Genomic DNA, 452953 nt, shown 5'->3' on the forward strand with positions numbered 1-452953 from the left:
GCGGTGTCAGTGCCCTTCTGCTGGCGCGCTTCCGCACCGCGCGGCGCTGGCTGATGCCGCTGCTGCTGGTCAGTCAGGCGATTCCGGTCTTCGCCCTGGCGCCGCTGCTGGTCCTGTGGCTGGGCTACGGCATGGCCTCCAAAATCGCCATGGCGGTGCTGGTCATCTATTTCCCGGTGACGACCGCGCTGTTCGACGGGTTGCGGCGCACCGATCCCGGCTGGCTCGACCTTGCCCGCACCATGGGAGCCTCCCCCGCCGCCATCCTGTGGAGCATCCGCCTGCCGGCCGCCCTGCCCGCCTTCTGGTCCGGCGTGCGTGTCGCCGCCGCGGTGGCGCCGATCGGCGCGGTGATCGGCGAATGGGTGGGGTCGTCCTCCGGCCTCGGCTACCTGATGCTGCACGCCAACGCCCGCATGCAGATCGACCTTCTGTTCGCCGCCGTGCTGGTGCTGGGGCTGTTCGCGGTGACGCTGTACGCCGCCGTCGATGCGCTGGCCCGCCGCGCGCTGCCCTGGCAACCCGATACCCAACCTGCCGAAGACGCCAACCCTTAAGCCGCCAACCCTCGAAGGGGGAGAGACACCCGATGAAGCACCTGCCGATGAAACACCTAATTGGCGCCGGCCTGATGGCCGCCAGCCTGATGACCTCGCTTCCGGCCCTGGCCCAGGACAAGCTGTCCGTGATGCTGGACTGGTTCGTCAATCCCGACCATGCCCCGCTGGTGGTGGCGCAGGAGAAGGGCTTCTTCAAGGATGCCGGGCTGGACGTGACGCTGACCGCCCCGGCCGACCCCAACGATCCGCCGAAGCTGGTCGCCGCCGGCGGCACCGACATCGCCGTCTCCTACCAGCCGCAGCTGATCCTGCAGGTGGACGAGGGGCTGCCGCTGGTCCGCATCGGCACGCTGGTGTCGACGCCGCTGAACTCCGTCGTCGTGCTGCGCGACGGGCCGGTGAAGACGCTGAAGGACCTGAAGGGCCGCAAGGTCGGCTATTCCATCGCCGGCTTCGAGGACGCCCTGCTCGGCGCCATGCTGGAGAAGCAGGGACTGAGCCTGAAGGACGTCGAGCTGGTGAACGTCAACTTCTCGCTCTCGCCGTCGCTGCTGTCGGGACAGGTCGATGCGGTGATCGGCGCCTTCCGCAACTTCGAACTGAACCAGATGGAGATCGAGAAGCATCCCGGCCGTGCCTTCTACCCGGAGGAGGAGGGTGTCCCTCCCTATGACGAGCTGGTCCTGGTCGCCCACAAGGACAAGGCGAACGACCCGCGCTTCAAGCGCTTCCTGGCGGCGGTGGAACGGGCGACGCTCTACATTCTGAACCATCCGGAGGAGTCGCAGGCCGCCTTCGTCAAGGGCCGGCCGGAGCTGAACGACGAGCTGAACCGCCGCGCCTGGGCCGACACCCTGCCGCGCTTCTCCCACAGCCCGGCGGCGCTGGATGCCGAGCGCTACACCCGCTTCGCCGAGTTCCTGAAGGCGCGCGGCTTGATCAAGGCGGTGGCGCCGCTCGACCACTATGCCGTGGTGGTGAAGTAGCACCGTCCGCTTGCAGACATTGCCATTCGCCCCGGCGGAGCGTTATCTGACAGGAAAGCGTTCCGCCGGCCGACTGTCGAGCCGATGGCGGGCCAAAGCATAAGATTGGGAGACGCGAGGGCATGCCGATCAAGACCATCCTGCTGCACATGGCCAACGACGACGCCTACGCCAGCCGTCTGGCGGTGGCCGCTGCCCTGGCCAAGCGCTTCTCCGCCCATATCCAGGCTCTCTACATCGCCACCCCGGTGTCGATGCCGGCGGGCGCCACCGGCCGCGCCGCCTCCTATGGCTACATGGCGGAGGCCACCGCCATCGCCCACGAGAATGCCGAACGCATCGAGCGGGAGGTGCGTCAGGCGCTCGACGGCCTGTCCTTCGACTGGACGATCGAAGAGGGCGATCACGTCGAACTGCTGGCGGAGCGGGCGTCCTACGCCGATCTGGTCGTGGTGGCGCAGTCGGCCGCGGTGCGGGCCGGCGAACGGGTGTCGCTGCACCACATTCCCGACCGCCTGCCGCTGGAGACCCCCACCCCGGTGCTGGTTCTGCCGCCGAAGCAGCCCGCCGCGGCCCCGATCGGCCGCCATGTGCTGGTCGCCTGGAAGAACAGCCCGGAATCGGCCCGCGCCGTCCGCGCCGCTATGCCTTTCCTGGAAGCGGCGGATTCCGTCACCGTCCTGTCGGTCGAGCCGCCGGGCCAGCACAGCAACGATGCCGCCGATCTGGTTGACTGGCTGCACCGCCACGGCATCGCCGCCCGCCCGCAGTCGGTCATCGCGTCGGGTGGCGAGGTCGGCGACATGATCCTGTCCTGCTGCGGCGACCAGGGCGCCGACCTGCTGGTGATGGGCGCCTATGGCCATTCCCGTCTGCGCGAACTGGTGCTGGGTGGCGCGACCCGCACGGTGCTGGATGGGCTGACCCTGCCGGCACTGCTGACGCATTGAGGTGTTGCGGGGAGGATGGTTGCAGCGGATGCCCCCTCCCTATCCCTCCCCCTCTTCGAGGGAGAGGGGATTGAATGCTTGTCAGCCTAACGCTCTGCAAAGGATAGGCGGAGTTCCCTCTCCCGCAAAGCGGGGGAAGGTTAGGGAGGGGGCAATCAGCACCTCCCTACCCAATCAACTCACCCAAAAAGCTGCCCGTGCAGCGCCTGCCAGCTGTCGCGGTCGGGCGCCAGCAGGATGCTCCCTTTGAGCAGCCCTGGCCGATAGGGCGTGCCGTCGATCAGCGCCGAATAGCCGCCGGCCTCCGCATGCATCAGCACGCCGGCCGCATGATCCCACGGCATCAGCCGGTGATAGAGCGAGTAATGCGCCCGCCCCTCCAGCAGCCGCAGATATTCCTGCGCGGCGCTCGACAGGCAGGCGCGCTCGCCCAGCCCGGCGCTGCGCTCCTCCAACTGCCGCCCCATCTCCTCGGCACAGAACCGCGTGGACAGCGCGCCGACCATCTGCGGCAACGGCACGGCCGGCGCGACATGGACGCGGCTGCCGTTCAGCCGGGTGCCCTGCCCCTTTACCGCCGTCGCCATCCGGCCATCGACCGGATCGTGGATCCAGCCGGCGACCGTTTCGCCCTTCCATGCAAGCGCCACGATCACCGCGAACATCGGCCGGCCTTGGGCGAAATTGATGGTGCCGTCAACCGGATCGATGATCCACACCGGATCGTCGCCATGGATGCGGTCGAGCACACGCTCGTCCTCTGACGCGGCCTCTTCGCCGATGACGCGACTGCCCGGCACCAGGGTGGACAGCGCCGGGGTCAAGGCCCGCTCCGCCGCCTCGTCCGCCAGCGTGACGAGGTCGGTCGGGCCGGTCTTCTGCCGGATGCCTGATGCGTCCAGCTTTTGGAAATACGGCATGATCTCCGTCCGTGCGACGGAGCGGATCAGGTCGGAAACCTGATCGATGTCGGGAAGCGGGAAACCCGTCATGGTCGGAAGGTTCCTGATGGCTTGAGGTGATGGCGGTTCAGCGCCTCGCCGCCGGCGTTTTGCCGGGCACGCTGTCCAGTTTCAACGTGGGATCGCCGCCCTTCGGGTCGGTCAGCAGAACCCTGCCGTCCAGCCCGCTGTCCTTCAGCGCCTTCGACAGCGCATCGAAGGTGGCGCGGTCGGCGGCGGCGGCTGCGGCTTCCTTGGCGGGATCGGGCGGTGGGGGCGGCACCGGGCCGCCCTGTGCCGGCTCACGCGGCGCTTTGGGGTCGGGCGGTGGAGGTGGCGGTGGGGTGCCCGCGGTTTCCTTCTCCGGTTCCGGAGGGGGAGGAGGCGGCGGTTGCCACAGGCGGAAGCAGTCGGTGAAGGCCTGCTGCTTGCAATCCTTCAACAGCTCCGCAGCGTCCGGCGCAACGACCAGCGGTTCGTCGGGCGCCAACGGCAAGGGCTTCGGCGGCGGGGGAAGCGGATCCTCGGGTGGCACCGCCGGCTCCTCGACATAGCCGGGCGGCAGCGGCATTCCCGCAGGCAACGGCTCCGCCGTCAGCGGCTGGACCAGTGCCAGCAACAGCGGCAGTGCCGGGAATAGGCGGCCGGCGCCGATCAGGACGGTACGGGAAGGGGAACGGAGCACGACGGGACCGCGGCGATGGCGAACGGCCCATTATGGCCCGCTATCGCCCGCGCCGTCATCCCTCAAGCATGTGTCAAATCACCGTCAGGCCGCGGCGCGGTGGTCGTGATGAGGATCGTGGCGGGTTCCGCCCGTGAAACCGCCATAGCCCCAGGCAGCCAGCTCACGGCAGATTGCTTCGATCTTCGCGGCCTCTTCGGCATTCGGCTCCCGCTGGGCGGCGGATTCGATCAGTCGCATCAGGGTCGCACGGCCTTCGGGGGTGCGCGAAAGCTCCTGCAACCGCAGCAGCGCCGCACCCGGCGGCAGCTTCTCCTGACGGGCGACGATAGCAACCTGATCGGCGAGGAAAGCCGTGATCGAAAAGCACGACGGATCGGTTTGCAACCGCATTGGCAGTCCTCCTGATGGGGGAGCGCACCGCTCCGTTCCCATAATCGGGCGCCAACGGGGAAATAACCACGCCGCATTCGTCGTAAGACCGGAGTGGGGTGCAACAGGTCATAGACCCGGTGTCGCACCCCCTTCCTTCGGCCAGGAGTACAGGCTCACGCCGCTTAAGGTTGCGGCTGGACCTGCTCGGTCGGCTGTTCGGCCGGCTGGAACCGCTTCTCGAACCGGGCGAGATCGACGGGGTCGATGGAGACCTGCAGATGCGCATGCTCCTCGTCGTCGCGCCGTTCCAGAACCTCGCTCCTGGCATAGAGCCAGGCGAGCGCCGCCCCGTCGCCAAGGTCGACGGACAGGTCGACGACCTGCCGATTGACGTTCATCCGCTGGTCGAGCAGGCGATCAAGATCGTCGATCCCCTCGCCGGACAGGGCGGAGACCGCCACCGCGCGCGGATTGCGCCCGGTCTGGGCCAGGACCGCCGCGCGGCTTTCCTCGTCCAGAGCGTCGATCTTGTTCAGCACCTCGATCACTCGGTCGTCCGTCTCCGGGTCGATGCCCATGTCGGACAGCACCTCATGGACGTCGGCCTTCTGGGCCTCGCTGTCGATGTGGGCGATGTCGCGGACATGCAGGATGATGTCGGCGGCGTCCACCTCCTCCAGCGTGGCGCGGAAGGCGGCGACGAGGCCGTGCGGCAGGTCGGAGATGAAGCCGACCGTGTCCGACAGGATCACCTTCCGCCCCGACGGCAGCGTCACCTGCCGCATGGTGGGGTCGAGCGTGGCGAACAGCAGGTTCTGGGCGAAGACGTCGGCGTTCGCCAACCGGTTGAACAGCGTCGATTTGCCGGCGTTGGTGTAGCCGACCAGCGCCACGACCGGGTACGGCACCTTGGCGCGCGCCTTGCGGTGCAGGCCGCGGGTGCGCCGCACCTCCTCCAGCTCCTTCTTGATCTTGATGATCCGGTCACCGATCAGGCGGCGGTCAAGCTCAAGCTGCGACTCACCGGGGCCGCCGAGGAAGCCGAAGCCGCCGCGCTGGCGTTCAAGGTGGGTCCAGGACCGCACCAGCCGGGATTTCTGGTAGGTCAGGGACGCCAGCTCGACCTGCAGCATGCCTTCCCGCGTCCGGGCGCGGGCGCCGAAGATCTCCAGGATCAGGCCGGTGCGGTCGATGACCTTCGCCTTCAGCGCCCGTTCCAGGTTGCGCTGCTGGACCGGCGACAGGGCATGGTCGAGGATGACGAGCGTCGCCTCGGTCTCCTCCACCACCTGGGCCAGTTGCTCCACCGTGCCGGAGCCGAGCAGGGTCGAAGGCTGCGGCCGGTTCACCTTGGCGCATTCGGCATGGACGACGTCCAGCTGAATGGCCTGGGCAAGACCGACCGCCTCCTCGAGCCGGGATTCGGGAGGGCGCATGTCCCCGTCCGCCTCGATGCGGAGGACAGGGTGGACCACGATGGCCCGCGCGGCGCCTTCAGGGGCCGCGCCGTTACCATTGGTCAAGGGATCAGACGCTTTCACCTTCCTTGGGCGGCTCGAAAAGTTGAATAGGATGGGCCGGCATGACCGTCGAGATTGCGTGCTTGTAGACGAGCTGGGAATGCGCGTCGCGCCGCAGAAGTACCGAGAAGTTGTCGAACCAAGTAATAATGCCCTGGAGTTTCACGCCGTTCACGAGAAAGACGGTTACGGGAGTCTTGTTCTTACGGACGTGATTGAGAAACACGTCCTGCACGTTTTGGCTTTTTTCAGACATTTTTCATGCCCCCTTCTTCAATGTTCTTGGGACCCCTTCTTCAGGTGGTCCGCTCCCCGTTTCACGGTGCAGGTATGGTGCGCGCAGGTACCGTCTCGACAGCCGTTTGCAGGGATATGGTATCACCATTGCCGTCCACCAAGCCATACAGGACGCTGTGCAGCGCCGTACAGTCGGTGTGGCGATGGGCGGGCGGAAAACGGTCGAAGCCGCTCCCCTCGCCCAGCCCTATTAGCACCGGAACGAGTCCGGCGCCATGGGCGCATTCCATGTCGATGTCGGCATCGCCGAGAAACCAGACATCAGAACCCGGCGCGATCCCCGCCGGTTCCAGCGCCATCCGCACCGGGGCGATGTGCGGCTTGTCGAACTCGGCATCCTGGGCGCCGACCAGCTTGCCGAAATAGCGGCTCCAGCCCAGCGCATCGGCCTCCGCCCGCAGGAACTTGCCGTTCTTGTTGGAGACGACGGCCTGATAGACGCCGCGCTCGTGGAAATGGCGCAGCAGCGTCTCCGCACCCGGCAGCGGCTTCAGCCCATCCAGATGGTGGGCGGCGAAATAGCCGTAGAACAGGTCGCGCGCTTCGGTCCAGCGCTCGCCGAAGATGCGGGGGAAGCTGTCGCGCAATGACGCCTTGATCCGCTCGCGCGCCTCCTCTGCGCTCCAGGGGGCGAGGCCAAAGGAGACCAGCGCATGGTTCAGCGCCTCGCGCACCGTGTCCCAGTTGCTGACCAGGGTGTTGTCCCAGTCATAGATGACGGCGCGCGGCAGGGTGATGGGGGCGGACAATGGGATGGCTCCGGTCAAAGTCGGAAGGGGCGGGCCTGGATCAGCAGGAGTGCACCCGAATGGTCCCCGATGTGGCTGCATACTCATGGATCAGCCTGTCCCGGGTCATGAGAGGAACGCCGAGTTCGCGGGCGGTGGCGATCAGCATCCGGTCGGCCGGATCGTTATGGAGCGGCTCCGGCAAGCTCGATGCCCCCAGCGCCGCCTCGAGTGACAGAGGCAGGCAGCGCAGCCCGGCCGCGGCGAGAAAACGCTGAATCCAGGCTGATGGCTCCAAATCCAACCGAATTCGGCCCTTGCGCACCAACGTGCCGATTTCCCAGGCCGAGACGGTCGAGATCAGGATCCCGCCGGCCGACCGTTCCTGCTCTATGCGCTCGCGTGCATCGGCAGAAAGCTCGATCCCGGCGTCAAGCCATAGGATCGCATGGGTGTCGAGAAGGATCATTCGGCGGTCACCGGTGAAGAATTCCGCTTTCGGCGTCGAAGGCGTCGTCGTCGAAGGTCGGCTGGGTCAAGTCATAGCCGCCGACCACCTGGACGGAACCGGAATGGGCGCCAAACAACGGCGACAACGTCCGATCGGGCGGGTTCAATTCAGCCACCGGGCGTCCGTGTCGGGTCACCACGATCTTGGCGACGCGGTGATCCTCCAGATCGTCGAACAGCGACAGGCATTTCGCCTTGAACTCGGTCACGCTGACCGTCACCACTGGCAATCCCATGGCAACCTCCAAAATGGTCAATTCAATATGACCACTTTAGCGCTCCCATACAAGCCACCCGTCACTCGATGAACATCTTCCCCTTTTCGCTGCCATGGACGCCCAACGACTTCAGCTTGCGGTGAAGGGCGGAGCGCTCCATGCCGACGAAGGACGCGGTGCGGGAGATGTTGCCGCCGAAGCGGGTGACCTGGGCCAGCAGATATTCGCGCTCGAACACCTCGCGGGCTTCGCGCAGCGGCAGGCCCATGATCTCGCCGCCCTTGTCCCATTTCAGCACCGTCGGCGTGATGGCGCCGATTTCCGGCGGCAGGGTGTCGGCGCGGATCGGCTCCTTCGGGTCGCCCTGGGCCATGATCAGCAGCCAGTCCACCACGTTGCGCAGCTGGCGCACATTGCCCGGCCAGTCATAGGCCTGGAGCGCCGCCATCGCGTCCTCGCCGAACTCACGGACCGGCAGGCCCGACGCCTCGGCGGAGCGCTGCATGAAATGACGAGCCAGCACCGGGATGTCCTCCCGCCGCTCCGCCAGCGACGGCACGCGGATCGGCACCACCGACAGGCGGTAGAAGAGGTCCTGGCGGAAACGTCCCTGCTCGATCTCCGCCTGCAGGTCGCGGTTGGAGGTGGCGATGACGCGCACATCGACCTCGACCCGCTGGCCGCCGCCGACGCGCTCGAACACCTGCTCCTGCAGGGCGCGGACGATCTTGCCCTGGGTTTCCAGCGGCATGTCGGCAACTTCGTCCAGCAGCAGCGTACCGCCATGGGCCTGCTCGAAGGTGCCGATCTTGCGGCCGGGACCGTCGACGCCGGCCTCGGTGCCGAACAGCTCCATTTCCAGCCGCTCCGGCCGCATGGTGGCGCAGTTCAGCCCGACGAAGGGGCCGCTGGCACGGCGCGAGCGGGCATGGATCAGGCGCGCGACCACCTCCTTGCCGGCGCCGGGCGGGCCGGAGATCAGCACGCGGCTGCCGGTCGGCGCCACCTTGTCGATCGACTGGCGCACCTGATTGACCGCAGAGGAGCGGCCGATCAGTTCCACGTCGCCGCCGGCGCGCAGCTTCAGTTCCTGGTTCTCGCGCTTCAGCCGCGCCGCCTCGATGGCGCGGTCGACCATCAGCAGCAGCCGGTCGGCCTTGAACGGCTTCTCGATGAAGTCGTAGGCGCCGACCTTGATCGCCTGGACCGCGGTCTCGATGTTGCCGTGGCCGGAGATCATGATGACCGGCAGGTTGCCGTGGTCCCGCATCAGCTGCTCCAGGATCTGCAGGCCGTCCAGCCTGCTGCCCTGCAGCCAGATGTCGAGCACGACGAGGCTCGGCCGGCGCGCCGCCACCTGGGCGAAGGCCTGATCGGCGTCGGCGGCCTCGCGGGTCTTGATGCCTTCGTCATTCAGGATGCCGGCTATCAGCATCCGGATATCGGCTTCGTCGTCGACGATCAGAATGTCATGCGCCATGGGCTTCGTGCCTCATCTCTCCGCCGGTCTCCGCCGGCCTGTCGTCACGGCCGCCCGCGTCGTTCGCGACCGCAACCGGGTGTGGAATGACCAGGGTCACGCGCGCCCCGGCCCCGCCTTCGCGGTCCTCCAGGGTCAGCACGCCGCCATGGTCCTCCATGATCTTCTTGACGATGGCGAGCCCCAGCCCGGTGCCCTTGGCCCGCGTCGTCACATAGGGTTCAGTCAGCCGGTCGCGCTGTTCGCCGCCGGGCAGACCCTTTCCGTTGTCCTCGACGGTGACGACGACCTTCTCGCCATCGTCCTCAACCGCGATCGCCACCTCGCCGGGCGGCAGGTCCGACCCGTCGGCGGGTGGGGTGCGCCCCTCGATGGCGTCCGCCGCGTTCTGCAGCAGGTTGGTCAGCGCCTGGGAGATCTGCCGGCTGTCGCACGCCACCGTCAGCGGCCCGGACGGCAGCCGGGTGTCGAAGCGGATTTTGCCGGTATGGGCGCTCGACTGCAGGAACACCGCCTGCCGCACCAGATCGTTGATGTTGACCGGCTTCATCACCGGCTGCGGCATCCGCGCGAAGGCGGAGAACTCGTCCACCATGCGGCGGATGTCGTCGACCTGCCGGACGATGGTGTCGGTGCACATGGTGAAGACCTCCGTATCGCTGGAGATCTCCTTCAGGTATTTGCGGCGCAGCCGTTCGGCCGACAGCTGGATCGGCGTCAGCGGATTCTTGATCTCGTGCGCGATGCGGCGCGCCACGTCGGCCCAGGCCGCCTTGCGCTGCGCCGAAACCAACTCGGTGATGTCGTCGAAGGTGACGACATAGCCGCGCACTTCGCCGGCGCGCACCTCGGCCGCGATGCGGACCAGCAGGGTCAGCGTCGGCTTGCCCGGACGGCGGATCTGGATCTGGTCCTGCACGACGCGGCCGGGCTTCTTCGGCGCATTCTCCAGCAGGTCGCCGATGTCCGGCAGCAGTTCGATCAGCGACATGCCGACCAGACGTTCCGGATCCTCCTCGCCCAGCAGGCGGGCAGCGGACAGGTTCGGCAGGTTGATGACGCCGTCGGCGTCGACGCCCAGCACGCCGGCCGACACGCCGGACAGCACCGTTTCGGTGAAGCGCCGCCGCTCGTCCAGCAGCCGGTTGGTCGACAGCAACTCCCGCCGCTGCCCCTCGATCTCGGTGGTCATGCGATTGAAGGCGCGCGACAGCAGCACGAACTCGTCCTCGCCCGGCGGCTCGGAGACGCGGACGGTCAGGTCGCCGGCGCGCACCCGCTCGGCGGCGCCGATCAGCGCGCTGATCGGGCGGACCAGCCGGGTGGCGAAGTTCAGCCCGGCCCACACCGCCGCCAGCAGCAGCAGCATCGCCACCACCAGGAAGATCAGGGTGAAGGTGATCTGCAGGCTGCCGCGCTGGTTCTCCAGCGCCGTGTATTCCTTCACCGCCCCCTCGGCCGAGGCCATGTGCTGGAGCACCCGCGGCTCCACCATGCGGCCGACATAGAGGAAGGTGTCGGATACGCGGTCCAGGCTGACCAGGGCGCGGACGCGGTCGTCGGATTCCTTGACGATCAGCGCGACCTCGCCATTGCGGGCCTGCTGGATCTTGTCCTCCGGGATCGGTTCGAATTCGAGGGTGAAGGTATATCCGGCCCGCGCGACGATGGCGCCGGTGGTGCCGTTGAAGACGATGGCTTCCGACAGGGCGCGCAGCATCGCCTGGGTGGCGACGACCTGCTCGAACCGCTCGGGATCGCTGGAAAGCCGCGCCTCCTGCGACAGGTCGTTGGCCATCGCCAGGGCATCGGCGCGGATGTTCTGCTGGTGCTCGTGCAGATAGGCGCTGGCGACCACCAGGGATTCGTTGACCGCCGTGCGCACGCGGTCGCTGAACCAGCTCTGCACCCCGACATAGAAGAACAGGGTGGAGAAGACCGTCATGATGATGGCCGGCGCCACCGCCAGCACGCTGAACACCAGAACCAGCCGGGTGTGCAGCCGCGATCCCGCCAGCCCGCGCCGCCGCCCGATCAGGATGGCGACGATCCGCCGCGCGATCAGCACGCCCAGCGTCAGCAGGATGGCAAGGTCGAGGGTCAGCAGAAGCGTGACGGTGCGCGGGTTGGCCTGCCCGAACGGCGCGCTTTCCGTCATCGCCGCATAGGTGGCGAAGCCGGCGGCCAGGGCTGCCAGCGACAGGGCAAAAGCCATCCGCTTGCCCAGGCCTACCCGCCGGGACCAGTGGAGAATCTTCTGCCAGACCGGCCTTTGGCCGGCTGCTGCGGTGTCGGAATTGGGTGGCATCGTCCGGCGCTAATCTGTTGCCGGAAAGATACACCTCTGTTGCGGCCCTGCCAAGCCGCAATGGATCTGCCTTTCGGACAGGACCGCTTACGCCAGCCGGCGCAGGAGCCGCAGGTCGGTTGCTGACCTTCGGTCCACCACCGTCCGCACCGACGTTGTGTCACAATTTTGGCACGGGTCGGTTGCGGCGGCGGCAGGACGTCAATCGGCCAGTCGGCGGCAGCCTATTTGATGCCGCGCATCACCTGGATGTCCAGGTCGCGGATCTTCTTGCGCAGCGTGTTGCGGTTCAGACCCAGCAGTTGGGCCGCCTTGATCTGGTTGCCGCGGGTCGCCGACAGGCTGAGGGAAATCAGCGGCCGTTCGATCTCGCGCAGCACGCGGTCATACAGGCCGTTGGACGGCATGCCGTCCTTGTGGGCGGCGAAATAGTCCTTCAGGTGGCGTTCGACCGCGGAGGACAGGCCCTCGCTCTGCGGCTCCTCCACCGGCTGGGCGGCCGGGGTGGCGTCGGCAAGCTCCGCCTCCACCACGTCCAGTCCGATGACCTCCTGCGAATAGAGCGCGGCCAGACGGCGGACCAGATTCTCCAGCTCGCGGACGTTGCCGGGCCAGCGGTAGCGCTTCAGCCGGTCCATTGCCGCCTGATCGATGCTCTTGGCTGGAAGCCCCTGGCTGATGCCGAGATTCAGGAAGTGGCGGACCAGCAGCGGAATGTCCTCCGTCCGCTCGCGCAGCGGCGGCAGGCGGATCGGCACCACGCACAGGCGGTAGAACAGATCCTCGCGGAACAGCCCCTGGCGGATCAATGTGCGAAGGTCGCGGTGGGTCGCCGCGATGATGCGCACGTCGGTCTTGATCGCGGTGCGTCCGCCGACCGTGGTGTATTCGCCCTCCTGCAGCACGCGCAGCAGGCGGGTCTGCGCCTCCAGCGGCATGTCCCCGATCTCGTCCAGGAACAGGGTGCCGCCCTGCGCCTGTTCGAAGCGGCCGGTCGACCGGTTGGTCGCGCCGGTGAAGGCGCCCTTTTCGTGGCCGAACAGCTCGGACTCGATCAGCTCGCGCGGGATGGCGGCCATGTTGATGGCGACGAAGGCGCCGTTGCGCCGCTTGCCGTAATCATGCAGCGCGCGGGCGACCAGTTCCTTGCCGGTACCGGACTCGCCGGTGATCATCACCGTCAGGTCCGTGCCCATCAGGCGGGCCAGCACCCGGTAGATTTCCTGCATGGCGGGCGAGCGGCCGATCAGCGGCAGCTGTTCCTCGCCCTCCAGGTCGCCGCCGGGCATGGCGGCCGGCGGGGTGTTGGTGTTCAGCGCCCGTTCGACGACCGACACCAGCTCCTTCAGATCGAAGGGCTTGGGCAGATATTCGAAGGCCCCGCGCTCCGCCGCCTTCACCGCGGTGATCAGCGTGTTCTGCGCGCTCATGACGATGACGCGCAGTTCGGGCCGCAGCTTCTTGATTCGCGGGATCAGATCCAGGCCGTTTTCGTCCGGCATCACCACGTCGGTGATGACCAGATCACCCTGCCCGTCCGCCACCCAGCGCCACAGCGTGGCGGCATTGCCGGTGGTGCGCACCTCGTGCCCCAGCCGGGCAAGGGCCTGCGTCAGGACGGTGCGGATGGCGCGATCGTCATCCGCGATGAGAATGGTCGCCGCGCTCATCAACGACTCCCCCGGCCGCCCTTGGACTGCAAGCCAGCGTCAGAAATCCTCGACTCCCCGGAAAGTTTCGGATCGTCGTTTTTCGAATCATCGTACATCGGCAGCGACACCTTGAAGACGGTCCGGCGAGGCTGGCTGTCGAACTCGATGGTTCCGCCATGATCGCCTATGAGTTTCGCCACCAATGCAAGACCAAGGCCAGTGCCGTTCACTTTGCTGGTCACGAAGGGGTCGAACAGGTTGGACTGCAGGTCTTCCGGAATGCCGTCGCCATTATCCTGCACCGTCACCAGCAAGGGCAGATGCCGGCGCACATCGCCGCCCGGCAGCGCCATGCGCACGCCATGCTGATAGGAGGTGGTCAGGGTGATCTCGCCGCCTGATTCCGGTGCAGCCTCTGCCGCATTTTTCACCAGATTCAGGAAAACCTGCACAAGTTGGTCGCGATTGCCGTAAACAGAAGGCAGTGACGGGTCGTAACGCTCGACAAAGCGTATTTTTCGGGCAAATCCGCTCTGGGCGACCTTGCGCACATGTTCCAGCACCGTGTGGATGTTCACCGCGGCGCGCTCCAGCGGCCGTTCGTCGGAGAACACCTCCATCCGGTTGACCAGCGCCACGATACGATCCGCCTCGTCGCAGATCAGGCGGGTCAGCACCCGGTCCTCGTCGCTGGCATTCTCCTCCAGCAACTGGGCGGCGCCGCGGATGCCCGACAGCGGGTTCTTCACCTCATGCGCCAGCATCGCCGCCATGGCGGTGACGGAGCGCGCGGCATGGCGATGAGTCAGCGAATGGTCGATCTTGCGGGCCAGCGACCGCTCATGGATGGTCAGAACCACATGGTCGGGCGGGTCGCCCATGGTCGCCACCTGCACCGTGACATGGTGCGGGCCGATGCGCGGCGTGTCGATGATGACCCCGTCCTGCGACACCCGGCGGCTGCCCCGGCGCACCTGCTCGATCAGGCCCATCACCGGGCTGTCCGGCGGCAGCAGGTCCGGCAGCGGCATCCCTTCCATCGCGTTGGCGGACAGGTCGAAGAATTCCTGCCCCTCCAGATTGACGAAGCGGATGTCGCCGTTGCCGTCCACCACCAGCACCGGATCGGGCAGGCTGTTCAGCACCACCAGGGACTCCAGCCGGGGCGCCCGCGCCGCGCCCGGCCGGCTGCGGCCACGCTGGCCCGGGGTGGTCATCGGAACGGGGTCCATCAGGCGGCCATCCTTTCGATTGCCGGTTCGTAGAAGGCACGGATGCGATCGCGCACGGCGGCGGGATCGCCCAGCCGGTTGACCTCCTGGCGGAACTCGTTGGAATCGCGCAGGCCGGTCGAATACCAGGAGACATGCTTGCGGGCGACCTTGATGCCGCCGTCGGTGCCGTAGTGGCTCAGCATGCTGTCGAAATGCTCCAGCAGCGTGTCCATCTGCTCGTGCAGCGGCGGATCGGGCAGCCTTTCGCCGGTGCGCAGGTAATGCATGACCTGCGACGGAAACCAGGGCCGGCCATAGCTGCCGCGCCCGATCATCACACCGTCGGCGCCGGATTCGGCAAGGGCGCGGTCCACCGCCTCGAAGCTGGTGATGTCGCCGTTGACCACGATGGGGATCTTCACCGCCTCCTTCACATGGCGGACATAGGTCCAGTCGGCGGTGCCGGTGTAGAACTGCATGCGGGTGCGGCCATGGACCGTCACCATCCTGATCCCGCACTGCTCGGCGATGCGGGCGAGGTTCGGGGCATTCCGGTTGGTCTCGTCCCAGCCCAGCCGCATCTTCAGCGTCACCGGGATGCTGACGGCCTTCACCACCGCCTCCAGGATGCGGCCGGCCAACGCCTCGTCCCGCATCAGGGAGGAGCCGGCATGGCCGTTGACCACCTTCTTCACCGGACAGCCGAAATTGATGTCGACGACGGCGGCGCCGCGATCCTGGTTCAGCTTCGCCGCTTCCGCCATCACCTCAGGCTCGCAGCCGGCGAGTTGGACCGCCATCGGAAACTCTTCCGGCTCCGTCTCCACCATGCGCAGGGTCTGGCGGTTCTCGCGGATCATCGCCTGGCTGGCGATCATCTCCGACACGACGAGGCCGCAGCCCGCGCGCTTCACCAGACGGCGGAACGGCAGGTCGGAGACACCCGACATGGGCGCCAGGATCACCGGTCCGGCGAGCGTGATGGGTCCGATTTGTATGGTCATTCTCACCTGCCCGATTGATGGGCAAATCAACAAAGTGCCACCATTTTGGGCAACTTATCACGCTGCTGCGGATGTGTGCAAGCGCGAAGCCCCTTGGCCGCGCTCAAGCCTGGGGTGAAACCGATGCTCTTACACAGGCTTGCACCGGGTGGGCCCTCAACTCCAGGCCCATTGCCCGATCAGCACGTTCGACACGAACTTGACGCCGGGATAGGCAAGGGTCGCCAGCAGATAGACGATCAGCATGGTCCGCGCCGCCGTCCGCCCGCGCACGCCGGTCCGGTATTCGGCCAGCAGCAGGATGCCGATGACCACGAAGGTGGCCAGCGACAGCAGGGTCTTGTGATCGGTGCGGAACAGCAGACCCTGCTCGAAATAGAGCACCGCCATGCCGGTGGCGAGACCCGCGCCGAGGATCACCTCCGACGCGATCAGCAGACGCAGTTGCAGCCGCTCGCTCTCCGCCACCGGGGGCAGGAAGCGGCTGAGCGGAGTCGGCCGCTTGGTCTTCAGCGCCCGGGTCTGGATCACCGCGGCGAAGGACGACACGGCACTCAGCGTCAGCAGGGCATAGGTGAAGACCGACACCGCAATGTGCAGGTCGATCCACACGCCCGGCGCATTGCCGCGCAGGACCGGGGCGGGCGCATCCTCGGTCAGCGTCGCCAGCAGGCAGACGGCCAGCAGATAGGGCAGCAGCAGCGGCGCCAGCCTCCACGCCGTGTCATGGAGCAGGCTGAGCCCGATGAACAGAGCCATGCAGGCGGCGGTCGTGACCCACAGCGCGGTGGAAAAGCCGGTCTGCCACTGGCCGGCGACCTGCAGGATCGCCCACATGCCCGGCCCGGCGGCGGCGAGCAGCAAGGCACCCCAGAAGGACCAGCCGCGCCCCTCCACCCCCTGCCCCGCGATGCGCCGGTAAGGATAGAAGGCGGCAGGCAACAGGGCCACCAGGGCCGTCAGGCTCAAGAAAATGTTCTGCGACATGGACCCGAATGCACTCCCGTCCTTCCGCCGTCATGCTGCCATGACGTGCCGCCATATCATGCCACCCGCCCCTGGACATTGTCCGGAGCTTACAGGCGGCAAGGCTCGGCACTTGGCGGAACCACGGCGACAGGCTAGGCTCCGCGACGTTTCCGTCAAGTAGCTATCATATCTTACGGTTTGCCTCATGCCCACCTGCATCGCGCCCACCTGCATCGCCCTGATCGTCGCCGGCGGATCCGGCCAGCGGTTCGGCGCCGAACGGCCGAAGCAGTATCTCGACCTCGCCGGCAAGCCGGTGTTGCGCCGGACGGTGGAGGCCTTTCTCAGCCACCCCCAGGTCACCGGCGTGCGCGTGGTCATCGACCCCACCTGGCGCGAGGCTTATGACGCCGCCGTTGCAGGCCTTGGCCTGCCCGATCCGGTGGCCGGCGGCGCCAGCCGTCAGGACTCGGTGCGCAATGGGTTGGAGGCGCTGGCCGCCGATGGCGCCCCCGACCTCGTGCTGATCCACGATGCCGCCCGGCCGCTGATCGACGGGGCCACCATCTGCGCGGTGATCGCGGCGCTCGACAGCACGCCCGGCGCCATCGCCGCGGTGCAGGTCGCCGACACCCTCAAGCGTGGCAGTTCCGGCGCCATCGCCGGTACGGTGGACCGCGAAGGGCTGTGGCGGGCGCAGACTCCGCAGGGCTTCCGCTTCCCCGCCATTCTGGAGGCCCACCGCGCCGCCGCCGGCCTGTCGCTGACCGACGATGCCGCGGTGGCGGAGCGTGCCGGTCTGGCCGTGGCTCTGGTGCCGTCCAAGGAGGACAATTTCAAGGTGACCACCCCCGACGACCTGACCCGCGCCACCCGCGCGATCATGAGCAGCCTGTGGGATGTGCGGACCGGCAGCGGGTTCGACGTTCATCGCTTCACCGACGGCGATTTCGTGACGCTTTGCGGCCTGCGCGTGCCGCACGACCACGGACTGGAAGGCCATTCCGACGCCGATGTCGGCCTGCATGCCCTGACCGACGCGATTCTCGGCGCGCTGGCCGCCGGCGATATCGGCAGCCACTTCCCGCCGACCGATCCGCGCTGGCGCGGTGCCGACAGCGCCAAGTTCCTGCGCCACGCCGCCGATCTGGTGGCGGAGCGCGGCGGCGTCATCGCCCATGCCGACGTCACCATCATCTGCGAGCGGCCGAAGGTCGGCCCCCACCGCGCCGCGATGGCCGAGCGCATTGCCCAAATCCTGGGCATCGAGGTCGGCCGGGTCAGCGTCAAGGCGACCACCACCGAGCAATTGGGCTTCACCGGCCGGCGCGAGGGCATCGCCGCCCAGGCAGTGGCGACCATCCGGCTCCCCGGTTAACATCCAATTCAACGCCCAGAACCGGGAGAGGCCGTCATGTTTCCCGAGCCCATCCGAGAGCTTGCCGCCCAGGTGCTGGCCGAATACGGCCTCTCCGGCTTCATGCTGGCGACCGCCGAGTCCTGCACCGGCGGCCTGATCGCCGGCGCCCTGACCGACATCGCCGGTTCGTCCAAGGTGGTCGATCGCGGCTTCGTCACCTACACCAACATCGCCAAGACCGAGATGCTCGGCGTTCCCGCCAGCCTGCTGCACGCCCATGGCGCGGTCAGCCCGGAGGTGGCGGTCGCCATGGCCGTCGGTGCCCTGGCGAAGTCACGGGCCGACGTGACGGTGGCGGTGACCGGCATCGCCGGCCCCGGCGGCGCGACCGAGACCAAGCCGGTGGGCCGCGTCTATGTCGCCACCGCCGTGCGCGGCGGAGCGGCCAAGGCCAAGGAATACACCTTCCCCGGCGACCGCGACGCCGTACGCATGGCAACGGTTCAGGCGGCGCTGGAGAGGCTGCGGCTGGCCCGCCCGACCGGAAGCCTGCGCTGAAGAATCGCCGCCAACGTCTTTACCAAGAAGGAAAATCCCCCGATGCCGACCATCAACATCCAGCTGTTCGAAGGCCGCACCGTCGAACAGAAACGCGAATACGCCAAGGCGCTGACCGAAGCGACCGTGAAGGCCCTCGGCTGCTCGCCCTCGGCGGTGGACATCATCTTTCAGGACGTGAAGAAAAGCGATTGGGCCAGCGGCGGGGAGCTGTGGTCGGACAAGAGCTGACCGACCACGGCTAGCCCGGCGTCAGGCCGGCTGCGTCACCCGGCCCGGCCCATAAAGCTGGGCCGCACGCGTTTCGAAGGCCTGTACCATGCGGCGCACCGCCTCGTTGAACAGCAGGCCCATGATCTTCTGCAGCATCTTCGAGCGGAACTCGAAATCGACGAAGAAGTCGACGCAGCAGCCGCCGGGATGATCGTTGAAGATCCAATGATTGTTCAGGTACTGGAATGGTCCGTCGGTGTACTGCACGTCGATCCGGCAGGCTGGCGCACTCAACTCCACCCGTGAGGTGAAGCGCTCGCGGACCATCTTGAACCCGATGATCAGGTCCGCGAACATGACATCGCCTTCACGCTTGCGGATTCGGGCCGCCAGGCACCAGGGCAGAAACTCCGGATACTTCTCCACATCGGCGACCAGGTCGTACATCTGCTGGGGCGTGTAGGGAAGAACCTTCTTTTCCGCGTGCGTCGGCATGCCCGTACCCGTGTCCTTCTATTGAACCGCCTGGATCAGGCGGCCGCGACTCCCAGCTTGCGCAGCCGGGCTTCGCGCAGCTTCTCGAAATCGGCGCCCGCATGGTAGGACGAGCGCGTCAGCGGCGACGAGGCCACCAGCAGGAAGCCCTTGCCGCGGCCGACAGTGGAATAACCGTCGAACTCCTCGGGAGTCACGAAACGATCCACCGCCGCATGCTTGGGCGTGGGCTGGAGATACTGCCCAATCGTCAGAAAGTCCACATCGGCGGAGCGCAGATCGTCCATCACCTGACCAATCTCCTCCTTCGTCTCGCCCAGCCCGACCATCAGGCCGGACTTGGTGAAGATCGTCGGATCCAGCTCCTTCACCCGCGCCAGCAGCTGCAGCGAGGCGAAATAGCGCGCACCGGGGCGGATTGTCGGGTAGAGCCGCGGCGCAGTTTCCAGATTGTGGTTGAACACGTCCGGCTTGGCCTCGACCACCACCTCGACCGCACCCTTCTTCTTCTGGAAGTCGGGGGTCAGGATCTCGATGGTCGTCGTCGGCGAGGCGGCGCGGATGGCGCGGATGGTGCGGGCGAAATGCTCGGCGCCGCCGTCGTCCAGATCGTCGCGGTCGACCGAGGTGATGACGACGTGGCTCAGCTTCAGCTGGCCGACCGCCTCGGCCACATTGTCCGGCTCATGCGGGTCCAGCAGGTCGGGACGCCCGGTCTCCACATTGCAGAAGGCGCAGCCGCGCGTGCAGATGGAGCCCAGGATCATGAAGGTGGCGTGCTTGTGCTTCCAGCACTCCCCGATGTTCGGGCAGGCGGCCTCCTCGCACACGGTGTTCAGCTTCAGACCGCGCATCAGCTGGCGGGTCTCGTTGTATTCCTGGCTCATCGGCGCCTTGACCCGGATCCAGGCCGGTTTGCGCTGGATCGGGTTGTCGGGCTTATGGGCCTTTTCGGGGTGGCGCAGCTTCTCGGTCTGGTCGACGAGGGTCATGGTCTAAAGCTCCCGATGGCCGACGCGATGCCCCGGCCCCGACAATAGGTGCGATGAGGATGTCAAACCCGCCATTCCGGCGGAAACAGTTCGGCCGGATAGGCCGGATCGAGCGCCTGGTCAAGCGTGAAAGGCGGCAAGACCGGGAAATGCCCGTCGGGCATATCCGCCTCGACGGCCGCCCGCAGCCGGGCGCGTCGGTAGACTTTCTCAAAGACAGAGCCGCAGAAAGGCCGCAGGCTAGGACTAGCAGCGATCTCGTCGATCAGCTTTTCCCGCTGCTCCCGAATGGTCAGCCGCCAACCACGCTCACATCGTTCGCGCAGGTCAGGACAGAACAACCATTTCAGTAAATGCACGAACAGCACGGTCAGCCGGCTGTCAATCTCGGACTTCTGGCTGCGGCCCATGCTCTCGATCTCCTCGGCGACGTTCTCCCAGTCGACCGGGGCGTTGTTCCGCTCGGCGCCGGCACGGCGAAGCTCCTGCGCCTGGGCTTGCGTCCAGGCGTAGAAATCCTCGTCGTAGGCGGCGCTGCTGCGGTCCATGGCTCCGTCCAAAGGGGAAAAACGTCACCTCGGAAAATCTTAGTTAAAAGTGGATCGCCCGGCCATAGGCATCAAGGACCGACTCATGCATCATTTCCGACAGGGTCGGGTGCGGGAACACCGTATGCATCAGCTCGGCCTCGGTCAGCTCCGACGACTTGGCGATGCCATAGCCCTGGATCAGCTCGGTCACTTCCGCGCCGATCATGTGGGCGCCCAGCATCTCGCCGGTCTTGGCGTCGAAGATGGTCTTGATCAGGCCTTCCGGCTCGCCCAGCGCGATGGCCTTGCCGTTGCCGACGAAGGGGAAGCGGCCGACCTTGATCTCGTAACCGGCTTCCTTCGCCTTCTTCTCCGTCAGGCCGACCGACGCGATCTGCGGGTGCGAGTAGGTGCAGCCCGGGATATTGCGGACGTTCAGCGCATGCGGGTGCTTGCCGGCGATGTGCTCGGCGACGATCACGCCTTCATGGCTGGCCTTGTGGGCGAGCCAGGGGGCGCCGGTCACGTCGCCGATGGCGTAAACGCCCGGCTCGTCGGTCTCGCACATGCCGTTGGTCTGGATGTGGCCGCGGTCGGTCTTGACCTTGGTGTTCTCCAGGCCGAGCCCCTCGGTGTTCGGGCTGATGCCGACGGCGACGATGACGCGGTCGACCGTGATGTCCTCGGTCTTGCCGCCGGCCTCGACGGCCACGGTCACGCTGTCGGCGGCTTTGCGCAGATTGCCGGCCTTGCCGCCGGTGATGATGCGCATGCCCTGCTTCTCGAAGGCTTTCCGCGCCATTGCGGAGATTTCCTCATCCTCCACCGGAAGGATGCGGTCCATCACCTCGACCACTGTAACTTTGGCGCCCAAAGCATTGTAGAAGCTGGCGAATTCGATGCCGATGGCACCGGACCCGATCACCAGCAGCGACTTCGGCATGCTGTCCGGGGTCATCGCCTTGCGATAGGTCCAGACCAGCTTGCCGTCATCCTCCAGCCCCGGCAGCGTGCGGGCGCGCGCACCGGTGGCGATGATGATGTGCTTGGCGCCGAAGGTGCCGACCGGGGCCTCGCCCTTGGTCACCGCCACCTGCCCCTTGCCGAGCAACTTGGCGGAGCCTTCGATCACCGCGACCTTGTTCTTCTTCAGCAGGTGCTTGACGCCGCCGTTCAGCTGCCCGGCGACCTTGCGCGAGCGGGCGACGACCTTGTCGAGGTCGAAGGACGGGTTCTGGATGACCAGACCATAGTCGGCGGCATGCTTGGCGAGATGCAGCACCTCGGCCGAGCGCAGCAGCGCCTTGGTCGGGATGCAGCCCCAGTTCAGGCAGATGCCGCCCAGGTTTTCACGCTCGATGACCGCGGTGTGCAAGCCAAGCTGCGCGGCGCGGATCGCCGCCACGTAACCGCCCGGCCCGCCGCCGATGACGATGACGTCGTAATTCATGTCGGCCAAGGGTGTTCTCCCCATTCAGGAGCGAGGCGCATCCTCGCGGCCGGCGGCAAAGATGCCTTCCTCGACCCGGCACGCCTCGTCGATGATCGTCTGGTACAGGGTGGCCATGAAGTCCGGATCCAGGCCGTACGCCAGCCCCGCCTCGGCCGCCCGCTGTTTCACCGCTTCGACGCGGTCGGGCAGCACGGCCGGCAGGTTCTCCGCCATCTTCACCGCTGCGACGCGGTGGACGACGGACAGGCGCTTGCCCAGCAACGCGACGAGTTCGTCGTCGATGGCGTCGATCTCGGCGCGGAGCGGGGCAAGGCTTTTCGACATGGAACCGGATCCTCAAACCATCAGAGCAGCATCGAGAGCGGATCCTCGAGCAGCTTCTTCACCGCCGCAAGGAATTCCGCACCGACGGCGCCATCGGCGACGCGGTGGTCGAAGGTGCCGGTCAGGCTCATCACCGTGGCGATGGCCAGCGCGCCGTCCTTCACCACCGGGCGCTGCTCGCTGGCGCCGACCGCCAGGATGCAGGCCTGCGGCGGGTTGATGATCGCCTGGAACTGCTTGATCCCCATCATGCCCAGGTTGGAGATGGAGATCGTGCCGCCCTGATACTCTTCCGGCTTCAGCGCGTTGTCGCGCGCCTTCTTGGCCAGCGCCTTCATCTCGTTGGAGATGTCGGCCAGACCCTTGGTTTCCGCCTTCTTGACGATCGGGGTGATCAGCCCGGTCGGGGTGGCGACGGCGACCGACACGTCGGCGTGGCTGTATTGCAGCATCGCCTCGTCGGTCCAGGACGCGTTGATCGCCGGGACCTTCTTCAGCGCCAGCGCCACGGCGCGGATGATGAAGTCGTTCACCGACAGCTTGTAGGCGTCGGACCGCCCGTTCAGCTCGGCACGGACCTTCATCAGCGCGTCGATCTCGACATCCACCGTCAGGAAATAGTCGGGGACGGTGCGCTTCACCTCGCCCAGACGCTTGGCGATGGTCTTGCGCATGCCGCTGTTCGGCACGGCGGTGTAGGCCATGCCCAGCTTGTCGGCGAGCGACTTGGCATCCACACCTTCGGCCTTCGCAGGGGCCGGGGCAGCGGCGGGAGCCGGAGCAGCGGCAGCGGCAGCCGGGGCAGCAGCCGGGGCGGCAGCAGCCTTGGCCGGACCGGCGGCCTTGGCGGCCTCCACGTCGGCCTTGACGATGCGGCCGTGCGGGCCGGTGCCCCTGACCGACTTCAGGTCGACGCCGGCCTGTTCGGCGATGCGGCGCGCCAGCGGGCTGGCGAACACGCGCTCGCCGGCGGCAGCCGGAGCGGCAGCGGCCGGAGCCGGAGCAGCGGCGGCAGCCGGGGCGGCCGACGGCGCCGGTGCAGCGGCCGGAGCGGCGGCTGCCGCCGGAGCCGCAGCAGCCGGGGCCGGAGCGGAGCCGGCCGAAGCCAGCGCGCTCTCGTCCTCACCCTCTTCCAGCAGGATGGCGATCGGGGTGTTCACCGCGACGCCCTGGCTGCCGGCCGGGATCAGGATCTTGCCGATGCGGCCTTCATCGACCGCTTCGACTTCCATGGTGGCCTTGTCGGTTTCGATCTCGGCGAGCACGTCGCCGGACTTCACCGTGTCGCCTTCCTTCTTCAGCCACTTGGCGAGGTTGCCCTCGGTCATCGTGGGCGAGAGGGCGGGCATCAGAATCTGAACGGTCATCCTATCAGCCCTCCTCTCAACGATAGCAGGCTTGCTTGGCGGCCTTGACGATGTCGGCGACCTGCGGCAGCGCCAGCTTTTCCAGGTTGGCGGCGTAGGGCATCGGCACGTCCAGGCCGGCCACGCGGGCCACCGGAGCATCCAGATAGTCGAACGCCTGCTCCATCATCAGCGCACACATTTCCGAACCAATGCCGGCGAAGGGCCAGCCTTCCTCGACGGAGACGAGGCGGTTGGTCTTCTTGACGCTGGTGACGATGGTGGCGGTGTCCAGCGGACGGATCGTGCGCAGGTTGATGACCTCCGCGTCGATGCCTTCCTTCGCCAGCTCCTCGGCGGCGGCCAGGGCATGGCCGACCATGATCGAGAAGGCGGTGATCGTCACGTCCTTGCCCTGACGCTCGATCTTGGCCTTGCCGATCGGCAGGACGAATTCCTCGTCCTCCGGAACCTCGAAGCTCTGGCCGTAGAGAATCTCGTTCTCCAGGAAGACCACGGGGTTCGGATCGCGGATCGCCGCCTTCAGCAGACCCTTGGCGTCGGCCGCCGACCAGGGCGAGACCACCTTCAGGCCCGGGCAATGCGCGTACCACGAGGCATAGCACTGCGAATGCTGGGCGGCGACGCGGGCGGCGGCGCCGTTCGGGCCGCGGAAGACGATCGGACTGCCCATCTGGCCGCCGGACATGTACAGCGTCTTGGCGGCGGAGTTGATGATGTGGTCGATCGCCTGCATGGCGAAGTTGAAGGTCATGAACTCGACGATCGGCTTCAGCCCCTTGAAGGAGGCACCGACGCCCAGACCGGCGAAGCCGATCTCGGTGATGGGCGTGTCGATGACGCGACGCTCGCCGAACTCCTGCAGCAGGCCCTGGGTCACCTTGTAGGCGCCCTGGTACTGCGCGACCTCCTCGCCCATGACGAAGACCTTCTCGTCACGGCGCATTTCCTCGGCCATCGCGTCGCGGAGCGCTTCGCGGACCGTCTTCTTCACCGTCTTGGCGAAGAACTTGTCCTCGTCCGAGTCAGGAGCCGACACCGGAGCGGCCGGCACGGTCGGCGCCGGAGCCTGCACCGCCGACGGGGCGGCCTTGGTCTCTTCCGAAGCCGGGGCGGCGTTGGCCGGAGCGGCGGCGGCCGGGGCGTTGCCGCCCTTGGACAGCGCGCTCTCGTCCTCGCCCTCTTCCAGCAGGATGGCGATGGGGGTGTTCACCGCGACATTGTCGGTGCCTTCGGGCACCAGGATCTTGCCGACGCGGCCTTCATCGACCGCTTCGACTTCCATGGTGGCCTTGTCGGTCTCGATCTCGGCGAGCACGTCGCCGGACTTCACCGTGTCGCCTTCCTTCTTGACCCATTTCGCCAGCTTGCCCTCGGTCATGGTGGGCGACAGGGCCGGCATCAGCACTTCGATCGGCATTCCTCAACCTCCGGCGGCGCGGGGAAACCGGTTGCCGCTCCCGATATGGGGGCAACCCGTCCCTCTGGCGCCGCTCCTGCTTTTCGTTGACGTCAGGACCAGACGGTGGACGACGGTCAGCTCTCGACCAGGATGTCGGTCCACAGCTCCGACGGATCGGGCTCGGGGCTCTGCTGCGCGAACTCGGCCGATTCGGTGACGATCGCCTTCACCGCGCGATCGATCTCCTTCAGCTTGTCCTCGTCGGCATGGCCACCGGCCAGCAGCTTCGACTTCAGCTGGTCGATGGGATCGGACTCCGACCGCATCTTCTCGACCTCCTCCTTCGTCCGGTACTTGGCCGGATCGGACATGGAGTGACCGCGGTAGCGGTAGGTCTTCATCTCCAGGATGACCGGGCCGTTGCCTTCGCGGATGTAGTTCACCCACTGGTCGGCGGCGGCCTTCACCTCGAGCACGTCCATCCCGTTGACCTGATAGCCGGGGATGCCGTAGGCAGCGCCGCGCTGATGCAGTTCGCCGGCCGAGGCGCGCTCCTGCGAGGTGCCCATGGCGTACTTGTTGTTCTCGATGACGAACAGCACCGGCAGCTTCCACAGCGCCGCCATGTTGAAGCTCTCGTACACCTGGCCCTGGTTGATGGCGCCGTCGCCGCAATAGACCGCGGAGACGCCGCCGTCATTGAGGTACTTGTGCGAGAAGGCCAGACCGGTGCCGAGCGGAACCTGGCCGCCGACGATGCCGTGGCCGCCGTAGAAGTTCTTCTCGCGGCTGAACATATGCATCGAGCCGCCCTTGCCCTTGGAGTAGCCCCCAATGCGGCCGGTCAGCTCGGCCATCACGCCCTTTGCTTCCATGCCGCAGGCCAGCATGTGGCCGTGGTCGCGGTAGCTGGTGATGACGTCGTCGCCCTCTTTCAGGGCAGCCTGCACGCCGACCACGACGGCTTCCTGGCCGATGTATAGATGGCAGAAGCCGCCGATCAGGCCCATGCCGTACAACTGGCCCGCCTTCTCTTCGAAGCGGCGGATCAGCAGCATCTCGCGATAGTAATGAAGAAGCTCTTCGGAAGAGACGGCTTGAGCGGGCGCGGTGTCGGTCTGCGCCTTGGTGGAACGGCGTCGGGACGCGGCCATGATTCCTCCCCAGGGTTCAAGCGGCAAAGGTCGTTGACAACACCTTTTGCCGCCGCGCGTTGCGGGCATGCGAGAGCCCGCACCGGAAGCGAATATGGCGCGCACACTACACGAGCTTCTGGGTCTGCGCAAACGTCTGTTTTTGCAGCGCTATTTCAGATTAACCGCGATTCGGTTAATCGGCTGATATCCCCTTACTTCTGCTGGCTCGCCCCTTCCGGATCGGCCAGTTTGGGAAGCTTGACGATGACGTCGCGGGGGTTAGCGAAATTCAGCATCAGCCGCGCCCGCTCCTCCAGCATGTCGCGGTCAAGACCGTCGCCGCGCAGCAGCTGGGCGCGCCGTTCCATGTCCTCACGCTCAGTGTGGAGTTGGTTGAGGACCTCTTCGGCCTGGGCGATTTCCCCCTGGATCTGCTTCATCGCCACCAGCCCGCGGTCGCCATGGATCGCGTAGTAGGCGAAATAGGCGACCACGCAGGCGCACAGCGCCGGCATGATTGCTTGGCGGAGCGCGCTTTTGGCGGCGCGGGCGAGCGTGTCGGTGAGGTCGGCGATCATCGTCATGGTGGCACGATGGAATCACAGCGGCTTTCCACCGGTCAAACGAAAAAGATGGAACAGCCAAGTCGCAAAAGCTTCGTGATCTTTGCGCAACCCAGTAATGGGTATCCGTCACGCCCAAGCCACAAGTCGACAGTATGTTCCCGTAAAGTTCTCGTCAGCAATCGGGCGTCCCATCGGGCGACGCTCCCGCTCATCGGTACAGTCATCCACCCGGCATAGAGCGAAGGTGCATGGAATGAAACCGGCGGTGGCGTGTTTGGACCCACACGGTGCCGTTGTGTCCGGGTCCGAGTCCATTGCGTCTTCGCACCTCCGGTCCCGCCGACGGCGCCGCCAACTGGCTGAGGAGCGATACCCCATGCGCAGCAAGTTTCTGATCGTGGCCCTGCCCGCCCTGCTTCTGGGTCTGGCGGCCTGCGACGACCAAAACGCCCAGAATTCCAACGCGTCGAACCAGAGCAGCCCGACCACCAGCAGCGGGTCGAGCAGCGGCTCCACCACCGTCCCGCCGCCCTCGACCGGCGTTCCGGTACAGGGCGGCACGTCGGGCAATTCGATGAACGAGACCAGCGGCGCCACCCGTACGGCGCCGGGTGGCTCGACGTCCGGCGGTTCGGCCGGCGGCGGCGCCAGCACCGGCGGCTCCCCCACCCCGTCGGGCACCCAGTAAGGCAGGACGTGGTGGACGGTCACACGTCCACCACCCGCCTCCGCCGGTCCGATGCCTCGCCGCTGCTGTCCGGCTCGAAGGCGATGCCCTTGACCAGCGCCACCACCGGGCGGCCGGGCACCAGTTCCAGTTCACGCACGGCCGCCCGCGTGATGCGTGCGATCAGGAAGGAGCCGCCCACCGCCAGCCGCACGTCGGCCGACGATGGGCCGGACTCCGCCACCTCCGCCACCGTCGCGGTCAGCGCGTTGCGCAGGCTGACGCCGCTCGGCGGCTGTAAGGCGATGATGACGTCGCGGGCATGGATGTGCAGCCGCACCGCCGCGCCGGGCGGGCGGTCGATCTGCGGCACCGTCAGGCGCCCGCCGTCGAAAGCCAGTACCGACAGCCCATCCTCCGGAACATGGCGCTCGACCGTCAGGTCCAGCACCGCACCGGCATCATGCGCACCGGTCACCGCCGACAGGTCGAGCCGGCCCATCACCGCGCCCACCGGTCCGGCCGCACGCACCCTGCCCTCCGCGATCAGCACCATCGTGGTGGCGAGCCGCACCACCTCGTCCAGCGCGTGGCTGACCAGGACTATGGGGATGTTCATCTCGTCGCGCAGCCGCTCGATATAGGGCATGATCTCCGCCTTGCGGGCGGCGTCGAGCGAGGCCATCGGCTCGTCCATCAGCAGCAGGCGCGGCTGCGCCAGCAGGGCGCGGCCGAAGGCAACCCGCTGTTTTTCACCACCGGATAGGCCACGCGGCCGGCGGTCCAGCAGATGGCCCAGCCCCAGCAACTCCACCACCGGCTCGAAGGCGATGCGCCGCTCCCCGGCAGGCACACGGCGCAGCCCGTACTCCAGGTTGCTGCGTACCGTCATGTGCGGGAACAGCCGCGATTCCTGGAAGACATAGCCGATGCGCCGCTTTTCCACCGGCACGTCGATGCGCCGCGCGCTGTCGAAGAACACGGTGTCGCCGATGCGGATATGCCCGGCGTCGGGCCGCCTCAGCCCGGCAATCGCATTGATGACAGACGTCTTGCCGGAACCGGAGCGGCCGAACAGCGCCGTCACCCCGCGCTCCTCCGCGGTGAAGGCGATGTCGAGGGTGAAGGCGCCCAGGGTCTGGCGGATGTGTAGGTCCAGCATGGTCAGACCTGCCCGATCAGGCGGCGAACCCGGTTTGCCAGAAACTCCGACAGCATCAGCGCCAGCAACGCCACGCCGAAGGAGATCGTTGCCAGCCGCGCCGCAACCGCGTCGCCGCCCGGTTCCTGCGTGGCGGCGTAGATCGCCAGCGGCAGCGTCTGCGTCTTGCCGGGGATGTTGGAGACGAAGGTGATGACCGCGCCGAACTCGCCCATCGCGGCGGCGAAGGCGACGATGGCGCCGGACAGCAGGCCCGGCGCCATCAGCGGCAGCAGGATGGTGAAGAAGCGATCGACCGGCCCGGCGCCCAGCGTGCGCGCCGCCGCCTCCAGCCCGCCGTCGATGGCCTCCACCGACAGGCGGATCGCCCGCACCATCAGCGGAAAGGAGGTCACCGCCACCGCCAGCGACGCCCCCTCCGCCGTGAAGATCAGCTTGATGCCGAAGGTCTGGTAGAGCCAGCCGCCGACCACTCCCTTGGTCCCCATCGTCACCAGCAGGATATAGCCGGTGACCACGGGCGGCAGGACCAGCGGCAGATGCACCAGCCCATCGACCAGCGTCTTGCCCGGAAAGGAATAACGGCCGAGCACCCAGGCGGCGAGCACGGCCACCGGCAATCCCAACGCGATGGCGACACCCGCGACACGCAGGCTCAGCAGCAACGCGGTGGTTTCCATCGGCGTCAGGAGTTCCATGCGGCAGAGCTTACGGCGCCTTGGGTGCCGGAACGAAGCCGAATTCCTTCCACACCGCCATGCCGTCCGGCGATTTCATGTAGTCGAGGAAGGCCACCGCCGCCGGACTCTTCGACGATGCCGCCAGGGCCGCCGGATAGGTGATCGCCGGATAGCTGTCGGGCGGGAAGGCCGCGGCGACCTCCACCCCCGGATCGATGGCGGCGTCGGTGCGATAGACGATGCCCAGCGGCACCTCGCCACGACTGACCAGCACCAGCGCGGCGCGCACGCTGTCGGCCCGCGCCAGCTTCGGTTCGACCGCCGTCCATTGCCCCAGCGTCTCCAGCGCCGCCTTGGCGTACTTCCCGACCGGAACGTTCGACGGGTCACCGGTGGCGAGCCGCCCGTCCCCCAACTGGTCCGCCAGCTTGCCGCCCTTGGAGAGGTCGGGCTTCAGGGGCGAGCCTTTCGGCACCACCGCCACCAGCTCGTTGCCCAGCAAGTTCACTCGGCTGTCGGTCTTGATGAGATCGCGCTTCTGCAGATAGTCCATCCAGTCGAGATCGGCCGAGATGAAGATATCGGCCGGGGCGCCATTCTCGATCTGCTTGGCCAGCGCCGACGAGGCGGCGAAGGACGATGTCACGCTATTGCCGGTCTTCGCCTTGAACTGCGCCGCCAGCTTTTCGACCGCATTCTTGGTCGAGGCCGCCGCCAGAACCAGCACGTCCTGCGCCACCGCCGCCGGGGCGGCGACCGTCAGTCCGATGCCCAGCACGACGGCCGAAACCGCCGCCGCGAATCCGCGGCGCCCGAACGTCCCATTCATTCCGACCATCGCCACCTCCTGCCGAATTCATCGCTTCGCTTATATTCCAACGGATACAACGCTTCGCGGTTGCGGTAAAGCGTAAACGGTGCAATCCGCACCATGGAGGCATGGCGGCCATCCACATCATGTCATGACTTGCGTTGCGGCCCCGTGATAGGAAGTGCGGCTGATCGGACCAGTTCCATAACCGCTTCCCGCTCCCCTCCCGCACCAGGAAAGCCCCATGCGCGCCGTGAAGATTTCCCCCTCGATTCTCTCCGCCGATTTCGCCCGGCTGGGCGAGGAGGTCCGCGCGGTCGACGCCGCCGGCGCCGACTACATCCACATCGACGTGATGGACGGCCATTTCGTGCCGAACCTCACCATCGGGCCGGGCGTGGTGAAGGCGTTGCGTCCGCATTCCGCCAAGGTCTTCGACGTCCACCTGATGATCTCGCCGGTGGACCTGTTCATTCCGGACTTCGCCAAGGCCGGCGCCGACATCATCACCGTCCATCCGGAGGCCGGCCCGCACCTGCACCGCACCATCCAGCTGATCAAGTCGCTGGGCAAGAAGGCCGGCGTCTCTCTGAACCCGGCCACCCCGGTGGACGCCATCCAGCATGTGCTGGAGGACATCGACCTCGTGCTGGTGATGACGGTGAACCCCGGCTTCGGCGGCCAGAGCTTCATCAAGAGCCAGCTTCCGAAAATCCGCGACCTGCGTGCCCGCATCGACGCGCTCGGCAAGCAGATCGACCTGGAGGTGGACGGCGGCATCAACCCGGAGACCGCCCGTCTGGCGATCGAGGCCGGCGCCGACGTTCTGGTGGCCGGTACCGCCACCTTCACCGGCGGTCCGGACCAGTATGCCGCCAACATCCGCGCGCTGCGCTGAACGAACAGTTCGAATAAACGCCAACGGCCCCGCAATGCTCCCCCGGATGGGAGGAGCGTTGCGGGGCCGTTTCGATTCAGGCCGGAATGGTCACCAACCCGGCCGCAGCTCTCGTCAGCGGGTCGGCGGCGTATAGGGCGCACCGCCAGTCATGCCGCGGGTGCTCATGTTGCCTTCCGTCTGCGATCCGGTCCCGGAATAGCTCGGAGCGGCATAGCTGGGAGCGGTATAGCTCGAACCGGAGTTGCTGTAGCCGTAGGTCCCGGCGCTCGACCCGGAATAGGTGACGGGCGGGGTCATGCTCTCCGCCCGCTGCCGTTCTGCCAGCTGGCGTTCGCCGATGCTCTCGCCCAGCACGACGACCTTGCCGCCCTGCGCGGTGTCGGTCAACGGCAGGCCGCGGGCCGGCGCGCTCAGCGGCGGCACGCCGGTCGTCGAGCCCATCGTGTAGCTGGAGCCGGCCTGCGGCGTCGTCGCGGAACCGGCCACCTGGGCCATCGCGCCGGTCGACAGCAGAACGGCACCCACAGCGGTGAAAATGAAGGTCTTGTTCATAACGCATCTCCTAAACAGTCGTCCGTGGCGGCACCGCAGTGCAGCGTCGGAAACGTGATGCGGAGAACATGGCCGGCACCGGAAAGGTTCCCGGTCGTGTTTCGGATACCCAAAGGCGAGGCACCCTAAAAGATCACGCATCGGCGAGAACCAAATGCGTCTCTGCCCGTTATTGGGCATGGGAAGACGGTCCCGCAACGGAAGGGAAATCACCATGGGCATTCTCTGGACGATCATCATCGGCTTTATCGCCGGCATCGTCGCCAAGTTCCTGATGCCGGGTCGCGATCCGGGCGGCTTCATCATCACCACCCTGCTGGGCATCGCCGGCGCTTTCGTCGCGACGTATCTGGGTGCCGCCGTCGGCTGGTACCGGCCGGGCGAGGGAGCGGGCTTCATCGGCGCGATCGTCGGCGCGATCATCATCCTGGCCATCTACCGCATGATCGCCGGCCGCCGGACGACGGTCTAAGCGACGGCAGCGGAACACGCCGGCTTGCCTGAAAGCCGGACAAGACATTGCCAGACAAGATAAGGGGACCACCGGACGGCCGGCGGTCCCTTTTTCATTCCGGAGCGGATCAAACCAGCGCCACCGGCTGCGGCATGAAGATGGCGCGGGAGATGGCGGCCTGGATGCCGGCATTGGTGAAGGGCTTGCGGACGATCTGCCCCAGATGGCGGGCATCGCCGGCTTCGATGTCGTCGTCGAAGGCGGTGACGAAGATGGCGCGCAGTTCACGCACGCGCTTCAGCCGCCGCGCGATCTCGATCCCACTGCCGCCATCGGCCAGCCGGACGTCCAGCAGGGCCAGCGTCGGCCTTTCCGCCTTCATCAGGGCGAGCGCCTCGGGCTCGTTACCAGCGGTCCCGCAGACGACATGCCCCATCTCGGCGACCAGCGCCCCCAGTTCCATCGCCAGGATGGCGTTGTCCTCCACCACCATCACCCGCTGGATCATGGCACCGCGCACCCACGCACGGGCGGTCTTCAACCTCTCGATCGCCTCCCCCGGCCGCAGTTGCAGCACCTTCGCCGCCTGCGGCAGGCTCAGCCCTTCCAGGGCGGTCAGCAGATACAGACGGCGGTCGACCTCAGACAGTTCGGTAAGGGCGCGTTCGATGGGGTGGGGCGAGGGAAGCGGCCGGCCGGGCGGGCCGAAATCCTCCGACCGGTCGAACAGCAGGTTCAGCAGCGCGTACATCGGCAGCAACGCCCCGTCGCCGCCACGATCCAGACCGAAGCGCGAGGGCGCCATCATCGCCGCCTCGACACAGCGGGTCACAAGCGCGTCGCCACGGTCGGTCGTGCCGGTCAGCGCCCGCGCATAGCGGCGCAGCACCGGAACCACCTCGAACAATTCGCATTCGTAAACGAGCATACCCGTGACTCCGCTCCCCGACGGGAGTTGCCGCTCTGGAACGGCGCGTCTCGAACCGTTCACCGGGGAAACGCGCCGACCCTGCCGAATCGTGTCAGGCCATAAACCAGGTTTTGAGATCGTCCTTCGTCGTCGACGAATCCTATCATGGGCAGCGTGGCGGTCGAATGGGAAATGGGGGTGCCGGCCGACAACCGATGATCAAGCCCCAACGATCAGGGCCGACCGAATCCGATTGGTAAAAGGGCTGGTTCATCTCACTTGGCGTTCTCGCGAAGCTGCCGGCTGCGCCATTGCCAGGGCTTTTCCACCTGCCCGGCCCACAGTCCCATGCGCTTGCTCTGGGCATAGGCCTCGCCCTTCTGATAGGCCGGCGACAGGCTGGCATACTGAAAGGCCCAGCCGCGCGACACCATCGCCGCCCCCAGATCGACGCCGCGCACACGGCATTCTCCCTTCTTCTCGCCGGTGCGGTCCTGTTCGGTGACGGTGCAGGTCACCTCCTCTCCCTTCACCATATTGGCGAGCACGGCAGTGGCGACCTTGAAGCAGTCCAGCTCGTGGCCGTACCGGTTCTTGCATTTCTGCCCCGGATCCGGCGCATCGATGCCCATCAGCCGGACCGCCGTGCCGTTGATGGTCAGCAGGTCGCCCTCCACCGCCATGGCGGTACCCTTGATGGTCTGGTCCGGCGTGTTGGCGATTGGGCCGCGCCCCTTGGCCGCCTGCCCCTTGGCCGTTTGATTGGTCTGCGCCGCGGCCGGTCCCGCCAGGGCGAGCGACGCCGCCAGCAGCACCGCCCTCAGCATCGCGTCAGAACAGGCTCGGCTGGTCATCGCCCGGCTTGTCCTTCGCCTTGGCCGGAGCGGTCTCCTGCGGCGGATCCAGGCAGGAGCAGTCGTCGTTCCGCACGCTGTTCACCTTCGGCCCCACCGGCACCACGTCCAGCCACTCTTCCGGCGCGGAGCGGATCAGCCCCTCCAGCACCGGCAGCGGGGTCGCCGGATCGAGCCATGCATCCCAGTCGGCGGGGTCGAGCACCACCGGCATGCGGTCGTGCAGGAAGGACAGCGTCGCGTTGGTCGCCGTCGTCACCACCGTCGCGGTTTCCAGAGGCGGATCGAGCGGCGGCGCGCCCTTCGGCCCGCGCCAGCGCTCCCACAATCCGGCCAGTGCGAACAGGCCGCGGTCGCGGCGGCGGATGACGTGGCCCTGCTTGCGCGGCTTCGCCCCCTCCCCCACGCTGGTCCATTCATAGAATCCGTCCAGCGGGACCAGGCACCGGCGCTTGCGGAAGGCATCGCGGAAGGCCGGCTTGTCGGCCACCGATTCGCCGCGCGCGTTGATCATCCGCCCGCCGATGGCGGGATCGTCGGCCCAGGGCGGCACTAGCCCCCAGCGGACCATCGCCAGATGGCGGCCATCCTCCTCGCGACGGATGACGGGGATGTCCTGCGTCGGGGCGATATTCCACCGCGGCATCAGGTTCGGCCGTTCGGGCACGCCGAACAGGCGCTGGACCTCGCTGACCGGGGTGGTGAGAAGCATGCGTCCACACATGCGGTAAAATATGGCTCTTGCCGGTCCGTTCCGCCAGCCGTTTGCCCCAGTTCTCGAGGGTTCAGCCGATAATCCTTGCAGCGGACAACCGTCACCCATGTCGCCCGTCGGGGTTTCCCTGACGCTTAAGCCGGCCTATCTTCGCGGGGCACAACAATCGCATCGAACCGGAAGGCGGGAGTTCACCCATGAAGTTCGGCATCGGACAGGCGGTTCCGCGCACCGAAGACGCCCGGCTGCTGACCGGCGGCGGCCGCTACACCGACGACGTGTCTCTCCCCGGACAGGCCTATGCGGCCTTCGTCCGCTCGCCCCATGCCTTCGCCGCCATCGGCGCCATCGACACATCGGACGCGCTGGCCCAGCCCGGCGTGCTGGCGGTCTACACCATCGCCGATCTCGACGCCGAAAATGTCGGCATGATCCCCTGTCAGGCGGTGCTGAAGCAGCGCGACGGGTCGAACTATGTCCGCACCCCGCGCCCGGCGCTGGTCCGCGGCTTCGCCCGCCATGTCGGCGATCCGGTCGCCATGGTGGTCGCCGAAACGCTGGAGGCCGCGCGCGAGGCCGCCGAACTGGTGATGGTCGACTACGAGGATCGCGAGCCCGTCACCGGCACGCTGGCGGCGCTGGAGCCCGGCCGGCCGCTGGTGTGGGACGAGGCGCCGAACAACCTCTGCTTCGACTGGGATACCGGTGACGAGGCGGCGGTCGAGGCCGCCCTCTCCGGCGCCCACCGCGTGGTGGAGCTGGAACTGGTCAACAACCGCGTCGTCGCCAACCCGATGGAAGGCCGCGCCTGCGTCGCCGGCGTCGAATCGGGTGCCGACGGCGGCCCCGGCCGCCTGCTGATCTACGTCACCAGCCAGGGTGTCCACGGCCTGCAGAAGCAGTTCGCCAAGATCCTGAACGAACCAGAGCAGCGCATCCGCGTGCTGACCACCGACGTCGGCGGCGGCTTCGGCATGAAGCTGTTCAACTACCCGGAATATGTCGCCTGCCTGTTCGCCGCCCGCCGGCTGAACCGCGCGGTCAAATGGGCCGCCGACCGGATCGAGGGCTTCATCAGCGACGACCACGGCCGCGACCATGTCAGCAAGGCGCGGCTGGCGCTCGACGCCGACGGCCATTTCCTGGGCCTGCGGGTCGATACCGTCGCCAATCTCGGCGCCTATCTGTCCAACTACGGTCCCTTCATCCCGACCGATGCCGGATCGGCGATGCTGGTCGGCTCCTATAAGACTCCGGCCGTCTATGTGCGGGTGAAGGGCGTCTTCACCAACACCCAGCCGGTGGACGCCTATCGTGGCGCCGGCCGTCCGGAAGCGGCCTATCTGCTGGAACGGCTGATCGACCATGCCGGCCGTGTCACCGGCCTCGGCCCGGCGGAGATCCGGCGGCGCAACTTCATCCCGCCGACCGCCATGCCCTATGCAACGCCGATGGGGCAGGTCTATGACACCGGCGAGTTCGTCCAGAATCTGGAAGACGGCCTGATCCTCGCCGACATGGCCGGCCTGCCCGCCCGCAAGGCGGAGGCAAAGGCCCGCGGCAAGCTGCGCGGTGCCGGCCTTTCCACCTACATCGAGGCCTGCTCGGGCGGCGGGCCGGAGCAGGCGACCGTCCAGGTCAACGGCGACGGCAAGGTGGTGCTGATGATCGGCACCCAGACCAACGGCCAGGGCCACGAGACCGCCTACAAGCAGATCCTCGCCGACCGGCTGGGCGTCCCGCCTGAAGATGTGGAGGTGGTGCAGGGCGACACCGACCGCGTCAGTTGGGGCGCCGGCACCGGCGGCTCGCGTTCCGTTCCGGTCGGCGGCTCGGCACTGGCGGAGGGTGCGGCCAAGGTGGTGAAGACCGCAACCACGGTCGCCGCCGACCTGCTGGAAACCGCCGAGGTGGACGTGGAGTTCGCCGACGGCCGCTTCACCATCGTCGGCACCGACCGCTCGGTATCGCTGAAGGAGGTGGCGGCCAAGGCGGCGGCCGGCACGGGCGGCATCGCCTTCTCCGAGATGGCGCGCTGGACCCCGCCGGCCAGCACCTTCCCCAACGGCTGCCACATCGCGGAGGTGGAGATCGACCCCGCCACCGGCATCGTCGAGGTGCTGCGCTACAGCGTCGTCGACGATTTCGGCACGGTCATCAATCCGATGCTGGTGATCGGCCAGATCCATGGCGGCGTGGCGCAGGGGCTGGGTCAGGCGCTGCAGGAACGGGTGGTGTTCGATCCCGACAACGGGCAGCTGCTGTCCGGCTCCTTCATGGACTACCAGATGCCGCGGGCGGTCGACATGCCGCCGATCGAGGTGAAGCTGAACAGCGTGCCCAGCACCACCAACATGCTGGGCATGAAGGGCGCCGGCGAGGCCGGGGCCATCGGCGCGCCGCCGGCCATCATCAATGCGGTGGTCGATGCGTTGTCCGACCTCGGCATCACCCACATCGACATGCCGGCGACGCCGGAATCGGTGTGGGCAGCGATCCGCAACGCCGAAACACGCATGGCGGCGGAATAGGGGAAAGTCCTAACCGGAAGGTGTGGCACTTGCCACACCTCCGTCTGATGAAATCCATGGCATTGTTCCTTACCTAAAAGTGCAATTCTGATCCGACAGGGGTAGGGCGATGGCGTTTGGCGACGGTGGATGCGGCGGTCAATGTGCGGACCGCCTCGATCTGGATTTCACGATGGCTTTCCAGCCCATCGTCGATGTCGCCAACGGCGGTGTCTGGGCGCATGAGGCGCTGGTGCGCGGCACTGAGGGGCAGGGTGCCGGCTGGGTGCTGGGCCAGGTGACCGACGCCACCCGCTACGCCTTCGACCAGTCGTGCCGCATCAAGGCGATCGAGCTGGCCTCCTCCCTGCCGATGAACGGCGCCCGCCTGTCCATCAACTTCCTGCCCAACGCCGTCTACAAGGCGGAGGCCTGCATCAAGGCAACGCTGGCCGCCGCCCGCCGCACCGGCTTCCCCACCGACCGCATCATCTTCGAAGTGACGGAGAACGAGCGGGTGGTGGACCACGACCACCTGAAGAGCATCTTCAGCGAATACAAGCGCCAGGGCTTCCTGACCGCCATCGACGATTTCGGCTCCGGCTATTCCGGTCTGAACCTGCTGGCCGAATTCCAGCCGGACATCATCAAGCTGGACATGGAGCTGACCCGCAACATTGACACCGAGCGCGCCCGGCGCAGCATCGTCAAGGCCATCCTGGCGGTGTGCGAGGATCTCGCCATCACCCCCATCGCCGAGGGCATCGAGACGGTCGGCGAGGCCAGGACCCTGCGCGACCTGGGCGTCACCCTGATGCAGGGCTACCTGTTCGCCAAGCCGGCCTTCCAATCCATGGTGACCGACCCGGATACGGCGATGCTGGCGGCCTAGCGGCTGACCGGCGCCGTCATGTAGCTCATCCCGCCGCCATAGCTCGCCAGCTTGGCCTCCAGCGCCGGCCCGCCATCCGTATAGGGTGCGAAGCCGACGCGATCCCAATAGCTCCGCGCGCCCGGCGTCGAGGTCAGCGCCAGCCACCGCCACCCCTCCCGCGCCGCCAGCCCATGGGCATAGCCCAGCACCGCCGCCCCCAGTCCGGTGCCGCGCGCCTCCGGCAGCAGGGCGATGTCGTGCAGGTACAGGCAGTCCGCATCGGCCGGCAACCCGCCCAGCGGCGTGTCGAGCGGCGGCGGCACCCCCAGCTTGCCCGGATGCATGACGCCATAGCCGATGGCCTCGCCGCGGTATTCCGCCACACGACAGCCGGCGGGGTAGAGCGCCAGCCTCTCTTCGAACACGCCGCGCTCTTCCGGATAGTCCGGATGAACGATGTCCGCGATGGCCAGGATCCGATCCAGATCGGCCGCGGTCATAGCACGCCATAGGGCCGATGCGCCGTGGCCGTCCGTCCGTCCGATGTCCGACAATTCCCCGGCCGTCATCCGCCTTCTCCGTTCCACACCCGTTCAAGAGCTTCCGGCCCGCCTTCGGGCAGGATATGCTGACTCTTCATACCATAGGGAGATTACCCCATGCCCGATGCCGCTGTGGCGAGCCTGCTGCCGACGGTCCGCACCATCGCCCACGAGGCCGGTCAGGTCATCCTGCGCTTCTACAACGACGGCATCGACGTCGCCACCAAGGTCGACGGCAGCCCGGTGACGCAGGCCGACCAGGCGGCGGAGGCGGTGATCGTCCCGGCGCTGCACCACCTGCTGCCGGGCGTGCCCGTCGTCGCGGAAGAGGCGATGTCCGCGGGCCACAAGCCCGACATCTCCGGCGGCCGATTCTGGCTGGTCGATCCGCTCGACGGCACCAAGGAATTCATCTCCCGCAATGGCGAGTTCACGGTGAACATCGCCCTGGTCGAGAACGGCGTCCCGGTCCTCGGCGTCGTCTATGCCCCGGCCACCGGCGACATGTACGCCGCGGCCGGCCCCGGCACCGCCGTCCATTGCGCGGAGGGCCGCCACGACCACCCCATCGCCGTCCGCAACCCGCCGGCCGACGGGCTGACCGTCGTCGCCAGCCGTTCCCACGGCAACGGGTCGGTGCTGGACGACTTCCTCGGCAAGTACACGGTCAAGGACCGGGTGTCCTGCGGCAGCTCGCTGAAATTCTGCACGGTGGCGAGCGGCAAGGCCGACCTCTACCCCCGCTTCGGACCGACCAGCGAGTGGGACACCGCCGCCGGCCACGCCGTGCTGATCGGCGCCGGCGGCCGGGTGGAGCAGCCGGACGGCTCGCCGATGGTCTATGGCAAGGACGACATCCTCAACCCGCACTTCGTCGCCTACGGCTGGAAATGACGTCTTCTGTTACGTGCCTGGGTGAGGCGGCGACCGCGGTGCTGACGACCGCGGCGCCGCTGGAGAAAGTGCGCCTGACCCGCCTTCATGCCGCCGCTTGGCGCGACGGCCAGCTGTCGCCCGACGTGCCGGTCCCGCCGCCCGACCGCCCCGCCCGTCCCGACCGGCCGGAGCTGAAGCTGCCGCGCGACATGCCCAAGCGCGGGCGCGGCGGAAGCGCCCAGAACCGCATCGCCCTGCTGCATGCGCTGGCTCATATCGAGCTGAACGCCATCGACCTCGCCTGGGACATCGTCGCTCGATTCGCGCCCCTCGGCCTGCCGAAGGGCTTCACCGACGACTGGATCCAGGTGGCCGATGACGAGGCCCGGCATTTCCAGATGCTGGAAACCCGGCTGAACGCTCTCGGATCCTCCTATGGCGACCTGCCCGCCCATGACGGGCTGTGGCAGGCCGCGACGGAAACCGCGCACGACCTCGCCGCCCGGCTGGCGGTGGTGCCGATGGTGCTGGAGGCGCGCGGCCTGGACGTCACGCCCGACACCGTGCGCCGCCTGCGCGACTTCGGCGATGCCGAGAGCGCCGACCTGCTCCAGACCATCCATGACGAGGAGATCAGCCACGTCGCCGCCGGCCGGCGATGGTTCGTCCATCTCTGCGCCGAGCGCGGAGCCGAGCCGGTTGCCCTGTGGCAGGAGCTTGTCGGCCGCCATTTCCGCGGCGGGCTGAAGCGCCCCTTCAACACCGCCAGCCGCCAGCTTGCCGGCTTCGGCCCGGAATATTACGAGCCGATCACTCCCGAAATTGACCGCAGGCCGGAAACCCGGTAAGGCGCTGGACATCATGGCCGTATACACCGAAGTCACCGACGAGGATCTCAGCACCTTCGCCGCCCAGTACGATCTGGGCGCGGTGCTGTCGTGCAAGGGCATCGCGGAGGGGGTGGAAAATTCCAACTTCCTTCTGGTGACCGAACGCGGACCCTACATCCTGACGCTCTATGAAAAGCGCACGCGGAAGGAGGATCTGCCCTTCTTCCTCGGCCTGATGGAGCATCTGGCGGAGAAGGGCATCGCCTGCCCGCTGCCGGTACCGGGTCGCGACGGCCTGGCCCTGCGCGAGCTGTGCGGCCGCCCGGCGGTGATCGTCACCTTCCTGGCCGGCATGTGGCCGCGCCGGATCATGCCGCAGCATTGCGCTCAGTTGGGCGAGGCGCTGGCCCGCCTGCATCTGGCGGTCGGCGACTTCCGCATGGAACGGCCGAACGCGCTGGCCCTGCCCGGCTGGAAGGATCTGTTCGCCAAGTCCGCCGAACGCGCCGACGAGGTTGCGCCCGGCCTGCGTGCAACGCTGGAGACCGAATTGGCGGCGCTGGAGGCCAACTGGCCGGTCGGCCTGCCGGCCGGTGTCATCCATGCCGACCTGTTCCCGGACAACGTCTTCTTCCGCGGCGACAGTCTGTCCGGCCTGATCGACTTCTATTTCGCCTGCAACGACTTCTTCGTCTACGACGTGGCGATCTGCATCAACGCCTGGTGCTTCGAAATCGACGGGTCCTTCAACGCCACCAAGGCGCGTCTGCTGCTGTCCAACTACCGCAAGGTCCGGCCGCTGTCCCGCGAAGAGCTGGACACCCTGCCCTGGCTCTGCCGCGGCAGCGCCGTACGCTTCCTGCTGACCCGCCTCTATGATTGGCTGAACCACCCGCCGGGCGCCTTCGTGCGGCCGAAGGACCCGCTGGAGTATCTGCGCAAGCTGCGCTTCCACCAGTCGGTCCGCGGCCTGGGCGACTATTTCCTCGACGATTCGGACGTGGGCGGGGCCTGACTGAATGACTGACGCCACCTCACCGACCGAAGCCGGTCTCAAGACAGTCGACATCTTCACCGACGGCGCCTGCAGCGGCAATCCCGGCCCCGGCGGCTGGGGCGCCATCCTGCGCTATGGCGAGGTGGAGAAGGAGCTGTATGGCGGCGAGCCGGCCACCACCAACAACCGCATGGAGTTGATGGCCGCAATCATGGCGCTGGAGGCGTTGAAGAAGCCGGTGACCGTCCGCCTCTTCACCGACAGCGAATATGTGAAGAACGGCATCACCAAGTGGATCCACGGCTGGAAAGCCAAGGGCTGGATGACCGCCGACCGCAAACCGGTGAAGAACGTCGACCTGTGGCAGCGTCTGGAAGAGGCGAAGCGGCAGCACCAGATCGAATTCCACTGGGTCCGCGGCCACGCCGGCCACCCCGAAAACGAACGCGCCGATGAACTGGCGCGCCGTGGCGTGGCCGACGTGCGGAAATCTTCAATTTGAAGAATTAATTTTCCGAAACCGCAGCTATCTCACCGAGTCGACACCCAAAAGCATGATGCAAAGCTGAAAGAGTCTTCGCTGCTATCAGATACTTTGTAAGTGTAAGACTCAGGATGACCGTCCTCGCCATAGCGATAAATGCCGTCTCTTGCCTTTTGATAATCTATACCAAATAGATTGGTGCCGATGTTGTTGGCCCTTGTATCAACCCTCTCCGTCGCGGTCTTTCTATCTCCCCCGCTGTTGGCGATAAGGAAAGCCATACCAACATATTGGATAGAAGAGCTGCTTGGAGATTTATTTAACGCGGATCGCAGTCTCGTCAAATCACTCGCGATTTGTGAATGAGAGTTGATCGTCTTTTTTACTTCAATGGCCCCAATTGGCGAACCAGACGTTCCATAGACGATGATGTCAAAACGACCTGCCGCATTCAGAGCAGAAGGCATCGGTCCACGCCCTAATGCACCAGCTTCACTCATTGAATCTTTTATATTGGCTTCTGGCCTCACCCAACCAACAGATTTCAGTTTTTTCAAGCTGCGATATAATCCCGCCGTCAAAAGATACTCGGGCATTTGATCGCAACTGAACCCGCTGATCAGTTGAAATTCGTTGCAAACCTCTTCTAAGGAATTGTGGACGCACTTGATTAATGCATTCAAAGCCAATGTCATAGAGGGTACTCCCAAAGGATAGCGACGCAATCCTTTGGGAGAAATCCTCAGCTGTCAATCTCGCATTCGAACCAAAGCGGAGAGTCGATGAAAACTCAGAAGTGCTGCTACACCCCTACACTCTCGCTACGAGGTCAAACCTTCTCCAGCACCGCTTCGGCCGAAGACACTTCGAACTTGCCGGGCGCCTCGACGGCGACGTGTGTCACCTTGCCGTCCTCCGCCACCAGGGCGAAGCGCTGGCCGCGGGTGCCCAGGCCGTGGGCGGAACCGTCCATGGTCAGGCCGAGAGCCGTGGTGAAGGTGGCGTTGCCGTCCGGCAGCATCTTCACCTTGTCGCCGACGCCGCCCTTGTCACCCCAGGCGCGCATCACGAAGGGATCGTTGACGGCGAGGCAGATGATGCTGTCCACGCCCTTGGCCTTCAGCGCGTCGGCCTGCTGGACGAAGCCCGGCAGATGCTTGGCGGAGCAGGTCGGGGTGAAGGCGCCGGGGACGGAGAACAGGACGACCTTCTTGCCCTTGAACAGCTCGTCCGTCGTCACTTCCTGCATGCCGTTGTCGGTCAGCCACTTCAGCGTGACGGACGGAATGGTATCGCCAACCTGGATGCTCATCGTCTCTAACCCTTCCGATTTTATGGGTTTGACCCGTTTTCCGGGTTCGGCCGGACCCTCATTGCGGAGCCCGGCCCTGCATCCCTTCTATCCCCCGCGGCGAATGGCCGCAAGGCGCGGTTGGCCCGACTGTCCGCTTGGCATTGGCTGCCAGGCTCACGCCTTCTTCACGAATTCCGACTTCAGGTTCATGGCGCCGATGCCGTCGATCTTGCAGGCGATGTTGTGGCCGTCGGCGCCGTCCGTCAGACGGATGTTCTTCACCTTGGTCCCACCCTTGACCACCAGGGACGATCCCTTGACCTTCAGGTCCTTGATGACCGTGACGCTATCGCCGTCGCTCAGCATGTTGCCGTTGGCGTCGCGCACGCCCTGCCCGGCATCGGCATCCACCGCGGCGGCGGCCGTATCGGGGTTCCATTCATGGCCGCAGTCGGGGCAGTTCCACAGGCTGCCGTCGTTATAGGCGTTCTCGGAGTTGCACTGCAGGCAGTTGATCTGATCGTCCATCATCGTCCTCATGGCGCGGGAGAAGCTCCCGGAGCCGCCCTGTTACCGCAGAATAGCCGCAACGGCCATAGGCCTTTTCCCGATCACGCTCAGGATGACTTGGCCCCCGCCTTCCCCGCCGCCACACCCGCCGCCTTACCCAGGGCCTCCAGCACCGCACTGTCGCTGAGCAGTTCCGGCAGGGCGATGCCGTCCGGCGCGCTGGGGCCGTAGACGATGTTGAAGGGAATGCCGTACCGGCCGTGATCGGACAGGAACTTCGCAATCGTTGCGTCCGGCCGGGTCCAGTCGGCGCGCATCGCCACCACGCCCTTGTCCTCCAGCCGCTCGGCAACTTCGCCGCGGTTCAGGACCAGCTTCTTGTTGGCCTGACAGGTGATGCACCAGTCGGCGGTCACGTCGACGAAGACGGTGCGGCCGGCGGCGACATGGTCGCGGATCGTCGATTCGACGAAGGGCACCCAGCGCGCCTTGCTGTCGCTGACCACCGGCGCCGCGCCGGCCGACGGGCCGACCGCCGCCGGCATGGCGAAGGCGGCTACCGCCAGCACACCGGCCAGCGCCGGGCCGGCGGTCCGCGCCACGCCTCGGGCACTCCGCCCGACCCACAGCGCCAGCACCAGCGCCGCCATCAGCAACCCGACCGTCGCCGCTGCCACCTCGCCGATCTGCGCGGTCAGCACCGACAGCAACCAAACCGCCGTCAGCATCAGCGCGAAGCCCAACACGATCTTCAGCTTCGCCATCCAGCGTCCCGGCCGCGGTAGCCATCCGGCCACCCGCGGCCAAGCCGCCACCGCCAGATAGGGCAGCGCCAGCCCGACACCCAGAGTCGCAAAGATCGCGTAGACCTCCACCGGCCCCTTGGATAGCGCGAATCCCACCGCCGTGCCGAGGAACGGCGCCGAACAGGGCGTCGCCAGAAGGGTTGCGAACATGCCGGTGGCGAACGGCCCGGCCAGCCCGTCGCCGCCCAGCCTGTCGGCCAGCGCGCGCGGCAGCGGCACCTCGAACAGCCCCCACAAATTGGCCGAGAACAGCGTGACCAGCACGACCATGAAGACCAGGAACAGCGGCTGCTGGAACTGGATGCCCCAGCCGACCGCCCCGCCCGCCGCCTTGATGCCGACCAGAACCGAGGCCATCAGCAGGAAGGAGGTGAGGATGCCGGCCGCGCTTGCCAGGAATCCGGCGCGCACCGCGGCGGGCGCCCGTCCGCCATGCTTGACCACCGACATCAGCTTCAGCGACAGCACCGGCAGCACGCAAGGCATCAGGTTCAGAATCAGCCCGCCCAACAGCGCCACCCCGAGCATCGCCGACAGACCGACCCCGCCGGGAGTCGGCGCGGCGGAACCGGCTGATGCCGTGACCGGCGCCTCGACCGCCTTGTCACCGTCGACCAGGGTGAGCGTCATCGCGCGCCCGGCCAGATCCAGCCCGGGCTGCGGGTCGGTCACCGTCAGGGTCAGGCGGACATGGCGGTCATTGTCGGAAAAAACGGTCTTGGGGGGGGAGAAGGTCAGGGCCGGATCGGTCTCGACGAACAGGTCGGGGGTGACGAAGCCGTCGGCGGCGGTCGCCTCCACCTCCAGCGATGCCCCCTTGCCGCGCACGGACTCGATGCGCAGCAGCCCGTTCGGACCCTTCGGCACCAGCGCCTGGGCGCGCGCCACGTCGTTGGCGACCCCGCTGGGCTCCGCCGGCCCGGCCGGCAGTGCAAGCGCGAGGTCCAACGTCTGCGGCACGCAGATCTCCGAACAGACCAGCAGTTCGGCGGTCAGCGCCAGATCGACGGGCTTGCCGGGCGTCGTCGGCGTCCCCTGGATCGGGAACAGCACGGCCGTGTCATATCCCGCCGTCTCGAACCCCAGGACGGAGAAGCGGTGCGGCGCCGGATAGGACAGCGTCGCCTTGCCCAGGTTGCCCGAGCGGCTCCAGTCCAGGCGCGGTGCGAATCCGGCATCGCCGGGGGAGCGCCAATAGGTCTTCCACCCCGGCTCCAGCCGCAATTCCAGCCCCAGCGGCAGCGCCGTCAGGTCGCCGGTGCCGCGCACTGCGGACACCAGCCGCGCCTCGACCGGTCCTGCCTTGGTCCAGGCGCCGATCCCATCCCCTGCCCCGATGTCCTGGGCAAAAGCAGGTATGGCGCCACCGGCGAGCACGGCCAGAAGCAGCAGGAGGGTGACGGCATGTCTTTTCATCGCGCGCACTGTTCTCTTCCCTGGAAGGGGCGCATCGGCGTCCCCGACACCCTATATGATAGCCCATATAATGGTGACAAAGCTCGGCCGGTGCTGTCACACTCCGGTGAAAGCGTCGCCAGAGCGCCAACCACAACCGACCGTAGGGACGGGGGCGGTCTTCCGCACCGAACCGACGACAAGGATAATCGCCCATGCCGCGCCTGACCAAGTCTCCGGACTCCAAGACCACGGAATCGCTGACCGGCCAGCTGCTGATCGCCATGCCCGGAATGGAGGACCCGCGTTTCCAGCGCACGGTCATCTATGTGTGCGCCCACAATGAAGACGGCGCAATGGGTCTGGTGGTGAACCGGCTGTTCGGGTCGATCACGTTCGAGGATTTGCTGGAACAGCTCGACATGGACATCCCGCAGCCGACCCACAATCTGCCGGTGCATTACGGTGGTCCGGTCGAGTCGGGCCGCGGCTTTGTCCTGCACTCCACCGACTATGTCCGCGACGGCACGCTGGTGGTGAACGACGACGTGGCCCTGACCGCCACCATCGACATCCTGCGCGCCATCTCCGAAGACCGCGGCCCGCGCCGCAACCTGCTGCTGCTCGGCTATGCCGGCTGGGGGCCGGGGCAACTGGACGCCGAATTCCAGGCCAACGGCTGGCTGAACGTGCCCTGCGACGAAAAGCTGCTGTTCGACACCGACCTGGACGCCAAGTGGGAACGCGCCATCGGCAAGCTCGGCGTCAGCGTCTCCATGCTGTCGGGCGAGGCCGGGCACGCCTGAGCGCGCCCTATCCCGCCTGACAGTTTACTCCTCCCACCGTGCCGCTGCCGCGTCGTCGCTCTCCTTGGCCTCGACCCAGCGTTCGCCTTCCGGCGTTGCTTCCAGCTTCCAGAAGGGCGCCTTGGTCTTCAGCCAGTCCATCAGGAAACGGCAGGACTCGAAAGCAGCGTCGCGGTGGGCCGAGGCGGTGGCGACCATCACGATGCGGTCCCCCGGCTCCAGCCGGCCGTAACGGTGGATCACCAGCACATCGTCCAGAGGCCAGCGGCGCCGCGCCTCCTCCTCGATGGCTTCCAACTGCTTCTCGGTCATGCCGGGATAATGCTCCAGCGTCATGGCGCTGACGGCAGCGCCGCCGGCGATGTCGCGCACCAGCCCGACGAACATCGCCACCCCGCCGACGCTGGTTCGGCCGGCGGTGAAGGCGGCGTATTCGGAGCCGACGTCGAAATCCTCGGCCTGGACGCGGATCGCCATGCCGTCAGCCCCCCGTCACCGGCGGGAACAGCGCAATCTCGTCGGTCGCGGAGATCGGGTGGTCGTAGGGCACATGCTCCTGGTTCACCGCCACCTTGACCAATTTGCTGTTGGCCAGCGCCTCGGCATGGCGCGGGCTGCGGGTCTTCAGCCATTCGACCAGAGCGCCGGCCGTGGTCACCTCCGCCGGCAACTCCACGGTCTCGGTCGGCACGCCGATCTTGCTGCGCAGCCAGGCGAAATAGAGAATCTTCATCACGCGACCTCTACAGGAATTCTTTGAAAGGCAGGAAATCGACGGTCATGCCGGGTTCGACCCGCGCCAGATCCTCCGGCAACTCGATCAGGCCCTCGGACTCCACCAGTGACGACAGCACACCGGCACCGTCGCGGGGGTATTTCGCCGCAACCAGCGCGCCGTCCTCACCACGGGCCAGCGACCCGCGCAAGAACTCGCGCCGCCCGGGCTTCTTCTTGTGGGCGAAGCTCGCGCGCACCGGGATCGCCCGGGGCGTCTCGTCCGCCGCCCCCATCAGCCGCAGCAGGATCGGCCGGGCGATGCGCAGGAAGGTCACCACCACCGCGACCGGATTGCCCGGCAGCCCGACGAACACGGCGTCGCGCACACGGCCCAGCGCCACCGGCCGGCCCGGCTTGATCGCCAGCCGCCAGAAATCCAGCCGCCCGTTCGCCTCGACCGCCGGCTTGACGTGATCCTCCTCCCCGGTGGACATGCCGCCGGAGGTGATCAGCGCGTCATGGCTCATCGCCGCATCGGCCAGCGCATCTCGGATGGCCTCGAACCGGTCGGGCAGGATGCCGAGGTCGGTGACGGCGCAGCCCAGCCGGGTCAGCAGCGCGATCAGGGCAAAGCGGTTGGCGTCATAGACGGCGCCGGGCTCCAGCGCCTGTCCCGGCTGCCGCAACTCGTCGCCGGTGGAGAAAACCGCCACCCGCAGCCGGCTGCGCACCTGCAGCACCGCATGGCCCAGCGAAGCCGCAAGCGCGATGTCCTCCGGCCGCAAGCGCCGCCCGGCGGCCAGCACCACCGACCCCTCGCGCACGTCCTCACCAGCCAGTCGCCGATTGACGCCGCGGCGGATGCCCGCCGGCAGGGTGACGGTGGTACCGTCGCTGCGGCATTCCTCCTGCATGAACACCGTGTCCATGCCCGCGGGCATCGGCGCGCCGGTGAAGATGCGCACCGCCTCGCCGCGCACCGCCGGCCGGCCCAGCCACTGCCCGGCGGCCACCCGCGCCGTCACCGGCAGCATTGTCGGCCCGTCGGCGGCGAGATCGTCGAAGAACACGGCGTAGCCGTCCACCGCGGCATTGTCGTGCGGCGGCACGTTGAAGGGCGCCACCAGATCGGCGGCCAGCACCCGGCCAAGCGCAGCGGACAGTGGCACGGTCTCCGTCGCCGTCACCGGCCCGACCCGTCCAGCCAGCAGTGCCAGCGCCGGCTCCACCGCCATCATCGGCCCGCCGAAGGCGAAGCAATCATTGTCGAGTTGCACCATGGTCGCCACTCTAGTCCGCCGCGGCGTCCGCTGCGAAGAGGGAAAAGGCGTCCTTTCCGGGACGTGGCATTCAGCCGCCGAACAGCCTGGGAATCTCCTCCACCCGCGTCAGCAGCCGGTCCGGCCGCCGCGCCGCCAGCGCATCCTCGCGCGCATAACCCCAGGCGACTGCGGCACAGCCCATGCCCAGCGCCCGCGCGGCGTCGATGTCGCGCACCTCGTCGCCGATGCCGATGGCAAGCTCCGCCGGAACGCCGGCCTTGCGCAGCAACTTGCGGAACTTCGCCGCCTTGCCGAACAGCGAGGCGCCGCAGCCGTAATGCGCCACCCGCCCGGCCGCCTCCGATCCCAGGATGCTGCGGATGTTCTCCACCGAGTTCGAGCTGACGATGGCGACGGTCACGCCGCTGTCGTGCAATGCCCGCAGCATCTCCGGCACGCCGTCGAACAGCCGGATGCCGTCGATGTCGCGCGCCATCAGCTGCCGCATGTGGTTGGCGATGAAGGGCAGCTTCCAGTTCGGCACCCGCAGGTGCCGCATGATCTGCCGCGCGTCATAGCCGCGCAACCGCTCCACCTCGTCCGCCTGCACGCGGTTGAAGCCATAGCGGTCGGCGACACCGTTCAAGACGCCGATGAACCAGGGAAACGAGTCGGCCAGCGTCCCGTCGAAATCGAAGACGGCGAGCCGATAACCGCGGCGATCGAGCGTCCGCGGCATGCGAGAAGGTGCGGTGTCCATGATGTCCTGTGATGCCTGATAGATGCGATCCAATGGACCGTCATTCTTAGCATCATGGCGAAGAGGATTGACACCCCTCTTCAAAGTCATAGATCACGCGACTTCCGCTCTCCCGATAAGTTCCACAGTACCATAGGCACACACGGAAGGGCGGAGCTGGATTGTGAATTCGTCGTTGAAAGGCGACGTAGACACCATTGCGGCGTCGGATCAGCATCGTCCCTTCTTCGGCACCATGCTGCAAATGATCGGTGGGATCGACCGGCTTTTGCCGCAAAGACTCTTCGATCTCATCGACAATATGATTGAGTGAGGCCGGCAATGCAGAACGTTCGAGCGAAAAATCCCGCCCATAATCGATTACGGCCGCAGCCTGCGCTTTGGAGGAACTGGGTCGCCAAGCCACGATCGATCAACCCTTTGGGCTTCGCGTCCAATATGAATCCCCCATCGCCGCAGCATTCGCTGCGAGGCGCGTCATCAGCTCTTGAAATTTCTGTTGCTGACGGCGCGTCCGCTCCGCCTCCGCCTCAGGCGTAAGGTCGGCTTCCTCGGAGACGCGCGGCTTGTTCGTCGGTTCCATGACCAACTCCAGCATGGCTGCGCTACCTCCAATGTTCGTCTGAATGGGGTGAGAGTCAACCGTGGCTGACCCTTATTCAGACGAAAGCAATAACCTGAAGTCGTCCGCGGGTAAAGGAAAATGTCCGAATTTGAGAATCGTGTACGCGGAAACACTCGCGCCGGATGCACTCACCCCAACCCGCACCGCTCCACCACGAACGCCGCAACCGCCTCGGCGTCGTTCAGGTCCAGCACCGGCACCGGGCAGCCCGGCACCGCGCCGTCGCTGGCGACCGCGACGATGGTGGGATCGTCGGGCGCGATCAGCGCCTTGTCCACCTCGGCCCGCCAGACCTCGATCTTCTCGTGGCGGTCGCGCTTGAAGCCCTCGACCAGCAGCAGGTCGACCGGCGCCACCTTGCCGATCAGCTGCTCAAGCGTCAGCTCCGGCTCGCCGTCGCGCAGCTCGTGCATCAGCGCCCAGCGCCGGGGGGAGCTTACCAGCACCTCCGTGGCGCCGGCCAGGCGATGGTTGTGGCTGTCCTTGCCGGGATGGTCGATGTCGAAGCCCTTGTGGGCATGCTTGACCGTCGACACGCGCAAGCCGCGCGCCGTCAGCGCCGGAATCAGCCGCACCATCAGCGAGGTCTTGCCGCTGCCGCTCCAGCCGGTCAGCCCAAAGATTTTCATGTCGGAAACTTTCAACCGGCGCTGCGGGCGGAACGGGCGGCGCCGGGCTTCGCCGGCTGCTCGGCCATCATATGGGTCAGTCCGGCGCGCATGTAATCCCACCCGGTGTAGAAGGTCAGAGCCGCGGCGATCCACAGCCCAACCGTGCCGATGAAGGTCACCGGCAGTTCCGCCGGACCATAATCGCCGACGATCAGGAAGCCCAGCGCGATCATCTGGATCGTCGTCTTCCATTTCGCCAGCCAGGTTACCGGCACGCCGACATGCAGCCCGGCCAGATACTCGCGCAGCCCCGACACCAGCACTTCACGCAGCAGGATCACCACCGCCGGCAGGATCGACAGGCCGGTCAGCCGGTGGAACCCCGCCAGCATGATGAGGGTCGCCGCCACCAGCAGCTTGTCGGCGATGGGATCCAGGAACTTGCCGATCACGCTTTCCTGCGCCCAGGCCCGCGCCAGATAGCCGTCGAACCAATCGGTGATGCAGGCGGCGGCATAGAGCGAGCACGCGGTATAGGCCGCCCAGGCCTCCGGCACATAGAACAGCCCGACCACCAGCGGGATCACCGCGATTCGCGACAGGGTCAGCAGGTTGGGCAGGCTGGTCAGCATGACGGAAAACTCGAACCGCTGGAGGATGTCCCCGCTCGGCACCCGTGAGAGCGCCGGCTGGTTTGTTGTGCCCGCATTCTAACCATCGGGATGGAAGTGATCGTATATCTTTTTCGCAACCGTGCGATTGATCCCTTCCACCGCCTCCAAATCGGCGAGCCCGGCGCGCGCCACCGCCGCCCCGCTGCCGAAGTGATGCAGCAGAGCCTTCTTGCGGGCGGGACCGATGCCGGCGATCTCGTCGATCGGCGATTTGCCGATGGCCTTGGTCCGCTTGGCCCGGTGGGTGCCGATGGCGAAGCGGTGGGCCTCGTCGCGCAGCCGCTGCAGGAAATACAGCACCGGGTCGCGCGGCTCCATCTGAAAGGGCGGGCGGTTCTCCATGAAGAAATGTTCACGCCCGGCGTCGCGGTCCGGCCCCTTGGCGATGCCGACCAGCGTCACGTCGTCGATGCCCAGTTCCGCGAACACCTCCAGCGCGACGTTCAACTGTCCCAGACCGCCGTCGATCAGCACCAGATCGGGCCACGTCCCCAGGCTGCGTTCCGGATCCTCCTTCACCGCCCGGCCGAATCGGCGGGTCAGCACCTCGCGCATCATGGCGAAGTCGTCGCCGGCCGCCCCCTGCTCGCGAATGTTGAACTTGCGGTAGGCGTTCTTGATGAAGCCCTCCGGCCCGGCGACGATCATCGCGCCGATGGCGTGCGCCCCCTGGATGTGGGAGTTGTCGTAGACCTCGACCCGCTCCGGCGGTCCGTCCATGCCGAAGGCGGCGGCCACCCCCTCCAGCAGCCGCGCCTGGCTGGAGCTTTCGGCCAGCCGGCGCCCATGCGCCTCGCGCGCGTTGGTCAGCGCATGCTCGACGATTCGCCGCTTCTCGCCGCGCTTCGGCTCCGCCAGTTCGACCTTGTGCCCGGCGCGCACGGCCAGCGCCTCGCTCAGCAGCTCCAGCTCCGGCAGGGCGTGGCTGACCAGCACCAGCGGCGGCGCCGCCTTGTTCTCATAGAACTGGGCGATGAAGGCGGCCAGCACCTCCTCGGTCTCCGCCGCCTTGTCATGGCTGGGGAAATAGGCGCGGTTGCCGTAGTTGCGCCCGCCGCGGAAGAAGAAGACCTGGATGCAGGTCACCCCGCCCTCGGCATAGGCGGCGATGACGTCGGCATCCTCCACCACCCCCTCGACATTGATGTCCTGGTGGGCCTGGATCGCGGTCAGCGCGCGGATACGGTCGCGGTAGCGCGCCGCCGTCTCGAAATCCATGGCGTCGGAGGCGGCCATCATCCGGTCGGCGAATTCCGTCTGGATGTCGCGGCTCTTGCCCGACAGGAAGGCGCGGGCCTGACCGACCTGCGCCTGATACTCCGCCGGGCTGACGCGGCCGACGCAGGGCGCGGTGCAGCGCTTGATCTGGTATTGCAGGCAGGGCCGGGTGCGGCTGGCGAACACCGTGTCGGCGCAGTTGCGCAGCAGGAAGGCGCGCTGCAGCGCCGTGATCGTCCGGTTGACCGCCCCGGCGGAAGCGAAAGGACCGAAATAGTCGGCATCGCGCCCGCGCGCGCCACGGTGCTTGGTCAGCTGCGGATAGTCGTGGTCCCTGGTAATCATGATGTGCGGAAAGGTCTTGTCGTCCCGCAACAGCACGTTGTACCGAGGCATCAGCTTCTTGATCAGGTTCGATTCGAGAAGCAGCGCCTCCACCTCGGTGTGGGTGTTGACGAACTCCATCGTCTCGGTCTCCGCGACCATGCGCTGGAGCCTGACCGGCAGCTTTCCGACCTGGGTGTAGTTGGTCACCCGGCGCTTCAGGTTGCGCGCCTTGCCGACATACAGGACCGCCCCGTCACCCGCCAGCATGCGGTAGACGCCCGGTGTCTGCGGCAGGGTCTTCAAATGCTCACGAATGATCTCGACGCCCCGGTTGATGTCGGCCGGCCGCCGTTTCGGACGCGCGGCAACGTCCTCACCGCCCGAGGCATCGGCGTCGGAAGAGGAAACCAGGGGCTCTGAGGAATGCGTTTCGGACATGACCAGAATGTCGTCGAGCGGCCGTCGCGGGTCAACTGTTGGGCACGCGAAGGACGCATGCGGAGCGACTCGCCCCTCCGGAAGAATATCCACGAAACCTGTGGATAAGTTTGTCGATAACGACGGGGGTAGCCCATCCGGAGCTAGGCGCCACAACGGGTCGCATGCTTCCGCCTATTTTTTAGGCATTTTCATTAAGCCGTTGATTTCCTTAGGTCAGGTCCGAGTCAAGGGCGGGAATTGACGCGCGGCCACAAAATTGTCTCGGGGCTACAGGCGCCTCTTGCGCGGGGTGGGGCACCTGTGTAAAACGCGCGGTCATTTTCGCCGCACCGCACCCGCCCCGCCGGCCGCAAGGCTCCGGACGGACGTGCCTTTCCCTGTTTAAGGATTGCAATCCGCCGCTATTCGTTGGGCACGAAGCCATGCGCCGGCTGCGCCCATCCCAGATGCTCCCCACCGTCCAGCGCGATCATCTGGCCGGTCATCGCCGGGGCGGCGATCAGGAAGCGGATGGCGGCGCAGATCTCCTCCGGCGTGGTGCCGCGATGCAGCGGGGTCGAGTCCCACTGGGCGGCGAACTCCTCCACCGTCTGGCGGTCGTTGCGCAGCGTCGGACCGGGTCCGATGCCGTTGACCCGGATGCGCGGGGCCAGCGCCAGCGCCATTGTCCGGGTCAGCGCCCACAGCCCCATCTTCGACAGGGTATAGGACACGAAGTGCGGAGTCGGATTCCACACGCGCTGATCGATGATGTTGACGATCAGCCCACGCTCGCCCTCCGGCAACCGCGACGCGAAATCCTGCGACAGCACGAAGGGAGCCCGCAGGTTCGCCTCCATATGCGCGTCCCACGATTCGCGTGTGACGTCGGCCATCTCGTCGCGTTCGAAGCGGGAGGCGTTGTTAACCAGCAGTGTCAGCGGACCGAGCCGCTCCGTCACCGCCGGCACCAGCGTCTTCACCTCCGCCTCACGGTCGAGGTCGGCGGCGAAGGCCATGGCACGGCCGCCCGCCCGCTCGATCTCGGCGACGACGGCATCGGCCTCCTCTCGGGAGCTACGGTAATGGACGGCGACGTCCCACCCCTGCCCCGCAAGATCGAGCGCGATGGCCCGCCCGATGCGCTTGCCGGCCCCTGTGACCAGGGCCGTTTTCCTCTTGATCTCGACCATGGCGCCATAGGTACCTTGCCACCGTCGCGGGTCAAGGGGTGAGACGGCCGGAAAAGCGGCCGATCGACGGGCCAATGGCGACGTTGGCGGCGAAGTTGGCGGAGGGGGTAAGCCGGCGATGTTGCGCGAAGCCTTCGAATATCTGACCACGCCCTGCCCGCCGTTGGCGCGCCGTTTCGGCTACCTGTCGGAAATGGTGGCCTTGGGAGCCCGCTACCGGCGCCAGAAGCGGGCCTGGGCGCCGCATGTCGCCGCCTGCCACCGCTTCATCGATCAGGCGGTGCAGCGGGTGGAACCGGGTGGGCGGGCGCTGGTCGCCGGATCGGGGCTGCTGATCGAGATCCCGCTGGAGACGCTGACCGCCCGTTTCGACGAGGTGGTTCTGGCGGACATCCTGCACAGCCGCGCCGTCCGCCGCCGTGCGGCGGCCCTGTCCAATGTCCGCCTCGTCGAGATGGACGTCAGCGGCGCGCTGGCGCCGCTTGCCGCCGCGCTGGACAGCGGCGGCCCGCTGCCCACCGATTTCGAACCGCCGGTTCCCGAAGGCGGCCGTTTCCGTTTCGCCGTGTCCTGCAACCTGCTGTCCCAACTGCCGCTGCTGCCGCTGGAGGCGGTGGAACGCCGCGCCCCGGCGACCACGGAGGCGGAGCGGATGGCCTTCGCCCTGCGCATGGTCCACGGCCATCTCTGCTGGCTGTCCACCATCGCCGAACGCGCGGCCCTGTTCACCGACATCGATGCCTCCTGGATGCATGGCGGCACCGTGACCGAGGTGGAGGATTCGACCTGGGGCCTCGCCCTCCCCGCCCCCGACATGTCCTGGCTTTGGGACATCGCCCCGGCGCCGGAGCAGGACCGGCGGCAGGATCTGCGCCACAGTGTCGGCGGCTGGTTCGATGTGCGGACGGTGACGAGTGTCCTCCCGCCCTGTTGAGGGAACCGAGACCTCGACACAGCAGACGGGAGAGCGCCCATGGCCGCCAACGATCGCAACATCGACCGCCGCGACGCCGACCACCGCAAGGCGGATGACCGCCCCAGAGACGACCGCAACATCGGTAACGCCACCGGCCCCAGCGACAGCGGCGGCATCGATGAGCGCGAGATCCCGCTGGATATCCCCCGGACGGTCGACCATCCCGACGTGGACGAACGGATCGAGGGCTTCCAGCGCATCATCGGCCCCGGCGCCGGCGGTCCGATCGACCAGCCCGACGAGGATTTCGGCATCCCCGGCAGCGAGGAGGCCGGCGGCCTCGGCACCGGCCCGCTGCCGCCGCGCCAGCCCGACCACCCTCAGGGCCGGACCACCAGGGGAACCGAGCGGGGATCGACCGACCGTATCGTCTCAGACCGCAACGTCGCGGTCGACGGCGCGCGGGACCGCAAGTAATCGGTATGGCGAACCATTGTCGGACAGGCCACGGACCATGGCCGTCGACAATAGTTCGCATCTCCGTTGATTGAGGAAGCTGATACGGAAACTGTCGGGCGGCATTGCGCGGACTGCGCTTCATGGGACAGCGGCTCTGTCCTATCTTGGGTTTCACAAGGCGAACCAACGCCTCATACGAACCCAAGGGAGTGGACGTCTCTCACCTCACGTGGAGATTCCCAAAGCCATGAACAGCAATTTCAACGAAGTCCGCGATCCCCGTTCCTACGACGAGATCATCCTGGCCGCCCGCCAGATGCGCGCCGATCATCTGCGCGACCTGTTCGGCAAGCTGCGCGCCGGCCTGTTCGGCGCCCGCGCCGGCCACGGCACCGCGCTGCCGAGCGTGCGCTGACGGCAGACGGGCCGGCGCCGACCGGCGAGGCTCCAGCCGGATAGAGAAACGGTCCTGGTAGAGAAACGGCACCGTGCATTGCTGCGCGGTGCCGTTTTCGCATTCAGGATGTCTCCAACCGCCTATCCGCGTTCCGACCCCGGTGCGCCGGTGCACCACAGAAGCCCCAGCACCAGACCCTTGCAGCGCGGCAGCAGAATCAGCGTCAGCAGCAGGGTCAGCGCCGGCCAGATCGCCAGATGCAACCAAGTCGGCGGCTCATAATTCTGTTCGACGAACAGCAGGGCGGGGATGATGATGTGGCCGACGATCAGGATGGTCATCCAGGGCGGCGCGTCGTCGGCGCGCAGATGGCCATAAGCCTCGCCGCAGGCCGAACAGTGATCCACCGGCTTCAGGAAGTTCCGCAGCAGCCGGCCGCGCCCGCAATTGGGACAGCAGCCGATCAAGCCGCGGAAAGAGGCGAGAAACTTCGACGGAGCCGCTTCGGTTCCTGCGATCATGGCCACTCCTTCCGTGTTGCCCACAATATAGGCTCTTGCCAGCCAAACCACACCCCCGATTGCGGACAGGTCGGGCATGCGGCGGCCGGCTTACGGCGATCCGCCGGATTTTCGGGCCGTCCTTATCCCGTCTCCTGTCCCGTGCTATGAAGGGGCGCCTGATTGCAACCGCGGAGGGGACATGATGGATCGGACGGCGGATAGAACAGTGGAACATCTCCCGAAAACTGTTTCATAGCGTTTCAAATGTTCCACTCCAGCCTCCCCGGCCCTGCTGCCGAGTTGACGGCGGCGACCGCGCGGTCTAGGGGAAGACCTTTGCGTTCCGGAGACCCAGCCATGCCCTTCACCCGCCTGTTGTGCGCTGCCGCTGCCCTCGCCGCCTTCGTTGGCCCGATCGCCATGCCGGTCTCGGCGATGGCACAGACCAAGACCGTCGCCATCACCGCCATCGTCCAGCACCCGGCGCTCGACGCGACGCGCGACGGCGTGGTGGAGGCGCTGAAGGACGCCGGCTTTGTCCAGGGCCAAAACCTGAAGGTCGAGTATCAAAGCGCGCAGGGCAACCCGGCCACTGCCGCCCAGATCGCCCGCCAGTTCGCCGGCTCCCGCCCCGACGTGATCGTCCCGATCTCGACCCCGTCGGCCCAGGCGGTGGCGGCCGCGACCCGCGACATCCCGGTGGTGTTCACCGCGGTGACCGATCCGGTGTCGGCCCAGCTGGTGAAGTCGATGGACAAGCCCGGCGCCAACATCACCGGCCTGTCCGACATGGCCCCGGTCGGCGAGCATGTCGCCCTGATCCGCGAGATCCTGCCCCAGGCCAAGCGCATCGGCGTGCTCTACAACCCGGGTGAGCCGAACTCCATCGTGCTGGTCAAGGCGCTGAAGGACGAGGCCGCCAAGGCCGGCTTGACCGTGGTCGAGGCCTCCGTGCCGAAATCGTCGGACGCCCAGCAGGCGGTGCGCAGCCTCGTCGGCAAGGCCGATGCCGTCTACATCCCGCTCGACAACACCGTCGTCTCGGCACTGGAAAGCGTGATCGCCGTCGGCCAGCAGGCCAAGCTGCCGATCTTCTCCGCCGACACCGACAGCGTCGCCCGCGGCACCGTCGCCTCGATCGGCTTCGACTATCTCCAGGTCGGCAGGCAGACCGGCGCCATTGTCGCCCGCGTCCTGAAGGGCGAGAAGCCCGGCGACATCCCGGTGTCGCTCGCCAAGGGCACCGACCTGTTCGTCAACCCGAAATCCGCCGCCGCCATGGGCGTCACCCTGCCCGACGCGGTGGTGAAGCGCGCGACGAAGGTGGTCGGGCAGTAAGGGAATGTCTGGGGGTAGTGCTCTGCCCCCTCCCTATCCCTCCCCCACCTGCGGTGGGAGAGGGAACTTCCGCCGAACGCCGACAAAGCTCCTGTCCCCTCTCCCGCGCAAGCGGGGGAGGGATCGGGAGGGGGCAAAACGCTCCCCAAACCAAGCCCCTTCAAAAGCACCGCAATGACTGAAATCGCCCTCTTCGGCGCCATCGAGATCGGCCTCGTCTATGCGCTGGTCGCCATCGGCGTCTATCTGTCCTTCCGCATCCTGGACTTCCCCGACCTGACGGTGGACGGAAGCTTTCCGCTGGGGGCGGCCGTCTGCGCGGTGCTCTTGATCGCCGGGGTCAACCCCTGGCTCGCCAGCCTCGCCGCCGCACTCGCGGGTGCCGCGGCCGGTCTGGTGACGGCGACGCTGAACGTACGCTTCAAGATCCTGCATCTGCTCGCCAGCATCCTGACGATGATCGCCCTGTTTTCCGTCAACCTGCGGGTCATGGGGCGGCCGAACGTGGCTCTGCTGATGCAGGACACGGTGCTGACGCCCTTCTATGGGCTTGGCATCCCGGACCACATCGTCCGCCCGCTGGTGGTCGGCGTCATCGTCGCGGTCGTTGTGCTGCTGCTCGCCCGCTTCTTGTCCAGCGAGTTCGGGCTGGCGATGCGGGCGACCGGGGTGAATGCGCGGATGGCGCGGGCGCAGGGCGTCGACACCGACGCCCATGTCTATGCCGGCATCGCCCTGTCCAACGCCCTGACCGGTCTGGCCGGCGCCCTGTTCGCCCAGACCAACGGCTTCGCCGACGTCACCACCGGCATCGGCACAATCGTCGTCGGGCTGGCCGCCGTCATCGTCGGCGAGACGGTGCTGCCCGCCCGCGCCCTGGCTCTGGCGCTGGTCGGCTGCGTCGCCGGTTCGATCCTCTACCGCCTCGCGGTTCAGTTGGCGCTTTCGGCGGACTCCATCGGCCTGCAGGCCTCCGACCTCAATCTGGTGACCGCGGTGCTGGTCGCCGTCGCCCTGATCCTGCCGCGCCTGAAGGCCAAGGCTTCCCGCAACGCACGAGTTGCCAAATGATCGTCGTCGAGGACATCCACGTCACCTTCGGGCGTGGCACGCCGCTGGAAAAGCACGCGCTGCGCGGCGTCGACCTCACCATCCCGGAGGGGGAGTTCGTCACCGTCATCGGCTCCAACGGCGCCGGCAAGTCGACCTTCCTCGGTTCGCTGGCCGGCGACGTGCTGGCGGAGCAGGGGCGCATCTCGATCGACGGCACCGACGTCACCCGCTGGGACACGCCGCGCCGCGCCGGGCTGGTCGCCCGCGTCTTCCAGGACCCGATGGCCGGCAGCTGCGCCGCCCTGACCATCGAGGAGAACATGGCGCTGGCCGCCGCCCGCGGACGCCGCCGGGGCCTCGCGCTCGCTCTGGGCAGCGACCGCCGCAGGAACTTCCGCGACCGCATCGCGGCGCTGGGGCTGGGGCTGGAGAACCGGTTGCACGACCGCATGGGCCTGCTTTCCGGCGGGCAGCGTCAGGCGGTCAGCCTGCTGATGGCGACGCTGGCCGGCTCCAAGATCCTGCTGCTGGACGAGCACACCGCGGCGCTCGACCCTGCCACCGCCGATTTCGTGCTGGATCTTACCCGGCGCATCGTCCGCGACAACCGCCTGACCACGCTGATGGTCACCCATTCGATGCGGCAGGCGCTGGACTATGGCAACCGCACGCTGATGCTGCACGAGGGGCGCGTCGTCCTCGACGTGGCGGGCGAGGAGCGCGCCGGGCTGGACGTGCCGCACCTGCTGGCGCTGTTCGCCAGGCAGCGCGGCGGGGTGGAGATCAGCGACGACAGCCTGCTGATCGGCTAAGCCTCCGCCTTCGTCCTGGCCTCGCCTTCCCGGTCCGCCTCGAACAGCGACTGAAGTTCGGCGGCGGCATCGCGGGAGGTCTGGATGAGCTTGATCTCGTCGTTATGGACGGCATGCTGGCGGATCAGGGTCCGTTCGTCATGGGCACGGAAGGTGTCGAGCGTCCGCGTCACTTCGCCTTCCGCCAATCCCATCTGCCGCAGCACATCGCCGGTCATGCGCAGGCTGGAATCGAAGGTCTCGCGCACGATGTGGGTGACGCCGCGGTCCATCAGATGATGGACATGGCGGCGATTGCGGGCGCGGGCGAAGATGGTCAGGTTGGGGAAATGGCGCGTCGCCATCTCCACCACGCGCAGCGACTGCTCCATGTCGTCCAGCGCCACCACCAGCACCTTGGCCTTCTCCGCCCCTGCGGCGCGCAGAAGCTCCACGCGGGTCGGGTCACCGTAGTAGGCCTTGCTGCCGAACCTGCGGACGAAATCAACCTGGGCCGCGCTGCTCTCCAGCGCGGTGAAGGGAATGCCGCGCACCCGCAGCACGCGGCCGACCACCTGCCCCACCCGGCCGAAGCCGCAGATGATGACCGGCGGGTTGTCGTCGGGCGGGGTATCGAAGGGACGCTTGGGCTTCGCCGACATCAGGCGCGGCGCAAACCAGCGCTCCTCCGCCGCGAACAGGAAGGGCGTCGCCAGCATCGACAGGGTGACCACCAGCATCGCCGCCGACGCCTGTTCCCCGGCCATCACGCCGCCGCCGACCGCCAGCCCGAACAGCACGAAGCCGAATTCGCCGCCCTGGCTCAGCACCGTCGCCATCCGCGTCGCCCCGGCCCAGGGAACCCCGGCGATGCGGGCCAGCACCAGCATCACCAGTCCCTTCACCAGCAGCAGCGCCACGGCAAGTCCTAGGAAGCGGACGGGATGCGCCATCAGCGTCGGCACGTCGGCGCCCATGCCGACCGACACGAAGAACAGCCCGAGCAGCAAGCCCTCGAAGGGTTCAATGTCCGCCTGCACCTCGTGCCGGTATTCCGAATCCGACAGCAGGACACCGGCCATGAAGGCACCCAGCGACATCGACAGACCGGCCTCCTGGATCAGGACGGCGGTGCCGATGACGATCAGCAGGGCTGTGGCGGTGAAGATCTCCGGCGCGCCGGCGCGGTCGACCGCGTGGAAGATCGGCCGCAGCAGATAGCGCCCGCCGATCAGCACCACCACAACCGCCACCGCCGCCTTGGCGACGGCCAGCCACGCGCCATCGGCCTGGGGAACGCTGCCATTGCCCAACAGCGGCAGCAGCGCCACCGCGGGGATGATCGCAAGATCCTGGAACAGCAGGACGGAAAAGGCATTGCGCCCGGATTGGTTGGCGAGCAGCCCGCGCTCCGCCATCATCGGCAGCGCCATGGCGGTGGAGGACAGGGCGAAGCCGAAGCCCAGAACCACCGCCGTCGGCCAGGCGAGCCCCAGCCCCCAGCCGCACAGCGCGGTGATCGCGGCGCCGGTCACCGCGACCTGCGCACCGCCAAGCCCCAGCACCGATTTCCGCATGACCCACAGGCGGGCGGGCCTCAGCTCCAGCCCGATCAGGAACAGCAGCATGACGACGCCGAGTTCCGAGGCGTGTGCAATCGCCCCCACATTGGTGACCAGCCCGAGCCCGGCCGGACCAACCGCCAGCCCGGCGGCGAGATAGCCGAGCGGCGCACCGAACCCGAACCTTTTTGCCACCGGCACGGCAACCACCATCGCCGCCAGCAGCACAACCAACGTCACAAGCTCCGCCATGTCCCCCGCCGCTCGACTGTCGCAGGGGCACTATGGCGCGATTTCAACGGCCGATGCCAGACACTTAACCGTCAGCCCGGCCATATACCTAGATGCTATTGATTATTCGGCCGCGGAAGCCACGCGCGGGTTGTTCGACGGCGGCGCCCCATTGGCCGCCCAGCGGGTCAGCAGGAGGATGCCGACGACCACGCCGACATAGGCGATCAGCTGCGCCTCCGTCGGACGATCGGTGTAGCCGACCAGCACATGCAGCGCCTGCCCGACGAGGCTGTTGTCGCGCAGGACGTCCGAGGTGTCCCACAGCACGGTGCCGCCCGCCATCAGGATGCCGCCCTGTGCCAGGAAATTGACCGCCGTGGCCGCCATGCCGGCGGCCAGCAGCGTCAGCAGCCACGTGGTGGTGGCGAACAGGTGCCGCGTCGGGATCTGCAGCAGCCCGGCATAGAGCAGGACGGAGACCAACGCGCCCAGCGCCATGCCGCCCAGCCCGCCGGTGGCCACCGTGGCGATGCCGCCCTCTTCCGACGCCAGGATGCCGGTCAGGAACAGCACGACCTCCGACCCCTCGCGCAGCACGGCGACGCCGATGACGATGGCCAGCGCCGCCAGCGATTTTTCCCCGCTCTGCACCGCACGGCCGACCGCCTTCATGTCGCGCGCCAGTTCGCGGCCATGCTGCGCCATCCAGGCATTGTGCCAGGCCAGCATGACGACGGCGATCAGCAGGACGGTGGCGTTGAACATCTCCTGTCCGGTATCGGCGAACAGCGAGCTGATGCCGTCGGCGAAGGCAGCGACGATGCAGGACCCGACCATGCCGCCGACGATGCCCAGCGAAATCGACCGGCCGCGGCCGGGCACTCCCTGGGTCGCGGCCAGCACGATGCCGACGATGAGGCCCGCTTCGAGGACCTCGCGAAAGACGATGATCAGACTGGCGAGCATGGTCGTCTCCGGTAGTAGTCGGTCTGCTGGGACAACGTCACTCGGCGATCACGACGCCCTGCGCCGTCGCTTCGTGGAATTCGCCGAAGAAGGGATAGCGCCCCGGCTTCAGCGGACCGACCATGACCTTGATCTGCTTGCGGCCGCCGACGATCTTCTCGACCTTCATCTCGCCGCTTTCGAACTCTTCCGACGTGGCGTCCTGATTGTCGACCAGCAGGGTCACCCGCTTGTTGGCCGGAACCTTCACCTCCGCCGGTTCGAACTTGTGATCCTTGATGACGATGGTCACCGTATCGGCAGCCTGCGCCGGGACGGCGTGGATCAGGGCGGCTCCGGATAGGGCGATGCCGAAGGCGGCGGAAAGCAGAGAGACACGACGCATTCGCGGAAAACCTCAGGGGCTGGTGGGCCATTGCTTCTGAAAATCATTCTCACTCAAGCCCCCCGGGGTCAAATGAAAAGGCACCCGCAGGCTCCGCAACGCACCTGCGACGGATTCGCGCACCCCGGCGGCGTAGCGTGCCACCTACCCAGGTTCGCCCGTCTCGACAAGCCCAGGTCGAGACGACGCGAAGCCGCGGCGTTTCAACGGGATGCGACGAAGCGCTCCAATTTGCCCAGCGTTTGCTGCCCCAGTTTCTCGGCGCCGAACCCCTTCGCCTCCTGGAACTCGGAAGCTGTGGTGAACACCATGCCCAACGTCACCTTCGTTGCGCCGTCTAGGTCCTCGAACATGGCCCAGGCGTCGGCATGTTTCGGCCCGTTCTCGCCCCAAAGAAGCGTGTAGCCGATTCTTTCCTCGGTCCGGACCTCTCCATAACGATGGTGGTTCGGAAACACCGTTCCATCCGGCGCAATCATGTCGAAGACCCATTCGCCGCCCGCGCGCAGATCAATCCGCGTCGTCCGACAGGAGAATCCTTCCGGGCCCCACCATTGCGGGAGCGTCTCAGGGTTCATCCATGCCCCCCAGACCAGGGACCGGGGTGCCTGTATCACTCGCTCAAGCACCATGGTCCGCTCGGCCACGCCCGAGAGGTTGTCCAGTCCCGCACCAAAGCCCTGCCGGTATCCGGCCTCCATGTTCTTGGCCATCGAGGAAAGCTGCACCGTAACGACCAGCCGACTGCGTTTGTCCGTACCTGAGAAATCTGCCGACACCAGCGCGGCTGATTGTGTCACCTGCCCGGACGAAACCACCTCGTAATTCACGCTGCGCTGCGCAGGCTGCAGGTCCAGCCAGCCAACCTCGCAACGGATATCGGGCTGCCCCTCCACCTTGCAGAGAGAGACCTCACGTCCTCCCACCCTGGTGTCGGCCTCCAGAAACTCCACGATGATCGAGGGCGTGGGGGCGGCCCAAACCATCCTGGCGGCCGGGGCCGTCCACGCATGCCATAGCACCGATAACGGCGCGGCCACCTCCCGCTCGAAGGTCAGCGTCGCAAAGCGATCCTTCCTTTCAATCGCCCTGTCATCCGGCGCCATGCCGGTCGAAACGGGGTCCGATGTCATTCTTTGCGCTCCTTCATGACGTTCATCACAAATGCATCCAGTCGGCTGAGACGGGCCTCCCAAATCGCCCGGTGTTCATCCAGCCATGTCCGCACCGGCTCCATGGCCTCCGGCACCATGGCGCAGGTCCGTGTTCGCCCTTCCTTAGAGGTTGAGATCAACCCAGCTTCCTCGAGCACGGAAAGGTGCCGCATCACGGTGGGCAGACGCAGTCCAGTGGGACCGGCCAAGTCCGTTACACGCGCGGGTTCTCTGGCGAGCCGGGTCAGGATTGACCGTCGGGTCGGATCAGCAAGCGCGTGGAAAAGCAGCGAGAGATCGGGTTTATGCTTAGCCATGTCGCTAAGTATCAGCGCGACATTGCACTTGCAAGCAAACACTTCGCCGATTGGCTAAGTTTTTCACAACCAAGCAGCGCTCCCTGGAGCGGCGGCTTCCGTTGCGGCCCGGATCAGGGGCTTTCGTCCCGCCGTGCCCACGCGCCGTGACGTGGTCACTGTGTTCAAGGACCGGCGGATTTACGGAATCTGGACTGCGCTGTTGGTCTCGCCCCGCCCGATGGCGGCACTCGGCTTCGGAGGCTCTGGAGCGAGCAACAGTTCAACCACTACCCAAAGGGCGTCGGAGACGTGATGTGCAGCCATCCGCCTCCCAATAGCTCAAACCCTGTTTTGTCAGGCGCTCAAGCTTCCGACGAGCCGGGAAACTGCTCCAGCCCGTCGGTGATCTCATAGTAGTCGGCCTTGTCGGCCACATAGCCATGGCGAAGCGTCGTCAGCCCGGTCGGCTGGTCCAAACTGCCCGCGGCGATCTCGATCTCGGTCTTGCCGTCGCCCTTCCAGAACAGGGACGAGCCACAGCGCCCGCAAAATCCCCGCTCCGCAATGTCGGAGGAGCGGTACCAGGACAGCGTTTCATCGGCGTCGAAGGTGACGGTATCGCGCGGAACCGTGACATAGGCGCCGATGTGGCCGTGGAAGCGGAGGCACTGGCCGCAATGGCAGGTCACGACCCCATCCGGCCGTTCCGCCAGCAGAAAGCGCACGCCGCCGCACAGGCAACCGCCGGCCAGCGCCCGCTCCCGCCCCGTCACGCCTTCGCTCATTCCACCACCTCTCCCGTGCTGGTCCGGCGTTCGACACCATCGTCGCCGATGTCGTAATAGGCGCCTTTGTGGTCGACGAAGATATGGCGATCCACCCGCAGCCCGGACGGATCGTCCAGGCTGCCGGCGGTCACCGTGATGCGGCGCTCCGCACCGGCCTGTTCCAACGCCTCCCAGAACAGCCCGGCACCGCAACGCGCGCAGAAGCCGCGCCGGGCGCGCTCGGAGGAGGCGTACCACGTCAGAGTCGAGTCGGTGAGCAGACGCAACGCCGCACGGGGCAGGCCGGCGTAGGCGCCGACATGGCTGTGCTGGCGCCTGCACTGGGAACAATGGCAGAAGGAGATCGGTTCCGGCCGGGTGTCGATGGCATAGCGCACGCCGCCGCACAGACAGCCGCCGGTCCAGACCCGCTCCCCCTCCCCGCTTGCCTTCACGTCGCCCATCGCTCAGCCCCGCCAGAACGGCTTTTCAGCCTCATAGTCCGCATCGGCGCGGGAAATGCCGATATCCGACAGCAGATGGTCGGGCAGAGCCTCCAGCGCGCGGCGCTGCCGGCGGCGCTCGTTCCAGGTCGCAAGGCGGTCGAACAGCGCCACCACGCGCTCGCCCAGCCCCACGCCGGCCGGGGCCGGCTTGCGGACGAACAGTTCTGCGCCGGACATCGGTGAATGCGTTCCCTTTGCCATGATCCGGTTCCTTCCGGTGAATGGGGAGCGGGGCCTCGGCCTCGCCGCTCCGTTGGTCAGATCGCTTGTGAAACTGAGGATGGTACAGAGACCGCTTGCCGACAAACGACGCTTTCTCATAGAATCGATTAGCTAAGCTAATCCGAATCCAGCCGCTGGTCCCTCCCCCGCCATGTCCCGCCGCCTGCCCCCGCTGAACGCGCTGCGCGCCTTCGAAGCCGCCGCACGCCATCTTTCCTTCACAAAAGCCGCTGACGAGCTGCATGTGACGCAGGCCGCCGTCAGCCACCAGATCAAGGCGCTGGAGGAGTGGCTCGGATTACCGCTGTTTCGCCGAATGAACCGGGCGCTGGCGCTGACCGAGGCCGGGCAGAACTACCTGCCGCCGGTACGCGAGGCGATGGACACGCTGTCCCAGGCGACCGACCGCCTGATCCGCGCCGACAGCAGCGGCACGCTGACCATTTCCACCATGCCCAGCTTCGCGTCGAAATGGCTGGTGCCGAGGCTGGTGCGTTTCCAGAAGCGCCATCCGGAAATGGATGTGCGGGTCCACAGCACCTCACAGGTGGTGGACTTCGCCCGCCACGACGTCGATCTGGCGATCCGCTTCGGCAATGGCCTGTGGCCGGATTTGCGGGTCGAACGGCTGCTGACCGAGGACATCTTCCCGGTCGGTCACCCATCGCTGCTGGCCGGCGACCGGCCGCTGGTCAATCCGGAGGATCTGCGGCACCACACGCTGCTGCACGACGACTACAACATCTCCTGGGCGGTGTGGTGCCGGGCGGCGGGGATCGAGGGGGTGGATACCGACCGCGGCCTGCGATTCGACGACTCGTCCTTCACCCTGCAGGCTGCGATCAACGGCCACGGCATCGCACTGGCCCGTGGCGTGCTGGTGGCCGACGACATCGCGGCCGGCCGGCTGGTCCGCCTGTTCGAAGTGCGGCTGCCTGGGAGCCTCGCCTACTATGTCGTGGCGCCGCAGCATTACTTTTCCCGGCCCAAGGTGAAGGCCTTCCACGACTGGTTGTTCGAAGAGGCGGAAGCGGTCTGAAAAGCGCCGTATTGAGCGGCTTGCGGGCGTAACGGACCGCTCCTATAGTCCGCGCCCATGAGCGCGAACCCGTCCCCCGACACGGTCTTCCCGCACCGCCATCTCCTCGGAATCGAGGGGCTGCGGGCCGGCGAGATCACCCAGATCCTCGACCTTGCCGATGGCTATGTCGAGCAGAACCGCCGCCCCGTGAAGAAGTCCAACCTGTTGGACGGCCGCACGCAGGTGAACCTGTTCTTCGAGAACTCCACCCGCACCCGCACCAGCTTCGAGCTGGCCGGAAAGCGGCTGGGGGCCGACGTCATCAACATGTCGACCGACAGCAGTTCGGTGAAGAAGGGCGAGACCCTGATCGACACGGCGATGACGCTGAACGCCATGCACCTGGACGCGCTGGTGGTGCGCCACGCCGATTCGGGCGCGGTGAAGCTGCTGGCCGACAAGGTCAACTGCTCCGTCATCAATGCCGGCGACGGCCATCACGAACACCCGACCCAGGCCCTGCTCGACGCGCTGGCGATCCGCCGCCGTCTCGGCCGGCTGGATGGGCTGATCGTGGCGATCTGCGGCGACATCCTGCACAGCCGCGTCGCGCGCTCCAACATCCACCTGCTCAACGCCATGGGCGCCCGGGTGCGCTGCGTGGCGCCGCCGACCCTGCTGCCGTCGCAGATCGAACGGCTGGGCGTGGAGGTCCATCATTCGATGAAGACCGGCCTGCGCGACGCCGACGTTGTGATGATGCTGCGCCTGCAGACCGAGCGGATGAGCGGCCAGTATGTCCCCTCGACCCGCGAATACTTCTACTTCTACGGCCTCGATTACGAGAAGCTGGAGGTGGCGAAGCCCGACGCGGTCATCATGCATCCGGGGCCGATGAACCGCGGCGTCGAGATCGACTCGGAAGTCGCCGACGACCTCAAGCGCTCGATGATCCTCGATCAGGTGGAGCTGGGCGTGGCCGTGCGCATGGCCGTGCTCGACCTGCTGACCCGTGAACGCCGCCAGTCCGACCTTGCGGGAGCCGTCTGATGAGCAGCCGTATCGTCTACCGCAACGCCCGCCTGCTCGACCCGGCGACGGGCCTGGACCAGCGCGGCGACCTGCTGATCGACGGCGAGACCATCGCCGATTTCGGTCCCGGCCTGTTCAACGACTCCACGCCCGAGGGTGCGGAGGTCATCGACCTCGCCGGCCAGTGCCTCGCCCCCGGTCTCGTCGACATGCGGGTGCTGATCGGCGAACCGGGCGAGGAAGAGAAGGACACGATCAAGAGCGCGTCCCGCGCCGCGGCGGCCGGCGGCATCACCGCCATGGCGCTGCTGCCCAACACCGACCCGGTGCTGGACGAGGTCGCCGGGCTGGAGTTCATCGCGCGGCGCGCCCGCGAGGTGAAGCTGGTCAAGGTCTTCGCCTACGGCTCCGCCACCCGCGGCACCGAAGGCAACGAGATCACCGAGATGGGCCTGCTGGGTCAGGCCGGTGCGGTCGCCTTCACCGACGGCACAAAGGCCATCGCCAGCGCCAAGACCATGCGCCGGGCGCTCAGCTACGCCAAGACCTTCGGCAAGCTGATCGTCCAGCATCCGGAAGAGCCGTCGCTGGCATCCGGCGGCATGATGAATTCGGGCGAGATCGCGACCCGCCTCGGCCTCGTCGGCATCCCGCGCGAAGCCGAGATCATCATGATCGAGCGCGACCTGCGGCTGGCCGAATTGACCGGCGGGCGCCTGCATTTCGCCCACATCAGCACCGGTGAATCGGTCGACCTGATCCGCCGCGCCAAGGCGCGCGGGCAGAAGGTGACCTGCGACACCGCTCCGCATTATTTCGCCCTGACCGAGACCGACGTCGGCGACTACCGCACCTATGCCAAGGTCTCCCCGCCGCTGCGCGGCGAGATGGACCGGCGCGCCATCGTCGAGGGATTGGCCGACGGCACCATCGACGCCATCGCGTCCGACCATGTGCCGCAGGATCAGGACCAGAAGCGCCTGCCCTTCGCCCAGGCCGCCCCCGGCGTGATCGGGCTGGAGACGCTGTTCCCGCTGACGCTGGAACTGGTGCACAAGGGCAAGATGCCGCTTCTGAAGGCTCTCGCCTGCGTCACCGCCAACCCGGCGGCGATCCTCGACTTGGCCGTGGGCCGCATCGTCAAGGGCGGGCCGGCCGATCTGGTCGTCTTCGATCCCGACGTGCCGTGGCAGATCGACGTCACCCGCTTCAAGTCGAAGTCGAAGAACTCGCCCTTCGAGAATCGCCCGGTCCAGGGCCGGCCGCTGCGCACCATCGTCGACGGCCGCACCGTCTGGCAGGCGGAGGACTGATCCGGTGCCGATCCTCCTGTTCGCCGCCCTGCTGGGCTACCTGCTGGGCTCGATTCCCTTCGGGCTGGTGTTGACCCGGATGGCCGGTCTGGGCGACATCCGCCAGATCGGCTCCGGCAACATCGGCGCCACCAACGTGCTGCGCACCGGCAACAAGCCGTTGGCGCTCGCCACCCTGCTGCTCGACAGCGGCAAGGGTGCCATCGCCGCGTTGCTGGCGCAGTGGCTGGCCGGACCGGAAGCGGCGGTGCTGGCCGCCGGCGGCGCCATGCTGGGCCACAGCTTCCCGGTGTGGCTGGGCTTCAAGGGCGGCAAGGGCGTCGCCACGGCGATCGGCGTTCTGCTTGCTGTGTCTTGGCCGGTTGGGCTGCTGGCCTGTCTGACCTGGCTGGTGATGGCGGCGCTGTTCCGCATCTCGTCGCTGTCGGCGCTGACGGCGCTGGGCATCAGCCCGCTGACCGGCTGGTATTTTGGTGGGCCGCTGGTCGGCGGCCTCTGCCTGTTCATCGCGGCGCTGGTCTTCATCCGCCACGAGGCAAACATCCGGCGCCTGCTGAAAGGCGAGGAGCCGAAGATCGGCGCAGGCAAGAAGAAGGCTGCCTGAGCGGGCAGATCGAAGAGGCGGACCGAACGGGCGGCGGGGAGGCAACTCCCCGCCCTTTTCGTTTGCAGTCCTCTGATTTTGTTAGAGTTCCCTCGTCCTCACTATCCGATTTCGCCCACCCGGACGCAGACAACCGGTGCGGCCATGCGCTATGCTGCACGGCAATCCGGGGCACGAACAAGCAACCCGGCAGGTGAGCCGGCGGCTGGCGCCGGCGGACAACGAGACGCTGAGGGAACCGAGAATGGACACTCCGCTGTGGAGCCCGAGTGAGGAGCGCATCGCGCAGGCCAACCTGACCGCTTTCCGCGAGGCGGCGAATGCGCGATTCGGACTGCGGCTGGACGATTACGACGCGCTCTACAACTGGTCGATCGCGGAGAAGGAGCGGTTCTGGCGCTTCCTGTGGGAATGGGCCGGGCTGACCGGCGACCTTGGCAGCGTCGATCTGCTGGACGGCGACAAGATGCCGGGTGCCCGCTGGTTCCCGGAAGCCCGCCTCAGCTATGCCGAGAATCTGCTGGCCGGCGCACCGGACGACAATGCGGTCGTCTTCTGGGGCGAGGACAAGGTGAAGTACCGCTGGAGCGGGGCGGAACTGAAGGCCACCGTCTCCCGCCTGCAGCAGGCGCTGAAGGCCAAGGGCGTCGGCAAGGGCGACCGCGTCGCCGCCATCATGCCGAACATGCCGGAAACGCTGGCGGCGATGATCGCCACCACCAGCCTCGGCGCGGTCTGGTCCTCCTGCTCCCCCGATTTCGGCATCCAGGGCATCACCGACCGCTTCGGCCAGATCGAGCCGAAGGTGGTCTTCGCCCCCGACGCCTATTGGTATAACGGCAAGAGCCACGACGTGCGTGCCAAGGTGGCGGAGGTGCTGAAGGATCTGCCGACCGTCGTCGCCACCGTCATCATTCCCTACGTCGACAAGGCGCCCGACCTGTCGACGATCCCCGGCGCCGTCGGCTTCCACGACTTCATGGCACCCCATCCGGTGGCCGAGCCGACCTTCGAGCGCGTCGCCTTCGACCATCCGCTGTTCATCCTCTATTCGTCCGGCACCACCGGAAAGCCGAAATGCATCGTCCATGGCACCGGTGGCACCATCCTTCAGCATGTGAAGGAGCACCGGCTGCATTGCGACCTGAAGCGCGGTGACCGGCTGTTCTACTTCACCACCTGCGGCTGGATGATGTGGAACTGGCTGGTGACCGGGCTGGCCAGCGGCACGACGCTGGTTCTCTATGACGGCTCGCCCTTCGCGCCCACCGGCAACATCCTGTTCGACTATGCCGATGCGGAGCGGATCACGCTGTTCGGCACCTCGGCCAAATTCATCCAGTCGCTGGAGAAGTCGGGGCTGGAGCCGATGAAGACCCATTCACTGGCCAGCGTCCGCGCCCTGGCCTCCACCGGCTCGCCGCTGATGCCGGAGAATTTCGAGTTCGTCTACCGCTCGATCAAGCAGGATGTCCATCTCGCTTCCATCAGCGGCGGCACCGATATCATGTCCTGCTTCGTGCTGGGCAACCCGATCTCCCCTGTGTGGAAGGGCGAGATCCAGACGCGCGGCCTCGGCATGGCGGTGGAGGCGTTCGACGACAACGGCCACGCCGTGCGCGGCGAGAAGGGCGAACTGGTCTGCACCCGCCCCTTCCCCATCATGCCGATCGGCTTCTGGGCCGATCCGGACGGGTCGAAATACCGCTCCGCCTATTTCGACCGCTTCCCCAATGTCTGGGTCCATGGCGATTTCATCGAACAGACCGAGCATGGCGGCTGGGTGATCTATGGCCGGTCGGACGCGGTGCTTAACCCCGGCGGCGTGCGCATCGGCACGGCGGAGATCTACCGCCAGGTCGAACAGCTTCCGGAAATCATGGAGGCGGTCTGCATCGGCCAGGAATGGGACGGCGACGTGCGCGTCGTGCTGTTCGTCGTCCTGCGCGAGGGGCTGAAGCTGGACGAGGCTCTCGCCGGCACCATCCGCAAGCGGATCAAGGACAACTGTTCCCCCCGCCATGTTCCGGCGAAGATCGTCCAAGTCACCGACATCCCGCGCACCCGCTCCGGCAAGATCACCGAGCTGGCGGTGCGCGACGCCGTCCACGGCCGTCCGATCAAGAATACGGAGGCGCTGTCCAACCCGCAGGCGCTGGACGAATTCCGCGAGCGGACGGAACTGAGCGGGGCGTGAGGTGGCGTCGCCGCTGTTCCTCGACCTCGACGGCGTGCTTGCCGATTTCGACCGCGGCGTCGTCGCGGTCACCGGCAAGCGGCCGGAACAGCTGCCGATGAAGGAGATGTGGCGGGCCTTGTCCCGCCACGCCGACTTTTTCGGCACGCTGGACTTCATGCATGACGCGCAGGAGCTTTGGGCTTTCTGCGCGCCGCACCGGCCGACCATCCTGACCGGCCTGCCGCTGGGCAGTTGGGCGCCGGAGCAGAAGAAGCGCTGGGTTGCCCGCATGCTGGGGGCCGAGGTGCCGGTCATCACCTGCATGGCCCGCGACAAGGCCCGCTACGCCAGTCCCGGCGCCATCCTGGTCGATGACCGCGAGAAGGCCCGCGACCCGTGGGAGGCGGCCGGTGGCCGTTTCATCCTCCACCGCAATGCGGCGGACAGCATCGCCGAACTGGCGAGGCTGGGATTCTGAACATGACCAAGGGGCGGCACTTGCGCGCCGCCCCCATTTCAACAAAACCGTTTACTCGGCAGCCGCCGCCTTGGTCTCGCGGCTGGTCCTCCACAGCGACACCACCACGCCGCCGGCGATCAGGGCAAAGGTGACGCCCAGCGCGATCAGCGGGTCGGGCTTGCCGAAGACTTGCGTGTAGAAAATCTTGCCGCCGATGAACACCAGCACCAGCGCCAACGCGTATTTCAGATAGCGGAAGCGGTGGACCATCGCCGCCAGGGCAAAGTACAGCGCGCGTAGGCCCAGGATGGCGAAGATGTTGCTGGTGTAGACCAGATACGGGTCGGTGGTGATGGCGAAGATCGCCGGCACGCTGTCGACCGCGAAGACCAGATCGGCCAGCTCCACCATGATCAGCGCCAGCAGCAACGGCGTGGCCGTCCAGCGCATCACGCCGCTGTCGCCCACCGGCTGCTTGACGATGAAGTGGTGGCCGTGGAAGCGGTCGGTGACGCGGATGCGACGCTTCAGGAACCGCAGGATGGCATTCTCGCCGATGTCGGTTTCCTCGTCCTTCGCGAACAGCATCTTGATGCCGGTCAGCAGCAGGAAGGCGCCGAAGACGTAGAGGATCCAGTGGAATTCCGACACCAGAGCGGCGCCGGCGCCGATCATCAGGCCACGCAGCACGATGACGCCCAGGATGCCCCAGAACAGCACGCGGTGCTGCAACTCGCGGGGCACGGCGAAATAACTGAAGATCAGCGATATGACGAAGACATTGTCCAGTGACAGGCTCTTTTCGACGAAGAAGCCCGTGTAGTACTGCAACCCGGCCTCGCCGCCCATCGACCACCAGACCCAGCCGCCGAACAGCAAGGCGACCGCGATGTAGAAGGCGGAAAGCTTCAGGCTTTCACCGACGCCGATGACATGGTCGCGCCGGTTGAGAACGCCCAAGTCCAGAACCAGAAGCGTCAGGACAATCCCAACGAAAACGAGCCAAATCCAAACCGGCTTTCCCAGAAATTCCAGGAAAATCGTTGCAAACAAACCGTCCATCGCAAAACCCACTTGATGACGCTGCGTGAGCGGTGAGATCAAGCGGTTCCGACATCACGACCGACGCCTCGGCCGTCAGAGGGGCCCGGATCCGAACTTCCTCGCAGATGGTGTCACCGCGCCGCAGGTCAAGATGGCGGCAAACAGCGACAAGGCAGCGAAAGCAAAAACATCGCACGGCGTCTTTCCCTGGCCTTTGCGAGTCGCACCGCCGGCAGCGTCGGAATGCCGGCCGCACTGCGGAAAACTGCGGCTGGATGGGCGGGAATGGCATCGGGACTCGGCGCTTGATGCAATGCCGCCACAGATGGCGAAGAAATGACCGGCAAGAAAAACACCGATGGTTGCCCAATCTGTGTTCGCTCTTGTGCGGATGGTGCCGTTCTGCCAATAACTCCGAAAAACCGAAACCAAACCGAACAAATGGAGTTTTGCATGAACCAGGCCGAGCTGATCGAAACCGTCGCCACCAACGCCGGCATCAAGAAGGCCGACGCGGCCAAGGTCGTTCAGGCTGTGTTCGAGGGCATCTCCGGCGCGCTGGGCCGCGGCGAAGATGTGCGGCTGGCCGGATTCGGCATCTTCGAGGTGGCCGAGCGCGCCGCCCGTGAAGGCCGCAACCCGCGCACCGGCGAAGTCGTGGCGATCGCCGCTTCCAAGGCTCCGAAGTTCAAGCCGGCCAAGCAGCTGCGCGATCTGGTGAACGGCTGATCCACCCGCAACCACGTCCCAGGGGGAGCGCAGCCATGTCCATCGATCAAACCGAATTGCAATCGCTGACCGCCAAGGTCGTCGCCGCCTATGTCGGCAACAACTCGGTGCCGGTTCAGGATCTGCCCACGCTGATCAACAGCGTCCAGGTGGCCTTCCGCAATCTGGGCGACGACAAGCCGGCCCCGGCCAAGGCCGAACTGGTTCCGGCGGTCGCGATCAAGAAGTCGGTCACGCCGGAATTCATCGTCTGCCTGGAAGACGGGAAGAAGCTGAAGATGCTGAAGCGGCATCTGAAGACCGTCTATGACATGACGCCGGACGAATATCGCGCCAAGTGGGGCCTGCCGCCGGAATACCCGATGGTCGCCCCGAATTACGCCAAGGCGCGTTCAGAAATGGCGACCAAGCTCGGGCTTGGCCGCAAGCGTGCTGCGGCCGAATAACGGCTTACGCCCACCGCTGTCGAGAGAGGCGCGTCCCCAAGGGCGCGCCTTTTTCTTTTTCCGCCCCCCTAATCACCGGTCTGCCCAGGGCGCCATCCCGCGGGCTACCCCGTTCCCGTTTAACGGCCTATGACCAATGTTCAGGTAGCGAAGCGCCTCGGCCTTCCCATCTAGGGTTCCGGTAGGGTTCATGGGCCGTGTGCGGTCCTATCACCTTCCTTGCCGCAGAGGCATAGTCGCCTCCCGCTATGTCGGTTGACCGGTGGCCGACCTGCCGCCGATCCACTTCGCGGCTGCGGCCTGTCGGTGGCATCTAAAGGGCGGCCCGCCCGGAACGATGCAGACCGATCGGAAGGGTGACACCCGCCCGAAAGGCACCTTGCCGAAGGTCTTGGGTCATAGGATTGCCTCCTCCCCCAGACTGCCGGTGCGGGTGGAAGAAGAGCTTGGGTATACGCCGAAAAACACCCGGAACACGCCCTTTACAGGGTTGATCCGCCGCATTTCCGCGGCCACATTAACATTGTCGAAAGGACGCAGTTCCTTGAGACACCGGGCAAAATAGAACCCCACAACAAACCAGAACCAGCCAGAGCCGAAGCGACGGACGATATTCCTGCGTCCGCCGATGGACAATCGCCTCTAAGGCGACCCCGCCATGGGCCCCGACATGGGCCGGCCTTCGAAAATCGGCCGTCCCAGGAAGCGTTGGAGAGGAGGCATTCGCGTGCTGAAGAAACTGCTGACCGGTGAAAACGCCAGCCTGACCCGCTACATCGAGGAGTCCAAGCGCTTCCCCATCCTTGCGCCGGACGTCGAACGCGACCTTGCCACCGCCTGGCGGGAGCGCGGAAGCCCGCAGGCCCTGGAACAACTCGTGGGCAGCCACCTCCGCCTCGTCATCAAGATCGCCCGCGGCTTCGGCGGTTACGGCCTGCCGCTGGTCGATCTGGTCGCCGAAGGCAATGTCGGCCTGATGCAGGCGGCCCAGAAATTCGATCCGCAGCGCGGTTTCCGCTTCGCCACCTACGCCACCTGGTGGATCCGCGCCGCGATCCAGGAATACATTCTGCACAGCTGGTCGCTGGTGAAAATGGGCACCACCGCCGCGCAGAAGAAGCTGTTCTTCAACCTGCGCCGCCTGAAAAGCCAGATGGCCGAGTTGGAACAGGGCGACCTGTCGCCGGAGACCGTGGCCACCATCGCCGCCGAACTGGATGTTCCGGAGACCGAGGTGGTGGAGATGAACCGCCGTCTGGCCGCCAACGACAGCTCGCTTGACGCCACCCTGTCGACCGACGGCGAGACCAACTGGCTGGAACTGCTGGCCGATGACCGCCCCACCCAGGACACCATGCTGGCCGATGCCGACGAACTGGCGCTGCGCCGCCGTCTGGTCGGGCAGGCACTGGACCGGCTGGATGCCCGTGAACGCCGCATCCTGTTCGAACGCCGCCTGAAGGACGATCCGTCCACGCTGGAAGCGCTGAGCCAGCAGTTCTCGGTTTCGCGCGAACGGGTACGCCAGATCGAGGTGCGAGCCTTCGAAAAGCTCCAGAAGGCCGTGCTCAGCGCCGCGCAGGCCCTGCGTCGTCCGGCCACGCCAATGGTGGCCTGACCCATCCGATTACCCCGTCCGGCGGACGCGATGCCGGACGGGGATCTTGCGGAGCCGGCCAGCCGGCCGGCCACCGCATCGTTGCCGCGGGCATTCAGCCCGCCAGTTGCCTCCAGACCTGTCACCTTCAAGCCGGCGGCGCCCTTGGCCCGCCGGCATTTTCTTGCGCGGACAGGCTATCGCCGAGTCTCAGTCGGTTGTCGTATATTGCGCCTATTGCTGCTTCTGGATGTTGTGCGACAAAGTGACCGGTTCAAAGATGCGAATGCTTGCGCATGATGTGCGGCTCGCGGGAAAGATTGCATTTTCTCCAATACTTAGTACGCTAGTTATATCTCAAATGGGAGAGGGGCTCCATGTCGCACGCTGCCCAGACTCAATCGATCATTGACCGCATCACCTTCCTGCGCATCGACGAGGCGACGAAGGCAACGCTGCGGGAGTTCCAGCCCTATCTGGCGCAGCGCATCGATCAGATTCTCGAGGAATTCTACGCCTATCTCCGTTCGGTGCCGCAGGTGGCGCCGATGCTGGTCAATCCGGCAGTGACCGGCCGGGCGCGCGATCTGCAGAAGCAGCACTGGCTGCGCAACGTCTTCACCGGCACCTTCGACGATGCCTATGTCAGCCAGGTCCTGAAGATCGGGCAGACGCACCAGCGCATCGGGCTCGAACCGCGCTGGTATACCGGCGCCTACTGCTTCACCCTGAACAAGCTGATCGAGCTGGCCGCCCAGATCCACCGCAAGAAGCCGGAAAAGCTGTCGCAGCTGCTCCAGGCCATCAACAAGGCGGTGTTCCTGGACATGGACCTCGCCACCTCGGTCTATATCGACCTGAACACCGCCGCGATCATAGCGCGGGAACTGGGCAGCACCGCCGACAGCTTCGAACGCGAGGTGAAGGGCGTGGTCCAGGCGGTGGCGAGCGCAGCCCAGCAGCTGCAGGGCACCGCCCAGGCGATGAGCCGCACCGCCGAAACGACGAGCGAGCAGTCGACCCAGGTCGCCGCCGCCGCGGAGGAGGCGTCCGTCAACATCCAGACCGTCGCCGCGGCGGCGGAGGAGCTGACCGCCTCGATCGGCGAGATCAGCCATCAGGTGACCCAGTCGGCCGCCATCGCCAATGCCGCGATGACGGAAGCCGAACGGACCAATGCCACGGTGCAGGGGCTTGCCGACGCCGCCAGCCGGATCGGTCAGGTGGTGAAGCTCATCCACGACATCGCCAGCCAGACCAACCTGCTGGCGTTGAACGCCACCATCGAGGCGGCGCGCGCCGGCGAGGCCGGCAAGGGATTCGCGGTCGTGGCGAGCGAAGTGAAGAGCCTCGCCAACCAGACCGCCAAGGCGACGGAAGAGATCAACTCGCAGATCGGGGCCGTCCAGGGCGCGACCCAGGAAGCGGTCGGTGCCATCCGCTCCATCTCCGGCACCATTGCCCGCATCAACGAGATCTCCACCTCCATCGCCACCGCCATGGAGGAACAGGGTGCCGCCACGACCGAGATCGCCCGCAACGTCCAGCAGGCCTCGATCGGCACCCGCGAGGTCAGCGAGACCATCGTCGCGGTGAATGCGTCCGCCAACAGCGCCGGAGAAGAGGCCCGCGAGGTGCTGGAGGCTACCAACGAACTGTCGCGTCAGTCCAACACCCTGCGGACAGAGGTCGAACGCTTCCTTGCCCGTGTCCGCGCCGGCTGATCCCGTCCGCAGGTCTGCCAACGAAAAAGGCGCGTTCCACGGAACGCGCCTTTTTCATTTGAATGCGGTGAACCATCCAATCCGCCCTCGTAGGGCGGCTCACGGCATCGTGCGGACGACCAGATCGCTGACCGGAATATTTTCGGCCTGAGCGGCACGACGAACATCATCGGCGCTGCGCCAATGGCTGCGACCGCCCAGGCTGGTGAGAACACCGCCCCGCATCGCGACGAACAGACCCGTACGCCCCAGATTGACGATTCTCATCATGATTTCACCCCCGCCCGGTCTCGTGCATTTTAGCAAATTTATTTAGGTGCTCTCTCTGGTAGAGAATACCTCTCTGCTCAAAAGAGGTATCAGCACCTGCCATATCACGTCAATAAGACTTCCGTCATTCAACCCCATGACGATTTCATGGGTCACTCTTCATCCGAAAGCCTCAATCTTCATCACACCACCTCCCTGTACTGACTTGTATCCGTTTTATCCGAAAATTTTATATACTTCTGCTACGTCCGTGAGATTGCTCCGCCTGTCCAAAAGCCTTATCCCGACAGCACCACGTGGGAACGACCGCGTGCCGTGTAGGGTTGTCACCGAAAGCCGCTGTCCAATCGACGGCATGCAGCGGGGAAGAACCTGCGAGGCATCGGCATCATGGCAACTGCACACCGCCGCACCGGCCCTTACGGTACGGCCAACAACGACAGTCTTGGCACCGAGCCGGGAGAGAATGGCGGCAACGGCACCATCCTTGCGCTGCCACTGACGATCCGTCCAGCAAGGCGGGAGGATTTGCCGACCCTGGAGTGGTATGGCCTGCACACACCCCATCGCGAGATCATAGCCGGCGCCTTCCGTCTGCAGGAACGCGGCGACGGCTCCATGCTGTTGGCCGACGTCAACGGCTTCCCCGCCGGGCAAATCTGCATCGACTTCCTGCGCAAGCGGCCGAGTGGCCGGGCCACGCTGTGGGCTTTGCGGGTGTTCCAGCCCTTCCGGGGGCTCGGCATCGGCGGCCGGCTGGTGCGGGAGGCCGAACAGGTGGTGATCCAGCGCGCAGTTCCCTATGCCGAATTAGGCGTCGACCGGGACAATGCCGGTGTCCTGCCCTTTTATGAGCGGCTGGGATACGAACATTGTGGCCGGGAACGCGGCCAGTTCCTCTACCACACGCCCGAAGGACGACTGGTCCGCGTCGCCATCGATCAATGGCTTCTGCACAAGCGAATGGCCGAAGGCGCTGATCCCGCCACCGCGGGTGCCGACAACGGTCGTTGCCTGCGACTGGCGGGAGACTAACCGCTATTCCGCCGCCAGCGCCGCGCCGGCCGGAAGGGGCACCAGCCGGGCCGCCCGCCTGCGCGGCAGGAAGATGCGGGCGCCATCCAGGATGTTGCCCAATTCGCCCATCGCATCGACCGCCATGCACAGTGCCACGGGCGGAAGCCAGCGGTCGAACAGTTGCGCCGCCACCTCCGCATCGCCGCTCTGGACCGCGGCCAGGGAATCCAGCAGGGCCGCCTCGTCGGCACTGATGCGGCTGCAGGCCGGGCAGCGAATCTCCGGTCTGCGGGCCCCCGCCACCGCGAAGGTGCCGAGCAGCGCGAAGAGCGGCAGCAGCGCGGTGTTCGGTACGCCGGCCACATTCAGTCCGATGCGCATCGACGCCATCGCCCCGGCGGTGCCGGCGCGGAACCACTGGCGGACGCCCGTCAACAGAGCCCGTTCGGCCGTCGTCAGGTCCATCACAGTCCAGGGCGACGACCGCCCTTCTTCCATCGTCCCGCACATGCCGCAGCTCCTTCATCCGGTTGCAGGACCATCCTAGCGCCTCTTCCTTCCAATTGCGAGTCATTCTTATTTGCGTTCACGCCTGTGACAAAAATCGGGCGCCCGTGACAGCGGGAACGCCGGAAAGGTCGCGTTAACGAACCGCGGCAATCCTGAACCGACTCGCAGTACAGGGGGATCGGTGGGGATGATTCGGACACTACGGGGAGCTGTTCTCGGACTGGTGGCGGTGATCGGAATTGCTGTTGCGGCGGGCATGACGGTGGCCCATCCGGCCGCGGCCCAGATCGTTCTGAAATCCGCTTATGGGGAGACGTCGCTGGCCGGCCCGGCCAAGGCGCGCGGTGCGGTGGTGTGGAGCCACGGCCGCTCGGTGGATTCCGAGGATTCGGAGGCGCCCACCCCGCTCTACATGAAGGCGTTGCGCGACGCCGGCTGGGACGTCTACCGGCTGGACCGCATGCGGGTCAGCGACACGCTGCCCAACAGCTCCCGTGCGCTCGCCAGCTATTCGGAAGCGCTGAAGGCCAAGGGGTATCGCCGGGTCACCCTGACCGGCCAATCCTTCGGCGCCTTCATCTCCCTGATCGCCGCCGGACAGACCAACGCCATCGACGCCGTCATCGCCACCGCCCCCGCAGCCTTCGGCAACTTCACCGAGGCATTCGACAGCTATCGCGAGAACGCCGCCCAGCTCTGGCCGATCCTGCGCGGCGTTCGCCAGGCGCGGGTGATGATGTTCTTCTTCCATGGGGACGATTTCGATCCGGGCGGGCGCGCCGAGCCGGCCCGCAACATCCTGTCCCAGCGCGGCCTGAGCAGCCTGATTGTCGACCAGCCGTCTCTGCTGACCGGCCATGGCGCTGCCAACACCGGCCTATTCGTCCGCCGCTTCGGCGCCTGCATCGTCCGCTTCGCCGAAGAGCCGCCGACCCCGAACGACCCGCCCTGCGATGAATCCTGGGGCCGCAGCCCAAGCGCGGAACTGCTGCAGGCCGCCCTGCCCGCCAACGCGTCGGGCTCCGCCAAGGGCAATGACGCTACCGCGACTCTCCGCCCCTACATGGGCATGTGGTACGGCAGCTACATCAACGGCCGCGAGGTCGCACTGTCAGTGGAAAAAGCCGAGGGCGACGCCGTCTATGCCGATTATGTGCTGGGCGCCGGCATGGAAGCCGACCAGCCCTTCGAGCGGGTGCGCCGCAAGGGCCGGATCGAGAATGGCGAACTGGTCTTCGACGAGAAAGGCCGCAACATCCTGCGCTACCGCCTGCGCCCCGACGGCCGCGTTGCCGCGAGTTGGCTGGACAAGGACGGCCACGGACGGCTCGACACAGTGCTGCGCCGGGTGAACTGACATCCAGGGCGGCGGGAGTTCAGCCCGCCGCCCTCTCCTCCTCAGCCCCCTGCCAGGAAATTGCGGACGATGGCGATCTGCTCGTCCGTCATCAGCGACGGGGCGTGGCCGGTGTTGGGAAATTCCACCACCCGCACAAGACCGGACGCCCCCGGCCCGCGCGTCGCCATCCGCTCCGCCGTCTCGGCGCTCAACAGGTCCGAATCCGCGCCGCGCAGCACCAGCACCGGGCAGCGCACGCGGTCCCACAGCGCCCACAGGTCGACGTCGGCGATGGGTGCGGCCTTGAACGCTTCGCCGATGGCGGGATCATAGGCAAGACGGAAGCGGCCGTCGGGCAGCGGACGGGCGCTGTGCTCCGCCATATGGCGCCAGCATTCATCGCTGATCGTGCCGAAGCCCATCAGGACGAAGCGCAGGTAGGATTCCAGAGCCGGCAGATCCTCGAACACCGGGTCCTTGCCGACATAATCGGCGATCCGCTGCAATCCGGCCTGGGCGATGAAGGGACCGACGTCGTTGATGACCATGCGGCGGATCGGGCTGTTGGCCTGCGCAGCCAGCGTCATGCCGATCAGCCCGCCCATCGAGGTGCCGACCCAGTCGACCGTCTCCACCCCCATACGGGCGATCAGCGCCACCATGTCGGCGCAATATTGCGGATAGCCGTAGAGCGCCGGCACCGGCAGCCAGTCGCTGCGCCCGCGCCCGACCACATCCGGGCAGGCAACCCGCCAGCCGTCGGCCAGAGCCAGCGCCAACCGGTCGAAGTCCCGGCCGTTGCGGGTCAGCCCATGCACGCACACGGCCGTCCGCGCGGCATCGTCACGCCCCCACTGGGTGTAGGCGATCTTGTGAAACCCGGCGGCGCTGAGGCCGAGGACGTTGCGTTCGGACATCGGCACGGGCGGGCACTCCTGTTCGGATTTGACTTCCCGATTCAACGGGGCTCATCCCTTTTTCGGCGATTTGGCGCCGCGTGGCAACTCCGCCTCCGCATCGCGCCCTGCGGCAGCGCGGATGGCGGGCAGCGCCGGCGACGGTTCCGCCACCGATCGGTCGAAGGGGTGCCGGGTATCGTCGTAAATGCGGCGGATGACACGGACATAGTTGCGTGTCTCCGCATAGGGCGGAATTCCCTTGTAGCGGTCGACCGCCCGTTCGCCGGCATTGTAGCCGGCCAGCGCCAGCGTCACGTCGCCCTGGAAATAGGCCAGCAGCCAGCGCAGATACTTCACCCCGCCGGTGATGTTTTGCTTGGGATCGAAGACGTCGCCGACGCCGAAGCGGTCGGCCGTGTCGGGGATCAGTTGCATCAGGCCGGCAGCGTCCTTCGGCGACACCGCATCGGTGCGGAAGGCGCTTTCCGCCTGGATCACCGCCAGCACCAGCGCGGGGTCGATGCCGTATTTCGGCGCGATCGAGTTGACCAGCGCCACCACCTCCGCCGGCGGAGGACCGATCTCGCGCACCGGGCCGCCACCGGGACGGCACCAGGGACGGATGCGCCCCATGCGGCCGGGAACGTAATTGACCAGCCGCCGCGCCTCCGGATGCCCGCGCGAGGCGGCGGCGCGCAGCCATGCCGTGCCGAGCCGCCGGTCCTTGCGCACGCCTTTCCCGAACAGATAACGACGAGCCAGCCGGAAGGCGGCATTGGCGTCGCCCTGCTCGGCCAGCTCGCAATCGGTGGATTTGGTCTTGAGCGAGGGCGGGGGCAATTCGGCCACAGCGTCCGGCTTCGCTGCGGATTTGGCTTCCGCCGCCGTAGCGATGGGTGCCGACGCGATACCGGCGCCCCACAGCACCAGCGCAATCAACGGCACCATCACGACACGACGAACCAGCAAACCTCGACCCTCCTGCTTTCCCGCGTCATCCCACGGGAAGCGGAAGTATGGTGTTGCAACCTGCCGACGACAAGGGCTGGTCAAGGTCCCCGGCGGCGGCGACCCTGCTTCTTCGGAGCACCTTCGGGAATGCCGCGGCCTTGGCGCGCACTGCTGATGCCGATGCTGCCGGGGGTCTCCAGCCCCAGATCCATCGCCTCCAGCCGACGCAGCTCGTCGCGCAGGCGGGCAGCCTCTTCGAATTCCAGATCGGCAGCGGCGGCGCGCATGCGCTTTTCCAGATCGGCGATGACGTTCTTGAGGTTGTGCCCGACCAGCTCGTTCGAATTCAGGCCGGTCTTCACCGTCACATGGTCCCCGCGCTCGAACACGCTTTCCAAAATGTCGCCGATGGCCTTCTTCACCGATTCCGGCGTGATGCCGTGTTCCAGGTTGTAGGCCATCTGCTTTTCACGGCGGCGCGCCGTCTCGTCGATGGCGTACTTCATGCTGTCGGTGATTTTGTCAGCATACAGGATCGCCCGGCCATCGACGTTGCGCGCCGCACGGCCGATGGTCTGGATCAGCGAGGTCTTGCTGCGCAGATAGCCTTCCTTGTCGGCGTCCAGAATCGCCACCAGCGCGCATTCCGGGATGTCCAACCCCTCGCGCAGCAGGTTGATGCCGACCAGCACGTCATAGGCGCCCAGCCGCAAATCGCGGATGATCTCGATGCGCTCCAGCGTCTCCACGTCGGAGTGGATGTAGCGCACGCGCAATCCCGCCTCGTGCATGTACTCGGTCAGCGCCTCGGCCATCTTCTTGGTCAGGGTGGTGACCAGCACGCGATAGCCCTTGGCGACCACCTCCTTGCATTCGCCGATCAGGTCGTCGACCTGGGTCTCGGTCGGACGGACGATAACCGGCGGGTCGATCAGGCCGGTCGGGCGGACCAGCTGCTCGGTGAAGACGCCGCCGGTGCGCTCCAGCTCCCACGGGCCGGGGGTGGCGGAGACGAAGACCGTCTGCGGCCGCATCCCCTCCCATTCCTCGAACTTCAGCGGCCGGTTGTCCTTGGCGCTGGGCAAGCGGAAGCCGTAATCGGACAGCGTCGATTTCCGCACCAAGTCGCCGCGATACATGCCGCCGATCTGCGGCACCATGACGTGGCTCTCGTCAACGATCAGCAGAGCGTCGCCCGGCAGATACTCGAACAGGGTCGGCGGCGGATCACCCGCTGCGCGGCCGGTCAGGTAGCGGGAATAATTCTCGATGCCAGCGCAGGACCCGGTTGCCGCCATCATCTCGATGTCGAAGGTGGTGCGCTGTTCCAGCCGCTGGGCTTCCAGCAGCTTGCCCTCGGCGGCGAACTCCTCCAGCCGATCCTTCAGGTCCTTCTTGATCTGGTTGATCGCCTGATTCAGCGTCGGCTTCGGCGTCACATAGTGGCTGTTCGGATAGACGCGCACGGCCTCCAGCGCCGCCAGCTTCTCGCCGGTCAGCGGGTCGATCTCGTGGATGCCCTCGATCTCGTCGCCGAACAGCGAAATGCGCCACGCCCGGTCTTCCATGTGGGCCGGAAACAGCTCAACCGTGTCGCCGCGCACGCGGAACAGGCCCCGGCCGAAGGCGGCGTCGTTGCGCTTGTACTGAAGCTCGGTCAGCTTGCGCAGCAACTCCGGCTGGGCGATCACCTCGCCCTTGCGCAGGTCGACCGTCATCTCCGAATAGGTCTCGACCGAGCCGATACCGTAGATGCAGGACACCGACGCGACGATGATGACGTCGTCCCGCTCCAGCAGAGCCCGCGTCGCCGAGTGGCGCATGCGGTCGATCTGCTCGTTGATCGAGGATTCCTTCTCGATATAGGTGTCGGTGCGCGGAACGTAAGCTTCCGGCTGATAATAGTCGTAGTAGGAGACGAAGTACTCCACCGCATTGTTCGGGAAGAATGACTTCATCTCGCCATACAGCTGCGCCGCCAGCGTCTTGTTGGGCGCTAAAATCAGCGTCGGACGCTGCACCGTCTGGATGACATGCGCCATGGTGAAGGTCTTGCCCGACCCGGTGACGCCCAGCAGTACCTGATCCTTTTCGCCCTGCCGCAGCCCGGCAATCAGCTCCTCAATCGCATTCGGCTGGTCGCCCGCGGGTTCGAATTCCGACGAAATGACGAACTGCTTTCCGGCTTCCAGCTTCGCGAGCGGCCGGGCGGGAATGGCGGACAGAACAGGACTTGCCATGGGGCGGCGATCCGATCAGAGGAGGGGTACGGAACGGGAACCGATTATATGGCCGCAACGCCCCCGTCTGTCGAGCGCAGGCTGAGCGGCACTGCGCCCCGCGCATGCGAGACGCAGCGCCGACCCGGAACCGCCTTACTGTGGTCCCAGCGCCTTCGGGTTCGATATCCCCAGACGCGCCTGGACGATGGCTTCCAGCGAATCCATCAGCACGTCCTGGCCCTCCTGGTCGAAGTCACCGGCGGCGATCTCGATGCACAGTCGGTGCTGGAGCGCCTCCACCCGCTTGCGCAGGTCGTCGCCGGACAGGGCGTCGTCGGCGTCCTCGCCATAGAGCAGGGCGAGGGCCGCCAGCATCGATTGGCCGGCGGTGTCCAACCCCTTCAACTCGCGCTCGGCAATCTCCAGCGCATTGGCGACCATCAGCGCGGCGAAGCGCGCTTCCGGCGCCACATGGGGAAGCACATCGGCACGGAAGGTGGAGGCGGCGATCTGCAGCAGACCGCGGGCGTCGGGATTGGCGCGCATCAGGCCACCTTCTCCACCGCACCGGACACCATGCCGCCGATGGCGCGGAGATGGCGCAGCATGTCCATCTCGATCTCAGGCAGCATTCGCCCGGTCAGCGCCAGTTCCAGCGACGGCTCGTCGCCGGAGCTGTGGCGCAGCCCCTGCTCCACCGCGATGGCCGCCCAGCGCAGGTAGGCCGCCGTCTCCCAATAGGCGACACGCGCCGGATCGACGCGGCGGCCGGAGGTCTCCTCATAGCCGGCGTAGAAGTCCGCACGGTCGGCGATGCCGCCCGCTTCGCGATCGGGCCGGCGGAACCGCCAGGAGCGGGCGCAGAACCAGCCCAGATCTTCCATTGGGTCGCTGAATCCGGCGAACTCCCAATCCAGGATCGCGGTCAGCGCCCCGTCCTTGACCAGATAGTTGCCGGTGCGGAAGTCGCGATGGCACAGCACCACCGCACCCGGCAACGGAGCATTGACCTCCATCCAGCGCAGGCCCCAGGCGATCACCGGATCGCGGCGTCCAAGGTCGCCGAACCAGCGGCGATACTGAGAGAGCGTCTCCTGCGCCGGGCATTCCGGCGCCTCGCCCAGCCTCTCCAGCCCCTCGGTCTCCGGGGCGATCCGGTGCAACAGGCCGAGTTGCCGGCCAAGCTCTCGCGCCAGTTCCGGTTGGGCCGCTTCCGACCGCGTCACCGCATGGCCGGCGCCCAGCCCATCGGCGCGGCGCATGATGTAGAAGTCATGGCCCAGCACGGCGGGATCGTCGCAGGCGAACAGCGGTTCCGGCGCCATCACCCCGCCGGCGAAGGCGGCGCGCAGCACCACGAACTCCCGCAGCTTGCCGATGCTGGCCGAAATACGCCCGCCGCCCTCGGCCCGCAGCACGCAGGCATGCCGGCCGGCAAGCGGCCCGCCATCGATGTCCAGAGTCACCGCAAGGTTCAGAGAGATCGCGCCACCGCCGAGCCGTCCATCCTCAGTCACCACGACGCGGGATGCGCCGACCTGTGCGGCCAGCCAGCTTTCCAGTCGAGTCCGATTGTCGCCCGACAGCAGCGATGGCGGAGACTGATCGGACGCTTTGACGACGTGCATGGCGTTCTCCCTCCAGAGGTTGCTTGGCGCGTTGGTTCGCGCGTCTTTGTCGATTTCAGCCGCCGATGGTAGGCACGAAGCGCTGTTGCCGACAAGTTTCACCTTGGTGGGAAAAGCGACTCCACCCCCAAAAAAGTTGGCCCCTCCCCCGCCCTTGCAGGCGGGAAAGGGGCCGTTGGCGGTCAGGCTCTTGAATCCGTCCGATCAGATCGTCCGCGGCGCGGCTCCGGTTACGGTTCCTAATGCCTTGGCGAACAGCTTGGCGTCGAAGCGCTTGATTTCGTCGAGTAACCGGGTCTTCAGAGTCACGTTGGCCAGCGCCTCCAGCGTCACCGCCATCACGCCGCCATCGATGTCGCGATAATGTGCCGAATAGAGGATGCTGTTCCTCAACCGGGTCCCGATGATCTTGCTGTTGATGTTGGCGATAGAAAAAGCCTGGGTAAGCGCGAAGTCTGCATTGACCACCAGACCGCGTTTCTGAACGTCCCGGCTCAAACTGCCCAATGGTCCGACCTGAATCGGACGAATCTTGCACAGCCACTTCAATGTGTAGCTGGCAATCTTGTAGCGGTCGATGCGCTCCATGCCATGGAAATCTTTAATGCGCCGAACATCAATGAAGTAACTTTCCATTGCACTCAGCAAAAGAGCTGTGTTCATTTCAGCATCTACAAGACCAGAAGATTGAAGCTTCTGATTGTAAAACCCGAAAGCCTGGGCGAGGTAAGCGCACCGTCTGACAGTACGCTTGCTTTCAGCAACCTCATCTTGCAAATCAACAAAATCATCCAAGGCATCAAACATATCATTTAAACCTGATCATCAGCCGGAAATCTCTACGCTTTTGCTTTTTGAGCGTCCTCGCTGGCAACGATCTGCTTTATGCCTTCGGACGAAGCTTCAAATTCCTCATCCAACATCGCCTTATATCTCTCCAAGGCGACCGTTTCATCAAAGGGAACATCGTCGTTCGGCAGCACCCAATGGGAAATATCATGAATGCCTTCGTTTCCGAGCAGCTTTGTAAACTCTTCGATCAGGACTGGATCCAACGGGATGGGCATTGGCCGGGGTGACCCTGTCTCTCGTGAACGGTATGCGCCGTGTTGCGGCCTTCTAAGGCAGAGGGTTCGTCATGTCAATTATGGAGACGTCATAAACATAACATTTCTCGCGAGCTGCGCAACGAGAATGCAACCCAAAAGCGGCAATTGCGTTCCAAAGGAAACGTGCCGCGTCGACGGTCGGGGCGGCGCGGCACGTAAAGTTCTGATCACCGGGCGAAGCGCTTACGCCGCAACCGGACGGTTCGCCCCCTGCTCCTGATTGGCCGTGTCGGCCTGCTGGGTGGCGGGGACCGGAGCCGGCTTGGCTTCGCGGACCGGCAGCATGTCACCGATACCGAAGGCGACGGCCATCAAGTTCGGCACCGCCATGGCGGCGAGCAGCACCGACCACAGCTCCAGCGACAGGGTGCCAAGCGGGTTGACCAGGGCGGCGGTGGCCGACGAGGCGACCAGGGCGGCGGACAACCAGGCTTCGGGCTTGGCGCAGAAGCGGCCGGCGGTGCGCTTGCCGCCCTTGGCGGTCACCCGGAAGGCGTCGTGCTTGCGGACCAGACCGCGGACGACGGCCAGGGCGACGGTGGTGGACAGCGCCATGCCGACGGCGCACGCACCGAGGCTTTCCTTCCAGCTGTTGCCGGAAGCATAGCGCGAGGCCAGCAGGCTGGAGCCGGCACGCAGGACCAGGGCACCCAGCACGGCGGCGGTGGCGGCCACCGGCGGCAGGTGCAGCGGCAGAACCAGCGAGGCGAAGGTCCAGACCACGGCGGCGGCGGCGGCGAACAGGCCGACGGCGTCGGACCACCAGCGGATCCAGTTGGTGACGTAGCCCAGCTTCTGCCGCGCGCTCAGCTCGGCCGAACCCAGCAGGAACTTCTTCCAATGGACGCGGACGATCTGCGTGGAGCCGAAAACCCAGCGGTCACGCTGCTTGCGGAACTGCATGAAGTTGTCCGGGGCCAGACCGGCACCCAGCCGCTCGTCGGTGTAGGCGGCGCGGTAGCCGGCCGACAGGATGCGCAGGCCCAGTTCGGTGTCTTCGCAGATGCCGGCTTCCGACCAGCCGCCGACCTGATCCATCGCCGAGCGGCGCAGCATGATCATCGTGCCGTGGCAGATGAAGGCCTGGGACGACACGCCTTCCTGCATGCCGACGTCGAAGAAGGGGCGGTATTCGGCGGTCATGGCGGCCTTCAGCGCCGTCTCGTGGCCGTCGCGGTGCTCCTGCGGGGCCTGGACGATGCCGACCGACGGATCGGCGAAGGTCGGAGCCAGCTTCGACAACCAGTCGGGCGACACGGTGTAGTCGGCGTCCAGCACGGCGACGATCTCGGCCGACGGATCGGTGTGGCGCAGGGCGGCGTTCAGGGCGCCGGCCTTGAAGCCGGAAATCTTCTTGTACCAGTGGAACTTGAACTTCGGACCCAGCGCCCGGCACATCTCCTCGACCGGGCGGACCAGATGCTCCTCCTCGGTGTTGTTGATGAGGACGACGACCTCATAGTTCGAGTAGTCCAGCCGCGACAGCGAGGCCAGCGTGGCGTTCAGCACGTCCGGCTGCTCGCGGCAGGCGGCGACGTGGATGGAGACCATCGGCTTGTGGTCGATGCTGGGCACGGCATGCGGCAGCAGCGCCGGGGCGCGGCCGGTCAGCAGCCGGCGGGCGACATCCACCAGATCGGCGAAGGCGACGCTCATCATCAGGGCGCCCAGCGCGAAGGCGGAGCCCCAGGTGGTCAGCGCACCGAAGGTCAGATATTCGGCGAAGGCGCCGGCGACGGCCGAACCGATGGCGAAGCCGATGATGTTGGCGCCCAGCGAGGCGGCCAGGGCGAAGCCGGCATTGGTCCGGCGACGGAAGACGGCGAAAGCCGACAGGGCCAGACCGACGGCGAGCGCGACGCCCGCGCCGACCCGGTCGCCATAGGGGGCGGCGACCGCACCGGTCATCGACCATTTCGGCTGACGGTCGGCATCCAGCACGCCCCAGGTCGGGCCGGGCGAGCCTTCGATGGTCGACTTCCAGATGCCGTCGAAAGCCTCGACGACGTTGTAATGGATGCCGAGCGCATTGGCTTCCGCCGCGAAGCCGCGGACGACCGCGGCCTGCGCCTCCGGCGTCGGATAGGCGTCGTGGAAGTTCTCGCCGCCCGACGGCCAGCCAACCTCGCCGACGAACAGCGGCTTGCCCGGATGCGCCTTGCGCACGGTGTCGAGCCGGTCGCGGATCCAGGTCAGCGCATCGGTGACCGGCACGCCTTCCCAGTAGGGCAGCACGTGGACGCCCATGAAGTCGGACGCCTTCACCGTGGCGTCGGCCTTGACCATCTCCGACCAGACGTCGGCGGTGCCGACCTTGATCGAAGCGGGGACGGCGGCGCGCACGCGCTTGATGTAGCCGGCCAGTTCGGCATCGGTCAGTTCGGCACGCAGCAGCGTCTCGTTGCCGACGACGATGCGCTTGATGCCGCGGAATTCCTTGGCGAGCGCGATGCCGTGCATCACCTCCCGCTCGTTGCGGACCTTGTCCTTGCTCAGCCAGATGCCGAGCGTGACGTCCAGCCCCTTGGACACCGCGATCTCCGGCACCTCGCCCTGCGAGCCCAGCGTCGAGTAGGTACGGACGCCATCGGCGAAGCCGGCGATGGCGGTCATGTCCTTCTCGATGTCCTTGCGCGGAACGATCGGCTGGTGATTGGGGTCGTAACTGCGGCCCGAGGGCGAATAGGACACCGATTCTATGCGGCCGGGTTCCGCGTCCACCGCCGTGGGCGCGTTGCGCCAGGACCAGAAGGACGCGTGGCCGGCGGTCACGGCCAGCAGTGCGGCGGCGATGGCTGCGCGCCGGATCGAGTTCTTCGGGTTGCTCATGGGGAGTTCGCGTTGCCCTGTTGCTGGGTGGCCGTTCGCCACCGGACATCCGCACAAACGGGCAGACCGACTTCCCTATTCCGTCACTTCCAAAAATTTTTTGTGCGCTGCGGAGAACGGAACCCTGCCGGTCGCCTCCTGTTGGACGACGTCCGGTTCCATACTCCCCAAAACACAGGAGAGCGCCCCATGGCCACCCGCCACGAAGACAGCCCGGAACACAAGAAGGCCCACGATCTGGCCGAGCAGGCACTGGACAAGGCCGCCGGCGGCGATCCCCGCAAGGCGCGCGACCTGATCGAGGAAGCCAAGCGCATCGACCCCAAGATCGGCGAGGAAATGTCCCGCGAAGCCGCCGAGGATCAGAAAAAGGCCGACAAGTACGTCGACAAGACCGACAAGTGAGCCGCTACCCCCTCCCCATCCCTCCCCCGCTCTCGGCCGGCCGAAGGCCGGTCCGATCGCGGGAGAGGGCGTAGGAGCGTTGTCGGCGTGATCTAACCGCCGCAGCGGCGGCAGTCCCCTCTTCCGCGATCGGATCGGCCTTCGGCCGACCGAGGGCGGGGGAGGGTTAGGGTGGGGGCACCCGCAGCAACCCCTTACTCGGCCGCGACGGCTTCCGCCACCACCGGCGGGCTCCAGCGCAGGACCGGCTTGCGGGCCGCCGCCGTCTCGTCCAGACGACGGCGCGGCGTCAGGCGCGGCGCAGCCTGGAAGTAAGCCACATCCCCCGACTTCGCCCGCTCGGCCAGCGCACGGAGTGCGTCGACGAACTGGTCGAGGCTGGCCTTGCTTTCCGTTTCGGTCGGCTCGATCAGCAGGGCACCGTGGACGACCAGCGGGAAATACATGGTCATCGGGTGGAAGCCCTCGTCGATCAGCGCCTTCGCCATGTCGAGCGTGGTGACCCCCGTCCCCTTCAGGAAGCGGTCGTCGAACAGGCACTCGTGCATGCACGGCCCTTCGAAGGAGGCCGTCATCACGTCCTCCAGCCGTGCCATGACATAGTTGGCGTTCAGCACCGCATCGCCCGACGCCTGCCACAGCCCGTCGGCGCCATGGCTCAGCATGTAGGACAGCGCGCGGACGAACATGCCCATCTGACCGTGGAAGGCCTTCATGCGGCCGAAGGCCAAGCCGTCGCCAGCGTTCTCCACCAGCGCGAAGCCGTCCTTCCCATGGGTGACGTAGGGCACCGGAATGTAAGGCGCCAGCGACTCCGCGAACACCACCGGCCCCGACCCCGGACCGCCGCCGCCATGCGGGGTGGAGAAGGTCTTGTGCAGGTTGATGTGCATGACGTCGATGCCGAGGTCGGCCGGACGCACCCGCCCCACGATGGCGTTGAAGTTGGCGCCGTCACAGTAGAAATAGCCGCCCGCCGCATGCACCGCCTCGGCGATCGCGATGATGTCGCGTTCGAACAGGCCGCAGGTGTTGGGGTTCGTCAGCATCAAGCCAGCCACGTCCGGACCGAGCTTGGCCTTCAGCGCCTCCAGATCGACGCGACCGTCGGCGGTCGCCGGGATGGCGTCGACGCTGTAGCCGCAGGCGGCGGCGGTCGCCGGGTTGGTGCCGTGGGCGCTTTCCGGCACGAGGATCTTGGTGCGGCCGCTGTCGCCCTTGGCCTCATGCGCGGCTCGGATCGCCATGATGCCGCACATCTCGCCATGGGCACCGGCGGCGGGCGCCAGTGTCACGGCGGCCATGCCGGTCAGCGTCTTCAGCCAGTGGGCCAACTGGTCCATCAGTTCCAGCGCACCCTGCACCGTGCTGACCGGCTGCATGGGATGCACGTCGGAGAAGCCCGGCAGCCGCGCCATCTTCTCGTTCAGGCGCGGGTTGTGCTTCATCGTGCAGGAGCCCAGCGGATAGAACCCGCTGTCGATGGCATAGTTCTTCTGCGACAGGCGGGTGTAGTGGCGGACCACCTGCGGCTCGGCGAGGCCGGGCAGCCCGACCTTGGCGCGCGGCTTCACCGCACCCAGGCGCGATGCCACCTTTGGCCGATCCGGCAGATCGACGCCGGTGCGCCCTGCGCTGTCCTGTTCGAAGATCAGCGGCTCTTCGATCTGCAGGCCGCGATTGCCGGTGACGGTGCCGGTCACGTTGTCGAAAGTGCCCGAGTTCGCGGGGATGGCCGAGGGACGGCCCTGGTTGTTCATGCTCATGCCAGAACCTCAGTCAGAGCGGCGGCGAAAGCATCCATGTCGGCGTCGGTGTTGGTTTCGGTGACGGCGACCAGCAGGAGGTCTTCCATCTCGCCCGGATAGAGGCGCGACACCGGCACACCGCCGAGGATGCGGCGCTTGGCAAGTTCCTCGACCACCGCGGCGGCCGGCTTCGGCAGCTTGACGGTGAACTCGTTGAAGAAGCCGTCGTTCAGCACCTGCACGCCCGGAACCGCCGCCAGCTTGTCGGCCATCTGGACCGCCTTGGCATGGTTCAGTTGGGCCAGCTGCGTGATCCCGGCCTCGCCCAGCAGGCTGACATGGATCGAGAAGGCCAGCGCGCACAGGCCGGAGTTGGTGCAGATGTTCGAGGTCGCCTTCTCGCGGCGGATGTGCTGCTCGCGGGTGGAGAGCGTCAGCACGAAGCCCCGGCGGCCGTCGGCGTCCACCGTCTCGCCGCACAGGCGGCCCGGCATCTGGCGGACATATTTGTCCTTCACCGCGAACAGCCCGACATAGGGGCCGCCGAAGTTCAGCGCGTTGCCGAAGGACTGGCCCTCCGCCGCGACGATGTCGGCGCCCATGTCGCCCGGCGGCGTCAGCAGGCCGAGCGAAAGCGCTTCCGTCACCACGACGATCAGCAGCGCACCCTTGGCCTGACAGGCCGCGGCCAGATCGGTGTAGTCGCGGACATGGCCGAACACGTCCGGGTTCTGCACGACGACGCAGGAGGTCTTGTCGTCGACCAGCGCCAGCAGATCCTCGCCGCCGGTCGGGGCGGCCGGCATAGCCACTGCCTCGAAACCGATGAAACGGGCGTCGGTGGTGGTCACGTCGCGGTAATGCGGGTGCAGGCCGCCGGACAAGATCGCCTTTTTCCGCCGGGTGACGCGGTTCGCCATCATCACCGCCTCGGCGCAGGAGGTGGCGCCGTCATACATCGAGGCGTTGGCCACATCCATGCCGGTCAGCAGCGCGACCTGGGTCTGGAATTCGAACAGGACCTGCAGCGTGCCCTGGCTCACCTCCGGCTGGTACGGCGTGTAGGCGGTCAGGAACTCGCCGCGCTGGACCAGATGGTCGACGGTCGCCGGCACATGGTGACGGTAGGCGCCGGCGCCGAGGAAGCTCGGCACCGAACCGGCCGGCACATTCTTGGCCGCCATGGAACCCAGCAGCCGTTCGACCTCAAGCTCGCCCATATGGTTGGGCAAGTCCCCGATCGGGCCGGCCAGTTGGGCCGCCTTTGGAACATCGCGGAACAGGTCTTCGACCGATGTTGCGCGGACGGCCTCCAGCATCGACTGCCGGTCGGCCTCGGTCAGGGGCAGATAGCGCATGTTAGTGGGATTCCTCCACGAAGGCCTTGTAGGCCGATTCGTCCATCAGACCATCGAGTTCGGAGGCGTCCTTCAACTGAAGCTTGAAGAACCAGCCGTCAGTCTCGGCGGCGCTGTTGACCATCGACGGATCGTCCACCAGGGCCTGGTTTGCTTCCACCACGGTGCCGGAGACCGGGGCGTACACGTCGCTGGCGGCCTTCACCGATTCGACGACGGCGGCTTCCTTGCCCTGTTCCAGCACGCGGCCGGCCTCGGGCAGCTCGACGAACACGACGTCGCCCAGCTGGCTCTGCGCGAAGTCGGTGACACCGACGGTGGCGACATCGCCATCGACCTGAACCCACTCGTGGTCCTTGGTGAATTTCTTGCTCATCGGAAAAGTTCCCTGTTCAAAACGGTTGTTTGCGGTCTGGGAAGAGAGGCGTCAGCCCCGGTAATAGCGTTGCGGCACGAAGGGCGTGGCGGCGACGCGAGCGGGCAGCGGTTTGCCGCGCACCATCAGCGTCAGCGGCGTGCCAACCGCGGAGTTCGCGATGTCGACATAGCCCATGGCGACCGGCGCGCCGGCGGTCGGGCCGAAGCCGCCGCTGGTGATCTCGCCGATGCGATTGCCGTTGGCGTCCTGGATTTCGGTGTGGTCACGGGCCGGCTGGCGGCCTTCCGGCTGGATGCCGACGCGGCGGCGCGTGGCGCCCTCGGTCAGCTGCCGGTGGATGATGTCATAACCGGGGAAGCCACCCTCGGCGCGGCGGCGCTTCGGCAGCGTCCATTCCAGCGCGCCTTCGACCGGCGTCGTGGTGGTGTCGATGTCGTGGCCGTAGAGGCACAGCCCGGCCTCCAGCCGCAGCGAATCGCGGGCGCCCAGCCCGATCGCCTCGACCTCCGATTCGGCCAGCAGCGCGCGGGCGATCATCTCGGCATCGGCCTTGTCGCAGGAGATCTCGTAGCCGTCTTCGCCGGTATAGCCGGAGCGGGTCAGGATCACCGGCACGCCCTTGAAGGTGGCGGACAGGTAGCTCATGAATTTCATGGTGGCAGCTTCCGGCACGAAGCGGGCCATCACCTTGGCCGCCATCGGACCCTGGAGCGCCATCAGCGCCAGATCATCCAGCAGTTCGACCTCGGCCTTGCCGGCTAGCTTCTCGCGCAGATGGGCGACGTCCTGCTCCTTGCAGGCGGCATTCACCACCAGGAACAGGTGGTCGCCGGCATTGGTCACCATCAGGTCGTCGAGGATGCCGCCCTGTTCGTTCAGGAACAGCGTGTAGCGCATGCGGCCCTGCGCCAAGCCCTTGATGTCGCCGGGAACCAGCGTTTCCAGGGCGGCGGCGGGATCGTCGCCGGTCAGGCGGACCTGCCCCATGTGGGACACGTCGAACAGCCCGGCCTTCTCGCGGGTGTGCTGGTGCTCCTTCAGGATGCCCAGCGGATATTGCACCGGCATGTCATAGCCGGCGAAAGGCACCATGCGGGCGCCAAGCTCGACATGGAGCGCGTGCAGCGGGGTGGTCTTGAGAGCGGTTGCGGCCTCGGTCACGCGCGGGTCCTCCGACAAGGTTTCAGCGCCCGCATCGGGATCGATGCAGGAAGCTGCCCCCTCTGTCTTGGACCTGAGAGATTCACCGCCGTCTGGTCGAGCCGGACACCCGGTTTACTCCTTCGGTGAGTCGCGGCGGGTGAGCGCCGAGGCTGCTTTCCAGAGTTGCCTTATCCCCTTGCGGTCCTTTTGCCTGAGAGTTTCCGGGGGCGGTTGCTCCTTCGGCGCCGCCTGAGAACCTGTCGATTTACGACAAGCTCACAAGCGATCTCTCCCGCGAGGGATCATCGGCGTGATGGCGGCACACTGTCGCGAATAGACAAGTTTGTCAATCAGCGGATCCGGTGCCAAACCCGCACCCTTTTCAGCCGTCGTCCCCGCGAAGGCGGGGATCCAGGCTTGCAGGTCAAGCGGTTGATGCGGCTGGATTCCCGCCTTCGCGGGAATGACGGTCGAAAAGGGAAGGCTCCGGCACCGATGAACCGCAGCGCTTACTTCTTCATCTGCGTCCGGTTGAAGTTCAGCTGCTCCGGCGTCAGCTGGAAGCCAAGATAGATCTTCCAATCCTTGGCGTTGGCGTCCTTGGGCAGCGGGATCTTCGGCGTCAGCTCCTCGCGGGTGCCGGCGCGCGGCTGGCCGGGGACGAAGGTCACGTCGGTGTCGAAATAGGCCTTCGACACCAGTGTGTCGTCCGGCTGGGCCAGGGCGACGAAATACTGGTACTTGGCGGTGTTGCCCGGCAAGGCCGGGCCGCGCTCGGCCACCAGATAGACGTTCACGTTCACGGTGACGCCGTTGCTGGTGTAGTCGCAGCTGCCGGTGAAATCGACCAGGGCGGCGCGCGACTCCAGATCGGTCAGGTCCTTGCCGCCGGGGCGGAAGACCGTCACTTCCTGCAGGTCGCGGACGATGTTGACCTTCGGGCAGGCCAGCGCCGCCTCCGACGGATTCGTCGGGCCCATCCCCATACCGGAGCAGCCGGAAAGCACCAGCACGGCCCCGGCCGCGAGCAGCGCAGGGCGGACCATCCCAAAGAGGGACGCCAGCGGGCTTTTCCGGGCGGGGGTTCCTATATTACGGTCGCGGCGGTCCATCGGTTCGGCCTGATCGGTTGACGGGCTGTTGGACCGCGACTTTAGTGTCCCAGCTTGACCGGCACAAGACCGCGCGGCGGTTCTATCCCTTGTGACCGTCTGGCGCAGGACCACCTAAGGGCGACCCACTCCACGCAAGGGCGGTACAGCGCATATGACCACGACCTCTCCCCAGGCCACCCGGGCCTTGACGATCCTGCTGGCGGCGCCGCGCGGCTTCTGCGCCGGGGTGGACCGGGCGATCCAGATCGTCGAGACGGCGATCGACCGCTATGGGGCGCCGGTCTATGTCCGGCACGAGATCGTCCACAACCGGTTCGTGGTCGAAAGCCTGGAAGCCAAGGGCGCCGTCTTCGTCGACGAGCTGACCGAGGTGCCGGACGGCCGCCCGGTGGTCTTCTCCGCCCATGGCGTGCCGAAATCGGTGCCGCAGGCGGCCGAGGCGCGCGGGCTGTTCTATCTCGACGCCACCTGCCCGCTGGTCAGCAAGGTGCATCGCGAGGCCGAACGGCATTTCGACGAAGGCAAGCAGATCGTCCTGATCGGCCATGCCGGCCACCCGGAGGTGATCGGCACCATGGGCCAGTTGCCCGACGGCGCCGTGGTGCTGGTGGAGACGGTGGCCGACGTGGCGACGATGGAGGTCCGCGACCCGGAAAACCTCGCCTACGCCACCCAGACCACCCTGTCGGTCGACGAGACGACGGCGATCCTGGCCGCGCTGCAGGCCCGCTTTCCCGCCATCGCCGGGCCGAAGAAGGAAGACATCTGCTACGCCACCACCAACCGTCAGGCGGCGGTGAAGGCCATCGCGCCGAAGGTGGACGCGCTGCTGGTGCTGGGGGCGCCGAACTCCTCCAACTCCAAGCGGCTGGTGGAGGTGGCGAAGACCCATGGCTGCCCGGCCGCCCAACTGGTCCAGCGCGCCGCCGACATCGATTGGGACGCGCTGTCCAGCGTCGCCCGCCTTGGCATCACCGCCGGCGCGTCGGCGCCGGAAGTGCTGGTCGAGGAGGTCATCGAAGCCGCCCGCGCCCGTTTCGACGTGACGGTGGAGGAGCTGCGCACGGCGACGGAGAACATCGTCTTCAAGCTGCCGCGCGCGTTATCGGTGGAGCGGGAGGTCGTTTGACGGCGCCGGAACCCGGTCGCGGGGCGGCGCGTTGCTTCAGGCGGAGCACACGCTCCGCCGTGACGAGCGTGAGGTGAAGCCTTGGTGGGTTGGATCATTCGGACGCTGGTGTTGTGCTTCGTCGTCGGCTTCGTGCTGTCGTTCCTGCGCATCGATCCGGCCAGCATCCTGACGAACAGTTGGCAGACGGTGCAGGACATCGCCGCACTGATGATCGACGCCGGCCGCTGGGCCCTGCCCTACATCCTGATCGGCGCCGTCATCGTGGTGCCGCTGTCGGTGATCGGGCTGGTCCTGCGCTGGAACCGCACGCGCCCGCCCTCATAGGCGTTGCCGTCCAAAACGCGGACAAAAAAACAGGAGGCACCGGAACCGGGGCCTCCTGTGAAACAGGGAGGGTTAGAGACAGTCAAAGGTCTACGCCCATCCACCCCCTCCCGCCTTGATGCAGGTCAACGGACAGGCACTTTCCGTCTCCCCCGACCGAAAAGAAAAAGCCGGAGACATCCATGCGGATGCTCCGGCTCAGTGATACAGGGAGGGTTAGAGACAAGAAGGACCTTATCCGGAAGCGCATAGACCGTTCGTTGATCTGCATCAAAAGAGGCGAAAATCCGTGGGTTCTGTTCGCGTCGTTCCGTCGCAGCCTCCGGCCGGCCTGATCAACCGAGAATCTCCGCCAGAGCCACCACCAGCGCCTTGTTCTCCTCCTCGCGGCCGATGGTGATGCGCAGGCAGTCGGACAGGCCGTACTCGGTCACCGGCTTCACCAGGATGCCACGGTGGGCGAGATGGTCGATGACCGCCTGGGTGCCCAGCGACGGATCGGTCGGCACGCGGGCCAGCACGAAGTTGCAGACGCTGGGATAGACGCGCAGCCCCACCCGCTCCAACTCGCGTGACAGCCAGGGCAGCCACCGCGCATTGTGGGCGAAGGTCGCCTCCTCATGCTCCGCGTCGCTGAGAGCGGCGGCGGCGGTCAGTTGGGCGGGCAGCGAGACGTTGAAGGCACCGCGGATGGCGTTCACCGCTTCGATCACCGTGGCGGGACCATAGCCCCAGCCGACCCTAAGCCCCGCCAGCCCGTGCATCTTTGAGAATGTGCGGATCAGCAGAACATTGTCGGAATTCTCGACGATCTCCGTCCCGTCGCTGTAGTCCGGCATCCGGCAATAGTCGGCATAGGCCGAATCCAGCACCAGCAGTGTGGTGGACGGCAGGCCGGCGCGCAGCCGCTGCACCGCCTCGGCCGGGATGTAGGTGCCGGTCGGGTTGTTGGGGTTGGCGAGGAAGCAGATCTTCGTGCGCTCGCTGGCGCGGTCGATCATCGCGTCCACATCCACCACCATGTCGCGCTCCGCGGCCACGACTGCGGTTGCCCCGGCGGCGCGGATCGCCTTGAGGAATCCGCGATAGCCCCGCTCGTGGCACAGAACCTCGTCACCGGGGCCGGCGAAGGCCTGGGCGACCAGATGGATCAGTTCCTCCGACCCGGCGGTGCAGACGATGCGGTCGGCATCGATGGAATGACGGCGCGCGATGGCGTGGCGCAGCGGTTCCTGATCCCAATCGGGATAGCAATGGATGCGCGTGGCTGCCTCGCAATAGGCGTCCAGCGCCAGCGGGCTGGGTCCGAGCGGATTGTGGGTCAGCGACAGGTCGATCCACCGGCGGCCGTCGCGAGGCGGGCGAGCGGGTCGGTACGGCTTGATCTGGCCAACGCTGGGACGGGGGCTGAGCAGGTCCATAACCTCGGTCTCCGTAAGCGGATCGGTCGAACAGCACGTCGGGCGACCGATTGAACCGCAAACTGGTGCGCGACGCCACAGGACATTGCGTCGCGCACCCCAACTCGAGGTGTTTTATTTCCAAATAGCAGGCCGGACGGAAGCGCCGGCCTGCTGCCCGGATCAGTGGTTTAGAATTTGGCTGAGGAAGAGGCGCGTGCGCTCCGACTTGGGGTTGGAGAAGAACGCGTCCGGCGTGTCCTGCTCCACGATTTCGCCGCGGTCCATGAAGATGACGCGGTCGGCGACCGACTTGGCGAAGCCCATTTCGTGCGTCACGCACAGCATGGTCATGCCGTCCTCGGCCAGCCCGATCATGACGTCCAGCACCTCCTTGACCATTTCGGGGTCAAGCGCGGAGGTCGGCTCGTCGAACAGCATCACCTTCGGGCTCATGCACAGAGACCGCGCGATGGCGACACGCTGCTGCTGACCGCCCGACAGCTGGCCGGGATATTTCTTGGCCTGTTCGGCGATGCGCACCCGCGTCAGGTAGCTCATCGCCCGCTCTTCCGCCTCCGCCTTCGGCATTTTGCGGACCCAGATCGGGGCGAGCGTGCAGTTCTCCAGCACCGTCAGATGCGGGAACAGGTTGAAGTGCTGGAACACCATGCCGACTTCGCGGCGGACCAGCTCGATGTTCTTCAGGTTGTTGGTCAGCTCGATCCCGTCGATGACGATCGTGCCCTTCTGATGCTCCTCAAGCCGGTTCAGGCAGCGGATCATCGTCGATTTGCCCGACCCCGACGGGCCGCAGACGACGATGCGCTCGCCCTTCTGGACATTGAGGTTGATGTTCTTCAGGACGTGGAACTCGCCGTACCACTTGTTGACGCCCGTGCAGCGGATGATCTCCTCGCCGCTGAGGGTGTGCTTCGGCTTGGTGCCCTGGGACATGGCCTGGGACATGGGTCTTCTAGTCTCCCTTGACGGCGTTGATCTAACGGCGATGGCCGCGGTTCAGGTCGCGCTCCAGCTTCTGGCTGTATTTCGACATGCTGAAGCAGAAGATCCAGTAGATCACGCCGATGAACAGATAGGCCTCGCGGTAGAAGCCGCGCCAGGACGGGTCGGACAGCGCGGCCTTCGCGGTGCCGAGCAGGTCGTACAGGCCGATGATGATGACGAGCGAGGTGTCCTTGAAGAAGCTGATGAAGGTGTTCACCAGCGGCGGGATGGCGATGGCCAGCGCCTGCGGCAGGATGATCTTGCGCATCTTCTGCCAATAGCCGAGCCCCAGCCCGTCCGCCGCCTCATACTGCCCCTTCGGGATCGCCTGCAGGCCGCCGCGGATCGCTTCCGCCATATAGGCGGCGGCGAACATGATGAAGGCGATCTGCGCGCGCAGCAGCTTGTCGACGGAAACGCCGTTCGGCAGGAACAGCGGCAGCATCACCGACGCCATGAACAGCAGGCTGATCAGCGGCACGCCGCGGATCAGCTCGATGTAGGTGACGCACAGCACCTTTACCGCCGGCATGTCCGACCGCCGGCCCAGAGCCAGCAGGATCGACACCGGAAAGGCGACGGCCAGACCGATCACCGACAGGATGATGGTCAGCGGCAGGCCGCCCCACAGCGTGTTCTCGACATAGGTCAGGCCGAAGACGCCGCCCCACATCAGGATCGCCACCAGCGTCAGCCCGGCGGCCCAGACCAGCCCGAACCACGGCTTCCAGAAGCGGCGGTCGCAGCTGGCGACCAGCAGCGCGATGAAGACGCCGATGGTCAGCAGCGGCCGCCACTGCTCATCCCACGGGAACATCCCGAACATGATGAAGCGCAGCTTCTCGCCGATGAAGCCCCAGCAGGCGCCGCCGGCATCCTGTCGGCAGACCGTGGAGTTCGAATCGAAACCATGCGCGTTGACCAGCAGCCATCCGACGAAGGGCGGGATCGCCGAAACCAGCAGCGCCAGGACCAGAATGGTCAGGATGGCGTTGTACCAGGTGTTGAACAGGTTGCTCCGCAGCCACGCGATGGGGCCGACGGTGTTGGCCGGCGGACGCTCGTCCGGCAGGCCGACGCTTTGCACGTTGTCGGTCATGGCCGTTACCGCTCCACCAGCGCGATGCGCTTGTTGTACCAGTTCATGAAGATCGAAATGCTGAGGCTGATGACCAGATAGGTGCCCATGATCATCGTCACGCCTTCGATCGCCTGACCGGTCTGGTTCAGGGTCGTGTTGGCGATCGACACCAGATCGGGGTAGCCGATGGCGAGCGCCAGCGAGCTGTTCTTCATCAGGTTCAGATACTGGCTGGTCAGCGGCGGCACGATCACCCGCAGCGCCTGCGGCAGGATCACAAGGCGCAGCGTCGGACCGCTCGGCAGGCCCAGCGCGCGCGCCGCCTCGGTTTGGCCCCAGTTGACCGCCTTGATGCCGCTGCGCACCACCTCGGCGATGAAGGCCGCGGTGTAGAGCGTCAGGCCGGTCAGGATGGCGAAGAACTCGGGCGAGATCGCGACGCCGCCGGAGAAGTTGAAGCCGGCCAGCTTCGGCATGTCGAGCGCCATCGGCGCCCCGCCGGCGATCCAGGTCAGGATCGGCAGGCCGAGGATCAGACCCAGCCCGGCCCACCCCGCGGGGAAGGGCTGTCCGGTGCGCGCCTGCCGCGCCTTGGCCCAGCGCGACACCCCCCAGGCAGCGGCGATGCCGACCAGCAGGGCGATGCCCATGTTGGTCCAGACCGGATCGGCGACCGGGACGGGAATGCGCAGGCCGCGCTGCGACAGGAACACGCCCGGCAGCGGGTTCAGCGCCTGGCGTACCGCCGGCAGGCCGTCCGACACCAGCGCATACCAGAAGAACAGCTGCAGCAGCGGCGGGATGTTGCGCACGATCTCGACATAGGTCGAGGCCAGCTTGGCGATCAGCCAGTTGCTGGACAGCCGGGCGACGCCGATGACCGTGCCGATGATCGTCGCCAGGATGATGCCGATGACCGACACCTTCAACGTGTTCAGCACGCCGACCAGGAAGGCCCGGCCATAGGTGTCCTTCGGCGAATAGTCGATCAGCGACTCGCCGATGCCGAAGGCCGCTTCACGCCCCAGGAAATCGTAACCGGTCGCGATCGAGCGCCGCGCGAGGTTGTCGAGCGTGTTGGAAATAAGGAACCAGCCGACCAGAACGACCGCGCCGACCACCAGGATCTGGTAGACGATGGCACGGAACGTCGGGTCGCTGAGGGAAATGGATACGCCACCCGGCGGCGGAGCGCCTTGGGTGGTCCGGGTCTCGGTCGCCACGGACTACTCTCCCCCAACCATCGCGCCCCATACGGTGCCCACGCGGTCCCGGACGTTTTCCGGGCAATTTCCACACCGTAGGGGAAGCGACATGTCTCCCAATGCGGCCAGATGCGCGGGCGTTTCGCTGACGCCCTTCGCGACCGCTCCTTCTACCGGAAGGCCGCCCCCGGCAGGTTCCCGACGGGCGGCCTTCAAACGGTGGTCTGCCTTACCGGAACGGCTGCGCGTACATCAGGCCGCCCTTGGTCCACAGCGCGTTCAGGCCGCGCTCCAGCTTCAGCGGGGTGCCCGGGCCGACGTTGCGGTCGAAGATCTCGCCGTAGTTGCCGACCTTCTTCACCACGTTGTAGGCCCACTTCTCGTCCAGGCCCAGAGCCTTGCCCATGCCCGGCGAGGTGCCGAGGAAGCGCTGGACGTCCGGGTTCTTGGAGTTGGCGAACTCGTCGATGTTCTTGGAGTTGATGCCGAACTCTTCCGCCTGGATGGTGGCGTAGACCGTCCACTTCACGATGTCGAACCACTGGTCGTCGCCATGGCGCACGGCCGGGGCCAGCGGCTCCTTGGAGATGACTTCCGGCAGGATGACATGGTCTTCCGGAACCGGCGCGACGCCGGCGCGGGTGCCGGCCAGACCGGACACGTCGGTCGTCAGCACGTCGCAGCGGCCGGCGAAGTACGCGGCGTTCACCTCGTCGTTCGACTCGATCACGACCGGGTTGTAGGTCATGTTGTTGGCGCGGAAATAGTCGGCGAGGTTCAGTTCGGTGGTGGTGCCGGACTGGACGCAGACGGTGGCGCCGTTCAGTTCCTTGGCGCTCTTCACGCCCAGCTTCTTCGGAACCATGAAGCCCTGGCCGTCATAATAGGTGACGGGGGCGAAGTTCAGGCCGACCGAGGTGTCGCGGGTCAGTGTGGCGGTGGTGTTGCGCGACAGCAGGTCGACCTCGCCCGACTGGATGGCCGGGAAGCGCTGCTGCGCCGACAGCGGGGTGAACTTGACCTTGTTCGGGTCGTTGAAGATGGCGACGGCGACGGCACGGCAGTAATCGACGTCGAGGCCGGTCCAGTTGCCGGCGCTATCGGGGTTGCCGAAACCCGGCAGGCCGGCATTGACGCCGCACTGCACGAAGCCGCGCTGCTTGACGGTATCGAGCGTGGCGGCACCGGCGGCGGCGCTGGCGGTAATGACCACAGCCGCCGCGGCGGCGGCGAGAAGCCCTGACTTCATAATTATTAACTCCACCCTGTTCTTGCGTTCTTCGCATTTGAGCGGTCTGACGACGCGCCGACCACGCCGGCCATGTGATCCCCGGGGGGCCTGAGGTAGCCCCGACGGGCCGCCCCTGTGGGGATCGCGACGCAGCCATGCGCGTGGGACAAGAGTGTATCAACTTGATCCCGCTTGTCGAATCATCCGTGCATTTGTGGTGATACCAGACTATACCGCCCGCTGACGGCACTTCGGCGCAATCGGTGTTGGCCGCAGGGCCTTCGGAATGACACAATGTTCGGCTCCGCCGCACCGGAACGCCGCACCAGCCAAACGGACAGTCGATGAAGGACGTCACGCAGGACACGATTCTCGTTCATGCCGGCCGCGATCCGCGGAACAACCACGGCATCGTCAATCCGCCGGTCTATCACTGCTCCACCGTGCTGTTCCCGACGCTGGACGCGCTGGAGGAAAGCGACCGCAACACGCTGGAAGGCGTGCATTACGGCCGCATGGGCACCCCCACCACCTTCGCCTTCGAAGAGGCGGCGGCGGCGCTGGAGGGCGGCTACAAGTCGGTGAACACCGGCTCCGGCCTCGCCGCCATCGCCATCGCGCTGTCAGCCTTCACCAAGGCCGGCGACCATGTGCTGATCACCGACAGCGCCTATGGCCCCACCCGCCGCTTCGCCAAGGAGACGCTGGCGCCCTATGGGGTGGAGGTCGAGTTCTACGATCCCTGCATCGGCGCCGGCATCTCGGCGCTGCTGCGGCCGAACACCAGCGTGGTCTTCCTCGAATCGCCGGGCTCGCTGACCTTCGAGGTGCAGGACGTGCCGGCCATCGCCGCCGCGGCCAAAAAAGTCGGCGCCACGGTGATGATCGACAACACCTGGGCGACGCCGCTGTTCTTCCGCCCCTTCGACCACGGCGTCGACCTGTCGATCCATGCCGCCACCAAGTATATGGTCGGCCATGCCGACGCGATGCTGGGCGTCGTCACCTGCCGGGACGAGGAAAGCTGGACCGCGGTGAAGAAGGCCGCCACCCGCTTCGGCGTCTGCGGCGGGCCGGACGACCTCTATCTCGGCCTGCGGGGCCTGCGCACCCTGTCGGTGCGGATGCGCCAGCATCAGGAAAGCGCGCTGGCGCTCGCCGACTGGCTGGCCGCCCGGCCGGAGGTGACGCGCGTGCTGCACCCCGCCCGGCCCGATTTCCCCGGCCACGAGCTGTGGAAGCGCGACTTCACCGGATCGAGCGGCCTGTTCTCCATCATCATCAACCAGGTGCCGCGCAAGGCCCTGGCGGCGATGCTGGACGGCATGGAGCTGTTCGGCATGGGCTACAGCTGGGGCGGGTTCGAAAGCCTGATCCTGCCGACGCGGCCGGCCGCGGTGCGCTCCGCCACCCGCTGGACCGATCCGGGACAGGTCCTGCGCCTGCACGCCGGCCTGGAAAGCCCCGACGACCTGATCCGCGATCTCGAGGCCGGCTTCCGCCGGATGGCCGCCGCCCTCTGAGCGGCGGGCCTGTGAAGGAGTGATTTGCCATGACGGATACGCCGTCGATCGATGTTGCCCCCTTTGAAGAGGTGCTGGCCGCCATCCGCTTCACCGCCGATGGGCTGGTGCCGGCAATCGCCCAGGCCGAGGGCACCGGCGAAATCCTGATGATGGCCTGGATGAATCGCGACGCGGTGGTGGAGACCTTGTCAACCGGCCGCGTCTGCTATTGGTCGCGGTCGCGCGGCGGGCTGTGGCGCAAGGGCGAGACCTCCGGGCAGGTCCAGCGGCTGAAGGATTTCCGGGTGGATTGCGACGGCGACACCCTGTTGCTGATCGTCGAACAGGACGGCGTCGCCTGCCACACCGGCCGGCGCAGCTGCTTCTATCGGGCTTGGCGGGCAGGAAAGCTGGAAACGATCCAGGAGGTCGAAACCGATCCGTCCATTCTCTATGGCGGGCATTCGCACAGCCACGGCTGAGCGCGAGCCGATGGAAACTCGGTTCGACGCCGCTGCCGGATTTCTTGATCCACATCAAAGCGGCACCCCCGCCGAAGGGTATACACAGCTTCTTGTCTCTAACCCTCCCTGTATATGACTGCACCGGGCGTTCCTTTGGACGCCCGGTAATTTTTTGCGCACACCGCCGGATCCGCAATCTTGGACGGCGGGAAGCACATTTGCGCCGCCGATCCTCTTTCGGACGATCCGTTCCGACAGTGCTTTTGCCTGCGGCCTACTGCCCTCCCCGTCCGCGCATCGCCTTCGGCCGGCGCCGCTGTGCCCTTCCGCCGGCCCAGACCTACCCATAGGAGGAGCAAAGTCTCTGTTCCGTCACAGAAAGATCCCGCTTTGGATCACAAATACGTCGAATAAAGAAACATTAAAGATCACAAATCCAATCAAGCTTCGGTTATCTGTGTCATCTCTCCTTGTCCCGTTTGTACTGCCCCTTTATCGCTTTTCGACCGCCCAGGCCTCATGGTTAACATCTGGTTAATCGTTAACAGCACGTTAACGGCACTGATGGAGAGACGCCATGCGCCAGTTTTGGGGGACTTCGAACAACGACGCCATGACCGGCACCGCCTATGACGACCGGATCGACGGTCTGGATGGCGACGACCGCGTCAACGGCGCCGGCGGTAACGATCAGCTGTATGGCGAACGCGGCAATGACTCGTTGATCGGCGGGCTGGGCAACGACCAGCTTCATGGCGGCGACGGCAACGACTGGCTCGGCGATCCCTATGGCGGCAACGAGGCCGGTAACGATTCGATGTGGGGCGATGCCGGCAACGACCAGCTGTTCGGCGGCGATGGCAACGACTGGCTGAACGGCGGCACCGGCGACGACATCGTCAAGGGGATGCGCGGCGACGACACCATGATCGGCGGCACCGGCAACGACACGCTTTACGACAGCTATCGCGACGGCGGCGCCGACCTGTTCCAGCCGGGCACCGGCGACGACCTGATGGTCAGCTACACCGACGGACAGATCGACCGTTTCCTGATGGAGCGGGCCACCGGCGGCTTCGGCCACGACACCATCAACTATTTCGAAAAGGGGATCGACCAGATCGAGTTCCACGGCTACGCCGCGTGGGAGATGGCGATGACGACCAACGGCTCGAATTCGGTCTTCACCTTCACCGACGGCTCGTCGCTGACGGTGGACCAGATCGGCCTGAGTGCCGCCCACGACTTCGTCTTCACCTGACCCGTCCCGATGGAGGTCTCCGGCCGACGATGGGGTCACCCCTTCGGCGCGCGGGACCTCCGGCCATGCTCGTGCTGTTCTAGGGACGCACAGTTCCGCGCCGTCAGCAAAAGGGCCAAGACCGATGGATCACCGCCGCCTTTCCCTGCGCATGCCCCTCCCCAGCCTGTCGGCTCTGGCAATCCTGCCGGTTCTGGCCCTGCCGGTTCTGGCATTGGGCGCCTGCGCCAGTTCGGACATGGGCGGCATCCCATCAGCGGAGGTGGCGACCAAGCCACCGGTGGAACTCGTCGGATTGACCGTGCAGACGCCGGACGGCCGCCGGATCCTCGGCAACGTCAGCGATCTCGTGATCGGGCCGACAAACCGGGTGGAACAGGCGATCGTCACCGTCGGCGCCCCGCGCTTCCCGAACGAGCACAAGGTGATGGTCGGCAGCGACAACCTGCGCTACGCCCGCAATCGTCAGGCCGTGATCCTGACCGGCATGACGGCGGAGGAATTCGCCGCCCTGCCGCCCATCGCCGGAAGCGACCGTATGGTTTCCCTTGGCAGCGGCGGGGCTCTTCCCTCTTCCGGAACCGCACCGACCAACTGGGCTGGTGCCACCAAGTCACGCTGACCCTTTCCCAACCGGATACGCATCAACAAGAAAGGGGCCGGATGAACCGGCCCCTTTTGCTTGTCCAGGCTTGGTGACGACAGGCGTCACTTGCCCTGCAGTTGCTTCATGATGTCGTCGTTCGGGTTCGACTCCGGCTGCGCCGGAGCGCCGAAGGGCGGAGCCACTTCCTGGTTGTCGAAGGCCGGGATTTCGATCTTCACGTCGTCCAGGTTGATCTTCGGTCCCTTGTCGCGGCCGGCATCGACCAACTGCGGGAAGGAGATGACAAGGGCGACCATGATGATCTGGATGACGACAAAGGGAACCGCACCCCAATAGATCTGGCCGGTGGTGATCTTCGCGATCTTCTGCCCGGTGATCTTGTCGAGATAGTCGGTCTTCGGCGCCACCGACCGCAGGAAGAACAGCGCGAAGCCGAAGGGCGGGTGCATGAAGCTGGTCTGCATGTTGACGCCCAGCAGCACGCCGAACCAGATCAGATCGATGCCCAGCTTGTCCGCCACCGGCCCCAGCAGGGGGACGATGATGAAGGCCAGCTCGAAGAAATCGAGGAAGAAGGCCAGAACGAAAACCAGGATGTTGCAGACGATCAGGAAGCCAAGCTCGCCGCCCGGCAGGCTGGTCAGCAGATGCTCCACCCACAGGTCGCCGTTCACCGCGCGGAACACCAGACCGAACACGGTCGAACCGATCAGGATGAACACCACGAAGGACGAAAGCTTGGCGGTCGCGTCCATCGCCTGACGCATCAGGCCCCAGCTCAGCTGCCGCTTGGCGAGGGCCAGCAGGATGGCGCCGGCCGCGCCCATGGCGCCGCCCTCGGTTGGGGTGGCGATGCCGATGAAGATCGTGCCCAGAACCAGGAAGATCAGCACCAGCGGCGGCACCAGCGAGGTGATGACGCGCAGCAGAAGCTTCCAACCGCGCAGCGAACGGGCTTCCGGCGGCAGGGCCGGCACCATCTCCGGCTTGATGATGCTGGTGAGCAGGATGTAACCGGCATAGAGCCCGGTCAGCACGAGGCCGGGGATCAGTGCGCCGGCATACATGTCGCCGACCGAGCGGCCGAGCTGGTCGGCCAGAACGATCAGCACCAGCGACGGCGGAATGATCTGGGCCAGCGTGCCGGACGCGGCGATGACGCCGGTCGCGATCCGTCGGTCATAGCCGTAACGCAGCATGATCGGCAGCGAGATCAGACCCATGGAGATGACCGAGGCCGCGACCACGCCGGTCGTCGCCGCCAGCAGCGCGCCGACGAAGATCACCGCATAGGCCAGACCGCCACGGATCGGACCGAACAACTGCCCGATGGTATCGAGCAAATCCTCGGCCATGCCCGATCGCTCAAGAATCAGGCCCATGAAGGTGAAGAAGGGGATCGCGAGCAGCGTGTCGTTGCGCATGATGCCGAACACGCGTTCCGGCAGCGCCTGCAGCAGCGCCGGGGTCAGCAGACCCAGCTCGATGCCGATCAGACCGAACGCCAGACCATTCGCGGCCAGCGCGAAGGCGACCGGGAAACCCATCAACAGGAAGAACACCAGCGCGCCGAACATCAGCGGCGCCATGTTGGCGGTTACGAACTCGACCATCTGGGGGGCGCTCCCGGTCCTTAGGAATGGCTGTGCATCTTCTCGCCCGGCTCGTCACGATGGCCGGTGAGAAAGCCGATGCGCTTGATCAGTTCCGAGACGCCCTGCGCGGTGAGCAGGAAGAAGCCGACCGGGACCAGAAGCTTCACGGGCCAGCGGATCAGGCCGCCGGCATCGCTCGACATTTCGTTGGTGACGAAGCTGTCCATGAACATCGGCCAGGACAGCACCATGATCAGGATCGTCATCGGGAACATGAAGAAGATGATGCCGAAGACGTCGACCCAGGCCTGCACCCGCTTGGAAAAGCGGCCCAGCACGATGTCGATGCGGATGTGTTCGTTGCGCAGGAAGGTATAGCCGGCGCACAGCAGGAACACGGCCGAGAACAGATACCATTGCAGTTCCAGCCACGCATTGGAACTGGTGTTCAGCCCGTAGCGGACCACAGCGTTGACTGAGCTGACGACGACGGCGACCAGCACGAGCCAGTAGGCGAGCTTGCCGATGCCTTGGTTCATGGCATCGATCAGCCCACTTAGTCTGAGCAGACCTCTCAAAGGAGAAACCTCCCTGTTGCGGGGGCGCGGCTTGGGCCGTCCCCTTTTGCTTTTGTTGCAGCCGCGCACGCGCGACAGGTCGCAACCCTCTCTCGATTGGAGGGTATACCAAAAGATATGATTGGACGGGACTATTCCTTTCCCGCCCCCCAGCGGCAAGGGCTACGTTGGAGCTACGTAGAATCCCGTAGATGGAAACTGCGGAATGCGTCGCAATTCGCAGCGCCTGCGTCAACTTGCCACACTGCAGGTCCAGCCCCGCATGGGTCGCCGGTCGATCATGAAACCGATCATCGCCGGCAAAGCCCTTGCTTTTCTTGCAACTCCACATACCGAAGGCCGATGGCGCATTCCTTGCTAAGGCGGTCGGATGCCCTATCGAAGACGCCCATAGAGGCGTGACGATATGGTGTCGGCCGGCTTTAGGGCCTTTTCAATCAGAACCGTTGCTTTTTGCAGGAGATGGGGAATGACGTGGCTATCGAACATGACGGTTCGAATGAAGTCGATCGCTTCCTTTACAGCAGTAATAATCATATTTATTGCGTTTGGAGGCTTCTCCATCCTGCAGATGTCGTCGATGAACGATAAGTCTCTCGAAATCAGGAACAATTGGCTTCCGTCCGTCGCTGCGGTCGCCAATCTTTACACGCTGTTCGATTACTACCGCATCAATGAAGGTGCGCACATCATCTCAACCTCGGATGAGGGCATGCGCGTCGAAGAAAAAACCCTGGAGGAGATTCTTAAATCTTTCGAACAGGCCGATAAGATCTATGCGGCCATGCTGACGCCAGGATTCGAGACCGAAACCTATCAGGCGTTCAAGTCAGCGTGGGGCGATTATCTGAAAACCAGCAAGACCGTTCTGCTTCCACTCTCGCGCCAGAACCAGACCGAAGAAGCCGGCTCCGTCTTCCGTGGACAAGCAAGAGATCAGTATAGGACGGCAAAAGGCCTTTTGCAGAAGCTGATCGACTTCAATACGCGCGAGGGCGCAAAGGCGGCTGACCAAGGCCAGGACCTGTATGAAAACGGCAAAATCCTCATCATGGTTTCTTCCGGCCTGGTTGCCGTGATCTGCATCGGCATCGCTGTTTCCATGCTGTCCACCGTGGTTCGGCCGATCCAGAGGCTGACCATGATCATGGGCCGTCTGGCGAACCGGGAACTTTCAGTCGCCGTCGATGGAACGGAGCGGAAGGACGAGTTGGGGGCCATGGCCAGAGCGGTCCAGATCTTCAAGGACGGTCTGATCGAGGCCGACCGGCTCGCCGCCGCCGAGGCGGCCGAACAGCAGACCAAGGCACGGCGTACCGCGGCGATCGAGCGTCTGCTGGCCTCCTTCGAGACGTCGTCCGGCGCCGCGCTGCGCACCGTGGCGTCGGCCGCGTCGGAACTGGACGCCACCGCGCACGCCATGTCGGCGATGGCGCAGCAGACCAGCAGCCAAGCCACCGTCGTGGCGTCGGCCGCCGAACAGACCAGCGCCAACGTCCAAACGGTCGCGACCGCGACCGAGGAAATGGCCAGCTCCATCCGGGAGATCGGCAGCCAGATCGCCCGCTCGGCCGACATTGCCGGCAAGGCGGTGACGGAGGCGGCGCAGACCAGCGACGCGGTGCGCAGCCTCGCCGATGCAGCCCAGCGGATCGGTGCCGTGGTGGAACTCATCAACTCCATCGCCAGCCAGACCAACCTGCTGGCCCTGAACGCCACCATCGAAGCGGCGCGGGCGGGAGAGGCCGGCAAGGGCTTCGCCGTGGTCGCCAGCGAGGTGAAGAGTCTTGCCGGCCAGACCGCCAAGGCGACGGAGGAGATTGCCGGCCAGATCGGCGCCATCCAGCAGACGACCTATGGCGTGGTGACGGCGATCACCGGCATCGGCGGCACCATCGGCCGCATCAACGACATCACCACCGGCATCGCCGCCGCGATCGAGGAGCAGAGCGCGGCAACCAACGAGATTTCCCGCAATGTCCAGCAGGCCGCCGCCGGCACGCAGGAGGTGACGGGCAGCATCGTCCAGGTCAATCAAGCCGCAGGCGAGGCCGGCAATTCCGCCGGTCAGGTGCTGGGCGCCGCCAGTGAACTGTCCAAACAGGCAGAGTTGATGCGCCGGGATGTCGAGAAGTTCCTGAGCGACATCAAGGCGGCCTGACGTCGGCGGTCATCGGGGATGGGCGCATCGCCGTTGGTGCGGCGGCGATGCCTCTACTCTCCATCCCTGATCGGTCCGTCGATGTCCGGAGCGATCTCGGCCGGGCGCCAGCCGTCCTCGCCCAGGCATTCCAGCGGATGGAACTTCGCCTTGTAGGCCATCTTTCGGCTGTGGGCGATCCAATAGCCGAGATAGACATAGGGCATGCCGGCCAGCCGTGCCCGTTCGATCAGGCCCAGGATCATGAAGGTGCCCAGGCTGCGGCGGTCCTGCGCCGCGTCGTAGAAGCTGTAGACCGCCGAATAGCCGTCCGACAGCCGGTCGGTCAGCATGCAGCCGACCAGCTGCCCGCGCTCGTCGCGCGCCTCCAGCAGGTTGGTGTCCGCCCTGCCCTCGTCCACCATGGCGGCGAAATCACCCATCGCCATCCGGGCCATGTCGGAATCGCCGTGGCGGGAGTTCTGGTAGAGCGCGAACAACCGATACTGCTCCGACGTGGCGTAGGCCGGGCGTTCCGCCAGCGTCACCCCTTCATTGAGCTTCAGCACCCGGCGCTGCGACCGGGTCGGCACGAACTCCGCCACCGGCACGCGCACCGGCACGCAGGCTTGGCAGTTGGGGCAGACGGGCCGATAGACGATGTCGTGGCTGCGGCGGAAGCCGGCGCGCGACAGGGTCGAGTTCACCTCGGTCGCGAAGGGACCGATCAGGCGGGTGAACAGCTTGCGTTCAACACGTCCGGGCAGATAGGGGCAGGGCATCGGCCCCGACCGGAAGAATTGCTGCAATGGACGCTGCGGCGGCTGGATGACCGACATTCTGACCGACAACCACCACGACAGTGAGGAGGAGGCGGAGGAGCGTGATCCCCCTCCGCCGGACCCGAGCTTACTGCGACTGGCTCTGAACCGCCAGAGGCGGCTGTACGCCGAAGAAGGCTTGTGCGATCTCCGTCGTCACGACGCTCAGTTGCAGCTGTATCCAGTCGAGATATTCATGCAGGCCGTCGCGCAGCACCGCATCGATCGGACGGGACAGCAGCGCGGCCAGCAGCTCGTCCACCCGCTCCATCGCCGCCGAGCCGCCGCGCAGGTCGTAGCGCGAGCGCATCCGCGTCAGCACTCCGTCGATCTGCCGCACGCACATCACGACGGAGCGCGGGAATCCCTCGTTGAACAGCATGAAGCCGGCGACCGTGGTCGGCGACATGCCGCGGGGATAGACGCGGCGGAAGGCGTGATAGCCGGCGGTGCAGCGCAGGACCGTCGTCCACTGGCTGACATCCAGCGTGGAGCCGACCTCGGCCGGCGACGGCAACAGCGTGTGGTACTTGATGTCGAGCAGGCGCGTGGTCTGGTCCGCCCGCTCGATATACTTGCCCATCTGGTAGAAGTACCAGCCCTGGTCGCGGTAGAAGGTGCCCTCGGTGATGCCGGTGTGGGTCTGGCATTCCTCCTTGATCCAGGTGCAGACCTTGGACAGGTTCTGCGCCGCCACGTCCTTGACCGACATCTCCAGCAGCTTGTTGTGGAACACGTTGATCTGCGTCCACATCTCCGTCGAGATCCAGGGGCGCAGCGTCCGCGCATTCTCCCGCGCCATCCGCAGCATCGACAGCAGCGAATTCTGGTTCTGCCCGTCGAACATGTAATAGTGGATCACCGCCTCCGCCGTCGGGCGGTCGTGGCGGCTGAAGAAGTCCTTCTCGTCAGCGTTCAGCTGGACGATGGAGAACCAGTTGGTGGCCCCGCGGGTGTCGCGCGCGAAGGTTTCGTGCACGTCCAGGATGCGGGCCAGATTCTCGGCCCGTTCCATGTAGCGGGCCATCCAGAAAATGCACTCGGCGTAACGGGACAGCAGGTTCATGCCGCACCACCTTCCAGAACCCAGGTGTCCTTGGAGCCGCCGCCCTGGGACGAATTGACGATCAGCGTGCCCTTCTTCAATGCCACGCGCGACAGGCCGCCGGGCAGGACCCAGGTGCTCTTGCCGGTGATGGCGAAGGGGCGCAGATCGACGTGGCGCGGCTCGATGGCATCGTCGCAGACGGTCGGGCAGACCGACAGGTCGACCACCGGCTGGCTGATATAGTTGGACGGATCGGCCAGCAGCTTGGCCCGGCAATCCTCCAACTCCGCCTTGCTGGCGCGCGGGCCGATGGTGATGCCATAGCCGCCGGCCTCGCCCACCGGCTTCACCACCAGATCGGCCAGATTGTCGAGCGTGTATTGCAGGGCGTCGGCCTCGCGGCAGATGCGGGTGTCGACGTTGGGGATGATCGGGTCCTGGTCCAGGTAGTATTTGATCATCCGCGGGACATAGCAGTAGACCGCCTTGTCGTCGGCCACGCCGGTGCCGATGGCGTTGGCCAGCGCCACGTTGCCCTTGCGATAGGCCTCCAGGATGCCGGGCACACCCAGCAGGCTGTCGGGGTTGAAGGCCTTGGGGTCGAGGAAGGCGTCGTCCAGCCGGCGATAGATCGAATGGACCGGAGCGAGACCGTTGGTCGTCTTCATGAAGACGCGGTCGTTCTCCACCACCAGATCGCGTCCTTCCACCAGCGGCACGCCCATCTCGCGCGCCAGGAAGATGTGCTCGAAATAGGCCGAGTTGTAGGTGCCCGGCGACAGCAGCACCACCTGGGGATCGTCGACCGGCGCGATCTCCATCATGGCGTCGAGCAGCTTGTGGCCGTAATTGTCCACCGGGCGGATGCCGATGTCCTGCATCAGGTCGGGGAAGACCCGCTGCATCATATGGCGGTTCTCCACGACATAGGAGACGCCGGACGGAACGCGGCCATTGTCCTCCAGCACGCGGAAGGTGCCATGTCGGTCGCGCACCAGATCGGTGCCCATGATGTGGATGTAGGTGTTGAAGGGAACGTCCAGCCCGATCATCTGCGGGCGGAAATTATGGTTCCCCTCGACCAGATCCCGCGGGATCACCCCGTCCTTCAGGATCTTCTGGTCGTGATAGATATCGTGCAGGAACAGGTTCAGCGCGGCGACCCGCTGCGTGACGCCCGCTTCCAGATGCTTCCATTCCGGTGCGGAGATCACCCGCGGGATGACGTCGAAGGGCAGGATGCGGTCGACGGCGTCCTTGTCGGAATAGACGATGAAGGTGATGCCGAGATTGTAAAGTTCCCGCTCCGCATCCTGCGCGCGGCGGCGCAGTTCATCGAAGTCGAGCGCGGCCAGCCTCTGGCGGATCAGCGCCGTATGTTCGGCCGGCAAATCCATGGCTCCGAACAATTCGTCGAAGTACAGGCCAGGATTGTAGGATGACAAAAGGTCGGACGGTTTGCTCTCGGGTACGCTCACAGACTCCCCCGCGCTTGTATCTGACCGATCATCGCGGGCCGGGCGGCATCGCCCCGGCCATGTCGCATTGTGCAGGAAGTATGACCCATCGCCGCGCGCTTTGAACAGGGCAAACGCGCGCGCCGTTGTGCGACGCAATGACAAAGCAAGAATTCGGACGCGGGCGATTCCGGAAATTAGCGCCAAAGTACCGGCGGCATCGAAAACTTATCGTGCTTTGGTGGGAGCGCCGCCGCCAGACTGGCCGCCGGCCGCGGGTGCCGCCTGGGTCTCGCGCAGCAGGACCATGGTGATGCGGCGGTTGCGCGGGTTGTTGGGCTGATCGGCGACCAGCGGGTCGCGGTCGGCCTTGCCGACGACATCCTGGATTCGCGACGGGTCGATGCCGCCGGCCAACAGGGCGCGGCGGGTGGCGTTGGCCCGCTCGCTCGACAGATCCCAGTTGTCGCGGCCGGAGCCGGCGGGGAACGGGGTGGAATCGGTATGGCCGCTGATCGACAGCTTGTTGGGCAGTTTCGACAGCGCCTTCGCCACCTGCTGCACAAGCTGGCGGGTCTGCGGATACATCTGGCCGGAGCCGCCGGGGAACATCGACACGCGGTCCTGGTCAACGATCTGGATTCGCAGGCCTTCCGGCGTCTGGTCGATCATCAGATTCTGGGCCAGCGGCTCCAGTTCCGGAACCGACTGGATCGCCTGACGGATCTCGGTGGCGGCCTGCTGGAACTGGCGGGCTTCCTTGGCCGCGCCCTGCAGGCTGTCCATCGCCTCCTTCACCCGCTCGCCGAAGTCGGACAGCTTCTCGCCGGGCTTCTGGCCGGGGATGCCCAGCTGCTTGGCCATCTCCTCCATCCGCTTCTGGAACTCGGCGCGGGTCTCGCTCGGCTTCTGGTCGGCGACATCCGCATCCGCCGCACCGTTGGCGGCGGCATCCTTGCCCGATTTTCCCGGTCCGGTGCCCTGTCCGGGCCCGACGACCGATTCGGTCGGGTCGTCGGCATCGTCGGTCTGCTGCGACGAATAGCCGGGCGGACCCGACACCGGCACGTCGGCCGACATCGGCGAGCTGGGGGAGATCTGCGCGCCCGGCACCGTGATGGTCTTGCCGCCCAGCATGCCGCCGGAGCCCGACTGTTCGCGGCTGACCGACACGGGGGAGAAATAGTCGGCGATGCCCTTGCGCTGGTCCGAGGTGGTGACGTTCAACAGCCACAGCAGCAGGAAGAAGGCCATCATCGCGGTCACGAAGTCGGCATAGGCCACCTTCCACGCGCCACCATGGTGGCCGCCGTGTCCGCCCTTCTTCTTCTTGATGATGATTGGCCGCTCGTCGCCGCCGGAATTCCCGCTCATGCCCTGGCCGTGGCGAATGGTTCGAGGCCCGAAGGCCGATTTCCGCGCGCGGCGCCGCGGTGGATGCGGCGGCCGTCCGCCGCGGCAAAACCCTGACGGGGTTTGATTAAGATCCGTTTAACGACGTTGCCCCGGGGGAGGTGCGACGGAGACCGGGCGGAGATACGGCGCAGATGTGGCGGGGGATGCGACGGAGATGCGGCTTGCAGCGGATGGCGTGCTGGATTAATTCGCGGTATTTCCTACTTTCAGTGTCATCTTCGGCCACTCCGGGGGCCTTTCACGGGTCCCCTGCCCTCTTCTCCGCCAGCCCCTCCACTTCGGCCCACACCACAGGACGTCATGACCACCGAACAGCCGATCGATCCCCTCGCGTTCCGTTCCGCCCTCGGCTGCTTCGCCACCGGGATCGCCGTCATCACCACCATCGCGCCCGACGGGCTGCCGCTGGGGGTGACGGTGAACTCCTTCTCGTCCGTGTCGCTCGATCCGCCGCTGGTGCAGTTCTGCCTGGGCCGTGCCGCGATGTCGTTCGAGGCCTTCAACATCGCGCCGCATTTCGCGGTGAACATCCTCGCGTCCGACCAGGAGGAGCTGTCCAACCGCTTCTCCCGCCGCGACCTGCAGGAGCGCTGGGCCGGGCTGGAGACCACCACCGGCCGTGGCGGCGTCCGCCTGCTGACCGGCTGCCTCGCCACGCTGGAATGCGACCGCGAGCATCTGCTGGACGGCGGCGACCACGTCATCGTGCTGGGCCGCGTGCGCAATCTGACCTCACGCGAGGACGGCGACCCGCTGCTGTATTTCCGCGGCCGCTACGCCCATCTGCGTTGACGCTTCGGTTCAGCCGGCCGCGCGGTGAAGGTCGCGGCCGGTCAGGTGGATGTTGGCATCGGGATCGAGCGCGCGGGCCATGATGCGCTGTTCGGTCGCCCGTTCGAACAGGGGGCGGTTCATGCAGACCTGCTGAACCGCCTCGTCCGGCTTCGGCGTGTGGCCGACGATGCCCTGCAGGGTGCGGCGGGTGACAAAGACCCGGCCCTGATATTCCCCGACCTGCACCGCGAACTCCACGGCGTCGGCCTCCTCGTTCCAGAAGGGGTCGTCGGGAAACAGGAAGATGGGCATCGGGTCCTCGTTCAAACAGGAATCTGCGGCAGAATTCACTTCAGGACATAGGTGATATCATAGCCGCTGCGTTTGAAGCGCGTCTTCAGCAGCGTGCCGTCCGCCGCATACCACAGGTCGCGTTCCACATCGCCCTCGATGCGGTGGTGGGCGGCCTCCGTCGCCTTGCCGCCGGCCTCCACCGTCTCCGCCCCGATCTTGCGCGTAGCCACCTTGTAGGGGGCCGCGTCGATCACCGACAGAAGCTCGCGGTGCTTCAGCACGTCCGTCGTCCACAGCGTCAGCGGCAGGGCGCTTGCCGGTGCCTGCTGCGGCTTGCCGTCCACCACCAGCCGATAACCGCCGGCATCGCGCGCGATGTCGATCTTGTGCGGGGTGCCGTCGTCGTCGGTGGTGGCGGTCATCGACTCCAGAACGCCGCCCTTCCACATTTCCTCCCGCTTGTGGTCGTAGCGGAAGTTGATGAACAGCACCTTCACCCGCGTGGTGGCGGTGACGGTGACCTTGGTGCGGTCGCCCTGCGGCTCGATCTTCACCTGTTCGGTGCCGATGGGATCCTCGCCCATCAGGATCTGGTAGGTCAGCGAGCGCGCAGTCCCCTGGGCAGAGGCCGCACCCGGCAGGCCGGTCAGCAGCGTGGCCGCCATCAGGGCAGCCGACAGGGTGGCGCAATTGGTGCGCATCGTCGTCATGTTCGTTTCCTCCCGGTTGATTTGGTGGGCGGCTCTTCCGGCCGCTTCGTCAGTCGTCCAGCAACTGGGCCAGCTTCATCGCCACGCCCATCGAGCCTTCGACCTTCAGCTTGCCCATGGTGAAGGCCAGCATCGGGTTGAGCTTGCCGTTGATGAGCTTTTGCAGGTTTTCCGGTGAGATGCGGATGGTGCAGTCGGACTCGGCGTCGTCGCGGCTGATGCTGATTGGGCTGGCGCGGCCATCGACCCGGATCACCTCCCCCTCCTTGCCCAGCAGGAAGCGGACCGAGGCGTTGAGCGAGCGAAGATCGCCGCTGCGGCTGCGCAGTTCCTGCAGAATGTCGTCGACCATGAAAGCATGCCCTCAGGATTGTTCGTAGGACTGGTCTTGACAGTAGGCGCGCATTACGTTTACGTCAACGTCATAACGAAAGCGTTTCAGACGCCCGCCGCTTGTCGATGCCGCCCTTCGGTGCCGGCCGTCAGGTGATCCGGAACGCGCCACCGCCAAGGGGAGCGAACCATGCCCGAGCCGCTTGCGCAGAGCGCCAATCCGCCGACCACCAATGCCAATGGCGCCGCCGCCAATGACACCGCCCATCCCTGGCTGACCCACTACCCCAAGGAAATCGCCTGGGACCAGACCTTCACGCCGATGCCGCTGCACATGCTGTTCGAGGAGGCGGCCGGGCGCTATGCCGACCGCCCCTGCCTGGACTTCATGGGCCGCCGCTACACCTACGCCGAGGTGCTGGCTCTGGTGAACCGCGCCGCCCGCGGTTTTCAGGATCTGGGGGTCGGGCCGGGGGTGCGGGTGGGGCTGTGCCTGCCCAACTGCCCGACCTACGTCATTTCCTATTTCGCGGTGCTTAAGGCCGGCGGGACCGTCGTCAACTACAACCCGCTCTATGTCGAGCGGGAGCTGGAGCACCAGATCACCGACTCGCAGACCGAGATCATGGTGACGCTGGACCTGAAGCAGATCTATCCGCGCGTCGCGGCGATGCTGGCGCGTACGCCGATGAAGCGGATCGTCGTCTGCCGCATGGCATCGATCCTGCCGGTGGTGAAGAAGGCCCTGTTCAGCGTGCTGAAGCGCAGCGAGATCGCCGCCGTGCCGCGCGACGACCGCCATGTCGATTTCGACAGCCTTCTCGCCAATGACGGAACGCTGCGCCCGGTGCGGATCGACGGGCTGCGCGATGTCGCCGTACTGCAATACACCGGTGGCACCACGGGCGTGCCCAAGGGCGCGATGCTGACCCATCACAACCTGCTGTCCAATGCGCGGCAGGTTCAAGCCTGGTTCCCCGAGGTGGCGCTGGGACAGGAGCGGGTTCTGGCCGTCCTGCCCTTCTTCCATGTCTTCGCCATGACCGTGGTGCTGAACATGGGGCTGGCCTGCGGAGCCGAACTGATCATGCTGCCGCGCTTCGAGACCGAGCAGGTGCTGAAGACCATCGCCAAGCGCAAGCCGACCCTCGTCCCCGGCGTGCCCACCATGTACAAGGCGCTGCTGGGCCATCCGCAGGTCGCCCGCTATCCGATGACCTCGATCCGCTACTGCATCTCCGGCGGCGCGCCGCTGCCGATGGAGTTGAAGCGCCAGTTCGAGACGGCGACCGGTTGCGTCCTGATCGAGGGCTACGGTCTGTCGGAAGCCTCCCCCGTCTGCGCCGCCAATCCGCTGAAGGGCGTCAACAAGGAGGGCTCCATCGGCCTGCCGCTGCCCGGCATCGCCATCGAGATTCGCGACCTGGAGGACCCCTCCCGCAAGCTCGGGATCGGGGAGAAGGGTCAGGTGGCGATCGCCGGACCCAACGTCATGGCCGGCTATTGGGGCCGGGCGGAGGAGAGCGACCGCACCGTGGTCGACGGCTTCCTGATGACCGGCGATGTCGGGACGATGGACGAGGACGGCTACGTCTTCCTGCTCGACCGGTTGAAGGACCTCATCATCTGCAGCGGCTACAATGTCTATCCGCGCATGATCGAGGAGGCGATCTACCAGCATCCCGACGTGGTCGCCGCCTGTGTCATCGGTCTGCCCGACGATTACCGCGGCCAAACACCGAAGGCCTTCGTGCAGCTGAAGCCGGGAGCCAGCCTGACGGTGGAGGCGCTGCGCGACTTCCTGCGCGACAAGATCTCCCGCATCGAGATGCCGACGGCCATCGAGTTCCGCGAGGAGCTGCCCAAGACCGCCGTCGGCAAGCTGTCGAAGAAGGAGCTGATCGCCGAGGCGCAGCAGGCCCTATCGAACGGAGGATGACCCGAAGTCACCGCGTTGACCCGGACGTAAAGGGAAGCCTTATCACGCCACGGCAGCTGTGCTACCAAACGGAAGACGCATTGTGCCAAACGCAAACAAAAGGTCTTCCCAGGGATGGAACAGCTCTACACGGTCAACCAGCTTGCGGAGGAGCTGGGCATCACTCCGCGGGCTCTGCGCTTCTACGAGGTCAAGGGACTGCTGGCGCCGAACCGCGTCGGCAACAACCGGGTCTACACCAAGCGCGACCGCGCCCGGCTGAAGCTGATCCTGCGCGGCAAGCGCCTGGGCTTCTCGCTGGCGGAAATCCGCGAATATCTCGACCTCTACAACGTCAATGGCGGGGTCGAGCAGCAGAAGAACCTGTTGAAGCGGGTGCAGAAGCGGCTGAAGGACCTCGCCCAGCAGCGCGAGGATCTGGAAGCGACCGTGCAGGAGCTGCGCGACATCGAAGAGCAGGTCAACAACACCCTGGCGGAGCTGAAGACCGCCGCGAAGGACAGCTGACCGGTCGGGCGCCCGTCGTGCACCGGTCAGCCTGCTGAGGGGGGAGATCGGAGCATGATGGGACAGCGACATCCGCGGGCGGCCTGCGATACCTTCAAGGCGGGAGATGGGCGATGAACCTGATCTTCCGCCTGCTGGCGGTCGCCGCCGCCGCCATCCTTGCCGCGCGGCGCGGCCGCCGCGCCGGGTTGCTGGAGCCGTCGGCGCTGCGTTTCCGGGTCTGGCCGACCGATCTGGACCTCAACCTGCACATGACCAACGCACGCTATTTCAGCGTGATGGATCTGGGTCGCACCGATCTGATGATCCGCGTCGGTCTGGGTCCGGCGATCCTGCGCAACCGCTGGCAGCCGGTGCTGGGCGGGGCGACCATCCGCTATCGCCGCTCGCTGCGGCCGTTCCAGAGATTCGCCCTGGTCAGCCGGGTGCTGTGCTGGGACGACAAATACATCTTCATCGAACACCGCATGGAAACACGGGGCGGACTGGCGGCACTGGCCGTCGTTCAGGGCGCCTTCGTCGGATCCGGGGGTGTGGTCGCGCCGGCCGAGGTTCTGGCGGCGCTCGGGACCACCGCCGACTCCCCGCCGATCCCCGATGCGGTCGCAGCCTTGCGCGGGCAGATTCTGTCCGCGGCCGCCTGAACAGTTACAAGAACACCATTCGAGAGGAGACACGCCGTCATGAAGGTGCTGGTGCCCGTGAAGCGGGTGGTCGACTACAACGTGAAGGTCCGCGTCAAGGCGGACGGCAGCGGCGTCGAGACCGCCAACGTGAAGATGAGCATGAACCCCTTCGACGAGATCGCCGTCGAAGAAGCCGTGCGGTGCAAGGAAGCCGGTAAGGCGACCGAGATCGTCGTGGTCTCCGTCGGCCCGGCCCAGGCCCAGGAGACCCTGCGCACCGCTCTCGCCATGGGGGCGGACCGCGCCATCCTGGTGCAGACCGATGTGACGACCGAGCCGCTCGCCGTCGCCAAGGTGTTGAAGGCGCTGGTCGAGAAGGAGGCGCCGGGGATGGTGATCCTCGGCAAGCAGGCGATCGACGATGATTGCAACCAGACCGGCCAGATGCTGGCCGCGCTGCTGGGCTGGGGCCAGGGCACCTTCGCCTCGAAGGTCGTTGTCGGCGACGGCAAGGTCGCGGTGACCCGTGAGATCGACGGCGGGCTGGAGACGGTGGAGCTGAAGTTGCCGGCGGTGGTCACCGCCGACCTGCGCCTGAACGAGCCGCGCTACGCCTCGCTGCCGAACATCATGAAGGCGAAGAAGAAGCCGCTGGAGACCGTCACGCCGGACGCGCTCGGCGTCGATGTGACGCCGCGGCTGACCACGGTGAAGGTGGCCGAGCCGGCCAAGCGTCAGGCCGGCATCAAGGTGCCGGACGTCGCCACCCTGGTCGACAAGCTGAAGAACGAGGCGCGGGTGATCTGAGCGCCGGCTCCGGTGCCCCCACCCTAACCCTCCCCCGCTTCGCAGGGGAGGGAACTGCCGCCGCTCTCCCGCATAAGCACCTACCCCCTCCCCCGCCCAGCGGGGGAGGGTCGGGGTGGGGGCAAGTCTCTGCACTACCAACACCCCGCCCGCCAGAGGAATCCGCCATGCCCATCCTGATCCTCGCCGACCATGACAACGCCACCCTCAAGCCGGCCACCGCCCACGCGGTCACCGCCGCCGCCAAGCTCGGCAGCGACATCCACCTCCTCGTCGCCGGCCGCAACGCCGCCCCGGCCGCCGAGCAGGCCGCCAAGCTGGCCGGCGTCGCCAAGGTGCTGCTCGCCGACGATGCCGCCTACGAGCACGCCCTGGCCGAACCGGTCGCGGCGCTGCTGGTGTCGCTCGCCTCCGGCTACAGCCATGTCCTCACCGCCGCCACTTCAGCCGGCAAGAACGTGCTGCCGCGCGTCGCCGCCTTGCTCGACGTGGCGATGATCTCCGACATCACCGCCGTGGTCTCTTCGGATACGTTCGAGCGGCCGGTCTATGCCGGCAACGCCATCGCCACCGTGCAGTCGGCCGACCCGGTGAAGGTTGTCACCGTCCGCACCACCGCCTTCGAGGCCGCGGCCGCCACCGGCAGCGCCCCGGTCGAGAGCGTCGCCGCCGTGGCCGATCCCGCCCTGTCCAGCTTCGTCTCGGCCGAACTGACCAAGTCGGAGCGCCCGGAGCTGACCGCCGCCCGCATCGTCATCTCCGGCGGGCGTGGCATGCAGTCGGGCGACAACTTCCCGATGCTGGAGGCTCTGGCCGACAAGCTGGGTGCCGCCGTGGGTGCGTCGCGCGCCGCCGTGGACGCGGGGTTCGTGCCGAACGACTATCAGGTCGGTCAGACCGGCAAGATCGTGGCGCCGGATCTGTACATCGCCGTCGGCATCTCGGGTGCGATCCAGCATCTCGCCGGCATGAAGGACAGCAAGGTGATCGTCGCGATCAACAAGGATGAGGAAGCGCCGATCTTCCAGGTCGCCGACTACGGCCTTGTCGCGGACCTGTTCAAGTCTGTGCCGGAGTTGCAGCAGGCACTGTGACGATCAGGCCGGGTCTCCCACGAGGAGGTCCGGCCGCTTCGCGCTTGCCGCGGCGGGCCGGCTGTTCTATCGCTGGCGGCACAGCAACCCGACAGCGGCAGGACGCCATGAGCATCGACGGCATCACCGGACTGGACCATCTGGTCATCGCCACCCGCGACCTGGACGCGGCGCGCGACGCCTATACCCGGCTCGGCTTCACCGTGACGCCGCGCGGCCACCACACCCAGCTGAAGTCGGCCAACCACACCATTCTGTTCCCGACCGGCACCTATCTGGAATTGCTGGGCATCGAGGAGCAGCGGCCGGCCAACGCCCATTACGCCGCGTTCCTGCGCCAGCGCGAGGGCATCGCCGCCGTCGCGCTGAAGACGCCCGACGCCCGCGCCGCCGTCGGTCCCCTGACCGCCGCCGGCTTTCCGGTGTCGGAACCCGTCGATTTCGGCCGCCCGGTGGAACTGCCCGGCGGCAGCCGCGACGCCAACTTCACCATCACCCAGATCGACCCGGCCGCCACCCCGGCCGGCCGCGTCTTCCTGTGCCAGCACCACACGCCCGATCTGGTCTGGCGCCCCGACCAGATGGTGCACGCCAACGGCGCCACCGGCCTGGAAGCGCTGGTGATCGCCGCCGCCGATCCCGATGCGGTCGCCGCGACCTACGCCAAGCTGCTGGGCGGCACCGTCACCGACCGCGGTTCCGCGCGCGTGGTGGAACCGGCAGGGTCCGGCGATGGTCAGGTCCCGGTGCTGGTCGCAACGCCGGATCGGCTGAATTGGGCCTGGACCGCCGATCCTGCCTTCGCGACGGCCGCCCTGCCCTTCTTCGCCGGCTTCGTGCTGCGCGTCGCCGATCCGGTCAAGACCCAGCAGGCTTTGCAGAAGAGCAAGTTCCCGACGGTGGTCGGCGAAGGTGTGATGCGGGTCGGATCGGCTAGCGCCTGCGGCGCCATGATCGCCTTCGCGCAGAATTTCGACCTGAACAGCCTGATTCCCTGACCCTCACGAGCGCCGGATCAGGCGACCGGATCAGGCGACCGTCTGGCGTTCGCGCAGAAGCGGCTCCAGCGCCTCGGCCACCGCGCGCCGCAGGTCGGAAGCGATCACCGGCTTGTGCATGACGCGGAAATTGCCGGCCTCCGCCTCCTGCGCACGGGCGGGAGCGGTGTCGCCGGTGACCAGAATGCCGGGCAGGATGCGGCCAAGCGCCAGCCGGACCTCCCGGATCGCCTCGGTCCCGGTACGGCCGTCGCGCAGACGGTAATCGGCGACGATCAGGTCGGGAGCCGGACCGCGATTTGCGAGGTCGAGCGCCTCGCTGCAGGATTCGGCCGCCAGAACGATATAACCCCACTCCTCCAGCATGGCGCGCATCCCTTCGCGCACGATACCGTCATCCTCGATCACCAGAACCGTGGTGGCGAAGGCCGGCAGCGGCGCGAGCGGAGCAGGCACGGTCTTGGCCGACGGCGCGTCGGCAATCGGCAGTTCCACGGTGAAGACCGATCCCTCGCCGGGGGTCGACCGCACCGTGACCTGATGGTCGAGCATCGCCGACAGCCGCCGCACCACCGCCAGACCAAGTCCAAGGCCACGGTCGCGGTTGCGGCTGGGATTGCCGACCTGCACGAACTCCTGGAAGATGTCCTCCTGCTGGTCGGCGGGGATGCCGATGCCGGTGTCCCACACCTCGATCCGCAGCATGCCGCCCCGACGGCGGCAGCCGATCAGGATGCGCCCCTTGTCGGTGTAGCGCAGCGCGTTCTCCACCAGATTCTGCAGGATGCGGCCCAACAGCATCGGATCGCTGCGGACATGGGCGCTGCACGGCACGATGTGCAGGATCAGCCCCTTCTGGACGGCGACGGAGCGGCTGTTGGCGGCCACGCGGTCCATCACCTCCTGCAGCGGAAACACCTCCACCTCCGGCACCACCGCCCCGGCCTCCAGCCGGGAGACGTCGAGCAGCCCGTCCAGCAGCATCTTCAGGGCGCCCAGCGCCCGATCCATGGTGCCCAGGACATTGCGGGTCATGCCGTCGCTGACGCGGGTGGACAGCACCTCCATCAGCAGCATCAGCGACTGCACCGGCTGGCGAAGATCGTGACTGGCCGCCGCCAGGAATTTCGACTTCGCGACGTTCGCAAGGTCGGCCTCCCGCCGGGCTTCCGTCAGCGCCGCCTGCGCCCGCTTGTGTTCGGAGATGTCGCGGACGGTGGCGATCAGGCTGACCAGACGGTTGTCGTGATCGCGCACCGGCGACGCGCTCAACTCCAGGCAGCGCGGCCCCTGCGGGTCCGCCCCGTCCGCGACGAGGCCGGGACGGGTCAGTTCCACCCGCGCGTCCCGGCCGACGACGATGGCGTCACGCAGCGGCTGCAGGGCCGCCCGGTCGTTCGTCGCCCGCTCCAGCGCCGTCAGAGCGCCGCTGCCCATCAGGGCGGAGACCGGCGTGCCCAGCAGTTGTTCCAACGCCGGATTGACATAGACGATGGGCATGCCGGGCTGGGTGGCGTCGGCGATCATGATGCCGTCGTTGCTCCAGGCCAGCGCCCGGTTGCGCACCCGCAACGCCCGGTCGGTGTGGCGGCGCCATTGTAGTTCGACGATGAAGGCGATGACGAACAGCAGGATCACCACGGTGGTGGCGACCGCCCAGCCGATGTAGAGGCGGGCATTGTCGCGCCAGGGACCGAACACCGTCTCAACCGATTCGCCGACGACCGCGATCACCGGATAATCGGGAGCCGACCGGAAGGCGGTGATCCGCTCCACCCCGTCGATCGGGCTGGTCATCCGCATGTGGCCGATGGGATGCTGCCTGATCGCCTGCCAAAGCTCGCTGTTGGCTGAATCACGGCTCGATGCCGCTTTCATCCCGGCGCTGCGGGCGATGATGATGCCGTCGGAGCGCAGCAGCGCCGCCGCGCCGTCCGGCGGCAGGCCGAGCACGCGGTAATAGCGAACGAAGGATTCGACCGGAATGTCGGCGACGGCGATCCCGGCAAAGGTACCGTCGGTGTTCTCCAGCCGGCGCGACACCGGGATGATCAGGTCATGCGTTTCCGACGAGGCATAGGGAATGCCGATCACCAGCCCGCGCGGCGCGCTGTCACGCGCGATGCGGAACTCGTCGCGGTCGGTGATGGTCCCCTGGAAGGTTGCCCGTCCCCCGCCCATGGTCAGCAGGCCCGAGGCGTCATAGACGCGGACGCCCACCACCAGCCCCTCTTCGAAGGCGCGGCGGGAATCCAGGCGCATGGCGCGGTTGCGCTCGGTGTTGGCGATCAGATCCAGCAGCAGGTCGTCGACCCGGCGGAAGGTGGAAACAGCATGCTCCTCCACCAGACGGGCGAAGACGGCGGTCTTCTCATGGGCCGTCTGGTCGAGCAGCCGCTCTTCCCGATGCAGACGGTCGAGCAGAATCCACCACAGGGCGGCGATGGCCAGCGCAACCGCCAGAGCGGGCAGGACCAGCCGCCCGCCGAAACCGGAAAAAAGCCAGAGCGCCCGCTTCACGTATACCCCGAACGCAGTGGATCGTCCGCCGGCCGCGTCCTTCGGTGTGAAAGCGGACGCAGGCAGGCGGACGCAAGCATGCCGCAATGAAGATGCCGACGCAACGCCATTACCGGCAAGGTGGCAGCGGCGGACAGTTGCTCCACCCAAGCAGACCAGCGCCATCACCACCACCAACGGCACCGCATCCACTGCGCCGAAAAGCCGGCTTTGCCGCGCTTCCATGGCCGGCTATACCGCCGCGATGAATTTCGCACGCGCCATCGCCACAGTCGGCGGCCTGACCCTGCTGAGCCGGCTGGCCGGCTTTGCACGCGACATCCTGACGGCGGCCGTGCTGGGTGCCGGGCCGGTCGCCGACGCCTTCTTCGTCGCGCTGAAGCTGCCCAACCTGTTCCGCCGGCTGTTCGCGGAAGGCGCCTTCGGCGTCGCCTTCGTTCCGCTCTTCGCCGCCGAATTGCAGACCCGCGGCCGTGCCGCCGCCATCCGCTTCGCGGAAGAGGCGCTGGCGATGCTGCTGGCGATGCTGCTGCCCTTCACGCTAGCCGCCATCGTCGCCATGCCCTGGCTGATGCACGGTCTCGCCCCCGGCTTTTCGGACGAGCCGGCCAAGTTCGCCCTGGCGGTGGACATGGCCCGGCTGACCTTTCCCTATCTGGCGCTGATCTCGCTGGTGGCGCTGCTGGGCGGGGTGCTGAACGCGCTCGACCGCTTCGGCCCCTTCGCCGCGGCTCCCATCGCCTTCAACCTGACCCTGGTCGCCGCCCTGCTGATCGCGCCGCGGCTGGGGCTGGAGCCCGGCACCGCCATGGCGGCGGCGGTCACGCTGTCGGGTGCGGTGCAGGTCGGTTGGATGGCCTGGGCCTGCGGCAAGGCGGGCGTCGCCCTGCGTCTGCGTCCGCCGCGCATGACGGAGGGGATGCGGCGGCTGTTCCGGCTGATCGGGCCCGGCGCGATCGGGGCCGGCGTCATGCAGATCAACCTGTTCCTGAACATCGTGCTGGCCTCGCTGCTGCCGTCGGGCGCGGTGTCCTTCCTTTATTATGCCGACCGGCTGAACCAGATGCCGCTGGGCATCATCGGCATCGCCATCGGCACCGCCCTTCTGCCGGTTCTGGCCCGTCATGTCGCCGCAGGGGATGAGCGGATGGTGCGCCATTACCTGAGCCGCGCGCTGGAGTTCAGCCTGCTGCTCGGCCTGCCGGCGGCGGTCGCGCTGGGCGTGGCGGGAGCGTCCATCGTCTCCGTCCTGTTCCAGCGCGGCGCCTTCGGTCCGGAGGAGGCGCAGGCCACGGCGATGGCGCTCGCCGCCTATGCCGTCGGCATTCCGGCCTACGTGATCGTGAAGTCGCTGAACGCCGCCTTTTTCGCCCGCCACGACACGGTGACGCCGGTACGGGTCGCCGTCGTCGTGACGGTGGCGACCGCCCTGCTGGCGCTGCTGCTGATGCCCTGGCTGGGCCATGTCGGAATCGCGCTCGCCACCGGTTTGACGGCATGGCTGGATGTCGGGCTGCTGGTCGCGGCGATGCGCCGGCGCGGCCTGTTCGACCTGGATGACCGGCTGAAACGCCGCGCGCCGCGCATCGCCGTGGCGGCGGCCGGCATGGGGGTGGCCCTTCTGGTGGGCGAGCGTGCGCTTGCACCCTGGCTCGCCGCATCCTCCACCGCGGTGAGGTTCCTGGCGCTCGCCTTGCTGGTGTCCGGCGGAGCCACGGCCTTCGGAGCGCTGGCGACGCTGCTGGGCGGGGCAAGTCTGGGAGACGTGAAGGGGATGCTGTCGAAAAAGCCGCAACCGAGCAAAGAGCAGGTCGGCTGAACCGGCGGACAACGGAAGCGGCGCCACTTCCGTGCCGTGCCTTACTTGATCGGCAAATAGACGTCGGTCAGCAGATCATGCTCCGGCGTCTCGCCAATGAAGTTCAGATAGTGGAAGTACACCGGGAAATCGCGAAGCTCTTCGCCGCTTTCCGGAAGCCATCGGCCATAGAGAAACCGCACGACCTCCCCGATCTGCTCGTGCGCTCCCCGGTGCCTGACCACGGCGCATCGACCGCCGGGAATGAGCTTCTTCACCACCCCTTGGGGATTGTCCGGCACCTCGCCGTCGATCTCCCCGCAGATGTCGAACCGGAAATCGGCCGGTTCGGTGGTTTCCGGGTTGTCGAAGGCGACGCCGAAGGTCCGGCACCGTTCCCGCGGTGACAGCCCGCTGGCCTTGCGCCAGTCGATGAAGATGCGAACCGAGTCATTCACGCCTTCGATCGGTCCTCGATGACAGTAGGCCGCCACCTGGACAGGCGCGACTTCGACGATGGAGACATCCATGGTCCTGATCCTTCTTCTTTTGATGTGACGATAGCGGTCGTGCCACTGCCGCCATTCCGGAGTTTTCCTGAACTCCGACGGGGTTTGGCCGAACGCAGTCTTGAAGGCGCGGGAGAAGGATTCCGGCGTTTCGAAACCGGCGTCCAAGGCGATGTCGATGACCTTGTCGGCCGGATAGAAGGCCAGCCGGAACGACGCCCGCTTCAACCGTGCCAGCTGGATGTATTTCCCGACGCTGACATCGAAATGAGCCGAGAAAAGACGATGGAAATGGAACTTGGAGAGACAGGCGACATCGCTCAGCCTGTCGAGCGACAGGTCGCCTTCCAGATTCTGATCGATGTAGTCGAACAGCCGGGAAAATCTCTCGTCATACTCTTGCCTGCTCATCGTCGATCCGGCCTGAACGGTTGATGGAAGGAACCATAAGCCGGGGGTCCGGCAGCCGTCCTGACACATCTTGCTGAATATCGACCGCGATTTCGGATCGGCGGACCGAACGCATTTCGGAAAAAGGGATGGCGGCGCTACCCCCCTTGACGGCGGTCATACGCAGTCGTACAAGCGAACCCACGTGGTGATTTGGTCGACCGGCTTGCGGGCCACGTAAAACAACCCGCTAAAAAGGTCCGAGCCGCGTCCGCGCCTCGACCCGATCGGTCGGGGCGTTTTCTGTTTGCGGCCGGCCTCGCCCCACCGGCGTCATTCAGGGGAGAGTTGCGGAATGTCGCGCACCGATCATCGCAATCCGAATGTCGCGGGGCTGCGCCCGCGGTCCAAGCTGGTCCATGGCGGCATCCGCCGCTCGCAGTTCGACGAGACCTGCGAGGCGCTGTACCAGACCTCCGGCTTCGTTTACGGCTCAGCCGAGGAAGCGGAGAATGCCTTCGCCAACGATGGCACGCGCCATGTCTACTCGCGCTTCCGTAACCCGACCTCGGCGATGTTCGAGGACCGGCTGGCCGAGTATGAAGGCGCCGAATGGGCCTATGCCACCGCCAGCGGCATGGCGGCGGTGCATGGCGCGCTGATGAGCGGCCTGCGTGCCGGCGACCGGGTGGTGGCGCCGCGGGCGCTCTTCATCTCCTGCTATTGGATCCTCAAGGAACTGTGCGGCCGCTACGGCATCGAGACGGTGTTCGTCGACGGCACCAACCTGACGGAGTGGGAAGAGGCGCTGTCCAAGCCGACCAAGGCGGTCTTCCTCGAAACCCCGTCGAACCCCGGGCTGGAGGTCGTCGATCTCCAGGCGGTTTGCGACCTCGCCCACAAGGCGGGTGCCGTGGTGGTCGTCGACAACGCCTTCGCGACGCCCGTCCTGCAGCGCCCGTTCGACTTCGGCGCCGATGTCATCATCTATTCGGCGACCAAGCACATCGACGGTCAGGGCCGCTGCCTGGGCGGCGTCATCCTGGCAAAGGACAAGAAATACGCCTCCGAGGTCATCCATCCCTTCCTGCGCAACACCGGCCCGACCATCTCCCCCTTCAATTCCTGGCTGCTGCTGAAGGGCATGGAGACGCTGGAACTGCGCGTGCAGGCCCAGTCGGCGGCCGGGCTGCAGGTCGCCGAGTTCCTGGAAAGCCACCCGAAGGTCGCCCAGGTGCTGTACCCGCTGCTGCCCAGCCATCCGCAATATGATCTGGTGCGCAAGCAGATGACCGGCGGCGGCAACATGCTGTCGGTCTTCCTGAAGGGCGGCAAGACCGAGGCGTTCAACACGCTGAACGGCCTGCGCATGGTGATGATCTCCAACAATCTCGGCGATTCGAAGAGCCTCATCACCCACCCCGCCACCACCACCCATTCCAAGCTGACGGACGAGGAAAAGGTCGCGGCGCGGATCGAACCCGGCCTGCTGCGCCTGTCCGTTGGTCTTGAGGATCCTCAGGACATCATCGAAGATCTCGACCGCGCGCTCGCCGAGGCGTAAAGATCGTCCCGGAACCTATGCTGCAGTGCAGCGTTGATGCTGCAGCCAAGTTCCGACAACGATTTTTTGAGAGGGGCGACGCCCATGTCATCACAGAACGCCGGCAACGGCCATCCCACCGACAGGCTTCTGGCGGTGGCGGGCCAGCTTACCAAGACCGGCCTTCGCAGCAGCGAAATGGGCGTCGCGGCGGCGCAGACCATCGGCTATCGCACCGCGATGATGACGGCGGCGCTGTCGAATCCCATCGACTTCGCCAACCCGGAATTCATCCGCATGGGGTCGGAGAAGGTGGAGGCGGCCGTCGAAGCCTTTCATGCGGTGGCCACCGGCATCGGCGAGTTCGGGCAGGCCTGGATCACCATGATCACCAAGCAGACCCAGGCGGCGGCGGCCACCATCGGCGGGCTTGCCACCTGCAAGAACCCGGTGGAGATCGTCGACGTGCAGCAGCGCCTGCTGGCCGACGCGGTCGATGCCGGCATCCACGCCAACCTGCGTCTGATCGAGGCGACGGCGGCGCTGGCGGCTGCCAGCATGAACCCCGCCTACCACAAGGTGCGCGCCAACGCCCGCCGCCTCGCCCGCGAGCAGGTCTAAGGGCTCAGACCACCTCCGCTGGGGCAAGGCGGCAGCAACTGCCGTCATGCTCCACCTGGATGGTGGCATGGCCGATGCCGAAGCGCTCCTTCAGCACCGTCGAGATCTCCAGCAGAAGGGCGTCGTCCTGCCCCATGCCGGGGCGGACGAGATGGGCAGTCAGGGCGGTTTCCGTCGTGCTGATCGGCCAGATGTGCAGGTCATGCACGGTGACGACACCGGGCAGCGCGGCCAGATAGCGCTCGACTCCTGCCCGGTCGATGCCGTCGGGCACGGCGTCCATCGCCAGCCGCACCGAATCGCGCAGCAGACCCCAGGTGCCGGCGATGATGACCACGGCAATGACGATGCTGGTCACCGGGTCCAGCCACAGCCAGCCGGTGAAGCGGATCGCCAGCGCTGCCAGCACGACGCCCAGGGACACCGCCGCATCGGCCGCCATGTGCAGATAGGCGCCGCGCAGGTTGATGTCCTGCTTCTGCCCGCCCATGAACAGCCACGCGGTCCAGGCGTTGATGACGATGCCGATCACCGCCACCACCATCACCGTGGTTTCCCCCACCGGCTCCGGATCGGCGATACGGTTGGCCGCCTCCAGCAGGATGGCGCCGACGGCGATCAGCAGGATCATCGCGTTCAGCAGCGACGCCAGGATCGACGCATTGCCGAAGCCGTAGGTGTAGCGCCCCTGCGGAATCCGCCGGCCCAGCCAGACCGCTCCCCAAGCCAGCAGCAACCCCATCACGTCGCTGAGATTATGCCCGGCATCGGCCAGCAGCGCCGTGGAGTTGGCGAGCAGCCCATAGACCGCCTCCACGACCACGAAGCCGATGTTCAGCAATGCCCCAAGCGCGAAGGACCGGTCGTATCGCGCCGGCCCGTGATGGTGATGGTCACCGTGGTCGTGCCCGGCATGGCTGTGACCCACTTCGGAAGAACCGCCATGGGAATGGCCGTGCGGCATGGTGAAGGGCCTCGTCATCGCAATATGCGTCGCTGCACCGTCGACTTTGGGCGAGCGGGCGCCGCCAGACAAGCCCGGTGATGGAAGCGCCGCGCCCCCTTGCGCCGCCCCGCCGCCGCGCCTAGCTTCGCGCGGACACTCACGATCAACAGTGAACGAAGGAAATGGTCATGAAGGCGCGCGTCACTTGGGTGGACGGCAAGATGTTCGTCGGCGAATCCGGCAGCGGCCATGCCGTGGTGATGGACGGCGCCCCGGAATCCGGCGGCCGCAATGCCGGCATCCGCCCGATGGAAATGCTGCTGATCGGCATGGGCGGCTGCACCTGCTTCGACGTGGTGATGATCCTGGAAAAGGGCCGCCAGCAGATCACCGACTGCGTCGCCGCCATCGAGGCCGAGCGGGCGGACACCGATCCGAAGGTCTTCACCAAGATCCACGTCCATTTCACCGTGACCGGCCGCAAGCTGGATCCCGCCAAGGTGGAGCGCGCCATCGCCCTGTCGGCGGAGAAATACTGCTCCGCCTCGATCATGCTGGGCCAGACCGCCACCATCACCCATGACTTCGAGGTGGTCGAGGCGCCGTAACGGCGACGGCCTCCCGCGTCTTTTCAGTTGCATTCATACGCATGACTCGCGAAGGATCGGATCGTATCTCCGAACCTTCGCGATCAGAGCGTGCGCCACACTGCCTTTATTGTTCTTCTTGCGGCACCCGTGGTCCTGGCCCCCGCCCTGGCTGATGAGGTGCAATACAGCCTGTCCGACTGGGGCGGGATCGGGCTGTTGCAGATGCCGAATGCCCGCATGGCGCCAGACGGTTCGATGAGCGGCGGGTTGACCGCGCTTGGCGACCTGCACCGCCACTACACCATATCCGCCCAGCCGATGCCCTGGCTGGAGGTCACCGCGCGCAACAGCGCCTATCCCGGCTATTACGGCCTCACCGAACCCGGCCTCGATCTGAAACTCCGGTTGCGGAGGGAGGATGAGCGCGGGCCGGCCCTGGTGATCGGCGGGCGCGACGTCACCGGGTCGGGGCTGGATCTTCCCGGCAAGGGCCGCTTCGCCGGCGAATACATCGCCCTGTCGCGGCGCTGGTGGGACTTGGACCTGACGCTCGGCATGGGATGGGGAACGTTGGGAGAGGCCGGGCACCTGCGCAACCCGTTGCGTTTCCTGGGCGGCCGTTTCCGCCGCGACCGCGACCCGTCGGCATGGCCGACAACCCGAGGCCCCAAGGCGTGGTTCAGCGGCGAGCGGGTGGCCCTGTTCGGCGGCGTGGAGTGGCACACGCCCATCGACGAGCTGAGCCTGAAGCTCGAATCCTCCGGCGACCGCTTCCGTGCCCAACAGCAGGACGAACCGGGCTTCGATCCCGGCAGCCGCTACAGCCTGGGCCTGTCCTGGCGCCCGGCGTCCTGGGCCGATTTGGGCGCGGCCTACGAGCAGGGTAGACGCCTGATGCTGCGGCTGTCGGTCCGCTTCGACCCGGCGGTGGATGCCGACCGCCCCAACCGCCCTCCCCCCGGCGTCGGGCCCCGCCCGTCCGCCGGCTCCGCCCTGTCTGCCGATGCCATCGCCCTGGTGGCGCGCAGCCGCGGCCTGCCGGTCCGCGCCGCCCAAATCGAGGGAGAGGTCGCGACCCTGTGGCTCGATCCGGCCGGGAGCGGTCGGATGCCGCTGGCGCGCGAGGTCGGCGATGCCGCCCGCCTGCTGGCCGATCTGGCGCCGCCGCAGGTCGAGCGGTTGCGCATCGTCACCGGCGCCGGTGGCCTGGACACGGCGAGCGTTACCCTGCTGCGCCGCGACCTGGAACGGGCCGCCGATCACCGCGGCAGTGCCGAGGAGATCTGGCGGACGACGCAACTTGCCGCAACGGCGGACCCGCCACCGGGCTGGCGCCCGCGGCTCGACCTGTCCACCCGCCTCGTCGCCAGCTTCGATCTGGCCGAGTTGGGGACCGCGGTGGCCCAGCGCACCCACACCGACGTGGTGCTGCGGGCGGAGCCTCTGCGCGGGCTGGTTCTGGGTGGCGGACTGCGCGTCAATGCGGCGAGCGATCTGCAACTGCTGGACACCAACGCCGTGCCGGCGGCGCAGCCGGTGCGCAGCGACCTGCCACGCTATGCCGACCGTCCGCTCGCGCTCGACCATGCCTATGCGGCGTGGCTTGCCAACCCGGCGGAGGGGCTGACGACACGGCTGTCCGGCGGTCATCTGGAGGAGATGTATGCCGGCGTCGGTGCGGAGGCGCTGTTCCAGCCGCTCGCTACCCGATGGGCGTTCGGCCTCGACCTCAATCAGGTCTGGAAGCGCCGGCCGGAGAGCGTCCTCGCCATCGACCACGGCGACGCCCGCGGCACCGGCCACGCCAGCTTCTATTGGGAAGCCCCCGGTGCCGGCACGACCACTGCGCTGCGGCTCGGGCGCTATCTCGGTGGCGATTGGGGCGGAACGGTGGAGGTGATGCGCCGCTTCGACGGCGGCATCGGCCTGACCGCCCATGCCACCTGGACCGAGGGACCGGACGGCGCCCAGAGCCGCTTCGGCGGGCGGATGGACTGGGGGATGGCGCTGGTGGTGCCGATCGCCGCTTCGGGATGGCTGCCGGTCGGCGGCACGGTGGAAACGGCGGTCCGCACGCTGGGCCGCGACGCCGGGCAGCGCCTGCAGCAACCGCTGCCGCTCTACGATCTCCGCGTGCCGGGAGGCGTCGGCCGCCTCACCGGCACATGGTCGCATCTGCTGGACTGACGTCAGTGGGCCGGCTTGGTTGCCGGGGTCGGCGCGCGCGTCGTCGAAGGATTGCGCGGGTCGAGGACCACGGTCGTCCACTCCCCTTGCGGGGTCATGGCATTGGCGACGTAACGGTCACCCTCCTTGCGGAAATCGCGCACCGACACATAGCCGGCAGCGCTGAGCTGGTTCAGCAGCGTCGTCTGTTGCAGTTCGATCGGCTTCTGCCCCCGACCACGGCGCCCGGCCAGATCGGACGAGGATTCGCCGGCGGAACCCGTCAGTCCGGAGACATCGCCACCGGTGCTCCCGGAATAGGCGCCGGAATAGCTTTTTTGCAGGTAGGTCTGCTGCGCCATCGCCGCCGGCGCCATTGCGAGCGAAGCGGCCATCGCCGCCAGGATCAATCCGGTCTTCATAGGATCCTCCCGTGTTGTCGTCCCCCATTGGCCGGCGACTGCCGGGCCTGATGATCCGGAAACGCGCCGGAAGCCCCATTGTTGCATAAATGCCAGTCCGCACCAGCCTTGCGGCGCCCGGATACCCCGGCCAATCAGGAAGCGGGAACATTGGACCGACGACAGTGTTCTGGTCTTCGAATGCCGCCGCACCGGCTGTGCTTACCGTCACCTTGGCCCGACTTGCCTTACAAGCAAAGGCCATGTGACAAAGCCGACGGGACGGCGGGTGCGGCCACGACTTGTCTCATGCGTGACGCCGGCAGTCCTTGGTGACTATTCGGCCGAACGAGGGAGGGTATGATGCTCTATTGGGCTCTCGTTTTCTTCGTCATCGCGCTGATCGCCGGCGCGCTCGGGTTCGGTGGGATCGCGTCGGCCAGCTCCGGCGTCGCGCAGATCCTGTTCTTCCTGTTCCTGATCCTGTTCGCCATCAGCCTGATCATGGGTCTGGTCCGGCGACGGTAGGCCGGCCGATGGTCCAATCCGCCCAACCGGGCGATCCGCTTTTCCGGCAGGACGGAACCAACGGCGGACCGCCCGGTTGATCGCGGTATCTCCTGACGCTGCAACACTCTCTCCTCCTGAGGTGACGTCAGGGCCGGCGAGCCCAGGCGGCGCTTCGATTGTCCCCGCCTCCGGCGGCGTCCCAAGCGGGCGCCGCCGTTCTTTTTTCCGTCATTACGGATGAAAGAGGTGGGCATATGAAAACGGGGCACCCGGCAACCGGGTACCCCGCGAAATCCATCCTGTCCTCAATGCCCGCCCGCTCAAGCGTCCGTGTTCAGGCGTCCGCGTCGTCCGATGGGCTCTCGCCCTCCATCAGCAGTCGCAGGGCGCGACGACCGCGCGACAGGCGCGATTTCACGGTTCCGATGGAGATGCCGAGGATGTCGGCCGCCTCGTTGTAGGAAATCCCCTCCAGACCGATCAGCAGAACGACCTCGCGCTGTTCGTTGGGGAGCAGGGCCAGCGCCCGGCGCAGGTCACGCAGTTCCATCCGCACGAATTGCGAGCCGGGGGCGGCTCCGATCGCGGCCTGCGCCTCGGCGTCGATGTCGACCACCGGCTGGCGGCGGCGTACGCCGTTGATGTGAAGGTTGCGCAGGATGGTGAACAGCCAGGCGCGGAGATTGGTGCCGGGCCGCCACAGATGCAGGCGCGACAGCGCCCGTTCAAGGCATTCCTGAACCAGATCGTCGGCCAGCGTCGCATCCCGAACCATGGCGCGGGCGAACCGGCGCAGCCGTGGGATTTCCTCCTCGATCTGGCGGATCACCGCCGGATCGGGCGGTGCGTTGGGGTCGGGGCGGAACTCGTCCTGGGCATCCCCCTGAACGGCCACGATGCCGGCATCGGCCACGACCGTATCGGCTTCGCCGGCCTCGGTGCCGGCTTCGGCCCGCTTGGCCTCCGTATGGGCCTCCGCATGGGCAGTCAAATGGGTCTCCATCCCGGCATCGGCGTTTTCCTGGTCTGTGTACGTCGGCAGGCCGTCCGAACGGGTCCGGCCAACGGCCTCGGCGCCGAACGGCATCGGATCGGCCAGGGCCGGGCCGCGCAGTCGCTGGCTCAAGGTTGTTGCGACGTGGTTCGCCATCGGTGAAACGATGCCTCCTTCAATGCCGTTCGCCGCGGCGACGCCGACCGCTTGCTCGACTGCGGGCGACAATGCCGGGGCCTCCGGCGCGAAGGCCCCGGACGCGGAAATCTCCATCGTCCGGGGCCATCGAATTTGCAGCCGATTATCTGGCCCGATCCGTACGTAATGAGCGCACAAACGAGCTGCCAGTTGGGAAAAAGGCTAATGGGTCATACAATAGGGCCGGTTAACCCCTAGAGTACCCCGTGTATCCCACACCAATCACCGTTCGGGCATTGGCGCTACATCTGGTCTTTCGTTATTTCTCCAACTCGATTGGAGGACGCATGACCAACGTGAAAAGAAAAAGACCGACCGACATTCGTCGATCGGTCTATGCATTTTTTATTGGCAGCGCCACATCAAGCACTTACGGCGATGTATTTTCCGGCAGCCGGCCTTCCGTTTCGGCTTACGCCGTCACGCCTGGCACCCGGCCAGACGGATGCAGCGGCGTCCTCCCCGAGAGTTCTGCTTTCGACCTTTCGATGGTCTCCGAAAGCTTGAAGAAAATCATACAGGGGGGTCCTGTGGAAGGCCACACGAACCTTTGCGGTACACCGTCCGCGTCGCGTATTTCCGCAACCTCACGGCGCATCGGCAGGCGTGGAACCCGCCCGGCACGTATGGCCGCGCTGTCTGCGGCAGTGCTCCTGCCTGCCCTGCTGGCGGCAGCGCCCGCGAATGCCGGCATCGCCGAAAAGACCGTCGCCGCGCTGGAGGCCCTGGCCAGCAAGGGCAGCGCCCGCGCCCAATACGAATTGGCGCAGCATTACGACCGCGCCGACGGGGTGAAGGCCGACTCCCGGCTCGCCTTATCCCTCTATTGCCGTGCAGCCCGTCAGGACTTTGCCGACGCGGCGTTGATGGCCGGCCGGATGCATATGGCCGGGGCGGGCGGCGTATCCAAGGACGCCGATCTCGGCCGTGCCTGGCTGCGCAAGGCCGCGTCCCTCGGCAACGAACAGGCGGAGCGGCTGGTCGGCACTGTCAGCGCCAAGGTGAAGACGCCCGACCGTTGCGAGCCGCCCAACCTGCGCTGGGGCATCATCCGCAAGCCGCCGGCCGAAATCCGCGCCATGGTGCAGAAGATGGCGCCGACCTACGGCCTCGATCCCGATCTGGTGCTGGCGGTCATCGCGGTCGAGTCCGGCTACCGCGTCGACGTCGTGTCGAACAAGAACGCCCAGGGTCTGATGCAGCTGATCCCGGAAACAGCCGAACGCTTCGGCGTCTCCGACCCCTTCAACGCCGAACAGAATCTGCGCGGCGGCATGAAGTATCTGCGCTGGCTGCTGGCCTATTTCGACGGCAACGTCGCCTATGCGCTGGCGGGCTACAATGCCGGCGAGGGGGCGGTCCTGCAGTACAAGGGCATCCCGCCCTACCGGGAGACGAAGGATTACGTGACGAAAATCCGCAGCATCTACGCGCAGACCTATCACCCCTTCAACCGTGGCGTCGTCCAGTCGGCCGGCCTCGTCAGCAGCGCGCGAGAGGAAGTCGCCGAACTGTCGCTTTCGACCAGAACGCGCAGCGGCGGAAAACGCTGAGAACGTGAGATTGCGACTCGGAAAAATGCGACTCGAACGACTCGGGAGTGGCTTGGTTAACACTTTGGTTATAAAATGACGATTACCCTCGGGGCACGACGGATTTCGCAAGCGCTGGCGCCCATGGGGACGCCATCCCGCGTCACCCGCCAGCGTCTCACCTGCAACGTTTCATCCGAACGTTTCCCGAGGACCTGCCCGATGCCCATGGCCGCCGACGTCGACACCATCGAACGCACCTCCATCGTCGCCTACACGCTGCTGAACGAGCTTCATGAAGTCCTGGCCCTGCCCAAGGCTCCGGACGACGTCACGCTGGGCATCCTGATGGGCATGGCCATGTTCCTCGACGACAAGGTCGGCCCGATGCGCGCCAAGCGCCTGATGAGCGAGGCGCCGACCATCGTGCTGAAGACGGACGCCCACGTCACCACCGACCAGACCCAGCGCATCATGCCGGTCCTGCGCGCCTTCGGCGATCACCTGAAGGAACTGCGCATGAAGGCGGAGCGTCCGGTCAGCGGGTCCGTCGGCTGACGACACCCGCTGATTTTTAAGTTTTGCGGACCCGGCGCCGACCATGGCGCCGGGTCCGTTGTGTTGGCAAACTGTCAGGCTGCTTGACCGAACGGTGAAATGGGCCGAAGCTTCCGGCCCATGGACTGGTTCACCGGGATCAGCATCGTCGCCATCATGGCCGGCGTGACCGTCAGCACCGTCGTGCTGGTGGCCGTCGGATCGATCCGCCGCAGCCTGAACGAGGCCGCGGCCCGCCAGTCCCAGCAAATCCGCAAGCTGACGGAGACGGTGGCGACCCTGTCCCAGCAGCAGCAGGCGGCGCAGACCCGCATCCAGCAACTGACCGACGCCAACCGCAAGCTGTCCGACGAGTTGTCGGCGCTGGGCGAACGGCTGAACGACGCCGACACGGTCCAGCGCGTGGCCGGCACGGCGAGGCTTCTCCATTGACCGCGACCACCTTACCCGACACCCCCGCTCCCGATGCTGGCCATCCCGATGCCGTCAGAGAGCGTGACCGCTGGGCCGCCAGCGCCGACGCCTGGGACCGTTGGGCCGATCCGATGGCCGATCTGGCCGACAAGCTGAACCGCCCGCTTCTGGATGCCGCCGGTCTGACGGAGGGTCACCGGCTGCTCGACCTCGCATCGGGCGCGGGCGAGCCGGCGCTGAGCGCCGCGCGCCGGGCCGGACCGGACGGGCTGGTGGTGGGCAGCGACCTTGTCCCCGGCATGATGGCCGGCGCCGTCCGCCGTGCCCGCAGCGTCGAGGGACCGGCGCCCGCCTTCACCGCCGCCGACATGACCGCCCTGCCCTTCGCCGACGCCGCCTTCGACGGGGTGACCTGCCGGTTCGGCATCATGTTCGTGCCGGGCGTGGACGCCGCCCTGCGCGAGGTGCGGCGCGTCCTGCGCCCCGGCGGCAAGGCGGCCTTCATGGTGTGGGGACCGCGGGCCGGCAACGGGCTGTTCGCGGAGATCGGCGACGTGGTCGCAGACCATCTCGGCGAGGACGGCAGCCTCGACCCGCTGTTCCGCTTCGCCAAGCCGGGATTGCTGTCCGAAGTGATGCGGGCCACCGGCTTTGCCGAAACCTCGGAGACCGAGTTGACCCCGGTGCGCAAGGCCCCCGCCGGCCAGCCCTTCTGGCGCGCCGCGCTGGACATGAGCTTCGGCCACCGGCTGGGCGGATTGAGCGCGGAACGGCGCAAGGCGTTGGAGCAGGACATCGCCAGGCGGTTCGATGCCCAGGCGGTGGACGGCATCGTGCCGGTGCCGTCGCACGCGCGGATCGTCGTGGGGCGTTGAGGTCAGGTGGGGGCGTCGTCAGCCGACAGCCCCTCTCAATAATCCTTCTCGTAGATCACCCCGAACTTGGTCTCCGAATTGGCTCCGACCGCGGCGGTGCCCTTCAGGTTCTTGGTGATGTCGATCTCGACCTTGGCCCGGCTCTGGTTGGCGCCGATGCCCTGTTCGACGCCGACATAGACGCGGTCGCTGACGTAGCGGCCGGCCTGAACGGCGCCGCCCTTGCCGTTCTCGCCCTGGGTGAAGTCCAGCCGGTCGACGCCCAGGCCGCGGCGCACCTTGTCCAGGATGCCGCCGCCACCGCCGCCGATCCCCGCCAGCGACGCCGCCGACTGGGCCAGCTGAACCGCTTCCGCGGCGCTCAGGTCGCCGACCGACTTGCCGAACAGCACGCCGGCCAGCACCTCGTCCTGCGGAAGTCCCTGCGGAGAGGTCAGCTCGATCTTCGGCTGGCGGGCGGTGCCGCTGACCACGACGTCGGCGGTGATGCCGTTGGCCGTCGCCTCGGCCAGCAGATCCAGCCGGGGGTCGATCGGCTGTGTGCCGTCGAAATCGAAGATGCCGCGCTTGAACTCGAAGTTCTTGGCCAGCAGGTCCAGGCTGCCTTTCAGGATGGTGAAGCGGCCGGTCACCTCCGGCGCGGCGGCGGTGCCGCCCACACGCAGGTTGCCGCCCAACTCAGCATTCAGCCCGCGACCGCGCACGAAGATCTGATTCGGCGCATTCACCGTCATGTCCAGCGCCAGCACGAAGGGCGAAGCTGCCGGAGGCGCCTCCTGCGGAGACGGCACCCGGCGCGTGCCGCCGGCGGTGGACACCTGGGTCGTCCCGCGGGCGCGACGGCCCTTTCCGACCTCCGTCACCTTCAGATCGACGACATTGGCGGGCATGCGGTCGGGAACCTGGATTTCGGCGCGGCGGATGTCGACCGGCCCGGCGAGCCGGGCGTTGGCGAAGCCGCCGGTCAGGGTCAGATTCGCCCCGATCTCCGCCGTCACCAGATCGATCTCCAGCAGCCGGGCATTGTCGGCCTGCAGCCTGATGTCCAACTGCTGGTCGGCGGCGGCACCCGGACGGATGACGCCATTGGCGGTGATCGCCCCGCCGTTGCGGGTCCGGCCGCGGAAGCTCTGGATGGTGAAGACGTCGCCGTCGCCGACCAGCCTCGCCTCGATGTTGGTGATGACGGCACCCGAGGCCCGGTTCTCGTAACGCCCGTTCGCCAGCACCACCGATCCGCCGAGAGTCGGCTTGCCCACCGTGCCGCCGGCCCGCACGTCCAGCCGCAGCGATCCGCGCGCCCGGTCGCCCGATGCGGCGAGCAGGTCGTTCGCGAGCGACATATCCACCGTGCCGTTGACCGCCGCCTCCAGAGTGCCATTGGGCGGCACGCTGACGGCGTAGCTGTCCGGGTCCATCACCAGCGGCAGGGCGGCGTTGGCGGTCAGCGTGCCGGCATTCTTCGGCATCGCGACCCGGCTGGCCAGAGTCAGCCGGCGGTCGCGCCATTGGATGTCCGCCGTGGCGTCGATGCCGGGCAGTCCGGCCTGGGTGGTCTGCTGCGCCTTCAACCCGCTGATCCGCAGGGTGGCGTCGGCACGCGGGTTGCGCAGCGTGCCGCCCAGCGACGCGCGCGCATTGGCGACGCCATCCAGCGCCAGCGTCGGGCTGGCGAGCTTCGCCAGCGCCAGCGGCAGGCGGTCGATGGTCAGCTCGCCGCTCAGCCGCTCGCCGTTCAGGCCCAGGTCGGCGGCCAGCCGGGCATTGCCGGACGACAGCCGCAGTTCCTTCACCTCATAGCGGCGGTCGGCCAGCAGGATGGTGGCGGGGGCGGTCATCCGCAGATCCTCGCCGGCATAGCGCGCCTGCAGGCGGTCGAGCCGGATGCGGGTCACGCCGCCATCCATCGCCAGCCCACCGGCGAGGTCGAGCGCGACCGGCTGCGCGCCGGCGCCATTGGCGTTGGCCTGGAAGCTGGCCTTCGCCAGCGACCCGTCGACGGAGGCGGTGACGCTGCGCAGGTCGTTGCCCGCGGCGTTGCCGTCGGTCATCTCCACCCGCGCCTTGCCGGTGGGGGTGCCGAGCGCGTCGGCGACGTCGGCCTTGGCCGTCAGTTTCCGGGCGGTCAGCAGCGGTCCGCCTTCGCCATCCACCCGAAGATTGCTGGCGTCGGCGGTCAGGCTGGCGGCCTGCTTGCCGCCCTTGCCGTCCAGCGCCAGGGTGAAGCTCGCCCCACCGCCGAGCGGCATGCCCGCCAGTTCCGACAGGCCGTTCAGGTTGGGCAGCTTGCCCTCCAGCCGGCCGGTGGCGAGCAGCGTGTCGAGCGCCACCTGCGCCTCGCCCGTGATCCGGTTGGTGCCGTTGGCAATGGTCAGCCCGTCCAGCCGCAGCGTCTGCTCACGCAGCGCGTAGCGCCCGTCGAGCGACAGCGGAGTCTTGTCCAGGTTGGTGCGGGCCGACACCGTGCCGTTCGGCGTGGCCGGCAGGCCGGCGGCGGTCGCCTTCACCTCCGTGGCGCCCAGCCGGCGGCCCTGCACCACGAGGTCGCGGGCGTTCAGCGTCGCCTGCGCCTGGATGGCGTCGAGCGGACCGCGGGCGGTCGCCTCAAGCGTCGCCGCTCCCTCCATCGGCGTGCCGAGCGCCGTGCCCAGCGGTTCCAGCTTCGCCACCGTCAGGGTGGTTCGCGCATCGACCTTGTTGTCCGCCAGAGCCGCGGTGCCGGTCAGCTTGCCGTTGCGTCCATCCACCGTCAGGTCGGTCAGCCGCATGGCACCGTCGGGATCCATGCGTGCCGCCAGGGCCAGCGTCGCCTTGTCGCCCAGCACCGCATCGGCCGGGGTGCCGGTGGACAGCCGGTCGAGGCTACCGGTCAGATCGGCGGTCAGCGTGCCGTCGGCGACTCGCTTGACCGGCCCCGACAGCGCCACGGCGCCGGCCAGCGGCCGGCCGGCGAGGCCGGACAGCGGGGCAAGGTCGTCGGCGCTCGCGCTCAGGGTCAGGTCGGCGGTCTGGCCCCAGCCACCGATGGTCCCCTTCGCCTCGGCCCGCGCGGCGGCGGCGTTGAGCGCCAGCGTCTCCAGCCCGATCCCGCCGCTGCCGGTGTCGATCCGCGCGCGGGCGGCCAGGGTGGTCTCCGGACCGGTCAGGCGGGACAGCGCCGGATCGTCGGCCGCGAGGTCGCGCAGAGTGGCGTTCACCGCGACGTTCAGCGCGCTCAGCGCCCCTTCGGCGGAGCCTTCCACCACCCCCTCGCGCCAGGACAGCGGCACCAGCGGATGCAGGGTGGAGTCCGGCCCGGCCTGGACGGTCCACCGCAGGTTGAGGCTGTTGTAGTCGGCGCCGATGTCGCCATTCACCGTCGCATTCGCGGCGGCGACGGTCAGCGCCAGCGGACGCAGGGTGATGGCCCCCGACGGCGCCCGCAGCACGGTCGCGTTCAGCGTCGGGCTGGGACCGATCAGCGGAGTCACCGTGTCGCCCGCCAATCCGGCGATCAGCGGCGCGAAATTTCCGCCGGCCGCGAGCGTCAGGAGATGCCCCTCCGGCGCCTTCTTGATGGTGGCGTCCGCATTCAACGTGCCGGTAGGCGATGCCGCCTCGCCGGCGGTGGCGGTCAGCTTGCCGGTCCAGTCGTCCAGCGTGCCGTCGCCCTTCAACGCCAGTTCGACCGGTGGCAGGCCCGGCATCGACAGCGCGCGGGCCATGACGCCGCCCGCCGGTTCCGACGCGTTGACCGACAGGTTGAGCGTGTTCTTGCCAGGATCGAAGGCGGCGACCAGATCGGCCTTGCCGGGCTTGTCGTCGATGCGCGCCACCGACAGGTTTGCGTTCAGCGCCCCACCGCCATGCTCCAACAGCACCGAGCCGGCAATGCGCAGCACGGCCTGTTCGCCCAGCAGCGCCGGCGCCAGGTCCAGCCGTTCCACCACCAGCTTCTTCAGGTCGATGTCCACCGGCAGGCTGGGCAGCAGCGAGGCGTTGGGATCGGACGGCGTGGCGGGCTGGGTGCTGACCGGTGCGCGGGTCACCACCACCGAAGCCGCCTCCAGCGCATCGATCCTGGCGCTGCGCATGAACAGCGCCGAGGGCGACATCACCACATGCAGCCGGTCGATGGTCAGCCAGACGCCTTGGCTGTCGGCCAGCGTCACGGTGGCGATGGTGAAGTCGGTGGGGATGCTGCCTTCGATCGCGCCGAGCTTCAGGTGCATGTCCGGCGATTCGACCGCCCCCTCGATCTTCTCCGTCAACCACTCACGGGCGGTATCGCCTGAGAACAGCGAAAAAGCCCGGACGGGCTGCGGATCGGCCAACAGGCCGGTGAGGATCGTCAGACCGACCAGAAATAAGCGAACCGCCGTCACACCATGCCCTTTCACCAGCGCCACCGTTGTCTCAACCGCAATAAACGGTCATCGTCCCGGAGGATTGGGACGAAATTGCGCCCTTGACGTCGTGCCCTCTCCCGGGGCGGGAGAGGGAGATTAGAACGCCTGCCCCAGGCTGAGATACAGCTGCCAGCGCGCATCGCCGTCGGCGGGGTTGAGGGGAACGCCGACATCGACGCGCAGAGGGCCGAAGTCGGTGTAGTAGCGCAGACCCAGACCGGCGCCGACGCGCAGAGGCTCACTGAAGTCCGGATAGGCCGAATCATAGACGGTGCCGGCATCGACGAAGGGCACGATGCCGATGCTCTCCGTCACCTTGATGCGCAGTTCCGCCCCGATCTCGAACAGCGACCGGCCGCCGACCGGATCGTCATAGCGGTCACGCGGCCCCGCCTTCTGGAAGCCGTAGCCGCGCACCGAGCCGCCGCCGCCGGCATAGAAGCGATGGTCGGGCGGGATGTCCGACAGCGAGGTGCCGAGGATGCTGCCCAGCCCGATCCGCGCCGCGGCGACGTAGCGCCCGTCATTGCCGAGATCGTAATAGGTGGAGCCGTTGAACAGCACCGAGGTGAAGGGCGACTCGGTATCTCCGCCAACCGGGAACCAGGGCGTCACCTGCAGCGAGGCCCGCTGGCCGGAGGTGGGGTTCAGCAAATTGTCGGTGCCGTTCCAGGCCGCCCCCAGCGGCACGCCGATGAAGGAGGTCTGATAGGTCTTGTCCTCCGTCCGCACCCGCCCGCGCTCGCCGGTCACACCATAGCTGATGGTCAGCTGATCGGTCAGCGGCCTTTCCAGCTTGACCGTCAGTTCCGACGCGACGCGGCTATAGGCCGGCGGCTGGTCGTTCACCACGGCAAAATTGACCAGCAGCGACTGCTTCACCGCCAGGAAGTCGGGCTTGCGGAAATTGACGCTGAAGCGCAGGTCCGGCAGGTCGTTGCCCTTGCTCGACGTGCCGCCGGACGATCCGGCCACACGCCCGACTTCGACGCCGAGGCGCAACTGCTCCGCCCCGCCGAACAGGTTGCGGTGGCCCCAATAGGCGTTGGCGCCCAGCCCGTCCTGCGTCGAATAGGTGACGCCGCCGCCGATGAAGCGGCGCTTTCGCTCGCTGACCGTGACGATCACCGGCGTCACGCCGTCCGGCCCCGGTTCGTCCGCCATCCGCACGCGCACGGTGTCGAAGACCTGAAGGGCCGCAATGTCCTGCCGCGCCCGGTCGGTGGCGCCGGGGTCGTAGACCTGCCCCTCTTTCCAGGCGAGGCGCCCGCGCACCAGATCCTCGTCGACCTTCTGCAGACCTTCGATCCGGGTGGCGCCATAACGGGTCAGCGGGCCGGGGTCGACGGTGTAGGCGACATCCATCGTCCGGTCGGAATGATCGACCACCACCTCGCGGTCCGATGCCTTGGCGAAGGCGTAACCGCGCTTGGTCAGCCGTCCAACCAGCTCCGACTCGGCGTCCAGCACCTTCTGCGCCACCGCGGGGGAGCCGGCGGCGAGGCCGAGATCGTCGGTCGCGACCTCCTTCGGCAATGTGGAGCCGCCAGTGGAGTTGGCGGCGCCGCGCACCGTCACCGTCTTGATGTGGTAGAGCGGTCCCGGAGTCACCGCCACCGTCACCTTGACCGGCGCCGCCTCCCCTCCCGCAGGCAGAGTGCCGGTCGCGGCAGGATCCTCGATGCGGATGTCCAGCTTCGCGTCGTAATAGCCGGCGGAGCGCAGCGCCGTCTGCAAACGGTCGCGGTCGCTGTCGGCCCGCCGCTCCAGCCCGATGAGCGAGGGCGGATGATCGTCCTTCAACTCCACCAGCGTGGAGGCGTCGCGCAGCGTGCCACGCAGCCCGTCATCCTCGATGCCGGTGATGTCCACCTCATAGGTGATGCCGGCCGGCCGCACCTCCTCACCCGGCGGCGGGGCTTCCGGCGGTGCGCTCTGCGGCGGCACCACCGGCACGGCGCCGGGGATGCTGTCGGGGGGCGAATCCTGGGCATGCCCGGCGCCCGCCGGCCCCAGCATCAGCAGGGCGGCGACCAGCGGAGCGGCGATGGGGGCCTTGAGCGGCACAGCTGCAATCCTCGTTGCGGCGGCCGCGCGGCGGCGGGAAGCGGAAGCGAAACGGATCATCGTTCCCAATGTAGGGTCCAATCACGCATGGCTCCATCCCGGAAATTCGCGTTAGACCAAAGGGCACGGCGCTTGCGTTTTGGCCGAGGATCCATATATTGCGCCGCAACAGTTTCCCCGACAGCGCCCACGGATTAATCTTCGTCGGGCCTTTTTGTTGTTTGTGGCATGACGCTGCTGCGTGTCGGGGGTGCCATTGCGAGACCGAAGGCTCCATGAATCTCCGTAACGTCGCCATCATCGCCCACGTCGACCACGGCAAGACCACGCTGGTTGACCAACTCCTCAAGCAGGCCGGCTCGTTCCGCGAGAACCAGCAGGTGGCTGAGCGCGCCATGGACTCCAACGATCTGGAGCGCGAGCGCGGCATCACCATCCTGGCCAAGTGCACGTCCGTTCTGTGGAACGACCTGCGCATCAACATCGTCGACACCCCCGGCCACGCCGATTTCGGCGGCGAGGTGGAGCGCATCCTCTCCATGGTCGACGGCGTCGTCCTGCTCTGCGACGCGGCCGAAGGCCCGCTGCCGCAGACCAAGTTCGTGCTGGGCAAGGCCCTGAAGCTCGGCCTGCGCCCGATCGTCGTCATCAACAAGGTGGACCGTCCCGACGGCCGTCCGCACGAGGTGCATGACGAGGTGTTCGACCTGTTCGCCTCGCTCGACGCCTCGAACGAGCAGCTGGACTTCCCGACCCTGTTCGCCTCGGGCCGCAACGGCTGGGCGACCACGGACCTGGAGAACGGCGCCCGCGAGACGCTGACCCCGCTGTTCGAGCTGATCCGCGACCATGTCCCGGCCCCGAAGGTCGAGGAAGACCTGCCCTTCACCATGCTGGCGACCACGCTGGAAGCGAACCCCTATCTGGGCCGCATCCTGACCGGCCGCATCCAGACGGGTTCGGTCAAGGTCAACATGGCCGTCAAGTCGATGAGCCGCGACGGCAAGCTGGTCGAGAACGCCCGCATCAGCAAGGTGCTGGCCTTCCGCGGCCTGGAGCGCGTTCCGGTGGAAGAGGCGCATGCCGGCGACATCGTCGCGCTGGCCGGCCTGACCAACACCACGGTGGCCGACACCATCTGCGCGCCGGAAGTTTCCGAGCCGCTGGCCGCCCAGCCGATCGACCCGCCGACCCTGGCGATGACCTTCTCGGTCAACGACAGCCCGCTGGCCGGCCGCGAGGGCGACAAGGTCACCAGCCGCATGATCCGCGACCGCCTGTTCCGCGAAGCGGAAGGCAACGTGGCTCTGCGCATCGCCGACACCGAGGGCGGCGACGCCTTCGAAGTGGCCGGCCGCGGCGAACTGCAGCTGGGCATCCTGATCGAGACCATGCGCCGCGAGGGGTATGAGCTGGCGATCAGCCGTCCGCGCGTGCTGTTCAAGACCGACCCGCTGAACGGCCAGCGCCTGGAGCCGATCGAGGAAGTCGTCGTCGACGTCGACGAGGAGTTCTCGGGCACCGTCGTTCAGAAGATGTCGGAGCGCAAGGCCGACCTGATCGAGATGCGCCCCTCGGGCGGCAACAAGACCCGCATCGTCTTCCACGCCCCGTCGCGCGGCCTGATCGGCTATCAGGGCGAGTTCCTGACCGACACCCGCGGCACCGGCATCATGAACCGCCTGTTCCACGGCTATGCTCCCTTCAAGGGCGCCATCGCGGCTCGCCGCACCGGCGTGCTGATTTCCAACAGCGACGGCACCGCGGTGGCTTACGCCCTGTGGAACCTGGAAGATCGCGGCCCGATGCTGATCGATCCGGGCGTGCCGGTGTACCAGGGCATGATCATCGGCGAGCACACCCGCGGCAATGACCTCGAGGTCAATGTCATCAAGGGCAAGCAGCTGACGAACATCCGCACCACCAGCAAGGACGAGGCGGTTCGCCTGACCCCGCCGATCCAGATGACCCTGGAAAAGGCGCTGTCCTACATCTCCGACGACGAGTTGGTGGAAGTGACGCCGAAGTCGATCCGCCTGCGCAAGCGCTACCTCGACCCGAACGAGCGCAAGCGTCACCAGCGCGCCGCCGAAGCGAGCTGAACGGCTCTAGTGTAGAGCAGAGTAGTAGAGGCGGTTGCCCCCACCCTAACCCTCCCCCGCTTCGCAGGGGAGGGAACTCCGCCGCCCCGCGGCAGACTCCCTCCCCGCCCAGCGGGGAGGGTCGGGGTGGGGGCAATGCCTCAAAACGCCAACATTCCCCCGACAGCGAGGACACCCCCCGCATGGCGATGGCGACCGACGCGAAGTCTCCCGGCTCCCCGTCCTTCTCTCTCCGCCAGCTGTGGTCGCGCATCGGCCTCACCGGCCTGTTCGCCCTGATCCTCGCGCTGCTGATCGCCCTGCCGATCCTCGCCGTCTTCATCCAGTCGGCCGGCGTCTCCACCGATCTGTGGGGGCATATGGCGCGGACGGTGCTTCCCGGCTACATCCTCAACACGCTGATCCTGCTGGGCATCGTCGGCGTCGTCACGTTGGTGACCGGCGTCGCCTGCGCCTGGACCGTCACCATGCACGACTTCCGCGGACGCGGGGTCCTGCAATGGCTGCTGCTGTTGCCGCTGGCCATGCCGGCCTATGTGCTGGCCTACACCTACACCGATTTCCTGCAATATGCCGGACCGCTGCAGTCCTTCCTGCGCGCCACCTTCGGCTGGCGGCGCGGCGACTACTGGTTTCCGGAGATCCACACCGCCTGGGGCGCCGGGCTGGTGCTGTCGTCGGTGCTCTATCCTTACGTCTATGTGTTGACCCGCGCCGCCTTCCTGGAACAATCCGTCTGCGTGCTGGAGGCCAGCCGCACGCTCGGCTGCACCGCCTTCGGCGCCTTCCGCCGCGTGGCCCTGCCGCTGGCCCGGCCGGCACTGGTGGCAGGCGTCGGCTATGCGCTGATGGAGACGCTGGCCGACTTCGGCGCCGTGCGCTATTTCGGCATCGACACCTTCACAGTCGGCATCTACCGCACCTGGTTCGCACTGGGCGACCCGGCCGCGGCGGCGCAGTTGGCCGCCGTCCTGCTGCTGGTGGTGCTGGCGCTGGTCGGGCTGGAGCGGCTGTCGCGCGGCAAGATGCGTTTCCACCAGACCACCGGCCGCTACCGCGCCCTGCCCGCCCCGCGCCTGTCGGCCCGCGGCACGGTGCTGGCCTGGATCGTCTGCCTGACGCCGGTGCTGTTCGGCTTCCTGCTGCCGGGGGCGGTGCTGATCCGCATGATCCTGCGCGGCGGTACGGAGCTGACGCTCGCCCGCTTCACCGACCTGACCGTGAACACCTTCATCCTCGGCGCCAGCGGGGCGCTGCTGGTCGTCACGGTGGCGCTGATGGTGATCCATGGCGTGCGCCACGACCGCAGCGGCTTCGCCACCGGCGCGGCCCGCCTCGCCTCGCTCGGCTACGCCACCCCGGGTACGGTGATCGCGGTCGGCATCCTCATCACCGTCGGGCTGACGCGCGATTGGACCGGCTGGCCAATGGGCGCCATCCTCGGCACCACCATCGCCGGCATCCTCTATGGCTATCTGATCCGCTTCTTCGTCGTCGCCTATGGGCCGCTGGAGTCCGGATTCGCCAAGATCGGCCCTAATCTGGAGGGCGCCGCCCGCTCGCTCGGCCATACGCCGCTGCAGGTTCTGCGCCGGGTACATCTGCCGCTGCTGCGCCCCAGCCTGCTCAGCGCCGCCATGCTGGTCTTCGTCGACATCACCAAGGAGTTGCCGGCGACGATGATCCTGCGGCCCTTCAACTTCGACACGCTGGCGATCGAGGCCTTCCGCATGGCCTCCACCGAAAGGCTGGACGACGCCGCCCTTCCCGCCCTGGTGATCGTTCTGGTCGGGCTGGCGCCGGTCATCTACCTGAGCCGCACCATCGCCGCGTCGCGTCCGGGCCACCAGGGGTAAGCTCCGGGGGGCAAGCTCAGGCGGCGTCGTTCCGGCTTTCCACCCGTTCCTCATGGTTCGGCTCAGGCGGTGGCAGTGCCTCCTGCCGGCGTGCCCGAAGCTTCTCGCGCTCCTTCCAGCGCCGGAAGGAGTGCTTGATCCACCAGCCGCGCAGCCGTCCGCCGACATCGGCGATCCGCTGGTAGAGCGGCCGGCGCCGGCTGGTCACGCGGGCAGGCTCCAGCGCCATGCCGACGGAGGTGATGGTGTCGTCCTCCATGTCGCGCACGATCAGCTCGACCCCGCCCATGCGCACCCGGTCGCCCAGTTCACAGGAACCGCCGAACTCGTTGCGCAGCAGATCCCTCAAGGTCAGGCGGGCGTTGGGCAGCGACAGCGGCAGACCGTACATCTCGGCGATCTGCTCCACCGTGGCGTCGGGGCTCAGCACAAGATCGCCGTAGAATTCCCGGTCGTTCTGGTCGAGCGCCCGGCTGCCGCCATAGAGCTTGTCGATCAGCGGCAACCGGTGCTGCGGCGTGAACAGATAGACATGGTCGCCGGGCTGGAGGGGCTTCGCCTTGTGCAGCGGCACCACCGCGCCCGACCGGATCACCAGCGACGGCTTGGCCCAGCGCGGCATGCGCTGGCCGCGCGCGGCCGGGCTCTTGCCATGGACGGTGTAGGCCACCAGTTCCTGGTCGGCATTGCCGGGAAGCTCAAGCTCCACGCGCTCCACCGGACCGCGGCGCGGCGGAACGATCAGTTCCAGCGCCCGCGCCATGCTGCCGATGGTCCAGCCCTGCACCAGCAGCGAGACGACCACGACGACGAAGGCGGTGTTGAAGATCAGCTGGCCGTTCTCAAGCCCACCCAGCACCGGCACCAGCGCCAGCAGAAGCGACACCGCCCCGCGCAGGCCGACCCAGGCGATGAAGCTGGTTTCCCGCACCGAAAAGCGGAAGGGCAGCAGGCACATCCACACCGCGGCCGGGCGGGCGACCGCGATCAGGACGAAAGCCACGCCCAGCGCCGGCAGGATCATGCCGGCGAACTCCCGCGGCGTGGCGAGCAGCCCCAGCATCACGAACATGACGATCTGGCTGAGCCAGGTCAGCCCGGAATGGAAACGCCGCAGGTCCAGCGCCCCGCGCAGCCTGACATTCCCGGCATAGAGCCCGGCGGCATAGACGGCCAGATAGCCGCTGCCGCCCAGCACGTTGGTGACGGCGAAGATGAACAGGGCGAAGGTCAGCGTCACCACCGGGTTCAGCCCGGATTCGAAATTCGCCTTGTTGATGAAGGCCACCAGCAGCCAGCCGCCGGCCAGCCCCATCACCCCGCCCAGGGTGAAAGCAAGCACCAGCTCGCCGACGATGGCGATGGGCGAGGCAAGGCCGTGGGTCGCCGCCTCCACCAGCAGGATGGTCAGCATGATGGCGACCGGATCGTTGCTGCCCGATTCGATCTCCAGCGTGGAGCGGACACGGTCGCGCAGGGTGATGCCGCCGACCCGCAGCAGGAAGAACACCGCCGCCGCGTCGGTGGAACTGCAGGCCGCCCCCACCAGCAGCGCCTCACCCCAGCCGAGCCCCATCAGATAATGGGCGGCGACGCCCACCACGCCGGTGGTGACGGCAACGCCCACCGTCGCCAGAGTCATCGCCGGCCAGGCCGCCGCCTTGTAGCTGGCGAGCTTGGTGTCGAACCCGCTCTCGAACAGGATCACCGCCAGCGCCATCGACCCGATCAGAAAGGCGGAGCCGGCATCGTTGAAGGAGATCTGACCGATCCCATCCTCGCCGGCCAGCAGGCCGATGCCGAGGAAGATCAGCAGCAACGGCGCACCGACCCGCAAGGCGAGGTAGCTGGTCAGCACGCTGACGATCAGCAGGGTGGATCCGATGAGGATGATGTAGCTGACCGCCTCCATAAGCCCCGCACGCCGTTCGCATCAGGCCGCCATCCGGCGGAACTCGTTGATTTTGACGGCAACCTTCCACATCCGCAAGGCGTAGGACCCGGAGGCGGTCATTCGGACAGGCTGTACGCTTACGACATCAGCTTCCAGCTGCCGTCAGGCTGGCGGCAGGCGGTCCCGCGCGCGACCTCCGTTTTGCCGTCGATCACGACCGTATGGTTGTAGTCGCGACAGGTCTGGCCGCTGTTGTCCTGATAGGTCTTCACCGGCTGGATGGTACCGCGGTTGCCGGACTCCGGATTGTTCCAGGTGATGGTCTGGTTGTTGGCGACCGCACGCTCCTCCGCATCCGACGCCCGGTTCTGGTCGGCCGGGCTGAAATGCCGGGCGAGTTGCTGGCCGGCATAGGCGCCGAGCAGCGTCCCGATGGCGGTGGTCGCCAGCTTGCCCGACCCGCCACCAAAGCGGGAACCGAGCAGGCCGCCGGCCACGGCGCCGCCCAGCGTGCCGACGGTCTCCGATGTGTTCATCCCGCCGATGCCGCCATTGGGGTTCTGGCAGGCGGCCAGCGATAGGGCCGCGGTGGCGGCTATGGCGGTGGTGCGCAAATGATTGATGATCGTCCGCATGGTCATTCCCCCGATTGAACGTTGCATGGTTAAAGTCAGGTCAACGCTTGAAGGGGGAAGAGGTTCCGCCCAAAAGTATCAGGACCGAAAGATCAGCGGAGGATGGAAGCAAAATGCGATCCCGCGTGTTTAGACACCGAACAGTCAACATGTGGAGGGTAGCATGATGTCCCGTTTGCGTCTGATCGGTGCGGTGTTCGCGCTTCTTTCCGTCACCGCCTGCTCGACTGGCGGCGTGGTCGGCGGTGCGGCCGGTGCGGCCGGCGGTTACGCGGTGGACGGCACCCGCGGCGCCGTGATCGGCGGCCTGGGTGGCGCGGCGCTGGGCACGGCGATCGATCACTAAAAAGGCGCTCAATCCCGCACCGGCCCGCGCGTCGATTCACGCGGGCCGGTGGCGAAGACGGCGAGCGCGTCGTGCAGATCCGGCAGGACGCGCTCCACCGCCGCCTCCCCCTCGCGGATGCAATCGTCGGCACGGTCGAATTCGGTCAGGCCGATGTGTCCCAGCCGCGGCACGATGTGGACGTCCGGCGGGTCGCCGGCCAGCCGCGACCGGGTGATGCGGTCGGTGACGATGCCCAGCGACGAGACCATCACGCCGAACAGGCTCGGCCCCTCATAGTCGCGGCGGAAGATGCGGCGCGCCAGGGCGCCGATCCCGCTCGGCGGGCGCTGGCCCGGCACCTCGTCCTCCACCAGCCGCAGCAGGTCGAATCCGGCGGCGGTCGGCACGCTGGCGCCCGGCTTGCGTGCCTTGCCCAGGATGTCGCCGGACAGATTGACGGCGATCACCATCTGCGCGCCCAGCGCCCGGCAGGCCGACACCGGCACCGGGTTGACCAGGGCGCCGTCGATCATCCAGCGCCCGTCGATCGACACCGGCGGAAACACGCCCGGCAGCGAGAAGGATGCCCGCATGGCGTCGACCAGTTCGCCGCGCTGCAGCCACACCTCGTGGCCGGTCACCAGATCGGTGGTGACGGCGGCATAGGGGCATGGCAGTTCCTCGATCCGCACGTCGCCGAGGTGCAGGCGCAACTCCGCCAGCAGCCGGTCGCCACCGATCAGCCCACCGCCCTGGCGCAGCCGCAAATCCAGATAGCCGACGATCTTCATCCGGGTCAGCGTGCGCACCCACTCTTCCAGCGTGTCGAGCTTTCCCGCCAGATGGACGCCACCGACCAGCGCCCCGACCGACGAGCCGCAGACGATGTCGGTCTCGATCCCATAACGCTTCAGCGCCCGCAGCACGCCGATATGCGCCCAGCCGCGCGCCACCCCACCGCCCAGCGCGAGACCGATGCGCGGACGCCGCGCACCGCCGCCATTAAGTCCGCCATTGAGGCCAATTCCGTTCGGCATGGGCACTCCCCCTCTCACCCGGCGGCACGATGTTCGCCGCTCCGATCATCCGCAGCTTCGCATGAAACCGGTAAAGGAAGCCTGTAACCAGCACCGGCGGCACCGCGTCGACCGGTGGACAAAGCCGAAGCCCATGGGCTAAGCCATCCCCAACGGACATGAGATCGGATGCGACCGTGACGAACAAGAGCGGCAAGCCCCTGCGCCTGGATGCGGCGACCGAACGGCTGGCAGCCCGGATGTGGCGAGAGTGGGTGCGCCCCTATCGCGGCAAGCTGTTGCTGTCCTTCCTGCTGATGGCGATCGTGGCGGCGACCACCGGCGCCTATCCGCTGCTGATCGACCGCTCCTATGCCATGTTCTCCGCCCAGGACCGCGGCATGCTGCTGGCGATCCCGCTGGCGATCATCGCGGTGACCATCATCAAGGGCGTGTCGCTCTATTCCCAGACCGTGGTGACCAGCGACATCGTCCAGCGCGTCATCGCCGACGTCCGGCTGGCGATGTTCACGCATCTGCAGACCGCCGACATGGCGCAATTGCACGCCACCCCGACCGGTGCGCTGACCTCCCGCTTCATCAACGACGTCGACCTGATCCGCAATGCGCTGACCCGCACGCTGACCGGCCTGGTGCGCGACATCCTGACGGTGATCGCGCTGGTCGGGTCGATGTTCTATCTGGACTGGCTGCTGTCGCTGATCGTCTTCATCATCTATCCCATCGCCGCCGTTCCCATCGTGCGCATCGGCAAGCGACTGCGCCGCGTCTCCCGCGATACCCAGGCGCAGATGGGCGACATGACCTCGCTGCTGACCGAAAGCCTGTCGGGCGCGCGGATGGTCAAGACCTACAATCTGGAAGACTATGAGCGCGCCCGCGCCGGCCGCGCCTTTCAGGAGAATTACCAGCTGACCATGAAGGCGGTGCGCGCCCGTTCGCGCATCGATCCGATGATGGAGGTGCTGGGCGGCGTCGCGGTGGCGGGGGTGATCGCCTTCGCCGGATACCGCATGACGCTGGGCGAGGGCTCGGTCGGCGCCTTCTCCGGCTTCGTCGGCGCGCTGCTGATGGCGGCCCAGCCGGTGCGTGCCATCGGCACGCTGAACGCTGCCCTGCAGGAGGGCATGGCCGCCGCCCAGCGCATCTTCGAACTGCTGGACCAGCAGCCGACGATCCTGGAGCAGCCGGGCGCCAAGCCGCTGTCGGTTTCCAAGGGTGCGGTCGCACTTCGTGGCGTCCGTTTCTTCTACGAAGCCGGTGCCGAGACGCTGAAGGGCATCGACCTCGACGTGCCGGCCGGCAGCACGGTGGCGCTGGTCGGGCGCAGCGGCGCCGGCAAATCGACGGTGTTCAACCTGATCCCGCGCCTCTACGACGTGACGGGCGGCGAGGTGCTGATCGACGGCCAGGACGTGCGCGGCGCCACCCTGCGCAGCCTGCGCGGCGCAGTCTCCATCGTCAGCCAGGACACGGTTCTGTTCAACGACACGGTGCGGGCGAACATCTGCTTCGGCCGCCTCGACGCCGGGATGGATGACGTGATCGCCGCCGCCAAGGCCGCCGCCGCGCACGACTTCATATCGAAGCTGCCGGAAGGCTATGACACGGTGATCGGCGACCGCGGCGTCAAGCTGTCGGGCGGCGAACGCCAGCGTCTCGCGCTGGCCCGCGCCTTCCTGAAGGATGCGCCGATCCTGCTGCTGGATGAGGCGACGAGTGCATTGGACAGTGAATCGGAGCGTCTGGTGCAGGCGGCGCTGGAACGGCTGACGGCGGGTCGCACCACGCTGGTGATCGCCCATCGTCTGGCGACCGTCCGCAATGCCGATCGCATCGTGGTGATGGAAGGCGGCCGCATCATCGAGCAGGGCACGCACGACGCGCTGCTGGCGGCCGACGGCGCCTATGCGCGGCTGTGCCGGTTGCAGTTCGGCGAGGATGAGGTGCGGGCGGGGGCGTGAGTGGAGTTTTTAGCTAGATCTGATATATTGAATCGAACCATAGACAAAATCCTTGCGCTCACTCGATAGTCTTTCCATTTTTGGCATAGCTTGAAGTGGAAAGCTCTTCGGCAGGGAGGTACCTATGGGAATATACCGTTTTCTGAACAAAGAACACGTTGGAAGTCTACTGAACGGCTGTTTACGATTTGGCAGCTTACAGAGGTATCGTCTTTTAGAAGAGATAAAAGGTGATAAATGGATTGGAGATCGGAGAGAGTACGTCTCAGAGTCCTTGATTGAAAAGGCATCGTCAAATTCACCAGCCGATCGCGATTTATTTAAATCGTTGAAAAATGATGGAGCAATATCAGTTAATGGTTCATGTGAGGTGGTTATACAGAACGTCAAAATAATAAAAAATGGAAATGGATTTGTTTTTTCTATGTGCGCGGGAGAAATAGAAGAACTAAAAGAATCTATGTGCAATCCAAAGGACGATTCAGCATATGACGCATGCATTGAAATAAAAAATGTAGAATTACTGTGTGCAAAAATATGGAGTCATGGAACAGTTGATGGGACGCCGATTCCTGACCTATTTTTTTCAATATCACACGATCGAGTAGCATACGACTGGGATATTGCAAGCTACATCCCATATGGAACTTTCCCATCCCCCTTCAAAAAGCTTCCTAGCTACCAAAAGCAGTCTGAGTATCGCATCTTCTTAGAACCAAAAACCAATATAGCGAAAAATCACATATTTATCAGACTGAACGACAAGGTGGATCTATTCAAAGAAATAGATTTGAGCTTATCACCGCGGGAAACATATGATCAAAAAGAATCCATCAGGGAATTACAGGACGAGGTATATTTAGATTCAATTAAAATTTTAACGTTTTACTTACTTGAAGCCGCAACCATGAAGAGACGTATTTTTTCTGACGACGACAGAGCAAACATCAGAAAATCTATATACCTTAACTATTGGACACTAAGAGAGCGAAATCCAGAAATGTACCAGGACAATGACATAGATAATTATATTCAATACCGATGCCCGGATGCGAGTCTGTATGCGATATTTTTGAATTACCCAAAGAATAAAATGGCTCCAAAATAACTTACCACTCACCCCGCCGGAAACACCATCACCCGCTCGGCCGCCATTGCGGCGGACAGTTCTTCACCGGCGCGGACGTCCACATGCCCCGGCAGCCGCGCATGGATCTCCGACCCACCCAGGTCCAGGCAAACCCGCGTCGCCGGTCCCAGGAAGCTGGAATGGCGGACCCGCACCGGAACGGCGTCGGGCCGGGCGCCGAGCGGAACCAGTTCCAGATCCTCCACCCGGCAGGCGACCTCGACCTTCATCCCGCCGGGCAGGCCGGGCGCCATGACCCGGCCGAGCGGGGTAACGATCTGCCCGTCGCGCACCGTCGCCTCGAAGCGGTTCACCTCGCCGAACAGGCGGGCGACGAAGCTGTTGGCCGGGCGCTGGTAGAGGTTGACCGGCGTGTCGGCCTGGACGACGCGTCCTGCCTCCATCACCACCACGCGGTTGCCCATCTCCATCGCCTCTTCCGGGTCGTGGGTGACGACGATGGTGGCGATGCCGCTGGCGCGGATGATCCGCACCACCTCCTCCCGCACCGACCGGCGGAGTTGCTCGTCCAGCGCCGAGAAGGGCTCGTCTAGCAGAAGGACCTTGGGATCGCGCGCCATGGCGCGGGCCAGAGCCACCCGCTGCTGCTGGCCGCCCGACAGAGTGTGCGGGTAGGCGTCGGCATAGCGGGTCAGCGCCATGGTCTCCAGCAGCTCCGCCACCCGGCGCTTGCGTTCGGCGCGCGGACGGTCGGTCTGGCCGAAGGCGATGTTGCCCGCCACCGTCAGGTGCGGGAACAGCGCGAAGTCCTGGAACATCATGCCGACCGGCCGCTTTTCCGGCGGCAGCGACCGGCCCGCGGTGGCGAGCTGCTGCCCCTCCACCGCGATCTCGCCCTTCTGAACCGACTCCAGTCCGCTGATCAGGCGCAGCAGGGTCGACTTGCCGCAGCCTGACGGGCCGACGATGCACACCACCTCACGCGGGGCGACCGACAGCGAGACGCCGTCGACCGCGATCAATTGGCCGTAGCGGTGGGTGATGCCGGAGAGGATAACGGAAGGGGCGAGGGTGTCGGTCATCTTACTTCCAGCCGGCACGGTCCATGATGCGCAGCGCCTGCGGCGTGTGGGCGGCGAAGGAGGCGGCATTCACCTCGGCCGCCTTGAAGCTGCCGAGCTTCACCAGTTCCGGATGCGGCTGGACCGCCGGGTTGACCGGATATTCCATATTGCCGTCGGCGAACTGGCGCTGTGCCTCCGGGCTCAGCAGATATTCCAGCAGCTTGCGGGCATTCTCCTGGTTCTTGGAGGTCTTCACCACGCCAGCGCCGCTGAGGTTCACATGGGTGCCGCGGTTGCCTTGGTTGGGGAAGATGACCCCGACCTTTGACGCGACCTCGCGGTCCTCCTGCTTGGCCGAAGTGATCATCTTGCCGACGTAATAGGTGTTGGCGATGGCGACGTCGCCCTCGCCCACCGCGACCGCCCGGATTTGATCGGTGTCGCCACCCTGCGGCGGACGCGCGAGGTTGGCGACGAGGCCCTTCACCCACTCCTCCGTCTTTTCCTCGCCCAGCGCTTCGATCATCGAGGCGGTCAGGGCCAGGCTGTAGGGATGGGTGCCGCTGCGGGTCAGAACGCGGTGCTTCCACTCCGGCTTGGCGAGATCCTCGTAATCCTTGATCTGCTCCGGCTTCACCCGGTCGCGGGCGTAGACGATGATGCGGGCGCGGCTGGACAGGCCCCACCAGGCCCCTGCCGGGTCGCGCAGGTTGGCCGGAACCTTGACCGCTTCCAGCGCCGGCGACGTCACCGGGGCGAGCAGCCCTTCCTTGGCCGCGGCGGCCAGACGGCCGGCATCGACAGTGATGAAGAGGTCGGCCGGGCTGCTGGGCCCTTCCGACTTCATGCGCTGAATCAGTTCATCATGGTTGCCTTCGATGATGTTGACCTTGATGCCGGTCGACTTCGTGAAGGTTTCATAGATCGCGCGGTCGGTGTTGTAGTGCCGCGAGTTGTAGACATTGACCTCCTGAGCCTGAACCGAAAAGGCGGTCAAGGCGCCGACGGCAAACGCGACACCAGCGATCTTGTCGATGAACATCCATCACTCCCGGACTGCGAATGGCTCTCAATTTCGTGAGAATGGATATCATTTGCAGCTGGCGCTGTCGAGACAGGATTCACCCCAAGGAGAGGGATCAGGCGATCGCAGGTGCGGCTTGGGAGCGCACCATGTCGGCCAGCGCCTCGGGCGGCATCGGGCGGCCGAACAGATAGCCCTGCATCAGATCGCAGCCGACCGACACCAGGAAATCGCGCTGCTCCGCCGTCTCCACCCCTTCCGCCACCGTGGTCAGGCCCAGGCCGTGCGCCATGCCGACGGCGGCACGGACAAGCGCGTTGCTCTTGGGATTCTCCGGCACGTCGATGACGAAAGCGCGGTCGATCTTCAGCTTCGCCACCGGCAGCTGCTGCACATAGCTGAGGGAGGAATAGCCGGATCCGAAATCGTCGATGGCCGCCTGGATGCCCAGATCGGCCAGTTCGCCCAGCGTCCGCACCGCCACTTTCAAGTCGCGCACCGCCGCCTGTTCGGTGATCTCCAATCCCAGATGGCTGCTCAGCGTTGCATGCTCGCCCAGCAATTCCTCCAGCCGAAGGGTCAGGTTGCCGCGCAGGAATTGCTGGCCGGAGATGTTAAGGAAGACGCGGTCGGGCAGCACACCATCGGCCTCCCAGACCGCCATCTGGGCGACCGCGGTCGACAGAACCCAGTCGGTGATCGGCACGATCAGGCCGCTTTCCTCCGCGACCGGGATGAACTCGCCGGGCGAGACCGGTCCCAAGGCATGATGATCCCAGCGCAGCAACGCTTCCGCCGACCGGATCCGGCCGGCCCTGTCGACGATGGGCTGATAGACGAGGCGCAACTCGTTGCGTTCGATGGCGTGGGTCAGATGCATGGTCAGCATCATCCGCCGCGTCGCCGCCGCCGCCATCTCCAGCGTGTAGAAGCAGACGGCATTGCCGCCATTGTGCTGCACCGCCTGCAGGGCCAGCTTGGCCTTGGCGTTCAGGTCCTCCAGCGTGCTGACCGTGTCGTCCTGCACCGCGGCGCCGACCGACAGGCGCAGCCGCACCCAATGCCGGTCGGCGTAGATCGACGCGGTCAGCCTGTCGTGCAGCACGCCGGCCAGCGTGCGCGCATGGTCGGCGTCGGTCACCCGTGACAGCGCTGCGAATTCGTCGGCGGCGATGCGGCAGATGATGGTGTTGGGCGGCAGCACCTCCGTCACGCGGCTGACCATCGCCTTCAGCGCGGCGTCGCCGACATGGAAGCCAAAGGCTTCGTTCACGTCGCTGAACTGGTCGACGTCGAGCGAGAACAGCGCGAACAGGCTCCCGCCCGAAGCCACGTCTTTCCCCTCGGCGCGGCTGCCGGCGAACAGAGCCTCGCATTCCTCAAGGAAGGCGGTGCGGGTCAGGACGCCGGTCAGGGGGTCGTGCCGCGCGAGGTAGGAGGCGCGCTGCTCCGCCGCGAGGCGTTCGGAGATGTCGCGGATGATGCCGACGAAGGTCACATCCTCGCCCAGCCGCGCCTGACCGACGCTGAGATGGATGGGGAACACCGTGCCGTCCTTGCGCTGACCCAGCGTTTCGCGGCCGATGCCGATGATCTTGGGCCGGTCGGTCCGCATATAGGTGTCGACGTAGCGGCCATGGTCGCGCGAAAAGGGTGGCGGCATCAGGATCGACATGTTCCGCCCGACCAGTTCACCGTCCTCATAGCCGAACAGCCGGCAGCAGGCGCGGTTGATGGAGCGGATGATGCCGCTGCGGTCCGAGACGATGATGCCGTCCACCGCCGCGTCCAGCAGGGTGGCGATGAAGGAATCCCGGCAGGTCACGAACTCCGCGATGCGGTCGGGATCGCCGGTCAGGTGAAAGGTGCCGAGATAGCCGACGGTCGCCCCGGCGGCATCGCGATGGGCGATCACGCTGCCGCTGAGGATCGAGCGGCGGCCGTCGCAACCGACCGTCGGGCAATCGACCGGCGCGGAGGTCGTCACCGGCGAACCGTCCAGCGTCGCAATGGCAGCGGCCAGCGCCGCGGTCACGGGATGGGCGATGCCGACCAGCGCGCAGCCGATCAGGTCCGCCGGCGAGCGGTCCAGAACCGCCGCGAAATGCGGATCGGCATGGCGGCACAAGCCGTCACGGTCCAGATAGACCAGCGCCATCCCGCCATCGTCCAGCAGGCTGGCGGCCAAAGAGGCCAGAAATGCGGGATCACGCGGCATCGCGGCGGCTTGCGCCCCGCTGGAACCGCTGCTTTCGGAACCGTTCATCTGATCCGCCGGTTGTAGGTTCACGAAACGATCCGCTTTTCTCGATACCGCCGGAAAGGGCGGCCTGATGATGCACCGACGGTCGCCCGGCGGCTGAATCGGACACCCGACGGAGGTATTATGACCCCGTCCGGCTTGATTTCCAACGCCAAGCAATCCCGCAAATGCCAAAGATTTGCGCAACCCGTTGCCCGTGATGCATTCGCACTCTAACGGTTAGAGTCCGATACATGATTGACATGGTTCAATGCGCGGCACGGTTCCGGGAATAAACGGCCGCGCCCGGCAGCACCACCACAGCTTTTGCGCGTGTGGTCTGCGACAATTCGGTGGCATCCACCGCAGTGGACTGGACCTGCGGCGGTATTGGCCCCAGGATTCTCTCCACACATTCCCCGCACGGGAAGCAATTCGCCTCACAGCCCGCGATGGAGGAATAAACCGGACGTCCCAGGCGTTTGTCCGACAATGGCCGCAGCCGCAGGCGTGAACCACCAGCGTCACGCCGGATGCTGCCGTCGCTTCGGGTCCGCCAACGGTCCGCGGTTCAAGAAATCGATTGGGAGCATTCAGACATGACCAACGCATTCAGCCAGATCAGCCACGCCGACGGCCGTGCGTACTACCAGGGCACTCCGCTGTCCCTGGCCGATGCGCAGATCATGCTCAACGACGACATCCTTCGCCGGACCGTGCGCGTCGGCGCCTATCTGCGGGTGGACGACGCCGGCCGCCTCGTCCTGGTGAATGGTCCTGCCCTGCGGCGCTCTGTCAACCGGCCGCCGACCTTCAGCCCCCGCGCGGGCCGGCAAGAATAAGCGCCGCCCCCGCCAGACAGACCAGTGCGCCGGCCGCGTCCCAGCGGTCCGGCCGCGCGCCCTCGACCAGCCAGAGCCACAGCAGCGACGCCGCGATGTAGACGCCGCCATAGGCGGCATAGGCCCGCCCGGCGAAATCGGCGTCGGCCCGCGTCAGCAGCCACGCGAAGAGGCAGAGGCTCGCGAATCCGGGCAGCACCCACCATGCGCTCCGCCCCAGCCGTATCCAGGCCCAGAAGGCGAAGCAGCCGGCGATCTCCGCCAGTGCGGCCGCACCGTAGACGGCCAGCGTCGTCCCCAGCGCCCGCGCCATCCTGCCTCCGTTTCCTCCCCGTCATCGACGGGGCCGATGCTGCCCATCGCCGATTGCCGCGTCAATGCGTTGCGCGCCGGTGAATGGCGCCACAGCTCGTTTCAACTTGCCGCCGCAATATTACAGCGCATTCATGGACTTCCCCGAGGGTGCGGCATAGATTCGCCGCTAACGGAGGCATACGGCGATGTTCATAGATGCGACCAACCCTATGCGGGACGCTTTCGAAACGATCCAGGCCACCGACGTGATCTCGGATGCGAAGAAGCACGTCCTGTTTCAGGGACTGGAGGCATTGCGCCGTCAGCATTGCCCGGAGCCGGCCCAGGCCGTCCGATGCTGCGAGGAGTGCCTGACCCGACACCGCTGTCTGTCGGCGGTTCTCGACCTGCTTGGTTCCTGACCATCAGCCCTGACGATCAGATTGGACGCGGCAGAGTGAGGCTTACGCTCGACGACGAAGCGACGCTGTGTTCCGTTGAAATCCTGGCGGAGGCGGTCGAGATGGCCTTCGTTCCCGGCATCCTCGAACTGCGCACCCTGCGCGATTCCCTGAATGAGGCCCTGCGCACCCGCTCTCCGTCGGCGGTGAGGCTGGCCTACAGCGCCTTCAGCCGGGTCGACCGCGATTTCCGCGACAAGATCGCCCACCACGCCCTGCAATTGGCGGCGCTGCGCCGGCACAGCGCCGGCCCGATGCGCACCGGCGGCGGCACCCCGCCGCGCGGGGCCGGCCGCGGCATCGACGAGCCGCGCCGGGCCTGATCCGCGAATCCCTCAGCGGGGCCGGCTTGTCTTTCGTGTACTATTTGTAATGGACCCTTTGCCCATCCCTCCTGTTGTTCCGGCATAACCAACACGCAAGAGGTTGCCACCATGGACAAGGACCGGATCGAGGGCGCCGCCCGCACCGTCAAGGGTTCGATCAAGGAAGCGGCCGGCAAGCTGACCGGCGACACCAAGATCGAGGCCGAGGGCCGCGGCGAAAAGGCCGCCGGCAAGGTTCAGAACAGCATCGGCGGCGCCAAGGATGCCGTGCGAGACGCGCTGAAGTGATCCCGGCACCCGCCTAGGGTTCCAGTAAACGGTGAGTTTCCGACGCCCTGGCCCCACCTTTTCCGTGGAGCCGGGGCGTTCGTTTGCGAATTGACCCTGACGAGAGGAACGACGCCGGAGATCGGCGGTGTGGAAATGGGCTGTTGCCGCCCCACCCTCCCCTATCTATGATGCGCCGCCCCGGCCGGATGGCCGAACGACGCGCTTAGATTCGGGTCCCATGCTCCAGTTCATCCGCAATTTCGCCGGCTCCTGGGTCGTCAAGATCCTGTTCGTGCTGTTGATCCTCAGCTTCGGCATCTGGGGGATCGGCGACGTGTTCCGCTCCACCACTCCCACCACCGTCGCCGAGGTCGGCAAGGTGGAGATCGGGCAGCAGGCGCTGGACCAGGAATTCCGCCGGCAGATGGAACGGCTTCGCCCGATGCTGGGCGGCAACCTGACCGCCGAGCAGGCAAAGCGATTCGGCCTTCTGGAGCAGTCGCTGCAATCGCTGATCCAGCGCACGCTGTTCGACCTCGCGGCGGCCGATATGGGCATTGCCGTCGGGCCGGAGGTGGTCCGCATGCGCATCGCCGAAGAGCCGGCCTTCCGCAACCAGCAGGGCCAGTTCGACCCGAACGTCTTCCGGTCGGTGCTGCGCAACAACCAGCTGACCGAAGACGGCTATGTCGCGATGATCCAGCGCGAGACGGCGCGCCAGCTGGTCGCCGGTGCGGTGTCCGCCGGCCTCACCCCGCCGCAGCCGCTGGTGCAGGACCTCTACCGCTATCGCGGCGAAAAGCGCGTGGCGGAGGTGGTGACCCTGCCCAACGCCGCCATCGGCGATGTCGGTGTGCCCGACGACGCGACGATCAAGCAGTCGTATGAGGACCATCAGGTCCGCTTCACCGCCCCGGAATACCGCGCCCTGACGGTCGCCCGTCTGTCGCCCGACGTGCTCGCCAAGGACATCAAGATCGACGATGCCCAGCTGCGCAAGGCGTATGAGGAGCGCGCGAACGAATTCGGCGCCCCGGAAAAGCGCACCGTGCAGATGGTGGTGGTCGACGATGAGGCGAAGGCCAAGCAGATCGCCGAAGCCGCGAAGGCCAAGGGCATCGCCGAAGCCGCCAAGGATGCCGGCGTCGAGCCGGTGACCCTGGACAACATCGCCAAGGCCGACCTGCCGGAAATCGGCGACGCCGCCTTCGCGCTGGAGCCCGGCAAGCCCTCCGACCCGATCAAGAGCGCGCTCGGCTGGCATGTCATGGCCGTCACCGGCGTCACCCCCGGCTCGACCAAGAGCTTCGAGGATGTGCGCGGCCAGCTGGAGGCGGAGCTGAAGAAGGAGCAGGCGCTCGACTCCGTCTTCTCCATCGCCAATCGGGTCGAGGACCAGCTCGCCAGCGGTGCGCCGCTGGAGGAAGTCGCACAGGCCCAGGGTCTGGCCCTGACCAAGGTCGCCGCCGTCGACAGCACCGGCAAGGCGCCGGACGGCAAGGACGCCGCCCCCGACCTTCCCGGCTTGAAGGCGCAGTTGCCGAGTGCTTTCCAGCTGAAGACCGGCGCAACCTCCAACCTGACCGAGGGCGAGGGCAGCGTTTTCACCGCCGTCCGCGTCGACAGCGTGATCCCCGCCGCCGTCCGTCCGCTGGCCGACGTGCGCGATCAGGTCGTCGCCGACTGGCAGCAGGAGCAGCGCGCCGAGCGCGCCGCCAAGAAGGCGGAGGAGATCGCCGCCCGCCTGAAACAGGGATCGGAAGCCGCCGCGCAGGACGTCGCCACCCAGGCCGGCGCCAGCTTCGCCATGACCTCCCCCTTCACCCGTGATGCCCAGTCGGTGCAGGGCCTGCCGGCAGACATGGTTGCCAAGCTGTTCGCCGCCAAGCCGAACGAGGTCGTTACCGGCAACACCGCCGACGCGCAGGTCGTCGCCCGGTTGAAGGAGGTCATCCCGGCCGACCCGAAGGCCGCCGACGCCGATCTGGCGCCGGTCCGCGCATCGGTCGAACAGGGGATGGAGAACGATCTGGTGGCCGAATTCACCAACGCGCTGCGCGACAAGTATCCGGTCCGCATCCACCGCCAGCGCATCGACCAGTTCTTCGCCAGCAACTGAGTCTCCGGCTCAGCCGACAGCAACCCCGAGAGGTTCCGTGCCGTGAAGGTCCAGCCCGATACCACCACCTTCGATGCCGCTTACGCCGCCGGTCGGCCGCAGGTGGTGTGGACCACGCTGGTCAGCGATCTGGAGACGCCGGTTTCCGCCTATATGAAGCTGGCGGATGGACGTCCGTTCGGTTTCCTGCTGGAGTCGGCGGAACGCGGGGCCGGGTCGCGGCGCGACCGCTATTCGGTCATTGGCTTCAAGCCCGACGTGGTGTGGCGGTCGCGCGGCAACCGGGCGGAGATCAACCGCGATGCCCTGCACGACCGCGACGCCTTCAAGCCGCTCGACCAAGCGCCGTTGGAAGCGTTGCGCGCGCTGATCAACGAGAGCCGGATCCCGCTGCCGGAAGAACTGCCGCCGATGGCCGCCGGTCTGTTCGGCTACATGACCTACGACATGGTCCGCCTGATGGAACGGCTGCCGGACAACAATCCGGACGAGCTGAACATCCCGGACGCCATCCTGACCCGGCCCAGCATCGTCGCCATCTTCGACAGCCACACCGATTCGATCACGCTGGTGACGCCGGTGTGGCCGAAGGCCGGCAAGGATGCCGCCACGGCCTATGCCGACGCGCGGGAACGGCTGACCGACGCGCTGGCCGACCTTGAGCGTCCCCTGCCCTACCGGCGGGAGCCACGGACGGAGAACGGTCTGCCGCTGGCCTGGACCTCCAACACGACGCGCGAGGAGTATCACGCGATCGTGGAGAAGGCGAAGGAGTACATCCGCGCCGGCGACATCTTCCAGGTCGTGCCGTCCCAACGCATCCGCTTTCCCTTCAAGCCGTCGCCGCTGGCGCTGTACCGCACGCTACGCCGCCTGAACCCGTCGCCCTTCCTGTTCCACTGCGACTTCGGCGAGTTGACGGTCGTCGGCTCCAGCCCGGAAATCCTGGTGCGCGTGCGTGACGGCAAGGTGACCGTCCGTCCCATCGCCGGCACCCGCAAGCGCGGCGCCACCACGGCCGAAGACGAGGCGCTGGCCGCCGATCTGCTGAGCGATCCGAAGGAATTGGCCGAGCACCTGATGCTGCTCGACCTCGGCCGCAACGACGTCGGCCGGGTGGCGAAGGTCGGCACGGTCAAGGTGACGTCCAAGATGATCGTGGAGCTTTACAGCCACGTCATGCACATCGTCTCCAACGTCGAGGGCGACCTCGATCCGAAGTTCGACGCGCTCGACGCCCTGGTCGCCGGCTTCCCCGCCGGTACGGTGTCTGGTGCGCCGAAGGTCCGCGCGATGGAGATCATTGACGAGTTGGAGAAGGCCCGCCGCGGAGTCTATGCCGGCTGCGTCGGCTATTTCGGCGCGTCCGGTGCAATGGACACCTGCATCGCGCTACGCACCGCCGTGCTGAAGGACGGCATGATGTATGTCCAGGCCGGCGGCGGCGTCGTCGCCGACAGCGATCCGGAGGCCGAGTATCAGGAGACCGTCAACAAGTCGATGGCCCTGATTCGTGCCGCCGAGGAGACGCTGCGCACCACCGCGCGCGGGTAATCTTCGCAGTCACGCGCAACGAAAAACGGCTGCCTCAAGGGCGGCCTTTTTCATGCCCAAACAGTTGCTGACGATCGAAGCTTTCTCCTGGGAAATGGATTATCCACAGGAATTTGCACGCTGTCGGCCAGTGGCGCCGCACACATCTGCAACCGTGCATCTATAGTGGAACTGTGTGAACGGGGTGGCGGATAGGCCGCCACCGCCGCACACACCAAGGGAGAGAAGAGGATGGAAAAGATCCTCACACTCCTGATCCTGCTGTTGCAGATCATCAAGGCGTGCCTTGATCTTCTGAACCGCTGATCGGATGGGTGCGTCGGGGTAGATCAGGCCCCGACGCACCTGTCCCTAAAGATAAGCCATTTCTCACGCTTGCCAAGAGGCTTCCGCACGCCTCCCGCGAGTTGACGGTCAGAGATACCGCCGCTCCAAATGGCGCTTGAACACCGTCGCATCCAGCGGCCGGCCGGTCGCGGCAGTCAGCAACTCGTCACCGGAGGCGTGGAAGCAGCCCGTCTCATGCACATTCACCCGCAGCCAGTTCACCAGCGGCGCGAACTCGCCCCGCGACAGCGCCGGGACGATCTCGGGATCGGCGGTGCGGGCAGCGTCGAACAGTTGGGCCGCGGTCATCGCACCCAGCGTGTAGCTCGGGAAATAGCCCCAGCCGCCGCCGGGCCAGTGGATATCCTGCAGGCAGCCAAGGCGGTCGTCCGGCGGCACCACCCCCACCAACTCGGCCATACCATCGTTCCAGGCGCCCGGCAGATCCGGCAGGGTCAGGTCGCCGGCGATCAGTGCCTTTTCCAGGCGATAGCGCAGGATGATGTGGGCGGGGTAAGTGACCTCGTCGGCGTTGACCCGGATGAAGCCACGTTCCACCCGGCTGTAGAGCCGGCGCAGGTTGTCGGCCTCCCAGGCTGGTCCCTCTCCGCCGAAGGTCTCGCGCACCACCGGCGCCAGCCACGTGATGAACTCCGCCGAGCGACAGGCTTGCATCTCCATCAGCAAAGATTGGCTTTCATGCACTGCCATGCCGCGCGATTGGCCCACCGGCTGGCTCAACCATGCGCGCGGACGGTTCTGCTCGTACAGCGCATGGCCGGTCTCGTGCAGGATGCCCATCAGCGCGTCGGTGAAGTTCGCCTCGTCGTAACGGGTGGTGATGCGCACATCGCCGGTCGCCCCGCCGCAGAAGGGATGCAGCGACACATCCAGCCGGCCGCGGCTAAAATCGAAGCCCAGCCGCTCCATCATGCGGACGCCAAGCTCACGCTGCTTATCGACGGGAAACGGCCCCTGCGGCTCGACGATTGCCGGTGCCGCTGCCTGCTTGTCGAGCACGCGGCCGATCAGGTCGGGCAGGAAGCCTGACAAATCGGCGAACAGTGCGTCGATGCGCTCTGCCCGCGCCCCCGGATCGTGGCTGTCGAGCAGCGCGTCATAGGCGCTGATCCCCATCACGGCGCCCAGCGCTTCCGCTCCTTCTCGCACGCGGGCCAGCACCTCGGTCAGGGAGGGCAGCAGCTTGGCGAAGTCGCTCTCGGCACGCGCCGCGCGCCATGTCATCTCGCAGACGGAGACGGCCTTGCTGGTCGCCTCCACCAGGTCGGCGGGGATGGCGGTGGCGTGGACGTGATTCCGGCGCATCTCGCGCAGGTTGGCGCGCTGCCACGCGTCGAGGCTGTCGTCGCTCTCCGCCTCGGCCAGCAGGTCGGCCATGCGCGGGTCGGTCGCCAACTCGTGCGCAATCACCGACAGGGTCGCGGTCTGCTCCGCCCGGCCGTCGTTGGCCCCTTCCGGCATGATCGTCTGGGTGTCCCAGCCGAGGATGCCCAGCGCGTCGCCGATGGCGGCGATACGGGCGTGGCGGCGTTCAAGCTCCTGATATGCGGTCATCGGGTCGTCCGTCGGTTCCGGTGTCGGCGCGCTTGCGCTGAGACAGCACGTAGATCCCGGCGAGCGATACCGCAAGCCCATACCAGGTCAAGGCATACTGCAGGTGGTTGTTCGGCAACTCCACCCGCGGCGCAATTCCCGCCAGCGTCCCGGCCGGCGCACCGGGCAACCCGGCCCCCTGCCCCGGCAGCATCTCCACCACCACAGGAGCCACCTCACCCAGCGACAGCGCCGCCGCCATCGCCGGCGGATCGGCGCGCATCCAGGCGGACCCCGGCGCCGGGGTGCCGTTGCCGGGCTGGAAGAAACCGGCAGGCTGCGGCACGCGGACGACGCCCTTGACGCTCACCTCCCCCTCCACCCGCGCGGCGGTGCGGGTCGCCGGATCGCGGCGGTCCATCGGCACGAAACCGCGGTTGACCAGCACGATGCCGGCCCCGTCCGCCCGCTGGAATGGCGTCAGCACCTCGTAGCCCACCTGTCCCTGGTGCGGGCGGGCGATCAGCAACATTTCCTTGTCGTTCAGGAAGCGGCCGGCCAGCGTCACCGGACGGAACTCCCACACTGTCGGATCGTCGAGGCGGGCGGGCAGAGGCACCGCCGGTTCGGCCATCTGCCGATCGATCCGCGCGATCAGGTCCTGCTTCCACTGCAGCCGCTCCAGCTGCCATGTGCCGAGCCCGATGGTCACCGCCAGCCCAGCGAGGGTGACCAGCGTCGCCCCCAGCGACGGGCGGAAGCGGCGCCGCTCCCCCGTCTCGACTGCGGTGGCGCTCACGATCCCTTCTCCACTTCGCTGCGGCGATAACGGTACTGCAAGGCGACGACATAGGCCTTGGCGGGCCGCAGCATGCCCAGCGTCAGCGCCAGCACGACGATGCTCCAGACGATGGCATGCAGCCACAACGGCCAGTCCACCGTCATCGACACCCAGAGCGCCACCGGCACAACCAGGAAACCCAGGATGAAGATCAGGAAAACCGCCGGCCCGTCACCGCTGTCGACCTGGGAGAAATCCAGGTCGCAGACATTGCAGCGCTCCGCCACCGTCAGATAGCCGTCGAACAGCCGCCCCTTGCCGCAGCGCGGGCAAACGCTGCGCAAGCCCGCCGATAACGGGGAAACTCTGGGGTACAGATCGATCACGCAATGACCTCCCGCTCGGACCGTTCCGGCAGACATATGGGCCGCCGGAACGGCTCGGCACCGGTGGCGTCAGTGGGCGGCGATCACACCGCCATGACCACCCCACCAATAGACCGACACGAACAGGAACAGCCAGACGACGTCGACGAAGTGCCAGTACCAGGCCGCCGCCTCGAAACCGAAATGGCTTTCCGGCGTGAAATGCCCTTTCACCGTGCGCACCCAGCAGACCGCCAGGAAGATGGTGCCAACCAGCACATGGAAGCCGTGGAAGCCGGTCGCCATGTAGAAGGTCGACGGGAAGATGCCGTCGGTGAATTTGAACGCGGCGTGGACGTACTCGTAGCCTTGGAAGAAGGTGAACAGCGCGCCCAACAGAACGGTCAGGCCCAGCGCCTTGGCGGCCGTCCGGTTATGCCCCTCCAGAATCGCGTGGTGCGCCCAGGTGACGGTCACGCCCGACAGCAGCAGCGTCAGCGTCATCATCAGCGGCATGTCGAACGGGTCGATGACATGCACGTTCGGCGGCGGCCAGATGGCGTCGGGATTGATCGGCGAAACCTTGGGCTCCAGCGCCGCATGGAAGAAGGCCCAGAAGAAGGCGGCGAAGAACATCACCTCCGACGCGATGAACAGCGCCATGCCATAGCGCAGGCCGATCTTCACCACCGGCGTATGCGCACGCTCGACCACCGATTCCCGGATGACGGAGCGCCACCAGCCGAACATCGTCACCAGAATGGCCAGCACGCCCAGCACCAGCAGGAACTTGCCGCCGCCATGCATGAAGATGACCAGCCCGGTCGCCAGAAGCCCGCCGGAAAAGGCGCCGATCAGCGGCCAGGGGCTGGGCTTCAGCAGATGGTAGGGATGCGGGATGCCGGCGCCCGGTTCATGGGCTGATGGTTCGGCGTGCGGCATTTGCCCGTGGGTGATGTCGGCCATCGTCTCACTACCCCATATTGTTTAGTTTGTGGCGGTCGCCCCCGGCTCCGCCTTTTGTTTGCTTGCCCCCGAAGCCTCGGACGTGGCGGTGGCCGTGTGCTGCGCAAGCTTGGCCTCGCTGTCCTTGGCGCGGAAGAAGGTGTAGGACAGCGTGATGGTGCTCACGTCGTCCATGTTCGGATCGTCGGCCATCGACGGGTCGACGAAGAAGGTCACCGGCATGTCAACGACTTGGCCGGGCTCCAGGATCTGCTCGTCAAAGCAGAAGCATTGGATTTTGTTGAAATAGGCGCCCGCCTTTTCGGGCGTGACGTTGTAGACGGCGGTGCCGACGGTGGGCTTTGCCGCCCTATTCTCGGCGCGATAGGCGGCCAACCCGGTTTCGCCCAGCTTCAGCACCAGTTCCTTCTGCTCCGGCTTGAAGGACCAGGGAAGGGCGGAGTTGGTGTCGGCGTTGAATCGGATGGTCACCTTGCGGTCGAGGACGCGCGCCGCGGCCTGCTCCGCCCGCTGGGTCGTGCCACCGAAACCGGTGACGGAACAGAACAGGGAGTAGAGCGGGACCGACGCATAGGTCAGCCCGATCATCCCTGCCACCAGCCCGAACAGGCTGCCGAGGATGAGGCGGTTGCGGCGGCGCAGCCTGTCGTCGCGCCCGGCCATCAGTGCGCCCCGCTCATCCGCACGACCGTGATGGCGTAGAACAGGGCGACCAGCGCCAGCAGCGCGGCCAGAACCGCCAGATTGCGGCCACGCAGCTTCCTGGCCCGCAGGTCGGCCTCCTGCCGCCTCTGCTCTTCGACCGAAGTGCGGGTTTCGGTCAGGTCATCGCGTTCCATTACCGTCATGCCCACCCTCCGAGGATCATCCGCTCGCCCATCATCACGGCGAACAGCAGGAACAGGTACAGGATCGAGAAACCGAACATCTTCTTGGCCGGCTTGTCGTTGCTTGCCCGCAGGACGCGGACGGCGCAGCCGACGAACATCAGGCCCAGGATGGCGGACACCGCCAGATAGACCGGACCGGCGATGCCGGCGAAGTACGGCGCCGCGGCCACCGGCAGCAGGATCAGCGTGTAGAGCAGCATCTGGCGCTTGGTCGCCGCCTCTCCCGCCACCACCGGCATCATCGGCACGCCGGCGCGGGTGTAGTCGCCGTTGCGGAACAGGGCCAGCGCCCAGAAATGCGGCGGAGTCCACAGGAAGATCAGCAGGAACAGCAGGACGGACGGCAGATCGACCGTCCCGGTCACCGCGGCCCAGCCGATCATCGGCGGGAAGGCGCCGGCAGCCCCGCCGATCACGATGTTCTGCGGGGTCCGGCGCTTCAGCCACATGGTGTAGACGAAGATGTAGAAGCCGATGGTGACCGCCAGCAGCGCCGCCGCCGTCCAGTTCACCGCCAGCCCCATCACCACCACAGACAGAACCGACAGGGTGACGCCGAAGCCCAGCGCCTCCGCCGGTTCGACCCGGCCCGACGGGATCGGCCGCTTCACCGTGCGGGTCATCACCGCGTCGATGTCGCGGTCGTACCACATGTTGATGGCGCCCGACGCGCCGGCGCCGACGGCGATGCACAGGACGGCGACCATCGCCAGGAAGGGGTGGATGTGGCCGGGCGCCAGCACAATGCCGGCCAGCCCGGTGAAGACCACAAGCGACATGACCCGCGGCTTGAGCAACTCGATGAAGTCACCGGCCGACGCCCCTCCGGTGTGGTTGAGCGTCAGTTCGTTCGTCACGTCCGTCATATCATGTCCTTGTCTTCTAACCCCGGGTCCGTCACCCCGGCGCCCTCAACACCGGCGCCCATTTTCGGGCTGCTCGGCTCTGTCCTTTTGATCGGTCGGGCGCCTCCTCGCGGCGACGCCCGCCCGTTAGCATGCTTACTTCACCTGCGGCAACGTTTCGAACGCATGGAACGGAGGCGGCGAGCTGACCGTCCACTCCAGCGTACCGGCCTGCGGCCCCCAATAGGCGCCCGGCACCCGTTCACCGCTGCGCAGGGTCTTCCAGGCGATCCACACGAACAGCAGCGTGGAAGCGAAGGAGATGTAGGCGCCCAGCGACGAGATCATGTTCCAGCCCCAGAAGGCGTCCGGGTAGTCCGGGATGCGGCGCGGCATGCCCGACAGGCCCAGGAAGTGCTGCGGGAAGAACACCAGGTTGACGCCGAGGAAGGTGGTGTAGAAATGGACCTTGCCCCAGAACTCCGGATACTGGCGCCCCGACATCTTGCCGATCCAGTAGTACCAGCCGGCGAAGATCGAGAACACGGCACCCAGCGACAGCACATAATGGAAGTGGGCCACGACGTAGTAGGTGTCGTGCATATAGTTGTCGAGACCGCCATTCGCCAGCACCACGCCGGTGACGCCGCCGACGGTGAAGAGGAAGATGAAGCCCAGCGCCCACAGCATCGGCACCCGGAATTCGATCGACCCGCCCCACATGGTGGCGATCCAGGAGAAGATCTTCACGCCGGTCGGCACCGCGATGATCATGGTGGCGGCGGTGAAGTAGGCCTTGGTATCGACGTCCAGCCCGACCGTGTACATGTGGTGCGCCCACACGACGAAGCCGACCACGCCGATGGCGACCATGGCGTAGGCCATGCCGAGATAGCCGAACACCGGCTTCTTGGAGAAGGTCGACACGATGTGGCTGATGATGCCGAAGGCCGGCAGGATCATGATGTAGACTTCGGGGTGGCCGAAGAACCAGAACAAATGCTGGAACAGGATCGGGTCGCCGCCGCCTTCGGGATTGAAGAAGGTCGTGCCGAAGTTGCGATCGGTCAGCAGCATGGTGATGGCGCCGCCCAGCACCGGCACCGCCAGCAGCAGCAGGAAGGCCGTCACCAGCATCGCCCAGACGAACAGCGGCATCTTGTGCAGCGTCATGCCGGGCGCGCGCATGTTGAAGATGGTGGTGATGAAGTTCACCGCGCCGAGGATCGAGCTGGCGCCGGCCAGATGCAGGGCGAAGATCGCCATGTCGACCGATGGCCCGCTGTGACCCAGCGTCGATGACAGCGGCGGGTAGATCGTCCAGCCGGTTCCGGCGCCGGTGCCGACGAAGGCGGAGCCCAGCAGCAGCAGGAAGGCCGGCACGATCAGCCAGAAGCTGATGTTGTTCATGCGCGGGAAGGCCATGTCGGGCGCGCCGATCATCAGCGGCACGAACCAGTTGCCGAAGCCGCCGATCAGCGCCGGCATCACCACGAAGAACACCATGATCAGGCCGTGCGCCGTGATCAGCACGTTCCACATCTGGCCGTCGGAGACGAACTGCAGCCCCGGCGACTGCAGCTCCGCCCGCATGATGACGGAGAACAGGCCGCCGATCAGCCCGGCGATGACCGAGAAGATCAGATAGAGCGTGCCGATGTCCTTGTGGTTGGTCGAATAGAACCAGCGCTGCACGAAGCCGGGGACGTGATGATCGTCATGCCCGTGCCCATGATCGCCAGCATGCTCCCCATGTCCCGGTGTGGCGTTTGCCATGTCTCTACCCTTTGTCGCTGTCCCTGGCCGCCGTCCGATCCGGTTCGTTCGGACGTCCGGCGGCTGGGTGGGTTCTTCTTATCGCGTCGTCCCTCTGGCGGGCGTTGCGACGTCCGCTTGTTCGACCCGCGTTTACTCGACCAGCGTGCCGGTCGGGCGCTGCGTCACGTCGCGGTCGCCGTCCTTCGGCGCGAAGGCGGTCTTGGCCTTGGCGACCCAGGCGTCGAACGCTTCACGGGACACGGCTTCCACCGCGATCGGCATGAAGCCGTGGTTGGTGCCGCAGATCTCGGAGCATTGGCCGTAATAGACGCCTTCGCGCTCGGCCTTGAACCAGGTCTCGTTGATGCGGCCGGGAACGCCGTCCTTCTTCAGGCCGAAGGAGGGAACCGCCCAGGAATGGATCACGTCGCCGGCCGTCACCAGCACGCGCACGGTGGTGTTCACCGGAACGACCACGCGGTTGTCGACCTCCAGCAGGCGCTTCTGGCCGGGTTTCAGATCCGTCTCGGGGATCATGTAGCTGGAGAAGGTGATGTTGCCGTGATCGGGATATTCGTAATCCCAGTACCACTGGTGGCCGGTGACCTTGATGGTCATGTCGGCCTGCGGGATGCGTTCCGCCGCATAGAGCAGCTTGAAGGACGGAACGGCGATCACGATCAGGATGATGACCGGAACCACGGTCCAGGCGACCTCGAGCAGCGTGTGGTGCGAGGTCTTCGACGGGACCGGATTCCTCTTCGCGTTGAAACGGACGACGCAATAGGCCAGCAGGCCCGCGACGAGGATCACGATCAGCGTGATGATGACGGTCAGCAGGTCGTTGAACGAGGTCATCAGGTGCTTGACCGGCGAGGCGGAGGGCTGCATGCCCATCTCCCACGGCCGCGGCTCGTTCGCCAGGGCGGTCGTCACGCCCCAGCCCCCTACCATCGACAGCACAGCCGCCAGGCCGGCGGCGTACAGGCTTTGCCTTCTCATCCCCAACCCCTTCTTAGCCGCGACGCTCGTCATGGCACGCGGTCGTCTCTTCCCGCCGACGCTCCCTCCGCCCTGTTGGTCCGGACCGTTTTCTGTTCGCGCGGTCCATGGTTGGGCTTATCAGCGAACGCCAGTTTATGCAGGGATCACGCCATCTTAGCGCGACATATACCCGCAGCCGGAGCTTATCCCCGCGCCCCGCTGGGTTACAAGCCTTTCCTCTCTTCCACTGTATGCATAGACTTTTCCTCACATTCGGATGGGCCGTGTGGATAAAGGTTGAGCGCGGATTGTGGTCATGCCATGCGACATTCCGCCGCAGTCCGTTCGACAAGCGGATTTTTGCAGGAATTGGGGCTGGAAAGGATGTGAGGGCGCAGAGACTGCGGCGCGCAGGATTATTGCAGCGCTGGAGCGCGACTCAGTGGGTAAGGATGGGGGAGGTTCGGGCCTCGGGCCAGATGAGCGAAGGTGATAGGCGCTTGCCCCCACCTCGATCCTCCCCCGCTGGGCGGGGGAGGAAGGCCGGTGCTTGTTCGGGAGAGTGGCGGCAGTCCCTCCCCCGCTCAGCGGGGGAGGTTAGGTGGGGGTCTAACTAGCCCGTGAAGAACAGCTAAACTGCTGCAGCCGCGCCCCTCAATGCCCCCCGACCAGCACCTTGCGAATCCGGCGCACGCCCGACCAGACGAAGGCGATGACGATGGGGATCATCACCCCCACCAGCATGTCGGGATCGACCTTGAACCCGAAGCCCTTCAGCCCCTTCGCCGCATAGCCGACGATGCCGACGAGGTAATAGCTGATCGCCACCACCGACAGCCCCTCGACCGTCTCCTGCAGGCGCAGCTGCAATTGCGCACGGCGGTCCATGGATTGGAGCAGCTCGGCGTTCTGCCCCTCCACCGCGATCTCCACACGAGTGCGCAGCAGGTTGCTGGCCCGCGCGACGCGCTGCGACAGCGAATCGAGACGCTGCTCCACCGCCTCGCAGGTGCTGATCGCCGGGTTCAGGCGGCGATCCATGAACTCCTGGATGGTCTGCAGCCCTTCGATCCGGATCTCGCGCAGTTCCTCGATTCGCCGCTCCACCAGCTCGTAATAGGCGCGGGCGGCGCCGAATCGATAGGCGGTCTCTGCGGAGATCTGCTCGGTCTGGGCCGCCAGCAGGGTCAGGCGGTCCAGCAGGTCACGCTCGTCCTGCAGGTCGCGCAGGCTGGCGATGCGGGTGGTGACGTCGGACAGCCCGGCCTCGATCGGGCCGATGCGGGGCAGCACGCCGCGCGCCATCGGCAGGGCCAGCAGGGCCAGCACGCGATAGGTCTCGATCTCCAGCAGCCGCTGGACGACGCGGCCGGTCTGGCGCGGAGTCATCGAATGGTCGGCGACCAGCATCCGGGAGAATCCATCGCCATGGATGCGGAAGTCGGTCCAGGCGGTCGCCGACCGGCCGGCGATCCGCGACCCGACATAGCTCTCCGACCCGAACATCGCCGCCATCATGTTGGGGGACGGCTCCGGCTGGTCGGGGGAGAGCACGGCGACGTGGATGCCGACCAGCAGTTCGCCCGGCAGCCCTGCCAGCCAGTCGCGCGGCAATGCGTGCAGCGCCGGTTCCAGGAAAGGATCAGCCAGGGAGCCTGCCGGCATGGCGCTGGGGCGGAAGACCGTCCAGGTCGAGAACTCTGTATGCCGCTCCCACTTCAGATGGAAGCTGCCGAAGGACGCGCTGTGGTGGGTGGCGCCCTGCGGCGGGCGGACCACGCCGGCCCAGTCGCACAGCGCCTCCAGGTGGCGGCGGTCGGCCTCCGCCGCGCCCTCCCCCGACAGCATCGCCAGCATGGTGGCGCGCACCGGCGCGGTCAGCGATTCGGGCGGCCGGGCATGGACCTCGTTGGTCAGAGTCTGCCGCAGCGGATGGTCCCGCAGCGGACGCGGCCCGGTCATGCCGGCACCGGTTCCGGAGGCGCCGGCGCGGTTGAGGCTATCCGTGGTCGTCCGCACCGCTCCGTCGCCCATGCTTTCCTCCGCCATCCCAGCACCGTACCGTGAGGTTACACAATCCGGCATCGGCGAACTTGCCGGATCGCGCCAGCGTCGCCACACTATAGTCAGTCCGTTAGAACACATCGTACGGCGCGGCGCGAGACCGCCCGCCATGACATTGTGTCCTACCATGGAACAAGGCCGGCACAAGCCGTCAGGCCGGGCAGACCGGGTTCCGCCCCATCACAGGTTCGGAGTTTTCATGAGCGCGCTTGCCGTCACCGACGATCTCTTCTTCAACCGCGCCGGCATGGACCGCGCCCGCGTGGAAGGCGTCGTGCAGGACGCCCTGCACAGTGCCGACGATGGGGAGCTCTATCTTGAATACGCCCAGAGCGAGTCGCTGGGCTGGGACGATGGGAAGCTGAAATCCGCCAGCTTCGACACCACCCAGGGATTCGGCCTGCGCGCCATCGCCGGCGAGGCGACCGGCTACGCCCACGCCAGCAACCTTTCGGAAGAGGCGATCCGCCGTGCCGCCGCCACCGTGCGCGCCGTGCAGGCCGGCCACACCGGCACACTGGCGGAGCCGCCAGCCGGCACCAACCGGGCGCTCTACATCCCCGACAACCCCCTTCACCTCGTCCCCTTCGAGGAAAAGGTGAAGCTGCTGGCCGACATCGACGCCTATGCCCGCGCCAAGGACGAACGGGTGCGGCAGGTCAGCTGCTCGATCAGCGGCGAATGGCAGGCGGTGCAGATCATGCGCGCCGACGGCGTGCGCGTCGCCGACCTGCGCCCGCTGGTCCGGCTGAACGTCTCCGTCGTGGTGGCCGAGGGCGACCGGATGGAGACCGGCGGCTATGGCGGCGGCGGCCGCGTCACCTACGAACACTACATCCAGCCGGAAACCTGGCGCGGCTTCGTCGACGAGGCGCTGCGGCAGGCACTGGTCAACCTCGCCTCCGTCCCCGCTCCGGCCGGCGAGATGACGGTGGTTCTGGGCAGCGGCTGGCCCGGCATCCTGCTGCACGAGGCCATCGGCCACGGGCTGGAGGGCGACTTCAACCGCAAGAAGACCTCCGCCTTCTCCGGGCTGATGGGCCAGCGCATCGCCGCCCCCGGCGTCACCATCGTCGATGACGGCACCATCGAAAACTCGCGCGGCTCCATCAGCGTCGATGACGAGGGCACCCCCGGCCAGTGCACCACGCTGATCGAGGACGGCATCCTGGTCGGCTTCATGCAGGACCGCATGAACGCCCGCCTGATGGGCATGCGCCCGACCGGCAACGGCCGGCGCCAGAGCTTCGCCTACAACCCGATGCCGCGCATGACCAACACGGTGATGCGCAACGGCAACCACACGCCGGAAGAGATCATCGCCTCCGTCAAGAAGGGCATCTATGCCAAGAACTTCGGCGGCGGTCAGGTTGACATCACCAACGGCAAGTTCGTCTTCTCCGCCAGCGAGGCCTACCTGATCGAGGACGGCAAGCTGGGTCCCGCCGTGAAGGGCGCCACCCTGATCGGCAACGGGCCGGACAGCCTGACCAGGGTCTCTATGATCGGCAACGACAGCCGTCTCGACCCCGGCGTCGGCACCTGCGGCAAGGACGGCCAAGGCGTGCCGGTCGGCGTCGGCCAGCCGACGCTGAAGCTGGAAGGCCTGACGGTCGGCGGCACCGCGGCCTGACGCCCGAGGGCATCCCCACTCCCTTGCCTTGAAGAGGGGTCGGACCGTAGATGCGGTCCGGCCCCTCTTCGCATTTCGGGCTTGGAGCGGCCGATTGCATGGGTATCGTCCTTTGGAAGATTTTCAACCTTCCGGATCGGATGATTGCCCATGCATTCGCTTTCGCACATCTTCAAGGCCGCAACACTCGCATTGGGACTGGCGCTTGTCTCGGCGCTGCCGGGAAACGCCCAGACCGCCCCCACCGCCGAGCAGGTGAGCGCCGCCAAGTCCGCCGGCACCAACGCGGACCAGATGAACGCCCGGGTGGTGGTGGCGAGCTATTTCTACGCCTCGACCGACCTCACCTCCGCCCGCTACGCCGATGACTCCAAGGGCATCGATTTCTCCAAGCCGCTGGAGGTGATCGATGTCGCCGCCGGCACCAGCTGGTACCAATATGTCCGCACCGGCTACGACAGCATCCGATTCGGCAACTTCTTCTCTCCGGTTGTGACGGCGACGCCCGACTGCCTCGGCATCTCCGGCACCGGCCGGGCCGAGTACAAGGCGGTTCTGCCCGACGGCCAGGGGCTGAAATCGGTCGCCGCCCCCATCGTCGACAGTTGGACCACTCCCGGCACCAGCGTGCAGACCAAGGGCGGCTGCGCCCAGGTCGTGGTGCCGAACACCGTCAAGGCCGGCGTCGCCAGTGGCGGACTGGTTCAGTAGGGTCGTGACCAACCACCGCCGTCGCTGTTCTCCCGATGGCGGCGGAGGTCCAGACTGGCCGCCGCCTTTCGCAACGGAGTCCCGCAATGCCCGACATCGCCACCACGGACGAGCTGTGCCGCCGGATCGCGCAGGCCCAGGCCGGGATTGCCGCGCTGGCACGGCGGGAGCCGGAGAACAGCTGGCTGACCAGCATCCAGCGCCAGCTCGACTATGTCGACGGCGCGGCGCGCGACGGAGCCAAGCGGCTGGACCGCGCCGACGAGCTGAATTTCGGCTTGCTCGCCTCCCATTATGTCGACGATGTCGATCCGGCGCTGGCGACCGAACTGCATGCCATCAGCGACGCCGCGCGCCGGTTGTTTGGCGGCTGAGTTGGGGCTGACCGGGGGCTGAACGCGATTTTGTTCTGGCGTTCCCGCCACCCCGCTTCGATGATCGGCCATCCGGACGGCACGGCCGAACCCGTGCCCCTCGAAGAAAACCGATCACGGGAGACGTGCGATGGCGACGGAATCGACTGCTGGCTTGGCCCTGGTTTCCACCTTCTGCCCCGACCGGGTCGGTCTGGTCTCCGGCGTCACCAGCCATCTGTTCGAACAGGGCATCAACCTGCGCGACGCCACCTTCGCTTCGCTGGGCAGCGGTGCGGAGTTCTCCGCCGTTTGCGAGCTGCCTGACGGTCTCACGGTGGCGGAGCTTCAGGCCAGCCTGTCGTCCCTGCCCGTCCTGGCCGGTGCCGAGGTGAAGGTCAGCCCCTTCGTCTTCGACCCGCAGCCCGGCCCGCAGGTGCTGATCACCCACCGCGTCGAGGTGTCGGGCGGTGACCAGCCCGGCCTCGTGGCGCGTCTGTCGGAGATCTTCACCCAGTTCGACGCCAACATCGTCCGCCTGGACGCGCAGACCCTGCCCGACCGTGCCGGCGAACGCTACGTCCTGCGCTTCTCGGTGTCGATCCCGGCGGAGCGGGCGGAGGTTTGCCTGTCGGCGGTGGCCAACACGGCGGAGACGTTGGGGCTGACCTGCCGGACGGAAGCGCTTTGAAGGGGTAAGTTAGACCCCCACCTAGCCTCCCCCGCTGGGCGGGGGAGGGACTGCCGCCACTCTCCCGCTCAAGCGCCTGCTCCCTCCCCCGCCCAGCGGGGGAGGGTTGGGGTGGGGGCAAGTGAGGGCTCTCAGCTCCCCCCTCACCCATGCAGAACCTTCAGCCCCACGATCCCCCCGACGATCGCGGCGATGCACAGCAGTCGCAGCGCCCCGGCGGGCTCGCCGAACAGCATCATCCCCAGCACTGCGGTGCCGACGGTGCCGATGCCCGTCCACACCGCATAGGCGGTCCCCAGCGGCAGCGTCTTCAACGCCGCTCCCAGGAGCAGGATGCTCGCCAGCATGGCCGCGGCGGTCAGCACGCTGGGCATCAGGCGGGTGAAGCCCTCGGTGTATTTCAGGCCGACGGCCCAGGCGATTTCGAAAAGACCGGCGAAAAACAGCGTGACCCACGCCATGACGGCGTCTCCGTCCTGGAATGGCGGGGTCGTCCCCACCCGGTTACCCTCTTTCCATCGGTGGGGTCGTCCCCACGGGTCTGAGCGCAGATAGGACATCAGTTGGCCAGGGTCAAGACGGGGTGCCAAGACGGGCGGCCATGGTTGCATCGCCGCGCCGGCCCGTGCAGGATGGGGTTCCTGAATGGTTCCCCTCTTCGCCGCTGGTGGCGCTGGGGGCTTTCGACGTTGGACAGAAATGACCGAAAACGGTACCGCACCGGCTCCCGAGAAGGCCGAATCGCTTGAGAACCGCCGCAAGCGCCTGCGCTTCCGCTCCTGGCACCGCGGCACGCGCGAGATGGACCTGCTGATGGGCAGCTTCGCCGACGCCCATGTCGGCGACTTCGACCACGCCATGCTCGACCGATTCGAGGCGCTGCTGGAGCTTGGCGATCCCGACCTCTATGACTGGATGTCGGGACGGGAGCCGGTGCCGGCCGAGCATGACAATGACGTGATGCGCCTGTTGACGGCATTCCGTTACACACCACGTCAAGGGTCCTGACGGAGCCGCGGCCAACAAGGCTCCCCGACAAGCACTCCCCTTCTCCGAGGCATCCTCCTTTGGTCAGTTACGATCTCCAGCCCGGCCGCGCCGGCCGTCTCCTGATCGGCGGCGCGCCCGAGGGTCATGACGCCCGCATTCTGGCGGAGCTTGCGCAGAAGGCCGGGGCCTATGGCCTGCTGCATGTGGCGCTGGACGACACGCGCTGTGCCCTGCTGGCGGAGGCGCTGGCCTTCTTCGCGCCGAAGCTGGAGGTGCTGACCTTCCCGGCCTGGGACTGCCTTCCCTACGACCGGGTGTCGCCGAACGGCGGCATCGTCGCCCGCCGCATCGGCACGCTGACCCGTCTGATCGCAAGGCGCGAGGCGGCGTCGAACCGCGACGGGCTGGCGCCGCTGATCGTGTTGACCACCGTCAACGCCGTGGTGCAGAAGGTGCCGCCGCGCAGTGCCTTCAAGAACGCGGTATTCTCGGCCAAGCTGCGCGACCGGATCGACCTGGAGAAGCTGCAGCGCTACCTCGCCGGCAACGGCTACACCCGCGCCCAGACGGTGCGGGAGCCGGGCGAGTTCGCGGTGCGCGGCGGCATCGTCGACCTGTTCCCGCCGGGCACCGAGGAACCGCTGCGCCTCGACCTGTTCGGCGACGAGCTGGAGGGGGTGCGCGCCTTCGATCCCATGACCCAGCGCACCACCGACAAGCGCGACAAAGTCGAGCTGAAGCCAATGTCGGAGGTGTTTCTGGACGAGGCCGGGATCGCCCGTTTCCGCTCAGGCTACCGCGAACTGTTCGGCGCGGTGACCGACGACGATCCGCTTTATGAGGCGATTTCCGCCGGCCGGTCCTATGGCGGGATGGAGCACTGGCTGCCGCTGTTTCATGAGAGCATGGACACGGTGCTGGATTACCTGCCGCGCGGCATCGTCAGCCTGGACCATCAGGCCAACGAGGCCCGCGACGCCCGCATCGCCCAAGTGGTCGATTTCCACGCCTCCCGCGATTCGATGATGACCATCGAGAAGCGGGCGGGTTCGCCGGTCTACAAGCCGGTGCCGGTCGCCTCGATGTTCCTCGATGCCGGCGTCTGGGACGCACTGATGGCGGAGCGCGCGGTGGCGCAGCTCCAGATCTTCTCTACGCCCCCCGGCATCAAGGGCACGGTGGACGCCGGCGGGAAGCGCGGCCACGACTTCGCGGAGGAGCGCAACCGCCCCGACGTGAACGTCTTCGACGCGGTGAAGGACCATATCCGGGCGCTGCGCGCCGACGGGCGGCGGGTGCTGATCGCCGGCTATTCTGCCGGATCGCGCGACCGCCTGTCCAACGTGCTGGCCGACCACGGGATCCCCGGCCTGGAGCCGGCGGAAAGCATGGAGGATGTGCGCCGCTTCGACCGCGGCATCATCGGCACCATCGTGCTGGGGATGGAGCATGGCTTCACCTCCCCCGACCTTGCCGTCATCACCGAACAGGATATCCTCGGCGACCGTCTGGTCCGCCCGGCCAAGAAGAAGCGCAAGGCCGCCAACTTCATCGCCGAGCATTCGGCCCTGCATGAAGGCGACATCGTCGTCCACATGGACCACGGCATCGGCCGCTATGACGGGCTGGAGACGCTGGAGGTCACCGGCGCTCCGCACGACTGCCTGCGCATCATCTACGAGGGCGGCGACAAGCTGTATGTGCCGGTCGAGAACATCGAGGTGCTGTCGCGCTACGGCTCCGAGGACGCCAACGTCCAGCTCGACAAGCTGGGCGGCGCCGGCTGGCAGGGCCGCAAGGCGCGGGTCAAGAAGCGCCTGAAGGACATGGCGGAAGCCCTGCTGAAGATCGCGGCGGAGCGCATGCTGAAGAAGGCCGATCCGGTGCTGACCCCGGAGGGCGTCTATCAGGAGTTCGCCGCCCGCTTCCCCTATCCCGAGACCGACGACCAGTTGAAGGCGATCGAGGACATCTTCACCGACCTCGGCAGCGGCCGGCCGATGGACAGGCTGGTCTGCGGCGACGTCGGATTCGGCAAGACCGAGGTGGCCCTGCGCGCCGCATTCATGGTGGCGATGAGCGGCAAGCAGGTCGCCGTCGTCGTGCCCACCACCCTGCTCGCCCGCCAGCATTTCCGCACCTTCTCGACCCGGTTCAACGGGCTGCCGGTGCGCGTGGTCCAGCTGTCGCGCATGGTCACCGCCCGCGAACAGACGCTGGTCAAGAAGGAACTGGCGGAGGGCACGGCCGACATCGTGGTCGGCACCCATGCCCTGCTCGCCAAGGGTCTCGACTTCAAGCGGCTCGGCATGGTCATCGTCGACGAGGAGCAGCATTTCGGGGTGAAGCAGAAGGAGCGGCTGAAGGAACTGCGCGCCGACATCCACGTGCTGACGCTGACCGCCACGCCGATCCCACGCACGCTGCAGATGGCGCTGTCCGGCGTGCGCGAACTGTCGCTGATCGCCACGCCGCCGGTCGACCGGCTGGCGGTTCGCACCTTTGTCCTGCCCTATGACCCGGTGGTGATCCGCGAGGCGATCCTGCGCGAACATTACCGCGGCGGTCAGACCTTCTATGTCTGCCCACGCATCGAGGATCTGGCGAAGGTCGCCGAGCGGGTGCGCGATCTGGTGCCGGAGGTGAAGATCGTCACCGCCCACGGCCAGATGCCGGCCAGCGAGCTGGAAGACGTGATGACCGCCTTCGACGAGGGCAAGTTCGAGGTTCTGCTCGCCACCAACATCATTGAAAGCGGCCTGGACATTCCCAACGCCAACACGCTGATCGTCCACCGCGCCGACCTGTTCGGGCTGGCCCAGCTCTACCAGATCCGCGGCCGCGTCGGCCGGTCGAAGAAGCGCGGCTATGCCTATCTGACCTATGCCCCGAACAAGCCGCTGAACGCCACCGCCCAGCAGCGCCTGCACGTCATCGAGACGCTGGACAGCCTGGGCGCCGGCTTCCAGTTGGCGAGCCACGACATGGACATCCGCGGCGCCGGCAACCTGCTGGGCGAGGAGCAGTCGGGTCAGGTGCGCGAGGTCGGTGTCGAGCTTTACCAGCAGATGCTGGAGGAGGCGGTCGCCAACGCCCGCGCCGCCATGCAGGAGGGTGCCGTCGCTGCTGCGGCGGCGCAGGAATGGGTGCCGCAGATCAACCTCGGCACGCCGGTGCTGATCCCGGAAAGCTACGTCCCCGACCTGACGGTGCGTCTGTCGCTCTACCGCCGCATCGCCGATCTGGTCGACCGGGCCGAGGTGGACGGCTTCGCCGCCGAACTGATCGATCGCTTCGGCAAGCTGCCCGAGGAGGTCGAGAACCTGCTGGACGTCGTCACCATCAAGCGCTGGTGCAAACAGGCCAACATCGACCGGGTCGATGCCGGGCCGAAGGGGCTGGTCCTGGCCTTCCACGACAATTTCTATGCCGAGCCGGCCAAGCTGCTGACCTACATCGCCCAGCATCTGACGTTGATGAAGCTGCGGCCGGACCACAAGCTGGTCTATATCCGCGAATGGCCCGACCCGCAGGCCCGCGTGCGCAGCGTGCAGAAGCTGGTGAAGGATCTGGCGGAGATGGCGTCGGGCGGCGGCGTGCCGCGTGGCGAAACCCCGCCGCCGCCCCCTCCCCCGCCGCCGCCCAAGCCGACCGGCGCCAAGATCGCCTCGCGTTTCGGCACGCCGTCGCGCTTCGGCCGCCCGACCGGACGGCGCTGAAATGGATGAACTGATTCGGAACGCCTCGCTCGCCCGCCGGCTGGCGATTGGCGACCGGCGGACGGTGGGCGACGCCCCTTCCGTCGCCGACGAGGTGTCGGCCGACCGCGGCAAGCTGGCGGAGCTGGTCGGCTGCCTGTTCGACCGCAACGCCAGCGTGCGCATGCGCGCCGCCGACGCGCTGGAACGGGTGTCGCGCGGCAATCCCGGCTGGCTCGACCCTTATGTCGAACATCTGCTGACCGACGCCGTCGCCATCGAGCAGGCGGAGGTGCGCTGGCACCTTGCCCAGATCGTGCCGCGCCTGACCATGACGGAGGAGCAGCGCCACCGCGCCGCCGTCCTGCTGGCCGACTGGTTCGAGAACAGCCCCAGCCGCATCGTCCAGACCAGTGCGTTGCAGGCGGTGGTCGATCTGGCCGAGTCGGACGCCGGCCTGCGCGCCACCTCGGCGGAGATGCTGGGCCGCGCCATGCGCTCCGGCGTGCCGTCGCTGGCCGCCCGCGCCCGCCGCATCCTGAAGCCCTTCGAGGTGGACGAGGCGACGCTGACCGCCGCCCTGGTGCGCGAGCAGACCGGTTTGACCCTGACGATCCTGCCCGACCGTCTGGCGGTGGCGCAGCTTCCGCCCGGCAGCGGCCTGCCGGACTGGCTCGACTGGACCGACCCGCTGATCGGCGCCACCCGGACGGGCGAGGAACTGTCGATCCTCTGCCGCGAGGATCGGGTGCCCGAGGGCGTCAAAGCCGAACGCGGCTGGCGCGCCTTCCGGGTGGAGGGGGTGGTGGATTTCACCCTGTTCGGCATTCTGGCCCGCATCGCCGTGCCGCTGGCCCAGGCGCACCTGCCGATCTTCGCGATTTCCACCTACAACACCGATTATGTGCTGGTCCGCGCCGACGATCTGGACAAGGCGGCGGACGTGCTGGCGCTGAGTTGCACGGTGAAGCGGTAGGACGCGCGCCGACGCCACTTGCCCCCTCCCCATCCCTCCCCCGCTAACGCGGGAGAGGGGGCATGACGCTTGTCAGAGTAACTGAAATGCAGAGCAGAGGAGTTCCCTCTCCCTCGAAGAGGGGGAGGGTTAGGGAAGGGGCAAAACTTTTCCTTTAAGTCCCGCCGCCCTCACGCTGGCTCCGCTCGATGATCTCCTCCCGCTCTCCCATCTCCTCCCACTTCTGCTGAACGGGCTTGTCGGGATCGCCCGACGCCTTGCCGGTCTTGTCGACCAGCTTGTCCTCGATTCGCTGGGCGGCGTCCGACGGCGCGTCGGAGGTCACGGATTTGGAGCGGTCCTGGTCGGCCATGACGGCGGTCTCCCGAAAAGATGGTTGACCACCAAAACACTCACGGCCCGACAAAGTTCACGGCGTCGATCGGAACGCCTCGGCCAGTCGGTCCACCAGGGCATCGGCCTCCGCCGCCTCATACGGTTCGGCATGGCCGGACCCCCACACCGGACCCGGCCATGCCGGATCTCCCCGCGTCCGCCCGATCACATGGACATGCAGCTGCGGCACCATGTTGCCCAGCGCCCCGACATTCATCTTGTCCGGTGCAAACAGCCGCTCCACCACGCGGGACGCCTGCGCGATCTCGCGCATCAGCGCCGCCTGATCGACTTCCTCCAGCCGGTGGATCTCCACGGCCCCCTCGCGCATCGGCACCAGGATCAGCCAGGGCCACAGCCGGTTGTTCATCAGCAGCACCCGGCACAGCCCCAGATCGGTCACAGGGCGGGTGTCGGCCCGTAGCCGTTCGTTAAGGGAAAACATGCTTCACTCCATTCATGGCCTGCGCCGGGTGCCGCCGGAGGAATAAACCGGTGGCTGCCCTGTTATAGCCGGCAGTGGCGGGGCAACCGCGAAGCTTGTATAGATTGCCGTGCGCGCCGGGCATACGGCGCAGCGGTATTCGTTGGACGATTGTAGAGTTCGGTCCGAGGACATGGTCGGGGCGGCAACGGTCCCCTTGCGCCATATCCACGGGCCGTATCCATGTTTTCTGGTGCGGCGAGCGAGAACGACCCACATGCGCAAATCGGCCTTTGCGGTTCTGATCCTGGTGATCCTCGGCAACATCGCCTTCTGGGCGCTGTGGAACCGACCGGTGGACGAGCGGTCCTGGGCGGGCGCCATCACCGGCGTCGCCTATACCCCCTTCCACTCGGACAAGAGCCCGTCGAAGGGCGACAAGGCGTCCGCCGAGGACATCGAACAGGACATGGACGCGCTGGAAGGCGCGGTAAAGGCCGTCCGGACCTATTCGACCACCGACGGCTCCGAAATGGTGGCGGCCATTGCCGCCAAGCACGGGCTGCCGGTCACCGCCGGCGCCTGGACGACCGGCAAGCCGGAGATCGACGAGCCCGAACTGGCCGGCCTGATCAAGCTGGCCCGCGCCAACAGCAACGTGCGCCGCGTCCTGGTCGGCAACGAGGCGATCCTGCGCGCGGACCTGACCGTCCCGCAGGCCATCGAGTACATCAAGCGGGTGAAGAAGAAGGTCAACGTCCCGGTCTCCATCGCCGAGCCGTGGCACGTCTGGCTGAAGAATCCCGAATTGGCCGACGCGGTCGACTTCCTCGCCGTCCATCTGCTGCCCTATTGGGAAGGCGTGCCGGTCGACCAGTCGGTCGATTACGCCATGTTCCGCTACAACGAGCTGAAGGCGAAGTTCCCGAACAAACACATCCTGATCGGCGAGATCGGCTGGCCGGCCGACGGACCGTGGCGCCGGGGCGCCGAGGCCAGCCAGGTCAATCAGGCCAAGTTCATCCGCAACTTCCTGAACGTCGCTGCCCAGAACAAGCTCGACTACTTCATCATGGAGGCCTTCGACCAGCCGTGGAAGCGGGAGATCGAGGGCACCGCCGGCACCAGCTGGGGCCTGTGGGACTATCAGCGCAACCCGAAGTTCCCGATGATCGGCGGGGTGCACGAGGTCCGCAACTGGGAGATCAAGTGCGCCACCGCCATCGCGCTGGGCTTCCTGCCGCTGGTGTTCTTCCTGTGGCGCCGCAGCGACCTGAAGATCGGCGGCCAGATCTTCTACGGCGCGCTGATCCAGGCGGTGGCCTCCGTCCTTGTCTTCACCGTCAGCGCGGCATCCGCCGCCGGTCTCGCGCTCACCACCGAAATCGCCTGGGGCCTGCTGATCTTCTGCCAGCTGGTGCTGTTCGCGGTCATGCTGATCGACGGCATGGAGCTGACGGAGGTCGTCTGGCAGCACAAGTTCAAGCGCAAGTTCATCCCCTGCTCCGCCGCCCCGCTGCCCAATGCGGCTAAGGTGTCGATCCATGTGCCCTGCTACAACGAGCCGCCGCACATGGTCATGCAGACTCTGGACGCGCTGGCCAACCTCGATTACCCCAACTACGAAGTCCTGCTGCTGGACAACAACACCAAGGACCCGGCCGTCTGGCGTCCGATCGAGGAATACTGCAAGAAGCTGGGGCCGAAGTTCCGCTTCTTCCATCTCGACAACTGGCCGGGCTTCAAGGCCGGTGCGCTGAATTTCGGTCTGGCGCAGACCGCCCCCGACGCCGAACACATCGCCGTCATCGACAGCGACTATCAGGTCCATCCCGATTGGCTGAAGGCGACCATCCCGCACTTCAATCGGCCGGAGGTCGGCTTCGTCCAGTCGCCGCAGGACTATCGCGAGTGGGAACACGACCTGTTCCAGCGCATGACCAACTGGGAATATGCCGGTTTCTTCCACATCGGCATGATCCAGCGGAACGAGCGCAACGCGATCATCCAGCACGGCACCATGACCATCATCCGCAAGTCGGCCCTGGAAAAGGTCGGCCGCTGGGGCGAGTGGTGCATCACCGAGGACGCAGACCTCGGCCTGCGCCTGTTCGAGCATGGCTATGAGGCCGTCTATATGCCGGAAAGCTACGGCAAGGGCCTGGTTCCCGACAGCTTCTCCGCCTACAAGACGCAGCGGTTCCGCTGGGCCTATGGCGCCGTGCAGATCCTGAAGCACCATTGGCGCCAGCTGTCGCCGGGCGCGAAGGAGCTGACGGCCGGCCAGAAGTACCATTTCATCACCGGCTGGCTGCCCTGGTTCGCCGACGCCGCCCACATGATCTTCGGCATCGCCGGCATCATTTGGTCCATCGGCCTGATGGCTTTCCCCAAGTACTTCGAGTTCCCGCCGAACGTCTTCATGATCCCGACGCTCAGCGTCTTCGCCTTCAAGGTCGGCGCTTCGCTCTGGCTCTACGAGGCGCGGGTGAAGTGCGGCTTCTGGGACAAGGTCGGGGCGGCGGTGGCCGGCATGGCGCTGACCCATACGGTCGGCCGCGCCATGTGGCTGGGCATCTTCACCTCCGGCCGGCCCTTCGTCCGTACGCCGAAGTGCGAGAACCAGCCGGCGCTGATGCAGGCCTTCCTGATGGCGCGGGAGGAGTTGGTGCTGCTGGTGTCGCTGTGGGGTGCGGCGCTGGCCATCGTCATGGTCTTCGGCCACGAGAACCGCGACGCCTTCATGTGGTCGGGCCTGCTGGTGGTGCAGTCGCTGCCCTATCTGGCGGCCTTCATCACCGCGCTGATCAACGTCTTCCCCACCATCGGCTTCGGCAAGAGCAAGCCGGAAGCCGCCGACGGCGCCGTGAGTGCCGGGGCCGGCGACTGACCAATGGGGGCCGGCGCTTTCGAATTGACGAAAGCGCCGGCTCTGCCAGACTTGACCGCCAGGGAGAACCAAACCCGGGAGGCGGCTCATGTCCGGCAATCTCACCTCCGGGCGCGGCATCGGCCCGCCGGAGTTCAGCGTCCGCACCACTGCAGGCGTCGAGCGGAGCGGCAACGCCACCGACCGCAACAGCCGCCGCAACCCCCGCCAGGAACGGCACGACCGCGAGCAGGAGCGGCGCGACCACAACCCGCCCAACCCGCAGCGCCGCCGCCTCTATGACCTTCTGTTCGACGAGGTCGACCAGTTCGACGGGTTGGACGAGCGTCAGCGGACAAGGCTGAAGGACAATCTCCGGAGCCATCTGTCCAGCCGAGCACCGCCACCTCCGGCCGCTCCACCCCCGGTCCACCATGACGAAGAGGCGCTGGCCGAAGCCCTGCTGAAGGATCCGGCGGCAGAGGTCCCCGTCGATCCGGAGCACATCGTCCAGGCTGCAATCGCCGCCGCACCGGAGATGGATCCGGAAACCGCGCGGCTGGCCGAACAACTGCGCGACTGCCTATCCCGCAACAGCGACCGCGCGCGCAAGGTGGCGGTCTACCTGCACCTGCTGCTGACGCTGGAGGGAGCCTTCCGGCCGCATATGGTGGTGGATGTGTAGGTGTGGCGTTGGTGAGGTGTTGGCTGGCTGATGCCCCCTCCCCATCCCTCCCCCTCTTCGAGGGAGAGGGGGCAGGACGCTTGGCGACGTAGGTTATTCGTGAAGCCGCGGAGTTCCCTCTCCCACCGAAGGTGGGGGAGGGTTAGGGAGGGGGCATTTGCCTTCCGCAACTCCATACCCCCCAAACAGAAAAGCCCCGCCTCCCTTGCGGAAGGCGGGGCTTTTCAACCCACATACCCTACTAAGCCTCACTCCGGAGTGGAGGCTTCGCCGTCGGCTTCCGGGGTGCCCATCATCGCATCGGCGACCAGACCGGCGTTGCCGCGGATCTTGGCCTCGATCGCGTCGGCCATCTCGGGGTTGTTGCGCAGATAGGTCTTGGCGTTCTCGCGACCCTGGCCGATGCGGGTGCCGTCATAGCTGAACCACGCGCCCGACTTGTCAACCACGCCGGCCTGGATGCCGAGGTCGAGCAGTTCGCCCACCTTCGACACGCCCTCGCCGTACATGATGTCGAACTCGACCACGCGGAACGGCGGGGCCATCTTGTTCTTCACCACCTTGACGCGGGTCTGGTTGCCGACGACGGTGTCGCGGTCCTTGATCGAGCCGATGCGGCGGATGTCGAGGCGAACGGAGGCGTAGAACTTCAGCGCGTTGCCGCCGGTCGTCGTCTCCGGGTTGCCGAACATCACGCCGATCTTCAGGCGGATCTGGTTGATGAAGATCACCAGGCAGTTCGACTTGGAGATGGAGCCGGTCAGCTTGCGCAGAGCCTGGCTCATCAGACGGGCGTGCAGGCCGACATGGCTGTCGCCCATCTCGCCTTCCAGTTCGGCGCGCGGCACCAGCGCGGCGACCGAGTCGACCACCAGCACGTCGATGGCGCCGGAGCGCACCAGCGTGTCGGCGATCTCCAGCGCCTGCTCGCCGGCGTCCGGCTGGGAGATCAGCAACTCGTCGATGTTGACGCCCAGCTTGCGGGCATAGGACGGGTCGAGCGCGTGCTCCGCATCGACGAAGGCGCAGGTGCCGCCGGCCTTCTGGGCCTGGGCGATGGCGTGCAGCGCCAGCGTGGTCTTGCCCGAGCTTTCCGGCCCGTAGATTTCGATGATGCGGCCCTTCGGCAGGCCACCGATGCCCAGCGCGATATCGAGACCCAGGGAGCCGGTGGAGATGACCTCCGTCTCGACCAAGTTCTCACGGGCGCCAAGCTTCATGATCGAGCCCTTGCCGAACGCGCGTTCGATCTGGCTCAGGGCGGCATCGAGCGCCTTCTGCTTGTCCATGGAATCCTTCTCGACCAAACGAAGCTGTGCGGACGACATGCCCGGTACCCCTCTCTTAGAACACACGGTCGGCGCTCTTGCAACGAGGCTGAATGTACTCTCTTCGTTCTCGTTTGCAAGGACTGATGTTGCCTGTGTGTTCCTATTTTACGGGGTATGTCCGGGCATACCGTTGCGGGCGGAGTCGCCCCTCATCGACCGTCACGGATGACCTCCTTCACCTTGGAGGCCAGCTGCTTCAGCGAGAAGGGTTTGGGCAGGAAATGGGCGACTTCGACGCCGTCGATCTCGCCCAGACGGTCCTCGGCATAGCCGGAGATGAAGATCACCCGCATTTCCGGGCGCAGCTTGCGGACATGGCGGGCGAGCGTCGGGCCATCCATCTGCGGCATCACCACGTCGGTGATCAGCAGGTCGATGGAAGCGCCGTTGGTCTCGATCTGCTGCAGCGCCGCCTCGCCGTTCTTGGCCTCCAGCACCTGATAGCCCTTGTTGCGGAGCGCACGGGCGGAGAAGACGCGCACGGCGTCCTCGTCCTCCACCAGCAGAATGGTGCCGGTGCCGGTCAGGTCGCTGCCGCGCCGCTCGCGCGGTTCGGCGGTATCGACCGGGCGCAGTTCGCCCTGGTGGTGCGGCAGCAGGATGGTGAAGGTCGTCCCCTCCCCCACCGCCGAATCGACCAGCACGAAGCCGCCGGTCTGCCGGACGATGCCGTACACCGTCGACAGGCCGAGCCCGGTACCCGACCCGACCTCCTTGGTCGTGTAGAAGGGCTCGAAGATGCGCTGCAGATTCTCCCGCGCGATGCCGCAGCCGGTGTCGATCACCTCAATGGAGACATAGCTGCCGGGCGGGATCGTCTCATGCTCCCGCCGTTCCGGCTGGCTGACGACGTAGTTGGTGGTGTTGATGGTCAGCTTGCCGCCGCCGGCCATGGCGTCGCGGGCATTGACCACGAGGTTGATGATGACCTGCTCCAGCTGGTTCTGGTCGACCTTGACCAGCCCCAGGTCGCGGCCGTGGATCATCTTCAGTTCGATGTTCTCGCCGATCAGCCGGCGCAGCAGGTTCGCCAATTCGGCCAGCACGTCGGTTACGTTGATGACGCGCGGCTGCAAGGTCTGCTGGCGCGAGAAGGCCAGCAGCTGCCGCACGAGGTTGGCGGCGCGGTTGGCGTTCTGCTTGATCTGCATGATGTCGCTGAAGGACTGGTCGCCCGGCTTGTGCCGCAGAAGCAGCAGATCGCAGAAGCCGATCATCGCCGTCAGCAGATTGTTGAAGTCATGGGCCACGCCGCCGGCCAACTGGCCGACCGCCTGCATCTTCTGCGACTGGGCGAACTGCGCCTCCAGACTCTTGCGCTCGGTCATGTCGATGAAGTGCAGGATCAGGCCGACCCCATCCGCCCGACTGCCATCCGCCTTTCCGCCATCCGTGCGGCTATCCGTCCGTACCGGGTTGGCGAGGCGCCGGGCATAGAGCTGGGCCGTCAGTTCCCGCCCGCCGGACAGCCGCACCTCCAGAGGGTGGGCAGGGTCGGCGCCGCCCTGCACGGATTTCAGCCGCGCGGTCACCGCCTCGCGCTCCGCCGGGACGATCAGGTCGGCCATCGGGCGGTTGATGACGCTGCCGGCCTCGCTGCCGATCAGCGCCAGGAAGGCCTCGTTGCATTCGGTCAGCTGGCCGGTCTCGTTGACCAGGGCGATCCCGATCGGCGCGTCTTCGAAAAAGCGCTGGAAGCGCTGTTCGGACTGGCGCAGGGCCTCCTGCCATTCCCGTTCGGGCGACAGGTCGCGCACGACCGACCGGGTGTGGATGGTGCCGTCGTCGGCCCGCACCACGCTCTGCGCCACAGCAACCTGGAAACGCCGGCCGCGCAGCCCCACCATGGTCAGTTCGCCGCGCTGCTCGCCGCCACCGTGATCGAACAGGTCGAAGGGGGCCGCGGAGACCGGGGGTACGGCCAGGATGCCGTGCAGCCGCGATTCGCCGTCGGTCAGATCGCCGGGTGCCGCCTCCAGCCATTGCGCCAGTGTGGCGTTGACGAACAGGAAGTGGCCGTTCTGATCGACCGAGAAGAAGCCGACCGGCGCATGCTCCATGAAGTCGGCCAGCTTGGCCTGCTCGCGCAGCATGACATGCTCAAGCTCCCACCGCGCGGTGATGTCCTCGATCCGCCAATGGACGGAACCGGGGAAGCCGGCGACCGGCTGCCCCTGCACCTTGCGCCATTCCGGCGGGCGGTTGTCCAGCGCCGGGATCGCCAGCTCGGCCGAAGCGGCGGCACCGGCCCTCACCCGCTCGCGCAGGCGGCGGAATTCACGCGCGCTGTCGGGGTCGCCGGAAAACTGGCGCGCCAGGGCGTCCAGCGGCCGTTCGCCGCGGCGCCAGCCCGCGAGTTCGCGGAAGGCGGCATTGACGAACACCACCTCGTCGGCCCCGTCGCAGACCAACTGCCCGGCCGGCATCCCTTCCAGCGCCCCGCTCAGCAGCGCGCCGATCCGCGCCGACCGCCGCACCACCGACACGCTTCGGCCGATCAGCAGCGCCACGCCCGCCGCCGCCAGCCCGGCGCCCAGCCAGCCGACTTCGTCGCGGTCCAGCAGCAGGCCGGCGGCCAGCACCAGCAGCCCGGCCGGCGCCAGCGCATATTGGATGAGCATCAGCACTCCGCCGGACGACGCCCGGTGGTTCGCTGCATTGCGTGCGGTGTCGGCAAGGGAAGTTGTGTCGTCCACCAATACTCCAAACCCCACACGGTCTTCCTGGGAGTTGCCCCGGACCGGATGTTACCGGCCGGGCATCTCCATCACGCCACCTGCGATGGTCGGCCGCTCCACCGGCCCCGTCAACCGTTACGGAGCCGGATCAGTTGCGCAGCGCCCGCCCTTTGAGCTTGAAGACATAGGTAATGACTTCGGCGACCGCCCGATAGTGCTCGGACGGAACTTCTTCGTCGATATCGCAAGCGGCATAGAGCGCACGGGCGAGGGGCGGGTTTTCTATGACCGGAACATTGTTCGATTCGGCGATCTCGCGAATCTTGAAGGCGACCTGGTCGACGCCCTTCGCCAGGACCATCGGCGCGCCCATCTGGGTCGGGTCGTATTTCAGCGCGACCGCGAAGTGGGTCGGGTTGGTGACCACCACGTCGGCGTTCGGCACCGCGGCCATCATGCGCTTGCGCGCACGCTCGAACCGGATCTGCCGGATGCGGCCCTTGACGACGGGATCGCCTTCCTGCTGCTTGTGCTCGTCCTTCACCTCCTGCTTGGTCATCTTCATCTTCTTGTCGAACTGCTGCTTCTGCCACAGGAAGTCCCCGGCGGCGATGAAGGTGAGGACCACCAGGACCCAGATCAGCAGCCGGTGGGCCAGCCCGTCCATCTGCAGCAGCATGGTGACGATGTCGATGCCGATATAGGCCTCGATTCCGCCGAACATCGGCACGAGCGCCATGTAGGCGACGCCACCGACCACCGCCAGCTTGACGATGCTCTTCAGCAGTTCCACCCCCTGGTTGGCCTTGAACATGTTCATCAGGCCGGGCAGCGGGTTCAGCTTGCTGAACTTCGGGGAGATCAGTTCCCAGGAGACGTGGAAACCGGTCTGCCCGATGGTCGACACCACGCCCGCCACCACGAACAGCAGGATGGGCAGCCACAGCGCCCACATGACGTCGCGCATCACCCGGAACAGCAGCGCGCCGACCCCGGCCCTGTCGAAGGTGAACTGGTCCAGATTCTCGAAATAGTAATTCAGCCGGAACACCAGCCCCTTCAGGGTGCCGGGGAGGATGGAGACCAGCACCACCAGCATCGCCGCGACCATCAACCAGTTCGCGGCCTCGCGGGTCATCGCGAACTGGCCCTGTTTGTGGGCCTCGTCGAGTTTCTTGGATGTCGGGTCCTCTGTTTTGGAGGACTCGTCCGCCTCTTCCGACACGGGCGTCCCCCCTCTACAGCGGCTTCAGGAATTCGATGAAGGTCGATTCGAAGCGCGACAGCCAGAACAGCATCATCGCGCCCAGCGTCAAAGCGAACATGAACAGACCCAGCAGCACCTGGACCGAGGTGAACAGCTGGAACACCTGCACCTGCGGCGCCAGCTTGTTCAGCAATCCCAGCGCCAGCGCGAACAGCATGCCGGTGATCAGGAAGGGGGCGGACATCTGCACCCCCAACATGAAGCTTTTCGACACCAGCTGCCCGACCACGTTCGCCATGTCGTCGATCGGGATCGCCGCCCCCGGCGTGAAGGTGGCGTAGCTGTCGACCACCGCCATGATCAGCAGATGATGCAGGTCGGTGACGAAAATCAGAAGCAGCCCCAGCCAGCCCATCAGCGAGCCGGGCAGAGAACCCGACGTCGCCAGCGCCGGGTTGAAGATCTGCGCGTTGGCGAGGCCGCTCTGCAGGCTGATGATGGTGCCGGCCACCTCCAGCGCGCCCATCAGCAGCCGGGCGATGGTGCCGAGGAAAATCCCCACCGTCATCTCGCCGGCGGCCAGCACCATCAGTTGGAACGGACTGCCGGGCATCGGCGGCAGCATCGGCCGGATCGCCGGCGCCACCAGCGTGCTGACCGCCAGGGCGAACAGCAGGCGCATGCGGGTGGGAACAAAGGCATCGCCGATGGTCGGCATCACGCTGAAGGCGGTGCCGACCCGCATGAAGACCAACATCCAGACGAAGATCTGCTCGCCCAGAAGCTGCTGCAGGACGTTCATTGGCCCGCCGCGGCCGCGGTCGGCGCCGGGGGCGGTGTCACGCCGGTGCCGGGCGTGAAGGGCGCGCCACCATTGTCGGTGGCGCCGACGCCGATCGCGACGATGCGGTCGGCGACCTCATGTTCAAAGAAGTCGGTCAGCTTGCCCAGCATGAAGGGCATCAGCAGAATGCTGAGACCGAAGACCAGCAGCACCTTCGGCACCATGGCGAGGGTCTGCTCGCTGATCTGGGTAACCGCCTGGAAGATGGAGATGACGGTGCCGACCGCCATCATGATGACCAGAATCGGCCCGCAGACCATCACCAGCGTGACGATGGACGTGCGGCAGAGTTCGATGACTTCGGTCTCGTTCATGACGACTGGTTCAGAACGGCGGAGGGTGCGAAACGGACGCCGTCACATCGGCATGCGCAGGATTTCCTGATAGGCGTTCAGCACCTTGTCGCGCACGGCGGTGACGGTCTGCAGCGTCACCTCGGCATTGGTCACGGCCTGGACGACGTCGTTCAGGTCCGCCTTGCCGACGGCTGCCATGGCCGACATGTCCTCGCTCTTCTTCAGGGTGCCGATGCTTTCCTTGGCCGCCTGTTCCAGCACGTCGCCGAAGGAGAGGCCGTCGCGCGCGGCCATGCCGGGGCCGGTCGTCTTGGCGGCGGTGGTGGCGTAGGCCGCGGCGGCGTTCAGCGGATTGATCATGGCGGCGATTCCGGTCGGTCGGGAGGTTCAGGGGCGTTTGCGCGGGACGAGATCAGGCGCGCAGGATGTCGATGGTGCGGGTCAGCATCTGGCGCGCGGTGTCGATGGCCGACAGGTTGGCTTCATAGCTGCGCTGGGCCTCGCGCATGTCCATCGCCTCGACCACCGAATTGACGTTCGGCATCAGCACATAGCCGTCGGCGTCGGCCGACGGGTGGGAGGGATCGTAGCGGCGCTGGAAATCGCTCTTGTCCACATCGACCTTGGCGACGCGGACCTTGTCGACGTCCATCGCGCGGTCCAGCTCGTTCTTGAAGATGACCGTCTTGCGGCGGTAGGGCAGATCGCCCGGCGTTTCCGCGGTGGTGTTGGCGTTCGCCAGATTCTCCGAGATGACCTTCAGGCGCGTGCCCTGCGCCTTCATGCCGGAGGCGGAAACCGCCATCGACTTGTAGAGATCCATCGCACCGCCTCCTCAAAAACCCGCCGGCAAATCCAAGCCGATCAACTGCCCGAGCGGATCGCCGACTTGATCATCGCCACCTGCTTTTTGTACAGGTTGGTGATGGTCTGGTAATCCATCGAATTCTGGCTCATCCGCATCATCTGGTCTTCCAGGACGACGTTGTTGCCGTCCGGCGCCGTCTCGTACGGATCACGCACCTTCTGTTCCTGCGCCATGCCGCCGGGACCGCGGGTGCCGGCCAGATGGGACGCGTTGGTCGCCACCGGGGTCAGCCGCCGGCTGTCGCCAAGGGCGTCGCGGAAGGTGAAGGGCTTCAGGTCGCGGCCCTTGTACTCCGGCGTGTCGGCGTTGGCGATGTTCTGCGAGATGACTTCCTGACGCTGGGTCAGCCAGTCCATCTTGCGCGACATCAGTTTGAAGATGCCGAGATTACCGAGGTCCATGGCCCTGATCCCGCCCCAATGCCGCCGAACGCTGCCCAGGCCGGGCATCGTCACAGCCTCCGATGGTCGCCCGTTTGCGTTAACGAAGGATGAATCCCTGCAGGTGGAACCGCGCAGACACCCCGCCTTTACAGTTCGTTAAGCCTACCGGTCCAGGATGCGGCGCAGGAAGGACCCTTCGATAAGGCCGCCTGTTGTCCGCGCAAGCCCGCCCTCCCGCCTCACCGCCAGCCGGCAAAAGGCCGTCCCCTGCCCGGCGGCCGGTCGCGGTTGCGCTGAAATACCAATTGGGGACGGAGACGCTGCCGCGGATCGTCGCCACCGGCAAGGGCACGGTGGCGGAGCAGATCCTGGAGGTTGCCTTCGCCAACGGCGTTAAGGTGCGCGAGGACGCCGATCTGGTCGAGATCCTGTCCGCCATCGAGGTCGACAGCGACATCCCCGTCGAGGCCATCGCCGCGGTGGCGGAAATTCTCGCTTATGTCTACCGCGCCAACGGCACGATGCCGTCGGAGCCGCACTCCGAGGACATCGTCGAGGAGGACAAGCCGTGACCCGTCCGCCAACCGCCTCCCCTTCGCCCGAAAGCACCGAGTCGGCCGGCCGGATTGCGGACCGGGCGGTGGCTCTGGGTGCAACGCTCGACGATGCGCGCGCGCAGGCCGAGGCCGGGGTGCTGATCGACCTCGCCGGGCTGGAGGAGCGCGTCGCCCATCTTTGCCTCGCCGCCGAAGCCCTGCCGCGGGGGGAGGCGCGGACCCTGCTCGGCCCGCTCGGCGATCTGGTTGCGGCGCTGGCGCCGCTGGCCGCCGCGCTGACCGACCAGCAGGCCCGGCGGGAGGAAACCATCGCCGCCGCGCTGGCCGGTCGCGACGATCCGCACACCGCCCGTCAGCGCGCCGTCGCCGCCTATGGCCGCAACGGCGCCCCGGCCGCTCCGGGCCGTCCCGACGATACGCCCTGATACAGAAAGCCTGCCGTTTCCATGGATCTCGACCAGTATATCCGTTTCCTGATGGCGCTCGTCTTCGTAGTGGCGCTCATCATGGTCGTCGCCTGGGTGATGCGCCGGGTCGGCATGGCCGGCGGCACCGTGCGCGGACGCGCCCGCCAGCGCCGGCTGAGCGTGGTGGAGGCGCTGCCGATCGACGCCAAGCGGCGGCTGATCCTGGTCCGCCGCGACGACCGCGAGCATCTGATCCTGCTGAGCGCCAACGGCGACCTGCTGGTTGACAGCGCCCCCGCCGGGGGATTCGACACGGCGCTCGCGGGAACGGCGGATGCCCCCGCCGCGTCCGCACCGGCCGGGAGCCCGCCGCGATGACGGGAGCCGTCCTGAGGCGCGTGGGATCCTGGTGGAAGCCGGCAGCCGCCGGGCTGGCGCTGGCGCTCGTTGTGGGCGTGGTGCTGGGATTGAGCGCCGGGCCGGCGCTGGCGCAGAGCCTGACCTTCGACCTGGGCGACGCCGGCGGCACCGCCACCGGCCGCATCGTCCAGACCATCGGCCTGATCACGGTGCTGTCGCTGGCGCCGTCAATCCTCATCATGATGACGGCCTTCACCCGCATCGTCATCGTGCTGTCCTTCCTGCGCAATGCGCTGGGCGTGCAGCAGGTGCCGCCGACCACGGTGATGATGTCGCTGGCGCTGTTCCTGACCTTCTTCGTCATGGCCCCGGTGTTCGAGCGCAGCTACACCCAGGGCATCCAGCCGCTGATGAACCAGGAAATCGACGAGATGGAGGCGTTCCGCCGCACGGTGGCGCCCTTGCGCGATTTCATGCTGCATCACACCAGCGAGAAGGACCTGCGCCTGTTCATGGACATGGCCCGCCTGCAGAATGTGCAGGAGCCGAACGACATGCCGCTGCACGTCCTGGTCCCGGCCTTCATGATCTCGGAGATCAAGCGCGGGTTCGAGATCGGCTTCCTGCTGTTCCTGCCCTTCCTCATCATCGACATGGTGGTGTCGTCCATCCTGATGTCGATGGGCATGATGATGCTGCCGCCGACCATGGTCGCCATCCCGTTCAAGATCATCTTCTTCGTGCTGGTCGACGGGTGGTACCTGATCGCCGGATCGCTGGCGCGCAGCTTCGGCACTCTCTGAAATTGCGCGCATAGCGCGAACAGCCCTGCGCACTTCGTCGCAGCCCCCGGGCTTGGCCTTCGCGGCGCAAGCCCGCGCTGGCGTTGTGCGCAGTAAGCGCGTATGAGGAAAGGCGATGTGCGTCGGTGGGATGATTGGCAAGGACGCCGATCCCGCCGGATGGATCCGACCGTTCGCAGCCCCCGAAGGGGCGACGGGCCGGGACATCGCCGCGATGGGCGCCATCGAACGACGGACCAACTTCGGACCGCAATCACTGCATGACTGATACCGCTTTGAAGGCCGCGCCGCCCGACTCCGGCAAGCTCGCGACGCTGACCCTGGGTGCCCTCGGTGTCGTCTATGGCGACATCGGCACCAGCCCGCTCTACACGCTGCGAGAATGCTTCGCCGGCGAGCATGGGCTCGCCCTGACCCACGACAATGTCCTGGGCATCATGTCGCTGGTGTTCTGGGCTCTGGTGATGGTCGTCACCGTCAAATATGTGGGCTTCGTCATGCGGGCCGACAACAAGGGCGAGGGCGGAATCCTCTCGCTTCTGGCGCTGGCGTCCAAGACGCGGCCGGATGCATCGGGCAAGCTGACCATCCTGACGGCGCTCGGCCTGTTCGGCGCCTCGCTGTTCTACGGCGACGGCATGATCACCCCGGCCATGTCCGTGCTGTCGGCGGTCGAGGGGCTGGGCGTGGCGGAACCGGCGCTGGAGTCGGCGGTGGTGCCGCTGACCGTCGCCATCCTGATCGCCCTGTTCGCCATCCAGAGCCACGGCACCTCGCGCGTCGGCGCGCTGTTCGGTCCGATCATGCTGGCGTGGTTCTCCACGCTCGGCATCCTGGGCCTGCTGGAGGTGATCCGGCAGCCGAGCGTGCTGGTCGCCTTCAACCCCTACTATGCAATCGCCTTCTTCGCCGAGCATGGCGTCGCCGGCTTCCTGGTGCTGGGCGCGGTGGTGCTGGCGGTGACCGGCGGCGAGGCGCTCTATGCAGACATGGGCCATTTCGGCCGCCGCCCGATCCAGGTCGCGTGGCTGGCCGTGGTGTTGCCGGGCCTGCTGCTGAACTATCTGGGCCAGTGCGCGCTTCTGCTGAACGACCCGACGGCGGTGCGCAGCCCCTTCTACCTGCTGGCGCCGGAGTGGGGGCTCTACCCGCTGATCGGCCTGTCCACCGCCGCCACCGTCATCGCCAGCCAGGCGGTGATCTCCGGCGTCTTCTCGCTGACCCGGCAGGCGGTGCAATTGGGCCTCTGCCCGCGCCTCGACATCCGCCACACCTCCAACGAGGAGGAGGGGCAGATCTACATTCCCCGCGCCAACTGGGGCCTGCTGGCCGCGGTACTGGGGCTGGTGCTGGTCTTCCAATCCTCCAGCCGTCTCGCCGCCGCCTATGGCATCGCGGTGACCGGCGACATGATCATCACCACCACCCTGTTCCTGGTGGTGGCGCGGCGCCGCTGGAACTGGAGCCTGCCGCTCTGCTTCGCGGTCGGCGCGACCTTCCTGACGGTGGAGGTTTCCTTCTTCGCCGCCAACGCGGTGAAGATCCCCCATGGCGGCTGGGTGCCGCTGGTGATCGCCTGCGTCACGCTGGGGCTGATGTCGACATGGCGCCGCGGCCGGGCCGTGCTGACCAAGCGGCTGGCCGAGGAATCGCTGCCGCTGGACGCCTTCATCCAGCGTCAGGCGAAGAAGGGCGACATCCAGCGGGTGAAGGGCACGGCGGTCTTCATGACCTCCAGTTCCAACACCGTGCCGATCGCCCTGCTGCACAACCTGAAGCACAATCAGGTCCTGCACGAGCGCATCGTCTTCGTCACCGTGGTGGTGGAGGATGTGCCGCGCGTCCCCGCCAAGGACCGCGTGGTGGTGGAGGGGTTGGCCGACGGCTTCTACCGCATCACCGTGCGCTACGGCTTCTCGCAGGAACCGAACATCCCCAAGGCGCTGCGCCTGTGCAAGGCCTTCGGGCTGGAGTTCGACGTGATGGCGACCTCCTTCTTCCTGGGCCGGGAGACGCTGATCCCACAGATGAACTCCCAGATGGCGCTGTGGCGGGAGAAGCTGTTCGTGGTGATGTCCCGCACCTCCGTCAGTGCCACCGACTTTTTCAAGCTGCCGCCCAACCGCGTGGTGGAGCTGGGGACGCAGGTGCAGCTCTAGCCGGCGGGAGGCGGAGGCCGCACCACCGGAGTATTACTTCTTTCGCGCAAACAAAAATCGGTGCCACGCGCAGAATCTGCTGTGATCTGACCGGAAGCCTCCCCCGTAACGGTGTTGTGTCCGCGGGAAGCGGACCTTCACCGACAAGAGGGAATGCTATGAAGAAGGTTGCCACCGTGGCGATCGCCACCCTTCTTTTTGCCGGTTGCGCCAATGCGGCCATGGAAAAGATGGTCGGCGGCGCGCCGATGTACCCCAGCAAGACCATCGTGGAGAATGCGTCCCAGTCCAAGGACCACACCACCCTCGTCGCCGCCGTGAAGGCCGCCGGGCTGGTCGACACGCTGAACAGCAAGGGCCCCTTCACCGTCTTCGCACCCACCAACGAGGCCTTCGCCGCCCTGCCCGCCGGCACCGTCGATACTCTGCTGAAGCCGGAGAACAAGGCGCAGCTGACCAAGGTGCTGACCTACCACGTCATTCCCGGCAAGCTGGACGCCAAGGACATCGTGGCCGACATCAAGAAGGGCAACGGCAAGGCGATGCTGAAGACGGTGGAAGGCATGCCGCTGACCTTCACCCAGTCCGGCGATGCCGTGATGGTCGCCGATGCTTCCGGCAACATGGCGCGCGTCACCATCGCAAACGTCGAACAGTCCAACGGCGTCATCCACGTCATCGACAAGGTTCTGCTGCCGAAGTAACTGCCCAAGGCTGTCGGCCCGGAGCAGGCGGCGGGGCGCCGCAATCCCCCGTAAGGCGTCCTGCCGCCTTATGAGGTCGGCTTTAGGAAGTCGGCTTATCGGCCGACTGCTTTCCGCCGCGATATTCCTTCAAAAACTTCTTGAACATATCCACTTCCGCGACGCGGGAGCGGATGGTGCCGACGTCGATCAGGCCCATCGCCTGTTCGGGGCGGGTCAGAATGCGGAAGGCGTCCTCATTCGGCCCGCCCTTCATCGACCCTTCGAAATCCTTCTTCAGCAGGTTCAGCCCGTTGCCGTCGCCGGCCAGCGCCAGCGCCACCGCCCGGTTCAGCACCAGCTGCGACATGTTTGGGTCCAGCGGCTTGCCGGATGCGGGCGGCGGACCAATCACCTTGTTCAGGGCCAGCGCCGCCGCATCCCATTTCTGCCCCTTCCACGCGATATCGACGCGCAGAAGGTTGGCGTTGGTGCTGTCGTCCTGGGCCAGAAGCTGCATCGCCTCGTCGCCGCGGTTCAGCTCGGCCAGCGCCTTGGCCTGCATCAGCCGCCGTTCGGCAGTCAGATCGGCCGGCAGTCCGGCGACATTGGACAGTTCCAGCGCCTTCAGCGCCTCTTCCGGCTTGTTGTCGAGCAGCCGGACGGAGGCCAGCCGTGTGCCGACCCGCGCCTTGTCCAGACCGGACAGGCGGTATTCCACCTGATGCTGCAGCAGGTCGGCCGCACGGTTCAGCAGATCGATGGAAATCAGCCGTTCCGCCAGCTGCCGGATGATCTCGTCGCCGGCCTCGCCCACCGGGGTCAGCTCGCGGAACTGATCGTAAAGCTGCAGGGCGTCCAACGTCGGCAGGCGCTGCGCCCCGTCCTTGAACAGGTCGGCGAAGATGCGCGACATCTCCTTGGTGATCGCCTCGGCCCTGGGCGTATCGGCGACCAGGGCCGCCGTCTCCTTCATCGTGTTGAAGCCCTTGGCATATTCGCCACCGGCGATCAGCACCTCGCCCATGCGCGAGCGGATCTGCATCTCCAGATCGTCGCCGCGCCAGGTGAAGGTCAGGCCGGCCAGCTGCTCCGCCGCGGCGGTCGGCGACATCTTGCCTTCCGACAGCTCGAGATTGGTCAGCGCCAGCCCGGCCTTGGCGCGATAGAGCCGGTCATAGCTGTTGTAGGCGGCGGTCAGCTGTTCCCGCGCCTGATCGATCTCGCCGGTCTGGGCGAAGAGAAGGCCGCGCAGATATTGCGTCTGCGGGTTCTCTTCCTGATCCGGGCCGCTGTGTTCGATCACGCGGTCGAACAGCCGCTTGGCGGTGGCGGAGTCGCGCGTCTCCAGCGCCGCTTCCGCCGCCCGCAGGCCGAGCTTGCCGATCATTGGTTCGGGGTAGCTGTTCAGGATCGGGCCGGACGCCTTGAAGCCGGCCATCGCCTTCGGCCAGTCGCGGCGGTCGGCGGCGATGGCGGCGCGCCACAGATTGGCTTCCGGATTGCCGGCCAGCGAGGGGATCGACAGGTCGGCCTCCGCCCCGTCGAGATCGCCGGTCAGCACGCGGGCGGCGCCGCGCAGCGCGCGGAACTCCGGCCAGCCCTCCAGATCAGGTTGGTTCTGCTGCAGCACGTCCAGCATGCCGAGCGTCTCCTGCCCGAAACCGTTGGCGAAATAGAACCGCGCGAGGTCGAGCTGCGCCTTCGGCCGCTCCGATTCCGGCGCATTGACGACGGCCAGCTGCAGCTCCTGCCGCGCCTCGGTGAAATGGTCGAGATCGCCATGCTTCCAGGCCGGCAGGTTGAACAGGCGGCGGCCCTGCATCTGGGCGGGCTGCGCCTTCGGCGGCTCCATGGCGGACGAGGCGCCGCCGGCCGGCGGATTGACCGGAAGCGGTGCCGCGGCCAACTGCGACGGAACCGGTTGGGGGGCGGATGCCGGTGATGGTGGCGGCGCAACAGCCGGATTGCCGGCATCGGCGGCCGGCGACAGGTGCAGTCCGCCGGCGGTGGTCAGCTCAACCCCCTCCTTGATCGCGCGCACCGTCACATTGTCGGAGATCGGCCGCACCACCACGCCCTGATAGGACGGCATGACTTCCAGGTCGGGGTAACGGTGCGGTTCGGGCACGCCCTGCCCCGGGCTGGGCAGCGGAACCACCTGGATGCGGTCGCCGACGTCGGGATCGGCGAACTGCACGACGTTCGCCGCGTCGGGCGCGCGCACCAGCAGGCGGGCGCCGAGAAGGAAGTCAGGGTCGGGTTCCACCCGGAGATCGCCGGCGCTGCCCATGTTGGCCGGACGGGCGGAGGACAGGATGCGCCATGTGGTGCCCTGCCGTTCGACCGTCGGCCAGACCATCGGGCCGATCTTGGTGCGGAACACGCTGCCGCCGGTCGCCGGTACCGGCTCCACCGCGCCCATCAGTTCGGAGCCCGGACCGCTGAGCTTGCCGGCGCCGATCGGCATGGGCCGGTCGAACACGACGTAGAGCTGGCCCGCCCGCGGATAGACGGCGATGGAGGCCGGTCCGCCGGTGTCGAAGGTCAGCACCGGTCCCTTCGGGCCTGCCGCCGGCTGGGCCTTGGCATCGACAGGCGCTGCGGGCGCGGCCTTCGCCTCCGCTGGCGGAACGCTGGGGGCCGCAGCATTGGCCGCAGAGTGGGGCGCCGCGGCATTGGCCGCGATGGCGGAGCGGTTGGAGGTCGCAGACGCCGTCGTGGGGGTGTCCCTGCCGCCTTCCCTGGCGGTATCCTTGGCCGGCGCCGGCTGGCTGCTTCCCTGGCTGCCGCCCTGCCCCGCAGCCGCCCCCTGGGAACCGGCGGCGGGCGGAGCGTCGCTCTTGGGCAGGCCGGCGCGGGAGCCGGGATTGCCGACGGACAGCACCACCGACTTGCCCGATGCGCTGTCGGTCACCTCGGCATCCTGCGGCACGGCCAGCGTCACCGCCAGCGCGCCATCGGCCCGCCGATAGGATTCCACATTCCGGATGTTGCGCAACGCCGCCTTGGAAACGGCCGACAGGTCGGCGGTGCCGCCCTTGTCGAAGGCGACCGTCACCGCGGCGCCGTCGCGCGTGACCGTGTAGCCGACCGGCGACGGCCAGTCGAAGGTCAGGCGGCTCTGGTCCGGCTGGTCGGCCCCGCGCACGCGCAGCCGCCCGGCGGACGGCACCGGCTTCAGCGCCTCGGCTTTCGCGGGCTCGGGTTTGGCGGATTCGGGTTTCGCGTCCTCCGCCTTGGCGGCCGTCAGCGGCGCGGCCGGCGACAGGTCGATGGCGATGGCGTTGCCATTGCGGAAGCTTTTCAGCGAGACCGGGCGCTTCAGGTCGAACGAGACCGTCTTGCCATCCGCCTCGACCCGTCCGGCGGCCAGATAGCCGGGCAGCGCCCGCACCAGACGGTCGAGCGGGGCGTCGATGCTGTCCGTGAAGGTGACAACCAGCCGGTCGCCTTCGACCGACGCGGTGTAATCGACCTTGCCGGGCCAATCGAAGACCAGCCGGCCGAAATCCTTGTGGATGCCGCCGCGCACCGGAACCGTGGCGGCTTCCGCGCCCAGCGGAGACAGCAGGACCGGCACGGCAAGCAGCGCCACCGCAGCGGCACAGCCGCGCAGCCAACGCTTCCACTCTTGGGCCGTCCGGTCCGTCACCTCAATCCGCTCCTTCCTCTCGCACCACGATGTCCACCGGCAGGCGCCCGTTGCGGGCGCCCCCTGCCCCATCAACCGGCATCATCACCGCCCGTGCCACCAGATCGCGGCGATAGCCGGTCTCGCGCAGCGCGGCGGAAACGGCGACCGCCCGCGTCAGCGCCCGTTCCCAGGCCACGCCGCCGGTCGCATCCTCGTGCTCCGCATGGCCGACCAGTTCGATCCGGTTGCCGATCCGGCCGATGACGGCGCCCAGCAGGAACAGCACCCGCCGCCCCTCCTCGGTGAAGGCGGCACCGGTGGGATCAAACATCCGCTCGCCCGGCAGACGGATGACGACACGGTCATCTTCGCGCCGAACCTCAACCACCGCCAGTTCCGTATTCGACCGCAGCTGGCTTCCCAGCAGGGCCGCCAGATAATGCAGATCGATGGCCGCCCTGGCCTCCACCGCCTTGGCGTTGAAGGCGGCGCCGGGATCAGTGGGCCGATCCGACGGGGTGCTGGCCGTCGACCGCGCGGCGGGGATCGCCTCCGCCACGCCCTTCGCCAGACGGGTCCAGCGCTCCGCCTCCGGTTCGCTCATGGAATACATCAGGACGAAGAAGGCGAGCATCAGGGAGATCAGGTCGGTGAAGCTGATCAGCCACAGCGTCTTGCGCTGGCCGCCGCGATCGTCCGCTTCCGCCCCGGCCTTGCTGACGACGCCCGGAATGCGGATCATTTCCGCACCTCCGTCTTCGCCGCCTTCGGGTCCAGCTTGGGAGCCGCCTTCGCCGCCGCCCCATCCTCGTCCCAGCGCAGGGAGAACAGCAGGCGCACGCCGCCCGGCTCCCCGCGCTCGATCCCGATGGTGACGTTGCCGGCCGGCGCCCCATCCTCGACCAGTGCGCGGGCCAGAACCCCGGCACGGGCGACCGGACCCGGCGGCTGGCTGGGCGTTCCCGTCGGCCCGATGCCGAGCAGCGCGTCCAGTTCCACCCGCTCGCCCTGGCGCGACTGGCGCAGTGCATCGGCGATGCGGTCGATCAGGCCCTGGCGGTCCGGGCGGAGGGTCATGGTGCCGGGAAGGAACAGGTCGTCGGCCGGCAGCCGGACCTCCAGCAACTGGCCGGGGGCGACCACCTCCACCTTGGCGACCGCCACCGCCGTGGCGAACAGGGTGCCGACATCGTCCAGCCGCTGCACGGCGAAGACGGTCCCGGCGCGCGAGGCCACCGGTTCGGCCCCCTCGCGCAGGCGCGGATCGATGACGAAGCTGGGAAAGGTCCGCTCCAGCGAGGCGGCGACCGCCTTCACCTTCTGCACCGTCTGCACCGAATTGGCGTTCAGTACGATGAAGAAGACCAGAAGCAGCAGGAACAGCGACAGCAGAAGCAGGATGCTGCCGTTGTTCGGGTTGGCATGGCCGCCAACACCGGACCTGGCACCGACACCGCCGGCACCCGCGACCCGCAGCGGCGGCAGCCCGGCGTTCCCCGTCCCCGGTCCTGCACCTTGGGCCGTGTGGCCGCCGGTGGGCCTGCTGATGGGTGCGCCGGGCAGCATGGCGTCAGTCGAAGCTGGCCAGCAGACGGTCGATCTCGTCCTGGTCCATGGCGTTGCCCGGCATCTGCGGCCCGTGCAGAAGCTGCTTGTCCGCCTCTTCCTCGCTCATCGGCTCGTAATGGACGGCGGCCTCCGCATCCTCCGCCGCCAGCTTGGCCAGCCGCGGCGCGTGGTTCTGCCGCACTTCGCTGCCGAAGGCGGCGACGATCATGTCGACCTTCGATTCGATGTGCTTCAGCGTCCGCACCACCTTGCTGATGCGCTGGCCGGTAATGTCCTGGAAGTTGCAGGCCTCGTAGATTTTGGTGATCTGGTCGTTCAGCTTCGCCGAGCTGTCCGCGTCCGTCTGGCCGGCGATGGCGCCGATGGCGTCGCAGGCGTCGAAGATGGCGAAGGTCGCCTTCTCGGTCGCGCCGATCACCGCATCCAGCTCGTCCGTGGCGGTGCGGATATGTTCGTCGCGGATTTCGGCCGGCTGCAGCGCCGCGATTTCCTGCTTGGCCGTCTCGATGAACTTGGCGAGGTCCACGACCTCCTTGTAGAGGCGCAGGTCGGTGGCGGAAATATCGCCGTCCATGCTGCCCAGGATGTTGCGGACGATGTCCGTCACCTCGTCACGCGACAGCGGCTTTGCTGCTTCCGCGAAGGCGGCGTCGAGGCGCTGTCTCAGGAGCTTCTGTTCCGTCACGGCGGATTGGGCGGAGAAGGTCATCGGGCGTGTCCAGCGAGAGGGGCAAGGCCTTGGCGGAGTATGCCGGAACCACCCCGGTCCGCGCCCTCCAGCGAGCGCCCGTCGAGTGCCCTTGCGGCGGAGGTTCGACGCTCCGTCCGATCGTGGCGCCCAACCGTCCCAGGAACTGTCCGAGCCGACCAAGCCTATGGTCGTGAGGGTTAATAGCCCGTAAAGAGGACCGCGCCGCAGCTTCCTTGGCGGCGCCGAAGTTGCCGGCGCGCCACACTGTGGCGCGTTCGACCGGATTGCAGCAGGCCGGGGCTCAGAACAGCCCGGCGGCGGCCGGCGCACCAAGAAGCGCCGCCAGGACCAGCAGGGTAACGGCAATCAGCCGCTCCGCGGTCGACCAGCGTTTCCAGTCCTTTCTGAAGCTTTTCAATTCGTCGGCCATGGCGAGCCTTCCGGGTTCGGGGACTACACTGCAACGCAACGAAAATGCACCGGGTCCAGTTGACGCATGGTTAAAATCAGCCCGAATGACGATCACACCTTCGTACTGGCACAGAAATGCCACAGTCACGGCCTTGAAAACGATGATCCAAGTCAAAGGTCGAATAAATTTTCGCCATTTGCCATTTCAACTGCGGCGATCGCCGGCACTCCGGCGGCGTGCCACTTCCGGCAGCTTCCGATACCGGCCAGCGATGCCTAGATGATAAGCTCTAGATCAAGCCGCCGGCCGGTATCGGATTCTGGTGGGGGGCGCTGACAGGGGAAGCGGATGGCGAAGGAAACCGACCTGAAGATCGGGCTTGCCCTGGGCAGCGGCGCTGCGCGCGGCTGGGCGCATATCGGTGTCCTGCGCGCGCTGGAGGAGATCGGGATCAAGCCCGACATCATCTGCGGAACCTCCATCGGGGCCGCGGTCGGGGCCGCCTATCTGACCGACCAGATGGACGAACTGCAGTCCTGGGCGCAGAAGATGGGCTGGCTGGGTATGCTGGGCATCATCGATCTCACCTTCCGCCGCGGCGGTCTGGTCGCCGCCGAGAAGGCGTTCGGCCGCTTCGACAACGAACGCAGCAATGTCCTGATCGAAGACCTGCCAATGCCCTTCGCCACCGTCGCCACCGATCTGTCGACCGGGCGCGAGATGTGGCTGCGCGACGGCCCGCTGATGTCGGCGGTGCTGGCGTCGGCCGCCATGCCCGGCCTGTTCCCGGCGGTGCGGCGCGATCATCACCTGCTGGTCGACGGCGCACTGGTCAATCCGGTGCCGGTCTCGCTGTGTCGGGCACTTGGGGCCGACGTTGTGGTGGCGGTCAACCTGAACAGCGAGCTGTCGCCGCTGGGACGGCCGAACGGCCGCGGCAAATCGGATGGAGTCAAAGCGGTGTCGGCCAAGGTGCCGGAACCGGTGGTCGCCGGCGGCGATGCCGGCTCGCCCGCCTTTTCGCACCTGACCAGCCAGATTTCCACCTGGCTCGGCCGCAAGCCCACCCAGCGGACCCGTTTCCTGGCCGATCAGATCGACGACGCCCACGCTCATAAGCCGATGCCGAACGCCCTGGAAGTTATGGCGGGCTCCATCGACATCATGCAGGACCGCATCACCCGCTCGCGGCTGGCCGGCGAGCCGCCGGATGTGCTGATCGCGCCGCGGCTTGCCCATATCGGCATCCTGGAGTTCGACCGCGCGGCGGAGGCGGTGGAGATCGGCCATGCCGCCGCCTCGATGCTGCGTCCGTCCATCGAACTTGCGCTGCGCCGTGCCTGACCTGTTGCGCTCGAGACCTTGCTCGTATTTCGTATAAGCGGTAGTCCGGAATCCCCCTGGACACCCCAACCGACCGCCGCGGGAACCGAGCGTCCATGAGCCAATCTGCCCCGACCGACAGCATTTCCGCCCTGCTCGCCAGCGGGACGCCACATTGGGGCAACAACGGCACCGTGCTGAACGGCAGGTCCGTCGGCGCCGCCGCGACCGTGACCTATGGTTTCCTGACCAGCGCGCGGCAAATCTCCACCGCCGATGCCGCCGGTTTCGCCGCCATGAGCAGCGCCCAGCGCGCGGCTGTTCAGCAGGCGCTGGCGGCATGGAGCGCGGTCGCCAACATCACCTTCACCGAGGTCGCCGACCCCACCGCCGCGGCCGTCGCCTTCGGAACCAACCGTCAGTACGGCCAGTCGGCGGCCTACGCCTATTATCCCTCCACCGCCTCCCAGGGCGGTCAGGTCTTCCTGGCCAACGACAGTTCCACGAACACCAACCCGACGACGGGCAGCTACGGCTACATGACGATCATCCACGAGATCGGCCATGCGCTGGGCCTGAAGCATCCCGGCAACTACAATGCCGGCTCCAGCGAGGGGACGGAGGGTCCGTACCTGTCGTCCGCGCAGGACAATTATGCCTACAGCATCATGTCCTACAACGACAGCGACGCCCTGCCGTCGGGCGTCTATCTGACCGGCCCCAGCCTCTACGACATCGCGGCGATCCAGTATCTCTACGGCGCCAACATGTCGGCCGCCCCCGGCGACACCAGCTACACGCTGAACACCGGCGGCTTCATCACCCTGTGGGACCCCAACGGGCACAACAGCCTGAACGGCAGTGCCCAGACAGCGGCGCTGTCACTGGACCTGCGCGACGGGCAGTTCAGCAGCGCGGGATCCACCACCTTCCTGGCGCTGGCCTACGGCACGAAGATGCAACAGGCGATCGGTGGCAGCGGCAACGACAGCTTCACCGTCAACAACTTGGGCAATGCGCTGGATGGCGGCGGCGGCACGGATACCGTGGTGTTCAGCGGCAGCCGCGCGCAATACAGCGTCCAGCAGCTGGACAGCAGCCGATACATCGTCAACGGCCCCAACGGCACCGATGTCCTGACCAACATCGAGTATCTGCGCTTTTCCGACAGCAGCAGCGCGCTGTCGGCCACGGTGTCCGGCAGCTTCGACGCCCTGCGCTACATCGCGTCGAATGGCGACCTGATCGCCGCGTTCGGCGCCGACACGGCCGCCGCGGCCCAGCATCTCGCCAACTCCGGCGTTTACGAAGGCCGCAGCCTGAGCGGATTCGACCCCTACAATTATCTGGCCGGCTATGGCGATCTGATGGCGGCCTTCGGAACCGATGCCACCGCGGCGACCCGTCACTTCATCAGCAACGGCTATCGCGAGGGCCGCAACGCCAGCCTGTTCGACACGCTGTCCTACGAAGCCAGCAACCCCGACCTGATCGCCGCCTACGGCAACAACCGCGAGGCCGTGGAACTGCATTACATCCAGTTCGGCCGCTTCGAGGGACGGTCCCTCAGCAGATTCAATGCCGCCACCTATCTGGCCGCCAACCCGGACGTCAACGCCGCCGTCGGCGGCAGCCTGTCCGGCGCCCGGCAGCATTATGTCAGCTTCGGCTATGCCGAAGGGCGGGCGCTGGCCTGAGGGACGTGGGCAAAGGGGCGGCGCTCACTGCGCCGGCCACATCCAGGTCAGTTCGTGCTTGTTGTGGTGCAGGTGGATCACCCGGCCGCCGGGGATCGCCGCGAAGGCGCGGGCGGTCTCATGGTCGGTCTCCGCCTGGAACTTCAGCGTGCAGATGAAGCGTTTGGCCAGCCCGCTGTCCATCCATTCCTTCACCAGCCGCAGCAGCCGGGTCGGGTAGCAGATCACGTCGCAGCACAGCCAATCGACCGGGCCGACCGCCGCCGGCTTCAGGCCGAATGCGCTTTCCTGGCGGATCTCCACACGTGGCAGGGCGGCGATGGCGGGGTCGAGCGGCGCCTTGTCGACGCTGACCACCGACGCCCCCAACTCATGCAGCACCCAAGTCCAGCCGCCCGGACAGGCGCCGAGATCGAGGCAGCGGTCGCCCGGCCCCGGCTGCTCCCCGAACAGGGTCAGCGCCTCCCACAGCTTCAGATAGGCGCGGTTGGGCGGCACCGTGCGATTCTCGACGAAGGTCACCTCGCCGTTGCGGAAGGGGCTGGAACAATGTGCCGCGGCGATGATGGTGGACTCGTCGGTCAGTGTCCAGGAGCCCAGCGGCGCCGTCGGCAGGGGCGACGGAAAGACCACCGGCTTGGCCGACACATGCGGCAGGTTCTCCTGGATCAGGGCGGCGCGGCGGTGATGCCGCTGCGACCACAGCGCCCAATTGCGCTGGATCCCGCGCAGCGCCTTGGCGCCGCCCTTGATCGAGGAGAACTCGATGCGCACCGGGTCGTACCAGATGTTTTGTGCCCAGGCGGCCGGGCGCGCCGGGCCGTCGACGAAGACCAGCCGGCCGTCGACCGAAGCGACCTCTCCCAATTCCGCCACCAGATCGTCGAGGAAGCCGTCCGCCGCCAGATAAACCGTCTGACCAAGAGGGGTCACCACCGCGCCCGGCGAGGGCTGCGGAGCGTTTTCGGAAGCATTTTTGGGGGTGCTGTCGTCCATGCCCCACGGGCTACCGCCGACGGCCGCCGAATGCAAGCGCAAGGATGCGGCACGCCCCTTTCGAACTGACGCGAAGGGGGCTGTGACAAAGCGTCTCGAAACCTCTTATATGCGATCGGTTCGCAATAGCAGCATTGACAACGATTCTCACTCTCAGCTATTGCTGGACCCAGGAAATGCTCCGCAACCGACCGTCGCCGAGGGCTAATGTACGTCTGCATCTGCCACGCGTTGAACGACAAGAAGGTTAAGGCCGCGCTGGATCAAGGCGCCACGACCCCGGCCTCGGTGTTCCGCCATCACAATTGTCAGGTCCAATGCGGCAAATGCGTGCCCACCATGCGCAGCATGGCCAGCGAGCATCGCGCCGTCATGGCCCAACAGTCCGCCATCGCCGCGACGCCGGTGGCCGCCCCCTGCTGCGGCACGGCGATGCCGGAGCCGGCCAATGCCGAAGCCATCCCCGCCTACGCCGTCGCGGCCGAGTGAGCACGCGCACGAAGGCTCTACCACTTCCGACTTTCTGCCCGGTTTGAGGGTTACAACCTCGCCTTTAGGCTGCGACAGATTGCGCGCCGTCTATGATTTTTGGGCGGATTGACCCTGCCCTGCCAATCCGGCACAAAAGCGTCACCAAAACAAAAGAACGCCGTCAAAAAGGCGGCGTATAAAAACGCCAACGGGCCGGATGAAACCGGCCCTGGAGGAAACGCAATCCAACCAGGAAGACTTCCTCGGCCACCGGGTTTGCCTTGTCCTTTTCGGGCCGGGGCAACCCGGCGGGATTTGGATTCGGACGGATATCCCGCAACTGCTAAATCGCATCGCAAAATCGTTACGGCTTCTCCCAAAGGGGCTGTGACGACTGCGCTTCCGGTGCGTTTGCGCAGTATCGGCGCGGGGCTAACCTGCCAACCGGCCGAGAGGTCAAAATCGGTTGAGGATCAAAGGAGGACATCTCATGAGCCGCCGCAACCGGCAAGCCTTCGACACGCTGAGCCGTGAGCTCGTGCTGCGCGCCACCGACCGCATGGAAACCCTGCGATCCATGGTGGAGCGCGCGGGCAGCGACCGGCGAGAGACGTGGGAGCGCACGCTCGACCGCCTCCGCGGACTGAACAATCGCGCCATCGCCCGCATTGAGGCCGCCCACATGGCCGATGACGACGCTTGGCCATTCGCCCGTGCCCAGGCCGATCAGGCGATGATGGATCTGATGCGCGCGCTGGACGAATTCGACGGCCATCTGCGCCTGCTGGCCGCCTGAGGTTTTAGAAGCCCTGGAATGGAAAAGGCCCTCTCCCGCGGGAGAGGGCCTTTGTCGTTCAGGACGCTCCGAAATCCAGCCCCCAGGCCGAATAGCGTTCCGGGTCGTCGACCCAGCCCTCGCGCACCTTCACGAACAGGATCAGGTGGACGCGGCGCTCCAGCATCGCCGTCAACTCGGACCGCGCGGCGGAGCCCAGAGCCTTGATCCGCTGGCCGCCCTTGCCCAGCACGATGGCCTTCTGGCTTTCGCGTTGCACGAAGATGACCTGCGAGATCTTCACCGATCCGTCGTCGAACTCCTCCCACACCTCGGTCTCGACCGTGGCGGAATAGGGAAGCTCCTGGTGAAGCTGCAGGAACAGCTTCTCGCGGGTGATCTCCGCCGCCAGCAGGCGCATCGGCATGTCGGAGATCTGGTCCTCCGGGAAATGCCACGGCCCTTCCGGCAAGCGGTCGGCCAAAAACTGCTTCAGATCGGCGACGCCGTCCTCGGTGAAGGCCGACACCATGAAGATGTCGGAAAAGATCCCTTCCTGCCGGAAGGCGTCGGCGATGCCCAGCAGGACGTCGCGCTTCACCAGATCGATCTTGTTCAGGATCAGGATCGCCTCGCGCCCCTGCTCCTTCAGCCGGGCGACGATGCTGCGGGTGTCCTCGTCGATCGAGCGGCGCGACACGTCGTACAGCACGCCGATCACGTCGGCGTCCTCCGCCCCCTGCCAGGCCGCCGCCACCATGGCGCGGTCCAGCCGGCGCTTCGGCTTGAAGATGCCGGGGGTGTCGACGAAGATCATCTGGGCGTCGCCCTGGATGGTGATGCCCAGCACGCGGGTGCGGGTGGTCTGCACCTTCGGGCTGACGATCGACACCTTGCTGCCGATCATCGCGTTCAGCAGCGTCGACTTGCCGGCATTCGGCGCGCCGACCAGGGCGATGAAGCCGCAGCGCGGATGCTCCGGCATCGTCGGCAGCGGCGGCAGGACGGAGATGGGCTGCCCGCGCGGAGCATCCTCATCATCCTCGTACTCATCGTCCTCGTATTCGCCGTCTTCGTCGTCGACGTCGCCCTCGTCGGCGTTCTCGTCGGCGTTCTCGTCGGCGTCCTCACCCTCGACGTCGCCGTCCTCGCCGCCATCCTCATGGTCGAGCGCTTCGTCGTCCGTCACCGGCTCCGGTGACGGCTCCACGGCTTCGGAACCGGGCGTCTTGTTCTGCATCTTGTCGATGTCGTCGCGACCGTCAGTCATCGACCTGTACTCCCACCTGGCGCAGCAATGTGCTGGCCGCCTTCTTTTCCGCGATGCGCTTCGACGAGCCGGAGCCGCTGACCGGTTCCATTCCCGCGACATGCACCGCAACCACGAACAGCGGCTCGTGCGCCGGGCCGCTGCGTTCGATCAGTTCATAACGGGGCAGCGGCTTTCCGCGCCCCTGCGCCCATTCCTGCAGCGTCGTCTTGCTGTCCAGCGGCGGCGGCGTCGCCTTGTCGATCTCGCCCGCCAACGCCTCCCGGACGAAGCGCGTCACCGGCTCCAGCCCGCCGTCGAGATACATGGCGCCCAGCACCGCCTCGCAGGCATCGCCCAGGATGGTGCGATTCTCCCGGCCGCCACTCTGCGCTTCTGCCGGCGACAGGCGCAGATAGGCGCCCAGCCCGAGGGCGTCGGCGACGCGGCCCAGCGATTCCCGGCGAACCAGCGCCGCATGCCGCTTGGCCAGCGCCCCTTCGCGCTCGTTCGGATAACGCTCCAGCAGCCATTGCGCGACCACCAGCCCGACGACGCGGTCGCCCAGGAACTCCAGCCGCTCATAGGCGATGCCCGGCCCCTTGTGCGACTTGCGGCCGGCCCGTTCCAGCCCCATCAGGCTCGGATGGGTGACGGCGTCGCGCAGGAGCGACGGGTTGGAAAACTCGTAGCCCAGCGCACGCGCGAGGCCGGCGACGTCCGCGGACTGGACGGCGCCATCGGCCTCGGGTTCAGAGCCGGCGCCTGCATCGGCAGGCGCCTTGGTGACGGTGGACACTTACCGGACTCCGTTGAACAGACGGCTGAAGCGCAGATCGACCGGCCAGCGCCAGATCTCGTAGAAGCGCGTGCCCTCGTCGAGTGAGAAGAACAGGAATTCAGCGCGGCCGACCATGTTTTCGATGGGAACGAAGCCGACCTGCGACGGCACGCGGCTGTCCAGCGAGTTGTCGCGGTTGTCGCCCATCATGAACAGATGGCCGGCCGGCACCTTGAACACCGGGGTGTTGTCGAGCGGACCGTTGTCCGACTCCTCGATGATGCGGTGGGTGCGGCCGTTCGGCAGCGTCTCGATGAACTGCGCGGTGCGGATGCTGCGGCCCAGCGGATCGGTGGTGACGTAATCCTCGATCCGCTCGCGCTTCACCGGCTGGCCGTTGATGTGCAGGATGCCGCCGATCATCTGGATGCTGTCGCCCGGCAGCCCGATCACCCGCTTGATGTAGTCGGTCTTGTTGTCGCGCGGCAGCTTGAACACCGCCACGTCGCCCCGCTCCGGCATGGAGCCGAAGATGCGGCCCTCGAACAGCGGCAGGCCGAAGCCGACCGTGTATTTGCTGTAGCCGTAGCTGTATTTCGACACGAACAGGTAATCGCCGATCAGCAGGGTCGGGATCATCGACCCCGACGGAATGTTGAACGGCTCGAAGGCGAACGTCCGCACGCCGAAGGCGATCAGCACGGCGAAGATCACCGTCTTGACGGTCTCGGCGAACCCGGATTCCTTGGTCTTGGCGCTGGACGCCGTTTCTTTCTGAAAGGTCATTCTGGGTTCGCCGTATTGGTGGGCATTGTGGGCTTGGTTGGGGCGGGCTCGGTGAGGGCGGACTCGATCGGTTCGGCGCTGATGACGACGAAGGCCTCGGCCATCGGGTATTCGTCGGTCAGCGTCACATGGATGCGGGCGCGCATGCCTGGCGGCGTGATCGCCTCCAGCCGGGCCAGCGCCCCGCCGGTCAGGCGCATGGTCGGTTGGCCGGACGGCAGGTTGACCACCCCCATGTCGCGCCAGAACACCCCGTCGCGGAACCCGGTGCCCAGCGCCTTGGAGCACGCCTCCTTGGCGGCGAAGCGCTTGGCATAGGTCGAGGCGCGGGCGTTGTTCTTCGCGGCAGAGCCGGCGCGGCGTTCTGACTTGGCCTGCTCGACCTCGGTGAAGATGCGGTCGATGAAGCGCTGTCCGAAACGCTCCAGCGACTTCTCGACCCGCCGGATGTCGATCAGGTCGTTGCCGATGCCGAGGATGGTGCCGGACATCATCATGAGGCGGGCGCCGCCGCGTTCCGCGCCGTGTCCATGGCCTTGCGCATGCGGGCGATGGCGTTGGTCAATCCGACGAAGATCGCCTCGCCGATCAGGAAATGGCCGATGTTCAGCTCGACGATGGTCTGGATCGCCGCGACCGGACCGACGGTGTCGTAGCTCAGCCCATGGCCGGCATGGCACTCCAGCCCGATGGCCTCGGCATGGGCGGCGGCGCGGACGATGCGCGCCAACTCCGCCTCGCGCGTCGCCGGGTCATGAGCGTCGCAATAGGCGCCGGTGTGCAGTTCCACCACCGGAGCGCCAAGGCGCTTGGCGGCGTCGAGCTGCGCCGGCTCCGGGTCGATGAACAGCGAGACGCGGATGCCGGCGGCACCCAACTCTCCGACTGGCCGGACCAGCTGGTCGTACTGGCCGATCACGTCCAGACCGCCTTCGGTGGTGACCTCGGTGCGCTTTTCCGGAACGAGGCAGGCGGCGTGCGGCTTGTGGCGCAGCGCGATGGCCAGCATCTCGTCGGTGGCGGCCATCTCGAAGTTCAGCGGACGATCGATCTCGGCCATCAGCCGGTCGATGTCGCGATCCACGATGTGGCGCCGGTCCTCGCGCAGGTGGGCGGTGATCCCGTCGGCCCCGGCCTCGATGGCGAGCCTCGCCGCGCGCACGGGATCGGGATGCGCCCCGCCGCGCGCATTGCGGACGGTCGCCACATGGTCGATGTTCACGCCAAGGCGCAGGAAACGGGACATGCACGGACTCCAAAGCGTCGCCGCCCGCCGGAACGGGCGGGGGCGATTCCGTCTATATAGCGGTGCACCGGCCTTCCGTCACGCCGAACCGACCGGTGCAGCCGCGGATGACAGGGAATTTACCGTCCCCGCGCCCTCCCGACCGAGTGGCCGGATCGATGACCCTGGCGGATTTTCCTTATTTCGACTTGTAAATCACGCCGCTCAGATACTCGTTCAGATCGCGAAAGTCCTTGACGGTCCATGCGTGCGGAGGAAGCCGGTAGCCATTTTCCTTCAATGTTCTCGGGATCAAATCTCCGTTTGGGCGGAGTATGATCGACGACACGATAACGCCAGGATAGTCCGCCAAGCGCTTCCTGAAGGCCGGCGTCGTCAAATCGGGGGTCGGAGGGTTACTTTTGCTCGCCAACGGACCGGAGCCCTTCGCATCCGTCCCGTGACACATCGCGCATCGCTCCACGAACAACGTCTCCCCGTTGCTGCCATAGGCGCCATAAATTGGCGTCAAGCACAATGCAACAGCCAAAAACCGCAGAAGCAGCCTATCGAGCCGCATGTTCCCTTCTCCCGTCGCACAGCATCAATGGTGCGTCTTCACGCAAAAAACGAATTCTGTGCGCAATTATCAGAGAATCGTCGACGCCGCAGCAGAGCGGCAGCACAGCGAGCATGGCCGGCTGTGCCGCATGGCAGCGGGAGCATCACCGTCCCCGCGCCCGCTCCACCGAATGGATGGCCGGAGTGGCGCGCAGGGCGGCCATGATGTTGGTCAGGTGCTTGGCATCCTTCACGTCGATATCGATAAGCAACTCGAAATAGTCGGTGCTGCGGTTCGTGATCTTCTGATGGATGACGTTGCCCTGGTTCTTGCCGATCACCGTGAACAGCGTGCCGAGCGAGCCCTGTTCATTGGCGATGACGACGCTGATGCGGCCGACATGCTCCTCCGGCGAATCCGGGCCGGTCTCCCACGACACGTCGATCCAGCGTTCCGGCGATTCGTGGAAGCTTTCCAGAGTCTCGCAGTCGATGGTGTGGATCGTCACGCCCTTGCCGGTGGTGACGATGCCGACAATGCGGTCGCCGGGCAGCGGATGGCAGCAGCGGGCGTAATGCACGGCCATGCCGGGGATCAGGCCACGGATCGGCAGCGCCGATTCCTTGCGGGCCTTCGCCTTCGACTTCGGTGCGCTCTCCTCCGTCTCGCGGACGGCGGGGGCGGCCTGCGCCTTGTGGCCGGGGAAGACCGCGTGGAAAACCTCGCGCACCGAATGCAGGCCGGAGCCGACACCGGCCATCAGATCGTCCACCGTAGGCTGCTGGAAGATTTTGGTGGCGGCTTCCAGAGCCTTTTCGGTGAACTCGTAGCCTTCCGACTTGAACTGCCGCATCAGCATGCCGCGGCCCAGTTCCATATACTGGGCGCGCTGCTGGGTGCGCAGGAACTTGCGGATTCGGGCGCGGGCCTTGCCGGTGACGACGAAGCGTTCCCAGCCCGGGACAGGCGTCTGCGCCTTGGAGGTGACGATGTCGACCTGATCGCCGTTCTGCAGCTGGGTGCGCAGCGGCAGCATGCGGCCGTTGATCTTGGCGCCGACGCAATGGTCGCCGACCTGAGAATGGACGGCATAGGCGAAGTCGACCGGCGTGGCGCCGCGCGGCAGCGCGATCAGGTCGCCCTTCGGCGTGAAGCAGAAGACCTGATCCTGGAACAGCTCCAGCTTGGTGTGTTCCAGGAACTCTTCCGGCTTCTGCGCATGCTCCAGGATGTCCAGCAGCTCGCGCAGCCAGCGGTATTCGCCACCATTCGGGCGCGGCTGGTGGTCCTGCTTGTAGGCCCAGTGGGCGGCGACGCCCAGCTCGGCGATCTCGTGCATGTCCTGGGTGCGGATCTGCACCTCGATCCGATTGCGGCCGGGACCGATCACGCCGGTGTGCAGGCTGCGGTAGCCGTTGGGCTTTGGCGTGGAAATGTAGTCCTTGAAGCGACCCGGCACGACCGGATAATGGGCGTGCACGATGCCCAGCGCCTGATAGCATTCGCCGACGGTGCCGACCGTGATGCGGAAGGCCATGATGTCGGACAGCTGTTCGAAGCTGACATTCTTGCGCTGCAGCTTGCGCCAGATCGAATAGGCCGACTTCTCGCGGCCGGTCACCGATACGTCGGGCAGCCCTTCGGCCGCCAGCAGCTCGCGCAGCTCGGTGATGATGGTTTGGACGCGGTTCTCACCCTCGCTGCGCAGGCGCGCCAACTGGGCCAGGATGCTGTCGCGCGCGTCGGGGTTCAGTTCGGCGAAGGCAAGATCGTCCAGCTCGTCCTTGATCTTGTGCATGCCGATGCGTTCGGCCAAGGGCGAGTAGATTTCGATGGTTTCGCGGGCGATGCGGCGGCGCTTTTCCGGCTTTTTCAGGTGGAACAGCGTGCGCATATTGTGAAGCCGGTCGGCCAGCTTCACCAGCAGGACACGGATGTCCTCCGACATGGCGATGACCAGCTTGCGGAAATTCTCCGCCTGCTTGGCCTGCTCGCTGTTCAGTTCCAGCCGCGACAGCTTGGTGACGCCGTCGACCAGCCGGGCGATTTCCTTGCCGAACACCCGCTCGATATCTTCGAGCGTGGCGACGGTGTCCTCGACCGTATCGTGAAGCAGCGCCGTGGCGATGGTGCCGGCGTCCAGCTTCATCTGGGTCAGGATACCTGCGACCTCCAGCGGATGGAGGAAGTAGGGATCGCCCGACGCGCGCGTCTGCGACCCGTGCGCCTTCATCGAGAAGACGTAGGCGCGGTTGAGCAGATCCTCGTCGGCCGAGGGATCATACGCCTTGACGCGCTCGACAAGCTCGTATTGCCGGATCATGCGGCCCGACCCGGCGCGCGCGGCGCCTCAAATGTGTGCGTGGTGGTCCTGAGCGAACCAAAAGGGAGCCGGATGCTCCCCACCCCATTCTTCGATGAGGGGGCGTGGAGCCCCCTCGGTGTTCTGCGGTCGTTGTCCAGAATCAGAGGTCTCCGTCGGGATCCTCGGTCATGGCGAAACCAGCGCCCGGCTCGGCATCCATGTCCGCGGCGATGTCGTCCTCTTCGCCCAGTTCCTCGCCGTCGCTCTCGCTCATGCCGTCTTCGTCGCCCAGCGAGGTGTTGCCGCGCGCAGCCCAGTCGTTCTCGCCGGCCATCAGTTCGACGATCTCTTCCTCCGGCTCGTCCGGCTCGACATGCTTCTGATGGCCCTTGATCAGGGCGTTCTTCAGATACTCCAGCGACACCGTCTCGTCCGCGATCTCGCGGAGCGCCACGACCGGGTTCTTGTCGTTGTCGCGGTCGATCGACAGCGGAGCGCCGCTCGCGACCTCACGGGCGCGCTGGGCAGCCATCATGACCAGCTCGAAACGGTTCGGAACCTTCAGGACGCAATCTTCAACGGTAACGCGGGCCATGCCAGACGAACTCCGGAGTCATAGGAGGCTCTAGACTATATGGATGTGGCCCGATAGGTGCAAGCGCGAACGACAGCGCTGCTGCATTGCGCCAGGGGAACGCCCCAGAAAAATGTCCCTATACATCAATGTGGTGCCCCGGAACAGTCGGCGGCCGCTGCCCCCTTGTATGTTCGCGTCCAATACACTAGATTTCAAAATTGGAACGCGGGTCTTTCCGCGTAATCCATGCATTTTTTCACAAGCAACGATGGAAGGATCCTGGCATTGGACCGCAATTCGACTTTGCCGCGTGATGTCAGCAAGTTGTTTTACAAGGAAGAGCGTCTCGCTCTGTTCATAGACGGCGCCAACCTCTACGCCGCAGCGCGTTCGTTGGGCTTCGACATTGATTACAAAAGGTTGCGTGACGGGTTCGCCGGGGAAGGCCGGCTGGTTCGCGCCTTCTACTACACCGCGCTGGTCGAAGACCAGGAATACTCCCCGATTCGTCCGCTGGTCGACTGGCTCGACTACAACGGCTATACCATGGTCACCAAGCCGACCAAGGAATTCACCGACGCATCGGGCCGGCGCAAGATCAAGGGCAATATGGACATCGAGCTGGCCATCGACGTGATGGAGATGGCCGACCATGTCGATCACATCCTGCTCTTCTCCGGCGACGGCGACTTCCGCCGGCTGGTGGAGGCGGTACAACGCAAGGGCGTGCGCTTCAGCGTCGTCAGCACCGTCCGCTCGCAGCCGCCGATGGTCGCCGACGAACTGCGCCGTCAGGCCGACAACTTCATCGAACTCCAGGAACTGGCGCCCTTCATCGCCCGCACCCACCATCACCGCGAGCAGGCGCCGTCCCACCATGACCAACAGGGTGGGCCGACGATGTACGATCCCGACGACCGGGGCTGATCGCACCGGAAGACCGTCCATGAAAAAAGGAGCGCACGAGCGCTCCTTTTTCATTCGTGGCAGTGATTTGTTGGGTAGTGCCGCGTTTAAGAAGCGCTCACCCGCCGCCGGTTCCGCGCCATGCGATCGGCCGTTTTCAGCGCCGCGATCAGGCTGGTCGCGTTGGCGGCGCCCGTGCCGGCGATGTCCAGCGCGGTCCCGTGATCGGGCGAAGTGCGGACGAAGGGCAGCCCCAGCGTGATGTTCACGCCGCCGTCGAAATCCACCGTCTTCACCGGGATCAGCGCCTGATCGTGGTACATGCACAACGCGGCGTCATAGCCGCGGCGGGCGGCGGCGTGGAACATGGTGTCGGGCGGGCGCGGGCCGGAAACGTCGATGCCGTCGGCGCGCAGGATGGCGATCGCCGGCTCGATGATGTCGATCTCTTCGCGGCCCATCGCCCCACCCTCCCCCGCATGGGGATTGAGCCCGGCGACGGCCAGCCTCGGCCGCTCGATGCCGAAGTCACGCGCCAGTGAAGCCGCGGTGACGCGGCCGGCATGAACGATGGCCTCTGTGGTCAGCAGGGTCACCGCGTCACGCACCGAGACATGGATGGTGACCGGCACCACGCGCAGATCGGCTGCCGCCAGCATCATGATCGGCTCGTCGGCCAGTCCGGCCAGATGCGCCAGGTATTCGGTGTGGCCGGGATGACGGAAGCCGGCGGCGTAGAGCGAGGATTTTTGGATCGGGTTGGTGACCACGGCCGCCGCTTGGCCTCCCTGCACCAGGGCGACCGCCCGGTCGATGCTGGCGATCACCGCCGCACCATTGGCAGGGTCAGGTTTTCCGGCGATGACAGCGGTACCGAGCCCCACCGGCAGAACCGGCAGCGCACTGTCGAACAGCGCCACAGCCTCGTCCGGCGACGATACCGCCTGGACCGGAACCGCCAGCCCGAGCTTCGCGGCGAGCGCCGCCAGCCGCGCAGGGTCGTCGAGAACGACGAAGGGCGGCAAGCCGGCCTCATGCCGGGCCGCCCAGGCCTTCAGCGTGATGTCCCCGCCGATGCCGGCCGGCTCTCCCATGGTGAGAGCCAGCGGCAGCTTGTCCGGCGGGGCGGCGGTCACAGGCGCGTCTCGATGAAGGCGGTGCGGCGCAGGTCGCGGAGATAACGGCGCGACAGCAGTTCCGCCCGCTCGGCGATCAGCTCGCGCTCGATCTCGTCGCGGCCGGGCAGCTTGGCCTCCTTGATCGGAGTCGGCGCCGCCGGCGGCGGCGGAGCCGGCTGCGCCTGCGGCGGCGGCTGGATCATCGGCATGTCGCGCTTGCAGACGATCAGGATCACCGCGGCGGCCGGGCTCATCAGCACCGGGCTGGCCTGCCCCAGCGGGATTCCCAGCGCAAGGTTCTGCAGGCCCGGCGCCATGTCCTTGACCCGCATGGTGCCCATGTCGCCCGATTCCGGCATGCCGGTTTCCTTGGCGCGGGCCTGGAAGTCGGAGCAGCTCTTGATCGACTTGCGCAGCTTCTCGGCCTGTTCCTTGACGGCCTTGGCCTGCTCCTTGGATTCGATCGGGATGATGATCTGCTTCATGTTGACGGTGGCCTTGGCCATGTCGGGCCGCGCCTGCGGACGGGGCGCCGGCGGCTGGGCGACCGGCATCGGAACTTCGCCGCCGCTGCTGCCGAAGGGCCGCTGGCCGCGCACCAGCAGGATATGATAGCCGGTGGCTGTACGAATCGGCGCCGATAGCTGCCCGCCCCGCATCCCGGCCAGCGCCTTGTCGACCTCGGGCGACAGTTCGCCGCTGCGCACCCAGCCAAGATCGCCGCCCGACGCCGCGCCGGCCGACTGCGAGAACTGGCGGGCCAGCGCGGCGAAGTTGCCGCCGCGCTTCACCTCTTCGACCAGACGTTCGGCATTGCGGCGCACCTCGTCGTCCTGGTCGGGGCTGTCCACCGCCAAGAAGATCTCGGCGACCAGATATTCCGGCTTGCCGATATTGGCCTTCAACCGCTCCATTGCCGCGTCGATTTCATCCTCGCCGACAACGACCTCCTGACGGATGCGGCGCTGCATCACCTTCTGCCAGCCAAGCAGCGCGCGAATCTGATCCTTCAGGGTGGAGACCGGGACATTCTGCCGCTTCAGGGTTTCCTGAAGCTGCTGGCCATTCATCCGGTTCTGCTCGGCGATGCGCTTGATGGCGTCCTCGATCTCGGAGGCGGACACCGTGATGCCGAGGCGCTTGGCCTCCTGCATCTGCAGGCGCTCGTCGATCAGCAGGCGCATCACCTGCGGGGTCAGGCGCTTGATCGTCTCCGGATTGCCGGCGGCACCGGCGTTCAGCAGAGCCATGCGGATGCGAGCGTTGACGTCCGAAACCGAGACGACCTCGTCATTCACCACGGCGGCGATGCCTTCCGACCCCGGAGCCCGCGCCACCTGCGTGCCCTGGTCGGTCGGCCGGGGGGCCGCAGCGCCGGCGGCCGCCTTGACGGACTGCGCCGCGGCGGGCAGGGCCAGAAGCGCGCAGGCGGTCGCCACGGCGACGGTGGTCCGGACGGCTCGCAAACTCGACATGCTGCTCAAGCTCCAAAAACGGGTCGCCCGTTATTACGGTGGGGCCGGTGCCCCATGCAAACGGAATCGGACCTTGCCATTCAGTGCGAAACCAACTGGGCGGAATTATGACCGAAGGGGATAACCGGTCGCTTTGCGGCGAATGGCCCCACCCCCATCCGGTCATTTTCCGTCAGCCGTCCTCCAGGTGAAGAAGGGCCGCGGTTCCCAGCAGCAGGCTGATGCCGGCGGGACTCCAGGCCGCCATCACGATGGGGATCGTCTCCGACATGCCGAAGGTGCGGACCACGTCGGTCATCACAAACAGGACGAATCCGGTCAGCACGCCGCCGGTGACCATCGCCATCGTCCCGCCGCGCCTTGGCAGCCGCAGCGAGAATGCGGCGGCAAACAGCACCATCGCCAGGAACAGGAAGGGCTGGGCCAGCAGCGACTGGTAATGCAGCCGGTGCCGCACAGCGGGGAAGCCCGTGGTCTCCAGCGTGTGGATGAAGCGCGGCAGCTCCCAGAAGGAGATCGTCTCCGGCGGGGCGAAGCTCTCCTCGATGGTGGCCATGTCCAGCTCGGTCGGGATCGTGTAGCTGTCGAGCTTCTCCGGATCCTTCTTGGCCCGGTTCAGAACGGCATCCTGCAGTTCCCACTTGCGGTCCTTCAGTTCGGCGCTGGGCGCGTCGACGCGGCCGAGATAGTTCTGATCGGCATCGAACAGGAAGACGATGACATTCGACAGCTCGAAGGTCACCGGATTGACCAGCTCCGAATGGATGAAGAACTGTTCCTTCTCGTTGGTCTGGCGCAGCCACAGGCCGGAGCGCGAGATGTTCAGCGTGCTCGACTGCAGTTTCAGATAGCGGTCCTGCAACTGCTCGTACTTGGCGATGAACACGGCGCCGACCGGATTGATCAGCGTCACCTTCACCACGCCGATGGCGGCGGCGGCGAACATCACCGGCATCAGGAATTGCCAGGCCGAAACGCCGACGGCGCGGGCGACCACCAGTTCGGCGCTGCGCGTCAGCCGCCAGAAGGTGAACATGCCCGCGAACAGGATGACGAAGGGGAAGATCTGCTGCCCGATCTCCGGCAGCTTCAGCAGCGCCATTTCCACCACCAGCCCGAAGGTCACATGTGGTTTGGTGCCGGCGCGGCGCAGCAGCTCCACCGTGTCCAGCAGCAGCACGATGGCGAGCAGGATCACCATCAGCAAGCAGAACCAGACGATGAACTGCCGCCCGATGTAACGGGAAAGCGTAGGCGAGGAATACATGCGGTGTCCGGTCTCCGGAGCCCCGCCCGGCGCGCCGCCATGGCGCTTGAGGCGGACTGGCGCGGCCCCGCCCGATTGGATCGGTGCGGGCCCCCGCCGGAACAGTCCCGGCTGTTTACCCCTGTTGCGGCGCGATGACAACCGGGCCGGGGGCAGGCCTCCCTCCCGCCAATCGCGCGGCCCTATCGTTGGTGACGCATTCCTGCCTCCTTTTCCGGCTGGACTTCCTGCATCCGCACCCCAAACTGTTGGTATAGAGGCTGCACGGGAGGGTCGGTCGATGACGGACACCACGGTCGCAATCCGCCAGGCGCGCGCGTCGGATGCCGACGGCATGGCCCGCGTCCATGTGCAGAGCTGGCGGTCGACCTATCCCGGCCTGATCCCGGCGCAGTTCCTGGTCAACCTGTCCGAACCGGCCGCCGCCCAGCGCTGGGCAGCCATCGCCGAGACGCGCGGCCCCGGCCAGGGCGCCTTCGTCGCCGTCGATGTCGCCGGCGGGATCGCCGCCCCCGGCACCATCGTCGGCATCGCCTCCTTCGGCACGCGGCGGGTAGCGGTGCAGGGCCACGCGGGTGAGTTCCACGCGCTCTATCTGCTTGACGATGCAAAGGGTTACGGCATCGGCCGGCGGCTGATGGCGGCGATGGCCGACCGTTTCCTGGCGGCCGGCGTCCGGTCGGCCGCGGTGTGGTGCCTGCGCGACAACCCGTCGCGCTGGTTCTACGAACGGTTGGGCGGGATCAAGGTGGCGGAGCGGCCGATCCGCTTCGCCAGCAGCGATCTGGTGGAGATCGCCTATGGCTGGCGCGACCTGACGCCGCTTGCACGCTTGTCGGCGGGGCCGGAGGTGCGGTAGTGAGGGGCCTTGAGTCCCCCGCATCAGGATTCGTCGATGTCCAGCGCCGCTTCCCTTTCCGCCGAACGCGTCCTCATTCTCGATTTCGGGTCGCAGGTCACCCAGCTCATCGCCCGCCGTGTGCGCGAGAGCGGGGTCTATTGCGAAATCCATCCCTTCGGCATGAGCGACGAGCGTATCCGCGAGTATGACCCGAAGGCCATCATCCTGTCCGGCAGCCCGGCCTCCGTCACCGAGGCGAACGGCCCGCGCGCGCCGCAGGCGGTGTTCGACCTGAAGGTCCCGGTGCTCGGCATCTGCTATGGCCAGCAGACGATGTGCCAGCAGCTGGGCGGCAACGTCTCCGGCTCCGACCACCGCGAATTCGGCCGCGCCTTCATCGAGATCAAGGAGCCCTGCGCCCTGTTCGACGGGCTGTGGGAGGTCGGATCGAAGGAACAGGTGTGGATGAGCCACGGCGACCGTGTCACCGCCCTACCCGACGGCTTCCGCGCCGTGGCGGTCAGCGATGGCGCCCCCTTCGCCGCCATCGCCAATGACCAGCGCCGCATGTATGGCGTGCAGTTCCACCCGGAGGTGGTCCACACCCCGCACGGCGCCCAGTTGCTGGCGAACTTCGTCCACCGCGTCGCCGGCATCAAGGGCGACTGGACCATGGCCGCGTTCAAGCAGCAGGCCATCGAGAAGATCCGCGCCCAGGTCGGCAAGGGCAAGGTGATCTGCGGCCTGTCCGGCGGCGTCGATTCGTCGGTCGCGGCCGTGCTGATCCACGAGGCCATCGGCGATCAACTGACCTGCATCTTCGTCGACACCGGCCTGATGCGCGCCGGCGAGTCGGAAGAGGTCGTGCGGCTGTTCCGCGACCACTACAACATCCCGCTGGTTCACCGCGAGGCATCGGACCTGTTCCTGGGCAAGCTGGCCGGCATCACCGACCCGGAGCAGAAGCGCAAGATCATCGGCGGCCTGTTCATCGACGTCTTCGACGAGGAGAGCGCCAAGGTCGGCGGTGCGGAGTTCCTGGCCCAGGGCACCCTCTACCCCGACGTGATCGAGAGCGTGTCCTTCACCGGCGGTCCGTCGGTCACCATCAAGTCTCACCACAATGTCGGCGGCCTGCCGGAGCGGATGAAGCTGAAGCTGGTCGAGCCGCTGCGCGAGCTGTTCAAGGACGAGGTGCGCGCTTTGGGCCGCGAACTCGGCCTGCCGCCGGCCTTCATCGGCCGCCACCCCTTCCCCGGCCCGGGCCTCGCCATCCGCGTCCCCGGCGAGATCACGCCGGAGAAGCTGGAGATCCTGCGCAAGGCCGACACGATCTATCTGGAGGAAATCCGCAACGCCGGCCTCTACGACGCGATCTGGCAGGCTTTCGCCGTTCTGCTGCCGGTCCGCACCGTCGGCGTGATGGGTGACGGCCGCACCTACGACCATGTGCTGGCTCTGCGCGCCGTGACCTCCACCGACGGCATGACCGCCGACTGGTACCCCTTCCCCCACGACTTCCTGGCGCGCGTGTCCAACCGCATCGTCAACGAAGTCCGCGGCGTCAACCGCGTCGTCTACGACATAACGTCGAAGCCGCCGGGGACCATCGAGTGGGAATGAGGCGAGTGGGAGGTTCTACAGTCGAAGGACAAAGGGGCGGGAAACCGCCCCTTTTCCTTTGTCCGTTCAGTGGCCACTCAATACAGCGATTCGACTGTCTGCATCTCAAGACCGTACCGTCCGCCGCGTGCATACTTACGAGGATAGGAAGGGACCGGCCCACTACGCGCATTGATCGTTCCAAACCTAGTCCGCCCATTCTCGCGGTCAGAATATCAGATCGCCGACGAGCACACTAAAGAGACACAAAGTTTAGAGCGCGTATGCACGAATACATACTAGGGAATTAATAAGGGGAAATCCCCAGATGCCAAATTTTCAGATATAGCAACATAGCGCTTTATTATTTCTCTTGTCAGGGTGAGCGCGCGAATTCGTTGGTCCCCATCTACCCAAACAACCTTCCCATGCCTAACCTCACCTGCCATATCTCGCAAAGTCTCTAGGCATTCAGGGGCTAATTTGAGTTGGTTTTCCAAGATAGCTATTGCAGTTTTCTTCTGCTTATCATTAAGGGACTCCACAGACTTCACATGCTGAATCAGAGATTCAGTGGCTCTGTAACAGAAAAATCCAGTATCTCCCGGATATCGCACGGCGCTTCGAAAGTCCGCCAAGGCTCGCCCCACATATGGATTTTGCGAAGCCGCAGATATGATACCGAAGAGGTCTAAATTCATCATCTCATCATTCTTTATCCCAATAGTCGTTTCGCTCGGTCCAAATACAATTGTTTCCCCTGACTGCGTATCTGTCAGAGAAACTATGTCGACGACATAACCAACCACAGCCTCCAGGCAAGCTGCGTCTGTAACTTGCTGTATAAAGTCACCTAAAACATTTTTTGCTGTGAACGGATTCAGAATCTTAGTTTCTGACACAAGAATGCATGTAATTTGATTTTTATAGATTGTTAGACGAATATCACCATGAATACCCGCCTCGGGATGGCGGAATTTAACACCAAATGGCGTGCCAAGTTCCAACATCGCGCGCTCTGGTGTTACGACGCCAGATAACACATAAGTGTATGTCATAGCTAATCTCCACATTAACTAGGAAACTACGTATATCAGATATGACGAATATGGTCAGAAATTTATAAGGGACTTAGTAAAGGGTCAGCAGATCGCCCCCTGCCACTCAGAACAGCGACTCGACCGTCTGCGTCCTGGGACTGCGCCGTTTGCCTCGGATTGGCTTGGGGCTGGATGGCAGCATCCCCTCTCTTTGGGCGCAGAGGTCGTGCCAGACATGACCCGGCCGCTCCGGCGTCCAATACATGGGCTCGCCAAGCAGCACCTCTTCACCGCAACAGCTGCAGGGGAGATATGGGCTGGATGTGTGTTCGGACCGGTCCATCTCACCGTTATGCCAGTGGTGAGGCGATCCGTAAGTGATACGGATCAAATCAGACCGCAAGGGCGCAAAAAAATCGCTCAGCTGACGCTGAGAGGACAGAGGCCGGCCCTGCTTTCCCGCAACGGGGAAAAGCGGCCGGCCACCTTCTTGCCCTACCGTGCGTCGGCCAGCGCGACGCAGGCGCGGTCGCGGCCGGCGAGGCTGCCGCAGCCGTCGGCGCGTTGGGAGACGAAGCGCATGACCACACGCTCGCCCTTGCCGACCGACTGCGGGGGAAGCAGCGCTTCGGCGACTTGCGTGGTGAATTGCGGGCTGACCCGATGCGTGGTCGGCGGCGCCGAGTCGAGACTGGCGACCTGGACCGGCTTGGCGGCGGGCAGCACGGGTGCGGGCAGTGATGCAACTGCCACGGGTGCCGGGGCCGGATCGGCGAGTTTCGGCTCGGCCGGATGCGGTTCCATCCGGCGCGGCTCGACCGCACGCGATTCGGGGGCGCGGGAGTCCGGCGCGGCGGAGGCGACGACGACCGGCGCCGGCTCGGACCGCTGCGGGGTGGCGGTCGGCCTGCCGCCTTGCGGCTTCGGCGCGTCGTCCGGCACCACCGCGACCTCGATGGCCGAGGCGCCGGCGGCCTGCGACGGCTCGCGCGGCGCCGCGCCGCGCAGAACCGGGGTCAGGGCCGCCAGATACATCTTCGTCTCGCGCGGCAGCCGCTGCTTGCCGGCCAGATGCTGGGCATAGCAGGCGGGGCCGCAATTGTAGGCGGCCAGGAAACCGGGAGCGCCGAACAGGTCGTACATCTCGCGCAGATACGCGGTGCCGGCCATGATGTTGTCGCGCGGGTTCGACGGGTCGGGACCGAGACCGTACTGTGTCCGCATCAGCTCATAGGTGCCGGGCATCACCTGCATCAGCCCGATTGCCCCGGCGGAGCTGGTCAGCACCTTGCCGCTGTTGGTGGTCGCACGGCCATTGCTCTCGCGCATCATCACCGCGCGGATCCATTTCTCCGGCATGTCGTATTTCTGGGAAGCCTCGCGGATCAGCGGGACCCAGCGCGACAGCGGATCGTTCGGGTCCGGGACATAGGCGGCTTCGACCGGCGGGGCCGTTTGCACCTGCGGCGCTTCGGAGGCGCAGCCGGCCAGACCGAGGGCGAGGCACAGCATTGCACCGGCGGCGTTGATCGTCGCGAGGTTTCGTATGACCACGAGTGAATTTCCGTGCTGTTGGCGCGGGCGGGACAAGAGTTGGATCGCTTTTCAATGTATAGGCCACGCCTGTCAAGCGACATCACGGCCGTTTGTCGAATCCTGTCCCGAAGATGCCTCAAAGTTGCCCGATTTATCCCTTGTAACGAAGTCGACAATTAGGATTTTTGGCAAATGCTGGTATGCCAATCTTCGCTGCCCATCTGGATAGGACCATCACGTGCTCCCATCCTGTCATAAGGCGCGACAATGAGAACCTTGACGGAACATCCGCGCCACCCCTAATGGAGGGCACCGACCACGCCCTCAACCGACGCCGCCTTGACCGCAAGCCTTGTTGATCGCCTTGGGCCGGCCGAATTGGATCGACGATCATGACCGCCCCGCAACGGACCTTCACACCGGCTCCCCAGCCTTTGCAGCCCCAGCGGTCTCCGCCGCAGGGCGATGCCCCGCCCCCGCCCCGTCCGCGGCGGCGGTTCGGCCGGCTGTTGCTGGTCCTTCTGGTCGTGCTCGCGGCCGGCGGCGGGGTTGCCCTGTGGCGTGCAAGCAGCCCGGCGGCGCTTCCCCCTGCTCCGTCTGTCCCGGCGGCGGAACGGCCGGTGGAGCTGACGGCGTTGGAAGTGACGGCCGTCGCGCCGCGCGCGCTGACGGAAACCGTGCGCCTCAGTGGTTCCGTTTCCCCCATGGAGCAGTCGGCGGTGAAGGCCGAAGTGGCCGCGAGGCTGGCCGAGGTGCTGGTGCGCGAGGGGCAGGCGGTCCGCCGCGGCGATGTGCTGGCCCGCTTCGACACGGTCGAGCTGACCGCCCGCCTGAACGAGAAGCAGGCCAATCTGGAGGGCGCCCGCGCCCAGATGGTGCTGGCCGAAAAGACGTTGTCCAAGAACCGCACGCTGAACCGCAGCAACATCGTTTCCGACACCAGCCTGGATCAGGCCGAAAGCAGCTTCGGCTTCCAGCGCGCGCAGGTCGATGCCCTGGCCGCCCAGGTGGAACTGGCGCGCAAGGCCCTGCGCGACGCGGTGGTGGTCAGCCCCATCGACGGCATGGTCGCCACCCGCTCCGTCAATCCGGGGGAAAATCTGGCGGTGAACGCCGCCATGTTCACCATCGTCGACCTGTCACGGGTGGAGGTCGAGGCGACCGTCCCGGCGGAGCAGGTGGCGCGGCTCGCCGTCGGCCAAGCCGCGACCCTGCGGGTGGAAGGCTTCGGCGAGCGGGAGTTCGCCGGCCGCGTAGCCCGCATCAACCCCATGGCGCGGGCGGGGTCGCGCGCTATCCCCGTCTATGTGACGATCGACAACAAGGACGGCGCGTTGCGCGGGGGCATGTTCGCCAGCGGCGAGGTTCTGGTGGCGCAGGCATCGGGCGCCATCGCGGTGCCGCCGGTCGCCGTCCGCCATGACGAGCGAGGCGACTTCGTTCTGGTCATCGCCGATGGCCGCACCGAGCGCCGGCCCGTCACGCGCGTGGGATCGTGGGCGCGCGGCGATCTGGTGCAGGTGGAGGGGCTGGCACCGGGCGACCGCGTGGTCACCGGCAACCTGCCCGGCCTGACCGCCGGCCGGCCCGTCACGATTGCCGGCACCTGATCGGGAGCAGCCGCCATGCCGATCACCCGCATCAGCGTCGACAACCCGGTCTTCGCCACCATGATGATGGTGGCGTTGATGGTGCTCGGCCTCTTCTCCTACAACCGGCTGGGCGTCGACCTGTTTCCCGATGTCGATTTCCCGGTGGTGGTGGTCAGCACCAGCTATCCCGGCGCCAGCCCGGAGACGGTGGAGACCGACATCACCCGCCAGGTCGAGGATGCGATCAACACCATCGCCGGCATCAAGACGCTGACCTCGCGCTCCTACGAGGGCCAGTCGGTGGTGATCGCGGAGTTCGACCTGAAGACCTCCTCGGTCCAGGCGTTGCAGGACGTGCGCGAAAAGGTCTCGGCCATCCGCGCGACCTTCCGGGACGAGGTGAAGGATCCGCAGATCACCCGCTTCAACCCGGATGACCAGCCGATCCTGTCCATCGCCGTCACGTCGGACCTGCGGTCCTTGCGCGACCTCACCACGCTGACCGACCAGATCATCCTGAAGCGGTTGCAGAATGTCCGCGGCGTCGGCAAGGCGACCATCGCCGGCGGGGTGAAGCGCCAGATCCTGGTCCGCCTGAAGCCGGAAAAGCTGGAGGCGCTGAACGTCGGCGTCGACGAGGTGATCGCCACCGTCACCGGTGAGAACCAGGACGTTCCCGCTGGCACCGTCACCGGCCAGGGGCGGGAGCGCGTGGTGCAGGTGGAGGGGCGCGTCCGCAATCCGCGCGACCTGCTGGACCTGATCGTCGCCCGCCGCGGCAACAGCCCGGTGCGGCTGGGTCAGGTCGCCGAGGTGGTCGACGGGCAGGAGGAGCAGGACTCCGCCGCCCTGCTGAACGGCAACCCGGCGCTGGCCGTCGATGTGGTCAAGGTCCAGGGCGCCAACACGGTGGAGGTCGCGCGCGGCCTGCAGGCGGCGATCGGGGATCTGCGGACCAACGGCTCCCTGCCGCCGGACGTGACGCTGGCGGTGGTGCGTGACAGCTCCCGCGGCATCACCAACTCGCTCAGCAACGTGCAGAAGACGCTGGTCGAGGGCGGCATCCTGACCATCCTGATCGTCATGGTCTTCCTGGGGTCCTGGCGCAGCACGGTCATCACCGCCCTGACCCTGCCGGTCGCCGTGCTCGGCACCTTCGGCATGCTGGCGGCGATGGGCTTCACGCTGAACATGATGACGCTGATGGCGCTGTCGCTCGCCATCGGCATCCTGATCGACGACGCCATCGTGGTGCGCGAGAACATCATGCGCCACCTCGCCCGCGGCCAGGGCCACCGGCAGGCGGCGCTCGACGGCACGGCGGAGATCGGGCTGGCGGTTCTGGCGACCACGCTCACCATCGTCGCGGTGTTCCTGCCGGTCGCCTTCATGGGCGGCATCATCGGCCGCTTCTTCCTGCAATTCGGCATCACCGTCTCGGCGGCGGTGCTGATCTCCCTGTTCGTCTCCTTCACGCTCGACCCCATGCTGTCGAGCGTGTGGTACGACCCGGCGGCGCACGGCAAACACGGCCGCTCCATCTTCGGCCGCTTCGCGGCAGCGTTCGAGCGCGGCTTCACCGCCGTCTCGCACGGCTATGGCCGGCTGCTGCGCTGGGGTTTGCGCTGGCGCTGGGTGGTGATGATCGCGGCACTGGCGATCTTCTTCGGCAGCTTCCTGCTGGTCCCGCGCATCGGCGTGGAGTTCGTCCCCGCCGCCGACCTGGGCGAGCAGATCGTCGAGGTGGAAACCCCCGTCGGCTCATCGCTCGCCGCGACCACCGCCAAGACCAAACAGGTCGAGGCGGCGATCCGCGAGTTCCCGGAAATCGCCTACACCTACAGCACCGTCAACACCGGCGTGTCGATCGGCCACAACCGCGGCAGCATCTATCTGCGCTATGTCCCCATCGACCAGCGCAAGCGCTCGCCGAACGACCTCGCCCCGCTGCTGCGCCAACGGCTGTCGGCGATCCCCGGCGTCACCATGGGCATCGCCATCCCCGGCGTCGGCGGCGTGCAGAAGCAGATCCAGGTGTCGGTGCAGGGCCGCGACATCGCCGAATTGGATCGGCTGTCGCAGAAGGTCATCGGCGCCATGCGCGCCATCCCCGGCTTCGTGGATGTCGACAGCACGCTGAAGGCGGCCAAGCCGACGCTCGCCGTCCGGCTGGAGCGCGACCTTGCCAGCGACCTCGGCATCAGCACCACCAAGGTGGCCGACACGCTGCGCCCGCTGTTCGCCGGCGACACGGTGTCGAGTTGGAAGGCGCCGGACGGCGAGAGCTACGACGTGCTGGTCCGCCTGCCGGAGGCCGACCGTGCCGGCCGCGCCGATCTCGACCGCATCTATCTGTCGGGTGGGAGAGACGTCGCCGACACGCCGCGCATGATCCCGCTGTCCCAGGTGGCGGAGGTGACGACGACGCTCGGCGCCTCGCAGATCAACCGGCGCGATCTGCAGCGCGAGGTGAATGTCCAGGCCAACGTCCAGGGCCGCGCCGCCGGCGACGCCGGACGCGAATTGCAGGCGGCCTTGGCGAAGATCGAACTGCCGCCCGGCTACCGCATCGTCTTCGGCGGATCGACCAAGGACATCGCGGAGACCAGCGGCTATGCGGCGCAGGCGCTGGCGCTCGCCGTCATCCTGATCTACCTGATCCTGGCCTCGCAGTTCGGCAGCTTCCTGCAACCGCTCGCCATCATGGCCTCGCTGCCGCTGTCGCTGGTCGGCGTGTTCCTGGGCCTGCTGGTGGCGGGATCGACGCTGAACATCTTCAGCGCCATCGGCTTCATCATGCTGATGGGTCTGGTGACCAAGAACGCCATCCTGCTGGTCGATTTCGCCAACCAGGCGCGCAAACGCGGCGCCAGCCTGCACGATGCACTGGTGGAGGCCGGGATCATCCGCCTGCGCCCCATCGTGATGACCACCGCGGCGATGATCTTCGGCATGATCCCGCTGGCGCTCGGCATCGGCGAGGGCGCGCAGCAGCGGGCGCCGATGGCCCATGCGGTGATCGGCGGCCTCTTGTCCTCCACCATCCTGACGCTGCTGGTGGTGCCGGTGGCGCTAACCTATCTGGATGGGCTGTCGCGCCGGATGAAGCGCTGGTTCGCCCACACCGATCCGGACGCCCAGCAGCACCCGGCGGAGTGAGCGTCACGCGACGCGCTCCTTTCAACTCCTTGATAGGCCGTTATTCCCGCGAAGGCGGTAATCCAGCCGCCTCAGCAACTGAACCGCGAAGTTTTCTGGTTCCCCGCCTTCGCGGGGATGACGGCCGGGAAGGCGCCTGTCAAACGTCAGCCCAACATCGCGTCAGCCCAACATCGCGTCAGGCCAGCGCCGGTGACCGGGCAGTACCTTCCACGCCGACCGCTTGCAGGTTCTCCTCCACCCAGCGTCCAGCCGCCTCGCGCCCGGCGTCGCGCAGCCAGTTGAGGAAGCTCCAGTCGGTCATCAGCTTCGAATAGAGCCCCAAATCCTGCAAATGCTCGTCGGCACCGATCAGGTGCAGGCGCGGAGCGTCGGGACGGGCGGACAGGCAGCGCATCTCCTGCAGCAGGGCGGCGTTGAAGGTGATCTGGTTCAGCCGGGCGGCGATGCCGGCCGGGTCCTCCGGCGTGGTGGCGCAGGTGAAGGGGTTGATCGCCACCACCATCAGGTCGGCGCCGGGACAGGCCTCCGCCAGCGGCGACAGCGGTGGGTTGGCGAGATAGCCGCCGTCCCAATAATCCTCCCCGTCGATCCGCACCGCGCGGAACAGGTGCGGCAGGCAGGCGGAGGCCAGCAGATGGTCGACCTGGACCTCCGTTTCGTCGAACAGCCGCAGGGCGCCGCTTCGCACATTGGTGGCGCTGACGAACAGCCGCAGCCCGCTCCGCCGGATCAGGTCAGGCTCCACCATCTCGGTCAGCAAGCCGCGCAGCGGGTGGAAATCGGCCGCCTGCGTCTGATAGGGGGTGACCCAGCGCCGCGCCCAGTCGACCAGATGGGTCCCCGGCGCGTGATCGACGTTCCAGCGGCCGAGCAGCCGGTCGGTCACGCTCGGCCGGATCGGCCCCAGCCGCCCGGCGGCGCTCACCCGCTCCCAGAAATTCGCCAGTTCGGCCCGGGCGCCGTCGCGACCGCCCCTTGCCCAGCCCTGCACCAGCATCGCCGCGTTCATCGCACCGGCGCTGGCGCCACTGACGCCGACCAGCCGGATGTCCTCCTCCAGCAACCGGTCGAGCACGCCCCAGGTGAAGGCGCCATGCGCGCCGCCGCCCTGCAACGCCAGCGCCAGCGTCGGCTTGGGCCGCGGCAGGGCCAGCATCGGCCCCGGCCCCGACAATTCCAGCGGTTCCGCCGGCAGAGCGCGCGGCGCCGGCTTCGTCCGGCCGCGCATGCGGTTCCACAGCCTTCGGATCATGGTCATGTCCGGCACGTCTCCAACTACTAATGCTGCGTCGCAACATGAGAAGAGACTTTTGCATCGGCAAGGGGGTATGCCCATGGAGGCAGGCGCCACGGCATTGGAAACCCGCCCCCACATGCACTAAGTAGGCGCACACCTCCGACGCCGAGCCGCCACTTGCCCATCATCATTCCGATCACCGATCCCGAGGACCCGCGCATCGAACCCTACCGCGACGTGCGGGAGCGCGATCTCGTCGGCCGCGACGGGTTGTTCATCGCCGAGGGGGCAGTGGTGGTGCGCAGCCTTGTCCAGTCCACCCGGTATCGCGCCCGCTCGCTGCTGATCGCCGACAAGCGAGTGACGGCGCTGGAGCCGATGCTGGCGGCCCTGCCCCCGGACACCCCCGTCTACACCGCGACACAAGCGGTGCTCGACCGCATCGCCGGCTTTCCGCTGCATCGCGGCATCCTGGCGGTTGGCGAGAAGACCGACGTCCCGAGCGCGGCCGACCTGCTGGATGCCTGCGGCCCGGTCGCCCGGATCGTCATGCTGTTCGGCATCGGCAATCACGACAACATGGGCGGCATCTTCCGCAACGCCGCCGCCTTCGGCGCCGATGCGGTGATCCTCGATCCCGGCTGCTGCGATCCGCTCTACCGCAAGGCGATCCGCGTGTCGGTGGGGGCGACGCTGCTGGTGCCGACGGCCAAGCTCGCCGCCGATGAGGACCCGCTCGCCCTGCTCGACCGGTTCGGGTTCGAGGCCGTGGCGCTCAGCCCCGCCGGTGCCGAGACGCTGGCCGCCCTGACCCCGCCCCGCCGCGCCGCCCTGCTGTTCGGCTCGGAGGGGCCGGGCCTGCCCCCTGCCCTGCTGGCCCGCGCCCGCAGCGTGCGCATTCCGATGGCCGGCGGCTTCGATTCCCTCAACGTGGCGACCACCAGCGGCATCGTGCTGCACCACATCGCCTCCGGACAGGCCACATGACAGACGATACCCCCACGCCCGCCGCCGACCCGCATCTGGTCCACGACCTCGCCGTCGCCCATCCGGAGGTGACGACGCTGGGGGCCGCCGGCGTGCTGCGGATGCATGACGCCGAGGCGCGCGGGCTGGTGCCGCTCGGCCTGCCGCTGCCCAAGGGCAAGCGCGACCTGCTGGTCCCGGCGGAGCGGCGCGAAGCCATCCTGCTGGAGATCACCGGCCGCATCGACCGCGCCCACCGCCGCGACGCACTGCTGGCCCAGGGCCGCCGCGCGCTGGCCGGAACCCACACCGCGTTGCTGTCCTGTGAGGACCGCACCCGCGTCCGCGCCGTCCGCAGCGACGAGTTGCCTTGGCCCGGCATGGCCCCGGCGATCCGTCTGCAAGTCCCCCGCACCTTCGACGCGCTGGAACTGTCGGACCTGTCCGATGCCGAACTGTCGGCACGGCTCGATCACGACCCCACCCTGCGCGCCGCCCTGGATGACGCGCTGTCCCGCGTCGCCACCCGGCTGCGCGATCTGGCGGAGCGGGCCGGCGACGATCCCGACTGGGGCTTCGCCGGCCTCGCCGAGCGCCTGAGCAAGGCCGCCCGCAACCGGACGGATGCCGACGAACTGCTCGACCGCTGGGACCGCGAGTACGACCAGTGGCGCCGCGACCGGGCCGAGGCACGCGGCCGGCTCTATGTCGACCGCCATTTCGACTTCTCCCGCTTCGAAAGGCTGTTCCCGGTGGCGCGCGGCATGAACCGCAAGCTGGTGCTGGTGATCGGCCCGACCAACTCCGGCAAGACCCACCGCGCCATCACCGCGCTGCGCGAGGCGCGCGACGGCGTCTATCTCGCGCCGCTGCGCCTGCTGGCGCTGGAGGTGATGGAGCGGCTGAACGCCGAAGGCACCCCCACCACGCTGATCACCGGCGAGGAGGAAATCCGCACCCCCGGCGCCCGCCATACCGCCTCCACCATCGAGGTGATGGACCCCGACCGCCCGGTGGAGGTCGCGGTGATCGACGAGATCCAGATGCTGGCCGACCCGGCGCGCGGCTCGGCCTGGACCGCCGCCCTGATGGGCGTCCCGGCGGAGACCGTCTATATCCTCGGCGCGCCCGAAGTCCGTCCGCTGGTGGAGCGCGCCGCCGCCCATCTCGGCGAGGCGCTGGAGGTGGTGGAGCTCGACCGCAAGACGCCGCTGTCGATGCTCGACCGCCGGCTGGAGTGGGCGGAGGTGGAACGCGGCGACGCGCTGATCGCCTTCTCCCGCCGCGAGGTCCACAGCGTCCGCGACACGCTGCTGGCGCAAGGCCTGTCGGTCGCCGCCATCTATGGCGCGCTGGCCCCAGCGGTGCGGCGGCGCGAGGCGGCGCACTTCCTGTCCGGAGAGGCCGACGTGGTGGTGGCGACCGACGCCATCGGCATGGGGCTGAACCTGCCCTGCCGCCGCGTCCTTTTCACCGCGCTGGAAAAGTTCGACGGCAGCAGCGTCCGCCCGCTGAGCGCGACGGAGGTGAAGCAGATCGCCGGCCGCGCCGGCCGCTTCGGCCAGTTCGAGGAAGGACATTTCGGCGTCATCGCCCACGGCACCCCCGCCGCGCTGAAGCGCCTGCTGGAGGCGCCCGACGGCCGCCTGCGCGCCGACGCCCCCCTGCCTGTCCGACCGACCCGCGCCATGCTGGCCCGCCTCGCCAGCCACATCGACAGCGCCGAGACGCGGCTTCTGGTGGAGTGTTTCGGCAGCGCTGCCACCGCCGGCTCCCCCTTCCGGCTGGCGGACCTGTCGGCGCTTCGCCGCGTTGCGCAGATGCTGGACGCGCGGCGGCTGGCTCTGGCCGCCAAGCTCGACCTGCTGCTCGCCCCCGCCGATCTGGAGGAGCCGGAGGACGCCAAGGTCTTCGCCGCCATCCTGGATGCCGTGGAGGCGGGGGAGGTCCTGCCGCTCGCCCGGCTGATCCCGGCCCGGTTCGACGGGCTGGCGGCCGATGTGCTGGAGGCTGCATCGCGCGCCTGCGACCTCTATTTCTGGGCCTCGCGCAAGTTCCCCGACGCCCTGCCCGACCGCGACCGCGTGCGCAGCGCCCGCGATGCCATCGGCCAGCGCCTGTCCGAAGCGCTGGCCTCCCGCGCCCGCCGCCGCGAACCGCCGCCCGCCGCCGGTTTCCGCGGCGCCCCGCGCAAACGCTTCGGCCCCCGTCGACGATAAAAGCCGACGCTGAGCATCCCGGATGGTTCCCGGCGAAATTCGCTCGCATGGCACTGCTGCACTGCGAACGAAGTGACCACCGCGCTGTTCTGAACTGGACCTGCCTTGGCAAAGCGCCCACATCGATAGATATCGTCTATCTCGATGTTACAACGCATCGATTGGACGCTATCGAAATGCTCTGCCATGTTGCATTGGCAGCCAAGCCTCTGGCCGCCATCGGACTGTTCAGGAGCAACCGGCGTGAAGACCGCATCCCCCACCATCGCCGATACCGTCCACACCGCCGCCCCGGCGGGCGGGCGCCGCTTCTGGACCATGCTCGGCCCCGGCTTCGTGGTGGCGGTCGGTTACATGGACCCCGGCAACTGGGCGACGGACATCGCGGCGGGCTCCAGCTTCGGATTCGCGCTGCTGTCGGCGGTGCTGATCGCCAGTCTGGCCGGCATCTTCCTGCAAGGGCTGATCGTCCGGCTGACGCTGGCGACCGGCACCGATCTGGCCCGGCTGATCCGCCAGCGCTTCCCGCGCCCTGTGGCGATGCTGGTGTGGGCGGTGTCGGAGCTGGCGATGATCGCCACCGATCTGGCCGAACTGCTGGGCAGCGCCATCGCGCTGAAGCTGCTGTTCGGCATCCCGATCATGGCCGGCGTGGTGATCTCCGCCGTGCTGACCTTCGGCATCCTGGCCCTGCCCGGTGCCCGTGGCCGCACCCCTGAACTGGTGGTCGGCGCGCTGATGAGCGTCGTCGTGGTCTGCTTCGCCTGGGAACTTGTGATCGCCCACCCCGACCCCGCCGCCCTGCTGGCCGGACTGATGCCCAGCGTCGATTTGGCCCGCGATCCGGAGATGCTGTACCTGTCGCTGGGCATCATCGGCGCCACGGTCATGCCGCACAATCTGTTCCTGCACTCCGGTCTGGTGCGGGCGCGGCTGGCCGAGGTGAAGACGGAGGAGGAGCGCCGGCAGGCCGCCCGCTGGCTGACCATCGACCTGTCGACCGCGCTGGCCCTGGCCGGTCTGGTCAACGGCTCCATCCTTGCGGTCGCCGCCGTCGCCTTCCAGGGCGTGGGAGCCGGCAGCGCCCCCGGCATCGAGGACGCGCATACCCTGCTGGGCAGCAACATCGGCGGCGCCGCCGCGCTGGTCTTCGCCATCGCCCTGCTGGCCGCCGGCCAAAGCTCCACCACCACCGGCACGATGGCCGGGCAGATGGTGACGGAAGGCTTCCTGAACCTGCGGCTGCGCCCGATCACGCGGGCACTGATCACCCGCGGCGCCTCGCTGATCCCGGCGCTGGCGGTTCTGGGCAGTGCGGGCGACGGCGCGGTGGACGGGTTGCTGGTGCTGAGTCAGGTGGTGCTGGCGCTGACCCTGCCCTTCATCCTGATCCCGATGCTGTTGCTGCTGCGGAATGACAAACTGATGGGCGGGCTGGCGATGGCGCCGCTGACCCTGCGGCTGGCCAGCCTGACTGTGCTGGTGCTGACCGGCCTGTCCGGCTGGCTGGCCGGCACCACCGCGATGGTGTGAGCGGAAAGGCACCTCGACCCGGAGCGGGGAATGGTCCATCTTGCGGCCCGTTCCCCGTTTTCCCATTCCTTGACCGGTGCCTAATGGATCCCGCTCTCGAACAACGCCTCGCCGATCTGGAAAGCCGCCTCGCCCATCACGAGCGCATGGCGGAGGAGATGTCCGAGGTCATCTTCGCCCAGGGCCAGACCATCGACCGCCTGACCGCTCAGCTGAGGCGCATGCGCGACCGGGTGGAGGCGGCGGAATATGCCATCGCCTCCCCGCAGGACGACCGGCCGCCGCCGCATTATTGAGTTGGAATGGTCCTTTGGCGGAGTTCGACCCACGCCGTTTCCTCCCTGGCCCAGTGAGTAGTCCGGGTGAGGGAGGAGAACTCTGGATCAATCGTCGGCGTAGGGGTTCTTGCCCTTGCGCAGCAGCAGGCGCACCGGCACGCCGGGCATGTCGAAGCTGTCGCGCAGATGGGTGGTCAGGTAACGCTGGTAGCTTTCCGGCAAATCCAGCGGCTTGTTCACGAACAGCGCGAAGGTCGGCGGACGGGTCTTCACCTGGGTGACGTAGCGGATCTTGACCCGGCGGCCCTCGACCAGGGGCGGCGGGTGGTGCTCCAGAACGCCTTCGATCCAGCGGTTCAGCTGCGCCGTCGGGATGCGGCGGTTCCAGACGTTGTAGGTCTCCAGCACGCCATCCAGCAGCGTGTCGAGCTTGTGGCCCTTCAGCGCCGAGATGGTGACGACCTTCACGCCCTTGATGTAGCCGAGCGACGCCTGCAGCTTGTCCTCGACCTGACGCAGCGCCATGGCGCGGTCATCGACCGTGTCCCACTTGTTGACGGCGATCACCAGGGCGCGGCCCTCGGAGATCACCAGGCGCGCAATGGTCAGGTCCTGCTTGTCGAGGATGGCGGCGGCATCGACCACCAGCACCACGACATTCGCCATGCGGATGACGCGCAGGCTGTCGGCAACCGCCAGCTTCTCCACCTTCTCGTCCACACGGGCGCGGCGGCGCATGCCGGCGGTGTCGACGAGCTTGAAGCGGCGGTCGCGCCATTCCCAATCGACGGAGATGGCGTCGCGCGTCATGCCGGCCTCGGGGCCGGTCAGCACGCGCTCCTCACCCAGCAGGCTGTTGAGCAGGGTCGATTTGCCGACGTTCGGACGGCCGACGATGGCGATCTGGATCGGCTTGCTGCGGTCCTCCTCCGGCTCCGGCTGGTCGCCGACCGGGATCGAGGGGTCGAAGCCGTCGTCCTTCTCCTCGACCTCGCCGGTGTCTTCCGGCGGAGCGTAAGGCAGCAGCGCCTCGACCAGATCGGCCATGCCCTCGCCATGCTCGGCCGACAGCGGGATCGGATCGCCCAGGCCCAACTCGTAGGATTCGAACATGCCGGGCTGGCTGGCCTTGCCTTCGGTCTTGTTGGCGACCAGAAGGACCGGGGTCTTGCTCCGGCGCAGCAGGTTGGCGAAATGGCGGTCCAGCGGCGTGATGCCGGCGCGGGCGTCGATGATGAACAGCGCCACGTCGGCGCGCTCCAGCGCCTGCTCGGTCTGGCGGCGCATGCGCGCTTCCAGGCTGTCGTCGGTCACGTCCTCCAGACCGGCGGTATCGACCACCGTGAAGGACAGACCGCCGACATGGGCCGGGGCCGAGCGCCAGTCACGGGTGACGCCCGGCGTATCGTCCACCAGGGCCAGCTTCTTGCCGGCCAGACGGTTGAAGAGAGTCGATTTGCCGACATTCGGCCGACCGACGAGGACCACGGTGAACGACATGGGGCCAAAGGCCTTTCACAACAGACGGAGGAAATCCGCGATCAGCGGAACGCGACTAGCGTTCCGTTGTCGCACAGCACATAGAGAGTGTTGTTGGCAACGACCGGCGGCAAGTAGGAACCGGTGGGGAGCGAACGGGTCACCTCCACCCGGCCGTCCGACGGCGACAGGCCGAGCAGCTGGCCGTTGGAGCCGGTGACCCACAGGCGGCTGCCCGCCATCACCGGTCCGGACCAGACGATCGGACCGGACTTGTCCTCCGGATCCTTGAAGCGGGCGAGCGGCGCCACCCAGCGGACCTTGCCGTTCTGGCGCGCCACCGCGACGACCTCCTGGTCGTTGGTGACGGTGAACAGGTAGTCGCCGGCCAGCCAGGGGGTCTGGACGCCGCCGATCTCCGTTTCCCAGATGCGGGCGCCGATTCGCTCGTCGATGGCGACCATGCGGCCGGAATGGCCGATGGCGTAGACGTTGCCGCGATCGACCACCGGCAGGCCGCGGATGTCGGCCAGATTGCTCAGCTGCCCGGTGCGGCGGATGGCGGCGAGGCTGTCCTGCCAAGACACGCGGCCGTTTTCCGGACGCAGTCCGAACAGCTCGCCCGACGAATAGGGGGAGACGACCAGCGTGCCGGTCGCGGCGGGGCTGGCGGCGCCGAGCAGGCCGGCGGTCTCCAGGATGCCCTGCTGCGACCACTGCACCGCACCGTCGTCGGTGGAGAGCGCGATGGTTTGGTTGTCGAGCGTGATGACCAGCACGCGGCCACCGGCCACCGTGGGCGCGCCGCGGACCGGGCCGGCGATGCGCTTGCGCCACAGGATCTTGCCGCTGCCGGCCTCGAGCGACAGCACCTCGGCGAAGCCGGTGGCGGCATAGACGCGGCCGTCGGCATAGGCGACGCCGCCGCCGGTGGCGCCGCCACGCTCGTTCTCCGGCCGGGTGTCGACCCGCCACAGCGACTGTCCGCTGCGCTCGTTCAGCGCGGAGACATGCGAATCGGCGTCCATTGCGAAGATGCGGCCGTCGGCGATCACCGGCGTGCCGAGCAGCGCGCGCGAGCTGCTGGAGCCCGAGCCGATGTCGGAACGCCAGGCGTCGGACGGGTTGGCCGACAGGGCGAGGTTGCCCAGCACATGGTCCGGCGTGCCGCCCGGCTGCGCCCAGGCCGCATTCGCGACCGGCGGCGGCACGGTGACGGCGACGGCGGCCAGCTGGGTGTCCGGCTCCACCTTGCGCTCGCGCTGGAGCACGGCGACGCGCTTGCCCGGCAGGGGCGGATCGGGCGTCTTGCCGAACCAGCTGTCCACCGTGTCGCAGCCGGCGAGGAAGACGGACAGCAGCGATGCGGACAGCAGCGCCGCGCGGCGGATGGAGCCGGCCTTCATCTTGTTGTTCTTCATGGCCCTGGATCAGCCCTTGCCGTAGAGGGAGGCGAGATCGGCGGCACGGCCACGCACGCCCGATGGCGCTTGCTGGTCATCCGCCAGTTGCTTGTAGAGCGTGCGCGCCTTTTCCGTGTCACCGGCGCGGGCGGCCAGCATCGCCGTCAGCTCGCGCGCGGTGAAGCGCCAGGGGCTGGTGTCGGCGGTCAGCGGCTGCAGCTTCGCCGTCAACTGGGCCGGGTCGCCCTTTTCGGCACGCTGCGTCACCGCCAGCAGGGTGGCGAGGTCGCGGTATTCGACGGGAACGGAGCCGTGGGCGGCGATGCCGTCATAGATGGTCGCAGCCTCGTCCGGCTTGTTCTGGCGGATCAGCAGCGCCGCAGCGTTGAACTGGGCGATGGCGGCGAGGTCGGGCTTGGCGGAGCCGGCGAAGGCCGACAGCGCCTCCACCCCCTTCTCCGGTCCCTGAGCGCTCTGCGAGATGGCGGTGACCAGGGCGGCGGTCTGCTCCTGCTTCTGCTGCGCCTGCCAATGGCGCCAGTAGCTGTAGCCGCCGGTGCCGGCGACGACCAGGACGGCCGCGGCGATCATGGCGCCGCCATACTTCTTGAACAGGTGCTCCGCGCGGTCCCGGCGCAGATCCTCGTCGACTTCGCGGAAAATATCGCTCATGGCGCTGCGGTTGCGTCCCTGCGGTGGCGGCGTCGCGCACGGCCCGGATGGCGGCGCGGGTCAGGCGGAACCCGTCCGGCCGGTGAACCGGACGGATGATTCCACAAGATCAAGAGGGGCGGATAGCATCGGGCAACCCGCCGGGTCAAGAGGCTCACTGCCGTGGACGGGAGTCCGGCCGTTGCCGCCAAAAGAAAACGGGCCGCGGAGGGGTTCCCCCGGCGGCCCAGTTCCGCGACCCGTACGTGCCCCGGATCGGTCGATACAGTCTGAAGTCGATGCTGTCTGAACTTACGCCGACATGGCTGCGGCGGCGATGACCGCCTGGGTGCGGTTCTTGACGCCCAGCGACTTGAAGATGGCGGTGACGTGGATCTTCACCGTGCCTTCCGACAGGCCCAGTTCATAGGCGATCTGCTTGTTCGACTTGCCGAGACGCAGGCATTCCAGCACTTCGCGCTGGCGCTGGGTCAGACCGTAGCCGGCGCTGCGGTCGGACATGTCCACCGTGCGGCGGCGCGGCGCGGCCTCCATGCTGGCGGTCAGCGCGCCCGGCGGCAGGTAGATGCCGCCCGAGAACACCAGGTTCAGGGCGCCCATCATCACCTTCACGCTGCTCGACTTCGGGATGTAGCCGGTTGCGCCATGGTCGAGCGCGCCACGGATGTCGCCCAGAGCCTCCGAAGCGGAGATCACCACCACCGGCACTCCCGGCTGCAGCGCCTGGATCTCGCGCAGGCCGTCGAAGCCCGGCCAGTTCGGCATATGCAGGTCCATCAGGATGATGTCGAAGGTGCTGCCGGCCCGGCACTGGTCCAGCACCTCGTCGAAGGTCCCGGCCTCGACGAAGCTGGCCTCGCCCTGAAGTTGCTCCAGCAGACGCCGCAGACCTTCGCGAAACAGCAGATGGTCGTCCCCGATCAGAATCTTCATGGTCCCCGTCATCCTCGCTCGCCGACCCTTGCCGGTGCCGTCCGCTTACGAACGACCGCCCGTCAGGGCTGTTGTCTGTTGTCCGGCACGCCCCCGCGGCACCCGGATCACCACATTCGCGCCGAATACATGGCTTGGTGGTCGATTGGTCTGTGCGCCCTCTTCGGACATCGGCCGGAAGACCGTCTGCCGTTGTGGGCTTGTTCTTCGCTGTGTTGGGTATCTGATACCACGATCGGTCGGGACCCTGTATCCCGACAAGGGCCATAGGTCATTCGAAGCCGGCATTCCCCTTCGAGGCACCTTTGGTCATGGCACGACCAAGAATTGCCTCCACCAAAAGTCATAGCTTCTTCTGCGCGTGCGAACAGAGTTATCGCGCGAGCGCATCGGATTCACTTGGCCCGATCGGGCTCATTCGAAAAGAGACCTGCTGTCTCCATTAGTGACGGGAATTTTTCTGGAACCTTGCCATCTTTGCGGCGTTCGTGTGGCAAGGATTTGGTTTATCCCGATTCGAACGCGCAGAAGAGTAAGAAAAACCAGCGACCAAACCGAAAGGATATCCCTGATGGATGCCTGTACCAACGCGCATTCCCCTGTGACCCGCTCAGCACACATCATTCCATAGGTGTTACCGTTTCGAAACCTGAGGCGACCAACAAGGAGACGATAAGCGATCTTGGCTGATCATCCATCGCCTGATTTACGCGGAGCCCGGTTCATTTCTAAATCACGCGGTGCGAACAGGACTTTCCCGATCCCGACGAAGGGGGAGTTTGCAGTCCGCGCCGCAATACTTCGATGTCCACAATAATTTTCCGGATGACGTGAGTTTTATGATGACGTGCCTGGGCCAACCGGCCGGTTCCTCTTCAACCCTTAGACGCAGGCGGCAATGCCCTGAGCCGGGCCGGCCGTGGATGCCTCCTCCAGACAGAGCTGACCCATGCACACACACCATGAGTACGCCCATGAGAAAGCATCTCACCAGACCCGCAACGCGGTGACTCCCATGCATGTCTGCCTGATCCTCGACAACAACGCGCTGACCGAGAACGTGGTCCAGCAACTGGACCGTGGCGGTCGCCACCGGGTCACGGTTCTGCACGATATCGGGGAGCTGACGCAGAGCGCGCTGACGCCGGATGCGATCCTGATTGGGCTGCAGCAGTTCACCGCGCTGCGCGAGAACGAACCGATGGTCTATCTGCGGCTGTCCCGCCGCTCGCGGATCGTCGTCGTGCTGTCGTCGCGTGAGCTGCTGGACGCCGCCCATATCCTTGCCTTCGCCGACGCGTGGGTGTTCGAGGATCTGAACGTCGACCGCATCAACGAACTGCTGGACCTGGGGCTGGAAGGCCACTGCCTGATGCCCAAGCAGTTCCTGTCACGCCTCGGCGTCGACGAGATCCGGCTGACGCTGCTGCCGCGCCTGTCCGATCCGGAGTTCGAGACGCTGCGCCTGCTGGGCGAGGGCATGAACAACCGGACCATCGCCAACGCGCTGGACCTGTCGGAAGCGGTCATCAAGTCGATGGTGCGCAGCGTTCTGTCCAAGCTGCATTTCCGCAACCGGACGGAGGCCGGCGTCTTCGCCGCCCGGCAGCAGGGTGCCCTGGAACAGGCGCGGACCGGCATGACCCCGCCGCACGTCCACGCCGCCGCCGCCCGCCGGGCCGGGGTTTGACCAACAGGCCAGGACCGCGCAGGATTCGCGCGGTCCAGCAGTGCCGCCCAGCCAGACCTGATCCGGCGAACCTGGATCAGCCAGCCAAGCGGCGGCCGGCCATCGCCTCTTCGAAACGGTCGAAGCGGGCGTCGAAAGCCTGACGATCGATCTCGGCCAGCCGGAAGCGGACGCGCACCACCCCCTCCTCCCGATTGAAGGCGTCGAAGGGCAGCGCCACGCCCAGGCTGTCGAACAGCAGGGTGCCGCGTGCGCCGACGGAGTCGGCCTCGCCCAGCGCCGCGCCATGACGGGAAATGTCCAGCAGCCGCACCGTCAGGCGCCCCTCCGCCCCCTCCACGATGCAGGGTGCCTCGACGCGATAGCGCGGCACGCTGCGGCGATCCACGTCGTCGGTCGCCGTGCGTACGGCGCGGACCAGCACATGCATCAACTCGTCGATGCTGTGGGTCACTTCCGACGCCCCGGCGCGCAGCATGTCGGCGCGCTCCTCCGTCACCTTGGCCTCGCGTGATACCTCGTCGATGCGGGTCGAGACGTCGGTGGCGGCGCCGGCGGTCTGGCCGACATTGCGCGAGATTTCCTGGGTCGCCGAAGCCTGCTGTTCCACCGCGGCGGCCACCGTGCCGGAGATGGCGTCGATCTCGCCGATGGTGCGGCTGATGTCGCGCACCTCCTCCACGCTACGGGCGGTGACCGACTGGATCTCGCCGATCAGGCGCGAGATCTCCTCGGTCGAGCGCGAGGTCTGGTTGGCGAGGTTCTTCACCTCGCCGGCGACGACGGCGAATCCCTTGCCCGCCTCCCCGGCCCGCGCCGCCTCGATGGTGGCGTTCAGGGCAAGCAGGTTGGTCTGGGCGGCGATACCCTGGATCAGCTCCGCCACGTCGCCGATGCGGCTGACCGCCGAGGACAGCGATTCGATGGTGCTTTCGGTCCGGTTGCTGGCGGCGACGGCGGCGCGGGTGACCCCGGCGGCATGGCCGACCTGATTGCCGATCTCCTCGATGGAAGCCGAGAGCTGCTCGGCAGCCGAGGCCACTGCCTGGGCGTTGCTGAGCGCCTGGGCCGCCGCCGCGGCGACGTTCTGGGCGTTGGACCCGACCAGCCCGGCCGATTTCGCCATGGCGTCGGCGTTGCGGTCCATCTCCTGCGTGCGGGCGGCGACCCGCTCGACGGCGCTGCGGCTTTCCTGCTCCACCGTATCGGCCATCGACTGCAGCGCCTTGCGCTTCTGCGCCTCGCCCTGGATGCGCTGATGCTCCTGCTCGGCGCGCAGACGTTCCGCCTCGGCCATGCCGTCGCGGAAGACGAGGACGGAGCGCGACATCGCGCCGATCTCGTCCAGACGTTTCACGCCGGCAACGCTGGCCGACAGATCGCCGGAGGACAGCGCGGTCATCACCTGGCTGAGTTGGCCCAGCGGACGCAGCAGCCAACGCGACACCAGATAGCCCGGCACCGCCAGAACCAGGGCGCAGATCACCACCAGCATGGTGGCGAAGCGCATGCTGTCGTCGAAGGTCTTGAACACCTCCGCCTTCTTGATTCCGACATAGAGGATGCCGACTGGCTTTCCGGCCGCGTCCTTGATCGGGTCATAGGCGGCGTAATAGGGCTCGCCCAGGATATCGACCATGCCGCGGAAGGGAACGCCCTGGCGCAGCACCGAGTCATAGGCCGGGCCCTGCGCCAGCGTGGTGCCGACGGCACGGCTGCCGTCGGGCTTGGCGACGTTGGTGGCGATGCGACGGTCGCCCAGGAACAGGGTGGCCGTACCCCCGGTGATGCGCTTGATCTTGTCGACCACGAGGTTGTTGTCGTTCATCACGACACCGTCCAGCAGCAGCTTGCCGTCGGCGACGGAGAACTGGCCGCCGCGCTCCTGCAGCGAGGACCAGGCGATGTCCATGCTGAGCCGCTGCATCTCGATCGCCTGCCGCTCCAAGTCACGGACAATCACCTGACCGATCGCGAACAGGATCGCCGTGCTGAGGATCAGCATGCCGAAAAGGTTCAACAGGGTGACTTTCGTGGAGATCGAAAGCCGGCCGACGAAGGCGCGCAGGGCGTCCATGAGTGCCATCCACCAGGAAAACATGTTGCAGATGCGAGATCGCTGTCGCGCCGCACTATGCCATCGTGGTTTAGGGTGCATTCATTTAAAATACATACGACTCCTGCGGCAACTTGTCGCCTTACGAGATCCTTAGGAATTCAACCTCGGGGTGATTTTCCCGTAGGCACGGCATGATCGAATCTTTCATACCGCCACAGGAAGACGGTCGAAATCAGAACAGCCGTGCACCGTCCGGGACCGCGTGATCCGGGCCGACCAGCACCACGGCGCCCTCGGCGTCGGGCAGGCCCAGGCACAGCACCTCGCTGGTGAAGGGGCCGATTCGCTTGGGCGGAAAATTCACCACCGCCAGAACCTGACGGCCTACCAGCGCATCGGCGGCGTAATGGCTGGTGATCTGGGCGGAGCTGCGCTTGGTGCCGATCTCGCCGCCGAAGTCGATGGTCAGCTTGTAGGCCGGCTTGCGCGCCTCCGGAAAGGCATCGACGGCGCGGATGGTGCCTACACGGATGTCGACTTTGGTGAAATCGTCGTAGGAGATGGTCATGACGGGTCCGATGCGGTGGTTTTATGGTTGGCGATCGGATTCACGCTCCAAATCGATTCCGATTTTACGCGATCCGATCTAGCGGTCGGTGCCAGGGTAGCGCGGCAGGACGGGCATCGGAACCGGGAAGGCGCGTCCGGACCATCCGGCACAAACGAAAAAGAGGCCGCCGATGGCGACCCCTCTTCGCTGATTTCCGGCGGGCCGGAGTGGATCAGGACTTCGCCTTGGCGATGGCGGCCTTGACCTCGTCCAGGCTGTCCGACACGCGCTTGGTCAGGATCTCGGCGGCCTCGGTGTTCGACTTGGCGATCATCTCGCTCAGCTCGCGGATGTTGGCCAGCGACTTCTCGAAGGCGGCCTTGACCAGATCGGCCTGCTTGGCGGCCTTCTCTTCCGGGGTGCCAGCGGCGGTCAGTTCACCGACGGCGCGGTTCACGTCCTCGGCGACGGTGCGCAGCACCTCGGCCTGACGACGGACGATGGCCTGGAAGCCTTCGAAGGCCAGCTGGTTGGCAGCGGTCACCGCCTCGATGTTGCGGCGCTGGCTGGCGATGATGGACTCGACGTCCACGCCCGGCACCTTCAGGTCACCCATCATCTTGGACGGATCGAATTCGAGGAAGGGGTTAGCGCTGATCTTGGCCATGTTTCTCATCCCAGTATCGGTGTTTGCTGCCCGCATCTGAATACGGGCATGTTGCGTCGCAACATTACAGAGGCCGACTATGCAGAGTGCCGAAAAGTTAGTCAATCCGGTTTTTTGCGCCGCAGCATAACCTTGGCGGGTGGAAGCCCACGCCGCGGAACGCCCGCCCGTCGCTAAATACCTGACGACATGGACTCTGTTCCCGACGACCGGCCCAGCGGCCCGCGCGACCGGGTCCAGCGGCAGAAGGTCGCGCCCCAGCGCTCCGCCCCGCGCAACGCATTGTCGAGCGCGGCCATGGTGCGCGACAGGTCGGCGGTGTCGTCGTTCAGGAACACCCGCATCACCCGCGCATGGACGGTGCCGAGACCGGCGACCAGCGCCGTGCCGCCGCGCTGGTCCGGGTCGATCCCGGCGGCGCGCAGCATCCAGGCCATGGAACGGCCGAAGGCGCAGGAGAAGGCCAGCGCGGTGGCCGGATCGGCCGGCAGGTCGCGTACGACGGAACGCAGGCCGTCGCGGAAGGGGCGCAGAGCGTCGAAGCGGCGCATCATCACGTCGAACAGCCGGTCGCGCGCCGATTCGGTCGGGTCCGCGGCGATATCCCCGGCCAGGACCGTTTCATCGGCGACCCGCGATACCGCCGCCAGCAGGTCGGCGCGCCCGCGAAAGCGGTGATGAAAGCGCGACAGCGGGATGCCGGCGGTGTGCGCGACCTCCAGCAGGCCGACGTGGCGCCAGCCCTTCTCGGCCGCCAGCCCCATTGCTGCCGATGCCACGGCACGGTCGAGGGCGTCGGGGTCCGCAAAATCCCGGGCGGGGTCTGAGCGAAAGCTGTTGTCTTCAGGCTTGTCGGACGACATGTCGGACATGGCACCACCTCCAGGCGACAGGGATCGCCTGATAAAATGGTGTGCGGACGGGCGAACGTCACCCGTCCACCCCTTCAGTTATGCCTTGCGCACGGTCTCCACCCGGCCGCCGGTCATGCTGACCAGATCGGCAGGGGTCAGGCGGAAAACGGCGTTGGGGGTGCCGGCGGCGGCCCAGATGGTCTCCAGCCGCAGCAGGTCGTCGTCGATCAGCACCAGAGGCGGGACGGCATGGCCGATTGGCGGAACGCCGCCGATGGCGAAGCCGGTCGATTCCCGGACGAACTCGGGGTCGGCACGCTCAATCTTCTCGCCGATCAGCCGCCCGACCGCCTTCTCGTCCACCCGGTTGGCGCCGCTGGCGACGACCAGGACCGGGCGCCCGGTCTCCTTGGTACGGAAGATCAGCGACTTGGCGATCTGCGCCACCTCGCAGCCGACGGAGTTGGCCGCGTCTTCCGAGGTGCGGGTGCTGCCTTCATGTTCGACCACATGATGGCCAAGGCCGATGCTGTCCAGCAGTGCCTGGACGCGGGCGGCGGAGGGGCTGAGGGTGGTCACGGCGGCGCCTCCTCAGCCAGCCAACTCGCGCGACCGCCGGGTGGCGGCGGCGATGGCGGCGGTCATCACCGGCTGCATGCCTTCCGGCGCCATCAGCACCTCCAGCGCGGCCTGGGTGGTGCCGTTCGGGCTGGTCACCGCCTTGCGCAGGTCGGCGGCATCCTGCGGCGAGGCGTCGAGCAGGGCGCCGGCGCCGGACACGGTGGCGCGGGCCAGCCGCATCGCCAGATCGGCGGGCAGACCGGCTGCCTCGCCGGCCTTGGCCATCGCCTCGACCAGGAAGAAGACATAGGCCGGACCGCTGCCCGACACGGCGGTGACGGGGTCCAGCAACCCCTCGTCCTCCACCCAGGCGACATCGCCGACGGCGCGCAGCAGGCGGTCGGACAGCTCACGCTGACTGGCGCTGACGCGGGCGTTCGGAACGGCGACGGTCATGCCGCGGCCGATGGCGGCCGGCGTGTTGGGCATGGAGCGGACGACGACCGCCCCCTCCCCCAGCAGGCGTTCGAAATAGGCGATGGTCTTGCCGGCGGCAATCGACAGGAAGACGGTGCCGGGGCGGACCAGGGCTCGGTAGGACGGCAGAGCGTCCTCCATCACCTGCGGCTTCACCGCCAGGACGATCACGTCGGGAACGAAGCCGGCCGGCAGGGCGTCGGCGCCGGATGCCAGGGTGACGCGCGAATCGCCCGCCACCGACTGCGGCAGACCGGCGCGGTCGACCACCACCACGCGCGACGCGGTCCCGGCGGCGAGCCAGCCGTCCAGCATCGCCCCGCCCATCTTCCCGCAACCGACCAGCAGCAGCGACGCACCCGATTCCGCCGTCATGACCAAGACCTTCCCCTCGCTTTCGACTTCTTGTTTTTTACGCTTCGCCCATGGTGTCGAGAATGGCGGCGGACACCGCTTCGGACGCCGATTTTCCGCCCCAGATCACGAACTGGAAGGCAGGATAGAAGCGCTCGCACTCCGACAGGGCGATCTCCACCAGATCTTCCAGCTGCTCCACCGCGGCGCCACGCGATCCGCGCAGCAGCATGGTCTGGCGGAACATCGGCGTATGCTCCTCCGAACAGACGTCGAAATGGCCGAGCCACATCCGGCCGTTGACCTCGGCCAGCAGCTCGGCGACGGCGGTGCGGCGGGCGGCCTGGACCTTCATGTCGAACTGGCAGGAGAACTGCATTGCGCTGACGTCCGGCTGCCAGACGAAATAGAGCCGGTAATCGCACCAGCGCCCGCCGATCTCGACGACCAACTCGTCCTCGGTGGCGCGGTCGAAGGGCCATTCGTTGGCGGTGACGATCTCCTCGACCACGTCGAGCGGATTGTGGGCGGAAGTGGTGGTCTCTACGGCGACTGCCGACATGTGCGCGTCCTCCTGTGAAGGCGCTATGGGCGGTACCGTTCACCCGAACCGCAGCAACGCGCCGGCGATGGCGCGCGGTCCGGGGCAATACCCCGAATATGATGAAAAGGCGGGCTGGACCGAAGCCGGGCGAAGCGCTGCCGCGGACCGCCCCGGCCGCAGGACACGCCGCGGGATGACGGCGCGTGACGACGGGAGGGAGCGTCCGGTGGGTGCGGCAGCGCTGCCGCTCAGGGTGCTGGGGAGGCCTTGGTCTCGGGCTTGCCCCCGCCCGCCGCAGCGGGCTTGGCCGGCTCGGATTCGGCCACGGCGGGGACGCCGGCCGGCTCGACCACGACCGGCAGCGGTGCCTTCGCGGCGCTCAGCGATGCGACGGTGGCCTCCAGCGCGGCAAGCCGCTCGGCCATCGCCTCCTGCTCCTCGCGGGCCTTGGCGGCCATGGCGCGGACAGCCTCGTACTCCTCGCGGCTGACGACGTCCATCCGTGATAGAACCCGTTCGAGCTGGGCCCGCAGTTGGCCTTCGGCCTCTTCGCGCAAGGACGAGAAGGCGCCGAGCGCGCCACCTGCCACACGGGCGAGGTCGTCCAAAATCCTGTTGTCCACCTGCATCGCTCTGACTTCCGGTTACCGTTCGTTCATTATGGACGCCACACGCCGCGACTTCAACGCCCTTGGAACGCCCATTGCCCTGGGGACAGGACGTCATTTGAGCCAAGCCCTATTTGGCGGGCGCGGCTGCGTTGAAGTGGTCACGCAGGGCCTTCAGGTCCAGCGTCTGCGTCGGCGCGGACCAGGGACCTGCCATGCGTAGCGTCAGCGGCGGCAGATCGCCGTCCGCCTTCACCGCCAGCGCCAACGCCAGATCCACCCGTTCGTCGGGAAGGGAGACCGTGCCGGTCAGCGTGCCGTCAGCCGGCGCGGTGGTCAGGCGGGCGTCCTCGGTGCGGATCACCCCCTTGTCGATGGCGAAGCGGGCGTCCAGCCGGTCCAGCTTGGTTTCACCACCCTGCAGCGCGCCGGCGACGGCGCCCAGCACCTCCTGCGTGCGCTCCGCCCCGGCGAGGCGGCTGCGCAGCGCGGTGAGATCGACGCCGCGAAGCACGCCGCCCGACGCCACCGCCCGACCTCGACCGGTCAGGCTGCTCAGCAGCGCGTCGCCTCGACCGCTGCCCGACAGCGTCACGTCGAGATCGACGGTGCCGCCGCTGAGGCCAAGCCCGGCGAAGCCGGACAGCGCGCTGCCCATGTCGGCCTTGATGACGGTGAGGTCGGCGTCGAGCTTCGGCGCCTGCCCCGGCGCGGCGGCGAGGCGGCCGCTGAGGCCGATCTGCCCACCCTGCCATTCGCCGTCCAGTTGCTCCAGGGTCGCGACGCCGTTGTCCAGAGTGGCGCGCAGCGCCGGCTGGACGATGCGCTGCCCCGCCACCGTCAGCGAGGTGGAGGTCAGGCCGAGCCGCCCGTCCAGCGACTGTATCCAGCCGAGATCGGCCAGTGGATCGGTGGGCGGCAGGTCTGCGGCGGGATCCGCTGCTGTGGGCGCGGTGCGGCCGGCGCCATCGCCGACCAGCGGCGCATTGCGCAGCCGGTCGAGATCGAGGTCGCCGGTCTGGATGTCGGCCTGGAAGGCGGTGCGCTCCGACTTGCGGTCGAGGGTCAGCTTGCCGCGCACGGGGATGCCGGCGACCAGCCCCTGGAGGTTCTTCAGGGCGGGGGATGCCGCATTGCCCGACAGTTCGCCATAGAGGTCCAGCGGGCCGTAGGCGCGGGCAAGACCGCTGTCGGTGAACAGGGCGGCGAGGCGGCCAATCTCCGGATGGGTGACGCGCAGCTTCAGGTCGGCCTCGGGCTTGCGGTCGAGGCCGAGCAGGGCGCCGCCGGCGTCGACCGTGCCGCCGAGCATGCCGGCCGAGGCCTCCACCGCCAGCCGCTCGCCATCGCCGGCCAGCCGGGCCTTGACGCTGACCGCGCCCAAACGTTCCGGAACCGGCAGGCCGGGCGGCCAGGACACGGCGCTGGGCAGGCCGCCAAGCGATTGCGCCTGCGCCGCCAGGGCGAGGTTGACGCCGCGCAGCGGGATCAGGCTGGCGACCTGACCGTCGATCCGCGCCTGCAGACCGGCGATGTCGTCCACCTTGGCCTCGCGCACCGTCAGCGCGCCGGACGCGACCGTGGCGTCGAGGTGAATCCCCTGGACCGGCAGGCCGCCAACCGTCAGCTGGCCGACCCGCAGGTCGAGGTTGGCGTCGGCAAGGCCGAGAAGCCGCTGCGGGGTCTGGCCGCCGTCGGATGCGGTGGCGCGCGGAGCCGGCTGGGGTTGGGATGCGGGCTGCTGGTTTGGCGTTTGCCCGGGGGTGGGATCGGCCGGCAGATAGCCGTCCAGATTCAGACGGTCGAGGTCCAGCCGCGCGCCGAAGGCCGGCCGGCCGCGGTCGACATAAGCGACGGCGCCGCTGAGCCGGCTGCTGTCGAAGCGGAAATCCAGGCCCGACAGCTCGAAGCGGTCGGCATGGCCCTGCAGCCGGGCCGACAGCGAGGCGCGGCGCAGCCGGTCGGCCGGGACGCCGCGCGGAGCCAGCTTCGCCCATTCCAACAGGGCGCGCAGGTTGTCGGCATTCGCCTCCATCCGCAGGTCGAGCGTCGGCTGCCCGCCCGGCGTGGTCACTTCGCCTGCCGCGACGAAATCGGAACCGCCGGGCAGCAGCGCGCTGACCCGGTCGATGTTGAGCCGCCCGGCGGACAGGCTGGCCTCGATCCGCCCCTGGCGCACCACGCCGTGGTTGTAGCCGATGGCGTCGATGGCGACGTCCAGCTTCGCCTCAACGCCGGTCGGCAGCGCGAAGGACGGAAGTGATGCCTTGTCGCCCGAGGCGGCGCCGGCGACGGGAGCGGGCGTGCCCCGGCCGCTGCCGCCGCTGGCCGCTGTGCCATTGCGCCCGCCCTGGGCCAGCCAGGCATCGAGGTCCAGCCGGTTGACGGCGAGGGTCAGTTCGGTGCGCGGAATCTCGCGCTTGGCCGGGTCGCCGGCGCGGAGCGTGGCGTTGCCGGTGGCCCGCGTGTCGCCCAGCTGCGCTTCAAGGCCGGAGAAGGTGGCGAGGCTGGTTCCCGCCTCCACTGTCGCACGCAGGTTGAAGGACTGGCTCAGCGCCCCGGGAGCCCAGCCGGAGGCGGGAGCGTCCACCAGCTTGGCGAAGTCGCTGCCCTCGGCGCGCAGGTCGCCCTGCACCTTGGACCCGCCCCCGGCTCCGCCGCCGGTCAGGATGCCGGCGAAGCGCAGGGTCGCGTCGGTGTGCGGCATCGACAGGGTGGCGCGCACCGGCACCGCCGCCCCTTCGGTGAAGCGGCCGGCGGTCGCCTCGCCATGCAGGGACAGGCCGCGCAGGCGGAAATCGCCCTGGAGTTGGAAGGGGCCGTTCAGGCTGCCGGCGGCGATGCGGGCGTTCAGCTTGTCGACCGTCTCGGTCCGGCCGTTGCGGTCGTCGCGGTAGATGATGGTGCCGTTGTCGATCATCACCTGATCGAAGCTGACGGCGGAGACCAGCCCCTCGGCGGCCCCCAGACCGTCACCGGTACGGGGGCCGGCGGTGGACAGGTCCCAGTTGATGCGGCCGTCCTTCAGCACCTCCACCACGAAGATGGGCTCGACCAGCGCGATGCTCTCAACCTGGATGCGGCCGCCCAGCAGGGGACCGAGCGCCACCCGGGCGTCCAGCTTCTTCAGGCGGACCATGTCGGGTTCGGCGGCGCCGGCGGCATTCGCGAGCCGGGCGTCGCGCACGGTCAGGGCCGGTGACGGCAGCAGCGTGAAGCCGACGTCGCCATGCAACTCAACCTGCCGGCCGGTCGCCTGCGACACCCGCTCCGCGATGGCGCCCTTATAGGCGTTCCAGTCGATAAGGCTAGGCGCCGCCAACAGCAGGCCGGCCAGAACCGCCAGTCCGGCCAGTGCAGCGATCAGGATCTTCTTCACCGGGTTTCCGCCTTCCCTGCGACCGGCCTTGTCGTCGGCCGCGCCCCTTTGCCACGTCGATACAAAGACTCGTTCCCCCACCCGCCGCACCGTCCGCTTCCGGTGCGCGCCGTCCTTCGGTAAGCTAGCGCCCGCAGAAGAAACAAGCAATTTGGGCAATCCCACGGCCAAGTCGGGGTCCGTCCGAATTTTTTCCGTGAAAACTCCCCGTCCGCCGGGCGCCCCTACCGGCCGCGCGGCGCCCGAACCATTGAATTCAGCCACCGGAGACCGTGCCATGGGCGACGTGGTCAACCTCAAACGTTTCCGCAAGACTCGCGACAAGGCCGAGCGCGCCAAGGAAGCCGACGCGAATCGGGCCCGATTCGGCCGCACCAAGGCGGAGAAGGAACGCGACCGCAAGGAAGCCGAGCGGCGAACCCAGACGTTGGACGGGCATAAGCTGGACGGTGAGAACTAAAGTACCAAGACCAAGGTACCGCAAAGACCAAGCTTCAGGGTCGGAATAACCTCTATTGATTTGTTACTATTGGGTACACCAATAGTTCCTTCTTGCGACTATCAGCGGGACTGTGTGAAAGTGCGCCCATGAGCGCCGGCGGGCGCGTGCCTTGGTTCAAGGGGAGGGCCGTCATCATGGTCGACATGACCTCGTTTCGCGGACCGGTTCAAACGCCTCAGACGCACACGCCCACCCACACCCCCGACTGGTTGCCGCCGATCCGGACGGTCGAGATGGACCGTCCCTGGGTCTGGCTGGCGTCGGCCTGGCGGGACATGATGGCGGCACCGGGCATCAGCTTCGCCTACGGCGCGCTGGCGGTGATTTCCAGCCTGGTCCTGGTGGTCGGACTGGCGATGCTGGACATGGAATATCTCCTGCTGCCGATGGCGGCGGGCTTCATGCTGGTCGGCCCGCTGTTCGCGGTGGGGCTGTACGAGACCAGCCGCCTGCTGGAGCTGGGGGAACGGCCGACCTTCGGCAAGGTGGTCGCCGTCTATCGCCGCAACGGGGTGCAGATCGCCGGCGTCGGTCTGGTCCTGATGCTGGCGATGCTGGCCTGGATCCGCGTCGCCTTCCTGATCTTCGCCCTGTTCTTCTCAGGCGAGCCGCCGGCGCTGGATCAGCTGGTCGACCGCATCTTCTTCTCGGCTGAGACCATTCCGTTCCTGCTGACCGGGACCGTGTTCGGTGGGATCATCGCCACGGCGGTGTTCTCCATCGCCGTGGTGTCGGTGCCGATGCTGCTGGACCGTGAAACCGACGTCTTCACCGCCATGGCGACCAGCATCGCCGTGGTGCGCGCCAACATCAAGCCGATGATCGCCTGGGCCTTCCTGATCGCCCTGTTCATGAGCGCCGGGATGGTCACCGCCTTCCTCGGGCTGGTGATCGCCCTGCCGGTGATCGGCCATGCGTCGTGGCACTGCTACCGCGATCTGGTCGGCATCGGGCGGTGAGATAAGGGACTGTGCGATAAGAGATGGGGCGATAAGAGACAGGCAGCGTGAAAAGCCCTCTCCCCGGCGGGAGAGGGCTTTTTTCATCCCTTCCTGAAGAACGCCTCGGCCGCCGATTTCTGTGCCTGCTTGGCGGCGATGGCGGCGCGGGCTCGGTCGATTTCCGCCTCCAGCGTGGCGATGTAGGCCTCGATCTCGGCCACGCCCATCACGGTCAGGTCCTTGGGCGCCGGCTTGGCCTTGCGCGGTTCCAGATCCTCGAAACGGTCGTCGATGGCCATGCTGTGGGTCCCTCCCCTGCCGCGTGGTTCGCCTTGTCAGGCCGGTCCGGCAAATCTACCTTTCGCACCGGACAATGCCAACGTGCCGGTGCCGTCAGTCGCCGGAACGGACAGACAAAAATGGAAGGGACGACCGCCATGGGCCTTGCCTTGCCCGACAGCATGCGCTGCGTCGAGATCACCCAGCCCGGAGGGCCGGAAGTGCTGCGCCCGACGCGGCGCCCGGCACCGGTGCCAGGCCCCGGCGAAATTCTGGTGGAGGTCGCCGCCGCCGGGGTGAACCGTCCCGACACGCTGCAGCGCCAGGGCCGCTACGACCCGCCGCCGGGCGCATCCGACCTGCCGGGGCTGGAGCTGTCCGGCACGGTGATCGCCATCGGCGAAGGCGTTGAGACCTGGGCCAGCGGCGACAAGGTCTGCGCGCTGGTGGCCGGCGGCGGCTACGCCGAATATTGCGTGGTGCCGGCGGTGCAGGCCCTGCCCGTCCCCGCCCCGCTGTCGATGATCGAGGCGGCGGCGGTGCCGGAGACCTTCTTCACCGTCTGGACCAACGTGTTCGAACGCGGCGCCCTGAAGCGCGGCGAGACGCTGCTGATCCATGGCGGGTCGAGCGGCATCGGCACCACGGCGATCCAGCTGGCCAAGGCCTTCGGCGCCACCGTGTTCACCACCGCGGGCAGCGACGACAAGTGCCGCGCCTGCGAGGAACTCGGCGCCGACCGGGCCATCAACTACAAGTCCGAGGATTTCGTCGCGGTGATTCGCGAGGCGACCGGCGGGCGCGGCGTCGACGTCGTGCTGGACATGGTCGGCGGCGATTACATCGCCCGCGACATCGACATCATGGCGGTGGATGGCCGCCACGTCTCCATCGCCTTCCTGCAGGGGGCGAAGGTGTCGCTGAACATGGCGCCGGTGATGACCAAGCGGCTGACGCTGACCGGATCGACGCTGCGCGCCCGGCCGGTGGCGGAGAAGGGCCGCATCGCCGCGGCGTTGCGCGAGCATGTCTGGCCGCTGCTGGAGTCCGGCGGCATCAAGCCGCAGATCCACGCCACCTTCCCGCTGGAACAGGCCGACGAGGCGCACCGGATGATGGAAAGCAGCACGCATATCGGCAAGATCGTGCTGACGGTGGGGCCGGACGCCGCCTGATTTTGCGCTTTTCTTCGCCGATGCGGCGCCGTCGGGCTTGCCTTAGGCGGGCAAGACAGGTTAGCAGAGGCGAGCGGGCGGCCGGGATTTCCCGGTGCGCCTGCGCAAGCATGCTTACGCGGACCGGTATTCGCCCTATATCGTGGTGACGAGAAAGGGGCGGCCGCCACGGGGGTGACCCTGGGGCCGCGAAGCCGCCCCCGCGCCGCACAACCAGTTCGAACGACCGGCCGCACCACCCGCCAGCGGGTGCGACCGGTGAAGAGTTTGTCAGGAGGGATGATGGCACTGCCCTTGATGCCGAAAGCGACAGCCGTCTGGCTGGTCGAGAACACGTCCTTGTCCTTCGAGCAGATCGCCGCCTTCTGCGGCATGCATTCGCTGGAAGTCCAGGCCATCGCCGACGGTGAGGTCGCGGTCGGCATGGTGGGGCTGGACCCCATCGCCAACGGCCAGCTGACCAAGCAGGAAATCGAGCGCTGCGAGAAGAACCAGGACCTGCGCCTGAAGCTTCTGGTCGCCGACCTGCCGCAGGTCGCCTCCCGGTCCAAGGGCCCGCGCTATACCCCGATCACCAAGCGCGGCGACAAGCCCGACGCCATCGCCTGGCTGCTGAAGCACCATCCGGAGCTGTCGGACGCCCAGATCTGCCGCCTGATCGGCACCACCAAGCCGACCATCGCCGCGGTGCGCGACCGCACCCACTGGAACGTCGCCAACATCAAGCCGCGCGGCCCGGTGATGCTGGGCCTCTGCTCGCAGCGCGAGCTGGAAGAGGCGCTGGCGCTGGCCATCCGCCGCGGCGGCGTGCCCCGCCCGCCGGAGGAAGCCGCCGAGGACTTCTACGGCGAGAACCGCGACGACGACCGCTATTCCGAACAGGAAGACGCGCACTGAGGGGGGTGTCCCTCTCCCGTCCCGGGAGAGGGAAGGGGCCCATGCGCAGCATGGGAAGGGTGAGGGGTGAGGTGCGAAGCCATGCGCTTCTGGTTCTTTGGATTACCCCTCACCCTCCCCACGCCTGCGGCGCGGGTCCCCTCCCTCTCCCGGGGCGGGAGAGGGCTTGTCGCTTGATGAGAGCATAGAATCCCGCCATGACCGATCCCACCACCTCTCCGCCCCGGCTCGTCGTCGGCATCAGCGGCGCGTCGGGGGTGATCTATGGCATCCGCATGCTGCAGACGCTGCGGCGGATCGGCGTCGAATCGCATCTGGTCGTCAGCCGCTCCGCCGAGGTCACGCTGGCGCATGAAACCAACATGAAGGTGGCGGAGCTGCGGGCGCTGGCCGATGTCAGCTATGCCGCCGCCGACATCGGCGCGGCGGTGTCCAGCGGCAGCTTCCGCACGCTAGGCATGGTGGTCGCCCCCTGCTCCGTCCGCACGATGAGCGAGATCGCCAGCGGCGTCACCTCCACCCTGCTGACGCGGGCGGCCGACGTGGCGCTGAAAGAGCGGCGGCGGCTGGTGCTGATGGTGCGGGAGACGCCGCTGCATCTGGGCCATCTGCGCACCATGACCGCGCTGGCCGAAATGGGTGCGGTGATCGCGCCGCCGGTCCCGGCCTTCTACGCCAAGCCGCAGAGCATCGACGATCTGGTCGACCATTCGGTGGGCCGGGTGCTGGACCTGTTCGGGCTGGACGCCGGCAACCTGCGGCGGTGGGGCGAACGGCCGGAGGTGGCCTGACCGACCGCCGCCGCGGATCGCTTGTTGCGGTACCGCCCAACAGGCGGCTTGGTGCGCGGGCGCAATGCCGCTATACCGCTGTCAATGAATCATGATGCGGAGCCGGCACAGCCGCCGGCCGGCAGCAACGGGAACAGGCCGACCATGCCCTTCAGCAGCAAACCGAGCGAGCCCATCCGCCAGCTACTGGCCGGCATCAAGTCCTTCCGCGCCCGCTATTACGAGCGGCGTCCCGACAGCATGCGGCAGCTGGTGACCGAAGGGCAGCACCCGGAGGTGCTGGTGATCGGCTGCTCCGACAGCCGTGTCGATCCCGCCCTGCTGACCACGGCGGAGCCGGGCGAACTGTTCGTCGTGCGCAACGTCGCCAACCTCGTCCCGCCCTACCAGCCCGACGGCGCCTATCACGGCACCTCGGCTGCGATCGAATATGCGGTCAAGTCGCTGAAGGTTTCGGAGATCATCGTGCTGGGCCATGCCCAGTGCGGCGGCATCCAGGGCCTGATCCGGCTGCGCGCCGGGCAGAAGTCAGAGGATGATTTCATTTCCCCCTGGGTGTCCATCGCCGGTTCGGCGCTCGACCCCTATGTCGGGCCGGAAGGCTCCGAACAGGCGCGGGCCGATGCGGAAAAGCTGCAGAGCACCCCGGCGGTGATCGAACGGGCTGCGGTCCGCGCGTCGGTCGATAATTTGATGACCTTCCCCTTCGTGCGCGAAGGGGTGGAAGCCGGCACGCTGAACATCCATGGCTGGTGGTTCGACATCCAGACCGGCGAGATGTGGGCGATCAATCCCACCACCCGCCTGTTCCAGCCGTTCGAGTAAGCATCGGCCGAAACGCCGGCGCGGGAATTTACCGGCGCCCTGCCCTGTTGAAGGCGAAGGAACGCTTTTTCTTCGCCATCACCAACCGGGAAGGGAATGCCATGAAGACCGCACTTCGAGTCCTTGTTGTCGCCGCCGTGCCGCTGGCGCTCGCCGCCTGCAACCAGACCAGCAGCAACGGTAGCAGCGGCGGCCTGTTCGGCGGGAGCGGCGGCGGGCTGTTCGGGTCGGGAGGTTCCGATTCGTCCTATGCCCGCAACGGCCGCTGCGACGACCCGCGCTACAACACCTCCAACGGCGGCCATGCCGAGGCCGGAACCGACGATTACGACTGCTCGCGCTACGGCAACGGGCTGAAGCGCTGAGCCGACACCGCCAGTTCCGCGGCCATGCGTCCGGCGACCGACGACCAGTCGCCGGGCGCCGGCTGCCGGAACAGGCGGGCGGTCGGATACCAGGGGCTGTCGTCGCGGCCGGTCAGCCAGCGCCAATCGGGCGAGAAGGGCAGCGCCAGCCAGAGCGGCACGCCGAGCGCCCCGGCCAGATGCGCCGGCCCGGTGCAGGACGACACCACAAGGTCCAGGTTCGCCATGATCGCCGCGGTGTCGGCGAAGTCGGCGATCTCCGGCCCCAGGTCAGTGAAGCTGTCCGGCAGGACGGTGTCGGCAAGGTCGGCGCGGCCCGGACCCATCTGCAAGCCGTAGAAGCGGAAGCCCGGCACGTCGAGCAGCCCGCGCAGGCCGGCCAGCTTCGGTGAGCGCTCCCCGTCGCCGGGAAAGCGCGGGTTGCCGGCCCAGACCAACCCGACACGCAGCGCGCCATGCGCCCCCAGCCGGTCGCGCCAGCGGGCGACGCGCAGGGGATCTGGGCGCAGGTAGGGGATATCGGCCGGCACGCCGTCCAAGACCGTGGCGAAGGCACGCGGCAGGCTCATCAGCGGGCATTCGAGGTCGAAGGGCGGCAACGGGTCGCCGCGGGCGATGACCTGCGCCGCGCCCGCCACGCCCTGCATCAGCGGCAACAGGGGGCGCTGCACCTCCAGAACCACCCGGCCACCGCGGGCCGCCACCAGCGGGACGTAGCGCAGGAACTGCAGCGTGTCGCCCAACCCCTGCTCGGCATAGAGCAGGATGGTCCGGCCGTTCAGCGGCTCGCCGCGCCATGTCGGCTGGGCGAAATGGCGCCAGGGCGGTTCGGCATGGTCGTCATGGCGGCGCCAGTCGAACTCCGGCCAGCCGCGCGCGTAATCGCCGGCCATCAGACAGGCGAAGCCGAGATTCCAATGCAGCCCGGCATCCTGCGGCCGGACGGCCAGGGCGCGCTCGAAGTCGGCAGCCGCCTCTGTTGGGCGAGCCATGGCGATCAGGGCGGTGCCGCGCGCCGCATACAGGGACGAATTTGGCGAGGAGCCAGACTGCAACCGCTCGGCCGTCGTGAATGCCTCCAGCGACTCCGGGAAGCGGCCGAGCTTGGCCAGGACGGCGCCCAGCACCTCCCACGCGTCGCCGGCATTCCGGTCGAGGGTCAGCGAGTCGCGGGCAGTGGTCTCCGCCTCTGCCCAGCGGCGTTGTGCGGCCAGCGCGGCGGCCAGGGTCGCGTGCGCAACGGCGGAACGGGCATTCAGGCGGAGCGAGCGGCGGGCACAGCGCTCGGCCGATGCAGGATCGCCGGACGACAACAGGGCGGCGGCCCGGTTCGCCAGCGCGTCGGCATGGCCGGGCGCCAGAGCGAGCGCCTTGGCGGTGGCGAGCAGCGCAGCCTCCGCCTGCCCCAGTCGGCGCAGGGCCCCGGCGCGGCTGGCGTGGGCGTCGGCAAGGTCGGGCAGCAGGCGCAGCGCCCAGCCATAAAGCCGCACCGCGCCATCAAGGGCGCGGGCCGACTGCTCCACCCCGGCGAGGTTGGACAGGCCGCCGGCTCCGTCGGGACGCAACGCCACCGCAAGGCGCAGGATGCGGCTGGCCGCGCCGAACCGGCCGGTCTGGGCGGCGAGGACGCCCAGCAGTTCCATGGCGTCGGCATATTCCGGATCGGCGTTGAGGATTCGGCGATAGATGTCCTCCGCCTCCGCCACCCGGCCCGCCTGATGGTGGTCGAGGGCGATCAGCAGGGCCTGCGACAAAGTAACCATCGGAACTCTTGCGGGTTGGCGGGCGCGCTGCCGGGATCCAGATCATGCCCCGGCGCGCCCGTCCCGGTCCAGCCGGGCACGGTCGGAAATCGTCGCAAACGGTCACAGAATCGGGATTTTCCCTGGATTGTCATGAGGCTGACGCATCGCTATTGTCCGCGCCGCATTCCTGAGGAGCGGATCATGACCTCCCGCCCAATCCGGGCATTTTGCCAATTCGGCCTCCGCCGGAGCCAATCCGGCCTCCGCCGGGTCACTCTCGCCGCCGCCCTGATGCTGGGGTTCGGTATCGGTGCTGCGCAGGCCAATGAAGGCGCCAAGTCGAACGGCTGCCCGTGGGCGCAGGACGTGACGCTGGAGATCAACGGCAAGACCCTGACGCTGAAGCAGGATGTCTTCACCACCACCAGCGCCGAGCCGATCGAGATCGAGTCCTTCAAGGTCGTTCCGCTGGTCGACCAGTTGAAGCTGCGCATCATCGGCCCGAAGGGGCGCGAGTGGGAAGCGGCGCTGACCCGTCTGGTCAGCGGCAAGCGCTGCAGTGCCTTCTATGCGGGCAAGCCGGTGCTGGTGTCGAACACGGTGCGCAATCCGGACGAGCTGATTCTGAACAGGTAGAGGCTTAGCTTCTTGCGGAGTTAGACCCCCACCCTGAATCCGTTATCCCAACACCCCCACCAACTCCTCCAGCGCCGGATCGCCGCCCGGCACCAGCCGCGCCATGTTGGCGGCGGCCAGTGTCACGCTGCCGCCCGGCTGCGGCAGGAACCCGCCGGCGGCGAACAGGCGGTCCTGCTGGACACGCTCGGCCTCCAGTTCCGCGGCCTTCATGCGGCGGTAGAGGGTATCGTCCTCCGCCTTTGCGCGGCGGCGGAGGGCGCGCAGCGGGCGCACCATCTCCTCGCGCCAGCCGGACACCGCGCCGTCGATGCGGGCGAGGTCCCCTGCGGACAGGCGGACGCCGCACTCCAGCCCGGCCCAGGCGGCGAACAACAGAACATTGACGTCCACCCCACGCCGGTCCTGCAGGGCGAGACAGCAGGCAGGCACACCCGGCCGGCCGTAGACGGCCAGGGAGAAGTCCCAGAACGGGTTCGCCGACTTCGTGCCGGTCATGGGGACGCCTGTCATCGGGCCGGTCAGTCGCCGAAGCTGATGTTCAGGCCGCGGGCGGTCTTCACCAGCGCGCCGTCCAGTTCGACGCAGGAGTAATGCTCGATCGCTTCGGTGATCGGCACGTCGATGACGCCGCGGTTGGCCCAGGCGACCATGCGGTTGAACTTGCCCTCCGCGATGAGGTCGACGGCATGGACGCCGAAGGCCGACGCGATCAGGCGGTCGCGCGGGCTGGGCATGCTGCCGCGCTGGACATGGCCCAACACGGTGACGCGCGTCTCGGCCCCGGTGGCGTCGGCGATCTTCTCGCCGATGTAGTCGCCGATGCCGCCATAGCGCTTCTCGCCGCCCTGGAGGATCTTCTTGACGCCGGTTCCTTCCAGGGTCTTCACCGCTTCCGACACCACGACCAGGGCGAAGTTGCGCCCCGAATCGCGGACGTCCTTGATCTTGGAGGCAATGCTTTCGATGGAATAGGGGATTTCCGGGATCAGGATCACGTCGGCCCCGCCGGCGATTCCGGCCGCCAGCGCGATGTGTCCGGCGTCGCGGCCCATCACCTCCAGAACCATCACGCGGTGGTGGCTGGCGGCAGTGGGCTGCAGGCGGTCCAGCGCCTCCACCGCCACGGCGACGGCGGTGTCGTAGCCGACCGATACCTCGGTCTTGCCCAGGTCGTTGTCGATGGTCTTGGGCACGCCCACCATCGGGAAGCCGCCCTTCTGCGCCAGCTTGTGCAGGATGGCGAAGCTGCCGTCACCCCCGATGCCGATCAGCGCGTCCAGACCGAGTTCGCGGTAGCCGCCGATGATCTCGTCGGAACGGTCCTTCAGCGTGCCGTCGGGCATCGGATAGGCGAAGGGGTCGCCGCGGTTGGTCGTGCCCAGGATGGTGCCGCCCTGGCGCATCATGTGGCCGTCGACGCAGCCGAGGTCGAGCGTCTGGTACTGGACCGGGCGCTGGAGCAGGCCCTGGGTGCCTTCCTTAATCCCCAGCACCTGCCAGCCATAGCCGGTGGCGCGGTGAACCACCGCACGGATGACCGCGTTCAACCCGGCGCAATCGCCGCCGCTGGTCAGGATGCCGATACGCTTGCCGGCTTTAATTGGGGCAGTCATTGAGGGTTTCCCGTCCCGTTCGCCTGTTCATTGAAATGGACCACCATGTTACCGGAAAGGGCGTTTCCCGCAATCATTGCCGGTATCCGCAAAGGAGGCATCGGGCCGATCCCCTCGCCGCGGTGATATCCCGGATGGCCAAAGGACCGAACCGGCGGTTTGGCGGTGCCGTGCCGCTGGATTTCTGGTATAGTCCGGCCCGCCCAGCCAACGGGTTACCCGCAAGAGCACCCCCGATCCACCCGGGGCAACGGCCATTCCTAACGGGCGCGATGAACGAGCAAGAGATTTTGAAGGAAAAGCTGGCGAGCTTGCGCAGCGAGCACCGCGACCTGGACGACGTCATCGCCCGGCTGGTCGAACGCGCGCCCTATGACCAGTTGCAGATGCAGCGGCTGAAAAAGCGCAAGCTGATGCTGAAGGACCAGATCATGGTCCTGGAGAGCCGGCTGCTGCCGGACATCATTGCTTAACCATACGGGCCTTTGGGCGTCATCCCCGCGAAGGCGGGAATCCAGGCTGCCTAATCAAGCGCTTGGAAAGACTGGATTCCCGCCTTCGCGGGGATGACGGTTTCCCTGATTGGGAAAGCCCCCTCACTCCTTCTTGGGCACGGTGAAGAACTGGATGCCCATCTGGAAGCTGCGGGCGATGTTCTCGGCCTTGCCGATCAGGAAGTTGGCGCCCTCGGCGGGCAGCACCTCGTGGGCGGTCTCGCGGAACAGGCCGAGCCAGCGCTCGAAATGCGGCGGCTCCAGCCCAAGCGAGATGTGGACCGGCATCGGGCGGCCGTCGTAACGCTGGGTCAGCAGAGCGATGGACGACCAGAAATTCATCATCTTGCGCAGATGCGGTTCCCAATCGGTGATGGCGCGGCCGAAGATCGGACCAAGCTCCTCGTCCTTCATGATCTTGCCATAGAAGGTCCGCACCAGCGTCTCGATCGACGCCTCGTTGATGCCGACGGCGGCCATCCGTTCCTCCGCCATCGCGGCGCGGATGTCGCGGTGCTCATTGCGTCGGTCGTCGTTGGAGTCTTCGTTGGGAGCGGCGTCGGTCATGCGATGGGTCCGGTTGCGGGAATGAGCAGGGTCTATCCAGTCCATATATGACGGCACCATAGGTGGAACCATGTTCCATCGGAAGGGCCGGAATGTCGCAGCCGCAGGCCCGGATTCGTCGTGGCCGGAGGAGGCGGAGCGGCGGCGCCTCTGGACAGGCGCCCGACTCTTTCTATAATGCGCCGCTTTCCGGACCTTGAGGAAAGCGCCAGGCCGTGACCGCCGATCACTCCCCGAACAGCACCCCTTCGGCTGCCGGCGCCCAGCCGCTGGTCGGCATCATCATGGGCAGCCAGTCCGATTGGACGACGATGAAGCATGCCGCCGACACGCTGGCGGCGCTGGGCGTCCCGCACGAGGTCCGCATCGTTTCCGCCCACCGCACCCCGCACCGGCTGGTGGAATATGCCACCACCGCCAAGGCGCGCGGGCTGAAGGTGGTGATCGCCGGGGCCGGCGGCGCCGCCCACCTGCCGGGCATGGCCGCGTCGATGACGCCGCTGCCGGTCTTCGGCGTTCCGGTCGAAAGCCACGCGCTGAAGGGCATGGACAGCCTGCTGTCGATCGTGCAGATGCCGGGCGGTGTCCCGGTCGGCACGCTGGCCATCGGCAAGGCCGGCGCCATCAACGCCGCCCTGCTGGCCGGCTCGGTCATCGCGCTGATGGACCCGGCGGTGGCCGAGGCGCTGGACGGCTGGCGCGCCCGCCAGACCGCCGCGGTGGCCGAGGCCCCCGTAGACGATCCCGCCTGACAGACAGAAAGCCTGACCGCCATGACCGGCAAGCCAACCGGCACCCCCCTGCCCCGCCTCGCCCCCGGTTCCACCATCGGCATGCTGGGTGCCGGACAGCTCGGCCGGATGACGGCGCTTGCCGCCGCGCGGCTGGGCTACAAGACCCATGTCTACGCTCCCGACGCGGCAGACAGCCCGGCGGCGCAGGTCAGCGCCGCGGCGACGGTGGCGGATTGGGACGACCTGGAGGCGCTGGAGCGCTTCGCCCGCTCGGTCGATGTGGTGACTCTGGAGTGGGAGAATGTGCCGGTCGCCACGGCCGAGCATCTGCGCCGCTTCACCAACCTGCATCCCGGCCCGAATGTTCTGTCGGTTGCGCAGGACCGCATCGCCGAAAAGAGCTTCGTCAACAGGCTCGGCATCGCGACGGCACCCTGGCGGGCGGCCAACAGCGCCGAGGAGGTCGCTAGCGCGGTGGCGGAGATCGGACCGCGCTGCGTTCTGAAATCGACGCGGCTCGGCTATGACGGCAAGGGTCAGGCGCGGCTGGACAGCGGCAGCGATCCGGCGGCGGCTTGGGCGGCCATCGGCGGCGGCAAGCCGGGGGTGGAGGGCATCGTCGAGGGCTTCGTCACCTTCGCCTGCGAGGTGTCGGTGATCGTCGCCCGCGGCGCCGACGGCGCCATGGTCGCCTATCCGGCGGTGGAGAACCGCCACAAGGACGGCATCCTCGACGTCACCATCGCCCCCGCCGCGGCGGACAAGGTGTCGGATCAGACCGCGGCGGAAGCCGACCGCATCGCGCGCCGCATCGCCGAGGCTTTGGATCTGGTCGGCGTGCTGGCGGTGGAGATGTTCGTCACCGCCGACGGGGCCGTGCTGGTCAACGAGATGGCGCCGCGCCCGCACAATTCCGGCCACTGGACCATGGACGCCTGCGCCACCAGCCAGTTCGAACAGCTGGTGCGCGCGGTTTGCGGCCTGCCGCTGGGATCGGTGGAGCGGCTGGCCGATGCCGAGATGACCAACCTGATCGGCGACGACGTGCTGCGCTGGCCCGAACTGCTGGCCGAACCCGGTGCCCGGCTCCACCTCTACGGCAAGGCGGAAGCGCGGCCCGGCCGCAAGATGGGCCATGTCAACCGGCTGTTCGTGCGCCGCTGACGCTTCGGATCGGATAAAGACTAGAAGGCCCCGCCGACCGGACCGGTCGCGGGGCCTTTTACATGCTGGGATTCATGTCGGGGCGGAATTCGTTCTCGCCACGGCCGAACTGCAGCCACTGCACGCGCTGCGCCGGTGGATGGGCATCATCCGGTTCTTCGGCCGCGACGAGATGGACGAAGGATGCCGGGCGGAACGGCCAGGCACAATCGTGAGAAAGCTCAACCGCTGGGCGCAGGAGACGTACTGCCCCGGCAGCACCCAGCCGGTGGCAGAGAGGCGAATCCGTGTTGCGAACTGTGCCATCGGCACTATGGCCACCGGACAGTTTGGCAAATCCGCACTCCCCACCAATTCCAGGGCCGCTACAGTGAACCAGACCGGGGTAGCTGTCGGCAGTCATTCGGAATAAACCGCTTTTCCGGCTATTTGGTTGCGCCACCAGCATTTACTTTCACCCCGCGGTAATCAACCGCCTATTCCTTATCTATCGAAGGAATATTCCGCCGCAATATTAGGATCGGCCATCGACATGACCTGACTGAATTGACACCCCGATTAGGAGAAACCCAATGCGTTTCCCAGTGCTGGACGGTTGGCGCGGCTTATGCGCGTTATTCGTGGCTTTATTCCATTTCAGCGCTTTTGGAAATTTTTATCTCAATCCGTTCGTTCGAGGCAGCTATCTGTTTGTCGACTTTTTCTTCGTTCTTAGTGGCTTCGTCATCACCCACGCTTATCTCGGGCGCCTGAACTCGGCACCGGATGCCGGGATTTTTCTGGTCCGGCGGATGGGCCGTGTCTGGCCCCTGCATGCGGCCACCCTGGTCGCGTTCATTCCGCTGGAGATCGTCAAGGCACTGGCGATCCACGGCGAGGCAGCGGCCTTCACCGGCCGCTTCGCGCCGTCGTCCATCCTCAGCAACCTCTTCCTGGTCCATTCACTGGGCGTCGAGAGCGAGCTGACCTGGAACATGCCGAGCTGGTCGATCAGCGCGGAGGTCTTCGCCTACATCACCTTTGCCCTTGTCTGCCTGTTGGCCCGCCGCCCGTGGCTGGTGACGGCGGCGGCCGTGGCGCTGTCGGCTGCAGGCGCCTTCGTCGTCATGGGATGGTCGGACCATTTCATCGACACCAGTTTCGACCTCGGCTATTTCCGCTGCCTCTACGGCTTCTTCGCCGGACACATCGTCTATCGGCTGTTCATGGCCGCCCGCGGCGCCGGACTGGCGAAGCTGCCGATGGCGGGGCTGGTGGAGGCGGCCTGCCTGGCTGCGGTGATCGTGTTCGTGGCGGCGGCGCGCGGCAATGCCCTGTCCTTCGCCTCGCCGCTGCTGTTCGGCCTGGTGGTCTGGGTGTTCGCTTTCGAGGGGGGCGTCCTCTCGCACCTGCTGGCCAAGGTACAGTTCCAGTGGCTGGGCGCCCGTTCCTACTCCATCTACATGGTGCATGCGCTGGTCATCGCCCTGTACCAGAAGACGGCGGCCGTGATGCAGAAGCTGCTGGGCCGGCCGATGTTCGCCGAGACGGCAGTCGGTGATGAAGAGACACGGCTGATCTTCTTCGGTGGCACCTGGGTGATGGATGGGCTTGCGCTGTCGTATCTGGCGACGGTGGTTGCGGCATCCGCCCTGACCTACCGGTTCATCGAGATGTCCGGCCAGGCGAGCTTCAACGCATTGCTTCTCGGCCGGCGCAAACCCACGGTCCAGCCGGCGACAGTAGACGTCACCTGATGCGTCACAAAGGGAGCGGGAGTTTTGGCGGCCGCTCGACAACCCGCTTGCGGGGGCTGCCGATTCCCGTCCAGCGCTTCCGACGACCGTCGTTGCGGCCCCGGAATGACCACGCCAAGTTTTCGGTAACGATAATTTCCGAGAAGACAGGCAGAAGGCAAGGCGCCGCCGGATCGTTGGCATTTACGGAATAGATGTCACAAATTGTCGCGTTCTGTTAAGCCGAAGGTCGTCGGCAACAGACTCTCTTCTAACCTATGGCGATATTGGTTACTCTCGGTCACATTCATCCTGAAACTCTCTAAACTTTGATGCAATTTGTAGCCTCATGACGATGCCCTTGGCGCAGGACAGTGCAGGACGCTCCGCCCCGGTGATAGCGCCGGCCATCGGCCCGGTGATGACGCCGGCTGCCGGTTCGGCGGGGCCGCGCCGTCCGGCATCAAGCCGCGACAGGGACCGCTTCGTCGGCTTCGCCTTCGCCGCCGCCGACCTGCTGATCGAAACGGACGCGCAGGGCAACATCCTGTTTTCCGCCGGGGCGCGCTGCCGCCTGACCAAGGGCGAGGTCGGCGGGCTGGTCGGCACCAACCTGATGGAAGTGGTGGCGCCCGGCGACCGCAAATACGTCCATGTCCTGTTCGACCGCATCCGGGAGAAGGCGCGGATCAAGCCGTCGCGCGTGCTGTTCCAGGCCTTCGACGGGCAGCAGTTCCCGGCCCTGCTGGGCGGTTGCCGGCTCGATTCCTGTCCGGGGTCGTTGTTCCTGACCGTGCTGTTGACCGCACCGCAACGCCACGGCGCCGGCGCAGCCGCCGCGAGGCAGGGCGAGTTGCTGGACCAGACCGGATTCGCCGGCATCCTGGAGGAGCGGATCCTCGCCGCCCGCGAGAAGGGGCTTGACCAGGGGCTGACCCTGCTGCTGGTCGAGGGGCTGCAGGCGATGGTGGAGACGATGCCGGAAGGGGCCGCGGCGGAGGTGCGCGAGGGCATCGACGCATATCTGCGCGGCATCTCCGCCGACGGCGACAGCGCTGGCCAATTGACCGGCGACCGCTATGGCATCGTCCATGCCGCCGACATCGACGGGAACGAGGTGCAGGGCCACATCGCCCAGATCATCGAGGCGGCGGGCGGCGCCCTGCCCGGCGGCATCCGGTCCTGGACGCTGGACATGGCCGACGACCGGCTGGACGCGGCGGATGCGGCGCGCGCGCTGGTCTACACGGTGCAGGCCTTCGCCTCGGCGCAAGGCGGGGAGTTCACCATCTCCAGCCTGGAGGATGGCGCCAACCGGCTGATGGCCGGGGCGGTGGAACGGATCGGCCAGCTGCGCGCGACCATCGACAACCGCGACTTCATCGTCGTCTACCAGCCGATCGTCGACATCGGCACCGGCGCCGTCCACCATCTGGAGGCGCTGACCCGTGTCGACGGGATGAGTTCGCCGGCCGACTTCATCACCTTCGCCGAGGATGTCGGGCTGATCTACGATTTCGACCTGCTGCTGACCCGCACGGTGCTGGACACGTTGCAGGAGTTCCGCAAGGAGCCCAAGCTGCCGGACGTGGCGATCAACCTGTCGGCCAAGACGCTGATGAGCCCGATCTTCCTCAAGCAGTTCCAGTCAGTCGTCGCCCCCTATGGCGATCTGGCCGCGAAGCTGCTGATCGAGGTGACGGAAACGGTCATCGTCACCGACATCGCCAAGCTGAACGAGGTGCTGCAGAAGCTGCGCGAGACCGGGTTCCGCATCTGCCTGGACGATGTCGGCGCCGGATCGACCAGCTTCCAGTCGCTGTACGGCATCCAGGCCGATTACGCCAAGATCGACGGCAAGTTCGTCCGCGGGGCCGTCAACAGCCCGCGCGACATGGCGATGCTGCGGTCGATGGTCGACGTCTGCCGCCAGCTGGGACTGGACCTGATTGGCGAGCAGGTGGAGGAGGCGGTGCACGCCGATCTGCTGACCGGGCTGGGGGTGTCACTGGCCCAGGGCTTCCTGTTCAGCCGGCCGTCGCGGGACTTCGCTTATTTCGCCAAGGACTGGTCGAAGGTGCGCAGCGGCGGCAAGGTGCTGCTGAAGGGGTGAGCCGTGCCTGCCCCGGGCCAGCCGGATCAGGCGAGCGCCGTCGCACCGGCGAAGGCGCCCATCCCCTCGATGCTGTGGACCTGCTCCAGCCGGTGGCGGGCGGCGTCCAGCAGTTGCCGGTTATGGGCCAGCGCATTGGCGCCCGCACAGCCGTCGCGCAGGTGCATGCGGCGCAGAAGCGCTTCGGCCTGATCCAGGGTATCCATGATGCTCAGTGCGGTATCGGCGTCCATCGTCGCCCTCATATCCTGTGCGCCGCGCGGGAAGGTCGTCGCGCCGTTTCTTGATGCGTCGACCTTAGACGCCGCAACTCGCCATCAGGTAGAGGATATTTGGTCGCACGCGCGGAAAACATGGTGGCTTTTTAAACGTTATTTCATCTTGGTTGAATCGTTTCTCTCCAGCCATTGCGTCTGCACGCGGATGACCTTCTCGGTGGCGGAAAATGCCTGACGGCGGGTAAGAACCAGAACAACGCCGCTGGAGGCCGCGATCAGGGGAATCGGTCCGATGACCCAGACCAGCGCCGCCAGTGCGAAGTAATAGGCGCGGATCCCGCCGTTCAGTGCGGTGATCGCCAGGGTCAGCGCCTCGCTGATGGTCCGGGCGATTTCCTTGCGGTCGTCCGGCGGCACCGGCGGCATCGGGGCCGAGCCGATCAGGGCGCAGCAGTAATTGTACTGGCGCAGCGCCCAGGTGAACTTGAAGAAGCCGAAGGTGAAGATCACCACCATCAGCAGCATCTTGATCTCGAACAGCTGGGGCGAGGTCTGGACGGCGAAGGACAGGTCGGAGATGAACTGCTGCGCCCGCTCCGCCGCGCCGAAGGACCCGATCAGGCCGGCCAGCACCAGCATGTTGGTGGAGGCGAAGAAAGTGCAGCTGTGCATGGTATGGCCGAACAGCTGCGAATCGATGATGCGGTTGTCGCGCTCCAGCATCCGTTCGATCCAGTGGCGCCGCACGATCCGCAGATGCTGGTTCAGCACGTTGCGGCCGGCCAGCAGATGGTCCTGGGTGATGGTGAAGCCGACCCAGGAGCCGACGAACCAGACGAAGGCGATGATATCGAGCGTGGTGACGTCGGAAGGCATGGCGGTAGGCATGGCGGCGGGGTCTCGTCGGGTGGCGGACGGCCAGCAAGCGTGTACGCCGGCCGCGGACGGCTGTCCATTGTGGCTGTCCGAGAGGACTCCGTCACCGTTCTCCCGCTTCGCGCCCCTGCACCGCCTTCAGGACATGAACGCGGATGGCGCTGGAGAGATTGCCGGTGCGGGTCTGGTCGATCTCCTCGATCAGGGCGTTCACCGACAGGCTGCGGGACTGAGCAACCGATTTCAGGGCGTCCCAGAACTCCTCCTCAAGGGAGACGCTGGTGGGGTGGCCGGCGATCAGGACCGAACGCTTCTTCATGGTCACGCACGCATCGCAAGTGGGGGATGGGGGTGGTCAGAGGAAGGCCGGAACGGCCGGGAACGACGACACCCCCACCCTAACCCCAAGCTTAACCGGGACCAACCATCCGTTCGGGGCGAACCCATTGATCGAATTGTTCATCCGTCAGGAGTCCGAGTTCACGCCCGGCCTCCTTTAGGCTTGTCCCTTCCTTGTGGGCTTTCTTGGCGATCTTCGCCGCATTGTCATAGCCGATGTGGGGATTGAGCGCCGTCACCAGCATCAGGCTGTCCGACACCAGTTTGGCGATGCGGTCGCGGTTGGCCTCGATTCCCACCACGCAATTGTCGGTGAAGCTGTTCGCGGCGTCGGCCAGCAGACGGATCGACTGCATAACGTTGAAGGCGATCACCGGCTTGAACACGTTCAGTTCGAAATGGCCGGTGGCGCCGGCGATGGTCACGGTGGTGTGGTTGCCCATCACCTGGGCACAGACCATCGTCATCGCCTCCGACTGGGTCGGGTTGACCTTGCCGGGCATGATCGAGGAGCCGGGCTCGTTCTCCGGCAGCGACAGCTCGCCGATGCCCGACCGCGGGCCGGAGCCCAGGAGGCGGATGTCGTTGGCGATCTTCATCAGCGACACCGCCAGCGTGTTCAGATGGCCATGCACGTCGACCAGCGAATCATGGGTCGCCAGCGCCTCGAACTTGTTTTCCGCGGTGACGAAGGGAAGGCCGGTGAAGGCGGCCACCTCCTCGGCGAAGGCTTCGGCAAAACCGGGCTTGGCGTTCAGGCCGGTGCCGACCGCCGTGCCGCCCTGGGCCAGCCGGTAGAGCTGCGGCAGCGCGCCCTTCACCCGGGCGATGCCGTAGGAGATCTGAGCGGCATAGCCGGAGAACTCCTGCCCCAGCGTCAGGGGCGTGGCGTCCTGCAGATGGGTGCGGCCGATCTTGACGATGTCCTGGAAGACATCGGCCTTGGCGTCCAGCGCCGTGCGCAGATGCTCCAACGCCGGGATCAGGCTGCGCACGATCTCGTCGGCCGCGGCGATGTGCATGGCGGTGGGGAAACTGTCGTTGGACGACTGCCCCATGTTGACGTGGTCGTTGGGATGGATCGGCGTCTTCGACCCCATGGCTCCGCCCAGCTTCTCGATGGCGCGGTTGGCGATCACCTCGTTGGCGTTCATGTTGGACTGGGTGCCGGAACCGGTTTGCCAGACCACCAGCGGAAAATGGTCGGCCAGCCGGCCGTCGATCACCTCGTCCGCCGCCTCCATGATCGCGGCGCCGAGCTTGGGGTCGAGCACGCCCAGCTTCAGGTTGGCGGCGGCGGCGGCGCGCTTCTGGATGCCCAGCGCGCGCACCAGCGGCACCGGCATGCGCTCTCCGCCGATGCGGAAGTTCTGGAGCGAGCGCTGGGTCTGGGCGCCCCAGTAACGGTCGGCCGGAACGTCTATGGGGCCGAAGCTGTCGGTTTCGGTGCGGACACCGGTCATGGTCGGACCTTTCCTGATCGCCGCTTTTGGTCACGGATGGGGCGGGTTGCAAATGCTCCCGCCCCGCCTGATCTTTGCGGTGAAGGTGCGGACGGCAAGGGGCGGTCTGAAGTGGCAGTTTGAGAGCGTTTCGGGGCGGACCAAGCGGGAGCTTGGGCGACTCGGCAGGAATCCTCACTTCACCCCCGAATTTGTTCTTGTTGCGTTCGCAGTTCTTCCGTACCCTTTTCCGAGTGACCGGTTGAACCGCCGCAAGTCCGGCGGTCATCGACGGATTTTGGCGACAGCATTGGGCGACAGCGACAGGGGGAACAGAATGGACGATCTGGCACACGACCATATCCGCGCCTTCATTGCCCGGACGCGCGTTTCGGAGATGAAGAGCCGCGGTTGGCGCGTTCTCGGCCCCGGCGAGGAAGGCTCCGTCCTGATGGAAGGCCCGATGGTGGCCGGGCGGGCGGCGTCACTGGAAGCGCCCATCGGCGGGATTTTCGACGATCTGGTCGCCCGCGCCCTGGAGCGTGCCGACGCCCGCGATCGCGTGAACGCCCGCCGCGCCGCCTAACGATATTTCGAGTGTCAGCATTTTCAGGGGGTTGCGGTTGCCCAATCGGGTTGTTGGGACTGCACCCTTTGGTAGAGACCCCCTCCAATTTTCTCGGGCGGTCTGAGCAACCGGACATAGCGGTGCGTGTTGTCATAGAGCATGCTACCCGCCGGGCATCCGACGGTGATCGAGTGCAGCAGGTCTCAAAACGCCGCCATAGGCGTTTGGATTAATTCTTTCGGGCGGTTGCTGCGACGCGACCATAGATCGGAAGTACCCCCGAAGATGTGACCTGCCGCATATTCCTGTTAGGAAGTCCTTAACTGGCTCGATGGCCTAATTAAGTCATCGGGAACGCTCAGGCCAAGGGAGATTTACATGATCGGCGCCGTCAACACCAAGAAGATCAACGCGTCTTCCGCGGCTCATATCGCGCTTCTCGATCAGTTTATTCGGCTGACCCAAGACACCATCGTGGAGCAAGACGACGCTTTTGTTCGCGACAGTCTGGTCGATCTCTTGGCCAACCTGCGCAACGAACGTGCCGATTATGCCGAGATCATCGGCGCGTCCGCGTTGAACCGCGCCGCCTGATCGCAGCGCGTTACTCTTCCTTGGCACCGGCTTCCGCAGCAAGGGTGGACAGGGCGTCCCCGGTCAGCCGGTACGGGAGCCATTCCTTCATCTGGCGGAAGCCGACCCGGTCGTAGAATCCACGCGCCGGGTTCCAATCCAGGACACTCAAGTCGACCCGACGGTAGCCGCGCTCCACCGCGCGTTGCGCCACCGCGGCCAGAAGCTTGCGGCCGACGCCATAGCGTCGGGCGTCCGGCGTGACGTAGAGGTCCTCGACATACAGGCCCGGCCGCCCCTCCCAGGTGGAGAAATTGCGGAAGGTCAGGACGAAGCCGACCGGCGCGCCATCCAACTCGGCGATCAGCGCCTCGAACACCGGCTGCGGCCCCCAGCCGTCGCGGCGGAAATCCTCCTCGGTCGCCTTGACCGCATCGGATTCGCGCTCGAACTCCGCCAGTTCGCGGACGAAACGCAGGATGGTGGCGCAATCCTCCTCGACGGCGGGGCGGATGGTGACGGTCGGCATCGGCGGGTGGCTCCCTGAATTGGCACAAACGAAACGGGGAGCGGACCATAGCCCGCTCCCCGCTCTTGCGCACTCCCGTTGAGCATGACGCCGTCAGTCGTCGCCGCCGCCCTTCAGGTCGAGAATGCCGCGCAGTTCCTGCACGCGTCGTTCAGCGCTGTGTTCGGCCAGCACCCGCTTGCGCGCCCGGCGGCCAAGGTCGGTCAGGTGGTTGCGCGGCAGCATCATCGCGGTGGTGACGTCGTCGGTCTGGGCGGCCACCAGAATCTCGCGCCCGGGCTCAAAGAAACTGTCCAGCCCCTCCCACTGGTCAGCGACGATGGCGGAGCCGCAGGCGGCGGCGAGGAACAGCCGGTCGGACGGGCACCAGCCGATCTTGCGCTCGTCGTCGCGGGCCAGCGTCAGCGCCAGACTGGCCGAAGCCAGCACGTCGGCATGCTGCGCCGGGTCGAGATCGGGGAAGGTCAGGATGTTGGAGGCGCGCGGCACGCCGTCCGGCAGATCGGCGCCGACCAGCACGAAGCGACGGCGGGTCAGCCGCTGGGCGGGGTTGATGAAGAAGTTGTCCAGCCCTTCGCGGATGCCGTCCGGCCCGCCGACGATGCAGCAGAGGTCGCCCAGATACTCCCGCTTGAAGTCGCCGGGCTTGTCCACCTCCGGCACGATCCAGGGATAGAGCGGGACCACCGATTCCGCCCCGGCCTTGGCGCGGTAGCGGTCCAGCGCCGGCCCGCCGCAGGAGGCGAGCACCATGTCGAAGCCGCCCAGCCCGTCGGCCGGCAGATGGGCCACGCTCTCCCCCGCCTCCAGCGCGGTCAGGCTGACCGCCGCTTCGGGATCGTAGAGCACACGGCGCGGTGCCTTGGAGTGGCGGACGAGGTCGGCGGCAAGGCGGGCGTCCGGCCCCTGTGCCACCACCAGCGCCACCCCGGCATCGTCGGCCTGCGCCGCCGCCTCCACCGCGACATCGTCCCAGGCGCCGTAGGACAGCACGTCGCCGCCGGGGATCGTCCAGGGCGTCGGCGCATCCGGGCCGCTGCGTTCGACCGCGACGACGCGATGGCCGCGGATCGCCAGCGCCTGGATCAGCGCACGCCAGCGCGATCTGTGCCCGCCATCATGGCGATACCCGTTGGTCAAGCCGAAGATCACGATTTTCATGGCGACGGCACCCTTGGCATTCCGTGACAGAAGGCGGCCTCTTCGTCGAAGCGGCACCCGATCGTTGCGCGTTCCGGATCGATGTGCCTCCAGATCAACGCAATAGAGGAAGGCGGTGTTCCGGATTTCGCTCCCGTCCCGTCTTCCTTGTCGGGAACCGGTCTTTCCGGGATCGGCACCGAAAGGCGGAGACCCGCCGGACGGGAATTGCGAAAGCGATGCGCTGGATTTTGATATGGACCGGTCCGCCGGCCCTGCAAGCGTGTCGCCCCCGCAATCGGGGGTTCCACCCCGGAGGTATCCATTTGTCGGTTGAGCCTTGCGGCCGGGAGCCTTAGGGTCACGCCCCGGTTCCCCCTCCGATCACGGTCGAGCGCATGCGAGTCCCGTTCCGTCATCCCGCCCGCCTCCTTCTCGCCACCCTGCTGATGGCCGGCTGCCAGAGCACCGGCGCCACCGCCCCGGTCGTCTCCGGCCCCCCGACGGCTGCCGCCATCCCAGCCCCGGCGGCAGCGGCGCAGCAGTCCGTCTCCTTCACCGAATGGCTGGCGGCGCTGCGTGCCGAGGCGCTGAGCCAGGGCATCCGTCCGCAGACCTTCGACCGCGCCTTCCAGCGGGTGAAGCTGTCCGACCGTGTGGTGGAGCTGGACTCGGCCCAGCCCGAGTTCACCCGGCAAGTGTGGCAGTATTTGGACAGCGCCGTGAATGAAAAGCGCGTCCAGGACGGCCGGCAGAAGCTGCAGGAGCATGCGGCGTTGCTTTCCCGCATCACCCGCCGCACCGGCGTGCCGGGGGAGGTCCTGGTCGCCTTCTGGGGGGTGGAGTCCGATTTCGGAAAATCCACCGGCAACTTCTCGGTCATCGACGCGCTGACGACGCTGGCCTTCGAGGGTCGCCGCGCCGCCTATTTCCGCTCGGAACTGCTGGCGGCCCTGCGCATCCTCGAGTCCGGCGACATCCCGCCGGAACGGATGAGCGGTTCCTGGGCCGGGGCCATGGGCCAGACCCAGTTCATGCCGACCGTCTTCCTGCGCAACGCGGTGGACGAGGACGGCGACGGACATCGCGACATCTGGGGCAGCATGCCCGACGTCCTGGCCTCCACCGCCAAGTTCGTGCTCGCCAACGGTTGGCGGCCGGGCGAGACCTGGGGGCAGGAGGTGCGGCTGCCCGACGGCTTCGCCTACGATCAGGCCGAGCTGAGCATCACCAAGCCGCTGTCGGAATGGCGGCGGCTGGGCGTGCGTCCGCTGGACGGCAGCGAGCTTGACGGCGACGGGTCCGCGGCGATCCTGGTGCTGGCCGGGCATCGCGGACCGGCCTTCCTGGTGCGCGACAATTTCCGCGCGATCATGCGCTACAACCCGTCGACCAGCTATTCGCTGGCCGTCGCATTGCTGGCCGACCGCATGACCGGCAAGCCCGGCGTCCGCGGCAGCTGGCCGCGCGAGGAACAGGCACTGAGCCGCGACGAGCGCATCGACCTGCAGCAGCGGCTGGCGGCGCTGGGCATGGAACCGGGCGCAGCCGACGGCATCGTCGGGGCGAACACGCGCAACGCGGTGCGTCGGTTCCAGGCGTCGGTCGGGGAGATCCCTGACGGATTTGCCACAAAGGCGCTGCTGGAGCGGTTGCGGCAGCGGTCGTAAGGGGGCGGCGTCGGGGGGGCGGTCTAACGCATCGGCGCAGACTTCCCCTCCCCCACCATTCCGCCGCGCAGCAGCCCCCAGGCGCCCGCCAGCAGAACCGCCGCCACGCCGGCGCCAGCCAGCGCATCCGGCGCGCCGTCGAACAGAAGCCAGCTCGCCGCCAGACCGACCAGCCCGGCGGCAAGCGGCAGCACGTCCTTGCGCGAGCACAGCCAGATCGCCCGCAGGGTCAGCGTGCCGCGCCGGTTGGCGAACAGCAGGGTTGCGGTCGCCACCGTCACGCCGATGGCCAGCAGCAGGGCAAGGCTGGCGAGCGGCACGTCGGGAATGGTCATGCCGGCGATGCTGCGCCCGGCAGTCACCACCAGCGCCACGGCGGCAACCGCCAGCGCCACACCCTGCAGCATGGACAGCCGGGCGCGCAGGTCGGGCCGCCGCCCCGTACCGACCAGGGTCACCGCATGGCCGGCGGCGTGGTTCAGCACCAGCAGCGCCGCCGCCCACAGCGACACCGCCTGCGTCGCGTTGGCGGCGGTGAGCAGCAGGGCGCCGAGCAGCCCGTTCACCACCATCGCCATCCGCATCGTGTGCTTCAGGTCGTCCGATCCACCGGACGGACGGGAAGACCCACCGCCGCAGGTACCGCCGCCACAGGATCCGCCACCGCAACCGCCGTCCATCGCATCGCCCTTTCCCATAGGAGAATGGTGGGAATCATAGGATCGCGCCGACGGCGCGTCCACTGCCATCAGGATCTTCTGATATGCGCCGCGTCCATGGCTGCGCATCGAAAGGGGTGGTGCCGCAGGCCGGCTACCCTTTCGAACGGCGGAGGGGATAACCCGGCCCACCCAACGGTGCATCGGGCGTCTCATTGGTCGCTCACCCGTCCCCTTCCCATGAAAAGGAGCGGGGCGAGGCGGATATGGGGACAGACACAGCCGCATCATCGGAACCACTCCATGACGAAGCGCCCCGCCTCCCCCGTCAAGATCCTGATTGTCGACGACAATCCGCTGCTGCAGCGGGCGTTGAAGGACATGCTGGGGCTTTGGGGTGTCGGCCAGATCACCGCGGTCGCCAACGGGCAGGAGGCCAAGGACGCGCTGCGGCGCGAGGTGTTCGACCTGATGGTGACCGACTGGGTGATGGAGCCGGTGGGCGGCGCGCAGCTGATCCAGTGGATTCGCCAGTCGCCGGGCAGCCTGCGGCCCAACATGCCGATCATCGTGCTGACCGCCAACGCCGATCTCGCCACCGTGCGCAGCGCCTGGGATGCCGGCGCCGACAGCGTGCTGGCCAAGCCGGTGCCGGCCGCCACGCTGGCCCGGCGCATCGACGCGGTGCTGAACCGCCGCGACGGCACGCCGCGCACAGCCACCGGGGGCACGACCACCGGCGGGACGACGGGTGGTGCGGAGCCCCGCAGCGAAAGCCGCCCTGACTCCGCACCCCCGGTCGACCAGGGCGGCATCTCCCCCGCCGGCCTGCCCTCCCCCCGGCCGACGGCTCCGCGTCCGGTCGTCAGCGGCGCGGCGCAACTGCCGCCTCCCATGCCGCCGGCGGCCGTCCCCGCATCTGCGACGCCGCCGGACCGCAGTGCCGCCACCATGCGCAGCGACGATCCGAAGCGGGTGCGGCTGCTGCTGGCGCTTGACAAGCTGGAGGCGGCCATCGACCGGCCGGACCCGATCGGCAGCCGGCTGCGCCATTCCCTGTCCGACCTGCAGATCGCCACCGCCGGCGATTCCGCCGCGTCCTCCATCGTCGCGTCGCTGTCCACCTGCGTCACCTGGGTGGAGCCGGACGTCGAAGGCTATATCGACGCCCTGCAGGCCCATGCCGCAGCCTTGCGCTGGCTGGTGGGGTCGGACGGCAGCACCCAGTCGATGGCGGTGGCGCTGTGCCTGATCCGCACGCTGCGCGCCAGCGTCCGCACGCTGGCCGCCCGCGGCCACACCGACTTCGGTGGCTGGCCGGAGAACGGCAGCCCGACCCCTCCGGGCAAATCCCCCCTCACCGGCCGCTGAGTCCGTTCCCATATCGCTTGGACAGGCTCCGGGCGAGAAGGGAGCGGAGCAGGAATTTCCGCAATGAAGGGCATTCCATACGCTCCGTTACGGAAGACCGCCGGTTGCCGGCCGATCCTTGCTTTTTGCGATCCGGCCGGCCGCAGGCGTTGCGATATAAGACAGCCTTCATTACCTTTTTGCCCAGCGAACAAATCGGCGTCCCAGCACTCCGCACCGGAGTTTGCCAGGCTGCCGACCGATGGGAGGAAATGAAGAATGGCGCTCGCAACTGTCTCGCTCGAAGACAAGTACGCGCTCGAAGAGGGGCGTGTGTACCTCACCGGCACCCAGGCGCTGGTGCGCCTGCCGATGATGCAGCGCCAGCGCGATCTCGCCGCCGGGCTGAACACCGGCTGCTTCATTTCCGGCTATCGCGGCTCGCCGTTGGGCGGTTTCGACCAGAATCTGTGGAACGCCCGCAAGTTCCTGGAAAAGAACCACATCCAGTTCCAGCCCGGCGTGAACGAGGAGCTGGGCGCCACCGCCGTCTGGGGCAGCCAGCAGGTCGGCATGTTCAAGGGCGCCAAGTATGACGGCGTCTTCGCCATGTGGTACGGCAAGGGCCCCGGCGTCGACCGCTCCGGCGACGTGTTCAAGCATGCCAACGCGGCGGGTACGTCGAAGAATGGCGGCGTGCTGGTGCTGACCGGCGACGACCACAACTGCAAATCCTCCACCTTCCCGCACCAGTCCGAACACGCCTACATGCACGCCATGATCCCGGTGCTGAACCCTTCGGGGGTGCAGGAGATCCTGGATTACGGCCTGATCGGCTGGCAGATGAGCCGCTTTTCCGGCTGCTGGATCGCCATGAAGACGATCGCGGAGACGGTGGACACCTCGGCGTCGGTCTACATCGACCCGCACCGCGTGTCCCCCGTCATCCCCACCGACTTCGCGATGCCGCCGGGCGGCCTGAACATCCGCTGGCCCGACCCGCCGCTGGAGCAGGAATACCGGCTGATGAAGCACAAGCTGTACGCCGCCCTGGCGTTCGCGCGTGCCAACAAGCTGGACCGCGTGGTGATGGAAAGCCCGCGTCCACGGTTCGGTATCGTCACCACCGGCAAGAGCTATCTCGACGTCCGTCAGGCCTTTGACGAGTTGGGCATCACCGAAGAGATGGCCGCCGATTGGGGCATCACCGTCTACAAGGTCGGCATGCCCTGGCCGCTGGAGCGTGACGGCGTGCGCCATTTCGCCGAGGGTCTGGAAGAGATCGTCGTCGTCGAGGAGAAGCGCGCGGTCATCGAGAACCAGCTTAAGGAACAGCTCTACAACTGGAACCCCGACGTCCGCCCGAAGGTGGTCGGCAAGTTCGACGAGGAGGGCGAGTGGATCCTGCCGAGCGCCGGCGAGCTGACGCCCGCCCAGATCGCCGTGGTGATCGGCCGCCGCCTGCAGCGCTTCATCGACAACGAGAACCTCGTCCGCCGCATCGCCTTCCTCGACGCGCAGGAGAAGCAGAAGGCCCATGTCGCCCGCGTGGTGCGCAAGCCGACCTTCTGCTCCGGCTGCCCGCATAACACCTCCACCGTCGTGCCGGAAGGCAGCCGGGCGCTGGGCGGCATCGGTTGCCATTACATGGCGACGTGGCTGGACCGCTCCACCGACACCTTCACCCAGATGGGCGGCGAAGGCGTGCCGTGGGTCGGTCAGGCCGCCTTCACCGACGAAAAGCACATCTTCGCCAATCTGGGCGACGGCACCTATTTCCACTCCGGCATCCTGGCGATCCGTCAGGCCATCGCCGCCAAGGTGAACATCACCTACAAGATCCTGTTCAACGACGCGGTCGCCATGACCGGCGGCCAGCCCTTCGACGGCACGCTGACCGTGCAGTCGATCGCCAACGTCCTGCGGGCCGAGGGCGTCCAGCGCATCACCGTCGTTTCCGACGAGCCGGAGAAGTACGGGATCAACAGCGGCCTGCCGCAATACGCCAACGTCGAGCATCGCGACGACCTCGACCGCGTGCAGAAGGAAATGCGCGAGGTCCCCGGCGTCAGCGTCCTGATCTATGACCAGACCTGCGCCACCGAGAAGCGCCGCCGCCGCAAGCGCGGCAAGATGGTCGATCCGGCCAAGCGCGTGGTCATCAACGAGCTGGTCTGCGAAGGCTGCGGCGACTGCTCCGCCAAGTCGTCCTGCGTGTCGGTGATCCCGCAGGAGACCGAGTTCGGCCGCAAGCGCCAGATCGACCAGTCCAGCTGCAACAAGGACTATTCCTGCACCAAGGGCTTCTGCCCCAGCTTCGTGACGGTGGAAGGCGGGCAGTTGCGCAAGCCGAAGCCGGCCGCCGCGAAGTCGGCCGACGCCACCCCCCTGCCCACCCCCGCCATCCCGGCCTTCGACAAGACCTGGAGCCTGTACGTCACCGGCGTCGGCGGCACCGGCGTCGTCACCATCGGCGCGCTGCTGGGCATGGCGGCCCACATCGAGGGCAAGGGTGTCGGCGTGCTCGACATGACAGGCCTCGCCCAGAAGGGCGGCGCGGTGACCAGCCACATCCGCATCGCCAACACACCGGAGGACATCCACTCCGTCCGTATCGCCGCCGGCGGGGCCGATGCGGTGCTGGGCTGCGACCTGATCGTCGCGGCGGCGGGCGACGGCCTGTCGAAGATGACCGCCGGCCGCACCCGCGCCGTCATCAACACCCATGACAGCATCACCGCGGACTTCATCAAGAAGCCGGACATGGTGATCCCGGTGCGCGATCTGGTCGGCGACATCCGCAAGGCCTGCGGCGGCGACGCCAATGTCGATGCCTTCGACGCGACGAAGCTGGCCACCGCGCTGTTGGGCGACAGCATCTACGCCAACCCGTTCCTGATGGGCTATGCGTGGCAGAAGGGGCTGATCCCGCTGACCGAGGAATCGATCCTGAAGGCGATCGAACTGAACGGCGTGTCGGTGAAGCTGAACCTCGACGCCTTCCAGTGGGGCCGCCGCGCCGCCGTCGATCTGGCGTCGGTTGAGGCCGCCGCGAAGCCGCAGGAGCCGGTGCAGGTTGCCCCGTCGCTGCTGCTCGACCAGCGCCGCCAGTCCGGCAGCCTGGAGGAGGTGATCGACCGCCGTCACCGCTTCCTGGTCGATTACCAGGACGCCGCCTATGCCGCCCGCTATCACGCGCTGATCGACTGGACTCGCCGGACGGAGCAGCAGAAGGTCCCCGGCTCCACCGCTCTGACCGAGGCGGTCGCCCGCGCCCACTTCAAGCTGATGGCCTACAAGGACGAGTATGAGGTGGCGCGCCTCTACACCGACAGCGGCTTCGTCGAGAATGTGCAGCGCATGTTCGAAGGCGACTGGAAGCTGACCTTCCACATGGCTCCGCCGGTGATGGGCGAGACCGACGAGGAGGGCGGCGAGCCGAAGAAGAAGACCTTCGGCCCGTGGATGCTGCACGCCCTGCGCCTGCTGGCCAAGGGCAAGCGCCTGCGCGGCACCCGGCTGGATCCGTTCGGCCGCACCGCCGAGCGCCGCCAGGAACGCCAGCTGATCGCCGATTACGAGGCGGTGGTGGGCGAGCTGCTGAACGGCCTGACCCGCGAGAAGCTGGCCCTGGCGGTGGAGATCGCCTCGCTGCCGATGGAGATGCGTGGCTATGGCCCGGTGAAGGCCCGCAACGTTGCGGCGGCGAAGGCGAAGGAAGCCAAGCTGCTGGAGACGTTCCGCGCCCCGGTCGCCGCGCCGCAGCCGCTGGCGGCGGAGTGAGGCGGTTCGGGTGGTTCAGTGAGCAACCGTCTTAATGACGAAACGTGCTTGAACCGGATGTGCTCCGCGTCAAGGCTCGCGCGGACGCGCGCCCGCCCTTCGGGCGGCTGCGGCCTTGACCCGTCCGCGCACCCGGTTCATTGGGTTTGGCATGGGGTCGGCGGCGAGCGCCGACCGCCGGCATCGTCAGGCGGTTTTGATCTCCCAGGTCCGTCCCTTTGCGAGCATAGCGTTGAGGCGGACGATCAGCTTGTGCATGCAGGCGACGAGAGCCAACTTCGGCGGCTTTCCGCGCTTGGTCAGTTGGGCATAGTGGTCGGCGATCACGCCGGTGGTATGGAGGGCTGCGACGGCGGCGGCCATGTAGAGGATTCGCCGAACATCGGGGCGGCCGCCACCGATACGACGGCGGCCATGCGCTTGCCCGCTGTCATGATCGAAGGGCGCAACGCCGACCAGGGCGGCGACCTTCCGACCGGTCGTGTGGCCCAGTTCCGGGAGCAAAGCGGCGAGGCCGATCGCCACCACCGGTCCGACCCCGGGAGCAGTCTGGAGCGCAGCCACGGTTTCAGCCATCACCGGCACGGTGGCGAGCGTGCGCTCGATCGCGGCTTCCAGCGTGGTCAGCGCCTCGGTCAAAGCGTCAATGGCCTCTTCCAGCGCCGCTTTGGCTGCTGCCGGAGCGGAGATCAAGGCGCGGCGCAGATCGCCTCGCTTGTCGACGAGCAGACGACGCGCCTTTACCAAGCCGGCCAATTCCTCGCGGGTCGGATCCACCGGCGTGGCGGTCGACGCAGCCCCGGAGGCGGTGAAGGCCGCGATCAGGGCGGCGTCGATGGTATCGTTCTTGGCCCGCCGCCCCATGGCTTTTGCATAAAAACGCACGCGTGCCGGATCAAACACCCGCACCGACAAGCTCGCCGCGCGCAACGCATCACGGACCGGCCGCTCGTAGCCGCCGCTGGCCTCGATGCCGACATCCGTGATCCCTCGATGAGCCAACCACGCCGCCAGTTCCTGATGCCCAGAAGGCGTGTTGGCGACTTGGATCGTGTCACCGGTGGCGGAAACCGCCACATCCAAAAAGCGCTTGCCGCAGTCAATACCAGCGGCCATCTCGATGGTGGACATCCTTGCTGTTCCTTCCTTGTGGTGCGGGCTCGAGCCCAAGCAACCGTTCGGACTTCAAGGAAGGGCTGACCGCCTCCGAGCTCAGTCACGGCCTGTCCGCCAAGGTGATTGCGGGGTCGGTCAGCCCAGACGGCCCGCCAATGGGGGGCCGTCTGGGCATCAATTTAGGACTTTCCCACGACACAAGGTGATTTGAAGCAAAGGCGCCCTCCCCGGTGATGCTGGGGAGGGCGCCTTCTTTTGCGGCACTGCTCCGGAAGCTTCTACACCGCCACTACGGTCGGCCCGCCCAGGGGCAGCCCGTAGGAGCCGGCAAGCCGGGTTACTTCGCCGCTGCCGGTGTCGAGGCGGAACATGGCGTCGACCTGCGACTGGTCCTTGGCGCTGAAATAGAGGTCGCCGCCCACCGCACTGAGGTTGGTGACGGAGGACCAGATATCGTCACCGCCGGCATCGACGACCTTGCGGGTGTCCCAGCTGTGGCCGCCGCTCTGCCACAGCGTGGTGGTGGTGCCGTCATCCGCGGCGAAAAACATCGTATCGCCGACGGCGGTGAGGTCGAACGGCCGGCTGCTGTTCGGTCCGGGATTGAGGTCGCCAAGGAACCTCCCTTCCGAACCACTGTCGTCGGTCGCCATTACTTCGTAACCGGTATGGGGATCGTAATTGACGTAGTACATCGTATCGCCGGCGGCAGTGAATTGCTGAGGCCTGGCGTAGATGTCGGGGTAATTGTGCCGGACCTCCCGGGTTCCTGCCACCGTCCCGTCACTGGTCCAGAGATTGACGTCGTCGTTGAAGTAAAGCTGCTTGCCGACCGCCCCGATGTCGAGGTCGAGGCCGAACTGCGGCAGGTCGGTCAGGTCGCCGCGCAGCTTGGTCGTTCCTGTCTCCGTCCCGTCCGTTACCCATAGCTGGGTGAAGCCGTCGGTGCCGTCCCAGGCGGTCAGATACAGCCGGTCGCCCGCCGCGGTCAGGTGTGACGGCTGGATGATCACCATCACCGGCGGGTCCTGGTTCCCTGGCAGGAAGTCCTTGACCATCACCGTGCCGGCCGTCGTCCCGTCGGTCTTCCACAGGGCGGCGCCATGTTCCGCATCTTCGGCGGAGAAATAGACGTTGTCGCCGAGTTGGGTGAAGTCGCCGGGGTTGGAGCGTGTCGGACCTGCATAGATGTCCTTCAGCAGATGGGTGCCGGCCGCCGTGCCGTCACTCACCCACAGCTCGGTGCCGTGCACGCCGTCATCCGCCTGGAACAGCACACGGTCGCCGAAGGCGGTCATCGCCAGCGGGTTCGATCCGCCGCTGCCCACCACGATGTCGGACACCATGCGGGTACCGGCCGTCGTGCCATCACTCACCCACAGCTCGCGGCCATGGACGCCGTCATCGGCGGAGAAGAAGACTCGTCCGCCGGCGCTCACCGGCCCGATGATGCCGGAGTCGGCGGTACCGGAGGCAATGTCGCGCAGCAGGAAAGCGTTGGTGCCGTCGCTTCCCCACAGCTCACTGCCATGCTGCGCGTCGCTGGCCACGAACACGGCGGTTGCCTTGGCCGGCACATCGCTGCCGAGCAGAAAATTCTCAGCGGTCAACATGTTGCGGGTGACGCCCATCAGCTTGACGCTGTCGGTCGGCCCGAAGGTCAGCACCAGCCCGTCGGCGTCCTGGTGCGCTCCGGCCAGCAGCTTCTCTAAACCGCCAATGCCGGTCCAGCCGCGCAGGTCCAGCACGTCGCCGCCGCTTCCGGCTTTGAAGTCGCCGATGCAGTCCCAACCATCGCCGGGATTGAGGACGAAGCGGTCGCGGCCGGCGCCGCCTTTCATGTAGTCGTTGCCGCCATTGCCGGTGATGGTGTCGTCACCCGCGCCGCCGAACAGCAGGTCACGCGCGGCACCGCCCGCGATCTGCCGCCCGGCGACGTCGGCAAACAGCACATTGTCGGCGGTCAGCATACCGGCGGTTACGCCCATCAGCTTGACCGAATCAGTCGCGCTGAACTCAAGGACGAGGCCATCGCTGTCCTGGTGGGACGAGGCAAGGAGTTTGGAAAGTCCGCCGGTCACCTTCCAGTTGCCGAGGTCCAGCACGTCGCCGCCGCGTCCGGCCCGGAAATCACCGATGCAGTCCCAACCATCGCCGGGACTGAGGACGAAGCGGTCGCGGCCCGCTCCGCCCTCCATGTAGTCGTTGCCACCGTTGCCGGTGATTGTGTCGTCACCTGCCCCGCCGAACAGCAGGTCGCGGCCGCTTCCTCCCGTCAGGGTCCGTCCGGACGGTGAGAGGCCATTTTCACTTGCAGATACCCCTCCCATGACCATGCCTTCCTTGTGGGTTGCCGAAGCATGGCCAATGTCCGATGATTGCTGGACCGGAGGTAGTGCGCGTCGGGCAATCTCCAATTGCACCGGCCGCCGCATCCGGCCGGGAAGAAACGCTCACGCGCTGAGTACCTCTCGCTTTCTTGAAGTTTGAACCTGTCCAGTCCGCGTGGATCAGGTCCGCTTGGATCCGGCGGTCATCTTCCAAATTGCGACGAAGAACAGCGCGGTGCCGAGAAGGGCGGCGTAGAGGATGATGCTCAGGTGGAAGATGAAGCCGATCGGCAGGATCAGCAGCATCAACGCCGCAGCCAACAGCCCTAGCAGGAAGATGCCGGGGTTGAAGTGCTCATAGATCGGGGCGTTCAGGTCGGTGTGGGTCGCCATGGTATGTGCTCCATTCCGGTGCCGCGATGCGCGGCTTTGATGGGTAATATGAGCACAGTCTAATGAGTCAATGATCGGGCGGCATTGCGAATTCGCAAGGGTTTGGCAGTTCCTGTTGATTTGCATTGACGGCACAGGTGGACATCTCCGCACGCCGCCAACATCTGCCCTACCCCACCGGAAACCGCAGCACGAAGCGCGTTCCCTTTCCCTCGCCGTCCTCCAGCGCGATGCTGCCTCGCATGGTGCCGGTCATGATGTTGGCGCAGATGCTGAGGCCCAGGCCGCTGGCGCCCAGGCCGCGCTTGGTCGTGAAGAAGGGGTCGAAGATGCGGGAGCGGATGTCGGCGGGAATGCCCTTGCCGTCGTCGGCGTAATGCATTTCGATCCAGCCGGCCGGCTGCTCGCGGGCGGACAATAGGATGCGGCCAGGCTCGCCCTCGTCAAAGGCGTGGACCAGGGCGTTGATGATCAGGTTCGACAGCACCTGCGCGAAGGAGCCGGGATAGCCGTCGACGATCAGGCCGGCGGGAATGTCCAGTTCCACCGTCACGCGGGTGCGGCGCAGGCGCGGGCGCAGGCTCAGCAGCACTTCGTCGACATAGGCGGCGAGGTCAAAGGCGCGGCGCTCGCCGCTGGCCTGGTCGGAGGCGACCTGCTTGAAACTCTGGATCAGGCCGGTGGCGCGCTCCACGTTCGACAGGATCATCCGCGTCGATTCCCACGCGATGTCCAGGAAGTCCCGGAAGTCGCTGCGGCGGATGCGGTTCTCCTCGAACAGGGTGCGGATGCGGCCGACCTCCTCCGCCAGATGGGAGATGGCGGTCAGGGTGACGCCGATGGGGGTGTTCACCTCATGCGCCACGCCGGCGACCAGCTGGGCCAGCGAGGACAGCTTCTCCGCCTGGATCAGGCTGGCCTGGGCGTCGCGCAGTTCGGCCTCCGCCCGCTTTCTCGCGGTGATGTCGAGCGCCACGGTAACGATGTGGGTGACCTCGCCGTCATCGTCGGTCAGCGGCATCTTGGTGGTCAGCCAGTCGCGCATCGCGCCATCGCCGTCGGGGGCGCGGTCCTCGTGGAAGGGGACGCCCTGGCCGCTGTCCACCACCAGCCGGTCGAGAGCGGTGGCGCGGTCGGTGGAGGGGCCGGGCGGCGGAGCGGCGGCGGGGCCGTAGGTCTCGCGGTAGTAACGGTTGGTCAGGCGCACCGTGCCGTCGCGGTCCTTCACGTCGATCAGGGCCGGGATGGCATCGATCACCCCGGTCAGGATCTCGCGGCCCTGACGCAACGCCTCGTCGGCGATCAGGCGGTCGGTGATGTCGGTGAAGGTCCGCACCTGCCCGCCGTCCGGCAGCGGCACCACCCGCACCTCGATGAACCGGCCGTCGCCCTGGGGCCGGGCATAGACGAACTCGCGCTCCGGCCGGCCGATACGGTCCATCAGATAGACGGTCTTGGCGTCGAGGTCGTCGCCGAAATCGGGGGCGCCGGACGGCAATCCGACGATGCCGTTGGCGATCTGGTGCCGCACCACGTCGGGCAGCGCCGGGTTGGCGCGCATCAACTCCTCGCCAACGCCCAAGATGTCCAGCGCGTTGCTGTTCCAGGCGATGTAGTGCAGGTCGCGGTCGAGCAGGACGATGCCCTGCCCCATATTCTCCAGTGTCAGGCGCAGCAGATGGCGCTGGGTGGCAAGCTCGTCCTCCGCCCGCCGACGCTCGGTCACGTCGGAATAGGTGCGGAGGAATCCGCCGCCGGAGGTCGGACGGGTCCGCACCTCCAGCACCCGGCCATTGGGGCGGCGGTGCTCGTACAGGGGCGGATCGCCGCGGCGCGCACGATCCAGATTGTGGGCGGCAATGGCTTCGGGGTCGCCGGGACCGTATTCGCCGCGGTGGGCGAGGTAATGGACGATGCGGGCATAGTCGGCGCCGGGCATGTAGCCGCGCGGCACCTCGAACATCTCGTAAAGCCGGCCGTTGATGACGCGCACCGTCAGGTCGGCATCGACCAGCATCACGCCTTGGTCCATCTGCTCCAAAGCCAACACGGCGAGATCGTCGCCGGTTGCGGGCTCCGGCCCAGGTCCGTCACCCGGAAGAGGACGGGTCGCCAGATATTCAGGACTCTGGGGAAGGTCGGGAATCTGGGCCGGCAAGGTCTGGGTGCCATCCGTCGTTTCGCTGGTCCGCTATCGAACGGGCTACTGTAACAGCCCCATTCCCTCCTGCCGAGTTCTCCTCTGCGCCATGGAGTCGCAATACGGAGACATTTGTGAGGCATTTTAAGTATTTCGGAACCTTTGCCACACTACCCTGTTTCGAATCGCAGGTGGTTTGTGCAAGATCGCCGGATGAGCAATACTGCGTCGGCGCTGCTGCGCTTCTCCCGTGTTCCATCGGCTGTTTTGAGGTAACCGCCCCTTGTCCGGACTGGCCGCCCTTCCCGCACCGACCGGCACGTCGCCCAACGCGGGCCTCGCGAAGCTGCGTCAGATGCTGGCGAGCGACGCCGCGGCGGTGCAACCAATCCGCCGCATCCCGGGCGAAGAGGAACGCAAGCGCGGCAAGGACGGCACCGAGGCGACCGGCGACGCCCTGCAGAGCAGCGGGCGCGCCGATGCCGACTCGACGGCGACACGGGCGAAATCGTCGGCCGGTTCGGCCGGCGGATTTGCCATCGGCGGTGCGGATGAGAACGCCGGACCGGTCAATGGCGGGCCGGTGCCGCTGAACGCTCTTCCCAATGCCGGCTATGTCGCGCAAAGCATCCATCAGGAAGCCATGGGCAGCGGCCTGACCATCGAACCCTGGTCGGAGGCCATCGACGCCTACCGCCGCGCCGATGCCGGGGTGAACACGCCGATGGTCACGCAGATCGCGGTGTAAGGTTCCGGACGGTTGCCCCCGGCTATGGCATTCATACACTTCCAGACATAGCTAAGTCTCTGGAAGCAAGGGAACTTCGCGTCATCCCCCGCGAAGGCGGGGATCCAGAGTCTCCTGCGCAGGTGCTTCCAAAGTCTGGATTCCCGCCTTCGCGGGAAAGACGGCCAATAAAGTAATTTTCTTCCAATGCTTCACACGACGCCGAGATGTGGCCGAGATGTGAAAGTTGATCTCTCCCACCGAGGGAGAGGGAAACACAGTCTCCCCCCTCAATCGTCCCCGCTGGCCGGCATCGGGCCGTGGGGCAGGTCTGCCTTCCGGCTGCGGAACAGGTTGCCGACGAAGTGGCCGAAATCCTCCATGTAGAGGTAAAGCGACGGCGTGATGTAAAGCGTCAGCACCTGCGACACGCACAGCCCGCCGACCACGGCGAGACCCAGCGGCTGGCGCAGTTCGGCGGCGGCGCCGTGGGCGATAGCGATGGGCAGGGTGCCCATGATCGCCGCCATGGTGGTCATCATGATCGGGCGGAAGCGCAGCAGGCAGGCCTGCTCGATGGCGTCGCGCGCCGCCATGCCGTTGCGCCGCGCCTCCACCGCGAAGTCGATCATCATGATCGCATTCTTCTTCACGATGCCGATCAGCATCAGGATGCCGATGATGGCGATGACGCTGAGTTCGGTGTCGAACAGAATCAGCGTCGCCAGCGCGCCGATGGCCGCCGAGGGCAGGCCGGACAGGATGGTCAGCGGGTGGATGAAGCTCTCGTACAGCACGCCCAGCACGATGTAGATCACCAGCACCGCCGCCGCCAGCAACAGGGCCTGCCCCGCCTGGGCGTCCTGGAACACCTGGGCGGTGCCGGCGAAGCCGGTGGTGATGGTGGCGGGCAGCCCCATCTCGCGCTCCGCCCCGCGGATCAGGTCGACCGCCTGCCCGAGCGAGGCGCCGGGCGCCAAGTTGAAGGACAGGGTGACGGCGGGAAGCTGCCCCTGGTGGGCCACCGCCAGCGGACCGGCCGTGCGCTCCACCCGCGCGAAGGCGTCGAGCGGCACCAGCTTGCCGCTGGTGGTGGAACGGACATAGATGCGCGACAGCGAACTGTCGTCGCCCTGGTATTTCGGCTCCAGTTCGATCAGCACCTGATAGTCGTTGCTGGGGGTGTAGATGGTCGAGACCTGCCGCTGGCCGAAGGCGCTGTAGAGGGTCGAGCGCACCTGATCGACGCCGATGCCCAGCGTCGCCGCCTTCTCGCGGTCGATGTGGACATAGGCCTGGGGGTTGTTGAGCTGAAGGTCGCTGGTGACGTCCTGCAGGATGGGGATGCCGCGCAGCGCCTGCTCCAGCCGGCCGGACCATTGGTACAGCTCGTCCAGGTCCAGGCCCTGGATGGTGTACTGATAGAGGCTCTTGGATGCACGGCCGCCGATGCGCAGGTTCTGCACCGGCTGCATGTAGACCGCCATGCCGGGGATGCCGGCGACCTGACGGCGAAGCTGCTGGATCACCTCGGTCGCCGACGGACGCTCGTCGCGCGGCTTCAGGGTGATGAACATGCGGCCCTGATTGCCGGTGTTGCCGCCGGTCCCGACGGAGGAGATGACGTCGACCACCGCCGGGTTGGCCTTGACGATGGCGGCGACCTGCTGCTGCCGTTCCGCCATCGACGGGAAGGCGATGTCGGCCCGCGCCTCCGTCGTCACGAAGATCTGGCCGATGTCCTCGGTCGGGAAAAAACCCTTGGGGATCGCCTGATAGAGCAGTCCGGTACCGATGATGGTGCCGATCATCACCAGCCCCATCAGCGGCCGGTGGCGCAGGGTCCAGCGCAGGGTCCGTCCATAGCCGTTCAGCAGGGCGGAGAAGCCCGCCTCCAGCGTGCGGCCGAACCACCCTTCCTTCTGGTCATGGGCGTGGGTGAGGAAGCGCGAGCACATCATCGGCGTCAGCGTCAGCGACACGAAGGCCGACGCGGCGATCGACATGGTGACGACCAGGGCGAACTCGTGGAACAGACGCCCGACCACGCCGCCCATCAGCAGGATCGGGATGAAGACGGCGACCAGCGACAGGGTGATCGACAGGATGGTGAAGCCGATCTCGCGGGAGCCCTTGATCGCGGCCTCGAACGGCTTCATCCCCTCTTCGACATAGCGGACGATGTTCTCCATCATCACGATGGCGTCGTCCACCACGAGGCCGACCGCCAGGGTCAGCGCCATCAGCGAGATGTTGTCGACGGAAAATCCCAGCAGATGCATGCCGCCCGCCGTCGCGATCAGCGAGATCGGCACGGCCAGTGCCGGGATCAGCGTCGCCGACAGCCGGCGCAGGAACAGGAAGATCACCAGAACGACCAGCACGATGGTCAGGCCCAGGGTGAACTGCACGTCCTCCACCGCCTGACGGATCGACTGCGAGCGGTCGTTGACCACCTGGATGGCGGCGGCGGCCGGAAGCTGGGTCTGGAAGACCGGGACCAGCTCGCGCACGCGGTCCACCACGTCGACCGTGTTGGCGTCGGGCTGGCGCTGGACCGCCAGCATGATGCTGCGGGTGCCGTTCAGCCAGCTGGCGGTGCGGTCGTTCTCCACACTGTCCAGCACCTTCGCCACGTCGCCCAGCCGCACGGGGGCGTTGTTGCGATAGGCGACGATCAACTGGCGGAAGGCGTCGGCGTCGGGAAGCTGCGGGTTGGCGGCGATCACCAGCTGCTGCTGCTGGCCTGTCAGGGTGCCGACGGGGGTGTTGGCATTGGCGGCGGCCAGCGCCTTCTGCAACTCGTCGATACCGATGCCGCGCAAAGCCAGGGCGTTGGGGTTGACCTGAATCCGAACGGCGTATTTCTGCGAGCCGTAGATCTGCACCTGGGCCACGCCCGGCAGGGTCGCGACCTTTGGCTGGATCAGCGTCTCGGCGATGTCGTTCAGGCGTGCCAGCGGCAGGGTCGGCGAGTTCAGCGACAGGAACAGGATCGGCTGGTCGGCCGGGTTGACCTTGCGGTAGCTGGGCGGCGTCGTCATCTCCGCCGGCAGCCGGCGCTGGGTGCGGGCAAGGGCCGCCTGCACGTCGGCCGCCGCCGCGTCGATGTCGCGTTCCAGCACGAATTGGATGGTGATGCTGGTGTTGCCGAGCGTGCTGTTCGACGTGATGGTGTCGATGCCGGCGATGGTGGAGAACTCGCGCTCCAGCGGGCTGGCGATCGACGCCGCCATCGTCTCCGGCGAGGCACCGGGCAGGCTGGCGCTGACGCTGATGACCGGGAAATCCACCCGCGGCAGCGCCGCAGTGGGCAGCTGGCGGTAGGCCGCCAGACCGCTCAGCACCAGCGCCGCCGTCAGGAGAATGGTCATCACCGGACGGCGGATGCAGAGTTCGGAAAGGTTCACGTCGCCCCCCCGGTGGTCTGCGTCCGGGTGCCGGCGGTCTCCTCAACGGCGGAGCCCTGCCGCCGGCCGCCTTCGGCCGTCTCACCGGAGGGGGGTGCGGCCGGCTTGCCGGCGCGTTCGCTGATCTTGGCGCCGGGGAACAGGCGCGACTGGCCGTCGACCACCACCCGCTCCCCGGCCTGCAGGCCGGAGGCGACGACGCTGAGGCCGCCATGGCTGCGCTCGACGGTGACCGGGCGGACCTCCACCGTCTCGTCGGGCTTGACGACATAGACGAAGCGGCCCTTCTGGCCGGTCTGCACCGCCAGATCGGGGATGGTCAGCGCGTTCTGCTCGACCCGCAGGGTTAGGACGGTGTCGACGAACTGGCCCGGCCACAGCCGGGTGTCGGCGTTCGGAAACTCGCCCTTCACCAGGATGGTGCCGGTCTGCTGGTCGACCTGGCTGTCGACGAAGGACAGCTTGCCCTGCGCCGTCTCGCCGTGACTGCCGGCGATGCTGGCAGTCACGGCAAGCGAGCCGGCGGCCATCGCGGCGCGGATCGCCGGGAGGTGCTTTTCCGGAACGTTGAAGGCGACGTTGATCGGACGAAGCTGGGTCAGGGTGACCAGCGGGTTGGCGTCGGCGGCGCGCACCATGGTGCCGACCTTGGCGGTGATGGTGCCGGTACGGCCGTCCATCGGCGCGGTGATGCGGGTGAAGCTGAGCGCCACCTTCGCCGCCTCGATCGCCGCGAGGTCGGCCTTCACCGTGCCTTCCAGCGCATCGGCGGTGGCGACGGCGGCGTCATAGGTGGTGCGGGAAATGGCGCTGGTGCGCACCAGCTCCCCATAGCGCTTCACGTCGCCCTTGGCCTTGTCCAGATTGGCGCGGTCGCGTTCCAGATTGGCCTGGGCCTGACGCAGCTGAGCGTCGAGCGAGCGGCTGTCGAGCGTGAACAGAATGTCGCCGGCCTTCACCTCCTGCCCCTCGGTGAAGGCAACGGTCTCCACGACGCTGTCGACGCGGGCCTTGATGGCGATGGCGGCGATGGGCTGGACGCTGCCGATGGTGACGATCTGCTCCGGCACCGCCTGCACCGCCACCTTCTGGGTCACCACCGGCACGGTGCGGGCGGATGCCTGCGCCTGGGTCTTCGCCCCATTCGCCGCCCCACCCGCCGTGGTCCCGCTGCCCGCCCCGCCAGTGTGGGACGCATACCAATAGTACCCGCCGCCGCCGATCAGTGCGGCAACAAGCAGGACCAGGAAAAACCGTCTCATAGGCGAGGACTCCAGACGCCGGAGCCGGGGTCCGGCAGCGCTTATATGAAGGGGGGCAGGTTGGTGATGCCGGACATCAGAAGATCGATGACGGAGCGCTCCAGCGCCTCGCGCGGGCGGTCGCCCACCTGCATGATCCCGCCACGGACCATTCCGATGATCAGCAACGGAACGATCTCCAGATCGATCTTGCGGAATTCACCCGACTGCATGCCCTCCGCCAGGACCTGTTGCAGGGCCGTCGCGCTGCGCTGGCTGCGGCGGCGCAGGATGCGGCGGCTGCGGTCGGCCAGATCGGATTGGTCGCCGCCCAGCAGCTTCAACGTCTGCAACTGCTCGCTCAGCGTGCCGACCAGGGCGGAGACCATCGCCGACAGGCGGACGGAGGCGGGAACCTGCTGCGGCGCCAGTTCGGCGTTCAGCTTGTGCTCCAGCCCGCCCAGCGCCCGTTCGAGCGATTCCAGATACAGCTCTTCCTTGGAGGGGAAGTAGCGGTAGAGCGTGGCCTTGCCCACGCCAGCCCGCTTCGCCACCTCCTCCACCTGGACGGAGGCGTAATCGCGGCCGGCAAACAGCTCCGCCGCGGCGTTGAGGATCACCTCGCGCCGGCGAGCGCGCCAGTCAGGTATCTCTTCCGCATCAAGAGGCATGAATGGAACTCACGGGTTTCAAAACTGACGATAGTCGAGATCCTTAGAGTGTCAAGGAACCAGTCTCCAAGAAAAATGAATTCCGCGTCATCTGCGGAAAACCCTTGCCCGGCAAGGGACTGACGGCGTGACGACGGCAGGCGCCGTTCCGTCGCGAAAAAGGCGCGAAGCCCGACCTGCCCAGGCGGAGATGTCTGGGAGGCCGGGCTTCGCGCCCTTGTATCGGAAGGCGATGCCTGCCGGTCAGCTTCGGGTGCTGGGAGAGCGGCCGGTGCCGGTGGAGCCGGTCACGCCCGTGGTGGAGCCGGCCATCGACCCGGTGCCTGCGGAGGCTCCGGCCGGGCCGCCACTGGTGCCGGCGCCGGTCCCCGTGCTGGTCGGCGAGGCCGAGCCGGTGTTGGCGCCGGTCCCCATGCCGAGCCCGGCGGCGCTGCCGGCGGTGGTGGTGTCGGAGCCCTGATGGCCGCCGGTGGTCCCGGACATCGACGTGGAGGTGGTGCCGCCGCCCGCGGTCGCCATGGCGGAGGCCCCGGCGCCGGTGGAACTGCCCCAGCCCGTGGCGCTCTGGTTGCCGGTCTGGCTGCGGACGCGCAGGTTGTTCTGCACGTGCGACACGCCGGACACCGATTCGGCGACATCCTCGGCCCGGCGCTTGGTGTGGCGGTCGGGCACCATGCCGGTCAGCGTCACCTCGCCGCCGCTGACCGTCACCTCGATGTCGGAGGCGTCGATGTAGGCGTCGTCGGTCAGGCGGTCGCTGACATCCTCGCGCACGCGCTCGTCGGAACGGCTGTAGCCACGCGGGCCACGGCCGCGATGCTGGGAGGCACGGCGTTCGTCCTCGCGGCGGCGGCGTTCGGCATCGTCGTCGCCGAACCAGGAGGCGATTTCGTCACCGGCCTGTTCCCAGAAGCCGCGATCACGGTTCCGGCCACGGTCGTCGCCCCGGCGCTCGTACCGGTCGTCGGCATAGCCCCCGCCATAGTCGCTACGGCTTTGCCCGCCGCGGAGCATGCTGCCGCGATCCTCGACCCAGGAGCGGTTGCGGTCGTCACGCTCGTAGCCGCCGCCCCCTTGGCCGCCGCCGTAGCTGGTGGAGGAGCTGCCGCCGAAATCGCGCCGGCTCCAGTCGCCACGCTCCCAATCGCCACGGTCGCGGCCGGCTTCGTAGCCGCCGCCATAGCCGCTGCTCTGGGTGCCGCCCTGGGAACCATAGCCGCGCGAGCCGTAATCGCGGTCACGTTCGCCATACTCGCGCCCGCCATAGCCGAGCGTGCCGCGGCCACGCACGCCACGGTCGCCCTCGCCATACGGGCGCACGCCGTAATCGCGGTCGCGGTAATCGGCGTTGCCGACGTCGCGGTTGGTGTAATTGCCCTCGGTCCCGGCATTGCCGGCGCCGGCATAGCCGCCATAACCGCTGGACCCGGACCGCCCGCCATAGCCGGCGCCGTAGCCGCCGCGGCTCATGTCACGGCCACCGCCGAAGCTGCGGTCATATACGCGCTCCATCTCGCGGGAGGTATCGCCGCGGCGGTCGTCGCTGTCGGAATAGGACTCGCGGCCGTAGCCGCCGGATTCGTTGCCGACGCGCCCGCCATAGCCGGCGTCGCGGTAGCTGCGGCCCTGGTCGTCCTGGTGGCGGTGGGCCTGCGTGCGATACATGCTTTCGTGACGGCGGTCGTCGTCTTGGCCATAGACGCCGGTGCGCTGCGGCCCTTCGCCCCAGTCGCGATGCCGGTTCGGCTCCCGGTCGTCGTCGCGCCAGTCGCGGCCTTCGCCCCGCCACCGATTCTCGTACTGCGCCATCGTGGTCGGCTCCCTCTTTTCCGGATTCTTGGAGTGCGGGCTTCGCGCCACGAAAGGCGTGGGCGCGCCCGTCCTTCCCCGAACAACAGGAGCGGTCAAACGGCGTTCCGGATTTTCAGCGGCCGCCCCCCGGCGATATCGAGAGTTCTGGCACGGCGCTTGCGTGGTGCAGAGCGGTTGGTTCCACGCATCACTTGCGGCTTCGGCGCTTCATGCACCGAAGCCGTTTTCTTTTGCGCCCCATTATTGGGCAGACGTGTCGATCTGCTTAATTTGGCAGCGGCCGGTCGAGCAGACGGGCAACCGCGGCCCCCAACTCTTCATTGAGGAAGGGCTTGTAGATGATCTCGTCCGCATTGAACATGCGCGTCATCTTCAGCAGATAGCCGGCCGGCATGTTGGGCGCACCGCCGGACATGGCCAGGATCTTCACGTCGGGCTGAGCGCTGCGGGCAGCCTTGATGAGTTCGATCCCGTCGACCTCCGGCATCAGCACGTCGGTGACGATCAGGTCGAAGCTGCGGCGGTCGAGCGCGCGGATGGCCGCGCGTCCGTTCTCCGCCTCGGTCACCTCGAAACCGCGCCCTTCCAGATAGCCGGCGACGGACAGGCGAACGGCCGGAGAATCCTCCACGACCAGGATGTTGGGCCGAATGGCACTTCCCATCATACACCCGGTTCCTTTTGGGAACCGCCTTATCGAAAAGCCGGCAACGGCCGGCGGAAGCCCGCCCCTTATCCCCTCACCCGCCGAGAGCCGCGACCGCCGCAGCCGCGTCGGCATGGATCTCGAACAGGGACGAGAAGCCGCTGACGTCGAACACCTCGCGGATGTGCGGCGCCATGGCTGAAAGGGCGATCGAGCCGCGCTTCGTCCGTGCCGCCTTGGCGGCGACCAGCAGGCAACGAAGCCCGGCAGAACTGATGTAGGAAAGCTGGGCCATATCGACAACAAGCCGCGTGCCTTCGGCGCCGATGGCCGACAGCAGAGCCGATTCGAATTCGCCGGCATTGCCGCTGTCGATCCGCCCCTCCGCCCGCAGAACGGTGACGCCGTTGACCGACTGTTCGGTGATGTTCATACCCTGCCCTCGCCTCGAATTACCACGTTGGTGCTTATACCATGTCGGCTGGCGCCCGACGATGCATTCGCGGTGCAGCGGATGCTTCCTCCCGGCCGCCGCCGTCAGGCGACCGGATCGGACAGCGCCGCCAGGGCGGAGACCGGAGCGTCCGCCGCCCCGCGCCAGCGCAAGACGAGACAGGTGATGTCGTCGGACTGCGGCGCCCCGGCGGTGAAGCGGGCCACATCGGTCAGCACCCCGTCCAGCCCGTCGCGGGCGGACGCGCTGGACTGGCCGGCGACCGCGGCGGCAAGGCGGGGGTCACCGTACATCACCTCCTCGCCGTTGAACGCCTCGGTAACGCCGTCGGTGAACAGGAAGACCATGTCGCCGGTGTCGAGCATGACGCTCTTCTCGCCGAAGGGCATGTCGGGCATGGCGGCCAGCGCGATGCCGGGGGTGCGCTCCAGCTCCTTCACCGCGCCGGACGCGGTCATGCGCAGCGGCGGGTTGTGGCCGCCGTTGGAATAGGCCAGCACGCCGGTGCGCAGGTCCAGCTCGCCATAGAAGACGGTGACGAACATCATCTGTTCGTTCTCCGCCGCCAGCAGGTTGTTGACCCGGCGCATCGTCTCCGCCGGGCCGACGCCCGATTCGGCGATGGCGCGAAGCATCGTGCGGGTGATCAGCATGAAGAAGGCGGCCGGGATGCCCTTGCCCGACACGTCGGCGATGACCAGCGCCACCTTGTGCTCGGAGATCGGGAAGAAGTCGTAGAAATCGCCGCCGACCTCCTTGGCCGGGATCATGCGCGCCGCAATGTCCAGCTCGGCCAGATCGGGGAAGACCTGGGGCAGGATGGTCAGCTGCATGGTTCGGGCGATCTCCAGTTCCTGCTGCAGGCTGATGAGGCGGCGCTTGTCCTCCAGGGCCTCGCGCAGGTCGCGCACCATCTGGGTCAACTGCACCTGCTGGGTGCTGACCCGCGTCGCCAGACGGGAGAAGCCCAGCGCCAGCAGGCCAAGCTCGTCGCCCACCCCCTTGGATTGCGAGGACTGGGCGTCGTGGGTCTCGGCCTCGATCTGGCGAAGCTCCTCCAGCAGGGTCTGGCGGGCATCCTCCTCCAGCGTGACGGCCAGCGCCTCCATCTGGCGGCGGATGAAGCGCTGCTGGCGGCGCAGGCGGCGCTCGCGCTGGCCGGCGCTACGCTCGATCTCGCGCATCACGCCGCGGAAGACCTCCACCGCGCCGGCGATGCGGCCGATCTCGTCATTGCCGGCCGGCAGTTCGACATAGCCCATGGACCGGCCGTGGGAGAGGTCCTGAAGAGCCTTCACCGCCCCGTCGAGCGTGGAGAAGTTCCGCCGCAGGAAGCCGTAGAGCAACCCCAGCGCGCCCAGCAGCACCAGCCCGACCGCCGCGACATAGGCGACCGACCACAGCGCCTGCTCCTCCACCGCCTGGGTGACGTCGGAGGCGATCAGCACGGTGGCGACGCGGCCGCCGGCGAGATCGGCCACCGGCAGGCTGGCCAGCGCGTAGCGGCGCCCGCCGTCGGCGACATGGGTGATGCTGCGCTCTGCCGGTCGGACCAGCGGCTTGACCGCCGGCCAGAGCGGATCGGTCTCTCCATCCAGGGCGGCGCCGCTGCGGCTGACGGCGAAGACGCGCCCGCCGGTGGTCCGCCGCAGCACGTCGAGCGCGGCGACGAAGTCCAGGCCGGCCACCGCCGCACCGGTGACGCCGGCCCCGCTGCCCGCGCCGCCTCCGGCCCCGGTCCCGGCATAGATCGGCACGCCGGCCACCACCACCAGGCGCTCGCCATCGACCAGACGGACGCCGCGCGCCAGCTTCTGCCCGGACAGGATGGCGTCGAGCGCGCCGCGATTCAGCAATGGCGCCGGATCGAAGGCCGGATCGCTGCTGTAGAGCAGGTCGCCCGACTTCGACAGCAGGTTTACGTCGGTGATGCCGCCGGTGGCGGGGGCGGCGAGAATCCCCAGCGCGGCGACCCGGCGGTCGAGCGCGCCGCGCTCCTCCACCTCGACCGCGCGGGCGATCTCGGCGTCGCCGGCCAGCCGGCCGAGTCCCTGGTCGATGCGGCCGACGGCGCCCGAAACGGCGAGCTGCCAGGAGGTTTCAAGCCGCGCCAGTTCAAGCTCGCGCGCGCGCTCGTCGGCGGCGTCCTCGCGCAGGGCGGCGAACCCGAGAAGCAGGCCGGCCACGATGGTGACGGTGGCGAGCACGAACAGGATGATGCGGGTCTGGAGCAGCATGGGGGTCTCTCAGCTCCGCGGAACAACGATAGGCCGCGCCAGCAGCAAGGCCAACCCGGCGGGAAGCAGGGCCGACGCGGCAAGCAAGCCGCCGTCCCAATCGACCGCCACCGCCCAAAGCAGCGCGGCCAGGACACCGACCGCCAGCGCCCGCAGGATCGATGGAAGGCCACCGTCCCCGGTCTGCCGCCGCACATAGGACAGCGCCAGCCCGGCGGCGAAGCCTCCCGACGCCGCACCGAGCAAGCCGGAGGCCAGAGCGGACGTCGAAAGCGCGGCAATCGCCGCGACTGCCGCCGCCAGCAGAAGCAGCGCGGTCAGCAGGGCGGCAATCCGGCGCAGGCGGGCGGGAACCGCGTAACCGGCGGCCAGACCGGCAAGCGCGACCGCCGGCAGAGCGGCGAGCATGCCGCCGGACAGGTCCGCAGCACCCGCCCCAATGCCCGTCGCCAGCATCGCCGCGGCGGACGCTGCCAGCAGGGCGAAGGAATGGATGTCGTCGGCGCGGGAATCGACCTCGCGCCGGGGAGCGGCCTCAAGACCGGAGCCGAGCGCCTCCAGCGCGGAGCGGCGGGTGCGGTCGACGGCCTCGGCGACCTCCGGGTCGAAGACGGCGGCGCGAACCTCTTCCGCATGGGCGGCGAAGCGTTGGCGGCGCTCGTGCAGGCCAAAGACCACGGCGTTGAAGGAGAAAAGCAGACGGCCGACCTGATCGCGCGGACGGCGGCCCAGCAGCGTGGCGAAACGGCCGGCCGCGGCCTCCTTCATCGCGCGGGCCAGCCGGCGCAGCGGCGCGCGGAAGCTGGCGCGGGCCAGCACGCCGGCCAGTTCGGCCAGCAGCAGCAGGACCGCCAGACCGCCCAGCGCCACGGTCGCCAGCTCGCCGGCGATCTGGCCGCGCACCTGACCGGGCTGTACGCCAACCAGCACATGGCCGGCGGGCGGCTGCCCCACCCCACCGCCGCCGCCTTCCGAGGACAGGCGGCCGATGCGCACCGGCAGGCGCAGGATCAGGAAGCCGTCGCGCTCGATCGGCTGGAGGGTCGCGGCGCGGGTCTCGGGCGTCGGCAGGCTGCGCAGCGAGGCGGCCAGCGTTTCCATCTGCTTGCGGTCGGGAAGGGAGCCGCCGGTGGCCGCCGATTGGAGAAGCGCGCCATCGGCGCCGGTCAGCGCCAGGAAGCCGATGTCAGCGTTGCGGTCGGCGATGCCCTGGAGAAAGGCGCCGACCCCCTCGATGCGCGGAAGCGGGATACCGTAGCCGATGGCGCGTTCCAGATCGTGCTGAACCGCCTCCGCCACCGCGGCGGCCTTGCCGGCGCGCGCCTCGCCCAGCTGGTCCTGCGCCAGCCAGGTGCCGAGAAGCCCGACCCCGGCCATAGCCAGCGCCGCGGCCAGCAGGATGACGGCGGGAATGCCGAGCATGAAGGAGCGGTGGCTGCGCGATGTCATGCGAGTTCGTCCAGGCGGGCGACTTCGCGCTCCGCCTCGTCGAGGATGGTCAGGCGCCGCCGCACCGCATCGGTGAAGGCGGGTGCCGGCAGGCCGAGTGCCTGGGCGGTGGATCGGGCCATGGATTGGGGAGCGGAAGGGGCGGGAAGAGCGGTCGCACCCTCCCCCAGCCCTTCCAGTGCGGCGGCGAGATCCGCCAGAGACCGCCGCGGCCCGGCGGCGATCCCCAGCCCGGCCAGCCAGCCGACCAGGGCCAGCGGCAGCACGATCAGAACCGCGCCGATGGACAGGGTCAGGGCATAGTGGCGCATCGGCTCGGCCATCGCGCCGGACGGCATGCGCACCAGGACGCTGCCGGCCGCGGTATCGAAGCTGGTGGCGAGACCGACGCCATAGACCCGCTCGGCCCCGCGCACCTCCGACCAGAAGCCGCTGACGTCGCCGTCAGGGCCGCCGGGGCTGTCGGACGCCGATGCCGGGCGGGGCGGCAGCGCCTCCCCCACCTCCACCGCGTTGGTGGAGAAGAGAATGGTGCCGGCCTCGTCGAGAACGGCGACGGACTGGATGCCGGGAAGGGCGGCGCGGGCGCGGGCCAGCAGCACATCGACCTGTGGCAGGTCGCCCAGCGCCAGGCCGAGATTCAGCTGGGTCTCGAGCGACGTCTTCGCCTCGCTCAGCACGAAGCCGACCTGGGAGGACACGGCCTCGTCCAGGCGGCGCGCCTGTTCGCGCGTCCACAGCACGACGGCGGACAGGCCGGCGACGAACACCGCCACCGCCACGAACGCCGCCAGCCGCGCCCCGAAACTGCCCGATCCCATCCCGGTCTTCTCCCTCCGGCCGATCCGCAACGGCGCGATCAGCGCCACCCAATCAGTGCGGCCCAATCAGCGCGGATCGCGCTCCCGGCCGCACAGCGCGTACCAGCGTTGCGACGCCCCCTCGCCCGCCGCGACGCGGCCCCAGACATGGCCGCGGTCGAACACGTCCCAGCGGGAGGCCAGTTCCTCCACCGCGACCAGTTCGGCGCTGGCGGTGTCGAAGACCGGGTCGACGGTGAAGTCGCGGTGGACCAGCAGCCGCACCAGATCGCCGCCGACGCGGATCAGCCGCTTCGGATAGATGCCGTGCCGCGCCAGATGACCCCAGCTGCGGTGGTTGCGCGTGCTGACGGTGGTGACGAGATGCCGGCGGCCGAGCGCCTCCGCCACCTCGATCCGCCAGTCGATCAGGCGGTGATGCAGCCCGCGCCCGCGCTCCGACGGATCGACCATCGCCGATGACATGTGCGCGACCCAGGGCAGCTCCGCTTCCGGCAGATCGAGGTCGCGACCCCGGTTGGGATCGGTGGCCGACGGCAGGCCCAGTGCGCCGTAGGCGACCAGCGCGCCCTTGCGGAAGATGCCGGCAGTCAGGCCCCGGTCGCCCAGATGGTCGGTGACGAAGTTCCCGACCTCGCCCGCCATGCGGTAATGGTCGGGGTCCTCCAGCGTCGCCACCACGCGGACGCGGAAGTCGGCGAGCAGATTGGAATCGTCCAGGTCCATCATGCGGACGCTCAGCCCGTCCGGCAGGTCGGCGGCCAGCGCCCGCAGGCGGACGGCGGCGACCGCGCGCGCGGCGTCGCCGCGCAGGGGGATCGCGCCGAACGGCAGGGGGACGGGGGGCAGGACGCTCATAATTCGCCACTCACGATTCGATGATTTCCGCGAAGTTCAGGAGGCCGATGGGCGGGTAATATTCCAGTGCCCGCACCGTGGCCATGTTGATGATGACGGAGAAGCGCTTCAGCGTTTCCACCGGGATTTCCGCCGGCTTGGCGCCGTCGAGCAGGACCTGCGCCGCCTTGAAGGCGGTGAAGCGGCCGATGCCGTAGGCGCTGCTCGCCAGCGCCAGCATCGCCTTGTCGGTGCGCACGATCAGCTCGGTGACGGAGAAGGTCGGCAGATGCAGCCGCAACGCCTCCGCCGCCACGACACTGCGGTTGTGGAAGGCGATGAAGGTGTCGGGGCCAATATACAGCATCTCCGCTCCGCGCTGCGCCGCACGGGCGATGGCGTCTGGAACCGCGGCGGAAATCGGCTCGCCCCGGTCGTTCAAGGGCACCGGCTCCTCGATCAGTTCCAGCCCGCGCAGAGCCGTCTCCGCCCGCAGCCCCTCGATGGTGAGGACGGAGTTGCGCTCCTGCGGGTTGTAGACGACGCCCAGCCGCTTGATCGGGCGATAGGCCTGGATGGTGTTCAGTTGGACCGCGATGGGGGCGATGTGGATGGTGCCGGTGACGTTGCGCCCCGAACGGGCGAGGTCGGGTACGATCTTCGCGTCCACCGGGGCGGCGACGAAGGTGAAGACGACCGGGATGTCGGTGACGTATTTGCGCGGATCGGGCTGGTCGAAGGGACCGATGAGGCCGCGGGTCTGCGGCGTGCCCCAGCTGTAGATCAGATCGGGGCGGGTGTCCTTGATCTCTTCGATGATGCCCGGCAGCTTGGCGGTGTCGCCGCCGGTGTTGCGGATGGTGTAGTCGACCTTCAGGCCGCGGCGCGCCAGATAGTCTTTGAAGCCGTATTCGTTGTCGCTCTCGCCGCGGCCCAGCACCATGGTGATGCGGAAGGTCCTGTCCGGCACAGCGGCGGCGAGCGCCGACCCGATCAGCGCGTTGCCGGCCAGCGGCAGGCCCGGCAGCGCCAGCCCGCCGGCGGCGGCCAGCCGCAGCAGCGAACGGCGGCGGATGCGGAGGAGGTCGTCCTCGTCGAAGAAGTTCGCGCTCATCGCGGTCAAGCCTCCTGCGGCCGGGTCGCTGGGGTGGCCGGCCGGCCGGTGCGGAAGAGAATCCAGAACAGCAGGGCGCTCGCCCCGCACAGAAGGCCGATGCCAAGCATCGCCTCCCGGTAGGAGGTGGCCACCGCCACCGCCATCGCGGTGACGGGGCCGAGCGCGCCGCCGAGCCGCTCGATCAGACGGTACCAGCCGATGGCCGCGGTCTCCTGCAGGCCGCCCTCGCGGGCGATCTGCGAGACCAGCGTCAGCTGCGGCGCGCCGACCAGCGCCTGGGACAGCCCGAACAGGGCGATGGCCAGCGGCGGCCCCCACAACGCCTGGGTGGCGACGATGGGCAGGCAACTGGCCAGCGTGCCGATGCCGCCGGCGGCGATGAAGCCGCGCCGCGCCTGCCAGCGGTCGGACAGGCTGGCGGCCAGCGGTGACACCAGGATGAAGGCGACGAAATACATCATCTGCACCCGGCCGATCTCCGCCTTGGTGGCGCCGTCGGCGGTCAGCAGAAGCGGGACGAGGCAGAAGAGGAAGGCGGTGGAGGCGATCTTGGTCGGGATCGCGCTCAGCACCATCAGGGCGGAGAAGCGGAAATCGCGGAACAGCGGCAGCGCGCTGCCCATCGCCGGACGCGCTGCCGCGCTGGCCGGACGCGCTGCCGAGCGCCCGCGCAGGAGCAGCAGGCTGACCGACAGGCCGGAACCCAGCGCCAGGACCGCGCCCAGCAGGAAGGTGGCGCGGAAGCCCGCCTGATCGGCGATGATACCGCCGCCGACCGGGCCGCAGACGCCGGCAGCCAGCAGGGCGCCGATGAACATCGCCATGCCCGCTGCCCGGTTGCGCGGCGTGGTGTGGTCCACCACGATGCCTTGCGCGGTGATGAGCACCAGCCCATAGCCGAGCGCGGTCAGGCAGCGCCACAGCATCAGTTCGAACAGCGAGCCGGCATAGGCGGTCAGCGCCAGGCTGACGGAGCCCAGCAGCGCCCCGATGGTGAAGGAGCGCGCCCGGCCCCAGCGTTCGGAGAAGCGCGCCCCGCCCGGCTGCGACAGCGCCCAGATCAGCATGAACAGCGTGATCGGCAGGCTGACCACCATGTCCGGCGTCAGCCACGGCACCTCGCCGGCGAAGGATTTGGCATAGGCCGGCAGGAAGGGGCGCGACAGCTCTTCCGACAGGCAGAACAGGAAGACCGGCAGACGCAGGAAGACGAGGTTCAGCGGTGTCGGCGGCGGGGTCGCGGACTGCGGATCGCGGAAGCGGAACCGGCCGGCGAGCGCGGCCAGCCCGGCCTCCGCCCGGTCGACCCGCGGATCGTCGTTGCCCAGCCGCCGCCGCAGCTCCGCCACCCGCGCGGCAAGTCCGGCATGGCGGTCGTTGACGCTGTCGAGCGCGGCCCGCACGCCGCCTTCCAGCGCGCGGTCGTCATTGGCGCCGGCGGCCTGCGTTCCGGCAGGTTCGGCGATCACCGGCAAGGTGGCGCGGAAATCGCCCTCTTCCGACCTGTCCGCCAGCAGCCGCAGGGTCAGCACCCGCCGCATGGCGAGATTCACCACAAGCTGCAGCACTTCGAAGATCAGCAGAACGGAGACGATGACCACCGACAGCACGTCGAGCGCCAGATCGGTGGAGGCCTTCGCCAGGAAGGCGCTGTCGATGCCGACATGCAGCGCGCCGGCCGACGCGCCGGTCCCGCCCAGCGGGTTCTCGACATCGACGAAGCCGCTCACCAGCCGTCCGTCGGCGGGGCCGGACAGCCGGCCGGCCGGCACGGACGACAGCCCGGCGAGCGGCTTGCCCGCCGTCGCCACGATGCGTCCGGCAGGATCGGTGACCGCGATGTAGGCGATGTCGTCGTGGCGATCGACCTCCGCCGCCAGCAGGGCGTCGAGGCCGGCCATGCGGTCCAGCGGGATACGGACGCCGAGGCCGCGGTCGATCTGCGCCGCCAGCAGGCCGCCGACCGTCTGCGCCTTGCGCGCGAGTTCCGGCTGGAACAGCGGGTCGAAGCTGCGCAGAGACAGCCAGGATGCCGCCCCCGCCGCCACGAGCAGGACCGCCACCGTGACGATGGTCAGCCGCAGCACCAGCGCGCTGATCGGGTCGCGCTGCCGGGCCGGCGCGGCCGGCGCGGCGCTGGATTGTCCTTTTCCGGTCACGGCGCGGCCCCTTTCGGCATCGGCGATGCCATGTTCACCGATGGACTGCCGAGGGGAGCCATCGCATCCAGCTCCCGCTCCAGGTCCTCGATGGCGCGGTCGGCGTCGGCGATGCCATGGTTCAGACGGTCGCGCACCACACCCAGGGGTGCCGCGCCGGCGGCCAGTCCGCGGCGACCGCCGCCCTGGCGCACGACGACGAAGACGGCGGCGAAAGTCGCAAGCGCGGCGATCAGCACCAGGACCAGGGTTCCGAAGCGCAGCCCGCCTTCGACCGCCGCGACCCGCGCCTTCAGGCCGGTGAGGGAGGAGCGCAGGATCACCTCGCCCACCGTCTGGCCGAAGCTGTTGCGCACGCCGGTGCCGATGACCAGCACGTCGCCATCGACGCGCTGGCGCAGCGTGCTGCCGGGATCCTCGCTCCAATGGATCGGGCTGGGGTGGCCGACGCTGTTGCGGTCGGATGCGAACAGCACGATGCCGCGGTCGTCCACCACCTCCACCCCGAGGATCTCCTCGCCGGAGGCGGCGCGTTCGGCCTGCGCCTGCAGATCGACCAGTTCGGACAGATCGAGCCCCAGCGTCAGCCCATATTCGACCCGGCGCCTCATCTCGTCCGCCACCACCGTCAGGCGGGACGTCGTGACCTCGCGCAGCTTCTGTTCGAATTTCAGCCCGGACAGGGCGACGGACAGCAGAACGGCCGTCGCCACCGTCGCGGCGATGACGGCGCCCGTGCGTAAGGCCAGCACGCCGCCGAGCCTCATCGCATCCCTACATGACGAATTGGTGATACATCAGCCACGGATCGCCCAAAGCTCCATCGCCACTTGGGGGAAGTCACCCGCTAGATGAACCGCGATTCCGCCCGATGTTGCAAGCTGTTTCCAAATCGGGCTACCGCGTTCGAGTTCGAAATACACGGCCCCGGCATGATAGGGCAGTTGCCGGGGTGCGACGGGCAGCGGTCTTACTCGGATGCCAGGCAACTGGACATTGACCAGTTCGCGGATTTGTTCGACCGGACCGATCTTGACCAGCGCCGGGAAGTTGCGGCGCAGCGCCTCTCCCGGCATGTCCGCCCGCACCGCCAGCACGAAGGTGGCGGTGGTGATGAGCGAGCGGTCGGCGATGGTGCCGACGCGGATGCCGTATTTGCGTTCCAGCAGGTCGATGGGGATGGCGGTCTGTTCCAGCACCGCGCTGAGCGAGCGGCGGATCTCCGCCATCACCGGCTCCATCGTAGCCTGCAGGTCGTCGTGCCGATAGGGCGGGAAGGCAGGTGGCCGCTTGTTGACCGCGGTGAAGGTGGCCAGTTCGCCGGCCAGCGACAGCATCATGCCGTGCAGCCGTTCCGGATGGATGTCGGGCATGCGGGCGATGTTGGCGAACAGCGGTTCGGAGCGGTTGGCGACCTGAAGCATCAGGAAATCGGCCATCTCGCCGGCGCCGCGCCCGTTGGACCCGGCGACGCGGGCGGCCAGCGCCTCCGACCGGCTGTTCAGCAGTCCCTGGATTTCGGTGACGTAGCCGGCCAGCGGGGCCAGCGCCTGGACGTTCAGGGCCGGCGGGATATAGCGCTCGTCCAGCGTGGCCCGGCGGTCCGACCGCACCTCCTGGATGCGGGCGAGGCCGAGGCAGTGGTAGCCGGCACGCTCCTGCCGTTCCAGCCGGTAGCGCAGGCGCAGCCGCCCGGTGCGGATGCGCGACACGCTGGCCGACCCGGCGATGGCGTCGACCGTCTCCGTCTCCTCGCCGACATAGCGGGTGGCGGCGTCGGCGCTCTCGCCGACCTCGAACTCCACGCCGCCGCGCTGGCGCACCGGCAGGGCCAGATAGACGATGCTGTTGGCCAGCGTCTCCGGCAGGTCGAGCGGCGGCGGCGGATCGTCGTCGTCGGGGATGTTGATCGGCGTCCCATCCTCCAGGATGCCCTTGCAGCGCAGCACGGCGAACTTGCCTACGGCCAGAAGCTCGCGGTTGATCGTCAGCTCGCTGATGCCCCAGGCGAATGGGCGCAGGCCGGCCACCCGGCCGCGCACCAGCCGTTCGACGTAACGGTCCTGCTGCTGGAAATGCTGCGCCCGCAGGAACATGCCTTCGGACCAGATGACCTTGTCGTCCCAACTCATGGGCGCTTTCCCTCTTGCAGGCTGGTGGTCGTCGTCATGGGTCGTCTTCCGCCGTCAGCCGCCGAGCGCGTGGCGGTGGATGGGCAGGAGCCGGCGGTAAAGCGCCGCCAGCCGGGCGCCGCCGTCGGCCGTCTCGCCCGTCAGCTCGCGCACCGCCGCCAGCAGGGCCGACTGGTGGGCGGCGCCGTCGGCCGCGGCCGACTGCAGCAGCGCCTCCGCCTCGGCGGGCGGCAGGGCGCGCAGCCGGGCCAGCGCATCGTCGGCATCCGCCGCACGGAGCAGGGGCGAGGCCCCCTGCGCCAGCGTGTCCTCCGGATCGAGGCCGAGCAGCGATTCCAGCGCCGCCTGCCGCCGAACCAGCGACAGCACGACGTCGGCCAGCGCGCGGGCCAAAGGGTCGGAACCGGGGACGGATGCGAAGCCGGAATCAAAGCCGGTGTCAGCGGCCGGCGGCGCGGAGGGCGCCGGGCGTGCACCGAAGGCGGGCGGCACCAGCGGATCGTCCGCCCAATCCTCCGGCGGAAGGCTGTCCGCCTGGGGCTGCGGTGGCGATGCGGGGGGCAAGGCCGGCATTGCCGGCGGCGAGGGCTGGGCCGGCGGCAGATCGACCGGATCGTCCAGCCAGTCGTCGGGGATGGACAGTCCGCCGCTGCCGCCGCCGCTTCCCTGGTCGAAGGCCGGCTGTTCGGGCGCCACGCGGATGGTGCCGAGGCTGTCCGGCGAGAAATCGCGCTGGGCCGCGCCGGCCCAGTCGGCATCGCGGCCGTAGGCGTCGGGCTGCGCCGCTGCAGCCGTCGGCTGCCAACCGCCGGACGGCTTGTCGCTCCATCGGTCGTCGGCGCGCGGCAGGTCGCCGAACAGATCCTCGTCTTCCGGGATCGGCATCACCGGCACCGCGCCGCTGTTGAAGGCCGGCACGGCGAAGGGGTCTTCCTCCGCCGCCTGCGCCGTCTGCGTCGGGGTGTCGGAGCCGCGCAACACCGCCAGGAAGGGATCGTTGGCGGCCGGCGCCTCTTCCGCGGCGAAGCCGGCGCGCATGACGAAGCCGCCCAGCCGCAGCCGGTCGCCCTCTCCCACCACGGCGGAGTTGCCGCGGCCGATCGGGGCCGGCGCGTCGTTGAGGAAGACGCCGTTGGTCGAGCTGTCGATGACGATGTAGACGCCGCCCTTGAACTCCACCATGCAGTGGATCTTGGACAGTGTCCGTTCCGGGTCGTTCAGTATCCAGTCGCAATCGGGACCGCGGCCGATCACCAGCCGGCCGGTGCCGAGGTCGCGAGCGATGTCGGCGCCTTGCGACGGCGGGCATTGGATCAGGGTCAGGCGAAGCTTCATCGGATCACGCCCCCACCTTGCCGCTGCCGCCATTGGCTATGTCCAGCGCCTGGGCCAGTGACGCGCGATGGCGGGCCTTGATCTCCTTCGGCACCGCGGCGGCGGCGAGCAGCACCGCGGCGGCGGCGGCGGTGCCGGTCAACCCGTCACCCGGCGGCACCACCACCGCCGCATCGGGCGGAGCGAGGCTGCCGCCGGACCAGAAGGCGGCCATGGCGGCATTGGCGCAGGCCGTCTCGAAATTCATCGCTTCTGCGGGGGCGAAACAGGCGCGGCGGTTCTCCTCCGTCGGACGGAAGACCCAGGCCTCCGCCGCCTCCAGCGCGGCCCCGTCGGCAGGCGCCGGTTCAGGAGGAAGCGCGCCGCGGGCGGCCAGACAGCCCCACCACACCGCCTCGCGCCGCGGCAGCGCCATGCCCAGCAGACGGATGGCGTCCGCATACAGCTCGGCATCGATCAGCGCCTTCAGGTAGGCGGATGTCGGGGCGTTCGGCGCGAACAGCGCCTTCGCCTCCGCCGACAGGTCCAGCCCCGCGACCGCTTCGGCCGCGCGGGCGAAGCGCAACTTCGGCAACAACCCGATGTCCACCGTCCCAAACCCCGCTTGTGAAGACCGCCCCACTCTGGGCGGTGTTTCGTCAATTGATGGTTACCACGCCGCCCTTGACCTGGACCATCGCGTCACCGTTCACCTGGGTCATCGCACCCTTGATCTGCACCTGGCTGTCGCCGGTGACCTTGACCATCAGGCCTTTGACGGTGACGCCGGTCTGGTCGATCTTGACGCTGTTGCCGCCGACCTTCAGTTCGATGGAGGTCGTGGCCTCCATGGTGATCTTGCCGGTGCTGGCCTTCACCGACACGTCGCCCAGCCCGAGCTTCAGCGCATAGTCGCCCTGCTTCACGTCGATCGCCATGTTGCCCTGGCCGACGGTGAGGCTGTCGTTGCCCTGCCCGACCTCCACCGTCCGGTTGCCCTGGCTGACCGTGTGGGTGTCGTTGCCCTTGCTGACGGTGACGGTCCGGTTGCCTTCCCCCACCGTCAGGGACTGGTTGCCGGTCGACACCTCGTGGCTGTCGTTGCCTTCCGACACGGTGACGCTGCGGTTGCCCTTGGCGATGGTGACCGACTCGTTGCCTTCCGACACCGTCTCGGTGCGGTTGTTCTTGATGGTGATGGTCTGGTCGTGATCGACGGTCAGCGTGTCGTCGTTCTCCACCATCCGGGTGAAGTCCTTCTGGGCGTGGAAGTAGATCTCCTCCGCGTCCTTCTTGTCCTCGAATCGCAGTTCGTTGAAGGTGGCCGTATCGCCGCCCTTGCTGGAGCGCGTCTTGATGCCGCTCTGCGTCTTGTTGTCGGGCAGCGTGTAGGGCGGCATGTTCTCCGCGTTGTAGACGCAGCCGACGATCAGGGGACGGTCGGGATCGCCGCCGATGTAATCGACCAGCACCTCCATGCCGACGCGCGGGGTGAAGATGGTGCCCCAGTTCTTGCCGGCCATGGTCTGGGCAACGCGCAGCCAGACGAAGCTCTTCTCGTCGTTGGTGCCCTTGCGGTCCCAATGGAACTGCACCCGCACCCGGCCGTATTTGTCGCAATAGATCTCCTCGCCGCTGGGGCCGACCACGGTCGCGGTGTCCGGCCCATGGGTACGCGGGCGCGGCACCGGCGGCGGACGGAACACGGTGGCGTCGGGGATCGCGGCGAAGCGGCAGGAGAAGGACGGCGGAACGCCACCGTTGCCCAGATGGCTCTGGTCCTGTGCGCTCAACGCCAGTTCTGTGAGGACATAGCCCTTGCCGACCTCGGCCGTCACCGCATGGCCGGTCATCGAGATCTTGCCGCCGGCGAACAGGCCGCGGTAGGTGGCGCTGCCCTCCACCCGCTCGTATCCGGTCTCCGTCTCCTCCATGCGCAGGCGCGACAGGGTGGTGCCGTCGGCCTTCACCATGTGGCCGCCGGGATAGCCGAACATCTCGTGCGACTTGAAGGCGGGAACGCTGAGCACCGTCGTGGTGCTGGCGGTCAGGTCGGTGCTGGGCGTTTCGAAATTATAGTCCTTCAGCGTCCATTTGCCGGACACGTAGGATTGCGAATGCGCCCAGCCGTCGATGGCCAGCGTGTTGCCCTGCACCGAGGTGGCGTGGATGACATCCTTGTCCAGGCAGTCGGTGTAGCCGGAGGCGCTGTCGCTCAGCACCAGCGTGTGCTTGCCGGCCTCGTGCTGGAAATAGAAATAGATGCCCTCGTCCTGCAACAGGCGGGCGATGAAGTCGAAATGCGTCTCGCGGTACTGGACACAGACCGGCCGGGCGTTGTGCGTGCCGGACAGTCCCTGCTTCTTCACCTCGGTCACGCCGCAGTCGGACAGCATGGCGTCGACGATCTGCACGACGCTCTTCTCCTGGAAGACCTGGCAGTCGGAGCGCAGCGTGGCCAGCCACAGGGTCGGCACGATCTCGGCGGTGTATTGGCGATAGCCGCGCAGGGCCAGCGGCCCGGCGGAAAAGCTGCAGACGATGCCGTTGACGATGCGGGGATCGCCGCCCTTGCGCGCGATGGACAGCGTCAGCGACTTCCCCAGGATGTCGGCCGGCGCGATCGTCATCCGCGGAGAGATCATCGTGATGGTGTAGCGGAACAGGCGCGACAGCCCTTCCTCCCCCTCGACGGCCACCGGGATCAGCACGTCCGCGCCCAACGGCGAGGTCAGCGACAGAAGCCGGCCGGTCTGCGAGATGGTGGGCGCATCCGACATGCGGGCTTGGTCCTTGAAGTAGAGAGAGTATCAATGACGGCAGGTGCCTTACCCCCACCCTAACCCTCCCCCGCTGGGCGGGGAGGGAATACCCCCCTCCCCTGCGAAGCGGGGGAGGGTCGGGGTGGGGGCAAGCGCAGCCGAACTTAGGCGCTCTTGGTCGTCGACAGGTCGTAGGAGACCGAGATCGGCGTGCCGGCCTTGTTCTTGTCGTCGTAGGGGATGAACTTGTACTCCATCTTGGTGAAGCTGATGGAGATCGACTCCGACGGACGGTCGCCGCCCGACGACATCGAGTAGGCCGAGACCAGGGCGTTGGTCAGCGTGTACTCGGCATAGGTGTTGCCCGGGCTGCCGGTGGTGACGAGGTGGATCTGCACCTTCTTGCCGATGGCGCCGGTGCAGGATTCGACGAAGAACTTCGGCGAGGAGCTGTCCATCAGCTTGGTGATGGTCACTTCCGACACCGACGGCTCCGACGCCTCGCGGTTGGTGGTCGAGCCCGACGGGGTGCTGATGGCGCGGCCGACGCCCCACTGCAGCGAACCGACGTCCAGCCACTTCTTGTGGGTCTCGTGCGTGGCCTCGCCGTCGATGCCTTCGTACTTGATGTAGATCGCCATGTTGGTCTCCTCGCTCTCTCTTGAAGGTCGGTCTTAACGGGTAAGCTTGGTCTGTGCAGTATGGTTACGAAAGAATTGAGGCGGGTGCTGTGACGGGCGTCACCGCCCGCCTGTTTTTCTCGCCCCCGCCCCGGCTCTCCCGCTTCCGGATGGGTCAGGCGATGTCGTAGACGAAGCGGTCTTCGCCATCGACCGAGACGTGGACGCGGGTGATCGGTTCGCCGTCGCCCATGCGGGCGAGGATGCGGGACGAGATTTCCGGCAGCAGCGTGCGGCTCAGGATGGTCTCGATGTTGCGGGCACCGCTGGAAACCTCCTGGCAGCGGCTGACGATGCTCTGGACCAGATCGTCGGAGTAGGAGAAGGCGGCCTTGTAGTTCTGCACCACCCGCTTGGCGATGCGGTTCAACTGCAGGACCACGATCTTCGCCAGATTCTCGTCGGACAGCTGGAAATACGGGATGACCGTGCAGCGGCCGAGGAAGGCCGGCTTGAAGCTCTTCTGCAGTTCCGGATGCAGCGCCTCCAGCAGCCCGTCGGCGTCCGGCGCGGTCTCCGGATCGGCGCACAGCTTGTGGATCAGGTCGGTGCCGGCGTTCGACGTCATGATGATGACGGTGTTCTTGAAGTCGATGTCGCGGCCTTCGCCGTCCTTGATCGTGCCCTTGTCGAACACCTGGAAGAAGATGTCCTGCACGCCGGGATGGGCCTTCTCCAGCTCGTCCAGCAGCACGACGCTGTAGGGCCGGCGGCGCACCGCCTCGGTCAGGACGCCGCCCTCGCCGAAGCCGACATAGCCGGGAGGCGACCCGAGCAGCAGGGAGACCTTATGCTCCTCCTTGTACTCGGTCATGTTGATGGTGGTGACGTTCTGCTCGCCGCCATAGATCAGGTCGGCCAGGGTCAGCGCCGTCTCGGTCTTGCCGACGCCCGACGTGCCGACCATCAGGAAGACGCCGATCGGCTTGCGCGGGTCGGTCAGCTTGGCCCGGCTGGTCCACATCGCCTGGGCGATAGCGTCCAGCGCATGGTCCTGGCCGATGATCCGCTCCTTCATGCGATCGGCGAGCGACAGGATGGTCTTGATCTCGTTGGAGACCATGCGGCCGACCGGAACGCCGGTCCAGTTGGCGACCACCTCGGCCACCGCCTGCCCGTCCACCGCGACCTTGACCAGCGGATCCTCGCCCTGCAGCGCGGTCAGCTCGGCGGTCAGCGCGCTCAGTTTGGCGTTCAGCGCCTCGGCGTCGAGCGGCTCCGCGGGAGCTGCACCCTCCGCGGCCGGGGCCTTGGACTGCTCGTGCGCGGCGACCAGCTGGTCACGCGTCTCGTTGATCGCCTTGACCAGCTCCAGTTCCTTGGTCCAGCGCGCCTCCAGCGTCGCCAGATCGGCCTGGGTGGCGGCGATCTTGTCCTTCAGCGCGGCGAGCAGTTCGGCATGGTCGATGCCGATGGCCTCCTCGCGCTCCAGGATCGCGACCTCGGTCTCGGTCAGCTGGATGGTGCGGCGGCGGTCCTCGATGGCGGGCGGCGTCGCAGTCTGGCTCATCGCCACGCGGGCGCAGGCGGTGTCGAGCAAGCTGACCGCCTTGTCGGGCAGCTGGCGCGCCGGGATGTAGCGGCTGGACAGGCGGACCGATTCGATCAGCCCTTCGGTGACGATGCGGACCTTGTGGTGCTTCTCCAGCGTGGCGGTCAGGCCGCGCATCATGTCGACGGCGACCGGCTCCGCCGGCTCCTCCACCTTCACGACCTGGAAGCGGCGGGTCAGCGCCGGGTCCTTTTCGAAATACTTCTTGTATTCGGCCCAGGTGGTGGCGGCGATCGTGCGCATCTCGCCGCGCGCCAGGGCGGGCTTCAGCAGGTTGGCGGCGTCGTTCTGGCCGGCCTGCCCACCGGCGCCGATCAGGGTGTGCGCCTCGTCGATGAACATGATGATGGGCTGGCTGGAGCCCTTCACCTCGTCGATGACCCCCTTCAGCCGGTTTTCGAACTCGCCCTTCATGCCGGCGCCGGCCTGCAGCAGGCCGAGGTCGAGCGACAGCAGGCGCACGTTGCGCAGGTCCGGCGGCACGTCGCCGGCGGCGATGCGCAGCGCGAAGCCCTCCACCACCGCCGTCTTGCCGACACCGGCCTCGCCGGTCAGGATCGGGTTGTTCTGGCGGCGGCGGGTCAGCACGTCGATGATCTGGCGGATCTCGGCGTCGCGGCCCAGAACCGGATCGATCTTGCCGTTCTTGGCGCGGTCGGTCAGGTCGATGGTGTACTGGTCGAGGTTGGGGGTCGCCCCGCCCGCCTTCGGCGCACCACCGGCCGACGCGGCGGCGGCACCGCCACCGGCAGCCGCGACCGGGGCGCTGGTCCGCGCCTCCGCAGTGTCGGCGACGATCTTGGGCAGGTCGCGGCGCAGAGCCTCGGCGGTGATCTTCGCGAACTGGCCGGACATGTCGCGCGCCTGGACCGACAGCGATTCGTCGGACAGCAGAGCCGTCAGCAGATGGCCGGAGCGCACCGCCCCCTCGCCATATTGCAGGGAGGCCAGCACCCACGCCTCGCGCATCAGCTGGACGAGGTTGGGCGACAGCGCAGGGGCGCGGCTGTTGCCGGTCTTCAGCTTGTCCAGCACCCGCGTCAGGTCGGCCGACAGCCGGCCGGCGTCGATCTCATAGACGCGCAGGATGGCGGAGATGTCGCCGTCCGCGGCACCGATCAGCTGGAGAAGCCAGTGCTCGATCTCGCAATTGTAATGCGTGCGCGACAGCGTCTGACCGGCCGCCGCCTCCAGCGCCCGCCGGCACAGAGGATTCAGCCGGGAAATCATGCTCTGCAGATCGACCGCCACCATGGCTCCACCCCCTTCTCGTGCTTTCGTATCTTCAACCCATGCGGGCAGAACGCCCTTGGCGTCCGCTCCATCTCAACCGGCCGGCCGGTTCGTCCTGTGGCTGTACCGCGAACTCTGGCCAAGCTATTTCGAAAAATCCACAGCAATGCTTCTCAAGCCGAATGAAACTTTCCAGCATCTTTCTCGGAACATGCGCGCAACATCGTCAAATTCGTTATATATTGCATAAATGCGCGGTCATGCATACGCACTGTCCAAGGAACATCGACCGGCTCTCCTTGAGCGTGCAGCCTCCCGACCGATTGCGGATCGGCCCCCGGCGTCAGAAGCCGGGCCAGCACCGCTTCGCAGCGGCCGGCATCGTCGCCGCGCTGGGAATGGCCGCCGAGCCAGGCCTCCACCGGCGTCGCTTGGGTTGACCAATCGAAGGGCGTCGCCAGAATCGCGCCGCCACCGTCCGCCACTGCCCCGTCGATGGCGTGCAGAAGCGCCGGCGGCGAAGCCACGCAATCGAGCACGTTCATCGCCGCAACCAAGGCAAATCGCTGCGGGGCGAAAGGAGGGAACAGCGCGTCGCCGATCCAGAAATCGACCCGCTCCGCCCCGGCGAACCGGGCCTCGATCCGCCGGCGGTCATAGGCGATGCCGGAGCGGCGCAGCGGAAAGACCGCCTCCCCCCGCTCCATCACCCGCCGCGCCAGCATCAGCAGCGGCCAGTGCAGGTCGAGCCCGACCACGAGGCCACCGGTCCGGTCCGCCAGTTCGAAGCTGGTCCGTCCGGCGCCGCAGCCGAGGTCCAGCACCGGCCCGGCCGGCAGCGCGCCCAGGCGCTCCAGCCCGGCGTCAAGACAGCGCACCACCGACCCAGCCCCGCCCGGCGGCGTCGCGGGGTCGAGGTCGCCGTAATGGTCCCAGCCATAGCTGGACAGGTGCTGGCGCGTGGCGTTGAAGGCGCTGTCGGGGCCGAAGCCATCGCCCAGCACACCCTCCATCGCCGCCGGCAGGTCGGTGCGCGTGGTCAGCAGATGGCCGTTGGCCGCCATCCAGCCGCGCAGGTCGGGAACCAGGATCGGAACGCCGTCGACAATGGGATATTCCATGGCGCAGGCGTCGTCGCCGCACACCAGAGTGCCCCAGCGCACATCCTCCGCCGTCGCCTGCTCCACCATGCCCAGCGCCAACGGCACCGCGGCTCCGCGGGTGGCGAGGCAGCGCGGGCAGATCGGGCGCAGACTCTCGAAATGGCCGAGGCGCATGCGGTCAGCCGCCGATGATGACGGTGGGGCAGCCGGGCGGCAGCACCTTGCCGACCGGTGCGGGGATCGGGGCGACGCAACTGGTGTGTGCGGTCATGTCGTTGATCCGGGCAGCCGGCAGGCTGTTGATGAGAACGGTGCCCGACCCTTGCGAAATCATGCCGGGACCGGCGGGAATGCAGCCGGGCAGCACGCAGGGGGCGGAGATGTCGGTCAGCCGCGCCGCCGGCATCTTTCCGATCAGCACCGTTGGACTGCCCAGGATGATCGCCAGCGGCAGGCCCGGATGGGGTGCCGGCGCCGGCACCGGGGCCGGCGGGTGGATCGGTGCGTGGCAGTGCGGCGTGTCCTGCTTGATCAGGTCGCCGAGGCGGGCAGCGGGCGGCATCCTGGTGACTCCGGCCGGTCAGAACGGCGATTCGCCGGCAGCCACCGGGCAGCCGGACAGGAAGGGCGACGGGACGCCCGGCGATTGCGGCAGAAGCGGGCGGCCGGCGCGGAACATCATCCGCGACACCACCGTCTCGCCATCCTCCGCGAAGAAGAGGCACGGTCCCTCCAGCACCCCCGCGGCGATGCCGACCCGCGCCAGCAGCCGGCCGGAGGGGTCGCGCTTTTCCACCAGCACAGGCATGCCGGTCTCCTCGGGCACGGCCACATCGGCCGGCAGGCCGATGGCGATGTCTTGCGGGTTGTACGGATTGGCGCCAGGAGTCATCGCAAAAGGCATCCCGAGGAGCTTCGTTCCGATGTCAGACCGGCAGCATTCATCCGCAATTGCGTTTCGTCAAGCTTGTCGGGCTAGCCCACCGGCTAATTTGTTACGCAATTGCAATATTTCGTTCGTCCAGGGCTGCCATGACGAATAGCCTTGTCGAAACGTTGTAAGTAACGCTATCAATTTTGCGGCTTGAACGCTTACTCCCAAACTGGCGGGAGCGCCGGCGGGCGGCTATTGCTTCTTTCATATGAATGCGGAAAGGGTGTTCTCCTTAACATGGCGTCACCGCAAATTTTCGACATTGAAGAGCTTCTGCAGCCGATCGAAGGTGAATCCGAGTCCGGAATCGACCTGCGCGAGAATGCCTCGGCCGACTACTACACGGTAAAGGATGCGCGCAGCGCCGCCCGCGCCGCGGAACGCTCCATGGATGTGGAGGACGATGCCGGCGGGCTGCTGCCGGAATGGCGCACCATCCTGGAGGTCAGCCCCAGAATCCTGCGCACCCAGGCCAAGGACCTGGAGGTCACCGCCTGGTACATCGAGGCGCTGCTGCGGGCGGAGGGCTATACCGGCCTGCGTGACGGCTTCGCGCTGGCCCGCGGCCTGGTGGAGCGGTTCTGGGACGGGCTGTATCCCGCCCCGGACGAGGACGGCATCGCCACCCGCGTGGGCCCGCTGACCGGACTGAACGGTGAATCGGCCGACGGCACGCTGATCCAGCCGATCCGCAAGGTGCCGCTGACGATGGGGGACATCCCCTATTCGCTCTGGCAGTACGAGCAGGCGGTGGAGCTGGCGAAGATCACCGACGAAGCGCGCCGGCAGGCGCGAATCGACAACGGTGCCGTCACCTGGGAACAGTTCGAGCAGAGCGTGCGCGAGACGCCGGCGTCGGAATTCAAGACGCTCGTCGAGGACATCCAGGGCGCCATCGACGAGTTCGAGGCGCTGGGCAAGATCCTCTACGACAAGGCCGGCTACGATTCGCCGCCCGCCGGCAACATCCGCAACGTGCTGGCGGCGGCGCTGGACGCGGTGAACTACGCCGCGCGCGACCGTCTGGCGACCCTGTCCGGCGACGAGCCGGAGGCAACGGCCGACAGCCCCTCGGGATCGACCGAGCTGGTGGCGGCCGGCGGCGGGGCCGTGGCCGCGACGGCGAAGGTCCAGGCCAGCGGGGCCGTTGCAACGCGCGAGGAGGCCTTCAAGGTCCTCTTGCAGGTCGCCGATTTCTTCCGCAAGACAGAACCCCATTCCCCCATCTCCTACACGCTTGAGGAGGTGGTCCGCCGCGGCCGCATGTCGTTGCAGGAACTCCTGCTGGAGCTCATCACCGACGAGGAAACGCGGCGGCAGTTCTTCATCGCGTCCGGCGCCAAGGCGCCGCCGCCGGCAGAACAATCCGGGTATTGACGATCATCGCCTATCCTACGGCGTGAGCAGGGAGGTCCGATCACATGGCGAGTATCCACCAGAAGCTGGATCGCGTGCGCAAGCCCCGCGTCCACATCACCTACGACGTCGAGACCGAAGGCGCGACCGTCGTCAAGGAGCTGCCCTTCGTCGTGGGCGTCCTCGGCGACTTCTCGGGCGATCCGACCGAGCCGCTGAAGCCGCTGAAGGACCGCAAGTTCATTCAGATCGACCGCGACAACTTCAACGACGTCATGGCCCGCATGACGCCCGGCCTGAAGATGAAGGTCGACAACACCCTGGCCGACGATGGCACCCAGCTGTCGGTCGATCTCGCCTTCAAGTCGATGGAGGATTTCGAGCCGGGCCGCGTCGTCCAGCAGGTCGAGCCGCTGCGCAAGCTGCTGGAGACCCGCAACCAGCTGCGCGACCTGCTGAGCAAGGCCGACCGCTCGGAAGAGCTGGAAGGTCTGCTGGAGCGCGTGTTGCAGAACACCGACGAGCTGAAGGCGCTGAGCGGCGAGCTCGGCACCGAGACGAAGGAGGGCTGATCCCATGAGCGACGCTCAGACCCAGGGCGCTGCCGCCGCCGGCGCGGTCGCCGAAGGTACCGGCCTCTCGATCCTCGACCAGGCCATCGCCGCCACCAAGCAGACCGAGCCGGATCGTGCGCAGGAGCTGCTGCGCACCCTGACCCAGGAAGCGCTGGCCGGTACGGTCACCTTCAACAAGAACCTGGGCCAGACGATCAACAAGGCGATCGCTGCGATCGACGCCAAGATCAGCAAGCAGCTCAACGCCATCATGCACCACGAGAAGTTCCAGAAGCTGGAAGGATCGTGGCGCGGCCTGAACTATCTGGTCATGAACTCGGAGACGGGCTCGACGCTCAAGATCCGCGTCATGAACTGCCCGAAGAAGGACCTGTACAAGGACATCTCCAAGGCGGTCGAATTCGACCAGAGCAACCTGTTCAAGAAGATCTACGAGAACGAGTTCGGCATCGCCGGCGGCGAGCCCTACGGCGCCCTGATCGGCGACTACGAGTTCACCAACCACCCCGACGACATGGAGCTGCTGACCGGCGTCTCCAACGTCGCGGCGGCAGCCTTCGCGCCGTTCATCTCCGCCGCCAGCCCGAAGCTGTTCGGCTTCGAGGACATGACCGAGCTGTCGAAGCCGCGCGACCTGGAGAAGATCTTCGACAGCGTCGAGTACACCAAGTGGCGCAGCTTCCGTGAGAGCGACGACAGCCGCTTCGTCACGCTGACCATGCCGCGCGTGCTGGCCCGCATGCCCTACGGCGCCAACACCAAGCCGGTCGAGGAGTTCGAGTACGAGGAGGCCCCGTACGAAGGCGGCATCGCCCGGCCGATGGCCCACAACGACTATTGCTGGATGAACGCCTCCTACGCGATGGGCCAGCGCCTGACCAACGCCTTCTCGCAGTATGGCTGGTGCACGGCCATCCGCGGCGCCGAGGGCGGCGGCAAGGTCGAGAACCTGCCCTTCCACACCTTCACTTCCGACGACGGCGACAGCGACGCCAAGTGCCCGACCGAGATCGGCATCACCGACCGTCGCGAGGCCGAGCTGTCGAAGCTGGGCTTCCTGCCGCTCTGCCACTACAAGAACCAGGACTACGCAGTCTTCTTCGGCGCCCAGACCACGCAGAAGCCCAAGAAGTACGACCGGCCGGAGGCGACCGCGAACGCCGCGATCTCCGCCCGCCTGCCCTACATCATGGCGACCTCGCGTTTCGCCCATTACCTGAAGATCATGGCGCGCGACAAGATCGGCTCCTTCATGGAGGCGAGCGACTGCGAGGCGTGGCTGAACCGCTGGATCCTGAACTACGTCAACGGCAACGAAGCCGCGGGCCAGGAGATGAAGGCGAAGTACCCGCTGGCCGAAGCCAAGGTGCAGGTGAAGGAGATCCCGGGCAAGCCCGGCTCCTACAACGCCGTCGCCTGGATGCGCCCGTGGCTGCAGATGGAGGAACTGACCACCTCCATGCGCATGGTCGCCCGCATCCCGCAGGCCGGCTGATAGCCGCATGAGCGAGGCAGCGGCCGACTTTCATGCCGACGACGCGGAGGCGACGGTCCTTGAACGGCCGTTGCGTCTGCGGGCGGTCGACATGGCGATCGGCCGCGACGACCCCGGCCTGCTCGACGCCTTCCTGGCGGCGGATGGGCCGGGCGAGGCGCTTCGCCTGTGGTTCGGGATCACCCTTCCCGTCTATGACAGCCTGGACACGCTGCGCGCCGCGCTCGACCGCGACATCGCGGCCATCGACGCGCTGCTGACCGAGCAGGTCAACGCCATCCTGCACCACAAGCGCTTCCAATCGCTGGAGGCGTCGTGGCGCGGGGTGCGCACGCTGGTGAAGCAGGCGCAGACCGCCGAGACGGTGGTGCTGCGGCTGCTGAACCTGACCTGGGCCGAACTGTGCCGCGACCAGGAGCGCGCCATCGAGTTCGACCAGAGCCAGCTGTTCAACAAGGTCTACAGCGACGAATTCGGCATGCCCGGCGGCCGTCCGTTCGGCGTGCTGCTGTGCGACTACGCGGTGCAGCATCGCCCGACCAAGGAGCGGCCGACCGACGACGTGTCCGGCCTGAAAGGGCTGGCGCAGGTCGCCGCGGCGGCTTTCGCCCCCGCCATCGTCGGGGCTGCGCCGGAGCTGTTCGGGCTGGAGACCTTCCACGAGCTTGGCCTGCCGCTGGACCTGAAATCGGTGCTGCGGCAGACGGAATACCAGCGCTGGCACCGCTTCCAGGAGACCGAGGATTCGCGCTTCATCGGCGTCGCGCTTCCGCGCGTGCTGATGCGCGAACCCTATGGCGACGATCCGCAGGCCCGCCACGGCTTCCGCTACCGCGAGGAGTCCCTTGGCGGTGAGGGTGGCATGCGGCTGGAGGACCATTGCTGGGGCAACGCAGTCTATGCCTTCGGCACCGTGCTGATCCGCTCGTTCCTGCATCACGGCTGGTTCGCCGACATCCGCGGCGCCCAGCGCGACGTGGTCGGCGGCGGGCTGGTGACCGAACTGGTGGTGCCCGACTTCGCCACCGACGCCACGAAGGTGGCACAGAAATTCTCGGTCGAGGTCTCGATCTCCGACCAGTTGGAGCGGGACCTGGACGATCTCGGCTTCATCCCGATCAGCCGCTGCAAGGACACGCCCTATCTGGTCTTCTACGGCAACCAGTCGGTCCAGCGCGTCGGGCAGTACACCAACATGACGGCGACCGCCAACGCCCGGCTGTCGGCCATGATGCGCTACATGTTCTGCGTGGCGCGCTTCGCCCATTTCCTGAAGGTGATGGTGCGCGACCGCGTCGGCGCCTTCGTCACGCCGGAGGAATGCGAGCGCGACCTGCAGAGCTGGCTGCACGGCTATTGCCTGGGCAACGACGACGCCAGCCTGGACCAGAAGGCGCGCTATCCCTTGCGCGAGGGCAGCATCCAGGTCCGCGCGATTCCGGGCAAGCCCGGCAACTATCAATGCGTCATCCATCTACGGCCGCACTTCCAGCTCGATCAGGTCTTCTCGACCTTCAAGCTGGTGACGGAGCTGGCCCAAACCGGCGGAGCGGCGTGACCCGGCGATAACGGCGAGGTCAGGCGTTCCATCCAGGGGAGAAACCGATCATGAGCGAAACCGCAGCCCAGCTCTTCCAGGCGGGCCGCCTCGACGAGGCGATCACCGCGCTGAACGGCGAGATCAAGAAGAAGCCCACCGACCTCGACCGCCGCGTCTTCCTGGCCGAACTGCTGAGCTTCGCCGGCAACCTGGAGCGCGCCGACCTGCAGCTCGACACCATCGGCACGCAGGAGCCGCAGGTCGCCGTCACCATGGCGCTGTTCCGCCAGCTGGTGCGCGCCGAGCAGGCTCGGGGCCAGCTGTTCGCCGACGGCCGGGTGCCCGAGTTCATCGACCAGCCCGCCGACCATCTGCGCCTGCATCTGGAGGCGCTGGTGGCGCTCCGCGCCGGCGACACCGCCGACGCGGTGATGAAGCTGGCCCAGGCGGAGGAGTTGCGCCCGCCGGTGTCCGGCAGCCATGACGGCACGCCGTTCGAGGATTTCCGCGACCTGGACGACCTGACCGGCGGCTTCTTCGAGGTCTTCACCAGCACCGGCAAGTATTTCTGGATCGCCACCGAGACGGTGGAGCTGGTCGAGTTCCGCGCGCCGGAAAGACCGCGCGACCTGCTGTGGCGCCCGGCCCACATGACGGTGCGCGGCGGCCCGGACGGCGAGGTCTATCTGCCGGCGCTGTATGGCGGCGCCCCCGCCGATGCCGACGCCGCGGTGAAGCTGGGCCGCGTGACGGAATGGTCGGAGGACGCACCGGTGCGCGGGCAAGGCCAGCGCTGCTTCCTGGTGGGGGAAGAGGCGGTGCCGATGATGCAGCTGGGCACGCTGGAGTTCTCTGGGGCGGTGTGAGGCTCCTGATGCCGGTGCCCCCACCTAACCTCCCCCGCTGGGCGGGGGAGGGACTGCCGCTGCCCTTCCAAACAAGCACTCATTCCCTCCCCCGCCCAGCGGGGGAGGGTTAGGGTGGGGGCAAGCGAGAACGCACCTTCCGAAGGTCACCATGGATCGCAACCAATCCATCACCCTGTCCGTCCTGGACCGTCTGCTCGACGACACGCCGGAGCACATGGCGCCGCGGCCGCACACCGTGGCGGATCTGCGGGCGGCGATCCGGCGCGACCTGGAGAACCTGCTGAACACCCGGCGTCGGGTGCTTGGCTGGCCGGGCGATCTGACGGAGCTGGCGGACTCGATCCTCGGTTATGGCTGCCACGACCTGCTGGTCGAGAATGTCGGCACCGAATCCCGCCGGCGCGAGGTGGTGGCGCAGATCGAGGCCGCGATCCGGCGGTGGGAGCCGCGCTTCGCCCAGTTGGCGGTGAGCATGGTCGAGAACAGCGACCCGGCCGACCGCACGCTGCGCTTCCGGATCGAGGCGCTGATCCATGCCGATCCGGCGCCGGAGCCGATGGTGTTCGATTCGGTGGTCGATCCCACCTCCAACATGGTCACCGTGACGAGCAAGGCCCGTGGCTGACGAACTCCTCCCATATTACAACCGCGAGCTGACTTATCTGCGCCGCATGGCGGCGGAGTTCTCGGAGGCGCATCCGAAGATCGCCGGCCGGCTGCGGCTGAGCGCCGACGCGGTGGAGGACCCGCATGTGGCCCGGCTGCTGGAGGGCGTCGCCTTCCTCAACGCCCGCATCAGCCGCAAGCTGGACGACGAATATCCGGAGCTGGTCGACACGCTGCTCGACGTGCTCTACCCGCATTATCTGGCGCCGATCCCGTCGATGGCGGTGGTGCAGATGCGGAGCAGCGCGGACCTGACCGGCGCCCACACCGTGCCGAAGGGGACGGAGCTGGAGACCGAGGCGCTGCGGGGCGAGACCTGCCGCTTCCGCACCGTCTATCCGGCGACGCTGTGGCCGGTCGATCTGGATCAGGCGGTGCTGAGCGGTCGACCGCTGGTGGCGCCGCCCAATCCGCGGGCGGGCGATGCGGTGGCGGCGTTGCGGCTGACCCTGCGCTGCCGCGTGCCGGAGATGACCTTCACCGAACTGGGTCCGGAAACCCTGCGCTTCTTCCTGCGCGGCCAGCCGCAGCAGGTCTATGCCCTGCACGAACTGATCTTCAACAACGCCGTCTCGGTGGCGCTGGCCGACGATCCGCACGACCCGAACGCGGTGATCCTCGGCCCCGATGCCATCCGCCCGGTCGGCTTCGGCGACGATGAGGGCATGCTGCCCTACCCCGCCCGCTCCCATGGCGGTTACCGGCTGCTGACCGAATACTTCGCCTTTCCCGAGAAGTTCCTGTTCTTCGACCTGAACATCTCGCCGAAGGTGCTGCGCCGCGCCGGCAACACGCTGGAAATCTTCATCTATCTGAACAGCACCGACGGCGACCTGGAACGCGCGGTGTCGAAGGACAATTTTGCGCTCGGCTGCACCCCGGTGGTCAACCTGTTCCGCCAGCGGGCCGAACCGGTGGCGCTGACCCAGACCCAGCACGAGCACCGGGTGGTCCCCGATGCCCGCCGCCCCGGCGCGCTGGAGGTCTATTCGGTCGACAGCGTGCTGGCCACCGACCCCGACGGCAAGCAGCGGCGCTTCCTGCCCTTCTACGGCCTGCGCCATGGCGGCGTGGAGGCAGTCAGCCGCACCTACTACACCGCCAGCCGCCGCCCGGCCGGCGGGCGCGATCCGGGAACGGAGGTGCATCTGGCGTTGGTCGACCTCGATTTCGACCCGTCCAGCCCGGCGGAATCGGTGCTGTCGGTCGAGACGACGTGCCTGAACCGCGACCTGCCGTCGCAACTGCCCTATGGCGGCGGCCACCCGCACCTGAAGCTGATGGAGGGGATGGCCGCGGTGGCCGGTGTCGCCTGCCTGACGCCGCCGACGCCGACCCTGCGCATCGCCGAGCGCAAGGGCCACCGCTGGCGCCTCGTCTCCCACCTGCTGCTCAACCACCTGTCGATCTCCGGCGGGGCGGAGGGGACGGAGGCGCTGCGCGAGATCCTGCGGCTCTACGACTTCCGCGATTCGGCCGAGACGCGCGGCATCGCCGACGGGCTCATCAAGGTGACGACCAAGCGCGGCACCGCGCGGGCGCCGTCGCGGCCGGGCGATGTCGCCTGGGGCGACGCCATCTGCCGCGGTATCGATGTCGGCATCGAATTCGACCCGCAGCGCTTCAGCGGCAGCGGCATGTTCCTGCTGGCGATGATCCTCGACCATTTCCTGGGGCTGTACTGCTCGATCAATTCCTTCACGCGGCTGACCGCTACGGTCAAGGGCCGCACCGGAGTGCTCCGCACATGGCCCGCCCGCGCCGGCAATCGCCCGCTTCTGTGATCGACCGGCTGTTCCGCACCCCCCACCGCTTCGACTTCTTCCAGGCGGTTCGGGTGCTGGAATGGCAGGCCCGGCGCGATGCGCGCGACCCGCGCAACGCCCGCCGCCACGCCGTGGGCCACGACCATGACCCGCGCGAGGAGGTGGTGCGTCTGCGCGCCGAAACCTCGCTGACCTTCCCCGGCAATCAGGTGGCGGGGGCGGAGCCGGGCCAGGACGGCCGGCCGCCGACGGTGATCGGTGCCTTCATGGGGCTGGTTGGGCCGTTGGGCGTGCTGCCGCAGCACTACACCGAGATCATGATCCGCTCCTTGCGCGAGCGGAACCGGTCTCTGCGCGACTTCTTCGACGTCTTCCATCACCGAAGCTTCTCACTGTTCTACCGCGCCTGGGCCAAATACCGGCTGCCGGTGTCCTTCGAGCGTGGGCAAGGCTCGCGCGAGCCCGATCCGGTCAGCACCACGCTGTCCAGCTTCGTCGGCATCGGCCAGCCGTCGCTGACCAAGCGGCTGGTGGTGGAGGACGAGACACTCCTGCATTATTCCGGGCTGCTGTCGCGCGGGACCCGTTCGGCCGTCGATCTGCAGGAGATGCTGTCGGATTTCCTCGGCCGGCCGGTGACGGTGGAGAGCTTCGTCGGCGGCTGGCTGCCGATCGCCGCCGACGGGCAGACGCGTTTGCCGACGCTGGCCGAACCCGAGGGTCGGCATTGCCGGCTGGGCATCGACGCGCTGGCCGGCGACCGCGCCTGGGACGTCCAGGGCAAGTTCCGCCTGCGCATCGGTCCGCTGAACCATGACCAGTTCCGCGACTTCATGCCGGAAGGCCGCGAGTTCCGGAAGCTGCAGGATCTGGTCCGCATGTATGTCGGGCCGGAGTTGGATTTCGAGCTTCAGGTGACGTTGCAGGCGCCGGAGGTGCCGGGCGCCCGGCTGGCCGCCGGGGACGACGACCGCGATGCCACGCGGCTGGGCTGGAACGGCTGGGTGCTGCACGCGCCGAGCCCGGTCGAGCGCAAGGACGCGGTGTTTCCGATGCAGGATTTGTGAGTGGTTGCCCGCTTGCCCCCACCCTCCCGCTTCGCGGGTCCCTCCCTCCCCCGCTTCGCAAGGGAGGGACAGCTTGCCCCCTCCCCGTGTCGGACGGACCTACGGTCCGCCGAGAGCGCGGGAGGGTCGGGGTGGGGGTATCGACCTGAGCTGAAACGAGGACCCAATGAGCGACTGGAGCGCCGGCTATGTGTCGGACATCGAATATCTGCCGGGCTTCTACCGTGAACAGGGGCCGGCGCATCTGACGCTGAGCTGCCTGATCAACGGCATCGCCCCGCCGTCCACGGCGAACGGGTTCGAGTATTGCGAACTCGGCTGCGGCCATGGCACGACGGTGGCGCTGTTCGCGGCGGCCAACCCGCAGGGGCGGTTCCATGCGGTGGACTTCCACCCCGCCCACATCGCCCGCGCCCGCGATGCCGCCGAGGCGGCCGGCCTGACCAACATCAGCTTCCATGAGGCGAGCTTCGCCGAAATGGCAGAGGGCGAGGGGCCGGAGCTGCCGGAGTTCGACTTCGTCACGCTGCACGGCGTCTACAGCTGGGTCAGCCCGATGAACCGCGGCGCCATCGCGCGCTTCCTGGCGAAGAAGCTGAAGCCGGGCGGGCTGGTCTATGTCAGCTACAACGCCATGCCGGGCTGGGCGCCGATGATGCCGCTGCAGCGGCTGCTCTACGAATATTCCGGACTGGTCCACGAGCGCAGCGACCGGCAGGTCAAGGCCGGGCTCGACTTCGCCGAACAGCTCTACAAGGCCGGCGCCAAGATCCTGGGCGACGAGGCGATGTTCGGCAAGCTGCGCGGCGAGACCAAGACGCAGAGCGCCACCGACCAGTCGGTCTATCTGGCACACGAGTATCTGAACGGCAGCTGGCAGCCGCTTTATCATGTGGATGTCGCGCGCGAGCTGGGCGAGGCGAAGCTGACCTATGCCGGCTCGGCCACCCTGTTCGAGAATTACCCGGACCTCGCCCTGACGCCCGACCAGCGCAAGGCGCTCGACAGCATCGGCGTGCCCAGCCTGCGCGAGACCTTCAAGGATTACTGCGTCGGCCGCCCCTTCCGCCGCGACGTCTTCGTGCGCGGCGCCCGGCGCATCAGCGTGGCCAAGCGTGACGCGATGCTGATGGACATGGCGATGGCGCTGACAATCCCGCGCGCCGACGCCCGCACCACCATCCAGGTGCCGCTGGGCGAGGCGACGCTGGAAGCCAAGCATTACGAACCGATCTTCGACGCGCTGGCCGACGGGCCGCGCCGCATCGGCGAGCTGATCGACCTGCCGGAGGTGCGGCGGGCAGGCGGCAATCTGTCGGCGGTGGAGATCGCCGGCATGCTGACCGGCTCCAACCAGGCGATCCCGGTGCCGAACCCACCAGAGCGGGTGACGCCGCTGCCGGGCGTGCTGGCCCACAACCGCGCTGCCGCCAACGAACTCGCCACCAGCGAGGGGCGCAAGAGCAGCGCCTTCGCCGCTTCCATCGGCGGGGCCGGCCTGCATGTCAGCACGATGGAGGCGCTGCTCTATGACGGTCTGTGCGAAGGCGTGCCGGAAACGCTGGACGCGCTGGTCGGCCACGCGATGCGCCGTCTGGCCGCCCCGGAAAATGCCGACGACGCCAGCCGCAAGGCCATTGCCGACAGCATGGACTGGTGCCTGCGCAACAGCCTGCCGGTCTGGCGCAAGCTGGGCGTGATCGGATGACAGGGGCCGGTTGGGGCGGGCGTCAGCCCGGCGGCATCGCTCCGGCACGGGCGTCCTGCATGGGACGCTGTTCCGCCTGATGCCGCCACGCCATCGCCTCGTCCTCATCCTCCGCGCCACCGGCCCAGGCCGGGACGACGGTCTGGCGCAGCTCGGCCAACGCGACCAGCGCTTCGCGGTCGCCGGCCGCGGCGGCGGCCTGCAGCCAGAGCGCGGCTTCGGCGGCATCGCGCTCCAAGCCGACGCCCTCGCGCAGGCAGAGGCCCAGGCGGTACTGGGCGGCGGGGTGGCCCTGTTCGGCGGCGGCGCGCAGCCAGCGCACCGCCTCGACCTCGTCGCGGTCGACGCCGCGGCCGTCGAGCAGGAGAAGGGCGAGGTTCACCTGGGCGGGGGCCGAATGCTGCAGAGCGGCCAGCCGGTACCACAACGCCGCCTTGGCCGGGTCGCACGGCACGCCGGCGCCATGTTCATGCATGAAGCCCAGGTTGTTCTGCGCCCCGACATCGCCCTTGGCGGCGGCACGGCGGTACCAGGACACCGCCCGGCGCGGGTCGGGCGGCACGCCGATGCCGTTGGCGAGCAGGAAGGCCAGCATGGTCTGCGCCGCGACATGGCCCTGACGGGCCGCGCGCCGGTACCAGGGCACGGAAGCGACGACATCGGACGTTCGCAGCATCTCCGCCAGCCGGTACTGCGCGTCGCTGTCGCCCAGTTCTGCTCTCATCCGGGTCCAAAGCGTGGGCATGGCAAGCGTGGACATGGCGCCGTTACCTTCGTCAATTGTCCCCCGGGATCCGCAACACGAACAGCGCGCGAACCGGCTTTATTCCATTCGCCGCTTCGTTGTGGACCGTCCCGTCGCCCCGAGTCTGTCCCGCTGGCGGTCCCGGTTCAACCTCTCCAGCCGGCGGTCGAGGAATTGTCACGCCGGCGCCTTTGGTTAGGGATGACCATCCGTTCGTGCCCTGCTATACCCGAACGTATAAGGGGAAAGGTGTGGTGATGCAGAGGATTGCCGGCTGGATGCGGATCCGGAAGACGACATGGTCCGCTGCCGCCCTGGCCGCAGCGCTGGCGCTGGCCGCCTGCTCCTCCGCCCCGAAGCCGCCGCCGCCGACCACCATCCGGCTGACGGTGGTGGGGGCGAAGGCGCTGAACCCCGATCCCAGCGGCCGGCCGTCGCCCGTGATGCTGCGGCTCTACCAGCTCGGCCCCAGCGACGCCTTCGCCAACGCCGATTTCTTCCAGGTCATGGACCAGGACAAGGCGACGCTCGGCCCCACCCTGCTTGACCGGCAGGAACTTGCGGTGCAGCCCGACGGCCGGCAGACCGTGACGATCCAGCCCAAGCCGGACGTCAAGACGCTGGCCATTGCTGCCGCCTTCCGCGCCTATGAGGAAGCCGGCTGGCGCGCCCTGCAGCCGGTGGAGCCGAACAAGGCGAACAATTTCGTCCTGACCGCCAAGGGCAGCACCATCACGCTGGTCCGGCAGGATGGCGAGGACGGCGACGCCACAGCCGCCGACGGCGAGGACAAGGGCGACAAACCCGACGCGGAGAAGCCAGCTGCGGACAAGCCCGCCGCTGAAAAGCCGGATGCCGAAAAGCCGAAGGCGGAAAAGCCCAGCGCCGAAAAGGCTGAACCCGCGCCGAAGATCTCCACCGACCAGCCGCCCGTTGCCAAGCACAACCTGATCGTGAAGGGGCCGTCATGAGCGTCCGGCCGCCGCCCGACAAGAACCCGTTCGACGAACCGGACGACATCGACGCCACGGTGATGCAGCCGATGGCGTTCCAGCGCCCGTCCGCACCAGCCGGGGGTGCCGCCGCTGCCGCTCCGGCGGCCGGATTGGTACCGCCCGCCTTCGGCCAGGGTGCTGCGTCCTACGCCCCGTCCCCCTCGCCGACAGCCTTCTCGCCGCCCGCCTTCGCGTCGGCCAAACCATCCACTCCAGCGGCTTCCGCCCCTGCCGCCTCCGGCTTTGCTCCATTCTCTCCCGGTTTCCGGCCGCTCGACGATGCGACGCTGGCGGCGCTGACCGCGGTCAGCGACAACCCGCTGGTCACCGCCGCCGCCCCCATCCTGGCGACGGTGGTGCGGCTGCGCGACCTGCCCCAGCACCGCGACGTGGAGTCCCTGCGCGAGCGGGTGATCGCGGAGATGCAGCGGTTCGAGGCGGCGACGGTGCGCGCCGGGCTGCCCGCCGCCCAGATCCGCAGCGCCGGCTATGCGCTGTGCGCGACGGTGGACGACGTGGTGCTGGCGACCTCCTGGGGCAACCAGAGCCTGTGGGCGCACAAGAGCATGGTCTCCACCATCCAGAAGGAGACCTGGGGCGGCGAGCGCTTCTTCGACCTGCTCGACCAGATGGCAGAGGCGCCCGACCGCCACCTGATGGAGCTGGAACTTTACTACCTCTGCGTTTCGCTGGGGTTCGAGGGCAAGTACCGCGTTCTGCCGCGCGGCTATAGCGATCTGGCGAAGCTGCGCGACCGGCTGTACCGCGTCATCCGCAAGCAGCGCGGCGAGGCGGAGCGCGACCTGTCGCCCCACTGGCGCGGGCAGGCCGACGGCTTCCGTCCGCTGGCGGCCACCATCCCGCTATGGGTTCCGGCGGTGGTGATCGTGGCGCTGCTGGCGGCGCTCTATGCCTGGTTCGTCTTCGCGCTCGCCGACCAGTCCGATGCCGCCTACCGCCGCTTGGCCGGGCTGATCCCGGACAAACCGGTGCAGGTCGTGCGGATCGAGGCGCCGGCCACCCTGCCCGCCCCGCCGCCCAGCCGGACCGTGGCCGACCGCGTCGCCGCGGCGCTGGCCGCCGACATCAAGGCGGGGCTGGTCGAGGTCAGCGGCGGCACCGATGGCCGCGTTCTGGTCCGCACCCGCCTGAACGTCTTCGCATCGGGCAGCGACCGCATCGAACCGCGCTATGTCGAGCTGTTCAAGCATGTTGCCGAGGCGCTGCGCTCCGAAAAGGGCCGCATCGCCGTGATCGGCAATACCGACAGCGTCGCCATCCGTTCGCTGCGCTTCCCGTCCAACCAGGAATTGTCGGAAGCGCGGGCCGACAAGGTGCAGCGGCTGATGACCGAGATTCTGGGCGCCGACGCCGCGAAGGACGGTGGAAGCCGCCTGAGCGCCGAAGGGCGCGGCGACACCGACCCGATCGCCCCCAACACGACGGCGGAGGGCCGGCAAGCCAACCGGCGCGTCGACATCGTGCTGGCGCCCTGACCGATGGCGAAACACCGATGCTGAAATCCATCCTCTCCGCCCTGACCTCCCGCTGGTTCCTGACGCTGGCCGCGGCGCTGTGCCTGGGCGCCATCGTCTGGTTCCTCGGACCGCTCGTCGCCGTGTCCGGCACCTTCCCGCTGGAGGATGCGACCATCCGGCTGGCGGTGGTGTTCGGCATCCTGCTGGTGTGGGCGCTGGCGATGCAATGGTCGCTGTACCGCCACCGCAGCGCCAACGACCGCATGGTACAGGCGCTGACCAAGGCGACGCCGGCCGCCAAGGGCGATCCCGATTCCGAAGCGGTCGGCCAGGAGACCGACCTGCTGCGCGGCCGGCTGCGCGAGGCGCTGGACCAGCTGCGCAAGGCGCGCTTCGGCGGCAAATGGGGGCAGCGCTATCTCTACCAACTGCCTTGGTATCTGCTGATCGGCGCGCCGGGGGCGGGCAAGACGACGGCACTCGCCAACTCCGGCCTGCGCTTCCCGCTGGCCGCGGAGATGGGGCGGGCGGCGCTGCGCGACGTCGGCGGCACCCGCAATTGCGACTGGTGGTTCACCGACGAGGCGGTGCTGATCGACACCGCCGGCCGCTACATCACCCAGGACAGCCAGCCGGCCATCGACGGCAAGGTGTGGAAGAACTTCATCGCCCTGCTGAAGCGCCACCGCCCGCGCCAGCCGGTCAACGGCATCCTGCTGGCCGTCAGCCTCGCCGAGCTTGCCGCCTGGAGCGAGCCGGAGCGCAAGGGTCATGCCGAACAGCTGAAGCTGCGGCTGAAGGAGCTGCGCGGACAGGTCGGATCGCGCGTGCCGGTCTATGTGCTGCTGACCAAGGCCGACCTGATCGCCGGCTTCGCCGAGTTCTTCGACGACCTCAGCCGCGAGGAGCGCGAACAGGTCTGGGGCGTCACCTTCCCGCTGGACGACGGCAGGAAGGGCGACGACGCCCCGGTCTACCGCTTCGGCGAGGAGTTCGACGCGCTGACCGGCCGTATCGCCCGCCGTGTGCTGGATCGCGTCCATGGCGAATCCGACATCCAGCGCCGGTCGCTCGACACCCTGTTCCCGGCGCAGATCGCCGCGCTGAAGCCGGCCATCGCCGACCTGCTGATGGTGATCTTCGAGCCCAACCGCTACGAGGAGCGGGCGCTGCTGCGCGGTGTCTATCTGACCAGCGGCACCCAGGACGGCGCGCCGGTGGACCGGTTGTCGGAGATGGTGGCAGGGTCCTTCGGGCTGGAGCGGCCGGTGCTGCCGGCGGCCAGCGGCGGGCGCAGCTTCTTCCTGACGCGCACTTTGCGCGAGGTGGTGTTCGCCGAGGCCGGGCTGGTCGGCGCCGACAGCGGGCTGGAGCGGCGGCGGCGCCTGCTGCGCAGCGGGGCGATGGCGGCGATGCTGCTGGCCGGGCTGGCGGTCGCCGCCTTCTGGGCGAACAGCTTCGTCGGAAACACCGCGCTGGTCGCCGGGGTGGATGCCGCCGCCGCCAAGGCGCAGGCCGAGCTGGAGCCGCTCGCCGTCGCGCCGCGGTCGCTGACCAAGGTGGACGACACTGATTTCATCACCATCGTGCCGCCGCTGAACACGCTGCGCGCCATCCCCGCCGGCTGGACCGAACCGCCGCCGGTGGAGATGACCGGCGGCCTCTATCAAGGCGACCGGCTGGGCCGGCAGAGCGGGACGGTCTATGGCCGGGCGCTGAACGCCGTGCTGCTGCCGCGCGTCTTCCTGCGGGTGGAAGGGCAGCTGCGCCACGAGCGCGGCCGGCCCGAATACCTGTTCCAGGCGCTGAAGGTCTATCTGATGCTGGCCGGCAAGGGGCCGATGGACAAGGCACTGGTGTCGGAATGGATGGCGCTCGACTGGATGGCGTCTCTGCCCGGCCCCGCCTATGACGGCATCCGGCGCGACCTGCGCACCCATCTCGACGCCATGCTGGCCGCCCCGTTGCCCGCCATGTCGCCGGACGAGGCGCTGGTCGAGGAGGCGCGGCAGAGCCTGACCAGTTATCCGCTGGCAGAACGCGGCTTCGCCATCCTGCGCGACCGTCCGGAGATCCAGGCGCTGGCCGACTGGCGGCTGGTCGACAATGCCGGGCCGCTGGCCGGGCGGGTGCTGATCCGCCCGTCGGGCAAGCCGCTGTCGGACGGCGTCCCCGGCCTCTACACCTATGACGGCTTCCACAAGGCGGTGCTGCCGGCGCTTCCCAAGGTCGCCAAGGCGCTGGTGGCCGAGAACTGGGTGCTGGGCCAGCCGAGCAGCGGACCGCAGGCCCTCGCCAGCGCGCAGCGGCTGGAACAGGGCATCCTCGCCGTCTATCTGGACCGCTACGCCCGCCAGTGGGACGAGATGCTGGGCGACGTGGTGATCGTGCCGCTGCGCAGCCTCAACCAGGCCGCCGACGTGCTGAACACGCTGTCCGGCCCGCAATCGCCGCTGAAGCTGTGGCTGACCGCCATGGTTCGGCAGACCACGCTGGCGCCCGGCCCGGCCGACAAGCTCAATGGCGACAAACCGGCGGACGGCAAGGGGCCGGTGGCCGGCGGGCCGTTGGCTGGAGTGGCGCAGCAGGCGCAGGTGGCGGAGAAGGCGGTGGACTCCACCGGCACCAACGCCGCCTATCTGGCGCGGCTGGCCGGCGTCTCGCTCCAGCCGGAGGGTCCACCGCCGGGCCAGCCGATCAACGACCATTTCAAGGCTCTGCGCGAACTGGTGCAGGGCGAAGGCGGCGCACCGCCGAAGCTGGACGAGTCACTGAAGTTGCTGGGCGAGCTGTATCAGCAGATCGCGCGGGCCGCCAACGCGCCCGACCAGAACGGCGCGCTGCTGGCCGGTCTGGCCGGTGGTGGCGACAAGGGTGCGGTGGCGGCCCAGCTGCGCACTCTCGCCCGCGACCTGCCCGACCCGGTCGGCGGCATGGTCGCCACCGTGGCGCAGAGCGCGGCGACGGTCAGCGCCGGCGGTGCGCGGACGCAGATCAACAGGGCGTGGCAGTCAACCGTCCTGCCCTTCTGCCGGGCGGCGCTCGACAACCGCTTCCCCATGGTGCCGAACAGCCCGGTCGACGTGACCTCGGCCGATTTCGCCAAGCTGTTCGCACCGGGCGGCATGATCGACCAGTTCTTCAACACCAACCTGCGCCCCTTCGTCGACATGACGGTCAGCCCCTGGGCGTGGCAGAAGGTGGATCAGGTCGATCTGGGCATCCCGCCCGCCGTGCTCGACCAGTTCGAGCGGGCGGCGCGCATCCGCGACAGCCTGTTCCCGGCTGGGGCCACCGCCGCCAAGGTGGTGTTCGAGATCACGCCGGTGGAACTGGACGCCAAGGCGACCCAGGTGGCGATGGACATCGACGGCCAGACGCTGATCTATCAGCACGGCCCGCCCCGCCCGCAGGTGATGAAATGGCCGGGGGCGGAGGGCACCAGCAGCGTGCGCCTCGGCTTCGGCCCGCCGCTGCCGGGCGAACCGGCCGGCATCTCGCGTCAGGGTCCCTGGGCCTTGTTCCATTTCCTCGCCGACGGCAAGCTGGAGTCCACGCCGCAGCCCGACCGCTTCACCTTCTCGGTGACGGTGGGCACCCGCAAGGCGGTCTTCGCCCTGCGGGCCGACAGCGTGAACAACCCCTTCGGCAAGAACCTGCTGGAGAGTTTCCGATGCCCGACGGCGCTGTAGGCGGCGTGCTTCCCGGCCCCATCGGCCCCTATCGGGTCGAGGGGGTGCTGGGCCAGGGTGCGATGAGCGTGGTCTATCGCGCCACCGACGGGCGATCCGGACAGCCGGTCGCGCTGAAACTTCTGCGCGCCGAGCTGCTGGCGGCGGCGGAACGCAACGCCGTCCTCGCCCGCTTCGGGCGGGAGGCGCAGATCGGCCTGAAGCTGGACCACCCCAACATCGTCCGGGTCCATGACTACGGCACCTTGGACGCCGCCCAGGGCGACGCGCCCTACCTCGCCATGGAGCTGATCCAGGGGCGGGAGCTGAAGCAGTATCTGGAGGCCGACACCCCGCTGTCGGTGCAGCAGGGCGGCGCGCTGATGGCGGCGGTGCTGGACGCGCTGGCCTTCGCGCATGCCCGCAACGTCATCCACCGCGACATCAAGCCGGCCAACATCGTGGTGCAGGAGGATTTGACGCCGAAGCTGGCCGATTTCGGCATCGCGCAAATCTCCTCCTCCGACTTGACCCAGGCCGGCGACCTGCTGGGCACCCCCGCCTACATGGCACCGGAGGTGCTGCGCGGGGAGAAGGCCGACGCGCGCAGTGACCTGTTCTCCGCCGGGGTGGTGCTCTATTACCTGCTGGCGCAGCGGCGGCCCTTCTCCGGCTCCGTCGCCACGGTGATGCAGCAGATCCTGTTCGTCGAGCCGCCGCCGCCGTCGCACGGCAATCCGGAACTGCCGCCGCCCTTCGACACGGTGATCCTGAAGGCGCTGGCCAAGGCACCGGCCGATCGCTACGCCAGCGCCGCGGAGTTCGCCGAGGCGCTGCGCCACGCGCTGGCGGTTGCCGGCACCATGCGGGTGGCGGTGCCGACGGCCGAGCTGACGCTGTTCAATGCGGAGGTTCCGACCGTCGCCCCCTTGCGCGACCGGGATGCGCTGGCGGCGGCGCTGGAAGCCGCCCTCCGCGCCATCCCCGGCCGGCCGCTGGATGCCCGCAAGCTGACCGAGCTGCTGGACATGCTGGCGGACTGGCAGGCGGGCAGCGGCGGCGACGTTCAGCGCTGGCAGTCGGTGCTGCTCGGCGCCGGGATCGAGCCGCTGACCGAGTTGATCGTCGCCTCGACCCCAGCCCCGCGCGCCGCCCCGGCCAGCCAGCGGCGCGACTGGATGCCGATGGTCCGGCTGTTCGCGGCGATGACGCGCGCGCTGGCCGGCACGCCGGCGGCGGATCGGGCGAAGATGGCGGCGGCCCGCATCGCCTTCGACCTGTCCGGCCGCTTCTTCCTCTATTCCGGCGAACTCAACCGCGTGCTGATGGACGGCGACAACCCGGACATCCAGATGCTGTCGCTCGACTTCCTGCGGCTGGAAATCCTGCAGCACGCGCTGGAGGAGCTGGGCGCCGAGGCCGAACTGGCGCAGAGCCGCAGCGCCATGCTGATGTTCGCCGTGCAGGTCATCCGCAAGGTGACGCAGATCCTGCGCGCCTGCACCGACGGCAATGACGGGCTGGCCCGCTTCGGCGTCGCCATCATCCTCGCCAACATCGAGGAGCTGATCGTCATGGCGCAGCGCCTTTTCGAGACCGGCGGCCAAGCGACCGGCGGCCTGCCTCAGGACGCGGTGGCCGAGTTCATCGCCGCCGCCGGCCGCTTCGCCAGCCTGTCGGTTGAAGAGCTGCGCGGCGAGGTCGCGACCGGAGCCGGCACGGCGGAGAGCTTCGCCGCCCGGCTGCGCGGCGTCGGCCAGCTCTATCTGTTCGCCACCCGGCTGACGGCGCCCGATTGCGCGGCGCTGATGCACAGCCTGTCGACCATGCTGTATGGCCTCGTCGCCGGGCTGACCGCCGATCTGGGCAATGCGCCGGTCGGCGACACCGGCGCACGAAGCCGTCTGGTGGCGCTGGCGGAGATGGCGAGCGGGCTCGGCTGGAGCGAGGTGGAGCGGATCGCCCTGACGGCCCTGCGCCGCTGGGCAGTGGCCGGCGTGGCGGCATAACGGGCGGAATGGAGGCAGAGGAGCGGATGGACGATACCCTGACGAACCGCCTGGAGATGGTCCTGCGCAACGACCTGTCCGAACTGGAACGGCTGGCCGCCGCGGTGGACGAGTTCATCGAGCGCAACGACCTGCCCCCCGCCCTCGCCTTCAAGTTCAACCTCTGCTTCGACGAACTCATCACCAACACCGTGTCCTACGGCTATGGCGATGCCGGCCCGCACGAGATTCTGGTGCGGATGGAAGCGGACGGCACCGAGCTGAGGGCGGAGGTGGAGGACGATGCCGACGCCTTCGACCCCTTCGCCGAAGCCCCACCCCCGGACCTGACCAGCGAGGTCGGCGACCGCCGTGTCGGCGGCCTTGGCGTGTTCCTGGTCCAGAAGACGATGGACCACGCCAGCTACCGGCGCGAGGGCGACCGGAACCTGATCCTGCTGTCCAAGAGCATCGGCTGAGGGCCGCGGGGCTGAAGGCTTGCGGAAAGACGCAACCGGAAGCGGCAGCGCACTCTGCAAAACTCACTTCAAAAAATCGTCATCCATGCCTTGTCGACCTTACGGTTCGACCCAAAAGCCGGCGGTCCGGACAAGTCCCCATCATCGATAAGGTCATATTGATGGCCTTGCGGACTTCCCGCGGTTTTCATCGAATGTCGGCAAATTGCCTTCCATGACAATCCAGCAAAGCAGAGCGTTTCGCTCTGCAACAACCCGACACATGACAAGCCGGGCAAATTCTTGCAATATTGGGGATAGCCCCAGGTTGCGGGCGGGATCGGCCATTCGGGCTTCTCGCGGCGGGCTCGGGGCAATGCCATGGAAGGCAAACGCTAACGTGTGGAGTCGACGCATCATGACCGGGTCGCAGTGCCAAGAGGCACGCCTGCGTCTTGGCTGGTCGACACGGATGCTGGCGAACAAGGCCGGCGTTCCGTGGTACGCCGTGATGAATCTCGATTACGGAACGGGCGAGGTCGACCCGGCCATCGTCGATGCCCTCGCCCGCGCCTTCAAACAGGCCGGCTTGGAGTTGCGCTGAGCCCAATGCCTCTCTCCCGCCCCGGGAGATAGCTTCCCCTTCATTTCGTTTTTCCGGCAGTCTTTCCAGCTTTGCCCTTTTCCGCCGGGCGGTCGATGTGTTTGGCCGATTCGGTATCGGGGGTGATCGGTTTGCCGGTATCCGACACCGCCTTGGCCGCGTCGAGCGGATCGGCGATGTCGCGGTCGGGTTCGTTGGACAGCACATTGCTGCTGGCGGGTTTCTGGTCTGCCATGGGATGGCTCCTTCGATAGGGTCTCGCACACCACAACAGCCCGGCGCGACGGAAGTCCCCTAGTCGCCGATCCCCTTCTGCGCCAGCACCAGGAAGACCTTCTCCTCCAACTGGTCGGGCGTGAAGGGCTTGGCGATGTAACCGCTGACCTGATGGGCGAGCGCCTTCTTCACCGCCTCCAGCGTCGCCAGCGCGGTGACCATCAGGAACGGCAGGTCGCTGCGGGACTCGCGGACCTGCTTCAGCAGGTCGAGACCGCTCAGACGCGGCATCATCCAATCGCAGATGATCAGGTCGTAGGCCGTTCCATCAGTCTGGAAACGCTCCAGCGCCTCCTGCCCGTCGGCGGCGCTGTCGACATGGCCGATGCCGAGGTCCTGCAGGACGGAGGCGACCAGGGCGCGCGGCCCGGCCTCGTCATCCACCACCAGCACGCGCTGCGCGGCGAGGTCGATGAAGGGCACGCCCACCATCGCCAGCGATTGCCGAAGCCAGTTCGCCCGCGCCGCCCGTTCCTTCGCCCCCGGCGCGTTCAGCAGCACATGGCGGACGAAGCGCGGGCGGTGGCAGTGGCGGTAGAGCACACGGGCCACCGCCAGCCGGCTCTTGCCGCTGCAGATCGCCCCCTCCCCCGCCAGCCGGACGATGTCGAGCACGCTGTCCACCGGCGGATCGTCCTTGGCTTGGATCAGCGGGGCCAGCACGCGCTGGGTGCGCAGAAAGGCGTTCTGGATGTCGTCGAGCTGGCTGCCGAGATACTCCCGCTCCTCCTCCGGGAAGGCGCTGGACAGCACCATGCGCTGCACCTCAGCCAGCCCCTTCAGCTTCTCGTTCCGGTCCTTCCAGCAGTCCAGCAGGCGGCCGGCGAAGTCGCGGCTGTCGAAGAAGCTCTTCAGATAATCGGTCACCGCCTTGGCCGCGGAGGGCGACAGCGGCATCTTCTGAAGCACGAACAGGATGCGCAGCTTCTGCATGAAGTTGCGGCCGCGGGTGATCTCCGGGACCGTATCCTCGTTGACCAGCAGGGCGGTGCGGCGCTGAAGGGCCGCCTCGGTGCGAGCGCCGCCGACATAGGCGCCCTCGCGGTCGCGCAGGCGGGCGGACAGGTCGCTCAGCGCCAGGATCTCGCGCTGCACAGCCTCGATGCCGAACATGTCGCCGGCGCTGGCGATCGTGAAGCAGGCGGGCTTGGCCATCTCGCGGCGGAAGGCGGCGGCCAGCGCGTCACGCAGCCCCGGCATCGGCACCCGGCGCATCAGCGCGTCAAGCCGCCGGAACACCGGCGGGGCTTCGTCCGGCATCGGCCGGTCGGCGGCGATCAGCGTCACGATCAGGTCGATCAGCGTGACGAAGGGCGCATCGCGCGCACAGGACGCGGTGCCGGCGTCGCTCAGCAGGATTTCGCCCAACAGCCGCTCCAGCGGCGCCAGCGCGTCGGGATGCTCGGTGGTCTCCGCCAGCTCCAGCAGCGAGTCCGCCTTCTCGGCGAAGCTGCGGCAGGTGGCGATGTGCTGGGTGACGGCGGCGTCGAGCAGGAAGCGGCCGAGGAAGCCGCCGACCGACAGCAGTTCCGCCGCCGTGCCGGGATAGGCATCGGGCAGGAAATCGGGCGGCGGGTTTTCCTTCAGCCGCTCGCGCGACAGCCGGGCGATCTCGTTGACCAGCGGGGTCATCCCGCCCTTGCGGTCCATCGCCCGCTCGGCCTGGGTCAGGATGGCGACGAAGGTGGCGGTGTTGGACAGCGCCGTCTGGTGGCGCGGGTGGTGCAGCAGTTCCGTCGCGGTCAGCGCGTTCTCGTCGAGGAAGCGGCGGCAGAAGCGGCCGACGCCGTCGCGGCCGGCGGGCGTGTAGAAGTCGGCAGGCTCGCGGCAGGCGGCGGGAGGCGTCCCCTCCGCCTCGTCCGGCGCCGGCTCCGCTGCCGGCCCCTTTACCGAAGTGTCGTGACGGGGCGCCTCCATCCCCGTCCTCACAAGGCCAGAAGATCGCGGAGCGCGGCCAGCAGCCGTTCCGGCGTCACCGGCTTCATCACGATCTGCCGCCCCTCCTGCGCCGTCAGCCCGGCCGCCGTCTCGCGCGAGGCATAGCCGGTCAGGAACAGGATGGGCAGAAGCTGGTTGCGGGTCTCCAGCGCACGGGCCAGTTCCAGGCCGTTCATCCGCGGCATCGACACGTCGCTGACCACCGCGTCGAACAGGCCGCCGGCCTCGTCGTAACGGGTCAGCGCCTCTTGCCCGTCCGACGCCTCCACCACCGTGCAGCCGGCCTCCTCCAGCACGAGGCGCAGGTAGCGGCGGACCGAGTCCTCGTCATCGACCAGCAGGATGACCGCCCCCTCCCCCTCGGCGACGTGCAGGGGGTCGAGCCCGGCCGGCTCGGCGGGCGTATCGACGGCCGGCAGGTAGAGCGCGAAGGTGGCGCCGTGCCCGGCCTCCCCTGCCATGTCCTCCAGCTCGACGGCACCGCCGGATTGCTGCGCCGTGCCGTAGACCATCCATAGGCCGAGCCCGGTGCCCTTCCCCGGCTCCTTGGTGGTGAAGAAGGGCTCCCAGATGCGGTCACGGATCTCCGCCGGGATGCCCGTGCCCTGGTCCGTCACGCGGATCACCACGTAACGGCCGGGCTTCAGACTGCGATGGCGGGCGAAGAAGGCATCGTCGGGCGTCTCCACCGCCAGGGCGATGGTCAGGGTGCCGCCGTGGGGCATGGCGTCGCGCCCGTTCAGCGCCAGGTTCAGCAGCGCCTGATTCAGCGTGACCGGGTTGACCAGCACATGCGCGCCCTCATCCTCCGCCAGGATCGCCACATCAATGCCGGCGCTGAGCAGCGGTTTCAGGAAGACGCGCAGGTCGCGCACCAGCGGCGCGACGGCCACCACCTCGCGTTCATCGGTGACGCGGCGGTGGGAGAAATCCAGAAGCTGGCCGGTCAGCGCCGCCGCCCGTTCGGATGCCTTGGCGATCTCCTGCACGCAGGTCAGCACGCGGTCGGGATCGGCGGGGTTGCGTTCCGCCAGCCGGGCGAAGCCGCCGATGGCGGTCAGCATGTTGTTGAACTCATGGGCGATGCCGCCGGCCATCCGGCCCACCGCCTCCATCTTCTGGGCGCGCTGCAGCTCGCCCTCGACCCGGCGACGGTCGGTGATGTCGTTCAACACCAGCAGCACCGCCGGCCCGCCGGAATAGACGGCCTGGCTGGCAGCGACCTCCAGCCGGCGGCGCTCGCCGTCGGGGCGCAGGGCGTCGCATTCCAGCCGCTGCTCCTCGCCGTCGGCCGCACCGGAGAGCATCGCCGCCAGCGCGTCGCCATCCTCCAGGAAGCCGGCGAGCGGCAGGCCTTCCAACGCCTCGGCTGCCATGCCCAGGATCGCGGCGGCGGCGCCGTTGGCGAAGCGGATGGCGGCGCAGTCCCAGATGACGATGCCGTAGGGCGCCAGTTCCACCAGCTGGCGGTAGCGCAACTCGCTTTCGCGCAGGGCGGCGACGGTCCGTTCGAGGCGGGCGGTCTGGTCGGCAAGCTCCTGCTCACGCGTCTTCAGCTCGGTGATGTCCATCAGGATCTTCACCACGCCGCCGGTACCGGTGGCATGTTCGCTGATGCGGTACCAGCGCCCGTCGGACAGCCGGCCGTCGACCGGGGCGGAATGCTGCAGGTGGCGGGTCAGCCGCTGCTCCACCCAGGCGCCGATGTCGTCCGCACCCTCCAAACCGCCACGCTCGGCCGCCGCGCGCAGGATCTCGGCAAAGCTGCGGCCGGGGGTCAGCATGTCGGCGATGGTGGGATAGGCGCGGCGGTACTGCTCGTTGCAGATCAGCAGCCGGCCGTCGGCGCTGAACAGGACGAAGCCTTCGGACACGCTGTCGATGGCATCATGCACCACCGCCTGCATGAAGCGCGCCTCCACCAGCGCCAGCGTTTCGACGGTGGCATCGACGCCGCAGCCGCGATAGCCGCGGAAGCGCCCGTCGGCACTGCGCACCGGATCGGCGCTGAGCCGCAGCACGAGGTCGCGGCCGTCCACCCCCTCGAAGCTGACCTCCAGGTCGCGGAAGGGCCGGCCGGCCTCGATGTCGGCATGGTATTCGGCCCAGGTCGCCTCGTCGGCGACCAAGGTACCCAGGTCGAACAGCGAATCGCCGAACACCGTCCGCGGATCGCAGCCGAGCAGAGCCGTCAGCCCGCCCGACAGCGACAGATAACGGTGGTCCGACCCGGTTTCCCAGAACCAGCCGGGGGAGACGGCGGCAAAGTCGCGGGAACGGGCGCGCAGCCCCTCCAACTCGTCCCGCGCCTGGAGCAGGGCGGCGTCGGAGCGGGCCAGGGCCGAGGCGGCGGACCCGGCACGAACCGCGCTCCACAGCGCCAGCCCGCCGGCGACCGCCAGCGCGGCGGCGGCCGGCAGATCGATCCGGCCGGATACGGACAACGCCAGAAGCGTGCCGATGCCGGTCAGCCCGGCCAGGGCGCCGGGAAGCGAGGCGGAAAGACGGGACGGCCCGGTCACCGGTTCAGCGGCACCCGCAGTGCGGAGCGGTCGGTCGGTGTCTGCAACGTCCACAAAGCCTCCGTCGGTCCGGAAGATCGTCCGGCAGCAATGCCGCCGAACTGTCCCGTCTTAGAAGGTCAGGCGTTAACAGCAGGTTTAGCACCCCAGCTTTGGCACGGATGCGACAGCCTGAAGCAGTTCCGGCGACCGGCGGGAGATCCGGGATGCGACGGTGCCCGTATCAACGGGTTGACGTTGAAAAGCCGGTGAGTTTCGCAAGGAAGGACCCCACCATGCCCCCCGCCACTCCCCCCGCTACTCCCACTGGCGCCCCGAAGGCCGACGTGATCACCTGGAGCAACCTGCCGGCCCAGACGGCGGACGGCGTGGAGCGGCGCAGCTTTCCCGGCACCGGTGCGTCGCTGAAGCACATCGTCATCAAGGCCGGGACCGCCGCCCCGCGCCACGCCCATGCGCACGAACAGTTCGTCATCGTCGTGGAAGGCCGCGCCCTGCTGACCTGCGAAGCCGGCCCGGTGGACTTGCGGCCTGGGATGGTCATCCGCTTCGACCCCGAGGCCTGGCACAGCGCTGACTTCATCGAGGACACGGTGCTGATCGAGGTGAACCTGAACCCGGCGGGGTGAAGCCGCCGGGATGCTGGAGGCGACCGCTCAGACGTCGATGTCGATGTCGATCTCGCCGTCGTCTTCCGGGGCGCGGCCGAGCAGCAGGTCGGCGGCGTCGAGAGTCAGCGCCTCCACCTCCTCGTTGCGCTCCTCGTCGGGAAGGCGCAGCGCGTGCATCACCTGGGTCGCCAGATGGATCAGCATGGCGCGGACGCAGTCGTCCTCCGGATATTCCAGCGCCACCACATCCTTCAGGAAGGCGCCCAACTGTTCCGGCGTGTTCCACGGATGGGTGATGACGGATTCGAAGCCGCTGGTGCCGAGGAAGACGGAGTTGAGCGCGATGGCCTGACGGTTGATGCCGTCCACCGCCTCGTCCTGGTCGAGCTTGCCCTGGAGAACCTGATTGAAGGCGTCCAGGCTGAGGTCGATGAACTGGCGGACCAGCAGCCGCACCACGGATTCGTCGGACAGGTCGTTGCGGGCCTGCGGCTGGGTCAGCACCGGCAGCGGTTGCAGCAGCGCCGCGATGATCGGCTTTGCGGATTGGGATTCCATCGCGGGCAACTCCTGTCGGGATCGGCCCCGGCGTCTGCGGGGCAACATGTTCATGGCCCCCGATACTGCCAGAGCTTGACGCAAAACGCAAAAAGGGCCGCCCCCTCTCGGGAGCGGCCCTTTCGGCAAGCCTGACGAAGGTCAAGCGCGCAGGATCAGCCGACCAGCTCGATGCCGGCGAAGAAGAAGGCGATCTCCTGGGCGGCGGTCTCCGGGGCGTCCGAACCGTGGACCGAGTTGGCCTCGATCGACTCGGCGAACTCCTTACGGATGGTGCCCTCGGCGGCGTTGGCCGGGTTGGTGGCGCCCATGATCTCGCGGTTGCGGGCGATGGCGTTCTCGCCTTCCAGAACCTGCAGCACCACCGGACCGGAGATCATGAAGGAGACCAGATCGCCGAAGAACGGACGCTCGCGATGCACGCCGTAGAACTGCTCGGCCTGGGCCTTCGACAGCTGGACGCGCTTCTGGGCGATGATGCGCAGGCCGCCGTCTTCGAACTTGGCGTTGATCTTGCCGGTCAGGTTGCGGCGGGTGGCATCGGGCTTGATGATCGAGAGGGTCCGTTCGACGGCCATGGTGGTGACTCCTGCGGGAATGGGGCTTTTCGCCGATTTAAAAACACGCAGGCGCCGCCGGAAGACCGGGGCGCCGGATGGGCCGCTTTATAGAGGCGCTTTCGCGGCGCGGCAAGGCGTTCGTTGGGGGGCGGGCGTCGCCTGCCTCCCGAAAAAAAGCGGCCGCGCCGGCATCCCGTCGCGGCCGGAGTCGAGGAGGCATTGCGGAAACACGGAGTCAGGTCAGGATTTCAGCGCGCCCAGCTTGGCCTGTGCAGCGGCCAGACCGTCCTTTCCGTCCAGCGTGGTGACGCCGGACAGCCAGGTCTTCAGGATGGCGGGATTCTTCTTCAGCCAATCGGCGGCCACCGCTTCCGGCTTGCGGCCGCCGTTCATGATGCCGTCCATCACCGAATTCTCCATGTCCAGGGTGAAGACCAGATTGGACAGGAACTTGCCGACATTCGGGCATTCGGCGGCATAGCCCTTGCGCACGTTGGTGCTGACGGTGGCGCCGCCGAAATTCGGGCCGAACCAGTCGTCGCCGTCGGCCAGATAGGTGATGTCCATCGTCTTGTTCATCGGGTGCGGCGCCCAGCCCAGGAAGACGATCCACTTCTTGGACCGGACCGCCCGCTTCACCTCGGCCAGCATGCCGGCCTCGCTGGATTCCACCATCTTGAAGTCCTTCAGCCCGAAGGCGTCGGCCTTCAGCATCTTGTCGATGACGAGGTTGCCGTCATTGCCGGCCTCGATGCCGTAGATCTTGCCGTCCAGCTTGTCCTTGTACTTCGCCAGATCCTTGAAGCTCTTCAGCCCGGCCTCGGCGGCATAGGTCGGCACGGCCAGCGTGTATTTGGCGCCTTCCAGGTTGACGCGCGTCACCTCGACGGAGCCGTCCTCCAGCACCGGTTTGATGAAGGTCTCCATGGTGGGCATCCAGTTGCCGAGGAACACGTCCAGCGACTTGGTCTTCAGCCCGAGATAGACGACCGGCACCGACGAGATGCTGGTGGTCGGCTGGTAGCCCAGCGCCTCCAGCGTGACCGACGCGAGCGCCGTCGTCGCCGCGATGTCGGTCCATCCCACGTCGCCGAAACGCACCGCCTTGCAGGATGCCGGATCGGCGGCGACCGCCGGCAGGGCGGCAGTCCCGGTTGCCAGCATCAGGCCGACGGCCAGACCGCAGAGTTTACCGAATGTATTGCCCATATCCCTGTTCTCCTTGCTTGTGGTTGTCGTTGTCGGCTTGCGGGGTCAGGCCCGCAGTCGTTGTTCCCTCTGGCTCTCCTTCCGGGTCTCCTTTTCGTTGATGGCGGCCTCGGCGACGTAATAGGGGACGTCGGCGCGCGGCAGCGGCGGACGGCCGCGCACCGCGTCGGCGAGCTTCTCCGCCATCATGATGGTGGGCGCGTTCAGGTTGCCGGTAACGATGCGCGGCATGATCGAGGCGTCGATGACGCGCAGGCCCTCCAGCCCATGCACCCGGCCCTGACCATCCACCACCGCGCCGTCGTCGGTCCCCATCCGGCAGGTGCCGCAGGGGTGATAGGCCGTCTCGGCGTGATGGCGGACGAAGGCGTCGAGGTCGGCGTCGGTGACGCAATGGACGCCGGGGCTGATCTCCTCCCCACGATAGGGAGCCAGGGCGCGCTGCCGCATGATGTCGCGGGTGATGCGGATGCCGGCGCGGAACTCCCGCCAGTCCTGCGGATCGGCCATGTAGTTGAACAGGATGCTCGGCGCCTGCCCCGGATCGCGCGACCGGGCATGGACCCGCCCCTTGCTGGGCGAGCGCATCGAGCCGACATGAGCCTGGAAGCCGTGCGCCTCCACCGCGTTGGTGCCGTTGTAGCTGATGGCGACGGGGAGGAAATGGTACTGGATGTTGGGCCAGGGCACGTCGTCGCCGGTGCGGATGAAGCCGCCGGCCTCGAACTGGTTGCTGGCGCCGATGCCGGTGCCCAGGAACAGCCATTCGGCGCCGATGGCCGGCTGGTTCCACCATTTCAGCGCGGGATAGAGCGACACCGGCTGGCGGCATTCATACTGGATGTACATCTCCAGATGGTCCTGGAGATCGCCGCCGACTCCCGGCAGGTCGATCACCGCCGGCACACCCAGCTCGCGCAGCAGTGGCGACGGCCCCACGCCTGAGCGTTGCAGGATCGCCGGAGAGGCGATGGCACCAGCGCACAGCAGCACCTCCCGCCGCGCCCGCGCCGTCACCGGCGTGCCGTTGCGCAGATAGGCGACGCCGACGGCGCGGCGTCCGTCGAACAGGATGCGGTCGGTCATCGCGTGGGTGACGATGGTCAGCCCCGGCCGCCCCCGTGCCCGGTCGAGATAGCCGCGGGCCGTGCTGCAGCGCCGGCCCTGCGCGGTCACGGTGCGGTCCATCGGGCCGAAACCCTCCTGGCGGTAGCCGTTCAGATCGTCGGTGCGGCCATAGCCGGCCTGCGCCCCCGCCTCCACCATCGCCTCGTAAAGCGGATTGACGCCCGGCTTGGCGGTGGTGACGAACAGCGGTCCGTCGCCGCCGTGATAGGCATTGGGGCCGATGTCGCGCGTCTCCGCCTTGCGGAAATAGGGCAGGCAGTCGAGATAGCTCCAGTCCTCCAGCCCCGGCAGCTCGGCCCAGCCGTCATAGTCCAACGCATTGCCGCGAATGTAGCACATGCCGTTGATCAGCGACGAACCGCCCAGCCCCTTGCCGCGCCCGCACTCCATCCGGCGGTTCTCCATGTGCGGTTCGGGTTCGGTCTCATAGGCCCAGTTGTAGCGGCGGCCCTGCAGCGGAAAGGCCAGCGCCGCCGGCATCTGGGTGCGGTAATCCAGCCGGTGGTCGGGTCCACCCGCCTCCAGCAGCAGGACGCTGACGCCGGCATCCTCCGTCAGACGGCAGGCGAGGACGTTGCCCGCCGACCCGGCGCCGACGATGATGTAGTCATACTCGCGCGCCGCAGGGGCTATCGTGGACATGGCGGCGGGCACAGCGGTGCCGTTCTCCGGCGCAGCGGCCCCGGAGGTCGGTGAATTCGACATCGAACACCCCTTTTTCGAAAGGTGGCCTTTTCTGAAAGACGGCTCAGAACACTGAGGAGTAGGCTCCCAACTCGACCTGGACCGACTTCACGCGGGTGTAGTGGTCCAGCGTCTCGACCCCGTTCTCGCGGCCGATGCCCGACTGCTTGTAGCCGCCGACCGGCATCTCCGGCGGCGATTCACCCCAGCTGTTGATCCAGCAGATGCCGGCCTCCAGCCGGTGGATCACCCGGTGGGCGCAGGCCAGATCGGTGGTGACCAGTCCGGCGGCAAGGCCGTAGCTGGTGGCGTTGGCCCGCGTGATGACCTCCTCCTCGTCGTCGAAGGTCAGGATCGACAGGACGGGGCCGAAGATCTCCTCGCGCACGATGGTCATGCCGTCGTGGCAGTCGGTGAAGACCGTGGGCGCCACATAGGCACCGCGCGCGAAGGCGGCCCCCTCCGGAACGCCGCCGCCGGCCAGGAGCCGCGCGCCCTCCGCCTTGCCGGCCTCGATGTAGCGCAGCACCTTGTCGCGGTGGGAGAAGCTGGCGAGCGGACCGAAATTGGTGTCGGGGTCCAGCGGATCGCCCATGCGGATGCGGCGCACGCGGGCCATCAGCCGGTCCTCGAACGCAGCCGCGATGCTGCGGTGGACAAAGACGCGGGTGCCGTTGGTGCAGACCTGACCGGAGCTGTAGAAGTTCGCCATCATGGCGATGTCGGCAGCGCGGTCGAGGTCGGCGTCGGCGAAGACGATCAGCGGCGATTTCCCGCCAAGTTCCATCGTCACTTCCTTCAGGGTCGATCCGCCCGCCGCGGCCATCACCCGCTTGCCGGTCTCCACCCCGCCGGTGAAGGACAGCTTCTCGATGCCGGGATGGGCCGCCAGCAGGGCGCCGACCCGGCCGTCACCCTGCAGGACGTTGAACACGCCGTCGGGCAGCCCGGCCTCGCTGTAGATCGCCGCAAGATGCAGGGCGGTCAGCGGCGTCACCTCGCTCGGCTTGAAGATCATGGCGTTGCCGGCGGCCAGCGCCGGAGCCGATTTCCACAGCGCGATCTGGATCGGGTAGTTCCAGGCGCCGATGCCGGCCACCACCCCCAGCGGCTCGCGGCGGGTGTAGACGAAGGAGGTCGGGCGCAGCGGGATCTGGCGGCCTTCCAGCGCCGGGGCGAGGCCGGCGTAATATTCCAGCACGTCGGCACCGGTGACGATGTCGACCGCCCGCGTCTCGCTCAGCGGCTTGCCGGTGTCCAGCGTTTCGATTTCCGCAAGCGCGTCGTTGCGCTCGCGCAGCAGGGCGACGGCCCGGCGCAGCATCCGCGCCCGCTCCATCGCCGTCATCGCCGCCCACACCGCCTGCCCGGCGCAGGCGCTGTCGACGGCGCGGTCCACATCGGCGGATGTCGCCTGCGCCACCTCGGCCAGAGTTTCCCCGGTCGCCGGATTGACGGTGGCGAAACGCTCCTCACCCTCGCCTTCAACAGGACGGCCGTGGATGTAATGGGCCTGCCGTCCGAATCCCATCATGTCCCGTCTCCCTGGTTCCGGGTCTCAAAGGTGCATTGGATCGCAGCACGATCATTCCAGGGGACAGACTGATTTTTATTGATTGAACGTTCAATTAAAAAAGACCGGGTGGCGATTCCGTTCTCCGGAATAGTCGTGTTCAAACAAATTCGTTGCCCCGCGACCGGCCGCAGGCCCGGCATTCGGGCCGTCCCGCGCGGGACAAAGCCGTGCCATTCGCCGGCCCCCGCTTCAAATCCGCGGCCCCTCGTGCTACATCCTCGCGCGCTATGCTGCACATCAATGACCTGACCTTCCGCTTCGGCGGCCGAGTGTTGTTCGACCACGCGACGGCGGTGGTGTCCAAAGGGCACCGCGTGGCGCTGGTCGGGCGCAACGGCACCGGGAAATCGACCCTGCTGAAGCTGATCTCGGGCCAGCTGCAGACGGATGCCGGCGCCGTCACCCTGCCGGCCGGCATGCGGATGGGCATGGTGGCGCAGGAGGCCCCCAGCGGCCCGACCTTGCTGATCGACGCCGTGCTGGCCGCCGACACCGAACGCACCGCCCTGCTGGCGGAGGCTGAAACGGCGACCGACCCGATGCGCATCGGCGAAATCCATGCCCGGCTCGCCGACATCGAGGCGCATTCCGCCCCGTCGCGCGCCGCGCAGGTGCTGTCCGGACTGGGCTTCGACGCCGAGGCTCAACAGCGGCCCTGCTCCGACTTCTCCGGCGGCTGGCGGATGCGCGTGGCGCTGGCCGGCGTGCTGTTCTCCCGCCCCGACCTGCTGCTGCTGGACGAGCCGACCAACCACCTCGACCTCGAAGCGACCATCTGGCTAGAGGGCTATCTGAAGAACTACCCGCACACCATCCTGCTGGTCAGCCATGACCGCGAGCTGCTGAATGCGGTGCCGACCACGACGATCCACATCGACCAGGGCAAGCTCGTCACCTACAGCGGCAATTACGACCAGTTCCTGGCTCAGCGCCGCGCCAACCAGGAGCGCATCGCCTCCATGGCCGCCAAGCAGGAGGCGCGGCGCAAGCACATGATGTCCTATGTCGACCGCTTCCGCTTCAAGGCCAGCAAGGCCCGTCAGGCGCAGAGCCGCCTGAAGCTGCTGGAGAAGATGGAGTCGATCACGCTGATGGAGGACGATCCCGAGGTCGTCTTCAACTTCCCGCCGCCCGACGAGCTGGCGCCGCCGCTGATCGCGCTGGAGGGGGTGAGCATCGGCTATGGCGACAAGGTGATCCTGCGACGGGTCAACCTGCGCATCGACATGGAGGACCGCATCGGCCTCTTGGGCGCCAACGGCAACGGCAAGTCGACGCTGGTCAAGCTGCTGGCCAACCGGCTGCAGCCGATGGCCGGCGAGATGCGGCGGTCGTCCAAGCTGCGCATCGGCTATTTCGCCCAGCATCAGGCCGAGGAACTGGACCTGTCGCTGACGCCGATCCAGCAGACCCAGCGCATCATGCCGCTGGCGCTGGAGGAGAAGGTGCGCGCCCATCTGGGCCGCTTCGGCTTCCCCCAGGCGAAGGCGGAGACCAAGATCGCCAATCTGTCGGGCGGCGAGAAGGCCCGGCTTCTGCTGGCGCTGATGAGCCGGGAAGTCCCGCACATCCTGATGCTGGACGAACCGACCAACCATCTGGACATCGACAGCCGCGAAGCGCTGATCGAGGCGATCAACGACTTCCCCGGCGCCGTCATCATCATCAGCCACGACCCGCACCTGATCGAGATGACGGTGGACCGGCTGCTGCTGGTCGCCGACGGCACGGTGCAGGCCTATGACGGCGACCTGGACGACTACCGCCGCTATCTGCTCGACCGCGCCAAGGCGGAGCGGGCGGTGGCGAAGGGTGGTGTCGAGCGCGACGCCGGACCGAACAAGAAGGACCAGCGCCGCGCCGCCGCCGAGGCGCGCACGGCGCTCGCGCCCTTGAAACGCAAGGCCACCGACGCCGAGGCGCTGGTGACCAAGCTGAGCGAGGAGAAGCGCAAGATCGAGGCGAAAATGGCCGACCCCGCACTCTACAGCGGCCCGTCGGACAAGCTGACCAAGCTGCAGATCGACCTGGGCACGGTGGAGAAGAAGCTGGCGACCGCGGAAGAAACCTGGCTGGAGGCGCTCGAACTCTACGAGAGCGCCGCGGCGGAGGCCGGCGTTTGAACGCCGATCACCACATCGACCACCCGCTCGCCGATGAGGTCGGCGAGGCGCAGAGCGACGGCGCCATCGCCCTGCCCGCCCTGTGCGGAACGGCGGAGGAGGAGCGCACGTCGGACGTGCTGGCCCGCTTCCGCGCCAACCTGCCGGCCGGGCGGGTCACGCTGGGCGACCTGATCCGGGCGCTGGGCGACCGCTCGCTCGGCACCATCCTGCTGGCGCTGTCGCTGCCCACCATCGCGCCGGTGCCGCTGGGCGTGTCCTGCCTGTTCGACCTGCCCATCGTGCTCTACACCGCCCAGCTCGCCTTCGGCCGGCGCGGGGCGGGGCTGCCGGACTGGCTGCTGCGCCGCTCCATCGGCACCGGGCTGGCGGCGCGCACGCTGGATGCCGCCATGCCGCGTCTGACGGGGATCGAGCGGATGCTGAAGCCGCGGCTCCACCGCCTCGCCCGCATCGATCAGGAGCGCTGGTTCGGGCTTCTGCTGTTCATCCTGACGCTGACCTGCATCGTGCCGCTGCCGCTGACCGGCTGGCTGCCGGGCTTCGCGCTGGTGCTGATCTCGCTGGGGCTGATCGAGCGCGACGGCGGCGCCATCGGCATTGGGCTGGGGCTGACCGTGGCGGCGCTGGTGTTTTTGACGCTGGTGGCGAGCGGGCTGTCATACGCAGGTCACCAACTTCTGGCAGCAACTCCGCTGTAGGGCAGCCGCCGGGCTGTCCCGATTGAGGGAGGCTCAGAGATGACCCAGACGGCGCCCGCGTCGCTTTCCGAATCCTGGCTGTTCTTCCGCCGCTGGCTGGCCGATCCCTGGGCGATGGGGTCGGTCGCCCCGTCCTCACCGGCGCTGCGCCGCCGGATCACCCGCGAGATCCGCTGTGAGCCGGGCGAAGCGGTGGTGGAGTTCGGCGGCGGCACCGGCCCGATCACCGCCGCGATCCTGGAGTCCGGCATCCCCGCCGACCGGCTCTACAGCTTCGAGATCGACCGCGACCTCGCCCGCCATCTGCGCGCCCGCTGCCCCGCCGTCACCGTCATCGCCGACGATTGCCGCAAGGCACCGGAGTTGCTGGGCAAGGCGCTGTGCGGCAAGGTCGGCACGGTGGTGATCGGCATCCCGATGATCACCTTCCCGCTGGAGTTCCAGCGCGAGGTGCTGGACGCCACCTTCCGCATCCTGCGGCCGGGCGGACGCTTCCTGCTCTACAGCTTCATGCCGCATTCGCCGCTGAACCGCGGGGCGCTGGGGCTGAAGGGGGAGCGGTTGGGCTTCACGCTGCGGAACCTGCCGCCGGCATCGGTGTGGGGGTACTGGCGCGACCGGGCGTGATAGAGTGCTCCACCAGGCATTCCAACCTTTGCGAGAAGTCCAATGAAATTCGGCTACACCATTCTCTACGTTCCCGATGTCGCCGCATCGCTGGCCTTCTTCGAAAAGGCTTTCGGGCTGAACCGCCGCTTCCTCGCCGAAACGGGCGACTATGGCGAGTTGGACACCGGCACCACCACCCTGTCCTTCGCCAGCCAGGAACTGGCAATCTCGCATCACTCCGCCGGCTATGTCTTCGCCAGCGGCAGCGACAAGCCGTTGGGCGTCGAGATCGCCCTGGTCACCGACGATGTGGAAGCGGCACACGCCACCGCACTGACCGCCGGCGCCACCGAACTGGCACCGCCGAAGGCCATGCCGTGGGGGCAGACCGTCTCCTTCATCCGATGCCCCGACGGCACCCTCGTGGAGCTGTGCACGCCGGTTGGAGGCTGACGGCACTGAAAGCGACCGCGGTTGCCCCATCCCAACCGCCCCGCTTATGCTTCGCCCCCTCCACGTCCACCATCGTGAGCGCGCCGGTGCTGTCCTTTATTCTGTCGAAGCTGCTGTGGGGCGTCTTCGCGCCCGGCAATGCGCTGGTGCTGGCGGTGGCGCTGGGGGTGGTGCTGTTGCGGACGCGGCGCTGGCAGCGCGCGGGGCGGCGGCTGGTGACGCTGGCGGCGGTGCTGCTCCTGCTGGTCATGTATACCGGGCTGGGCGCGCTGGTCGCCCTGCCGCTGGAGAACCGCTTCCCGCGGGTGGAGCCGGAGGGGTGGATCGACGGCATCATCATGCTGGGTGGCGCGGTCAACCCGCCGATCACCGCCGACCGCGGCGATCCCTCCGTCAATGAGGCGGCGGAGCGGGTGCTGGGATTCGCCGACCTCGTCCGCCGCCATCCGGAGGCCAAGGCCGTCTTCACCGGTGGGTCCGGCCGGCTGCTGGGGCAGGAGTACAAGGAGGACGTCACCGCCCGTGCCGCTCTAGCCCAGGCCGGCATCCCCGCCGACCGCGTGATCTATGAGGCGGACTCCCGCAACACCTGGGAGAACGCGGTCTTCAGCAAGGAGATGGTCAAGCCGGCGCCGGGGGAGCGCTGGATCCTCGTCACGTCGGCCATGCACATGCCGCGGTCGGTCGGCATCTTCCGGCAGATCGGGTGGGAGGTGATCCCCTACCCCGTCGATTACCGCACCCGCCACGATGCCAAGCCGTACCTGCGGTTCGAGTTCGGACAGAATCTGGTGATCCTCGACGACGCGGTGCGGGAATGGATCGGGCTGACCGCCTATTGGCTGATGGGCCGCACCGATAGCCTGTTCCCCGGCCCCTGAGGGTCCTGCCCGCGTGCGGGCTGTGTCATCGTGTTTCTGCCGCGTTCGAGGCATTGGCGCGGCGATGCCACTCCGCTAGAGTGCCGCCGCCCCGGTGGTGGGGCCGGGTCGGGAAAGAAGGAAATTGGCGGATGCGTCGCTGGCGCGGGGTGAGCAGGGTCTTCGTGCTGGTCGGCGTGGCAGCGCTCGCCGCCTGTGCGCAGAAGCCCGCCGGCACCGGCTCGGGCCTTCCGACCAGCGGCGTCTACAAGGTGGGCAAGCCCTATCAGATCAACGGCGTCTGGTACTATCCCAAGGAAGATTACAGCTACGACGAGACCGGCATCGCCTCGTGGTACGGTCCCGGCTTCCATGAGAAGAATACCGCCAACGGCGAGATCTACGATCAGAACGAGCTGACAGCCGCGCACAAGACGCTGCCGATGCCCAGTCTGGTGCGGGTGACCAATCTGGACAATGGCCGGGCCATCGTGGTGCGCGTCAACGACCGCGGCCCCTATGCCAACGGCCGCATCATCGACATGTCTCGCCGCGGCGCCCAGCTGCTGGGCTTCGACGGTCCCGGCACCGCCAAGGTGCGCGTGCAGATCCTGGCGGAGGAAAGCCGCGCCATCGCCGCCGCCGCGCGCCAGGGCACGCCCGCCCCGATGCTGGCCGAACTCGACGGTCCGCCGCCGAAGGCCGCCCCGCGCGGCCGGATCGAGGTGACGGGACCGGCCGGACCGGTGACGACGCTGGCGGCCGCCCGCCCGGCGGTGGTCGGCGCCCCAATTCCCCCGCCCGCCACCGTCGCCGGCAGCATGTCGGAAGGACGCTTCGTGCCGGCCCCGGTGGTGGCGCAATTGCCGGTGAGGGCGCACGAGGCCATCTATGTGCAGGTCGGCGCGTTCGGCAGCGAGGAAAATGTCGCGAAGGCTCGTGCCCGGCTGTCCGCCATCGGCCAGCGCGCCAGCGTCAGCCAGACGCGGTCGGCCGGCATGACCCTGCACCGCGTCCGCGTCGGCCCGCTGGACACTGTGGACCGTGCCGACAGCCTGCTGAACCAGATCATCCAGGCCGGCCTTACGGAGGCCAAAATCGTGGTGGATTGATCCGTCCACCCGACCTCATTCCCGGCTGCTCTTCCGGAGCGCCAATGACCCAATGCCTGTACCGAGTGCCCTTGGAGGATTGTTGCCATGAACGCTGTTGTCGTCCGCCTGTGCGCCGTTTTCGGCCGTTCCGTCGCCGTTGCGGCCGGAATTGCGATGGCCGGGGCCACGATTGGCGCCGGCTTCACCACTGTCTCGGTCCAGGCCGCGACCATCGACACCATCGCCAAGCAGGCGATCCTGGTCGATCTGACCTCGGACACCGTACTGTTCGAGAAGAATGCCGACGAGCGCATGGCCCCCTCGTCGATGAGCAAGATCATGACCGCCTACATGGTCTTCGAGGCGATCAAGGCCGGCCGCCTGACGCTGGAGAGCACACTGCCGGTGAGCGAGCGGGCCTGGCGGATGCAGGGCTCCAAGATGTTCGTGGAGCTTCACAACAACATCAAGGTCGACGACCTGCTGAAGGGCATGATCGTCCAGTCCGGCAACGACGCCTGCATCGTGCTGGCCGAAGGGCTGGCCGGGTCGGAAGGGGCGTTCGCCGAACAGGCGAACAAGAGGGCGCGCGAGCTGGGGCTGAAGAACAGCAACTTCGTCAACGCCACCGGCTGGCCCGACCCGAACCACTATATGACCGCCCGCGATCTGGCGCTCCTCTCCGAACGCCTGATCAAGGATTTCCCGGAGTTCTACAAGTACGATTCGATCCGGGAGTTCAAGTATCACGGCATTACCCAGGGCAACCGCAACCCGCTGCTCTACCGCAACATGAATGTGGACGGGCTGAAGACCGGCCACACCGATGCCGGCGGCTATGGCCTGACCGCGTCGGGCGAGCGCGAGGGGCGCCGGTTGCTGCTGGTGGTCAACGGCCTGCCCAGCATGCAGGCGCGCGCCGACGAATCGGCCCGGCTGATCGAGTGGGGCTTCCGTGAGTTCGCCTCCTACACCCTCTACAAGGGCGGCGAGACGATCGAGCAGGTGCCGGTCTGGCTGGGTGAGCAGGATATGGTGCCGGTCACCGTGCCGCAGAACCTGAGCGTGACCATGGCCCGCGCCGACCGCCCCGGCATGAAGGTGTCGCTGGTCAGCAGCGCGCCGGTTGCCGCCCCGATCAAGAAGGGCGACACTGTCGGCAAGCTGGTCATCTCCGCCCCCGGCTTCCCGGGCAAGGAGGTGCCGGTGGTCGCGGCGCAGGACGTGCCGAAGGCCGGCTTCGTCGGCCGCGCCTTCGCCGCCGCCAAATATCTCGTCTTCGGCAACAGCCTGTAATCGTGACGACCATGCCGACCTCCTTCACCGCCTCCGCCAACCGTGGCCGCTTCATCACGCTGGAAGGCGGCGAAGGAGCCGGCAAGTCGACACAGCTGCGCCGTCTGGCCGACGGTCTGCGCGCCCGCGGCATCGACGTCGTGACGACGCGCGAGCCGGGCGGATCGCCGGGAGCGGAGGAAATTCGCGGCCTGCTGGTGACCGGCGAGACCGGCCGCTGGAGCCCGATGACGGAGGCGCTGCTGCACACCGCCGCCCGCCGCGACCATCTGGAACGGACGGTATGGCCGGCGCTGGAGGCCGGGCGGTGGGTGCTGTGCGACCGCTTCTTCGACAGCACCATGGCCTATCAGGGCTATGGGCTGGGGCTGGGGCGCGAATTGGTGGAGACCCTACAGCGGGCGGCATTGGGCGAGTTCCGCCCCGACCTGACGCTGATCCTGGACATCGGCGTCGAGACGGGTCTGCGCCGCGCCGCGTCGCGCCATGGCGGCGAGGACCGCTATGAGCGGATGGACATCGGCTTTCACCAGCGGCTGCGCGACGGCTTCCTCGACATCGCCCGGCGGGAGCCGGAGCGCTGCGCTGTCGTGGATGCCGACGCCGACCTGGACGGGGTGCAGGCCCGCGTCTGGGATGCCGTCGCCGGCCGGCTGGAGCTGCAATCGTGAGCAAGGCGCGCACATCCACCCCTGCCGCCGCACCGGCTGCGGAGGAGGCGCTCGCCCCCCGGCGCAACCCGGACCTCGTCGGGCACGAGGAGGCGGAACGGCTGCTGCTGGAGGCCTGGAATTCCGGCCGGCTGCCGCATGCCTGGCTGATCGGCGGCACGCCGGGGATCGGCAAGGCGACGTTGGCCTTCCGCTTCGCCCGCTTCGTCCTGGCGCAAGACCCGCCGGGCGACAGCCTGTTCGGCAATAGTCTATTGGGCGGAGCCGCGCCGGTCACCTCGCTGCACATCGGCCCCGACCATCCGGTGTTCCGCCGGGTGGCGTCGGGCGGCCATGCCGATCTGCTGACCATCGAACGCCAGCGCGACGAGAAGAAGGGCCGGTTGAAGCGCGACATTGCGGTGGACGACGTGCGCAAGATCGGTCCGTTCCTGCGCCGCACCTCGGCGGAAGGCGGCTGGCGCGTCGCGGTGATCGACGGCGCCGACCGCATGAACCTGAGCGGCCTGAACGCCATCCTGAAAATCCTGGAAGAGCCGCCGCCCGGCGCCCTGCTGCTGCTGGTCAGCGACAATCCCGGCGGCATGCTGCCGACCATCCGCTCGCGCTGCCGCAAGCTGACGCTGAAGCCGCTGGATGAGGAGACGGTGATCGACCTGCTGGGGCAGCATCGGCCGGACATCGCCGCCGACGACCGCCCGGCGCTGGCCCGACTGTCGGAGGGCAGCGTCGGCCGCGCCATCGATCTGGCAGATGCCGGTGGATTGGCGCTGTACCGCGAGATGGTCGGGCTGCTGTCCGACCTGCCGCGTATCGACATTGTCGCCGCTCACGCCTTCGGCGACAAGCTGACCCGCAAACAGGACGACGGGATGTTCGAGACGGCGACGGAGTTGCTGGTCTGGTGGCTGGCCCGCTTCGCCCGGTCGCTCGCCCGCGGGTCCTGGCCAGCGGAGGTGGTGCCGGGCGAGGCCGCCCTGATGACCCGGCTGGCCAATGCTCGCGGTCTTGAACGTTGGGTGGAGGTGTGGGAAAAGGTTCAGCGTCTTTTCGCGCGCGCGGAATCCGCAAACCTGGACCGCAAGCAGGTGGTCCTGAACGCACTGGCAGCGCTGGAAACGGCCGCCGCCTAGCGTTGTTTCTTGAACCTGCCGGTTGAACCTGACTTGAAAGAAAGTGCCGCAAATGGCCGGGCCGAAGACCTTCTATCTGACGACGCCGATCTATTACGTGAACGACGTGCCGCACATCGGCCACGCCTACACGACGCTTGCCTGCGACGTCCTCGCCCGGTTCATGCGCCTCGACGGCTATGACGTGAAGTTCCTGACCGGCACCGACGAGCATGGCCAGAAGGTGGAGAAGTCGGCGGAGAAGGCCGGCATCGCGCCGCAGGAGTTCACCGACCGGGTGTCGCAGAACTTCCGCGATCTCGTGTCGCTGATGAACTATTCCAACGACGACTTCATCCGCACCACCGAGCCGCGCCACGTCAAGTCGGTGCAGGCGCTGTGGACGGTGCTGAAGGATCGCGGCGAGATCTATCTGGGGTCCTACGCCGGCTGGTATTCGGTTCGCGACGAGGCCTTCTATGGCGAAGACGAGCTGACCACCAACGCCGACGGCAAGAAGATCGCCCCGACCGGCGCCGAATGCGAATGGGTGGAGGAGCCGTCTTACTTCTTCAAGCTCTCGGCCTGGCAGGACCGGCTGATCGAGTTCTATGAACAGAACCCGGATTTCATCGCGCCGGCCGGCAAGCGCAACGAGGTGATGTCCTTCGTCAAGTCGGGCCTGAAGGACCTGTCGGTCAGCCGCACCACCTTCAAGTGGGGCATCCCGGTGCCGGGCGATGATGCCCACATCATGTATGTCTGGCTCGACGCGCTGGCGAACTACATCACCGCCGTCGGCTATCCCGACACCACTGGCGAGTATGCCAAATACTGGCCGGCCGACCTGCACATGGTCGGCAAGGACATCCTGCGCTTCCACGCCGTCTATTGGCCGGCCTTCCTGATGGCCGCCGGCCTGCAGCCGCCCCGCCGTGTCTTCGCCCATGGCTGGTGGACGATCGAAGGCCAGAAGATGTCGAAGTCTCTCGGCAACGTCATCGCGCCGGAAACGCTGGTCAACACCTACGGCCTCGACCAGACCCGCTATTTCCTGCTGCGCGAGGTGCCGTTCGGCAATGACGGCGACTTCTCGCACAAGCAGATGGTCAACCGGATCAACGGCAACCTCGCCAACGATTACGGCAATCTGGTGCAGCGCGTCCTGTCGATGATCGGCAAGAACTGCGGCGCCACCGTGCCGACGCCGGGCGCGTTCACCGAGGCTGACAACACGCTGCTCGGCTCCGCCTATGGCATGCTGGACATCGTCCGGGCGGAGTTCAAGGCGCAGGCCTTCCACAAGGCGCTGGACGCCATCTGGGCCGTGGTCGGCGACGCCAACCGTTATGTCGACGAACAGGCTCCGTGGGCGCTGAAGAAGACCGACCCGGCCCGCATGGCGACCGTGCTCTATGTGCTGGCCGAGACGATCCGCCATCTGGCGATCCTGACCCAGCCGGTGATGCCGGACGCCTCCGCCAAGATCCTGGACCTGCTGGCTCTGGGTCCGGACGCGCGCGGCTTCGGCACGCTGGGTCCGTCGGGAGCGCTGGCCGCCGGCACGCCGCTGCCCACGCCGCAGGGCGTCTTCCCGCGTTACGTCGAAGAACCGAAGGCCTGAGTTCCCTGATGCTCGTCGACAGCCATTGCCATCTCGACTTTCCCGATTTCGCCGAAGAGCTGGATGCGGTCGTCGACCGCGCCCGGCAGGCCGGCATCGGGCGGATGGTCACCATCTGCACCTACATCAGCCGGTTCGACCGCATCCTGGCGGTGGCGGAGCGCTATGACGACATCCTCTGCTCGGTGGGGGTCCATCCCCATCAGGCGCAGGAGGAGTTCGCCATCACCACGACCGAAACGTTGGTGGAGCTGTCGCGCCATCCCAAGGTGATCGGGCTCGGCGAAACCGGGCTCGATTATTTCTACGACAAGAGCCCGCGCGACCAGCAGCAGGAGTGCTTCCGCCGGCACATCCGCGCCAGCCTGGAGACCGGCCTGCCGCTGATCATCCACACCCGCGACGCCGACGACGACACCATGCGCATCGTCAAGGAGGAAGCGGCCGGCCAGCCGGTGAAGGGGCTGCTGCATTGCTTCAGCTCCGGCCGGGCGCTGGCGGAAGAGGCGGTGGAGTACGGCTTCAGCCTGTCGCTGTCCGGGATCGTCACCTTCAAGAAGTCGGAAGACCTGCGCGCCATCGTGAAGGACGTGCCGCTCGACCGCATCCTGGTGGAGACGGATGCGCCTTACCTCGCGCCGATCCCCTTCCGCGGCAAGCGCAACGAGCCGGCTTACGTCGCCCACACCGCGGCCTGCGTGGCGGAGGTGAAGGGCGTGTCGGCGGAGGAGCTGGCGCGGGTCACCACCGACAATTTCTTCCGCCTGTTCGATAAGGCGTCCAAAGTTAAGGCGGCTGCATGACAGTGGACGGCGCATCAACCGGTGCGATGCGCGTGACCGTCCTTGGCTGTGGCGGGTCGCGCGGCGTGCCGGTGATCGCCGGCATACCCGGCGGCCAGTGGGGCCGCTGCGATCCCGCCAACCCGAAGAACCGCCGCATGCGCCCATCGGTGCTGGTGGAGAGCGGCGAGGTGTCGGTGCTGGTCGACACCTCGCCCGACCTGCGGCAGCAGCTGCTGGACAGCGGCTGTGCGCGGCTGGATGCCGTGCTGTGGACGCACCAGCATGCCGACCATTGCCACGGCATCGACGAGCTGCGCGAAATTTGCCGGCACATGCATGCGCCGATCGACGCCTATGGCTGGGACGAGCATCTGCGCGACATCGAGATCCGCTTCCCCTACTGCTTCGATCCGCTGCCGGAGGGCTATCCCTTCTACCGGCCGGTGCTGAACACGCATCGGATTGCCGGGCCCTTCAGCGTGAAGGGGCTGGAGGTGACGCCGTTCGAGCAGGACCACGGCTATATGCGGACGGTCGGCTACCGGTTCGGGCGCTTCGCATATTCGACCGACGTGGTGCGGCTGGACGACCATGCGTTCGAGGCGCTGGCGGGGGTGGACATCTGGATGGTGGATTGCGGCCGGATCGAGCCTCCCCATCCCGTGCACGCCCATCTGGCGCTGACGCTGGAGTGGATCGAGCGGGTGAAGCCGCGGCGGGCCTATTTGACCCACATGGACAACAGCATGGACTACGACAGCCTGCTGCGGATCCTGCCGCCGGGGGTCGAGCCGGCTTACGATGGGCTGGTGATCGAGGTTTAGGAGTCGGCTTCGATGCCCCCACCTAACCTCCCCCGCTTCGCAGGGGAGGGACTGCCGCCACTCTCCCGCATCAGCACCTGTCCCCTCCCCCGCCCAGCGGGGGAGGGTTAGGGTGGGGGCAATACTTCCCCTTACTTCTTCTTCTCAAGCGGCGGGGCCGCGTAGACGAAGCGGTCGAAGCTGTATTCGGCGACGCGGAACCACAGATACTCTTCCTCGCGGAACTTCTTCCACGCCTCGTAGATCTTGCGGAACTTCTCGTTCTTCGCCGCCTCTTCCTCATACACTTCGATGGAGGCCTGATAGCAGGCCTGCATCACCTCGTTCGGGAAGGGACGCAGCTGGGTGCCGGCGGCGACCAGACGCTTCAGCGCGGTCATGTTCTGGACGTCGTACTTGCCCAGCATGTCGAGCGTGGCGTCGGAGCAGGCGGCCTGCAGCGCCGCCTTGTAGGCCGGCGGCAACGACTCGAACTTGTCCTTGCCGAACAGCATGGACACCTGCGGCCCGCCTTCCCACCAGCCGGGATAGTAGTAGTACTTGGCAACCTTGTTGAAGCCGAGCTTCTCGTCGTCATAGGGGCCGACGAACTCGGCGCCGTCGATGGTGCCCTTTTCCAGCGCCGGGTAGATGTCGCCGCCGCCGATCTGCTGCGGCACGACGCCCAGCTTCGCCATGATGGTGCCGGCATAGCCGCCGATGCGGAACTTCAGGCCCTTCAGGTCCTCGACCGACTTGATTTCCTTGCGGAACCAGCCGCCCATCTGCGTGCCGGTGTTGCCGGCGCCGATGGCGACCAGATTGTGGCCGGCGAAGAACTCCGCCATCAGCTCCTTGCCGCCGCCGTGGGTCATCCAGGCGTTCTGCTGGCGGGCGTTCAGGCCGAACGGCATCGCCGCGTCGAAGGCGAAGGTCGGATCCTTGCCGACGTAGTAATAGGAGACGGTGTGGCCGCACTCGATCGTGCCGTCCTTGACCGCGTCCAGAACCTGCAGAGCCGGAACGATCTCGCCAGCCGCGAAGACGCGGATCTGGAACTTGCCGTCCGTCAGTTCGGCCACGCGCTTCGCCACGAACTCCGCACCGCCATAGATGGTGTCGAGGCTCTTCGGGAAGCTGGAGGCGCAGCGCCACTTGATCTCGGGCGTGGACTGGGCGATGGCGGGGGCGGCAAGCGTGCTGGCGGCGACGCCCACACCGGCGGAGGTCAGAAATGCACGACGTTTCATGCAGAAGCTCCCTTGTTCATTCTCTGTTATGCGTTCTTATTGCCGGACCGGCGGACACCCTGCCAAGGCGTGTCGGTCCGCACCCGGGCATGGCAGGACCCTCACGGGACCGGGCGATGCCGGATGAGCAGGGAAAGCGGGAATGAATGGGATGCACGCTCGACCGACCCGGATGGCGCACCCTCGGGACCCATGGAACCGGTGGGCACCGGCGCGTTGCGCCATCCGCCCGGTTCCATGGCGTGCCGACGTTGGTGTGCGTTTCCTCCCGTCCATCCGGGCTTGCCGCCGGCCTTCCGGCCGATCCGCCCCAACTTTCTTTTGCCAATCGGATTATGCAGGAAGCAAACGGTCGGGATCAAGCGCGATCGGGAATTGAAGCCTGTATTTCAGAGGTTTAACGCTGCGACGCGAAGCCGCGGGTTTCATTCAATCATAGGCCCGCTGGTGTTCCGCATCCATTCGACGCTAAACGTCTCGACTCCGGCGGCGGCACCCCCATCTTTTGCAATGCGTGCCCCGGGAACCCGGCCGGGCTGGAATGTTGAAGAGGGCGGAACAGGCACTTGCGGGTTGAACGGCCATGAAAGACGCGGCCATGAAGAAGGCGACTGCGGCGGAGAGCGGGAACGAGACGGACGCACGCGACCTGCGGCTGGACTTCTTCCGCGGTCTGGCCCTGTGGTTCATTTTCGTGAATCACATCCCGGCCAATCAGATCTCGTGGGCCACGCCGCGCAATTTCGGACTGAGCGACGCCACCGAGATCTTCGTCTTCATCTCCGGCTACACCGCCGCGCTGGTCTATGGCCGGACGCTGGACCGGCAGGGAATGCCGATGGCGGCGGCGCAGGTGCTGCACCGCTGCTGGACGCTGTACGCCACCTATATCATCCTGTTCTTCGCCTACACCGCGCAGATCGCCTACACCGCCCGCGCCTTCGACAGTCCGCTGTTCGTGGAGGAGATGGGCATCGCAGGCTATTTCCAGGATCCCGTCACCGCCCTGACCCAGGCCATCCTGCTGAAATTCCGACCGGCCAACCTGGACGTGCTGCCACTCTACATCGTGCTTCTGCTGGGCTTTCCGCTGCTGCTGCCGGCTCTGCGCCGCCGGCCGCTGGGGGTGCTGGCGGGGTCCGGCGCGCTGTATCTGGCGGCGAGGCAATGGGGGTGGAACCTGCCGACCTATCCCGACGGCGGCGTCTGGTACTTCAACCCCTTCACCTGGCAGTTCCTGTTCGTGCTGGGCGCGTCACTGCAGTTCCAACCGGACCTGCGGGCCGTGCTGACCCGCTTCCGCCGGCCGGTGGGCGTCGCGGCGGCGGTGATCCTGCTGGCCAGCCTGTTCCTGACCTTGTCCTGGAAATTCGCCCCGCTGCACGCGCTGATCCCGGTGTGGCTGACGGAGATCCTCTATCCCATCAGCAAGACCGACCTCGCCCCGCTGCGCCTGCTGCATTTCTTCGCGTTGGCCTATCTGGTGCTGTGGCTGGTGCCGGCGGGGGCGTCCTGGCTGCGTGGATCCCTGGCCGCCCCGGTGCTCGCCTGCGGGAAGCAGTCGCTGCACGTGTTCTGCCTGGGCGTGCTGCTGTCCTTCGCCGGGCAGACCGTGCTTGTGCATGTCAGCGGCTCGCTTTCCGCCCAGTTCCTTGTTACCGTGGTCGGCATCGCCGCGATGGTGCTGATGGCGCGCTTCATGAACTGGTACCAGTCGGCGGAGCGGGCACGGCGCCATCGGGTTGCTGCCACCACGAAAATGGGCACATGACGGGTTCATGGGGCAAGGACGGCGAGGGCGGAAGCGACAGATGCTGACGGTCACGGCAATCCTGCTGGCGGCCGCGCTGTTCGCTTCGCCGGATCGCATCCTTGCCGGCCAACCGGCGGCCCCATCCGTCGATTCCGCCTGTGTCGTGCCGGAATCCGTGCTTGCCCCCGGCAGCGGATTGCCGCGGGTTTCGGCGCAGCTCGCCGCCGGGCGCCCGCTGTCGGTGCTGGTCGTTCATTCCGCCAAATCGGCACCCAAGCCCGGCATCGTCAGCTATCCCGCCCGGCTGGAAAACGAACTGAAGCGCCGCCTGCCCGGCCGCGAGGTCAGCACCGCCGTGCTGAGCCTGCCCGGCGAGGCAGCGCCCGCCATGGTCGGCCCGCTGACCCAGGCGGTGGAGGACCAGCGGCCCGCGCTGGTCGTCTGGCAGACCGGCACGGTCGACGCCATGCGCAGCCTGGACCTGGAGAGTTTCGGTTCGGCCCTTCAGTCGGGCATCGCCGAGGTTCAGCGCCGCGGCGCCGACATCGTCATCATGGACATGCAGTACAGCATGCACACGGCGCAGCTGATCGACTTCGCGCCCTACGTGTCCTACATGTCCTGGCTGGCCCAGAGTTCGGACGTCTTCCACTTTCCCCGCTACGACATCATGCGCTACTGGGTGGAGGATGGCCGCGTCGATTTCACCGACGAATCGGACGGGGGGAAACAGCGTGCTTATGATTTCGTTCACCAATGCATCGGACAATTGCTGGCGCAAAGCGTCGCGACGATGATCGACCCCCTGTCGATCGGCCGGCGCACCGGAGCGAGCAATTGAGCCCTGTTCTGCCGTCCGCCATCCGAATCCTGTCGCTGATCGCTGCCCTCGCCGTTTCCGTCCCGGCCTTCACCGCGGAATCTGCGGCGTCCGCAAGCTGCCAGCTGCCGCGCGGCGCCTCGGCCCTGTCGGTGCCATTGCCGCAACTGTCACAACGCATCGCGGCCGGCGCGCCGATCCGGATCGTCGCCATCGGTTCCTCCTCCACCGCCGGAGCGGGGGCGAGTTCGCAGAACAAAGCCTATCCGGCCCGGCTCGACCATTACCTGAGCGAGCGGTTCCGCAATGCCGACATCGCGGTGCTGAACCGCGGAATCAACGGCGAGACCGACGACCAGACCGAAAAGCGGATCGAGGCCGATGCGCTGAGCGCCAAGCCCGATCTGGTGATCTGGCAGGTCGGCGCCAACACGGTGTTGCGCGACGGAGACCAAGGATTGAGCGAACGGTCCATCCGCCAAGGCGTGGCGCGGCTGCGCGCCGCCGGGGTCGATGTGGTGCTGATGGACCTGCAATACGCCCCGAAGATGCTGGAAAAGACCGGGGTCGCCCCAATGCTGTCCCGCATCGCCGGGATCGCCACCGACCAGCATATCGGCCTGTTCCACCGCTTCGACGTCATGCGGACGCTGGTGGAGAGCCGCGGGATGACCATGGCCGACCTGATCGGACCCGACGGCGTCCACCAGAACGACGTCGGATACGACTGCGTCGCCCGCATACTGGCGGCCGGCATCGAGGACGCCGTGAACGTCCACAACAGCGGGCTTCAGCGGTAACAGAAGCGGGGCGGACCTCCGCCCCGTTCCCTCAGCGCTGCATCATCGCGCTTTCCTTGCCGCAGAGGAAGAACACCTTGGAATAGACCTTCAGCAGCGCGTCGGTCAGCGCCTGCACCTCGGGACTGCCCATGGCACGCGGCTTGGCGGGATCGACATGCAGGACGCAGCTGTCCTTGACGTCGTTGAAGGCGGCCAACGCGTGGATGCGGTCGGGGCGGAACTCGTCGGGGAAATTCTCGTCCATCAGCCAGAAGCACTGGAAGTTCCGGCAGGATTGCGGCCGCTCCTCGTAGATCGAGCAGCCCTTGCCCTGGTCGCAGGACGCGCACCATTTGGCGGCGGGCTTCTTCAACTCGGGCACGCCCATCAGCTTGCAGCAGAGGGTGCATTCACCGCAGGTGCGGTCGGACATCACGGAAACTCCAAATAACAACGGCTCGCAGCGGCTTTACGCCGGTGCTGGCAGGGCGATGTGCTCGTCCTCGGCGGCCAGCAGCCGCTCGACCGCCTCCGGCAGGGCCGGACGGGCGAAGTGGTAGCCCTGGGCGTATTGGCACAGACCGCGCAGATACACCGCTTCGTCCGCCGTTTCCACCCCTTCCGCCACGCAATCCAGCCGCAAAATGGTGGCAAGGCCGGCGATGACCTGGACGATGGCGGCGTTGCCCTCCCCCGTCGACACCGCACGGACGAAGCTGCGGTCGATCTTCAGCACGTCGACCGGCAGCTTGTGCAGATAGGCCAGCGAGGAATAGCCGGTGCCGAAATCGTCGATCGACAGGCGGACATCCATGTCGCGCAGGCTCTGCATCAGCATCCGGCATTCGTCGGGATCCTGGACCAGCAGACTTTCGGTCAGTTCCAGTTTCAGGCTGGACGGCGGGATCGGCACCTCGTCCAGCAGGTCGCGCACGGCACCGACGATGTCGTCGTCGCGGAACTGGCGGGTGGAGACGTTGACGCTCATGAACAGCGGCACGGGCCGCGGGAAACGCGCCTGCCACGCCGCAAGCTGCCGAACCGCTTCGCCCAGCGCCCAGCGCCCCATCGGCGCGATCAGGCCGGTTTCCTCGGCCAGCGGGATGAACTCGGCGGGAGAGACCAGACCGCGGTCGGGGTGGTTCCAACGCATCAGCGCCTCGAAGCCGGCGATGGCGCCGGTCTCCAGCAGTACGATCGGCTGGTAATGCAGGCAAAGCTGACCCTGCTCCAAGGCCGCGCGCAGGTCGGCCTCCATCTGCATCGCGGCCATCGCCTGCCGGCGCAGGTTGGCATCGAACACGTCGATGCGCGCGCGCCCGCCGCTCTTGGCCCGGTACATGGCGAGGCTGGCGTCGCGCAGCATGTCCTCCGCCCGGTCATAGCCGGTCTGGCTCAGCGCCACGCCGATGGAGGCGGTCAGCACGATGTCGCGCCCCTCCTCCAGCGTGACCGGCCGCGAGATGGATCGGGCCATCCGCTCCGCCGCCTCCAGCGCGTCGCCGGCATCGTCCAGTTCGTCCACCAGAACGGCGAACTCGTCTGCCGACAGCCGGGCCAGCGTGTCGCCGACGCGGCGGCTGGCGTCGAGACGTCTGGCGATGATGCGCAGCACGCGGTCGCCGGCGCTGGTGCCGAGCGCGTCGTTGATCGCCTTGAAGCGGTCCAGGTCGATGATGATGGTGGCGAAGGGCCGGGCGCCGGCGCGCCGGTTGCGGTCCAGCGCCTGCCCGATGCGGTCCAACAGAAGCGTGCGGTTGGGCAGTCCGGTCATGCTGTCATGGACGGCGTTGAACAGGATCTGCTGTTCGGCCTTCTTGCGCGCGGTGATGTCGGTCATCGAGCCGGCCATGCGGACGGCACAGCCCTTCTCGTTCCGGACGGCCAATCCGCGCACCAGCATCCACAACTCCAGCCCGGCCTTGTCGCGGATGCGGAATTCATGCTGGAGATGAGGGCGTTCGCCGGTCAGATGCAGGTTGAGCGCGGTGCGCAGCCCGTCCAGGTCGCCGGGCGTGACCCGCTGGAACCATTCGTCGATGGAGCCGGCGATCTCCGCCTCCTCGAAGCCCAGCATCGCCTTCCAGCGCGGCGAGTAATAGACCTCGCCGCTGTCGATGTGCCAGTCCCACAGCCCGTCGGCGGCCCCGGCGGCGGCAAGGGCATAGCGCTCCTCGCTCTGGCGCAAGCGCTGTTCGGCGGTCTTGCGGTCGGTCACGTCGGCCTGGCTGCCGACCAGCCGGGTCGGCCTGCCGTCGGCGTCCAGCACGGCGATGCCGCGGCAGGCCATCCAGCGGATGGCTCCGGCGGCGTTGCGCATGCGGTATTCGACCTGGAAGGCCGCTTCCGATTCGGCCCCTACCTCTACACCTGCCGCTGCCCCGCCGAGTGCCGCCATCGCGTCGGTCAGGATCGCCCGGTCGGCCGGAAGGATGCGGCCCAGCCATTCCTGCGGGTTGTCGGTCAGCTCGCCCGGCGACAGCCCCAGCAGCGACGCCCAGCGCGGCGAGAAATAGACGCGGTCGGTGACCAGATCCCAGTCATAGAGCCCGTCGTTGCTGGCCGCGGCGGCGAGCGCATAGCGTTCCTCGCTGCGACGCAGTTCCTTTTCGGCATGCTTGCGGTCGGTGATGTCGGCAACCGATCCCACCAGCCGGATCGGCTCCCCCGAATCGTCCATCACCGCCATGCCGCGACAGACCAGCCAGCGCCAATGCGGCTTCGCGGCGGTGGAGTCGACACGGCGGACGCGGTGTTCGATCTGGAAAGGAACGGACAGACCGACCATCTGCGCCTCGAAGGACGCATGCAGCCAGTCGACGTCCTCCGGGTGGACCAGCGACAGCCAGTCGTTCGGCCGGTTGGAGCCGCGGCTTGAATCGCCCGGCGGCAGCCCGAGAAACTCCTTGAAGCGGGGGGAGAGGTACAGCGTGTCGCTGCGCAGGTCCCAATCCCAGACGCCCTCGGTTCCGGCCTTTTCCGCCAGCAGATATCGGTCGATGTTGGTGTTCAAGACCCCTCGTCGGACCAGTCGGCGGTCAGCGATTGGTGGGGCCTCCCACCGTTGAGCCTCCGATGCTAGGGGCATTTTGGTGAAGAAACCATAAATGCATGCGATGGGCCGGCCAACTTGGTTGCCAAGGGTTCCATCTGCGAAATCTTTTCCTATATTAGGATAGCTCGCCACCTCATCCGGGACCGGCACCGATGGATTGGTCCGATCAGGGAATCGTTCTGTCCGCCCGCCCCCAGGGGGAAGGGTCCGCCGTCGCGACTCTGCTGACGCGCGAGCACGGCCGCCATGCCGGCATGGTGATGGGCGGCCGGTCGGCGCGCCAGCGCGGCACGCTGGAGCCGGGGACGCTGGTCCACGCCCGCTGGCGCGGCCGACTGCCAGAGCATCTCGGCCATTTCACGCTGGAGCCGGTGAAGGGCTATGCCGCCAACTTCTTCGACGACGCGCAGGCTCTGGCCGCGCTGATCAGCGCCTGCGCGCTGGTCGAGGCCGCCCTGCCGGAGCGGGAGGCGCACCCTGCCCTGTTCGACGGGCTGCTCGCCCTGTTCGACCTGCTCGACAACCCGGCCTGGGCCGAGAGCTATGTGCGGTGGGAGATCGGGTTGCTGACGGAGCTTGGATTCGGCCTCGACCTCGACCGTTGCGCGGTGTCGGGGGCCAACGACTATCTTGCCTATGTCAGCCCGCGCACCGGCCGCGCGGTGACCGCGTCGGTGGGCGAGCCCTATCGCGACCGGCTGCTTCCCCTGCCGGATTTCCTTGCCGGGCGCGGCGGCGGCGGACCGGTGGCCGTGGCCGACGGGCTGCGGCTGACCGCCCATTTCCTGGAACGCCACGTGCTGAACGGGCCGCTGCCGCCCGCGCGTGAGCGCTTGAGAGAACGTTACGCGAACGCGGTAGCGCGTTCCGCCTGAAACTGCTAGACCCCATCATCATGAAGCCGCAAAACCCCGCCTCCGAGATTCTGGAAAAGCCGCTGGCCGACGCGCTCGGCGAGCGGTATCTCAGCTACGCGCTGTCCACCATCATGTCCCGCTCGCTGCCCGACGTGCGCGACGGGCTGAAGCCGGTGCACAGGCGGCTGCTGTTCGCCATGAGCCAGCTCCGGCTGGAACCGACGACGCCGCCGAAGAAGTCGGCCCGCGTCGTCGGCGATGTGATCGGTAAGTTCCATCCGCACGGCGACACCTCCGTCTATGACGCGCTGGTGCGTCTGGCACAGGACTTCTCCGTCCGTTATCCGCTGGTCGACGGCCAGGGCAATTTCGGCAACATCGACGGCGATAACGCCGCGGCGATGCGGTACACCGAAGCCCGCCTGACCGAGGTCGCCAAGGCCCTGCTGGAGGGCATCGACGAGGACGCGGTCGATTTCCGCCCGACCTATGACGGCGACGGCGAGGAGCCGGCGGTTCTGCCCGCCAACTTCCCCAACCTGTTGGCCAACGGGTCGAGCGGCATCGCCGTCGGCATGGCCACCAACATCCCGCCGCACAATGTCGGCGAGATCTGCGACGCGCTGCGCCACCTCATCAAGCACCGCGACGCCTCGATCGAGACGCTGGTCAACTTCATGCCCGGCCCCGATTTCCCCACCGGCGGCGTGCTGGTCGAGTCGCGGCAGAATGTGATCGAAGCCTACCGCACCGGCCGCGGCGCCTTCCGCCTGCGCGCCCGCTGGGAGGTGGAGAAGCTGGGCCAGGGCACCTGGCAGATCGTCGTCACCGAGGTGCCCTATCAGGTACAGAAGGCCCGGCTGGTCGAGAAGATCGCCGAACTTCTGCTGGCCAAGAAGCTGATCCTGCTGGAGGACGTCCGCGACGAATCGGCGGAGGACGTCCGCCTCGTCCTGGTGCCGAAGAGCCGGAACGTGGATCCCGAGGTCCTGATGGCCTCGCTGTTCCAGGCGACCGACCTGGAAATCCGCTTCTCGATGAACATGAACGTGCTGGGTGCGGATCATGTGCCGCGGGTGATGAACCTGCGCGAGGTGCTGCAGGCCTTCCTCGACCACCGGCACGAGGTGCTGGTCCGCCGGTCCAACCACCGGCTGAGGCAGATCGACCACCGGCTGGAGGTTCTCGGCGGCTATCTCGCCGCGTATCTGAACCTGGACGAGGTCATCCGCATCATCCGCGAGGAGGACGAGCCCAAGCAGGAGCTGATCCGCGCCTTCACCCTGACCGACATCCAGGCCGACGCCATCCTCAACATGCGTTTGCGCAATTTGCGCAAGCTGGAGGAGATGGAGATCCGGCGCGAGCATGACGCCCTGACCAAGGAAAAGAACGGCCTGCTGGAGCTGCTGGGCGACGAAGCCCTGCGGTGGAAGCGGATCGCCGAGGGTGTCGCCGAGATCAAGAAGAAGTTCGGCACGGGCGCGCTCGGCAAGCGGCGCACCGACGTGGCCGATGCACCCGCCGTGATCGAGGTGCCGCTGGACGCGCTGGTGGAGCGCGAGCCGGTGACCGTCATCTGCTCCGCCAAGGGCTGGATCCGCACGGTGCGCGGCCATCTGACCGACGCCGAAGCGGAGGATGTGAAGTACAAGGACGGTGATTCGCGCGGCTTCATCGAACGGTGCGAGACGACCGACAAGCTTCTGGTCTTCGCCAGCAACGGCAAGTTCTTCACCATCGGCGTCGACAAGCTGCCGCGTGGCCGCGGCTTCGGCGAGCCGGTTCGGCTGATGATCGACCTCGGCAACGACGTCGACATCGTCGACCTTTTCCGCCACCAGCCCGGCCGCACCCTGATGGTGGTGTCGGAGGATGGCCGCGGCTTCCGCGTCGAGGAGGCGGAGGTGCTGGCCCAGACCCGCGCCGGCAAACAGGTGCTGAACCTGGAGGACGGCAAGTCGGCCCGCATCTGCCATCCGGTGACCGGCGACACCGTCGCCATCATCGGCAACAACCGCAAGATGCTGGTCTTCCCGCTGGAACAGGTGCCGGTGATGACCCGCGGCAAGGGCGTCCAGCTTCAGAAGTACAAGGACGCCAGCGTCGCCGACGTGAAGACCTTCACGCTGGCCGAGGGCCTGAGCTGGAAGAACGGCGAGCGCAACTTCAACGTCACCGACCTGACCGGCTGGATCGGCGACCGCGCCGGCCAGGGCAAGATGCCGCCGAACGGCTTCCCGAAGAACAACCGGTTCATGTGAGGTCGGGTGGTTGATGGGTGGGGAGGTTAGACCCCCACCTAACCTCCCCCGCTGGGCGGGGGAGGGACTGCCGCCACTCTCCCGCATCAGCACTTGTCCCCTCCCCCGCCCAGCGGGGGAGGGTTGGGGTGGGGGCAATTACTTCGCCGGCGCCGTGACCGTCGCCGACAGCGGCACGCGGCGTTCGACCAGGGCCGAGGTTACCTCCTTGGCCTTCACCGGCTCCATGGCGGCCAGGATCGGGGCGGTCTTCTGTTCCTTCATCTTCTGGATGACGCCCAGCAGCACCGGCATGTCGAGTTCCTCGAAGATGCGGGCCGCTTCCTTCGGCTTCATCGTCTCGTAGATCTTCACCAGGCTTTCCAGCTGGGCCGACTGCTTTTCGTCGCCCTGGGCCATCAGCTTCTGGATGTCGGCCTTGGTCTTCTCCATCTCCGCCACCTTCTGCTCGATCCGCTTCTCGGCGGCGGCCAGCAGAGCTTCGCGCTGTTCCATCTCCTTGGTGCGACGCTCGATCTCGGCGCGGCGCTCGGCGAAATGCTGCAGCAGCTCCTGGTTGTCGATGGGGCCGAGCGGCGCCAGCGGCGCGTTGGCGACCGGAGCATTGGCCGGGCCGCTCGCCCCGCCGGGCGCCGGCGGCGCGTCCTTGCCGGCCGGCTTCGTCGTGGCAGAGGGCATCTGAGTGGGCGGCGTCGCCGGGGTCGAGCTTTGCGGCCCCTGGGCGAGGGTGACCGGGAAGTCCGGCAGGCGGGCGTCGTGGGTGGCGAGGCGCCACAGGTCGCCGACGCGCACACCCAGCATCATCACCGCGACGAAGATGGTCAGCGGCAGCAGGCGGAAACGGAAATTGCGCGCTCTGGCGCGCAGCCGCTCGGTCAGCGGAACGCGGGGCGTCGCCGGCTTGCGCGCCTTGGCCTTCGCCTTGCCCTTCTTCGCCGAAGCCTTGGCCGGGACCTTGCCGGTTGCGGGACGCACCGCCGGCAGTTGCGCCTGCTGGGCGGCCAGCGTGGGCGAGGTGCGGACGCCCGTCGGGGCAGCTCCGGCCGGGCGGATCACGACCTTGGGTTCGCCGCCCGCCGACGCGGGCTTGCCGTCACTGGTGCGCATGGTCATCCAAGCCCCTTGCCGGCATTCTCGATCGCCTGCAGCAGTTCACGTTCGGCCCTGGACAGGCTCTCGCCATCCCGGGTGATGGGGTCGCGCGCCTCGGCCGGCGGTTCGGCACGCGCGGCGGCGCGGCGCGGCGGCGCATCCAGCCGGGCCGGCGGCGGGGCGTGGTCGTCATGGTCGTGGTCGTGGTCGTCCTCGACCGGCAGGCTGCGCAGGGCCGGACGCGGCGCCACCAGCGGCGCCTTGGCAGGAGCGCGCGACGCCAGCGCCGGGGCCACCGCGGTGGAGCGGCCACCATCACGCCCGCTGTCGCGCCGGCCGACATCGCGGCCACCATCGCGGTCACCGACATTGCCCAGCCGGTTGGCCAGCGCGTCGGCCGCCTCGATCATGAACTCCAACTCGTCGCGCAGGGTCTGCGCCTTGTTCACCGTGCGCTGAAGGTCCTCGCCGGTGTCGCTGGCCGCCTTCTTCAGCGTGCGCACACCGGTCTCCGCCCGCGCCATCGCGTCGTTCAGGCCCTGGATCAGTTCGGCCATCTCGCCGCGGCTCTCGCGCAGCGCGATGATCTGCCGGTTCAGGATGATCGCGTAGGCGATGGTCGCGGCCAGCAGGCCGACCATCACGACGTCGATGATGATGGAGACCAGCGGACTCATAGCCTCATGACCTCCTGCTTGGGCAGTTCCTTTTCCAGGCGGACGGCGATGTGCCCGCCCTTGCGCCCCATCCGCCCCTGGAACATCGACACGTCGCCACAGCGCAACTCGATCGCTCCGTCTGGGGTGGCGTTCAGCAGGATGCGGGTGCCGACGCGCCAGTTCAGCACGTCGTGCAGGGTCATCGTCACCTCGTCGAGCACGGCCGACAGATCGACGTCCGTCACCATCAGTTCCGAGGCCAAGTGGGTTTCCCAGATCGAGTCACGGCCGAACTTCTCGCCCATGAACATCTGGAGCAGCAGCTCACGCACCGGCTCCAGCGTCGCGTAGGGGATCATCAGCTCCAGCCGGCCGCCGCGATCCTCCATGTCGATGCGCAGCTTGACCAGCACCGCCGCGTTGGCCGGCCGCGCGATGGTGGCGAAGCGCGGGTTGGTCTCCAACCGATCGAAGCGGAAGGTGACGGGCGACAGCGGATCGAACGCGGCGGACAGGTCGGACAGCACAACATGGACCATGCGTTCCACGAGGTTGCGTTCGATGGTGGTGTAGGGACGGCCTTCGATGCGCATCGCCGCCGTGCCGCGCCGGCCGCCCAGCAGCACGTCGACGATGGAATAGATCAGGGCGGAATCGACGACCATCAGGCCGTAATTGTCCCACTCCTCCGCCTTGAACACCGACAACATCGCCGGCAGCGGGATGGAGTTCAGGTAATCGCCAAAACGGACCGAGGAAATCTGGTCGAGGCTGACCTCGACGTTGTCGGAGGTGAAGTTGCGCAGGCTGGTGGACATCATGCGGACGAGGCGGTCGAAGACCACCTCCAGCATGGGCAGGCGTTCGTAGTTGACCAGCGCCGAGTTGACCAGCGCCATGATGCCGGAGTTGTCGCCGTCGCCGGCGCCACCCTGGTCGAAGCCCAGCAGGCTGTCGATCTCGTCCTGGTTCAGGACGCGCGTCGAACCGCCGCCGCCCATGTCGCCGACATCGCCGCTGTCCTCGGCCAATGCCGCCCATTCCGCGGCAAGCCGTTCCTCTTCGCTCAGTTCACCGGTGTCGCTCATCGGCCCTTATCCCCAGCTGACCGGGCCCTCACTGGACCAGCATTTCCTTGAACAGCACGTCCTTCACCTTCACCGGGTACGCGGCGGCGGTGATGCGCAGAAGCAGTTCCTGGCGCAGCCGGTACATGCCGGCCGATCCGCGCAAGTCTTCCAACCGCAGTTCGCGCAGGTAGACCTGGAAATTGTCGATGATGCGCGGCAGCACATGCTCCACCGCACCGACATCCTCCGGCTTCGACAGCTGGATGGAGATCTTGATCTTCAGGAAGGCCGGACGCTTGTTGCCGGTGTTCAGGTTCACCAGCATGTCCGGCAGATCGTAGAAAATCGGTGCCGCATGCGGGTCGGCCTTGCCGGGCTCCGCCCCATGCTCGCCCTCCGCGGCGGCGGCATGCTCCCCCTCCTCCGCCGGCTTTTCCTTCCCCAGCAGCCCGTCGAGCAGACCGGAGAAATAGACGCCGGCACCGGCGCCGATCAGCAGGACCAGGGGAAGAACGACGAACAGGACCAGCTTCTTGCCGCTGAATTTCTTCCGCGGCAGGCCGTCGGTCGAAAGTTCGCCGGCGTCGGTTTCGGCAGCCATGACATCCTGGGATCGTTCGAGGTGCGCAACGGCTCAGGCTTTCAACGCCTGACTAGGTCAAAGCTACTTTTGGGATAGTTAATAACTCCTTTCGAGTGGGGAATGGACCGCCCCGGACGGGCAGGTTTCCCCCCTCTGTCACCATTTCGGCACGGTTCTTGATTGGGTCTGCCCGGCACTCCGCGTCCGGAGTCCGACCGCGACCGCCCGCAATCCCCTTGGGACCGGCAGGGCCGTGGTCAATCGCCCTGCCGCACACCTTGTGTGGCGGGAACGGGAGAGTCTTGCCCGGTCCAACCCGGCAAGGAACGCCCCTACCCCGGCAGATTCTGCCCGGCACCCCCTGCCCCGTGCGGCGGGAACGCCCCCGCCTTGCCCGGACTCTGCGGATTTACAGCGCTTCCCGAAGTTGGCACGCCGCCTGCAATACCCCTTTCGCCGGTCGGACGCTGTCGCCCGATCCGTTCGCAAGGTGAAGAGGCCGCAAGATGGAAAATTCGATCTACGTCGCCCTGTCGCGCCAGATGGCGCTGCAACGCCAGCTGGACGTGACGTCGAACAACATCGCGAACATGAACACGACCGGCTACAAGAACCAGCGGATGATGTTCACCGAATTCCTGGAAAAGCCCGGCCTGCACGAGAAGGTCAGCTTCGTCCAGGACCGCGCGGTGGTGCGTGATCTCGCCAACGGCGCCATGACCCAGACCGGCAACCCGCTGGATCTGGCGCTGACCGGCCAGGGATACTTCACCGTCGATACCGCCAGCGGCCCGCGCTACACCCGCGCCGGCAATTTCCGCCTGAACGATCAGCGCCAGCTGGTGGATGCCGGCGGCCTGCCCGTCCTGGCCAACAACGGCCAGCCCATCACCATCCCGGCCGGCACCGGCGACGTGAAGGTCAGCGGCGACGGCACCGTCGCCACCGAGTTGGGCCCGGTCGGCAAGCTGAACATCGTCACCTTCAAGAACGAGCAACTGATGACCGAGGTCGGCAACGGCCTGTATGTCAGCGACGAGCAGCCGGAGCCGGCCCCGGCCGAGACGAAAGTGGCACAGGGTTTGCTTGAAGGTTCGAACGTGAAGCCCGTGGTCGAGATGACGCAGATGATCGAAATCCAGCGTCAGTACATGTCCGCCCAGCGGGTGATCGAGAACGAACACGAACGTATCCGCACGATGATCCAGCGTCTGGGCCGGACGGCCTGAACCAGACCGACGACGAGAGGAGAAGACCACAATGCGCAGCCTCGCCATCGGCGCCACCGGCATGATCGCCCAGCAACTCAACGTCGAGACGATCTCCAACAACATCGCCAACTCGACCACCACCGGCTACAAGAAGCAGCGGGCCGAGTTCCAGGACCTGCTGTACCAGAATTTCCGCCGCATCGGCTCGACCTCGTCGGATGCCGGCACCGTGGTGCCGACCGGCGTGCAGGTGGGTGCCGGCGTGCGCGTCGCCGCGGTGGCCCGCGTGCTGGAACAGGGCAACCTGAACATCACCGACAACAAGCTGGATGTCGCGATCAACGGGTCGGGCTACTTCCAGGTGACGCTGCCCAGCGGCGACACCGCCTATACCCGTGCCGGCAACTTCAAGCTGTCGCCGGAAGGCATGATCGTCACCGCCGACGGCTATCCGGTCCAGCCGAACATCACCATCCCGACCGACGCCGTCGACATCTCGATCAACTCGTCGGGCGAGGTGCTTGTGAAGCTGGACGGCCAGACCGCCACCCAGAATGTCGGCCAGCTCCAGCTCGCCACCTTCGCCAACGCGGCCGGCCTCGAAGCCACCGGCGACAACCTGTTCCTGGAGTCCGGCGCGTCGGGCCAGTCGGTGACCGGCAACCCCGGCGCCCCCGGCTTCGGCCGCGTCACCCAGGGCGCGCTGGAGACCTCCAACGTCAATGTGGTGCAGGAGATTACGACCCTGATCACCGCCCAGCGCGCCTACGAGATGAATTCCAAGGTCATCAAGACCACCGACGAAATGATGCAGCAGGCCAGCCAGATGAAGTAACGGCGCCACCGCCGCTTCGCTTCAGCCTTCACATCGGGAACCACCGCCATGATCCGCCAGCTCGCCAACCGTCGCCTCCCCGCCCTGATCCTCGGCGCCGCCCTGCTGACCCTTCCGGTCGTGGCGCAGGCCGCCACGGTCGCTGCGGTTCCGGCTGCGGGCATGGCGGCACCGGCGCCGGATGTGGTCTATGGCATGCCGCATGTCGAGGCGGTTCTGTCCGACGCGCTGTCGCGGGTCATCACCGCCGGCCGGCTGCAGATGGAGCTGGACAACCGCGCGGTCGAACTGCGCGCGCCCCAGGGCGCCGGCGGGCTGGCGGTGGAGAACCTCTATTACAGCCCGGTCCAGGGCCGCTTCGCCGCCGAGATCGTGGTGACCGGCAGCCAGGTGCGCCTGCCGGTTTCGGGCCGCGCCTTCGGCGTGGTGCAGATCCCGGTGCTGTCGCGCCGCGTCCTGCCCGGCGACATCATCGGCCCGGGCGACGTCGACTGGCAGGACATGCGCGCCGACCAGACCACCAGCGACACCGCCGCCACCGACGCCCAGCTGATCGGCATGACCCCGAAGCGCGGCGTGTCCACCAACCAGCCCGTCCGCCTGCGCGACCTGCAATCGCCGCGCATGGTCGACAAGGGCGCCATGGTCACCATCACCCTGCAGACGCCGTCCATGACGCTGACCACCCAGGGCAAAGCCCTGCAGGACGGCGGGAAGGGCGAGGTCATCCGCGTCGTGAACACCCAATCCAACCGCATCGTCGAAGCGACGGTCGCAGGTCCCAACGTCGTCGCCGTGGCAAAGCCCGGCACCATCGCGCAGTAAGGAGAAAGCTCCAATGTCCGCCACCATGACCGCCCGTCTGATCCGCCTCGCGATGGTCGCCGCCGCCGCCACCTCCCTGACCGCCTGCGGCGCCGCCTCGCGCATCGCCGACATCGGCAAGGCCCCGGAAATGTCCAGCATCCAGGATCCGCAGGCCAAGCCCGGCTATCAGCCGATCAGCCTGCCGATGCCGACCCCGCTGCCGACGGAGCGCAACCCGAACTCGCTGTGGCGGACCGGCGCGAAGGCCTTCTTCAAGGACCAGCGCGCGGCCAAGGTGGGCGACATCCTGACGATCAACATCTCCATCGCCGATCAGGCCAAGCTGTCGAATGAGAGCAAGCGGTCGCGCGCCAACACCGAGAAGGCCGGCATGCCGAGCCTGTTCGGCCTGGAAGGCGCCACGCTGAGCCGCGTCCTGCCGGCCGGCGCCTCGGCCTCCAGCCTGGTGGACCTGTCGAGCGACACGTCGAACGACGGCAAGGGATCGGTCAACCGCAACGAGCAGATCGACCTGAAGGTGGCGGCGCTGGTGGTCCAGTCCCTGCCCAACGGCAATCTGGTCATCCAGGGCCGCCAGGAAGTCCGCGTCAATTACGAGCTGCGCGACCTGCAGATCCACGGCGTGATCCGTCCGGAAGACATCACCGCCCAGAACACCATCAGCTACGAGAAGATCGCCGAGGCCCGCATCTCCTACGGCGGCCGTGGCCAGATCACCGACGTCCAGCAGCCGCGCTATGGCCAGCAGCTGTACGACATCATCATGCCGTTTTGAGGACGGCGGGTTTAACGGTTGAGGGACGGGGCCATGGGGGAGTAGTTCCCCTGTGGCCCGACCGCGTTGCGGGGGGTTACGAACTCCGGCATTGGCACCGATATCGGAAGCTCCCGCGATGCGGGCGGGTCGGCAATTGCTGCCGCCCGGTGGGTCGTGCCGGGGCGATGTTGCCGGGCCGTCAATCCCGATGAGGGTGAAGCGCGGCTGCGGTTCAGCCTTCCAGCGACTGCTGAGATACCGCCGTGAACCCATCCATCACGCCAACCGCCATGTTGCCGCCGATGCGCCCCAAGGCCGGCCCGATAAGTTCGGTCGCGCGACGGTAAGCCTCACGCTGGGCAACGCAGTCGATCAGATCAGCCGCGTTGGTGATGCTCTGGGACAAGGTGAGGTCGCTCGTCATTGTTCATCTCCTCGGACAAGCCATGATCGGCAGGACGAGGATGACCATACGCACCGCAGTCTCCATCCGCTGTTGCGTGCTTCACGTTCTTGGCCCGCGACCAATCCACTTACAGAACGGATGCCGGCCCCACACCACCCAGAAAGAAACGGCCCCGCCACCCCCGGGGGGAGCCGGGCCGTCTTGCTTTGGGATGGTTGCCGCCTACTGGTAGCCGCCTTCGCGGGCGCGGTCCTTGGCGGCCTCCTCCTGGGCTTTCTCGGTGCGACTGTCGATCTTGCCGCCGGCCTTGTCGGTGTCGGCAGGCTTCTGCGGCGATTCGCTGCGGCCGGCATCGGCCGGATTCCGGTTGGGCTGGTCGGCCATCTTGCTGCTCCTCGGTCGTTTTTCCGACTGGCGATGAATCGGGAACAGCGGCGGCCGGAGATCGTCGCGGGAGAAGGCCGGCGGCCTCAACCGGCCGGCCGGCCGGTGTCGGTATCGACTTCACCGTCGTCACGGTCCAGGGCGGCGTTGATCTGGTCCAGCGTGCGGCCGCAGCCGGTGCAGACGTCGCCGTCGATGGCACACATGCCCAGACAATCGGGATCGTCGCTCATGGCAGTGGGCGTTCCTTACGGTTGGCGGTGCGGATCCATCCCTATCGGAAAGCAAATTCCATCTCAAGCGTCTGGGTCGGAGGCATAGGCGGAATGGATTGCGGTCGGGATGCTGAGGGTATAAAGCACTTGCTTCATCCACACGCTGCGAAGGTATGCATGCCAACGGCACTGCTGGTGTCCTGCGCGATGTATCGGCACGGCACCGCCAGAATGCCCGCCGCGCTGAAAGCGGCAGGATTTCGCGTCTTTGCCATCTGCCCCCGGCATTCCCTGCTCGAGTTCAGCGACCATGTCGACGGGCGGCACTCTTTCTCCCCGGGACTGTCGGTCGACGATCTGACGGTCACCGCCGCGCGTGCGGCGACGCAACTGGGTGCGAACATCGTCATCGGTTGCGAGGAAAGCGCGGTCAAGGTGCTCGGCTTGGCCGGCCGCCTTCTTGCGCAGGTGGCCGAGGACAGCGCCGACGCACACAAGCTGCGCTTCCTCCAGGGTTGGTACGGCGGCGTCTGCTGGGAAGAGACGCGCTCGCGTTGTGTCGAATTGGCGGCGGAAGCCGGCATTCGGACGCCACGTCAGGTCGTGGTCGATCCGCGGCGCACCGGTCCAAACGACCTGTCCGCTCTCGGCGCGCCGCTTCTGCTGAAATACGACGGCAGTACCGCCGGCCGCGGGGTTTTTCTCGCGTCCGACGCCCGGCATGCGTCCGAACTGCTGGCGGGGTTGGAGCAGATGAGCGCCTTTCCGGCCGACCGGCGGGTCGTCGCGCAGGAGTTCGTGCGCGGACGGGCGGCTTCGGTGTCGTTCTGCGCGCTCGGCGGGCGGATGCTGGAGGGCTTCGCCTATATCACCCTGCAGCATCAGCGGGAACCCTTCGGCCCGGCCTCGGTGATCGAACTGGCGGACCTGCCGCAGTTGATGGACATGGCCCGCCGCATGGTGGAACTGACGCGCTACTCCGGCTTCGGCGGCATCGACGCCATCCTGCCGGAGGATGGCGGCCCGCCCGTCTTCCTGGAGTTCAACGGCCGTCCGACCCAGACCACCCATCTCGGAAGTCTGGCGGGCAGCGACCTGTGCCGGGCGATGGCCTGCGCGCTGGACGGCCGGCCTCATGAAGGCGTGTTCGGACGGACCTCCGGCAAGACGGTCGCCCTGTTCCCGGCGGAATGGGCCCGCGATGCCAACAGCCGCTATCTGACCGCAGCCCACCATGATGTACCTTGGAGCGAGCGGCGGATGACCGCGGCGATCCTGAACATCACGCCGCAGCTGAATTCCACCTGACCGGTCATTGCGGCGGCTGGTCCAGCGACAGTTCGCCGGTGACCTCGTGCGTCAGGTCGATGCCGTCGACCGTCAGCACCATGCGGACCGGCAGTGACTTCATCCCGTCCAGCCGTCCTTCCGCCAGCGCGCGGCCGACGGCCAGTTCGATCTCCCGCTGGGAGGTAACACCGACCTGCTTGAGGAATTTGCGCAGGTCGAGGTTGAAGGTCTCGTTGTCCATATCCGGCCTCCGGGTTGGGAATCGCTGTTTCGCCTGCCGTTCCGAACCCCCGGGGAGCGGCGTTGGTTCCGTGGCCGGCCCCGCCCTTATTCGGGCAACACCCCGTCGGGATACAGCACGCCCGGCCCCCCGTCCTCCCGCGCAACCAGCCGCAGGCCGGCGGCGGTGAAGGCCGCGGTCAGCAGGGTCTCCGTACTCCGGTGCAAGGCGTGACGGCCCTTTTCGAAGTCGCGGATGGTCCCGCGGGAGACCGTCGCCCGATCCGCCAGTTCCTCCTGCGTCCAGTCGAGAAAGCCGCGGGCCGCTCGGCACTGACCCGGAGTCAAAACACCCTTCGTAAGCATATTTTTCTCCGAGAAAGCTTGGCCAGAAACGTTGAAGTTGACCATTTCCACCACAATATTGGCATCACTACCCCGGAATCCAAGTTCCATCCGCGCCCTTCCCCTGCCGCCGGAGACGCCGCCGCATGCCCCATCACGTTCCCCTGATCGCCACCATGGTGGCCGCCATCGTTCTGGCCTTCGTCTTCGGCGCCTTGGCCCACCGGCTGCGCCTGTCGCCGCTGGTGGGGTATCTGCTGGCCGGGGTCGCCATCGGTCCCTTCACGCCAGGCTTCGTCGGCGACATGCAGTTGGCCTCCCAGTTGGCGGAGATCGGGGTGATCCTGCTGATGTTCGGCGTGGGGCTGCATTTCTCGCTGAACGACCTGATGAAGGTGCGGTCGATCGCCATTCCGGGTGCGGTGGTGCAGATCGCCATCGCCACGGCGATGGGATGGGGGCTGGCCCGCTTTCTCGGCTGGAATTTGGCGGCGGGGCTGGTATTCGGCCTGGCGCTGTCGGTGGCGAGCACGGTGGTGCTGCTGCGCGCGCTGGAGCAGCTGGACCTGTTCCGCACCGAACGGGGACGGATCGCCATCGGCTGGCTGATCGTCGAGGATCTGGCGATGGTGCTGGCGCTGGTGCTGTTGCCGCCGGTGGCCCGCATGCTGGAAAGCGGCGGCGGGATGGACGGCGAGGTGCTGTTGTCGCTGGCGTGGACGCTGGGAAAGGTGGCGCTGTTCGTCGCCCTGATGCTGGTCGGCGGCCGGCGGATCGTGCCCTGGGTGCTGGAGCGCATCGCCCGCACCGGTTCGCGCGAGTTGTTCACCCTCTGCGTCCTGGCGCTGGCGCTCGGCATCGCCTATGGCTCCGCCACGCTGTTCAGCGTGTCCTTCGCGCTGGGCGCCTTCTTCGCCGGGATGGTGCTGAACGAATCCGATCTCAGCCACCGGGCGGCGGAACAGACCCTGCCCTTGCAGGACGCATTCGCCGTGCTGTTCTTCGTGTCGGTCGGCATGCTGTTCGACCCCGCGGTGCTGACCCGGTCGCCATGGGCGGTGCTGGCGACCTTGGCGATCATCCTGCTGGGCAAGTCGGCGGCGGCCTTCGGTCTCGTCCTGCTGTTCCGCTATCCGTTGCGCACGGCGGTGACGGTGGCTGTCAGTCTGGCGCAGATCGGCGAGTTCTCCTTCATTCTGGTCGCGCTTGGCATGCAACTCCGCATCCTGCCGGAAGAGGGCCAGGGGCTGATCCTGGCTGGCGCCCTGCTGTCGATCACCGCCAACCCGCTGCTGTTCGCCGTGGTCCAGCGCCTGTTCCCGGACGAGGCGGAACCGCTGCCGCCGGCCGACACCGCGCCGGAATTGCGCGATTACCAGGCCTTGAGCGGCCATGTCATCGTCGTCGGCCATGGGCGGGTCGGCCGCTTCGTCACGCAGGCCCTTCAGGAGGTGCCCGCGGAGGAAGAGCGGCCGGTGGTGGTGATCGACCTGCAGCGCGAACGGGTGAAGGCCCTGCAGGCGGCAGGCGTGCGTGCGGTCTACGGCAATGCGGCGGCGGCTGGAATTCTGGAGCGCGCCGGGGTGCAGGGCGCCTCGCTGCTGCTGGTCACCGTTCCCGATGCGCTGGAAGGTGGCGGCGTGGTGCAGCAGGCCCGGACACTGAATCCGACGATCGCCATCGCCGCCCGTGCCCACAGCGACGAGGCGGTGGCCCATCTCGACCGCACCGGCGCCGATGTCGTCTTCATGGGCGAACGCGAAATCGCGCGGCGGATGTTCGAATATGCCGGCCGCACCGATGCGGACGAGGCAAATGGAGCCGGACTGCTGGCAGCGACCTGAACACGGCGAAAACGCCGGTCGGGGACCGGCGCTTTCAAATCCGTCGATGCAACTTCCGGCGAAGCACACGGCCCCTCCCCCGGCGACCGGCGCCGGGAAGGCCATGACCTGCCGGAAGACGGCGCGGCGTCAGTCGTCGCGCTGGGTCCGTTCCATCCTCTCGTGACGCTCCTGGGCCTCCAGGCTCAGCGTCGCGATCGGGCGGGCGTCCAGCCGGCGAACGGAGATGGGGTCGCCCGTCTCCTCGCAATAGCCGTAGCTGCCGTCGACCAGCCGCTCCAGCGCGGCGTCGATCTTGGAGATCAGCTTGCGTTCGCGGTCACGGGTGCGCAGTTCCAGCGCGCGGTCGGTCTCCGCCGAGGCGCGGTCGGCGATATCCGGTTCCTGGATACCGCCTTCCTGGAGGCTGTTCAGCGTGCCGGTTGATTCCGCCAGAAGCTCCGCGCCAGCAGGCGAAGCTTTTATGAACATTCTACAAAGATCTGTCTGAGAACCTGCCTGATCTGGCTGTCTTGGGCAGAAGGTGACAGCCCTGAAAGATCTGAAGTAGTATGGTATCCATATGTGAGGAGAGGATGCTATTGCTGGGACTGGTAACTCATTATCGTTCTGAAACATTCCAAATGCCTTGGAAACAAAAGACTGAATGAGCAGGCATACTACTGTGCTGCTTCTGCCACCTGGACAAGGGACTGTAGGAATGGTCATGCCTACCTGCCTGAGATTTGCTGTTTCAATGCACACAAATGGCCCAGTCTGCCTGGAGGCCCCAGAGATGGGAGGGGCTGAGCCATACTGACTCACAGCCCATGACTGATCTCATCCAATTTAAGAGATTTGTTCATTGACCTGCGTGGTGGTGCCTGCATCATCTTCTGCCAGACTGATTGTTTTACTCATTAATGCAATGGACAGTGAAATGCTGGATTTATTTGACAGATATTCCCTTCCACAGATTTGTTGCAAACACGCACGGTGGGTGGGGCGCCTGTCATCAGAGCCTGATCCCTGCAAGTCACAGATACCTGAAACTTTATAGAGAAAGTTACAGAGCTGTGGGCTGAACGGTGCTTCTACCTAATTGCTTTGAGAATGCAGTGCCAGATGAAGCTTGGATTCTGCCAGGAAAACGAATCACATTGCCGTGCGCTACTGAGCTGATCTTCCATATCCAGGGAAACTGTTTGCAGTAAGATGTAAACGTGTACTGTAGATGGACTCATCCCACATCCATCAAGGCCAGCTGCACTGGCAAAACTGCTTGCCTGCTGCACCCAGCGCCATCGGACGGCTGAGATGCATGACAGTGCTGCTTCGATTGCCTGGAAGTGAGAAGCTGGGGAGAGATGGCATGAGTTCAGAGTGTTCAGGCCACGTCTCTGTCACCTGTCCAGCAGCAAACGAATTTCTTGAGAAGACTGCTCAGCAGAAATGGAAACGGGGTCAGACCAGGTCATTTGACTGTTTATCAGGAGACTGGATGCTGAGGGTGCAAAAAATAGACATGCTGAGCCCACAGGCCTCCAATGGTTGAATGAGCACATTGGTTTCTGAATGAATTTCAAACTTTTTCATTGAGTGAGAGCTTCACGGCATGTTGAATGAGAAGGAAGAGACGCAGGAGACGAACTTGTACTTGCATTCAGTGAGCATATATATTTAAGATGTTAAGTTTATAAACAGTAGGTGATGCGCATCGATGTCACTGCGTCTGGCGATAAGGATCAAGATGATCATCAAGGTGGGACCTGCTGGTCACCCCGATGATGGGCGCCGACGGCGAGGTCTATGCCGTGGCGCAGGGGCCGATCGCGGTCTCGGGCTTCACCGCCCAGGGCCAGGGCGCCAGCGTGACCCGCGGCGTGCCGACCTCCGGCCGCATCTCTTCCGGCGCCATCGTGGAGCGGGAAATCCAGTTCTCGCTGGCCGAGTTGCCCGTGCTGCGACTGTCCTTGCGCAACCCGGACTTCACCACCGCCCAGCGGGTGGCGACCGCCATCAACATCCAGCTGCGCGGCAACCGCGCCCAGGCGACCGACCCGGCCTCCGTCCTGATCAACGTGCCGGAGACGCGCCGCGGCGACGTGGTGGGGCTGGTGACGGAGATCGAACAGCTGCGCATCACCCCCGATCAGGTCGCCCGCGTGGTGGTCGACGAGAAATCGGGCGTCATCGTGATGGGCGAGAACGTCCGCATCTCCACCGTCGCCATCGCCCAGGGCAACCTGACCATCCGCATCACCGAAACCCCGCAGGTCAGCCAGCCCGGCCCCTTCAGCCAGGGCCAGACCGCGGTGGTGCCGCGCACCGACATCCAGGTCGACGAACAGTCCAACAACCGCCTCGCCGTTATGAATTCCGGGGTGACCCTGCAGGAGTTGGTACAGTCCTTGAATGCGCTTGGGGTGGGTCCGCGGGACATGATCGCCATTCTCCAGTCGATCAAGGCCGCCGGAGCCCTGCAAGCCGAGATCGAGGTGATCTGATGTCCATGAGCCCCGCCCTTTCCGCCGCTTCGGCCCCGCGCAGCTCTTCATTGGTGGAGCGCGCCCAGGCGTCAGGGTTCGGCGTACGGACCCTGGCAAAGATTTCCGATCTGGAGGCCAAGACCGACCCGGCAAAGCTTGCCCAGCTGCGCAAATCCGCCAACGAGTTCGAGAGCCAGTTCGTATCGCAGATGCTGAGCCCGATGTTCGAGGGGATCCAGACCGACGAGACCTTCGGCGGCGGGCGCGGCGAGGAAATGTTCCGGCCGATGCTGGTCGAGCAGTTCGGCAAGCAGATCACCCAGCGTGGCGGCTTCGGCATCGCCAAGCAGGTTTACGCAGAGCTTCTTCGCGCCCAGGAGGCCAGCCATGGATAAGGTCGACGTCCGTTTCCCCCAGCCGGCCAAGCCGGCCGCCAACCTGCCGAAGAATGCCCAGGAACGCGCGGTGGCGCTGGTCGAGCTGATGGGCCGCCTGACCGCCCTGCTGGAGCGCGAGGCCGCCGCCGTCCGTGCCCGCCGCCCGGCCAAGGAACTGACCCAGATCGTCAAGGACAAGCAGCCGATGACGCTGGTCTATGAAGAGATCAGCCGCATGCTGCGCGTCGACCGCGAAGGACTGATGGGTTTGCCGCAGGAGATGAAGGCCGCGCTGAAGGATGCGACCGGCAAGCTCTATGCCGCCACCGCCGACAATGCGGAGGCCCTGCGCATCGGCGGCGAGGCGCAGAAGGTGATGGTCGACACCGTCGTCACCGTCATCACCCGCCAGCAGAAGGCGCCGACCACCGCCTATGCCGCCCACATGGGCGGTGGCCGCGGCTATTCCCCGCCGCCCAGCGGGCCGCGCACCTCGGCGGCGCTGAACACCCGTCTTTGATCCCAACCGCCTTCATCCGTGACTGCCGAGACGTTTCGGACGGCCGCCTCTCTCCACAGGGGCGGCCTTTTTCTTTGCGGGCCTTTCTCCTTGGGGCCAGGTTCCTTGGGGCCCGGTTCCTCGGGATTGGGCCGCTGCGGCAAGAAAGACCCCGCACCCGGCGGAAATTGCCGGTCCGGCCTGCATCATGCGGCGGGAACTGCCACCCCGCACCGCATGAATGGCCCAATGGCGCGGAGTCCCAACTGGCCCGCCTGTTGCATTGGTCTCTCCGCATCGCTGTCGGTGCGTTCCGCCGTCCCTGAGAGGCCGTTCCATGGAAGTCCAATCGAACAACATCGCCGCGTCCTTGTTCGACGGTCTCAGCCAGTCCCAGCAGACGCAGGGGACGGGGGCGAAGAACGACCTGTTTTCCAAGATGATGGACCGCATGCTGACCGACGCCGCCGCGCGCAAGCGCGAACAGGCCGATGCGGCGGCACGCAACTCCGCCAAGGACGCCGCAAAGGACGCGGCCAAGGAGGCCAGCGACGCCCGTAAGGCGGAGGCCCAGCGCAAGCAACCGGTGCGCGCCGAACCGAAGCCGGACCTGACCCGCGAGCGCACGGCCCAGGCCGCCCGTCCGGCCACCGATGCCGCCGACACGGCCCGCGCTCCGGAACCGAAGACCGCCGAGACCGACGACGACCGCAAGGTTCAAGCCGGACAGGACGACCGCCGGCCGGCCAAAGCTGAAAAGCCGACGAAGGATGCGAAGGCGGAGGCGGCGAAAGCCGATCCCTCCAAGACGTCCGCGGCGAAGACGGACGACACCAAGACCGTGGCCGCCGACGAAGCCGCCGCGACTGACGACGCCGCCGCTTCGACTGAGGATGCCGGGCAGACGGAAACCGCGTCGGCCGACGCCCCAGGCGACGGTGACCCGACCGCCACAGCCGACGAACAGGCCCAGCCCGGCGACCAGTCCACCACAGAACAGCCTCCGGCCGCTCAGCCGGTGCCGCCGCAACCGGTGCCGCAGGCCAGCGATCTGATCCTCGCCGGACTGATGCCGGCCGGACAGGCCGCGGCGAAGGATGCCACCGAAGAGGCGGGCGCCGGCACCGACGACGCCGCGACGGTCGGGGCCGCGGGGACCGGCACGGCCGGCACCCTCGATCCCGCTGCCCAGCTGGTCCAGGCGCAGGCCGCCGCTGCCGCCGCTGCCGGCGCGACGGCGGGCGGACAGGCCGCCGCCGGTGCCGATACGGCCGCGAAGGCTGCCGGCAAGGGTGGCGCCGTGGATGGCGACGCCGCGAAGACCACGGACGCCTCCCAGGCCGACGCCGGCGCCGAAGCCCTGCCGAGCGACGAGGACGTCGCCCTGCCCGACCGCTTCGCCGACCTGCTGGCCGCAGCCAAGGCCAAGACGGGTGAAGCCAGGCAGAACGGCAAGCATGCCGGCAGCGAGGGCAGCGGCCGGAACGACGCCCAGCCCCAAACTCAGGCGATGCCGCAGCAGCCGGTTCCGCCGGCTCCGCCTGCCGTCCCGGTGGCGGAAGCCGTCACGGCCGCTGCGACGGGTACGGCCGCTACGACGCTGGAGGGCATCGACGCCTCCGGCGCGGCCGGCGGAGCATCCGGCGCCGCCACCGCCAGCCCGCACACCCACCCGGCCCTTGCCGCGATGGAAGGCGTCCACGGCGGCATTCCCGGCCTCGACCAGCCGCAGGCGACCGCGACGCTCCGCCCGTCGCGCGGCGCCGGCATGCCGATGGGCGTGCACGACCAGATCGCCGTCCATATCAAGAAGAATGTCGGCGACGAGGTCGACCAGTTCACCATCAACCTGCATCCGGCCGAGCTTGGCCGGATCGACATCAAGCTGGACATCGGCGCCGATGGCCGGGTCAACGCGATGGTCGCGGTGGAAAAGGCGCAGACCCTCGAACTTCTGCAGCGTGACAGCCGCAGCCTGGAACGCGCCTTGCAGGACGCCGGACTGCAGACGGACTCGAACAGCTTGAACTTCAGCCTGCGCGGCGAAGGCAACCCCTTCGCCGGTGACGGCCGGGGCGACGGCAAGAACGGTGGATCGGGTCGGCGCGGCCGCGGCTTCGGCGGGGGTGGCGACGATGACGGGACCGACAGCGCCGTCTACACGGCAACGCTCGGCAACGGGCGCGTCGACATCCGCGCCTGACGGCGACGCCCGCGGCCATCCCGCCGCAGCCCACCGTCACATGAGAGATATCGGCCGCAAGGCCAACGAAGGACGACCGCGATGACCACGACGACCAACACCACCAGCCCGACCCTGAACCAGTACGGCACCTATTCGGGAGGCAAGTCCACCGGGTCGAAGACGGCGTCCGAAACCGCCAAGACCCCGCAGACCGATGCCGACAAGACCGCGTCGGCGACCAAGGGCCTCGGCGACAATTTCCAGACGTTCCTCACCATGCTGACCACGCAGATGAAGAACCAGGACCCGCTGAAGCCGCTCGACACCAACGACATGACCAAGCAGCTGGTCGATTTCGCCAACGTCGAGCAGAACATCGGCACCAACAGCCGCCTGGACAAGCTGGTTCAGTTGCAGTCGGCCGGCACCGCGTCGACCAACCTCGCCTATCTCGGCCGCACCGTCGCCTTCGAGGGCGACAGCTTCCAGTACAACCAGGGCATGGCCCAGGCGCCGCTGGGCTACGAGCTGGAAACATCGGCCAAGTCGGTGCGCGTCGACATCCTGGATGGCAACGGCAACATCATCCGCTCGATGCCGGGCGAGACCACCGCCGGCACCAAGCATGCGGTCAGCTGGGACTTCAAGGACAACAACGGCCGCGCGGTGCAGCCGGGCACCTACCGCATGAACGTCGCGCCGGTGGCGGAGAACAAGAACGACACCATCAAGACCACCACCTACACCTTCGGCACCGTCGCCGGTATCGGCAGCAACAAGGACGGCGAAACCGTGCTGAACATCGGCACCAGCGAAGTCCCGCTGTCGAAGCTGACCACTGTCTATTGATCGGGACCCGTTGCGCACACGGATTGTCGGCACGCTTACCGGACAGGGCGCCGCGACCGCCCTGTCCGTTCGGATGACCGACTACCACCCGATAAAAAGTTAACCCTTTCGTTTAGGCATTTGTTAAGTGCCGGCGCCTACAGTACCCCGAAATCGTGGAATCCACAGTTTGGGTTGGAGCGTCCGCGCATGGCACTCATCGAACTCGACATCGGCGACGACTCTGCAGCCGGTGCATCGGTCATTGGTCCTGAGGGGCGTCCCATGACCGAAAACGACCTTCCCCCGCCCGACACCAAGCGTTGGGTGATGCGCCGCAAGGCGGAAGTGGTCGCCGGCGTCCGTTCGGGCCTGATCAGCCTGGAAGAGGCGTGCCGCCGCTACACCTTGTCGGTGGAGGAATTCCTATCCTGGCAGCGGCTGATCGACAGCCACGGCATGCGCGGCCTGCGCGCCACCCGCCTGCAGGACTACCGCCCCGGCCAGCCCGTCCGCGACCGCATCGGCGCGGACTGAGGCAGCGCACACAGAGTCGACGAAGCGCCGCAGGGCTGACCTGCGGCGCTTCGTTGCGTTCGGGGCGATTGAGGCCGGGGGCAACCGTCGCCTATGGCCGCGCCTGCGCACATGCCGCGTCGACCAGCATCGCAGCCGCACTTGCCACCGCGTCGTTGGCCGGTCCCAAGTCCAGCGCCCGCCCGGCTGCATAGGCGCCTTCCATCAGCAGCTGCAATTGGCCGCACAGCCGGTCCGGATCGTCGGCACCGGCCGCCACCGCCAACCTGTGCAGGCGGTCGCGGACCATCCGCTTGTGGGCCAAAGCCAGCGCACGGGCGGGGTTGGCGGGGTCGCGCAGTTCGGCGGCGGCACTGGTGAAGGGGCAGCCCTGGAATTTCGGATGATCGATCCAGTGGGCCAGCGCCACGAAAAGCGCCTTCATCTGGGCGCGCGGATCGCCGGGATGGCGGGCCACCACCCGGTCCCACCACGCGCCATGCTGGGCGATGCTGCGCTCCAGATAAGCGCAGACCAGATCGTCCTTGGACTCGAAGTTCCGGTACAGGCTCATCTTCGCGACACCGGATTTGGCGATGATTGTGTCGATGCCGACCGCGCGGATGCCCTCGCGATAGAACAGCTCCGCCGCCGTATCGAGAATCCGCTCCCGCGCCGGCTTCCTTGCGCCTTCAGCCTCTGCCATTCCCACCCCATCCGCTCCGAACGGCCGGGTTCAAGCCCGCCGTTGACAATGATACAGACCTGTCTCTACCATCGCAACGAAGAGACAGGTCTGTATCATCGCCGGGCGATCCGGACCTGACCACCACAATGAACGGAGTTCCGGGGGATGCGCTATTTCGAGGATGTCACGGTGGGCGACCGCTTCACCGGCGGGCCGCTGACGGTCGAGGCGGCGGAGATCGTCGCCTATGCCGAGAAGTTCGACCCGCAGCCCTTCCATCTGGACCCCGACGCGGCGAAGGACACGCTGTTCCGCGGGCTGGCGGCCAGTGGCTGGCACACCGCCGGATTGACCATGCGGATGATCGTCGGCAGCGACGCCGAACTGGCGGGCGGCTATATCGGCATGGGTGTCGATTCCATCGGCTGGCCCCGCCCGACCCGGCCCGGCGACGTGCTGCGCATCGAGATGGAGGTGATGGAGGCCCGCCGTTCCGCCAAGCGTCCCGACCAGGGCGTGCTGCGGGTGAAGACCACCACCTTCAACCAGAATGACGAGGTGGTGCAGACCATGATCGCCAACCTGCTGGCACCCGGCCGCCCCACCTGAAAAAGAAAGCCCCCGCATCCGGGAGTGGATGCGGGGGCGGCAGTTTTTGCTCTCTCAGTTGCGGGCTTCTGCCGTCAGCGCTTCAGGCCGGCGGTGAAGGCGAAGTTGTCGAAGGAGTTCTCGGCCACCCGGAACCACAGATACTCGTCGTCGCGGAACTTCTTCCAAGGCTCGTAGATCTTGGCGAACTTCGGGTTGGTCTTGGCCGTTTCGTCATACAGCTCGGTGGCGGCCTTGTAGCAGGCTTCCATCACGTCGCGCGGGAAGGGACGCAGCTGGGCGCCGCCACCGACCAGACGCTTCAGCGCCGCCGGGTTTTCGGCGTCGTACTTGGCGGCCATGGTCACGTTGGCCTCGAAGCAGGCGGCCTCCAGGACGGCCTTGTACTGCTTGGGCAGCTGTTCCCACTGCTGCTTGTTGACCAGCAGCGAGACGGTCAGACCGCCTTCCCACCAGCCCGGATAGTAGTAGTACTTGGCGACCTTGTTGAAGCCGAGCTTCTCGTCGTCGTACGGGCCGATCCACTCGGCGGCGTCGATGGTGCCCTTTTCCAGCGACGGATAGATGTCGCCGCCGGCGATCTGCTGCGGCACGACGCCCAGCTTGGCCAGGACCTGGCCCGCGAAGCCGCCGATGCGGAACTTCAGGCCCTTGAGATCCTCGACGGTCTTGATCTCCTTGCGGAACCAGCCGCCCATCTGCACGCCGGTGTTGCCGGCCGGGAAGTTCACGACGCCGTAGCCGTCGAAGAACTCGCGCAGCAGCGGCATGCCGCCGCCATTGTAGATCCACGCGTTTTGCTGGCGGGCGTTCAGGCCGAAGGGCACCGTCGCGTCGAAGGTGAAGGTCGGGTCCTTGCCGACATAGTAATAGCTGGCGGTGTGGCCGCATTCGACCGTGCCGTTCTGCACCGCGTCCAGCACCTGCAGGCCGGGGACGATCTCGCCGGCGGCGAAGGGACGGATCTGGAACTTGCCGTCGGTGGCCGCGGCGACGCGGGCGGCGATGGTGTCGGCGGCGCCGTAGATGGTGTCCAGGCTCTTGGGGAAGCTGGACGCCAGACGCCAATGGATTTCCGGCTGAGTCTGCGCGATGGCGGGGGCCGCGAGGGTGCTGGCGGCGACGCCGACACCGGCGGAGGTCAGGAAGGAGCGACGCTTCATGAACGTTTCCTCATCGTTATGGCCATGGCTTCGGTTGAATGATGACGCCATTTGCCGAACAGAAGACACTATGGTGCCTGAACAATCTTAGAAATCGCAAAGGCTGTTGGACAATTCGTCAAAACGCATGGCTTCCATTCCCGCCCTATTCCATTGCATGGAAAATACAGCGCGCAGGCGCGACTGAAAAAGCGACGAACGCTCGTCGCTTTCTGGGGGATTTTCAAAGCAATGCATCGCGGGCAGAAACGATGACTGGCGTCCGCTCGGAGGAGCATCCATCAGCCTCATCGATCAACCGCGGAACCGTCTTGCCATCGCCTGAATGGTTACATGTACCGATGATATATGCGACGCGCGGAATGGTACCCACCCCTACTTTCGTTCATCCGCGGCGCCCCCGGAGACACGCCGCCGGCCGCGCCACCTGCAAACGTTTCGTATGCACATAAAGGCGAACACATGCCATCGCATGCAACTTGCGACTTCCAACGGGATGGGATGATTGGCATGTTTGCCGCGCGGTCGGGGCGGTGGAACGGCCACCGCCCGCGCCGCACCAACGGAGGGCAAGAGGATGGACAAAATCCTCACTCTCCTGATCCTGCTGTTGCAGGTGGTCAAGCTGGTGCTTGAGTACCTGAACCGCTGATCGGGTCGGCGCGCCGGGGGTGATAGCCCCGGTGCGCCTTCCCCGAAAATAGTGCTTTTTCACGCCGACGGCAACGCCTCACCCAAGCATCGGCACAGGTTCAATTCGGCGGCGGGGGAGAATCGCGACCGCTCAAGGAACGCCAACCGGCCGGCTGTGCTTGGGGCGCAGGCACAGCAGCACGCCGCCCAACAGCAACCCGGCCGCCAGCCCGCCCGCATGCGCCGCCCAGCCGACCTCGGCAAGTGGGGAGCCGGCATCCAGCGGCACCAGCGTCATCGCCGCGTTCAACAGCGCGAAAACCAGGATCGCCCCCTGCACCAGCCGCCGGGGCAAGCGTCGCGACAGCAGCCCGGAGCGCGGCCGCATCCACAGGAAGGCGCCCATCAGCGCGCAGATCGCCCCGCTCGCCCCGATCAGCGGCGCCATCCGGTCGACGGCGAGCAGCCCCTCCGTCAGCGCCGCCGTCACCGTGCCGGTGAGGAACAGCGACAGATAGCGGAGATGCCCGGCCTCCCGCTCCACCACGTCGCCCAACAGCCACAGCACGGCCATGTTGGAGACCAGATGCGTCAGGTCGCCATGGATCAGCACATGCCCGAACAGCCCGCGCCACAGCGCACCGGTGGGCAGCGGCCCGGCCAGTTCGACCGTCCCAAAGAAATAGGCGGGAACGAAGGCGAAGGATTCCGGCGGCAGCCGCAGGACGAAGGCCAGCACGCAGACAAGGATGACGGTGCGGTTCGCATAGGGCGGGATGGGTACGACGGCGACTGGCCCGGTTCCTCCGCTCCGGCCACGCCGGTCAAGCGCCAGCGCCATCCCCTGCCCCCGCTGTTCGGTGCCGCCGCTTCGCGCGGCGATAAGTCTCACCCCAATGTAAGAAGGGGTATTGGCGAAAAACAGCCGTTTTCTACGCTGCTCAGGGTCCTCCTATACCGGTCGGACGGATTGGAGCGCCGGCCACCGGCTGGCACAGTGGCTCTACCACCCGGCGAGAGTCCCTTCGCCGGGCAAAGACAACCGGGGAAGAAACGACCATGAACGAACGTCAGGATACCGGCAGCATGACGGTGGACCGCCAGGGGCGCGTCATGGTGCTGACCATGAGCGACGCCGGCACCCGCAACGCGCTGGGCTTGAAGATGATGGCTGCCGGTCGCGACGCGCTGGACGAGGCGACGCACGACCCCGAAATCGGCGCCATCGTGCTGACCGGCGCAGACGGCGCCTTCAGCAGCGGCGGGCACCTGAACAACCTCTATCACCACGGCAGCCGCTCGCGGTCGGAGAATCGGGACGGGATCGAACGTTTCCACGGCTGGGTCCGGGCGATGCGCGAATGCCCCAAGCCGATCATCGCCGCGGTGGAGGGGCCGGCCGCTGGCGCCGGCTTCTCGCTGGCGCTGGCCTGCGACCTGATCGTCGCGGCGGAGGATGCGCAGTTCCTGACCGCCTACATCAAGGTCGGGCTGACCGCCGACGGCGGTGCCTCCGCCTCGCTCGCCCGCGCGCTGCCGCCGCAGCTTTATGCCGAACTGATGCTGACCGGTGGCCCGGTCGATGCGGCGCGCCTGCATGCCGCCGGCGTCGTCAACCGCGTCACCGCGCCGGGCCGGGCGCTGGACGAGGCGACCGCCTGGGCGCAGACCATCGCCGAAGGGCCGGCCGGCGCCATGGGCCGGGCGAAGAAGTTGATGGAGCTGGCTTATGGCAGCTTCGCCACCCAGCTCGCCCGCGAAAGCGACCTGTTCGTCGAGGCCTTGCACCATGGCGAGGCGAAGGAGGGCATCACCGCCTTCTTCGAGAAACGCCGGCCGGTTTTCCACAAGCGCTGAGGGATGTGAAGGGCCGGGCGGCATGCTTCCGAACGGCGTCCGAAAGGAGGTGACGCGAGCGAAGAAGTTCTTGAGGTGGCTCGACCGCTTCTGGTTCAAGTTGAAGATCGAGTTCCAAGCCAGATTCAACAAGGATCAGGGCAGGTAAGGGCCAAGGGGCAGGGCCGGGAAACCGGCTCCGCCTTCAGGACGAGGACTCGCGTCACCTCCTGACCGCTGAGGGTACCATCGCCGCCGAGGAGTTCAAGGCGGCGAGCTGCCCGCCGCCCGGCGATCAAACGTCGGGAAAGTTGCATTTCGGCAAGGAGACTTCAGCCGCGAGGCTGCCCGGCGCGACAAATTTTCCCGATGTCGATCGTCATTCCAGTTCCACACGATTGCATGTTGAACGCGGCGGCGAACCGGTTGTAGAAACTATCCGCATGACACAACTGCGCCGCCCCTTGACCGACGCCGAACGGCTCGATTGGATCCGCCTCATTCGCACCGAGAATGTGGGTCCGATCACCTTTCACCGCCTGATGGAACAGTATGGCAGCGCCGCCAAGGCACTCGAAATGCTGCCGGAACTGGCACGGCGCGGCGGGCGGCCGAAGCCGCTGCGCATCACCTCCAAGGCCGAGGCGGAGCGGGAGATGCAGGCGAACCGGCGTTTCGGCGCTCAACTGCTCTGCGCCTGCGAACCCGATTATCCGGAGCCGCTGGCCGCGGTGGATGATGCGCCGCCGGTGATTTCGGTCGCCGGACACGCCCATCTGCTGCGGCGGCGCGCGGTGGCCATTGTCGGGGCGCGCAACGCCTCGCTGAACGGCAAGAAGTTCGCCGAATCGCTGGCGCGCGAACTCGGGACGGCCGGGCTGCTGGTCGTGTCCGGCCTGGCCCGCGGCATCGACACCGCCGCCCATGCCGGCTCTCTCGCCAGCGGCACCGCCGCCGTTCTGGCCGGCGGCATCGACGTGGTCTATCCGCCGGAGAATGAGGACCTCTACCGCGACATCGTGGCGCAGGGCGTGGTGGTGGCGGAAAGCGCCATCGGCACCCAACCGCAGGCCCGCCATTTTCCCCGCCGCAACCGCCTGATCTCCGGCCTGTCGCTGGGCGTGCTGGTGGTGGAGGCGGCGTTGCGCTCCGGCTCCCTCATCACGGCGCGGATGGCCCTGGAACAGGGGCGGGAGGTGATGGCGGTGCCGGGTTCCCCGCTCGACCCCCGCTGCCATGGCACCAACAATCTGCTGCGCCAAGGCGCCACGCTGGTGGAACGGGCCGACGACGTGCTGCGCGCCATCGAAAACCTGCGGCCTCCGATGCTGGCGGAACGGCAGCGCGACCTGTTCAGCGCCCCCCTCCATACCCCCGCCCCTGCGGCGGAACCGGACGAATCCGACCTCGCCAAGGCACGCGCCCTGGTGCTGGAAAACCTGGGCCACTCGCCCGTCACCATTGACGAACTCGTTCGCGGGTGCCAATTGTCCGCTCCGGTGGTGCTGACCGTGGTTCTGGAACTTGAGCTTGCCGGCCGAGTCCAGCGTCTTCCCGGTCATCAGGTCTCTCTCGCCTGATCGGCATCGCCGTGGTTTGGGTGGGCATACGCGAAGGGCTGGTTTCTTGCCGGGCAGCAACGTCGTCATCGTCGAATCGCCGGCCAAGGCGAAGACCATCAACAAGTATCTGGGCGACGACTATACCGTCATCGCCAGCTTCGGCCATGTCCGCGACCTTCCGGCGCGGGACGGTTCGGTGCGCCCGGATGAAGACTTCGCGATGGAATGGGAGCTGGGCGACCGCTCCAAACGCCACATCGACGAGATCGCCAAGGCGGTGAAGTCGGCCAACCGCGTCTATCTCGCAACCGACCCGGATCGCGAGGGAGAGGCCATCGCCTGGCACCTGTCGGAGCTGCTGCGCGAAAAGCACCTGACCGACAATCGCGACGTCCAGCGCATCACCTTCAACGAGATCACCAAGAGCGCGGTGCAGGCCGCCATCGCCAACCCGCGCGACGTGTCGCGTGAACTGGTCGACGCCTATCTGGCGCGCCGGGCGCTGGACTATCTGGTCGGCTTCACCCTGTCGCCGGTGCTGTGGCGCAAGCTGCCCGGCTCCAAGTCGGCCGGCCGCGTGCAGTCGGTGGCGCTGCGCCTGATCTGTGAGCGCGAGTCGGAGATCGAGGTCTTCAAGCCGCAGGAATACTGGTCGATTGCGGTGGGCTTCACCACGCCGGCGGGGTCCTCCTTCACCGCGTCGCTGACCCAGCTGGACGGCAAGAAGCTCGACAAGTTCGGCCTGCCCAACCGCGAGGCGGCAGAGGCCGCGGTGGCGAAGATCCGCCCGCAGACCTTCGCCGTGTCGCAGGTTGAGCGCAAGCAGAGCCGCCGCAACCCGTCGCCGCCCTTCACCACCTCCACCCTGCAGCAGGAGGCCTCGCGCAAGCTGGGCTTCGGCGCCACCCGCACCATGCGCACGGCGCAGAAGCTGTATGAGGGCGTCGACATCGGCGGCGAGACGGTCGGCCTCATCACCTATATGCGAACCGACGGCGTCAGCCTGTCGCAGGAGGCCATCGACGGTGCCCGCAGCCTGATCGGCTCGCATTATGGCGAGCGTTACGTCCCGGCCCAGCCGCGTGTCTACAAGACCGCCGCCAAGAACGCCCAGGAAGCCCACGAGGCCATCCGCCCCACCGACCTGCACCGCCGCCCCGAATCGGTGTCCGGCTATCTGGAAAGCGACGAGCTGCGGCTCTATGAACTGATCTGGAAGCGCACGCTCGCCAGCCAGATGGAAAGCGCCGTGCTGGATCAGGTGGCGGTGGACATCGCCAGCCCGTCGAAGGACGTGGTGCTGCGCGCCACCGGCTCCATCGTCGTGTTCGATGGCTTCCTGAAGGTCTATCAGGAGGACCGCGACGACGCGGCCGAGGACGACCAGCAGGAACGCCGCTTGCCGGCCATGGACCAGGGCGACGCTCTGGACCGCGGCGACATCGTCCCGGACCAGCATTTCACCCAGCCGCCGCCGCGCTATTCCGAAGCCAGCCTCGTCAAGAAGCTGGAGGAGTTGGGGATCGGCCGCCCGTCCACCTATGCCTCGATCTTGCAGGTTCTGCAGGACCGCAATTATGTCCGGCTGGACAAGCGGCGCTTCATCCCGGAAGACCGTGGCCGGCTGGTGACCGCCTTCCTGGAGAACTTCTTCCACCGCTACGTGGAGTACAACTTCACGGCGGAGCTGGAGAACCAGCTGGACGAGATCTCCGACGGCAAGATCGATTGGAAGACCGTCCTGCGCGACTTCTGGACCGCCTTCGATGTGGCGGTGAACGGCACCAAGGATCTGACGATCACCCAGGTGCTGACCACGCTCGACAATGAACTCGGCGCCCATTTCTTCCCCGCCGCCACCGAGGACGGCCACGACCCACGCGTCTGCCCGGTCTGCCGCGAGGGGCGGCTCGGACTGAAGCTTGGCAAGATGGGCGCCTTCATCGGCTGCTCGCGTTATCCGGAGTGCCGCTACACCCGGCCGCTGGCCGTCGCCAACGACGAGAACGGCGAGGCGCAGGAAGGTCCGCGCGAGCTGGGCAACGATCCGGAGACCGGTCTGCCGGTGACGGTGCGCCGCGGCCCCTACGGCGCCTACATCCAACTCGGCCCGGCGCCCACCGCGGCGGTCGCGCCGCCGGAGGAGCCTGCGGCGGAAGAGCCTGCCGCCGACGGCAAGAAGCCGAAGGCGAAGAAAAAGAAGAAGGACGACACGCCCAAGCCCAAGCGGGTGTCGCTGCCCAAGGGCATGGCCGCGGCGGACGTCGATCTCGACACCGCGCTGAAGCTGCTGGCCCTGCCCCGCGTCATCGGCAACCACCCGGAAACCGGCGAGGAAATCAGCGCCGGCATCGGCCGCTTCGGCCCCTATCTGAAGCATGGCAGCGTCTACAAGTCGCTGACGCCCGATGACGACGTGCTGACCATCGGCATCAACCGCGCCGTCGACCTGCTGGCCGGTGCCGCCAAGAAGGCGTCGGCCCCGGCCAAGACGCTGGGCGATCACCCGAAGACCGGCAAGCCGATCACCATGGGCTCCGGCCGCTTCGGTCCCTATGTGAAGCACGCCAGCGTCTATGCCTCGATCCCGAAGGGGACCGAGCCGGACAGCGTCACGCTGGAACAGGCGCTGGAGCTGATCGACGCCAAGGTCGCCAAGGACGCCGCCAAGAAGGGCAAGGCCCCGAAGGAGGCCGAACCGGCCAAGGCCGAGGGCGCGGAGGCTGAGAAGCCCGCCAAGGCGAAAGCCGCGGCGAAGAAGCCCGCCGCCAAGAAGGCGACCAAGGCCAAGACCGCCAAGGACGCTCCGGCGGAAGCCGCCGCGCCGAAGAAGAAGACCGCCAAGGCATCGTAACCGAAGTTCCCCCTCCCACCCCGGGAGAGGGATTTTCGCAGGTGATTTTCCTACTAAAATAAAAGACATTAAAGCAGTTCAGACAAAATTCTCTGTTGAAATCCCCGTCAGCCTGTCGTCTCATTGTCCCTGCCCTGCAGGTTCCCCGTGTCACCCGCAGGCCCGGCGCGTTAAGCTGCCGGCGGTGCGCAACCAAAGGAATACGGGAGGACAACGACCATGAGCGCCGCGGTTTCAACACAGGATTCCCATCCCCCGCAGGATACCCCGCTGGTCCTGCGCGAGGATCGCGATGGGGTCGCCGCGCTGACACTGAACCGGCCGAAGGCGCGCAATGCCCTGTCGGTGGGGCTGATGGCGGCGTTGCAGGACGCGCTGGACGCCATTGACGAGGATCGTTCCGTGCGCGCCGTGGTGCTGGCCGGGGCCGGCGGCGCCTTCTGCGCCGGGCATGACCTCAAGGAAATGCGCGCCGCCCCGTCGCGCGAGCTGTACGAGGCACTGTTCACCCAGTGCTCCCGCCTGATGCTGACGATCAACCGCGTCCGCCAGCCGGTGATCGCCAAGGTGCGCGGCGTGGCGACCGCCGCCGGCTGTCAGTTGGTGGCGACCTGCGACCTTGCCTATTGCGAGGAGGACGCGCGCTTCGCGACGCCGGGGGTAAACATCGGGCTGTTCTGCTCGACGCCCATGGTGGCGCTGACCCGCGCGGTCGGGCGCAAGGCGGCAATGGAAATGCTGCTGCTGGGCGACCTGATCGACGCGGAAGAGGCGGAGCGCATCGGCCTCATCAACCGCGCGGTGCCGGCCGACCAGCTGGACGAGGTGGTGGACAGCGTCGCCGCCAAGATCGCGTCCAAGTCGCCGCTGACGCTCGCCACCGGCAAGGAGGCGTTCTATCGCCAGATCGACCTGGACGTGGAAGGCGCCTATGCCTACGCCGCCAAGGTGATGACCGAGAACATGATGGCGCAGGATGCCGCCGAGGGAATCGACGCCTTCCTGGGCAAGCGCACGCCGGTCTGGTGCGGCCGATGACCGACCTGAAAATCACCGAGCCGGCCGACTACACCGACGCCTTCCTGCGCGGTGTGCTGGACAGCGTGAAGAGCGTCGCCGTGGTGGGGGCCAGCGCCGACCCGGTGAAGGCCAGCTTCTTCGTGATGAAGTACCTGCGCGACAAGGGATATCAGGTCATCCCGGTCAACCCGAAGATGGCGGGCCAGACCATTCTCGGCCTGCCGGTCTACGCCAGCCTCAAGGACCTTCCGGAGCCGCCGGACATGGTCGACATCTTCCGCAACTCCACCGCCGCCGGCGGGGTGACGGACGAGGCGATCGCCGCCGGGGCCAAGGTGGTGTGGATGCAGTTGGGCGTCCGCAACGACGAGGCGGCGGCACGGGCCCAGGCGGCCGGCCTGACCGTGGTGATGGACCGCTGCCCGAAGATGGAAATCCAACGGCTCTATGGCGAGATCGGCCGGATCGGGGTCAATTCCAACGTACTGGTGACGCGCCGCATGGCGCCGACGAAATCGTTCAAAAAGCTGATCTGAAAAATTGGGGGAATCACGCAGATGACTGAGCAGAAGAGCTTCGGCTTCGAGACCCGCGCCATCCATGCCGGTGCCGCACCCGACCCGGCGACGGGCGCGCGGCAGACGCCGATCTACCAGACCACCAGCTTCGTCTTCGACGATGTCGACGACGCCGCCTCTCTGTTCAACCTGCAGAAGGTCGGCTTCATCTACTCCCGCCTGACCAACCCGACGGTGGCGGTGCTGGAGGAGCGTCTGGCCAATCTGGAAGGCGGCGCCGGCGCCACCGCGACCTCGTCCGGCCATGCCGCGCAGCTGCTGGCACTGTTCCCGCTGATGGCGCCGGGGGACCACATCGTCGCGTCGAAGAAGCTCTATGGCGGCTCGCTGAACCAGCTCGGCATCAGCTTCCCGCGCGCCTTCGGCTGGCAGCCGAGCTTCGTCGACACCGACACCGTAGACAACGTCAAGGCGGCGCTGACCGAGAAGACCAAGGCCATCTTCGTGGAAAGCCTCGCTAACCCCGGCGGCGTGGTGACCGACATCGAGGCCATCGCCAAGATCGCCGACGAGGCCGGCATCCCGCTGATCGTCGACAACACGCTGGCCACCCCCTACCTGATCAACCCGATCCAGTGGGGCGCCACGCTGGTGGTGCATTCCACCACCAAGTTCCTGTCCGGCAACGGCACCTCGGTCGGCGGCGTGGTGATCGACAGCGGCAAGTTCGACTGGAGCAAGTCCGGCAAGTTCCCGGCGCTGAGCGAGCCGGATCCCGGCTATCACGGCCTGCGCTTCCACGAGACCTTCGGCCATCTCGCCTTCACCATCCACGGCCATGCCGTGGGCCTGCGCGACCTGGGACCGAGCCAGGCGCCGATGAACGCCTTCCTGACGCTGAACGGCATCGAAACACTGCCGCTGCGCATGCAGCGCCACGCCGACAGCGCGCTGAAGGTGGCGCAGTTCCTGGAAAGCCATCCGGCGGTCGGCTGGGTCAGCTATGCCGGGCTGGAATCGTCCAAGTACCGTGATCTCGCGAAGAAGTACCTGCCGCGCGGTGCCGGTGCGGTTCTGACCTTCGGCGTCAAGGGCGGCTTCGAGGCCGGCGTGAAGGTGGTGGAGAGCGTGGAGCTGTTCAGCCACCTCGCCAACATCGGTGACGCCCGGTCGCTGATCATCCACCCGTCCTCGACCACCCACCGCCAGCTGTCGGCGGAAGCCCAGGCCTCGGCCGGCGCCGGTCCCGACGTGATCCGCCTGTCGATCGGGCTGGAAACGCCGGAGGACATCATCGCCGACCTGGATCAGGCGCTGAACAAGACATTGGCGTAAGAGGAACCACCGGTGCACGGAGCAGGCAGCAGGATCGCGCTTGCCCCCGTGCACCGGCACCGGACCGGTCAGACCGCCGGCTTGTAAGCGATCGCATTGATGCTGAAACGCATTCCGTCGATGGTCCGGCAGATGGAACCGTCCTGGCGGCGTGGATCGACCTTCCCCATGCTTGCGTCGGTAAACAGATTGAAGTGATCGACGCGGGAAATGTTGCAGAAACCGACTTCCTGCAGGAAAAGTTGCAGAATATCGTAGCTGAATCCGATCTTGTGCAGATCGTATTCGTTGCGCTGGCCGCCAAATGCGAGCCTCGACAGCTTGAACCGGTCGCCGGTCGTCAGATCATCGGCACAAAATGCGCGGGCGATTTCATAAAAATCGGGAACGGATATGCGGATCCGACCACCGGGCTTCAGCACCCGCAGGAATTCCCGCAGAGCACATTCCAGTTCCCCATTATGGCTCAGGTGTTCGAGGACGTGGCTGGCATAGATTTCCTCGACCGATCCGGCAGGAAACTGGCTCATGTCCGTGCAGGTTCCAACGAAGTCGGTAATATCGCTGGGCGCAATATCGAAGATCTTCCAATCCGGGTGTTTCTGATGCCCGCCGACGTGCAACTTCATACTTAGCCTCATCATCCCGGAAAATTATCATCCGGAGTTCGATAAACGAAAAACCAGTCCGCTGCCATAATCGGCAAGAGCGATCCTGTATAATGGGACGTACCGGCCAATGGTATAGGGTTTAAAATCGGAGCCTGCCGAACCCGATGCTCCGACCCGCCATGCCCTGCCGTCACTCTGCCGCCGGCAGGGGTTCCGCCACCGGTTCGGCCTTGCGGCGGTCGTCGGGCAGCAGCAGGGCGGCGGCGAAGGCCAAGGCGGCCAGCGCCGACAGCGTCAGGTAGAGCATGGTGAACTCTCCCGTGCGCTCATAGACCCAGGCGACCAGCTGCACCGCCAGCGGGCCGGCGCCGAAGGACAGGATGTATTTGGCGCCGAAGGCCAGCCCGCGGTGCTTGTCCGGAGTATAGCGGGCCAGCAGCATGTTCTCCGCCGGGATCTGCGTCTGCGAGGCGATGACCACGAAGGCGGCGGCGGCCACCAGCGGCACGTCGGCCAGGACGGCGACCGCCGCCATCAGCGGGATCTGGGCCAGCAGGCAGAGCATATAGACCCGCTTCAGCGAATGGCGGTCGGCCAGCACGCCGCCGACCATCTGCGGCAGTGCGGAAATCAGATAGACCGCCGTCACCAGCCCGCCGACCCCCAGCGTGCCGGTGCCGAGCCAGCCCCCCAGCCGCGCCTCGAACAGCTTGGGCAGCACCACCTGCATGGCGTTGAAGATCAGACCGGCGCAGACCATGGTCAGCGACAGCACGAAGAAGGCGCGCACCACGTCGCCGCGCGACGGCTTGGGCTGCGGCTTCACGTCGGCATGGCGGTCCTGAACGACGCCGGTCATCATCAGCATGGCCAGAACGACGCCCAGCACAATGCAGAGCGCACCCGGGATGATGAAGGCCATGCGCCAGTTCAGCCATTGCGTCAGGCTGCCGGCGACCACCGCGGCGGTGGCGACGCCGAAGGTACCGAACAGGCCGAGCCAGCCCATTGCCTTGCCGCGATTCTCGGCGTTCGCCATCATCCAGGCCATGCCGACGGGGTGGTAGATCGACGCCCCCAGCCCCAGCAGGGCCAGCGACCACATCAGCATCTCCGGCCCGTCCGACAGTCCGGCCAGAACCGCGCCGCCACCGGTCAACAGATAGAAGACGGCGATCATGCCGGCCGAACTCCAGCGGTCGCCCAGCCAGCCGGCCAACGGCGCCCCCAGCCCGATCATGAAGGCGCCCAGCGTCCACAGCCGGATCAGCTCGTCATAGGAGAGCTTCCATTCCGTTTCCAGCGCCAGCACGATGGTGAGGAACAGCGCCGACACGATGTGCATCAGCGAGTGCCCGACCCAGGCGAACCCGACGGACAGCCGCGCCGAGGTCGGCGACGGCAGGGCGGCGGAAGGGTGGCTCATGGACCGTCTCCGACCCCGGACCTGTCCGGACCGGGGAATGTTTCACAGGCAAGCGAAACGCAAGGCTGGCACGGGTCGGTTGAACCGTCCAATGCGCCTGCCTCATGGCGGGCATGCCGGAGAGGACTCGGAGTCAGTCGTGAACGCTCCCGCGCATCTTCTTCACCTCCGACCGCTTGGCCTTGCCCTCCAGTCGCCGTTCCTTGGATCCCTTCGTCGGCTTGGTCGGGCGGCGGGGCGGCGGCGGCGGGGCGGCGGCTTCGCGGATCAGGTCGATCAGGCGCTCGCGGGCGTCTTCGCGGTTGCGAATCTGCGAGCGGTAGCGGTCGGCCACCAGGATCAGCACGCCATCCTGGGTCAGGCGGGACCCGGCCAGCCGCTCCAGCCGGTAGCGCACCGGGTCGGGCAGGTTCGGCGAACGCCGCACGTCGAAGCGCAATTGGACCGCGGTCTCCGTCTTGTTGACGTGCTGGCCGCCGGGGCCGGAGGCGCGGATGAACTCCTCCTGCAACTCGCTCTCGTCCAGGCTGATGCGGGGATTGACCCGGATCATGTCGACTCCCCCGTTGGCGGCTCCAACGGATGGCGGGCGCGGAAGGCGCGGGCCAGGGCGGCGAAGCCGGCGACGTCGACCTCCTCGGCGCGGGCGGTCGGGGCGATGCCGGTTTCCTCCAGCAGGGCCTCGGCATTGCCCAGCGACTTCAGGCTCTGGCGCAGCATTTTGCGGCGCTGGCCGAAGGCGGCGGCGGTGACCTGTTCCAGCGCGCGCCAATCCGCCGGTTCGGGGTTCACCCGCGGGGTCAGGTGGACGACCGTCGATTCGACCTTCGGCGGCGGGGTGAAGGCGCGCGGCGGCAGGTTGAACAGCACGCGGGCGTCGGAGCGCCACTGGGTGATGACAGACAGCCGGCCATAGGCCTTGCTGCCCGGTTTCGCCACCAGCCGGTCGGCGACCTCCTTCTGGAACATCAGGGTCAGACTGACATAGGCCTCGATCCGCGCCAGCCAGCCGAGCAGAAGCGGGGTCGCGATATTGTAGGGCAGGTTCGCGACGATGGCGCGCGGCGCGGGGGCGAGGTCTTCCGGGTCCACCGTCAGGGCGTCGGCCTCGACGATGCTCAGGCGGCCCTGCGATGCCTCGATCACGTCCTGCAGCGCTTCGATGAAGCGGCGGTCGCGTTCGATGGCGATGACCTTTACCGCATTGGTCGCCAGCAGCGCGCGGGTCAGGCCGCCGGGACCGGGACCGACCTCGATGGCGGTGGTGCCGGCCGGCAGGTTGGCCGAGCGCGCGATCCGCCCCGTCAGGTTCAGGTCGAGCAGAAAGTTCTGCCCCAGCGACTTGCGCGCCTCCAACCCGAAACGCGCGATCACGTCGCGCAGCGGCGGCAGGGCGTGCGGGTCGAAAGCAGCCGGGTTGGATGCGGGCGCGGACGGGGCGGAGATCGGATCGGTCATTCCCGACTTATAGGCATCCCCCGCCCGCTTCACCAGACGGCAGTTTGCAACAATGATTACAGCAGGCGGCGCAGCATCACGACGGCGACCACGCCGGCCATCACGGCGACCACCATCGGCACGCGCCGGGCGATCAGGCAGACGAAGGCGGCGGCCAACGCGTCGGACGGACGCGACAGGGCGGCAGGCGCGACCAGAGCGACCAAGACGGCGCCCGGCGTGGCTTCCAGCGCGGCACTCGCCGCCCGGCCGGGCCGGATCCGCGCGATCAGCCACGGCCCACCGATCCGCGTCATCCAGGTAACCAGCGCCCCGCCCAGCACGATGGCGAAGACGCTCCAGTCCAGGTGCAGCGACTCAAGCATCTTGCGCCCTCCCCTGCCCCTGTCCCGGCCCCTTCGCTTGCATTGCGGCGACCGCTCCGCCGGCCAGCGCGCCGGCCAGGATGTGCCACGTCCCTCCGGAGGACAGCGCATGCACGACCAGCGCGGCGGCGGCACTCGCCAGCCAGGGCGGCAGCGAACCGACTCCGCGCCAGAACCCGGCCAGCAGGCACAGGAAGACGGCGATGAAGGTGAAATCCAGCCCCCAGGCGGCCGGGTCGGCGATCAGCGTCCCGGCCAGCGTTCCGGCCACCGTGCTGGTCAGCCAAGCCAGATACAGCGTCGCCGCCACCCCGTACCAATAGGCCAGCGTCAGCTCCGGCCCACGGCGCAAAGCCAACGCCCATTGCTCGTCGGTCATGAAGAACAGCGCCAGCCCGGCCCGTGCGCGCGGAACGCCGCGAAAGCGCGGCTCCAGCGTCGCGCCCATCAGCAGGTGACGCAGGTTCACCAGCAGGATGGCGCCGACGACGGCCAACCCTGCACTGCCCTTGTCCAGCAGTTCGACCGCAACGAACTGGGAACTGCCGGCGAAGACCAGTGCGCTCATCAACCCCATGTCCAGCGCCGACAGCCCGGCCTTGGCGGCGAGACTGCCCAGCAGGAAGCCGAAGGGAACCGCACCGGCCACGATGGGCAGGCAATGGACGACGCCCGCCGCGAACTCCTGCCGCGGGGATGCCGGTAAGGTGTAGCTACCCATGCTCATGTGCTTGCTCATGGCTGCGAAACTAGGCGGCCGCGGCGGGTGCGTCTTGGACGGGATTGCTGCCGCGCCGGTATTGGCCGGGGGAGACGCCAACCCGCCCCTTGAACACCCGGTTGAAATGCGCCTGATCGCAGAAGCCGCAGGTCAGCGCCACGTCGGCAAGCGGCAACGGACCGGCGAGCAGCCGCTTGGCCTGGGCGACGCGGCGGTCGGTCAAATAGCCGTGCGGTGTGGTGCCCACCGCCGCGCGGAAGACGCGCAGCAGATGGAAGCGGCTGAGCCCCGCCGCCTCGGCCAGATCGGCCAGTTCCACCGGGCTGTCGAGATGGGCGTCCAGATACTCCCGCGCGCGGCGGACCGCCGCCGGCTCCTGCCCCGCATCTTGCGGGCGGGCGGTCAGGTCGCCATGGCGCAGGGCCAGCGCAGTGAAGGCACGCAGCGCGTCGGTGTCGGTGCGCAGCGGCTCGCGGTACGGCCCCTCCAGCCCATGGTGCAGGCCGCGCAGGGCCTGAAACAACTCCGGGTCGTCCAGTTCGGTGGCGGCGAAATGCGGGGTGACGGGCCGGCCCAGCGCATCGGCCATCGCCTGTTCGAACAGCGCCACCGACGGATAGAACATGCGGTAGGCATAGCCGTCCTCGGCTGGGCGGCCGTCATGCAGAACCTCCGGATCCAGAACCACGACCTGTCCGGCCCGCGCCACCCGCTCGGTGCCGCGGCAGCGGTACAGCTCGGTCCCGGCGGTGATGACGCCGACCACATAGGTCTCGTGCGTGTGCGGGGCATAGCTGTGGCGCTGGAATCGGGCGTTCAGGCATTCCATGCCATCGAAGCGCGCCTCCCGCCACAAACGGGCGAAATCGCCGCCGCCGGCCGGAGTCTGGCTTAGTGCTGATTGCTGGTCCATGCCGCAGTCTAACAGGAGGGCGTGACGGTCGTCTTGGACAGGATTGCGGGCGGAGCGGCCGATAGCACGCCGGCCGGCGCGTTACACACTGTTACACAGCCGCACCCCGCCGGATATTGTCCAGTTACAGTCGCGCGCGATCATGGCCGCCAACAAGAAATGACACCGGATCAAGGGCGACTGCCATGACCATCTCCAAGACCATGACCCGCGACGTGGTCACCCCCGTCACCATCGTCACCTTCGTCGTGTCCACGGTGACCGGCGTGATGCTGCTCCTGCACTGGAATACCGGGCTGGTGCGCTTTTCCCACGAATGGCTGAGCATGGCGTTCTCCGCCATCGCGCTCTGGCATCTGGTGAAGAACTGGCGGGCTTTCCTGGGCTATCTGAAGCGGTACGCCGCGAAGGCCGCCTTCGTCGCCACCATCGTCGTATCGGTGGTCTTCACCGGCATGACCGGCACCACCGGCGGCGGCAGCGTCAATCCGGGTGCGGTGTTCGGCGCGCTGTCGGGGGCTACGCTCGAAGCCGCCGCCCCGGCGCTGGGCCTCACGCCCGACAAGGCGGTGGAGGTGCTGAAGACCGCGAACATCGACGCCACGCCGGGCGAGACCCTGACCGCCATCGGCGAGCGCGCCGGCAAGAATGGCGCGGCGGTCGCCAGCCTGCTGGCGGCGAAGCGGGCGCACTGAGGCCAGAGCGCCTACTCCTCCCCGTCTTCCTCGCCGTCACCGAGGAGATAGTCGATGTCACCGCCGTCGAGAGCACTGACCAGCCCCTTGCCCTCGATGGTGGCGGCGGACAGGCTGCCCTTGCGGCGCTGGAGGTCGAGAATGCGTTCCTCCACCGTGTTGGCGGCGATCAGCTTGTAGACGAAGACCGGCTTGTCCTGGCCGATGCGATAGGCCCGGTCGGTCGCCTGATCCTCAGCGGCCGGATTCCACCAGGGATCGTAATGGATCACCGTGTCGGCGGCGGTCAGGTTCAGGCCGCGCCCGCCGGCCTTCAGGCTGATGAGGAAGACCGGAACCTCGCGGTTCTGGAAGCGGTTCACCGGCTCGGCGCGGTCCAGCGTGCGGCCGGTCAGCTCGACATAGGGGATGTGCGCCTTCTCCAACTCCAGCTTGATGAGGTCGAGCATGGTGGTGAACTGCGAGAAGATCAGGATGCGCCGGCCTTCCGGCACCATCTCCTTCACCATTTCGGTCAGGGCGTGCAGCTTGGCGCTCGGCCGTGCCTTGCCGCCCAGCGCGGCGATGGATTTCAGCAGGCGCGGATCGCAGCAGACCTGCCGCAGCTTCAACAGCGCGTCGATCACCGCGATGGCGTTCTGGCCCAGCCCCTTGCCGCTGGCGGCCAGCGCCGCGCGCACCGTCTCGTTCACCGACAGGCGGATGGTCTCGTAGAGGTCGCGCTGGTCGCGTTCCAGGTCGATGCGCACCACCACCTCGGTCTTCGGCGGCAGTTCCTTCGCCACCGCCTCCTTGGTGCGGCGGAGCAGGAAGGGGCGGATGCGGCGCATCAGCAGGTTGGCGCGGGTGTTGTCGCCGCGCTTCTCGATGGGAACGCGGTAACGCTTGCCGAAATCCTTGCGGTCGCCCAGCAGGCCCGGCATCAGGAAGGCGAACTGGCTCCACAGCTCGCCCAGATTGTTCTCCACCGGCGTGCCGGACAGGCAGAGCCGATGCCGCGCCGGAAGCGCCGCCACCGCGCGGGTCGCCTTGCCGTCGGGGTTCTTGATCGCCTGCGCCTCGTCCAGCACGATCATGTGCCAGGTCAGGCGCTTCAGCAGATCGACGTCGCGCGCCACCACGCCATAGGTGGTGACGACGATGTGGGCGCGGTCGATCTCCGACAGCTTGCCGTGGCGGTCGACTCCATGCAGCACAACGACGCGCAGATGCGGGGTGAAGCGCTCCGACTCCGCGACCCAGTTGGGCACGAGGCTGGTCGGGACGACCACAAGGCAGGGCTCGGTCAACCGGCCCTCATGCTCCTCCATGGCGATGTGGGCCAGCGTCTGGGCGGTCTTACCCAGACCCATGTCGTCGGCCAGGATGCCGGCGACGTTGTTGGCGCGCAGGCTCTGCATCCAGGCCAGACCGCCGCGTTGGTAATCGCGCAGTTCGCCCTTGAAACCCGGCGGCGGGGTCATGTCGCCCGGCATCTCGTCGGCGCGCAGGCGCTGGAGATAGCCGTCGATCTGTGCCGTCTCGTCGCCGCGCCGGGCGATCAAATCATCGATGTCCAGCAGCGAGTCGGCCTCGGCCAGCGGCACCTTCAGCCGGTCGCCGCTGCTGCGCCCGCTGTCCAGCATCGCTTCGAGAACGCTGAGCAGCCGCTCGATCCGCTCGGCCGGCAGGGCCAGAACATTGCCGTCGTCCAGCACGATGTGGGCGCGGCCGTCGATGACACGGGTGGTCGACAGGCCGCCCTTTTCCACCAACCGGGCGAGGATCGGCAGAAGCGGCTGGCGCTCGCCATCGATCTCCACGCCGACATCCAGATCGAACCAGCCGTCGCCGGCATCGCGGACGGCAACCTCGACCTCCGCACCCGGTTCGATGACCTTGGTGCCGAAATCGGCGCCGACCTCCATGATCCAGCCGGCCTTGGTCAGGGCGGGGACCTCGTTGGTCAGGAAATGCTGCCAACGCTCCTCCACGTCCCGGCCGGTCAGCCAATGGACGCGGGAGCCGCGGGCGTTCAGCGCGCCCTTCGGCGGCTCGATCCGCGCCTGGGCGAAGCCTAGGCCGGACAGCCGATCCAGCGCCGCCTGCTCGTCGGCCTTGTCGCGGCGGACGAAGGTGACATCGCCGAAGTCGTCCTCATAGCGGGCGAACTGGCGCTGGTCGTCGGGCTCGATCTCCACCGCGCGGCCGGGCTCGCCATAGTCGAAGGAGAGGCGCAGCACGTCGACCAGCCCGTCGGCCGGCGTCACCACGCGGCCGAGGCGGGCGATGATGCGGGGGGAGCGCTCGACGATGGCCGCCGCATCGGCCGCCCCGCTGCGCACGCCGGGGATGGCGTTGTCGCGGAAGCTGGATGTCGCGATGGAGGGCGGCGGTGGGGTGATGCGCGGCATCGACGCCACACCACTGCGCGACGGACCGAACAGGCGGGACGGGGTCGATTTGGACGGGGGCGATTTGGACGGAACCGGCGGCGGTGGCGGAGCGGCCGGTACCGGCTTGGCCTTCGGCACCTCCACCACCTGGAGGTCGACCGGGAAGACGGTGCCGGAGGCACTGTCCACGCACCAATAGGACTGACCCTTCACCAGCACGCTGCGTTCGGGCAGGCCGGTCGGGCGCAGCTTGCGGGTGGCGGGGTCGCGGAAGGCGCGGACGGTGCGGCCCGGCCCCTCGGCCAGCGGGGTGCCGTCGCGCCAGCGCAGGCGGCCGGTGGACAGCAGGCGGCGCAGCAGGCGGTCCACCGCCTCTCCCCGGCTCTTGGCAACGGGGGTGCGTTCGGTCCCGCCGCCGCCGAGCAGCCGGGCGATGGCACGGTCGGCGTCCCCGTCGACAGAGCGCGGCGCCTTGGCCAGCACGTCGCGCGGAGTGGCAGGGCTGGCGTCGGCCGCCCCCTCCGCCACGAATTCCACCAGGATGTAGCAGGCGACGTCGCCCTGCCCCGGCTCCAGCGTCCAGCGCAGGCTGCGCACCGGCTCCGGCTTGGGCGCCGGAGGTGGAGGCGGCGCCACGCTGCGGATCGGCGGCGGGACCGGCGGGCGGACCAGGGTAAGCGGGGCCTTGGGAGCGGGCGGTGCCAAAGGGGCCGCTGCGGCAGGCGTGGGCGCGACGGGTACAGGCGGCGGAGGCGGAGGCGGTGCCAGCGGCGCCTTCACGTCGGCGACATCGAACAGGGAGGCGCGGCGCCATTCCGGCCGGCTTTCCAGCGCCAGCATCGCCGCCGCGGCCATATGGGCGCAGGCGTTGCGGCCACAGGAACAACTGCGGTCGAGCACGATGCTGCGCTTGCCCTGCACCGGCGTCACCGTCACCGACAGCCGCCGTCCGAGGTCGCTGACCTCCGCCTCGATCCGGTCGCCGCCGGGAGGACCCAGCGTCACCGCACCGGTCATCATCAGCGTGCGGCCCCGCTGCAGCGTCTTGGCATCGAAGACGCGCGTCAGGTCCTCCTGACCGAAGGGGACGGCGGCGCCACCCGACGAAGGGCCACGCGGCAGGGCATCGAAAAGCGACATGCGGTGCGAGGTGACCAGGCGAAAGCTGATGGAATGGGGCGGAACGGAACGGAAACGGGGCGTCGGTATAGGATCTTGCGCGGCGTGGCGCAAGCCTTAGGCGCAAGCATTGACGCGAACGGTGCCGCAACGGCGGAACCGAGTGCGGCCGTCCGTCATAGCACAGGACGACAGCGGCTTCACCCCGGTTGGTGATTTACCCGCGATTGCCGGGGAATACCCGGCTGGCCAGTTCGCACAGGCCGCCCTCGCTGTCCAACTGATGGGCGGCCCAGCGGATCGTTCCCTCGACGAAGGACGGATCGCCGGCATGGACCAGAAGGGCCAGCCCCAGCGCCATCGCCCCCGCCAGCCAGGGGGAGGGACGCAGGCGCGGGACGGCGTCCTTGCGGCTGCTCCACAGGAACAGCAGGGCAGACAGCCCGCCGATCATCAGCCCGGCCACCACCTCCGCCCCCGAATGGGCGGAGACGGCGACACGCGAGGCGCCGATGGCCAGCACCAGCGCCACCGCCGCCAGCGGCAGCGCGATGCGGAGCCAGCGCGATCGGGCACTGCGCGCCGCCAGCGCCGACACCGACCCGTAGAAGACGGCGGAGAAGGCGGCATGACCGCTGGGGCTGACGAAACGGTCGCCGGAGAACAGAGACGGGAACAGCGGGAAGTCCGGCAGACCACAGCCATGCCCCACCAGCTTCAGCACCACCATGGCGCCCAGGCACAGCGACAGGGCGAGCAGCCAGCGCAGCGCCAGCGGCGCCGAATGGTGCCGCCACAGCGCGGTCGCATAGAGGGCGGAAAGCGGTACGAGAAGGCTGCTGCTGCCCAGATGGGTGATGGCGCCGCTGGCGATGGCGAGCATCGGTCCCCCATGGATGCCGGTGATAACGAACGGCTTTGCCAGATGGTGCGGCGCAGCAGGATCGGCAAGAGGACGAGTCGAAAGCCCCGCCCCTACCCCTCCAACTGGTCGGCGCGGGCGTCGGCGATGACGCAGTTCCGGCCCGACCGCTTGGCTTCGTACAGCGCTTCGTCGGCCCGGCGGACCAGTCCTTCGGCGGTATCGCCCAGCCGTCCGCCGATCGAGATGCCGACGGACACCGTCACGTTGATCTCGCCGTGGCCGGTCGACACGGCGAAGGGCGTGTCGGCGATGCGCGAACGCAAGCGTTCGGCGACGATCAGCGCGGCTTCCCCGTCGGTGTCCGGCAGGATGACGATGAACTCCTCGCCACCCAACCGGGCGACGAGGTCGAAGGTGCGCAGGTTGCGGCTGGCGCGGGCGGATACCTCGCGCAGCACCTCGTCGCCGATGGCATGGCCGTAGGTGTCGTTGACCACCTTGAAATGGTCGATGTCGAACATCAGCACCGACACCGGCTTGTGGCTGTCGATGGCGCGTTCCAGCAGCCGCGGCAGATGGGCGTTGACGTAACGGCGGTTGAAGACGCCGGTCAGGCTGTCGGTCAGCGCCATCGACAGGCTCTGCTCGTAATTGGAGCGCAGCCGTTCCTGATAGCGCTTGCGCCGGATCTGGGTGCGGGCGCGGGCCAGCAGTTCATTCCGGTCGACCGGCTTGACGACGTAATCGTTGGCGCCGAGTTCCAGCCCCTTCGCCACCTGCCCCAGGTCGCCGTCGTCCACCATCAGCAGGATCGGCACCTGCCGCGTGCGCTCGTGCGAGCGCAACTGCGAGCAGAGGCGCAGCCCGTCCTCGTTCAGCAGGGTCAGGCTGACCACCACCAGATCGAGCGGCGTGCCCAGCGCGCGTTCCAGCGCCTTGGCGCCGGTGTCGGCGGAGAACACCATGTTGTGGTCGCGCTGAAGCGTCTCCGTCACCTTTTCCAGGTCGAGGGCGGAGTCCTCCAGCACCAGCACATTGGCGCGCTCGAAGGATTCGCTCAGCATGGTGCCGCTGCGCTCGATGACGCCGAACTGGCCGGACGTGCTTTCACGCAGGCGCCATTCGTCCATCATCATCTTCAGCCGAACCAGCGAGCGGACGCGCGCGAACAGCGCGATGTCGTTCACCGGCTTGGTCAGGAAATCGTCGGCCCCGGCCTCCAGGCCGCGGACGCGGTCGGCGATGTCCGACAGCGCCGTGACCATCACCACGGGGATGTGCATGGTGGCGGGATCGGAGCGGATCTTCTCGCACACCTCGAACCCGTCCATGCCCGGCATCATCACGTCCAGCAGGACGATGTCCGGCGATTCCTTCCGCACCATCTCAAGCGCGTCGGGTCCGTTGAAGGCCGTCAGAACATTGAAGTACTCGCGCGTCAGCTTCGCCGCGAGCAGCTTCACATTCGGCAGTACATCGTCGACGACAAGGACACGCGCGGACATCGGAAGGAAATTCCTGCAGAATTGCTACAGAGAAAACAGACTTAGCCGAGAAACTTCTTGACTGTTTCGAGGAACTTCACAACCGAAATGGGCTTTGCGACATAATCCTCGCAACCGCCCTGACGGATTTTCTCTTCGTCACCTTTCATGGCGAAGGCGGTGACGGCCACGACCGGAATGCTCCTCAGATCCGGATCGTCCTTGATCCAGCGGGTCACCTCCAGCCCGGAAACCTCCGGCAGCTGGATGTCCATCAGGATCAGGTCGGGGCGGTGCTGACGGGCCAGCCGCATCGCCTCCATGCCTTCGCGGGTCTGCAGCGTGCCATAGCCGTGCGCTTCGAGCAGGTCATGAAAGAGCTTCATGTTCAGCTCGTTGTCCTCGACGATGAGGACGGTCTTCGTCGGCCCACCACCGGTCGCCAATGGACCGCAAGGCTCCGCTGACATGCATCCTCCCTGGGTGTGACCCCCGCGTTCACGCTGTCCATTGCCGGATTGCGTACCGCAGTTGCGGGGTCGCAAGACCGGTATATCCCCTTTCTGATTAGGTCGCGACGGTTAAATAGTCGTTACCGGACCGCTGGATGACAGCCCTGATGACCGCGGACCACCCTGCATTCAAACGAAAACCGCCCGCGGCGGACGCGGACGGCGATCGGTTATCGACAACGGCAATATACCGGGATGGAGCGGGGCGACGGCTCAGGCAGCCCGCCTGGTTTTGCGCTTGGCATCGCGGCGGCGGGCCCCCTTGGCGCCGTACATCATGGCGTCGGCGCGGCGCATCACCTCGTCCTCGCTGTCGTCGGCGCCGTAGGGCTGGGTGCCGACGGAGAAACGGACCGGCAGCGACTGCCCACCCCACTCCACATGGGTGGCGTCGGCGATGGCGGCCAACTGGCGGGCGCGGGCGAGGCCGCTGGCGGTGTCGGTGTTGGTCAGCAGCACGGCGAACTCGTCGCCGCCCAGCCGGGCGACCACGTCCTCCTGCCGGACATTGCCGACGATCATCCGCGCCACCTGCCGCAGATAGGCGTCGCCGGCGATATGGCCGTGGGTGTCGTTGATGGCCTTGAAGCCGTCCAGGTCGATCATGACCAGCAGGCCGCCGGCGGACCCGTTGCGGCGGGCAGAGGCCAACTCGCGCCGGAAGTGGCTGTAGAAGCCGCGCCGGTTCAACAGGCCGGTCAGCTCGTCCGTCATCGTCAGGCTTTCCAGGTAGGCGATGCGCTCATGCAACTCGGCGATCGTCTCCTTGGCTTCGGCGAGCAGCGCGATCGTCTCGTCCAGCGTCTGGCGCTCGGTCCCCCGCAGAAGCCCGACACGCGAAGCCAAAGCGACCGGCGACCATCCGGCCGGCACGTCGAAACGGTCGGAGGTGTGGTGCTTCAGGTCCAGGGCGGCGACGATGGCGTTCATGGGGTCGGCTCCTCTGATGAAGGTCGGAACACTTCGCCTCTACCCAAGCAACCGCTGTGCCAACCCGCCGCACCCCGCAGATACCAAGCATTTTATGCATTTCCGGCGGATTGCGCCGCCGGATCATCGGCAAGGGATGGAGCCTCTTTCCTACCGGACCGGCATCTTCTGCCCACCCCAACCGTTCGGGGCAGGAAATCCCTGCCGGTAAGGGGCGGCCGAAACGCAGGCCCGGTAAAAGGCTCCACCCACCCGTCACGCCACGCGATCCGGCGCCGGCCGGCCGGCCATCACCGCATCGATGTTGTCCAGCGCCTTGAATCCCATGGCATTCCGCGTTTCCACCGTGGCGCTGCCAAGATGCGGCAGCAGGAAGGCGTTGGGCAGATCGCGGTAGCCGGGATGCAGGTTCGGCTCGTTCTCGAACACGTCGAGCCCGGCGGATGCCAACCGCCCGGTCTTCAGCGCGGCGATCACGGCCTCATCGTCCACCACGCTGCCGCGCGCCGTGTTGATGAGGATGGCCCCCGGCGGCAGCCGCCCGATCCGTTCGGCGTTCAGCCAATGTCGGGTTTCCGCCGTGGCGGGGAAGTGAAGCGACAGGACATCGCACTCCGGCAGCATCGCCTCCGGGTCGGCGTGGTAGATGGCGCCCAATTCGAGGTCCGGGGTCAGGCGCCGGCGGTTGCTGTAGTGGATGGTCATGCCGAAGGCGCGGGCGCGGGCCGCCACCGCCTGTCCGATGCGGCCCATGCCGACGATGCCCAGCCGCTTGCCGCCGACATGGGTGCCCATCAGCTGGGTCGGGGTCCAGCCGGTCCATGCGTTGGCGCGTATCATCCGCTCGCCCTCCGAGGCGCGGCGCGCGGCACCCAGCAGAAGAAGCAGCGCGATGTCGGCGGTGGCGTCGGTCAGCACGTCGGGCGTGTTGGTGACGGTCAGGCCGCGGGCGCGCGCCGCCTCCAGGTCGATGTGGTCGGTGCCGACGGAGAAGGTCGCCAGCACCCGCACCCGCTGCGGCAGGGCCGCGATGGCGGCGGAGTCCAGCCGATCACCGGCACAGCAGAGCACGGCGTCGGCCCCAACCTCCGCCGCACGGGCGGCGATCTCCGCCCCGCTGAAGGCGCGGTCTTCTGGATTGAACACGGCCCGGTAATCGCGCGAGGCCCGCGCCTCCACCGCTTCCGGAAGGCGGCGGGTCAGCAGCAGCACCGGGCGGGCAGAGGGCTGGGCATCGGGACTGTCCGACTGCGCCGCAAACGGCAACTCGGCAGGGCTTGTCATTCCGGCGGTTCCCTTCCATTGATAAGACATTCGGGTGGCGGGCCTTTCGGACCGCGGCAAAAACACCCATACTTCACCAAGAGCCGTCAATCACCTGTGGATCCCGTCTTGCTCGACCGTCTTTCCGCCTTTCCGGCAACCGTCGGCGCGGTCCTCGCGGCCGCCGTTTCCACCGGTGCGCTCCTCGCGGCCTCCCCTGCCCTGGCTCAGCCGGCCGCGACCTCCATGGCGGCGGTGGCGGCCAGGATCCAGCCGCACCGGGCGATCTACACCATGTCGCTCGCCTCGGCGCGCAACGGATCGAAGGTCAGTGACGTCCGCGGCCGCATGATGTTCGAATGGGCCGACGCCTGCGACGGCTGGACGACGGAGCAGCGCTTCCAGCTGCGCTTCGTCTACAGCGAAGGCGACGACATGGCGATGAACACCAACTACACGACCTGGGAATCGAAGGACGGCCTGCGCTACCGCTTCAACGTCCGCAAGCTGGTCAACGGCGAGGTGGACGAGGAGGTGCGCGGCGAGGCGAACCTGAACCGCGACGGCGCCGGCACCGCCCAGTTCACCAAGCCCGAACCGCAGGAGATGGAGCTGCCGGCCGGCACCATGTTCCCGACCGCCCACACGCTGGCGATCCTGGACCATGCCGAACGGAAGGACCCCTTCTTCACCCGCACGATCTTCGACGGGTCCGACGCGGAAGGACCGACCGAGGTGTCGACCGTCGTCGGCAAGCCCGGCGCGCCGACGGACGCCGGCAAGGACCCGCTGCTGAAGGTGGGCAAGGCCTGGCCGGTCCGCATGGCGTTTTTCCCGACGCAGAGCGATTCGGCCCAGCCGGAGTATGAGATGAGCCTGCATCTGCTGGAAAACGGCATCGCCGAGTCCATGCAGATCGACTATGGCGATTTCACCGTCAACGCGGTGCTGGACAAGATCGAGGCGCTGCCGAAGTCGGGATGTTGACGGCGGCGCAACGCGCCCGTGACAATTCACATCGGGTTTGCCGATCCAGGGGACATCCGATGGTTTCCCTGTTGATCGCGACTCGCCGCTGCGCTTAACTGCGGGTTGGGGTTTTGCGCAACAGGCCGGATTTAGCCCATGGGCAACCGGCCGTCCGAGGGTTTATCCGTCATGAGCAAGAAGCATGTCCAGATCGGGCAGGTTTTCCAACCGGTCGGCAGCGCCGGCGGCCGCGGTTGGCGGGTGACGGCAACGGTCAACCTGCTGGGCATCCCGCACGCCCGCGTCGTCAGCACCGAAGACGAGGGCGTGTCGAAGACCCTCAGCTGCTCGGTCCTCGCCGACACCAGCCACTATCGCCTGATCGCCTCGGCGCCGGCCGATGGGATGGCCGCGTAAAGGGCGCGGTTCAGCGGACGTTATTCAACGTCGTCATTCCGACACCGGCATGACGTCCGCCCCTTACTCCTCCCCCCGCCGCTCGCGCAGTCGCGCCCAATAGTCCAGCCGCTTGCGCAGGTCGCGTTCGAACCCACGCTCCACCGGCTGGTAGAACTCGCGCCGCGCCATCCCTTCGGGGAAGTAGTTCTGCCCGGAGAAGCCCTCCGCCGTGTCGTGGTCGTACTCGTATCCCTTGCCGTAGCCGATGGTCTTCATCAGCTTGGTCGGCGCGTTCAGGATATGCTTGGGCGGCATCAGCGAACCGGTTTCCTTCGCCGCGCGCACCGCCGACTTGTAGGCCGTATAGCCGGCATTCGACTTCGGCGCCGTCCCCAGATAGATCACCAGCTGCGCCAGGGCCAGTTCGCCCTCAGGGCTGCCCAGCCGCTCATAGGCTTCCCAGGCGGCGATGGCCTGGGTCAGGGCATTGGGATCGGCCAGCCCGACATCCTCCACCGCGAAACGGGTCAGGCGCCGCGCGATGTAACGCGGGTCTTCCCCGCCATCCAGCATGCGGCTGTACCAGTAGAGCGCCGCGTCGGTGTCCGATCCGCGCAGCGACTTGTGCAGGGCGCTGATGAGGTTGTAATGCCCCTCCTGCGCCTTGTCGTAGAGCGGGGCGCGGCGCTGGATGGTGGCGGCGAGCGCGTTGGTGTCCAGCACCGTCTCGCCCGGCAGCGCGAACAGCTCCTCGCACAGGTTCAGGCAGAAACGGCCGTCGCCGTCGGCCATCGCCTTCACCGCGGCGCGCGCGTCGGCGTCCAGCGGCAGCGGCCGGCCCATCTCCGCCTCCGCCCGCGACAGCAGCTTTTCCAGCGCCGCATCGTCCAGGCGGTTGAGCACGAACACCTGCGCCCGTGACAGCAAGGCGGCGTTGAGTTCGAAGGACGGATTCTCGGTCGTGGCGCCCACCAGCGTGACCGTGCCGTCCTCGACGAAAGGCAGGAAACCGTCCTGCTGGGAGCGGTTGAAGCGATGGATCTCGTCGATGAACAGCAGCGTGCCCTGCCCCGCCACCCGCCGGGCCCGTGCGGCATCGAACACCTTGCGCAGATCGGCGACGCCGGAGAAGACCGCCGACAGCGGTTCGAAATGCAGGTCGGTGCTGTGGGCCAGCAGACGGGCGATGGTGGTCTTGCCGCAACCAGGCGGCCCCCACAGGATCATGGAGGCCAGCCGCCGCGCCGCGACCATGCGACCCAGCGGCCCGTCGGGCTTCAGCAGGTGATCCTGCCCGACCACCTCGTCCAGCGTGCGCGGGCGCAGCCGGTCGGCGAGCGGGCGGGGAGCCGCCGACTCGAATAGCCCGGCATCCCCGCCCGACTCGCCGCGTTTCGCCATGATGGGTGCCTCAGCGCGCCGCGCCGCAGCGCTGATAGCACTGCTTCAGCTGATAGCTGCAGTTGTCGGTCGGGCTGAACGGGGTCGAATCGGCGCGGTCGATGCCGCCCTGGTTGCGCGCGGCGACCGAATCCATGCACACATTGTGGCTCCGCTCGCACTGGGCCTGACAGGAGGCGCCGGCACCGGTGCCGCCATCGATCCGCAACGACTGGTCGTCGGCACCGCCGCGCGGGGTGGACGGACCAGGGACCACGGTGACGGTGGGCGCCGGACCGGAGGCGGCAGGGCGCGACGCCGGGTGATCGGCGCAGGCCGACAGGCCGAGAAGGGCCACGGCCATGAGCGGGGCGATGAGACGGACCGGACGGAACTTAGCCACGACGGCTCCTATTCTTCTTGTTGTGAGGACGGCCATGGACATGACGGAATGCCACACCCCTCTGGACCATCCCCCGTTCGGCCCCCACTATGCCGATATCAGCTGTAAGAAGGGAATGACTGAAATGACTCCGAAATCGGACGGCAGACCGCCGCGCAACCGGTCCCTGCGACTGCTGCTGGCGCTGCTTGTCCTTGGCCTCGTCATGCTGGCCTCGCGCGCGCCGGCGCTGCCCAATGTCGGCATGGCCGAGATGATCATCCCGCTGCTGGGCGGGCTGTTCGTGGCGGTCGCCATCGTCATGATCGTGCGCCGTGACCGTGCCGACCGTGACGCCCTGCCCCCGTCCCGGCGTGACCGCCAGGACCAGGGCATGCCGGACTGAGTCGCTCAGACGAACTTGAAGCTGAGCAGGCCGCCGACCACGACGACCAGAAGGACGGTGGCCACCAGCATCAGCCGCTTCTCGATGATGTGCTGAACCTGCGGTCCGTAGAAATGCAGCAGGATGGCGATCATGTAGAATCGGGAGAAGCGCGCGACGATCGAACAGAGGATGAAGACCGTCAGATCAAGATGGGCGAATCCGGCGGTGATCGTCAGCAGCTTGTAGGGGATCGGCGTCACCCCCTTCAGGATCAGGAACCAGGGGCCGAACTCGGTGAACATCTCCTGGAAATGATGGAACGACTCCTGCGCATTGTAGAAGTCGATGATCATCCGCCCGACGCTTTCGAACAGATAAAAGCCCAGCGCGTAGCCCAGCAGGCCGCCCAGAAGCGACGCGAAGGCGCAGATGTTGGTGTAGAACCAGAGTCGCTTCGGCTTCTCCAGGCACATCGGCACCAGCATCACGTCCGGCGGCAATGGGAAGAAGGAGCTTTCGGCGAAGGAGATCGCCGACATCCACCAGACGGCATCGTCGCGGGCGGACAGGCGCTGGAGGCGCGTGTAAAGGGAACGCAACATTCGACCGGCCACAAAAGAGAAAACCCTTCCTCCGGGGGGCCCGAAGGAAGGGTCTAACATATCACCGATATCGGCGGTTCCGTCCTGCACGACACGGGGCCCTGAGGCCCGATGCCGCACGGTCAGGATAACCGGCGCGATGCCCGGTCATATCACTCGGCGGTCCCGGCTTCGGCCTCGACGGCATCCTGCGTCGGGCCCGAATCCTGACCCTTGGCGGAGACGTCGCGGTCGACCAGCTCGAACACGGCCATGTCGGCGGCGTCGCCATAGCGGAAGCCGGCCTTCAGGACGCGGCTGTAGCCACCCTGGCGATCCTTGTAGCGGTCGGCCAGCACCGTGAACAGCTTGGTGACCGTGTCGTTGTCGCGCAGCTGCGCGAAGGCCAGACGACGGTTGGCCAGGCCACCCTTCTTGCCGAGCGTGATCAGCTTGTCGACGATCGGACGCAGGTCCTTCGCCTTCGGCAGGGTGGTGGTGATCTGCTCGTGCTTGATCACCGCGTTCGCCATGTTCGAGAACATGGCCTTGCGGTGGCTGCTGGTCTTGCTGAACTTACGTCCCGAAACGCCGTGACGCATGGCGGTCCTCCTTCATGGCATGGCCCCCCTCGGGGAGCCGATCGTGAACCCCGCCGCCCAGTCGTAACGCTGGTACGGCCATGGGGTCGGGCCGCTTCGGCCCTGGGAAATGCGCCCTCCCCGCCCAAGGGCGGAAAGGGCGCGGAAACAAGCGAGATGCTTAGTACGGCTCTTCCAGGCGCTTGGCCAGCTCTTCGATGTTCTCCGGCGGCCAGTTCGGGATTTCCATACCGAGGTGCAGGCCCATCTGGGACAGCACTTCCTTGATCTCGTTCAGCGACTTGCGGCCGAAGTTCGGGGTGCGGAGCATCTCCGCTTCCGTCTTCTGCACCAGATCGCCGATGTAGACGATGTTGTCGTTCTTGAGGCAGTTGGCCGAACGGACCGACAGTTCCAGCTCGTCCACCTTGCGGAGCAGGTTCTTGTTGAACGGAACCTCCTCGTGCTTCTCCTCGGAGACGGCGTGAGTCGGCTCCTCGAAGTTGATGAACAGCTGCAGCTGGTCCTGCAGGATGCGGGCGGCCAGGGCCACCGCGTCGTCCGGCTTGACCGAACCGTTGGTCTCCACCGTCATCGACAGGCGGTCATAGTCGGTGACCTGCCCGACGCGGGCATTGTCAACCTTGTAGGACACCTTGCGGACCGGGGAGAACAGGGCGTCGATCGGAATCAGGCCGATGGGCGCGTCTTCCGGACGGTTCTGGCTGGCCGGGACATAGCCCTTGCCGGTCTCGACCGTCAGTTCCATGTTCAGCCGCGCGCCGTTGTCCAGCGTGCAGATGACCAGTTCCGGATCCATGACCTGGATGTCGGGACCGGTCTCGATCATGCCGGCCTTGACCTCGCCCGGGCCTTCGGCGCGCAGGCGCATGCGCTTCGGGCCGTCGCCGCCCATGCGCAGACCCATCGTCTTGATGTTCAGGACGATGTCGGTCACGTCCTCGCGGACGCCGGGGATGGACGAGAACTCATGCAGCACGCCGTCGATGTGGATCGACGTGACGGCCGCACCCTGCAGCGAGGAGAGCAGGATGCGGCGCAGGGCGTTGCCCAGGGTCAGACCGAAGCCGCGTTCCAGCGGTTCGGCGACCACCGTCGCGAAACGGTCGGCGTCGTCACCGGGCTGGATGTCCAGCTTGCTCGGCTTAATCAGTTCCTGCCAGTTCTTCTGAAGCACGGATCGACCTCAAGATGCCATCGGGTGAACACGAACCCGCGGGGCCCGAACCATTCCCATGCTGAGGGGACCGCGATGGCTGCGGCCCCCTGTCCCGGAATGGCTGGTCCCCGCGGGTGCGGAAACAATGCTGAATCAGACGCGACGCTTCTTCGGCGGGCGAACGCCGTTGTGCGGGATCGGCGTGACGTCGCGGATCGACGTGATCTGGAAGCCGATCGACTGCAGGGCGCGCAGGGCGGACTCACGCCCCGAACCCGGACCCTTCACTTCGACTTCCAGGGTCTTCATGCCGTGTTCCTGGGCCTTGCGGCCGGCGTCCTCGGCAGCGACCTGGGCGGCGTAGGGCGTCGACTTGCGCGAACCCTTGAAGCCCATGGTGCCCGACGACGACCAGGCAATGGTGTTGCCCTGCGCGTCGGTGATGGTGATCATCGTGTTGTTGAACGAGGCGTTCACGTGAGCGACGCCGGCGGTGATGTTCTTGCGCTCGCGGCGACGCAGGCGCTGAGAAGCAGCGGAGGGCTTGGCCATTTTGCGTTCGTCCTCTTACTTCTTCTTGCCGGCGATCGGCTTGGCCGGACCCTTGCGGGTGCGGGCGTTCGTGTGGGTGCGCTGGCCGCGGACCGGCAGGCCCTTGCGGTGACGCAGGCCACGGTAGCAGCCCAGGTCCATCAGACGCTTGATGTTCATGGCGACTTCACGACGAAGATCGCCCTCGACGCGGTAGTCGGCGTCGATGGTCTCGCGGATCTTCAGGACTTCGTCGTCCGTCAGCTCGTTCACGCGACGCTCGGCCGGGATTTCCAGCTTCGCGCAGATTTCCTTGGCCTTGAAGGGGCCGATGCCATGGATGTAGGTCAACCCGATCTCCACGCGCTTCTGCGCGGGGATGTTGACGCCAGCGATACGCGCCACGCTGCTCTCCTCAGTCTCGATATCTCAACGGCAGCCCGTCGGGCCGCCTACACACCGAGCAAATCCCGCCCGGCACAACGCCGGGACCAGGAACGCACAATGTTACCCGCCACCCTAGCAGGACGGCGAGAGGGTGCGACTATAGGAAAACTCCAGAACTTGTCAAGGTGAATTGCCGGCCGCTATTCGGCCGGAACCGGCTGCCGGATCGGTGTCGCGCCAGTGGCTGCCTGTGCAAGGCCGGAACTGGAGTTGTCATCCTCCATGTCCTCGACCGCAACCGGCCGCAGCGGCATCCTACCGGCTTTCAGCAGCGCACGGTCACGCAGGACCTGCGGCAGGTCCAGGCCAAGCTTCAATTCGATGTTGCGCCAGATCTGGCGCAGACGTTGGACATGCAGATCCTCGCCGATCGCCTGCACAACCGACTCGAGATTCTCCAGCGTGATGCCGCGGTCGGCCAGCAGCACCGCGCCCTTGCCGTCGGTCTTCGGGCAATTCAGCGCCTGCATCAGCCGTGGCCGCGACTCCGGCCGGCTCATGAAGCGTTCGATGTCGAAGATGGTACGGACATTGATGACCCGGAGCGCCTCGATCTGGTCGAGGTCGAGCGCCAGGATCAACTGCGCCTGCGCCACCCAATCCATCGTCTCGTAGATGCCGTAGGGCGTTTCAACGAACAGCAGGATCGGGTTTGCCGTGGCCAGATTCTGCACGTCCTCGATCTCGAACTCGGCAAGTCGGAATTTGATGGCCGAATCGATGCCGAGAATCATGTCGATCGGATATTCGCGGATGAAGCTCTGGGCCCGGGGATCGATCCGCCGGACCTGCAATTGCGGCACCCGGCTCAGCAGCGTTTGCAGACCGAGTTTGGGGAAGAAGCCGGTCAGGAACGCCACCAGCAATTCCGGCACGCCGTCACCGACCGCCCCCTCCGGCGCAATCTTCGCAATGTCCATATAGGCGTGATGCAGCGTGACCGCGGTGATGCAGGCCAGGATGATGTGGCCGGTCACCCGCAGGAAAGAGATCGGCGACAGATCGTAGTTGGAAATGCGGCGGATCAGGTAGTCGATCGACCACACATAAGCGCCGAAGAAGGCGAAGGACAGCACCGCCACGGTCTGAAGCTGGTAATGCACCAGATCCATGGGCGTGACCCCGTCAACTCCGTACAGCGTCATTCCGCTGAACAGCGGCTGGAAATGGTCCAACCGATCCTTGCCCAGCAGCATGCCGCTGGAGGTCAGAAAGCCGCTGAAGGACACCATGATGAAGACCAGGACCGGAAAGAAATAGGCGCGCCATTCCGACGGCTGCGTGTTGTCCGGTCCCTGCGGCAGCGCTCGGTACTTATAGGCCGCGAATTCGAAGGAGGGGATCAGCTGGTCGTGATCCTGCCCTTCGATGCGGAAGACCGATTCCAGGTCCGCGATGATCTTCTGCCGCACATTCTTGATGTTGCTGCGGCCGATGAAGATCGTCAGCGGAAGGATGAAGGACAGGCCGAGCAGGCCGAGTGCGCTCAGCACCCGCAATTCACCGACCACACGGATCACTTCGTCGAACATCACGCCCCCGGCATGCGACACCGACACGCCGCTTTCCTGACGTGCAGCCACGACAATGCAACCACGTTACGGTCGCACAGCCGAAGGATATACTCCCATTGAGTGATTTTCAGTGAAAATTTGCGCGTGACAATCCGCGACGCAAGCCCGTCCGCCTAGAGGTCGGTGCCCGCGATCCGATGACGGATCGCGTCGGCCTGGATTCGGACGCGGCTGAGATGCGGGTTGATCTTAAGCGCCGCATCGAACGCCCGCAGCGCCGGCTTTTCGTCGCCCAGCGCCAGATAGACGAGGCCCAACTCGACCAGCGCCCCAAAATGACGGGGTTCGAGCGACAGGGCATGGCGGAGGTCCAGCATGGCGGCGCGATAGTCGCCCAGCATGTAATGGGCGGCGGCGCGCTTGTTCCATCCTTCGGCATAGGACGGGTCGCGGGCGATCACCGCGTCGAAGGCGTGCAGCGCCGACTCGTAGTCGTCGCCGTTCAGGCTGAGCACCCCGGCGCGCATGTCGCGCACCATCACCGGGTCGGGATGTTCCAGCCAGAAGTCCCAGATATGCTCCTCCACCGATTCGGCATAGGCGGCGTCGGTGGCGCTGTGCAAGGCCTGGAAAAGACTGTCGAGACGCATGTTTCCCTGCCCCGCGCCAGCCGGCACCCCGAGGGTCAGCAGCAAAAGCACTGTCAAGGAAAAGAAGCGTCGAATCATCATGCTCCAAATTTGGGCACGGATTCGGCGAGCTGCCAACTATTTTTTGGTTGCAAAGCGCTAAAGAATTGGTCAGAGGCGCTGCCCTTGGGCTTTAGAGCCGCAGGCCTATGCCCCCTATACCATTGGTACAGGCCGAAGAATGGTCGGAAACGGCGAACGGCCGGCGGATCGCTCCGCCGGCCGTCTGCTTTAACGATGTGTCCCGATCGTCCGGAAGACGATCAGGCGGCCTTGTTGCGGCCGGCCACGATTTCGTCGGTGACGTTGCGCGGCACCGGCTCGTAGTGGCTGAACTCCATCGTGTAGGACGCACGGCCCGAGGTCATGCCGCGCAGCTGGCCGATGTAGCCGAACATTTCGTTCAGCGGGACATTGGCCTCGACGGCGATGTTCGAACCACGCTCCAGCTGGCCCAGGACGGTGCCGCGACGACGGTTCACGTCGCCGATGACGTCGCCCAGGTAATCCTCCGGCGTGACGATCTCGACCTTCATCACCGGCTCCAGCAGGATCGGACCGGCCTTCGGCAGAGCCTCACGGAAGCAAGCCTTGGCGGCGATTTCGAACGTCAGGGCGTTCGAGTCGACGTCGTGGTACTTGCCGTCCACCAGGCGAGCGCTGAAGTCCACAGTCGGGTAGCCGGCGAGGACGCCGTCTTCCTTCTGCATCTCCAGACCCTTGCCGACCGACGGAACGTATTCGCGCGGAACCGAACCGCCGACCGTCTCGTCCTTGAAGCTGAAGCCGGCGCCACGCTCCTGCGGCTCGAAGATGATCTTCACTTCGGCGAACTGGCCCGAACCACCGGTCTGCTTCTTGTGGGTATAGGTGTATTCGACCGGCTTGGTGATCGTCTCGCGGTAGGCGACCTGGGGCTTGCCCATGTTGCCTTCCACGCCGAACTCCGTGCGCATGCGGTCCAGCGTCACTTCCAGGTGCAGCTCGCCCATGCCGCGCAGGATGGTCTGGCCGGTTTCACGGTCGGTCTCCAGGCGGAGCGACGGATCGGCGCGGACCATCTTGCCGAGAGCGATCGAGAACTTCTCCTGCTCGCCCTTGGTCTTCGGCTCGACCGAGACGCTGATGACGGGGTCGGGGAAGCGCATACGCTCCAGGATGACCGGGTGGGCGGCGTCGCACAGCGTATCACCGGTCTCGGTCTCCTGCAGGGAGACGAGCGCGATGATGTCGCCGGCGCGGGCTTCCTCGATCGGATTGGCTTCCTTCGCGAACATCTCGACCATGCGGCCGATCTTCTCGCGCTTGCCGCGGGTCGAGTTCAGGATCGACATGCCCTTCGTCAGCACGCCCGAATAGACGCGGATGAAGGTCATCGAGCCGTAGGTGTCGTTCAGCACCTTGAAGGCCAGCGCCGAGAAGGGCGCTTCGTCGGAGCTGAGACGCTCGCCGTTCGGGTTGCCGTCCTCGTCCACCGTCTTGATCGCCTCGACGTCGGTCGGGGCCGGCAGCAGATCGACGACCGCGTCCAGAACCTGGCAGACGCCCTTGTTCTTGTAGGACGAGCCGCAGAGGACCGGGGTGAAGGCGCTGGTGATGGTGCCCTTGCGCAGGCAGGCGCGCAGCACCTCGGCCGACGGCTCCTCACCCGACTCCAGGTAGGCTTCCATCGCCGCGTCGTCCTGCTCCAGGGCAGTGTCGACGAGTTCGGCGCGCAGAGCCGGAATGCTGGCGACGTTGTCCAGGTCTTCCTTGACGGTCAGGTTGAGCTTGGCCGCGAGATCGTCGGTGATCTCCCAGGTCTCCCACTTGGCGTCCTTGTCGTCCGAGAACCAGACATAGGCCTTCATCTCGACGAGGTCGACCATGCCGCGGAAGTTGTCTTCCGAGCCGAGCGGAACCTGGATGCAGACCGGACGGGCGTTCAGGCGCTGACGGATCATGCTGACGCAGCGCTGGAAGTTGGCGCCCGAGCGATCCATCTTGTTGACGTAGCAGATGCGCGGAACGTTGTAGTTGTCCGCCAGACGCCAGTTGGTCTCCGACTGCGGCTCCACGCCGGCAACGCCGTCGAACACCACGACCGCACCGTCGAGGACACGCAGCGAACGGTTCACCTCGATGGTGAAGTCGACGTGGCCGGGGGTGTCGATGACGTTGATCTTCTTGTCGCGCCAGAAGGCCGAAACCGCGGCGGACTGAATGGTGATGCCGCGCTTCTGCTCCTGCTCCATATAGTCGGTCGTGGTCGACGTCTTCAGATCCTTCGTCTCGTGGACGTCGATGATCGTGTGCTTGCGACCGGTGTAGTACAGAATACGTTCGGTGGTCGTCGTCTTGCCCGCGTCGACGTGGGCGATGATGCCGATGTTCCGAATGTCAGACAGTGGCGTTTGGCGCGGCATGTTGCGGTTCCATTGCAGTAACGCGACAACCGAAGCGCGACCGTCAGGGTCGTCCGCTTCGGCGGCAGAGGTTGGTCGGGGTTTTACGGGCGATCTGTTAAGGCGTCATTAACATTCCGTAAACCGACAAGCAATTTGTCGGAATATTGAAGCGCGCGGCCCTCACAGCGTTCGGGCCACGCCGGCACACCCCAACCGAGGCTGCCGGGTCGCCCCGTTTCCGCCGCCTTATTTAGCAGCGGTGACCTGAATTTCAACGAGATACTCAGGAGCGGCCAGCTTGGCTTCCACCGTGGCGCGGGCCGGCGGATTGGCCGGATCGACCCAGGCCTCCCAAGCCTTGTTCATCGCGCCGAAGCTGGCGATGTCCACCAGATAGATCGTGGCCGACAGCAGCTTGCTCTTGTCGCTGCCCGCTTCCGCCAGCAAGGCGTCGATCTGGGCCAGGATCTGGGCAGTCTGACGCTCGACGTCGGGCGTCGGCTCGTCGGCGACCTGACCGGCGAGATAGACCGTGTCCTTGTGGACGACCATCTGGCTCATGCGCGGTCCGGTGTGGAAGCGCTGGATCGACATTGCGGAAAGACTCCGGGTTCCGGGGGGCTCGAAAAAGACGGGGGTACGTCTATGCCATTCGGGGCCGCGCGCGAAGCGAAAAATGCGTTTCAGCCGCTCAGGGCTGACCCGCAGCGCCATCCTTCGCCAAAAGTGCGGCGAAACGCGCGGACGGGACTGCAAAATTGCGCACGGCCGGGCCGACCCCGGCGGCAACGCCGACTCCGGCGACCGACCAACCCTCCCCGTTCGCCCTGGGTGTCCGCACCAGCAGCGGCCCGCCGCTGGTTCCGCGCGTGGCGTCGCAATCGTGCACCAGCAGGCCGGCGCTTTCCCCCAGAAGATGACAATCGCTGTCGGCCATCAGGATCTGCGCCCGGTCCTGGCTGTATCCGCCGAGCATCACCGGCGTTCCCGGCGGCAGTTGTCCGGCGCTGAGGGGCAGCGGAGGAACCGACTCCGGCGCGTGCTGAGACAGGGTCAGCACCGCCCAGTCGGCGGCGACCTTGGGAGTCGCTGATGCGGGATCATAGGCCGGGTCGGTCGCGACGCGCGCCACCGTGACATGGCGGGTGAACTCCCCCCGGTCATAACCGAACAGGACATGCAGGGAGGACGCCTGCAGGAAGCGCCGCGTGCGCGGGTTGAACAGGCAATGGCCGGCGGTCACCACCGTGTGCCGGCCGACCAGCGCCCCGGTGCAGCGGCCAGCCAGATTGGTCTGCACCCGGACGATACTGTTCCAAGGCTCCGCGGTCGCATCCACCGGCGCCCGCCGGTCCCCAGGCCCGACACCGGGCAGCAGCGGCCGTTCCGCATGGGCGCCAGAGGCGACGGCCGACACCACGAGAGCAAGCGCGGCTGCGACCATAAGGCCAAGACCAGGGCTGCGCCGAGCCCACGCATGTTCTTGCTCCGTTTCCCTCAATCCCGTATCCTCCGACGCATGGCGACGCTGATCATCACCGAAAAATCCAGTCAGGCGAAGGACCTGCGCGCGGCCCTGGGCGACCGCTACGGCCGCATCCTGCCGGCCGAGGGCCATTTGCTGCGGCTTGCCGAGCCGGATGAGGTCGACCCCGCCTGGAAGCGCTGGTCGCCGACGCTGCTGAAACCCGATGGGCTCTTTCCCACCCGGCCCGACCAGGGCGGCAACAAGGCCGCGAAGCTGCAGGCGATCACCGCCGCGCTGCGCGCCTGCGACGAGGTGATCCTCGCCACCGACTGCGACCGCGAGGGCCAGCTGATCGGCCAGGAGATCCTGGAGCATGTCGGCTATCGCGGCAAGGTGCGGCGCGCGCTTTTCACAGCGCAGGACCCGAAGACCCTGCGCGATGCCTTCGCCGCGCTGAAGCCCAACGACTCCATGCGACCGCTCTACGAGGCGGCAGTGGCGCGCCAGCAGGCCGACCAGATCTACAACCTGTCGCTGACCCGCACCGCGACCAAGACCCTGCTGGCACCCGGCACCCGCGGCGTCATCGGCATCGGCCGGGTCAAGACGCCGACACTGGCCATCGTGTGCCTGCGCGAGCTTGAGATCCGCAACTTCAAGCCCGAGGATTATTTCGAGGTCGTGGCGACTGCCACCGTGGCGGAGGGCAGCTTCCTGATGCGCCACGCCCCGGCGCCGAACGACCGCATCAAGGACCGCGCCGCCGCCGAGGCCATCGCCCGCGCCGCCGACAACCACCGCGGCCCGCTGACCGTCACGGTGGAGGAGAAGCGGCAGGCACCACCCAAGCTGTACGACCTGCCCTCGCTGCAGAAGACCTGCGGCCAGCGCTGGGGTTGGACCGCCGACCGTACGCTGGCGGTGGCGCAGGAACTGTATGACGGTGAGGGCAAGAAGCTCATCACCTATCCGCGCGCCGAGGCGCGCTACCTGTCGGAGAACCAGATCGCCGACGCGCCGGCCATCGTCGGGGCGCTGACCAGGCTGCGCGGCTTCGCCCATCTCGACATCGCCCGGCCGGTGATCCGCAAGGGCAAGTCCGGCCATTTTTGCGACAAGGCGTTGGAAGGCGTGTCGCACCATGCGGTGATCCCCAACGTCAATGTGCTGGACGATCTGGAGTCGCGGCTGGTCCGGCTGACCGACGACGAGAAGCGGCTGTTCGCGCTGATATGCCGCTCCTATCTGGCCGCGGTGATGCCGGATTACGAGTATCGCCAGACCAGCGTGACCATGCCGGTTCCGGTGCCATCGGCTGGAGGTGGCAAACCGGTCACCTTCCGCGCCGTCGGCCGCATCCCGCTGAAGCTGGGCTGGAAGGCCGCCTTCGGCTCCGCCGAGAGCGACGACCGCTCCGGCGGCAAGGCGGAAGAAGAGGCCGAGCAGACCCTGCCGCCGCTGACCGACGGCGAATTGGCGACCCTGAGCGATCCCAAGGTGGAGGCCAAGCGCACACAGGCGCCGCCACGCTACAACGAAGGCACGCTGGTCGACGCCATGCAGAACGCTTGGCGGTTCGTCGAGGATCCGGCTCTGCGCGACCGGCTGAAGGAGGCCAAGGGAATCGGCACCCCGGCCACCCGCGCCGAGGTGATAAAGGGTCTGCGCAAGCAGAACCTGTTGGGGGCGGACGGCAAATGGTTGGTGCCGACCCCCGCCGGCCTCCATCTGTTCGAAACACTGCGCGCCGCCGCCCCCACCCTGGTCGATCCCGGCACCACCGCGCTGTGGGAGATGAAGCTCGACGAGGTGGTGACCGGCCGCGCCGATTTCCGCCATGTGATCGACGCCATCGCCAGCGAGGCCGACCGGCTGATCGGCGCATTGATCGGACAACGCGGTGCCACGCTGGATCTCGGCTTGCCCGCCGTCAAGGTCCGATTCGCCCGGCGCGGCGCCGCGGGACGAAGCACGACGACGCGGGGCGGCGCCGCTGTGTCGGGCGATGTGGCGAAACCTGCGCGACGGCGGACCCGCAAGATTGCGGCTCCCGCCGAGGGGGACGCGGCGGCGCCAAAGCCGCGACGCACCCGCAAGACCAAGGGAGCCAGCAGCGCCCCGCCTGCCGCCGCAGCGGCTGAGAGCGCGCCGGCAGAGGCTTCGCCCATTCCGGAGTCGCGGCGCCGTCGTGAGCCGACTGAGCGTATGGTTGCCTTCGCCCGCAGCTTGGCAGAACGCAAGGGCATCGCCCTGCCCGACCCGTGCCTGCGCGATTTCGATCAATGCCGCAGTTTTCTGGATCAGCACGCACGCTGACCACAGCCCAACCACCGGGCTACCGGTTGCGTACCAGCGGAGATTTGCGCGATTTTGGCTATATTGATTGCTGGACGAGACCTGCTTGGTCGGTAACTCTCATGGCGGTCTCAATCAATGCTGAGCGCTTCCCATGAGATTTTCCAGCCCGACCTCGCGGACCGTCATCGCGGCCGCGCTGACCCTGGTGGCGATAGCCCCTGCGCTGGCCCAGAGCCAACCGAACTACGGCGGCACCAGCGTGACGCAATGTATCCCGTTCGCGAATTTCCAATCGGTGTCCTTCACCGATCCGCCGAAGCTGAATTTCAGCATTGCCGGCGACAGCACCATCCACACGGTGACGATGGACACCGGATCGGTCGGCGTCGCCATGTCCGCCACCAACATCCCCAACTATGAGACGCTGAAAACGGCACCGGGCGCCAAGCCGGGCACGCAGTTCCTGTCGAGCAGCAAGGTTCTGTGGGTCGGCACCTGGGTGCCGATGACGGTCACGCTCTATGACCGCGGCAACAAGCCGGTCGCGACCTCCGAGGTCTTGATCCTGGGCGTGGAGCAATCAGGCCGATGCGACAGTTACCAGACCGACCAGAAAATTTGTCCCAACCTGCCCGCGCCGGAGAAGCCGGTGCTGTATATGGGCGTCGGTTTCGGCCAGGAGGCCGATTTCCAGCCGCAAGGCACGCCCGACAAGAATGTCCTGCTGAACCTGCGCAGTGTGAACGGCCAGCCCATCGCCGATGGCACGCTGAACAAGGGTTACATCATCGGCCGCCAGGGCATCGAGGTCGGCCTGACCGCCGCCAACACATCCGGCTTCCGCTTCGCCCAGTTGGCCCCCTACCCGCAATATCCCGGCGACAGGATGATGCCGCAGGGCTGCATCACGGTGAATCCGGAGGTGAACCGCAATGCCGACGGTCCGGTCTGCACGACGGCCAACATCCTGGTGGATACCGGGATCCCGCAGAGCTACATGACGCTGCCGCCTGCGATCCAATTCGACAAGGTGGAGCAGGCCGATCTGAGCGAGCCGACAAAGATGGTGTGGGTACTGGCGCCCAACACGTCGGTGGCTGTCCAGATTCCGAATGCCGGCGATCCGATTGCGACCGACGCCTTCATCGTCGGGGCCGGCGCACCGAACGAACCGGCACAGGTCATCCCCTCCAGCACCGAGCCGCCCCCGCCCGCTCCCAAGAAGGCGCCGTTCATCAACACCGGCCGCCATTTTCTGCGCCAATACCAATTCCTGTATGACGCCAAGCAGGGGTATGTCGGCATGAAGGACCAGCCCAATCCTTGCGGCGAGCAGTAACCGGCAAAGGGGCGCCCGTCCAGCGCCCCACACCATGCGGACATGAAAAAAGCCCCGGAACGGGGCCTGACTACATGGACAGCAATGGGGATGATGGTGGGCGATGAGGGGATCGAACCCCCGACATTCTCGGTGTAAACGAGACGCTCTACCGCTGAGCTAATCGCCCGTACCTGAAAAATCATGCACTGAAATGCAAGCCGGCCGGGTGGTTGCCCGGCCGGCCGCACTATGCCCTGAGCGGGCCGGAAACTTCAAGCTTGCTGAACCTCACGCTCAGTTCAGAGCGTCCTTGAGGGTCTTGCCCGCCTTGAACTTCGGCTGCTTGGATGCCGGGATGTCGATTTTCTCGCCGGTACGCGGGTTGCGGCCCTCGGTCGCGGGGCGCTCAGCCACCGCGAAGGTGCCGAAGCCGACAAGACGGACTTCATCGCCGTTCTTCAAGGATTCGGCGATGCTGTCGAACACGGCGTCGACGGCCTTCGTGGCGTCGGTCTTGGACAGACCGGACGCTTCGGCAACATGCGCCACGAGATCGTTCTTGTTCACGCAATCCCCCTTCGAAATTCAGCAAATACTGAAAGACAAAAGCCGCCCCAGGACTTTTCGTCCACGACTTTTTGGAAGCAAAGGATAAGCACAGCGTTTGCCGCCCGTCAATTCCCGACGGGCGACAAAGCTCCTATTGTCCCAAAAGTCGACTGCCCCGCGACGGCTATGATCGGATCATGGCCGTTCTGGCCCCGGATCAGTGACGCAGGACCTCGCCGTCGGCACCCTTCTCCTGGGCCTTCGCCGCGGCCGGATCGACCTCCGGCTCGGTCCACTCGATGGGCTCCAGCGGACGGACCAGCGCGTTGCGCAGCACCTCGTCCACCGTGCCGACGGGCATGATCTCCAGCCCGCGCTTCACGTTGTCCGGGATGTCCGCCAGGTCCTTCTCGTTGTCCTTCGGGATCAGCACATGCTTGATGCCGCCACGCAGAGCGGCCAGCAGCTTCTCCTTCAGTCCACCGATGGGCAGGACCCGGCCACGCAGCGTGATCTCACCGGTCATCGCCACATCCTTGCGGACCGGAATGCCGGTCAGCACCGAGACGATGGAGGTGGCCATGGCGACACCGGCTGACGGGCCATCCTTCGGCGTGGCGCCTTCGGGAACGTGGACGTGGATGTCCTTCTTCTCGAACAGCGTCGGCTTGATGCCGAAGGCGACGGCGCGCGACTTGACGTAGCTCTCGGCCGCCTGGACCGATTCCTTCATCACGTCGCCCAACTTGCCGGTGGTGGTGACGCGGCCCTTGCCGGGCAGACCGACGGCCTCGATCGACAGCAGTTCGCCGCCAACCTCGGTCCAGGCCAGACCGGTGGTGACGCCCACCAGATCCTCCAGCTCCGCCTCGCCGTAATGGAAGCGGCGGACGCCGGCATACTTGTCCAGGTTACGGCGGGTAACCGAAACCTTGGCGTTGCCGCCCTTCAGCAGGATCTCCTTCACCGCCTTGCGGCAGAGGTTGGCGATCTCGCGCTCCAGCGAACGGACGCCGGCTTCCCGCGTGTAGTAGCGGATCAGGTCGCGCAACGCGTCGTCGGAGATGGCGAACTCGCCCTTCTTCAGGCCGTTCGCCTCCACCTGCTTCTCGATCAAATGACGCTTGGAGATTTCGACCTTCTCGTCCTCGGTGTAACCGGCGACGCGGATGATCTCCATGCGGTCCAGCAGCGGCTGCGGCATGCGCATCGTGTTGGCGGTGCAGACGAACATCACGTCGGACAGGTCGTAGTCGACCTCCAGGTAATGATCGTTGAAGGTACCGTTCTGCTCCGGATCCAGAACCTCCAGCAGGGCGGAAGACGGGTCGCCGCGCCAGTCGGCGCCGAGCTTGTCGATCTCGTCCAGCAGGAAAAGCGGGTTGGAGGACTTGGCCTTCTTCATGCCCTGGATGACCTTGCCGGGCATCGAGCCGATGTAGGTGCGGCGGTGACCGCGCACCTCGGCCTCGTCACGGACGCCGCCGAGCGACATGCGGACGAAGTTGCGGCCGGTCGCCTTGCCGATCGACTTGCCGAGCGAGGTCTTGCCGACGCCGGGCGGGCCGACGAGGCAGAGGATCGGCCCCTTGACCTTGTTCATGCGGTTCTGGACGGCGAGATACTCAAGGATGCGTTCCTTGACCTTCTCCAGACCATAATGATCGTCGTCCAGCACCTTCTGGGCCAGCTTCAGGTCGCGCTTCACCTTGGTGCGCTTCTTCCACGGAATGGACAGCATCCAATCCAGGTAGTTGCGGACCACAGTGGCTTCCGCGGACATCGGGCTCATCGACCGCAGCTTCTTCAGCTCGGCCAGAGCCTTCTCGCGGGCTTCCTTGGAGAAGCGGGTCTTGTTGATCTTCTCTTCCAGCTCCGCCGATTCGTCGCGGCCGTCCTCGGTCTCGCCGAGTTCCTTCTGGATCGCCTTCAGCTGCTCGTTCAGATAGTACTCGCGCTGGGTCTTCTCCATCTGCCGCTTGACGCGGTTGCGGATGCGCTTTTCCACCTGCAGCACGCCGATCTCGCCTTCCATGAAGGCATAGACCCGCTCCAGGCGCTCCGACACGGTGGCGCATTCCAGCAGCTGCTGCTTTTCCGGAATCTTCAGCGCCAAATGCGAGGCGACGGTATCGGCCAGCTTGCCGGCTTCCTCGATCTGGTTGATCGAGACCAGCACCTCCGGCGGGATCTTCTTGTTCAGCTTGATGTACTGCTCGAACTGGGAGACGACGGCGCGGCTCAGGGCTTCGAGCTCCTGGTTCTCGCCGGTCTTTTCCTCGACCAGTTCGGCCTGGGCCTGGAAGAACTCCTCATTGTCGGCGAACTTGGTGATGGCGGCGCGCTGGCCACCTTCCACCAGCACCTTGACGGTCCCGTCCGGCAGCTTGAGCAACTGCAACACGGTGCCGACGGTGCCGACGCTGTAGATGTCGGCCGGAGTCGGATCGTCCTGCGCTGCGTTCTTCTGGGTGACGAGCAGGATCTGCTTGTCATCCTTCATCACGTCTTCCAGCGCGCGCACGGACTTCTCGCGCCCGACGAACAGCGGCACGATCATGTGGGGGAAGACCACGATGTCGCGCAGCGGCAGGACCGGGTAGAGGGCACCACGGGAGAGTTCGATCATGGGCAGGGCCTCAATGAATGGATCGCCGCCAGCCCGGAATGGGCCTGACACAGCCCCCGCCTCGGGTTGAGCGCGGGGATCGCCTACGGCACCGGACTAACGTGGCACACGGCCATGCGCCCTTCAAGGGGCTGCGACTGTCTTCCCGCCGTTTCCGCAAGGTGAAACGGCCGTTTGGCTGGCCAAGACCGCCTTTGCTCCCCTTTCGGACGACATAACAGACGGTTCGGGCCGGTTTTACGCCACTTCGACCACCCAAACGGAAGCTTTGCGGCGTCATTCACCCTGTCAGCCGCAGACGATCCGCTCCAAAGACACTGAAGGAGCGACGATTCGGAATGACCAGTCCGGGTGCCATGCGCCGACCGCATTTGAAATGGGCCGAAAAAGAAAAAGGGGCGCCGAAGCGCCCCTCTCGTCGTCCCGTCACAAAGAGTGCGACGGCCTGTCGTCCGATCACGCGCCCGGCGCTTCGCTGCGCCGTTCGGCATGGACGTAGAGCGGCTTGGCGCGCCCTTCGACCACTTCCTTGTTGACCAGGATGCTTTCGATGCCGGTGAGGCCCGGCAGGTCGAACATCGGGTCGAGCAGGATGGCTTCCATGATCGACCGCAGACCGCGGGCACCGGTCTTGCGGGCGATGGCCTTGTGGGCGATGGCGCGCATGGCGTCCTCGGAGAACTCCAGATGGACGTCCTCCATCTCGAACAGACGCTGGTACTGCTTGACCAGGGCGTTCTTCGGCTTGCTCAGGATCTCGACCAGCGCCGCCTCGTCCAGGTCGGACAGGGTGGCGAGCACCGGCAGGCGGCCGATGAACTCGGGGATCAGGCCGAACTTCAGCAGATCCTCGGGCTCGACCTCGTGCAGGATCTCGCCGGTGGCGCGCTCGTCGGCGGAACGGACATCGGCGCCGAAGCCGATGCTGGTGCCCTTGCCGCGCTGGGCGATGATCTTGTCCAGGCCAGCGAAGGCGCCGCCGCAGATGAACAGGATGTTGCTGGTGTCGACCTGCAGGAATTCCTGCTGGGGATGCTTGCGCCCGCCCTGCGGCGGCACGGAGGCGACGGTGCCCTCCATGATCTTCAGCAGGGCCTGCTGCACGCCCTCGCCCGACACGTCGCGGGTGATCGACGGGTTGTCGGACTTGCGGCTGATCTTGTCGACCTCGTCGATGTAGACGATGCCGCGCTGCGCCCGCTCGACATTGTAGTCGGCGGCCTGCAGCAGCTTGAGGATGATGTTCTCGACATCCTCGCCGACATAACCGGCTTCGGTCAGCGTCGTGGCGTCGGCCATGGTGAAGGGAACGTCGATGATGCGGGCCAGCGTCTGGGCCAGCAGCGTCTTGCCGCAGCCGGTCGGGCCGATCAGCAGGATGTTCGACTTCGCCAGTTCGACGTCGTTGTGCTTCGTCCCGTGGGCGAGGCGCTTGTAATGATTGTGGACCGCCACCGACAGCACGCGCTTGGCGTAAGACTGTCCGATGACGTAATCGTCGAGCACCGCATGAATGTCGCGCGGAGTCGGGACCCCGTCGCGGGACTTCACGAGGGTCGTCTTGTTCTCCTCGCGAATGATGTCCATGCACAGTTCGACGCATTCATCGCAGATGAACACCGTCGGACCGGCAATCAGCTTGCGGACCTCGTGCTGGCTCTTGCCGCAGAAGGAGCAGTAGAGCGTATTCTTCGAATCGCCGCTGCTGGACTTGCTCATCGGTACTCCGTCATCTCGCGGGAGGCGTGGACCCCTAGGACCATGCCCGTTCGCGGCGCCCCCCGACGCCGGTCCTACTCAGGTTATCGCGGACGACGTCCGCGACAAGGTCACGCGCCGTTTTGCCGACGCATCACAATCCGCATACCGGACATGCCACAAGGGGCTTCCCCTATGACCCGCCCCTATGACCGGATCGTGTCACTGCCATTCAACAACAGCGTCACGACCCGATCAACCCTTTGTTGGGAGGGCTTGGAAACCGCGGCTTACGAATGGTGATCGACGCCGGGGCGCTTCTCCACCACTTCGTCGATCAGACCGAAGGCCTTCGCCTCTTCCGGCGACATGAACTTGTCACGCTCCATGGCGGTCTCGATGGTGTCGAGGTCCTGCCCGGTGTGCTTGACGTAGATGTCGTTCAGGCGCGAGCGCAGCTTCAGGATTTCCTGGGCCTGGATTTCGATGTCCGAGGCCTGGCCCTGGGCGCCGCCCGACGGCTGATGGATCATGATGCGGCTGTTGGGCAGCGAGAAACGCTTGCCCGGCGCACCGGCGGCCAGCAGCAGCGAGCCCATCGAGGCCGCCTGCCCCATGCACACCGTCGACACCTGCGGACGGATGTACTGCATGGTGTCGTAGATGGCGAGACCGGCCGAGACGTAGCCGCCCGGCGAATTGATGTAGAGCGCGATATCCTTGTTCGGGTTCTCCGACTCAAGGAACAGCAGCTGCGAGCAGATCAGGCTGGCGACGGCGTCGTTCACTCCGCCGATCAGGAAGATGATCCGCTCCTTCAGCAGGCGCGAATAGATGTCGTACGCGCGCTCACCCCGGTTGGTCTGTTCGATGACCATCGGGACCAGAGCATTCATCTTCGGCTCGAAGTCGTACATGTGTTCTTCCCTGCCCCCGCAGTTGGCTGAACCGGTGATCGTTGCCGGCACGGAACCACATATAGGAACCTTTGGGGGCGGATGGTAGTCCGCCCCCACTCCTTTCGGGGAGTTAGGCTGCCTCGGACTCGTCTTCGTCCTTGCTCAGCTCTTCGACGCTGACGGTCTTCTCGGTCACCTTGGCCTGATCCAGGATGTGGTCGACGACCTTGTCCTCGAAGATCGGGGCGCGGAGGTTCTCGAGCGCCTGCTGGTTCTGCTTGAAGAACTCGAACACCTGACGCTCCTGACCGGGGAAGCGGCGGGCTTCGTTGATCAGGGCGCGGTTCACCTCGTCCTGGGTGACCTGGATGTTGTTGCGGCGGCCGACTTCCGACAGCAGCAGACCCAGGCGGACGCGGCGCTCGGCGATCGAGCGGTACTCGGCCTTCAGGTCGTCCTCGGACTTGTTGGCGTCCTCGCCGGCCGTGCCGTTCTTCAGCTCTTCCTGCAGGCGGGCCCAGATGCCCTCGAACTCGATGTCGACCATGCCGGCCGGCACCTCGAAGGAATGGGCCTCGGCCAGCTTGTCGAGCAGCTGGCGCTTCACGCGCAGGCGCGACAGGCCGTCATACTCGCCCTTGATGCGGTCGCGGATGGCTTCGCGCATCTTCTCCAGGCTCTCCATGCCGAACTCCTTGGCGAGTTCGTCATTGACCTCGGCCGGGACGTTCTTGCGCAGCTCCTTCACGTCGACCTCGAAGACCGTCGCGGCGCCCTTCAGGCGCTCATGCGGGTAGTCTTCCGGGAAGGTGACGTTGACGGTGCGGTGCTCGCCGACCTTGGCGCCGACCAGCTGCTCCTCGAAGCCCGGCACGAAGCGGCCGGCACCCAGCTCCAGCGGGTAGTCCTTACCGTCCATGCCCGGCAGGGCCTCGCCATCGACGCTGCCCGCGAAATCGATCACGGCGATGTCGCCGGTCTCGGCGGCGCGGTCCTCGGTGACCGGGGCCTGGGTCGAGTGGGCCGAGGCCAGACGGGTCAGCGCCTCTTCCACCGACTCGTCGGTGACCTCGGCAACCGGCTTCTCCAGCTCGATGCCCGAGAAGTCGCCCGGCTCGACGTCCGGCAGCAGCTCGACCGCCATCTTGTAGGTCAGGTCGCCGCCGTCCTCGTACTTCTCGACTTCGATCTTCGGCTGCAGGGCGACGCGCAGGCCGCGCTCGCTCAGCGCCTGGCGCGAGCTGTCGGAGATGGCGTCCTCCAGCACCTCGGACAGCACGCCGCCGAAATAGCGCTGCTTGATCACGGTGACCGGCACCTTGCCCGGACGGAAGCCCGGCAGCTGGACCGTGCGGCGCAGCTCTTCCAGCTTGCCGTTCACCTTCTCTTCGATGTCCTTGGCGGAAATGACGACCTGAAATTCGCGCTTGAGGCCGTCGGTGCTGGTCTCGGTGATGTTCATCGGAACGAAAGCCTATCTCGTTGTTCCGGCCCGGCGGCGCCCGTCCGGGCGGCCCGAATCCGTGTTGTCCATGCGGTCCAAGGTGTTGCCATGGTGCGGGCGAAGGGACTTGAACCCATACGACCGAAGTCACTGGAACCTAAATCCAGCGCGTCTACCAATTCCGCCACGCCCGCGTTCATGGCAAAGGCAGCCGCGACGGGTGCCGAAACACCCGCCGGACCGCCGGCGAAGTCCGGTCTATAGCACAGCGCGCCGGAAGCAAACAGGCAAAATGGCCCCACGCAAGAGAGTGAGGCCCGCTCTGTTCGCGTCAGCCGCCGGCCTTCCCTGCCGCCTTGCTCCCCGCCTTGTCCAGGGACCGCACCGCGGACGAGGTGATGATGCGTCCCTCGCCGGTGTAGGCCTCGTGATTGGCGTCGATCTCGCCCAGCCGGTAGCGATAGTTGATCATCATTCCCAACGACTGCTTCAGCCCCTTGGCCGAGCGGTCCGCCAGCCAGTTCAGCCGCTCCATCCGGGCGCCGTTGGTCAGGTGGAAATGCGCCACCGGGTCGAGCGCGCGGGGGCGGCCATTGCCCTTCGCCTCCTGCACGCTGGACAGGTAATGGACGCACATCCGCATCAGCGGGCCGCGCAGGTGCTTCTGCAGCTCTTCATCCTCCGCCCAGCCGGGACGGGAAAGAGCGCGGGCGAGCAGCGGCGATTCGTCGGTGCCGACGCCGCCTTCGGTGGTCGCCTCGCCGTCGTCGGCCTGCTCCAACTCGGCCAGTCGTTCGGCGATCCGCTCGGCCTCCGTGTTGGTCAGCAGGGCATCGCCGTCGCGGTCCAGCGACCGGTCGAACCAGCGGCGGAAACCGGGGATCGGCGACAGGGTGGCGTAGCACTTGATGTTGGGGAACTCGGTCGCCAGCCCATCGACCACCCGCTTGATCAGGAAATTGCCGAAGCTGATGCCGGCCAGCCCGACCTGCGCGTTGGAGATCGAATAGAAGATGGCGCTGTCGGCGCTCTTGGGATCGCAGACCGGGGCGGTGGGGTCGAGCAGAGCCTGCACATTGTCCGACATGCCTTGGACCAGCGCGACCTCGACGAAGATCAGCGGCTCGTGCGGCATGCGCGGGTGGAAGAAGGCGAAGCAGCGGCGATCCGAATCGAGCCGGTCCTTCAGGTCCTGCCAGCCGCTGATCTCGTGCACCGCCTCGTACTTAATCAGCTTTTCCAGAAGCGAGGCCGGACTGTCCCAGGTGATGCGGTGCATCTCCAGGAAACCGACGTCGAACCACGCCCGCAGCAGGTTCTTCAGATCGTCTTCCAGCGCCTGCAGCAGCGGTTCGCCGCGCGCCATCTCCATCAGCTCTGCGCGCAGGTCGACCAGGAACTTGACGCCTTCCGGCAGCGCGTTGAACTGGGTGAGCAGCCGCAGGCGCGGCGGTTCCAGCGCCCGGCGCAGCGCCCGTTCGGCATGGCCGCGGGCCACCGGGTCGGCGGCGGCCTGGAAGGTCGCCATCGCGTCCATCACCGCATCGCGGTCGACGTCGAAGTCGCGCGCGAGCATTAGTAGGAAGTTGCGCCGACCCTGGGGATCCAGCGCCAGATAGGTGCGACCGAGTTGGGCAGCGCGGGCGCGGGCCGAGACCTCGCCGCCCCGCGATTCCAGGCAGGCCTCGATCTGCTCCTTGAGGCGCTCGGCGTCCTCCTTCGGCAGATGGGTGCGCGGCGGCGCGCCGACGGCGCCGCGAGCCGATGCCGCGATCTCGCGCCAGCGGGTGCGCAGGTTGTCCAGCGCGCGGTCGAAGAA

At 67.0% G+C, this 452953-nt stretch carries 424 protein-coding genes, 2 tRNA genes, 1 pseudogene and 2 riboswitches (2 of these 429 cut by a window edge); of the genes and pseudogenes, 179 read left to right on the forward strand and 248 right to left on the reverse strand.

The window, feature by feature from the left end; translation table 11 throughout:
- The 3 genes from ACCD06_RS10030 to ACCD06_RS10040 all read left to right on the forward strand — a co-directional run.
- Positions 1 to 557: the 3' portion of an ABC transporter permease gene (locus ACCD06_RS10030; RefSeq protein ID WP_109154637.1), read on the forward strand. 211 nt of this gene lie to the left of the window's left edge; only the last 557 of its 768 coding nucleotides appear in the window; its start codon lies off the left edge, out of view; its stop codon occupies positions 555 to 557.
- 47 nt (positions 558 to 604) lie between these two features.
- Positions 605 to 1546, forward strand: a complete 942-nt coding sequence (locus ACCD06_RS10035) for an ABC transporter substrate-binding protein (RefSeq protein ID WP_413340405.1) — start codon at positions 605 to 607, stop codon at positions 1544 to 1546.
- Between the two features lie 122 nt (positions 1547 to 1668).
- Positions 1669 to 2496, forward strand: coding sequence for a universal stress protein (locus ACCD06_RS10040; protein WP_109075647.1), 828 nt, complete (start codon positions 1669 to 1671; stop codon positions 2494 to 2496).
- A gap of 179 nt (positions 2497 to 2675) precedes the next feature.
- Here the strand turns inward: ACCD06_RS10040 and ACCD06_RS10045 are convergent, their stop codons facing one another.
- The 14 genes from ACCD06_RS10045 to ACCD06_RS10110 form a co-directional block, all read right to left on the reverse strand.
- Complete coding sequence (locus tag ACCD06_RS10045) at positions 2676 to 3488, reverse strand: inositol monophosphatase family protein (protein WP_413340408.1); 813 nt, start codon at positions 3486 to 3488, stop codon at positions 2676 to 2678.
- A gap of 37 nt (positions 3489 to 3525) precedes the next feature.
- Positions 3526 to 4122 carry a hypothetical protein gene (locus tag ACCD06_RS10050; RefSeq protein ID WP_413340410.1) on the reverse strand — a complete coding sequence of 199 codons (597 nt, stop codon included), beginning with the start codon at positions 4120 to 4122 and terminating at the stop codon, positions 3526 to 3528.
- Positions 4123 to 4206: 84 nt separating this feature from the next.
- Positions 4207 to 4515, reverse strand: coding sequence for a hypothetical protein (locus ACCD06_RS10055; protein ID WP_109075644.1), 309 nt, complete (start codon positions 4513 to 4515; stop codon positions 4207 to 4209).
- Positions 4516 to 4679: 164 nt separating this feature from the next.
- Entirely contained in the window at positions 4680 to 5933 is a 1254-nt protein-coding gene (gene hflX / locus ACCD06_RS10060) for a GTPase HflX (protein ID WP_413340412.1), read from the reverse strand.
- A gap of 91 nt (positions 5934 to 6024) precedes the next feature.
- Positions 6025 to 6273 (reverse strand): RNA chaperone Hfq, encoded by a 249-nt coding sequence (hfq, locus tag ACCD06_RS10065; protein ID WP_012974114.1) that lies wholly within the window; start codon positions 6271 to 6273, stop codon positions 6025 to 6027.
- A 61-nt stretch (positions 6274 to 6334) separates the two neighbouring features.
- Positions 6335 to 7063, reverse strand: a complete 729-nt coding sequence (locus tag ACCD06_RS10070) for an HAD family hydrolase (RefSeq protein ID WP_136705644.1) — start codon at positions 7061 to 7063, stop codon at positions 6335 to 6337.
- Between the two features lie 40 nt (positions 7064 to 7103).
- Positions 7104 to 7511, reverse strand: a complete 408-nt coding sequence (locus tag ACCD06_RS10075; protein ID WP_413340415.1) for a type II toxin-antitoxin system VapC family toxin — start codon at positions 7509 to 7511, stop codon at positions 7104 to 7106.
- A 7-nt stretch (positions 7512 to 7518) separates the two neighbouring features.
- A complete protein-coding gene (locus tag ACCD06_RS10080) occupies positions 7519 to 7788 on the reverse strand; it encodes a type II toxin-antitoxin system Phd/YefM family antitoxin (RefSeq protein WP_413340417.1) in 270 nt (89 codons plus the stop codon).
- Between the two features lie 61 nt (positions 7789 to 7849).
- Positions 7850 to 9250 (reverse strand): sigma-54-dependent transcriptional regulator, encoded by a 1401-nt coding sequence (locus tag ACCD06_RS10085; RefSeq protein WP_109151025.1) that lies wholly within the window; start codon positions 9248 to 9250, stop codon positions 7850 to 7852.
- Positions 9240 to 11558, reverse strand: a complete 2319-nt coding sequence (locus ACCD06_RS10090; RefSeq protein WP_109075443.1) for a sensor histidine kinase NtrY-like — start codon at positions 11556 to 11558, stop codon at positions 9240 to 9242. The genes ACCD06_RS10085 and ACCD06_RS10090 overlap by 11 nt, the downstream gene beginning before the upstream one ends.
- Positions 11559 to 11782: 224 nt before the next feature.
- Positions 11783 to 13228: a nitrogen regulation protein NR(I) gene (gene ntrC / locus ACCD06_RS10095; protein ID WP_109151026.1), complete on the reverse strand. Its 1446-nt coding sequence runs from the start codon at positions 13226 to 13228 to the stop codon at positions 11783 to 11785.
- Entirely contained in the window at positions 13228 to 14442 is a 1215-nt protein-coding gene (locus ACCD06_RS10100) for a two-component system sensor histidine kinase NtrB (protein ID WP_247882755.1), read from the reverse strand. The genes ntrC and ACCD06_RS10100 overlap by 1 nt, the downstream gene beginning before the upstream one ends.
- The gene (gene dusB / locus ACCD06_RS10105; protein WP_136705646.1) at positions 14442 to 15428 is read right to left on the reverse strand and encodes a tRNA dihydrouridine synthase DusB; all 987 of its coding nucleotides are present in this window, start codon (positions 15426 to 15428) and stop codon (positions 14442 to 14444) included. The genes ACCD06_RS10100 and dusB overlap by 1 nt, the downstream gene beginning before the upstream one ends.
- 156 nt (positions 15429 to 15584) lie before the next feature.
- Complete coding sequence (locus tag ACCD06_RS10110) at positions 15585 to 16415, reverse strand: inner membrane protein YpjD (protein WP_109075440.1); 831 nt, start codon at positions 16413 to 16415, stop codon at positions 15585 to 15587.
- A gap of 187 nt (positions 16416 to 16602) precedes the next feature.
- On the opposite strand from ACCD06_RS10110, the gene ACCD06_RS10115 reads away from it, so the two are divergent.
- From ACCD06_RS10115 to ACCD06_RS10125, 3 genes are read left to right on the forward strand one after another with little or no spacing between them, the layout of a single operon-like run.
- Positions 16603 to 17775 (forward strand): bifunctional 2-C-methyl-D-erythritol 4-phosphate cytidylyltransferase/2-C-methyl-D-erythritol 2,4-cyclodiphosphate synthase, encoded by a 1173-nt coding sequence (locus tag ACCD06_RS10115; protein ID WP_413340421.1) that lies wholly within the window; start codon positions 16603 to 16605, stop codon positions 17773 to 17775.
- A 36-nt stretch (positions 17776 to 17811) separates the two neighbouring features.
- Positions 17812 to 18315: a CinA family protein gene (locus ACCD06_RS10120; RefSeq protein ID WP_109075438.1), complete on the forward strand. Its 504-nt coding sequence runs from the start codon at positions 17812 to 17814 to the stop codon at positions 18313 to 18315.
- 42 nt (positions 18316 to 18357) lie between these two features.
- Complete coding sequence (locus ACCD06_RS10125) at positions 18358 to 18546, forward strand: 4-oxalocrotonate tautomerase (protein ID WP_413340424.1); 189 nt, start codon at positions 18358 to 18360, stop codon at positions 18544 to 18546.
- A 21-nt stretch (positions 18547 to 18567) separates the two neighbouring features.
- Here the strand turns inward: ACCD06_RS10125 and ACCD06_RS10130 are convergent, their stop codons facing one another.
- The 9 genes from ACCD06_RS10130 to ACCD06_RS10170 form a co-directional block, all read right to left on the reverse strand.
- The gene (locus tag ACCD06_RS10130) at positions 18568 to 19023 is read right to left on the reverse strand and encodes a type II toxin-antitoxin system RatA family toxin (protein WP_085089439.1); all 456 of its coding nucleotides are present in this window, start codon (positions 19021 to 19023) and stop codon (positions 18568 to 18570) included.
- 35 nt (positions 19024 to 19058) lie between these two features.
- Entirely contained in the window at positions 19059 to 20015 is a 957-nt protein-coding gene (lipA, locus tag ACCD06_RS10135) for a lipoyl synthase (RefSeq protein WP_413340426.1), read from the reverse strand.
- Positions 20016 to 20077: 62 nt separating this feature from the next.
- The gene (locus ACCD06_RS10140) at positions 20078 to 20563 is read right to left on the reverse strand and encodes a DUF29 domain-containing protein (RefSeq protein ID WP_413340428.1); all 486 of its coding nucleotides are present in this window, start codon (positions 20561 to 20563) and stop codon (positions 20078 to 20080) included.
- 43 nt (positions 20564 to 20606) lie between these two features.
- Entirely contained in the window at positions 20607 to 22004 is a 1398-nt protein-coding gene (gene lpdA / locus ACCD06_RS10145) for a dihydrolipoyl dehydrogenase (RefSeq protein ID WP_109075435.1), read from the reverse strand.
- 15 nt (positions 22005 to 22019) lie between these two features.
- The gene (locus ACCD06_RS10150) at positions 22020 to 22322 is read right to left on the reverse strand and encodes a chorismate mutase (protein WP_085089443.1); all 303 of its coding nucleotides are present in this window, start codon (positions 22320 to 22322) and stop codon (positions 22020 to 22022) included.
- Positions 22323 to 22342: 20 nt separating this feature from the next.
- Positions 22343 to 23689 (reverse strand): pyruvate dehydrogenase complex dihydrolipoamide acetyltransferase, encoded by a 1347-nt coding sequence (locus ACCD06_RS10155; protein ID WP_413340431.1) that lies wholly within the window; start codon positions 23687 to 23689, stop codon positions 22343 to 22345.
- Positions 23690 to 23705: 16 nt separating this feature from the next.
- Positions 23706 to 25109 (reverse strand): pyruvate dehydrogenase complex E1 component subunit beta, encoded by a 1404-nt coding sequence (locus ACCD06_RS10160; RefSeq protein WP_413340433.1) that lies wholly within the window; start codon positions 25107 to 25109, stop codon positions 23706 to 23708.
- A 116-nt stretch (positions 25110 to 25225) separates the two neighbouring features.
- A complete protein-coding gene (gene pdhA, locus ACCD06_RS10165; RefSeq protein ID WP_109151037.1) occupies positions 25226 to 26245 on the reverse strand; it encodes a pyruvate dehydrogenase (acetyl-transferring) E1 component subunit alpha in 1020 nt (339 codons plus the stop codon).
- A 194-nt stretch (positions 26246 to 26439) separates the two neighbouring features.
- Positions 26440 to 26811, reverse strand: coding sequence for an FtsB family cell division protein (locus tag ACCD06_RS10170; RefSeq protein WP_199231991.1), 372 nt, complete (start codon positions 26809 to 26811; stop codon positions 26440 to 26442).
- Positions 26812 to 27169: 358 nt separating this feature from the next.
- On the opposite strand from ACCD06_RS10170, the gene ACCD06_RS10175 reads away from it, so the two are divergent.
- On the forward strand, positions 27170 to 27481 hold the full coding sequence (locus ACCD06_RS10175; RefSeq protein WP_413340436.1) for a hypothetical protein: 312 nt from the start codon (positions 27170 to 27172) through the stop codon (positions 27479 to 27481).
- 19 nt (positions 27482 to 27500) lie between these two features.
- Here ACCD06_RS10175 and modC read toward each other — a convergent pair whose 3' ends face one another.
- From modC to modA, 3 genes are read right to left on the reverse strand one after another with little or no spacing between them, the layout of a single operon-like run.
- Positions 27501 to 28622: a molybdenum ABC transporter ATP-binding protein gene (gene modC / locus ACCD06_RS10180; protein WP_413340438.1), complete on the reverse strand. Its 1122-nt coding sequence runs from the start codon at positions 28620 to 28622 to the stop codon at positions 27501 to 27503.
- A gap of 2 nt (positions 28623 to 28624) precedes the next feature.
- Positions 28625 to 29320 carry a molybdate ABC transporter permease subunit gene (modB, locus tag ACCD06_RS10185; protein ID WP_109075429.1) on the reverse strand — a complete coding sequence of 232 codons (696 nt, stop codon included), beginning with the start codon at positions 29318 to 29320 and terminating at the stop codon, positions 28625 to 28627.
- Positions 29321 to 29330: 10 nt separating this feature from the next.
- Positions 29331 to 30140 (reverse strand): molybdate ABC transporter substrate-binding protein, encoded by an 810-nt coding sequence (gene modA / locus ACCD06_RS10190; protein ID WP_413340440.1) that lies wholly within the window; start codon positions 30138 to 30140, stop codon positions 29331 to 29333.
- A 217-nt stretch (positions 30141 to 30357) separates the two neighbouring features.
- Here modA and rpe point away from each other — a divergent pair, with 217 nt between their 5' ends.
- Positions 30358 to 31011 (forward strand): ribulose-phosphate 3-epimerase, encoded by a 654-nt coding sequence (gene rpe / locus ACCD06_RS10195; RefSeq protein WP_109075427.1) that lies wholly within the window; start codon positions 30358 to 30360, stop codon positions 31009 to 31011.
- A 114-nt stretch (positions 31012 to 31125) separates the two neighbouring features.
- Here the strand turns inward: rpe and ACCD06_RS10200 are convergent, their stop codons facing one another.
- A complete protein-coding gene (locus ACCD06_RS10200; protein WP_136705656.1) occupies positions 31126 to 31566 on the reverse strand; it encodes a hypothetical protein in 441 nt (146 codons plus the stop codon).
- Positions 31567 to 31780: 214 nt separating this feature from the next.
- Between ACCD06_RS10200 and ACCD06_RS10205 the strand changes: the two genes are divergently transcribed.
- Positions 31781 to 32038, forward strand: coding sequence for a GlsB/YeaQ/YmgE family stress response membrane protein (locus ACCD06_RS10205; protein ID WP_109075425.1), 258 nt, complete (start codon positions 31781 to 31783; stop codon positions 32036 to 32038).
- Positions 32039 to 32147: 109 nt separating this feature from the next.
- On the opposite strand, the gene ACCD06_RS10210 is transcribed toward ACCD06_RS10205, so the two are convergent.
- The 3 genes from ACCD06_RS10210 to ACCD06_RS10220 all read right to left on the reverse strand — a co-directional run bounded on the left by ACCD06_RS10210 (position 32148) and on the right by ACCD06_RS10220 (position 34496).
- Positions 32148 to 32948: a PhyR family response regulator anti-anti-sigma factor gene (locus ACCD06_RS10210; RefSeq protein WP_109075424.1), complete on the reverse strand. Its 801-nt coding sequence runs from the start codon at positions 32946 to 32948 to the stop codon at positions 32148 to 32150.
- A gap of 257 nt (positions 32949 to 33205) precedes the next feature.
- The gene (locus ACCD06_RS10215; protein WP_413340444.1) at positions 33206 to 33784 is read right to left on the reverse strand and encodes a thermonuclease family protein; all 579 of its coding nucleotides are present in this window, start codon (positions 33782 to 33784) and stop codon (positions 33206 to 33208) included.
- On the reverse strand, positions 33762 to 34496 hold the full coding sequence (locus tag ACCD06_RS10220) for an SOS response-associated peptidase (RefSeq protein WP_413340446.1): 735 nt from the start codon (positions 34494 to 34496) through the stop codon (positions 33762 to 33764). The genes ACCD06_RS10215 and ACCD06_RS10220 overlap by 23 nt, the downstream gene beginning before the upstream one ends.
- Positions 34497 to 34696: 200 nt before the next feature.
- On the opposite strand from ACCD06_RS10220, the gene ACCD06_RS10225 reads away from it, so the two are divergent.
- Together ACCD06_RS10225 and ACCD06_RS10230 are read left to right on the forward strand one after the other, a co-directional pair.
- Entirely contained in the window at positions 34697 to 37030 is a 2334-nt protein-coding gene (locus tag ACCD06_RS10225) for a xanthine dehydrogenase family protein molybdopterin-binding subunit (protein ID WP_413340448.1), read from the forward strand.
- 172 nt (positions 37031 to 37202) lie between these two features.
- A complete protein-coding gene (locus ACCD06_RS10230) occupies positions 37203 to 37901 on the forward strand; it encodes an EAL domain-containing protein (RefSeq protein WP_247871363.1) in 699 nt (232 codons plus the stop codon).
- On the opposite strand, the gene ACCD06_RS10235 is transcribed toward ACCD06_RS10230, so the two are convergent.
- Positions 37898 to 38452 carry a GNAT family N-acetyltransferase gene (locus ACCD06_RS10235; protein ID WP_413340450.1) on the reverse strand — a complete coding sequence of 185 codons (555 nt, stop codon included), beginning with the start codon at positions 38450 to 38452 and terminating at the stop codon, positions 37898 to 37900. The two genes, ACCD06_RS10230 and ACCD06_RS10235, sit on opposite strands and share 4 nt — an antisense overlap.
- A gap of 90 nt (positions 38453 to 38542) precedes the next feature.
- On the opposite strand from ACCD06_RS10235, the gene cysQ reads away from it, so the two are divergent.
- Genes cysQ through rnhA form a run of 4 tightly spaced genes read left to right on the forward strand, consistent with a single transcriptional unit; the run spans position 38543 to position 41630 of the window.
- Positions 38543 to 39319 (forward strand): 3'(2'),5'-bisphosphate nucleotidase CysQ, encoded by a 777-nt coding sequence (gene cysQ / locus ACCD06_RS10240; protein WP_413340452.1) that lies wholly within the window; start codon positions 38543 to 38545, stop codon positions 39317 to 39319.
- Positions 39316 to 40149, forward strand: a complete 834-nt coding sequence (locus ACCD06_RS10245) for a ferritin-like domain-containing protein (protein WP_413340454.1) — start codon at positions 39316 to 39318, stop codon at positions 40147 to 40149. The genes cysQ and ACCD06_RS10245 overlap by 4 nt, the downstream gene beginning before the upstream one ends.
- A gap of 13 nt (positions 40150 to 40162) precedes the next feature.
- The gene (locus tag ACCD06_RS10250) at positions 40163 to 41146 is read left to right on the forward strand and encodes a homoserine kinase (protein ID WP_413340456.1); all 984 of its coding nucleotides are present in this window, start codon (positions 40163 to 40165) and stop codon (positions 41144 to 41146) included.
- Positions 41147 to 41150: 4 nt separating this feature from the next.
- Positions 41151 to 41630: a ribonuclease HI gene (gene rnhA / locus ACCD06_RS10255; protein ID WP_413340458.1), complete on the forward strand. Its 480-nt coding sequence runs from the start codon at positions 41151 to 41153 to the stop codon at positions 41628 to 41630.
- A 29-nt stretch (positions 41631 to 41659) separates the two neighbouring features.
- Here rnhA and ACCD06_RS10260 read toward each other — a convergent pair whose 3' ends face one another.
- From ACCD06_RS10260 to ACCD06_RS10275, 4 genes are all read right to left on the reverse strand, one after another.
- Positions 41660 to 42307 carry a hypothetical protein gene (locus tag ACCD06_RS10260; protein WP_413340460.1) on the reverse strand — a complete coding sequence of 216 codons (648 nt, stop codon included), beginning with the start codon at positions 42305 to 42307 and terminating at the stop codon, positions 41660 to 41662.
- Between the two features lie 134 nt (positions 42308 to 42441).
- Positions 42442 to 42924 carry a peroxiredoxin gene (locus ACCD06_RS10265; RefSeq protein WP_085089463.1) on the reverse strand — a complete coding sequence of 161 codons (483 nt, stop codon included), beginning with the start codon at positions 42922 to 42924 and terminating at the stop codon, positions 42442 to 42444.
- 156 nt (positions 42925 to 43080) lie between these two features.
- A complete protein-coding gene (locus ACCD06_RS10270) occupies positions 43081 to 43446 on the reverse strand; it encodes a zinc ribbon domain-containing protein YjdM (protein WP_413340462.1) in 366 nt (121 codons plus the stop codon).
- A 77-nt stretch (positions 43447 to 43523) separates the two neighbouring features.
- Positions 43524 to 45638 carry a protein-disulfide reductase DsbD family protein gene (locus tag ACCD06_RS10275; protein WP_413340464.1) on the reverse strand — a complete coding sequence of 705 codons (2115 nt, stop codon included), beginning with the start codon at positions 45636 to 45638 and terminating at the stop codon, positions 43524 to 43526.
- A 194-nt stretch (positions 45639 to 45832) separates the two neighbouring features.
- Between ACCD06_RS10275 and ACCD06_RS10280 the strand changes: the two genes are divergently transcribed.
- Entirely contained in the window at positions 45833 to 46423 is a 591-nt protein-coding gene (locus tag ACCD06_RS10280) for a YqgE/AlgH family protein (protein WP_085089466.1), read from the forward strand.
- A 24-nt stretch (positions 46424 to 46447) separates the two neighbouring features.
- On the opposite strand, the gene moaE is transcribed toward ACCD06_RS10280, so the two are convergent.
- The 4 genes from moaE to ACCD06_RS10300 form a co-directional block, all read right to left on the reverse strand.
- Positions 46448 to 46900, reverse strand: a complete 453-nt coding sequence (gene moaE / locus ACCD06_RS10285) for a molybdopterin synthase catalytic subunit MoaE (protein ID WP_413340466.1) — start codon at positions 46898 to 46900, stop codon at positions 46448 to 46450.
- Positions 46901 to 46904: 4 nt separating this feature from the next.
- Positions 46905 to 47156, reverse strand: a complete 252-nt coding sequence (moaD, locus tag ACCD06_RS10290) for a molybdopterin converting factor subunit 1 (RefSeq protein ID WP_109075411.1) — start codon at positions 47154 to 47156, stop codon at positions 46905 to 46907.
- Positions 47157 to 47166: 10 nt separating this feature from the next.
- Positions 47167 to 48420, reverse strand: coding sequence for a gephyrin-like molybdotransferase Glp (gene glp / locus ACCD06_RS10295; protein ID WP_413342480.1), 1254 nt, complete (start codon positions 48418 to 48420; stop codon positions 47167 to 47169).
- A 70-nt stretch (positions 48421 to 48490) separates the two neighbouring features.
- Entirely contained in the window at positions 48491 to 49162 is a 672-nt protein-coding gene (locus tag ACCD06_RS10300) for an HAD hydrolase-like protein (RefSeq protein ID WP_413340469.1), read from the reverse strand.
- A 163-nt stretch (positions 49163 to 49325) separates the two neighbouring features.
- On the opposite strand from ACCD06_RS10300, the gene ACCD06_RS10305 reads away from it, so the two are divergent.
- Positions 49326 to 49475 (forward strand): hypothetical protein, encoded by a 150-nt coding sequence (locus tag ACCD06_RS10305; protein WP_413340470.1) that lies wholly within the window; start codon positions 49326 to 49328, stop codon positions 49473 to 49475.
- 99 nt (positions 49476 to 49574) lie between these two features.
- On the opposite strand, the gene ACCD06_RS10310 is transcribed toward ACCD06_RS10305, so the two are convergent.
- The 5 genes from ACCD06_RS10310 to ACCD06_RS10330 all read right to left on the reverse strand — a co-directional run bounded on the left by ACCD06_RS10310 (position 49575) and on the right by ACCD06_RS10330 (position 54230).
- Entirely contained in the window at positions 49575 to 49760 is a 186-nt protein-coding gene (locus tag ACCD06_RS10310; RefSeq protein WP_413340472.1) for a hypothetical protein, read from the reverse strand.
- A gap of 155 nt (positions 49761 to 49915) precedes the next feature.
- Positions 49916 to 50416 carry a molybdopterin-guanine dinucleotide biosynthesis protein B gene (mobB, locus tag ACCD06_RS10315; RefSeq protein WP_413340474.1) on the reverse strand — a complete coding sequence of 167 codons (501 nt, stop codon included), beginning with the start codon at positions 50414 to 50416 and terminating at the stop codon, positions 49916 to 49918.
- Positions 50417 to 50427: 11 nt separating this feature from the next.
- Positions 50428 to 51030 carry a CDP-diacylglycerol--glycerol-3-phosphate 3-phosphatidyltransferase gene (gene pgsA / locus ACCD06_RS10320; RefSeq protein WP_109075407.1) on the reverse strand — a complete coding sequence of 201 codons (603 nt, stop codon included), beginning with the start codon at positions 51028 to 51030 and terminating at the stop codon, positions 50428 to 50430.
- 78 nt (positions 51031 to 51108) lie between these two features.
- Entirely contained in the window at positions 51109 to 53055 is a 1947-nt protein-coding gene (gene uvrC, locus ACCD06_RS10325; protein WP_413340476.1) for an excinuclease ABC subunit UvrC, read from the reverse strand.
- A 404-nt stretch (positions 53056 to 53459) separates the two neighbouring features.
- Positions 53460 to 54230, reverse strand: coding sequence for an SDR family oxidoreductase (locus ACCD06_RS10330; protein ID WP_109075405.1), 771 nt, complete (start codon positions 54228 to 54230; stop codon positions 53460 to 53462).
- Between the two features lie 118 nt (positions 54231 to 54348).
- Here ACCD06_RS10330 and ACCD06_RS10335 point away from each other — a divergent pair, with 118 nt between their 5' ends.
- The 3 genes from ACCD06_RS10335 (at position 54349) to ACCD06_RS10345 (ending at position 56020) form a co-directional block, all read left to right on the forward strand.
- Positions 54349 to 55164 (forward strand): hypothetical protein, encoded by an 816-nt coding sequence (locus ACCD06_RS10335; protein WP_413340478.1) that lies wholly within the window; start codon positions 54349 to 54351, stop codon positions 55162 to 55164.
- Positions 55165 to 55203: 39 nt separating this feature from the next.
- Positions 55204 to 55623 carry a hypothetical protein gene (locus tag ACCD06_RS10340; RefSeq protein WP_109075403.1) on the forward strand — a complete coding sequence of 140 codons (420 nt, stop codon included), beginning with the start codon at positions 55204 to 55206 and terminating at the stop codon, positions 55621 to 55623.
- A gap of 229 nt (positions 55624 to 55852) precedes the next feature.
- Complete coding sequence (locus tag ACCD06_RS10345; RefSeq protein ID WP_158281999.1) at positions 55853 to 56020, forward strand: RSP_7527 family protein; 168 nt, start codon at positions 55853 to 55855, stop codon at positions 56018 to 56020.
- Positions 56021 to 56142: 122 nt separating this feature from the next.
- Here ACCD06_RS10345 and ACCD06_RS10350 read toward each other — a convergent pair whose 3' ends face one another.
- Positions 56143 to 56523: a DUF983 domain-containing protein gene (locus tag ACCD06_RS10350; RefSeq protein WP_413340480.1), complete on the reverse strand. Its 381-nt coding sequence runs from the start codon at positions 56521 to 56523 to the stop codon at positions 56143 to 56145.
- Between the two features lie 339 nt (positions 56524 to 56862).
- On the opposite strand from ACCD06_RS10350, the gene ACCD06_RS10355 reads away from it, so the two are divergent.
- From ACCD06_RS10355 to ACCD06_RS10365, 3 genes are all read left to right on the forward strand, one after another.
- Positions 56863 to 57843: an ABC transporter substrate-binding protein gene (locus ACCD06_RS10355; protein WP_413340482.1), complete on the forward strand. Its 981-nt coding sequence runs from the start codon at positions 56863 to 56865 to the stop codon at positions 57841 to 57843.
- A gap of 174 nt (positions 57844 to 58017) precedes the next feature.
- Positions 58018 to 58914 carry an ABC transporter permease gene (locus ACCD06_RS10360; protein WP_413340484.1) on the forward strand — a complete coding sequence of 299 codons (897 nt, stop codon included), beginning with the start codon at positions 58018 to 58020 and terminating at the stop codon, positions 58912 to 58914.
- Entirely contained in the window at positions 58911 to 59708 is a 798-nt protein-coding gene (locus tag ACCD06_RS10365) for an ABC transporter ATP-binding protein (protein WP_413340486.1), read from the forward strand. Before ACCD06_RS10360 ends, ACCD06_RS10365 begins: the two co-directional genes overlap by 4 nt.
- Here the strand turns inward: ACCD06_RS10365 and ACCD06_RS10370 are convergent.
- The 8 genes from ACCD06_RS10370 to ACCD06_RS10405 all read right to left on the reverse strand — a co-directional run bounded on the left by ACCD06_RS10370 (position 59705) and on the right by ACCD06_RS10405 (position 65737).
- Positions 59705 to 61501 (reverse strand): monovalent cation:proton antiporter-2 (CPA2) family protein, encoded by a 1797-nt coding sequence (locus ACCD06_RS10370; protein ID WP_413340488.1) that lies wholly within the window; start codon positions 61499 to 61501, stop codon positions 59705 to 59707. The genes ACCD06_RS10365 and ACCD06_RS10370 overlap by 4 nt on opposite strands.
- Before the next feature lie 102 nt (positions 61502 to 61603).
- The gene (locus ACCD06_RS10375) at positions 61604 to 62449 is read right to left on the reverse strand and encodes an FTR1 family iron permease (RefSeq protein WP_413340490.1); all 846 of its coding nucleotides are present in this window, start codon (positions 62447 to 62449) and stop codon (positions 61604 to 61606) included.
- A gap of 37 nt (positions 62450 to 62486) precedes the next feature.
- Positions 62487 to 62834 carry a cupredoxin domain-containing protein gene (locus tag ACCD06_RS10380; RefSeq protein WP_109075396.1) on the reverse strand — a complete coding sequence of 116 codons (348 nt, stop codon included), beginning with the start codon at positions 62832 to 62834 and terminating at the stop codon, positions 62487 to 62489.
- A 203-nt stretch (positions 62835 to 63037) separates the two neighbouring features.
- The gene (locus tag ACCD06_RS10385; protein ID WP_413340492.1) at positions 63038 to 63967 is read right to left on the reverse strand and encodes an SRPBCC family protein; all 930 of its coding nucleotides are present in this window, start codon (positions 63965 to 63967) and stop codon (positions 63038 to 63040) included.
- Complete coding sequence (locus ACCD06_RS10390; RefSeq protein ID WP_413340494.1) at positions 63964 to 64305, reverse strand: ArsR/SmtB family transcription factor; 342 nt, start codon at positions 64303 to 64305, stop codon at positions 63964 to 63966. The genes ACCD06_RS10385 and ACCD06_RS10390 overlap by 4 nt, the downstream gene beginning before the upstream one ends.
- Positions 64306 to 64649: 344 nt before the next feature.
- The gene (locus tag ACCD06_RS10395; protein ID WP_109075395.1) at positions 64650 to 65072 is read right to left on the reverse strand and encodes a GFA family protein; all 423 of its coding nucleotides are present in this window, start codon (positions 65070 to 65072) and stop codon (positions 64650 to 64652) included.
- Positions 65069 to 65518: a GFA family protein gene (locus ACCD06_RS10400; RefSeq protein WP_413340496.1), complete on the reverse strand. Its 450-nt coding sequence runs from the start codon at positions 65516 to 65518 to the stop codon at positions 65069 to 65071. Before ACCD06_RS10400 ends, ACCD06_RS10395 begins: the two co-directional genes overlap by 4 nt.
- A gap of 3 nt (positions 65519 to 65521) precedes the next feature.
- A complete protein-coding gene (locus tag ACCD06_RS10405; protein WP_247871365.1) occupies positions 65522 to 65737 on the reverse strand; it encodes a DUF1127 domain-containing protein in 216 nt (71 codons plus the stop codon).
- Between the two features lie 196 nt (positions 65738 to 65933).
- On the opposite strand from ACCD06_RS10405, the gene ACCD06_RS10410 reads away from it, so the two are divergent.
- The 6 genes from ACCD06_RS10410 (at position 65934) to ACCD06_RS10435 (ending at position 72409) form a co-directional block, all read left to right on the forward strand.
- A complete protein-coding gene (locus tag ACCD06_RS10410; RefSeq protein WP_109075392.1) occupies positions 65934 to 66821 on the forward strand; it encodes a transcriptional regulator GcvA in 888 nt (295 codons plus the stop codon).
- A 57-nt stretch (positions 66822 to 66878) separates the two neighbouring features.
- The gene (locus tag ACCD06_RS10415; RefSeq protein WP_085089487.1) at positions 66879 to 67853 is read left to right on the forward strand and encodes an aspartate carbamoyltransferase catalytic subunit; all 975 of its coding nucleotides are present in this window, start codon (positions 66879 to 66881) and stop codon (positions 67851 to 67853) included.
- Positions 67853 to 69148 (forward strand): dihydroorotase, encoded by a 1296-nt coding sequence (locus ACCD06_RS10420; RefSeq protein WP_109075391.1) that lies wholly within the window; start codon positions 67853 to 67855, stop codon positions 69146 to 69148. The genes ACCD06_RS10415 and ACCD06_RS10420 overlap by 1 nt, the downstream gene beginning before the upstream one ends.
- A gap of 4 nt (positions 69149 to 69152) precedes the next feature.
- Positions 69153 to 69752: a glycerol-3-phosphate 1-O-acyltransferase PlsY gene (gene plsY / locus ACCD06_RS10425; RefSeq protein WP_109075390.1), complete on the forward strand. Its 600-nt coding sequence runs from the start codon at positions 69153 to 69155 to the stop codon at positions 69750 to 69752.
- 244 nt (positions 69753 to 69996) lie between these two features.
- Positions 69997 to 71949: an acetoacetate--CoA ligase gene (locus ACCD06_RS10430; protein ID WP_109075389.1), complete on the forward strand. Its 1953-nt coding sequence runs from the start codon at positions 69997 to 69999 to the stop codon at positions 71947 to 71949.
- A gap of 1 nt (position 71950) precedes the next feature.
- Positions 71951 to 72409 (forward strand): hypothetical protein, encoded by a 459-nt coding sequence (locus ACCD06_RS10435; protein WP_136705682.1) that lies wholly within the window; start codon positions 71951 to 71953, stop codon positions 72407 to 72409.
- Positions 72410 to 72460: 51 nt separating this feature from the next.
- Here ACCD06_RS10435 and ACCD06_RS10440 read toward each other — a convergent pair whose 3' ends face one another.
- Positions 72461 to 73453, reverse strand: coding sequence for a TerC family protein (locus tag ACCD06_RS10440; RefSeq protein ID WP_109155843.1), 993 nt, complete (start codon positions 73451 to 73453; stop codon positions 72461 to 72463).
- Between the two features lie 25 nt (positions 73454 to 73478).
- On the opposite strand from ACCD06_RS10440, the gene ACCD06_RS10445 reads away from it, so the two are divergent.
- From ACCD06_RS10445 to ACCD06_RS10465, 5 genes are all read left to right on the forward strand, one after another.
- Positions 73479 to 73775, forward strand: coding sequence for a hypothetical protein (locus tag ACCD06_RS10445; RefSeq protein WP_136705683.1), 297 nt, complete (start codon positions 73479 to 73481; stop codon positions 73773 to 73775).
- 113 nt (positions 73776 to 73888) lie between these two features.
- Positions 73889 to 74164, forward strand: a complete 276-nt coding sequence (locus tag ACCD06_RS10450) for an HU family DNA-binding protein (protein WP_012974184.1) — start codon at positions 73889 to 73891, stop codon at positions 74162 to 74164.
- A gap of 35 nt (positions 74165 to 74199) precedes the next feature.
- Positions 74200 to 74610, forward strand: a complete 411-nt coding sequence (locus ACCD06_RS10455) for a MucR family transcriptional regulator (RefSeq protein ID WP_109152842.1) — start codon at positions 74200 to 74202, stop codon at positions 74608 to 74610.
- A gap of 727 nt (positions 74611 to 75337) precedes the next feature.
- Positions 75338 to 76228, forward strand: coding sequence for an RNA polymerase sigma factor RpoH (gene rpoH, locus ACCD06_RS10460; protein WP_413340501.1), 891 nt, complete (start codon positions 75338 to 75340; stop codon positions 76226 to 76228).
- Between the two features lie 356 nt (positions 76229 to 76584).
- Positions 76585 to 77931, forward strand: coding sequence for a protoglobin domain-containing protein (locus tag ACCD06_RS10465; protein WP_413340503.1), 1347 nt, complete (start codon positions 76585 to 76587; stop codon positions 77929 to 77931).
- Between the two features lie 99 nt (positions 77932 to 78030).
- On the opposite strand, the gene ACCD06_RS10470 is transcribed toward ACCD06_RS10465, so the two are convergent.
- Positions 78031 to 78201 (reverse strand): hypothetical protein, encoded by a 171-nt coding sequence (locus ACCD06_RS10470; RefSeq protein ID WP_158282444.1) that lies wholly within the window; start codon positions 78199 to 78201, stop codon positions 78031 to 78033.
- A gap of 390 nt (positions 78202 to 78591) precedes the next feature.
- Here ACCD06_RS10470 and ACCD06_RS10475 point away from each other — a divergent pair, with 390 nt between their 5' ends.
- Positions 78592 to 79236, forward strand: a complete 645-nt coding sequence (locus ACCD06_RS10475) for an N-acetyltransferase family protein (RefSeq protein ID WP_413340505.1) — start codon at positions 78592 to 78594, stop codon at positions 79234 to 79236.
- A 3-nt stretch (positions 79237 to 79239) separates the two neighbouring features.
- On the opposite strand, the gene ACCD06_RS10480 is transcribed toward ACCD06_RS10475, so the two are convergent.
- Positions 79240 to 79728, reverse strand: coding sequence for a hypothetical protein (locus tag ACCD06_RS10480; protein ID WP_413340507.1), 489 nt, complete (start codon positions 79726 to 79728; stop codon positions 79240 to 79242).
- Between the two features lie 187 nt (positions 79729 to 79915).
- Here ACCD06_RS10480 and ACCD06_RS10485 point away from each other — a divergent pair, with 187 nt between their 5' ends.
- A complete protein-coding gene (locus ACCD06_RS10485) occupies positions 79916 to 81085 on the forward strand; it encodes an alpha/beta hydrolase (protein ID WP_413340509.1) in 1170 nt (389 codons plus the stop codon).
- 41 nt (positions 81086 to 81126) lie between these two features.
- On the opposite strand, the gene ACCD06_RS10490 is transcribed toward ACCD06_RS10485, so the two are convergent.
- The 8 genes from ACCD06_RS10490 to ACCD06_RS10525 form a co-directional block, all read right to left on the reverse strand.
- Entirely contained in the window at positions 81127 to 81990 is an 864-nt protein-coding gene (locus tag ACCD06_RS10490) for an alpha/beta fold hydrolase (RefSeq protein ID WP_413340511.1), read from the reverse strand.
- A gap of 45 nt (positions 81991 to 82035) precedes the next feature.
- A complete protein-coding gene (locus ACCD06_RS10495) occupies positions 82036 to 82935 on the reverse strand; it encodes a lytic transglycosylase domain-containing protein (RefSeq protein WP_247871150.1) in 900 nt (299 codons plus the stop codon).
- 80 nt (positions 82936 to 83015) lie between these two features.
- Complete coding sequence (uvrB, locus tag ACCD06_RS10500) at positions 83016 to 85157, reverse strand: excinuclease ABC subunit UvrB (RefSeq protein WP_413340513.1); 2142 nt, start codon at positions 85155 to 85157, stop codon at positions 83016 to 83018.
- 135 nt (positions 85158 to 85292) lie between these two features.
- The gene (locus ACCD06_RS10505; RefSeq protein ID WP_109155836.1) at positions 85293 to 85685 is read right to left on the reverse strand and encodes a DUF6285 domain-containing protein; all 393 of its coding nucleotides are present in this window, start codon (positions 85683 to 85685) and stop codon (positions 85293 to 85295) included.
- Entirely contained in the window at positions 85685 to 86767 is a 1083-nt protein-coding gene (locus ACCD06_RS10510) for a phosphotransferase family protein (RefSeq protein WP_413340515.1), read from the reverse strand. Before ACCD06_RS10510 ends, ACCD06_RS10505 begins: the two co-directional genes overlap by 1 nt.
- 204 nt (positions 86768 to 86971) lie before the next feature.
- Complete coding sequence (locus ACCD06_RS10515; RefSeq protein ID WP_413340517.1) at positions 86972 to 87574, reverse strand: hypothetical protein; 603 nt, start codon at positions 87572 to 87574, stop codon at positions 86972 to 86974.
- 32 nt (positions 87575 to 87606) lie between these two features.
- Entirely contained in the window at positions 87607 to 87834 is a 228-nt protein-coding gene (locus ACCD06_RS10520) for a hypothetical protein (protein ID WP_109155833.1), read from the reverse strand.
- 225 nt (positions 87835 to 88059) lie between these two features.
- The gene (locus ACCD06_RS10525) at positions 88060 to 90705 is read right to left on the reverse strand and encodes a glycosyltransferase (protein ID WP_413340519.1); all 2646 of its coding nucleotides are present in this window, start codon (positions 90703 to 90705) and stop codon (positions 88060 to 88062) included.
- A gap of 189 nt (positions 90706 to 90894) precedes the next feature.
- On the opposite strand from ACCD06_RS10525, the gene ACCD06_RS10530 reads away from it, so the two are divergent.
- On the forward strand, positions 90895 to 91110 hold the full coding sequence (locus tag ACCD06_RS10530; RefSeq protein ID WP_085089505.1) for a hypothetical protein: 216 nt from the start codon (positions 90895 to 90897) through the stop codon (positions 91108 to 91110).
- 194 nt (positions 91111 to 91304) lie between these two features.
- On the opposite strand, the gene gcvPB is transcribed toward ACCD06_RS10530, so the two are convergent.
- The 5 genes from gcvPB to ACCD06_RS10555 form a co-directional block, all read right to left on the reverse strand.
- A complete protein-coding gene (gene gcvPB, locus ACCD06_RS10535) occupies positions 91305 to 92876 on the reverse strand; it encodes an aminomethyl-transferring glycine dehydrogenase subunit GcvPB (protein WP_413340522.1) in 1572 nt (523 codons plus the stop codon).
- Positions 92873 to 94216 (reverse strand): aminomethyl-transferring glycine dehydrogenase subunit GcvPA, encoded by a 1344-nt coding sequence (gene gcvPA / locus ACCD06_RS10540; protein WP_413340524.1) that lies wholly within the window; start codon positions 94214 to 94216, stop codon positions 92873 to 92875. Before gcvPA ends, gcvPB begins: the two co-directional genes overlap by 4 nt.
- 1 nt (position 94217) lies before the next feature.
- On the reverse strand, positions 94218 to 94592 hold the full coding sequence (gene gcvH / locus ACCD06_RS10545; RefSeq protein ID WP_413340527.1) for a glycine cleavage system protein GcvH: 375 nt from the start codon (positions 94590 to 94592) through the stop codon (positions 94218 to 94220).
- 51 nt (positions 94593 to 94643) lie between these two features.
- Positions 94644 to 95756, reverse strand: coding sequence for a glycine cleavage system aminomethyltransferase GcvT (gene gcvT, locus ACCD06_RS10550; protein ID WP_413340529.1), 1113 nt, complete (start codon positions 95754 to 95756; stop codon positions 94644 to 94646).
- Positions 95757 to 95927: 171 nt separating this feature from the next.
- Positions 95928 to 96043: riboswitch (glycine riboswitch) on the reverse strand.
- Positions 96044 to 96247: 204 nt separating this feature from the next.
- Positions 96248 to 96784, reverse strand: coding sequence for a hypothetical protein (locus ACCD06_RS10555; protein WP_413340531.1), 537 nt, complete (start codon positions 96782 to 96784; stop codon positions 96248 to 96250).
- 220 nt (positions 96785 to 97004) lie between these two features.
- On the opposite strand from ACCD06_RS10555, the gene ispH reads away from it, so the two are divergent.
- Positions 97005 to 97982, forward strand: a complete 978-nt coding sequence (gene ispH / locus ACCD06_RS10560) for a 4-hydroxy-3-methylbut-2-enyl diphosphate reductase (protein ID WP_413340533.1) — start codon at positions 97005 to 97007, stop codon at positions 97980 to 97982.
- Positions 97983 to 98066: 84 nt separating this feature from the next.
- A complete protein-coding gene (locus tag ACCD06_RS10565; RefSeq protein ID WP_413340535.1) occupies positions 98067 to 98309 on the forward strand; it encodes a hypothetical protein in 243 nt (80 codons plus the stop codon).
- Between the two features lie 335 nt (positions 98310 to 98644).
- Here ACCD06_RS10565 and ACCD06_RS10570 read toward each other — a convergent pair whose 3' ends face one another.
- The 5 genes from ACCD06_RS10570 to ACCD06_RS10590 all read right to left on the reverse strand — a co-directional run bounded on the left by ACCD06_RS10570 (position 98645) and on the right by ACCD06_RS10590 (position 104252).
- On the reverse strand, positions 98645 to 99730 hold the full coding sequence (locus ACCD06_RS10570) for a pyridoxal phosphate-dependent aminotransferase (protein ID WP_109155821.1): 1086 nt from the start codon (positions 99728 to 99730) through the stop codon (positions 98645 to 98647).
- A 162-nt stretch (positions 99731 to 99892) separates the two neighbouring features.
- Complete coding sequence (locus ACCD06_RS10575) at positions 99893 to 100678, reverse strand: amino acid ABC transporter ATP-binding protein (protein ID WP_109152860.1); 786 nt, start codon at positions 100676 to 100678, stop codon at positions 99893 to 99895.
- 31 nt (positions 100679 to 100709) lie between these two features.
- Complete coding sequence (locus ACCD06_RS10580) at positions 100710 to 101816, reverse strand: amino acid ABC transporter permease (RefSeq protein WP_109155820.1); 1107 nt, start codon at positions 101814 to 101816, stop codon at positions 100710 to 100712.
- A gap of 5 nt (positions 101817 to 101821) precedes the next feature.
- Positions 101822 to 103021: an amino acid ABC transporter permease gene (locus ACCD06_RS10585; protein ID WP_109155819.1), complete on the reverse strand. Its 1200-nt coding sequence runs from the start codon at positions 103019 to 103021 to the stop codon at positions 101822 to 101824.
- A 211-nt stretch (positions 103022 to 103232) separates the two neighbouring features.
- On the reverse strand, positions 103233 to 104252 hold the full coding sequence (locus ACCD06_RS10590) for an amino acid ABC transporter substrate-binding protein (protein WP_109155818.1): 1020 nt from the start codon (positions 104250 to 104252) through the stop codon (positions 103233 to 103235).
- Between the two features lie 326 nt (positions 104253 to 104578).
- On the opposite strand from ACCD06_RS10590, the gene metC reads away from it, so the two are divergent.
- From metC to ACCD06_RS10610, 4 genes are all read left to right on the forward strand, one after another.
- Positions 104579 to 105757: a cystathionine beta-lyase gene (metC, locus tag ACCD06_RS10595; RefSeq protein WP_109155817.1), complete on the forward strand. Its 1179-nt coding sequence runs from the start codon at positions 104579 to 104581 to the stop codon at positions 105755 to 105757.
- Between the two features lie 29 nt (positions 105758 to 105786).
- A complete protein-coding gene (gene hisI / locus ACCD06_RS10600) occupies positions 105787 to 106221 on the forward strand; it encodes a phosphoribosyl-AMP cyclohydrolase (RefSeq protein WP_413340539.1) in 435 nt (144 codons plus the stop codon).
- Between the two features lie 559 nt (positions 106222 to 106780).
- Positions 106781 to 107464, forward strand: a complete 684-nt coding sequence (locus ACCD06_RS10605; RefSeq protein ID WP_413340541.1) for a calcium-binding protein — start codon at positions 106781 to 106783, stop codon at positions 107462 to 107464.
- A gap of 124 nt (positions 107465 to 107588) precedes the next feature.
- Positions 107589 to 108086: a PRC-barrel domain-containing protein gene (locus ACCD06_RS10610; RefSeq protein ID WP_413340543.1), complete on the forward strand. Its 498-nt coding sequence runs from the start codon at positions 107589 to 107591 to the stop codon at positions 108084 to 108086.
- An 86-nt stretch (positions 108087 to 108172) separates the two neighbouring features.
- On the opposite strand, the gene ACCD06_RS10615 is transcribed toward ACCD06_RS10610, so the two are convergent.
- Both ACCD06_RS10615 and ACCD06_RS10620 read right to left on the reverse strand, forming a co-directional pair.
- Positions 108173 to 109684 carry a TRAP transporter large permease gene (locus ACCD06_RS10615; RefSeq protein WP_413340545.1) on the reverse strand — a complete coding sequence of 504 codons (1512 nt, stop codon included), beginning with the start codon at positions 109682 to 109684 and terminating at the stop codon, positions 108173 to 108175.
- 20 nt (positions 109685 to 109704) lie between these two features.
- Entirely contained in the window at positions 109705 to 110205 is a 501-nt protein-coding gene (locus ACCD06_RS10620; protein WP_247871146.1) for a TRAP transporter small permease subunit, read from the reverse strand.
- 508 nt (positions 110206 to 110713) lie between these two features.
- Between ACCD06_RS10620 and ACCD06_RS10625 the strand changes: the two genes are divergently transcribed.
- The gene (locus tag ACCD06_RS10625; RefSeq protein WP_413340547.1) at positions 110714 to 112405 is read left to right on the forward strand and encodes a methyl-accepting chemotaxis protein; all 1692 of its coding nucleotides are present in this window, start codon (positions 110714 to 110716) and stop codon (positions 112403 to 112405) included.
- Positions 112406 to 112458: 53 nt separating this feature from the next.
- Here the strand turns inward: ACCD06_RS10625 and ACCD06_RS10630 are convergent, their stop codons facing one another.
- From ACCD06_RS10630 to ACCD06_RS10645, 4 genes are all read right to left on the reverse strand, one after another.
- Entirely contained in the window at positions 112459 to 113223 is a 765-nt protein-coding gene (locus ACCD06_RS10630; RefSeq protein WP_413340549.1) for an arginyltransferase, read from the reverse strand.
- A 70-nt stretch (positions 113224 to 113293) separates the two neighbouring features.
- Complete coding sequence (locus tag ACCD06_RS10635; RefSeq protein WP_413340551.1) at positions 113294 to 114271, reverse strand: alpha-E domain-containing protein; 978 nt, start codon at positions 114269 to 114271, stop codon at positions 113294 to 113296.
- Positions 114268 to 115650, reverse strand: coding sequence for a circularly permuted type 2 ATP-grasp protein (locus ACCD06_RS10640; protein WP_413340553.1), 1383 nt, complete (start codon positions 115648 to 115650; stop codon positions 114268 to 114270). The genes ACCD06_RS10635 and ACCD06_RS10640 overlap by 4 nt, the downstream gene beginning before the upstream one ends.
- A gap of 288 nt (positions 115651 to 115938) precedes the next feature.
- Entirely contained in the window at positions 115939 to 117084 is a 1146-nt protein-coding gene (locus ACCD06_RS10645) for a flagellar motor protein MotB (protein WP_109155808.1), read from the reverse strand.
- Between the two features lie 342 nt (positions 117085 to 117426).
- On the opposite strand from ACCD06_RS10645, the gene ACCD06_RS10650 reads away from it, so the two are divergent.
- Positions 117427 to 117918, forward strand: a complete 492-nt coding sequence (locus ACCD06_RS10650) for a flavin reductase family protein (RefSeq protein ID WP_109155807.1) — start codon at positions 117427 to 117429, stop codon at positions 117916 to 117918.
- Between the two features lie 9 nt (positions 117919 to 117927).
- Here ACCD06_RS10650 and ACCD06_RS10655 read toward each other — a convergent pair whose 3' ends face one another.
- The 3 genes from ACCD06_RS10655 to ACCD06_RS10665 are packed head-to-tail and all read right to left on the reverse strand — an operon-like array spanning position 117928 to position 119256.
- A complete protein-coding gene (locus ACCD06_RS10655) occupies positions 117928 to 118212 on the reverse strand; it encodes a DUF1488 domain-containing protein (protein ID WP_042702619.1) in 285 nt (94 codons plus the stop codon).
- A 35-nt stretch (positions 118213 to 118247) separates the two neighbouring features.
- On the reverse strand, positions 118248 to 118904 hold the full coding sequence (locus tag ACCD06_RS10660; protein WP_413340556.1) for a DUF6134 family protein: 657 nt from the start codon (positions 118902 to 118904) through the stop codon (positions 118248 to 118250).
- A 49-nt stretch (positions 118905 to 118953) separates the two neighbouring features.
- A complete protein-coding gene (locus tag ACCD06_RS10665; protein WP_085089532.1) occupies positions 118954 to 119256 on the reverse strand; it encodes an SCP2 sterol-binding domain-containing protein in 303 nt (100 codons plus the stop codon).
- A gap of 171 nt (positions 119257 to 119427) precedes the next feature.
- On the opposite strand from ACCD06_RS10665, the gene ACCD06_RS10670 reads away from it, so the two are divergent.
- From ACCD06_RS10670 to ACCD06_RS10695, 6 genes are all read left to right on the forward strand, one after another.
- Entirely contained in the window at positions 119428 to 121176 is a 1749-nt protein-coding gene (locus ACCD06_RS10670; RefSeq protein WP_413340559.1) for a long-chain-fatty-acid--CoA ligase, read from the forward strand.
- 114 nt (positions 121177 to 121290) lie between these two features.
- Positions 121291 to 121683: a MerR family transcriptional regulator gene (locus tag ACCD06_RS10675; RefSeq protein ID WP_085089534.1), complete on the forward strand. Its 393-nt coding sequence runs from the start codon at positions 121291 to 121293 to the stop codon at positions 121681 to 121683.
- Positions 121684 to 121796: 113 nt separating this feature from the next.
- Positions 121797 to 122327 carry a thioesterase family protein gene (locus ACCD06_RS10680; RefSeq protein WP_413340561.1) on the forward strand — a complete coding sequence of 177 codons (531 nt, stop codon included), beginning with the start codon at positions 121797 to 121799 and terminating at the stop codon, positions 122325 to 122327.
- 39 nt (positions 122328 to 122366) lie between these two features.
- Positions 122367 to 123116, forward strand: a complete 750-nt coding sequence (locus tag ACCD06_RS10685) for an electron transfer flavoprotein subunit beta/FixA family protein (RefSeq protein WP_413340563.1) — start codon at positions 122367 to 122369, stop codon at positions 123114 to 123116.
- 167 nt (positions 123117 to 123283) lie between these two features.
- Positions 123284 to 124210: an electron transfer flavoprotein subunit alpha/FixB family protein gene (locus tag ACCD06_RS10690; protein WP_413340565.1), complete on the forward strand. Its 927-nt coding sequence runs from the start codon at positions 123284 to 123286 to the stop codon at positions 124208 to 124210.
- A gap of 107 nt (positions 124211 to 124317) precedes the next feature.
- Positions 124318 to 125208, forward strand: a complete 891-nt coding sequence (locus ACCD06_RS10695; protein ID WP_413340567.1) for a VOC family protein — start codon at positions 124318 to 124320, stop codon at positions 125206 to 125208.
- Between the two features lie 30 nt (positions 125209 to 125238).
- Here ACCD06_RS10695 and ACCD06_RS10700 read toward each other — a convergent pair whose 3' ends face one another.
- Complete coding sequence (locus ACCD06_RS10700; protein ID WP_413340569.1) at positions 125239 to 127728, reverse strand: ATP-binding protein; 2490 nt, start codon at positions 127726 to 127728, stop codon at positions 125239 to 125241.
- Between the two features lie 244 nt (positions 127729 to 127972).
- Between ACCD06_RS10700 and murJ the strand changes: the two genes are divergently transcribed.
- Positions 127973 to 129547 (forward strand): murein biosynthesis integral membrane protein MurJ, encoded by a 1575-nt coding sequence (murJ, locus tag ACCD06_RS10705; protein WP_413342482.1) that lies wholly within the window; start codon positions 127973 to 127975, stop codon positions 129545 to 129547.
- A gap of 41 nt (positions 129548 to 129588) precedes the next feature.
- On the opposite strand, the gene ACCD06_RS10710 is transcribed toward murJ, so the two are convergent.
- Positions 129589 to 130446, reverse strand: coding sequence for an AraC family transcriptional regulator (locus ACCD06_RS10710; protein ID WP_109157460.1), 858 nt, complete (start codon positions 130444 to 130446; stop codon positions 129589 to 129591).
- 174 nt (positions 130447 to 130620) lie between these two features.
- A riboswitch (SAM riboswitch) is annotated at positions 130621 to 130700 on the forward strand.
- Positions 130701 to 130780: 80 nt separating this feature from the next.
- On the opposite strand from ACCD06_RS10710, the gene metZ reads away from it, so the two are divergent.
- Positions 130781 to 131989, forward strand: a complete 1209-nt coding sequence (metZ, locus tag ACCD06_RS10715; protein WP_109157461.1) for an O-succinylhomoserine sulfhydrylase — start codon at positions 130781 to 130783, stop codon at positions 131987 to 131989.
- A gap of 84 nt (positions 131990 to 132073) precedes the next feature.
- The gene (locus ACCD06_RS10720; protein ID WP_413340571.1) at positions 132074 to 132589 is read left to right on the forward strand and encodes a phasin family protein; all 516 of its coding nucleotides are present in this window, start codon (positions 132074 to 132076) and stop codon (positions 132587 to 132589) included.
- A gap of 4 nt (positions 132590 to 132593) precedes the next feature.
- Here the strand turns inward: ACCD06_RS10720 and ACCD06_RS10725 are convergent, their stop codons facing one another.
- The gene (locus ACCD06_RS10725) at positions 132594 to 133571 is read right to left on the reverse strand and encodes a cation diffusion facilitator family transporter (RefSeq protein ID WP_413340574.1); all 978 of its coding nucleotides are present in this window, start codon (positions 133569 to 133571) and stop codon (positions 132594 to 132596) included.
- A 152-nt stretch (positions 133572 to 133723) separates the two neighbouring features.
- Between ACCD06_RS10725 and ACCD06_RS10730 the strand changes: the two genes are divergently transcribed.
- Together ACCD06_RS10730 and ACCD06_RS10735 are read left to right on the forward strand one after the other, a co-directional pair.
- Positions 133724 to 134143 (forward strand): OsmC family protein, encoded by a 420-nt coding sequence (locus ACCD06_RS10730; protein ID WP_109109402.1) that lies wholly within the window; start codon positions 133724 to 133726, stop codon positions 134141 to 134143.
- Between the two features lie 129 nt (positions 134144 to 134272).
- Complete coding sequence (locus tag ACCD06_RS10735; protein WP_413340577.1) at positions 134273 to 136312, forward strand: YjbH domain-containing protein; 2040 nt, start codon at positions 134273 to 134275, stop codon at positions 136310 to 136312.
- A gap of 2 nt (positions 136313 to 136314) precedes the next feature.
- Here the strand turns inward: ACCD06_RS10735 and ACCD06_RS10740 are convergent, their stop codons facing one another.
- The gene (locus ACCD06_RS10740) at positions 136315 to 136713 is read right to left on the reverse strand and encodes a hypothetical protein (protein WP_413340579.1); all 399 of its coding nucleotides are present in this window, start codon (positions 136711 to 136713) and stop codon (positions 136315 to 136317) included.
- A 342-nt stretch (positions 136714 to 137055) separates the two neighbouring features.
- Between ACCD06_RS10740 and ACCD06_RS10745 the strand changes: the two genes are divergently transcribed.
- Positions 137056 to 137220, forward strand: a complete 165-nt coding sequence (locus tag ACCD06_RS10745; RefSeq protein WP_109157471.1) for a DUF1328 domain-containing protein — start codon at positions 137056 to 137058, stop codon at positions 137218 to 137220.
- Between the two features lie 316 nt (positions 137221 to 137536).
- Here ACCD06_RS10745 and ACCD06_RS10750 read toward each other — a convergent pair whose 3' ends face one another.
- The gene (locus ACCD06_RS10750) at positions 137537 to 138352 is read right to left on the reverse strand and encodes an RNA polymerase sigma factor (RefSeq protein WP_247871659.1); all 816 of its coding nucleotides are present in this window, start codon (positions 138350 to 138352) and stop codon (positions 137537 to 137539) included.
- Positions 138353 to 139020: 668 nt separating this feature from the next.
- Between ACCD06_RS10750 and ACCD06_RS10755 the strand changes: the two genes are divergently transcribed.
- The 4 genes from ACCD06_RS10755 (at position 139021) to ACCD06_RS10770 (ending at position 141773) form a co-directional block, all read left to right on the forward strand.
- Positions 139021 to 139947, forward strand: coding sequence for a lytic transglycosylase domain-containing protein (locus ACCD06_RS10755; RefSeq protein WP_247882769.1), 927 nt, complete (start codon positions 139021 to 139023; stop codon positions 139945 to 139947).
- Between the two features lie 201 nt (positions 139948 to 140148).
- Positions 140149 to 140484 (forward strand): hypothetical protein, encoded by a 336-nt coding sequence (locus ACCD06_RS10760; protein ID WP_109152017.1) that lies wholly within the window; start codon positions 140149 to 140151, stop codon positions 140482 to 140484.
- A 120-nt stretch (positions 140485 to 140604) separates the two neighbouring features.
- A complete protein-coding gene (locus tag ACCD06_RS10765) occupies positions 140605 to 140916 on the forward strand; it encodes a hypothetical protein (protein ID WP_109157472.1) in 312 nt (103 codons plus the stop codon).
- Positions 140913 to 141773 (forward strand): class I SAM-dependent methyltransferase, encoded by an 861-nt coding sequence (locus ACCD06_RS10770; protein WP_413340582.1) that lies wholly within the window; start codon positions 140913 to 140915, stop codon positions 141771 to 141773. The genes ACCD06_RS10765 and ACCD06_RS10770 overlap by 4 nt, the downstream gene beginning before the upstream one ends.
- A 35-nt stretch (positions 141774 to 141808) precedes the next feature.
- Here the strand turns inward: ACCD06_RS10770 and ACCD06_RS10775 are convergent, their stop codons facing one another.
- Complete coding sequence (locus ACCD06_RS10775; protein ID WP_413340584.1) at positions 141809 to 146161, reverse strand: translocation/assembly module TamB domain-containing protein; 4353 nt, start codon at positions 146159 to 146161, stop codon at positions 141809 to 141811.
- Between the two features lie 96 nt (positions 146162 to 146257).
- A complete protein-coding gene (locus ACCD06_RS10780) occupies positions 146258 to 148228 on the reverse strand; it encodes an autotransporter assembly complex protein TamA (protein WP_413340586.1) in 1971 nt (656 codons plus the stop codon).
- 275 nt (positions 148229 to 148503) lie between these two features.
- Between ACCD06_RS10780 and typA the strand changes: the two genes are divergently transcribed.
- Positions 148504 to 150330: a translational GTPase TypA gene (typA, locus tag ACCD06_RS10785; protein ID WP_109076391.1), complete on the forward strand. Its 1827-nt coding sequence runs from the start codon at positions 148504 to 148506 to the stop codon at positions 150328 to 150330.
- A 182-nt stretch (positions 150331 to 150512) separates the two neighbouring features.
- Complete coding sequence (locus ACCD06_RS10790) at positions 150513 to 152186, forward strand: ABC transporter permease (RefSeq protein WP_413340588.1); 1674 nt, start codon at positions 150513 to 150515, stop codon at positions 152184 to 152186.
- Positions 152187 to 152202: 16 nt separating this feature from the next.
- Here the strand turns inward: ACCD06_RS10790 and ACCD06_RS10795 are convergent, their stop codons facing one another.
- Together ACCD06_RS10795 and ACCD06_RS10800 are read right to left on the reverse strand one after the other, a co-directional pair.
- The gene (locus ACCD06_RS10795) at positions 152203 to 154098 is read right to left on the reverse strand and encodes a potassium/proton antiporter (RefSeq protein ID WP_413340590.1); all 1896 of its coding nucleotides are present in this window, start codon (positions 154096 to 154098) and stop codon (positions 152203 to 152205) included.
- 119 nt (positions 154099 to 154217) lie between these two features.
- The gene (locus ACCD06_RS10800; RefSeq protein WP_413340592.1) at positions 154218 to 154715 is read right to left on the reverse strand and encodes an RT0821/Lpp0805 family surface protein; all 498 of its coding nucleotides are present in this window, start codon (positions 154713 to 154715) and stop codon (positions 154218 to 154220) included.
- Between the two features lie 163 nt (positions 154716 to 154878).
- On the opposite strand from ACCD06_RS10800, the gene ACCD06_RS10805 reads away from it, so the two are divergent.
- Positions 154879 to 155061, forward strand: a complete 183-nt coding sequence (locus ACCD06_RS10805; protein ID WP_085089555.1) for a hypothetical protein — start codon at positions 154879 to 154881, stop codon at positions 155059 to 155061.
- 8 nt (positions 155062 to 155069) lie between these two features.
- Here the strand turns inward: ACCD06_RS10805 and ACCD06_RS10810 are convergent, their stop codons facing one another.
- Entirely contained in the window at positions 155070 to 156080 is a 1011-nt protein-coding gene (locus tag ACCD06_RS10810) for a patatin-like phospholipase family protein (RefSeq protein ID WP_109076395.1), read from the reverse strand.
- A 176-nt stretch (positions 156081 to 156256) separates the two neighbouring features.
- Between ACCD06_RS10810 and ACCD06_RS10815 the strand changes: the two genes are divergently transcribed.
- Together ACCD06_RS10815 and ACCD06_RS10820 are read left to right on the forward strand one after the other, a co-directional pair.
- Entirely contained in the window at positions 156257 to 158044 is a 1788-nt protein-coding gene (locus ACCD06_RS10815) for an ABC transporter ATP-binding protein (protein WP_413340595.1), read from the forward strand.
- A 124-nt stretch (positions 158045 to 158168) separates the two neighbouring features.
- Complete coding sequence (locus ACCD06_RS10820) at positions 158169 to 159152, forward strand: hypothetical protein (protein ID WP_413340597.1); 984 nt, start codon at positions 158169 to 158171, stop codon at positions 159150 to 159152.
- Between the two features lie 8 nt (positions 159153 to 159160).
- Here ACCD06_RS10820 and ACCD06_RS10825 read toward each other — a convergent pair whose 3' ends face one another.
- From ACCD06_RS10825 to ACCD06_RS10835, 3 genes are all read right to left on the reverse strand, one after another.
- A complete protein-coding gene (locus ACCD06_RS10825) occupies positions 159161 to 160216 on the reverse strand; it encodes an ABC transporter ATP-binding protein (RefSeq protein WP_413340599.1) in 1056 nt (351 codons plus the stop codon).
- 1 nt (position 160217) lies between these two features.
- A complete protein-coding gene (locus tag ACCD06_RS10830) occupies positions 160218 to 161240 on the reverse strand; it encodes a Fe(3+) ABC transporter substrate-binding protein (protein ID WP_109076398.1) in 1023 nt (340 codons plus the stop codon).
- Between the two features lie 97 nt (positions 161241 to 161337).
- Positions 161338 to 163488 (reverse strand): putative bifunctional diguanylate cyclase/phosphodiesterase, encoded by a 2151-nt coding sequence (locus ACCD06_RS10835; RefSeq protein WP_109076399.1) that lies wholly within the window; start codon positions 163486 to 163488, stop codon positions 161338 to 161340.
- Between the two features lie 575 nt (positions 163489 to 164063).
- Between ACCD06_RS10835 and ACCD06_RS10840 the strand changes: the two genes are divergently transcribed.
- Complete coding sequence (locus tag ACCD06_RS10840) at positions 164064 to 164306, forward strand: hypothetical protein (RefSeq protein WP_109076400.1); 243 nt, start codon at positions 164064 to 164066, stop codon at positions 164304 to 164306.
- On the opposite strand, the gene ACCD06_RS10845 is transcribed toward ACCD06_RS10840, so the two are convergent.
- Complete coding sequence (locus tag ACCD06_RS10845; protein WP_109076401.1) at positions 164278 to 164619, reverse strand: YnfA family protein; 342 nt, start codon at positions 164617 to 164619, stop codon at positions 164278 to 164280. The two genes, ACCD06_RS10840 and ACCD06_RS10845, sit on opposite strands and share 29 nt — an antisense overlap.
- A 187-nt stretch (positions 164620 to 164806) precedes the next feature.
- Here ACCD06_RS10845 and ACCD06_RS10850 point away from each other — a divergent pair, with 187 nt between their 5' ends.
- The 5 genes from ACCD06_RS10850 (at position 164807) to trpE (ending at position 169330) form a co-directional block, all read left to right on the forward strand.
- Complete coding sequence (locus ACCD06_RS10850; RefSeq protein ID WP_109076402.1) at positions 164807 to 165022, forward strand: hypothetical protein; 216 nt, start codon at positions 164807 to 164809, stop codon at positions 165020 to 165022.
- A 35-nt stretch (positions 165023 to 165057) separates the two neighbouring features.
- Positions 165058 to 165384 carry a hypothetical protein gene (locus tag ACCD06_RS10855; RefSeq protein ID WP_109076403.1) on the forward strand — a complete coding sequence of 109 codons (327 nt, stop codon included), beginning with the start codon at positions 165058 to 165060 and terminating at the stop codon, positions 165382 to 165384.
- 111 nt (positions 165385 to 165495) lie between these two features.
- Entirely contained in the window at positions 165496 to 165675 is a 180-nt protein-coding gene (locus ACCD06_RS10860) for a CsbD family protein (protein WP_413340602.1), read from the forward strand.
- A 220-nt stretch (positions 165676 to 165895) separates the two neighbouring features.
- Complete coding sequence (locus ACCD06_RS10865; protein WP_413340604.1) at positions 165896 to 167776, forward strand: SurA N-terminal domain-containing protein; 1881 nt, start codon at positions 165896 to 165898, stop codon at positions 167774 to 167776.
- A 42-nt stretch (positions 167777 to 167818) separates the two neighbouring features.
- Positions 167819 to 169330, forward strand: a complete 1512-nt coding sequence (gene trpE, locus ACCD06_RS10870; RefSeq protein WP_109076406.1) for an anthranilate synthase component I — start codon at positions 167819 to 167821, stop codon at positions 169328 to 169330.
- Between the two features lie 414 nt (positions 169331 to 169744).
- Here trpE and ACCD06_RS10875 read toward each other — a convergent pair whose 3' ends face one another.
- The 10 genes from ACCD06_RS10875 to ACCD06_RS10920 form a co-directional block, all read right to left on the reverse strand.
- Positions 169745 to 171232, reverse strand: a complete 1488-nt coding sequence (locus ACCD06_RS10875; RefSeq protein WP_413340606.1) for a carboxypeptidase M32 — start codon at positions 171230 to 171232, stop codon at positions 169745 to 169747.
- A complete protein-coding gene (locus ACCD06_RS10880) occupies positions 171210 to 172010 on the reverse strand; it encodes an SURF1 family protein (RefSeq protein ID WP_413340608.1) in 801 nt (266 codons plus the stop codon). The genes ACCD06_RS10875 and ACCD06_RS10880 overlap by 23 nt, the downstream gene beginning before the upstream one ends.
- Positions 172007 to 172414: a DUF983 domain-containing protein gene (locus ACCD06_RS10885; RefSeq protein ID WP_109076409.1), complete on the reverse strand. Its 408-nt coding sequence runs from the start codon at positions 172412 to 172414 to the stop codon at positions 172007 to 172009. Before ACCD06_RS10885 ends, ACCD06_RS10880 begins: the two co-directional genes overlap by 4 nt.
- A gap of 33 nt (positions 172415 to 172447) precedes the next feature.
- Positions 172448 to 173323, reverse strand: a complete 876-nt coding sequence (locus ACCD06_RS10890; RefSeq protein WP_413340610.1) for a cytochrome c oxidase subunit 3 — start codon at positions 173321 to 173323, stop codon at positions 172448 to 172450.
- 21 nt (positions 173324 to 173344) lie between these two features.
- Positions 173345 to 173986 carry a cytochrome c oxidase assembly protein gene (locus tag ACCD06_RS10895; RefSeq protein WP_413340612.1) on the reverse strand — a complete coding sequence of 214 codons (642 nt, stop codon included), beginning with the start codon at positions 173984 to 173986 and terminating at the stop codon, positions 173345 to 173347.
- The gene (locus ACCD06_RS10900) at positions 173986 to 174171 is read right to left on the reverse strand and encodes a hypothetical protein (RefSeq protein WP_146205467.1); all 186 of its coding nucleotides are present in this window, start codon (positions 174169 to 174171) and stop codon (positions 173986 to 173988) included. Before ACCD06_RS10900 ends, ACCD06_RS10895 begins: the two co-directional genes overlap by 1 nt.
- Positions 174168 to 175079, reverse strand: a complete 912-nt coding sequence (gene cyoE / locus ACCD06_RS10905) for a heme o synthase (RefSeq protein ID WP_413340614.1) — start codon at positions 175077 to 175079, stop codon at positions 174168 to 174170. The genes ACCD06_RS10900 and cyoE overlap by 4 nt, the downstream gene beginning before the upstream one ends.
- Positions 175080 to 175214: 135 nt before the next feature.
- Positions 175215 to 176834 carry a cytochrome c oxidase subunit I gene (gene ctaD, locus ACCD06_RS10910; protein WP_199232075.1) on the reverse strand — a complete coding sequence of 540 codons (1620 nt, stop codon included), beginning with the start codon at positions 176832 to 176834 and terminating at the stop codon, positions 175215 to 175217.
- Positions 176835 to 176966: 132 nt separating this feature from the next.
- Positions 176967 to 177818, reverse strand: coding sequence for a cytochrome c oxidase subunit II (coxB, locus tag ACCD06_RS10915; RefSeq protein ID WP_413340617.1), 852 nt, complete (start codon positions 177816 to 177818; stop codon positions 176967 to 176969).
- A gap of 636 nt (positions 177819 to 178454) precedes the next feature.
- Positions 178455 to 179834, reverse strand: a complete 1380-nt coding sequence (locus ACCD06_RS10920; protein WP_247871541.1) for a DUF3422 family protein — start codon at positions 179832 to 179834, stop codon at positions 178455 to 178457.
- Positions 179835 to 180063: 229 nt separating this feature from the next.
- On the opposite strand from ACCD06_RS10920, the gene tldD reads away from it, so the two are divergent.
- The 4 genes from tldD to ACCD06_RS10940 all read left to right on the forward strand — a co-directional run bounded on the left by tldD (position 180064) and on the right by ACCD06_RS10940 (position 183252).
- A complete protein-coding gene (gene tldD, locus ACCD06_RS10925) occupies positions 180064 to 181497 on the forward strand; it encodes a metalloprotease TldD (protein WP_109073163.1) in 1434 nt (477 codons plus the stop codon).
- A gap of 150 nt (positions 181498 to 181647) precedes the next feature.
- Positions 181648 to 182208 (forward strand): polymorphic toxin type 46 domain-containing protein, encoded by a 561-nt coding sequence (locus ACCD06_RS10930; protein ID WP_413340619.1) that lies wholly within the window; start codon positions 181648 to 181650, stop codon positions 182206 to 182208.
- A gap of 86 nt (positions 182209 to 182294) precedes the next feature.
- Complete coding sequence (locus ACCD06_RS10935) at positions 182295 to 182582, forward strand: immunity protein Tsi6 family protein (protein WP_413340621.1); 288 nt, start codon at positions 182295 to 182297, stop codon at positions 182580 to 182582.
- A gap of 130 nt (positions 182583 to 182712) precedes the next feature.
- The gene (locus ACCD06_RS10940; RefSeq protein ID WP_413340623.1) at positions 182713 to 183252 is read left to right on the forward strand and encodes a glycine cleavage system protein R; all 540 of its coding nucleotides are present in this window, start codon (positions 182713 to 182715) and stop codon (positions 183250 to 183252) included.
- A gap of 143 nt (positions 183253 to 183395) precedes the next feature.
- Here ACCD06_RS10940 and sugE read toward each other — a convergent pair whose 3' ends face one another.
- On the reverse strand, positions 183396 to 183713 hold the full coding sequence (sugE, locus tag ACCD06_RS10945; protein ID WP_413340624.1) for a quaternary ammonium compound efflux SMR transporter SugE: 318 nt from the start codon (positions 183711 to 183713) through the stop codon (positions 183396 to 183398).
- A gap of 238 nt (positions 183714 to 183951) precedes the next feature.
- Here sugE and ACCD06_RS10950 point away from each other — a divergent pair, with 238 nt between their 5' ends.
- Genes ACCD06_RS10950 through ACCD06_RS10960 form a run of 3 tightly spaced genes read left to right on the forward strand, consistent with a single transcriptional unit; the run spans position 183952 to position 188916 of the window.
- Positions 183952 to 184260, forward strand: a complete 309-nt coding sequence (locus tag ACCD06_RS10950; RefSeq protein WP_413340626.1) for a succinate dehydrogenase assembly factor 2 — start codon at positions 183952 to 183954, stop codon at positions 184258 to 184260.
- 59 nt (positions 184261 to 184319) lie between these two features.
- Positions 184320 to 187961 (forward strand): transcription-repair coupling factor, encoded by a 3642-nt coding sequence (gene mfd / locus ACCD06_RS10955; RefSeq protein WP_413340628.1) that lies wholly within the window; start codon positions 184320 to 184322, stop codon positions 187959 to 187961.
- A 1-nt stretch (position 187962) separates the two neighbouring features.
- Positions 187963 to 188916, forward strand: coding sequence for an ACT domain-containing protein (locus ACCD06_RS10960; RefSeq protein WP_413340630.1), 954 nt, complete (start codon positions 187963 to 187965; stop codon positions 188914 to 188916).
- Positions 188917 to 189070: 154 nt separating this feature from the next.
- Here ACCD06_RS10960 and ACCD06_RS10965 read toward each other — a convergent pair whose 3' ends face one another.
- On the reverse strand, positions 189071 to 189268 hold the full coding sequence (locus tag ACCD06_RS10965; RefSeq protein ID WP_109073155.1) for a hypothetical protein: 198 nt from the start codon (positions 189266 to 189268) through the stop codon (positions 189071 to 189073).
- A gap of 57 nt (positions 189269 to 189325) precedes the next feature.
- Positions 189326 to 189736, reverse strand: coding sequence for an HIT domain-containing protein (locus ACCD06_RS10970; protein WP_413340632.1), 411 nt, complete (start codon positions 189734 to 189736; stop codon positions 189326 to 189328).
- A 256-nt stretch (positions 189737 to 189992) separates the two neighbouring features.
- Here ACCD06_RS10970 and ACCD06_RS10975 point away from each other — a divergent pair, with 256 nt between their 5' ends.
- Together ACCD06_RS10975 and ACCD06_RS10980 are read left to right on the forward strand one after the other, a co-directional pair.
- Complete coding sequence (locus ACCD06_RS10975) at positions 189993 to 192605, forward strand: glycosyltransferase family 2 protein (RefSeq protein ID WP_109073153.1); 2613 nt, start codon at positions 189993 to 189995, stop codon at positions 192603 to 192605.
- Positions 192606 to 192693: 88 nt separating this feature from the next.
- Entirely contained in the window at positions 192694 to 193269 is a 576-nt protein-coding gene (locus ACCD06_RS10980) for a hypothetical protein (RefSeq protein ID WP_109073152.1), read from the forward strand.
- A gap of 248 nt (positions 193270 to 193517) precedes the next feature.
- Here the strand turns inward: ACCD06_RS10980 and recA are convergent, their stop codons facing one another.
- The 8 genes from recA to flgB all read right to left on the reverse strand — a co-directional run bounded on the left by recA (position 193518) and on the right by flgB (position 200894).
- Positions 193518 to 194597 carry a recombinase RecA gene (recA, locus tag ACCD06_RS10985; protein WP_085089587.1) on the reverse strand — a complete coding sequence of 360 codons (1080 nt, stop codon included), beginning with the start codon at positions 194595 to 194597 and terminating at the stop codon, positions 193518 to 193520.
- A 152-nt stretch (positions 194598 to 194749) separates the two neighbouring features.
- Positions 194750 to 197296, reverse strand: coding sequence for an ATP-binding protein (locus tag ACCD06_RS10990; protein WP_109073172.1), 2547 nt, complete (start codon positions 197294 to 197296; stop codon positions 194750 to 194752).
- Between the two features lie 130 nt (positions 197297 to 197426).
- Complete coding sequence (gene flhB, locus ACCD06_RS10995) at positions 197427 to 198503, reverse strand: flagellar biosynthesis protein FlhB (protein WP_109073151.1); 1077 nt, start codon at positions 198501 to 198503, stop codon at positions 197427 to 197429.
- Between the two features lie 13 nt (positions 198504 to 198516).
- Positions 198517 to 199287, reverse strand: coding sequence for a flagellar biosynthetic protein FliR (gene fliR, locus ACCD06_RS11000; RefSeq protein ID WP_109073150.1), 771 nt, complete (start codon positions 199285 to 199287; stop codon positions 198517 to 198519).
- Entirely contained in the window at positions 199284 to 199643 is a 360-nt protein-coding gene (locus tag ACCD06_RS11005; protein ID WP_149267524.1) for a flagellar biosynthetic protein FliQ, read from the reverse strand. The genes fliR and ACCD06_RS11005 overlap by 4 nt, the downstream gene beginning before the upstream one ends.
- Before the next feature lie 42 nt (positions 199644 to 199685).
- Entirely contained in the window at positions 199686 to 199985 is a 300-nt protein-coding gene (gene fliE / locus ACCD06_RS11010; RefSeq protein ID WP_109073148.1) for a flagellar hook-basal body complex protein FliE, read from the reverse strand.
- Between the two features lie 52 nt (positions 199986 to 200037).
- Positions 200038 to 200448, reverse strand: a complete 411-nt coding sequence (flgC, locus tag ACCD06_RS11015) for a flagellar basal body rod protein FlgC (RefSeq protein ID WP_109073147.1) — start codon at positions 200446 to 200448, stop codon at positions 200038 to 200040.
- A 41-nt stretch (positions 200449 to 200489) separates the two neighbouring features.
- Positions 200490 to 200894, reverse strand: a complete 405-nt coding sequence (flgB, locus tag ACCD06_RS11020; protein WP_109150050.1) for a flagellar basal body rod protein FlgB — start codon at positions 200892 to 200894, stop codon at positions 200490 to 200492.
- 194 nt (positions 200895 to 201088) lie between these two features.
- Here flgB and ACCD06_RS11025 point away from each other — a divergent pair, with 194 nt between their 5' ends.
- From ACCD06_RS11025 to ACCD06_RS11050, 6 genes are all read left to right on the forward strand, one after another.
- The gene (locus ACCD06_RS11025) at positions 201089 to 201448 is read left to right on the forward strand and encodes an EscU/YscU/HrcU family type III secretion system export apparatus switch protein (protein ID WP_109073145.1); all 360 of its coding nucleotides are present in this window, start codon (positions 201089 to 201091) and stop codon (positions 201446 to 201448) included.
- Positions 201445 to 201858, forward strand: coding sequence for a hypothetical protein (locus tag ACCD06_RS11030; protein ID WP_413340637.1), 414 nt, complete (start codon positions 201445 to 201447; stop codon positions 201856 to 201858). Before ACCD06_RS11025 ends, ACCD06_RS11030 begins: the two co-directional genes overlap by 4 nt.
- Positions 201859 to 201879: 21 nt before the next feature.
- Positions 201880 to 202218, forward strand: coding sequence for a FliO/MopB family protein (locus ACCD06_RS11035; protein WP_413340639.1), 339 nt, complete (start codon positions 201880 to 201882; stop codon positions 202216 to 202218).
- Positions 202215 to 203003, forward strand: coding sequence for a flagellar type III secretion system pore protein FliP (gene fliP / locus ACCD06_RS11040; RefSeq protein WP_109073142.1), 789 nt, complete (start codon positions 202215 to 202217; stop codon positions 203001 to 203003). The genes ACCD06_RS11035 and fliP overlap by 4 nt, the downstream gene beginning before the upstream one ends.
- Positions 203004 to 203263: 260 nt before the next feature.
- Entirely contained in the window at positions 203264 to 205162 is a 1899-nt protein-coding gene (locus tag ACCD06_RS11045) for a potassium transporter Kup (protein ID WP_136705745.1), read from the forward strand.
- A gap of 158 nt (positions 205163 to 205320) precedes the next feature.
- Positions 205321 to 205866 carry a fasciclin domain-containing protein gene (locus tag ACCD06_RS11050; RefSeq protein WP_109150055.1) on the forward strand — a complete coding sequence of 182 codons (546 nt, stop codon included), beginning with the start codon at positions 205321 to 205323 and terminating at the stop codon, positions 205864 to 205866.
- 82 nt (positions 205867 to 205948) lie between these two features.
- On the opposite strand, the gene ACCD06_RS11055 is transcribed toward ACCD06_RS11050, so the two are convergent.
- The 5 genes from ACCD06_RS11055 to ACCD06_RS11075 form a co-directional block, all read right to left on the reverse strand.
- Positions 205949 to 209500, reverse strand: a complete 3552-nt coding sequence (locus ACCD06_RS11055) for a tetratricopeptide repeat protein (protein ID WP_413340642.1) — start codon at positions 209498 to 209500, stop codon at positions 205949 to 205951.
- A gap of 1 nt (position 209501) precedes the next feature.
- Positions 209502 to 210224, reverse strand: a complete 723-nt coding sequence (locus ACCD06_RS11060; protein ID WP_413340644.1) for a flagellar motor protein MotB — start codon at positions 210222 to 210224, stop codon at positions 209502 to 209504.
- Complete coding sequence (locus tag ACCD06_RS11065) at positions 210221 to 211048, reverse strand: hypothetical protein (protein WP_413340646.1); 828 nt, start codon at positions 211046 to 211048, stop codon at positions 210221 to 210223. The genes ACCD06_RS11060 and ACCD06_RS11065 overlap by 4 nt, the downstream gene beginning before the upstream one ends.
- 4 nt (positions 211049 to 211052) lie before the next feature.
- The gene (locus ACCD06_RS11070) at positions 211053 to 211760 is read right to left on the reverse strand and encodes a protein phosphatase CheZ (RefSeq protein WP_109073137.1); all 708 of its coding nucleotides are present in this window, start codon (positions 211758 to 211760) and stop codon (positions 211053 to 211055) included.
- 283 nt (positions 211761 to 212043) lie between these two features.
- Positions 212044 to 212172 carry a hypothetical protein gene (locus ACCD06_RS11075; protein WP_256379245.1) on the reverse strand — a complete coding sequence of 43 codons (129 nt, stop codon included), beginning with the start codon at positions 212170 to 212172 and terminating at the stop codon, positions 212044 to 212046.
- A 330-nt stretch (positions 212173 to 212502) separates the two neighbouring features.
- Here ACCD06_RS11075 and ACCD06_RS11080 point away from each other — a divergent pair, with 330 nt between their 5' ends.
- Together ACCD06_RS11080 and ACCD06_RS11085 are read left to right on the forward strand one after the other, a co-directional pair.
- Positions 212503 to 213498: a patatin-like phospholipase family protein gene (locus ACCD06_RS11080; protein ID WP_109073136.1), complete on the forward strand. Its 996-nt coding sequence runs from the start codon at positions 212503 to 212505 to the stop codon at positions 213496 to 213498.
- Between the two features lie 95 nt (positions 213499 to 213593).
- On the forward strand, positions 213594 to 215174 hold the full coding sequence (locus ACCD06_RS11085; RefSeq protein WP_413340649.1) for a matrixin family metalloprotease: 1581 nt from the start codon (positions 213594 to 213596) through the stop codon (positions 215172 to 215174).
- Positions 215175 to 215198: 24 nt separating this feature from the next.
- Here ACCD06_RS11085 and ACCD06_RS11090 read toward each other — a convergent pair whose 3' ends face one another.
- Positions 215199 to 216110, reverse strand: a complete 912-nt coding sequence (locus ACCD06_RS11090; RefSeq protein ID WP_109073171.1) for an SAM-dependent methyltransferase — start codon at positions 216108 to 216110, stop codon at positions 215199 to 215201.
- Positions 216111 to 216377: 267 nt separating this feature from the next.
- Between ACCD06_RS11090 and ACCD06_RS11095 the strand changes: the two genes are divergently transcribed.
- Both ACCD06_RS11095 and ACCD06_RS11100 read left to right on the forward strand, forming a co-directional pair.
- Positions 216378 to 216659 (forward strand): bacterioferritin-associated ferredoxin, encoded by a 282-nt coding sequence (locus tag ACCD06_RS11095; RefSeq protein WP_109073134.1) that lies wholly within the window; start codon positions 216378 to 216380, stop codon positions 216657 to 216659.
- A gap of 472 nt (positions 216660 to 217131) precedes the next feature.
- On the forward strand, positions 217132 to 217437 hold the full coding sequence (locus ACCD06_RS11100; protein WP_136705750.1) for a hypothetical protein: 306 nt from the start codon (positions 217132 to 217134) through the stop codon (positions 217435 to 217437).
- Between the two features lie 58 nt (positions 217438 to 217495).
- Here ACCD06_RS11100 and era read toward each other — a convergent pair whose 3' ends face one another.
- The 8 genes from era to rpoZ form a co-directional block, all read right to left on the reverse strand.
- Positions 217496 to 218401, reverse strand: coding sequence for a GTPase Era (era, locus tag ACCD06_RS11105; RefSeq protein ID WP_109073170.1), 906 nt, complete (start codon positions 218399 to 218401; stop codon positions 217496 to 217498).
- 277 nt (positions 218402 to 218678) lie between these two features.
- Positions 218679 to 219464: a ribonuclease III gene (gene rnc / locus ACCD06_RS11110; protein ID WP_413340652.1), complete on the reverse strand. Its 786-nt coding sequence runs from the start codon at positions 219462 to 219464 to the stop codon at positions 218679 to 218681.
- A complete protein-coding gene (gene lepB / locus ACCD06_RS11115; protein WP_109073131.1) occupies positions 219465 to 220232 on the reverse strand; it encodes a signal peptidase I in 768 nt (255 codons plus the stop codon).
- Entirely contained in the window at positions 220229 to 220729 is a 501-nt protein-coding gene (acpS, locus tag ACCD06_RS11120; RefSeq protein ID WP_109073130.1) for a holo-ACP synthase, read from the reverse strand. Before acpS ends, lepB begins: the two co-directional genes overlap by 4 nt.
- Entirely contained in the window at positions 220726 to 221478 is a 753-nt protein-coding gene (locus ACCD06_RS11125) for a pyridoxine 5'-phosphate synthase (RefSeq protein WP_413340655.1), read from the reverse strand. Before ACCD06_RS11125 ends, acpS begins: the two co-directional genes overlap by 4 nt.
- A gap of 178 nt (positions 221479 to 221656) precedes the next feature.
- Positions 221657 to 222037 (reverse strand): c-type cytochrome, encoded by a 381-nt coding sequence (locus ACCD06_RS11130; protein WP_109073128.1) that lies wholly within the window; start codon positions 222035 to 222037, stop codon positions 221657 to 221659.
- A 145-nt stretch (positions 222038 to 222182) separates the two neighbouring features.
- The gene (locus ACCD06_RS11135; protein WP_109073127.1) at positions 222183 to 224342 is read right to left on the reverse strand and encodes a RelA/SpoT family protein; all 2160 of its coding nucleotides are present in this window, start codon (positions 224340 to 224342) and stop codon (positions 222183 to 222185) included.
- Positions 224343 to 224484: 142 nt separating this feature from the next.
- A complete protein-coding gene (gene rpoZ / locus ACCD06_RS11140; protein ID WP_109073126.1) occupies positions 224485 to 224919 on the reverse strand; it encodes a DNA-directed RNA polymerase subunit omega in 435 nt (144 codons plus the stop codon).
- Between the two features lie 306 nt (positions 224920 to 225225).
- Between rpoZ and ACCD06_RS11145 the strand changes: the two genes are divergently transcribed.
- Positions 225226 to 225828 (forward strand): NYN domain-containing protein, encoded by a 603-nt coding sequence (locus tag ACCD06_RS11145; RefSeq protein ID WP_085090687.1) that lies wholly within the window; start codon positions 225226 to 225228, stop codon positions 225826 to 225828.
- Positions 225829 to 225914: 86 nt separating this feature from the next.
- Here ACCD06_RS11145 and pdxA read toward each other — a convergent pair whose 3' ends face one another.
- The 3 genes from pdxA to lptG form a co-directional block, all read right to left on the reverse strand.
- Positions 225915 to 226943 carry a 4-hydroxythreonine-4-phosphate dehydrogenase PdxA gene (pdxA, locus tag ACCD06_RS11150; RefSeq protein ID WP_413340659.1) on the reverse strand — a complete coding sequence of 343 codons (1029 nt, stop codon included), beginning with the start codon at positions 226941 to 226943 and terminating at the stop codon, positions 225915 to 225917.
- Positions 226940 to 228400: a peptidylprolyl isomerase gene (locus ACCD06_RS11155; RefSeq protein ID WP_413340661.1), complete on the reverse strand. Its 1461-nt coding sequence runs from the start codon at positions 228398 to 228400 to the stop codon at positions 226940 to 226942. Before ACCD06_RS11155 ends, pdxA begins: the two co-directional genes overlap by 4 nt.
- Positions 228401 to 228572: 172 nt before the next feature.
- Positions 228573 to 229667 carry an LPS export ABC transporter permease LptG gene (gene lptG, locus ACCD06_RS11160; RefSeq protein WP_109073123.1) on the reverse strand — a complete coding sequence of 365 codons (1095 nt, stop codon included), beginning with the start codon at positions 229665 to 229667 and terminating at the stop codon, positions 228573 to 228575.
- A 280-nt stretch (positions 229668 to 229947) separates the two neighbouring features.
- On the opposite strand from lptG, the gene ACCD06_RS11165 reads away from it, so the two are divergent.
- On the forward strand, positions 229948 to 230526 hold the full coding sequence (locus tag ACCD06_RS11165; protein ID WP_413340663.1) for an N-acetyltransferase family protein: 579 nt from the start codon (positions 229948 to 229950) through the stop codon (positions 230524 to 230526).
- A gap of 36 nt (positions 230527 to 230562) precedes the next feature.
- Positions 230563 to 232131 carry a glutamine-hydrolyzing GMP synthase gene (gene guaA, locus ACCD06_RS11170; RefSeq protein ID WP_413340665.1) on the forward strand — a complete coding sequence of 523 codons (1569 nt, stop codon included), beginning with the start codon at positions 230563 to 230565 and terminating at the stop codon, positions 232129 to 232131.
- A 278-nt stretch (positions 232132 to 232409) separates the two neighbouring features.
- Here guaA and ACCD06_RS11175 read toward each other — a convergent pair whose 3' ends face one another.
- Both ACCD06_RS11175 and ACCD06_RS11180 read right to left on the reverse strand, forming a co-directional pair.
- Positions 232410 to 233168 carry a hypothetical protein gene (locus ACCD06_RS11175; protein ID WP_136704134.1) on the reverse strand — a complete coding sequence of 253 codons (759 nt, stop codon included), beginning with the start codon at positions 233166 to 233168 and terminating at the stop codon, positions 232410 to 232412.
- A 477-nt stretch (positions 233169 to 233645) separates the two neighbouring features.
- Positions 233646 to 234704 carry a transglycosylase SLT domain-containing protein gene (locus tag ACCD06_RS11180; RefSeq protein ID WP_413340668.1) on the reverse strand — a complete coding sequence of 353 codons (1059 nt, stop codon included), beginning with the start codon at positions 234702 to 234704 and terminating at the stop codon, positions 233646 to 233648.
- Positions 234705 to 235078: 374 nt separating this feature from the next.
- On the opposite strand from ACCD06_RS11180, the gene ACCD06_RS11185 reads away from it, so the two are divergent.
- Positions 235079 to 236296 carry an efflux RND transporter periplasmic adaptor subunit gene (locus tag ACCD06_RS11185; RefSeq protein WP_413340670.1) on the forward strand — a complete coding sequence of 406 codons (1218 nt, stop codon included), beginning with the start codon at positions 235079 to 235081 and terminating at the stop codon, positions 236294 to 236296.
- A 15-nt stretch (positions 236297 to 236311) separates the two neighbouring features.
- Entirely contained in the window at positions 236312 to 239437 is a 3126-nt protein-coding gene (locus tag ACCD06_RS11190; protein ID WP_413340672.1) for an efflux RND transporter permease subunit, read from the forward strand.
- A gap of 178 nt (positions 239438 to 239615) precedes the next feature.
- On the opposite strand, the gene ACCD06_RS11195 is transcribed toward ACCD06_RS11190, so the two are convergent.
- A complete protein-coding gene (locus ACCD06_RS11195) occupies positions 239616 to 240698 on the reverse strand; it encodes a patatin-like phospholipase family protein (RefSeq protein WP_413340674.1) in 1083 nt (360 codons plus the stop codon).
- A gap of 156 nt (positions 240699 to 240854) precedes the next feature.
- Between ACCD06_RS11195 and ACCD06_RS11200 the strand changes: the two genes are divergently transcribed.
- From ACCD06_RS11200 to ACCD06_RS11215, 4 genes are all read left to right on the forward strand, one after another.
- Entirely contained in the window at positions 240855 to 241664 is an 810-nt protein-coding gene (locus ACCD06_RS11200; protein WP_413340676.1) for a TrmH family RNA methyltransferase, read from the forward strand.
- The gene (locus ACCD06_RS11205; protein ID WP_413340678.1) at positions 241661 to 243862 is read left to right on the forward strand and encodes a helicase-related protein; all 2202 of its coding nucleotides are present in this window, start codon (positions 241661 to 241663) and stop codon (positions 243860 to 243862) included. The genes ACCD06_RS11200 and ACCD06_RS11205 overlap by 4 nt, the downstream gene beginning before the upstream one ends.
- Positions 243863 to 244105: 243 nt before the next feature.
- On the forward strand, positions 244106 to 245395 hold the full coding sequence (locus ACCD06_RS11210) for an Nramp family divalent metal transporter (protein WP_413340680.1): 1290 nt from the start codon (positions 244106 to 244108) through the stop codon (positions 245393 to 245395).
- A gap of 83 nt (positions 245396 to 245478) precedes the next feature.
- Positions 245479 to 245691, forward strand: coding sequence for a SlyX family protein (locus ACCD06_RS11215; protein WP_109149974.1), 213 nt, complete (start codon positions 245479 to 245481; stop codon positions 245689 to 245691).
- A gap of 87 nt (positions 245692 to 245778) precedes the next feature.
- On the opposite strand, the gene der is transcribed toward ACCD06_RS11215, so the two are convergent.
- The 4 genes from der to ACCD06_RS11235 all read right to left on the reverse strand — a co-directional run bounded on the left by der (position 245779) and on the right by ACCD06_RS11235 (position 250160).
- Positions 245779 to 247173 (reverse strand): ribosome biogenesis GTPase Der, encoded by a 1395-nt coding sequence (der, locus tag ACCD06_RS11220; protein WP_413340683.1) that lies wholly within the window; start codon positions 247171 to 247173, stop codon positions 245779 to 245781.
- Between the two features lie 41 nt (positions 247174 to 247214).
- Complete coding sequence (locus ACCD06_RS11225; RefSeq protein ID WP_413340685.1) at positions 247215 to 248573, reverse strand: PQQ-binding-like beta-propeller repeat protein; 1359 nt, start codon at positions 248571 to 248573, stop codon at positions 247215 to 247217.
- A gap of 9 nt (positions 248574 to 248582) precedes the next feature.
- Positions 248583 to 249227, reverse strand: coding sequence for a tetratricopeptide repeat protein (locus ACCD06_RS11230; protein WP_413340687.1), 645 nt, complete (start codon positions 249225 to 249227; stop codon positions 248583 to 248585).
- A 291-nt stretch (positions 249228 to 249518) separates the two neighbouring features.
- On the reverse strand, positions 249519 to 250160 hold the full coding sequence (locus ACCD06_RS11235; RefSeq protein WP_085089627.1) for a response regulator transcription factor: 642 nt from the start codon (positions 250158 to 250160) through the stop codon (positions 249519 to 249521).
- 949 nt (positions 250161 to 251109) lie between these two features.
- Between ACCD06_RS11235 and ACCD06_RS11240 the strand changes: the two genes are divergently transcribed.
- On the forward strand, positions 251110 to 251850 hold the full coding sequence (locus ACCD06_RS11240; protein WP_247870533.1) for a response regulator transcription factor: 741 nt from the start codon (positions 251110 to 251112) through the stop codon (positions 251848 to 251850).
- Positions 251851 to 251926: 76 nt separating this feature from the next.
- Here ACCD06_RS11240 and ACCD06_RS11245 read toward each other — a convergent pair whose 3' ends face one another.
- The 9 genes from ACCD06_RS11245 to ACCD06_RS11285 all read right to left on the reverse strand — a co-directional run bounded on the left by ACCD06_RS11245 (position 251927) and on the right by ACCD06_RS11285 (position 261903).
- A complete protein-coding gene (locus ACCD06_RS11245; protein WP_136704142.1) occupies positions 251927 to 253927 on the reverse strand; it encodes a methyl-accepting chemotaxis protein in 2001 nt (666 codons plus the stop codon).
- A 214-nt stretch (positions 253928 to 254141) separates the two neighbouring features.
- Positions 254142 to 254477, reverse strand: coding sequence for a tRNA-binding protein (locus tag ACCD06_RS11250; protein WP_109073107.1), 336 nt, complete (start codon positions 254475 to 254477; stop codon positions 254142 to 254144).
- A 214-nt stretch (positions 254478 to 254691) separates the two neighbouring features.
- The gene (locus ACCD06_RS11255) at positions 254692 to 255126 is read right to left on the reverse strand and encodes a phasin family protein (RefSeq protein ID WP_413340691.1); all 435 of its coding nucleotides are present in this window, start codon (positions 255124 to 255126) and stop codon (positions 254692 to 254694) included.
- Between the two features lie 173 nt (positions 255127 to 255299).
- Entirely contained in the window at positions 255300 to 255998 is a 699-nt protein-coding gene (locus ACCD06_RS11260) for a TetR family transcriptional regulator (RefSeq protein WP_109073105.1), read from the reverse strand.
- A gap of 78 nt (positions 255999 to 256076) precedes the next feature.
- A complete protein-coding gene (locus ACCD06_RS11265) occupies positions 256077 to 256559 on the reverse strand; it encodes a YbaK/EbsC family protein (RefSeq protein ID WP_109073104.1) in 483 nt (160 codons plus the stop codon).
- 12 nt (positions 256560 to 256571) lie between these two features.
- A complete protein-coding gene (gene proC / locus ACCD06_RS11270) occupies positions 256572 to 257393 on the reverse strand; it encodes a pyrroline-5-carboxylate reductase (protein ID WP_109073103.1) in 822 nt (273 codons plus the stop codon).
- A gap of 37 nt (positions 257394 to 257430) precedes the next feature.
- A complete protein-coding gene (locus tag ACCD06_RS11275) occupies positions 257431 to 257934 on the reverse strand; it encodes a YbjN domain-containing protein (RefSeq protein ID WP_085089634.1) in 504 nt (167 codons plus the stop codon).
- A gap of 230 nt (positions 257935 to 258164) precedes the next feature.
- Positions 258165 to 258545, reverse strand: coding sequence for an accessory factor UbiK family protein (locus tag ACCD06_RS11280; protein WP_109073102.1), 381 nt, complete (start codon positions 258543 to 258545; stop codon positions 258165 to 258167).
- Positions 258546 to 258654: 109 nt separating this feature from the next.
- Positions 258655 to 261903: an AsmA family protein gene (locus tag ACCD06_RS11285; RefSeq protein ID WP_413340694.1), complete on the reverse strand. Its 3249-nt coding sequence runs from the start codon at positions 261901 to 261903 to the stop codon at positions 258655 to 258657.
- A gap of 277 nt (positions 261904 to 262180) precedes the next feature.
- Between ACCD06_RS11285 and ACCD06_RS11290 the strand changes: the two genes are divergently transcribed.
- The gene (locus tag ACCD06_RS11290; protein ID WP_413340696.1) at positions 262181 to 262363 is read left to right on the forward strand and encodes a DUF4169 family protein; all 183 of its coding nucleotides are present in this window, start codon (positions 262181 to 262183) and stop codon (positions 262361 to 262363) included.
- 176 nt (positions 262364 to 262539) lie between these two features.
- Positions 262540 to 263364 carry a DUF2189 domain-containing protein gene (locus tag ACCD06_RS11295; protein WP_413340698.1) on the forward strand — a complete coding sequence of 275 codons (825 nt, stop codon included), beginning with the start codon at positions 262540 to 262542 and terminating at the stop codon, positions 263362 to 263364.
- Between the two features lie 83 nt (positions 263365 to 263447).
- Here the strand turns inward: ACCD06_RS11295 and ACCD06_RS11300 are convergent, their stop codons facing one another.
- Positions 263448 to 263645, reverse strand: a complete 198-nt coding sequence (locus ACCD06_RS11300; protein WP_109073099.1) for a DUF1192 family protein — start codon at positions 263643 to 263645, stop codon at positions 263448 to 263450.
- Positions 263646 to 263783: 138 nt separating this feature from the next.
- Here ACCD06_RS11300 and ACCD06_RS11305 point away from each other — a divergent pair, with 138 nt between their 5' ends.
- The 5 genes from ACCD06_RS11305 (at position 263784) to ACCD06_RS11325 (ending at position 267678) form a co-directional block, all read left to right on the forward strand.
- Positions 263784 to 264800 carry an NAD(P)H-quinone oxidoreductase gene (locus tag ACCD06_RS11305; RefSeq protein ID WP_413342485.1) on the forward strand — a complete coding sequence of 339 codons (1017 nt, stop codon included), beginning with the start codon at positions 263784 to 263786 and terminating at the stop codon, positions 264798 to 264800.
- 282 nt (positions 264801 to 265082) lie between these two features.
- On the forward strand, positions 265083 to 265697 hold the full coding sequence (locus ACCD06_RS11310; protein ID WP_109073098.1) for a DUF1013 domain-containing protein: 615 nt from the start codon (positions 265083 to 265085) through the stop codon (positions 265695 to 265697).
- Positions 265698 to 265894: 197 nt separating this feature from the next.
- Complete coding sequence (locus tag ACCD06_RS11315; RefSeq protein WP_136704149.1) at positions 265895 to 266488, forward strand: UbiX family flavin prenyltransferase; 594 nt, start codon at positions 265895 to 265897, stop codon at positions 266486 to 266488.
- 144 nt (positions 266489 to 266632) lie between these two features.
- The gene (locus ACCD06_RS11320; RefSeq protein ID WP_136704150.1) at positions 266633 to 267313 is read left to right on the forward strand and encodes a carbonic anhydrase; all 681 of its coding nucleotides are present in this window, start codon (positions 266633 to 266635) and stop codon (positions 267311 to 267313) included.
- Between the two features lie 101 nt (positions 267314 to 267414).
- Positions 267415 to 267678, forward strand: coding sequence for a hypothetical protein (locus tag ACCD06_RS11325; RefSeq protein ID WP_146205424.1), 264 nt, complete (start codon positions 267415 to 267417; stop codon positions 267676 to 267678).
- Here ACCD06_RS11325 and ACCD06_RS11330 read toward each other — a convergent pair.
- On the reverse strand, positions 267654 to 269441 hold the full coding sequence (locus ACCD06_RS11330) for a tetratricopeptide repeat protein (RefSeq protein ID WP_413340701.1): 1788 nt from the start codon (positions 269439 to 269441) through the stop codon (positions 267654 to 267656). The genes ACCD06_RS11325 and ACCD06_RS11330 overlap by 25 nt on opposite strands.
- A gap of 183 nt (positions 269442 to 269624) precedes the next feature.
- Here ACCD06_RS11330 and ACCD06_RS11335 point away from each other — a divergent pair, with 183 nt between their 5' ends.
- The gene (locus tag ACCD06_RS11335) at positions 269625 to 270059 is read left to right on the forward strand and encodes a hypothetical protein (protein WP_413340703.1); all 435 of its coding nucleotides are present in this window, start codon (positions 269625 to 269627) and stop codon (positions 270057 to 270059) included.
- A 42-nt stretch (positions 270060 to 270101) separates the two neighbouring features.
- Here the strand turns inward: ACCD06_RS11335 and ACCD06_RS11340 are convergent, their stop codons facing one another.
- Positions 270102 to 270557: a TIGR02444 family protein gene (locus tag ACCD06_RS11340; protein WP_109073092.1), complete on the reverse strand. Its 456-nt coding sequence runs from the start codon at positions 270555 to 270557 to the stop codon at positions 270102 to 270104.
- 23 nt (positions 270558 to 270580) lie between these two features.
- Positions 270581 to 271675, reverse strand: coding sequence for an ATP-dependent 6-phosphofructokinase (locus ACCD06_RS11345; RefSeq protein WP_109073091.1), 1095 nt, complete (start codon positions 271673 to 271675; stop codon positions 270581 to 270583).
- A gap of 272 nt (positions 271676 to 271947) precedes the next feature.
- On the opposite strand from ACCD06_RS11345, the gene ACCD06_RS11350 reads away from it, so the two are divergent.
- Positions 271948 to 272148 (forward strand): YdcH family protein, encoded by a 201-nt coding sequence (locus tag ACCD06_RS11350; protein WP_085089646.1) that lies wholly within the window; start codon positions 271948 to 271950, stop codon positions 272146 to 272148.
- 123 nt (positions 272149 to 272271) lie between these two features.
- Here ACCD06_RS11350 and ACCD06_RS11355 read toward each other — a convergent pair whose 3' ends face one another.
- Positions 272272 to 272736: a group III truncated hemoglobin gene (locus tag ACCD06_RS11355; RefSeq protein ID WP_413340706.1), complete on the reverse strand. Its 465-nt coding sequence runs from the start codon at positions 272734 to 272736 to the stop codon at positions 272272 to 272274.
- Positions 272737 to 272951: 215 nt separating this feature from the next.
- On the opposite strand from ACCD06_RS11355, the gene purE reads away from it, so the two are divergent.
- Both purE and ACCD06_RS11365 read left to right on the forward strand, forming a co-directional pair.
- Entirely contained in the window at positions 272952 to 273488 is a 537-nt protein-coding gene (gene purE, locus ACCD06_RS11360; RefSeq protein ID WP_109073090.1) for a 5-(carboxyamino)imidazole ribonucleotide mutase, read from the forward strand.
- A gap of 21 nt (positions 273489 to 273509) precedes the next feature.
- On the forward strand, positions 273510 to 274634 hold the full coding sequence (locus ACCD06_RS11365) for a 5-(carboxyamino)imidazole ribonucleotide synthase (RefSeq protein ID WP_413340708.1): 1125 nt from the start codon (positions 273510 to 273512) through the stop codon (positions 274632 to 274634).
- 58 nt (positions 274635 to 274692) lie between these two features.
- On the opposite strand, the gene ACCD06_RS11370 is transcribed toward ACCD06_RS11365, so the two are convergent.
- Positions 274693 to 275037, reverse strand: a complete 345-nt coding sequence (locus tag ACCD06_RS11370; protein WP_413340710.1) for a hypothetical protein — start codon at positions 275035 to 275037, stop codon at positions 274693 to 274695.
- A gap of 169 nt (positions 275038 to 275206) precedes the next feature.
- Between ACCD06_RS11370 and ACCD06_RS11375 the strand changes: the two genes are divergently transcribed.
- Together ACCD06_RS11375 and ACCD06_RS11380 are read left to right on the forward strand one after the other, a co-directional pair.
- Entirely contained in the window at positions 275207 to 276370 is a 1164-nt protein-coding gene (locus ACCD06_RS11375; RefSeq protein ID WP_413340712.1) for an acyltransferase family protein, read from the forward strand.
- A gap of 328 nt (positions 276371 to 276698) precedes the next feature.
- Positions 276699 to 278462, forward strand: coding sequence for an EAL domain-containing protein (locus ACCD06_RS11380; RefSeq protein ID WP_413340714.1), 1764 nt, complete (start codon positions 276699 to 276701; stop codon positions 278460 to 278462).
- Positions 278463 to 278488: 26 nt separating this feature from the next.
- On the opposite strand, the gene ACCD06_RS11385 is transcribed toward ACCD06_RS11380, so the two are convergent.
- The 4 genes from ACCD06_RS11385 to fumC all read right to left on the reverse strand — a co-directional run bounded on the left by ACCD06_RS11385 (position 278489) and on the right by fumC (position 281358).
- The gene (locus ACCD06_RS11385; RefSeq protein ID WP_109073086.1) at positions 278489 to 278695 is read right to left on the reverse strand and encodes a hypothetical protein; all 207 of its coding nucleotides are present in this window, start codon (positions 278693 to 278695) and stop codon (positions 278489 to 278491) included.
- Positions 278696 to 278833: 138 nt separating this feature from the next.
- Positions 278834 to 279568, reverse strand: a complete 735-nt coding sequence (locus tag ACCD06_RS11390) for a DUF599 domain-containing protein (RefSeq protein WP_413340715.1) — start codon at positions 279566 to 279568, stop codon at positions 278834 to 278836.
- A gap of 91 nt (positions 279569 to 279659) precedes the next feature.
- Positions 279660 to 279875: a ribbon-helix-helix domain-containing protein gene (locus ACCD06_RS11395; RefSeq protein WP_109073084.1), complete on the reverse strand. Its 216-nt coding sequence runs from the start codon at positions 279873 to 279875 to the stop codon at positions 279660 to 279662.
- Between the two features lie 91 nt (positions 279876 to 279966).
- Complete coding sequence (gene fumC, locus ACCD06_RS11400) at positions 279967 to 281358, reverse strand: class II fumarate hydratase (protein WP_413340717.1); 1392 nt, start codon at positions 281356 to 281358, stop codon at positions 279967 to 279969.
- A 316-nt stretch (positions 281359 to 281674) separates the two neighbouring features.
- Between fumC and ACCD06_RS11405 the strand changes: the two genes are divergently transcribed.
- Both ACCD06_RS11405 and ACCD06_RS11410 read left to right on the forward strand, forming a co-directional pair.
- A complete protein-coding gene (locus tag ACCD06_RS11405; protein ID WP_109073082.1) occupies positions 281675 to 281923 on the forward strand; it encodes a hypothetical protein in 249 nt (82 codons plus the stop codon).
- Between the two features lie 360 nt (positions 281924 to 282283).
- A complete protein-coding gene (locus tag ACCD06_RS11410) occupies positions 282284 to 282499 on the forward strand; it encodes a hypothetical protein (protein WP_109073081.1) in 216 nt (71 codons plus the stop codon).
- Between the two features lie 10 nt (positions 282500 to 282509).
- Here the strand turns inward: ACCD06_RS11410 and ACCD06_RS11415 are convergent, their stop codons facing one another.
- A complete protein-coding gene (locus ACCD06_RS11415; protein ID WP_109073080.1) occupies positions 282510 to 283007 on the reverse strand; it encodes a GNAT family N-acetyltransferase in 498 nt (165 codons plus the stop codon).
- A 93-nt stretch (positions 283008 to 283100) separates the two neighbouring features.
- Entirely contained in the window at positions 283101 to 284168 is a 1068-nt protein-coding gene (locus ACCD06_RS11420) for a glycosyltransferase (RefSeq protein WP_109073079.1), read from the reverse strand.
- Positions 284169 to 284545: 377 nt separating this feature from the next.
- Between ACCD06_RS11420 and ACCD06_RS11425 the strand changes: the two genes are divergently transcribed.
- A complete protein-coding gene (locus tag ACCD06_RS11425) occupies positions 284546 to 285817 on the forward strand; it encodes a lytic murein transglycosylase (protein WP_413340720.1) in 1272 nt (423 codons plus the stop codon).
- 23 nt (positions 285818 to 285840) lie between these two features.
- Here ACCD06_RS11425 and ACCD06_RS11430 read toward each other — a convergent pair whose 3' ends face one another.
- Positions 285841 to 286401 (reverse strand): hypothetical protein, encoded by a 561-nt coding sequence (locus tag ACCD06_RS11430; protein WP_413340722.1) that lies wholly within the window; start codon positions 286399 to 286401, stop codon positions 285841 to 285843.
- Positions 286402 to 286779: 378 nt separating this feature from the next.
- On the opposite strand from ACCD06_RS11430, the gene ACCD06_RS11435 reads away from it, so the two are divergent.
- Together ACCD06_RS11435 and ACCD06_RS11440 are read left to right on the forward strand one after the other, a co-directional pair.
- Positions 286780 to 287847, forward strand: coding sequence for a response regulator (locus tag ACCD06_RS11435; RefSeq protein ID WP_413340724.1), 1068 nt, complete (start codon positions 286780 to 286782; stop codon positions 287845 to 287847).
- Between the two features lie 258 nt (positions 287848 to 288105).
- Positions 288106 to 291609: an indolepyruvate ferredoxin oxidoreductase family protein gene (locus ACCD06_RS11440; RefSeq protein ID WP_413340726.1), complete on the forward strand. Its 3504-nt coding sequence runs from the start codon at positions 288106 to 288108 to the stop codon at positions 291607 to 291609.
- A gap of 186 nt (positions 291610 to 291795) precedes the next feature.
- On the opposite strand, the gene ACCD06_RS11445 is transcribed toward ACCD06_RS11440, so the two are convergent.
- From ACCD06_RS11445 to ACCD06_RS11460, 4 genes are all read right to left on the reverse strand, one after another.
- Entirely contained in the window at positions 291796 to 292740 is a 945-nt protein-coding gene (locus ACCD06_RS11445; RefSeq protein WP_413339775.1) for an IS110 family transposase, read from the reverse strand.
- A gap of 263 nt (positions 292741 to 293003) precedes the next feature.
- Positions 293004 to 295055, reverse strand: a complete 2052-nt coding sequence (locus ACCD06_RS11450; RefSeq protein ID WP_413340728.1) for an ELWxxDGT repeat protein — start codon at positions 295053 to 295055, stop codon at positions 293004 to 293006.
- Between the two features lie 180 nt (positions 295056 to 295235).
- A complete protein-coding gene (locus ACCD06_RS11455; protein WP_413340730.1) occupies positions 295236 to 295448 on the reverse strand; it encodes a hypothetical protein in 213 nt (70 codons plus the stop codon).
- 169 nt (positions 295449 to 295617) lie between these two features.
- Entirely contained in the window at positions 295618 to 297480 is a 1863-nt protein-coding gene (locus ACCD06_RS11460; protein WP_413340732.1) for a PAS-domain containing protein, read from the reverse strand.
- Positions 297481 to 297871: 391 nt separating this feature from the next.
- Here ACCD06_RS11460 and ACCD06_RS11465 point away from each other — a divergent pair, with 391 nt between their 5' ends.
- The gene (locus ACCD06_RS11465) at positions 297872 to 298336 is read left to right on the forward strand and encodes a hypothetical protein (protein WP_109073072.1); all 465 of its coding nucleotides are present in this window, start codon (positions 297872 to 297874) and stop codon (positions 298334 to 298336) included.
- A gap of 269 nt (positions 298337 to 298605) precedes the next feature.
- Here ACCD06_RS11465 and ACCD06_RS11470 read toward each other — a convergent pair whose 3' ends face one another.
- From ACCD06_RS11470 to ACCD06_RS11575, 22 genes are all read right to left on the reverse strand, one after another.
- Positions 298606 to 301725: an efflux RND transporter permease subunit gene (locus ACCD06_RS11470; RefSeq protein ID WP_109073071.1), complete on the reverse strand. Its 3120-nt coding sequence runs from the start codon at positions 301723 to 301725 to the stop codon at positions 298606 to 298608.
- Positions 301722 to 302987 carry an efflux RND transporter periplasmic adaptor subunit gene (locus tag ACCD06_RS11475; RefSeq protein WP_136704172.1) on the reverse strand — a complete coding sequence of 422 codons (1266 nt, stop codon included), beginning with the start codon at positions 302985 to 302987 and terminating at the stop codon, positions 301722 to 301724. The genes ACCD06_RS11470 and ACCD06_RS11475 overlap by 4 nt, the downstream gene beginning before the upstream one ends.
- Positions 302988 to 303028: 41 nt before the next feature.
- Complete coding sequence (locus ACCD06_RS11480; RefSeq protein ID WP_109073069.1) at positions 303029 to 303637, reverse strand: TetR/AcrR family transcriptional regulator; 609 nt, start codon at positions 303635 to 303637, stop codon at positions 303029 to 303031.
- A gap of 243 nt (positions 303638 to 303880) precedes the next feature.
- On the reverse strand, positions 303881 to 305446 hold the full coding sequence (locus ACCD06_RS11485) for a BON domain-containing protein (protein WP_413340735.1): 1566 nt from the start codon (positions 305444 to 305446) through the stop codon (positions 303881 to 303883).
- Positions 305447 to 305714: 268 nt separating this feature from the next.
- Positions 305715 to 306116, reverse strand: coding sequence for a response regulator (locus ACCD06_RS11490; RefSeq protein WP_109073067.1), 402 nt, complete (start codon positions 306114 to 306116; stop codon positions 305715 to 305717).
- Positions 306117 to 306189: 73 nt separating this feature from the next.
- Complete coding sequence (locus tag ACCD06_RS11495; protein ID WP_085089672.1) at positions 306190 to 306528, reverse strand: STAS domain-containing protein; 339 nt, start codon at positions 306526 to 306528, stop codon at positions 306190 to 306192.
- A gap of 104 nt (positions 306529 to 306632) precedes the next feature.
- Positions 306633 to 308786 (reverse strand): PP2C family protein-serine/threonine phosphatase, encoded by a 2154-nt coding sequence (locus tag ACCD06_RS11500; protein WP_413340738.1) that lies wholly within the window; start codon positions 308784 to 308786, stop codon positions 306633 to 306635.
- Positions 308787 to 308795: 9 nt separating this feature from the next.
- Positions 308796 to 310235, reverse strand: coding sequence for a hypothetical protein (locus ACCD06_RS11505; RefSeq protein WP_413340740.1), 1440 nt, complete (start codon positions 310233 to 310235; stop codon positions 308796 to 308798).
- Positions 310232 to 311122 carry a hypothetical protein gene (locus ACCD06_RS11510; protein WP_413340741.1) on the reverse strand — a complete coding sequence of 297 codons (891 nt, stop codon included), beginning with the start codon at positions 311120 to 311122 and terminating at the stop codon, positions 310232 to 310234. The genes ACCD06_RS11505 and ACCD06_RS11510 overlap by 4 nt, the downstream gene beginning before the upstream one ends.
- Entirely contained in the window at positions 311123 to 311914 is a 792-nt protein-coding gene (locus ACCD06_RS11515; RefSeq protein ID WP_413340743.1) for a GNAT family N-acetyltransferase, read from the reverse strand.
- 10 nt (positions 311915 to 311924) lie between these two features.
- On the reverse strand, positions 311925 to 313007 hold the full coding sequence (locus ACCD06_RS11520; RefSeq protein ID WP_413340745.1) for an ABC transporter substrate-binding protein: 1083 nt from the start codon (positions 313005 to 313007) through the stop codon (positions 311925 to 311927).
- Positions 313008 to 313012: 5 nt separating this feature from the next.
- Complete coding sequence (locus ACCD06_RS11525) at positions 313013 to 315169, reverse strand: MFS transporter (RefSeq protein ID WP_413340747.1); 2157 nt, start codon at positions 315167 to 315169, stop codon at positions 313013 to 313015.
- Positions 315166 to 315936, reverse strand: coding sequence for a hypothetical protein (locus ACCD06_RS11530; protein WP_413340749.1), 771 nt, complete (start codon positions 315934 to 315936; stop codon positions 315166 to 315168). The genes ACCD06_RS11525 and ACCD06_RS11530 overlap by 4 nt, the downstream gene beginning before the upstream one ends.
- A 30-nt stretch (positions 315937 to 315966) precedes the next feature.
- Entirely contained in the window at positions 315967 to 317301 is a 1335-nt protein-coding gene (tssK, locus tag ACCD06_RS11535) for a type VI secretion system baseplate subunit TssK (protein ID WP_109073059.1), read from the reverse strand.
- A 54-nt stretch (positions 317302 to 317355) separates the two neighbouring features.
- Positions 317356 to 318636 (reverse strand): FHA domain-containing protein, encoded by a 1281-nt coding sequence (locus ACCD06_RS11540; protein WP_413340751.1) that lies wholly within the window; start codon positions 318634 to 318636, stop codon positions 317356 to 317358.
- A gap of 4 nt (positions 318637 to 318640) precedes the next feature.
- Positions 318641 to 319210: a DUF6931 family protein gene (locus ACCD06_RS11545; RefSeq protein WP_247870529.1), complete on the reverse strand. Its 570-nt coding sequence runs from the start codon at positions 319208 to 319210 to the stop codon at positions 318641 to 318643.
- Positions 319211 to 319274: 64 nt separating this feature from the next.
- Positions 319275 to 321395: a type VI secretion system Vgr family protein gene (locus tag ACCD06_RS11550; protein WP_413340753.1), complete on the reverse strand. Its 2121-nt coding sequence runs from the start codon at positions 321393 to 321395 to the stop codon at positions 319275 to 319277.
- 146 nt (positions 321396 to 321541) lie between these two features.
- Entirely contained in the window at positions 321542 to 322018 is a 477-nt protein-coding gene (locus ACCD06_RS11555) for an Hcp family type VI secretion system effector (protein WP_109073055.1), read from the reverse strand.
- A gap of 154 nt (positions 322019 to 322172) precedes the next feature.
- Positions 322173 to 324863: a type VI secretion system ATPase TssH gene (gene tssH, locus ACCD06_RS11560; RefSeq protein ID WP_413340756.1), complete on the reverse strand. Its 2691-nt coding sequence runs from the start codon at positions 324861 to 324863 to the stop codon at positions 322173 to 322175.
- 152 nt (positions 324864 to 325015) lie between these two features.
- The gene (locus ACCD06_RS11565) at positions 325016 to 326119 is read right to left on the reverse strand and encodes a class I SAM-dependent methyltransferase (RefSeq protein WP_413340758.1); all 1104 of its coding nucleotides are present in this window, start codon (positions 326117 to 326119) and stop codon (positions 325016 to 325018) included.
- Between the two features lie 4 nt (positions 326120 to 326123).
- On the reverse strand, positions 326124 to 326507 hold the full coding sequence (locus ACCD06_RS11570) for a PAAR domain-containing protein (RefSeq protein ID WP_085089687.1): 384 nt from the start codon (positions 326505 to 326507) through the stop codon (positions 326124 to 326126).
- A gap of 18 nt (positions 326508 to 326525) precedes the next feature.
- Complete coding sequence (locus ACCD06_RS11575) at positions 326526 to 326837, reverse strand: hypothetical protein (RefSeq protein WP_413340760.1); 312 nt, start codon at positions 326835 to 326837, stop codon at positions 326526 to 326528.
- Positions 326838 to 327116: 279 nt separating this feature from the next.
- Between ACCD06_RS11575 and tssA the strand changes: the two genes are divergently transcribed.
- The 9 genes from tssA to ACCD06_RS11620 all read left to right on the forward strand — a co-directional run bounded on the left by tssA (position 327117) and on the right by ACCD06_RS11620 (position 337921).
- On the forward strand, positions 327117 to 328256 hold the full coding sequence (gene tssA / locus ACCD06_RS11580) for a type VI secretion system protein TssA (protein ID WP_413340763.1): 1140 nt from the start codon (positions 327117 to 327119) through the stop codon (positions 328254 to 328256).
- A gap of 44 nt (positions 328257 to 328300) precedes the next feature.
- The gene (gene tssB / locus ACCD06_RS11585; protein WP_085089690.1) at positions 328301 to 328807 is read left to right on the forward strand and encodes a type VI secretion system contractile sheath small subunit; all 507 of its coding nucleotides are present in this window, start codon (positions 328301 to 328303) and stop codon (positions 328805 to 328807) included.
- 4 nt (positions 328808 to 328811) lie between these two features.
- Entirely contained in the window at positions 328812 to 330305 is a 1494-nt protein-coding gene (gene tssC / locus ACCD06_RS11590; protein WP_085089691.1) for a type VI secretion system contractile sheath large subunit, read from the forward strand.
- Positions 330306 to 330312: 7 nt separating this feature from the next.
- On the forward strand, positions 330313 to 331863 hold the full coding sequence (gene tssC, locus ACCD06_RS11595) for a type VI secretion system contractile sheath large subunit (RefSeq protein ID WP_109073049.1): 1551 nt from the start codon (positions 330313 to 330315) through the stop codon (positions 331861 to 331863).
- Positions 331864 to 331913: 50 nt separating this feature from the next.
- Entirely contained in the window at positions 331914 to 332711 is a 798-nt protein-coding gene (locus ACCD06_RS11600) for a type VI secretion system accessory protein TagJ (protein ID WP_413340767.1), read from the forward strand.
- A gap of 151 nt (positions 332712 to 332862) precedes the next feature.
- Complete coding sequence (gene tssE, locus ACCD06_RS11605) at positions 332863 to 333339, forward strand: type VI secretion system baseplate subunit TssE (protein ID WP_413340769.1); 477 nt, start codon at positions 332863 to 332865, stop codon at positions 333337 to 333339.
- Entirely contained in the window at positions 333332 to 335164 is a 1833-nt protein-coding gene (tssF, locus tag ACCD06_RS11610) for a type VI secretion system baseplate subunit TssF (RefSeq protein WP_413340771.1), read from the forward strand. Before tssE ends, tssF begins: the two co-directional genes overlap by 8 nt.
- A complete protein-coding gene (gene tssG / locus ACCD06_RS11615; protein WP_413340773.1) occupies positions 335128 to 336213 on the forward strand; it encodes a type VI secretion system baseplate subunit TssG in 1086 nt (361 codons plus the stop codon). The genes tssF and tssG overlap by 37 nt, the downstream gene beginning before the upstream one ends.
- 166 nt (positions 336214 to 336379) lie before the next feature.
- Positions 336380 to 337921 carry a class I SAM-dependent methyltransferase gene (locus tag ACCD06_RS11620; protein WP_413340775.1) on the forward strand — a complete coding sequence of 514 codons (1542 nt, stop codon included), beginning with the start codon at positions 336380 to 336382 and terminating at the stop codon, positions 337919 to 337921.
- A gap of 22 nt (positions 337922 to 337943) precedes the next feature.
- Here the strand turns inward: ACCD06_RS11620 and ACCD06_RS11625 are convergent, their stop codons facing one another.
- Complete coding sequence (locus ACCD06_RS11625) at positions 337944 to 338681, reverse strand: tetratricopeptide repeat protein (RefSeq protein WP_413340777.1); 738 nt, start codon at positions 338679 to 338681, stop codon at positions 337944 to 337946.
- Positions 338682 to 338944: 263 nt separating this feature from the next.
- On the opposite strand from ACCD06_RS11625, the gene tssJ reads away from it, so the two are divergent.
- From tssJ to ACCD06_RS11655, 6 genes are all read left to right on the forward strand, one after another.
- Positions 338945 to 339637 (forward strand): type VI secretion system lipoprotein TssJ, encoded by a 693-nt coding sequence (gene tssJ, locus ACCD06_RS11630; protein WP_413340779.1) that lies wholly within the window; start codon positions 338945 to 338947, stop codon positions 339635 to 339637.
- Complete coding sequence (gene icmH / locus ACCD06_RS11635; protein WP_109073043.1) at positions 339634 to 341157, forward strand: type IVB secretion system protein IcmH/DotU; 1524 nt, start codon at positions 339634 to 339636, stop codon at positions 341155 to 341157. The genes tssJ and icmH overlap by 4 nt, the downstream gene beginning before the upstream one ends.
- 17 nt (positions 341158 to 341174) lie before the next feature.
- Entirely contained in the window at positions 341175 to 344831 is a 3657-nt protein-coding gene (tssM, locus tag ACCD06_RS11640) for a type VI secretion system membrane subunit TssM (RefSeq protein ID WP_413340782.1), read from the forward strand.
- A complete protein-coding gene (locus ACCD06_RS11645; protein ID WP_413340784.1) occupies positions 344813 to 346819 on the forward strand; it encodes a protein kinase domain-containing protein in 2007 nt (668 codons plus the stop codon). The genes tssM and ACCD06_RS11645 overlap by 19 nt, the downstream gene beginning before the upstream one ends.
- A 26-nt stretch (positions 346820 to 346845) precedes the next feature.
- Entirely contained in the window at positions 346846 to 347277 is a 432-nt protein-coding gene (locus tag ACCD06_RS11650; protein ID WP_413340786.1) for an ATP-binding protein, read from the forward strand.
- 397 nt (positions 347278 to 347674) lie between these two features.
- The gene (locus tag ACCD06_RS11655) at positions 347675 to 347860 is read left to right on the forward strand and encodes a hypothetical protein (protein ID WP_136704195.1); all 186 of its coding nucleotides are present in this window, start codon (positions 347675 to 347677) and stop codon (positions 347858 to 347860) included.
- A 40-nt stretch (positions 347861 to 347900) separates the two neighbouring features.
- Here ACCD06_RS11655 and ACCD06_RS11660 read toward each other — a convergent pair whose 3' ends face one another.
- The 3 genes from ACCD06_RS11660 to ACCD06_RS11670 are packed head-to-tail and all read right to left on the reverse strand — an operon-like array spanning position 347901 to position 352596.
- Positions 347901 to 348095, reverse strand: a complete 195-nt coding sequence (locus tag ACCD06_RS11660) for a hypothetical protein (protein ID WP_109073039.1) — start codon at positions 348093 to 348095, stop codon at positions 347901 to 347903.
- Between the two features lie 59 nt (positions 348096 to 348154).
- Positions 348155 to 350053, reverse strand: a complete 1899-nt coding sequence (locus ACCD06_RS11665; protein ID WP_413340789.1) for a response regulator — start codon at positions 350051 to 350053, stop codon at positions 348155 to 348157.
- 8 nt (positions 350054 to 350061) lie between these two features.
- Positions 350062 to 352596 (reverse strand): response regulator, encoded by a 2535-nt coding sequence (locus ACCD06_RS11670; protein WP_413340791.1) that lies wholly within the window; start codon positions 352594 to 352596, stop codon positions 350062 to 350064.
- A 275-nt stretch (positions 352597 to 352871) separates the two neighbouring features.
- Here ACCD06_RS11670 and ACCD06_RS11675 point away from each other — a divergent pair, with 275 nt between their 5' ends.
- Positions 352872 to 353225, forward strand: coding sequence for a cupin domain-containing protein (locus tag ACCD06_RS11675; protein ID WP_413340793.1), 354 nt, complete (start codon positions 352872 to 352874; stop codon positions 353223 to 353225).
- Between the two features lie 27 nt (positions 353226 to 353252).
- On the opposite strand, the gene ACCD06_RS11680 is transcribed toward ACCD06_RS11675, so the two are convergent.
- The 5 genes from ACCD06_RS11680 to betB all read right to left on the reverse strand — a co-directional run bounded on the left by ACCD06_RS11680 (position 353253) and on the right by betB (position 358880).
- The gene (locus ACCD06_RS11680) at positions 353253 to 353765 is read right to left on the reverse strand and encodes a hypothetical protein (RefSeq protein ID WP_109074353.1); all 513 of its coding nucleotides are present in this window, start codon (positions 353763 to 353765) and stop codon (positions 353253 to 353255) included.
- A 155-nt stretch (positions 353766 to 353920) separates the two neighbouring features.
- A complete protein-coding gene (ndk, locus tag ACCD06_RS11685; RefSeq protein ID WP_085089708.1) occupies positions 353921 to 354343 on the reverse strand; it encodes a nucleoside-diphosphate kinase in 423 nt (140 codons plus the stop codon).
- 222 nt (positions 354344 to 354565) lie between these two features.
- Entirely contained in the window at positions 354566 to 355534 is a 969-nt protein-coding gene (locus ACCD06_RS11690; RefSeq protein WP_109074354.1) for a choline ABC transporter substrate-binding protein, read from the reverse strand.
- A gap of 45 nt (positions 355535 to 355579) precedes the next feature.
- The gene (gene betA / locus ACCD06_RS11695; RefSeq protein WP_109074364.1) at positions 355580 to 357304 is read right to left on the reverse strand and encodes a choline dehydrogenase; all 1725 of its coding nucleotides are present in this window, start codon (positions 357302 to 357304) and stop codon (positions 355580 to 355582) included.
- A 106-nt stretch (positions 357305 to 357410) separates the two neighbouring features.
- Positions 357411 to 358880, reverse strand: a complete 1470-nt coding sequence (gene betB, locus ACCD06_RS11700) for a betaine-aldehyde dehydrogenase (RefSeq protein WP_413340796.1) — start codon at positions 358878 to 358880, stop codon at positions 357411 to 357413.
- A gap of 269 nt (positions 358881 to 359149) precedes the next feature.
- Between betB and ACCD06_RS11705 the strand changes: the two genes are divergently transcribed.
- The 12 genes from ACCD06_RS11705 (at position 359150) to ACCD06_RS11760 (ending at position 371074) form a co-directional block, all read left to right on the forward strand.
- Complete coding sequence (locus ACCD06_RS11705) at positions 359150 to 361045, forward strand: ABC-F family ATP-binding cassette domain-containing protein (protein ID WP_109074356.1); 1896 nt, start codon at positions 359150 to 359152, stop codon at positions 361043 to 361045.
- Positions 361042 to 361746 carry an exopolysaccharide biosynthesis protein gene (locus ACCD06_RS11710; RefSeq protein WP_413340799.1) on the forward strand — a complete coding sequence of 235 codons (705 nt, stop codon included), beginning with the start codon at positions 361042 to 361044 and terminating at the stop codon, positions 361744 to 361746. Before ACCD06_RS11705 ends, ACCD06_RS11710 begins: the two co-directional genes overlap by 4 nt.
- Before the next feature lie 39 nt (positions 361747 to 361785).
- Positions 361786 to 362373 (forward strand): class I SAM-dependent methyltransferase, encoded by a 588-nt coding sequence (locus tag ACCD06_RS11715; RefSeq protein ID WP_413340801.1) that lies wholly within the window; start codon positions 361786 to 361788, stop codon positions 362371 to 362373.
- 42 nt (positions 362374 to 362415) lie between these two features.
- The gene (locus ACCD06_RS11720; RefSeq protein WP_413340803.1) at positions 362416 to 362808 is read left to right on the forward strand and encodes a VOC family protein; all 393 of its coding nucleotides are present in this window, start codon (positions 362416 to 362418) and stop codon (positions 362806 to 362808) included.
- 86 nt (positions 362809 to 362894) lie between these two features.
- Complete coding sequence (locus tag ACCD06_RS11725; RefSeq protein WP_413340805.1) at positions 362895 to 363689, forward strand: YdcF family protein; 795 nt, start codon at positions 362895 to 362897, stop codon at positions 363687 to 363689.
- A 131-nt stretch (positions 363690 to 363820) separates the two neighbouring features.
- Entirely contained in the window at positions 363821 to 364780 is a 960-nt protein-coding gene (locus tag ACCD06_RS11730) for a septal ring lytic transglycosylase RlpA family protein (protein WP_413340807.1), read from the forward strand.
- An 87-nt stretch (positions 364781 to 364867) separates the two neighbouring features.
- Entirely contained in the window at positions 364868 to 366058 is a 1191-nt protein-coding gene (locus tag ACCD06_RS11735) for a D-alanyl-D-alanine carboxypeptidase family protein (protein WP_413340809.1), read from the forward strand.
- Between the two features lie 11 nt (positions 366059 to 366069).
- Entirely contained in the window at positions 366070 to 366729 is a 660-nt protein-coding gene (tmk, locus tag ACCD06_RS11740; RefSeq protein ID WP_413342488.1) for a dTMP kinase, read from the forward strand.
- A complete protein-coding gene (locus ACCD06_RS11745; RefSeq protein ID WP_413340811.1) occupies positions 366726 to 367862 on the forward strand; it encodes a DNA polymerase III subunit delta' in 1137 nt (378 codons plus the stop codon). Before tmk ends, ACCD06_RS11745 begins: the two co-directional genes overlap by 4 nt.
- A 52-nt stretch (positions 367863 to 367914) precedes the next feature.
- The gene (gene metG / locus ACCD06_RS11750; RefSeq protein WP_413340813.1) at positions 367915 to 369465 is read left to right on the forward strand and encodes a methionine--tRNA ligase; all 1551 of its coding nucleotides are present in this window, start codon (positions 367915 to 367917) and stop codon (positions 369463 to 369465) included.
- Between the two features lie 8 nt (positions 369466 to 369473).
- Positions 369474 to 370268, forward strand: coding sequence for a TatD family hydrolase (locus ACCD06_RS11755; protein WP_413340815.1), 795 nt, complete (start codon positions 369474 to 369476; stop codon positions 370266 to 370268).
- Positions 370269 to 370294: 26 nt separating this feature from the next.
- On the forward strand, positions 370295 to 371074 hold the full coding sequence (locus ACCD06_RS11760) for an MBL fold metallo-hydrolase (protein WP_413342490.1): 780 nt from the start codon (positions 370295 to 370297) through the stop codon (positions 371072 to 371074).
- A gap of 131 nt (positions 371075 to 371205) precedes the next feature.
- On the opposite strand, the gene ACCD06_RS11765 is transcribed toward ACCD06_RS11760, so the two are convergent.
- Complete coding sequence (locus ACCD06_RS11765) at positions 371206 to 372303, reverse strand: TRAP transporter substrate-binding protein (RefSeq protein WP_109073772.1); 1098 nt, start codon at positions 372301 to 372303, stop codon at positions 371206 to 371208.
- A 598-nt stretch (positions 372304 to 372901) separates the two neighbouring features.
- Between ACCD06_RS11765 and ACCD06_RS11770 the strand changes: the two genes are divergently transcribed.
- Genes ACCD06_RS11770 through ACCD06_RS11780 form a run of 3 tightly spaced genes read left to right on the forward strand, consistent with a single transcriptional unit; the run spans position 372902 to position 375676 of the window.
- Positions 372902 to 374074 (forward strand): OpgC family protein, encoded by a 1173-nt coding sequence (locus ACCD06_RS11770; protein ID WP_413340818.1) that lies wholly within the window; start codon positions 372902 to 372904, stop codon positions 374072 to 374074.
- A gap of 40 nt (positions 374075 to 374114) precedes the next feature.
- The gene (locus ACCD06_RS11775; RefSeq protein WP_413340820.1) at positions 374115 to 374897 is read left to right on the forward strand and encodes a hypothetical protein; all 783 of its coding nucleotides are present in this window, start codon (positions 374115 to 374117) and stop codon (positions 374895 to 374897) included.
- The gene (locus tag ACCD06_RS11780) at positions 374894 to 375676 is read left to right on the forward strand and encodes an SGNH/GDSL hydrolase family protein (RefSeq protein ID WP_413340822.1); all 783 of its coding nucleotides are present in this window, start codon (positions 374894 to 374896) and stop codon (positions 375674 to 375676) included. The genes ACCD06_RS11775 and ACCD06_RS11780 overlap by 4 nt, the downstream gene beginning before the upstream one ends.
- Positions 375677 to 375707: 31 nt before the next feature.
- Here ACCD06_RS11780 and ACCD06_RS11785 read toward each other — a convergent pair whose 3' ends face one another.
- Both ACCD06_RS11785 and ACCD06_RS11790 read right to left on the reverse strand, forming a co-directional pair.
- The gene (locus ACCD06_RS11785; protein WP_109073775.1) at positions 375708 to 376091 is read right to left on the reverse strand and encodes a hypothetical protein; all 384 of its coding nucleotides are present in this window, start codon (positions 376089 to 376091) and stop codon (positions 375708 to 375710) included.
- Between the two features lie 36 nt (positions 376092 to 376127).
- A complete protein-coding gene (locus tag ACCD06_RS11790) occupies positions 376128 to 378671 on the reverse strand; it encodes a GGDEF and EAL domain-containing protein (protein ID WP_109073776.1) in 2544 nt (847 codons plus the stop codon).
- 194 nt (positions 378672 to 378865) lie between these two features.
- On the opposite strand from ACCD06_RS11790, the gene recO reads away from it, so the two are divergent.
- Together recO and parC are read left to right on the forward strand one after the other, a co-directional pair.
- Complete coding sequence (recO, locus tag ACCD06_RS11795; RefSeq protein ID WP_413340825.1) at positions 378866 to 379588, forward strand: DNA repair protein RecO; 723 nt, start codon at positions 378866 to 378868, stop codon at positions 379586 to 379588.
- A 20-nt stretch (positions 379589 to 379608) separates the two neighbouring features.
- Positions 379609 to 381834, forward strand: coding sequence for a DNA topoisomerase IV subunit A (gene parC, locus ACCD06_RS11800; RefSeq protein WP_413340827.1), 2226 nt, complete (start codon positions 379609 to 379611; stop codon positions 381832 to 381834).
- A gap of 138 nt (positions 381835 to 381972) precedes the next feature.
- Here the strand turns inward: parC and ACCD06_RS11805 are convergent, their stop codons facing one another.
- The 4 genes from ACCD06_RS11805 to ACCD06_RS11820 are packed head-to-tail and all read right to left on the reverse strand — an operon-like array spanning position 381973 to position 385256.
- Entirely contained in the window at positions 381973 to 382947 is a 975-nt protein-coding gene (locus ACCD06_RS11805; RefSeq protein WP_413340829.1) for a MotE family protein, read from the reverse strand.
- On the reverse strand, positions 382944 to 383603 hold the full coding sequence (locus ACCD06_RS11810; RefSeq protein ID WP_413340831.1) for a DUF6468 domain-containing protein: 660 nt from the start codon (positions 383601 to 383603) through the stop codon (positions 382944 to 382946). Before ACCD06_RS11810 ends, ACCD06_RS11805 begins: the two co-directional genes overlap by 4 nt.
- Positions 383600 to 384673 (reverse strand): flagellar motor switch protein FliM, encoded by a 1074-nt coding sequence (fliM, locus tag ACCD06_RS11815; RefSeq protein WP_085089732.1) that lies wholly within the window; start codon positions 384671 to 384673, stop codon positions 383600 to 383602. Before fliM ends, ACCD06_RS11810 begins: the two co-directional genes overlap by 4 nt.
- A gap of 28 nt (positions 384674 to 384701) precedes the next feature.
- Positions 384702 to 385256 carry a flagellar basal body-associated FliL family protein gene (locus ACCD06_RS11820; RefSeq protein ID WP_413340834.1) on the reverse strand — a complete coding sequence of 185 codons (555 nt, stop codon included), beginning with the start codon at positions 385254 to 385256 and terminating at the stop codon, positions 384702 to 384704.
- Positions 385257 to 385744: 488 nt separating this feature from the next.
- Between ACCD06_RS11820 and flgF the strand changes: the two genes are divergently transcribed.
- The 4 genes from flgF to flgH are packed head-to-tail and all read left to right on the forward strand — an operon-like array spanning position 385745 to position 388887.
- Positions 385745 to 386467 (forward strand): flagellar basal-body rod protein FlgF, encoded by a 723-nt coding sequence (gene flgF, locus ACCD06_RS11825; RefSeq protein WP_109073782.1) that lies wholly within the window; start codon positions 385745 to 385747, stop codon positions 386465 to 386467.
- Positions 386468 to 386498: 31 nt separating this feature from the next.
- The gene (gene flgG / locus ACCD06_RS11830) at positions 386499 to 387284 is read left to right on the forward strand and encodes a flagellar basal-body rod protein FlgG (RefSeq protein WP_085089735.1); all 786 of its coding nucleotides are present in this window, start codon (positions 386499 to 386501) and stop codon (positions 387282 to 387284) included.
- Positions 387285 to 387332: 48 nt separating this feature from the next.
- Positions 387333 to 388109, forward strand: coding sequence for a flagellar basal body P-ring formation chaperone FlgA (flgA, locus tag ACCD06_RS11835; protein ID WP_413340837.1), 777 nt, complete (start codon positions 387333 to 387335; stop codon positions 388107 to 388109).
- 13 nt (positions 388110 to 388122) lie between these two features.
- Positions 388123 to 388887 (forward strand): flagellar basal body L-ring protein FlgH, encoded by a 765-nt coding sequence (flgH, locus tag ACCD06_RS11840; protein WP_199232072.1) that lies wholly within the window; start codon positions 388123 to 388125, stop codon positions 388885 to 388887.
- A gap of 214 nt (positions 388888 to 389101) precedes the next feature.
- Here flgH and ACCD06_RS11845 read toward each other — a convergent pair whose 3' ends face one another.
- The 3 genes from ACCD06_RS11845 to ACCD06_RS11855 all read right to left on the reverse strand — a co-directional run bounded on the left by ACCD06_RS11845 (position 389102) and on the right by ACCD06_RS11855 (position 389892).
- On the reverse strand, positions 389102 to 389293 hold the full coding sequence (locus ACCD06_RS11845) for a hypothetical protein (RefSeq protein ID WP_413340839.1): 192 nt from the start codon (positions 389291 to 389293) through the stop codon (positions 389102 to 389104).
- Positions 389294 to 389497: 204 nt separating this feature from the next.
- On the reverse strand, positions 389498 to 389659 hold the full coding sequence (locus ACCD06_RS11850; RefSeq protein WP_158281951.1) for a hypothetical protein: 162 nt from the start codon (positions 389657 to 389659) through the stop codon (positions 389498 to 389500).
- Positions 389660 to 389745: 86 nt separating this feature from the next.
- Positions 389746 to 389892 (reverse strand): DUF1289 domain-containing protein, encoded by a 147-nt coding sequence (locus ACCD06_RS11855; RefSeq protein ID WP_413340841.1) that lies wholly within the window; start codon positions 389890 to 389892, stop codon positions 389746 to 389748.
- 159 nt (positions 389893 to 390051) lie between these two features.
- Between ACCD06_RS11855 and ACCD06_RS11860 the strand changes: the two genes are divergently transcribed.
- Positions 390052 to 391182, forward strand: coding sequence for an ATP-grasp domain-containing protein (locus ACCD06_RS11860; protein ID WP_413340843.1), 1131 nt, complete (start codon positions 390052 to 390054; stop codon positions 391180 to 391182).
- A gap of 4 nt (positions 391183 to 391186) precedes the next feature.
- Here the strand turns inward: ACCD06_RS11860 and ACCD06_RS11865 are convergent, their stop codons facing one another.
- Positions 391187 to 391405, reverse strand: coding sequence for a DUF6494 family protein (locus tag ACCD06_RS11865; RefSeq protein WP_109073787.1), 219 nt, complete (start codon positions 391403 to 391405; stop codon positions 391187 to 391189).
- An 86-nt stretch (positions 391406 to 391491) separates the two neighbouring features.
- Positions 391492 to 391839 (reverse strand): helix-turn-helix transcriptional regulator, encoded by a 348-nt coding sequence (locus ACCD06_RS11870; RefSeq protein ID WP_413340845.1) that lies wholly within the window; start codon positions 391837 to 391839, stop codon positions 391492 to 391494.
- A 35-nt stretch (positions 391840 to 391874) separates the two neighbouring features.
- On the opposite strand from ACCD06_RS11870, the gene ybaL reads away from it, so the two are divergent.
- Positions 391875 to 393572, forward strand: a complete 1698-nt coding sequence (gene ybaL / locus ACCD06_RS11875; protein ID WP_413340847.1) for a YbaL family putative K(+) efflux transporter — start codon at positions 391875 to 391877, stop codon at positions 393570 to 393572.
- Positions 393573 to 393701: 129 nt separating this feature from the next.
- Here the strand turns inward: ybaL and dksA are convergent, their stop codons facing one another.
- On the reverse strand, positions 393702 to 394043 hold the full coding sequence (gene dksA, locus ACCD06_RS11880) for an RNA polymerase-binding protein DksA (protein WP_413340849.1): 342 nt from the start codon (positions 394041 to 394043) through the stop codon (positions 393702 to 393704).
- A gap of 1221 nt (positions 394044 to 395264) precedes the next feature.
- On the opposite strand from dksA, the pseudogene ACCD06_RS11885 reads away from it, so the two are divergent.
- From ACCD06_RS11885 to ACCD06_RS11910, 6 genes and pseudogenes are all read left to right on the forward strand, one after another.
- A pseudogene (locus ACCD06_RS11885) lies at positions 395265 to 396058 on the forward strand (flagellar basal body P-ring protein FlgI); the annotation flags it as partial.
- 5 nt (positions 396059 to 396063) lie between these two features.
- Positions 396064 to 396435 carry a rod-binding protein gene (locus ACCD06_RS11890; protein ID WP_247871525.1) on the forward strand — a complete coding sequence of 124 codons (372 nt, stop codon included), beginning with the start codon at positions 396064 to 396066 and terminating at the stop codon, positions 396433 to 396435.
- Positions 396428 to 396937, forward strand: coding sequence for a flagellar basal-body protein (locus tag ACCD06_RS11895; RefSeq protein WP_109073792.1), 510 nt, complete (start codon positions 396428 to 396430; stop codon positions 396935 to 396937). The genes ACCD06_RS11890 and ACCD06_RS11895 overlap by 8 nt, the downstream gene beginning before the upstream one ends.
- A 316-nt stretch (positions 396938 to 397253) precedes the next feature.
- A complete protein-coding gene (locus tag ACCD06_RS11900; protein ID WP_109073793.1) occupies positions 397254 to 399119 on the forward strand; it encodes a flagellar hook-length control protein FliK in 1866 nt (621 codons plus the stop codon).
- Positions 399120 to 399200: 81 nt separating this feature from the next.
- The gene (locus ACCD06_RS11905) at positions 399201 to 399950 is read left to right on the forward strand and encodes a flagellar hook assembly protein FlgD (RefSeq protein WP_413340852.1); all 750 of its coding nucleotides are present in this window, start codon (positions 399201 to 399203) and stop codon (positions 399948 to 399950) included.
- 189 nt (positions 399951 to 400139) lie between these two features.
- Complete coding sequence (locus ACCD06_RS11910) at positions 400140 to 400466, forward strand: DUF1153 domain-containing protein (protein ID WP_413340854.1); 327 nt, start codon at positions 400140 to 400142, stop codon at positions 400464 to 400466.
- A gap of 91 nt (positions 400467 to 400557) precedes the next feature.
- Here the strand turns inward: ACCD06_RS11910 and ACCD06_RS11915 are convergent, their stop codons facing one another.
- Complete coding sequence (locus tag ACCD06_RS11915) at positions 400558 to 401151, reverse strand: TetR/AcrR family transcriptional regulator (RefSeq protein ID WP_413340856.1); 594 nt, start codon at positions 401149 to 401151, stop codon at positions 400558 to 400560.
- 147 nt (positions 401152 to 401298) lie between these two features.
- Between ACCD06_RS11915 and ACCD06_RS11920 the strand changes: the two genes are divergently transcribed.
- Positions 401299 to 401742 (forward strand): MaoC family dehydratase, encoded by a 444-nt coding sequence (locus ACCD06_RS11920; protein WP_413340858.1) that lies wholly within the window; start codon positions 401299 to 401301, stop codon positions 401740 to 401742.
- A 74-nt stretch (positions 401743 to 401816) separates the two neighbouring features.
- Here the strand turns inward: ACCD06_RS11920 and ACCD06_RS11925 are convergent, their stop codons facing one another.
- Positions 401817 to 402905, reverse strand: coding sequence for a TRAP transporter substrate-binding protein (locus ACCD06_RS11925; protein ID WP_413340860.1), 1089 nt, complete (start codon positions 402903 to 402905; stop codon positions 401817 to 401819).
- A gap of 514 nt (positions 402906 to 403419) precedes the next feature.
- Between ACCD06_RS11925 and ACCD06_RS11930 the strand changes: the two genes are divergently transcribed.
- A complete protein-coding gene (locus ACCD06_RS11930) occupies positions 403420 to 403557 on the forward strand; it encodes a hypothetical protein (RefSeq protein ID WP_413340862.1) in 138 nt (45 codons plus the stop codon).
- A 132-nt stretch (positions 403558 to 403689) separates the two neighbouring features.
- On the opposite strand, the gene ACCD06_RS11935 is transcribed toward ACCD06_RS11930, so the two are convergent.
- On the reverse strand, positions 403690 to 404379 hold the full coding sequence (locus tag ACCD06_RS11935) for a rhomboid family intramembrane serine protease (RefSeq protein ID WP_413340864.1): 690 nt from the start codon (positions 404377 to 404379) through the stop codon (positions 403690 to 403692).
- A 218-nt stretch (positions 404380 to 404597) separates the two neighbouring features.
- Between ACCD06_RS11935 and ACCD06_RS11940 the strand changes: the two genes are divergently transcribed.
- The 6 genes from ACCD06_RS11940 (at position 404598) to ACCD06_RS11965 (ending at position 412663) form a co-directional block, all read left to right on the forward strand.
- Entirely contained in the window at positions 404598 to 405395 is a 798-nt protein-coding gene (locus tag ACCD06_RS11940; protein WP_136704230.1) for an oxepin-CoA hydrolase, alternative type, read from the forward strand.
- A gap of 422 nt (positions 405396 to 405817) precedes the next feature.
- Positions 405818 to 406954 carry a DNA-processing protein DprA gene (gene dprA, locus ACCD06_RS11945; protein ID WP_413340866.1) on the forward strand — a complete coding sequence of 379 codons (1137 nt, stop codon included), beginning with the start codon at positions 405818 to 405820 and terminating at the stop codon, positions 406952 to 406954.
- A 46-nt stretch (positions 406955 to 407000) separates the two neighbouring features.
- Entirely contained in the window at positions 407001 to 409790 is a 2790-nt protein-coding gene (topA, locus tag ACCD06_RS11950; protein ID WP_413340868.1) for a type I DNA topoisomerase, read from the forward strand.
- A gap of 219 nt (positions 409791 to 410009) precedes the next feature.
- A complete protein-coding gene (locus tag ACCD06_RS11955) occupies positions 410010 to 410828 on the forward strand; it encodes an enoyl-CoA hydratase (RefSeq protein ID WP_413340870.1) in 819 nt (272 codons plus the stop codon).
- Entirely contained in the window at positions 410825 to 411346 is a 522-nt protein-coding gene (locus ACCD06_RS11960) for a CoA-binding protein (protein WP_109074065.1), read from the forward strand. Before ACCD06_RS11955 ends, ACCD06_RS11960 begins: the two co-directional genes overlap by 4 nt.
- Positions 411347 to 411367: 21 nt before the next feature.
- The gene (locus tag ACCD06_RS11965) at positions 411368 to 412663 is read left to right on the forward strand and encodes an O-acetylhomoserine aminocarboxypropyltransferase (RefSeq protein WP_413340872.1); all 1296 of its coding nucleotides are present in this window, start codon (positions 411368 to 411370) and stop codon (positions 412661 to 412663) included.
- Between the two features lie 68 nt (positions 412664 to 412731).
- On the opposite strand, the gene ACCD06_RS11970 is transcribed toward ACCD06_RS11965, so the two are convergent.
- The 7 genes from ACCD06_RS11970 to ACCD06_RS12000 all read right to left on the reverse strand — a co-directional run bounded on the left by ACCD06_RS11970 (position 412732) and on the right by ACCD06_RS12000 (position 418157).
- Positions 412732 to 413292: a class I SAM-dependent methyltransferase gene (locus ACCD06_RS11970; protein WP_413340874.1), complete on the reverse strand. Its 561-nt coding sequence runs from the start codon at positions 413290 to 413292 to the stop codon at positions 412732 to 412734.
- A 172-nt stretch (positions 413293 to 413464) separates the two neighbouring features.
- A complete protein-coding gene (locus ACCD06_RS11975) occupies positions 413465 to 414700 on the reverse strand; it encodes an MFS transporter (protein ID WP_413340876.1) in 1236 nt (411 codons plus the stop codon).
- A 133-nt stretch (positions 414701 to 414833) separates the two neighbouring features.
- Positions 414834 to 415253: an alternative ribosome rescue aminoacyl-tRNA hydrolase ArfB gene (gene arfB / locus ACCD06_RS11980; RefSeq protein WP_413340878.1), complete on the reverse strand. Its 420-nt coding sequence runs from the start codon at positions 415251 to 415253 to the stop codon at positions 414834 to 414836.
- Positions 415250 to 416158 carry a 16S rRNA (adenine(1518)-N(6)/adenine(1519)-N(6))-dimethyltransferase RsmA gene (gene rsmA / locus ACCD06_RS11985; RefSeq protein WP_413340880.1) on the reverse strand — a complete coding sequence of 303 codons (909 nt, stop codon included), beginning with the start codon at positions 416156 to 416158 and terminating at the stop codon, positions 415250 to 415252. Before rsmA ends, arfB begins: the two co-directional genes overlap by 4 nt.
- A gap of 56 nt (positions 416159 to 416214) precedes the next feature.
- A complete protein-coding gene (locus ACCD06_RS11990; protein ID WP_413340882.1) occupies positions 416215 to 416523 on the reverse strand; it encodes an AzlD family protein in 309 nt (102 codons plus the stop codon).
- Positions 416516 to 417250: an AzlC family ABC transporter permease gene (locus tag ACCD06_RS11995; RefSeq protein WP_247882785.1), complete on the reverse strand. Its 735-nt coding sequence runs from the start codon at positions 417248 to 417250 to the stop codon at positions 416516 to 416518. Before ACCD06_RS11995 ends, ACCD06_RS11990 begins: the two co-directional genes overlap by 8 nt.
- Before the next feature lie 22 nt (positions 417251 to 417272).
- Positions 417273 to 418157, reverse strand: a complete 885-nt coding sequence (locus tag ACCD06_RS12000) for an AraC family transcriptional regulator (protein ID WP_136704242.1) — start codon at positions 418155 to 418157, stop codon at positions 417273 to 417275.
- Positions 418158 to 418342: 185 nt separating this feature from the next.
- On the opposite strand from ACCD06_RS12000, the gene ACCD06_RS12005 reads away from it, so the two are divergent.
- A complete protein-coding gene (locus tag ACCD06_RS12005; RefSeq protein ID WP_413340885.1) occupies positions 418343 to 418852 on the forward strand; it encodes a DUF4405 domain-containing protein in 510 nt (169 codons plus the stop codon).
- An 11-nt stretch (positions 418853 to 418863) separates the two neighbouring features.
- On the opposite strand, the gene ACCD06_RS12010 is transcribed toward ACCD06_RS12005, so the two are convergent.
- The 6 genes from ACCD06_RS12010 to ACCD06_RS12035 form a co-directional block, all read right to left on the reverse strand.
- Entirely contained in the window at positions 418864 to 422367 is a 3504-nt protein-coding gene (locus ACCD06_RS12010) for a DEAD/DEAH box helicase (protein WP_413340887.1), read from the reverse strand.
- Between the two features lie 196 nt (positions 422368 to 422563).
- Positions 422564 to 423229, reverse strand: coding sequence for a phosphatase PAP2 family protein (locus ACCD06_RS12015; RefSeq protein WP_136704245.1), 666 nt, complete (start codon positions 423227 to 423229; stop codon positions 422564 to 422566).
- A gap of 92 nt (positions 423230 to 423321) precedes the next feature.
- Entirely contained in the window at positions 423322 to 424716 is a 1395-nt protein-coding gene (locus tag ACCD06_RS12020) for a PleD family two-component system response regulator (RefSeq protein ID WP_109073815.1), read from the reverse strand.
- A 41-nt stretch (positions 424717 to 424757) separates the two neighbouring features.
- On the reverse strand, positions 424758 to 425165 hold the full coding sequence (locus ACCD06_RS12025; RefSeq protein ID WP_085089773.1) for a response regulator: 408 nt from the start codon (positions 425163 to 425165) through the stop codon (positions 424758 to 424760).
- A gap of 255 nt (positions 425166 to 425420) precedes the next feature.
- The gene (locus ACCD06_RS12030) at positions 425421 to 426137 is read right to left on the reverse strand and encodes a GGDEF domain-containing protein (RefSeq protein WP_109149854.1); all 717 of its coding nucleotides are present in this window, start codon (positions 426135 to 426137) and stop codon (positions 425421 to 425423) included.
- A gap of 255 nt (positions 426138 to 426392) precedes the next feature.
- Positions 426393 to 427421 carry a 2-hydroxyacid dehydrogenase gene (locus ACCD06_RS12035; protein ID WP_413340890.1) on the reverse strand — a complete coding sequence of 343 codons (1029 nt, stop codon included), beginning with the start codon at positions 427419 to 427421 and terminating at the stop codon, positions 426393 to 426395.
- A gap of 108 nt (positions 427422 to 427529) precedes the next feature.
- Here ACCD06_RS12035 and ACCD06_RS12040 point away from each other — a divergent pair, with 108 nt between their 5' ends.
- Both ACCD06_RS12040 and ACCD06_RS12045 read left to right on the forward strand, forming a co-directional pair.
- Positions 427530 to 428387 carry a cell envelope integrity EipB family protein gene (locus ACCD06_RS12040; RefSeq protein WP_247871524.1) on the forward strand — a complete coding sequence of 286 codons (858 nt, stop codon included), beginning with the start codon at positions 427530 to 427532 and terminating at the stop codon, positions 428385 to 428387.
- 171 nt (positions 428388 to 428558) lie between these two features.
- Complete coding sequence (locus ACCD06_RS12045) at positions 428559 to 428786, forward strand: hypothetical protein (RefSeq protein WP_098739542.1); 228 nt, start codon at positions 428559 to 428561, stop codon at positions 428784 to 428786.
- A gap of 63 nt (positions 428787 to 428849) precedes the next feature.
- Here the strand turns inward: ACCD06_RS12045 and ACCD06_RS12050 are convergent, their stop codons facing one another.
- Positions 428850 to 430169, reverse strand: coding sequence for a replication-associated recombination protein A (locus ACCD06_RS12050; protein ID WP_109073819.1), 1320 nt, complete (start codon positions 430167 to 430169; stop codon positions 428850 to 428852).
- Positions 430170 to 430179: 10 nt separating this feature from the next.
- Entirely contained in the window at positions 430180 to 430551 is a 372-nt protein-coding gene (locus ACCD06_RS12055; protein ID WP_211103610.1) for a hypothetical protein, read from the reverse strand.
- A gap of 124 nt (positions 430552 to 430675) precedes the next feature.
- Here ACCD06_RS12055 and ACCD06_RS12060 point away from each other — a divergent pair, with 124 nt between their 5' ends.
- Complete coding sequence (locus ACCD06_RS12060) at positions 430676 to 430936, forward strand: hypothetical protein (RefSeq protein WP_413340893.1); 261 nt, start codon at positions 430676 to 430678, stop codon at positions 430934 to 430936.
- A gap of 5 nt (positions 430937 to 430941) precedes the next feature.
- On the opposite strand, the gene ACCD06_RS12065 is transcribed toward ACCD06_RS12060, so the two are convergent.
- The 10 genes from ACCD06_RS12065 to ACCD06_RS12110 form a co-directional block, all read right to left on the reverse strand.
- The gene (locus tag ACCD06_RS12065) at positions 430942 to 431520 is read right to left on the reverse strand and encodes a YqaA family protein (RefSeq protein ID WP_085089780.1); all 579 of its coding nucleotides are present in this window, start codon (positions 431518 to 431520) and stop codon (positions 430942 to 430944) included.
- A 152-nt stretch (positions 431521 to 431672) separates the two neighbouring features.
- On the reverse strand, positions 431673 to 432101 hold the full coding sequence (rplQ, locus tag ACCD06_RS12070; RefSeq protein WP_413340895.1) for a 50S ribosomal protein L17: 429 nt from the start codon (positions 432099 to 432101) through the stop codon (positions 431673 to 431675).
- Positions 432102 to 432261: 160 nt separating this feature from the next.
- A complete protein-coding gene (locus tag ACCD06_RS12075) occupies positions 432262 to 433278 on the reverse strand; it encodes a DNA-directed RNA polymerase subunit alpha (protein WP_085089782.1) in 1017 nt (338 codons plus the stop codon).
- A gap of 135 nt (positions 433279 to 433413) precedes the next feature.
- Entirely contained in the window at positions 433414 to 433812 is a 399-nt protein-coding gene (gene rpsK / locus ACCD06_RS12080) for a 30S ribosomal protein S11 (protein ID WP_012974490.1), read from the reverse strand.
- Between the two features lie 15 nt (positions 433813 to 433827).
- On the reverse strand, positions 433828 to 434196 hold the full coding sequence (gene rpsM, locus ACCD06_RS12085) for a 30S ribosomal protein S13 (RefSeq protein ID WP_012974491.1): 369 nt from the start codon (positions 434194 to 434196) through the stop codon (positions 433828 to 433830).
- A gap of 182 nt (positions 434197 to 434378) precedes the next feature.
- On the reverse strand, positions 434379 to 435821 hold the full coding sequence (locus tag ACCD06_RS12090; RefSeq protein WP_413340899.1) for a hypothetical protein: 1443 nt from the start codon (positions 435819 to 435821) through the stop codon (positions 434379 to 434381).
- Between the two features lie 104 nt (positions 435822 to 435925).
- Entirely contained in the window at positions 435926 to 436402 is a 477-nt protein-coding gene (locus tag ACCD06_RS12095; RefSeq protein WP_247871523.1) for a tetratricopeptide repeat protein, read from the reverse strand.
- 302 nt (positions 436403 to 436704) lie between these two features.
- Positions 436705 to 438846 (reverse strand): elongation factor G, encoded by a 2142-nt coding sequence (gene fusA / locus ACCD06_RS12100; RefSeq protein WP_413340901.1) that lies wholly within the window; start codon positions 438844 to 438846, stop codon positions 436705 to 436707.
- A 228-nt stretch (positions 438847 to 439074) separates the two neighbouring features.
- On the reverse strand, positions 439075 to 439422 hold the full coding sequence (locus tag ACCD06_RS12105; RefSeq protein ID WP_014248117.1) for a RidA family protein: 348 nt from the start codon (positions 439420 to 439422) through the stop codon (positions 439075 to 439077).
- A 97-nt stretch (positions 439423 to 439519) separates the two neighbouring features.
- Positions 439520 to 440272 carry a trypsin-like serine peptidase gene (locus ACCD06_RS12110; protein ID WP_413340904.1) on the reverse strand — a complete coding sequence of 251 codons (753 nt, stop codon included), beginning with the start codon at positions 440270 to 440272 and terminating at the stop codon, positions 439520 to 439522.
- Positions 440273 to 440347: 75 nt separating this feature from the next.
- Between ACCD06_RS12110 and ACCD06_RS12115 the strand changes: the two genes are divergently transcribed.
- Positions 440348 to 442612, forward strand: a complete 2265-nt coding sequence (locus ACCD06_RS12115) for a DNA topoisomerase (RefSeq protein WP_413340906.1) — start codon at positions 440348 to 440350, stop codon at positions 442610 to 442612.
- Between the two features lie 133 nt (positions 442613 to 442745).
- Positions 442746 to 443933, forward strand: coding sequence for a hypothetical protein (locus ACCD06_RS12120; RefSeq protein ID WP_413340908.1), 1188 nt, complete (start codon positions 442746 to 442748; stop codon positions 443931 to 443933).
- A gap of 94 nt (positions 443934 to 444027) precedes the next feature.
- Here the strand turns inward: ACCD06_RS12120 and ACCD06_RS12125 are convergent.
- The 8 genes from ACCD06_RS12125 to ACCD06_RS12160 all read right to left on the reverse strand — a co-directional run.
- Positions 444028 to 444102, reverse strand: a tRNA-Val gene (locus tag ACCD06_RS12125).
- Between the two features lie 107 nt (positions 444103 to 444209).
- Positions 444210 to 444482 (reverse strand): HU family DNA-binding protein, encoded by a 273-nt coding sequence (locus tag ACCD06_RS12130; RefSeq protein WP_012974523.1) that lies wholly within the window; start codon positions 444480 to 444482, stop codon positions 444210 to 444212.
- A gap of 199 nt (positions 444483 to 444681) precedes the next feature.
- Positions 444682 to 447093, reverse strand: a complete 2412-nt coding sequence (gene lon, locus ACCD06_RS12135) for an endopeptidase La (protein WP_109073828.1) — start codon at positions 447091 to 447093, stop codon at positions 444682 to 444684.
- A gap of 456 nt (positions 447094 to 447549) precedes the next feature.
- Positions 447550 to 448812 (reverse strand): ATP-dependent Clp protease ATP-binding subunit ClpX, encoded by a 1263-nt coding sequence (gene clpX, locus ACCD06_RS12140; RefSeq protein ID WP_012974526.1) that lies wholly within the window; start codon positions 448810 to 448812, stop codon positions 447550 to 447552.
- 269 nt (positions 448813 to 449081) lie between these two features.
- Positions 449082 to 449708 carry an ATP-dependent Clp endopeptidase proteolytic subunit ClpP gene (clpP, locus tag ACCD06_RS12145; RefSeq protein WP_042688570.1) on the reverse strand — a complete coding sequence of 209 codons (627 nt, stop codon included), beginning with the start codon at positions 449706 to 449708 and terminating at the stop codon, positions 449082 to 449084.
- 112 nt (positions 449709 to 449820) lie between these two features.
- The gene (gene tig / locus ACCD06_RS12150) at positions 449821 to 451152 is read right to left on the reverse strand and encodes a trigger factor (protein WP_109149842.1); all 1332 of its coding nucleotides are present in this window, start codon (positions 451150 to 451152) and stop codon (positions 449821 to 449823) included.
- Between the two features lie 91 nt (positions 451153 to 451243).
- Positions 451244 to 451328 (reverse strand) — tRNA-Leu (locus tag ACCD06_RS12155).
- A gap of 137 nt (positions 451329 to 451465) precedes the next feature.
- On the reverse strand, positions 451466 to 452953 hold the 3' portion of the coding sequence (locus ACCD06_RS12160) for a malonyl-CoA decarboxylase (protein WP_136704254.1). The gene runs 66 nt beyond the window's last position; only the last 1488 of its 1554 coding nucleotides appear in the window; its start codon lies beyond the right edge, outside the window; the stop codon is at positions 451466 to 451468.

This window comes from Azospirillum sp. CT11-132 (assembly GCF_047302835.1).
GTDB lineage: Bacteria > Pseudomonadota > Alphaproteobacteria > Azospirillales > Azospirillaceae > Azospirillum.

Bases quoted from the DNA above. Each gene is read 5' to 3' on its own strand.
- ACCD06_RS10035 (WP_413340405.1), top strand. From the start codon at position 605: ATGAAACACCTAATTGGCGCCGGCCTGATGGCCGCCAGCCTGATGACC.
- ACCD06_RS10040 (WP_109075647.1), top strand. From the start codon at position 1,669: ATGCCGATCAAGACCATCCTGCTGCACATGGCCAACGACGACGCCTAC.
- ACCD06_RS10045 (WP_413340408.1), bottom strand. From the start codon at position 3,488: ATGACGGGTTTCCCGCTTCCCGACATCGATCAGGTTTCCGACCTGATC.
- ACCD06_RS10055 (WP_109075644.1), bottom strand. From the start codon at position 4,515: ATGCGGTTGCAAACCGATCCGTCGTGCTTTTCGATCACGGCTTTCCTC.
- hflX (WP_413340412.1), bottom strand. From the start codon at position 5,933: ATGCGCCCTCCCGAATCCCGGCTCGAGGAGGCGGTCGGTCTTGCCCAG.
- hfq (WP_012974114.1), bottom strand. From the start codon at position 6,273: ATGTCTGAAAAAAGCCAAAACGTGCAGGACGTGTTTCTCAATCACGTC.
- ACCD06_RS10075 (WP_413340415.1), bottom strand. From the start codon at position 7,511: ATGATCCTTCTCGACACCCATGCGATCCTATGGCTTGACGCCGGGATC.
- ACCD06_RS10080 (WP_413340417.1), bottom strand. From the start codon at position 7,788: ATGGGATTGCCAGTGGTGACGGTCAGCGTGACCGAGTTCAAGGCGAAA.
- ACCD06_RS10085 (WP_109151025.1), bottom strand. From the start codon at position 9,250: ATGGCGCATGACATTCTGATCGTCGACGACGAAGCCGATATCCGGATG.
- ACCD06_RS10090 (WP_109075443.1), bottom strand. From the start codon at position 11,558: ATGCCACCCAATTCCGACACCGCAGCAGCCGGCCAAAGGCCGGTCTGG.
- ntrC (WP_109151026.1), bottom strand. From the start codon at position 13,228: ATGAGCGCGGCGACCATTCTCATCGCGGATGACGATCGCGCCATCCGC.
- ACCD06_RS10100 (WP_247882755.1), bottom strand. From the start codon at position 14,442: ATGGACCCCGTTCCGATGACCACCCCGGGCCAGCGTGGCCGCAGCCGG.
- dusB (WP_136705646.1), bottom strand. From the start codon at position 15,428: ATGACCATACAAATCGGACCCATCACGCTCGCCGGACCGGTGATCCTG.
- ACCD06_RS10110 (WP_109075440.1), bottom strand. From the start codon at position 16,415: ATGTCGCAGAACATTTTCTTGAGCCTGACGGCCCTGGTGGCCCTGTTG.
- ACCD06_RS10115 (WP_413340421.1), top strand. From the start codon at position 16,603: ATGCCCACCTGCATCGCGCCCACCTGCATCGCCCTGATCGTCGCCGGC.
- ACCD06_RS10120 (WP_109075438.1), top strand. From the start codon at position 17,812: ATGTTTCCCGAGCCCATCCGAGAGCTTGCCGCCCAGGTGCTGGCCGAA.
- ACCD06_RS10125 (WP_413340424.1), top strand. From the start codon at position 18,358: ATGCCGACCATCAACATCCAGCTGTTCGAAGGCCGCACCGTCGAACAG.
- ACCD06_RS10130 (WP_085089439.1), bottom strand. From the start codon at position 19,023: ATGCCGACGCACGCGGAAAAGAAGGTTCTTCCCTACACGCCCCAGCAG.
- lipA (WP_413340426.1), bottom strand. From the start codon at position 20,015: ATGACCCTCGTCGACCAGACCGAGAAGCTGCGCCACCCCGAAAAGGCC.
- ACCD06_RS10140 (WP_413340428.1), bottom strand. From the start codon at position 20,563: ATGGACCGCAGCAGCGCCGCCTACGACGAGGATTTCTACGCCTGGACG.
- ACCD06_RS10150 (WP_085089443.1), bottom strand. From the start codon at position 22,322: ATGTCGAAAAGCCTTGCCCCGCTCCGCGCCGAGATCGACGCCATCGAC.
- ACCD06_RS10155 (WP_413340431.1), bottom strand. From the start codon at position 23,689: ATGACCGTTCAGATTCTGATGCCCGCCCTCTCGCCCACGATGACCGAG.
- ACCD06_RS10160 (WP_413340433.1), bottom strand. From the start codon at position 25,109: ATGCCGATCGAAGTGCTGATGCCGGCCCTGTCGCCCACCATGACCGAG.
- pdhA (WP_109151037.1), bottom strand. From the start codon at position 26,245: ATGGCCGCGTCCCGACGCCGTTCCACCAAGGCGCAGACCGACACCGCG.
- ACCD06_RS10170 (WP_199231991.1), bottom strand. From the start codon at position 26,811: ATGACGATGATCGCCGACCTCACCGACACGCTCGCCCGCGCCGCCAAA.
- ACCD06_RS10175 (WP_413340436.1), top strand. From the start codon at position 27,170: ATGCGCAGCAAGTTTCTGATCGTGGCCCTGCCCGCCCTGCTTCTGGGT.
- modC (WP_413340438.1), bottom strand. From the start codon at position 28,622: ATGCTGGACCTACACATCCGCCAGACCCTGGGCGCCTTCACCCTCGAC.
- modB (WP_109075429.1), bottom strand. From the start codon at position 29,320: ATGGAACTCCTGACGCCGATGGAAACCACCGCGTTGCTGCTGAGCCTG.
- modA (WP_413340440.1), bottom strand. From the start codon at position 30,140: ATGGTCGGAATGAATGGGACGTTCGGGCGCCGCGGATTCGCGGCGGCG.
- rpe (WP_109075427.1), top strand. From the start codon at position 30,358: ATGCGCGCCGTGAAGATTTCCCCCTCGATTCTCTCCGCCGATTTCGCC.
- ACCD06_RS10200 (WP_136705656.1), bottom strand. From the start codon at position 31,566: ATGAACAAGACCTTCATTTTCACCGCTGTGGGTGCCGTTCTGCTGTCG.
- ACCD06_RS10205 (WP_109075425.1), top strand. From the start codon at position 31,781: ATGGGCATTCTCTGGACGATCATCATCGGCTTTATCGCCGGCATCGTC.
- ACCD06_RS10210 (WP_109075424.1), bottom strand. From the start codon at position 32,948: ATGCTCGTTTACGAATGCGAATTGTTCGAGGTGGTTCCGGTGCTGCGC.
- ACCD06_RS10215 (WP_413340444.1), bottom strand. From the start codon at position 33,784: ATGACCAGCCGAGCCTGTTCTGACGCGATGCTGAGGGCGGTGCTGCTG.
- ACCD06_RS10220 (WP_413340446.1), bottom strand. From the start codon at position 34,496: ATGCTTCTCACCACCCCGGTCAGCGAGGTCCAGCGCCTGTTCGGCGTG.
- ACCD06_RS10225 (WP_413340448.1), top strand. From the start codon at position 34,697: ATGAAGTTCGGCATCGGACAGGCGGTTCCGCGCACCGAAGACGCCCGG.
- ACCD06_RS10230 (WP_247871363.1), top strand. From the start codon at position 37,203: ATGGCTTTCCAGCCCATCGTCGATGTCGCCAACGGCGGTGTCTGGGCG.
- ACCD06_RS10235 (WP_413340450.1), bottom strand. From the start codon at position 38,452: ATGACGGCCGGGGAATTGTCGGACATCGGACGGACGGACGGCCACGGC.
- cysQ (WP_413340452.1), top strand. From the start codon at position 38,543: ATGCCCGATGCCGCTGTGGCGAGCCTGCTGCCGACGGTCCGCACCATC.
- ACCD06_RS10245 (WP_413340454.1), top strand. From the start codon at position 39,316: ATGACGTCTTCTGTTACGTGCCTGGGTGAGGCGGCGACCGCGGTGCTG.
- ACCD06_RS10250 (WP_413340456.1), top strand. From the start codon at position 40,163: ATGGCCGTATACACCGAAGTCACCGACGAGGATCTCAGCACCTTCGCC.
- rnhA (WP_413340458.1), top strand. From the start codon at position 41,151: ATGACTGACGCCACCTCACCGACCGAAGCCGGTCTCAAGACAGTCGAC.
- ACCD06_RS10260 (WP_413340460.1), bottom strand. From the start codon at position 42,307: ATGACATTGGCTTTGAATGCATTAATCAAGTGCGTCCACAATTCCTTA.
- ACCD06_RS10265 (WP_085089463.1), bottom strand. From the start codon at position 42,924: ATGAGCATCCAGGTTGGCGATACCATTCCGTCCGTCACGCTGAAGTGG.
- ACCD06_RS10270 (WP_413340462.1), bottom strand. From the start codon at position 43,446: ATGAGGACGATGATGGACGATCAGATCAACTGCCTGCAGTGCAACTCC.
- ACCD06_RS10275 (WP_413340464.1), bottom strand. From the start codon at position 45,638: ATGAAAAGACATGCCGTCACCCTCCTGCTGCTTCTGGCCGTGCTCGCC.
- ACCD06_RS10280 (WP_085089466.1), top strand. From the start codon at position 45,833: ATGCCGCGCCTGACCAAGTCTCCGGACTCCAAGACCACGGAATCGCTG.
- moaE (WP_413340466.1), bottom strand. From the start codon at position 46,900: ATGGCGATCCGCGTCCAGGCCGAGGATTTCGACGTCGGCTCCGAATAC.
- moaD (WP_109075411.1), bottom strand. From the start codon at position 47,156: ATGAAGATTCTCTATTTCGCCTGGCTGCGCAGCAAGATCGGCGTGCCG.
- glp (WP_413342480.1), bottom strand. From the start codon at position 48,420: ATGGTGCAACTCGACAATGATTGCTTCGCCTTCGGCGGGCCGATGATG.
- ACCD06_RS10300 (WP_413340469.1), bottom strand. From the start codon at position 49,162: ATGGACACCGCACCTTCTCGCATGCCGCGGACGCTCGATCGCCGCGGT.
- ACCD06_RS10310 (WP_413340472.1), bottom strand. From the start codon at position 49,760: ATGCTGGAGTTGGTCATGGAACCGACGAACAAGCCGCGCGTCTCCGAG.
- mobB (WP_413340474.1), bottom strand. From the start codon at position 50,416: ATGAAAATCTTTGGGCTGACCGGCTGGAGCGGCAGCGGCAAGACCTCG.
- pgsA (WP_109075407.1), bottom strand. From the start codon at position 51,030: ATGCTGACCAGCCTGCCCAACCTGCTGACCCTGTCGCGAATCGCGGTG.
- uvrC (WP_413340476.1), bottom strand. From the start codon at position 53,055: ATGTCCGAAACGCATTCCTCAGAGCCCCTGGTTTCCTCTTCCGACGCC.
- ACCD06_RS10330 (WP_109075405.1), bottom strand. From the start codon at position 54,230: ATGGTCGAGATCAAGAGGAAAACGGCCCTGGTCACAGGGGCCGGCAAG.
- ACCD06_RS10335 (WP_413340478.1), top strand. From the start codon at position 54,349: ATGTTGCGCGAAGCCTTCGAATATCTGACCACGCCCTGCCCGCCGTTG.
- ACCD06_RS10340 (WP_109075403.1), top strand. From the start codon at position 55,204: ATGGCCGCCAACGATCGCAACATCGACCGCCGCGACGCCGACCACCGC.
- ACCD06_RS10345 (WP_158281999.1), top strand. From the start codon at position 55,853: ATGAACAGCAATTTCAACGAAGTCCGCGATCCCCGTTCCTACGACGAG.
- ACCD06_RS10350 (WP_413340480.1), bottom strand. From the start codon at position 56,523: ATGATCGCAGGAACCGAAGCGGCTCCGTCGAAGTTTCTCGCCTCTTTC.
- ACCD06_RS10355 (WP_413340482.1), top strand. From the start codon at position 56,863: ATGCCCTTCACCCGCCTGTTGTGCGCTGCCGCTGCCCTCGCCGCCTTC.
- ACCD06_RS10360 (WP_413340484.1), top strand. From the start codon at position 58,018: ATGACTGAAATCGCCCTCTTCGGCGCCATCGAGATCGGCCTCGTCTAT.
- ACCD06_RS10365 (WP_413340486.1), top strand. From the start codon at position 58,911: ATGATCGTCGTCGAGGACATCCACGTCACCTTCGGGCGTGGCACGCCG.
- ACCD06_RS10370 (WP_413340488.1), bottom strand. From the start codon at position 61,501: ATGGCGGAGCTTGTGACGTTGGTTGTGCTGCTGGCGGCGATGGTGGTT.
- ACCD06_RS10375 (WP_413340490.1), bottom strand. From the start codon at position 62,449: ATGCTCGCCAGTCTGATCATCGTCTTTCGCGAGGTCCTCGAAGCGGGC.
- ACCD06_RS10380 (WP_109075396.1), bottom strand. From the start codon at position 62,834: ATGCGTCGTGTCTCTCTGCTTTCCGCCGCCTTCGGCATCGCCCTATCC.
- ACCD06_RS10385 (WP_413340492.1), bottom strand. From the start codon at position 63,967: ATGACATCGGACCCCGTTTCGACCGGCATGGCGCCGGATGACAGGGCG.
- ACCD06_RS10390 (WP_413340494.1), bottom strand. From the start codon at position 64,305: ATGGCTAAGCATAAACCCGATCTCTCGCTGCTTTTCCACGCGCTTGCT.
- ACCD06_RS10395 (WP_109075395.1), bottom strand. From the start codon at position 65,072: ATGAGCGAAGGCGTGACGGGGCGGGAGCGGGCGCTGGCCGGCGGTTGC.
- ACCD06_RS10400 (WP_413340496.1), bottom strand. From the start codon at position 65,518: ATGGGCGACGTGAAGGCAAGCGGGGAGGGGGAGCGGGTCTGGACCGGC.
- ACCD06_RS10405 (WP_247871365.1), bottom strand. From the start codon at position 65,737: ATGTCCGGCGCAGAACTGTTCGTCCGCAAGCCGGCCCCGGCCGGCGTG.
- ACCD06_RS10410 (WP_109075392.1), top strand. From the start codon at position 65,934: ATGTCCCGCCGCCTGCCCCCGCTGAACGCGCTGCGCGCCTTCGAAGCC.
- ACCD06_RS10415 (WP_085089487.1), top strand. From the start codon at position 66,879: ATGAGCGCGAACCCGTCCCCCGACACGGTCTTCCCGCACCGCCATCTC.
- ACCD06_RS10420 (WP_109075391.1), top strand. From the start codon at position 67,853: ATGAGCAGCCGTATCGTCTACCGCAACGCCCGCCTGCTCGACCCGGCG.
- ACCD06_RS10430 (WP_109075389.1), top strand. From the start codon at position 69,997: ATGGACACTCCGCTGTGGAGCCCGAGTGAGGAGCGCATCGCGCAGGCC.
- ACCD06_RS10440 (WP_109155843.1), bottom strand. From the start codon at position 73,453: ATGGACGGTTTGTTTGCAACGATTTTCCTGGAATTTCTGGGAAAGCCG.
- ACCD06_RS10450 (WP_012974184.1), top strand. From the start codon at position 73,889: ATGAACCAGGCCGAGCTGATCGAAACCGTCGCCACCAACGCCGGCATC.
- ACCD06_RS10455 (WP_109152842.1), top strand. From the start codon at position 74,200: ATGTCCATCGATCAAACCGAATTGCAATCGCTGACCGCCAAGGTCGTC.
- ACCD06_RS10465 (WP_413340503.1), top strand. From the start codon at position 76,585: ATGTCGCACGCTGCCCAGACTCAATCGATCATTGACCGCATCACCTTC.
- ACCD06_RS10470 (WP_158282444.1), bottom strand. From the start codon at position 78,201: ATGATGAGAATCGTCAATCTGGGGCGTACGGGTCTGTTCGTCGCGATG.
- ACCD06_RS10475 (WP_413340505.1), top strand. From the start codon at position 78,592: ATGGCAACTGCACACCGCCGCACCGGCCCTTACGGTACGGCCAACAAC.
- ACCD06_RS10480 (WP_413340507.1), bottom strand. From the start codon at position 79,728: ATGTGCGGGACGATGGAAGAAGGGCGGTCGTCGCCCTGGACTGTGATG.
- ACCD06_RS10485 (WP_413340509.1), top strand. From the start codon at position 79,916: ATGATTCGGACACTACGGGGAGCTGTTCTCGGACTGGTGGCGGTGATC.
- uvrB (WP_413340513.1), bottom strand. From the start codon at position 85,157: ATGGCAAGTCCTGTTCTGTCCGCCATTCCCGCCCGGCCGCTCGCGAAG.
- ACCD06_RS10505 (WP_109155836.1), bottom strand. From the start codon at position 85,685: ATGCGCGCCAATCCCGACGCCCGCGGTCTGCTGCAGATCGCCGCCTCC.
- ACCD06_RS10510 (WP_413340515.1), bottom strand. From the start codon at position 86,767: ATGCACGTCGTCAAAGCGTCCGATCAGTCTCCGCCATCGCTGCTGTCG.
- ACCD06_RS10515 (WP_413340517.1), bottom strand. From the start codon at position 87,574: ATGTTTGATGCCTTGGATGATTTTGTTGATTTGCAAGATGAGGTTGCT.
- ACCD06_RS10520 (WP_109155833.1), bottom strand. From the start codon at position 87,834: ATGCCCATCCCGTTGGATCCAGTCCTGATCGAAGAGTTTACAAAGCTG.
- ACCD06_RS10525 (WP_413340519.1), bottom strand. From the start codon at position 90,705: ATGAGCAACCCGAAGAACTCGATCCGGCGCGCAGCCATCGCCGCCGCA.
- ACCD06_RS10530 (WP_085089505.1), top strand. From the start codon at position 90,895: ATGGCCACCCGCCACGAAGACAGCCCGGAACACAAGAAGGCCCACGAT.
- gcvPB (WP_413340522.1), bottom strand. From the start codon at position 92,876: ATGAGCATGAACAACCAGGGCCGTCCCTCGGCCATCCCCGCGAACTCG.
- gcvPA (WP_413340524.1), bottom strand. From the start codon at position 94,216: ATGCGCTATCTGCCCCTGACCGAGGCCGACCGGCAGTCGATGCTGGAG.
- gcvH (WP_413340527.1), bottom strand. From the start codon at position 94,592: ATGAGCAAGAAATTCACCAAGGACCACGAGTGGGTTCAGGTCGATGGC.
- ACCD06_RS10555 (WP_413340531.1), bottom strand. From the start codon at position 96,784: ATGGTCCGCCCTGCGCTGCTCGCGGCCGGGGCCGTGCTGGTGCTTTCC.
- ispH (WP_413340533.1), top strand. From the start codon at position 97,005: ATGACCACGACCTCTCCCCAGGCCACCCGGGCCTTGACGATCCTGCTG.
- ACCD06_RS10570 (WP_109155821.1), bottom strand. From the start codon at position 99,730: ATGGACCTGCTCAGCCCCCGTCCCAGCGTTGGCCAGATCAAGCCGTAC.
- ACCD06_RS10575 (WP_109152860.1), bottom strand. From the start codon at position 100,678: ATGTCCCAGGCCATGTCCCAGGGCACCAAGCCGAAGCACACCCTCAGC.
- ACCD06_RS10580 (WP_109155820.1), bottom strand. From the start codon at position 101,816: ATGACCGACAACGTGCAAAGCGTCGGCCTGCCGGACGAGCGTCCGCCG.
- ACCD06_RS10590 (WP_109155818.1), bottom strand. From the start codon at position 104,252: ATGAAGTCAGGGCTTCTCGCCGCCGCCGCGGCGGCTGTGGTCATTACC.
- metC (WP_109155817.1), top strand. From the start codon at position 104,579: ATGAAGGACGTCACGCAGGACACGATTCTCGTTCATGCCGGCCGCGAT.
- hisI (WP_413340539.1), top strand. From the start codon at position 105,787: ATGACGGATACGCCGTCGATCGATGTTGCCCCCTTTGAAGAGGTGCTG.
- ACCD06_RS10605 (WP_413340541.1), top strand. From the start codon at position 106,781: ATGCGCCAGTTTTGGGGGACTTCGAACAACGACGCCATGACCGGCACC.
- ACCD06_RS10610 (WP_413340543.1), top strand. From the start codon at position 107,589: ATGGATCACCGCCGCCTTTCCCTGCGCATGCCCCTCCCCAGCCTGTCG.
- ACCD06_RS10615 (WP_413340545.1), bottom strand. From the start codon at position 109,684: ATGGTCGAGTTCGTAACCGCCAACATGGCGCCGCTGATGTTCGGCGCG.
- ACCD06_RS10620 (WP_247871146.1), bottom strand. From the start codon at position 110,205: ATGAACCAAGGCATCGGCAAGCTCGCCTACTGGCTCGTGCTGGTCGCC.
- ACCD06_RS10625 (WP_413340547.1), top strand. From the start codon at position 110,714: ATGACGTGGCTATCGAACATGACGGTTCGAATGAAGTCGATCGCTTCC.
- ACCD06_RS10630 (WP_413340549.1), bottom strand. From the start codon at position 113,223: ATGTCGGTCATCCAGCCGCCGCAGCGTCCATTGCAGCAATTCTTCCGG.
- ACCD06_RS10635 (WP_413340551.1), bottom strand. From the start codon at position 114,271: ATGAACCTGCTGTCCCGTTACGCCGAGTGCATTTTCTGGATGGCCCGC.
- ACCD06_RS10640 (WP_413340553.1), bottom strand. From the start codon at position 115,650: ATGGATTTGCCGGCCGAACATACGGCGCTGATCCGCCAGAGGCTGGCC.
- ACCD06_RS10645 (WP_109155808.1), bottom strand. From the start codon at position 117,084: ATGAGCGGGAATTCCGGCGGCGACGAGCGGCCAATCATCATCAAGAAG.
- ACCD06_RS10650 (WP_109155807.1), top strand. From the start codon at position 117,427: ATGACCACCGAACAGCCGATCGATCCCCTCGCGTTCCGTTCCGCCCTC.
- ACCD06_RS10655 (WP_042702619.1), bottom strand. From the start codon at position 118,212: ATGCCCATCTTCCTGTTTCCCGACGACCCCTTCTGGAACGAGGAGGCC.
- ACCD06_RS10660 (WP_413340556.1), bottom strand. From the start codon at position 118,904: ATGACGACGATGCGCACCAATTGCGCCACCCTGTCGGCTGCCCTGATG.
- ACCD06_RS10665 (WP_085089532.1), bottom strand. From the start codon at position 119,256: ATGGTCGACGACATTCTGCAGGAACTGCGCAGCCGCAGCGGCGATCTT.
- ACCD06_RS10670 (WP_413340559.1), top strand. From the start codon at position 119,428: ATGCCCGAGCCGCTTGCGCAGAGCGCCAATCCGCCGACCACCAATGCC.
- ACCD06_RS10675 (WP_085089534.1), top strand. From the start codon at position 121,291: ATGGAACAGCTCTACACGGTCAACCAGCTTGCGGAGGAGCTGGGCATC.
- ACCD06_RS10680 (WP_413340561.1), top strand. From the start codon at position 121,797: ATGAACCTGATCTTCCGCCTGCTGGCGGTCGCCGCCGCCGCCATCCTT.
- ACCD06_RS10685 (WP_413340563.1), top strand. From the start codon at position 122,367: ATGAAGGTGCTGGTGCCCGTGAAGCGGGTGGTCGACTACAACGTGAAG.
- ACCD06_RS10690 (WP_413340565.1), top strand. From the start codon at position 123,284: ATGCCCATCCTGATCCTCGCCGACCATGACAACGCCACCCTCAAGCCG.
- ACCD06_RS10695 (WP_413340567.1), top strand. From the start codon at position 124,318: ATGAGCATCGACGGCATCACCGGACTGGACCATCTGGTCATCGCCACC.
- murJ (WP_413342482.1), top strand. From the start codon at position 127,973: ATGAATTTCGCACGCGCCATCGCCACAGTCGGCGGCCTGACCCTGCTG.
- ACCD06_RS10710 (WP_109157460.1), bottom strand. From the start codon at position 130,446: ATGAGCAGGCAAGAGTATGACGAGAGATTTTCCCGGCTGTTCGACTAC.
- metZ (WP_109157461.1), top strand. From the start codon at position 130,781: ATGTCGCGCACCGATCATCGCAATCCGAATGTCGCGGGGCTGCGCCCG.
- ACCD06_RS10720 (WP_413340571.1), top strand. From the start codon at position 132,074: ATGTCATCACAGAACGCCGGCAACGGCCATCCCACCGACAGGCTTCTG.
- ACCD06_RS10725 (WP_413340574.1), bottom strand. From the start codon at position 133,571: ATGACGAGGCCCTTCACCATGCCGCACGGCCATTCCCATGGCGGTTCT.
- ACCD06_RS10730 (WP_109109402.1), top strand. From the start codon at position 133,724: ATGAAGGCGCGCGTCACTTGGGTGGACGGCAAGATGTTCGTCGGCGAA.
- ACCD06_RS10740 (WP_413340579.1), bottom strand. From the start codon at position 136,713: ATGAAGACCGGATTGATCCTGGCGGCGATGGCCGCTTCGCTCGCAATG.
- ACCD06_RS10745 (WP_109157471.1), top strand. From the start codon at position 137,056: ATGCTCTATTGGGCTCTCGTTTTCTTCGTCATCGCGCTGATCGCCGGC.
- ACCD06_RS10750 (WP_247871659.1), bottom strand. From the start codon at position 138,352: ATGGCGAACCACGTCGCAACAACCTTGAGCCAGCGACTGCGCGGCCCG.
- ACCD06_RS10755 (WP_247882769.1), top strand. From the start codon at position 139,021: ATGGCCGCGCTGTCTGCGGCAGTGCTCCTGCCTGCCCTGCTGGCGGCA.
- ACCD06_RS10760 (WP_109152017.1), top strand. From the start codon at position 140,149: ATGCCCATGGCCGCCGACGTCGACACCATCGAACGCACCTCCATCGTC.
- ACCD06_RS10765 (WP_109157472.1), top strand. From the start codon at position 140,605: ATGGACTGGTTCACCGGGATCAGCATCGTCGCCATCATGGCCGGCGTG.
- typA (WP_109076391.1), top strand. From the start codon at position 148,504: ATGAATCTCCGTAACGTCGCCATCATCGCCCACGTCGACCACGGCAAG.
- ACCD06_RS10790 (WP_413340588.1), top strand. From the start codon at position 150,513: ATGGCGATGGCGACCGACGCGAAGTCTCCCGGCTCCCCGTCCTTCTCT.
- ACCD06_RS10795 (WP_413340590.1), bottom strand. From the start codon at position 154,098: ATGGAGGCGGTCAGCTACATCATCCTCATCGGATCCACCCTGCTGATC.
- ACCD06_RS10800 (WP_413340592.1), bottom strand. From the start codon at position 154,715: ATGCGGACGATCATCAATCATTTGCGCACCACCGCCATAGCCGCCACC.
- ACCD06_RS10805 (WP_085089555.1), top strand. From the start codon at position 154,879: ATGATGTCCCGTTTGCGTCTGATCGGTGCGGTGTTCGCGCTTCTTTCC.
- ACCD06_RS10810 (WP_109076395.1), bottom strand. From the start codon at position 156,080: ATGCCGAACGGAATTGGCCTCAATGGCGGACTTAATGGCGGCGGTGCG.
- ACCD06_RS10820 (WP_413340597.1), top strand. From the start codon at position 158,169: ATGGGAATATACCGTTTTCTGAACAAAGAACACGTTGGAAGTCTACTG.
- ACCD06_RS10825 (WP_413340599.1), bottom strand. From the start codon at position 160,216: ATGACCGACACCCTCGCCCCTTCCGTTATCCTCTCCGGCATCACCCAC.
- ACCD06_RS10830 (WP_109076398.1), bottom strand. From the start codon at position 161,240: ATGTTCATCGACAAGATCGCTGGTGTCGCGTTTGCCGTCGGCGCCTTG.
- ACCD06_RS10835 (WP_109076399.1), bottom strand. From the start codon at position 163,488: ATGAACGGTTCCGAAAGCAGCGGTTCCAGCGGGGCGCAAGCCGCCGCG.
- ACCD06_RS10840 (WP_109076400.1), top strand. From the start codon at position 164,064: ATGACCAACGCATTCAGCCAGATCAGCCACGCCGACGGCCGTGCGTAC.
- ACCD06_RS10845 (WP_109076401.1), bottom strand. From the start codon at position 164,619: ATGGCGCGGGCGCTGGGGACGACGCTGGCCGTCTACGGTGCGGCCGCA.
- ACCD06_RS10850 (WP_109076402.1), top strand. From the start codon at position 164,807: ATGTTCATAGATGCGACCAACCCTATGCGGGACGCTTTCGAAACGATC.
- ACCD06_RS10860 (WP_413340602.1), top strand. From the start codon at position 165,496: ATGGACAAGGACCGGATCGAGGGCGCCGCCCGCACCGTCAAGGGTTCG.
- ACCD06_RS10865 (WP_413340604.1), top strand. From the start codon at position 165,896: ATGCTCCAGTTCATCCGCAATTTCGCCGGCTCCTGGGTCGTCAAGATC.
- ACCD06_RS10875 (WP_413340606.1), bottom strand. From the start codon at position 171,232: ATGACCGCATATCAGGAGCTTGAACGCCGCCACGCCCGTATCGCCGCC.
- ACCD06_RS10885 (WP_109076409.1), bottom strand. From the start codon at position 172,414: ATGTCTGCCGGAACGGTCCGAGCGGGAGGTCATTGCGTGATCGATCTG.
- ACCD06_RS10890 (WP_413340610.1), bottom strand. From the start codon at position 173,323: ATGGCCGACATCACCCACGGGCAAATGCCGCACGCCGAACCATCAGCC.
- ACCD06_RS10895 (WP_413340612.1), bottom strand. From the start codon at position 173,986: ATGGCCGGGCGCGACGACAGGCTGCGCCGCCGCAACCGCCTCATCCTC.
- ACCD06_RS10900 (WP_146205467.1), bottom strand. From the start codon at position 174,171: ATGACGGTAATGGAACGCGATGACCTGACCGAAACCCGCACTTCGGTC.
- cyoE (WP_413340614.1), bottom strand. From the start codon at position 175,079: ATGACGGACGTGACGAACGAACTGACGCTCAACCACACCGGAGGGGCG.
- ctaD (WP_199232075.1), bottom strand. From the start codon at position 176,834: ATGGCAAACGCCACACCGGGACATGGGGAGCATGCTGGCGATCATGGG.
- coxB (WP_413340617.1), bottom strand. From the start codon at position 177,818: ATGAGAAGGCAAAGCCTGTACGCCGCCGGCCTGGCGGCTGTGCTGTCG.
- ACCD06_RS10920 (WP_247871541.1), bottom strand. From the start codon at position 179,834: ATGGGCGACGGAGCGGTGCGGACGACCACGGATAGCCTCAACCGCGCC.
- tldD (WP_109073163.1), top strand. From the start codon at position 180,064: ATGAGCGCGCTTGCCGTCACCGACGATCTCTTCTTCAACCGCGCCGGC.
- ACCD06_RS10930 (WP_413340619.1), top strand. From the start codon at position 181,648: ATGCATTCGCTTTCGCACATCTTCAAGGCCGCAACACTCGCATTGGGA.
- ACCD06_RS10935 (WP_413340621.1), top strand. From the start codon at position 182,295: ATGCCCGACATCGCCACCACGGACGAGCTGTGCCGCCGGATCGCGCAG.
- ACCD06_RS10940 (WP_413340623.1), top strand. From the start codon at position 182,713: ATGGCGACGGAATCGACTGCTGGCTTGGCCCTGGTTTCCACCTTCTGC.
- sugE (WP_413340624.1), bottom strand. From the start codon at position 183,713: ATGGCGTGGGTCACGCTGTTTTTCGCCGGTCTTTTCGAAATCGCCTGG.
- ACCD06_RS10950 (WP_413340626.1), top strand. From the start codon at position 183,952: ATGACCGAAAACGGTACCGCACCGGCTCCCGAGAAGGCCGAATCGCTT.
- ACCD06_RS10960 (WP_413340630.1), top strand. From the start codon at position 187,963: ATGGATGAACTGATTCGGAACGCCTCGCTCGCCCGCCGGCTGGCGATT.
- ACCD06_RS10965 (WP_109073155.1), bottom strand. From the start codon at position 189,268: ATGGCCGACCAGGACCGCTCCAAATCCGTGACCTCCGACGCGCCGTCG.
- ACCD06_RS10970 (WP_413340632.1), bottom strand. From the start codon at position 189,736: ATGTTTTCCCTTAACGAACGGCTACGGGCCGACACCCGCCCTGTGACC.
- ACCD06_RS10975 (WP_109073153.1), top strand. From the start codon at position 189,993: ATGCGCAAATCGGCCTTTGCGGTTCTGATCCTGGTGATCCTCGGCAAC.
- ACCD06_RS10980 (WP_109073152.1), top strand. From the start codon at position 192,694: ATGTCCGGCAATCTCACCTCCGGGCGCGGCATCGGCCCGCCGGAGTTC.
- recA (WP_085089587.1), bottom strand. From the start codon at position 194,597: ATGTCGTCCGCACAGCTTCGTTTGGTCGAGAAGGATTCCATGGACAAG.
- fliR (WP_109073150.1), bottom strand. From the start codon at position 199,287: ATGAACGTCCTGCAGCAGCTTCTGGGCGAGCAGATCTTCGTCTGGATG.
- ACCD06_RS11005 (WP_149267524.1), bottom strand. From the start codon at position 199,643: ATGAACGAGACCGAAGTCATCGAACTCTGCCGCACGTCCATCGTCACG.
- fliE (WP_109073148.1), bottom strand. From the start codon at position 199,985: ATGATCAATCCGCTGAACGCCGCCGCGGCCTACGCCACCACCGCCGCC.
- flgC (WP_109073147.1), bottom strand. From the start codon at position 200,448: ATGGATCTCTACAAGTCGATGGCGGTTTCCGCCTCCGGCATGAAGGCG.
- flgB (WP_109150050.1), bottom strand. From the start codon at position 200,894: ATGGACCTCGGTAATCTCGGCATCTTCAAACTGATGTCGCGCAAGATG.
- ACCD06_RS11035 (WP_413340639.1), top strand. From the start codon at position 201,880: ATGGATCTCGACCAGTATATCCGTTTCCTGATGGCGCTCGTCTTCGTA.
- fliP (WP_109073142.1), top strand. From the start codon at position 202,215: ATGACGGGAGCCGTCCTGAGGCGCGTGGGATCCTGGTGGAAGCCGGCA.
- ACCD06_RS11045 (WP_136705745.1), top strand. From the start codon at position 203,264: ATGACTGATACCGCTTTGAAGGCCGCGCCGCCCGACTCCGGCAAGCTC.
- ACCD06_RS11050 (WP_109150055.1), top strand. From the start codon at position 205,321: ATGAAGAAGGTTGCCACCGTGGCGATCGCCACCCTTCTTTTTGCCGGT.
- ACCD06_RS11060 (WP_413340644.1), bottom strand. From the start codon at position 210,224: ATGATCCGCATTCCGGGCGTCGTCAGCAAGGCCGGGGCGGAAGCGGAC.
- ACCD06_RS11065 (WP_413340646.1), bottom strand. From the start codon at position 211,048: ATGCTGCCCGGCGCACCCATCAGCAGGCCCACCGGCGGCCACACGGCC.
- ACCD06_RS11070 (WP_109073137.1), bottom strand. From the start codon at position 211,760: ATGACCTTCTCCGCCCAATCCGCCGTGACGGAACAGAAGCTCCTGAGA.
- ACCD06_RS11075 (WP_256379245.1), bottom strand. From the start codon at position 212,172: ATGGCCGACGAATTGAAAAGCTTCAGAAAGGACTGGAAACGCTGGTCG.
- ACCD06_RS11080 (WP_109073136.1), top strand. From the start codon at position 212,503: ATGGCGAAGGAAACCGACCTGAAGATCGGGCTTGCCCTGGGCAGCGGC.
- ACCD06_RS11085 (WP_413340649.1), top strand. From the start codon at position 213,594: ATGAGCCAATCTGCCCCGACCGACAGCATTTCCGCCCTGCTCGCCAGC.
- ACCD06_RS11095 (WP_109073134.1), top strand. From the start codon at position 216,378: ATGTACGTCTGCATCTGCCACGCGTTGAACGACAAGAAGGTTAAGGCC.
- ACCD06_RS11100 (WP_136705750.1), top strand. From the start codon at position 217,132: ATGAGCCGCCGCAACCGGCAAGCCTTCGACACGCTGAGCCGTGAGCTC.
- era (WP_109073170.1), bottom strand. From the start codon at position 218,401: ATGCCGGAGCATCCGCGCTGCGGCTTCATCGCCCTGGTCGGCGCGCCG.
- lepB (WP_109073131.1), bottom strand. From the start codon at position 220,232: ATGACCTTTCAGAAAGAAACGGCGTCCAGCGCCAAGACCAAGGAATCC.
- acpS (WP_109073130.1), bottom strand. From the start codon at position 220,729: ATGATGATGTCCGGCACCATCCTCGGCATCGGCAACGACCTGATCGAC.
- ACCD06_RS11125 (WP_413340655.1), bottom strand. From the start codon at position 221,478: ATGTCCCGTTTCCTGCGCCTTGGCGTGAACATCGACCATGTGGCGACC.
- ACCD06_RS11130 (WP_109073128.1), bottom strand. From the start codon at position 222,037: ATGCGGCTCGATAGGCTGCTTCTGCGGTTTTTGGCTGTTGCATTGTGC.
- ACCD06_RS11135 (WP_109073127.1), bottom strand. From the start codon at position 224,342: ATGATCCGGCAATACGAGCTTGTCGAGCGCGTCAAGGCGTATGATCCC.
- rpoZ (WP_109073126.1), bottom strand. From the start codon at position 224,919: ATGGCCCGCGTTACCGTTGAAGATTGCGTCCTGAAGGTTCCGAACCGT.
- ACCD06_RS11155 (WP_413340661.1), bottom strand. From the start codon at position 228,400: ATGTCGAGTTTGCGAGCCGTCCGGACCACCGTCGCCGTGGCGACCGCC.
- lptG (WP_109073123.1), bottom strand. From the start codon at position 229,667: ATGTATTCCTCGCCTACGCTTTCCCGTTACATCGGGCGGCAGTTCATC.
- ACCD06_RS11165 (WP_413340663.1), top strand. From the start codon at position 229,948: ATGACGGACACCACGGTCGCAATCCGCCAGGCGCGCGCGTCGGATGCC.
- guaA (WP_413340665.1), top strand. From the start codon at position 230,563: ATGTCCAGCGCCGCTTCCCTTTCCGCCGAACGCGTCCTCATTCTCGAT.
- ACCD06_RS11175 (WP_136704134.1), bottom strand. From the start codon at position 233,168: ATGACATACACTTATGTGTTATCTGGCGTCGTAACACCAGAGCGCGCG.
- ACCD06_RS11185 (WP_413340670.1), top strand. From the start codon at position 235,079: ATGACCGCCCCGCAACGGACCTTCACACCGGCTCCCCAGCCTTTGCAG.
- ACCD06_RS11190 (WP_413340672.1), top strand. From the start codon at position 236,312: ATGCCGATCACCCGCATCAGCGTCGACAACCCGGTCTTCGCCACCATG.
- ACCD06_RS11195 (WP_413340674.1), bottom strand. From the start codon at position 240,698: ATGACCATGATCCGAAGGCTGTGGAACCGCATGCGCGGCCGGACGAAG.
- ACCD06_RS11205 (WP_413340678.1), top strand. From the start codon at position 241,661: ATGACAGACGATACCCCCACGCCCGCCGCCGACCCGCATCTGGTCCAC.
- ACCD06_RS11215 (WP_109149974.1), top strand. From the start codon at position 245,479: ATGGATCCCGCTCTCGAACAACGCCTCGCCGATCTGGAAAGCCGCCTC.
- der (WP_413340683.1), bottom strand. From the start codon at position 247,173: ATGTCGTTCACCGTGGTCCTCGTCGGTCGGCCGAATGTCGGCAAATCG.
- ACCD06_RS11225 (WP_413340685.1), bottom strand. From the start codon at position 248,573: ATGAAGAACAACAAGATGAAGGCCGGCTCCATCCGCCGCGCGGCGCTG.
- ACCD06_RS11230 (WP_413340687.1), bottom strand. From the start codon at position 249,227: ATGAGCGATATTTTCCGCGAAGTCGACGAGGATCTGCGCCGGGACCGC.
- ACCD06_RS11235 (WP_085089627.1), bottom strand. From the start codon at position 250,160: ATGAAGATTCTGATCGGGGACGACCATCTGCTGTTTCGCGAAGGTCTG.
- ACCD06_RS11240 (WP_247870533.1), top strand. From the start codon at position 251,110: ATGCACACACACCATGAGTACGCCCATGAGAAAGCATCTCACCAGACC.
- ACCD06_RS11245 (WP_136704142.1), bottom strand. From the start codon at position 253,927: ATGGACGCCCTGCGCGCCTTCGTCGGCCGGCTTTCGATCTCCACGAAA.
- ACCD06_RS11250 (WP_109073107.1), bottom strand. From the start codon at position 254,477: ATGACCATCTCCTACGACGATTTCACCAAAGTCGACATCCGTGTAGGC.
- ACCD06_RS11255 (WP_413340691.1), bottom strand. From the start codon at position 255,126: ATGGCCAAGATCAGCGCTAACCCCTTCCTCGAATTCGATCCGTCCAAG.
- ACCD06_RS11260 (WP_109073105.1), bottom strand. From the start codon at position 255,998: ATGTCCGACATGTCGTCCGACAAGCCTGAAGACAACAGCTTTCGCTCA.
- proC (WP_109073103.1), bottom strand. From the start codon at position 257,393: ATGACGGCGGAATCGGGTGCGTCGCTGCTGCTGGTCGGTTGCGGGAAG.
- ACCD06_RS11275 (WP_085089634.1), bottom strand. From the start codon at position 257,934: ATGTCGGCAGTCGCCGTAGAGACCACCACTTCCGCCCACAATCCGCTC.
- ACCD06_RS11280 (WP_109073102.1), bottom strand. From the start codon at position 258,545: ATGCAGGTGGACAACAGGATTTTGGACGACCTCGCCCGTGTGGCAGGT.
- ACCD06_RS11290 (WP_413340696.1), top strand. From the start codon at position 262,181: ATGGGCGACGTGGTCAACCTCAAACGTTTCCGCAAGACTCGCGACAAG.
- ACCD06_RS11295 (WP_413340698.1), top strand. From the start codon at position 262,540: ATGGTCGACATGACCTCGTTTCGCGGACCGGTTCAAACGCCTCAGACG.
- ACCD06_RS11300 (WP_109073099.1), bottom strand. From the start codon at position 263,645: ATGGCCATCGACGACCGTTTCGAGGATCTGGAACCGCGCAAGGCCAAG.
- ACCD06_RS11305 (WP_413342485.1), top strand. From the start codon at position 263,784: ATGGGCCTTGCCTTGCCCGACAGCATGCGCTGCGTCGAGATCACCCAG.
- ACCD06_RS11310 (WP_109073098.1), top strand. From the start codon at position 265,083: ATGGCACTGCCCTTGATGCCGAAAGCGACAGCCGTCTGGCTGGTCGAG.
- ACCD06_RS11315 (WP_136704149.1), top strand. From the start codon at position 265,895: ATGACCGATCCCACCACCTCTCCGCCCCGGCTCGTCGTCGGCATCAGC.
- ACCD06_RS11320 (WP_136704150.1), top strand. From the start codon at position 266,633: ATGCCCTTCAGCAGCAAACCGAGCGAGCCCATCCGCCAGCTACTGGCC.
- ACCD06_RS11325 (WP_146205424.1), top strand. From the start codon at position 267,415: ATGAAGACCGCACTTCGAGTCCTTGTTGTCGCCGCCGTGCCGCTGGCG.
- ACCD06_RS11330 (WP_413340701.1), bottom strand. From the start codon at position 269,441: ATGGTTACTTTGTCGCAGGCCCTGCTGATCGCCCTCGACCACCATCAG.
- ACCD06_RS11335 (WP_413340703.1), top strand. From the start codon at position 269,625: ATGACCTCCCGCCCAATCCGGGCATTTTGCCAATTCGGCCTCCGCCGG.
- ACCD06_RS11340 (WP_109073092.1), bottom strand. From the start codon at position 270,557: ATGACCGGCACGAAGTCGGCGAACCCGTTCTGGGACTTCTCCCTGGCC.
- ACCD06_RS11345 (WP_109073091.1), bottom strand. From the start codon at position 271,675: ATGACTGCCCCAATTAAAGCCGGCAAGCGTATCGGCATCCTGACCAGC.
- ACCD06_RS11350 (WP_085089646.1), top strand. From the start codon at position 271,948: ATGAACGAGCAAGAGATTTTGAAGGAAAAGCTGGCGAGCTTGCGCAGC.
- ACCD06_RS11355 (WP_413340706.1), bottom strand. From the start codon at position 272,736: ATGACCGACGCCGCTCCCAACGAAGACTCCAACGACGACCGACGCAAT.
- ACCD06_RS11365 (WP_413340708.1), top strand. From the start codon at position 273,510: ATGACCGGCAAGCCAACCGGCACCCCCCTGCCCCGCCTCGCCCCCGGT.
- ACCD06_RS11370 (WP_413340710.1), bottom strand. From the start codon at position 275,037: ATGACTGCCGACAGCTACCCCGGTCTGGTTCACTGTAGCGGCCCTGGA.
- ACCD06_RS11375 (WP_413340712.1), top strand. From the start codon at position 275,207: ATGCGTTTCCCAGTGCTGGACGGTTGGCGCGGCTTATGCGCGTTATTC.
- ACCD06_RS11380 (WP_413340714.1), top strand. From the start codon at position 276,699: ATGACGATGCCCTTGGCGCAGGACAGTGCAGGACGCTCCGCCCCGGTG.
- ACCD06_RS11385 (WP_109073086.1), bottom strand. From the start codon at position 278,695: ATGGACGCCGATACCGCACTGAGCATCATGGATACCCTGGATCAGGCC.
- ACCD06_RS11390 (WP_413340715.1), bottom strand. From the start codon at position 279,568: ATGCCTACCGCCATGCCTTCCGACGTCACCACGCTCGATATCATCGCC.
- ACCD06_RS11395 (WP_109073084.1), bottom strand. From the start codon at position 279,875: ATGAAGAAGCGTTCGGTCCTGATCGCCGGCCACCCCACCAGCGTCTCC.
- fumC (WP_413340717.1), bottom strand. From the start codon at position 281,358: ATGACCGGTGTCCGCACCGAAACCGACAGCTTCGGCCCCATAGACGTT.
- ACCD06_RS11405 (WP_109073082.1), top strand. From the start codon at position 281,675: ATGGACGATCTGGCACACGACCATATCCGCGCCTTCATTGCCCGGACG.
- ACCD06_RS11410 (WP_109073081.1), top strand. From the start codon at position 282,284: ATGATCGGCGCCGTCAACACCAAGAAGATCAACGCGTCTTCCGCGGCT.
- ACCD06_RS11415 (WP_109073080.1), bottom strand. From the start codon at position 283,007: ATGCCGACCGTCACCATCCGCCCCGCCGTCGAGGAGGATTGCGCCACC.
- ACCD06_RS11420 (WP_109073079.1), bottom strand. From the start codon at position 284,168: ATGAAAATCGTGATCTTCGGCTTGACCAACGGGTATCGCCATGATGGC.
- ACCD06_RS11425 (WP_413340720.1), top strand. From the start codon at position 284,546: ATGCGAGTCCCGTTCCGTCATCCCGCCCGCCTCCTTCTCGCCACCCTG.
- ACCD06_RS11430 (WP_413340722.1), bottom strand. From the start codon at position 286,401: ATGCGGATGGCGATGGTGGTGAACGGGCTGCTCGGCGCCCTGCTGCTC.
- ACCD06_RS11435 (WP_413340724.1), top strand. From the start codon at position 286,780: ATGACGAAGCGCCCCGCCTCCCCCGTCAAGATCCTGATTGTCGACGAC.
- ACCD06_RS11440 (WP_413340726.1), top strand. From the start codon at position 288,106: ATGGCGCTCGCAACTGTCTCGCTCGAAGACAAGTACGCGCTCGAAGAG.
- ACCD06_RS11445 (WP_413339775.1), bottom strand. From the start codon at position 292,740: ATGTCCACCATCGAGATGGCCGCTGGTATTGACTGCGGCAAGCGCTTT.
- ACCD06_RS11450 (WP_413340728.1), bottom strand. From the start codon at position 295,055: ATGGGAGGGGTATCTGCAAGTGAAAATGGCCTCTCACCGTCCGGACGG.
- ACCD06_RS11455 (WP_413340730.1), bottom strand. From the start codon at position 295,448: ATGGCGACCCACACCGACCTGAACGCCCCGATCTATGAGCACTTCAAC.
- ACCD06_RS11460 (WP_413340732.1), bottom strand. From the start codon at position 297,480: ATGGACCAAGGCGTGATGCTGGTCGATGCCGACCTGACGGTGCGCGTC.
- ACCD06_RS11475 (WP_136704172.1), bottom strand. From the start codon at position 302,987: ATGAGACGGTTTTTCCTGGTCCTGCTTGTTGCCGCACTGATCGGCGGC.
- ACCD06_RS11480 (WP_109073069.1), bottom strand. From the start codon at position 303,637: ATGCCTCTTGATGCGGAAGAGATACCTGACTGGCGCGCTCGCCGGCGC.
- ACCD06_RS11485 (WP_413340735.1), bottom strand. From the start codon at position 305,446: ATGGCGCAGTACGAGAATCGGTGGCGGGGCGAAGGCCGCGACTGGCGC.
- ACCD06_RS11490 (WP_109073067.1), bottom strand. From the start codon at position 306,116: ATGATGGGAAGTGCCATTCGGCCCAACATCCTGGTCGTGGAGGATTCT.
- ACCD06_RS11495 (WP_085089672.1), bottom strand. From the start codon at position 306,528: ATGAACATCACCGAACAGTCGGTCAACGGCGTCACCGTTCTGCGGGCG.
- ACCD06_RS11500 (WP_413340738.1), bottom strand. From the start codon at position 308,786: ATGCTGCTCCAGACCCGCATCATCCTGTTCGTGCTCGCCACCGTCACC.
- ACCD06_RS11505 (WP_413340740.1), bottom strand. From the start codon at position 310,235: ATGACATCGCGCAGCCACCGCTCCTTCATGCTCGGCATTCCCGCCGTC.
- ACCD06_RS11515 (WP_413340743.1), bottom strand. From the start codon at position 311,914: ATGAGCGTCCTGCCCCCCGTCCCCCTGCCGTTCGGCGCGATCCCCCTG.
- ACCD06_RS11520 (WP_413340745.1), bottom strand. From the start codon at position 313,007: ATGAGCGCGAACTTCTTCGACGAGGACGACCTCCTCCGCATCCGCCGC.
- ACCD06_RS11530 (WP_413340749.1), bottom strand. From the start codon at position 315,936: ATGAGGCTCGGCGGCGTGCTGGCCTTACGCACGGGCGCCGTCATCGCC.
- tssK (WP_109073059.1), bottom strand. From the start codon at position 317,301: ATGAGTTGGGACGACAAGGTCATCTGGTCCGAAGGCATGTTCCTGCGG.
- ACCD06_RS11540 (WP_413340751.1), bottom strand. From the start codon at position 318,636: ATGAAGCTTCGCCTGACCCTGATCCAATGCCCGCCGTCGCAAGGCGCC.
- ACCD06_RS11550 (WP_413340753.1), bottom strand. From the start codon at position 321,395: ATGTCGGATGCGCCCACCATCTCGCAGACCGGCCGGCTTCTGTCGCTG.
- ACCD06_RS11555 (WP_109073055.1), bottom strand. From the start codon at position 322,018: ATGGCGATCTACATCAAGTACGAAGGCATCGACGGCGAGGCCACGCAC.
- tssH (WP_413340756.1), bottom strand. From the start codon at position 324,863: ATGGTGGCGGTCGATCTGCAGAGCATGATTTCCCGGCTGAATCCTCTG.
- ACCD06_RS11565 (WP_413340758.1), bottom strand. From the start codon at position 326,119: ATGCGCCTCGGCCATTTCGAGAGTCTGCGCCCGATCTGCCCGCGCTGC.
- ACCD06_RS11570 (WP_085089687.1), bottom strand. From the start codon at position 326,507: ATGCCGCCCGCTGCCCGCCTCGGCGACCTGATCAAGCAGGACACGCCG.
- ACCD06_RS11575 (WP_413340760.1), bottom strand. From the start codon at position 326,837: ATGACTCCTGGCGCCAATCCGTACAACCCGCAAGACATCGCCATCGGC.
- tssA (WP_413340763.1), top strand. From the start codon at position 327,117: ATGGCGTCACCGCAAATTTTCGACATTGAAGAGCTTCTGCAGCCGATC.
- tssB (WP_085089690.1), top strand. From the start codon at position 328,301: ATGGCGAGTATCCACCAGAAGCTGGATCGCGTGCGCAAGCCCCGCGTC.
- tssC (WP_085089691.1), top strand. From the start codon at position 328,812: ATGAGCGACGCTCAGACCCAGGGCGCTGCCGCCGCCGGCGCGGTCGCC.
- tssC (WP_109073049.1), top strand. From the start codon at position 330,313: ATGAGCGAGGCAGCGGCCGACTTTCATGCCGACGACGCGGAGGCGACG.
- ACCD06_RS11600 (WP_413340767.1), top strand. From the start codon at position 331,914: ATGAGCGAAACCGCAGCCCAGCTCTTCCAGGCGGGCCGCCTCGACGAG.
- tssE (WP_413340769.1), top strand. From the start codon at position 332,863: ATGGATCGCAACCAATCCATCACCCTGTCCGTCCTGGACCGTCTGCTC.
- tssG (WP_413340773.1), top strand. From the start codon at position 335,128: ATGGCCCGCCCGCGCCGGCAATCGCCCGCTTCTGTGATCGACCGGCTG.
- ACCD06_RS11620 (WP_413340775.1), top strand. From the start codon at position 336,380: ATGAGCGACTGGAGCGCCGGCTATGTGTCGGACATCGAATATCTGCCG.
- ACCD06_RS11625 (WP_413340777.1), bottom strand. From the start codon at position 338,681: ATGTCCACGCTTGCCATGCCCACGCTTTGGACCCGGATGAGAGCAGAA.
- tssJ (WP_413340779.1), top strand. From the start codon at position 338,945: ATGCGGATCCGGAAGACGACATGGTCCGCTGCCGCCCTGGCCGCAGCG.
- icmH (WP_109073043.1), top strand. From the start codon at position 339,634: ATGAGCGTCCGGCCGCCGCCCGACAAGAACCCGTTCGACGAACCGGAC.
- tssM (WP_413340782.1), top strand. From the start codon at position 341,175: ATGCTGAAATCCATCCTCTCCGCCCTGACCTCCCGCTGGTTCCTGACG.
- ACCD06_RS11645 (WP_413340784.1), top strand. From the start codon at position 344,813: ATGCCCGACGGCGCTGTAGGCGGCGTGCTTCCCGGCCCCATCGGCCCC.
- ACCD06_RS11650 (WP_413340786.1), top strand. From the start codon at position 346,846: ATGGACGATACCCTGACGAACCGCCTGGAGATGGTCCTGCGCAACGAC.
- ACCD06_RS11655 (WP_136704195.1), top strand. From the start codon at position 347,675: ATGACCGGGTCGCAGTGCCAAGAGGCACGCCTGCGTCTTGGCTGGTCG.
- ACCD06_RS11660 (WP_109073039.1), bottom strand. From the start codon at position 348,095: ATGGCAGACCAGAAACCCGCCAGCAGCAATGTGCTGTCCAACGAACCC.
- ACCD06_RS11665 (WP_413340789.1), bottom strand. From the start codon at position 350,053: ATGGAGGCGCCCCGTCACGACACTTCGGTAAAGGGGCCGGCAGCGGAG.
- ACCD06_RS11675 (WP_413340793.1), top strand. From the start codon at position 352,872: ATGCCCCCCGCCACTCCCCCCGCTACTCCCACTGGCGCCCCGAAGGCC.
- ACCD06_RS11680 (WP_109074353.1), bottom strand. From the start codon at position 353,765: ATGGAATCCCAATCCGCAAAGCCGATCATCGCGGCGCTGCTGCAACCG.
- ndk (WP_085089708.1), bottom strand. From the start codon at position 354,343: ATGGCCGTCGAACGGACCCTCTCGATCATCAAGCCCGATGCCACCCGC.
- ACCD06_RS11690 (WP_109074354.1), bottom strand. From the start codon at position 355,534: ATGGGCAATACATTCGGTAAACTCTGCGGTCTGGCCGTCGGCCTGATG.
- betA (WP_109074364.1), bottom strand. From the start codon at position 357,304: ATGTCCACGATAGCCCCTGCGGCGCGCGAGTATGACTACATCATCGTC.
- betB (WP_413340796.1), bottom strand. From the start codon at position 358,880: ATGATGGGATTCGGACGGCAGGCCCATTACATCCACGGCCGTCCTGTT.
- ACCD06_RS11705 (WP_109074356.1), top strand. From the start codon at position 359,150: ATGCTGCACATCAATGACCTGACCTTCCGCTTCGGCGGCCGAGTGTTG.
- ACCD06_RS11715 (WP_413340801.1), top strand. From the start codon at position 361,786: ATGACCCAGACGGCGCCCGCGTCGCTTTCCGAATCCTGGCTGTTCTTC.
- ACCD06_RS11720 (WP_413340803.1), top strand. From the start codon at position 362,416: ATGAAATTCGGCTACACCATTCTCTACGTTCCCGATGTCGCCGCATCG.
- ACCD06_RS11730 (WP_413340807.1), top strand. From the start codon at position 363,821: ATGCGTCGCTGGCGCGGGGTGAGCAGGGTCTTCGTGCTGGTCGGCGTG.
- ACCD06_RS11735 (WP_413340809.1), top strand. From the start codon at position 364,868: ATGAACGCTGTTGTCGTCCGCCTGTGCGCCGTTTTCGGCCGTTCCGTC.
- tmk (WP_413342488.1), top strand. From the start codon at position 366,070: ATGCCGACCTCCTTCACCGCCTCCGCCAACCGTGGCCGCTTCATCACG.
- metG (WP_413340813.1), top strand. From the start codon at position 367,915: ATGGCCGGGCCGAAGACCTTCTATCTGACGACGCCGATCTATTACGTG.
- ACCD06_RS11755 (WP_413340815.1), top strand. From the start codon at position 369,474: ATGCTCGTCGACAGCCATTGCCATCTCGACTTTCCCGATTTCGCCGAA.
- ACCD06_RS11760 (WP_413342490.1), top strand. From the start codon at position 370,295: ATGCGCGTGACCGTCCTTGGCTGTGGCGGGTCGCGCGGCGTGCCGGTG.
- ACCD06_RS11765 (WP_109073772.1), bottom strand. From the start codon at position 372,303: ATGAAACGTCGTGCATTTCTGACCTCCGCCGGTGTGGGCGTCGCCGCC.
- ACCD06_RS11770 (WP_413340818.1), top strand. From the start codon at position 372,902: ATGAAGAAGGCGACTGCGGCGGAGAGCGGGAACGAGACGGACGCACGC.
- ACCD06_RS11775 (WP_413340820.1), top strand. From the start codon at position 374,115: ATGCTGACGGTCACGGCAATCCTGCTGGCGGCCGCGCTGTTCGCTTCG.
- ACCD06_RS11785 (WP_109073775.1), bottom strand. From the start codon at position 376,091: ATGTCCGACCGCACCTGCGGTGAATGCACCCTCTGCTGCAAGCTGATG.
- recO (WP_413340825.1), top strand. From the start codon at position 378,866: ATGGATTGGTCCGATCAGGGAATCGTTCTGTCCGCCCGCCCCCAGGGG.
- parC (WP_413340827.1), top strand. From the start codon at position 379,609: ATGAAGCCGCAAAACCCCGCCTCCGAGATTCTGGAAAAGCCGCTGGCC.
- ACCD06_RS11805 (WP_413340829.1), bottom strand. From the start codon at position 382,947: ATGACCATGCGCACCAGTGACGGCAAGCCCGCGTCGGCGGGCGGCGAA.
- ACCD06_RS11810 (WP_413340831.1), bottom strand. From the start codon at position 383,603: ATGAGTCCGCTGGTCTCCATCATCATCGACGTCGTGATGGTCGGCCTG.
- fliM (WP_085089732.1), bottom strand. From the start codon at position 384,673: ATGAGCGACACCGGTGAACTGAGCGAAGAGGAACGGCTTGCCGCGGAA.
- ACCD06_RS11820 (WP_413340834.1), bottom strand. From the start codon at position 385,256: ATGGCTGCCGAAACCGACGCCGGCGAACTTTCGACCGACGGCCTGCCG.
- flgF (WP_109073782.1), top strand. From the start codon at position 385,745: ATGGAAAATTCGATCTACGTCGCCCTGTCGCGCCAGATGGCGCTGCAA.
- flgG (WP_085089735.1), top strand. From the start codon at position 386,499: ATGCGCAGCCTCGCCATCGGCGCCACCGGCATGATCGCCCAGCAACTC.
- flgA (WP_413340837.1), top strand. From the start codon at position 387,333: ATGATCCGCCAGCTCGCCAACCGTCGCCTCCCCGCCCTGATCCTCGGC.
- flgH (WP_199232072.1), top strand. From the start codon at position 388,123: ATGTCCGCCACCATGACCGCCCGTCTGATCCGCCTCGCGATGGTCGCC.
- ACCD06_RS11845 (WP_413340839.1), bottom strand. From the start codon at position 389,293: ATGACGAGCGACCTCACCTTGTCCCAGAGCATCACCAACGCGGCTGAT.
- ACCD06_RS11850 (WP_158281951.1), bottom strand. From the start codon at position 389,659: ATGGCCGACCAGCCCAACCGGAATCCGGCCGATGCCGGCCGCAGCGAA.
- ACCD06_RS11855 (WP_413340841.1), bottom strand. From the start codon at position 389,892: ATGAGCGACGATCCCGATTGTCTGGGCATGTGTGCCATCGACGGCGAC.
- ACCD06_RS11860 (WP_413340843.1), top strand. From the start codon at position 390,052: ATGCCAACGGCACTGCTGGTGTCCTGCGCGATGTATCGGCACGGCACC.
- ACCD06_RS11865 (WP_109073787.1), bottom strand. From the start codon at position 391,405: ATGGACAACGAGACCTTCAACCTCGACCTGCGCAAATTCCTCAAGCAG.
- ACCD06_RS11870 (WP_413340845.1), bottom strand. From the start codon at position 391,839: ATGGAACTTGGATTCCGGGGTAGTGATGCCAATATTGTGGTGGAAATG.
- ybaL (WP_413340847.1), top strand. From the start codon at position 391,875: ATGCCCCATCACGTTCCCCTGATCGCCACCATGGTGGCCGCCATCGTT.
- dksA (WP_413340849.1), bottom strand. From the start codon at position 394,043: ATGTTCATAAAAGCTTCGCCTGCTGGCGCGGAGCTTCTGGCGGAATCA.
- ACCD06_RS11890 (WP_247871525.1), top strand. From the start codon at position 396,064: ATGAGCCCCGCCCTTTCCGCCGCTTCGGCCCCGCGCAGCTCTTCATTG.
- ACCD06_RS11895 (WP_109073792.1), top strand. From the start codon at position 396,428: ATGGATAAGGTCGACGTCCGTTTCCCCCAGCCGGCCAAGCCGGCCGCC.
- ACCD06_RS11900 (WP_109073793.1), top strand. From the start codon at position 397,254: ATGGAAGTCCAATCGAACAACATCGCCGCGTCCTTGTTCGACGGTCTC.
- ACCD06_RS11905 (WP_413340852.1), top strand. From the start codon at position 399,201: ATGACCACGACGACCAACACCACCAGCCCGACCCTGAACCAGTACGGC.
- ACCD06_RS11910 (WP_413340854.1), top strand. From the start codon at position 400,140: ATGGCACTCATCGAACTCGACATCGGCGACGACTCTGCAGCCGGTGCA.
- ACCD06_RS11915 (WP_413340856.1), bottom strand. From the start codon at position 401,151: ATGGCAGAGGCTGAAGGCGCAAGGAAGCCGGCGCGGGAGCGGATTCTC.
- ACCD06_RS11920 (WP_413340858.1), top strand. From the start codon at position 401,299: ATGCGCTATTTCGAGGATGTCACGGTGGGCGACCGCTTCACCGGCGGG.
- ACCD06_RS11925 (WP_413340860.1), bottom strand. From the start codon at position 402,905: ATGAAGCGTCGCTCCTTCCTGACCTCCGCCGGTGTCGGCGTCGCCGCC.
- ACCD06_RS11935 (WP_413340864.1), bottom strand. From the start codon at position 404,379: ATGGCGCTGGCGCTTGACCGGCGTGGCCGGAGCGGAGGAACCGGGCCA.
- ACCD06_RS11940 (WP_136704230.1), top strand. From the start codon at position 404,598: ATGAACGAACGTCAGGATACCGGCAGCATGACGGTGGACCGCCAGGGG.
- dprA (WP_413340866.1), top strand. From the start codon at position 405,818: ATGACACAACTGCGCCGCCCCTTGACCGACGCCGAACGGCTCGATTGG.
- ACCD06_RS11955 (WP_413340870.1), top strand. From the start codon at position 410,010: ATGAGCGCCGCGGTTTCAACACAGGATTCCCATCCCCCGCAGGATACC.
- ACCD06_RS11960 (WP_109074065.1), top strand. From the start codon at position 410,825: ATGACCGACCTGAAAATCACCGAGCCGGCCGACTACACCGACGCCTTC.
- ACCD06_RS11965 (WP_413340872.1), top strand. From the start codon at position 411,368: ATGACTGAGCAGAAGAGCTTCGGCTTCGAGACCCGCGCCATCCATGCC.
- ACCD06_RS11970 (WP_413340874.1), bottom strand. From the start codon at position 413,292: ATGAAGTTGCACGTCGGCGGGCATCAGAAACACCCGGATTGGAAGATC.
- ACCD06_RS11975 (WP_413340876.1), bottom strand. From the start codon at position 414,700: ATGAGCCACCCTTCCGCCGCCCTGCCGTCGCCGACCTCGGCGCGGCTG.
- arfB (WP_413340878.1), bottom strand. From the start codon at position 415,253: ATGATCCGGGTCAATCCCCGCATCAGCCTGGACGAGAGCGAGTTGCAG.
- rsmA (WP_413340880.1), bottom strand. From the start codon at position 416,158: ATGACCGATCCGATCTCCGCCCCGTCCGCGCCCGCATCCAACCCGGCT.
- ACCD06_RS11990 (WP_413340882.1), bottom strand. From the start codon at position 416,523: ATGCTTGAGTCGCTGCACCTGGACTGGAGCGTCTTCGCCATCGTGCTG.
- ACCD06_RS11995 (WP_247882785.1), bottom strand. From the start codon at position 417,250: ATGAGCATGGGTAGCTACACCTTACCGGCATCCCCGCGGCAGGAGTTC.
- ACCD06_RS12000 (WP_136704242.1), bottom strand. From the start codon at position 418,157: ATGGACCAGCAATCAGCACTAAGCCAGACTCCGGCCGGCGGCGGCGAT.
- ACCD06_RS12005 (WP_413340885.1), top strand. From the start codon at position 418,343: ATGACCATCTCCAAGACCATGACCCGCGACGTGGTCACCCCCGTCACC.
- ACCD06_RS12010 (WP_413340887.1), bottom strand. From the start codon at position 422,367: ATGTCGCTTTTCGATGCCCTGCCGCGTGGCCCTTCGTCGGGTGGCGCC.
- ACCD06_RS12015 (WP_136704245.1), bottom strand. From the start codon at position 423,229: ATGCTCGCCATCGCCAGCGGCGCCATCACCCATCTGGGCAGCAGCAGC.
- ACCD06_RS12020 (WP_109073815.1), bottom strand. From the start codon at position 424,716: ATGTCCGCGCGTGTCCTTGTCGTCGACGATGTACTGCCGAATGTGAAG.
- ACCD06_RS12025 (WP_085089773.1), bottom strand. From the start codon at position 425,165: ATGTCAGCGGAGCCTTGCGGTCCATTGGCGACCGGTGGTGGGCCGACG.
- ACCD06_RS12030 (WP_109149854.1), bottom strand. From the start codon at position 426,137: ATGAACGCCATCGTCGCCGCCCTGGACCTGAAGCACCACACCTCCGAC.
- ACCD06_RS12035 (WP_413340890.1), bottom strand. From the start codon at position 427,421: ATGACAAGCCCTGCCGAGTTGCCGTTTGCGGCGCAGTCGGACAGTCCC.
- ACCD06_RS12045 (WP_098739542.1), top strand. From the start codon at position 428,559: ATGAGCAAGAAGCATGTCCAGATCGGGCAGGTTTTCCAACCGGTCGGC.
- ACCD06_RS12050 (WP_109073819.1), bottom strand. From the start codon at position 430,169: ATGGCGAAACGCGGCGAGTCGGGCGGGGATGCCGGGCTATTCGAGTCG.
- ACCD06_RS12060 (WP_413340893.1), top strand. From the start codon at position 430,676: ATGACTCCGAAATCGGACGGCAGACCGCCGCGCAACCGGTCCCTGCGA.
- ACCD06_RS12065 (WP_085089780.1), bottom strand. From the start codon at position 431,520: ATGTTGCGTTCCCTTTACACGCGCCTCCAGCGCCTGTCCGCCCGCGAC.
- rplQ (WP_413340895.1), bottom strand. From the start codon at position 432,101: ATGCGTCACGGCGTTTCGGGACGTAAGTTCAGCAAGACCAGCAGCCAC.
- rpsK (WP_012974490.1), bottom strand. From the start codon at position 433,812: ATGGCCAAGCCCTCCGCTGCTTCTCAGCGCCTGCGTCGCCGCGAGCGC.
- ACCD06_RS12095 (WP_247871523.1), bottom strand. From the start codon at position 436,402: ATGCGTCTCGACAGTCTTTTCCAGGCCTTGCACAGCGCCACCGACGCC.
- fusA (WP_413340901.1), bottom strand. From the start codon at position 438,846: ATGCCGCGCCAAACGCCACTGTCTGACATTCGGAACATCGGCATCATC.
- ACCD06_RS12105 (WP_014248117.1), bottom strand. From the start codon at position 439,422: ATGTCGATCCAGCGCTTCCACACCGGACCGCGCATGAGCCAGATGGTC.
- ACCD06_RS12110 (WP_413340904.1), bottom strand. From the start codon at position 440,272: ATGGTCGCAGCCGCGCTTGCTCTCGTGGTGTCGGCCGTCGCCTCTGGC.
- ACCD06_RS12115 (WP_413340906.1), top strand. From the start codon at position 440,348: ATGGCGACGCTGATCATCACCGAAAAATCCAGTCAGGCGAAGGACCTG.
- ACCD06_RS12120 (WP_413340908.1), top strand. From the start codon at position 442,746: ATGAGATTTTCCAGCCCGACCTCGCGGACCGTCATCGCGGCCGCGCTG.
- lon (WP_109073828.1), bottom strand. From the start codon at position 447,093: ATGATCGAACTCTCCCGTGGTGCCCTCTACCCGGTCCTGCCGCTGCGC.
- clpX (WP_012974526.1), bottom strand. From the start codon at position 448,812: ATGAGCAAGTCCAGCAGCGGCGATTCGAAGAATACGCTCTACTGCTCC.
- clpP (WP_042688570.1), bottom strand. From the start codon at position 449,708: ATGTACGACTTCGAGCCGAAGATGAATGCTCTGGTCCCGATGGTCATC.
- tig (WP_109149842.1), bottom strand. From the start codon at position 451,152: ATGAACATCACCGAGACCAGCACCGACGGCCTCAAGCGCGAATTTCAG.